The 442,876-nt window shown below is 70.3% G+C and carries 430 protein-coding genes, 3 tRNA genes, 3 pseudogenes and 3 riboswitches (2 of these 439 cut by a window edge); of the genes and pseudogenes, 179 read left to right on the plus strand and 257 right to left on the minus strand.

The features are described from left to right. Positions 1 to 1,406, minus strand: partial view of a M1 family metallopeptidase gene (locus tag LPC04_RS02335; protein WP_275680570.1) — the 5' portion only. 1,198 nt of this gene lie to the left of the window's left edge; only the first 1,406 of its 2,604 coding nucleotides appear in the window; the start codon lies at positions 1,404 to 1,406; its stop codon lies beyond the left edge, outside the window. 104 nt (positions 1,407 to 1,510) lie between these two features. Between LPC04_RS02335 and LPC04_RS02340 the strand changes: the two genes are divergently transcribed. From LPC04_RS02340 to LPC04_RS02355, 4 genes and pseudogenes are all read left to right on the plus strand, one after another. Further along, on the plus strand, positions 1,511 to 1,984 hold the full coding sequence (locus LPC04_RS02340; protein WP_275680571.1) for a VOC family protein: 474 nt from the start codon (positions 1,511 to 1,513) through the stop codon (positions 1,982 to 1,984). Next, on the plus strand, positions 1,981 to 2,364 hold the full coding sequence (locus tag LPC04_RS02345) for a metalloregulator ArsR/SmtB family transcription factor (protein WP_275680572.1): 384 nt from the start codon (positions 1,981 to 1,983) through the stop codon (positions 2,362 to 2,364). The genes LPC04_RS02340 and LPC04_RS02345 overlap by 4 nt, the downstream gene beginning before the upstream one ends. Then, positions 2,361 to 2,732, plus strand: a pseudogene (locus LPC04_RS02350) (SRPBCC domain-containing protein); the annotation flags it as partial. The gene LPC04_RS02345 and the pseudogene LPC04_RS02350, both read left to right, overlap by 4 nt. Positions 2,733 to 2,816: 84 nt before the next feature. Next, positions 2,817 to 3,269, plus strand: a complete 453-nt coding sequence (locus tag LPC04_RS02355) for a TIGR02594 family protein (RefSeq protein WP_275681908.1) — start codon at positions 2,817 to 2,819, stop codon at positions 3,267 to 3,269. A 52-nt stretch (positions 3,270 to 3,321) separates the two neighbouring features. Here the strand turns inward: LPC04_RS02355 and LPC04_RS02360 are convergent, their stop codons facing one another. Then, positions 3,322 to 4,224 carry a hypothetical protein gene (locus tag LPC04_RS02360; RefSeq protein ID WP_275680573.1) on the minus strand — a complete coding sequence of 301 codons (903 nt, stop codon included), beginning with the start codon at positions 4,222 to 4,224 and terminating at the stop codon, positions 3,322 to 3,324. A gap of 110 nt (positions 4,225 to 4,334) precedes the next feature. Beyond that, positions 4,335 to 5,648, minus strand: coding sequence for a S8 family serine peptidase (locus tag LPC04_RS02365; RefSeq protein WP_275680574.1), 1,314 nt, complete (start codon positions 5,646 to 5,648; stop codon positions 4,335 to 4,337). Between the two features lie 62 nt (positions 5,649 to 5,710). Here LPC04_RS02365 and LPC04_RS02370 point away from each other — a divergent pair, with 62 nt between their 5' ends. Further along, positions 5,711 to 6,214: an RNA polymerase sigma factor gene (locus tag LPC04_RS02370; RefSeq protein WP_275680575.1), complete on the plus strand. Its 504-nt coding sequence runs from the start codon at positions 5,711 to 5,713 to the stop codon at positions 6,212 to 6,214. Next, positions 6,211 to 7,008 (plus strand): anti-sigma factor family protein, encoded by a 798-nt coding sequence (locus LPC04_RS02375; RefSeq protein ID WP_275680576.1) that lies wholly within the window; start codon positions 6,211 to 6,213, stop codon positions 7,006 to 7,008. The genes LPC04_RS02370 and LPC04_RS02375 overlap by 4 nt, the downstream gene beginning before the upstream one ends. 10 nt (positions 7,009 to 7,018) lie before the next feature. Here LPC04_RS02375 and LPC04_RS02380 read toward each other — a convergent pair whose 3' ends face one another. Beyond that, the gene (locus LPC04_RS02380; RefSeq protein ID WP_275680577.1) at positions 7,019 to 8,260 is read right to left on the minus strand and encodes an MFS transporter; all 1,242 of its coding nucleotides are present in this window, start codon (positions 8,258 to 8,260) and stop codon (positions 7,019 to 7,021) included. Then, the gene (locus tag LPC04_RS02385; RefSeq protein ID WP_275680578.1) at positions 8,257 to 8,904 is read right to left on the minus strand and encodes a PadR family transcriptional regulator; all 648 of its coding nucleotides are present in this window, start codon (positions 8,902 to 8,904) and stop codon (positions 8,257 to 8,259) included. Before LPC04_RS02385 ends, LPC04_RS02380 begins: the two co-directional genes overlap by 4 nt. 104 nt (positions 8,905 to 9,008) lie before the next feature. On the opposite strand from LPC04_RS02385, the gene LPC04_RS02390 reads away from it, so the two are divergent. Beyond that, positions 9,009 to 9,866 carry an aldo/keto reductase gene (locus tag LPC04_RS02390; RefSeq protein ID WP_275680579.1) on the plus strand — a complete coding sequence of 286 codons (858 nt, stop codon included), beginning with the start codon at positions 9,009 to 9,011 and terminating at the stop codon, positions 9,864 to 9,866. Positions 9,867 to 9,918: 52 nt separating this feature from the next. Here LPC04_RS02390 and LPC04_RS02395 read toward each other — a convergent pair whose 3' ends face one another. Then, the gene (locus LPC04_RS02395; RefSeq protein ID WP_275680580.1) at positions 9,919 to 10,719 is read right to left on the minus strand and encodes an ABC transporter substrate-binding protein; all 801 of its coding nucleotides are present in this window, start codon (positions 10,717 to 10,719) and stop codon (positions 9,919 to 9,921) included. 114 nt (positions 10,720 to 10,833) lie between these two features. Here LPC04_RS02395 and LPC04_RS02400 point away from each other — a divergent pair, with 114 nt between their 5' ends. Then, entirely contained in the window at positions 10,834 to 12,126 is a 1,293-nt protein-coding gene (locus LPC04_RS02400; RefSeq protein WP_275680581.1) for an MFS transporter, read from the plus strand. A 5-nt stretch (positions 12,127 to 12,131) separates the two neighbouring features. Further along, positions 12,132 to 12,554, plus strand: coding sequence for a hypothetical protein (locus LPC04_RS02405; protein ID WP_275680582.1), 423 nt, complete (start codon positions 12,132 to 12,134; stop codon positions 12,552 to 12,554). Positions 12,555 to 12,576: 22 nt separating this feature from the next. Here LPC04_RS02405 and fahA read toward each other — a convergent pair whose 3' ends face one another. Both fahA and hmgA read right to left on the minus strand, forming a co-directional pair. Continuing rightward, on the minus strand, positions 12,577 to 13,896 hold the full coding sequence (gene fahA / locus LPC04_RS02410) for a fumarylacetoacetase (RefSeq protein ID WP_275680583.1): 1,320 nt from the start codon (positions 13,894 to 13,896) through the stop codon (positions 12,577 to 12,579). Between the two features lies 1 nt (position 13,897). Continuing rightward, positions 13,898 to 15,211: a homogentisate 1,2-dioxygenase gene (gene hmgA, locus LPC04_RS02415; RefSeq protein ID WP_275680584.1), complete on the minus strand. Its 1,314-nt coding sequence runs from the start codon at positions 15,209 to 15,211 to the stop codon at positions 13,898 to 13,900. 83 nt (positions 15,212 to 15,294) lie between these two features. Between hmgA and LPC04_RS02420 the strand changes: the two genes are divergently transcribed. After that, positions 15,295 to 16,122, plus strand: coding sequence for an IclR family transcriptional regulator (locus LPC04_RS02420; protein ID WP_275680585.1), 828 nt, complete (start codon positions 15,295 to 15,297; stop codon positions 16,120 to 16,122). Here the strand turns inward: LPC04_RS02420 and LPC04_RS02425 are convergent. Together LPC04_RS02425 and LPC04_RS02430 are read right to left on the minus strand one after the other, a co-directional pair. Next, on the minus strand, positions 16,119 to 16,877 hold the full coding sequence (locus LPC04_RS02425) for a SapC family protein (protein ID WP_275680586.1): 759 nt from the start codon (positions 16,875 to 16,877) through the stop codon (positions 16,119 to 16,121). The genes LPC04_RS02420 and LPC04_RS02425 overlap by 4 nt on opposite strands. Further along, complete coding sequence (locus LPC04_RS02430; protein WP_275680587.1) at positions 16,874 to 18,178, minus strand: hemolysin family protein; 1,305 nt, start codon at positions 18,176 to 18,178, stop codon at positions 16,874 to 16,876. The genes LPC04_RS02425 and LPC04_RS02430 overlap by 4 nt, the downstream gene beginning before the upstream one ends. A gap of 89 nt (positions 18,179 to 18,267) precedes the next feature. On the opposite strand from LPC04_RS02430, the gene LPC04_RS02435 reads away from it, so the two are divergent. From LPC04_RS02435 to LPC04_RS02445, 3 genes are all read left to right on the plus strand, one after another. Beyond that, positions 18,268 to 19,086 (plus strand): symmetrical bis(5'-nucleosyl)-tetraphosphatase, encoded by an 819-nt coding sequence (locus LPC04_RS02435; protein ID WP_275680588.1) that lies wholly within the window; start codon positions 18,268 to 18,270, stop codon positions 19,084 to 19,086. A 35-nt stretch (positions 19,087 to 19,121) separates the two neighbouring features. After that, positions 19,122 to 19,209, plus strand: a tRNA-Ser gene (locus LPC04_RS02440). A 98-nt stretch (positions 19,210 to 19,307) separates the two neighbouring features. Next, positions 19,308 to 19,970, plus strand: a complete 663-nt coding sequence (locus LPC04_RS02445; RefSeq protein ID WP_275680589.1) for a hypothetical protein — start codon at positions 19,308 to 19,310, stop codon at positions 19,968 to 19,970. A gap of 27 nt (positions 19,971 to 19,997) precedes the next feature. Here the strand turns inward: LPC04_RS02445 and LPC04_RS02450 are convergent, their stop codons facing one another. Continuing rightward, positions 19,998 to 21,056, minus strand: coding sequence for a class I SAM-dependent methyltransferase (locus LPC04_RS02450; protein WP_275680590.1), 1,059 nt, complete (start codon positions 21,054 to 21,056; stop codon positions 19,998 to 20,000). Positions 21,057 to 21,192: 136 nt separating this feature from the next. Here LPC04_RS02450 and LPC04_RS02455 point away from each other — a divergent pair, with 136 nt between their 5' ends. Beyond that, the gene (locus LPC04_RS02455) at positions 21,193 to 22,398 is read left to right on the plus strand and encodes an alpha/beta fold hydrolase (RefSeq protein WP_275680591.1); all 1,206 of its coding nucleotides are present in this window, start codon (positions 21,193 to 21,195) and stop codon (positions 22,396 to 22,398) included. Positions 22,399 to 22,435: 37 nt separating this feature from the next. Here the strand turns inward: LPC04_RS02455 and LPC04_RS02460 are convergent, their stop codons facing one another. Genes LPC04_RS02460 through LPC04_RS02475 form a run of 4 tightly spaced genes read right to left on the minus strand, consistent with a single transcriptional unit; the run spans position 22,436 to position 24,651 of the window. Further along, positions 22,436 to 23,251, minus strand: coding sequence for a c-type cytochrome (locus LPC04_RS02460; RefSeq protein WP_275680592.1), 816 nt, complete (start codon positions 23,249 to 23,251; stop codon positions 22,436 to 22,438). A gap of 56 nt (positions 23,252 to 23,307) precedes the next feature. After that, a complete protein-coding gene (locus tag LPC04_RS02465; protein WP_275680593.1) occupies positions 23,308 to 23,841 on the minus strand; it encodes an MAPEG family protein in 534 nt (177 codons plus the stop codon). Between the two features lies 1 nt (position 23,842). Continuing rightward, complete coding sequence (locus tag LPC04_RS02470) at positions 23,843 to 24,346, minus strand: SRPBCC family protein (RefSeq protein ID WP_275680594.1); 504 nt, start codon at positions 24,344 to 24,346, stop codon at positions 23,843 to 23,845. Next, the gene (locus LPC04_RS02475; protein WP_275680595.1) at positions 24,343 to 24,651 is read right to left on the minus strand and encodes an ArsR/SmtB family transcription factor; all 309 of its coding nucleotides are present in this window, start codon (positions 24,649 to 24,651) and stop codon (positions 24,343 to 24,345) included. Before LPC04_RS02475 ends, LPC04_RS02470 begins: the two co-directional genes overlap by 4 nt. Positions 24,652 to 24,785: 134 nt before the next feature. Between LPC04_RS02475 and LPC04_RS02480 the strand changes: the two genes are divergently transcribed. Beyond that, positions 24,786 to 25,034, plus strand: a complete 249-nt coding sequence (locus LPC04_RS02480) for a hypothetical protein (RefSeq protein WP_275680596.1) — start codon at positions 24,786 to 24,788, stop codon at positions 25,032 to 25,034. Positions 25,035 to 25,123: 89 nt separating this feature from the next. Here the strand turns inward: LPC04_RS02480 and LPC04_RS02485 are convergent, their stop codons facing one another. The 7 genes from LPC04_RS02485 to LPC04_RS02515 form a co-directional block, all read right to left on the minus strand. Then, entirely contained in the window at positions 25,124 to 25,705 is a 582-nt protein-coding gene (locus LPC04_RS02485) for an FxDxF family PEP-CTERM protein (protein WP_275680597.1), read from the minus strand. A 73-nt stretch (positions 25,706 to 25,778) separates the two neighbouring features. Next, positions 25,779 to 27,680, minus strand: a complete 1,902-nt coding sequence (locus LPC04_RS02490) for a S53 family peptidase (protein WP_275680598.1) — start codon at positions 27,678 to 27,680, stop codon at positions 25,779 to 25,781. A gap of 345 nt (positions 27,681 to 28,025) precedes the next feature. After that, positions 28,026 to 29,447, minus strand: a complete 1,422-nt coding sequence (locus tag LPC04_RS02495; protein WP_275680599.1) for a S41 family peptidase — start codon at positions 29,445 to 29,447, stop codon at positions 28,026 to 28,028. Between the two features lie 45 nt (positions 29,448 to 29,492). After that, positions 29,493 to 30,305, minus strand: coding sequence for an EcsC family protein (locus LPC04_RS02500; protein ID WP_275680600.1), 813 nt, complete (start codon positions 30,303 to 30,305; stop codon positions 29,493 to 29,495). Between the two features lie 62 nt (positions 30,306 to 30,367). Then, positions 30,368 to 32,200, minus strand: a complete 1,833-nt coding sequence (locus tag LPC04_RS02505; RefSeq protein WP_275680601.1) for a GGDEF domain-containing protein — start codon at positions 32,198 to 32,200, stop codon at positions 30,368 to 30,370. A 39-nt stretch (positions 32,201 to 32,239) separates the two neighbouring features. Beyond that, positions 32,240 to 34,492 carry a putative bifunctional diguanylate cyclase/phosphodiesterase gene (locus LPC04_RS02510; protein WP_275680602.1) on the minus strand — a complete coding sequence of 751 codons (2,253 nt, stop codon included), beginning with the start codon at positions 34,490 to 34,492 and terminating at the stop codon, positions 32,240 to 32,242. Further along, positions 34,489 to 34,899 (minus strand): Hpt domain-containing protein, encoded by a 411-nt coding sequence (locus tag LPC04_RS02515; RefSeq protein WP_275680603.1) that lies wholly within the window; start codon positions 34,897 to 34,899, stop codon positions 34,489 to 34,491. The genes LPC04_RS02510 and LPC04_RS02515 overlap by 4 nt, the downstream gene beginning before the upstream one ends. A gap of 300 nt (positions 34,900 to 35,199) precedes the next feature. Here LPC04_RS02515 and LPC04_RS02520 point away from each other — a divergent pair, with 300 nt between their 5' ends. Beyond that, positions 35,200 to 36,789, plus strand: a complete 1,590-nt coding sequence (locus LPC04_RS02520; RefSeq protein WP_275680604.1) for a sensor histidine kinase — start codon at positions 35,200 to 35,202, stop codon at positions 36,787 to 36,789. Here the strand turns inward: LPC04_RS02520 and LPC04_RS02525 are convergent. From LPC04_RS02525 to LPC04_RS02540, 4 genes are all read right to left on the minus strand, one after another. Continuing rightward, positions 36,771 to 37,247 carry a DUF3592 domain-containing protein gene (locus tag LPC04_RS02525; RefSeq protein WP_275680605.1) on the minus strand — a complete coding sequence of 159 codons (477 nt, stop codon included), beginning with the start codon at positions 37,245 to 37,247 and terminating at the stop codon, positions 36,771 to 36,773. The two genes, LPC04_RS02520 and LPC04_RS02525, sit on opposite strands and share 19 nt — an antisense overlap. 206 nt (positions 37,248 to 37,453) lie before the next feature. Then, positions 37,454 to 39,604 carry a S1 family peptidase gene (locus LPC04_RS02530; protein ID WP_275680606.1) on the minus strand — a complete coding sequence of 717 codons (2,151 nt, stop codon included), beginning with the start codon at positions 39,602 to 39,604 and terminating at the stop codon, positions 37,454 to 37,456. Beyond that, positions 39,502 to 40,647 (minus strand): hypothetical protein, encoded by a 1,146-nt coding sequence (locus tag LPC04_RS02535; protein WP_275680607.1) that lies wholly within the window; start codon positions 40,645 to 40,647, stop codon positions 39,502 to 39,504. The genes LPC04_RS02530 and LPC04_RS02535 overlap by 103 nt, the downstream gene beginning before the upstream one ends. After that, a complete protein-coding gene (locus tag LPC04_RS02540; protein WP_275680608.1) occupies positions 40,637 to 41,485 on the minus strand; it encodes a hypothetical protein in 849 nt (282 codons plus the stop codon). Before LPC04_RS02540 ends, LPC04_RS02535 begins: the two co-directional genes overlap by 11 nt. Positions 41,486 to 41,683: 198 nt before the next feature. On the opposite strand from LPC04_RS02540, the gene LPC04_RS02545 reads away from it, so the two are divergent. Continuing rightward, positions 41,684 to 42,385, plus strand: a complete 702-nt coding sequence (locus LPC04_RS02545; RefSeq protein WP_275680609.1) for a hypothetical protein — start codon at positions 41,684 to 41,686, stop codon at positions 42,383 to 42,385. 22 nt (positions 42,386 to 42,407) lie between these two features. Here the strand turns inward: LPC04_RS02545 and LPC04_RS02550 are convergent, their stop codons facing one another. From LPC04_RS02550 to LPC04_RS02570, 5 genes are all read right to left on the minus strand, one after another. Beyond that, positions 42,408 to 43,850 carry an aminotransferase-like domain-containing protein gene (locus tag LPC04_RS02550; RefSeq protein WP_275680610.1) on the minus strand — a complete coding sequence of 481 codons (1,443 nt, stop codon included), beginning with the start codon at positions 43,848 to 43,850 and terminating at the stop codon, positions 42,408 to 42,410. Further along, complete coding sequence (locus tag LPC04_RS02555) at positions 43,850 to 44,434, minus strand: LysE family translocator (RefSeq protein ID WP_275680611.1); 585 nt, start codon at positions 44,432 to 44,434, stop codon at positions 43,850 to 43,852. The genes LPC04_RS02550 and LPC04_RS02555 overlap by 1 nt, the downstream gene beginning before the upstream one ends. 129 nt (positions 44,435 to 44,563) lie before the next feature. Further along, entirely contained in the window at positions 44,564 to 45,259 is a 696-nt protein-coding gene (locus LPC04_RS02560) for a response regulator (RefSeq protein ID WP_275680612.1), read from the minus strand. A 156-nt stretch (positions 45,260 to 45,415) separates the two neighbouring features. Beyond that, positions 45,416 to 46,381 (minus strand): hypothetical protein, encoded by a 966-nt coding sequence (locus tag LPC04_RS02565; RefSeq protein ID WP_275680613.1) that lies wholly within the window; start codon positions 46,379 to 46,381, stop codon positions 45,416 to 45,418. A 147-nt stretch (positions 46,382 to 46,528) separates the two neighbouring features. Then, positions 46,529 to 47,233: a glutathione S-transferase family protein gene (locus LPC04_RS02570; RefSeq protein ID WP_275680614.1), complete on the minus strand. Its 705-nt coding sequence runs from the start codon at positions 47,231 to 47,233 to the stop codon at positions 46,529 to 46,531. On the opposite strand from LPC04_RS02570, the gene LPC04_RS02575 reads away from it, so the two are divergent. Next, entirely contained in the window at positions 47,226 to 48,026 is an 801-nt protein-coding gene (locus LPC04_RS02575; RefSeq protein ID WP_275680615.1) for a metallophosphoesterase, read from the plus strand. The genes LPC04_RS02570 and LPC04_RS02575 overlap by 8 nt on opposite strands. 11 nt (positions 48,027 to 48,037) lie before the next feature. On the opposite strand, the gene LPC04_RS02580 is transcribed toward LPC04_RS02575, so the two are convergent. From LPC04_RS02580 to flgB, 14 genes are all read right to left on the minus strand, one after another. Beyond that, the gene (locus LPC04_RS02580; protein WP_275680616.1) at positions 48,038 to 51,073 is read right to left on the minus strand and encodes a PAS domain S-box protein; all 3,036 of its coding nucleotides are present in this window, start codon (positions 51,071 to 51,073) and stop codon (positions 48,038 to 48,040) included. Between the two features lie 47 nt (positions 51,074 to 51,120). After that, positions 51,121 to 51,678, minus strand: a complete 558-nt coding sequence (locus LPC04_RS02585) for a hypothetical protein (protein WP_275680617.1) — start codon at positions 51,676 to 51,678, stop codon at positions 51,121 to 51,123. 61 nt (positions 51,679 to 51,739) lie between these two features. Continuing rightward, entirely contained in the window at positions 51,740 to 52,243 is a 504-nt protein-coding gene (locus LPC04_RS02590; protein ID WP_275680618.1) for a hypothetical protein, read from the minus strand. Positions 52,244 to 52,403: 160 nt separating this feature from the next. Then, positions 52,404 to 53,600, minus strand: a complete 1,197-nt coding sequence (locus LPC04_RS02595) for an EAL and HDOD domain-containing protein (RefSeq protein ID WP_275680619.1) — start codon at positions 53,598 to 53,600, stop codon at positions 52,404 to 52,406. A 72-nt stretch (positions 53,601 to 53,672) separates the two neighbouring features. Next, on the minus strand, positions 53,673 to 54,872 hold the full coding sequence (gene flgL, locus LPC04_RS02600; RefSeq protein ID WP_275680620.1) for a flagellar hook-associated protein FlgL: 1,200 nt from the start codon (positions 54,870 to 54,872) through the stop codon (positions 53,673 to 53,675). Positions 54,873 to 55,045: 173 nt separating this feature from the next. Then, the gene (gene flgK / locus LPC04_RS02605; protein ID WP_275680621.1) at positions 55,046 to 57,061 is read right to left on the minus strand and encodes a flagellar hook-associated protein FlgK; all 2,016 of its coding nucleotides are present in this window, start codon (positions 57,059 to 57,061) and stop codon (positions 55,046 to 55,048) included. Positions 57,062 to 57,131: 70 nt separating this feature from the next. Further along, positions 57,132 to 58,019 carry a flagellar assembly peptidoglycan hydrolase FlgJ gene (gene flgJ, locus LPC04_RS02610; RefSeq protein ID WP_275680622.1) on the minus strand — a complete coding sequence of 296 codons (888 nt, stop codon included), beginning with the start codon at positions 58,017 to 58,019 and terminating at the stop codon, positions 57,132 to 57,134. 2 nt (positions 58,020 to 58,021) lie between these two features. Beyond that, positions 58,022 to 59,209 (minus strand): flagellar basal body P-ring protein FlgI, encoded by a 1,188-nt coding sequence (locus LPC04_RS02615; RefSeq protein ID WP_275680623.1) that lies wholly within the window; start codon positions 59,207 to 59,209, stop codon positions 58,022 to 58,024. Beyond that, the gene (gene flgG / locus LPC04_RS02620; protein WP_275680624.1) at positions 59,209 to 59,991 is read right to left on the minus strand and encodes a flagellar basal-body rod protein FlgG; all 783 of its coding nucleotides are present in this window, start codon (positions 59,989 to 59,991) and stop codon (positions 59,209 to 59,211) included. Before flgG ends, LPC04_RS02615 begins: the two co-directional genes overlap by 1 nt. Positions 59,992 to 60,362: 371 nt before the next feature. Further along, positions 60,363 to 61,088, minus strand: a complete 726-nt coding sequence (gene flgF / locus LPC04_RS02625; protein WP_275680625.1) for a flagellar basal-body rod protein FlgF — start codon at positions 61,086 to 61,088, stop codon at positions 60,363 to 60,365. Positions 61,089 to 61,113: 25 nt separating this feature from the next. Then, positions 61,114 to 62,382, minus strand: coding sequence for a flagellar hook protein FlgE (gene flgE, locus LPC04_RS02630; protein ID WP_275680626.1), 1,269 nt, complete (start codon positions 62,380 to 62,382; stop codon positions 61,114 to 61,116). 33 nt (positions 62,383 to 62,415) lie between these two features. Then, positions 62,416 to 63,150, minus strand: a complete 735-nt coding sequence (locus tag LPC04_RS02635) for a flagellar hook assembly protein FlgD (protein ID WP_275680627.1) — start codon at positions 63,148 to 63,150, stop codon at positions 62,416 to 62,418. Between the two features lie 9 nt (positions 63,151 to 63,159). Beyond that, positions 63,160 to 63,576, minus strand: a complete 417-nt coding sequence (gene flgC, locus LPC04_RS02640) for a flagellar basal body rod protein FlgC (RefSeq protein ID WP_275680628.1) — start codon at positions 63,574 to 63,576, stop codon at positions 63,160 to 63,162. A gap of 11 nt (positions 63,577 to 63,587) precedes the next feature. After that, positions 63,588 to 64,013, minus strand: coding sequence for a flagellar basal body rod protein FlgB (flgB, locus tag LPC04_RS02645; RefSeq protein WP_275680629.1), 426 nt, complete (start codon positions 64,011 to 64,013; stop codon positions 63,588 to 63,590). A gap of 206 nt (positions 64,014 to 64,219) precedes the next feature. Between flgB and flgA the strand changes: the two genes are divergently transcribed. The 4 genes from flgA to LPC04_RS02665 all read left to right on the plus strand — a co-directional run bounded on the left by flgA (position 64,220) and on the right by LPC04_RS02665 (position 66,693). Beyond that, positions 64,220 to 64,969: a flagellar basal body P-ring formation chaperone FlgA gene (gene flgA / locus LPC04_RS02650; protein ID WP_275680630.1), complete on the plus strand. Its 750-nt coding sequence runs from the start codon at positions 64,220 to 64,222 to the stop codon at positions 64,967 to 64,969. Positions 64,970 to 65,090: 121 nt separating this feature from the next. After that, the gene (gene flgM, locus LPC04_RS02655; protein WP_275680631.1) at positions 65,091 to 65,405 is read left to right on the plus strand and encodes a flagellar biosynthesis anti-sigma factor FlgM; all 315 of its coding nucleotides are present in this window, start codon (positions 65,091 to 65,093) and stop codon (positions 65,403 to 65,405) included. A gap of 34 nt (positions 65,406 to 65,439) precedes the next feature. Then, positions 65,440 to 65,835 (plus strand): hypothetical protein, encoded by a 396-nt coding sequence (locus tag LPC04_RS02660; protein ID WP_275680632.1) that lies wholly within the window; start codon positions 65,440 to 65,442, stop codon positions 65,833 to 65,835. A gap of 510 nt (positions 65,836 to 66,345) precedes the next feature. Then, entirely contained in the window at positions 66,346 to 66,693 is a 348-nt protein-coding gene (locus LPC04_RS02665; RefSeq protein ID WP_275680633.1) for a hypothetical protein, read from the plus strand. A gap of 4 nt (positions 66,694 to 66,697) precedes the next feature. Here LPC04_RS02665 and LPC04_RS02670 read toward each other — a convergent pair whose 3' ends face one another. From LPC04_RS02670 to LPC04_RS02695, 6 genes are all read right to left on the minus strand, one after another. Continuing rightward, positions 66,698 to 67,855 carry a GGDEF domain-containing protein gene (locus LPC04_RS02670; RefSeq protein ID WP_275680634.1) on the minus strand — a complete coding sequence of 386 codons (1,158 nt, stop codon included), beginning with the start codon at positions 67,853 to 67,855 and terminating at the stop codon, positions 66,698 to 66,700. A gap of 133 nt (positions 67,856 to 67,988) precedes the next feature. After that, complete coding sequence (locus tag LPC04_RS02675) at positions 67,989 to 69,293, minus strand: PilT/PilU family type 4a pilus ATPase (protein ID WP_275680635.1); 1,305 nt, start codon at positions 69,291 to 69,293, stop codon at positions 67,989 to 67,991. 200 nt (positions 69,294 to 69,493) lie between these two features. Continuing rightward, a complete protein-coding gene (locus LPC04_RS02680; protein ID WP_275680636.1) occupies positions 69,494 to 70,750 on the minus strand; it encodes an MFS transporter in 1,257 nt (418 codons plus the stop codon). Beyond that, the gene (locus LPC04_RS02685; protein WP_275680637.1) at positions 70,747 to 71,070 is read right to left on the minus strand and encodes a hypothetical protein; all 324 of its coding nucleotides are present in this window, start codon (positions 71,068 to 71,070) and stop codon (positions 70,747 to 70,749) included. The genes LPC04_RS02680 and LPC04_RS02685 overlap by 4 nt, the downstream gene beginning before the upstream one ends. Position 71,071: 1 nt before the next feature. After that, positions 71,072 to 71,635 carry a cysteine hydrolase family protein gene (locus tag LPC04_RS02690; RefSeq protein WP_275680638.1) on the minus strand — a complete coding sequence of 188 codons (564 nt, stop codon included), beginning with the start codon at positions 71,633 to 71,635 and terminating at the stop codon, positions 71,072 to 71,074. A gap of 5 nt (positions 71,636 to 71,640) precedes the next feature. After that, positions 71,641 to 72,078, minus strand: coding sequence for a MarR family winged helix-turn-helix transcriptional regulator (locus LPC04_RS02695; protein ID WP_275680639.1), 438 nt, complete (start codon positions 72,076 to 72,078; stop codon positions 71,641 to 71,643). A 134-nt stretch (positions 72,079 to 72,212) separates the two neighbouring features. Between LPC04_RS02695 and LPC04_RS02700 the strand changes: the two genes are divergently transcribed. Then, positions 72,213 to 72,800 (plus strand): hypothetical protein, encoded by a 588-nt coding sequence (locus LPC04_RS02700; protein WP_275680640.1) that lies wholly within the window; start codon positions 72,213 to 72,215, stop codon positions 72,798 to 72,800. Positions 72,801 to 72,803: 3 nt separating this feature from the next. On the opposite strand, the gene LPC04_RS02705 is transcribed toward LPC04_RS02700, so the two are convergent. After that, positions 72,804 to 73,307 (minus strand): hypothetical protein, encoded by a 504-nt coding sequence (locus tag LPC04_RS02705; RefSeq protein ID WP_275680641.1) that lies wholly within the window; start codon positions 73,305 to 73,307, stop codon positions 72,804 to 72,806. A 162-nt stretch (positions 73,308 to 73,469) separates the two neighbouring features. Between LPC04_RS02705 and LPC04_RS02710 the strand changes: the two genes are divergently transcribed. Both LPC04_RS02710 and LPC04_RS02715 read left to right on the plus strand, forming a co-directional pair. Further along, positions 73,470 to 75,194: a purple acid phosphatase family protein gene (locus tag LPC04_RS02710; RefSeq protein ID WP_420854706.1), complete on the plus strand. Its 1,725-nt coding sequence runs from the start codon at positions 73,470 to 73,472 to the stop codon at positions 75,192 to 75,194. 74 nt (positions 75,195 to 75,268) lie between these two features. Beyond that, positions 75,269 to 76,273 carry a YncE family protein gene (locus LPC04_RS02715; RefSeq protein ID WP_275680643.1) on the plus strand — a complete coding sequence of 335 codons (1,005 nt, stop codon included), beginning with the start codon at positions 75,269 to 75,271 and terminating at the stop codon, positions 76,271 to 76,273. 37 nt (positions 76,274 to 76,310) lie between these two features. Here the strand turns inward: LPC04_RS02715 and LPC04_RS02720 are convergent, their stop codons facing one another. Then, the gene (locus LPC04_RS02720; RefSeq protein ID WP_275680644.1) at positions 76,311 to 76,919 is read right to left on the minus strand and encodes a DUF4126 domain-containing protein; all 609 of its coding nucleotides are present in this window, start codon (positions 76,917 to 76,919) and stop codon (positions 76,311 to 76,313) included. Between the two features lie 179 nt (positions 76,920 to 77,098). Here LPC04_RS02720 and LPC04_RS02725 point away from each other — a divergent pair, with 179 nt between their 5' ends. The 3 genes from LPC04_RS02725 (at position 77,099) to LPC04_RS02735 (ending at position 82,297) form a co-directional block, all read left to right on the plus strand. Further along, entirely contained in the window at positions 77,099 to 77,353 is a 255-nt protein-coding gene (locus LPC04_RS02725; RefSeq protein WP_275680645.1) for a GlsB/YeaQ/YmgE family stress response membrane protein, read from the plus strand. A gap of 194 nt (positions 77,354 to 77,547) precedes the next feature. Next, positions 77,548 to 80,430, plus strand: a complete 2,883-nt coding sequence (locus LPC04_RS02730) for a hybrid sensor histidine kinase/response regulator (RefSeq protein WP_275680646.1) — start codon at positions 77,548 to 77,550, stop codon at positions 80,428 to 80,430. A 178-nt stretch (positions 80,431 to 80,608) separates the two neighbouring features. Further along, positions 80,609 to 82,297, plus strand: a complete 1,689-nt coding sequence (locus LPC04_RS02735; RefSeq protein WP_275680647.1) for a DUF5666 domain-containing protein — start codon at positions 80,609 to 80,611, stop codon at positions 82,295 to 82,297. A gap of 31 nt (positions 82,298 to 82,328) precedes the next feature. Here LPC04_RS02735 and LPC04_RS02740 read toward each other — a convergent pair whose 3' ends face one another. From LPC04_RS02740 to flhB, 7 genes are all read right to left on the minus strand, one after another. After that, positions 82,329 to 83,273: a hypothetical protein gene (locus LPC04_RS02740; RefSeq protein ID WP_275680648.1), complete on the minus strand. Its 945-nt coding sequence runs from the start codon at positions 83,271 to 83,273 to the stop codon at positions 82,329 to 82,331. Between the two features lie 10 nt (positions 83,274 to 83,283). Further along, complete coding sequence (locus tag LPC04_RS02745; RefSeq protein WP_275680649.1) at positions 83,284 to 84,288, minus strand: hypothetical protein; 1,005 nt, start codon at positions 84,286 to 84,288, stop codon at positions 83,284 to 83,286. 135 nt (positions 84,289 to 84,423) lie between these two features. After that, positions 84,424 to 85,137 carry an RNA polymerase sigma factor FliA gene (locus LPC04_RS02750; protein WP_275680650.1) on the minus strand — a complete coding sequence of 238 codons (714 nt, stop codon included), beginning with the start codon at positions 85,135 to 85,137 and terminating at the stop codon, positions 84,424 to 84,426. A gap of 20 nt (positions 85,138 to 85,157) precedes the next feature. Beyond that, a complete protein-coding gene (locus LPC04_RS02755) occupies positions 85,158 to 85,949 on the minus strand; it encodes a P-loop NTPase family protein (RefSeq protein WP_275680651.1) in 792 nt (263 codons plus the stop codon). A 53-nt stretch (positions 85,950 to 86,002) separates the two neighbouring features. Then, positions 86,003 to 87,706: a flagellar biosynthesis GTPase FlhF gene (gene flhF, locus LPC04_RS02760; protein WP_275680652.1), complete on the minus strand. Its 1,704-nt coding sequence runs from the start codon at positions 87,704 to 87,706 to the stop codon at positions 86,003 to 86,005. Continuing rightward, positions 87,703 to 89,799 carry a flagellar biosynthesis protein FlhA gene (gene flhA, locus LPC04_RS02765; protein WP_275680653.1) on the minus strand — a complete coding sequence of 699 codons (2,097 nt, stop codon included), beginning with the start codon at positions 89,797 to 89,799 and terminating at the stop codon, positions 87,703 to 87,705. The genes flhF and flhA overlap by 4 nt, the downstream gene beginning before the upstream one ends. A gap of 20 nt (positions 89,800 to 89,819) precedes the next feature. Beyond that, the gene (flhB, locus tag LPC04_RS02770; protein WP_275680654.1) at positions 89,820 to 90,992 is read right to left on the minus strand and encodes a flagellar biosynthesis protein FlhB; all 1,173 of its coding nucleotides are present in this window, start codon (positions 90,990 to 90,992) and stop codon (positions 89,820 to 89,822) included. 201 nt (positions 90,993 to 91,193) lie between these two features. On the opposite strand from flhB, the gene bioA reads away from it, so the two are divergent. From bioA to bioF, 3 genes are read left to right on the plus strand one after another with little or no spacing between them, the layout of a single operon-like run. Continuing rightward, on the plus strand, positions 91,194 to 92,588 hold the full coding sequence (gene bioA, locus LPC04_RS02775) for an adenosylmethionine--8-amino-7-oxononanoate transaminase (protein ID WP_275680655.1): 1,395 nt from the start codon (positions 91,194 to 91,196) through the stop codon (positions 92,586 to 92,588). After that, a complete protein-coding gene (bioD, locus tag LPC04_RS02780; RefSeq protein ID WP_275680656.1) occupies positions 92,585 to 93,262 on the plus strand; it encodes a dethiobiotin synthase in 678 nt (225 codons plus the stop codon). Before bioA ends, bioD begins: the two co-directional genes overlap by 4 nt. Then, positions 93,252 to 94,466 (plus strand): 8-amino-7-oxononanoate synthase, encoded by a 1,215-nt coding sequence (gene bioF, locus LPC04_RS02785; RefSeq protein ID WP_275680657.1) that lies wholly within the window; start codon positions 93,252 to 93,254, stop codon positions 94,464 to 94,466. The genes bioD and bioF overlap by 11 nt, the downstream gene beginning before the upstream one ends. Before the next feature lie 3 nt (positions 94,467 to 94,469). Here the strand turns inward: bioF and LPC04_RS02790 are convergent, their stop codons facing one another. Next, positions 94,470 to 96,419 (minus strand): hypothetical protein, encoded by a 1,950-nt coding sequence (locus LPC04_RS02790; RefSeq protein ID WP_275680658.1) that lies wholly within the window; start codon positions 96,417 to 96,419, stop codon positions 94,470 to 94,472. Positions 96,420 to 96,481: 62 nt separating this feature from the next. Continuing rightward, entirely contained in the window at positions 96,482 to 99,280 is a 2,799-nt protein-coding gene (locus tag LPC04_RS02795; RefSeq protein WP_275680659.1) for a M16 family metallopeptidase, read from the minus strand. Between the two features lie 97 nt (positions 99,281 to 99,377). Between LPC04_RS02795 and LPC04_RS02800 the strand changes: the two genes are divergently transcribed. Further along, positions 99,378 to 100,094 (plus strand): aldolase, encoded by a 717-nt coding sequence (locus LPC04_RS02800; RefSeq protein ID WP_275680660.1) that lies wholly within the window; start codon positions 99,378 to 99,380, stop codon positions 100,092 to 100,094. A gap of 46 nt (positions 100,095 to 100,140) precedes the next feature. On the opposite strand, the gene LPC04_RS02805 is transcribed toward LPC04_RS02800, so the two are convergent. Then, positions 100,141 to 100,485, minus strand: coding sequence for a YciI family protein (locus tag LPC04_RS02805; protein WP_275681909.1), 345 nt, complete (start codon positions 100,483 to 100,485; stop codon positions 100,141 to 100,143). 170 nt (positions 100,486 to 100,655) lie between these two features. On the opposite strand from LPC04_RS02805, the gene LPC04_RS02810 reads away from it, so the two are divergent. Both LPC04_RS02810 and LPC04_RS02815 read left to right on the plus strand, forming a co-directional pair. Then, a complete protein-coding gene (locus LPC04_RS02810; RefSeq protein WP_275680661.1) occupies positions 100,656 to 100,946 on the plus strand; it encodes a hypothetical protein in 291 nt (96 codons plus the stop codon). Between the two features lie 146 nt (positions 100,947 to 101,092). Beyond that, positions 101,093 to 101,218, plus strand: coding sequence for a hypothetical protein (locus LPC04_RS02815; protein ID WP_275680662.1), 126 nt, complete (start codon positions 101,093 to 101,095; stop codon positions 101,216 to 101,218). Positions 101,219 to 101,258: 40 nt separating this feature from the next. On the opposite strand, the gene LPC04_RS02820 is transcribed toward LPC04_RS02815, so the two are convergent. Next, positions 101,259 to 103,400: a M3 family metallopeptidase gene (locus LPC04_RS02820; protein ID WP_275680663.1), complete on the minus strand. Its 2,142-nt coding sequence runs from the start codon at positions 103,398 to 103,400 to the stop codon at positions 101,259 to 101,261. Between the two features lie 338 nt (positions 103,401 to 103,738). Here LPC04_RS02820 and LPC04_RS02825 point away from each other — a divergent pair, with 338 nt between their 5' ends. Next, positions 103,739 to 105,478 carry a DUF1800 domain-containing protein gene (locus LPC04_RS02825; protein ID WP_275680664.1) on the plus strand — a complete coding sequence of 580 codons (1,740 nt, stop codon included), beginning with the start codon at positions 103,739 to 103,741 and terminating at the stop codon, positions 105,476 to 105,478. Positions 105,479 to 105,486: 8 nt separating this feature from the next. Further along, a complete protein-coding gene (locus tag LPC04_RS02830; protein WP_275680665.1) occupies positions 105,487 to 106,866 on the plus strand; it encodes a DUF1501 domain-containing protein in 1,380 nt (459 codons plus the stop codon). Here LPC04_RS02830 and LPC04_RS02835 read toward each other — a convergent pair. The 5 genes and pseudogenes from LPC04_RS02835 to LPC04_RS02855 form a co-directional block, all read right to left on the minus strand. Beyond that, positions 106,863 to 107,039 (minus strand): annotated as a pseudogene (locus tag LPC04_RS02835) (flavin reductase family protein); the annotation flags it as partial. The gene LPC04_RS02830 and the pseudogene LPC04_RS02835 sit on opposite strands and share 4 nt — an antisense overlap. 101 nt (positions 107,040 to 107,140) lie before the next feature. After that, complete coding sequence (locus LPC04_RS02840) at positions 107,141 to 107,605, minus strand: PaaI family thioesterase (RefSeq protein ID WP_275680666.1); 465 nt, start codon at positions 107,603 to 107,605, stop codon at positions 107,141 to 107,143. A gap of 55 nt (positions 107,606 to 107,660) precedes the next feature. After that, entirely contained in the window at positions 107,661 to 108,212 is a 552-nt protein-coding gene (locus LPC04_RS02845; RefSeq protein ID WP_275680667.1) for a cytochrome b, read from the minus strand. Then, positions 108,209 to 108,649: an SRPBCC family protein gene (locus tag LPC04_RS02850; protein WP_275680668.1), complete on the minus strand. Its 441-nt coding sequence runs from the start codon at positions 108,647 to 108,649 to the stop codon at positions 108,209 to 108,211. The genes LPC04_RS02845 and LPC04_RS02850 overlap by 4 nt, the downstream gene beginning before the upstream one ends. After that, positions 108,646 to 108,969 carry an ArsR/SmtB family transcription factor gene (locus tag LPC04_RS02855; RefSeq protein ID WP_275680669.1) on the minus strand — a complete coding sequence of 108 codons (324 nt, stop codon included), beginning with the start codon at positions 108,967 to 108,969 and terminating at the stop codon, positions 108,646 to 108,648. Before LPC04_RS02855 ends, LPC04_RS02850 begins: the two co-directional genes overlap by 4 nt. Positions 108,970 to 109,031: 62 nt before the next feature. Here LPC04_RS02855 and LPC04_RS02860 point away from each other — a divergent pair, with 62 nt between their 5' ends. Continuing rightward, entirely contained in the window at positions 109,032 to 109,430 is a 399-nt protein-coding gene (locus LPC04_RS02860; protein WP_275680670.1) for a PPC domain-containing DNA-binding protein, read from the plus strand. A gap of 47 nt (positions 109,431 to 109,477) precedes the next feature. Beyond that, positions 109,478 to 109,759, plus strand: a complete 282-nt coding sequence (locus LPC04_RS02865; RefSeq protein WP_275680671.1) for a DUF3297 family protein — start codon at positions 109,478 to 109,480, stop codon at positions 109,757 to 109,759. On the opposite strand, the gene ylqF is transcribed toward LPC04_RS02865, so the two are convergent. After that, entirely contained in the window at positions 109,760 to 110,668 is a 909-nt protein-coding gene (gene ylqF, locus LPC04_RS02870; protein ID WP_275680672.1) for a ribosome biogenesis GTPase YlqF, read from the minus strand. An 89-nt stretch (positions 110,669 to 110,757) separates the two neighbouring features. Further along, positions 110,758 to 111,105 carry a TM2 domain-containing protein gene (locus tag LPC04_RS02875; RefSeq protein ID WP_275680673.1) on the minus strand — a complete coding sequence of 116 codons (348 nt, stop codon included), beginning with the start codon at positions 111,103 to 111,105 and terminating at the stop codon, positions 110,758 to 110,760. A gap of 177 nt (positions 111,106 to 111,282) precedes the next feature. Here LPC04_RS02875 and LPC04_RS02880 point away from each other — a divergent pair, with 177 nt between their 5' ends. From LPC04_RS02880 to LPC04_RS02890, 3 genes are read left to right on the plus strand one after another with little or no spacing between them, the layout of a single operon-like run. After that, positions 111,283 to 111,471 carry a hypothetical protein gene (locus LPC04_RS02880; protein ID WP_275680674.1) on the plus strand — a complete coding sequence of 63 codons (189 nt, stop codon included), beginning with the start codon at positions 111,283 to 111,285 and terminating at the stop codon, positions 111,469 to 111,471. 50 nt (positions 111,472 to 111,521) lie between these two features. Then, positions 111,522 to 112,466: a M14 family metallopeptidase gene (locus LPC04_RS02885; RefSeq protein WP_275680675.1), complete on the plus strand. Its 945-nt coding sequence runs from the start codon at positions 111,522 to 111,524 to the stop codon at positions 112,464 to 112,466. After that, a complete protein-coding gene (locus LPC04_RS02890) occupies positions 112,463 to 113,197 on the plus strand; it encodes a hypothetical protein (protein WP_275680676.1) in 735 nt (244 codons plus the stop codon). Before LPC04_RS02885 ends, LPC04_RS02890 begins: the two co-directional genes overlap by 4 nt. Here LPC04_RS02890 and LPC04_RS02895 read toward each other — a convergent pair. From LPC04_RS02895 to LPC04_RS02905, 3 genes are all read right to left on the minus strand, one after another. Beyond that, positions 113,194 to 113,682 carry a hypothetical protein gene (locus tag LPC04_RS02895; protein ID WP_275680677.1) on the minus strand — a complete coding sequence of 163 codons (489 nt, stop codon included), beginning with the start codon at positions 113,680 to 113,682 and terminating at the stop codon, positions 113,194 to 113,196. The two genes, LPC04_RS02890 and LPC04_RS02895, sit on opposite strands and share 4 nt — an antisense overlap. An 85-nt stretch (positions 113,683 to 113,767) precedes the next feature. Further along, complete coding sequence (locus LPC04_RS02900) at positions 113,768 to 116,458, minus strand: bifunctional acetate--CoA ligase family protein/GNAT family N-acetyltransferase (protein ID WP_275680678.1); 2,691 nt, start codon at positions 116,456 to 116,458, stop codon at positions 113,768 to 113,770. 55 nt (positions 116,459 to 116,513) lie between these two features. Continuing rightward, a complete protein-coding gene (locus tag LPC04_RS02905; RefSeq protein ID WP_275680679.1) occupies positions 116,514 to 117,398 on the minus strand; it encodes a DMT family transporter in 885 nt (294 codons plus the stop codon). Between the two features lie 107 nt (positions 117,399 to 117,505). Here LPC04_RS02905 and LPC04_RS02910 point away from each other — a divergent pair, with 107 nt between their 5' ends. Next, on the plus strand, positions 117,506 to 118,396 hold the full coding sequence (locus LPC04_RS02910; protein WP_275680680.1) for an AraC family transcriptional regulator: 891 nt from the start codon (positions 117,506 to 117,508) through the stop codon (positions 118,394 to 118,396). On the opposite strand, the gene LPC04_RS02915 is transcribed toward LPC04_RS02910, so the two are convergent. Then, the gene (locus LPC04_RS02915) at positions 118,386 to 118,898 is read right to left on the minus strand and encodes a YgjV family protein (protein WP_275680681.1); all 513 of its coding nucleotides are present in this window, start codon (positions 118,896 to 118,898) and stop codon (positions 118,386 to 118,388) included. The two genes, LPC04_RS02910 and LPC04_RS02915, sit on opposite strands and share 11 nt — an antisense overlap. A 183-nt stretch (positions 118,899 to 119,081) precedes the next feature. Between LPC04_RS02915 and LPC04_RS02920 the strand changes: the two genes are divergently transcribed. Genes LPC04_RS02920 through LPC04_RS02930 form a run of 3 tightly spaced genes read left to right on the plus strand, consistent with a single transcriptional unit; the run spans position 119,082 to position 122,490 of the window. Next, the gene (locus tag LPC04_RS02920) at positions 119,082 to 120,395 is read left to right on the plus strand and encodes a hypothetical protein (RefSeq protein ID WP_275680682.1); all 1,314 of its coding nucleotides are present in this window, start codon (positions 119,082 to 119,084) and stop codon (positions 120,393 to 120,395) included. After that, entirely contained in the window at positions 120,395 to 120,865 is a 471-nt protein-coding gene (locus LPC04_RS02925) for a hypothetical protein (protein WP_275680683.1), read from the plus strand. The genes LPC04_RS02920 and LPC04_RS02925 overlap by 1 nt, the downstream gene beginning before the upstream one ends. Next, entirely contained in the window at positions 120,862 to 122,490 is a 1,629-nt protein-coding gene (locus tag LPC04_RS02930) for a diguanylate cyclase domain-containing protein (RefSeq protein WP_275680684.1), read from the plus strand. Before LPC04_RS02925 ends, LPC04_RS02930 begins: the two co-directional genes overlap by 4 nt. A 3-nt stretch (positions 122,491 to 122,493) precedes the next feature. Here the strand turns inward: LPC04_RS02930 and LPC04_RS02935 are convergent, their stop codons facing one another. The 6 genes from LPC04_RS02935 to LPC04_RS02960 form a co-directional block, all read right to left on the minus strand. Then, positions 122,494 to 123,126, minus strand: coding sequence for a DUF6134 family protein (locus LPC04_RS02935; protein WP_275680685.1), 633 nt, complete (start codon positions 123,124 to 123,126; stop codon positions 122,494 to 122,496). Further along, positions 123,123 to 123,932 carry a DUF1295 domain-containing protein gene (locus tag LPC04_RS02940; protein ID WP_275680686.1) on the minus strand — a complete coding sequence of 270 codons (810 nt, stop codon included), beginning with the start codon at positions 123,930 to 123,932 and terminating at the stop codon, positions 123,123 to 123,125. Before LPC04_RS02940 ends, LPC04_RS02935 begins: the two co-directional genes overlap by 4 nt. Continuing rightward, a complete protein-coding gene (locus LPC04_RS02945) occupies positions 123,925 to 124,515 on the minus strand; it encodes a DUF2878 domain-containing protein (RefSeq protein WP_275680687.1) in 591 nt (196 codons plus the stop codon). Before LPC04_RS02945 ends, LPC04_RS02940 begins: the two co-directional genes overlap by 8 nt. After that, positions 124,515 to 125,558 carry an SAM-dependent methyltransferase gene (locus LPC04_RS02950; RefSeq protein ID WP_275680688.1) on the minus strand — a complete coding sequence of 348 codons (1,044 nt, stop codon included), beginning with the start codon at positions 125,556 to 125,558 and terminating at the stop codon, positions 124,515 to 124,517. Before LPC04_RS02950 ends, LPC04_RS02945 begins: the two co-directional genes overlap by 1 nt. 93 nt (positions 125,559 to 125,651) lie before the next feature. Next, a complete protein-coding gene (locus LPC04_RS02955; protein WP_275680689.1) occupies positions 125,652 to 126,275 on the minus strand; it encodes a helix-turn-helix transcriptional regulator in 624 nt (207 codons plus the stop codon). 58 nt (positions 126,276 to 126,333) lie between these two features. After that, positions 126,334 to 127,578, minus strand: coding sequence for an MFS transporter (locus LPC04_RS02960; RefSeq protein WP_275680690.1), 1,245 nt, complete (start codon positions 127,576 to 127,578; stop codon positions 126,334 to 126,336). Positions 127,579 to 127,677: 99 nt separating this feature from the next. Between LPC04_RS02960 and LPC04_RS02965 the strand changes: the two genes are divergently transcribed. The 8 genes from LPC04_RS02965 (at position 127,678) to LPC04_RS03000 (ending at position 135,508) form a co-directional block, all read left to right on the plus strand. Further along, on the plus strand, positions 127,678 to 128,052 hold the full coding sequence (locus LPC04_RS02965) for a Rid family hydrolase (RefSeq protein ID WP_275680691.1): 375 nt from the start codon (positions 127,678 to 127,680) through the stop codon (positions 128,050 to 128,052). Positions 128,053 to 128,093: 41 nt separating this feature from the next. Then, positions 128,094 to 128,591: a glutaredoxin family protein gene (locus LPC04_RS02970; RefSeq protein WP_275680692.1), complete on the plus strand. Its 498-nt coding sequence runs from the start codon at positions 128,094 to 128,096 to the stop codon at positions 128,589 to 128,591. A gap of 141 nt (positions 128,592 to 128,732) precedes the next feature. After that, positions 128,733 to 128,853, plus strand: a riboswitch (TPP riboswitch). Positions 128,854 to 128,932: 79 nt separating this feature from the next. Next, the gene (gene thiC, locus LPC04_RS02975; protein WP_275680693.1) at positions 128,933 to 130,864 is read left to right on the plus strand and encodes a phosphomethylpyrimidine synthase ThiC; all 1,932 of its coding nucleotides are present in this window, start codon (positions 128,933 to 128,935) and stop codon (positions 130,862 to 130,864) included. Then, on the plus strand, positions 130,861 to 132,036 hold the full coding sequence (locus LPC04_RS02980) for an FAD-dependent oxidoreductase (RefSeq protein ID WP_275680694.1): 1,176 nt from the start codon (positions 130,861 to 130,863) through the stop codon (positions 132,034 to 132,036). The genes thiC and LPC04_RS02980 overlap by 4 nt, the downstream gene beginning before the upstream one ends. Continuing rightward, positions 132,029 to 132,274, plus strand: a complete 246-nt coding sequence (thiS, locus tag LPC04_RS02985) for a sulfur carrier protein ThiS (RefSeq protein ID WP_275680695.1) — start codon at positions 132,029 to 132,031, stop codon at positions 132,272 to 132,274. The genes LPC04_RS02980 and thiS overlap by 8 nt, the downstream gene beginning before the upstream one ends. A gap of 58 nt (positions 132,275 to 132,332) precedes the next feature. Continuing rightward, positions 132,333 to 133,166, plus strand: coding sequence for a thiazole synthase (locus tag LPC04_RS02990; protein ID WP_275680696.1), 834 nt, complete (start codon positions 132,333 to 132,335; stop codon positions 133,164 to 133,166). Then, on the plus strand, positions 133,166 to 134,824 hold the full coding sequence (gene thiE, locus LPC04_RS02995; RefSeq protein WP_275680697.1) for a thiamine phosphate synthase: 1,659 nt from the start codon (positions 133,166 to 133,168) through the stop codon (positions 134,822 to 134,824). The genes LPC04_RS02990 and thiE overlap by 1 nt, the downstream gene beginning before the upstream one ends. Before the next feature lie 156 nt (positions 134,825 to 134,980). After that, a complete protein-coding gene (locus LPC04_RS03000) occupies positions 134,981 to 135,508 on the plus strand; it encodes an RcnB family protein (protein ID WP_275680698.1) in 528 nt (175 codons plus the stop codon). A 40-nt stretch (positions 135,509 to 135,548) separates the two neighbouring features. On the opposite strand, the gene LPC04_RS03005 is transcribed toward LPC04_RS03000, so the two are convergent. The 3 genes from LPC04_RS03005 to LPC04_RS03015 are packed head-to-tail and all read right to left on the minus strand — an operon-like array spanning position 135,549 to position 139,277. Next, positions 135,549 to 135,890, minus strand: a complete 342-nt coding sequence (locus LPC04_RS03005) for a hypothetical protein (RefSeq protein ID WP_275680699.1) — start codon at positions 135,888 to 135,890, stop codon at positions 135,549 to 135,551. Beyond that, the gene (locus LPC04_RS03010; protein WP_275680700.1) at positions 135,883 to 139,047 is read right to left on the minus strand and encodes a CHAT domain-containing protein; all 3,165 of its coding nucleotides are present in this window, start codon (positions 139,045 to 139,047) and stop codon (positions 135,883 to 135,885) included. The genes LPC04_RS03005 and LPC04_RS03010 overlap by 8 nt, the downstream gene beginning before the upstream one ends. Beyond that, positions 139,044 to 139,277: a hypothetical protein gene (locus LPC04_RS03015; protein ID WP_275680701.1), complete on the minus strand. Its 234-nt coding sequence runs from the start codon at positions 139,275 to 139,277 to the stop codon at positions 139,044 to 139,046. Before LPC04_RS03015 ends, LPC04_RS03010 begins: the two co-directional genes overlap by 4 nt. Positions 139,278 to 139,382: 105 nt before the next feature. On the opposite strand from LPC04_RS03015, the gene LPC04_RS03020 reads away from it, so the two are divergent. After that, positions 139,383 to 140,201 carry a mechanosensitive ion channel family protein gene (locus LPC04_RS03020; protein WP_275680702.1) on the plus strand — a complete coding sequence of 273 codons (819 nt, stop codon included), beginning with the start codon at positions 139,383 to 139,385 and terminating at the stop codon, positions 140,199 to 140,201. 125 nt (positions 140,202 to 140,326) lie between these two features. Continuing rightward, a complete protein-coding gene (locus tag LPC04_RS03025; RefSeq protein ID WP_275680703.1) occupies positions 140,327 to 140,578 on the plus strand; it encodes a hypothetical protein in 252 nt (83 codons plus the stop codon). Here LPC04_RS03025 and pabB read toward each other — a convergent pair. The 14 genes from pabB to fliF form a co-directional block, all read right to left on the minus strand. Continuing rightward, entirely contained in the window at positions 140,575 to 142,344 is a 1,770-nt protein-coding gene (gene pabB, locus LPC04_RS03030) for an aminodeoxychorismate synthase component I (protein ID WP_275680704.1), read from the minus strand. The two genes, LPC04_RS03025 and pabB, sit on opposite strands and share 4 nt — an antisense overlap. A 38-nt stretch (positions 142,345 to 142,382) precedes the next feature. Beyond that, entirely contained in the window at positions 142,383 to 143,150 is a 768-nt protein-coding gene (fliR, locus tag LPC04_RS03035) for a flagellar biosynthetic protein FliR (RefSeq protein ID WP_275680705.1), read from the minus strand. A gap of 22 nt (positions 143,151 to 143,172) precedes the next feature. Then, positions 143,173 to 143,442 (minus strand): flagellar biosynthesis protein FliQ, encoded by a 270-nt coding sequence (fliQ, locus tag LPC04_RS03040; protein WP_275680706.1) that lies wholly within the window; start codon positions 143,440 to 143,442, stop codon positions 143,173 to 143,175. Positions 143,443 to 143,538: 96 nt separating this feature from the next. After that, complete coding sequence (gene fliP / locus LPC04_RS03045; protein ID WP_275680707.1) at positions 143,539 to 144,306, minus strand: flagellar type III secretion system pore protein FliP; 768 nt, start codon at positions 144,304 to 144,306, stop codon at positions 143,539 to 143,541. Continuing rightward, on the minus strand, positions 144,299 to 144,661 hold the full coding sequence (locus tag LPC04_RS03050) for a FliO/MopB family protein (RefSeq protein WP_275680708.1): 363 nt from the start codon (positions 144,659 to 144,661) through the stop codon (positions 144,299 to 144,301). Before LPC04_RS03050 ends, fliP begins: the two co-directional genes overlap by 8 nt. 150 nt (positions 144,662 to 144,811) lie before the next feature. Continuing rightward, positions 144,812 to 145,249, minus strand: a complete 438-nt coding sequence (gene fliN / locus LPC04_RS03055) for a flagellar motor switch protein FliN (RefSeq protein ID WP_275680709.1) — start codon at positions 145,247 to 145,249, stop codon at positions 144,812 to 144,814. Then, positions 145,239 to 146,243 carry a flagellar motor switch protein FliM gene (gene fliM, locus LPC04_RS03060; protein ID WP_275680710.1) on the minus strand — a complete coding sequence of 335 codons (1,005 nt, stop codon included), beginning with the start codon at positions 146,241 to 146,243 and terminating at the stop codon, positions 145,239 to 145,241. Before fliM ends, fliN begins: the two co-directional genes overlap by 11 nt. 30 nt (positions 146,244 to 146,273) lie before the next feature. Beyond that, positions 146,274 to 146,909 carry a flagellar basal body-associated FliL family protein gene (locus LPC04_RS03065; protein WP_275680711.1) on the minus strand — a complete coding sequence of 212 codons (636 nt, stop codon included), beginning with the start codon at positions 146,907 to 146,909 and terminating at the stop codon, positions 146,274 to 146,276. Between the two features lie 285 nt (positions 146,910 to 147,194). Then, complete coding sequence (locus LPC04_RS03070; RefSeq protein ID WP_275680712.1) at positions 147,195 to 148,436, minus strand: flagellar hook-length control protein FliK; 1,242 nt, start codon at positions 148,434 to 148,436, stop codon at positions 147,195 to 147,197. Positions 148,437 to 148,467: 31 nt separating this feature from the next. Then, positions 148,468 to 148,923, minus strand: coding sequence for a flagellar export protein FliJ (gene fliJ, locus LPC04_RS03075; RefSeq protein WP_275680713.1), 456 nt, complete (start codon positions 148,921 to 148,923; stop codon positions 148,468 to 148,470). A gap of 10 nt (positions 148,924 to 148,933) precedes the next feature. Further along, positions 148,934 to 150,349 carry a flagellar protein export ATPase FliI gene (fliI, locus tag LPC04_RS03080; protein ID WP_275681910.1) on the minus strand — a complete coding sequence of 472 codons (1,416 nt, stop codon included), beginning with the start codon at positions 150,347 to 150,349 and terminating at the stop codon, positions 148,934 to 148,936. Continuing rightward, on the minus strand, positions 150,349 to 151,146 hold the full coding sequence (locus LPC04_RS03085; protein WP_275680714.1) for a FliH/SctL family protein: 798 nt from the start codon (positions 151,144 to 151,146) through the stop codon (positions 150,349 to 150,351). The genes fliI and LPC04_RS03085 overlap by 1 nt, the downstream gene beginning before the upstream one ends. Further along, complete coding sequence (gene fliG / locus LPC04_RS03090) at positions 151,133 to 152,149, minus strand: flagellar motor switch protein FliG (protein WP_275680715.1); 1,017 nt, start codon at positions 152,147 to 152,149, stop codon at positions 151,133 to 151,135. Before fliG ends, LPC04_RS03085 begins: the two co-directional genes overlap by 14 nt. A gap of 30 nt (positions 152,150 to 152,179) precedes the next feature. After that, the gene (gene fliF, locus LPC04_RS03095) at positions 152,180 to 153,847 is read right to left on the minus strand and encodes a flagellar basal-body MS-ring/collar protein FliF (RefSeq protein ID WP_275680716.1); all 1,668 of its coding nucleotides are present in this window, start codon (positions 153,845 to 153,847) and stop codon (positions 152,180 to 152,182) included. A 279-nt stretch (positions 153,848 to 154,126) separates the two neighbouring features. Between fliF and fliE the strand changes: the two genes are divergently transcribed. After that, positions 154,127 to 154,471, plus strand: coding sequence for a flagellar hook-basal body complex protein FliE (fliE, locus tag LPC04_RS03100; protein ID WP_275681911.1), 345 nt, complete (start codon positions 154,127 to 154,129; stop codon positions 154,469 to 154,471). Positions 154,472 to 154,622: 151 nt separating this feature from the next. Continuing rightward, positions 154,623 to 155,267, plus strand: coding sequence for a hypothetical protein (locus LPC04_RS03105; protein WP_275680717.1), 645 nt, complete (start codon positions 154,623 to 154,625; stop codon positions 155,265 to 155,267). On the opposite strand, the gene LPC04_RS03110 is transcribed toward LPC04_RS03105, so the two are convergent. Then, a complete protein-coding gene (locus LPC04_RS03110; RefSeq protein WP_275680718.1) occupies positions 155,264 to 155,575 on the minus strand; it encodes a hypothetical protein in 312 nt (103 codons plus the stop codon). The genes LPC04_RS03105 and LPC04_RS03110 overlap by 4 nt on opposite strands. A gap of 44 nt (positions 155,576 to 155,619) precedes the next feature. Here LPC04_RS03110 and LPC04_RS03115 point away from each other — a divergent pair, with 44 nt between their 5' ends. After that, positions 155,620 to 156,141, plus strand: coding sequence for a 2'-5' RNA ligase family protein (locus LPC04_RS03115; RefSeq protein WP_275680719.1), 522 nt, complete (start codon positions 155,620 to 155,622; stop codon positions 156,139 to 156,141). 45 nt (positions 156,142 to 156,186) lie between these two features. Here LPC04_RS03115 and LPC04_RS03120 read toward each other — a convergent pair whose 3' ends face one another. From LPC04_RS03120 to LPC04_RS03160, 9 genes are all read right to left on the minus strand, one after another. After that, positions 156,187 to 157,581: an RICIN domain-containing protein gene (locus LPC04_RS03120; RefSeq protein ID WP_275680720.1), complete on the minus strand. Its 1,395-nt coding sequence runs from the start codon at positions 157,579 to 157,581 to the stop codon at positions 156,187 to 156,189. Between the two features lie 258 nt (positions 157,582 to 157,839). Next, positions 157,840 to 159,873 carry a diguanylate cyclase domain-containing protein gene (locus tag LPC04_RS03125; RefSeq protein WP_275680721.1) on the minus strand — a complete coding sequence of 678 codons (2,034 nt, stop codon included), beginning with the start codon at positions 159,871 to 159,873 and terminating at the stop codon, positions 157,840 to 157,842. Positions 159,874 to 159,889: 16 nt separating this feature from the next. Beyond that, entirely contained in the window at positions 159,890 to 160,651 is a 762-nt protein-coding gene (locus LPC04_RS03130; RefSeq protein ID WP_275680722.1) for a flagellar brake protein, read from the minus strand. 127 nt (positions 160,652 to 160,778) lie between these two features. Further along, a complete protein-coding gene (locus LPC04_RS03135) occupies positions 160,779 to 161,078 on the minus strand; it encodes a flagellar protein FliT (RefSeq protein ID WP_275680723.1) in 300 nt (99 codons plus the stop codon). Between the two features lie 32 nt (positions 161,079 to 161,110). Beyond that, the gene (gene fliS, locus LPC04_RS03140; RefSeq protein WP_420854695.1) at positions 161,111 to 161,647 is read right to left on the minus strand and encodes a flagellar export chaperone FliS; all 537 of its coding nucleotides are present in this window, start codon (positions 161,645 to 161,647) and stop codon (positions 161,111 to 161,113) included. A gap of 62 nt (positions 161,648 to 161,709) precedes the next feature. Beyond that, positions 161,710 to 163,200, minus strand: a complete 1,491-nt coding sequence (gene fliD, locus LPC04_RS03145; RefSeq protein WP_275680724.1) for a flagellar filament capping protein FliD — start codon at positions 163,198 to 163,200, stop codon at positions 161,710 to 161,712. Between the two features lie 218 nt (positions 163,201 to 163,418). Beyond that, on the minus strand, positions 163,419 to 164,270 hold the full coding sequence (locus LPC04_RS03150; protein WP_275680725.1) for a flagellin domain-containing protein: 852 nt from the start codon (positions 164,268 to 164,270) through the stop codon (positions 163,419 to 163,421). Between the two features lie 386 nt (positions 164,271 to 164,656). Continuing rightward, complete coding sequence (locus LPC04_RS03155; RefSeq protein ID WP_275680726.1) at positions 164,657 to 165,505, minus strand: flagellin N-terminal helical domain-containing protein; 849 nt, start codon at positions 165,503 to 165,505, stop codon at positions 164,657 to 164,659. A gap of 336 nt (positions 165,506 to 165,841) precedes the next feature. Further along, entirely contained in the window at positions 165,842 to 166,690 is an 849-nt protein-coding gene (locus tag LPC04_RS03160) for a flagellin N-terminal helical domain-containing protein (protein WP_275680727.1), read from the minus strand. Positions 166,691 to 166,951: 261 nt separating this feature from the next. Between LPC04_RS03160 and LPC04_RS03165 the strand changes: the two genes are divergently transcribed. From LPC04_RS03165 to LPC04_RS03185, 5 genes are all read left to right on the plus strand, one after another. Further along, positions 166,952 to 168,877, plus strand: coding sequence for an O-linked N-acetylglucosamine transferase, SPINDLY family protein (locus tag LPC04_RS03165; protein WP_275680728.1), 1,926 nt, complete (start codon positions 166,952 to 166,954; stop codon positions 168,875 to 168,877). After that, positions 168,877 to 169,941: a glycosyltransferase family 2 protein gene (locus tag LPC04_RS03170; protein WP_275680729.1), complete on the plus strand. Its 1,065-nt coding sequence runs from the start codon at positions 168,877 to 168,879 to the stop codon at positions 169,939 to 169,941. The genes LPC04_RS03165 and LPC04_RS03170 overlap by 1 nt, the downstream gene beginning before the upstream one ends. Before the next feature lie 141 nt (positions 169,942 to 170,082). Continuing rightward, positions 170,083 to 171,585, plus strand: a complete 1,503-nt coding sequence (locus LPC04_RS03175; RefSeq protein WP_275680730.1) for a hypothetical protein — start codon at positions 170,083 to 170,085, stop codon at positions 171,583 to 171,585. A gap of 28 nt (positions 171,586 to 171,613) precedes the next feature. Then, the gene (locus LPC04_RS03180) at positions 171,614 to 173,116 is read left to right on the plus strand and encodes a glycosyltransferase family 2 protein (RefSeq protein WP_275680731.1); all 1,503 of its coding nucleotides are present in this window, start codon (positions 171,614 to 171,616) and stop codon (positions 173,114 to 173,116) included. A gap of 20 nt (positions 173,117 to 173,136) precedes the next feature. Further along, positions 173,137 to 174,099: a hypothetical protein gene (locus LPC04_RS03185; protein ID WP_275680732.1), complete on the plus strand. Its 963-nt coding sequence runs from the start codon at positions 173,137 to 173,139 to the stop codon at positions 174,097 to 174,099. On the opposite strand, the gene LPC04_RS03190 is transcribed toward LPC04_RS03185, so the two are convergent. The 6 genes from LPC04_RS03190 to LPC04_RS03215 all read right to left on the minus strand — a co-directional run bounded on the left by LPC04_RS03190 (position 174,071) and on the right by LPC04_RS03215 (position 180,259). Next, positions 174,071 to 174,790, minus strand: coding sequence for a PEP-CTERM sorting domain-containing protein (locus LPC04_RS03190; RefSeq protein WP_275680733.1), 720 nt, complete (start codon positions 174,788 to 174,790; stop codon positions 174,071 to 174,073). The genes LPC04_RS03185 and LPC04_RS03190 overlap by 29 nt on opposite strands. Before the next feature lie 334 nt (positions 174,791 to 175,124). Then, positions 175,125 to 175,775 (minus strand): PEP-CTERM sorting domain-containing protein, encoded by a 651-nt coding sequence (locus LPC04_RS03195; protein ID WP_275680734.1) that lies wholly within the window; start codon positions 175,773 to 175,775, stop codon positions 175,125 to 175,127. Positions 175,776 to 175,989: 214 nt separating this feature from the next. Continuing rightward, the gene (locus tag LPC04_RS03200) at positions 175,990 to 178,149 is read right to left on the minus strand and encodes a glycosyltransferase family 29 protein (RefSeq protein ID WP_275680735.1); all 2,160 of its coding nucleotides are present in this window, start codon (positions 178,147 to 178,149) and stop codon (positions 175,990 to 175,992) included. Positions 178,150 to 178,296: 147 nt separating this feature from the next. Further along, positions 178,297 to 178,572, minus strand: a complete 276-nt coding sequence (locus LPC04_RS03205; RefSeq protein ID WP_275680736.1) for a hypothetical protein — start codon at positions 178,570 to 178,572, stop codon at positions 178,297 to 178,299. 29 nt (positions 178,573 to 178,601) lie between these two features. Next, positions 178,602 to 179,420, minus strand: coding sequence for a DUF4382 domain-containing protein (locus LPC04_RS03210; RefSeq protein WP_275680737.1), 819 nt, complete (start codon positions 179,418 to 179,420; stop codon positions 178,602 to 178,604). After that, the gene (locus LPC04_RS03215; protein ID WP_275680738.1) at positions 179,417 to 180,259 is read right to left on the minus strand and encodes a DUF6502 family protein; all 843 of its coding nucleotides are present in this window, start codon (positions 180,257 to 180,259) and stop codon (positions 179,417 to 179,419) included. Before LPC04_RS03215 ends, LPC04_RS03210 begins: the two co-directional genes overlap by 4 nt. A 223-nt stretch (positions 180,260 to 180,482) precedes the next feature. On the opposite strand from LPC04_RS03215, the gene flhD reads away from it, so the two are divergent. The 8 genes from flhD (at position 180,483) to LPC04_RS03255 (ending at position 187,006) form a co-directional block, all read left to right on the plus strand. After that, the gene (gene flhD / locus LPC04_RS03220) at positions 180,483 to 180,806 is read left to right on the plus strand and encodes a flagellar transcriptional regulator FlhD (protein WP_275680739.1); all 324 of its coding nucleotides are present in this window, start codon (positions 180,483 to 180,485) and stop codon (positions 180,804 to 180,806) included. Positions 180,807 to 180,858: 52 nt separating this feature from the next. Continuing rightward, a complete protein-coding gene (gene flhC / locus LPC04_RS03225; RefSeq protein WP_275680740.1) occupies positions 180,859 to 181,398 on the plus strand; it encodes a flagellar transcriptional regulator FlhC in 540 nt (179 codons plus the stop codon). Between the two features lie 365 nt (positions 181,399 to 181,763). Further along, positions 181,764 to 182,537 carry a class I SAM-dependent methyltransferase gene (locus LPC04_RS03230; RefSeq protein WP_275680741.1) on the plus strand — a complete coding sequence of 258 codons (774 nt, stop codon included), beginning with the start codon at positions 181,764 to 181,766 and terminating at the stop codon, positions 182,535 to 182,537. Positions 182,538 to 182,712: 175 nt separating this feature from the next. Beyond that, positions 182,713 to 183,573 carry a flagellar motor stator protein MotA gene (motA, locus tag LPC04_RS03235; RefSeq protein WP_275680742.1) on the plus strand — a complete coding sequence of 287 codons (861 nt, stop codon included), beginning with the start codon at positions 182,713 to 182,715 and terminating at the stop codon, positions 183,571 to 183,573. A gap of 17 nt (positions 183,574 to 183,590) precedes the next feature. Next, positions 183,591 to 184,559: a flagellar motor protein MotB gene (motB, locus tag LPC04_RS03240; RefSeq protein ID WP_275680743.1), complete on the plus strand. Its 969-nt coding sequence runs from the start codon at positions 183,591 to 183,593 to the stop codon at positions 184,557 to 184,559. Positions 184,560 to 184,596: 37 nt separating this feature from the next. Beyond that, positions 184,597 to 184,995 (plus strand): chemotaxis response regulator CheY, encoded by a 399-nt coding sequence (gene cheY / locus LPC04_RS03245; protein ID WP_275680744.1) that lies wholly within the window; start codon positions 184,597 to 184,599, stop codon positions 184,993 to 184,995. A 16-nt stretch (positions 184,996 to 185,011) separates the two neighbouring features. Continuing rightward, a complete protein-coding gene (locus LPC04_RS03250; RefSeq protein ID WP_275680745.1) occupies positions 185,012 to 185,641 on the plus strand; it encodes a protein phosphatase CheZ in 630 nt (209 codons plus the stop codon). 228 nt (positions 185,642 to 185,869) lie between these two features. Further along, positions 185,870 to 187,006 carry a nucleoside hydrolase gene (locus tag LPC04_RS03255; protein ID WP_275680746.1) on the plus strand — a complete coding sequence of 379 codons (1,137 nt, stop codon included), beginning with the start codon at positions 185,870 to 185,872 and terminating at the stop codon, positions 187,004 to 187,006. On the opposite strand, the gene LPC04_RS03260 is transcribed toward LPC04_RS03255, so the two are convergent. Together LPC04_RS03260 and LPC04_RS03265 are read right to left on the minus strand one after the other, a co-directional pair. Further along, positions 186,958 to 187,398 carry a DUF1801 domain-containing protein gene (locus LPC04_RS03260; protein ID WP_275680747.1) on the minus strand — a complete coding sequence of 147 codons (441 nt, stop codon included), beginning with the start codon at positions 187,396 to 187,398 and terminating at the stop codon, positions 186,958 to 186,960. The genes LPC04_RS03255 and LPC04_RS03260 overlap by 49 nt on opposite strands. Before the next feature lie 25 nt (positions 187,399 to 187,423). Further along, positions 187,424 to 189,010, minus strand: a complete 1,587-nt coding sequence (locus LPC04_RS03265) for an RCC1 domain-containing protein (protein ID WP_275680748.1) — start codon at positions 189,008 to 189,010, stop codon at positions 187,424 to 187,426. Positions 189,011 to 189,195: 185 nt separating this feature from the next. Here LPC04_RS03265 and LPC04_RS03270 point away from each other — a divergent pair, with 185 nt between their 5' ends. Beyond that, a complete protein-coding gene (locus tag LPC04_RS03270; RefSeq protein WP_275680749.1) occupies positions 189,196 to 189,894 on the plus strand; it encodes a 2OG-Fe(II) oxygenase in 699 nt (232 codons plus the stop codon). Between the two features lie 2 nt (positions 189,895 to 189,896). On the opposite strand, the gene LPC04_RS03275 is transcribed toward LPC04_RS03270, so the two are convergent. Together LPC04_RS03275 and LPC04_RS03280 are read right to left on the minus strand one after the other, a co-directional pair. Further along, on the minus strand, positions 189,897 to 190,532 hold the full coding sequence (locus LPC04_RS03275) for a response regulator (protein ID WP_275680750.1): 636 nt from the start codon (positions 190,530 to 190,532) through the stop codon (positions 189,897 to 189,899). Continuing rightward, entirely contained in the window at positions 190,529 to 191,707 is a 1,179-nt protein-coding gene (locus tag LPC04_RS03280; RefSeq protein WP_275680751.1) for a hybrid sensor histidine kinase/response regulator, read from the minus strand. The genes LPC04_RS03275 and LPC04_RS03280 overlap by 4 nt, the downstream gene beginning before the upstream one ends. Positions 191,708 to 191,949: 242 nt before the next feature. On the opposite strand from LPC04_RS03280, the gene LPC04_RS03285 reads away from it, so the two are divergent. From LPC04_RS03285 to LPC04_RS03310, 6 genes and pseudogenes are all read left to right on the plus strand, one after another. Next, positions 191,950 to 192,408 carry a hypothetical protein gene (locus LPC04_RS03285; protein ID WP_275681913.1) on the plus strand — a complete coding sequence of 153 codons (459 nt, stop codon included), beginning with the start codon at positions 191,950 to 191,952 and terminating at the stop codon, positions 192,406 to 192,408. Between the two features lie 46 nt (positions 192,409 to 192,454). Next, on the plus strand, positions 192,455 to 192,817 hold the full coding sequence (locus LPC04_RS03290; protein ID WP_275680752.1) for a response regulator: 363 nt from the start codon (positions 192,455 to 192,457) through the stop codon (positions 192,815 to 192,817). 56 nt (positions 192,818 to 192,873) lie between these two features. Further along, positions 192,874 to 194,994, plus strand: coding sequence for a chemotaxis protein CheA (locus LPC04_RS03295; RefSeq protein WP_275680753.1), 2,121 nt, complete (start codon positions 192,874 to 192,876; stop codon positions 194,992 to 194,994). A gap of 199 nt (positions 194,995 to 195,193) precedes the next feature. Continuing rightward, positions 195,194 to 196,378: pseudogene (locus tag LPC04_RS03300) on the plus strand (methyl-accepting chemotaxis protein); the annotation flags it as partial. A gap of 162 nt (positions 196,379 to 196,540) precedes the next feature. After that, entirely contained in the window at positions 196,541 to 197,062 is a 522-nt protein-coding gene (locus LPC04_RS03305; RefSeq protein WP_275680754.1) for a chemotaxis protein CheW, read from the plus strand. Between the two features lie 71 nt (positions 197,063 to 197,133). Beyond that, on the plus strand, positions 197,134 to 197,700 hold the full coding sequence (locus tag LPC04_RS03310) for a hypothetical protein (RefSeq protein ID WP_275680755.1): 567 nt from the start codon (positions 197,134 to 197,136) through the stop codon (positions 197,698 to 197,700). A gap of 77 nt (positions 197,701 to 197,777) precedes the next feature. On the opposite strand, the gene LPC04_RS03315 is transcribed toward LPC04_RS03310, so the two are convergent. The 3 genes from LPC04_RS03315 to LPC04_RS03325 all read right to left on the minus strand — a co-directional run bounded on the left by LPC04_RS03315 (position 197,778) and on the right by LPC04_RS03325 (position 203,580). Next, a complete protein-coding gene (locus LPC04_RS03315) occupies positions 197,778 to 200,375 on the minus strand; it encodes an FG-GAP-like repeat-containing protein (RefSeq protein ID WP_275680756.1) in 2,598 nt (865 codons plus the stop codon). Beyond that, positions 200,372 to 202,885, minus strand: coding sequence for an FG-GAP-like repeat-containing protein (locus LPC04_RS03320; RefSeq protein ID WP_275680757.1), 2,514 nt, complete (start codon positions 202,883 to 202,885; stop codon positions 200,372 to 200,374). The genes LPC04_RS03315 and LPC04_RS03320 overlap by 4 nt, the downstream gene beginning before the upstream one ends. 68 nt (positions 202,886 to 202,953) lie before the next feature. After that, positions 202,954 to 203,580, minus strand: coding sequence for an SGNH/GDSL hydrolase family protein (locus LPC04_RS03325; RefSeq protein WP_275680758.1), 627 nt, complete (start codon positions 203,578 to 203,580; stop codon positions 202,954 to 202,956). Between the two features lie 197 nt (positions 203,581 to 203,777). Between LPC04_RS03325 and LPC04_RS03330 the strand changes: the two genes are divergently transcribed. After that, a complete protein-coding gene (locus tag LPC04_RS03330; protein ID WP_275680759.1) occupies positions 203,778 to 205,082 on the plus strand; it encodes a UDP-N-acetylglucosamine 1-carboxyvinyltransferase in 1,305 nt (434 codons plus the stop codon). 21 nt (positions 205,083 to 205,103) lie between these two features. Here LPC04_RS03330 and LPC04_RS03335 read toward each other — a convergent pair whose 3' ends face one another. From LPC04_RS03335 to LPC04_RS03345, 3 genes are all read right to left on the minus strand, one after another. Next, complete coding sequence (locus LPC04_RS03335) at positions 205,104 to 205,514, minus strand: DUF488 domain-containing protein (RefSeq protein ID WP_275680760.1); 411 nt, start codon at positions 205,512 to 205,514, stop codon at positions 205,104 to 205,106. Positions 205,515 to 205,536: 22 nt separating this feature from the next. Continuing rightward, positions 205,537 to 206,007 carry a metallophosphoesterase family protein gene (locus LPC04_RS03340; RefSeq protein WP_275680761.1) on the minus strand — a complete coding sequence of 157 codons (471 nt, stop codon included), beginning with the start codon at positions 206,005 to 206,007 and terminating at the stop codon, positions 205,537 to 205,539. A 76-nt stretch (positions 206,008 to 206,083) separates the two neighbouring features. Further along, complete coding sequence (locus LPC04_RS03345; RefSeq protein WP_275680762.1) at positions 206,084 to 208,660, minus strand: ABC transporter permease; 2,577 nt, start codon at positions 208,658 to 208,660, stop codon at positions 206,084 to 206,086. Between the two features lie 163 nt (positions 208,661 to 208,823). Here LPC04_RS03345 and LPC04_RS03350 point away from each other — a divergent pair, with 163 nt between their 5' ends. Next, complete coding sequence (locus LPC04_RS03350; RefSeq protein ID WP_275680763.1) at positions 208,824 to 209,681, plus strand: DODA-type extradiol aromatic ring-opening family dioxygenase; 858 nt, start codon at positions 208,824 to 208,826, stop codon at positions 209,679 to 209,681. 72 nt (positions 209,682 to 209,753) lie between these two features. Next, positions 209,754 to 210,374: a GNAT family N-acetyltransferase gene (locus LPC04_RS03355; protein ID WP_275680764.1), complete on the plus strand. Its 621-nt coding sequence runs from the start codon at positions 209,754 to 209,756 to the stop codon at positions 210,372 to 210,374. Between the two features lies 1 nt (position 210,375). Here the strand turns inward: LPC04_RS03355 and LPC04_RS03360 are convergent, their stop codons facing one another. Continuing rightward, a complete protein-coding gene (locus LPC04_RS03360; RefSeq protein WP_275680765.1) occupies positions 210,376 to 211,905 on the minus strand; it encodes a methyl-accepting chemotaxis protein in 1,530 nt (509 codons plus the stop codon). A gap of 114 nt (positions 211,906 to 212,019) precedes the next feature. Then, positions 212,020 to 213,075, minus strand: a complete 1,056-nt coding sequence (locus LPC04_RS03365) for an adenosine deaminase (protein ID WP_275680766.1) — start codon at positions 213,073 to 213,075, stop codon at positions 212,020 to 212,022. Positions 213,076 to 213,297: 222 nt separating this feature from the next. Here LPC04_RS03365 and LPC04_RS03370 point away from each other — a divergent pair, with 222 nt between their 5' ends. Further along, positions 213,298 to 214,071, plus strand: a complete 774-nt coding sequence (locus tag LPC04_RS03370; protein ID WP_275681914.1) for a sulfite exporter TauE/SafE family protein — start codon at positions 213,298 to 213,300, stop codon at positions 214,069 to 214,071. A gap of 9 nt (positions 214,072 to 214,080) precedes the next feature. Here LPC04_RS03370 and LPC04_RS03375 read toward each other — a convergent pair whose 3' ends face one another. After that, positions 214,081 to 214,845 carry a hypothetical protein gene (locus tag LPC04_RS03375; RefSeq protein WP_275680767.1) on the minus strand — a complete coding sequence of 255 codons (765 nt, stop codon included), beginning with the start codon at positions 214,843 to 214,845 and terminating at the stop codon, positions 214,081 to 214,083. Positions 214,846 to 214,955: 110 nt separating this feature from the next. Between LPC04_RS03375 and LPC04_RS03380 the strand changes: the two genes are divergently transcribed. Beyond that, the gene (locus tag LPC04_RS03380; protein WP_275680768.1) at positions 214,956 to 215,870 is read left to right on the plus strand and encodes a glutaminase; all 915 of its coding nucleotides are present in this window, start codon (positions 214,956 to 214,958) and stop codon (positions 215,868 to 215,870) included. Here LPC04_RS03380 and LPC04_RS03385 read toward each other — a convergent pair. Further along, positions 215,867 to 217,135: an alanine racemase gene (locus LPC04_RS03385; RefSeq protein WP_275680769.1), complete on the minus strand. Its 1,269-nt coding sequence runs from the start codon at positions 217,133 to 217,135 to the stop codon at positions 215,867 to 215,869. The genes LPC04_RS03380 and LPC04_RS03385 overlap by 4 nt on opposite strands. 141 nt (positions 217,136 to 217,276) lie before the next feature. Here LPC04_RS03385 and LPC04_RS03390 point away from each other — a divergent pair, with 141 nt between their 5' ends. The 3 genes from LPC04_RS03390 to LPC04_RS03400 are packed head-to-tail and all read left to right on the plus strand — an operon-like array spanning position 217,277 to position 219,350. Beyond that, positions 217,277 to 217,936 (plus strand): cupredoxin domain-containing protein, encoded by a 660-nt coding sequence (locus LPC04_RS03390; RefSeq protein WP_275680770.1) that lies wholly within the window; start codon positions 217,277 to 217,279, stop codon positions 217,934 to 217,936. A gap of 17 nt (positions 217,937 to 217,953) precedes the next feature. Beyond that, positions 217,954 to 218,892, plus strand: coding sequence for a DUF3034 family protein (locus LPC04_RS03395; RefSeq protein WP_275680771.1), 939 nt, complete (start codon positions 217,954 to 217,956; stop codon positions 218,890 to 218,892). Positions 218,893 to 218,906: 14 nt separating this feature from the next. Continuing rightward, positions 218,907 to 219,350, plus strand: coding sequence for a group I truncated hemoglobin (locus tag LPC04_RS03400; protein WP_275680772.1), 444 nt, complete (start codon positions 218,907 to 218,909; stop codon positions 219,348 to 219,350). On the opposite strand, the gene LPC04_RS03405 is transcribed toward LPC04_RS03400, so the two are convergent. Then, a complete protein-coding gene (locus LPC04_RS03405; RefSeq protein WP_275680773.1) occupies positions 219,337 to 220,227 on the minus strand; it encodes an SDR family oxidoreductase in 891 nt (296 codons plus the stop codon). The two genes, LPC04_RS03400 and LPC04_RS03405, sit on opposite strands and share 14 nt — an antisense overlap. A gap of 30 nt (positions 220,228 to 220,257) precedes the next feature. Continuing rightward, the gene (locus LPC04_RS03410) at positions 220,258 to 221,028 is read right to left on the minus strand and encodes an SDR family oxidoreductase (RefSeq protein ID WP_275680774.1); all 771 of its coding nucleotides are present in this window, start codon (positions 221,026 to 221,028) and stop codon (positions 220,258 to 220,260) included. Between the two features lie 135 nt (positions 221,029 to 221,163). Between LPC04_RS03410 and LPC04_RS03415 the strand changes: the two genes are divergently transcribed. Continuing rightward, positions 221,164 to 222,057: a LysR family transcriptional regulator gene (locus LPC04_RS03415; protein WP_275680775.1), complete on the plus strand. Its 894-nt coding sequence runs from the start codon at positions 221,164 to 221,166 to the stop codon at positions 222,055 to 222,057. A 237-nt stretch (positions 222,058 to 222,294) separates the two neighbouring features. Continuing rightward, positions 222,295 to 222,906 (plus strand): YdeI/OmpD-associated family protein, encoded by a 612-nt coding sequence (locus LPC04_RS03420; RefSeq protein ID WP_275680776.1) that lies wholly within the window; start codon positions 222,295 to 222,297, stop codon positions 222,904 to 222,906. On the opposite strand, the gene LPC04_RS03425 is transcribed toward LPC04_RS03420, so the two are convergent. Both LPC04_RS03425 and LPC04_RS03430 read right to left on the minus strand, forming a co-directional pair. Next, a complete protein-coding gene (locus LPC04_RS03425; protein ID WP_275680777.1) occupies positions 222,903 to 223,577 on the minus strand; it encodes a glutathione S-transferase family protein in 675 nt (224 codons plus the stop codon). The two genes, LPC04_RS03420 and LPC04_RS03425, sit on opposite strands and share 4 nt — an antisense overlap. A 64-nt stretch (positions 223,578 to 223,641) precedes the next feature. Next, positions 223,642 to 224,709, minus strand: coding sequence for an ornithine cyclodeaminase (locus LPC04_RS03430; RefSeq protein ID WP_275680778.1), 1,068 nt, complete (start codon positions 224,707 to 224,709; stop codon positions 223,642 to 223,644). 148 nt (positions 224,710 to 224,857) lie between these two features. On the opposite strand from LPC04_RS03430, the gene LPC04_RS03435 reads away from it, so the two are divergent. Continuing rightward, a complete protein-coding gene (locus LPC04_RS03435) occupies positions 224,858 to 225,277 on the plus strand; it encodes an Lrp/AsnC family transcriptional regulator (protein WP_275680779.1) in 420 nt (139 codons plus the stop codon). A gap of 17 nt (positions 225,278 to 225,294) precedes the next feature. Here LPC04_RS03435 and LPC04_RS03440 read toward each other — a convergent pair whose 3' ends face one another. Continuing rightward, the gene (locus LPC04_RS03440) at positions 225,295 to 225,960 is read right to left on the minus strand and encodes a DsbA family oxidoreductase (protein ID WP_275680780.1); all 666 of its coding nucleotides are present in this window, start codon (positions 225,958 to 225,960) and stop codon (positions 225,295 to 225,297) included. A 367-nt stretch (positions 225,961 to 226,327) separates the two neighbouring features. Here LPC04_RS03440 and LPC04_RS03445 point away from each other — a divergent pair, with 367 nt between their 5' ends. After that, on the plus strand, positions 226,328 to 227,092 hold the full coding sequence (locus tag LPC04_RS03445; protein WP_275680781.1) for an NF038120 family PEP-CTERM protein: 765 nt from the start codon (positions 226,328 to 226,330) through the stop codon (positions 227,090 to 227,092). Between the two features lie 37 nt (positions 227,093 to 227,129). Next, complete coding sequence (locus LPC04_RS03450) at positions 227,130 to 230,285, plus strand: S8 family serine peptidase (RefSeq protein WP_275680782.1); 3,156 nt, start codon at positions 227,130 to 227,132, stop codon at positions 230,283 to 230,285. A gap of 84 nt (positions 230,286 to 230,369) precedes the next feature. Here the strand turns inward: LPC04_RS03450 and LPC04_RS03455 are convergent, their stop codons facing one another. The 4 genes from LPC04_RS03455 to LPC04_RS03470 form a co-directional block, all read right to left on the minus strand. Then, entirely contained in the window at positions 230,370 to 230,816 is a 447-nt protein-coding gene (locus LPC04_RS03455) for a hypothetical protein (RefSeq protein WP_275680783.1), read from the minus strand. 87 nt (positions 230,817 to 230,903) lie between these two features. After that, complete coding sequence (locus tag LPC04_RS03460; protein ID WP_275680784.1) at positions 230,904 to 231,479, minus strand: hypothetical protein; 576 nt, start codon at positions 231,477 to 231,479, stop codon at positions 230,904 to 230,906. A 54-nt stretch (positions 231,480 to 231,533) separates the two neighbouring features. After that, positions 231,534 to 232,826 (minus strand): NAD(P)/FAD-dependent oxidoreductase, encoded by a 1,293-nt coding sequence (locus LPC04_RS03465; protein ID WP_275680785.1) that lies wholly within the window; start codon positions 232,824 to 232,826, stop codon positions 231,534 to 231,536. A gap of 29 nt (positions 232,827 to 232,855) precedes the next feature. Then, the gene (locus LPC04_RS03470) at positions 232,856 to 234,379 is read right to left on the minus strand and encodes a glutamine synthetase family protein (protein ID WP_275680786.1); all 1,524 of its coding nucleotides are present in this window, start codon (positions 234,377 to 234,379) and stop codon (positions 232,856 to 232,858) included. A gap of 88 nt (positions 234,380 to 234,467) precedes the next feature. Between LPC04_RS03470 and pdxR the strand changes: the two genes are divergently transcribed. Continuing rightward, positions 234,468 to 236,048: a MocR-like pyridoxine biosynthesis transcription factor PdxR gene (gene pdxR, locus LPC04_RS03475; protein ID WP_275680787.1), complete on the plus strand. Its 1,581-nt coding sequence runs from the start codon at positions 234,468 to 234,470 to the stop codon at positions 236,046 to 236,048. A gap of 91 nt (positions 236,049 to 236,139) precedes the next feature. After that, positions 236,140 to 237,354: a GGDEF domain-containing protein gene (locus LPC04_RS03480; protein ID WP_275680788.1), complete on the plus strand. Its 1,215-nt coding sequence runs from the start codon at positions 236,140 to 236,142 to the stop codon at positions 237,352 to 237,354. 57 nt (positions 237,355 to 237,411) lie between these two features. Here the strand turns inward: LPC04_RS03480 and LPC04_RS03485 are convergent, their stop codons facing one another. Then, positions 237,412 to 239,520 (minus strand): hypothetical protein, encoded by a 2,109-nt coding sequence (locus LPC04_RS03485; protein ID WP_275680789.1) that lies wholly within the window; start codon positions 239,518 to 239,520, stop codon positions 237,412 to 237,414. A 226-nt stretch (positions 239,521 to 239,746) separates the two neighbouring features. After that, positions 239,747 to 241,630, minus strand: a complete 1,884-nt coding sequence (locus LPC04_RS03490; RefSeq protein ID WP_275680790.1) for a potassium transporter Kup — start codon at positions 241,628 to 241,630, stop codon at positions 239,747 to 239,749. A gap of 155 nt (positions 241,631 to 241,785) precedes the next feature. Here LPC04_RS03490 and corA point away from each other — a divergent pair, with 155 nt between their 5' ends. Continuing rightward, positions 241,786 to 242,754: a magnesium/cobalt transporter CorA gene (gene corA, locus LPC04_RS03495; protein WP_275680791.1), complete on the plus strand. Its 969-nt coding sequence runs from the start codon at positions 241,786 to 241,788 to the stop codon at positions 242,752 to 242,754. 35 nt (positions 242,755 to 242,789) lie between these two features. Here the strand turns inward: corA and LPC04_RS03500 are convergent, their stop codons facing one another. The 5 genes from LPC04_RS03500 to LPC04_RS03520 all read right to left on the minus strand — a co-directional run bounded on the left by LPC04_RS03500 (position 242,790) and on the right by LPC04_RS03520 (position 247,439). Beyond that, on the minus strand, positions 242,790 to 244,187 hold the full coding sequence (locus tag LPC04_RS03500) for a GGDEF domain-containing protein (protein WP_275680792.1): 1,398 nt from the start codon (positions 244,185 to 244,187) through the stop codon (positions 242,790 to 242,792). Between the two features lie 168 nt (positions 244,188 to 244,355). Beyond that, a complete protein-coding gene (locus LPC04_RS03505; RefSeq protein ID WP_275680793.1) occupies positions 244,356 to 245,387 on the minus strand; it encodes a S49 family peptidase in 1,032 nt (343 codons plus the stop codon). 15 nt (positions 245,388 to 245,402) lie between these two features. After that, entirely contained in the window at positions 245,403 to 245,795 is a 393-nt protein-coding gene (locus LPC04_RS03510; RefSeq protein ID WP_275680794.1) for a Rieske (2Fe-2S) protein, read from the minus strand. Next, positions 245,788 to 246,462 carry an HAD-IA family hydrolase gene (locus LPC04_RS03515; RefSeq protein WP_275680795.1) on the minus strand — a complete coding sequence of 225 codons (675 nt, stop codon included), beginning with the start codon at positions 246,460 to 246,462 and terminating at the stop codon, positions 245,788 to 245,790. Before LPC04_RS03515 ends, LPC04_RS03510 begins: the two co-directional genes overlap by 8 nt. Beyond that, positions 246,459 to 247,439 carry an RluA family pseudouridine synthase gene (locus LPC04_RS03520; RefSeq protein WP_275680796.1) on the minus strand — a complete coding sequence of 327 codons (981 nt, stop codon included), beginning with the start codon at positions 247,437 to 247,439 and terminating at the stop codon, positions 246,459 to 246,461. The genes LPC04_RS03515 and LPC04_RS03520 overlap by 4 nt, the downstream gene beginning before the upstream one ends. A 928-nt stretch (positions 247,440 to 248,367) precedes the next feature. Between LPC04_RS03520 and LPC04_RS03525 the strand changes: the two genes are divergently transcribed. From LPC04_RS03525 to LPC04_RS03535, 3 genes are all read left to right on the plus strand, one after another. Further along, positions 248,368 to 251,586, plus strand: a complete 3,219-nt coding sequence (locus tag LPC04_RS03525; protein WP_275680797.1) for a ribonuclease E/G — start codon at positions 248,368 to 248,370, stop codon at positions 251,584 to 251,586. A gap of 65 nt (positions 251,587 to 251,651) precedes the next feature. Next, a complete protein-coding gene (locus LPC04_RS03530) occupies positions 251,652 to 252,218 on the plus strand; it encodes a hypothetical protein (protein ID WP_275680798.1) in 567 nt (188 codons plus the stop codon). A 175-nt stretch (positions 252,219 to 252,393) separates the two neighbouring features. Then, positions 252,394 to 253,053, plus strand: coding sequence for a hypothetical protein (locus LPC04_RS03535; protein WP_275680799.1), 660 nt, complete (start codon positions 252,394 to 252,396; stop codon positions 253,051 to 253,053). A 4-nt stretch (positions 253,054 to 253,057) separates the two neighbouring features. On the opposite strand, the gene nagZ is transcribed toward LPC04_RS03535, so the two are convergent. The 10 genes from nagZ to LPC04_RS03585 form a co-directional block, all read right to left on the minus strand. Continuing rightward, positions 253,058 to 254,242 carry a beta-N-acetylhexosaminidase gene (gene nagZ, locus LPC04_RS03540; RefSeq protein ID WP_275680800.1) on the minus strand — a complete coding sequence of 395 codons (1,185 nt, stop codon included), beginning with the start codon at positions 254,240 to 254,242 and terminating at the stop codon, positions 253,058 to 253,060. Between the two features lie 8 nt (positions 254,243 to 254,250). After that, positions 254,251 to 254,673: a holo-ACP synthase gene (gene acpS / locus LPC04_RS03545; protein WP_275680801.1), complete on the minus strand. Its 423-nt coding sequence runs from the start codon at positions 254,671 to 254,673 to the stop codon at positions 254,251 to 254,253. Then, positions 254,670 to 255,467, minus strand: coding sequence for a pyridoxine 5'-phosphate synthase (locus LPC04_RS03550; RefSeq protein WP_275680802.1), 798 nt, complete (start codon positions 255,465 to 255,467; stop codon positions 254,670 to 254,672). The genes acpS and LPC04_RS03550 overlap by 4 nt, the downstream gene beginning before the upstream one ends. 16 nt (positions 255,468 to 255,483) lie before the next feature. After that, positions 255,484 to 256,272 carry a DNA repair protein RecO gene (recO, locus tag LPC04_RS03555; protein ID WP_275680803.1) on the minus strand — a complete coding sequence of 263 codons (789 nt, stop codon included), beginning with the start codon at positions 256,270 to 256,272 and terminating at the stop codon, positions 255,484 to 255,486. Position 256,273: 1 nt separating this feature from the next. Then, positions 256,274 to 257,185, minus strand: coding sequence for a GTPase Era (era, locus tag LPC04_RS03560; protein WP_275681915.1), 912 nt, complete (start codon positions 257,183 to 257,185; stop codon positions 256,274 to 256,276). Positions 257,186 to 257,336: 151 nt separating this feature from the next. After that, positions 257,337 to 258,077: a ribonuclease III gene (gene rnc, locus LPC04_RS03565; RefSeq protein ID WP_275680804.1), complete on the minus strand. Its 741-nt coding sequence runs from the start codon at positions 258,075 to 258,077 to the stop codon at positions 257,337 to 257,339. An 8-nt stretch (positions 258,078 to 258,085) separates the two neighbouring features. Beyond that, positions 258,086 to 258,481, minus strand: coding sequence for a DUF4845 domain-containing protein (locus tag LPC04_RS03570; protein ID WP_275680805.1), 396 nt, complete (start codon positions 258,479 to 258,481; stop codon positions 258,086 to 258,088). Positions 258,482 to 258,527: 46 nt separating this feature from the next. Continuing rightward, positions 258,528 to 259,490, minus strand: coding sequence for a signal peptidase I (gene lepB, locus LPC04_RS03575; RefSeq protein WP_275680806.1), 963 nt, complete (start codon positions 259,488 to 259,490; stop codon positions 258,528 to 258,530). A 4-nt stretch (positions 259,491 to 259,494) separates the two neighbouring features. Next, positions 259,495 to 261,303, minus strand: a complete 1,809-nt coding sequence (lepA, locus tag LPC04_RS03580) for a translation elongation factor 4 (RefSeq protein WP_275680807.1) — start codon at positions 261,301 to 261,303, stop codon at positions 259,495 to 259,497. Between the two features lie 617 nt (positions 261,304 to 261,920). Continuing rightward, positions 261,921 to 261,996 (minus strand) — tRNA-Arg (locus tag LPC04_RS03585). 201 nt (positions 261,997 to 262,197) lie between these two features. On the opposite strand from LPC04_RS03585, the gene LPC04_RS03590 reads away from it, so the two are divergent. From LPC04_RS03590 to LPC04_RS03615, 6 genes are all read left to right on the plus strand, one after another. Further along, positions 262,198 to 263,634: a S41 family peptidase gene (locus LPC04_RS03590; protein ID WP_275680808.1), complete on the plus strand. Its 1,437-nt coding sequence runs from the start codon at positions 262,198 to 262,200 to the stop codon at positions 263,632 to 263,634. A 70-nt stretch (positions 263,635 to 263,704) separates the two neighbouring features. Further along, entirely contained in the window at positions 263,705 to 264,463 is a 759-nt protein-coding gene (locus tag LPC04_RS03595; RefSeq protein ID WP_275680809.1) for a HesA/MoeB/ThiF family protein, read from the plus strand. 37 nt (positions 264,464 to 264,500) lie between these two features. After that, positions 264,501 to 265,400: an LOG family protein gene (locus LPC04_RS03600; RefSeq protein WP_275680810.1), complete on the plus strand. Its 900-nt coding sequence runs from the start codon at positions 264,501 to 264,503 to the stop codon at positions 265,398 to 265,400. Positions 265,401 to 265,459: 59 nt separating this feature from the next. Then, a complete protein-coding gene (gene rocF, locus LPC04_RS03605) occupies positions 265,460 to 266,371 on the plus strand; it encodes an arginase (RefSeq protein WP_275680811.1) in 912 nt (303 codons plus the stop codon). Positions 266,372 to 266,457: 86 nt separating this feature from the next. Beyond that, complete coding sequence (locus LPC04_RS03610) at positions 266,458 to 268,071, plus strand: ABC transporter substrate-binding protein (RefSeq protein ID WP_275680812.1); 1,614 nt, start codon at positions 266,458 to 266,460, stop codon at positions 268,069 to 268,071. A gap of 169 nt (positions 268,072 to 268,240) precedes the next feature. Beyond that, on the plus strand, positions 268,241 to 270,283 hold the full coding sequence (locus tag LPC04_RS03615; protein ID WP_275680813.1) for a sensor histidine kinase, YfiR-like protein-associated: 2,043 nt from the start codon (positions 268,241 to 268,243) through the stop codon (positions 270,281 to 270,283). A 13-nt stretch (positions 270,284 to 270,296) separates the two neighbouring features. On the opposite strand, the gene LPC04_RS03620 is transcribed toward LPC04_RS03615, so the two are convergent. Then, positions 270,297 to 271,208 (minus strand): DUF429 domain-containing protein, encoded by a 912-nt coding sequence (locus LPC04_RS03620; RefSeq protein WP_275680814.1) that lies wholly within the window; start codon positions 271,206 to 271,208, stop codon positions 270,297 to 270,299. Positions 271,209 to 271,332: 124 nt separating this feature from the next. Here LPC04_RS03620 and LPC04_RS03625 point away from each other — a divergent pair, with 124 nt between their 5' ends. After that, complete coding sequence (locus tag LPC04_RS03625; protein ID WP_275680815.1) at positions 271,333 to 273,405, plus strand: sensor histidine kinase; 2,073 nt, start codon at positions 271,333 to 271,335, stop codon at positions 273,403 to 273,405. On the opposite strand, the gene LPC04_RS03630 is transcribed toward LPC04_RS03625, so the two are convergent. Then, positions 273,394 to 274,272, minus strand: a complete 879-nt coding sequence (locus LPC04_RS03630) for a DMT family transporter (protein ID WP_275680816.1) — start codon at positions 274,270 to 274,272, stop codon at positions 273,394 to 273,396. The genes LPC04_RS03625 and LPC04_RS03630 overlap by 12 nt on opposite strands. Before the next feature lie 47 nt (positions 274,273 to 274,319). Between LPC04_RS03630 and LPC04_RS03635 the strand changes: the two genes are divergently transcribed. Both LPC04_RS03635 and LPC04_RS03640 read left to right on the plus strand, forming a co-directional pair. Further along, entirely contained in the window at positions 274,320 to 274,943 is a 624-nt protein-coding gene (locus LPC04_RS03635) for a glutathione S-transferase family protein (RefSeq protein ID WP_275680817.1), read from the plus strand. A gap of 13 nt (positions 274,944 to 274,956) precedes the next feature. Further along, positions 274,957 to 275,997 (plus strand): asparaginase, encoded by a 1,041-nt coding sequence (locus LPC04_RS03640; RefSeq protein ID WP_275680818.1) that lies wholly within the window; start codon positions 274,957 to 274,959, stop codon positions 275,995 to 275,997. Positions 275,998 to 276,267: 270 nt separating this feature from the next. Here LPC04_RS03640 and hutH read toward each other — a convergent pair whose 3' ends face one another. Then, positions 276,268 to 277,815, minus strand: a complete 1,548-nt coding sequence (hutH, locus tag LPC04_RS03645; RefSeq protein ID WP_275680819.1) for a histidine ammonia-lyase — start codon at positions 277,813 to 277,815, stop codon at positions 276,268 to 276,270. Between the two features lie 81 nt (positions 277,816 to 277,896). After that, the gene (gene hutU, locus LPC04_RS03650) at positions 277,897 to 279,603 is read right to left on the minus strand and encodes a urocanate hydratase (RefSeq protein ID WP_275680820.1); all 1,707 of its coding nucleotides are present in this window, start codon (positions 279,601 to 279,603) and stop codon (positions 277,897 to 277,899) included. Positions 279,604 to 279,775: 172 nt separating this feature from the next. Here hutU and hutC point away from each other — a divergent pair, with 172 nt between their 5' ends. The 5 genes from hutC to hutF all read left to right on the plus strand — a co-directional run bounded on the left by hutC (position 279,776) and on the right by hutF (position 284,802). Further along, positions 279,776 to 280,606 (plus strand): histidine utilization repressor, encoded by an 831-nt coding sequence (hutC, locus tag LPC04_RS03655; RefSeq protein WP_275680821.1) that lies wholly within the window; start codon positions 279,776 to 279,778, stop codon positions 280,604 to 280,606. Then, the gene (locus LPC04_RS03660; RefSeq protein WP_275680822.1) at positions 280,603 to 281,211 is read left to right on the plus strand and encodes a HutD/Ves family protein; all 609 of its coding nucleotides are present in this window, start codon (positions 280,603 to 280,605) and stop codon (positions 281,209 to 281,211) included. Before hutC ends, LPC04_RS03660 begins: the two co-directional genes overlap by 4 nt. Continuing rightward, a complete protein-coding gene (hutI, locus tag LPC04_RS03665) occupies positions 281,208 to 282,470 on the plus strand; it encodes an imidazolonepropionase (protein ID WP_275680823.1) in 1,263 nt (420 codons plus the stop codon). Before LPC04_RS03660 ends, hutI begins: the two co-directional genes overlap by 4 nt. A 98-nt stretch (positions 282,471 to 282,568) precedes the next feature. Next, a complete protein-coding gene (gene hutG, locus LPC04_RS03670) occupies positions 282,569 to 283,372 on the plus strand; it encodes an N-formylglutamate deformylase (RefSeq protein ID WP_275680824.1) in 804 nt (267 codons plus the stop codon). Then, entirely contained in the window at positions 283,369 to 284,802 is a 1,434-nt protein-coding gene (gene hutF / locus LPC04_RS03675) for a formimidoylglutamate deiminase (protein ID WP_275680825.1), read from the plus strand. Before hutG ends, hutF begins: the two co-directional genes overlap by 4 nt. Before the next feature lie 8 nt (positions 284,803 to 284,810). Here hutF and LPC04_RS03680 read toward each other — a convergent pair whose 3' ends face one another. From LPC04_RS03680 to LPC04_RS03695, 4 genes are all read right to left on the minus strand, one after another. Further along, positions 284,811 to 285,152 carry a YciI family protein gene (locus LPC04_RS03680; protein WP_275680826.1) on the minus strand — a complete coding sequence of 114 codons (342 nt, stop codon included), beginning with the start codon at positions 285,150 to 285,152 and terminating at the stop codon, positions 284,811 to 284,813. A gap of 81 nt (positions 285,153 to 285,233) precedes the next feature. Further along, positions 285,234 to 285,695 (minus strand): hypothetical protein, encoded by a 462-nt coding sequence (locus LPC04_RS03685; RefSeq protein ID WP_275680827.1) that lies wholly within the window; start codon positions 285,693 to 285,695, stop codon positions 285,234 to 285,236. Between the two features lie 335 nt (positions 285,696 to 286,030). Next, on the minus strand, positions 286,031 to 286,537 hold the full coding sequence (locus tag LPC04_RS03690) for a cupin domain-containing protein (protein WP_275680828.1): 507 nt from the start codon (positions 286,535 to 286,537) through the stop codon (positions 286,031 to 286,033). 24 nt (positions 286,538 to 286,561) lie between these two features. Continuing rightward, complete coding sequence (locus LPC04_RS03695; RefSeq protein WP_275680829.1) at positions 286,562 to 287,401, minus strand: ferritin-like domain-containing protein; 840 nt, start codon at positions 287,399 to 287,401, stop codon at positions 286,562 to 286,564. A gap of 208 nt (positions 287,402 to 287,609) precedes the next feature. On the opposite strand from LPC04_RS03695, the gene LPC04_RS03700 reads away from it, so the two are divergent. From LPC04_RS03700 to LPC04_RS03720, 5 genes are all read left to right on the plus strand, one after another. Further along, on the plus strand, positions 287,610 to 288,161 hold the full coding sequence (locus LPC04_RS03700) for a hypothetical protein (RefSeq protein WP_275680830.1): 552 nt from the start codon (positions 287,610 to 287,612) through the stop codon (positions 288,159 to 288,161). A gap of 263 nt (positions 288,162 to 288,424) precedes the next feature. Beyond that, positions 288,425 to 289,657 carry a hypothetical protein gene (locus LPC04_RS03705; protein WP_275680831.1) on the plus strand — a complete coding sequence of 411 codons (1,233 nt, stop codon included), beginning with the start codon at positions 288,425 to 288,427 and terminating at the stop codon, positions 289,655 to 289,657. 57 nt (positions 289,658 to 289,714) lie between these two features. Next, positions 289,715 to 290,392: a hypothetical protein gene (locus tag LPC04_RS03710; RefSeq protein WP_275680832.1), complete on the plus strand. Its 678-nt coding sequence runs from the start codon at positions 289,715 to 289,717 to the stop codon at positions 290,390 to 290,392. 452 nt (positions 290,393 to 290,844) lie between these two features. After that, positions 290,845 to 291,501: a peroxiredoxin gene (locus tag LPC04_RS03715; RefSeq protein ID WP_275680833.1), complete on the plus strand. Its 657-nt coding sequence runs from the start codon at positions 290,845 to 290,847 to the stop codon at positions 291,499 to 291,501. A gap of 49 nt (positions 291,502 to 291,550) precedes the next feature. Continuing rightward, on the plus strand, positions 291,551 to 292,639 hold the full coding sequence (locus LPC04_RS03720) for an MBL fold metallo-hydrolase (RefSeq protein WP_275680834.1): 1,089 nt from the start codon (positions 291,551 to 291,553) through the stop codon (positions 292,637 to 292,639). On the opposite strand, the gene LPC04_RS03725 is transcribed toward LPC04_RS03720, so the two are convergent. From LPC04_RS03725 to LPC04_RS03745, 5 genes are all read right to left on the minus strand, one after another. Further along, on the minus strand, positions 292,636 to 293,376 hold the full coding sequence (locus LPC04_RS03725; RefSeq protein WP_275680835.1) for a DoxX family protein: 741 nt from the start codon (positions 293,374 to 293,376) through the stop codon (positions 292,636 to 292,638). The two genes, LPC04_RS03720 and LPC04_RS03725, sit on opposite strands and share 4 nt — an antisense overlap. Continuing rightward, positions 293,373 to 295,901 carry a two-component system response regulator gene (locus LPC04_RS03730; protein WP_275680836.1) on the minus strand — a complete coding sequence of 843 codons (2,529 nt, stop codon included), beginning with the start codon at positions 295,899 to 295,901 and terminating at the stop codon, positions 293,373 to 293,375. The genes LPC04_RS03725 and LPC04_RS03730 overlap by 4 nt, the downstream gene beginning before the upstream one ends. Before the next feature lie 16 nt (positions 295,902 to 295,917). Further along, entirely contained in the window at positions 295,918 to 296,340 is a 423-nt protein-coding gene (locus LPC04_RS03735) for a response regulator (RefSeq protein WP_275680837.1), read from the minus strand. 89 nt (positions 296,341 to 296,429) lie between these two features. Beyond that, positions 296,430 to 298,367 (minus strand): PAS domain-containing protein, encoded by a 1,938-nt coding sequence (locus LPC04_RS03740; RefSeq protein ID WP_275680838.1) that lies wholly within the window; start codon positions 298,365 to 298,367, stop codon positions 296,430 to 296,432. Between the two features lie 73 nt (positions 298,368 to 298,440). Next, positions 298,441 to 299,025 carry an RBBP9/YdeN family alpha/beta hydrolase gene (locus LPC04_RS03745; RefSeq protein ID WP_275680839.1) on the minus strand — a complete coding sequence of 195 codons (585 nt, stop codon included), beginning with the start codon at positions 299,023 to 299,025 and terminating at the stop codon, positions 298,441 to 298,443. Between the two features lie 309 nt (positions 299,026 to 299,334). Between LPC04_RS03745 and LPC04_RS03750 the strand changes: the two genes are divergently transcribed. Continuing rightward, a complete protein-coding gene (locus LPC04_RS03750) occupies positions 299,335 to 300,159 on the plus strand; it encodes a hypothetical protein (RefSeq protein ID WP_275680840.1) in 825 nt (274 codons plus the stop codon). On the opposite strand, the gene LPC04_RS03755 is transcribed toward LPC04_RS03750, so the two are convergent. The 7 genes from LPC04_RS03755 to LPC04_RS03785 all read right to left on the minus strand — a co-directional run bounded on the left by LPC04_RS03755 (position 300,156) and on the right by LPC04_RS03785 (position 306,018). After that, entirely contained in the window at positions 300,156 to 300,932 is a 777-nt protein-coding gene (locus LPC04_RS03755; RefSeq protein ID WP_275680841.1) for an ATP-binding cassette domain-containing protein, read from the minus strand. The two genes, LPC04_RS03750 and LPC04_RS03755, sit on opposite strands and share 4 nt — an antisense overlap. A 15-nt stretch (positions 300,933 to 300,947) precedes the next feature. Then, positions 300,948 to 301,724, minus strand: a complete 777-nt coding sequence (ssuC, locus tag LPC04_RS03760) for an aliphatic sulfonate ABC transporter permease SsuC (protein WP_275680842.1) — start codon at positions 301,722 to 301,724, stop codon at positions 300,948 to 300,950. Next, a complete protein-coding gene (gene ssuD, locus LPC04_RS03765) occupies positions 301,721 to 302,983 on the minus strand; it encodes an FMNH2-dependent alkanesulfonate monooxygenase (RefSeq protein WP_275680843.1) in 1,263 nt (420 codons plus the stop codon). The genes ssuC and ssuD overlap by 4 nt, the downstream gene beginning before the upstream one ends. Position 302,984: 1 nt before the next feature. Continuing rightward, the gene (locus LPC04_RS03770; protein WP_275680844.1) at positions 302,985 to 303,917 is read right to left on the minus strand and encodes an aliphatic sulfonate ABC transporter substrate-binding protein; all 933 of its coding nucleotides are present in this window, start codon (positions 303,915 to 303,917) and stop codon (positions 302,985 to 302,987) included. Between the two features lie 11 nt (positions 303,918 to 303,928). Then, positions 303,929 to 304,909, minus strand: coding sequence for a sulfonate ABC transporter substrate-binding protein (locus LPC04_RS03775; RefSeq protein ID WP_275680845.1), 981 nt, complete (start codon positions 304,907 to 304,909; stop codon positions 303,929 to 303,931). A 35-nt stretch (positions 304,910 to 304,944) separates the two neighbouring features. Next, a complete protein-coding gene (gene ssuE / locus LPC04_RS03780; protein ID WP_275680846.1) occupies positions 304,945 to 305,502 on the minus strand; it encodes an NADPH-dependent FMN reductase in 558 nt (185 codons plus the stop codon). Between the two features lie 135 nt (positions 305,503 to 305,637). Further along, complete coding sequence (locus LPC04_RS03785) at positions 305,638 to 306,018, minus strand: response regulator (protein WP_275680847.1); 381 nt, start codon at positions 306,016 to 306,018, stop codon at positions 305,638 to 305,640. 218 nt (positions 306,019 to 306,236) lie between these two features. Between LPC04_RS03785 and LPC04_RS03790 the strand changes: the two genes are divergently transcribed. Beyond that, complete coding sequence (locus tag LPC04_RS03790) at positions 306,237 to 306,707, plus strand: DUF805 domain-containing protein (RefSeq protein ID WP_275680848.1); 471 nt, start codon at positions 306,237 to 306,239, stop codon at positions 306,705 to 306,707. Here LPC04_RS03790 and clsB read toward each other — a convergent pair. The 6 genes from clsB to LPC04_RS03820 form a co-directional block, all read right to left on the minus strand. Beyond that, the gene (gene clsB / locus LPC04_RS03795; RefSeq protein WP_275680849.1) at positions 306,691 to 307,989 is read right to left on the minus strand and encodes a cardiolipin synthase ClsB; all 1,299 of its coding nucleotides are present in this window, start codon (positions 307,987 to 307,989) and stop codon (positions 306,691 to 306,693) included. The two genes, LPC04_RS03790 and clsB, sit on opposite strands and share 17 nt — an antisense overlap. A 50-nt stretch (positions 307,990 to 308,039) precedes the next feature. Further along, a complete protein-coding gene (locus tag LPC04_RS03800) occupies positions 308,040 to 308,846 on the minus strand; it encodes an endonuclease/exonuclease/phosphatase family protein (RefSeq protein WP_275680850.1) in 807 nt (268 codons plus the stop codon). Positions 308,847 to 308,963: 117 nt separating this feature from the next. Then, positions 308,964 to 309,446 carry a dihydroneopterin triphosphate diphosphatase gene (gene nudB, locus LPC04_RS03805; RefSeq protein WP_275680851.1) on the minus strand — a complete coding sequence of 161 codons (483 nt, stop codon included), beginning with the start codon at positions 309,444 to 309,446 and terminating at the stop codon, positions 308,964 to 308,966. Positions 309,447 to 309,456: 10 nt separating this feature from the next. After that, entirely contained in the window at positions 309,457 to 309,633 is a 177-nt protein-coding gene (locus LPC04_RS03810; RefSeq protein ID WP_275680852.1) for a hypothetical protein, read from the minus strand. Continuing rightward, positions 309,630 to 310,763, minus strand: coding sequence for a PepSY-associated TM helix domain-containing protein (locus LPC04_RS03815; protein ID WP_275680853.1), 1,134 nt, complete (start codon positions 310,761 to 310,763; stop codon positions 309,630 to 309,632). Before LPC04_RS03815 ends, LPC04_RS03810 begins: the two co-directional genes overlap by 4 nt. A gap of 1 nt (position 310,764) precedes the next feature. After that, entirely contained in the window at positions 310,765 to 312,972 is a 2,208-nt protein-coding gene (locus tag LPC04_RS03820; RefSeq protein ID WP_275680854.1) for a TonB-dependent receptor, read from the minus strand. Positions 312,973 to 313,171: 199 nt separating this feature from the next. Between LPC04_RS03820 and LPC04_RS03825 the strand changes: the two genes are divergently transcribed. Next, on the plus strand, positions 313,172 to 313,993 hold the full coding sequence (locus LPC04_RS03825; protein WP_275680855.1) for a c-type cytochrome biogenesis protein CcmI/CycH: 822 nt from the start codon (positions 313,172 to 313,174) through the stop codon (positions 313,991 to 313,993). On the opposite strand, the gene LPC04_RS03830 is transcribed toward LPC04_RS03825, so the two are convergent. From LPC04_RS03830 to LPC04_RS03870, 9 genes are all read right to left on the minus strand, one after another. Continuing rightward, a complete protein-coding gene (locus LPC04_RS03830; protein ID WP_275680856.1) occupies positions 313,968 to 316,010 on the minus strand; it encodes a GGDEF domain-containing protein in 2,043 nt (680 codons plus the stop codon). The two genes, LPC04_RS03825 and LPC04_RS03830, sit on opposite strands and share 26 nt — an antisense overlap. Positions 316,011 to 316,115: 105 nt before the next feature. Further along, a riboswitch (cyclic di-GMP riboswitch) is annotated at positions 316,116 to 316,200 on the minus strand. 169 nt (positions 316,201 to 316,369) lie between these two features. Then, a complete protein-coding gene (gene aspS / locus LPC04_RS03835) occupies positions 316,370 to 318,166 on the minus strand; it encodes an aspartate--tRNA ligase (RefSeq protein WP_275680857.1) in 1,797 nt (598 codons plus the stop codon). 135 nt (positions 318,167 to 318,301) lie between these two features. Beyond that, complete coding sequence (locus tag LPC04_RS03840; protein ID WP_275680858.1) at positions 318,302 to 318,961, minus strand: DUF502 domain-containing protein; 660 nt, start codon at positions 318,959 to 318,961, stop codon at positions 318,302 to 318,304. A gap of 58 nt (positions 318,962 to 319,019) precedes the next feature. After that, positions 319,020 to 319,376, minus strand: coding sequence for an FmdB family zinc ribbon protein (locus tag LPC04_RS03845; protein ID WP_275680859.1), 357 nt, complete (start codon positions 319,374 to 319,376; stop codon positions 319,020 to 319,022). Between the two features lie 140 nt (positions 319,377 to 319,516). Continuing rightward, a complete protein-coding gene (gene ubiB, locus LPC04_RS03850) occupies positions 319,517 to 321,106 on the minus strand; it encodes a ubiquinone biosynthesis regulatory protein kinase UbiB (protein ID WP_275680860.1) in 1,590 nt (529 codons plus the stop codon). 216 nt (positions 321,107 to 321,322) lie between these two features. Next, on the minus strand, positions 321,323 to 321,862 hold the full coding sequence (locus LPC04_RS03855; RefSeq protein WP_275680861.1) for a hypothetical protein: 540 nt from the start codon (positions 321,860 to 321,862) through the stop codon (positions 321,323 to 321,325). 79 nt (positions 321,863 to 321,941) lie between these two features. Then, positions 321,942 to 322,961 (minus strand): UDP-glucose 4-epimerase GalE, encoded by a 1,020-nt coding sequence (gene galE, locus LPC04_RS03860; protein WP_275680862.1) that lies wholly within the window; start codon positions 322,959 to 322,961, stop codon positions 321,942 to 321,944. A gap of 120 nt (positions 322,962 to 323,081) precedes the next feature. Beyond that, positions 323,082 to 323,813: a bifunctional demethylmenaquinone methyltransferase/2-methoxy-6-polyprenyl-1,4-benzoquinol methylase UbiE gene (gene ubiE, locus LPC04_RS03865; protein ID WP_275680863.1), complete on the minus strand. Its 732-nt coding sequence runs from the start codon at positions 323,811 to 323,813 to the stop codon at positions 323,082 to 323,084. A gap of 10 nt (positions 323,814 to 323,823) precedes the next feature. After that, positions 323,824 to 324,240 carry a gamma-butyrobetaine hydroxylase family protein gene (locus tag LPC04_RS03870; RefSeq protein ID WP_275680864.1) on the minus strand — a complete coding sequence of 139 codons (417 nt, stop codon included), beginning with the start codon at positions 324,238 to 324,240 and terminating at the stop codon, positions 323,824 to 323,826. 151 nt (positions 324,241 to 324,391) lie between these two features. On the opposite strand from LPC04_RS03870, the gene LPC04_RS03875 reads away from it, so the two are divergent. Continuing rightward, a complete protein-coding gene (locus LPC04_RS03875) occupies positions 324,392 to 325,645 on the plus strand; it encodes a DUF4124 domain-containing protein (RefSeq protein ID WP_275680865.1) in 1,254 nt (417 codons plus the stop codon). On the opposite strand, the gene LPC04_RS03880 is transcribed toward LPC04_RS03875, so the two are convergent. Further along, a complete protein-coding gene (locus tag LPC04_RS03880; RefSeq protein WP_275680866.1) occupies positions 325,642 to 326,121 on the minus strand; it encodes an HIT family protein in 480 nt (159 codons plus the stop codon). The two genes, LPC04_RS03875 and LPC04_RS03880, sit on opposite strands and share 4 nt — an antisense overlap. Positions 326,122 to 326,228: 107 nt before the next feature. On the opposite strand from LPC04_RS03880, the gene LPC04_RS03885 reads away from it, so the two are divergent. The 5 genes from LPC04_RS03885 to LPC04_RS03905 all read left to right on the plus strand — a co-directional run bounded on the left by LPC04_RS03885 (position 326,229) and on the right by LPC04_RS03905 (position 329,154). Continuing rightward, positions 326,229 to 327,227 (plus strand): Bug family tripartite tricarboxylate transporter substrate binding protein, encoded by a 999-nt coding sequence (locus tag LPC04_RS03885; protein ID WP_275680867.1) that lies wholly within the window; start codon positions 326,229 to 326,231, stop codon positions 327,225 to 327,227. A gap of 42 nt (positions 327,228 to 327,269) precedes the next feature. Next, positions 327,270 to 327,770 (plus strand): YfbM family protein, encoded by a 501-nt coding sequence (locus LPC04_RS03890; RefSeq protein ID WP_275680868.1) that lies wholly within the window; start codon positions 327,270 to 327,272, stop codon positions 327,768 to 327,770. Next, entirely contained in the window at positions 327,767 to 328,231 is a 465-nt protein-coding gene (locus tag LPC04_RS03895; protein WP_275680869.1) for a DUF1801 domain-containing protein, read from the plus strand. The genes LPC04_RS03890 and LPC04_RS03895 overlap by 4 nt, the downstream gene beginning before the upstream one ends. 3 nt (positions 328,232 to 328,234) lie before the next feature. Then, a complete protein-coding gene (locus LPC04_RS03900) occupies positions 328,235 to 328,636 on the plus strand; it encodes a hypothetical protein (protein ID WP_275680870.1) in 402 nt (133 codons plus the stop codon). Between the two features lie 230 nt (positions 328,637 to 328,866). After that, on the plus strand, positions 328,867 to 329,154 hold the full coding sequence (locus LPC04_RS03905) for a hypothetical protein (RefSeq protein ID WP_275680871.1): 288 nt from the start codon (positions 328,867 to 328,869) through the stop codon (positions 329,152 to 329,154). Positions 329,155 to 329,169: 15 nt separating this feature from the next. Here the strand turns inward: LPC04_RS03905 and LPC04_RS03910 are convergent, their stop codons facing one another. Beyond that, positions 329,170 to 333,114 carry an FAD/FMN-binding oxidoreductase gene (locus LPC04_RS03910; protein ID WP_275680872.1) on the minus strand — a complete coding sequence of 1,315 codons (3,945 nt, stop codon included), beginning with the start codon at positions 333,112 to 333,114 and terminating at the stop codon, positions 329,170 to 329,172. A gap of 206 nt (positions 333,115 to 333,320) precedes the next feature. Between LPC04_RS03910 and ugpQ the strand changes: the two genes are divergently transcribed. Next, positions 333,321 to 334,073, plus strand: a complete 753-nt coding sequence (gene ugpQ, locus LPC04_RS03915; protein WP_275680873.1) for a glycerophosphodiester phosphodiesterase — start codon at positions 333,321 to 333,323, stop codon at positions 334,071 to 334,073. On the opposite strand, the gene LPC04_RS03920 is transcribed toward ugpQ, so the two are convergent. The 10 genes from LPC04_RS03920 to LPC04_RS03965 all read right to left on the minus strand — a co-directional run bounded on the left by LPC04_RS03920 (position 334,070) and on the right by LPC04_RS03965 (position 347,342). Beyond that, positions 334,070 to 335,428: an MFS transporter gene (locus tag LPC04_RS03920; protein ID WP_275680874.1), complete on the minus strand. Its 1,359-nt coding sequence runs from the start codon at positions 335,426 to 335,428 to the stop codon at positions 334,070 to 334,072. The genes ugpQ and LPC04_RS03920 overlap by 4 nt on opposite strands. A 145-nt stretch (positions 335,429 to 335,573) precedes the next feature. After that, a complete protein-coding gene (locus LPC04_RS03925) occupies positions 335,574 to 335,882 on the minus strand; it encodes a hypothetical protein (protein ID WP_275680875.1) in 309 nt (102 codons plus the stop codon). A gap of 111 nt (positions 335,883 to 335,993) precedes the next feature. Next, on the minus strand, positions 335,994 to 336,302 hold the full coding sequence (locus LPC04_RS03930; protein WP_275680876.1) for a hypothetical protein: 309 nt from the start codon (positions 336,300 to 336,302) through the stop codon (positions 335,994 to 335,996). Between the two features lie 4 nt (positions 336,303 to 336,306). After that, entirely contained in the window at positions 336,307 to 337,551 is a 1,245-nt protein-coding gene (gene argJ / locus LPC04_RS03935; RefSeq protein WP_275680877.1) for a bifunctional glutamate N-acetyltransferase/amino-acid acetyltransferase ArgJ, read from the minus strand. Positions 337,552 to 337,658: 107 nt separating this feature from the next. Next, positions 337,659 to 339,293, minus strand: coding sequence for a TIGR04222 domain-containing membrane protein (locus tag LPC04_RS03940; RefSeq protein WP_275680878.1), 1,635 nt, complete (start codon positions 339,291 to 339,293; stop codon positions 337,659 to 337,661). A gap of 59 nt (positions 339,294 to 339,352) precedes the next feature. After that, positions 339,353 to 339,805, minus strand: coding sequence for a glycine-rich domain-containing protein (locus LPC04_RS03945; protein WP_275680879.1), 453 nt, complete (start codon positions 339,803 to 339,805; stop codon positions 339,353 to 339,355). Between the two features lie 198 nt (positions 339,806 to 340,003). Beyond that, entirely contained in the window at positions 340,004 to 341,344 is a 1,341-nt protein-coding gene (locus tag LPC04_RS03950; RefSeq protein WP_275680880.1) for an ABC transporter ATP-binding protein, read from the minus strand. A 109-nt stretch (positions 341,345 to 341,453) separates the two neighbouring features. Next, positions 341,454 to 343,181: an ABC transporter permease gene (locus LPC04_RS03955; RefSeq protein WP_275680881.1), complete on the minus strand. Its 1,728-nt coding sequence runs from the start codon at positions 343,179 to 343,181 to the stop codon at positions 341,454 to 341,456. A gap of 114 nt (positions 343,182 to 343,295) precedes the next feature. After that, a complete protein-coding gene (gene secA, locus LPC04_RS03960; protein WP_275680882.1) occupies positions 343,296 to 346,049 on the minus strand; it encodes a preprotein translocase subunit SecA in 2,754 nt (917 codons plus the stop codon). Between the two features lie 318 nt (positions 346,050 to 346,367). Beyond that, positions 346,368 to 347,342: a M23 family metallopeptidase gene (locus tag LPC04_RS03965; RefSeq protein WP_275680883.1), complete on the minus strand. Its 975-nt coding sequence runs from the start codon at positions 347,340 to 347,342 to the stop codon at positions 346,368 to 346,370. Positions 347,343 to 347,361: 19 nt separating this feature from the next. On the opposite strand from LPC04_RS03965, the gene LPC04_RS03970 reads away from it, so the two are divergent. Next, a complete protein-coding gene (locus tag LPC04_RS03970; protein WP_275680884.1) occupies positions 347,362 to 347,754 on the plus strand; it encodes a DciA family protein in 393 nt (130 codons plus the stop codon). 48 nt (positions 347,755 to 347,802) lie between these two features. Here the strand turns inward: LPC04_RS03970 and LPC04_RS03975 are convergent, their stop codons facing one another. Beyond that, entirely contained in the window at positions 347,803 to 348,108 is a 306-nt protein-coding gene (locus LPC04_RS03975; protein WP_275680885.1) for a hypothetical protein, read from the minus strand. A 60-nt stretch (positions 348,109 to 348,168) separates the two neighbouring features. Then, positions 348,169 to 348,930 (minus strand): hypothetical protein, encoded by a 762-nt coding sequence (locus tag LPC04_RS03980; protein ID WP_275680886.1) that lies wholly within the window; start codon positions 348,928 to 348,930, stop codon positions 348,169 to 348,171. Positions 348,931 to 349,232: 302 nt separating this feature from the next. Here LPC04_RS03980 and LPC04_RS03985 point away from each other — a divergent pair, with 302 nt between their 5' ends. Further along, positions 349,233 to 349,400, plus strand: coding sequence for a hypothetical protein (locus LPC04_RS03985; RefSeq protein WP_275680887.1), 168 nt, complete (start codon positions 349,233 to 349,235; stop codon positions 349,398 to 349,400). A 146-nt stretch (positions 349,401 to 349,546) separates the two neighbouring features. After that, positions 349,547 to 349,930: a response regulator gene (locus LPC04_RS03990; RefSeq protein ID WP_275680888.1), complete on the plus strand. Its 384-nt coding sequence runs from the start codon at positions 349,547 to 349,549 to the stop codon at positions 349,928 to 349,930. Positions 349,931 to 349,995: 65 nt separating this feature from the next. On the opposite strand, the gene LPC04_RS03995 is transcribed toward LPC04_RS03990, so the two are convergent. Then, a complete protein-coding gene (locus tag LPC04_RS03995) occupies positions 349,996 to 350,628 on the minus strand; it encodes a response regulator (RefSeq protein ID WP_275680889.1) in 633 nt (210 codons plus the stop codon). 140 nt (positions 350,629 to 350,768) lie between these two features. Here LPC04_RS03995 and LPC04_RS04000 point away from each other — a divergent pair, with 140 nt between their 5' ends. After that, positions 350,769 to 352,208: a CHASE3 domain-containing protein gene (locus LPC04_RS04000; RefSeq protein ID WP_275680890.1), complete on the plus strand. Its 1,440-nt coding sequence runs from the start codon at positions 350,769 to 350,771 to the stop codon at positions 352,206 to 352,208. Between the two features lie 132 nt (positions 352,209 to 352,340). After that, on the plus strand, positions 352,341 to 352,652 hold the full coding sequence (locus LPC04_RS04005) for a BON domain-containing protein (RefSeq protein WP_275680891.1): 312 nt from the start codon (positions 352,341 to 352,343) through the stop codon (positions 352,650 to 352,652). A gap of 172 nt (positions 352,653 to 352,824) precedes the next feature. Here LPC04_RS04005 and LPC04_RS04010 read toward each other — a convergent pair whose 3' ends face one another. Together LPC04_RS04010 and LPC04_RS04015 are read right to left on the minus strand one after the other, a co-directional pair. Then, positions 352,825 to 353,010 carry a hypothetical protein gene (locus LPC04_RS04010; protein WP_275680892.1) on the minus strand — a complete coding sequence of 62 codons (186 nt, stop codon included), beginning with the start codon at positions 353,008 to 353,010 and terminating at the stop codon, positions 352,825 to 352,827. 223 nt (positions 353,011 to 353,233) lie between these two features. Then, on the minus strand, positions 353,234 to 353,791 hold the full coding sequence (locus tag LPC04_RS04015) for an ester cyclase (protein ID WP_275680893.1): 558 nt from the start codon (positions 353,789 to 353,791) through the stop codon (positions 353,234 to 353,236). Between the two features lie 179 nt (positions 353,792 to 353,970). Here LPC04_RS04015 and LPC04_RS04020 point away from each other — a divergent pair, with 179 nt between their 5' ends. Further along, positions 353,971 to 355,278, plus strand: a complete 1,308-nt coding sequence (locus LPC04_RS04020) for an NAD(P)/FAD-dependent oxidoreductase (RefSeq protein WP_275680894.1) — start codon at positions 353,971 to 353,973, stop codon at positions 355,276 to 355,278. A 1-nt stretch (position 355,279) separates the two neighbouring features. On the opposite strand, the gene LPC04_RS04025 is transcribed toward LPC04_RS04020, so the two are convergent. Together LPC04_RS04025 and LPC04_RS04030 are read right to left on the minus strand one after the other, a co-directional pair. Next, positions 355,280 to 355,498, minus strand: a complete 219-nt coding sequence (locus LPC04_RS04025) for a hypothetical protein (protein WP_275680895.1) — start codon at positions 355,496 to 355,498, stop codon at positions 355,280 to 355,282. 32 nt (positions 355,499 to 355,530) lie between these two features. Next, positions 355,531 to 355,728: a hypothetical protein gene (locus LPC04_RS04030; protein ID WP_275680896.1), complete on the minus strand. Its 198-nt coding sequence runs from the start codon at positions 355,726 to 355,728 to the stop codon at positions 355,531 to 355,533. 187 nt (positions 355,729 to 355,915) lie between these two features. Here LPC04_RS04030 and LPC04_RS04035 point away from each other — a divergent pair, with 187 nt between their 5' ends. After that, the gene (locus LPC04_RS04035) at positions 355,916 to 356,491 is read left to right on the plus strand and encodes a hypothetical protein (RefSeq protein WP_275680897.1); all 576 of its coding nucleotides are present in this window, start codon (positions 355,916 to 355,918) and stop codon (positions 356,489 to 356,491) included. On the opposite strand, the gene LPC04_RS04040 is transcribed toward LPC04_RS04035, so the two are convergent. The 3 genes from LPC04_RS04040 to LPC04_RS04050 form a co-directional block, all read right to left on the minus strand. Then, positions 356,492 to 356,761, minus strand: coding sequence for a hypothetical protein (locus LPC04_RS04040; RefSeq protein ID WP_275680898.1), 270 nt, complete (start codon positions 356,759 to 356,761; stop codon positions 356,492 to 356,494). It abuts the gene before it with no gap. Between the two features lie 56 nt (positions 356,762 to 356,817). Next, positions 356,818 to 358,137, minus strand: coding sequence for an alpha/beta hydrolase family protein (locus LPC04_RS04045; RefSeq protein ID WP_275680899.1), 1,320 nt, complete (start codon positions 358,135 to 358,137; stop codon positions 356,818 to 356,820). Positions 358,138 to 358,231: 94 nt separating this feature from the next. Further along, positions 358,232 to 359,044, minus strand: coding sequence for a class II glutamine amidotransferase (locus LPC04_RS04050; RefSeq protein ID WP_275680900.1), 813 nt, complete (start codon positions 359,042 to 359,044; stop codon positions 358,232 to 358,234). 271 nt (positions 359,045 to 359,315) lie between these two features. On the opposite strand from LPC04_RS04050, the gene LPC04_RS04055 reads away from it, so the two are divergent. Next, the gene (locus LPC04_RS04055) at positions 359,316 to 359,693 is read left to right on the plus strand and encodes a COG4315 family predicted lipoprotein (protein WP_275680901.1); all 378 of its coding nucleotides are present in this window, start codon (positions 359,316 to 359,318) and stop codon (positions 359,691 to 359,693) included. Here LPC04_RS04055 and LPC04_RS04060 read toward each other — a convergent pair. The 10 genes from LPC04_RS04060 to petA all read right to left on the minus strand — a co-directional run bounded on the left by LPC04_RS04060 (position 359,683) and on the right by petA (position 367,188). Continuing rightward, positions 359,683 to 360,429 (minus strand): amino acid ABC transporter ATP-binding protein, encoded by a 747-nt coding sequence (locus LPC04_RS04060; protein ID WP_275680902.1) that lies wholly within the window; start codon positions 360,427 to 360,429, stop codon positions 359,683 to 359,685. The genes LPC04_RS04055 and LPC04_RS04060 overlap by 11 nt on opposite strands. Beyond that, positions 360,426 to 361,163 (minus strand): amino acid ABC transporter permease, encoded by a 738-nt coding sequence (locus LPC04_RS04065; protein WP_275680903.1) that lies wholly within the window; start codon positions 361,161 to 361,163, stop codon positions 360,426 to 360,428. Before LPC04_RS04065 ends, LPC04_RS04060 begins: the two co-directional genes overlap by 4 nt. Positions 361,164 to 361,173: 10 nt before the next feature. Then, complete coding sequence (locus LPC04_RS04070) at positions 361,174 to 361,869, minus strand: amino acid ABC transporter permease (protein ID WP_275680904.1); 696 nt, start codon at positions 361,867 to 361,869, stop codon at positions 361,174 to 361,176. Positions 361,870 to 361,882: 13 nt separating this feature from the next. Continuing rightward, entirely contained in the window at positions 361,883 to 362,710 is an 828-nt protein-coding gene (locus LPC04_RS04075; protein WP_420854707.1) for an ABC transporter substrate-binding protein, read from the minus strand. Positions 362,711 to 362,837: 127 nt separating this feature from the next. Continuing rightward, positions 362,838 to 362,913: transfer RNA gene (locus LPC04_RS04080), tRNA-Thr, on the minus strand. Between the two features lie 29 nt (positions 362,914 to 362,942). Further along, the gene (locus LPC04_RS04085) at positions 362,943 to 363,500 is read right to left on the minus strand and encodes a ClpXP protease specificity-enhancing factor (protein ID WP_275680906.1); all 558 of its coding nucleotides are present in this window, start codon (positions 363,498 to 363,500) and stop codon (positions 362,943 to 362,945) included. Positions 363,501 to 363,582: 82 nt separating this feature from the next. Next, positions 363,583 to 364,197 carry a glutathione S-transferase N-terminal domain-containing protein gene (locus tag LPC04_RS04090; RefSeq protein WP_275680907.1) on the minus strand — a complete coding sequence of 205 codons (615 nt, stop codon included), beginning with the start codon at positions 364,195 to 364,197 and terminating at the stop codon, positions 363,583 to 363,585. An 88-nt stretch (positions 364,198 to 364,285) separates the two neighbouring features. Then, the gene (locus tag LPC04_RS04095; protein WP_275680908.1) at positions 364,286 to 365,047 is read right to left on the minus strand and encodes a cytochrome c1; all 762 of its coding nucleotides are present in this window, start codon (positions 365,045 to 365,047) and stop codon (positions 364,286 to 364,288) included. A 23-nt stretch (positions 365,048 to 365,070) separates the two neighbouring features. Further along, the gene (locus tag LPC04_RS04100) at positions 365,071 to 366,504 is read right to left on the minus strand and encodes a cytochrome b (protein ID WP_275680909.1); all 1,434 of its coding nucleotides are present in this window, start codon (positions 366,502 to 366,504) and stop codon (positions 365,071 to 365,073) included. A gap of 66 nt (positions 366,505 to 366,570) precedes the next feature. After that, complete coding sequence (petA, locus tag LPC04_RS04105) at positions 366,571 to 367,188, minus strand: ubiquinol-cytochrome c reductase iron-sulfur subunit (protein WP_275680910.1); 618 nt, start codon at positions 367,186 to 367,188, stop codon at positions 366,571 to 366,573. A 252-nt stretch (positions 367,189 to 367,440) separates the two neighbouring features. Between petA and mscL the strand changes: the two genes are divergently transcribed. After that, positions 367,441 to 367,857 carry a large conductance mechanosensitive channel protein MscL gene (mscL, locus tag LPC04_RS04110; protein WP_275680911.1) on the plus strand — a complete coding sequence of 139 codons (417 nt, stop codon included), beginning with the start codon at positions 367,441 to 367,443 and terminating at the stop codon, positions 367,855 to 367,857. Positions 367,858 to 367,931: 74 nt separating this feature from the next. Here the strand turns inward: mscL and pdxA are convergent, their stop codons facing one another. Beyond that, positions 367,932 to 368,990 (minus strand): 4-hydroxythreonine-4-phosphate dehydrogenase PdxA, encoded by a 1,059-nt coding sequence (pdxA, locus tag LPC04_RS04115; protein ID WP_275680912.1) that lies wholly within the window; start codon positions 368,988 to 368,990, stop codon positions 367,932 to 367,934. A gap of 68 nt (positions 368,991 to 369,058) precedes the next feature. Between pdxA and LPC04_RS04120 the strand changes: the two genes are divergently transcribed. Beyond that, positions 369,059 to 370,921 carry a DUF885 domain-containing protein gene (locus LPC04_RS04120; RefSeq protein ID WP_275680913.1) on the plus strand — a complete coding sequence of 621 codons (1,863 nt, stop codon included), beginning with the start codon at positions 369,059 to 369,061 and terminating at the stop codon, positions 370,919 to 370,921. Continuing rightward, positions 370,921 to 372,084: a S1C family serine protease gene (locus tag LPC04_RS04125; protein ID WP_275680914.1), complete on the plus strand. Its 1,164-nt coding sequence runs from the start codon at positions 370,921 to 370,923 to the stop codon at positions 372,082 to 372,084. The genes LPC04_RS04120 and LPC04_RS04125 overlap by 1 nt, the downstream gene beginning before the upstream one ends. Before the next feature lie 7 nt (positions 372,085 to 372,091). Here LPC04_RS04125 and tatC read toward each other — a convergent pair whose 3' ends face one another. The 7 genes from tatC to hisI all read right to left on the minus strand — a co-directional run bounded on the left by tatC (position 372,092) and on the right by hisI (position 375,230). Continuing rightward, positions 372,092 to 372,862 carry a twin-arginine translocase subunit TatC gene (gene tatC, locus LPC04_RS04130; RefSeq protein WP_275680915.1) on the minus strand — a complete coding sequence of 257 codons (771 nt, stop codon included), beginning with the start codon at positions 372,860 to 372,862 and terminating at the stop codon, positions 372,092 to 372,094. A gap of 41 nt (positions 372,863 to 372,903) precedes the next feature. Beyond that, positions 372,904 to 373,422 carry a Sec-independent protein translocase protein TatB gene (gene tatB, locus LPC04_RS04135; protein WP_275680916.1) on the minus strand — a complete coding sequence of 173 codons (519 nt, stop codon included), beginning with the start codon at positions 373,420 to 373,422 and terminating at the stop codon, positions 372,904 to 372,906. A gap of 11 nt (positions 373,423 to 373,433) precedes the next feature. Continuing rightward, positions 373,434 to 373,664 (minus strand): Sec-independent protein translocase subunit TatA, encoded by a 231-nt coding sequence (tatA, locus tag LPC04_RS04140; RefSeq protein ID WP_275680917.1) that lies wholly within the window; start codon positions 373,662 to 373,664, stop codon positions 373,434 to 373,436. A gap of 96 nt (positions 373,665 to 373,760) precedes the next feature. Continuing rightward, positions 373,761 to 374,108, minus strand: a complete 348-nt coding sequence (locus LPC04_RS04145) for a histidine triad nucleotide-binding protein (RefSeq protein WP_275680918.1) — start codon at positions 374,106 to 374,108, stop codon at positions 373,761 to 373,763. A 14-nt stretch (positions 374,109 to 374,122) separates the two neighbouring features. Next, positions 374,123 to 374,470 carry a DUF4870 family protein gene (locus LPC04_RS04150; protein WP_275680919.1) on the minus strand — a complete coding sequence of 116 codons (348 nt, stop codon included), beginning with the start codon at positions 374,468 to 374,470 and terminating at the stop codon, positions 374,123 to 374,125. Positions 374,471 to 374,484: 14 nt separating this feature from the next. Then, on the minus strand, positions 374,485 to 374,844 hold the full coding sequence (locus tag LPC04_RS04155) for a phosphoribosyl-ATP diphosphatase (protein WP_275680920.1): 360 nt from the start codon (positions 374,842 to 374,844) through the stop codon (positions 374,485 to 374,487). Continuing rightward, entirely contained in the window at positions 374,841 to 375,230 is a 390-nt protein-coding gene (gene hisI / locus LPC04_RS04160) for a phosphoribosyl-AMP cyclohydrolase (RefSeq protein ID WP_275680921.1), read from the minus strand. Before hisI ends, LPC04_RS04155 begins: the two co-directional genes overlap by 4 nt. A 113-nt stretch (positions 375,231 to 375,343) precedes the next feature. Here hisI and LPC04_RS04165 point away from each other — a divergent pair, with 113 nt between their 5' ends. Next, the gene (locus tag LPC04_RS04165) at positions 375,344 to 376,705 is read left to right on the plus strand and encodes a hypothetical protein (RefSeq protein ID WP_275680922.1); all 1,362 of its coding nucleotides are present in this window, start codon (positions 375,344 to 375,346) and stop codon (positions 376,703 to 376,705) included. A gap of 6 nt (positions 376,706 to 376,711) precedes the next feature. On the opposite strand, the gene LPC04_RS04170 is transcribed toward LPC04_RS04165, so the two are convergent. Together LPC04_RS04170 and LPC04_RS04175 are read right to left on the minus strand one after the other, a co-directional pair. Further along, on the minus strand, positions 376,712 to 377,221 hold the full coding sequence (locus tag LPC04_RS04170; protein WP_275680923.1) for an NUDIX domain-containing protein: 510 nt from the start codon (positions 377,219 to 377,221) through the stop codon (positions 376,712 to 376,714). Continuing rightward, positions 377,218 to 378,132 (minus strand): ATP-binding protein, encoded by a 915-nt coding sequence (locus tag LPC04_RS04175; RefSeq protein WP_275680924.1) that lies wholly within the window; start codon positions 378,130 to 378,132, stop codon positions 377,218 to 377,220. The genes LPC04_RS04170 and LPC04_RS04175 overlap by 4 nt, the downstream gene beginning before the upstream one ends. Positions 378,133 to 378,204: 72 nt before the next feature. On the opposite strand from LPC04_RS04175, the gene LPC04_RS04180 reads away from it, so the two are divergent. After that, positions 378,205 to 378,879, plus strand: coding sequence for a hypothetical protein (locus tag LPC04_RS04180; protein WP_275680925.1), 675 nt, complete (start codon positions 378,205 to 378,207; stop codon positions 378,877 to 378,879). Between the two features lie 3 nt (positions 378,880 to 378,882). On the opposite strand, the gene tyrS is transcribed toward LPC04_RS04180, so the two are convergent. Further along, on the minus strand, positions 378,883 to 380,115 hold the full coding sequence (tyrS, locus tag LPC04_RS04185) for a tyrosine--tRNA ligase (RefSeq protein ID WP_275680926.1): 1,233 nt from the start codon (positions 380,113 to 380,115) through the stop codon (positions 378,883 to 378,885). Between the two features lie 367 nt (positions 380,116 to 380,482). Here tyrS and LPC04_RS04190 point away from each other — a divergent pair, with 367 nt between their 5' ends. Both LPC04_RS04190 and LPC04_RS04195 read left to right on the plus strand, forming a co-directional pair. Continuing rightward, complete coding sequence (locus tag LPC04_RS04190) at positions 380,483 to 381,883, plus strand: M23 family metallopeptidase (protein WP_275680927.1); 1,401 nt, start codon at positions 380,483 to 380,485, stop codon at positions 381,881 to 381,883. A gap of 63 nt (positions 381,884 to 381,946) precedes the next feature. After that, on the plus strand, positions 381,947 to 383,074 hold the full coding sequence (locus LPC04_RS04195; protein WP_275680928.1) for an anhydro-N-acetylmuramic acid kinase: 1,128 nt from the start codon (positions 381,947 to 381,949) through the stop codon (positions 383,072 to 383,074). 7 nt (positions 383,075 to 383,081) lie between these two features. Here LPC04_RS04195 and LPC04_RS04200 read toward each other — a convergent pair whose 3' ends face one another. The 7 genes from LPC04_RS04200 to rplM form a co-directional block, all read right to left on the minus strand. Beyond that, positions 383,082 to 383,636 (minus strand): hypothetical protein, encoded by a 555-nt coding sequence (locus tag LPC04_RS04200; protein WP_275680929.1) that lies wholly within the window; start codon positions 383,634 to 383,636, stop codon positions 383,082 to 383,084. Between the two features lie 10 nt (positions 383,637 to 383,646). Then, positions 383,647 to 384,231 carry an AHH domain-containing protein gene (locus LPC04_RS04205; RefSeq protein WP_275680930.1) on the minus strand — a complete coding sequence of 195 codons (585 nt, stop codon included), beginning with the start codon at positions 384,229 to 384,231 and terminating at the stop codon, positions 383,647 to 383,649. Positions 384,232 to 384,371: 140 nt separating this feature from the next. Next, on the minus strand, positions 384,372 to 384,743 hold the full coding sequence (erpA, locus tag LPC04_RS04210) for an iron-sulfur cluster insertion protein ErpA (RefSeq protein ID WP_275680931.1): 372 nt from the start codon (positions 384,741 to 384,743) through the stop codon (positions 384,372 to 384,374). A gap of 106 nt (positions 384,744 to 384,849) precedes the next feature. Further along, positions 384,850 to 385,257 carry a bactofilin family protein gene (locus tag LPC04_RS04215; protein ID WP_275680932.1) on the minus strand — a complete coding sequence of 136 codons (408 nt, stop codon included), beginning with the start codon at positions 385,255 to 385,257 and terminating at the stop codon, positions 384,850 to 384,852. Between the two features lie 99 nt (positions 385,258 to 385,356). After that, positions 385,357 to 386,067: a DUF6776 family protein gene (locus LPC04_RS04220; protein WP_275680933.1), complete on the minus strand. Its 711-nt coding sequence runs from the start codon at positions 386,065 to 386,067 to the stop codon at positions 385,357 to 385,359. 117 nt (positions 386,068 to 386,184) lie between these two features. Next, entirely contained in the window at positions 386,185 to 386,577 is a 393-nt protein-coding gene (gene rpsI, locus LPC04_RS04225; protein ID WP_275680934.1) for a 30S ribosomal protein S9, read from the minus strand. A 9-nt stretch (positions 386,578 to 386,586) separates the two neighbouring features. Further along, positions 386,587 to 387,015 carry a 50S ribosomal protein L13 gene (gene rplM / locus LPC04_RS04230; RefSeq protein ID WP_275680935.1) on the minus strand — a complete coding sequence of 143 codons (429 nt, stop codon included), beginning with the start codon at positions 387,013 to 387,015 and terminating at the stop codon, positions 386,587 to 386,589. A 440-nt stretch (positions 387,016 to 387,455) separates the two neighbouring features. Here rplM and LPC04_RS04235 point away from each other — a divergent pair, with 440 nt between their 5' ends. Further along, positions 387,456 to 388,145, plus strand: a complete 690-nt coding sequence (locus tag LPC04_RS04235) for a GNAT family N-acetyltransferase (RefSeq protein ID WP_275680936.1) — start codon at positions 387,456 to 387,458, stop codon at positions 388,143 to 388,145. A 30-nt stretch (positions 388,146 to 388,175) separates the two neighbouring features. After that, positions 388,176 to 389,261 carry a serine/threonine protein kinase gene (locus LPC04_RS04240; RefSeq protein WP_275680937.1) on the plus strand — a complete coding sequence of 362 codons (1,086 nt, stop codon included), beginning with the start codon at positions 388,176 to 388,178 and terminating at the stop codon, positions 389,259 to 389,261. Between the two features lie 4 nt (positions 389,262 to 389,265). Here LPC04_RS04240 and LPC04_RS04245 read toward each other — a convergent pair whose 3' ends face one another. Then, positions 389,266 to 390,006 carry a Crp/Fnr family transcriptional regulator gene (locus LPC04_RS04245; RefSeq protein WP_275680938.1) on the minus strand — a complete coding sequence of 247 codons (741 nt, stop codon included), beginning with the start codon at positions 390,004 to 390,006 and terminating at the stop codon, positions 389,266 to 389,268. 328 nt (positions 390,007 to 390,334) lie between these two features. On the opposite strand from LPC04_RS04245, the gene LPC04_RS04250 reads away from it, so the two are divergent. The 5 genes from LPC04_RS04250 (at position 390,335) to LPC04_RS04270 (ending at position 394,737) form a co-directional block, all read left to right on the plus strand. Further along, the gene (locus tag LPC04_RS04250) at positions 390,335 to 391,261 is read left to right on the plus strand and encodes an esterase/lipase family protein (RefSeq protein ID WP_275680939.1); all 927 of its coding nucleotides are present in this window, start codon (positions 390,335 to 390,337) and stop codon (positions 391,259 to 391,261) included. A gap of 22 nt (positions 391,262 to 391,283) precedes the next feature. Further along, positions 391,284 to 392,210, plus strand: a complete 927-nt coding sequence (locus tag LPC04_RS04255) for a lipase secretion chaperone (RefSeq protein WP_275681916.1) — start codon at positions 391,284 to 391,286, stop codon at positions 392,208 to 392,210. Positions 392,211 to 392,227: 17 nt separating this feature from the next. Beyond that, on the plus strand, positions 392,228 to 392,725 hold the full coding sequence (locus tag LPC04_RS04260; RefSeq protein WP_275680940.1) for a hypothetical protein: 498 nt from the start codon (positions 392,228 to 392,230) through the stop codon (positions 392,723 to 392,725). Between the two features lie 107 nt (positions 392,726 to 392,832). Then, the gene (locus LPC04_RS04265; protein WP_275680941.1) at positions 392,833 to 393,438 is read left to right on the plus strand and encodes a hypothetical protein; all 606 of its coding nucleotides are present in this window, start codon (positions 392,833 to 392,835) and stop codon (positions 393,436 to 393,438) included. Between the two features lie 84 nt (positions 393,439 to 393,522). After that, the gene (locus tag LPC04_RS04270) at positions 393,523 to 394,737 is read left to right on the plus strand and encodes an MFS transporter (RefSeq protein WP_275680942.1); all 1,215 of its coding nucleotides are present in this window, start codon (positions 393,523 to 393,525) and stop codon (positions 394,735 to 394,737) included. Between the two features lie 33 nt (positions 394,738 to 394,770). On the opposite strand, the gene queD is transcribed toward LPC04_RS04270, so the two are convergent. The 4 genes from queD to LPC04_RS04290 all read right to left on the minus strand — a co-directional run bounded on the left by queD (position 394,771) and on the right by LPC04_RS04290 (position 400,044). Continuing rightward, the gene (gene queD / locus LPC04_RS04275; protein WP_275680943.1) at positions 394,771 to 395,217 is read right to left on the minus strand and encodes a 6-carboxytetrahydropterin synthase QueD; all 447 of its coding nucleotides are present in this window, start codon (positions 395,215 to 395,217) and stop codon (positions 394,771 to 394,773) included. Positions 395,218 to 395,252: 35 nt separating this feature from the next. After that, complete coding sequence (gene queE / locus LPC04_RS04280; RefSeq protein ID WP_275680944.1) at positions 395,253 to 395,885, minus strand: 7-carboxy-7-deazaguanine synthase; 633 nt, start codon at positions 395,883 to 395,885, stop codon at positions 395,253 to 395,255. Positions 395,886 to 395,916: 31 nt separating this feature from the next. Further along, on the minus strand, positions 395,917 to 397,797 hold the full coding sequence (gene htpG / locus LPC04_RS04285; RefSeq protein ID WP_275680945.1) for a molecular chaperone HtpG: 1,881 nt from the start codon (positions 397,795 to 397,797) through the stop codon (positions 395,917 to 395,919). 198 nt (positions 397,798 to 397,995) lie between these two features. Then, complete coding sequence (locus LPC04_RS04290; protein WP_275680946.1) at positions 397,996 to 400,044, minus strand: beta strand repeat-containing protein; 2,049 nt, start codon at positions 400,042 to 400,044, stop codon at positions 397,996 to 397,998. Between the two features lie 293 nt (positions 400,045 to 400,337). Here LPC04_RS04290 and LPC04_RS04295 point away from each other — a divergent pair, with 293 nt between their 5' ends. Both LPC04_RS04295 and LPC04_RS04300 read left to right on the plus strand, forming a co-directional pair. Further along, positions 400,338 to 402,227, plus strand: coding sequence for a S53 family peptidase (locus LPC04_RS04295; protein ID WP_275680947.1), 1,890 nt, complete (start codon positions 400,338 to 400,340; stop codon positions 402,225 to 402,227). Between the two features lie 205 nt (positions 402,228 to 402,432). Then, a complete protein-coding gene (locus LPC04_RS04300; RefSeq protein WP_275680948.1) occupies positions 402,433 to 403,125 on the plus strand; it encodes a glycine zipper 2TM domain-containing protein in 693 nt (230 codons plus the stop codon). 51 nt (positions 403,126 to 403,176) lie between these two features. Here LPC04_RS04300 and metF read toward each other — a convergent pair whose 3' ends face one another. The 4 genes from metF to LPC04_RS04320 all read right to left on the minus strand — a co-directional run bounded on the left by metF (position 403,177) and on the right by LPC04_RS04320 (position 407,876). Continuing rightward, positions 403,177 to 404,007, minus strand: a complete 831-nt coding sequence (gene metF / locus LPC04_RS04305; protein WP_275680949.1) for a methylenetetrahydrofolate reductase [NAD(P)H] — start codon at positions 404,005 to 404,007, stop codon at positions 403,177 to 403,179. 73 nt (positions 404,008 to 404,080) lie between these two features. Continuing rightward, a complete protein-coding gene (gene ahcY, locus LPC04_RS04310; protein ID WP_275680950.1) occupies positions 404,081 to 405,508 on the minus strand; it encodes an adenosylhomocysteinase in 1,428 nt (475 codons plus the stop codon). Positions 405,509 to 405,602: 94 nt separating this feature from the next. Next, positions 405,603 to 405,692: riboswitch (S-adenosyl-L-homocysteine riboswitch) on the minus strand. A gap of 60 nt (positions 405,693 to 405,752) precedes the next feature. Beyond that, positions 405,753 to 406,562, minus strand: coding sequence for a helix-turn-helix transcriptional regulator (locus LPC04_RS04315; protein ID WP_275680951.1), 810 nt, complete (start codon positions 406,560 to 406,562; stop codon positions 405,753 to 405,755). A 165-nt stretch (positions 406,563 to 406,727) separates the two neighbouring features. After that, entirely contained in the window at positions 406,728 to 407,876 is a 1,149-nt protein-coding gene (locus tag LPC04_RS04320) for a DNA glycosylase AlkZ-like family protein (RefSeq protein ID WP_275680952.1), read from the minus strand. A 90-nt stretch (positions 407,877 to 407,966) separates the two neighbouring features. Here LPC04_RS04320 and LPC04_RS04325 point away from each other — a divergent pair, with 90 nt between their 5' ends. From LPC04_RS04325 to LPC04_RS04345, 5 genes are read left to right on the plus strand one after another with little or no spacing between them, the layout of a single operon-like run. Beyond that, on the plus strand, positions 407,967 to 408,878 hold the full coding sequence (locus LPC04_RS04325) for a phosphatase PAP2 family protein (protein WP_275680953.1): 912 nt from the start codon (positions 407,967 to 407,969) through the stop codon (positions 408,876 to 408,878). 18 nt (positions 408,879 to 408,896) lie between these two features. After that, entirely contained in the window at positions 408,897 to 409,922 is a 1,026-nt protein-coding gene (locus LPC04_RS04330; RefSeq protein WP_275680954.1) for a lysylphosphatidylglycerol synthase domain-containing protein, read from the plus strand. Then, positions 409,919 to 411,040, plus strand: coding sequence for a glycosyltransferase family 2 protein (locus LPC04_RS04335; RefSeq protein WP_275680955.1), 1,122 nt, complete (start codon positions 409,919 to 409,921; stop codon positions 411,038 to 411,040). The genes LPC04_RS04330 and LPC04_RS04335 overlap by 4 nt, the downstream gene beginning before the upstream one ends. A 45-nt stretch (positions 411,041 to 411,085) precedes the next feature. Next, entirely contained in the window at positions 411,086 to 413,827 is a 2,742-nt protein-coding gene (locus tag LPC04_RS04340; protein WP_275680956.1) for an ArnT family glycosyltransferase, read from the plus strand. Next, a complete protein-coding gene (locus LPC04_RS04345; RefSeq protein WP_275680957.1) occupies positions 413,824 to 414,579 on the plus strand; it encodes a phosphatase PAP2 family protein in 756 nt (251 codons plus the stop codon). Before LPC04_RS04340 ends, LPC04_RS04345 begins: the two co-directional genes overlap by 4 nt. A 48-nt stretch (positions 414,580 to 414,627) precedes the next feature. On the opposite strand, the gene LPC04_RS04350 is transcribed toward LPC04_RS04345, so the two are convergent. After that, a complete protein-coding gene (locus LPC04_RS04350) occupies positions 414,628 to 415,311 on the minus strand; it encodes an acyloxyacyl hydrolase (RefSeq protein ID WP_275680958.1) in 684 nt (227 codons plus the stop codon). Positions 415,312 to 415,430: 119 nt separating this feature from the next. Here LPC04_RS04350 and LPC04_RS04355 point away from each other — a divergent pair, with 119 nt between their 5' ends. Together LPC04_RS04355 and LPC04_RS04360 are read left to right on the plus strand one after the other, a co-directional pair. Next, on the plus strand, positions 415,431 to 416,315 hold the full coding sequence (locus tag LPC04_RS04355) for a lysophospholipid acyltransferase family protein (protein ID WP_275680959.1): 885 nt from the start codon (positions 415,431 to 415,433) through the stop codon (positions 416,313 to 416,315). After that, positions 416,312 to 417,193, plus strand: coding sequence for an LpxL/LpxP family acyltransferase (locus LPC04_RS04360; protein ID WP_275680960.1), 882 nt, complete (start codon positions 416,312 to 416,314; stop codon positions 417,191 to 417,193). Before LPC04_RS04355 ends, LPC04_RS04360 begins: the two co-directional genes overlap by 4 nt. 20 nt (positions 417,194 to 417,213) lie before the next feature. Here the strand turns inward: LPC04_RS04360 and LPC04_RS04365 are convergent, their stop codons facing one another. Then, entirely contained in the window at positions 417,214 to 417,660 is a 447-nt protein-coding gene (locus LPC04_RS04365; protein WP_275680961.1) for a hypothetical protein, read from the minus strand. A gap of 159 nt (positions 417,661 to 417,819) precedes the next feature. Here LPC04_RS04365 and LPC04_RS04370 point away from each other — a divergent pair, with 159 nt between their 5' ends. From LPC04_RS04370 to LPC04_RS04380, 3 genes are read left to right on the plus strand one after another with little or no spacing between them, the layout of a single operon-like run. Beyond that, positions 417,820 to 418,125 carry a hypothetical protein gene (locus LPC04_RS04370; protein ID WP_275680962.1) on the plus strand — a complete coding sequence of 102 codons (306 nt, stop codon included), beginning with the start codon at positions 417,820 to 417,822 and terminating at the stop codon, positions 418,123 to 418,125. Further along, a complete protein-coding gene (locus LPC04_RS04375; protein ID WP_275680963.1) occupies positions 418,122 to 418,742 on the plus strand; it encodes a hypothetical protein in 621 nt (206 codons plus the stop codon). Before LPC04_RS04370 ends, LPC04_RS04375 begins: the two co-directional genes overlap by 4 nt. A 24-nt stretch (positions 418,743 to 418,766) precedes the next feature. Then, the gene (locus LPC04_RS04380; RefSeq protein WP_275680964.1) at positions 418,767 to 418,982 is read left to right on the plus strand and encodes a DUF7661 family protein; all 216 of its coding nucleotides are present in this window, start codon (positions 418,767 to 418,769) and stop codon (positions 418,980 to 418,982) included. A 6-nt stretch (positions 418,983 to 418,988) separates the two neighbouring features. Here the strand turns inward: LPC04_RS04380 and LPC04_RS04385 are convergent, their stop codons facing one another. Further along, positions 418,989 to 419,852 (minus strand): metal-dependent hydrolase, encoded by an 864-nt coding sequence (locus LPC04_RS04385; RefSeq protein ID WP_275680965.1) that lies wholly within the window; start codon positions 419,850 to 419,852, stop codon positions 418,989 to 418,991. 126 nt (positions 419,853 to 419,978) lie between these two features. Here LPC04_RS04385 and LPC04_RS04390 point away from each other — a divergent pair, with 126 nt between their 5' ends. The 8 genes from LPC04_RS04390 (at position 419,979) to LPC04_RS04425 (ending at position 426,128) form a co-directional block, all read left to right on the plus strand. After that, complete coding sequence (locus LPC04_RS04390) at positions 419,979 to 420,626, plus strand: TetR/AcrR family transcriptional regulator (RefSeq protein WP_275680966.1); 648 nt, start codon at positions 419,979 to 419,981, stop codon at positions 420,624 to 420,626. A gap of 92 nt (positions 420,627 to 420,718) precedes the next feature. Further along, positions 420,719 to 421,195 carry a hypothetical protein gene (locus tag LPC04_RS04395; RefSeq protein WP_275680967.1) on the plus strand — a complete coding sequence of 159 codons (477 nt, stop codon included), beginning with the start codon at positions 420,719 to 420,721 and terminating at the stop codon, positions 421,193 to 421,195. A 26-nt stretch (positions 421,196 to 421,221) separates the two neighbouring features. Further along, positions 421,222 to 421,917, plus strand: coding sequence for a M15 family metallopeptidase (locus tag LPC04_RS04400; protein WP_275680968.1), 696 nt, complete (start codon positions 421,222 to 421,224; stop codon positions 421,915 to 421,917). Positions 421,918 to 421,965: 48 nt separating this feature from the next. Beyond that, entirely contained in the window at positions 421,966 to 422,838 is an 873-nt protein-coding gene (gene dapF, locus LPC04_RS04405) for a diaminopimelate epimerase (RefSeq protein ID WP_275680969.1), read from the plus strand. Then, positions 422,835 to 423,524, plus strand: coding sequence for a DUF484 family protein (locus LPC04_RS04410; RefSeq protein WP_275680970.1), 690 nt, complete (start codon positions 422,835 to 422,837; stop codon positions 423,522 to 423,524). Before dapF ends, LPC04_RS04410 begins: the two co-directional genes overlap by 4 nt. Before the next feature lie 105 nt (positions 423,525 to 423,629). Beyond that, positions 423,630 to 424,577 (plus strand): tyrosine recombinase XerC, encoded by a 948-nt coding sequence (locus tag LPC04_RS04415; protein WP_275680971.1) that lies wholly within the window; start codon positions 423,630 to 423,632, stop codon positions 424,575 to 424,577. A 175-nt stretch (positions 424,578 to 424,752) separates the two neighbouring features. Then, complete coding sequence (locus LPC04_RS04420; RefSeq protein ID WP_275680972.1) at positions 424,753 to 425,220, plus strand: hypothetical protein; 468 nt, start codon at positions 424,753 to 424,755, stop codon at positions 425,218 to 425,220. After that, entirely contained in the window at positions 425,217 to 426,128 is a 912-nt protein-coding gene (locus tag LPC04_RS04425; RefSeq protein WP_275680973.1) for a DUF2145 domain-containing protein, read from the plus strand. The genes LPC04_RS04420 and LPC04_RS04425 overlap by 4 nt, the downstream gene beginning before the upstream one ends. 7 nt (positions 426,129 to 426,135) lie before the next feature. Here the strand turns inward: LPC04_RS04425 and LPC04_RS04430 are convergent, their stop codons facing one another. Further along, on the minus strand, positions 426,136 to 427,356 hold the full coding sequence (locus LPC04_RS04430) for a hypothetical protein (protein WP_275680974.1): 1,221 nt from the start codon (positions 427,354 to 427,356) through the stop codon (positions 426,136 to 426,138). Between the two features lie 239 nt (positions 427,357 to 427,595). Between LPC04_RS04430 and LPC04_RS04435 the strand changes: the two genes are divergently transcribed. Continuing rightward, positions 427,596 to 427,751, plus strand: a complete 156-nt coding sequence (locus LPC04_RS04435) for a DUF3096 domain-containing protein (protein ID WP_275680975.1) — start codon at positions 427,596 to 427,598, stop codon at positions 427,749 to 427,751. On the opposite strand, the gene LPC04_RS04440 is transcribed toward LPC04_RS04435, so the two are convergent. Next, the gene (locus LPC04_RS04440; RefSeq protein WP_275680976.1) at positions 427,748 to 429,025 is read right to left on the minus strand and encodes an AGE family epimerase/isomerase; all 1,278 of its coding nucleotides are present in this window, start codon (positions 429,023 to 429,025) and stop codon (positions 427,748 to 427,750) included. The two genes, LPC04_RS04435 and LPC04_RS04440, sit on opposite strands and share 4 nt — an antisense overlap. Positions 429,026 to 429,269: 244 nt before the next feature. Between LPC04_RS04440 and LPC04_RS04445 the strand changes: the two genes are divergently transcribed. The 5 genes from LPC04_RS04445 to LPC04_RS04465 all read left to right on the plus strand — a co-directional run bounded on the left by LPC04_RS04445 (position 429,270) and on the right by LPC04_RS04465 (position 433,748). After that, positions 429,270 to 430,610: a M48 family metallopeptidase gene (locus LPC04_RS04445; RefSeq protein WP_275680977.1), complete on the plus strand. Its 1,341-nt coding sequence runs from the start codon at positions 429,270 to 429,272 to the stop codon at positions 430,608 to 430,610. 103 nt (positions 430,611 to 430,713) lie between these two features. Then, positions 430,714 to 431,424, plus strand: a complete 711-nt coding sequence (locus LPC04_RS04450; RefSeq protein ID WP_275680978.1) for a hypothetical protein — start codon at positions 430,714 to 430,716, stop codon at positions 431,422 to 431,424. A gap of 86 nt (positions 431,425 to 431,510) precedes the next feature. After that, on the plus strand, positions 431,511 to 431,669 hold the full coding sequence (locus tag LPC04_RS04455) for a hypothetical protein (RefSeq protein WP_275680979.1): 159 nt from the start codon (positions 431,511 to 431,513) through the stop codon (positions 431,667 to 431,669). Between the two features lie 109 nt (positions 431,670 to 431,778). Continuing rightward, positions 431,779 to 432,729 carry a glycosyltransferase family 32 protein gene (locus LPC04_RS04460; protein WP_275680980.1) on the plus strand — a complete coding sequence of 317 codons (951 nt, stop codon included), beginning with the start codon at positions 431,779 to 431,781 and terminating at the stop codon, positions 432,727 to 432,729. Continuing rightward, the gene (locus tag LPC04_RS04465; RefSeq protein WP_275680981.1) at positions 432,726 to 433,748 is read left to right on the plus strand and encodes a glycosyltransferase family 2 protein; all 1,023 of its coding nucleotides are present in this window, start codon (positions 432,726 to 432,728) and stop codon (positions 433,746 to 433,748) included. The genes LPC04_RS04460 and LPC04_RS04465 overlap by 4 nt, the downstream gene beginning before the upstream one ends. 6 nt (positions 433,749 to 433,754) lie before the next feature. Here LPC04_RS04465 and LPC04_RS04470 read toward each other — a convergent pair whose 3' ends face one another. Together LPC04_RS04470 and LPC04_RS04475 are read right to left on the minus strand one after the other, a co-directional pair. After that, a complete protein-coding gene (locus tag LPC04_RS04470; protein ID WP_275680982.1) occupies positions 433,755 to 434,681 on the minus strand; it encodes a glucosamine inositolphosphorylceramide transferase family protein in 927 nt (308 codons plus the stop codon). Then, positions 434,674 to 435,750: a glycosyltransferase gene (locus LPC04_RS04475; protein ID WP_275680983.1), complete on the minus strand. Its 1,077-nt coding sequence runs from the start codon at positions 435,748 to 435,750 to the stop codon at positions 434,674 to 434,676. Before LPC04_RS04475 ends, LPC04_RS04470 begins: the two co-directional genes overlap by 8 nt. A 157-nt stretch (positions 435,751 to 435,907) precedes the next feature. On the opposite strand from LPC04_RS04475, the gene LPC04_RS04480 reads away from it, so the two are divergent. Together LPC04_RS04480 and LPC04_RS04485 are read left to right on the plus strand one after the other, a co-directional pair. Further along, positions 435,908 to 437,107 (plus strand): class I SAM-dependent rRNA methyltransferase, encoded by a 1,200-nt coding sequence (locus LPC04_RS04480; protein ID WP_275680984.1) that lies wholly within the window; start codon positions 435,908 to 435,910, stop codon positions 437,105 to 437,107. A 122-nt stretch (positions 437,108 to 437,229) separates the two neighbouring features. Next, on the plus strand, positions 437,230 to 438,498 hold the full coding sequence (locus LPC04_RS04485) for a S1C family serine protease (protein WP_275680985.1): 1,269 nt from the start codon (positions 437,230 to 437,232) through the stop codon (positions 438,496 to 438,498). A gap of 6 nt (positions 438,499 to 438,504) precedes the next feature. Here the strand turns inward: LPC04_RS04485 and LPC04_RS04490 are convergent, their stop codons facing one another. Together LPC04_RS04490 and LPC04_RS04495 are read right to left on the minus strand one after the other, a co-directional pair. Continuing rightward, complete coding sequence (locus tag LPC04_RS04490) at positions 438,505 to 439,086, minus strand: hypothetical protein (protein WP_275680986.1); 582 nt, start codon at positions 439,084 to 439,086, stop codon at positions 438,505 to 438,507. A 51-nt stretch (positions 439,087 to 439,137) separates the two neighbouring features. Beyond that, positions 439,138 to 439,620, minus strand: coding sequence for an Lrp/AsnC family transcriptional regulator (locus LPC04_RS04495; protein ID WP_275680987.1), 483 nt, complete (start codon positions 439,618 to 439,620; stop codon positions 439,138 to 439,140). 170 nt (positions 439,621 to 439,790) lie between these two features. Here LPC04_RS04495 and glmS point away from each other — a divergent pair, with 170 nt between their 5' ends. The 3 genes from glmS to LPC04_RS04505 all read left to right on the plus strand — a co-directional run. Beyond that, complete coding sequence (glmS, locus tag LPC04_RS04500; protein ID WP_275680988.1) at positions 439,791 to 441,668, plus strand: glutamine--fructose-6-phosphate transaminase (isomerizing); 1,878 nt, start codon at positions 439,791 to 439,793, stop codon at positions 441,666 to 441,668. Between the two features lie 698 nt (positions 441,669 to 442,366). Beyond that, complete coding sequence (locus LPC04_RS29060; protein WP_420854696.1) at positions 442,367 to 442,543, plus strand: PEP-CTERM sorting domain-containing protein; 177 nt, start codon at positions 442,367 to 442,369, stop codon at positions 442,541 to 442,543. Further along, positions 442,494 to 442,876, plus strand: partial view of an SDR family NAD(P)-dependent oxidoreductase gene (locus tag LPC04_RS04505; RefSeq protein WP_275680989.1) — the 5' portion only. 109 nt of this gene lie beyond the right edge of the window; only the first 383 of its 492 coding nucleotides appear in the window; its start codon is at positions 442,494 to 442,496; its stop codon lies beyond the right edge, outside the window. Before LPC04_RS29060 ends, LPC04_RS04505 begins: the two co-directional genes overlap by 50 nt.

Raw genomic sequence — 442,876 nt, forward strand, 5'->3', positions numbered from 1 at the left:
TGCAGCGTGAGGTCGCGCGCGATCGCGCGCACGGGACGCGCCGCGTGCGCGTCGAGCGAGCGCCACAGGTCGTCGGTGACGGTGTTGCCGTACGCGTGCGCGGCGATGTAGCGGCGCACGCCGTCGCGGAACGCGTCATCGCCCATCGTGGCCTCGAGCGTGCGCACGACCTGCGAGCCCTTCGCGTAGGTGATGGTGTCGAACGCGCCCTCGGTCTGCGTGACGTCGTCGATGCGCATGATCACCGGATGCGTGCCGCGGCGCGCGTCGATGTCCAGCGCCTGCTGCTTGCGCGCGGCCACCTGCGGCCAGCCGGCCCACTCGGGATGCAGTTCCTGCGTGGCCTTGACCTCCATCCAGCTCGCGAAGCCTTCGTTGAGCCACAGGTCGTCCCACCAGGCCATCGTCACCAGGTCGCCGAACCACTGGTGCGCGACCTCGTGCGCGATGGTCTCGAACACGCGGTGCTTGTCCTCCTGGCTCGCGAGCTTGTCGTCGATCAGCAGGTCGCGCTCGAAGTAGAAGATCGCGCCCCAGTTCTCCATCGCGCCGAAGGTGACGCTGCCGCCGGCGCCGGCCACCATGTCCAGCTTGGGCAGCGGATACGGCGTGCCGAACCACGCGTTGTAGTACGGCAGGATGCGCGCGGCCGCGTCGAGCGCGTAGGCCGCCTGCGCGGTGTCGCCGCGCTTGACGATCACGCCGACGTCGACGCCGGCGACCTCGCGATGCACGCGCTCGAAGTCGCCCAGGCCGAAGAACAGCAGGTAGGTCGACATCTTCGGCGTCGTCGCGAAGCGCACGCGCTTCAAGTTGCCGGGCAGCGCCTCGCTCGATGCGATGGGCATGTTGCCGACGGCCATCAGCTCGGCCGGCACCGTCACCGTCAGGTCGAAGGTCGCGCGGCGCGCGGGCTCGTCCCAGCTCGGCACGAAGCGGCGGGCGTCGGAGTCCTCGAACATCGTGTAGAGCGACGTGACCGGGCCCTGCGGCGTCGCGTGCTGCAGCTTGAACAGGCCGGAGGCCTGGTCGTTGATCTTGCCGCTGTAGACGATGCGCAGCGTGTGGCGGCCCAGCGGGATCGCGTGCGCGAACGTGAAGGTCGCGCGCTCGCGTCCGGCGTCGAGCGCGATGGATGGCGCGGCGGTGCCGGCGTCGAGCGTCGCGCCGGCGATGGCCAGGTCGGCGCTGTCCAGCACGATGCGGTCGGTGCGGCGGCGCACCTGGACGTCGATCTCGACCGTGCCGTCGAACGTCGCCTGGTCGGCATGCGGGGTGATCGCGATGCGGTAGGCCTCGGGCAGGACGTCGTCCGGCAGGATCATCCGGTTCGCGGTCGCGGCCATCGCGTGCGCGCCGAAGCAGGCGAGGACGCCGAGGACGAACCGGGGAAGAATCTTTTGCATGGTCTCGGGAAAGGATCGGCGCGTGCGCATTCTAGGGTCTTGCATTTGATTAACGAATCGGTTTACCATCAACGCATCCGTTGATCATCATGCCGAGGTACCCCATGCGCAAACCGCCGCCCTCCGGCTGGCCGCAAGCCAGCTCCAGCCTGTTCTACCGCGAGCCCGCGAAAGCGATCGACTGGCTGTGCGAGGCCTTCGGCTTTGAATGCCGCCTCAAGGTCGAGGGCGAGCCGGGCGAGATCATCCACAGCGAGCTGACCTACGGCGGCGCGCTGGTCTCGGTCAGCGGCGCCGCGAAGCCGGGCGAGGCCTTCGAACTGGGCCGCGAGTTCAAGGCGCGGCACGCGAGCCCGCTGGATGTCGGCGGCCGCGTGACGCAGGCGCTGTGCCTGTTCGTCGACGACGCCGACGCGCACTGCGCGCAGGCGCGCGCGCACGGCGCGACGATCACCTCCGAGCCCGCGACGCACGACTACGGCGACGACTATTGGAGCGACCGCAGCTACGGCGCCACCGACTGCGAGGGCCACGCCTGGTGGTTCATGCACCGGCTGCGCGACCAGCCCGCGACGTGACTCGCCGCGCCGCGCCCGCGCCGGTCGACGACGGCACGCTCGACCGCACGCTGCAGGCCCTGGCCGAGCCGACGCGGCGCGCGGTCGTCGTGCTGCTGCGCGACGGCCCGCAGCGCGCCGGCGAGATCGCCGACGCGCTCGCGATGTCGCGCCAGGCCATGAGCCGCCACCTGCGCGTGCTGCGCCAGGCCGGCGTCATCCACGAGGTCGGCGCCGCCAGTGCCGCCGACGATGCACGCGCCCGCACCTACCAGTTGCAGGCGCAGCCGCTGGCCGACCTGCAGGCCTGGCTCACCGACGTGCAGGCGTTCTGGGGCACGCAGATGCAGGCGTTCCGCAAGCACGCGGAGCGTGTCGCCAAAGAGCGAGGCGCGCGGTGAGCGGCGATCGCGTCAGCGCCAGCGTCTTCGTCGAGGCGCCGCCCGACATCGCGTTCGAGGTCTTCGCCGAGCAGATCGACCGCTGGTGGCGCCACGGCCTGAAGTTCCGCGACGGCGAGCGCGGGTTGAGCGTGCTGCATCTCGAGCCGAAGCTCGGCGGCCGCCTGTTCGAGACGATCGCGGCACCCGATTCGGACGCCACGCACGTCGTGCAGACCGGCACCGTCACCGAATGGAATCCGCCGCACGCGCTGCAGATCGAATGGCGCGGCGGCAACTTCGCGCCGCACGAGAAGACGACGGTGTCGGTGGCCTTCGAGCCGCGCCGCGACGGCACCCAGGTCACGCTGGTGCACGCCGGCTGGGCCTCGCTGCCGCCCGACCACCCGGTGCGCCACGGCCAGCCGGTGCCGCGCTTCATCGCCAGCATGGGGTTGTGGTGGTCGGACCTGATGACCTCGCTGCGCATGATCGTCGACGAGGAGCGCCAGGCGCCCTGGCTGCGCGTCGCCCGCGGCGAGCTCGGCGTGCGCAGCTTCCCGGGCGGCAGCAGCAACCCGCGCGTCACCGGGTACCACGCCGGCACCAACATCGCCGGCTACGACGACAAGGCCAACTGGTGCTCGTCGTTCGTGCAGTGGACGCTCGCGCGGGTCGGCATTGCCGGCACCGGCTCCGCGCTGGCGCGCAGCTGGCTCGCGTGGGGCGTCGCACTGGACGAGCCGAGAGTCGGCTGCATCGCGGTGTTATGGCGCGACGACAAGCACAGCTGGAAGGGCCACGTCGGCTTCTTCCTGCGCTTCGACGGCGAGACAGTGGTGCTGCTCGGCGGCAACCAGCTGGAAGCGGTGCGCGAGCACGGCTATCCGCGCACCCAGGTGCTGGCCTGGCGCTGGCCGGCCTGAACGACGAAGGGCGCGACCCGCGCCGCGCCCTCGTCCCGCCCTGGGCCGTCGCTCAGTTCGCGCCCTGCGCGCCGCCGTTCGCCGAACCGTTGGCGCCGACGCTCACGCCGCCCTGGCGCGAGGCCGAGCCCTGCAGCGCGCCGTTGCCGGAGCCGCCGGCGGCCACCGAGCGGCGCGTCGTGGACGGCGTCGCGGACGTCGGCGAGTTGTTCGTGTGGGGCGTGGTGTCCGGCGCATCGCTGCCGCCGTTTCCATGGCCCGCAACCGTGGCCGGGCGCGCGGGCTGGGTCGAGGCCGGCTTGATGAGCGACCTGGCCGGCGATGCAGCGCTGCGGGTGCCGGTTGTCGCCGGAGCAGCAGCCGCGGGCGCGGTCGGGGTGGACGGCATCGCTGCGGTCGGCGCATTGCGCGAAGCCGAACCGGCCACGTTGCCCGCGCCCGCGAGCGTGCCCTGCGAGCCGCTCAACGCGCCATCGGCGCTGCCCGCGGCCGAGCCGGCCGCGCCGCCCAGCGCGCCGTTGGCCGAGCCCTGGACGTTGCCTGCCGCACCGCCGACGCCCGAACCCGCGCCGCCGGCCGTCGACGCGACGCCGCCGGCCGCGGCCTTGCCGTCCGCCACGCCGCTGGCCGCGGTGGCCTTGGTGGCCGAGGCCACGCCCTTGCCGTTGCTCACCGCGTCGCCGACGGCGGCCTTGCCCGAGCCGACGAGGTTGCCGGCCGCGTCCTTGACGGGCGAGGCGTCCGGCGTCGACACCGTGCCGGTCGCATTGCCCGCGACGTTGCCGACCAGCCCGCCGTGGCCCGCGCCACCCATGCCGCCCAGTCCACCGCCGAGGCCGCCGCCGTGCATGCCGCCGCCCAGCAGGCCGGCATGCGCCGAAGTGGAGATCGCGACGCAGACGGTCGACAGGGCCATCACGGCGATGGTGCGGAATGCGGATTGGTTGCGGATCATGATGTTCACCTTTGCTTGATGTCGATGGGCTCGCGAACGATTTCGTGGCCTGCAAAGGGAGAACGCCGGGCGAGCGCGGTTTCTTCCGGCGCGCTTGAAAAGAGTTGTAACTAGCGCGCGAGCGCGACGGCGTCGAGTGGCGTGCGCAGGCTCTCGGCGACCAGCCCGCGGCCGATGCCGTCGCGCGGTGCCTGCGGCAGGTCGCGCGCGCCGGCCGCGAGGCGCGCGAGCGCCGCGCGCGCGCCCTCGGGCGTCGCCGCCTGATAGCCGGCCGCCAGCAGGCCGGCGACGAAGGGCGCCGCGAACGAGGTGCCTCGCACCGGCGCGAACGCGCGCGTGCCGCTCGCGGCGGCGGCCATGTCCGCGCCCGGCGCGACGAACATCACCTGGGGCCCGCGCGCGCCTTCGGGCAGCAGCCGCAGCTTGCCGTCGACGGCACCCACGCCCACGACGCCGGGCCACGACGCCGGATACAAGGGCGGCGCGGCCGGCCCGTCGTTGCCCACCGCCGCGACGATCAGCATGCCCTGCGCGACCGCGCGCTCGACGATCCGCTGCAATATCTGGTTAGCAGGTCCGACCAGGCTGATGTTGACGACCGCCACCTTCATGCGTGCCAGCCACGCCAGCTCGCGCGCGATCGCCTCCACCGAGCCGCCGGTGGCGGCGTCGCAGTAGGCGTCGCCGGCGTAGAGGACGGCGCGCGGCAGCGCCGAATTGAAGTGGTCGGCCGAGCCCACCATCAGCGACGCCACCGCCGTCCCGTGCGGCGCCGGGTGCGCGCCGTCCTCGCAGCCGTGGCGCCGGATCTCGGCATGGCGCAGGCTCGGGTGCGCCTCGTCGACGCCGCTGTCGATCAGGCCGACCTGCAGCGGACCGGCGCTCGCGCGCGAAGCCGGCTCCGCGATCGATGCCGCCGCGCCCCTCGCGCCCGCGCTGCCGCTGCCCAGGTAGATGTGATGGAAGTCGTAGGCCCCGGCCGGGTCGATCGCCCGCGCCCGCGCGACCGCGTCGGCCAGGTCGAGACCGGAGGGGGCGCTCATGACGACGAACGCGTCGTCGAGACCGTCGAGCGACTCCTCGCGCAGCGGCCGGAAGCCGGCGGCGAGCAGCGCCTCGCGCGCCGCGGGGCTCGACGGCTGCGCCAGCAGCTCGGCGCGCACGATCAGCTCGCCCTTGGGGTCGCGGTCGAGGTCACGGCGATGCGCGCGGGCGAGCTGCGTCGCGGCCGCCAGGCGCGCGGTGGCGAGGTCGACCGGCGCGAGCACGGCGTCGACGGCCGGGTCGAGCCGCTGCAACGCGGGCGTGCGCGTGATCGGCGACAGCGTCGAGCCCAGCGAGGGCAAGCGCAGTTGCGCGTGGGCTGTCGCGACGCACGCCGACGCGGCCGCGAGCGCAAGGAATCGGCAAGTTCGGAAGCTCATGTTGGAGATAACGTCGCAGGGATGGAAGAAAATCCCTTGCCACGCCGTTTTCCCATCATGTCATGAGCCTGTCGCCCCTTGCGTTGCGCGCGGAGATCGCGGCCCTGCTGCCGCGGCTGCGCCGTTTCGCCCGCAGCGTCACCCGGCATCGGGAGGACGCGGACGACCTCGTGCAGATCGCGGTCGAGCGTGCGCTGAAGCACCTCGATCATTGGCAGGATGGAACCCGACTGGACAGCTGGCTGTTTCGAATCATGAAGAACGCGTGGATCGACGAGGTGCGTGCGCGCGGCCGCCGCGACGAGGTGCTGGCGCCCGAGGAGGCCGGCGAGCACGTCGGCTTCTCCGAGACCGGCAGCCGCGACATCCGGCTATCGATCGAGAAGGCGATGGGCCGCCTGCCCGAGGACCAGCGCATGGCCGTGAGCCTGGTGCTGGTCGAGGGCCTGCCGTACAAGGAGGCTGCCGAAGTGCTGGACATCCCGATGGGCACGCTGACCAGCCGCCTCGCGCGCGGCCGCGACGCACTGCAGGCGATGCTGGGCGATGGAGACCTGACGCCATGAGCGACCTGACCGAAGACGACCGCCTCCTCGCGATGGCCTATGTCGACGGCGAACTGCCGACCGGCGAGCACGCCGCATTCGAGCAGCGCCTCGCGCACGAGCCCGCGCTCGCGGGCGCGGTCGGGCGCGAGCGCGCGCTGCGCGCGAGGCTGCAGTCGGCCTACGCGCCCGCGCTCGACGAGCCCGTGCCGGCGGCGCTGCTCGACCTGCTCGCGGTGTCCGAACCCGCGCCCGTGGCGGCCAACGACACCTTGCCCACGGCCATCAACGACGCCCACCGCGCCACCCTGCCGCACGCACGACGCTGGGCCTGGCCGCAGTTCGCCGCGATGGCCGCCTGCCTGGTGCTGGGAGTCCTCTTCGGCACGCGCGTGTTCGCGCCGCATCCCGCGAGTGGCGGCGATCAGCTGGCGCTCAACGTGGCCGCCGACGGCGCGATCACCGCGCAGGGCGCGCTGCGCGACGCGCTGGAGCAGGACGTCGCCGGCACCGTGCTCGACCCGAACGCGAAGGTCGGCGTCGGCCTGACCTTCCGCGACCACGCGAAGGACTATTGCCGCACGTTCACGCTGGACAGCGCGTCGTCGGGCATCGCCTGCAAGCAGCGCGACGGCTGGGTGGTGGCTCACCTCGAGCACGCGACCAACGCGCGCGAGGGCGAGGCCGGCGCCTACCGCACGGCCGCCAGCCCGCTGAGTCCGGCGCTGCTGCAGGCCATCGACGCGATGCGCGACGGCGACACGCTGGACGCGACTGCCGAGGCCGCAGCCAAGGCAAAGGGCTGGAAGCCCTGAGCCTTGACGCTCACGCGGCCGCCGACCGCGCGGCGCGCGTGCGCAAGGTCAGTGCCGTCGTGCACATCAGCGCCGCGGCCACCAGCATCGAGCCATGCACGCCGATGGCGCTGCCGATCACGCCGACGATCACGCCGCTGAAGGTGCGCATGCCGAGCGAGGCCATGTTGAACAGGCCGATCACGCGGCCGCGGATCGCGGCCGGGGCGTTCAACTGCACCAGCGTCTGCACCATGCTGCTGAACGACAGCTCGAGAAAGCCGGCCGCGAACAGCAAGGCCAGCGCGAGCCCGTAGGCGTGGGCCTGCGAGAAGGCGCCGAGCGCCAGGGCCCAGCCCGCCGCGATCGCCATCGCGGTGCGCGGCGCGGGCTTGAGCCGGCCGACGCTTTCCAGCAGCACGCCCGCCAGCAGCGCGCCGGCCGCGTCGGCGCCGAGCAGCGCGCTGTACGACACGCCCGGGTCGCCGTGCCCGAGGTCGTGCGCGAACGCGGGCATCTGCGCCTGGTAGCTGTTGCCGATGAAGAACGACGCGGCGCCGGCCAGCGCCAGCATGCCGGTGAGCAGCGGGTCGGGAGCGATGTCGCGCAAGGTCTGCGTGATGTCGGCGAAGCCGCGCACGGCGCGCGGGCTGGGCTTGTGGTCGCTGCGGAAGCGCGGCCCGTACGGCGCGTTCACCAGCCACAGCAGCAGCGGCAGGTAGAACGCCGCGTTGACAAAGATGCCGCGCGTCGGCCCCAGCACGAGCATCAGCAGGCCGCCGACCGCCGGGCCGACCAGCACGCCGAGACTGCGCGCGGTGGCGTTGAGGCGGACGGCGCTCTGCAGCGTGTCCTTGGGCACGATGTCGTGCAGCAGCATCTGGCTCGACGTCTGCCACAGCACGCCCGCGCAGCCGTGCAGCACCAGCAGCAGCATCGCATGCCACATCTGCAGCGTGTCGGTGAGGAAGAACAGGCCCCAGCCGAGCGACGCCGTGATGAACAGCGCCATGCCGACCTGGATCAGCCGGCGCGGGTCGAAGCGGTCGGCGAGCGCGCCCGCGGGCACCGCGAACAGCAGGAACGGCAGCCAGTGCGAGACCACCGCGAAGCCGCCGAGCGCCGGCGAGTGGAACTTCTGCCAGCACATCCAGTAGCTGATGACGTGCTCGATGTTGTCGGCCATCATCGCCAGCAGGTACGTCGTGAAGTGGGCGCGGTAGCCGCGGATGCGCAGCGCCGCGAAGGCCGGCGTCGCCGGCGGAGCCGTCATGCCTCGCCCCGCACCTGCGCGGCGGCGCGGCGCACGATCGCGACGACGCGCGCGACCGCCTCCGGCGAGGCGCCGTGCTGCGCGCGCAGCGCGTCGCGCAGCTCGTGCATCGCGGCGTGCAGCTCGGAGCGGCCTTCGCCGACGTCGCGCGCGAAGCGAGCTTCCTCGCGCACGTGTCCCATGCGCTCGGCGAAGCGGGCGAGCTGCGTCCACAGCGCCTCGACGGACGCGCGCTGCTCGTCCAGCCAGGCCAGGCCCGCCACGCTGATCGTGTACAGCTTCTTCGCGCCTGCCGCCTCGACGCTCGCGTAGCCCGCGTCCTCGAGGTAGCTCAGCGCCGGATAGACCATGCCCGGGCTCGGCACGTACCAGCCGCCCGAGCGCTGCTCGATCTCCTTGATGAGCTCGTAGCCGTGGCGCGCGCGCTCGGCCAGCAGCGCGAGGATCAGCAGCTGCAGCTCGCCGGAGCCGAACTTGCGGCCGCGTTCGAAGCCGTCGAAGTCGCGGCCGTGGTCGGAGCGGTCGCCATGGTGGCGGCCGAAGCCGTCGTGCCCGCCGCGACGCATGCAGTGGCGGTCGCCGTGGCGGCCGCGGTGATGAGGATGGCCACCATGGCCGGAGAAGAAGGCGTGGAACGGGTTCATGATCATGTCTTTCGATAGTGTCGTAAGACATATCTTAAGATCTATTCGAATTCCCCGTCAACAGGCGGCGCAGAATCGGCGCCTTGCCTTTTGGAGGACGATCCATGCGCCACCTTCCGCTGCCGCGCGGCGCGACGCCGCTGTCCCTGCCCGTGCTCGGCCTGGGCACCTGGCGCTTCGGCGAATCGCGTGCCGCGCGCCGTGCGGAGATCGCCTCCGTCCGCACCGCGCTCGAGCTGGGCTATCGGCTCATCGACACCGCCGAGATGTACGGCGAGGGCGGCGCCGAGGAGGTCGTGGGCACCGCGCTGAACGACGCCATCCGCGCGGGCGACGTGCGCCGCGACGAGGTGGTCGTGGTGAGCAAGGTCTATCCGCACAACGCGAGCCGCGCCGGCACCCGGGCCGCCTGCGACCGCAGCCGGCAGCGCCTGGACCTCGACCACATCGACGTCTACCTGCTGCACTGGCGCGGCCAATATCCGCTGGCCGAGACCGTCGATGCGATGCAGGCGCTGGCCGCGGCGGGCCACGTCCGGCGCTGGGGCGTCAGCAACTTCGACGTCGACGACATGGAGGAACTGGCCGCGATCAGCAAGGACTGCGCCTTGAACCAGGTCTGGTACTCGCTGGGCGAACGCGATCCGGAGTTCGCCCTGCTGCCGTGGCTGCGAGCGTGCGGCATGCCGTTGATGGCCTACAGCCCGATCGACCAGGGCCGCGCGGCGGAGGACCCGGTGCTTGGAGACATTGCCGCATCGCGCGGCCTGACAGCGGTGCAGGTGGCGCTGGCGGCCATCCTTGCGCATCCCGGCGTGATCGCGATCCCGAAGGCGACGGGCGCGGCGCACCTGCGCGAGAACCTCGCGGCCGTCGACATCGTGCTGAGCGATGCCGAGTTGCAGGCGATCGATCGGCGGTTCCCGCGGCCGTTGCGCAAGGCGCCGCTGGCGATGAATTGAAGCGTGCGAGCGACGCAGCCTGCGCGAGCCTCGCGCGCCGGGCTCGCGGGTGTCAGCCGCCCCGCCGCGCCGCCCACCCGGCGCACAGGCGGTGCAGCTGCTCGAGGCCGTCCGTCAACGCGGCCGGCCCGGGCTGCAGGATGTCGCAGGACTTGATCTCGTGCAGCTCGCCGCCGGCCACGGCCGGCACGTCCTGCCAGCCCGCGCGCGCCGCCACGTTGGCGCCGCGAAACTTCTTGCCGCACCAGCTGCCGACGATCAGGTCGGGCGCGCGGCGCGGCGGCTCGGCGAGGTCGTGCACGACGCGATCCTTGCCGCCGGCCATCAGGCCGAGTTCGGCGAAGACGTCGACACCGCCCGCAATCACGATCAGCTCCGACACCCAGCGGATCGCGCTGATCATCGGATCGTCCCACTCCTCGAAGTAGACGCGCGGACGGCGCGGCCACGCGGCCGACGCCGCCGCGATCTCGGCGTGGCGCGCCTGGCAGGCGGCGATCCACGCCTCCGCGCAATCGCTCGCCTGCACCAGGCCGGCGACCAGCCGCAGCGTGGCGAAGATCTCGGCGACGCTGCGCTGGTTGGTGATGAACACGTTCAGGCCGGCGCGGATCAGCTTGTCGGCGAGCGCGGCCTGCATGTCGGAGAAGCCGATCACCAGGTCGGGCTCGAGCGCGACGATCTTGTCGATCTTGCCGTCGAGGAAGGCCGACACGCGCGGCTTCTCCTCGCGCGCACGGCGCGGCCGCACGGTGTAGCCGGAGATGCCGACGATGCGGTGTTCCTCGCCGAGCAGGTAGAGCCACTCGGTGGTTTCCTCGGTGAGGCAGACGATGCGTTGCGGGCCGGTCATGCGGGCATTGTCGCCGCGCTGCCTGCGACCCGCGCGCCGCGGGCGCTCGCTAACCCTCGGGAGTCGCGCCAGACCGAACGGGGACAATCGGACCACCGTTTCCCTGGATCCGAAATGTCCTCTGATTCCGCGGCGCCCTCGGCAGCCGCCCACAAGGCCACCCACCCGTTCCTGTTCCTCGTGCTGTTCATCCCGTTCGGCGCGGTGCCGGGATTCCTCACGGTGGCGCTCGCCTACGAGCTCAAGAAGAAGGGCATCGACACCGGCGACATCGCGATCCTGGTCGGCCTGAGCTACATCTGCCTGCTCTTCAGGTGGGTCTGGGCACCGCTGGTCGACACGCTGCTCACGCGCAAGATCTGGTACGTCGGCTCGACGCTCCTGTGCGGCCTCGGGCTGTGGCTGGCCGGACGCGCGGCCACGGGGCAGCATCCGTCGCTGGTGCTCATCAACGCAGCGCTGGCGATGAGCACGTTCATGTCGACGCTGCTCGCGATGGCTGTCGAGAGCCTGATGGCCGCCACGATCCCCGACGACAAGCGCGGCAGCGCCGGCGGCTGGTCGCAGGCCGGCAACCTCGGCGGGCAGGGGCTGGGCGGCGGCCTGGCGCTGTGGCTGGTCGAGAGCTGCGGCCTGAACGAATCGCAGTCCGGCGCGGTGCTGGGACTGGTGTGCGCGCTGTGCTGCCTCGCGCTGCGCTGGGTCGACGACACCAGGCCGCTGCTGAAGGTCGAAGGCCACGTCGAGGCCGCCGGCCACCTGGGCGTCGCCGCCAACCTGAAGGCGATCGGCAGCGACTTGTGGGAGCTGCTGCGTTCGCGCATCGGCATCCTCGCGCTGATGATCTGCCTGCTGCCGATCGGCAGCGGCGCCGCGCAGAACCTGTGGTCGCCGATCGCCGGCGAATGGCACGCGTCGGCCGACGTCGTCGCCTTCGTCACCGGCGCGATGAGCGGCGTGATCTCCGCATTCGGCTGCCTGGCCGGCGGCTGGATCTGCGATCGCATCGACCGCAAGGTCGCCTACAGCCTGTTCGGCTTCGGGCTCGCGGTCGTCGCCGTGGGGATGGCGCTGTGCCCGCGCACGTCCAGCCAGTACGTCTTCTGGACGTCGGCCTACGCCTTCGTCGTCGGCCTGTGCTACGCCGCGTACTGCGCGGTGGTGCTGGAGGCCATCGGCCAGACCGCCGCCGCCACCAAGTTCAGCTTCATGTCGGCCGTGTCCAACACGCCCATCATGGTGATGACCTTCGTCGACGGCGCGGCCAATACGCGGTGGGGTACCAACGGCATGCTGTGGACGGACGCATGGTGCGGCGTCATCGGCATCGTGGTGTTCGCTCTGGTGGCGGGCGCGACGCGGCGCCGCGCCACGGCGGCCCCGTCCGGCCTGTCGCCGGTGCACTGACGGCGATGGACACGAAGCGACGCGGCGCGCTCGCCGTCACCTTGCTGTGGCTGCTGGGCGTCGCCCTGGCCGCGCGCGGTGGAAGTTCGCACGGACTGGTCGCTCCCCATGTCGATCGCGCGGCCTTGCCCTACGAATGGCGCGGCGTCGCGTTCGAGTCGGTCGTGATCGGCGCCGAGGCGTTCGCGCTGTTCTGGCTGCTGCTCCGGATGACGCGATGGAGCCCGCTCGTGCGCACCTTCGCCGCCGGCGCGCTGTTCGTGGCGCTGGCGACCTTCTGCATCCTGACGACCGTCACCGACATGCCCGGCTGGTACTACGTCAACACCTTGTGGACGATGCTGGTGCTGCTGATCCTGGCGGTGCGGCTGGTGCTCGAGCTGATCGCGCTGGCGATCGGGCGCGGGCGCGCGCGCCGTCGCGCGTGACGCCCGCGCGCGCGGACGCCCGCTAGGCGCGCGCCATCGCCGGCAGGAGCGTCCCAGCGCAGTCGCCGAAGCCGATGCGCCGCGCGGCCGCCGACTCGCAGAAGCCGCGCAGGATCACGCAGTCGCCATCCTGCAGGAACGTGCGCGTCTCGCCGTTCTCCAGCGCGAACGGCGCCTTGCCGCCCTGGCTCAGCTCCAGCAGCGAGCCGCCCTGGTTCGCGGCCGGGCCGCTTTGCGTGCCGCTGCCCATCAGGTCGCCCGGCTGCAGGTTGCAGCCGTTGCTCGCGTGGTGGGCCAGCAGCTGCGCGGGCGTCCAGTAGGCGTCGGCGAACGAGCTCGCCGACACGCGCACCGCCGACTGCCCCTGTGCGCGCATCTGGTGGGTCTGGATCCAGACCTCGAGGCCGATGGCAATCGCGCCACGCTCGCGGTTGGTGGCCGAGTCGAGATAGGGCAGCGGCTGCGGATCGGCGGCGTCGCGCACGAACGGCGCGCGGAACGGCGCGAGCGCCTCCATCGTGACGATCCAGGGCGAGATCGTCGTCGAGAAGTTCTTGGCGAGGAACGGGCCCAGAGGCTGGTATTCCCAGGCCTGCACGTCCCGCGCCGACCAGTCGTTGAGCAGCGTCGCGCCGAACAGCGAGGCCTCGGCCTGCGCCATGTCCAGCGGCATGCCGGGCGCGTTGGGCGGCCCGACGAAGAAGCCGAGTTCGAGCTCGTAGTCGAGACGCCTGGACGGTGCGAACACCGGCGCGTCGCCCTCGCCCTTGACCTGGCCCCACGGGCGCGGGAAGGCCTGGCCGCTGACGCCGATCGACGAGCTGCGGCCGTGGTAGCCGATCGGCACCCACTTGTAGTTCGGCAGCAGCGGGTTGTCGGGCCGAAACAGCTTGCCCACCGTCGTCGCGTGGTGGATGCCGGTGTAGAAGTCGGTGTAGTCGCCGATGCGGCACGGCAGCGCCATCTCGGCCTCGTCCTGCGGCACGAGCAGCGATTCGGCTCTTGCGCGCCACAGCGAGGCGGTGCCCGACGGCTGCGCCGACAGCCCTTCGAACAGCGCGTGGCGCAGCGCGATGCGCGCGGCGCGGCCCTGCGCCATGAAGCCGTTCAGCTCGCCCTGCGCCATCGAGCCGAGCAGCACGGCGACCTGCGGGTCGAGCTGGCCCAGCGCGTGCAGGTCCAGCACCTGGTCGCCGATCGCGACGCCCACGCGCACCGCGTCGTGCGAACCCGCGCGGCGGAAGCGGCCGAACGGCAGGTTCTGGATCGGGAAGTCGGTGTCCGCTGCATTGGCGCAAGAGACCCAGCTCTGCGCGTCCGGCGCGTGTGTGTGATCCAGCATGTCAGACCTTGAAGTTGTCCTGCAGCGGTGCCCAGCAATCGGCGTACGACTTGTCGAGATGGCCGCCGTTCAGCGCGAACGCCGTGGGGCGCAGGCGCCAGCGGCTCTCGACCATGAAGGCCAGCGTGTTGTCCAGCTTGCGCGGCGCGAGCTCGGCGGCGCTGGCCTTGTTGAACGCGTCGGCGTCGGGGCCGTGCGGCACCATGCTGTTGTGCAGCGACAGCCCGCCGGGCCGGAAGCCCTCTTCCTTCGCGTCGTACTGGCCGTGGACGAGGCCCATGCATTCGCTCATCACGTTGCGGTGGTACCAGGGCGGCCGGAAGGTGTCCTCGGCCACCATCCAGCGCGGCGGGAAGATCACGAAGTCGCAGTTGGCCCAGCCGGGCGTGTCGGACGGCGACGTGAGCACCGTGAAGATCGACGGATCAGGATGGTCGAAGCTGACCGTGCCGATCGTGTTGAAGCGGCGCGTGTCGTAGACATACGGGGTGAGGTTTCCGTGCCAGGCGACGACGTTGAACGGCGAGGCCTGCGCCGGCGCGCGCCACAGCGTGCCGCCGAACTTGCGCACCAGCTCCCACGGCTGCGCGGGGCCGTCGTCGTAGGCGGCGTGCGGGGCGAGGAAGTCGCGCGTGTTGGCCAGGCCGTTCGAGCCGATCGGCCCCAGCTCGGGCAGGCGGAACGCGGCGCCGTAGTTCTCGCAGACGTAGCCGCGCACCGATTCGCCCGGCACGGCCGGGTCGACCTTGAACAGCATGCCGCGCGGCAGCAGCACGATCTCTCCCGGCGCCGCGTGCAGCACGCCCAGCTCGGTGGTGACGCGCAACGCGCCTTCCTGCGGGATCAGCAGCAGCTCGCCGTCGACGTCGACGAACGCGCGGTTGCCCATGGGCCTGCTCGCGCCGTACAGGTGCACCGCGACGCCGGTCTGCGCATCGGGATCGCCGTTGACGACCATCGTGCGCAGGCCGTCGACGAAGTCCAGCGACTCGTTGGCCAGCGGGATCGGATGCCAGCGCAGCGGATCGGGCGGGATGTCGACGCCGTCCTTCGAGCCCGTCTTCAGCAGCGCGTGCGCCATCGGCGCGTACGGGCCGCTGCGCACCGACGGCTGGCGGCGGTAGAGCCAGGTGCGCTGGTTGGCGTGGCGCGGCGCGGTGAACGCCGTGCCCGACAGCAGCTCTGCATAGAGGCCGAACGGCGCGCGCTGCGGGCTGTTGCGGCCCTGCGGCAGCGCGCCGGGCACGGCCTCGCTGCTGAAGTGGTTGCCGAAGCCGCCGTGCAGGCCTTCGGCTGGCGTGGACGAGCCCGTCATCGATTTCACCCTTGTTGAATCAGTTCACCAATGTTGAACCGAGGCGCTATCATAGACCGCACCGCCCAGCCCTGTCCATCCACGTGACTCCTCCGCCCAAGACCCCGCCGGCGCGCGACTCCGACCCGCGCGGCATCCAGAGCATCGAGGTCGGCGGCCGCCTGCTGCTCGCGCTGGCGCACCACGGCCAACCGCTGGCGCTGAAGGATCTCGCGGCCGCGGCCGACATGAGCGCCGGCAAGGCGCATCCGTATCTGGTGAGCTTCATCAAGCTGGGCCTGGTCGAGCGCGAGACCGAAGGCGGCCGCTACGGCCTCGGCCCGCTGGCGCTGCAGATGGGCCTGATCGGCCTGCAGCAGTACGACCCGGTGCGGCTGGCCACCGAGCGCATCGACGAGCTGGCGCGCGAGACGGGCCACACCGTGGCGATCGCCGTCTGGGGCCATCGCGGCCCGACGCTGGTGCGCATCGCGGAGGCGCCGTCGCCGGTGCACGTGTCGATGCGGCATGGCACCGTGATGAGCATCCCCGACACGGCCTCGGGCCGCCTGTTCGCGGCGTTCGGGCCGCACGACGCGGTGCAGGAAGCGCTCGACAACGAGGCACGTCTCGCGCCCCTGCGCGCGTCACGCGCGCGCGCCGGCGGCCGCTTCGGCCTGGGCACGGCCTTCGACCGCGAGATCGCCAAGGTGCGCACCGACGGCGTCGCCTGCATCGACGGCGTCGCGTTGCCGGGCGTCAGCGCGGTGTCGGTACCGGTGTTCGACGCGCGCGGCCAGCTGGTGCTGAGCCTGACGGCGATCGGGCCCAGCGCGACCTTCGATTCGGCCGTCGACGGCGCCGTCGCCGCGCGGCTGAAGCCGGCGGCGCTGCAATTGTCGACGCGACTGGGCTGGAAGCCGGCCGCTTAGGCCTTGGCGGCGGCCGCGGCCTGGTTGAGGCGGCGGTCCAGCAGGCGGCGCATGTTGTTGAGCGACAGCAGGTGGATGTTGAGCAGGCCCAGCATGCCGTTGCGGTAGATCTGCGCGATCTGCGTGTCTGACAGCTTGCCGACCGCCTCTTCGTCCAGCGTCATGAAGCCGTCGACCGACAGCTGCTCGCCGTTGGCCAGCGTGGCGTCGAAGCGCATCGGCTTGAGCAGCTTCATCTCCAGCAGCGCGGCGCAGAACTGGCGGGTGCGTTCGAGGTCGGTCTCGAGCTCCTGCACGAACTTGTGCACGTTGTTGAGCAGCTCGCTCGCCTCGCCCTTGTCGTTGAACAGCGAGATGCCCTCGGTGCGCGACATGCCTTCCCAGGTGTTGTCGAACACCATGGCCCAGCGGTCGGAGCCTTCGATGCGGGCCATCGTGAACGGGTAGGCGCGCAGCATCGCGGGGATGTAGCTCGCGTCCCACTTCCCGTCCGCCGTGACGAACAGGTTCTCGCCCGGCTTCATGCCGAAGACGGCCACCGGCGTGACGGTGTCGCGGCCGAGCGCGTCCTGCGCGGCGCGCACGAACAGGATCGGGAAGTTCATCGCGGCGTCGGCGAACTCGCTCACCGAGATCACGAACGAGGTGAACGGCGCCAGGCGCGGGATCGCGTTCAGTTCATTCTTCAGGCGCAGGTCGCGGTGAAGGACGGTGTCGAGCGCAATGGGCTCTTTGTGCAGGTTCGTGACGATCATGGTTGTTCTCCAGGGGAAGTATTCCGGCTCACGAGTACCTTGTCGACTCGCTTGCCGTCGAGGTCGACGACCTCGAATCGCCAGTCGCCCCATTCGACCGTGTCGGTCGTGCGGGGCAGGCGTCCCAGCAACAGCATGATCATGCCTGCCAGGGTGTTGTAGCGCCCGCGGTCTTCCTCGGGCAGATCCTTGATTTCGAGGCGGTCCTTGATCTCGGGCACCGGGATCAGGCCGTCCATCAGCCAGCTGCCGTCCTCGCGGCGCACGGCCCACGCATCATCGCCCGATTCGGGGCCGAATTCACCGGTGATGGCCTCCAGCACGTCGCGCAGCGTGATCACGCCCTGCACCGCACCGTACTCGTCGACCACGAACACGAGCTGCGCCACGTGCGAGCGGAAGTGATCGAGCAGTTCCATGCCGGACAGCGTCTCGGGCACGAAGACGGGCGGCTCCAGCTCCTCGGTGAGCACCGGCATGCGCCCCTCGGCCAGCGGCTTGAGCAGGCCCTGGGCGGTGATGACGCCGATGACGTCGTCGAGCCCGCCGCGGCAGACCGGATAGCGCGCGTGCGACTCGTCCTCGGCGACGGCCTTGAGCACGTCGGCGATCGGCGCGTTGGCGTCGAGCCAGCTGATTTCCGCGCGCGGGATCATCATCGAGCCGATCTGGCGGTCGTCGAGGCGGAAGACGTTGCGCACCATCTGGTGCTCCTGGGCCTCGATCACGCCAGCGTCCAGCCCCTCCTCGAGGCTGGCGGCGATCTCCTCCTCCGTCACCTCGCGCTTGGCGTTGCCGCGCACGCCCAGCAGGCCCAGGATGGCCTCGGTCGTCTTCGACAGCACCACCACCAGCGGCCGCGTGGCCACCGACAGCATGCGCATGGTCGGCGCCAGCACGCTCGCCACGGTCTCGGGAAACATCTGGCCGATGCGCTTGGGCACCAGCTCGCCGAAGATGATGGTCACCACCGTGATGATCAGCACCACCAGCGCGGTGGCGGTGACGTGGGCCGGGCGCACGCTCAGGTTGAACGTGGCGTGCAGCCATTCGCCCAGCGGCTCCGAGAACGCGGCGTCGCCGACGATGCCGTTGAGCACGCTGATCGACGTGATGCCCACCTGCACCGTCGACAGGAACTTGGTCGGATGGTCGTGCAGCTCGATCGCGGCCTCGGCGCCGCGCTCGCCGGCCTCGAGCATCACCTGCAGGCGCGCCTTGCGGCTCGCCGTCAACGCCATTTCCGACATCGCGAACGCGGCGTTCAGCACGATCAGGAAAAAGAGAAGGGCGACGTCCATCGAGGGCAGGTAGCGTGGGGTTTCGTCCCGCGAAGGGAAATGCTTGGCCGCGGCAGGGCCAAAGCCCGTGAGCGTAGCAGAATCGGGACATGGATTATCTGATCGGCGACCTCCAGGGCTGCTGCGACCCGCTGGAGCAACTCCTCGCCGCCATCGACTTCTCGCCCTCGCGCGACCGCATCCACGTGCTGGGCGACCTCGTCAACCGCGGGCCGCAGTCACTGGCCGTGCTGCAACGCCTGGCGGCCCTCGGCGACGCCGCCCAGTGCCTGCTCGGCAACCACGACCTGCACCTGCTGGCCGTCGCGCACGGCGTGCGCAAGCCGGGCAAGGGCGACACGCTCGACCCCATCCTGGCGCACGAGGATCGCGACGCCCTGCTCGACTGGCTGCGCCATCGCCGCATGGCCGCCGAGGCAAGCGGCTGGCTGCTGGTGCACGCCGGCGTCATCCCGCAGTGGTCGGCGGCCGACACGCTCGCCTGCGCCGGAGAGATCGAGGCGCTGCTGCGCTCGCCCGACATCGTCGAGTTCCTGCCCACCATGTATGGCAACGAGCCGCGCCGCTGGGATCCGGCACTGCAGGGCCCGGATCGCTGGCGCTTCATCGTCAACGTGCTCACGCGCATGCGCCTGTGCAGCGCCGACGGCGAACTCGAGCTGAAGAAGGACACGCCCGGCGAGGCGCCGCCCGGGATGCAGCGCTGGTTCTCGCACCCGAACCGCCTCACCCGCGACGTCCCGATCGCCTTCGGCCACTGGTCGCAGCTGGGCCTGGTCGACACCCCGACCCTGCTGTGCATCGACACCGGCTGCATCTGGGGCGGCCAGCTCACCGCCGTGCGCGTGGACGGCGGCCGCCGCAACGTGATCCAGGTGCCCTGCCCGCAGGCCCGCAAGCCCGGCTGACCACGTCCCCTCGGTACAATCGCGGCCTCGATCCTGGAAGCGTGGCAGAGTGGTCGATTGCAACGGTCTTGAAAACCGTCGGCCTGAAAGGGCCCGTGAGTTCGAATCTCACCGCTTCCGCCAATCGTCAGGATTGACCCGATCCGCCCAACGACGATACAAAGGCCGGCCCGCCCGCCGATGCACCCGCATCCAGCGCACCCCCTACTCGAGAGGCCCTCATGCAGATCCAACGCCGCAATTTCCTCGGAACCATGGGCGTCAGCGCACTGGCTGCCTCGCTCGACGCTTCAGCGACGCCGGCGCCGGCCACGAGCCCGGCCGCGGACGAGAAGTGGGACACCTCGTGGACCGAGCGCGTCAACCGCAAGCACCGCGCCACGTTCGACTCGCCGCAGTTCAGCGGCGGCGCCGCGCTGGTCAGGGCGATCAACTGGAAGACCGAATACAAGGAGGTCTACGGCACGCCGCCCGAGGACATGAGCGCGGTGCTCGTGGTGCGCGGCGAGGGCGTCTGGCTGGCGATGAACGACGAGTTCTGGCAGGCCTACAAGGTCGGCGAGGAGAACAACTTCAAGAACAAGGCGACGGGAAAATTCCGCACGGCCAACCCGATCGCGAGCGCGCCGGCCGATGCGTCGCCATCGGCGGCGGAAAGCACGCTGCCGAAGTTCATGGCGGCGGGCAACATCGTGCTCGCGTGCCATCGCGCGTTCGGCTCGGTGGTCGACCTCGTGAAGAAGACCGACAAGCTCGCGACCGACGACGAGGCCGAGAAGAAGGCCAGGACCTTCCTGCTGCCGGGCGTGATCCTGCAGCCGTCCGGCGTGTTCGCCACGCTGCGCGCGCAGGAGGCCGGCTGCCACTACATCCTCGCGAGCTGAGGCAAGTGGCCGCCCGGCCTGCGCAGGCTAGGGCCGGGCCTCGAGCACCATGTTGAACGGCCCTTCCGTTGCGCGGCGCACGTGGCGGAAGCCGCCCGACCTGAGGACGGCGGTCAACGTCGCCTCGCCGGCCTGCGCACCGAGCGCCTCGCCCACTTCCTGTGCCAGCGATGTCGGCACGCAGATCATGGTCGACGCGTTGTAGTAGAGGCGGCTGACGGGGTTGCCGATCTGCGGCGTGTCGCCCGCGATCGGCTCGACGAGCATCCAGCAGCCGTCGTCCTTGAGCAGCGTGCGCATGTGCTTCGCGCAGCCGCGCGGGTCGCCCATGTCGTGCAGGCAGTCGAACATGGTGACGAGGTCGAAGTCGCGGTCGCCGATCGCCTTCGCCGGCGCGACCTCGAAGCGCACGCGATCCTGCACGCCGTGCGCGAGCGCGTGCGCGTTGGCCTGTTCGATCGAGGGCGCGTGGAAGTCGTAGCCGATGAACCGGCTGTTGGGGAAGGCCTGCGCCATCAGCAAGGTCGAGAAGCCGACGCCGCAACCGATGTCCGCGACCTTGGCGCCCGCATCGAGCCGGGCGACCAGGCCCTCGATGGCCGGCAGCCACGCCTGCACGATGCTGTTGACGTAGCCGGGCCGGAAGAAGGCGCCCACCGCGCAGAACAGGCAGCCCGCGCTCTCGCCCCAGACGACCCCGGCACCGGTCCGGAAGCCGTGCTCCACCTTCGGCTCGCCTTCGATCATCGCCGCCACGAGGTCGAAGGCGCCGCGCAGGTAGACCGGGCTGTCCTCGGCCGCGAACACCATCGCCTGCTCGGCGCTCAGGCCGAACTGCCCGCTGGCCTCGTCGAACGTGATGTAGCCGTTGGCCGCCTGCGCGAGCGCCCATTCGCGGACGTAGCGTTCCGCGAGGCCCAGCCTCTTGGCGAGCTGCGCGGCGGTCGCACTTCCGTCCATATGCAAGGAATGGAAAAGCCCGAGCCGATAGCCGATTCGTACCGTGGGCACGCTGAACGCGCCGCCGAGGTCGCCCAGCATCTTGCCGACGAGCGCGTTGAGCGCTTCAGGATCGAGTGCCTTCATGATTCGCCTCCATGTTGAACATCGTGAGGCGAAGATAGGCCGCGCGCGTCGCGGGCGCTTGATCCTCCAACCGTGATTCTTGATCCAAACGCCGGATTGCTGCTAGTCTCGTGCGCGAGGTCGGCCGGGAGAGAACATGCCGGAGGTCGTCACGGATGCTGCCGTCAAGCGGGCGCTGGAACTGATCCACCGCCAGTACGCGGACGAGCTCACCATCGAGCAACTTGCCCGCTGCGCGGGTCTTTCGCGCACGGTGCTCGCCCAGCGCTTCGACTCGGCGCTCGGCCAGTCGCCCATGCGCTATTGCGTGGACTGGCGGCTCCGGATGGCGGCGCAGATGCTCGAGCAAGGCCGGCATACGGCCTCCGAGGTGGCCTATGCCGTCGGTTTCGGCAGCGAGGCCGCGTTCAATCGAGCCTTCCGCCGTCGCTACGGCGAGCCGCCGGCGCGGTGGGGCCGGCAGCGGGCCGCCGACACGCTTCGAGAGTTGCCCAGGCAGCAAGTCCAGCATTGCGGGGCGAAGGACGGGACGCAGCTGGCGTGGTCGCGCGTCGGGCACGGGTTTCCGCTCGTCAAGACGGCGAACTGGCTGAACCATCTGGAGTTCGATTGGCAGAGCCCGGTCTGGCGGCACTGGCTGCTCGAGCTGACGCGGCACAACACCCTCATCCGCTACGACGAGCGCGGCAACGGCCTGTCCGACTGGGACGTCCACGATCTCTCGTTCGAGGCGATGGTCGACGATTTCGAGGCCGTCGTGGACGCCTCCGGCGTGCAGCAGTTCGACCTGCTGGGGCTCTCGCAAGGCGCCTCCGTCGCGATCGCCTATTCGCTGCGCCACCCCGGCCGCGTCAGGCGGATGGTGCTGCTCGGAGGCTATTCGCAGGGATGGGCCGTGCGCTGTCGCGGAGAGGAACTCGCCCGGCGCGAGGCGATGGTCACGCTGACCCGCACGGGATGGGGCAGCGACATGTCCGCCTTCCGGCAGATCTTCGCCAACCTCTACATCCCGGGCGGCTCGTCGGAGCAGATCGCGTGGTGGACGGAGTTGCAGCGGATCTCGACGTCCCCGGCGAACGCCGAGCGACTGCAGCGTGCGCTGTCCATGATCGACGTGGAGGACATGCTCGCGCGGGTGACCGTGCCGACGCTCGTCGCGCATGCCACCCGGGACCACGTCGTTCCGTTCCCCTGCGGCGAACGGCTCGCAGCACGCATTCCGGGCAGCCGCTTCGTCAGCCTGGACAGCGAGAATCACGTGCTGCTGAAAAGCGAGCCGGCGTGGTCGGAGTTCCTCTCCGTCATGCGCGAATTTCTCGGGGCGGCGGCGCCGTCCCACTGAGCGTGATGCACGACGCTGGCAACCGCGGCATCCGACTTCAGTATCGCGAATCCGACGGCTTGTCGCCCTTCGGCCAATCCTTGCCCTTGTCCGCGAAGTCCGGCCGCGGCTGGCGCGTGAAGTAGGCGGCGACGTCCAGCGCCTCCTCGTCGCTCAAGATTCCGCCCTGCCCCAACGGCATGTTCCAGCGCACGAAGGCCGAGGCGTTGCCCAGTCGGGCCATGCCGGCGCCGATGTTGAAGGACTTCGGACCCCACAGCGCCGGAAACGCGTAGCCGCCGTCCGCCGCGGGCAGGCCCTGGCCGTCGGGGCCGTGGCACGCCACGCACTTGTCGGCGAAGACCTGCTTGCCGTGCGCCTCGTCCGGCACGTGCGCGGAGACGATGCGGCGGAAGCCGCGGCCCTCGACGTCGACGCCCGTGGGCACGCCCTTCGACAGCCACGCCATGTAGGCCACGATGCCCTCCATCTCGGGACTGTTGTTCGGCAGCGGCTTGCCGTTCATCGAGCGGATGAAGCAGTCGTTGACGCGATCCTGCAGGCTGTTGACGCTGCCGCTGCGGCTGCGGTATTCCGGGAACACGCCGTAGATGCCGACCCAGGGTGCCGCGTTGGGCGTGCGGCCCGCGTTCAGGTGGCACGAGGTGCAGTTCAGGCCGTTGCCGACCCAGGCCTTGGCGTAGACCTGCGTCTGCGTGAGCACGTGCTGGCCGAGGCGGATCGAGTCGCCGAGCGCGCTCGCCGGGATCGCCGCGGCGTCGGGCGGATCGAACGGCGCGCGCTTCGCAGCCTCGCCGGCCGCGGCGGCGGCACAGGTCAACGATGTCAGGGTCAGGAGGATGAAGCGTCGCATGCGGCGCATTCTGTCGGCGTCGGGCCGCGACGGCCATTCCTAGAATCCAGTGCGCCTCAGCCGGCGTGCGCTCCGAGCCAGTGCGCCACGAGCCAGGCGTCGGCCGCGATGGTCGGCAGCGCGGTGAGCGCCATGCCGAACGCCCGCGCGATCGGATAGACCAGGTAGCCGATCCAGAACGCGACGCGCCCGACGACGAACAGGGCCGCCATCGCCGGGACGAACGCGAGTGCCGCGTGCGGCGCGCTCACGGCCAGCCCGAGCCAGGCGATCGCGGCCAGCAGCGTCTGTTCGACCGTATTGCGGTTGTAGCGCAGCGCGATCTCGAGGGCGTGGCTCTTCGGCGTGGGCGTGCCGTCGATGGCGTCGGGATGCAAGCCGCGGCCCGCCGCGACCTGCACGCCCGCGAGCAGCGTGCAGCCGGGCGCGAGCAGCCAGCGCACGGCGAAGGCCAGGCGGGTCGCGAGATCGTCGGCCGGCGGCACCGTCGCCGCGAACAGCGAGCTGGCATGCCACCCGATCGCGACGACGACCATCGCCGCGGCTGCCGACTGCGCCACCACGAGGAGCTGCTTGCGGCGGAACTCCACGTCAGGCCGATCGCGCCGCTTGCGCCAGCTGTCCGACAAGACGGTCGATCTGCTGCGTCCAGCCGGCTTCGGCGTTGCGCGTCCACATCGCGTCGTGCATGCGCTCGCTGCGGAACGTCATCTCGGTGGCGCTGTCGGAGACCGCACGCAGGTCCATCGAGGCCAGCACCTCGTAGGGCGCGACGCCGGGCACGAAGTCGACGTGGCCGCGCCAGGCCAGGCGCCGTGGCGGGTCGACCTCGGTGTAGCTGCCGCGGGCGTGGGATTCCAGCGGGATGCCGTGGCCCTCGAGGTAAGCGACCACCTCGGGCGCGGTGGCCCGCATGACGATGTCGAAGCCGCCGCCCGCGCGCACGTCGAGCGCGTGCACGCGCGAGGCGAACCCGACCGGGCCCCACCACTGCGCCAGGCCGGCCTCGCTGGTCCAGAAGCGCCAGACCTTGTCCGGCGAGGCGTCGAACACGCGCGTGATCAGGATGCCGGCAGCGGCGTCGGATGTCGTCATGGTTCGTTCTCCAGGGCCTTGGCCAGGCGGTCGAAGGCGTTGTTCCACTTGAGGTGTTGGGCTGCCATCCAGGCGGCGGCTTCCTCGAGCCCGCGCGGGTTGCGCGAGAGCAGGTGCTCGCGTCCCGCCCGGCGCCGCACGATCAGGTCGGCACGTTCCAGCACCTGGATGTGCTTGGAGACGGCGTTGAGGGACATGGCAAACGGCGCGGCGACGTCGGTGACACGCGCCTCCCCGGCCACCAGCCGATCGAGGATCGCGCGGCGCGTCGGATCGGCGAGGGCCAGCAGGATGTCGTCGAGCATTTCAATATTCAACCATTTGGATGAATATAGGGCGGCCTCGCCTCGCCGTCAAGCGCCCTGGCCGCTGAACTCCGCCGCCGCGCAAGGGTCGAACGCGCATCGTCGACACTGCACGTCCACGCCCGGAGATCCGCTTGAAACGTCACGCCTGCCTGTTCGCCCTCGCGCTGGCCGCCACATCCGTCAACGCCCTGGCGATGCCGCCGGACGGCCATGCCGCTGCGGCGAGCGCCGCCAGCGCCGCCTCGGCGGCGGCGTCGAGTGCCTGCCCCGGGCGGCCCGCGCCGTCGTTGGCCACCCATCGCGTCACGAGCAAGGCGCGCCACACCATCGACGATGCCGACCCCTGTGCCGACCCGCACAGTCCACCCGCGCAGCACTGAGGCCGCACGCCCATGAAAAAAGGCCGCGACGTGTCGCGGCCTTGCTGTCTTGCGCCCGATGCGCCTCGGCGCATCGTCGCCCGGGCGCGTCAGCCCTGGTTCTGGCGGCGGCGAGCCAGCATGCCCATGGCGCCGAGGCCGGCCATCATCAGGGCCCAGCCGGTAGGTTCCGGCACGGGGGCCGTGTCCAGTTCACCGGAGTACCCGCCGCCGTTCGCGCCCAGAGTGCCCGTGATCTCCAGGTCGTAGGTACCGCTGCCCAGCATCCAGTCGCCGCTGAGGAAGCCCGCATCGACTTCGGAATCGAGCGGATTGAAATGGGTCGCACCGGTCAGGTCGGTCAGCACGAAGCCCGAGAACGACTTGATGCCGGGAACGAAGGCGCGTCCCACCTTGACGGTGTTGCTCGAGACGTAGAAAGACACGGACTGCGCGTCGTTGATCTCCAGCAGGTAGTCGTCGTAGAACGTGTCGCCGGACGTGCGCGTCGACACGAGGCCGCCGATGTCCTTGCCGAGGCTGTCGATCAGGTAGGTCTCGGTGGAGATACCCGCCGTGCCCTCGGTGGTGGGCGAGAGCAGGAAGAGCGTGTCTTCCTCGGCCGCTTGGGCTCCCGTGACTGCGAAGGCGGCGAAGGCCGTGGCGAGGGCCAGCTTCTTGAAGGAGGTCATGTGAATTCGATCCGTTAAAAAATGAAGTGCTGGAAGGGCGGCGCGCCGGGTCGACGCGCCGCCGGCGATCCGGTTACTTGGTGAGGGCCGCGTCGAGCGCCGTGAAGTCCACCGAGCCCAGGCCCGAGGCCGGGTTGTAGTTCGGGGCCGCCTTGTAGTAGTCGTTGTCGCCCACAGTGATCGGCAGGAACGGCGAGCCCGCCGTGTAGCCCTGCGCCTTGAAGGCGGCATACATCTTCGGCATCGGGCGGCCCATGCGGCCCTTCGGGTTGCCGGCGGTCGGAGCGATGTCCTGGCTGATCAGCGTCAGCAGGCCATTGAGCTGCGGCGCGACGAAGCTCGTGCCGCCCCATCCGCCCTGGGCCGCGCCCTTGTACAGCAGGACGTAGCCGCTGGCCGGGTCGGCATTGAGCGCGACGTCGGGCAGGTTGCGGCCGGCGTAGTTCGGCGCCAGGTCCCACAGGTCCTGGTAGCCGGCGCCGGTGACCGCGCCATCGCACAGCAGGGACTGGGCCGTCGCGGAATTCTGCACGCCCGTCAGGCTGGCCTGGTAGCTCGGGCGCGCGAAGCGCACGCTCACGCCGCCGCCGCCGCCTTCGGGCAGGTAGGTCGAATAGTAGAGGCCGAGGCCGTACCACTGCGTGATGTAGTCCTTCAGGTAGTCGCCGCCCCAGGGGCGCTCGTACGGCTGCGCCACGGTGCCGTGCTTGTGCGCGGACACGTTGGGCAGCGAGGTGCCGCCCGCGGCCAGCACGTACGGGTCGGCGGCCGGGTAGTCGACCGTCAGCAGCGTCGAGCAGTCGGGGTACGGCACGTTGCGGTTGATGTCGTAGGCGCCCGAATCGCCGGAGGCGGCGATGACCGGGATGCCCTGCACTGCCGCCTGCTTGAACGTGTTGTGCATCAGCACCAGCGTCGGGTCGCCGTCGTAGAAGATTTCCGGGCTGCCCCAGCTGGCCGACAGCACGTCGACCTGGTCCTCGTCGATCGCCGTGGCGAAGGTCTCGAGGAAGCCGTTGCCGGCGTTCGGGCCGATGTAGACGCGCATCTTGGCGCCGGGGGCGAGGCCGCCCGACTGCTCGACGTCGAGCGTGGTCTCGTCGTCGCCGTCCGTTCCGGGTGCGCCGTCGGCCGGATCGACGACGATGTCGGTGATGCGGGCCGGATCGACGCTCAGGCCGAGAGCCGCCCAGTAGGCGTAGGCATCAGACTGGGAATAGGTCGCGAGAGTGGCGATGCCGATCGTCTTGCCCGCGCCGGTCAGGCCCTTGGCGTACAGCGGGTTGACGTTGTACTTCGCCGCGAGATCCTTCACGGTCCAGGCGCCGACGGGGTTGCCCGCGCCGGCGGGAACCGCGGTGACGGCGGGCGTCATCGTGTCGCCGGCCAGCGGGCCGGTCATGGGCGCGGTGTGCGCATAGGACATCGGGCGGGCGCGGTTGCCCATGCCGCCGATGCCGGCGGTCACGCCGGCGATCTGCGCGGGCATCACGGCCGCGGTGGCGGGAGCCTGGAAGGCGGCGCCGGCCTGCGTGTAGTTGTGGATCTGCGTGCCGAACGTCGCCGCGATCTGGGCATTGGTGCCCTTGAACGTGATCAGCAGGTTGTTCGCGTGGACGTTCGTCACCGTGAAGCCCTGCGATTGCAGGTAGGCAACCACTTGAGCCACGACAGCGGGCGTCTGGCCGAATTGCGCGGCAAAGCCGGCAGAGGTGATGAACTGGCGGAAATTCGGGCTCTTGGGATCGGCCACGCTTTCGACCAGCGCGTCGAGGGCGTCGGAATTGCGGGGCGTCAGGCCGAGGGACAGGGTGCGCACCTGCGTCGGCGAAGCCAGGCCCATGTCGACCGGTGCGACCTTCGGAATCACGACGGCCATGGCCTGCGGCGCGGCCACCCCGAGTGCCAGCGCAGCGGCCAGGGAAAGGGCCGAGAACGCCTGCGGAACGCGTCCGCCAAGTTGCATATTTCGCATGTAAATCAACTCTTCTCTAGAAAAGACGTCAGGTCGGATCGGGCTGGAAGCGTGATGCGTTTCCGCCACGGTCGGGTTGCGTGCAGCCATCGGATGAGCTGCGACGAGGCCACTCTACCGTCGCCAACTGGAAACAAAAAGAAACAGGAGGGCCCTGAGTTAGGGGTGCAAGAAACTCTGATAGGGCATATTCCATTGACATATCAGGAAGAATGCCAGGCAGATCCGGCAGAAACTGGCGAACGTCAGCGCCGTCGATTCATTCCGGTTTGGAACTAATTCACGAATAAGCGGGCTTCCGGGCCGACAAGGCGCGCGCCTCCCGGCGCGAGCCATCGGCGATCGCTACCGAACGGAAGAGCCGCCCGAATGCTCGTCGAGGACCCATTCGAGCGCCGCGGACGGCGTCGCTTCGAGGAGCGCGGCGTCCTTCAGGACGGTATCGGGCTCGATGGGCTGACGCTGGACCACCCCCACCCGGTCGGCGTCGCGCGTCTCCAGGACGCCCAAGGTGGTGCCATCGGACAGCCGATGCACCCGAACGCCCAAAATCGGGAATCCGGCGGTCGGCGCCCCGAAAAGGCGGGTGCGCGCCCGGCCGCGGAAGGCAACTGTTACATCTTCGCCGGCGTTGCGGGTGTTGGGCCCGATCAACACCGCGACAGGCCCGCGAAAGCTCGGCTCCGGCGGCGACTGCAGATCGATCAGCGCCGGCTCGCCAGCGATGCGTGCGACGCCGCGATCGACGATCCAGTCCTGCCGTTCGTGACGTCCCACGTACGCACCCACCGCGGGGCCATCGAGCAGCGTCGACAGGCCCGCAAGCGACGCCCACGGGCTGTCGCCGTCGTGGTCGCGCAGGTCGATGATCCAGGCGCGCGGATGGCGCGCGGCCAGGTCCGAGATGCCGTCGTGCAGCCGCGCCGCCCACGCGAGCGCGCCGGCGTCGGCGGTCGTCTCCACCGCATGCAGGCGGACGATGGCGGTGCCGTCGGCGCGCCACTCGAACTCGGGCGCGCGCGTGGCCAGCGTGCGCCGCGCGGGCACCGCCTCGCCGGGGGCGAACGCGAAGCCGTGGTCGTCGCGCACGGTCTGCATCAGCCCGCGCATCGTCCACACGACGTCGCCCGCGTCCTGCGCGCCGCTGGCGAGCACGCGCACGGCCTCGACCGCCGCGTTCGCATCCGGCAAGGGGTCGGCGAAGTTGTTGAACCAGGTCTTCACGGCCTCGTCGAGCGCGGGCGCGACGGCCGGGGCGAATTCGCCGATGTCGAAGCGCGAGTCCGAGCATTCGAGCGCGAACGTCACGCCCACCGGCTGCGCCGGCGTCGAGACGAGCATGCGCACGCCCAGCGTCTTCGCATCGTCGGCCACGTAGATCGCCAGGCGCTGCGTCGCGCGCGCGTGCGGCGCGACGGCCATCGGAACGCCGGACAACACCGCCGCCGCGCCGCCGTCGGCGCGCGCGTCGACCACCATCTGCGGGAGCACCTGCGTCGCGGCGTCGCCGTTGTTGCTCGCCTCGAGCGCGATCCAGACGCGGTGGCGCTGCCAGCGGCCCGCGTCCCAGTTGGCAAGAGCGATCGGGCTCGCGGCGTCCAGGCTCACGGAGAGCGCGTCGGCGTGCTGCGACGCGACGCCGCCGCCGGCCGGGCGCACCGTGCACGGCGAGCGCACGGCGGCCAGCCCCGGCGACAGTCCGCACGCGATCAGCAAGGCGACGATGGCGACGTCGCGCTGGCGAACGAGGGAAGGCTTCAGCTTCATGCAGGATCCCGGCCGACGAGGAGCCCGCAATATACGGCGACGCGCTCAGGCCATCTGCGCCACGAGCTCGCGGTACTTCTCGCGCACCGCCGACTCGCCGTACTTGCGCTCGAGCCGGCGCACCGCGAAGTGGCCGCGCGCCACCGACTGGAAGTGGTCGATGAAGATCGTGTTGATCGTCGCGCCGCCCACCGCGCCGATCAGCGGCACCAGCTGTGCCGCCGCCTTCTCGGTGACGTTGACGGAGTAGTGCTCGGCGATCAGCGTGATGAGCCGGATCAGCGCCGGCGCGCCCTCCTTCGCCAGCCCGTGGCGCGCCAGGTGCGACGCCGCGCTGGAGACGGCGCGTGTCATCGCCTCGCGCACCGCGAAGTAGCCGACCTCGGCCGCGTCGTCGCGCTTCGAATCGCCGCCGAGCGCCAGCACCATCACGCATTCGAGCTGGGTCTGGCGGTCGGCGAGGTCCGCACCCTCGCCGCGCGCGACGTCGCCGATCGAGCGCATCATGATCGTCGTCGACACCGGCAGTTCGACCGCCAGCGCCGCGAGCCCGAACGCGCCGCCCACCGCGCCGCTGGCCGCGCTGGCCACCTTGTGCCAGCCGTTGGACGCCGGCTTCGGCGCGCCGCGCGCCAGCGGGCCGCCGGTCGACAGCGTGCGCAGCGACAGCTCGAGCGCGCCGTGGATGGCCTTGCGCGCGGCCGCCGAGATCACCGACGTGGCGCGCGCCGGAAGCATTCCCACCACGCGCTCGATCGGCGAGCCCACGACACTGGCGATGCGCGCGCCCACGCTGGGCCGCTCGATCGCGCGAACGGCATCGGTCAGGGCCAGGACATCGGCGGCTTGCATCGTCATCGAACGCTCTCCTCGGCTGCGACGATACCGCCTCGGCAATCGACGCGCCGCACCGGCCGCGCTCAGCCGATGCAGGTGCGGTTCTTCCCGGTGCGCTTGGCCTCGTAGAGCGCCTCGTCGGCGCGCTCCAGCGCGGCCTCGAGCGCCTCGCCCGGCCGGAACTGCGTGACGCCGGCCGAGAACGTGACGAACACCTCGCGCCCGTCATGCATGAAGAGACTGGCCGACAGCGTGCGCTGCAGGCGCGTCAGCGTGACCTGCGCCTCGTCGACCGGCACGCCGGGCAACAGCACGACGAACTCCTCGCCGCCGAAGCGCGCCACGATGTCGACCGCGCGCAGCTGCTTCTGCACGTGGCCGGCCAGCGTCTTCAGCGCCATGTCGCCCACCGAGTGGCCCAGCGTGTCGTTGAGCTTCTTGAAGTTGTCGATGTCCAGCAGCCCGATCGCGAGCTCGCCGCCCTGGCGCTCCAGGCGCGCGGTCTCGACGTCGAACGCCTGCATCAGGCCGCGCCGGTTGGCGACCTCGGTCAGCACGTCGGTGGAGACCTCGTCGGACAGCCGCCGCAGCTCGCTCTCGAGTGACTGCACCCGCGCCTCGAGTTCGGCCGCGCGCTGGCGGCCCTCGTTGATGCGGCCCTGCGTCTCGCTGACGAGCCCGTGCACCGCGCGGCCTTCCTCGACCATCTGGCGCACGACGCTGGCCAGGCTCTCCAGCGAGTCGGCGCCGGCGATCGTGTCGACGTAGCGCGCGACGTTGTCGGAGAAGCGGCCCGTGTGGTCGCCCAGCGCGTCGAGCTCGGTGAGCATCTGCGAGATCGCGTCCTTCAGCGCCGTGCGCGCGCTGTCGCGTTCCGCGCGCACGCGCGCCTGGCGCGCACGCGTCTGCGCGAGCATCTCGCTGGCGGCGCGCACCGAGCGCACGCTGGGCGAGTCGCCGAGGCTCAGCTTCAGGCTCTCGGTCTGGCCCTTGACCCAGCTGCCCTCCTCGGCCACTTCGGCCAGGCCGGCACTCATCTCCAGCGTCAGGCGATGCAGTTCGTCGACGAGGTGGTGGCGATGCGCGAGCAGCCGGCGCGCGCGCTCGCACACGGCCTCGGCCTGCGCGCGCAGCGGCGCGGTGGCGCCGTCGCGCAGCAGGCCGGCCTGCAGCTCGCGCAGCTCGCCGGCGATCTCGAGGGCGCGCTCGTCGTCGACGGGCAGCGCCACGTGCAGTGTCGCGTCGTATTGCGACAGCACGGGCGGCCAGTCGCCGTGCGACACGTCGAGTTCGGACGCGCCGCGATCCGCGGTCGGCTGCGGCGCCGAATCGCTGCCGGAGTCCAGCGTCTCGACGCCCCGGGTCGACGGCGCGTCCTGGCCGTCGGCGCTCTCGTCGACCGAGATGGTGTCGTCGGTGATGTCGCCGTCCCAAGACGCGACGAGCTGCTTCAGGCGCTGGTGCAGCCGCGCGATGTCGCTGCGGTTCGCCTCCAGCACGCGCTGCAGGCTGTCCTTCTTGCGCGCGGCCGTCCACTGGCGGCCGCCGCGCTCGAGGCCGCGGGCGAGCTTCTCGATCGTCTGCGCGAAGCCCTGGGCGAGCGCGAGCTGGGATTCGGCGGCGCGTTCGACGTGGCCGCGCGCCGCTTCCCAGTCGGCGCGCTGCATCGCCTGCGAGAACTCCTCGCGCTGCGTGCCGTCCTCGAACAGGCGCGCGGCGATGCGGTCGTGGACGTTCTTGGCCTTGGCATTGGACGCGGCCGGCGCGGGAGCGGCCGGCGCCGGCGCGGCCGCGGGCGGCGCGCCGCCCTCCTCGGCCCAGGCACGGGCGTAGTTCTCGGGCGTGGGCTCCAGCTTGGACAACGCCAGGCGGCGCAGCGCGGCCTTGGCGGTCTCGGCGGCGGACGGTTTCGGCATGGGGCGCGGCAGTCTTGGCGCGGCGGTCCGCGCGGGGTTTTACGAGCGCCGACCGACGTCGACGACATCGTCGGTCCCGGTCCGCGCCTTCGAGGCAGGCGGCATCCACGGCGCCTTGCGGGGCAGGACGACCTGCTCCATCCAGACCTGGATGTCCTCCGGAGGCAGCGGCTTGCTGAACAGGAACCCCTGCATCAGCGAGCAGCCCTCTCCGTACAGCACGTCCTGCTGCCTCTGGTTTTCGACCCCTTCGGCCACCACCTTGAGGTCGAGCGACTTCGCCAGCGCGATGATCGCGGTAACAACCGCAAGACTCTGTGGCAGCACCCCGAGATCGCGCACGAAGCTGCGGTCGATCTTGACCTCGGCGATCGGCAGCGAGGTCAGGTACGCGAGCGACGAATAGCCGGTGCCGAAGTCATCGACGGCGATCTGCACGCCGATCTCGGTGAGCCGGTGCAGCGACGGGATCACGCGCTGCAGGTCCTTCATCAGGCCCGTCTCGGTGATCTCGAGCTGGATCATGCTGTGCGGGATGCCCTCGTCGCGCACGGCCGCCGAGATCTGCTCGATCAGGTCGGTGCGCTCGAACATGCGGTTGGGCATGTTGACGGCGATCGAATCGGAGAAGCCGAACGCGTCGGCCCAGATGCGCGCCTGCTTGGCGGCCTGGCGCAGCGCCCACTCGCTCATCGGAACGATGAGGCCGGTCTCCTCGGCGACGGGGATGAAGTCGGCCGGCTGGATCAGCAGGTCGCCACGGCGCCAGCGCATCAGCGCCTCGACGCCCACCATCTTGCCGTTGCTGACGTCGACCTTGGGCTGGTAATACAGCACCAGTTCGTCGCGCTCGATCGCCTTGTGCAGCGCGCTCTCCAGCGCCAGCTTCTCGCGGCCGCGGCCGGCGAGACGAGGCGTGTAGACCAGCGCGTCGTTGCGGCCCTGCGACTTGACGGCGTACATCGCGACGTCCGAGTTGCGCAGCAGGTCGGCCACGGTGTTGCCGTCGCGCGGGAACAGCGCGATGCCGACCGACGCGGTGGCGAAGCAGTCCTGCCCCGCCACGACGACCGGCTCGCGCAGGGCCTCGAGGATGCGAGTGGCGACGCGCTGCGCGTCGGCCTCGTCGGCGACCTCGGGCAGCAGCGCGACGAACTCGTCGCCGCCGAGACGGCCCACGGCCTCCAGCGTACGGTGCGAGCGCGAGCCCGCGGTCTCGATCACGCCCTCGAACAGCTGCTCGCAATGGCGCACGCAGCCGCGCAGGCGGAACGCGACCTCCATCAACAGCTCGTCGCCAGCGGCGTGGCCCAGCGTGTCGTTGATGACCTTGAAGCGGTCGAGATCGATCAGCAGCAGCGCCACCTGGTGGCCCAGCCGGCGGCCGAATTCGAGTGCCCGCTCGGCGCGCCAGATCAGCTGGCGACGATTCGGCAGGTTGGTCAACGCGTCGTAGTTGGCCAGGTGGCGGATGCGGTCTTCCGCGATGCGGCGGTCGGTCACGTCCTGCACGATGCCCGTGTAGGCGCAGCAGTGGCCGTGCTCGTCGAACTCGGGCTCGGCCTCGACGTGGATGATGCGGAAGCGGCCGTCGGGCAGCGTCATCGGCACGTCGGTGGCGATGACGGAGACCTGGTACAGGATCTGGCGCGCCAGCCGCACCAGCGGCTCGCGGTCGGTGGGCGCGATCATGCGCAGCATGTCGCGCAGGTTGACGCGGTCGTCCGGCCCGTAGCCGAACACGCGCAAACCCTCTTCCGACAGCTCGAGCCCGTTGACGAAGCTGCGGCCTTCGTCCTGCCACCAGTCGAACGAGCCCATGCGGGCGAGATCCTGCGCGCGGGCGAGCTTGGCCTTGCTGCGTTCCAGCTCCTGCCGCGTGCGCGACGCGCGCAGCAGGTAGCGCAGGCGCCCGGCGAGCAGGCTCCACTGCGTGGCCTTGACGAAGAAGTCCGTCGCGCCAACCTGGTAGGCGCGGTTGATCGAGGCCTCGTCGTCGAGGCCGGTCAGCATCAGCACCGGCACGTTGTCGAAGCCTGGCATGTTGCGCAGCGCGACACAGGTTTCGAAGCCGTCGAGGCCGGGCATGATGGCGTCGAGCACGACGACGTCGGGCGTCCAGCTGGCCAGGCGCGTGAGCGCTTCCTCGCCGCCGGTGGTGGAGGTGATGTCGAAGCCGCGATCGCGCAGCGCCGCGGCGGTCATCAGGAGGTTGACCTCGTCGTCGTCGACGAGCAGCACCGTCGGACGACGATCCGTTGCTTCCAGGCTCACGCCGTGGTGAAGCGTCATGAGGCCGCCGCTTCGAGTTGCTGCAGGGTCTGGCGGACGGCGCCGTCCACGCGCTGGACCTCGGCCTGGAACTGGTCGATCAGCGGCTGCGCGCCGTTGCTGTCGCCGGCGCGCAGCAGGCGCTCGATCTCGGCGCACAGCGCGGACAGCGCCAGCGCCCCGATGCTGGCCGACGACGACTTGAGCGTGTGGGCGACTCGCGAGACCTGGTCCCAGGCGCCTTCCGTGCGCGCCAGCTGCAGTTGGGCGACCAGCTTCGCCAGCGAGGTCTGGTAGGTGGCCAGCACGCGCTTGACCAACTGGGCCTTGCCGTCCGGATCCAGCGCCCGCAACTCGGCCATGCAGGCGGCATCCAGCACCGGCTTCGTCGCCGTGCCATCGATCCCGGAGTTATTCAAATCGACCATCGCACCCTGAATATTTGGATCTCATCCATTCTCGCCCTGTAATGTAAGCATGTCCGTGCGCGACAAGGGCGTCAATGGCGAAATACTCCGCACGAGGCAGGCCTTTGGCCGGCGGACGGGCGTCGGCCAAGGCTGAGCAATCCGGACGCCTGCGGGTGCCACGATCGCGTCCGGACGGGAAATCTGTCACGACCTCCCCACACGGCTCTTCGGCAGCGCCAACGATTACTGAAGGGCTCGCGCGCGGGATCGTCGATCTTTGCTCCTTACAATCCGCCCCATGTCGCTTCCGCAGACTCGATGACTCCCACACTCGCCGTGTTCGCGATCCTGGCGCTGGCCGGCTTCGGCGCCATCAGCGCGCTGGTGGGTGCGTTGTGGATGAAGGCCCGCGGCGCCGCCGCGCTGCGCGAGGCCACCGAGGATCGGACCCGCCTGCTCGCGCTGGCCGACCACTGGATGTGGGAGACCGACGCCGCCCACCGCCTGACCACCTGGCGCCCGCCGGCGCGCCGCCCGGCCGGCTGGAAGATCGGCCCGCCGCTGGGCGCCGCGCTCACCGCGATCGCCCAGCCGCTGCCCGGCGCCGAGGGCATTTCCGCTGCGACGGCCGGTTCGCCCGCCAGCTCGCCGCTGTCGCGCCAGCTGGCGGCGCACGCGCCGATCACCGAGCAGCGCGTGCTGCTGCAGCTCGGCGAGACGAGCTCGCTGTGGAGCGTGCGCGGCGAGCCGCGCCACGACGGCGAGGGGTACTTCCTCGGGTATTTCGGCACGGCCCGGCCGGTCGGCGAGAGCGACGCCGCCGGCTTCGGCCACGCCGCGCTGGTCGAGCTGCTTGCCCAGCCCGACGCCACCGTGCTCGTGTTCCGCCGGCTCGACGCCGGCGCGCCCTGGCGCCTCGAGGCCCAGGGCGCGGGCACGCGCGCGCTGTTCGGCATGTCGCTGTCGCCGGAGGACGAGTTCACCGGCGCGCCCGACTGGGCCGCCGTCTGCGCCCGCCTGCCCGCGGCGATCGACCGCGCGCTGGCCGAGATGCCCGCCGGCGAGACGCGCGCAGTCGGCGAATGGCGCGTCAGCTGGACGTACGTCGCCAGCGAGGACGACGCGCACGCCGGCCGCATCGTGATCCTGCGCGCCGCGGCCGCCCCGGCGGCGCCCGCCCTGCCCGCGCCCGCGCCGCCCGCGGCCGTCGCGGCGGAGCCGTCGGCCGCGACCGCCGCCGACAACGCCGACCAGGAGTCCTTCATCTATACGGTCTCGCACGACCTGCGCGCACCGATCCGCGTCGTCGAGGGCTTCGCCCGCATCCTCAAGGAGGACTACGGCCGCTTCCTCGACCGCATCGGCAACGACCACACCGACCGCATCCTGGCCGCCGCCGCGCGCATGAACAGCATGATCGACTCGCTGCTCGCGCTGTCGCGCCTGCAGTCGCAGCCGATCAAGCGCCAGCCGGTCGACCTGTCGCAGCTCGCGCGCTATGTGCTGGAAGACCTTCGCAGCAACGAACCGGAGCGTGAGGCGGACATCCACATCGAGCCGGGCCTCGTGATCCAGGGCGACCCGACGCTGATGCGCATCGCCATCGAGAACCTGGTCGGCAACGCGTGGAAGTACAGCAGCCAGAGCCCGACCACGCGCATCGAACTCAAGCGCGAGATGCTCGCCGGCACGCCCACCTTCGTCGTCGCCGACGCCGGCGCCGGCTTCGACATGCGCTTCGCCGACCGCCTGTTCGGCGTGTTCCAGCGGCTGCACAGCGCCAAGGACTTCCAGGGCACGGGCGTCGGGCTGGCGTCGGTGCGGCGCATCATCCGGCGCCACGGCGGCGACATCTGGGCCGAGTCGGAAGTCGGCAAGGGCGCACGGTTCTACTTCACGTTGCCCTGAGCTTCGCCCGCGCGGGCCGGCCGTTGCCTGCGCGCGTAGGCGAACAGGCTGAAGGCGACGATGAACAGCGGCATGCCGGCGACGACCGCCACGTCGGGCATGTACCAGCCTCGGCGCTGTTCGTAGGCCTGCTGCGGCGTCAGCAGCGTGTTCACCTCGGGATGCGCCGGATCGTAGAAGACGGTCACCGGATCGCCCTTTCGCGCCGAGTCGCACCGGATCAAACTGGCCGGCGCCTTCGCCCGATGCTCGACGCCGTTGGCGACGAACGAATAGATCACCAGGCCGTGCGAGCCGCAGTCCACGTCGGCGACCGAGCCCGCGACCGTCGCATTCGATTCGACGAGGCGGCGATATTCGTGCGCGTCGTTGTAGCAACCGGTCAGCAGGAGACTCGCGCCGACGACCAGTGATGCGACGCGGGCGGCGCTCGATGCAAGGTGTGCGGCGAAGTTCATCGTCGCGATCATAGCCACGGCGTCGACCAGGACCTTTCATGCGCCGGGCTCGGCCGCTCGATCTCGACGCGCGCTTACTTGACGCCGGCAATCGCATCGATGCCCTCCGGGAAAGAATTTCCGCGAGGGAATTCGCGGCTCGCGGGCCGGAGCCGCCGTCAGTGTGACTGGGGCGCCGTCAACGGGTCCTCCAGTCGCGCGGTCGATCAGCGCGCGCTGCCCAGCACGGCCTTCGCGCGCTCGACCTGGTCGGAGCCCACCACGAGCGCGCCCTCCCCGACGCCCCACTGCAGGGGACGCCGATCGAACGGCAGGCCTGCCTCGGCCCTCAGCAACTGCAGCTCGAAGCGCAGCGCGGATGCCGCGGCGCAGCACGTCGCCAGCGCAGCTTCCAGCTCGTCGCGCTGGGCGGCGATCAGGTGTTCCAGCAGCGTGCTCGTCGCGGAGTGCTCGAGCCGGTCCTCGTACACCAGGGCGAGGTCCTGCACGCGCGTGGACGTCGCGTGGCCGAGCAGCGCGATGCCGCGCTGAACCTTGTCGATGTCGAACGACTCGCGCTGGTCGAAGAACGTCGGCGACACCCAGGCGTCGAGCCACCGTCCGACCAGGGCGCCGAGCGCCTTCGCATCGGGCCTGCCCGTGCCGACGTAGATCGCATAGTCGGCTTGCGCACCGACGTCGCCGGCCTGGACACGCAGCATCGCCTTCTGCTCGCAGCGCAAGTCGTAGAGCACCTGCGTGAACGGCGCCGGTTGGCTGCGCATCTTCGTCAGCGTGTATCGATCCGACACGATGCGCCGCGCGCTGGGCTCGCCCGAAGACAGCAGCGAGGACGCGAGCGTCGCCTCGCCGATGGCACCCACCCACGCGACGCCACGGCAATCGCCACCGGACGCTGGCGCCACGACCAGGTGATCGGTCGCATTGCCCGCGTCGAAATCCACCTTGCCTTGCACGAGCGAGCCGCGCAGCAGCGGCGACGCACCCGCCTCGTTCCGATCCGGGCCGGAATGCTCGTCGGGCGAGAACGGCACGGCCTTGACGAACATCCGCACTTCCTGCGTCCCGCCCGCCTGCGGCAGTTCGGCCAGCACGTTGTCGGTATAGGGCAGCCGGAGCACCTGCCCCTCCTGCAACTGCCGCAGCGACAGCTGCTGCGATTGCGTGATGTCCTTCCTGCTGATGAACCCGTGGCTCTGGACACGCAGCCTGACGTCGCCCAGGCCGTCGACCGGAAGGGGACTGGAGACCACTTCACGAAGATCCTTGGACAGTCCGAACGTGTGCTCGCGCCGGTTCTCGTCCAGCAGCATCATCTCGACGCCGTTGAACCATCCATCGAAGACGCCCTTCGGCAAGCCGGAGATGCGGCTGATCGAGATCCGGATCCAGCGCTCGTCGCCGTCCTGCCCGAATCCGCCCCATCGTGTCCGCCGCAAGAAGATCCTGCCGTCGGCGCCCTCGTCCTCGATCGCCGCGTCGTCGCCCGGGCGGGCGGCGGCCGGCGATGCGGCGAGGGTCGTGGCCGACGGGCCGGCAGCCTCCTGCACGCCGACGCTGAAGCCGCTGCGCCGCAGGAACTCCAGCGCGGATTCGACCGGCAGCGCCGCGACGGTGGGCGCCTGGGCCACCGCGAGGATCATGCCGACGAGATGCCCGTCGGCGGTGAACAAGCCCCCGCCGGAATGCCCTTCGTGGACATAGTCGCTCTGGAACAGGATCCTGTCCGACTCCCGGCGATCGAACAGGTCGGGACGCAGCGGCATCCCCCATCCGAGTCCGCCCGGGTAGCCGACCGGGTAGACCTCTGTGCGTTGCGGCAGCGCCGAGGATCCCGTGATCAGTTCGAAAGGAAGGCGGGCGGCGCCGTCCAGCCCCGCTTCGTGCAAGCCCCTGATCTCGATCACCGCAATGTCGTCCCGGAGGTCATGTGCGGGAAGCACCTTCGCGGCGATCGGCGTCCGCGGCAGATCCTTGAAATAGACGTCCGTGCGCGTCGCGGTCTCCGTCGAACCCTGCGGCGCCGAGGGATCGCGCACCAGGTGATCGGCCGTGAACGCATAGGCCGTGTCGCCCGCCACCGAGAACACGATGCCGGCGCCCTGGTGCGTGCGCCCGCCCAACCGGGTCTCGATCATCACCACCAGGCGCTGCGCATCGTCCAGTCGCGCGGCCCGCGCCGGAGGATGAAGCGCGGCGAGCAGCACGAGGCCGCACAGCGCCGCGAGCCACCGGGAACCTGCGCGACGCACGTTCACTTGCTGCCGTCCATCCATCGCCACACTCCCAGCAAGACGCCCAGGATCGCCAGGCCGCTCGACCACGTGAGCAGCAGCAGGTCCTGCGACAACCACCATTCGAGAAGTCGCGGCGTGAGGGACTGGCGCGCGTAGGACGGTCCGATCTGCACGTCGCGTGCCTTGCCGTCGAAGTCGAGCGATACGGCCGAGGGTGCGACGCGCAGGGTGCGCATCCGGCCGCTGGCCGATTCGAGCCCCAGCAATTCGTTCTTCTGCAGCGTCCGGGCCGGCGACTTCGCCAAGCCGAACTGCAGCTTGCCCTCGAGAAGCGTGGATTGCACTTCGAGGGTGCCGTCGGGCATGCGCTCATCGGCGTACAGGCGAAGGTCCGTCACCGGAAGATTCGGTTGAAGCTCGATCGCGGCCGCGACCGGCGCCATGCGCAGCGTCAGCGCGCGTTCGGCCGGGCAAGCCGAGCCCGGTGCCTTGCCAACCGTCCCGGTCGTGGCCTCGACGGGTGCGACGACGATCCGTGCCCGCTGCGCCGGCCGCAAGACAAGCTCGCTGTTCGACACGATCCGCACCGGCCCCGTGGCCTGCAGCGCCAACGGCTCGTCCAGCCCGCACACCGTCAGCCCGATGCTGCCATCGCCGAAGCTGGCGTCGACGACGACCTGGCTGCCGGCCGGGACGTCGGGCAGCTGCACCTCGAGGTGCGCGCCGGCCGCGTCGCCCGTCGACTCGAGCCGGACGACGCGCGCCGCGAACGTCGTCGGCGCCTCCTGGTCGGGTGCCACCTGGGTCAACGCCTGGCCTTCGATCGTGATCCAGCGGACCTCGAAATGCCGCGCCAGCGTCACGGCCTGGCTGGTGACGATGGCTGCCTGCGTCGCCTTGGCATGGAGACCGATGCGCACACTGGGCAGCCGGATGAGTGCGAGGCTGGCGAGGACGAGCGCGACCGCAGCGACGATCAGCACGTGAACCATCCGCCGCGGGCGCCGCGGCTCGCGGATCAACGCGAGCGTCTTGCTGAGCGCTTCGCAGTCGGCGAGTTCGTCCCGGTCGACCTTGCCGTCGGCGGCCAGGACGGCGTCGAGCAGCGCCGCCTTGCGGGCTTCCAGAAGGCTCTCGAGCCGGGCGTCGCCGTCATCGGGCACGGCTTGCGGCCCTCGGCTCCCGCACCGGGTTCGACGGCATCTGGACGACGACGTGCGCACTCGGTGGCGTCATGTTGCTCGCGACGACCGGCTCGCCGACGATGTCGAGATAGCAGGGCTCGCGCGACCCGGGCGCGGCGACCTCGAGCGTGACGACTTCGTCCGCCCGGAAGGGGCCGCCGGCCCGACCCCTGGCGACGCTCTGGGCAGGCATGCCGCTGGATTCGATCCGCAGACACTCCCAGCTGATCGCGAAAAGCGCAACGGTGGACGTGACCAGCACCCGGACGCCCGCGCCCTCCGTCGCACCGCCGGAAAGCGACAGCGGCAGCAATATGGGCCACGTGACCTGGCCGATCCGGGCGCGCGCCTGGACACGCAGCGCGATTTCATCGCCACGCAGCGACAGGCCGCGGACCACGTCGGTGGGCCAGTCGAAGCGGCCGCCGCCCAGGCTCGCCGTGGCGTCCATGCGATAGAACAATCCCGGCCGCAGGCTGATTGCCTGGATCTGGACGGCATCGCCGATCGCGCCCGACACGCGGCCCGACCATCCGAGGTGCAGCACGCCCTCCCCCGGCAGTGCGGCCGCCGGCGCGCCGGTCGCCACCGCGAGCACGGTGATGGCCGCATCGGACGCGTGCGGCGACCAGTAGAGTCCCTCGCAGCGGTTGCCGCGCAGGCGATAGCCGAGCGGGTTGTCGTCCACGGGGCGGATGTCGTCGCGACACTTCGAATCGATCGCGAGCGCCGAGGCCGGCAGCACGAGCGTCGTCCACGCAAGCGCGGCAGCCCACGATCGCAAGCCGCGCCCGCCGAGTGACAGAAGACTCTTCACCCCATCTTCCTCCATGGAAGTTTCGCCACGGGCCGCCGCGCATGCATCGAATCGCTTCGTCGAGTTGCATCATGCGACAACACGGCCGGCTCAGGCAACTGTCGCCACGAGCCTCCCCCCATCCTGCATCGCGCGCGGGCAAGGCGACAGGCTCGACGTACCATTCGACGGGGCCACGTGGCTCCGTCGGAGGGTTCCATGGCGAGTTCAGGGTCGGTTTCGCTGGCGATCGTCGAGAAGGACGGCAAGCGCGTGCTCGCGACCGATCCAGACGCCTCGTCGGCACTTCTCGATCTCCAGGAAGTCACGCTGGCCGAGAAGGGCGAGACGGTGCTGTACGACGTGGTCGGCCGACGCATCGCGATCGATCCGGCAGGCGACCTGGTCGCCGAACTGCAGGTGTCGCGGAGAAAGAAGGCGCTCGCCGACCGGCTCGGCGAGCGCCTGTCGACGCTCGTCTCCGCCATCCTCGCGGCCAGCGCCTTCGGCGGGCTGCTGCTGCTCTGGTACCTGCTCGCGGTCCGCCTCGAGGAGACGGTCGGCTGGGGCGTCGCGCATGCCGACTGGGTGGCCTTTGCCACCGTCTTCGGCTACTTCGTCTGGCGGGGTTCCACGGCCAAGGACCCGTTGATCCAGAAGGTCTGCGGCTTCGGGGCCTTCAGTTTCGGAATCCTGGCGCTGGTGTTCGTCCAGGTGCAGTGGATGGGCGCGGGCGATCCGCAGTGGCGGCGTTCGCTCGCCTACCAGGCCATCGGCGCCGACGTGCTGGCGCACCGCGAGAAGTGGCTCAGCGCGCTGGCGATCTACGCGCCGACCATCCTGCTCGTGCTCCGGTTCGCGGGCCTCGGGCGCGCGGCCGAGACGCTGGAGCGACTCGGCATCGGCAAGGAGAAGAAGTGAGCGCCTTCCGGCGCCGCGAGCCTCAGCCCGGCTGGCCGGCCGCGCGCAGCAAGGCGCGCTGCGCACCCGTCACGGCGCCCAGGCGCTCGCGCAGGTAGTCCGCCACCGTCGGCGCCTGGCACATCGCCACGTTGAAGCGGATGTGGGGATCGGCGTTGCCGTCCGCCATGAAGGTGGCGCCGCGCACCAGCAGGATCTTGTTGCGCAGTGCATCCTGCACCAGCAGGTCGACGTCGACGCCCTCGGGCACCTCGCCCCACAGGAACAGGCCGCCCTCGCCGGGATGGTCGAAGCGGATGCCCGCCGAGGCGAGCTGCTTCTCGCTCGCGTGACGCGCGCTCGCGAGGCGGCGTTGCAGGCGGTCGAGGTGCTTGCGCCAGCGGCCGGCGGCGAGCACCTCCAGCATCACGAGTTCGTTGAGCGCCGGCGTGGTCAGCACCGAGTAGATCTTCTGGCGCAGCAGCACCTTCAGCAGCGCCGGATCGGCCGCGATGTAGCCCATGCGCAGCGCCGGGCTCAGCGCCTTGCAGAAGCTCGAGTAGTAGATGACGCGGTCCAGGCCCGACAGCGCCGCGAGCCGCGTCGTCTGGCCGGGATGGAAGTGGCCCTGGACGTCGTCCTCGGCGATCAGGAAGCCGTACTGCTGCGCCAGCACCAGCAGCTTGTGCAGGTTGGCCGCGCTGCTGCCCCAGCCGGTGGGGTTGTGAAGCGTCGTCTGCAGAAACGCGAGGCGCGGCTTGTGCTCGCGGCAGGCGGCCTCCATCTGCGCGAGGTCGACGCCGTCGTGCCGGCGCGCGATCGGCAGCACGCGGATGCCCTCCTGCTGCAGGCGGCCGAACATCAGGAAGTAGCCGGGATCCTCCACCAGCACCGCGTCGCCGGGCTTGAGGAAGCTGCGGCAGATCATGTCGATCGCGTGCGTGCCGCCGTAGGTGGTGAGGATGCGGCCGGCGTCGACGGGAATGCCCATGCCGCGCAGCATCAGCGCGAGCCGCTCGCGCAGTTCCGGCATGCCTTGCGGCGGGCAGCGCGAGGCCATGCCGGCGACGCTGCGCGCCAGCGCGCGCTGCACCGCGGCGGCGGGCACCGCGTCCTCCAGCCACGCGGGCGGCAGCGCGCCGCTGCTGGCCAGCAGCATGCCGGCGCGCTGGTCGTTGGCCTGCTGCGCGAGCCAGACGGGCTCCTGTTCCTCGCCGGCCTCGAGCGCGACCTCCTCGGGCATCGCGCCCTGGCGCGCGTTGACGAAGTAGCCGGCGGTGCCGCGCGCGTCGATCACGCCCGACGCGACGAGGCGGTCGTAGGCCGTGATCACCGTGTTGGGGCTGACCGCCAGTTCGCTCGCGAGCTGGCGGATCGACGTCAGCCGCGCGCCCGCCGGGAGCTGGCCGCGCGCGACGAACTCGCGCAGCCGCGCCTCGATCTGGTCGGCCAGCGCGATGGGGGACGAGCGATCGAGCGTGAACATCAGCGAAGAATGTCGATGGCCAGCACGACGAGCGCGGCGGCCATCGCGACGTTGAAGACACGCTGCCTGCGCGGATCGCTCAGCACGCCGCGCATCGCCACGCCGAACAGCGCCCAGGCCGAGATGCACGGAAAGCCGATGACCGCGCCGATCAGGCTGATCGCCAGCCCCGCCGTCAGCGGGTTCGCGCCGGCCGGCATGAAAACCGAGGCCAGCGTGATCGCGCGGATCCAGCTCTTGGGATTGAAGGCCTGGAACATCACGCCCTCGAGGAACGTGAGCGGCCGCAGCGCCTGCGCGTCGCCCATCCGCGACTGCGCCAGCTTCCAGGCGAGCCACACCAGGTACAGCGCGCCGCCGGTGCGCAGCACGACCTGCGCGACGGGGAACGCGACGAACAGCTGGCCCAGGCCGTTGCAGGCGATGAGCGTCAGCGCGACGTTGCCCATCACGCAGCCCAGGACCTGCGGCAGCGTCAGGCGATAGCCGAAGTTGGCGCCCGACGCCGTCAGCATCAGGTTGTTCGGGCCCGGGGTGATCGACATCACGAAACAATACATCATCATCGGCAGCAGCTGCGTCATCGGGTCGGGCTCCAGGTTGGAGACCGAGCGTAGGGACGATGAGGGCGCCGGCCAAGGCACAGGGCGCGTCGATGGCGGACGCGCTGTATCAGCGTCGACGGGGGTACAGCGGCGCCCGAGGGGTCTGGCTCAGGCGTTGCCCGGGCGCGCCAGCAACTCCACCGCATCCAGCAGCCGCTCGGCCTCGGCCTTCAGCAGCAGGCCGTCGGCCGACGCCATGCGGTTCAGGCGGGCCAGCGCCTCGCGGCGCGACAGCGAGTAGCGGTGCATCAGCACGCCCACCGCGACGGCCACCGAGTCGGCCAGCGGATCGGGCGTGTTGTTGGGCGCGGTGACCGGCGAGGCCGACGGCTCGTGCAGCGCGCCGAAGCCGGAGGTCGGCGCGAACGGGTCGGGGCGGATGTGCTCGGGCGCGACGTGCGGCGCGGGCGCGGGCGTGAGCGCGCTCGCCCGGCGCGCGCGGGCCGTCACCAGCGCGGCCTCCACGGTCGGCACGATCTGCGCGATGTCCAGCGGCTTGACCAGGTAGGCGACCGCGCCGAGCGCCTTCACCTGCGCCACGGTGGCGTCGTCGGCGAACGCGGACAGGAACATGAACGGCGTCTGCAGCGACTCGCGCAGGTACGCGGCGACGTCGAAGCCGCTCATGCCTTCCATGCGGATGTCCAGCAGCGCGAGGTCGGGCCGGTGCTGGCGCGCCAGCAGGATCGCGTCGTCGCCGTTGTCGGCGTCGATGATCTCGTAGCCGGCCTTGGCCAGGCCGTGCGTGACCGTCGCCAGCACGAGGCGGTCGTCGTCGACGACGAGGATCTTGCCCTTGCTCATCGCAGGCGGCTCCCGCTGGTCGTACGCGACGACGGCGTGCCGTGGGTGACGCTGCGGGGAGGGCGGACGGTGGTCATTGGAGGCCATTTTGGCCTAATCGGCCAAACGGCGGGTTGCTGTAGGTAAACCGGCGTTCGCCGCCGGGCGCCGTCCGGCTCAGCGCTGGTGGCAGGCCATGCAGGCCGCGTTCGAGTTGGCCAGCATCTGCGGCCCCGGCTTGCCGCGGCCCGCGCCCGGGCCGTTGAAGGCCGCGACGTTGTCCGGCGCGCGGTCGATGCGCTGCTGCAGCTCCGCCGCGAACGGCCAGTGGGCGAAGTCCGGCAGACGGGTGGCGTTCGCGTAGACCTTGCGCGCCGTCTGCCAGTCGCCCGCCTTCACCAGCATGTCGCCGAAGTTCAGGTAGAAGCCTTCGACGTTGTGCGGGGCGGCGTCGGTGTCGCCGCAGGCGCGCAGCTTGTCCGCGCTCATCGCCGCGCCGGCGGCGCGGTAGCGGGCGATGTCGGGATCCGCGCGGTCGACCGGCACGCCGAGGCACGCCTCCATGTCGTGCCACTGCTGCTCGAGGCCCTCGCGGAAGGCCGCCGACTCGGCCCGCGCGGTGCTCGCCACGAAGCCGGCCGTGAACAGGTTGAATTCGGGCCACGCCTTCACGGCGGCCTGCATCGTCGATTCCCCGCGGCGCATCAGCGCCGGATCGCGGTGGATGCCGCCCTCGGCCAGCTGCGCCGCGGCGAGGAAGCCCTCGAAGCGCGCGTCGTGCGGATCGAGCGCGACGGCCTCCTCGAAATAGCGGCGCGCCAGGATCGCGTCGTCGGTGATCGTCGGCAGGCGGTGCTCGAGGCGCCCGCTCTCGGCCAGGCGCCAGATGTGCAGCCAGCCGACATGCGCCGCGGTCAGCGCGTCGCCGGGATCGGCCAGGTACGCCGCGGTGCTCGCCTGCAGCGCCGCGTCGATGTGTTCGTAGTCGCCGGCGTGCAGCGTGCGCCAGAAGAGAACATCCGCCTGCAGCGCCTGCGGCGTTCGCGTGACGGACGGCGTCTTCGCCGTGGCGAGCGGTTCGGTGGCGGACACGGCAGCGGCGGCGAAGGCGGCGGCTACGAGGAAGGCGATCGGACGGAACATTCGATGAGGTCGTCGTTGGAATGGCCGCCATGATCGTCGATGCGTCGGCGACGGCGTCAGGGGCGCGAGACGAATCGACGCCACGCGTCGCGAAAAGACGTCGGCGGCCGACGAGGCGTCGCGCGACGCCGGGCCTCGCGCCCCGTCTCAGGCCAGGCCGAGCGCCACGCGCTGGGCCGCGTTGCGCGCCTCGGCTCGTTGCAGGGCGGGACGCTGTGCCAGGAGCTCGCCATAGGCCGTGAACGAGGGGCGCGCGTCGATCGACTTGAAGGCCAGCATGAAGCGGAGCGTGCCGCCGAAGATGACATCGGCCATCGAGAAGTCGTCCCCGAGGACGTATGCGCGATCGGCGATGGCCGACTCCATGGCGTCCAGCATCGCGTCGTACGAACCCCAGCCGGCCTGCGTTTCCTTGCAGGCCCAGGCCGCCTGTTTCGCCATGACCCCGGGCTCGATCACCGATGGCGCGAACAGCGACCAGCGCAGATACGTCGCACGCGCGGCGTCATCGACCCGCGGGGCCATGCGCCCGTAGGCGTATCGATCGGCCAGGTAGAGGCCGATGGCCGCCGACTCGGTCACGACCGTATCGCCGTCGGTCAGCACGGGCAGCTTGCCCATGGGGTTGAGCGCCACCAGGTCCGGCGCCTTCTGCGCGCCTTTCATGATGTCGACCGGGCGAAGCTCGTACGGCACGCCGACCTCCTCGAGCATCCAGACGGCGTTCGCGGCACGCGAATAGGGATGGTGGTAGAGCACGATCGACATCTTCGGCAACCTGTCTGGCCCGGGCTCGACGAGTGTAGCCGGAGGCTGGTCGCGAATCTGGACTATCGTGTCCGCCATGCGCATCCAACTGGCATCGGACCTGCACCTGGAACTGCTCCGGCGTTGGCCGCACGAGTGCCTGGTCGCTCCGGCGCCCGGCGCCGATGTCCTGGTCCTGGCCGGGGACATCCACCGAGGACTGCGCGCGATCGAACGCTTCGCCTCGTGGCCCGTCCCGGTGCTGTACCTGGCGGGCAACCACGAGTACTACGACAGCCAGTGGGAGACGCTGCGCTCGGAGCTTCGCCGCGCCGCCGACGGCACGGCGGTGCGCTTCCTGGACAACGACGTCGTCACCCTGGGCGGCGTGCGCTTCCTCGGCAGCACGTTGTGGACGGACTACCGGCTCGCAGGCGTCCCGCTGCCGGAGGCGATGACAGTGGCGGAGGACTTCTTGCTCGACCATCGGCGCATCCTCACCGGATCCGGCCCGTTCCGAGCCCGGCAGGCGCTTGACGAGCACGTGCGCAGCCGCGCATGGCTGGCGCGCGAGCTGTCGATCGACCACGCGACGCCGACGGTGGTCGTCACCCACCATGCGCCGCATCCGCGTTCGATCCACGCGCGCTTCGCCGGCAGCCCGGTCAACGGGGCATTCGTCAGCGACCTGACCGAGCTCGTCGAGCGGGCCGACCTGTGGCTGCACGGGCACGCGCACGACAGCTTCGACTATCGCGTCGGCCGCTGCCGGGTCGTGTGCAACCCGCGCGGCTATGCGCAGAACCGCAATGACGCCGCATCGGTCGACGAACTGGTGTTCGAGAACCAGGCCTTCCAGAGCCAGCTCGTGATCGACCTGCCCGCCGAGGCGCGCTGATCGCTTGCTCGCTACGGACCCGCCTCCAGCAACGCCACCGCCGGCGGCGCCAGCTCCAGCCTGGCGACGACCTCGTCGCCGTGCGCCTGAAGCGCCAGCCGCGCGCCCTTGCGCGGCAGCAGCGAGCGCACCAGCCCCAGCCCCGAGACGCCCGCCGGAATGGCCGCCAGCGAGAACCCGGGCGCGAGCGTCCCCCGATTGGCGATGGCGATCGCCACGGTGGCGTCGGTGCAGTCGACGCGGCAGCGGATGTCCGTCGCCGCCTCCCCCGCGGCCGGCGTGCTGTGCTTGATCGCGTTGGTGAACAGCTCGTTGACCGTCAACGCGATCGGGATCGAGTCGGCCTCGGTCAATGCGAAGCGGTGCGGCGCCGGGCCGTGCACCTCGACGTGGATGGTGCGGCCGAACATGCGCTGCACCGATGTGGCGATCGCCTCGACGACGCCGCGCACGCGCATCGGCCCGGTCACGCCCACCTGCAGGCCGTGCACCTGCGCGATCGCGTGCACCTGGCTGACGGCCTCCGCGATCGCGCCGGCGGCCTCGGGATGCCGTGACGCGCTCTGCTGCAGCAGCCCGGCCACGCCCTGCAGGTTGTTCTTGATGCGGTGGTGCACTTCCTTGATCAGCATCTCCCGCTGCGCGATCGCGGCGGCCAGGCGCGCCTCGTCGGCGGCGCGCTGCGCGGTGACGTCGGACGCCACCATCAGCAGCTGGTCGGGCGCATCGGCGGCGGAGCGCAGCGAGACGATGCGGATGTCCCACACGCCGTGCGCGCCCTCGCCGTCCACGCCGGCCGCGGCGCCGTCCGCTGCACGTCGAAGTTCGCGCTGCACGCTGCCCGGCGTGGCGAGTGCGCGGTGCAGGTCGGCCGACAGTTTCGCGCCCTCGGGCCCGGGCAGCCACTGCGACGGCACGCGGCCCAGGATCTCCTTCATCGGCCGGCCCGCGAAGGTCGCGGCCATCTGGTTCAGCTGCACCACCTGCTGGCTCGCCGCGTCGAAAAGCGCGATGGCCAGCGGCGCGGTCTCGATGATGCGCTGCAGGCTGGCGCGCGCCTGCACGATGCTGACCTCGGCCTGGCGGCGGCGCTCGATGTCCAGCAGCGCGTAGGTGAGCTGGCGGTTGGCCGTGCTCTGTCCGGTGACGACGACGTTGCCGACGACCCAGAAGTGCCGCCCGTCGCGCGCGCGCAGCCGGCATTCGAAGGTCTCGGCCTGGCCCTCCTCCAGCGTCTCGCCGTAGTCGGTGCGGCGCAGCGGGTGGTCGAGTTCGTCCCCGGCGACCACCGAGATCGGCGCGCCGATGAAGTCGGCCAGCTCGCCGCCGAACATGCGGCGCGCGGAGCGGTTCATCCACTCGATGCCGGCGTCGCCGACGGTGACGATGCCCACCAGCACCGAGTCGAGGATGGCGCGCGTGCGGTCGGCCTGCTGCACGAGCGACTCGCGCGCGCGCTGGCGCTCGTCGATGTTGACGAAGGACATGATGGTGCCCGCCGACGGCTTGTCGATGGCCACCGGCCGCGTGCTGACCTGGGCCCAGAACAACGCGCCGTCGCGCCGCCGCACCTGGCGCTCGCCGTGCGAGCGGCCCAGCGTGGCCATGTCGCGCGTCTCCAGATGCACGTAGTGCTGCCAGGCCGCCTCGCTCTCGTACAGGCGCGACATCGGCGAGCCCTTCAACGCCTCCGGCGCGTAGCCCACCAGGTCCGCCATCGCCTGGTTGGCGCGCTCGATCTGGCCGTCACGCTGGTAGACGATACCCACGTCCGACAGGTTGAACATCAGCTCGCGCTCGCGCGCCAGCGCCTCGAGCTCGCTCTGCTGCGACTTCATGCGCGTGGCGTCGGCCAGCACCACCACCATGCCGATCGCGCCCGGCGCGGTCTCGTGCGTGCGGCGCAGCGCCAGCGTGCACCAGATCGCGGTCCGGCGATGCGTGCCCGCCGGCAGCAGCAGCTCGGTCTCGAGCGTGCCGACGTCGCGCACCGCGTCGATCAGCGACGCCACGGTCTCCGCCGGCACGCCGGCGCTGGCCAGGATCTCGTCGAAGGGCTTGCCCGCGGGATAGTCGCTGCCGCCCAGCAGCGTCTCGAACCGGTGGTTGCAGCGGACAAGCTCCTCGCCGCGCAGGTAGGCGATGCCGGCGGGGCTGACGTCGAGGATGGTCGTGAGCTCGGTCAGCAGGTCCTGGTTGCGCCGGCGGGCCGTCTCTTCCTCGGTGACGTCGACCGTCACGACCGAGAAGGCGCCGCGCTGCGGCCCGAGCTCGGCCGGCTCGACGCGCGTCATCAGCCACCGCCGCCCGCTCTCGTGATGGCGCACGGCGTAGCGCACCTCGATGCGCGAGCGCGTGCGCAGCGCCGCCTGCAGGCGTTCGTAGTCGGCCATCGACTCGGCCTCGACGAGGTCGCGGCCGACGGCCATCAGGCTGCCGCCGGCCGACGTGGCGTCGCCGTCGGGCGCGCCCGTGCGCGAGCCGCGCTGCACCGAGCCGACCCAGCCGCGCGCGGCGTCCCAGGTCGCCACGCCGATGCCGGCGGTTCCCATCAGCGCCTGGATCTCGACGCGGGCGATGTCGCGCTCGTCCTCGATATTGCGATCCTCGAACATCGCGATCCAGCGCGCGGCGGAGCCGGCGAGCCGGCCGCCGCCCGTGGGCACGCCGCGCACGCGCACCCGCACGCGCAGCGGCTCGCCCGACGCGCTGGCGAGCCAGCCGTCCTGCGTGCGCGTCGCCGCCACGGCGGGCAGCTCGGCGGGCCAGCCCAGCAGCAGGCGGAATTCGTCGGAGGTCTCGCGCAACTGGCCGGGCAGCGGGCCCAGCATCTGCGTCAGCGCGGCGTTGTGGCGCAGCACGGCGCCGGATTCGTCGAAGACGACCTGCCCCAGCGGCGACATCTCGAACCAGCCCTGCAGCTCGCCGCGCAGGTCCTCGATGGCGGCGGCCGGGCCGGCACTCGTGGCGGCGCCAGGCCCCATCAGGGGCTGGCGCGGCAGCACCGGGGCGCGGGTCTTGGGAGGCGTGGGCGGGGTGCTGGACATACCCCACCGGAGTTTACGCGCGACTCACGCCGCGCCCGGCATCCTCGTCAGTGCTTGAGGTTGCAGTGGCTGGCCGACGCCAGTTGCGCGATGCGCGCGATGTCGGCTTCGGACTTCTTCAGCAGCTCGTCGTGCGAGGCCAGCTCGCTGGGCGCGCGCAGCTGCGTGTGGCGATCCTGCGCCTCCTCGTTGTCCTGGTTGAGCTTCTCGCAGTTGGTCAGCGGCTTGGGCGCCGGCGTCGGCGCGCCGGTGCGAACCTGGCGGATGATCACGCGCTTCGGGCCTTGCGACACGATGATGGTCGTCGTCGTGGAGGCACCGGCGACCATCGGCGGCGGAGGCGGCGGCACGGGCACCGGCCGGAAGATGCGTCCGGTCGCGGCCTGGAACTGCTGGCGATACTGGTCGCTGCGCGCCTGGCGCTGCTCCTGCTCGCTGGGCGTCGGCGGCGCCTGCAGCACCACGTCGCCCGACGGGCACGGCGTGGACTGGTAGGTCACCGAGCCGTTGACGGTGCACTTGTGCACATCCTGCGCCTGCGCGGCCGTCGCGCCGAAGAGCGCGGCCAGCATCACCCCGATGGCGCGTGTTTCGCGTCCGTTCATGTTTTCCTCCCCCGAAGATCTTGTTCGATCGCGCGCTCCCCGCGCGCGCTGCCCCGGCGCCTCAGCGCAGGTGGCACTGCGTGTTCGCAGCCTGGTCCTGGACCCGCTTCATGTCGTCGATCGCCCGCTGCAGCGCGGCCGAGCGCGTCGCGCCGCTGCCGGGCGCAGACAGCTCGTCGCGCCGGTACTTCGCATCCTGGTAGCTCTGGTTCAGCTGGTCGCAGTTGTTCGACGGCGCGGCCGGCGCGTCCTGCTGCGACGGCGTCAGCTCGATCAGCAGCGTCCTGTTGCGGTCGTAGCGCCGCGGCGTGGCCTGCGTGGGCGCGGTCGCGCCGGGCTGCACGCTCTGCAGGCGGCCGTTGGCCGTGGCGTCGAGCAGCTCCTGCTGGCTCGGCGGCGCGGGGATCACCAGCGATTTCTGGTCGTTCGCCGCCGGGCAGGCCGCGGCCTGGTAGACGGCGGCGCCGTTGACGATGCACTTGTGCACGGCCTGCGCGTGCGCGGAGCCGCCCAGCGCCAGTCCCGCCAGCGCGATGAAGCCTGCCCATCCAGTCGACCGAACCATCTGAAACCTCTCCCGCGGCGCCCTATCGCGCCAGCTCGGGATTTTCCATGCAGTCGCGACCGTCGAGCGAACGGCTCGTCCCCGATCCGAGAAATATTTCTGGACCGACGCAATCGCGCTACGCGCCGGCAACAGCCAGCGCTCAGGTTCGGGGCGGCCGTCAGCCCTTGGTGAGCGAGTGCGCGTGCACCAGCGACTTGGCCAGCGCCCGGTTGACGTCGCCCACCGACAGCATCAGCGCGCCGGCGCATTCGCGGATGTCGTAGGCCGATTCCGTCTCGACCGCGCGCGCCAGCGCCAGGAACGGCGCGCACGGGCCGGTGTCGTGCGCCAGCGCGCCGGCCACGCTCTCCTGCACGGGGATCGTCTTCAGCAGCTGCTCGAACGGCTGGCCGATCATGCGGTCGAGCGTGGAGAACACGCCGCAGATGAACAGCTCGTTGCGCAGCGCGTCGTCGCCACTGGGGCGCGCGATCTCCTCCATCAGCAGGCCGCGGCGCACCGCGAGCTGCATCAGCGGCTTCAGGTCGGGATCGTCGATGGCGCTCGTGACCAGCAGCGCGAGCCAGCGCTTGAGACGCTGGTAACCCAGGATCATCAGCGCATGGCGGAACGACGAGATCTCCACCGACAGCCCGAAGCCCGGCGAGTTGAGATAGCGCATCAGCCGGAACGCCAGCGTCGGATCGTTCTTGACGACGGCCTCCAGCTTCTCGGCCGGCTCCTGCCGGTCGACGCGCTGCATCAGGTCGACGACGGTGGTGACGCCGGCGGGGATCGGCTTGGCCTTGGAGTCTGCTCCCGGCGCATCGCCGACCGGCCAGCCGACGACGGCCGAGAACCCGGCCTTGAGCGCGCCGGCCGACATCGCCGGGCCGTCGGCACCGACGAAGTAGCGCAGCAGCGGCTTGCCGCCCAGGCCCGCGGGCAGCGGGTTGCGGATGTTGGCGCGGTCGACGGTGACGGCGCGGAACAGCTGCCACAGGTGCTGCGGCGCGCTGTCGGGAACGCGTCCGCCCAGCACCAGCGACAGGCCGGTGGCGACGCGCTCCTGCAACGTCGTGGCGAGCTCGGGATCGGACAGCATGAAGCCCGGCACCTCGATCATCAGGTGCGGCGCCATCGGCGCGTGCAGCACCGCGCGCAGGCCCGCCTCGTTGGCCACGCTGAGCATCAGCGGGCCGCCTTCGGGCGGGGCGATCACGTCGATGACCTGGAGCAGGCCGGCGGCGTCGATCGCCGCGTCGGGGCGCTGCGGGAACACCGTCATGTGGGCGGCGACCGGCGCGCGCTTCGCGTCGAACAGCGAGCTCGCGCCGAGCACGACCTGGTCGAGAACGGGGTGGTCTAGGGACATGCTTGAACCTCGGAGAACGGTTTTATTGGAATGGCCGGCACGCCGCTCCCGCATCCGCCTGCCTCGACACGTCTAGGCGTTCAGATACTGGAACAGCGACAGCTTCTGGATCGTGGCATAGCTCTGGAGCGCCGCCTGGTAGCCCGTCTGCTGCTGGTTGAAGCTCGACAGGGCCTTCACCATGTCGAGGTCTTCGGCACTCGAGCGGTCAGTTTGAGCGGAAAGTTCCGTCGCGTCGAGCCGTCCCTTGACGCCGTCCAGGCGTTGCAGCGTCGTGCCGGCGAAGGCGCGCGCCGAGGAGATCTGGCTGTTGACCTGGTCGATGTTGCGGATGCTGTCCTGTACGGCTTGTTGCACCTTGGGGCCGCCCTGGCCCGGCTTGGACAGCTGCGCCACCGCATAGTCCAGCGAGTCGAACACCGACAGCGACCGGGTCGACGGCGTCGTCTGGAAGTCATCGCCGTTGGCCGGCGCGCCGCTGATCGCGAACGACATGCCGTCGACGCTGATCTCCTGCCCGCTCGTGAACGCGTTGCCGGTCGAGACGGGGTTGCCGTCCTTGAGCACCGAGTAGGTGGTCGTGCCGCCCGAGACGGCGAACTGGATGTCGTAGGTCGAGCTCGTGATCTGGTCGGGCGAGGTGACGCGGCCGGCGTCGATCCAGGCGTTGCTGGAGTTGGTGTTCTTCGTCACGAACACGCCGTTGCCGGTGTTGGCCGACAGCCAGATGTCGCCGCCGTCCAGCGTCAGCGGCAGCGGCTCGTCGGTGGCCACGTTGACCTCGCCGCCGACGCCCTGGAACACGACGCCGCCCGGCTTGTCGATGAACGGCGCGCCGCCCGAGCCCTGGCCGGAGAACACGAAGCCGCCCTGGCCGTCGGGCCGGTTGGCCACCGCCAGCAGCTGCGAGCGGATCGCGGCGATCGCATTGGCCTTGGACGCGCGCTCGGCGTCGCTGTAGCTCGCGTCGCCGGCGCTCACAAGCAGCTCGCGCGCCTGCTGCAGCAGCTCGCCGGCGTCGCCCAGCGCGCTTTCGGTCAGCGTCATCGCGTTGCTGCTCGCGTCGACGGCCTTCTGGCTGGACGTGGTGCGCTCCTCGAGCGCGCGGGCGCGCTCCGCGCGCGCGGCCGCGGTCGGGTCGTCGCTCGCCTTGATGACGCGCTTGCCGCTGGTCATCTGCTCCTGCGTCTCCGTCAGGTGGTCCTGGCGCGACATCAGGTTGCTGAGTGCGCCGTCGTAGGCGTTCGAGGTCGAGATGCGATTTACGGACATCGTGGTGGCCTCAGAACCTGTGAATGAATCCGGCGTGCCCGAGCCGGTCGTCCAAAGGCGTCCAATCTAGGCGCAAATGCGAGCCGTAGCGGTGCTTACGGCGAGCATTTGCAACGACGAGTGGGCGTCTTTGGGCGGCACGAGCGGGCATGGCGGATTCGTTCGCAGGTTCTTTAGTGGGACGCCATCTGCAGCAGCGTGTCGAAGATGGCCTGCGCCACCTGCAGCACCTTGGCCGCGGCCTGGTAGCCCTGCTGGAACTGGATCAGGCGGCCGGCTTCCTCGTCGAGGTTGACGCCGCTCTTGTCGGCGACCGCGTCGGCGGCCTGGTCGGACGTGGCCTGCGAGATCGTCGACGCCGTCTTCGCGCTCTGCACGCGCACGCCCACGTTGGCGAGCACGCTCGCGTAGGCGTCGGTGGCGGTCTCGCCGTCCTGCAGCGAGCCGTCGATCTGCTTGTCGCGGCCGACGAAGGCCTCGTCGCGCAGGCCTACCATCGCGAGCGCGTTGCCGTTGTTGCTCTCGGGGTGCGCGGTCTTCGTGACGGTGAGCGTGTCGCCGTTGGCCGGCACGCCGTTGAGGCTCAGCTGGTAGCCGTTCAGCGCGATCGGCTGGCCCGGCGTCCAGGTGCCGGTGCCCGAGGACGTGACGGCGCCGCTGGCGTCGGTCAGCGTGTACGAGTAGCCGCCGGCGGCATCGGTGAAGTTGATCGAGGTGGTCAGCGTCGGGTCGCTGCTGGGGTCGACGACCGTCAGGCCGGACACGGTCGCGGTGCCCTTGTTGGCCACGCCCATCACGGCCGTCTGCGGCGCGGCGGCGGCGAGTCCGGCGGGATCGTCCAGCACGCGCTGCATGCTCACCGCGGCGCGGCCGACGGGCTCGAGCTCGAAGCTGTCGTTGGCCGCCGGGGTGCCGCTGAACGTGATCTGGAAGCCGTCCATGCTGCTGCCCATCGCGGCGCCGTCGGACTGCCGCGTGAACCCGAAGCCGCCGGCGCCGTCGGGCGCCATCGAGAACTTCACGCCGTCGGACTGGCGCGTGACGACGAAGTTGCCGGGCGTCGCGGGATCGGCCGCGAGCGTGTAGTCGCTGGCCTTGAGCTGCGAGCCGTCGGTCACCGTCATCGAGACGCTGGCCGCGAAGCCGCCGGAGGCGTCGCGCGCGTTGTGCACGTTGGGGATCGCGATCGGGCCGCCGACGGCGAAGACCGGGTTGCCGGAGCCCGCGGGCGAGCTCATGTCGATGCCCGCGGCCTGCACCTGGTTGACGCGCGCCGACACCGCCGCCGCCATCTGCCCCAGCTGGTTGCGCGCCGCGACGAGGTCCTCGTTCTGGTACTTCATCAGCCCGCTGATCGAGCCGCCCACGAGCAGGTCGGTGGACAGCTCGTGCGTGATGCCGCTGTCGCTGATCGAGATCGTCGAACGCCCCGTGTTGGCCGGATCGGGCGTCACGGCGAGCTGCTGCGCCTCGGCGCCCAGCACGAGGCGCTGGCCGCCGGCGATGAACACGCCCATCGTGCCGTCGTCGGCCTGCACCGTGGACACCTTGACCAGGTTGCCGATCTGCTTGACCAGCTGGTCGCGCTGGTCGAGCAGGTCGTTCGGCGCCGACGACGTGCCGCGCAGGGCCGCGATGTCGCCATTGAGCTTGGCGACCTGCGCCGCCATCTGGTTGACCTGCGCGACAGAGTTCTTCAGGTCGGACGTGACGCCGTTCTGGAGCCGATCCAGCTGGCCGCCGGCGGTGGCGAAGCGGTCGGCCACCTCGGCGGCGTCGGACAGGATCACCTGGCGCGCCGACGAGTCGGCCGGGCTGTTGGCGAGATCGACGAACGCGTTCATGAAGTTGCCGACCGAGGCGCCCATGCCGTTGTCGCCCGGCGGGAACACGGTCTCGAGCTGCTGCAGGTTGGCCGAGCGCGTGCTGTCCATCGCGGCCATCGAGCTGGCGACCTGCGATTGCGTGGTCAGGAACGCGTCGCTCGCGCGCTGCACGGTGACGACGTCGACACCCTTGCCGAAGAAGCCGGCGCCGGTCTGCTGGCCGCCGGAGGTCTGCAGCTCCACGGTCTGGCGCGAGTAACCCGGCGTCTGCGCGTTGGCGATGTTGTGGCCGGTCGTCTGCATCGACGCGTAGTTCGCGAACATCGCGCGCGTGCCGATCGACATCAATGCCGACGAGCTCATGAGGCGCTCCTTTCAGTTCGGAAGAATTCGGTCGAAAACACGATAGGCCCAGTGTCAGTCTGTCTCTGGATCAGGCGAGCGTCTGCTGGACGCGCTCGGTCATGTGGATCATCTTGGCCAGCTTCTGCGCGTACGACGGATCGGTCGCGTAGCCGGCCTTCTGCAGGCCCTTGGCGAAGCCGTTGGCGTCGGCGCCCGAGGCCACCACCGCGGCGTAGCGCGGGCTGTTCTTCATCGTCGACGCGTAGTCGGCGAAGGACTCGGCGAAGCTCGAATAGGCGCGGAAGGTCTGCGTGACCTTGCGGGCATGGCCGCCGATGTACTCGGTGGTCGTGATGTCGGTGGTCGCGCCCTTCCAGTTCGGGCCGGCCTTCATCCCGAACAGGTTGTACGAGTTGGAACCGTCGGCGTTCTTGATCTCCTTGCGGCCCCAGCCCGTCTCGTGCGCGGCCTGCGCGATCATGAATTTCGCCGGGATGCCCGTTTCCTTCTCGGCGGCGGCGGCGGCATCGGTATGCGCCGTGATGAAGGCCGCGGCGGCCTTCTGCGGCAGCGCGACCGGCGCGTCGGCGTGCAGCGGATCGACCGGCATCGGGTTGGCCGTCGCGGGCTTGGCGGTGACGCCCTGCGCGATGCCCATCTGGCGCTCGAGCTGGCGCGCGATGACGTCCGACAGCCCGCCCGGCAGGCCCGACATCTTCGAGGCCCACTGCGAGTCGAGCATCTCGGTGCCCATCTTCGTGCCCTCGTTCTCCATCATGTCGGAGTTCATGGTGGAGTCGCGCATCTGCTTGAGCAGCTGCTGCGTGAACATCTGCTCGAACTGCTTGGCCGCCTCGCGGACGGCGCTCTTCGGATCCTTGTCCGCCTTGATGCGCAGGTTCTCGAGGCCGCCGGCGAGGTTCAGCGACTGCGTCGGCGCGCCCGCGATCGACGAGGAGATGGGCGTGCTGGCCATGCTCAGATCACCTCGATCTCGGCGGTCAGCGCGCCGGAGGACTTCATCGCCTGCAGGATCGCGAGCAGGTCCTGCGGCGTGGCGCCGAGCGCGTTGAGCGCCTTGACGACGTCCGCCAGCTTGGTGCCCGCGGGCATGTTGACCAGCGAGCCGGGCTGCGACGAGATCGCGATGTCGGTCTTGTCGGTCACCACCGTCTGGCCACCGGAGTTCGGCGCGGGCTGGCTCACCTGCGGGTTGGAGTTGATCGTCACCGACAGGCTGCCGTGGGCCACCGCGCACGGCGCGAGCGTGACCGCCTGGTTCATCACGATGGAGCCGGTTCGCGCGTTCATCACGATCTTGGCGGCCGGCGCGGCGAGGCTGATGTCGAGGTTCTCGAGGTCGGCCAGGAAGCTGACGCGGGCGTCGGAATCGGTCGGTGCCCGCACCTTGATGACGCGGCCGTCGAGCGCGCGCGCGATGCCGGCGCCCTTGTTGGCGTTGATCGCGTTGGCGACCGCGCGGGCGGTGGCGTAGTCGGCCGAGTTGAGGTCCAGCTCCAGCGAGTCGCCCTGCGACAGCGGCGTGGGCACCGCGCGTTCGACCGACGCCCCTTCGGGGATGCGGCCGGCGCTGAGGTGGTTGATCGTGACCTTGGAGCCGCCCGCCGCGGCGCCGGCGCCGCCGACGATCAGGTTGCCCTGCGCGATCGCGTAGACCTGGCCGTCGGCGCCCTTGAGCGGCGTGGCCACGAGCGTGCCGCCGCGCAGGCTCTTGGCGTTGGCGACGGACGAGACGTCGACGTCGATGTTCTGGCCCGGCTGCGCGAACGCCGGCAGCGAGGCGGTGACGATCACCGCGGCGACGTTCTTCAGCTGCATCGACGTGCCCGCGGGCAGCGTCACGCCCAGCTGCTGCAGCATCGACTGCAGGCCCTGCGTGGTGAACGGCGCCTGCGTGGTCTGGTCGCCCGTGCCGTCCAGGCCGATCACCAGGCCGTAGCCCACCAGTTGGTTGGACCGCACGCCTTGCACGGCGGCGACTTCCTTGATGCGCGTGGCGTTCGCCGACGTCGTGAACAGCGCCGTGACGATGACGACGATGATCGCGAAGATGCCCACGCGCAGCGCCGTGCGGTCGGAGACCACGTGGCGCGGATGCACGCCGCGATGGCGCAGGTGGCGATGGTTGGCGGACGAGTCGAACATCACAGCTGGCCCAGGCGTTGCAGCATCTGGTCGGAGGTCTGGATCGCCTTCGAGTTGAGCTCGTAGGCGCGCTGCGTCGAGATCATCGCGACGAGCTCCTCGACGACGTTGACGTTGCTGGTCTCGACGAAGCCCTGCTGCAGGCGGCCCAGGCCGTTGGTGCCCGGCGCGGCGGCGCTCGGCGAGCCGGACGCGGCCGTCTCGGCGTAGATGTTGCCGCCCTTGGGATCGAGGCCGCCCGGGTTGGCGAAGTTGGCGAGCTGCAGCTGGCCCACGGTGCTGGGCGTGGCGGTGCCGGGCACCGTGACGCTGACGGTGCCGTCGGCGCCGATCGAGATGCTCTGCGCGTTCGGCGGGATCGTGATGCCGGGCTGCACGACGTAGCCCTCGTTGTTGACGACCTGGCCCTGCGCGTCGAGCTTGAGCGAGCCGTCGCGCGTGTAGCCGGTGGTGCCGTCGGGCATCGTCACCTGCAGGAAGCCGTTGCCGCTGATCGCCACGTCCAGCGTGTTGCCCGTCTGCTGCAGCGAGCCCTGCGTGAAGTCGCGCGCGGTGGCCACCGGACGCACGCCCAGGCCGACCTGCAGGCCGCTGGGCAGCTGCGTCTGGTCGGACGTCGCCGAGCCGGACTGGCGCAGGTTCTGGTAGATCAGGTCCTCGAACTGCGCATGGCTCTTCTTGTAGCCGTTGGTGGCCACGTTGGCGAGGTTGTGCGAGATGTTGTCCAGCTGGAGCTGCTGAGCCTCCATGCCGGTCTTCGAGATCCACAGTGAGCGAAGCATGACGTTGAACTTTCGTTCGAGTGATACGCCATCTTCCCGAAAACTTGAGGGTGGGATGCGCCGGATAAGGCCCGGTTAGCCCTGGCTTATCCGACCCGGCGGTCGCCATTCCCCGTTGGGGTCAGGTCTTGCCTTTTGCCTTTTGGAGGGGGTCAGGTCTTGCCTTTTGCCTGTTTCGCCGGGTGCAACGGCATCGCATCGAATCCTGCTTACCCATGCCGCGGCCGCTGAATCTCGAATTCGACAGGTGGTTTCGCTCGTGCGAAAGCAGGCAAAAGGCAAGACCTGACCCCGCCGCCCGGGCAAAAGGCAAGACCTGACCCCGCCCTGGTCGACCCCGTCCGGGTCGGCCTGGCCAGCCATCAAAAGGACTAGTTCTCGCTGAGCAGCTTCGACGCCTGCTGATCCTGCTTCTCGGCGTTCTCCAGCATCTTCATCTGGTGCTCGAACTGCCGCGCGGCCGCGATCATGCCGACCATCGTCGCCACCGGGCTCACGTTGGAGCCCTCGAGCGCGCCGGACTGCAGCTTGGCCTGCGGGTCGGCCGCGAGATCGCCGGAATCGGCGCGGAACAGGCCGTCGGTGCCGCGCGTCATGGGCACGTCGGGCGTGACCATCTTCAGCTTGCCGATCTGCTGCGGCTTCTGGTTGCCGACCTTGGCGGTGATCGTGCCGTCGTCGCCGATGTCGATGGACGCGTTCTGCGGCACCGTGATCGGGCCGCCGTCGCCGTTGACCTGCAGGCCGTCGCGCGTGACGAGCACGCCCTCGGCGTTGACGTCCAGCGCTCCGGCGCGCGTGTAGGCCTCGGTGCCGTCCAGGCCCTGCACGGCGAGCCAGGACTTGCCGGTCATCGCCACGTCGAGGTTGCGCCCGGTCGCGTTGATCGCGCCCTGCTCGTCGTTGTAGCCCGGCGTCGTCTCCAGCGAGAACACGCGCGTGGACGCGCCGTCGCCTCGGATCGGCACCGCGCGGAACGCGGTGAGCTCGGCGCGGAAGCCGTTGGTCGAGACGTTGGCGAGGTTGTTGGCGAGCGAGTCCTGGCGCTGCAGGGCCGCCTTGGCGCCCGACATCGACAGGTAGATCATCCGATCCATGCTTCGCTCCCTTCAGTTCAGGCTGTCAGCGGAGGTTGACCAGGGTCTGCATCGCCTGGTCCATCGTCTTGATGGTCTGGGCGTTGGCCTGGTAGTCGCGCTGCGCAGTGATCATCGACACCAGCTCCGCGGTCAGGTCGACGTTGGATTCCTCCAGCGAGCCCGAATTCAGCACGCCGAGGTTGCCGTCGCCGGCGACGCCCACCGTCGGGCCGCCCGAGGCCGCCGTCTGCTTCCAGCCGTTGCCGCCCAGAGGCGTCAGGCCCTGCGGGTTGCGGAAGTTGGCCAGCTCGAGCTGGCCGGCGGCCTTGGTCTGGCCGTTCGAGTACTGGGCGATCAGCTTGCCGCTGTTGTCCACCGAGACGCCGGTGAGCTGGCCGGCGGTGTAGCCGTCCTGCGTCATGTTGGTGACGCCGAAGTTGGAGCCGAATTCGGTCGCGCCCGAGACGTCCAGCGCGATGCCGCTGATGGGCAGCGTGGCGGCGCCTTCGGCGTTGGTCGACGCGGGGATGTCGATCGTGATCGGCCCGGTGGGCGAGATCAGCGAGCTGCCGTCCGACGAGAACTGCAGCGACGCGACCGGCGACGGCGCGCCGGGCGCGCCGTTCACGGTGGTGCCGTTGGCGGTGGCGTAGACGTCGAAGGTGTCGGTGCCGGTCTTCTGGAAGTAGTAGCTGACCGCGACGTCCTGGCCCTTGGCGTCGAACATCGTCACCGAGGTGGCGTTGTTGTACGTCTTCTGGTTGGTGAAGTCGATCGTCGGACCCGAGGTGGGCGTCGTCACCGCGGCGCGGGCGTCGAGGTTGAACTCCATCGTGCTCTTGGTCGTCTGCTGCGGGTCGATGCCGCCGGTGGGCAGCTGCAGCGGCTGGGCCGCGCCCTGCACGATGGCACCCGACGCGTCGGCCGGATAGCCCAGCAGCTTGTTGCCCTGGTCGTTGACGATGTTGCCGGTGTTGCTGACCTTGAACTGGCCGTTGCGCGTGTACTGGATCTGGTTGGACGGATCCTGCGTCTGGAAGAAGCCGTTGCCGTTGATCGCGAGATCCAGCGGGTTGCCCGTGGGCGTGATGTTGCCCTGGTTGAACTGCTGCGACACCGTCGCCACCTGCACGCCGATGCCGGCCTGCGTGTTGTTGGCGGCCGAACCCGTCATCGCCGCGGCGTACATGTCGGCGAACTCGGCGCGCGACGACTTCTCGCCGTAGGTGTTGGAGTTGGCGACGTTGTTGCCGATCACTTCGAGGTTCTTCGAAGCGGCGCTCAAGCCGGACAGGCCTTGCTGGAATCCCATGGGGTGTCTCCTGGAAAAATCTGAAGCGGTTGATCAGTAGAAGGCGCGGACGTCGGCGTAGTCGACGCGGCGGCCGTCGTCGAGCTCCACGGCGAGCTTGCCGTTGGTGCTGCTGACCGCATTGATGCTATTGAAGGCGAAGGACTTCGAATCGAGCTTGGCGTCGTTGTTCATCGCGCTGACGCGGAAGGTCAGCGCCTTGCCCTGCGCCGTGGCGGGCACGTCGAAGTCGAACGGGTGGCTGCCCGCCTCCTGCGGACCGAGCTTGACGGTGCCCACCGTCGCGCCGGCCGGGTCGAGGATGTCGACGTTGACGCTGGTGGCCGGGCTGTCGATCTGGAATCCGCCCTCGCCCTTGTGGGTGTCGGCGTCGACGCGCAGGCTGTTGCCGTCGGTGGCCACGTCGTGGCCGACGAGCGCGGCGCCCTGCATCGTCTGCAGCTGCGTGAACTGGCTGTCGAGGCCGCTGACCGTCTTGTTGAGCGTCTGCACGCCCTGCACGGTGGAGATCTGCGCCATCTGGCTGGTGACCTGCGCCGAGTCCATCGGGTTGAGCGGATCCTGGTTGGACATCTGCGCCACCAGCAGCTTCAGGAAGCGGTCGGACTGCTCCTGCGCCGACTGCGTCGCGCCGAGCTTGGACGCGTCCGCGCCCGCGGCGGCGGCCTTGGCCGCGCCCTTCGCGCCGGCGGCCGGCGTGGCCGCGGAGTTGCCGAACGCGCTGAGCGTGTTGAGCGCGGGATTGGTGTTGGCAGCCGAGATCGACATGGTGGTCCTTTAGCCCTGGCCCATCTGCAGCGTCTTCATCAGCAGCGTCTTGGCGGTGTTCATCACTTCGATGTTGTTCTGGTACGAGCGCGAGGCCGAGATCATGTTGACCATCTCGTCGACCGCGTTGACGTTGGAGTACGTGACGTAGCCGTCGGCGTCGGCGCTCGGGTTGGCCGGGTCGTGCACCTTGCGGCCGGGCGCCTGGTTCTCGGTGACGCCCGACACGCGCACGCCCTGCCCGGGCGCGCCGTCGCCGGTGTTCATCAGCACGGTCTGGAACGTGACCTCGCGCGCCTTGTAGGCCTTGCCGTCCGGGCCGGCGACGGTGTCGACGTTGGCCAGGTTGGACGCGACGGTGTTCAGGCGCTGGCTCTGCGACGAGACCGCGGACCCCGAAATGTCGAAGATCTTGAACATGCTCATGGCTCAGCTCCTTACCCTTGGCTCGGGCTCTTCATCGCGTCCAGCATCGTGCGGACGTCGGTGTTGATGAAGCGCAGCGTGGCCTCGTACTTCACCGAGTTCTCGACGAAGCTGGCTCGTTCGCGGTCCATGTCGACGGTGTTGCTGTCGAGGCTGGTCTGCGAGGGCGCGGCGTATTTCAGGCCCAGTTCGGCGGTCGAGCCGGTGCCGATCGGGATCTGGCCGGACGAGGTGCCCATCTGGCCCATGCCAGTCATCGTCGAGCCGGCGGCCTGCGTGCCGGTGGCCTCGCGCAGCGCGGCGGCGAAGTCCATGTCGCGGGCGACGTAGCCCGGGGTGTCGGCGTTGGCGATGTTGCCCGCGATGATGCGCTGACGCTCCGCCCGCAGCGTGAGCGCCTGGGCCTGGAAGTCGAGCGAGTTGGTCATGCGGTTCATCGGGTCACCTTCGGTGTTCCTGCAGTCGGCCGTCCGGGGTTGGAGATGGGAAATCCGGACGGATCGACGGCCATGGAGAGCGATTGTGGAAGTCAAGACCGGAAACTGAAGGCCGATAAAGCAGGGGAACGGCCCTCAATTCGAACCACCGGCGCGTGTCGGGTTCTCTAAAGTGGCCACATCCCCAAATCCCCAGGCTCCGTCCCGTGAACGCTTTCCCCGCCACCGCCGCCCTCGCCGCCCGCCGCCTCGCCGCGCTGGCCGTGCTCGCGGCCGCCGGTGCGCCCGCGTTGGCCCAGGACGAGCCCGGCTACACCCCGGACAACACGCTGCTGCAACAGGTGGAGACGATGGCGCGCAACGGCGCGTCGGCGGCCACCGCCCAGCAGGGCCAGGGCCTGCGCGTGGAGGTCAAGGTCGGCAAGCTCGACCCGCGCCTGAAGCTCGCGCCCTGCCAGCACATCGACACCTACCTGCCGCCCGGCCTGCCCGTCTGGGGCGCGACGCGCATCGGGATGCGCTGCACGCAGGGCGCCAAGCTGTGGAACGTGTCGATCCCGATCCAGGTCAGCGTCTACGCGCAGGCCACCGTCTTGAAGGCCGCGCTGCCCGCCGGCACGGTGCTCGACGCCAGCCAGCTCGCGCAGGCCGAGGTCGATATCGCCGCCGCCCCCGGCGCCGCCGTGCCCGATCCGCTGCTCGTCGTGGGCCGCACGCTGGGCCGCGGCGTCGCTGCCGGCGCCACGCTGCGCCAGACCGACCTCAAGGCCCGCCAGTTCTTCGCGGCGGGCGAGACGGTGCGCGTCACCGCGATCGGCAAGGGCTGGTCGGTCGAGACCGAGGGCCAGGCCATCGGCCCCGGCATCGAGGGGCAGAACGTGAACGTCCGCACGGAAGCGGGGCGCCTGTTGAGCGCCCGGCCGACCGGGCAGGGGCAAGTCGAGGTGACACTTTGAACTCGACCGTCGCCGCCGGAAAGTTTTCGAGAAATATCGCTAAAGTTCGATTTGGGACTGCCGAAACAGTCTCACAACGCATGGGCATGAGGGCATTCATCCCCGCCTTCAGGAGAGCATCATGAAAATTGGCACGATTTCCAGCACTGTCGCGACGACCGCCATCGACACCGATCGCCGCACTGCCACGCAGCAGAGCACGACGTCGTCCGTCAGCATGCCGCTGGACGACGACTCGAGCACGCAGGTCGAACTGTCCCCGGAGGCCACCATGCTTTCCCACGCCAGCGAAGATCCGTCGTTCGACCAGGCCAAGGTGGAGCGCATCGCCCAGGCCATCCGCGACGGCAGCTTCAGCATCAACCCCGGCGCCATCGCCGACAAGCTGCTGTCCAACGCCCAGGAAGTGCTCGGCCGCTCGCAGCCGCAACACTGATCGCACCGCAGTCGATTCGTTTCGGGACTGACCGGTGACGACTTCCAACGCCAAGACCGGCGACGCCTCCGCCCTGGAAGCGTCGCTGTCGGCCGTCGAGCAGGCGATCGCCACGCTCGGCCAGACGCTGACCCAGCGCGACATCGCGGCCGTCGAAGCCGCGTCGACCTCGCTGCACGACGCGATGCGCGCCGCGATGACCCAGTTCGCCCAGGTGGCGCGCGGCGGCAGGATGCCCGTGGCGCTGCGCACCCGCTTCGCGCTGGCCAACGCCCAGATCGCCGCCCAGCGCGACGCGCTGATCCGTGCGACGTCGCTGGTCGAACAGAACCTCGAGATCCTGATTCCGCGGCCGATGGCCGAAACCTCCGTCTACTCGGCGACGGGCGCATCCCAGCGCGCGCCGGGACGGATGATCGCTGCGAGCTGATCGTTCCCCAGCTTCGTCGAACGGGCCCTGCGGGGCCCTTTTGCTTTTTGGAGCACCGGGCGTCGGAGCATGGGGGTCTAGGCGCCGGGGGCAAAGCGCCGGGGCCATAAAGCGCCCGGAAGCGCCGGGGTCAGGTCTAAAGCGCCGGGGTCAGAAGCGCCGGGGTCAGGTCTTGCCTTTTGCCCGAGCTTTGGGGTCAGGTCTTGCCTTTTGCCTGTCTCCCCCCGGGACGAGCTTGGCTTTTGACGCAGGCGACCAACTCCAGAGCAACACGAGCGTCGGGAGTTTCGTGCCACTCAACTGCACGCGCCCCTCGTATTGGCGCGTTCCTTTGGGGGCAAAAGGCAAGACCTGACCCCAGCCATTTGGGCAAAAGGCAAGACCTGACCCCAGCCATTTGGGACGGATGCTCGCCGCGAGCTGACTGTTCCTCTGCTTCGTCGAAAGGGCCCCGCGGGGCCTTTCTGTTTTTTGGCGCCGGTGCTTGCCCGCGGCGCGACAATCGACGCCATGCATCCCGCCCTCGAATCAGCATTGCAGGACGTCGAACCGCTCATCGCCGCCCGCGGATGGCAACGTCCGAAGCCACCGACGATCAACGCCGCGCAACGCCTGCTGCAACTCGTCGAGAAGCTGCCGCGCCAACCCGCCGTCCAGGTCGAACCCGAAGGCACGATCTCGTTCGAATGGGAGGCCGCCGAACTCGGCTGGCTCACGCTCACCGTCGACGACCAGGGCCAGCTGACGCACAGCGCGGTCATCGGGGAAGACGAGTTCACGCAGGCCGAGGCCTTCGGCGACGCCCTCCCCGACTGGGCCGCCACGCTGCTGCAGCGGCTGCTCGCCGCCGGCCACTGAGCGATCAGGCCGTCGCGGCCTCTTCGGGCACGCGCACCTGGTTGCGGCCGCCGCGCTTGGCCGCGTAGACGGCCGTGTCGGCCCGCGCCAGCAGTTGCTCGACGGTCTCGCCCGGCAGGTATTGCGCGGCGCCGATGGATACGGTGGTGCGTACCAGCGGCACGCTCATCAGCGACGCCTCCGCCACGCCCTGGCGCAGCCGCTCGGCGACCTCGAGTGCCGCCACCAGCGTCGTGCCCGGCAGCACCACGACGAACTCCTCGCCGCCGTAGCGCGCGCAGGTGTCGCCCTGGCGCAGGTGCTCGCGCACGCGCTGCGCGAAGGCGCACAGCGTGTCGTCGCCCGCGCCGTGGCCGTGGGTGTCGTTGACGAGCTTGAAGTGGTCGATGTCCAGCAGCAGCACGCTGAACGTGCGCCCGGTCGAGCGCGAGACGCTGACCTGCTGCTTGAGCAATTCGTCGAGCGCGCGGCGATTGGGCTGGCCGGTCAGCGAGTCGGTCCCGGCCTCGTGCTGCACCAGTTGCAGCGCCGCGCTCAGCTGGCTGGCGAGCGAGGCGTTGCTCAGCTGCAGGCCGATGCCGTCCAGCACGCGCTGGGCGATCGAGCGCATGTGGTACGTCAGCAGGCCGCAGAAGATCGTCAGGCCGTACACCAGCTCCTGCTCCACCGCGTGCGGCGGCCGCGCCAGCGCGGCCAGCATCACGGTGGCCCACAGCGCGCCCATCAGCGCGGCGTAGGCGCGGAAGTAGGTGATGTAGACGGGCGCGTTGATCGCCGCGACGCCGCACAGCACGGCACCCAGCCACGGGTCGAGCGTCGCGTTGAAGCCCGCGACGAGCCAGACGACCGCGCCCCAGCAGGTGCCGTCGAGCACCGCGATCGTCATCAGGTGCCGCAGGTGGCGCGCGCGCGACGGGCCCGCGCGCGCCATCGAACGCAGCAGCACGATGGACACGAGCCACGCACAGAAGAAGCCGCCCAGCCAGCACAGCATGCGCTCGTGCGGCGCGCGCGACCAGCCGAACCAGGCGACCAGCAGCCAGCCGATGGGCGTGGCCATCAGCAGGCTCTTGAGTGCCTGCACGCATTGCGCGAAGCCGATATCCCGCGTCACCTCCACCAGGTTGGCGTCGGCGGGCGAGGGAGTGGCGGGCGCTTGCACGGAGGTGGCGGAAGGGTCGACGTCAGGCTATCGGACGAAACGCGCGGCCGCAGCAACGCGAGCGCGGGCTCGCGCACCGCTTTCGTGCAAAGCTTCACGCCGCAGCCGGGCAGGCGGCGTGCCGCCTCGCGGATCAGCGTCCCTGGCCGCCGCCTGCGCTCGCGACCTCGGCGAGGCGCTTCTTCTCGCGCATCTGCGCGATCTCGGCGTCCTCGACCTTGTGGCGCGCCTCGTTCTTGCGCCGCAGCTCTTCCACCGGATCGACCTTGGGCGCCTCGGGCTCGTCGTCACCCATGTCCAGCGACAGCCCGCCGCCGCCGCCCGAGAAGGCCGACGGCTCGCCGCGCTTGCTGCGCAGCTTGATGTTCAGGCGCAGCTCGTTGGCGGAGTCGGCGTTGCGGATCGCCTCCTCGAAGCCGATCGCGCGCTGCTCGTAGAGCTCGAACAGCGCCCAGTCGAAGGTGCACATGCCCAGCTCGCGCGAGCGGGCCATGATGTCCTTGATCTCGTTGAAGTGGCCGGTGAAGATCTTCTCGGCGATCGTCGGCGTGTTCAGCAGGATCTCGATGGCCGCCGCGCGGCCCTTGCCGTCCTCGCGCCGCACCAGCCGCTGCGAGACGATGGCGCGCAGGTTGGCCGACAGGTCCATCAGCAGCTGCGCCCGGCGTTCCTCGGGGAAGAAGTTGATGACGCGCTCGATGGTCTGGCTGGCCGAATTGGCGTGCAGCGTGCCCAGGCACAGGTGGCCGGTCTCGGCGAAGGCGATGGCGTGCTCCATGGTCTCGGCGTCGCGGATCTCGCCGATCAGGATCACGTCGGGCGCCTGGCGCAGCGTGTTCTTCAGAGCGTGGTGCCAGCTGTGCGTGTCCACGCCCACCTCGCGGTGCGTGACGAGCGACTTCTGCGACTGGTGCACGTACTCCACCGGGTCTTCGACCGTGATGATGTGGCCCGACGACGTGCGGTTGCGGTGGTCGATCATCGCGGCCAGCGAGGTCGACTTGCCCGAGCCCGTCGCCCCGACGACCAGCACCAGGCCGCGCTTGGCCATCACGACGTCCTTGAGCACCTCGGGCAGCTTGAGCTTCTCGAAGTTCGGGATCTCGGCGGCGATCGTGCGGCAGACCAGGCTCACGCTCTGCTGCTGCACCAGGATGTTGATGCGGAAGCGCCCGGTGCCGGGAATCGTCACCGCGAAGTTGCACTCGAGTTCCTTCGCGAACTCCTCGCGCTGGCGCTCGGTCATCATGGCGTGGGCCAGCGCGCGCGTGACGTCGGCCGTCAGCTTCTGCGTGGTCATCGGCCGCATGCCGCCGTCCACCTTCATGCTGGGCGGGAAGTCGTTGGCGACGAACAGGTCGGATCCGCCGGCCGCCGCCATCGCGGCGAGCAGCTTGTGCATGTAGGTGCGGGCTTGGTCTTCGGTCAGGGCAGACATGGAACTCCGATGGGCGCGTCGTTTTGCATCACGCCGGCCAGAATGCCAGCGATGGTGGACGGCGAATCGGCGGAAGAACGGGTCTTTGCCACGGCTTCGCCGCGCGTCCTCGAACTCATCGGCCGGGCGGCCGCGAAGATGACGCTGGAGTCGGCACTAATCCTCGCCCGGGAGGACTTCGTCGTGCCCGTTACAAGGCCTCAGCCCGGATCCAGCTGGATACGCAGCCGGCCGGCGTCCACGTGCACGCGCAGGTGCCGATGCCGCGCCAGGTAGTGCAGCAGCACGGCCGCCGCCGCGAAGCCGGAGGCCGCGCCCACGCCCAGCGCCCAGCGCGGGCCCGCGGTGTCGGCCACCCAGCCGACGATGGGTGCGCCGATCGGCGTGCCGCCCAGCGCGATCGCCAGCCGCATCGCCATCACGCGGCCGCGCATCGCCGGCTCGGTGCCCAGCTGCAGCAGGCTGTTGGTGGAATTGGCAAAGGTGAGCGCCGACACGCCGATCACCATCAGTGCCGCGCCGAACAGCCAATACGTGGGCATCAGCGCGGCCAGCGTGCAGCCGATGCCGAACACGGTCGCCGACGTCAACAGGATCTCGATGCGCGGCTTCTGCCGACGCGCCGCCAGCAGCGAGCCGGAGATGGTGCCGATCGCCATGATGGACATCAGCAGGCCGTAGCGGCTCGCGCCCTCGTGGAAGACGCTCACCGCCATCGTGGAGATGAAGATCGTGAAGTTCAGGCCGAAGGTGCCGATCAGGAACAGCATCAGCAGGATGGCCGTGAGGTCGGGCCGGCTCGCGACGTAGCGCAGCCCGTCGACGAAGCCCCGGCCCTGCGCCGCCGCGTGCGCGCTCGCGTGACGCGCGTGCACGCGCAGCATCCACAACGCGACCAGCACGGCGAGATACGACGCCGCGTTGGTCACGAACGCCCAGCCCGTGCCCAGCGACGACAGCAGCACGCCGGCGATCGCCGGCCCGACCATGCGCGCGATGTTGAAGGAGGTCGAGTTCAGGCCGACCGCGTTCGACAGGTCCTGGTCGCCCACGAGCTCCGAGACGAAGGTCTGGCTCGCGGGTGCGTCGAAGGCGGTGACGCAGCCGAGCAGCAGCGCGAATGCGTAGACATGCCACAGCGCGACCACGCCGGCCAGCGTCAGCAGGCCCAGCGCGAGCGCCAGCACGAACATCGCCGACTGCGTCGCGATCAGGATGCGCCGGCGGTCGAAGCGATCGGCCGCCGAGCCCGTGAACGGCAGCAGCACGATGTGCGGCCCGAACTGCAGCGCCATCACCACGCCCAGCGCGGTGGCGTTGTGGTGGGTCAGCTGCGTGAGCACCAGCCAGTCCTGCGCGGTGCGCTGCACCCAGGTGCCGATGTTGGACACCAGCGAGCCGGCGAACCACTTGCGGTAGCTCGGGTTGCGCAGCGAACGGAACGTGCCCGCACTCATGTCGGCGTGTTGCCTCCGTGGAAGCGGCCGAAGTGCCGCGCCGCGAACAGCGAGATGACGAAGCCGCCCATGCCGGCGGCGAGGGTGTCGTCCCAGGCGTGGATCTCGAAGCCGCCCGCGCGCACCAGCAGCAGCCACGCCACGGCGAGGTTGAAGAAGCCCCACAGCACGTTGACGGTGGACGAGGACAGTCCCTCGCCGCGCGGCGTCGCGAACGGGCTCTGGAAAGGCCGCCCCAGCACGGCGGCGACGACGTGCGGCAGCGCGTTGAACAGGAACACGCCGCCGAAGAAGAGCGCGATGTAGTGGCCGATGGTCATCTCAGGCTCCGTGCGTGGCGAGCAGCGCGAGCACGTCGGCGGTCGAGCCCGTCTCGGCGATGCGCGGGAAGATACGGGTGACGGTATGTTCGTGCATCGCCTCGTCGACGTCGGTCATCGCGTCGAGCGGCAGCGTCACGTTGAAGCCGAGGTCGTACGCCTGGCGCGCGGTGGACTCGACGCCGTTGCTGGTGGCCACGCCCGCGATCACCACCTGCGTCACGCCGCGCGCGCGAAGCTGGGCCGCCAGCGCGCTGTCGCCGAAGGCGCCCGACGCGTGCTTGGTGATGGCGATGTCGTCGTCACGCTGGCCCAGCCCGGGCACGATGTCCGTCCAGCCGGGTGGCGGCGTCAGCGGCGGGCGTTGCAGGTCGGTGCGGCCCGGCGGACGCCCCGCCGCGTTGACCAGCACGACCGGCAGCCCGCGGCGCCGGAACGCCGCGGCGAGCTCGCCGGCGCGGTCGATGATGCCGGCGATCGGCGCCAGCGTCGGGGTGGCGAGCAGGCCCTTCTGCAGGTCGATGACGACCAGCGCGGACTGCGCGTCGAGCGTGGTGACCGGCATGCGGTTCAGCTTTCTCCAAGACGCCGGACGAGGGCGATCGCCTCGACCAGCGTGCGTTGTTCATCGGGATCGAACTGCTCGATCGCGGCGGTGAGCCACGCGAGCTTGGCGGCCTGGCGCTGGCGCCGCGCCGCGACGCCCGCCGGGGTCAGCGAGAACAGGATCTGGCGGCCGTCGGTGGGATGCGGATCGCGCTGCACCAGGCCCTCCTGCTCCAGTTCTGCGAGCAAGGTGCCCATCGACTGCGGCTTGACCATCTCGGCGCGCGCGAGCTCGGCCGTCGTCATCGGGCCGCCGCGGTCGAGCCGGCCCAGCGCGGCCGCCTGCGACCAGCTGAGACCTTCCTTGCCGGCCTCGCCACGCACGCGACGCAACAGCACGCCGACCGCCTGCATCAGCTCGGCGGCATTGGCTTCGGCGGAGGGCAGGCGTCTCGATGGCATGGCGCCAGTCTATCGATGAACAGTCAAACTTGCAAGTTAAACTTCTAATCTACAGCCATTGACGACGCTGCAGCCGAGTCGCCGGAACACCATTTGCCGATTTCGGCGATATCGGAAACCTCCGGAGACCCAACATGGATTCCCTGAACACACCCACCCTCGCGGCCATCATCGTCGTCGCGGTGATCCTCGTCGCGTTCGTCGCGTGGCTGGCGTACAGCGCGGCCGAGTCGAAACGGCTCAAGCAGCGCTTCGGCCCCGAATACGACGCCGTCCTCAAGCGCCATGGCGGCAGCAAGGCCAAGGCCGAGGCCGAGCTGAAGCAGCGCCAGAAGCGCGTCGACCGCTTCGAGATCGTGCCGCTCGCGCCGGCCGACGTGACCCGCTTCTCGGAGGCCTGGACACGCCTTCAAGGCTCGTTCGTCGACGACCCCAAGGGCGTGCTGATCGAGGCCGACCGCCTCGTGCGCGACCTGCTGGCCAAGCGCGGCTACCCGGTGGCCGACTTCGAGCTGCGCGCGGCCGACATCTCGGTCGACCACCCCATCGTGGTCAACAACTACCGCGCGGCTCAGCGCATCGTCTCGCTCGACCAGCGCGGCGAGGCCAGCACCGAGGACCTGCGCAAGGCCGTGGTGCACTTCCGTGCGCTGTTCGACGAGCTGCTGGGCAAGACGACGGCGCACGACGAGTCCGCGCCGCCGGCCCGGCTGGCGGCCTGACGCCTACTTGCGCGCCCACAGGTAGCAGTAGGTCGTGCTGCCCTCGAGATTGGGGCCGGTCGTGCCGTCGGCCGCGATCTCCTTGAGCCAGCCGTCCGGATCCTGCGTCGTGGGCGAGTCGCCGCAGTTGGTGTGCACCCAGTGCATGCCGCCCTGGTACGGGATGCCGCACAGCGACAACCGGTCGCCCGTCTTGATCGTGTCGAGCGGCGCGGGCACCGCCTCCTGGCGCTTGCGATAGCCGTTTGCGAAGACGTCGTCGACCGCGATGTCGTACTTGTTGCCGTCGGCGTCGCCGATCAGTTTCACGTGCGTGTGCGACAGCTCGATGCCGTGCAGCCGCGAACCGTGCCGGAAGGTCGGCGCGGCGAGCACGACGCCCGTCAGGTAGCTGCCCGCGGCCGCCTGGCAGTCCGACGCGTCGTCGGCCCGCGCCGCGTTGCAGGCCAGCAGCGCGGCGCCGATCAGCAGGAGATTCAGCGGCAGGACAGGTCGGGTGCGGCTCATGGCGGTCTCGCGATGCGAAGCGGGACGTCCATCTTGCGGCATCCCCGGCGAACATGGGAATGCACCGAACGCGGGGGGACTTGTCACGCCGCCGCCATGTTGCGCCCGCAACCTCGGCGGCGCGCTGGATGTCAGCGAGGCAGCCCCGAGGAGCGACCCATGATGCGACCCCGTCCCGACGACTTCGCCGCCGAAGACGCCCTGGCCGGCAACGGCGACACCCCCGCCGGCGGCGTCTCTCGCCGCGGCTTCTTCCGCGGCGCCGGCGCCGTCGGGCTGGCGACGGCCGTCTCGGGATTCGCGCTGGCGCGCGACGCCGGCGCCGCCGACGCCGTCGCCGACGGCACGCCCGAGCAGATCCACCTGACCTGGGGGGAGGATCCGGCGAGCACGGTGCACGTCTCGTGGGCCTCGGCCGCGCAGGCCGTGCATCCGCGCGTGCACTTCGGCCATTCAGCCGGCCGCGAGCGCGTGCTGCCCGCTGTGCAGCGCACCTACACCGATGGCCTCAACGGTCAGACCGTCTTCACGTACCACGCGAAGCTGGAAGGCCTGGAGCCCGACGCCGTCGTGCACTACAGCGTGACCGCGGACAACGACGGCAAGGCCGCCAAGCCCTTCGCCGCGACCTTCCGCACCGCGCGCCGCGGCCGCCACGCGTTCCGCTTCACCAGCTACGGCGACCTGGCGACCCCGAACACGAGCTGGGTGCTGTCGTCGGTGCAGAGCCGCTACGCCGTGCAGGCGGTCGAGCGCTTCGAGCCGCTGTTCCACCTGCTCAACGGCGACCTCTGCTACGCCAACCTGAACCCGGCGTCGCAGCCGGCGGTGTGGGCCGACTTCGGCAACAACATGCAGGCCTCCGCGTCGCAGCGCCCCTGGATGCCGTGCCCCGGCAACCACGAGATCGAGTTCGACAACGGCGCGCAGGGCTTCGATTCCTACCTGACGCGCTTCGCGCTGCCGCACAACGGCAGCGAGTTCCCGGGCCGCTGGTACAGCTTCCGCGTCGGCAGCGTGTTCTTCGTCTCGCTGTCGGCCGACGACGTGATCTACCAGGACGGCGGCCCCTTCGTCGGCGGCCCGAACCCGCTCGCGCCAGCCGCCAGCACCGGCAACGTGCCGATCGAGCCGGGCACGTCGTTCTACGTTCGCGGCTACAGCAAGGGCGCGCAGACGCGCTGGCTCGAGGAGACGCTCGCGCGCGCGCAGCGCGACGACGACATCGACTGGATCGTCGTGCAGATGCACCAGGATGCGATCACGTCGTCGGCGACCGGCAACGGCGCCGACAAGGGCCTGCGCGAGGCCTGGCTGCCGATCTTCGACCGCTACGGCGTCGACCTCGTCGTCTGCGGCCACGACCACGACTACGAGCGCAGCTGGCCGATCCGCGGCTGCAACCACGGCGCCGGCCGCGACGCCGTCACCGGCGCGCAGGTCGAGACGCTGCAGCCCCGGCCGGTCGCGACGGCGCCGTCGCACGACGGCAGCTTCGACACGAGCCACGGCACCGTGCACCTGGTCCTGGGCGGCGGCGGCACCAGCGCGCCGCTGGACGTCTACGGCACCGACCCCGCCGACGGCCTGCCGCAGGCCAAGGTCTTCACCAAGCCGAACCGGCCGATCCCCGGCGCGACGGCGGGCGTCTACGTGCGCAACGCCGCCGACGCGCTGGAGGACGCCATCTGGTCGGCCCGGCGCGATACGGGTACCGGCTACGGTATCGCCGTGTTCGACGTCGACCCGGGCGAGCGCGGCGGCAAGACCTCGATCACGATCCGCTACTACCACGCGCCGGGCGCCGACAAGGTGCCGACGCCCGACTACGAGCTGTTCGAGACGGTCGTGCTGGCCAAGCAGCGCGCCGACAAGCACGGCTGGTAAAGCGTCGCGGGCGCCGCAGGGCGGCGTTAGACTCCGCGCACCGGGCGCGCCAGACGCCCGGGCCGGGAGTCAGCATGCACAAGACAACGATCGCGGGGCGCGGCACCGTCTCGGCCGCCCTGTTCGCGGCCGTCGCGGCCTGCGGAGGCGGCGGCGGCAGCGCGCCGCCGCCCGCCCCTCCGCCGGCACAGGCCAGCGCCCTCTTCGTGGCGAACTCCCACACCGGCGACGTCGACGGCTTCCCGACGCTGTCGCCACCCGCCGGCACCACCACGTCGGGGCACGACCTCGCCAGCGTGGCCAGGATGGACGGCCCCCTGGCCTACGACTCCGTGCACGACCTGCTCTACGTCGCGACCACGCCGACGCCCACGCCCGACGACAACGCCGCGCGCATCCAGGTCTTCAGCCACGCCAGCCAGCTCGCGGCCGGCGCGACGCCGGCGCGGACGATCTCGCTCGACGACTCCATCGGCGTCGAGTCCATGACCGTCGACGGGGCCTCCGACACGCTGTGGGTGTTCTATCGCTACCAGATCTCCACGACCGTGGACGACGCCATCATCCGGCGCGTCGCGTCGGCGAGCACCGCGACGACCTCGCTCGACTTCGTGATGACGCTGGGGCACTGGACCGAGTCGGCCACCTACGACCCGGTGCACGACATCGTCTACGCGACCGACGGATCGGGCGTGGTCGTCCTGTCGCAGGCCTCCGTCAACAAGTATTGGCCCGTCACGCCGACGCGGGAATTCGGCGCGGGCATCGACGGCGTCGCGCTCGCGAGCGATTCGTCGCGCGACCTCCTCTACATCGCCGACGGCGCCGGCAGCGCCGTCTGGCTGATGCAGGGTGCGAGCACGGCGTCGCCGACGCTGGTCGGCCCGGTGCCGCTACCGGCGGCGCCGTCCTCGATCGCGGTGGACACGGCCAACGACCGCCTCTATCTCAGCGCCGGCGGCAACGTCCACGTGGTCGATCACGCCAGCAGCCTGACCGCGGCAACGCCCATCCCGGCGCCCGCGATCGTCGGGGCCAGCGGCGACCACTTCTGGTTTTCGGGCGCGACCATCCGCTAGCGGGCGGGCCGCGCCTTCCGGGCCCTCGCGCCCCGCGCTACGGCGTCGACGGCGAAAAGCGGCGCCGCAGCCGCCCGACGACCCCGCGCAGGAACCGGACCAGCAGCAGCGTTGTCGTGGCCATGAGCAGCACGGCGATGGCGACCACCACCAGCAGCGCGACCGGATGCGCGGTGGCCAGCCAGAGCACGGCCGGCACCGTGGCATCGCCGATCAGCGACAGCGCGATGTTGGAGAACGGCTCGGGCGAGGTGTTCACCGCCGCGCGCACGCTGGCCTTGGCCACGTGCGAGTTGGCCGCCAGCGCGGCGCCGAGCACGGCAGCGACCGCGACCCAGGTCGCATCGTCGCCGCCGAACACCCCGGCCGCGAGCGCGGCGCCGCCGGGAATGCGAACCAGCGTCTGCAGCGCGTCCCAGATCGAATCCAGCGCCGGGATCTTGTCGACCAGGAACTCGACGGCGGCCATGACGCCGGCGGCCGTCAGCACCAAGGGGTTCTCCAGCACGTGCAGCCCCGGCGGCAGCGTGATCCAGCCCAGCGCGCCGGCCCCGCCGGTGAGCAGCAGCACCGCCCACAGCCGCAGGCCGCTGGCCCAGCCAAGCGCGGCGGCGAGCGCGATCAGGTGCGTGGTGTCGGAAGGCATGGTGGCCGGAGGTCGTGGCGGGGTCGCACGGATGCCGACGATACGCCCATCGCACGCAGCCGGCGCGCCGGACGCCAAGGCACTCGGGTAGACCCGGCCCAGGCGCCGCCCGCGCCGCGCTAGGCTCTGCTGATCAGCAGGCAAGCCATGGTGGCTGCCGCTGCAACCGGGAATGCGCCATGTTTCACTTGCTGTGGATGTTCATCGTCGGCATCGTCGTGGGCGCCATCGCGCGCTGGATCATGCCCGGCGCCGAGAGCATGGGCCTGGTCATGACCGGCATCGTCGGCATCGCCGGATCGTTCATCGGCGGCTTCATCGCGCGCCTGTTCAGCAAGCCGGCGGACGGCGCGATCGTGCATCCGGCCGGACTCGTGCTGTCGGTGATCGGCGCACTGATCCTGTTGTTCGTCGTCAAGAAGTTCGGGCTCTGAACGGCGCCGGCGGCTGTCGCCAGGCTGACCCTGTCGCCAGCCATGGCGTCGCCGCCGCTTGGTGATCGCCGGCTTTCTCTGATAGCTTGTCGGAATCCTGGCTTCGTGGACTGCGCCGATATGCCGATGATTGGTTGCGACCCCCTCGTCAACGCGCCCGCTTCGCCGGGCGCACGAGCCGGGGACCGGCCGCATTGAACGCGCCCGCGATCGACGCCGCCGCGATGGCGAGGCACGAGCGACGGGGCCGGGCCTCGATCCAGCGAAGCCTGCTGACGTCCTCGCTGTTCACCGCCACGATCGCGCTGATCCTGTCGGCCGCGGCGGCGCAGGTCTTCGTCTACGCGCCCGTCCAGCACGCGCTGGCGGCGGCCGAACTGCGGGTGGCCACGCAGGCGGTCGACGCGGATTTCGCGGGCTTGTTCCAGCGCGTCGAGACCATCGCCCGGCTGCGCGCGGAGTGGGGCCGGGCCGGGCTGGTCGGCGTCGACGACGAGCGCGGCCTGGTCAGGCTGATGGCGCCGGTGCTGATGAACGAGCCCGACGTGTCGTCGCTGGCGATCGCCGCGACGACCGGTCGCGAGATCCTCGTGCGCAAGGGCGACGGCGGGTCGCTGCTGTTGCGGCACACCGATCCGGACGCGATGCACGGCGTGGAGATCGACACGCGCTGGAACGACGGCCAGCCGGAGCCCGCTGTGCGCCGCGCCTCGGACTACGACGCCCGTCAGCGCCCCTGGTTCAAGCGGGCGATGGCCGTCGGCGACCAGCGCCGCATCGCCTGGACCGACCCGTTCGTCTTCCGTTCCACGGGCATGCCGGGCATGTCCGCCCTGGTCAGCTGGGTCGACCCCGCGGGCCGCGCCTTCGCCAGCACGACCGACATCACGCTGCTGGATCTGTCGCGATTCACCCGCAGGCACCCGGTGAGCGCCCACGGCAAGAGCGCGGTGCTGACCTCGGACGGCCACGTCGTCGCCCTGCCGGACGACGCGGGCTTCCGGTCGGACGAAGGCGTCCACGCCAACGTGTTCAAGCCGGTGGGAGACATCGACGCGGGCGCCCTGCTCGCGGCGTATTCGGGCTGGCGCGCCAGCGACGACCGCGCCGCGCTCGTCCACTTCCGCTTCGGCGGCAGCGCCTGGGTGGCGTCCTGGCGCGCCATCGACATCGGGACGCCCAGCGGCCTGTGGGTGGTGTCGTATGCGCCCGAGTCGGACTTCGGCGTCAGCACGAAGACGCAGGTCATGATCCTCGCGGCGATCCTGGCGGCGGGCCTCTTGGCGACCATGATCCTGACGATGCGCACGGCCGCCGCCTTCGCCGCGCCGCTGCGCGAGCTCGCCGCCGAGAGCGAGCGCATCGGCCGCCTCGAGCTCGCGCGGCCGGTGCAGGTGCGCGGCACGTGGCACGAGGTCGACGTGACCGCGCGCTCGCAGGAGTCGATGCGCCAGCGCCTGCTGCAGGCGACCTCCGGACTCGAGGCCGCCGTCGATCGCCGGACGGCGGAACTCGCGGCGGCGCGCGACGCCGCCAACGCCGGCGCGCGGGCCAAGGAGTCCTTCCTGGCCAACATGAGCCACGAGATCCGCACGCCGATGAACGCCATCGTCGGCCTGACGCAGCTGCTGCAGCAGACGAGCATGGACGCCACGCAGCACGACTATCTCGGCAAGATCGAGGACGCCGCGACGCTGCTGCTGCACATCGTCAACGACATCCTGGACTTCTCCAAGATCGACGCCGGCAAGCTGAGCATCGAGCGCACGGAATACCTGCTCGACGACGTCCTGCGGCGCGTCGCGCAGATCGTCGCGCCCGCGGCCGACGTCAAGCGGCTCGAGCTGGTCGTGCATCGCGCGCACGACGTCCCGAACCTGCTGCTGGGAGATCCGCTGCGGCTGGGCCAGGTGCTGATCAACCTCGCGACCAACGCCGTCAAGTTCACGCCGGCCGGCGAGGTCGTGCTGGCGGTCGCGCTGGCAGGAGAGCCGGGCCGCCAGGCGCTGCGCTTCGAGGTCCGCGACACGGGCATCGGCATGAGCCCCGACCAGCTCGCCAAGCTGTTCCAGCCCTTCGAGCAGGCCGACCAGTCGATGGCGCGCCGCTTCGGCGGCACCGGGCTGGGGCTGGCGATCAGCAAGCGCCTGGTGGAGCTGATGGGCGACACGCTGCGCGTCGAGAGCACGCCCATGAAGGGCACACGCTTCCTGTTCGACCTGCCGCTGCAACGCCCGGCGTCCGCCGCGGCCCGCGAGCCCGGGCGAGGCCACGCGCTGCAGGCGATGCGCGCGCTGGTCGTCGACGACAACGCGAGCGCGCGATCGGCGATGCTCGAGATGCTGGCCTCGCTGAAGATGCACTGCGACGGCTTCGCCGACGGTCCCGAAGCCGTCGCCGCCTTCGCGCAGGCCGCCCGCTCCGACCGGCCGTACGCGCTCGTCTTCGTCGACTGGCGGCTGGCGGGCGAGGACGGCTTCGACGTCATCGCGCGCATGCGGGCCGCGGCGACGCCCGCCGAGGCCACCTTCATCATGGTGGCGACCACGCTGGCGCCGGAGCTGAGCGAGCGCGCCGAGGCCGCGGGCGTCTCGGGGCTGATCCTCAAGCCGGCGACGCCGTCGTCCCTGCTGAACTCGATCCTGCTGGGCCTGGGCGGCCGCAGCGTGCTGGATCGCGAGTCCGCCGGCCAGCCGCACGACCGCTTCGCCGAAGGGCGCCGCGTGCTGCTGGTGGAGGACAACGACGTCAACCGCCTGATCGCCACCGAGCTGCTGCGCCCGTCGGGCGCGCTCGTCACCGCCGTCGCGGACGCCGAGGCAGCCATCGCGCTGGTGGCCGGCGGCGTCGCCTACGACATGGTGCTGATGGACGTGCAGATGAAGGGCATGGACGGCCTCGAGGCGACCCGCCTCATGCGCCGGCAGCCGGCGGGCGCCAAGATGGTGATCGTGGCGCTGACGGCGCACGCGATGCCCGGCGACCGCGCGCGCTGCATCGCCGCGGGCATGGACGACTACCTCTCGAAGCCGGTCTCGTCGGCCGACCTGCTCGATTGCCTGCGTCGATGGCTCTAGCCGTTGCAGCCGACGCGACCTGAAACATCCTCGGCCTTCGCGTTACCTTGCGCCACCCGAAACTGTCGACACTCTGAGCACGAGGTGTCGGCTTACGTGTCTTCACACCTTTCCGGCCGGGACGCCGCAAAGTAGCGGCCTCGGCGAGGAACGCTCCTCGTCCCACCTGGAGATGGCCATGAAGATTTCGGCAACGACCTGCGCCCTGTCGTCCGCGCTCGCACTCGCCCTCGTCGCCTGCGGCGGCGGCGGGGCCTCGGCGCCCGTGGACGGCACCTCGGGCCCCAGCGCGGCCCCGACGACCAGTTCGTCCGGCGCGATCACGGCCTTCGGCAGCGTGTTCGTCAACGGCCACGAGTACGGCACCGCCGGCGCGCAGGTGGTCGACGACGACACCGGCGCGACCGACAACCGCGTCTCGGCCCTCGAGGTGGGCCAGGTCGTCGACGTCGATCCCGCCAGCACCAGCACGGCCACGGCGCCCGTGGCGCGGCTGCTGCACGTGCACCCGCTGGTGCGCGGCGACGTGGACGCCTGGGACGCCACCGGCAACACGCTGACCATCATGGGCCAGCTCGTCAGCCTGGACAGCGCCACGCTGTTCTCCGACCACCGCGCCTGCGTGAGCGCGGCGACGAACCCCTGCACGCCGATCAGCGACGCCTCCGGCCTGGCGCTGACCACCGCGAGCGGCGGCACGACGACGCCCGGCTCCTGGGTCAGCGTCGACGGCTACCTGTTCAACAGCGGCAGCGGCGCGGCCAACGTCGTCGCGACGCTGGTCGCCGTGCACGACGCGCCGACGGGCAACGCGGGTGCGAACTACAAGGTCGAGGGCGTCGTCACCACGACGAGCGCCACGGCCAGCAGCGCGGCGATCACCATCGGCGGCCTGCAGATCGACCTCGGCGCCGCCACCTGCCGCGTCAACGGCAAGGCGATCGCCTGCGCCGGCGCGTTCGCCGCGGGCGACGTCGTCTCCGCCTTCGCGCCCACCGCGCCGGCCCTGCCGGCCGCCTCGTTCAGCCCCACCGTGGTGCTGGAGCGCCACCACCTGCCGGTGCAGACCGTCGGGGCCAGCGTGGAGTTCGACGGCAGCGTGTCGTCGTTCACCGCGGCCTCGGGCAGCGCGGCCGCCAGCTTCGTCGTGCGCGGCGTCCAGGTCGACACCTCGGCCCTGCCCGCCGGTACTTCGGTGCCCGCGGTCGGCGACCTCGTCTCCATCGTCGGCACCGTCTCGAGCGACGGACTGTCGGTCGCCGCGACGTCGATCCGCATCCTGCGCGCCGCGCGCAACGTCAGCTACGGCTTCATCGGCGACGACACCGGCGTCGCCGCGGGCAGCACGTCCGGCACGTTCACGTTGACGGTGCTGGGCCAGTCCATCGTCGTGTCCGCGCAGACGCGGCTGGCGGATCGCTCGTCGCATCACTGGTTCGACATGGACCCGCAGACCAATCCGTTCAACATCTCGACGTTCCAGACCTACCTGGCCGCGAGCGCGTCGCAGCACCTGGCCGTCACCGCGGCCAAGGACAGCGCCGGCATCCTGCAGGCCCTGTCGGTGACGATCGTGCCGGCGTCGACGGTCAGCGAGATCGCGGGTCCGGTCGACGCGAGCCCGGCGCCGGTGGCCGGGACGGGCGGCACGCCCGCGACGTTCTCGATCGACGGCGTGCCGGTCAGCGCCGCGGTCGCCGCGATCGCGTTCCGCCACCACGGCGGCTCGGCGATCGCCGCCGGCGACGAGGTGCTGGCCGCCGGAACGTACGCCGGCGGCACGCTCACCGTCGGCGCGACGCGCAGCTTCGGCAACTTCGTGATCGACTCGGGTGCATCCACCGGCCACGACGTGCCGTTGTTCTGAGGCCGCGCACTGCAACTCGACGCAACATCCGTCACCGCGCCTCGCCGCTCGCCCACGCCGCGCGAATCTGGCGGCCGCACATCAGCGAGGCCGCGCCGGCCTTCGCGCCGTCGAAGGTGAACGCGAAGCGCGCGAGCACCCCCCAGGTCGTCTCGTCGCGCGAGATCCACGGGTAGAAGCCGAACGCGCCGGCGCTGCTGAAGGCGCCGTCGCCCTGCGGGTCGTCCTCGACCCAGTGGCCGATCGAGTAGTGCAGGTCGGCCTGCGTGAACGGCGACGCGGCGGCCGTCGCGCAGGTGCGCGGGTTGGTGCAGACGGGATGCGTGCCCAGCAGCGATTTCATCTGCAACTGGCCGTCGACGATGCGGCGCAGGAACTCGCCGTAGTCGGCGGCGCTGGCCGCGATGCCGCCGGCCAGCTGCGGCTGCAGGTAGCGGAACGACGTGCCCAGCGTCTCGTTGACGGTGCGCGCGAGGCCTGCGTCGTCCAGCGATCCGAGGCCGTCCAGCACGGCGTGGCGCTCCATGTGGCCGCCGTTGTACGCGAACTGGCCGTCGGTGGCCGCGTCGTGCTCGCCGTTGCGGCCCATCGCGTCGCACTCGGCGATGGTCTGGCCGCGGTGGCAGCCGCGGAAGTGCGTGTAGCCGCTCGTGAAGGTCAGGAAGCGCACGTCGTCGTCGGTCAGCCGGCCCTGGCGCTGCTGCGCGACGAACGCGGCGTAGACGAGCTTCGAGGCCGACGCGATCGGCATGGGCGTCGTGGCGGCCGGCGCGCGGGCGCCGACGCGGCCGTCGGCGAGCACGCCGTGCGCGTCGCCGATCGACCAGTAGAACGGCTGCACGGCCCGGCATCTCTCGTTCGTCTCCGCGGTCGACCGGGCGGCCGCGCCGCGTTGCGCCGCGGTCGGCTGGGCGCCGGCGCCCCGCGCGGCCACGACGGCGGCAAAGGCGACGGCCACGACACGGCTGGTGGTCACGGCCGGCTCCTCATGGGTATTGCCCGGCCACCCACGCCGCGCGGATCTTGCGCCCGCACTTCATCGACGCGACGCCCTCCTGCTCGTCGCTGCTCTTGGCGCTGCGCGCGAGCACGCCCCACCAGGCCTTGTCGTGGGCGATCCAGGGATAGAAGCCGAACGCGCCGGGGCTGCTGAACGCGCCGTCGCCGGCGGCGGGGTCGTCCTCGACCCAGTGGCCGATCGAGTAATGGTCGGCCTCCGACGGAATGGGCGTGTAGACCGCCGTGGCGCACGTCGACGGCTGCGTGCACACCGGATGCGCGCCCAGCAGCGCCGAGATCTCCAGCTGGCCGGCGACGATGCGTTGCAGGAAGGCGCCGTAGTCGGTGGCCGACGTGTAGATGCCGCCGGCCAGCTGCGGCTGCGAGTAGTTGAACGAGGTGCCCAGCGACGCGTTGATCGCCGACGCCAGGTCCGCATTGCCGAATGTCGCGAGGCCGTTGTCGTTCGCGTGCTTTTCCATGTGCCCGCCACCGTAGAAGAACTTGCCGTCGTTGGCGGCTTCGTAGGTGCCGTTCGTGCCGTCGGACTCGCAGGTACCAACGGTCTCGCCCGGCTGGCAGCTGGTGAAGTCGGTGTAGCCGCTGACGAAGTTCAGGTCGTGGAGGTCGGTGTCCGTCAGCACGCCGCCACGCTGCTGCGCGACATAGGCGCCGTACACGAGCTTGGATGCCGAGGCGATCGCCATGATCGTCGACGCCACCGGCGGCGCCGCGCCCACGTTGCCGTCGCCCAGCTTGCCGCCGGCGTCGCCGACCGACCAGTAGAACGGCCGCACCGCGACGCAGTCCGCGGCCTGCGACGCCGCGCTCGCGGCGGCCGCGGCGCGCTGGGCGACCGTCGGCGCGGGCGGGGGCGGTGGTGGCGAGGGAACAGGCACGGGTGCCGGGGCGGGCGATCCGCTCCCACCGCCGCAGGCGGCGACGAGCGCGGTCAACAGCGTGAGCGTGACGAGTCGAGTGGTGCGGTCCATGGACGCACTATGTCCGCTCGCCGCGCGACGGCGCGCGCGGGTCGGCCACAAATCATGACGCCGTTGTCGCAATCGCCTCGCGCCAATGAAAAAGCCGCCCGCAGGCGGCTCGTTCATCGCGCCGAGGCGCGGAGATCACCATTCGCGCAGCTTGACGCGCAGGCGGGCGATCGACTGGCTGTGCAGCTGGCAGACGCGGCTCTCCGTGACCTTGAGCACCGCCGCGATCTCCTTGAGGTTCATGTCGTGCTCGTAGTACATCGACATCACGTACTGCTCGCGCTCGGGCAGGTTCTTGATCGCCTCGACCAGCGCCTCGCGCATGCGATGGTCCTGCAGCATCGACAGCGGGTTGGCGTCCTCGTTGGACACGTGGCGGTCGAGGTAGTCGTCGCCGCCCTCGTCGCCCGACATGTCTTCCAGGTACACCAGCTGCGTGCCGCGCACCTTGCCCAGCACTTCCTGGTATTGCGTCAGCGACATGCCCATGGCCTCGGCGATCTCGCTTTCCTGCGGCGCGCGGCCCAGCTTCTGCTCGAGCTTGTGCACCGCGGTCTCGATCTCGCGCTGCTGGCGGCGGCCGCCGCGGCTCATCCAGTCGCTGCCGCGCAGCTCGTCGAGCATGGCGCCGCGGATGCGTTGCGTCGCGAAGGTCTCGAACTGCACACCCTGTTCGCTGTCGAAGCGCGACATCGCGTCGTTCAGGCCGATCATGCCGACCTGGATCAGGTCGTCGATCTCGACGTTGGCCGGCAGCTTGGCAATCATCTGGTGCGCGAGGCGTCGCACGAGCGGGCTGTATTGCTTGAGCATCGCGTTGGCGTCGAGCTGGCCTTTGGCGGTGTACATGGCGATCTCCAGATTCTTGTTCAAGCGGACAGGGAGGAAGACGAGGCGGCGGGACGCGCGGGCGTCCACGCGGGCGCGTGCGAAGTCGTGATCGGCGCGGGCAGGCGAAGCTGCGCGGCGGCCAGGCGCATCAGGTCGGGGCCGGAGGCCTCGCCGAAGGCGATGTCGGGGTCGATGGCGGCCGAGTCGTGCAGGGCCGCGCCGAGGAAGCGGTCGGCGCAGTCGGACAGCCGCTCGGCGATGCGCTTCGGCGTCGGGCCGCGACCCTTGGTCGTGGGCGTCACGAGGTCGAAGCTCATGAGGCCCAGGCGCTGGACCAGCATCTTGAGCGCGGCGTAGGCGTGCGTGATGCTCTCGCCGGCGCCCGACGCCAGCAGCACCGGACGCAGCTGCTGGTCGCCCAGCATGCGCGCGAGGATACGGGCCTCGGTATGGATCACGACGACGTCGACGTCGTAGACCACGTTCATCATGCGCGGGATGAAGCTCGCGCAGGAGCCGTGCGTGTCGACATGCTGCATCGGCAGGCCGCGCGCGGCCAGGTAGGCGAGTTGCGGCGACAGCGGCTCGACGCAGGCGCCGAGGTCGATGAAGGACAGCTCGCCGGGTTCGGGCGCCGTGTCGGCCGCGTCGACCACCAGCGTGTTGAGCCCCTGCTCGGAGAACACGCTCGCCAGGCGCGCCAGCACGGCGCCGTGGTGCTCGACGTGCGGGTTGGCGACGACCGGCACGATCACGCCCTGGCTCGCGGCGAACATGCGCCGCAGGCCGTCGGCCTGGTCGGTCGGTGGAGGGCTGCGATGACGGGTCATGTAAGGGACTATGTCCGTGCGGGCGTTGAGGCGATCGGGCGAAAAGCGGTCGTTCAGACGCGCAATGCCGCGGCCGATTGCTGGCTCACGCCGGCGTGCGCGAAGACGAGGTGCACGTCCTGCGGATCCATGCGGTAGGCCGCGCTGCCGCCGCCCTTGAGCGCGCGATGCACGAGCGCGTTGGCCGACAGGTGGTGCCAGTCTTCCGGCACGCGCTGGCCGTTGGCCACGCCGATGTTCTTCAGCTTGTGGCGGATCAGCGCATCGAGCGCCGGGGCCAGCTTCACGGCCTCGTCGATCTTCGAGAGGATCACGCCGGTGCAGGCCGAGGCCTTCCAGTTGATGATCACGTCGTCGATGGTCTCGCCCTGCGAGGACGCGTCGACCACCAGCACCTTCTTGATCGAGCGGTGCGCCAGCATCTCCAGCAGCTCGCGGGTGCGGCCGTCGCGCTGGGCCATGCCCGCGGTGTCGATCAGCACCATCTTCTTGCCGGCCAGCAGCTCCAGCAGGTCTTCCAGCGACGCGCGGTCGTGCGCGGTGTGCACCGGCACGCCCAGGATGCGGCCGTAGGCGCGCAGCTGTTCGTGGGCGCCGACGCGGTAGGCGTCCAGCGTGATCAGGCCGAGGTTGGCGGCGCCGTGGCGCGCGGCGAAGCCGGCGGCGATCTTGGCGGTGGTGGTGGTCTTGCCGACGCCGGTCGAGCCGATCAGCGCGTACACGCCGCCCTGGTCTTCCATCGACAGCTCGGACTCGTTGGTCAGCAGGTTGCGTTCCAGCACGCCAGCGGCCCACGCGTTCTCGTCCGGGGCGTCGGCGGGCAGCGCGTCGACCATCTTGCGGATCAGCGCCGGCGAGAAGCCGACGTCCAGCAGCTTCTGCGCGAGCAGCGCCTGGCGCGGCTGGCGCTGCAGCTTCTCCATGAAGGCCAGGGCGCCGAAGCGCTCCTCGATCAGGCCCTTCATCGAGCGCAGCTCGTTGACCATGTCCATGTGGTTGTTGCGCGTGACCACGTCGGCCAGGTGCGTCACCGAGGCCGATGGCGGCTGCACCGGCTCTTCCACGTATTCGTCGTGCAGCTCGGGCACGTTGGCGAACGACTGCGGCGCCGGACGCGCGGCGCGTTGCGGCGGCAGCGTCGGCTCGACGCGCTGCTGCGGCGCGGCGCGGCGCTGCGGCACCGGCGCCGGGGCGGGTGCGTCGAAGTACTCGTCGTTGGCGTCGACCGACTGCAGCTGCTGCTGGCGCTCGGCGGCGCGCGACATCGCGGTGCGCGCGGCGCCGGCCTGGGCCAGCGCGCTGCGGGTCGACTCGACGCGCGGGGCCGGCGTGTCGTCGATCGGCTGGTTGTGCAGCTCGGCGTGGCGGCGCTTGAGCATGCGGTCGCGCACGTAGTCCTGGAACGACAGCGTGCTCATCGCGAGCTGGTCGGCGTCGGCTTCCACTTCGTTCTTCGGCACGCCCATGCGGTTGGCGAGCTCGCGCTGCGCGCCCGCGAGGGCGGCGGCCTGCGCGGCGACGGGGCCGGCGGCGCGTTGCGCGGGCGACATCGGCGCGGCGGCGCGGCGCGGCGAGGCGTCTTCCGGCGTCGCGGTGAGGCGCTCGAGGCCGGCGACGGAATCCGGCGCCATCGCGAGCACTTCGATCCCTTCGGCGCACGGCTTCGTCGAGAGCACCACGGCGTCGACGCCAAAGGCCTGGCGCACGAGCGCGAGGGCCTCGCGCGAAGTGCGGGCAGCAAAGCGTTTGACGTTCATGCGGTACCTCCGATGATCGAGCCGATCCGGATCGAGTGGGTTTCAGGAATTTCGGAATGGGCCAGCACCTTCAGGCGAGGTGCAGAGCGCTTGAGCAGGCGGGCCAGCGGGGCGCGCAGCGCGTCCGGCACCAGCAGGCAGGCCGGGTGGCCCTTGTCTTCCTGGCGGCGGACCATGTCGGAGGCCTGGCGCGTCAGCGTGTCGGCCACGCCCGGATCCAGCACCGCGCCGTGCGGCGACGTGAGGGCCTGCGTGACCATGCGTTCGAGGTCGGGTTCCAGCGCGATGACGTCGAGTTCGCGCACCGGGCCGTAGATCTGCTGGACGATCGCCGGCGCGATGTGCGTGCGGATGCGGCGCGCCAGCTCGGCCGGGTCGGTGACGCTGCCGGCGTGTTCGGCCAGCGATTCCACGATGGACCGGAAATCGCGGATGTGCACGCCCTCTTCCAGCAGCAGCTGGAGGACTTTTTGCAACGGTGCGATGGCGATCATCTTGGGTATGACGTCTTCGATCAGCTTCGGGGCCAGCTTGGTCACGTGTTCGACCAGCATCTGGACTTCGTTGCGGCCCAACAGGCGAGCCGCGTTCACTTGCATCAAGTGTGAAAGATGTGTTGCAACGACAGTCGGGCAATCAACAACCGTATAGCCGGCCATTTGGGCACTTTCGCGCTGGCGTTCCTCGATCCACACCGCGGGCAGGCCGAACGCCGGATCCACGCACTTGGTGCCGGGGATGGCGAGCGCCGTGCCGCCCGGGTTGATCGCCAGGTGCATGCCCGGGAAGGCCTCGCCCTCGCCGATGACGGCGCCGCGCAGCGTCACGCGGTACATGCTGGGCTTGAGCTCCAGGTTGTCGCGGATGTGCACCGACGGCGGCAGGAAGCCGACGTCCTGCGCGAACTTCTTGCGCACGCCCTTGATGCGCGCCAGCAGGTCGCCCGAGCGCGTCTTGTCGACCAGCGCGATGAGGCGGTAGCCCACTTCGAGCCCGAGGATGTCGACCGGCGTGACGTCGTCCCAGCCGGCTTCCGCGTCGGCTGGCTTGGGCGGCGCGGGCACGTCGGCCTTGGCCTTGGCCATGGCGGCGTCCTTCTCGGCCTTCTTCGTCTGGAAGCGCGAGAACCAGCCCGCGGCGCCCGCGATGATCATGAAGACCAGGTGCGGCATGCCCGGGATGATGGACAGCGCGCCGACGATGCCGGCCGTGATGGCCAGCGCCTTCGACGAGCCGAACAGCTGGTTGCGGATCTGCGCGCCGGAGTCCTCTTCCTTGCCGACGCGGGAGACGACCATCGCGGCCGCCACCGAGATCAGCAGGCCGGGGATCTGCGCGACCAGCGCGTCGCCGACCGCCAGCAGGATGTACGAATCGGCCGCCTCGCCGGCCGACAGGCCGTGCTGCACGACGCCGATCACGAAGCCGCCGATGATGTTGATGAACAGGATCAGGATGCCGGCCATGGCGTCGCCGCGCACGAACTTCGACGCACCGTCCATGGAGCCGAAGAATTCCGCCTCGTCGCCGACTTCGGCGCGGCGCTTCTTGGCCATCGCCTCGTCGATCAGGCCGGCGTTCAGGTCGGCGTCGATCGCCATCTGCTTGCCGGGCATCGCGTCCAGGGTGAAGCGCGCGCCGACTTCGGCGATGCGCTCCGCGCCCTTCGTGACCACGATGAAGTTGATGACGACCAGGATCGCGAACACGATCAGGCCGACCGCGAAGTTGCCGCCGATCAGGAAGTGGCCGAACGACTCGATCACGTGGCCCGCGGCGCCCGGGCCGGTGTGGCCTTCCATCAGCACGACGCGGGTGGAGGCGACGTTGAGCGACAGGCGCAGCAGCGTGGTGATCAGCAGCACCGTGGGGAACGCGGCGAAGTCCAGCGGACGCACGAGGTTGGCGGCGACCATCATCACCATCAGCGCCATCGCGATGTTGAAGGTGAAGAACAGGTCCAGCACGAACGACGGCAGCGGCAGCACCATCATGGACAGCACCATGACGATGAAGACGGGCGCCATCAGCGCCTTGCCGAGCGCGGCGTTGCCGCCGGTCAGTTTCGAGATGAGCTTCTGGAGGTCGTTCATGGACGGGCTCTACGGATGTCTTACTCGGCGGTGGCCGACGCGGCGCGCGGCGGGCGGCGACGCTTGGGCTTGGGGCCGCCGGTGAGCGGATCGAGTTCGGGCGGCACGTTCACGTTGGGAGCGCGCAGGTTCAGGTTCGGCGTGGCGCGCAGCTGGTAGACCCAGGCGAGCACCTGCGCCACGGCGGCGAACAGCACGGTGGGCACCTCGCCGTCGATCTCGACGTGCGTGTAGAGCGCACGCGCCAGTGGCGGGGCTTCGAGGACGGGGACGCCGGCGTCGCGCGCGAGGTCGCGGATGCGCATGGCGAGGCGGTCGGTGCCCTTGGCGACGACGCGCGGCGCGCCGGCGGCTTCCTGGTCGTACTTCAGCGCGACGGCGTAGTGGGTCGGGTTCATCACGACGATGTCCGCGGCCGGCACGGCCTTCATCATCCGGCGCTTGGCCATCTCGCGCATCTTCTGCTTCATCTTGGCCTTGACCTCGACGTTGCCCTCGGACTCCTTGTGCTCCTGCTTCTGTTCCTCGCGGCTCATCTTGAGCTTGTCCATGTACGTCTTCTTCTGCCAGAAGACGTCGAACCCGGCCCACGCGGCGAGCACCAGCAGCATCGACAGGAAGCCCGCGGCCAGCGTGCGGCCGACCGTGGCCAGGCCGTCGGGGAGGTCGGCCTGCAGCACGCCGCCGAGCTCGGCGAAGTGCGCCTTGAGATACATCGTGCCGGCGAAGCCGACGGCGATCGCCAGCAGCGAGGCCTTGAGCACCGTCACCAGCTGGTGGAAATTGAACAGGCGGCCGAAGCCGGCGATCGGGTTGAGCTTGCCGAAGTTCGGCGCGACGGCCTTCATCGTCAGGTTCCAGCCGCCGAACGCGATGTTGGCGACGACGCCAGCGACCATGAACAGGCCGCCGACGATCAGCACGACCATGAAGCCGCGCGTGAACAGCCCGACCGCGTGCTCGCCGGCGATCTGCGGGCTGGCGATGACGCTGTGGTCGAAGGTCAGGCCGTCGGCCAGCAGGCGCTGCGAGTAGCTCGCCAGCGACGGCATCGCCGTGAACAGCAGCGCCGCGGCCAGCCCCATCGCGACGAAATGGCCGAGATCGCGCGAGCGCGGGACATTGCCTTCCTGCCGGGCCTTGCGAATCTTCTTCGCTGAGGCGGGGAGGTTGCGGTCTGCGTTGTCGGCCATGGAGGGGTTGGAAGCGGAATGCGGGCAGGGGAATCGTGTGTCGACATGTTGCCGGGCAGGGCCGGAAACTTGAGCCGGAAAAGAGGCCGAAATCCGGTCTGCTCTCGATGCGGTCTGCCCGCTGGAAAGGCCCTGCGCGACGGTGCGTCATCGGTCGAGCAGGAGAAGCGGGGCAAAATCCCGCCTTTTCCCTCGACCCTCATGACCGCCACCCTCACCGGCTCGAACGACGCCTGGCGCGCGCGCAGCCTGCGCGCCGTCTGGCACCCGTGCACGCAGATGAAGGCGCACGGCGCACCGGACGGCCCGCAAGCCGATTCGACGCCGCTGATCGCGATCGCGTCGGCGGAAGGCCCGTGGCTGGTCGACGTCGAGGGCAGGCGCTACCTCGACGGCATCAGCTCGTGGTGGACCAACCTCTTCGGCCACGGCCATCCGGCGATCCGCTCGGCGCTGGTCGACCAGTTGTCCCGGCTCGACCACACGATGCTGGCCGGGCTGACGCATGCGCCCGTGGTCGAGCTGTCGGAGCGGCTGGCCGCCCTCACCGGGCTGGGACACGCGTTCTATGCGAGCGACGGCGCGTCGGCCACCGAGATCGCGCTGAAGATGAGCGCGCATTACTGGCGCAACGCCGGCAAGCCCGGCAAGAACCGCTTCGTCGCGCTGCAGGGCGGCTATCACGGCGAGACCGCGGGGGCGCTGGGCGTGACCGACATCGCGATCTTCCGCGAGGCCTATGCGCCGCTGGTGCGGCTGTCGACCACCGTCGCGTCGCCCGACGCGCGCGGCGCGCGGGGCGGTGAATCCGCCGCCGACGTCGCGCATCGCGCCGCGCGCGATCTCGGGGCGTGGCTCGCCGAGCATCACGAGGAGACCGCCGCCTTCATCGTCGAGCCGCTGGTGCAATGCGCCACCGGCATGGCGATGCACGACCCGGCCTACCTGCGCGAGGCGCGTGCGCTGTGCAGCGCGTTCGGCGTGCACCTGGTCGTCGACGAGATCGCGGTGGGCTTCGGCCGCACCGGCACGATGTTCGCGCACCAGCAGGCGGGCATCCGGCCGGACTTCATCTGCCTGTCCAAGGGCCTGACCGGCGGCACGCTGCCGCTGGCCGCGGTGCTGACGACCGACGCGGTCTACGACGCGTTCTACGACGACGACGCCGCGCGCGGCTTCCTGCACTCGCACTCGTACACCGGCAACCCGCTCGCGTGCCGCGCGGCGCTGGCCACCCTCGACATCTTCGAGCGCGAGAACGTGCTCGCGGTCAACGTCGAACGCGCCGGCATGGTCGATGGATTCCTCGCGCCGCTGCACGCGCACGAGCGCGTTCGCAACGCGCGCCGCCTCGGCATGATCTGGGCCTGGGACATCGTCGGCGCCCCCGCCAACTTCGCCCGCCGCTACGCGCGCCACGCACTCGACAGGGGCCTGCTGCTGCGCCCGATCGGCGCGACGCTCTACGCGATGCCGCCCTACGTGCTCGAGGACGACACCGCGCGCCATCTCGCCGACGGCGCGCTGGCCGCGCTGGAGGCCACGCTGGCCGAGGCCGAGCCCTCGCTGTTCGACGACGAGAAGGCCTTGCCATGAGCATTGGCTGGTTCGTCGTCGGTACCGATACCGGTATCGGCAAGACCCACGCGACCTGCGCGCTGCTGCACGCGCTCGCGCGGCGCCACGCGCGCGTGTGCGGCATGAAGCCGATTGCCGCGGGCGGCGTGCAGACGCCGGACGGCCTCTCCAACGAGGACTCGATCGCGCACCGCGCGGCATCGACGGTGCGCGTGCGGCCCGAGCTGGACAACCCGATCCTGCTGCCCGAGCCGCTGTCGCCGCACCTCGCCGCCGCGCGCGCCGGCACCGCGATCTCGTTCGACACCGTGCTGGACGCGGTCACCGAACTGCGCACGCGCACCGACGCGCTGGTCGTCGAAGGCGCCGGCGGCTTCCTGGTGCCGCTGTCCGAGACGCAGACCGGCGCCGACCTCGCCGCCGCCCTCGGGCTGCCGTTGGTGCTGGTCGTGGGCATGCGGCTGGGCTGCCTCAACCACGCGCTGCTGACGGCCGAGGCGATTCGCGCGCGCGGCCTCGCGCTGGCCGGCTGGATCGCCAACCGCGTCGACCCCGACTTCCTCTGTCCCGAGGAGAACCTGGCCTACCTGCGCACGCACCTCGGCGCGCCGCTGTGGGCCGACCTGCCGTTCTCCGCACGCCCCGATCCGCGCGCCGACGCGGATCGATTCATGCTTCCCGATGTCCTCTGACCCTTCCGACGCCGGCCCTTCGTGGATCGACGAGATCCCCGACCGCCTCGCCGCGCTGGACGCCGCGCACCTGACACGCCGCCGCCGCGAGGTGCGCCCCGCCGAGGGCGCGTCGCTGTGGGTCGACGGCCGCAGGATGCTGGCGTTCTGCAGCAACGATTATCTCGGCCTGTCGCAGCATGAGGCCTTGCGCGACGCCGCGATCCAGGGTGCGCGCGACTTCGGCGTGGGCAGCGGCGCGTCGCCGATGGTCAGCGGCCACAGCGAGGCCAATGCGGCGCTGGAGCGCGAGCTCGCCGAGTTCGTCGGCCTCGAGCGCGCGCTCTACTTCTATGCCGGCTATGCGACCAACGCGAGCATCGTCCCCGCGCTGGTCGGGCCGGGCGACGCGCTCTTCTCCGACGCGTTGAACCACGCCTGCCTGATCGACGGCGCGCGCCTGTCGAAGGCCGACATCCATCGCTTCGAGCATGCCGACCTCGCGCAGCTCGAGTCGCTGCTGCAGGCCAGCCCGGCGCGCCGCAAGCTCGTCATCAGCGACGCCGTCTTCAGCATGGACGGCGACGTCGCCGACATCCCCGCGCTGATCGCGCTGTGCGAGCGCCACGACGCGCTGCTGCTGCTCGACGACGCGCACGGCTTCGGCGTGTGCGGCCCGCAAGGCCGCGGCTCGCTGGCGGCGGTCGCTCGCACGGGCGCCGGCGCGAGCCGCCGCGTGATCTACATGGCCACGCTGGGCAAGGCGGCGGGGGTGTCGGGCGCGTTCGTCGCGGGCCCGGCGACGCTCGTCGAATGGCTGCTGCAGAAGACGCGCAGCTACACGTTTGCGACCGCCGCGCCCGCGCTGCTCGCGCAGAGCGTCCGCGCCGCGCTGCGCGTGATCCGCGACGAGCCCGCACGCCTCGCGCGCCTGCATCGCAACATCGCGGACTTCCGCGCCGGGCTGCCGGCGGCGATCGCAGGCACCGGGTGGACGCTGCTGCCGTCGGCGACGGCCGTCCAGGCACTGGTCATCGGCGCCAACGACGAGGCGCTGCGCATCATGAACGCCCTGGCCGACGCCGGGCTGTGGGTGCCGGCGATCCGGCCGCCGACCGTGCCCGAGGGCACCGCGCGGCTGCGCATCGCGCTGTCGGCGGCGCACGAGCCCGAGGACATCGCCGCGCTGCTGCGCGCGCTCGCGGACGCGGCGCAACGACGCTGACCGCTACTTGCGGTCGTTGTCGTCGGGCTTGCGCTCCGGCGGCCGGTGCGCGTCAGGCTCGGGCTTGGGCTTGGCCTCGTTGGCCTTGGCGGCCTGCTCCTGCTGCGCGCGCTGTTGCTGCGCCTGTTGTTGCGCATGCTGGGCCTGCTCCTGCTGCGCCTTCTGTTGCGCCGCCTGCTGCTGCGCCTGCTGCTGGGCGCGCTGCGCCTGTTCCTGCTGCGCGTGTTGAGCCTGCTCCTGCTGGGCCTTCTGCTGCGCAGCCTGTTGTTGCGCGCGTTGGGCCTGCTCCTGTTGGGCGCGTTGCTGCTGCGCCTGCTGCTGGGCGCGCTGGGCCTGCTCCTGTTGCGCCTTCTGCTGCGCGGCCTGTTCCTGCGCGCGCCGGGCCTGCTCCTGTTGCGACTTCTGCTGCGCAGCCTGCTGCTGGGCGCGCTGGGCCTGCTCCTGCTGCGCCTTCTGTTGCGCGGCCTGCTGCTGCGCGCGCTGGGCCTGCTCCTGCTGCGCCTTCTGCTGCGCGGCCTGCTGCTGCGCGCGCTGCGCCTGCTCCTGCTGCGCCTTCTGCTGTGCCGCCTGCTGCTGCGCGCGCTGGGCCTGCTCCTGCTGCGCCTTCTGCTGCGCGGCCTGTTCCTGCGCATGCTGAGCCTGCTCCTGCTGCGCCTTCTGCTGCGCAGCCTGTTCCTGCGCATGCTGGGCCTGCTCCTGCTGCGCCTTATGCTGCGCGGCCTGCTCCTGCTGGGCCTGCTGCGCCCGTTGCTGCTGGGCCTGCTGCGCTTGTCCAGCCTGCTGCTGCGCGCGCGCATCGTTGCCGCCCGGCGCGCCGGGATGGCCCGCGCCCTCGCCGCGCGCCGGCAGCCCGCGCACCGGTTGCGCGGCCGGCAGCGTCGGCGCCGGATGGCCCGGCTGCCAGGCCGCGACCGCCGTCGTCGACTGCGGCAGCGGCGCGGTGGGACGCGCGCCCGGCGCCTGCGGCGGCGGGCGATGCGGATCGGCCGCGACCGCCTGCTGGAACCCGCGCCCGTTGGCGGTGGCCGTCGGCGGCGCGACGATCGTCACGTTGCGCACGTTGGTGATGTTGGTGACGTTGTTCGTCACGTTGTGGCTGTTCCTCTCGACGTTGCCGTCGACGCGCATGCCCACGTTGACCACCGGCGGCGCCCCGACGACGACGCGCGGCGGCGTGCCGACCGGCGCCGGCACGATGATGCCGGGACGCGAGCCCGGCGGCGGCGGGATGAACACGCCCTGCGGGCCGTCGGCATGGTGGCCCGCGTGCACGCCCACGGCGATCACGGCCGCGACGATGGCGACGCCCACCGCCGGCGCCACGAAGCTGTGATGAGGCGGCGACCAGTAGGCCGGCACGTACACGACCTTGTCGCCGCGATGCTCGTAGTACGGCTGCTGCCAGGTGTAGTCCGGATGCGGCGGTCGCGACCAGCGCCCCGCGCTCCACACCCAGCGCCCCTGCCAGGCCCAGTAGCCGCCCGTCCACACGCCGTCGGGATACGGCGGCGGCGGCACGTCCTCCACCAGCATCGGCGGCGGCGCCCAGTCCACCGCGACCGGCGCGGGCTCTTCTTCCGGCGGATCGACGTACACGCTGACGACCTGCTGCTGGTCGTCGTTGGCGTACTGGGCATCGTCGGCGTACACCGGCGCATTGGTCGACTCGTTGACGTACGCCGGCTGGTTGCCCGCCGGCGGGTACACCGCGATCGGCGCGGGCGAGCGCGGCGAGGTCGCCGCCGTCATCGGCGCCTGCGTCGCCACCGCGACGGGAGCGGGCGCGGGCGGCGCCAGCATCACGTCGGACGCGGCGACATCGGAGGCCGCCGCAACCGGCGCGTTCGCGGTCGGCACCGACTCCTTGGAACACGCGGCCAGCACGCCGAGGGCGACCAGCGCGACGACGTGAAGCCTGAACGGGACGAGAGGTGCGGATGAGCGAGCCGGCATGGCGGGGCCTTCAGTCGAGCAGATGAGTTGGTCTGTCGGCAATCGGCCTGCCCGGCCGTGTCTCAGCGTGTTGCAGGCGTGATGGCCTTGAAGTCGCCGCCCGTCGTCACCATGAAGCGGCGATCGCCCATCAGGCGGTGCCAGGCGTCGTCGACCTGCGCCAGCGTCACGTGCTCGAGCGCGGCGGCGCGCGCGCCCTCCCAGGCCCAGTCGCGATCCAGGCTGGCGAACACGTTCAGCTCGGCCGCCAGCTCGCCGTCCCTGGAACGCGACTGCTGGAGGCCTTCGAGGATGTCGTGCTTGGCACGCGCCAGCTCGGCCTCGGTCGGGCCGTCCTGGCCGAACAGGGCCAGTTCGCCGTCTATCGCGGCGATCACCTTGTCGCGGTTCTGCGGCGCGAACGTCGCCTCGATGGCGATGCCGCCGTCGTTGCCGTGAAAGTCGGCCGCGAGCCGCGCGCCCGCGCCGTAGCTCAGGCCCAGCTCGCGCCGCACGCGCGTGTTGAGGCGGCTCTCGAGGCCGCCGCCGCCGAGGATATGCACCGCGAGCAGCAGCGGCGCGTAGTCGGCGTCGTCGCGGTTGAGCGCCAGGCCGTGCCACATGCGCAGCGAGGCCGAGGTCGTGTCGTCGACCTGCACGTCGAAGCGCACGCCGCCGAGATCGGCGTAGCGCGGCTCGTAGGGCTCGTACCGCGGCGCGCCGGGCTTCTTCCAGCCGCCCAGGCCCTGCTCCACGACGTCCGCGAGGCCGTCAGGCACCGCGCCCACCACCGCCACATAGGCCTGGTTGGCCGACCAGTAGCGATCGTAGAACCCGCGCACGTCGTCCAGCGTCGTGTCGCGGTACTCGGCGAGCGCGTCGTCGACGGAGGGCACGTAGGCCGGCTCGCCAGGCTTCGCGCCGCGCACGGCGTTGACGTGATCGCGCGAGGCCTGGCCCATCATCGTGCCGAGATCCTTGCGGCCGGCCTCGATCGCGGCCAGGTGCGCGCTGCGGACGCGGCCCACGGAGTCGGCGGGGAAGGCCGGATGGCGCAGCACGTCGAACGCGAGCTTCATGACCGCCGCGAGGCTGTCGCGCTCGGCCACGATGTCGACGCGCGCGAACTGGTTGCCCGAATTGATCGTCAGCCCGGCGTGCAGCTTCACCAGCGCGTCCTGCAGCTGCTGGCGGCCCCGGGTGGTGCTGCCCTCGCCCATCAGCTCGGCCACCATCGTGGTGCCGCGCAACGGCACGGTCCCGCGCTGCGACGCCCAGTTCATGACGATCGTGGCCGACACGGCGTCGCCACGCGTCTGCTTGTTCAAGGTCTGCAGCACGATGCCGCTGGGCAACACCACGCGCCGGGTGCGCTCGGCCAGCGCGGGAATCGTCGGCACGAAGGTCTCGCCGTCGGCGACGCTGGGCGGCGCCTTCAGGCCGGCCAGGCGCTGGTCGAGCGGCGGCGCGGCGGGGATCTCGACGCGCTCGACGTTCTGCGTCGGCAGGTAGCGGCCCAGCGTGCGATTGGCCGGGCGGAAGTACGCGGCGCGCACGCGCTCGACATCGGCCAGCGTCACCTTGGGCAGTTCGTCCATCAAAACGAACAGCAGGCGCCAGTCGCCGGCGCCGACGACGTCCGACAGCTGCTGCATCAGCGCCTGCGTGTCCTTCATCTCCTGCCGGTAGCCGACCACCGCCAGCTCGCGCACGCGCTCGATGTCGGCCTCGGTGAAGACGACGGCGGCGCGGCCCTCGACCAGGTCCAGCAGCCGTTGCTGCACCCGGTCGACGTCGCCGGCCGGGGGCAGCACGGCCATCGCCCGCACCCCGCCGGGATCGTGGCCGCCGAGGCCGATCATGCCGGCGCCCAGCGCCTGCTTCGAGGCGACGAGGCCCTGGTACAGATGGCCCGAGGGCTGCAGCGACATCAGCATCTCGTAGACCACGATGGCCGCCGAGTCGGGATGCGCCAGCGCCGGCACGTGGTACCAGGCCTCGATCACCGGCTGGCCGCCGACGCGACGCACGACCACGCTGCGCTCGCCGTCCTGCGCGGGCTCGACGGTGTATGGCGGCGTCATCGCCTCGGGCGGACGCGCGATCGGGCCGAAGTCGCGCGCGACCAGGCGCAGCGCGGCGTCGCGATCGAACTTGCCGGCGATCAGCAGCGTCGCGTTGTCCGGCCGGTACCAGCGGTGATAGAACGCCTGCAGGTTCTCGATCGGCACGTTCTCGATGTCGCTGCGCGGCCCGATCGGCACGTGGCCGTAGGCGTGCCACGTGTAGGCGGCCGACGTCACGCGCTTGGTCAGCACCGAGACCGGATCGTTCTCGCCGCGCTCGAACTCGTTGCGCACGACGCTCATTTCCTTGTCGAGGTCGGCGCGCGCGATGAACGAGTTGCGCATGCGGTCGGCCTCGAGGGCCAGGGTCCATGCGAGGGTGTCGTCGTTGGCGTTGAAGCCGGCGACGTAGCTGGTGCGGTCGACCGTGGTCGTGCCGTTGTAGCGCACGCCGCGCCGGGCGAATTCGTCGGGGATGTCGCGATGCGACGGCGTGCCCTTGAACTGCAGGTGCTCCAGCAGGTGCGCCATGCCGAACTCGCCCTGCCCTTCGAACCGGCTGCCGACGCGGTAGGTGATGTTGACGCTGGTGGTGCTCTGGCCGGCGTCGGGAAACAGCAGGATCTGCAGGCCGTTGGCCAGGCGGTACTCCTGGATGCCGCCCAGCTCGCGCACGAAGGCGGCCGGTGCGGGCGCCGTGGCGGGCGCGGAGGCCGCGCGCGCAGGCTTGCGGGCCGGCGCCGTCTGCGCGAGCACGGGCGCGCCGGCGATGGCGGCAAGCAGGACGGCAAGGGCGGCTTCTCGGAGTCGGATCACTGGCGATTTCCCCGGTCGCGGCAGAAGTGCCGACGCCGCATTGTGCGGGGCGCGCGTTGTAGAGTCGGACCTTCGCTTCCAGCGCCGCAGATCCGCCATGCACGAAGACGACTTCCACGCCCCCGCCGTCGCCGCCCTGCGCGCCGACCTCGCGCTCGCGCTGCGGGCCGCGGCCCACCACGGCCTGGCCGAGGGCATCTGCAACCACTTCAGCGTCGAGCTGCCCGACGGCTCCGACCGCTTCCTGCTGAATCCGCGCGGCCTGCTGTGGAGCGAGATCCACGCCGACGACATCGTGCTGGTCGCCAACGACGGCCGCAAGCTCGCCGGCCGCCACGAGGTCGAGTCGACCGCGATGTTCATCCACGCCGCGGTGCACCGCCTCGGCAAGGCCTGCGTGCTGCATACCCACATGCCGTATGCGACCGCGCTGACGCTGACCGCCGGCCGCGGCCTCGACACCGCGTTGTCGCAGAACGCGATGCGCTTCCACGGCCGCGTCGCGGTCGACGCGCACTACAACGGCCTCGCGCTGGACGACGCCGAGGGCGAGCGCATCGCCCGCGCGATGGGCGGCGCCGACGTGGCCTTCCTCGCCAACCACGGCGTGATCGTCTGCGGCGAGAAGCTGTCCCACGCGTACGACGATCTCTACTTCCTCGAACGCGCCTGCCTGCACCAGGTGCTGGCGCAGTCCACCGGCCAGCCGCTGGCGCCGGTGGCCGAGCCGCTGGCGCGGCACGTGGGCGAGCAGACGCGCGGCGAGCGGCTGCAGTCGGAGCTGTTCTTCGAGGCGCTGCGGCGCACGCTGTGACCTGGCGGTTCCTCGCCCACGCGCCGGCGCGCGCGGGTGACGCGCGTCAGTCCCAGACCTGGCGGATCTCGATGTCCGACGGCGCGGACATCGGATTCGGGCAACGCCTGACCCACGCCACGGCCTCGTCCATCGACGGCAGCTCCCAGAGCCAGTAGCCGGCGACGAGATCGCCCGTGAACGGGCCCTCGACCACCGTGCGCGAGGCGCCGTCGAAGTGCACGCGCCTGGCCTCGCTCGTCGGCCGCAGGCCGTCGCAGTCCTTCAACACGCCGGCGTTCCGGAGCTCGTCGTTGAAGGCCTCCATCTCGGCCATCTGCGCCTGCATCTGCGCGTCGCTGGTGGCGGCGATGCGCGCCTCGAGATCGGGATTGGACTTGACCAGGATCATGAACTTCACGTCGGGCTCCCTGGTGGACGGGACTTCCAGTCTGCCACCAAGGGCCGGGCCGTGGACGCGACAGGCGGTGTCGGACAACGCCGCGTCGTGTCGCGCGCGGCACATCGCTTGCTGCAGGAGGTGCTCAGCCCGACTCGTCGGGCGCTCCATGAAGGACCACCATGAACAAGACCCTCATCGCCGCCGTTCTCACCGCCGCCGCGGCCACCCTGTCGTTCGGCGCGCATGCCGACACCGCCTCGGACAAGGCGCAAGCCAAGGCCGACTACAAGTCCGACAAGGCACAGGCCAAGGCCGACTACAAGTCGAACAAGGCCGACTGCAAGGCGGACACGACCGGGGCGGTCGAACGCGCGTGCAAGGGCGACGCCAAGGCCGGCGAGAAGCAGGACAAGGCCGACGCCAAACTGCAATACAAGCAGGACAAGGCCGACATCAACGCCGGCAAGTAAGGCCGGATCGAGGTTCGCCTCGATCGATCAACCTGAGGAAGGCCCCGGCACGATTCAAGTCGGCCGGGGCCTTTCAGCCTGGATTTGAGGCATGATGCCGCCCCGGTCGAGTTCCGGCCGATTCACACCAGAAGAAAGAAGCTTCCATGTCCTTCACCAAGCTCATCGCCGTCGCTGCCGTGCTGTCGATGTTCGCCGTGGCCGCCGACGCGCGGCCGCGCCACCACCACCATCGCCACCATCATCACCACCATCATCACGTGCATCGTTGATGCGTGACGGCCCCGGCCACGAGGGCCGGGGCGTGCCTGCTCACTGCGCGCCGTCGAGCCCGCGCTTCTTCAGCAGCGGGCCGATGTCGGGCGCCGAGCCCGTGAGGTCGCGGAACAGCGACAGCGCATCGGCGCTGCCGCCGCGCGACAGCATCGTGTCGCGGATGTGGTCGCCGTTCTGGCGCGTCAGGCCGCCGTGCGCGAGCACCCAGGCCGTCGAATCGGCCGCGAGCACTTCGCTCCAGATGTACGAGTAGTAGCCCGCCGAATAGCCGCCCGCGAACGCGTGGGAGAAGTAGGTGCTGCGATAGCGCGGCGGCACCGGCGGGAAGTCCAGCCCGACGCGGTGCAGCGCCTCGGCCTCGAACTTTGTGACGTCGGCCGCCGGCGGCACCTGGTCGGCGGGCAGCTGGTGCCAGGCCTGGTCGAGCAGCGTGGCCGACAGGTACTCCGTCGTCGCGAAGCCCTGGTCGAACCTGGCCGCGGCCTGCACCTTGTCCAGCAAGGCCTGGGGAATGGGCTCGCCCGTCTTGTAGTTCTTCGCGTAGTGCTTCAGCACGTCGGGATACGTCGCCCACATCTCGTTGAACTGCGACGGGTATTCGACGAAATCGCGCGGCACCTGCGTGCCCGCGAAGCGCGGGTATTTCACGTGCGAGAACATGCCGTGCAGCGCGTGGCCGAACTCGTGGAACGCCGTGGTCACCTCGTCCTGCGTCAGCAGCGTCGGCTCGCCGGCCGGCGGCTTCGGGATGTTGAGGTGGTTGGCGATGACCGGCTTGTCGCCCGTCAGGCCGTCCTGCGTCACGTAGGCGTTCATCCACGCGCCGCCGTTCTTGTTCGGGCGCGCGTAGTAGTCGCCGATGAAGATGGCGAGTTGCGTGCCGTCCTTGTCGAACACGTCGAACACGCGCACGCTGGGCTCGTAGACCGGCAGGTCGTGGCGCTCCTTGAACGTGATGCCGTACAGCTGGTTGGCCGCGTAGAAGACGCCGTCGAACAGCACGTGATCGAGCTCGTAGTACGGCTTGAGCTGCGACTCGTCGAACGCGTACTGCGCCTTGCGCACCTTCTCGCTGTAGTACGCCCAGTCGGCGGCATCGAGCCGGAAGCCGCCGTTCTCGGCGTCGATCATGGCCTGCAGCTGCGTGGCTTCCTTGTGCGCGTTGAGGACGGCCGGCGTGGCCATCTGCGCGAGCATCTTGTTCATCACGTCCACCGAGCCCACCGTCTGCTCGGCGAGCTGGAACGCGGCGTGCGTGGGATAGCCCAGCAACGCCGCGCGCTCCGCGCGCTTGCGCGCCGTCGTCGCGACCACCGCACGGTTGTCGAACTCGCCGCCGCGGCTGCCGCGCGCGAGCGAGGCCGCCATCACCTTCATGCGCGACGCGTGGCTCGTGAGGTTGGTCAGCACCGGCTGGCCGGTGGTGTTGACGAGCTCGATGACGAACTTGCCCGGCTTGCCGGCCTTGGTCGCCGCGTCGGCCGCGTTCTTGATCTCGGCGTCGCTCAGGCCCGCCAGTTCGGCGCGGGTGTCGAAGGTGACGGCCGAGGCGCCGCGCTCCTTGAGCGTGTTCTGCGCGAACGTGGTCTGCAGCGTGGCGAGTTCGGCGTTGAGCGCACGCAGCCTCGCCTTGCTGGCCTCGGGCAGCTGCGCGCCGGCGCGCACGAAGTCCTGGTGGTAGCGCCACAGCAGGCGCGCGGATTCGGCGTCGAGGCCCAGCGCGTCGCGCTGCTTGTAGAGCGCGTCGATGCGCGCGAACAGGCGCGGGTCGAGCTGGACCTCGTCGCGATGCGCCGAGAGCTTGGGCGCCATCACGCGCTGCACTTCCTGCAGCTTGGGATCGGTGTTGCAGCTCTCGAGATTGGAGAAGATCTTCTCGACGCGATCGAGCGCGCGGCCCGAGCGCTCCAGCGCGACGATGGTGTTGTCGAAGGTCGGCTTGTCCGGGTTGGACGCGATGGCCTCGACCTGCTTGCGGTCCTCGGCGATGGCCTGCTCGAACGCGGGCTGGAAGTCGTCGTCGCGGATCTGGTCGAAGCGCGGGAAGTGCAGCGGCAGCGCGCTCTCGACGAGCAGCGGATTGGCCGGCGGCGCATCGGCCGCGTGGGCGGCGCCCAAGAGCGCGGGCAGGGAGGACGCCACGAGCAGGTGGCACAGGGTCTTGATCGAGGTTTGCATGGACAGCCTGGTGCGGCGCGGTGGCGCCGGTTGAACGAAAGTGCGACACGCTTCTGGCGTGACCAGCGGCGAGCAGTCTAACGAGTCGACGGCCATCGCGCGCCGCCGGTCGGCGCCGGTGCGACGAATCGCGGAATGAAGGGGGCCAGCGCCGGTACCAGGGCTTTGTTCGACGGCGGCGTCCGCGACGTTGCTGCTCGTGCGGCCAACGTTTCCCGGTGCAAAGCTTGTTGGCAACTCCGCCATTCGAGTCGACATTTGCGTCAGCCGGCGGCGGTTTCGACGCACGAGACAACGACGGTCGACACACACACCACGTTCCCGAATCGAGGGCAGCCATGACTGTCGAAGTCCCGGAAGAACTGCGTCCGCTTGCGGTCGGCAGCGAGCCTCCTGCACCCGTCGTTTCCGTGTCCCCGGCGCTGTCCGCGCTGGCCGCCGCGACGCTGGCCGCATCGCTCGCGGCGTGTGGCGGAGGCGGCGGCGCCAGCCCGTCGCCCGCGCCCGAACCGCCGCCACCTCCACCACCGCCGCCGCCCGCGGCACCCACCGAGGCCGAGGCCTCGCGCTTCCTGGCGCAGGCGTCGATGGGCGCGAGCCGGACCGAGATCGCCAACGTCGTCAGCCTGGGCTACGCCGGCTGGCTCGACGCGCAGTTCGCGCTGCCGGTGACCGACTCGCGCTGGGACTGGCTGGTCGCCCAAGGCTACACCGCCTTCACGCACAAGAACGACGAGCAGGGCTTCGACGCCACCGTCTGGCGCAAGATGCTCAGCGCGCCCGACACGCTGCGCCAGCGCATCGTGTTCGCGCTGTCGGAGATCTTCGTCATCGGCATCGACGGCCTCGTCGGCGGCGGCTGGAGGCAGTTCAACGCGGCGTCCTGGGCCGACCTGGTCGAGGCCAACGCCTTCGGCAGCCACCGCGCCTGGCTGCAGCAGATGTCGCTCTCCGGCGCGATGGGCGACTTCCTGACCTTCCGCGGATCCGCGAAGGAAGACCCGGTCAGCGGCGCGTTGCCCGACGAGAACTACGCCCGCGAGCTGATGCAGCTGTTCACGATCGGCCTCGTGATGCTGAACGCGGATGGCACGACGCAGCTCACGGGCGGCGCATCGACGCCGACCTACCAGCTCGCCGACATCACCGGCCTGGCCCGCGTGTTCACCGGCTGGGACTTCGACCTGCAGGGCCAGAACGTGGGCACGGGCACCGCGACGCCGGATTTCGTCAGGCGCCCGATGATCCAGGTGCCCAGCCGCTACGAGACCGGCGCCAAGACCTTCCTCGGCACGACGATCCCCGCGGGCACCGACGCGGCGACGTGCCTGTCGACGGCGCTCGACACGATCTTCCACCACCAGAACGTCGCGCCCTTCTTCTGCCGCCAGCTGATCCAGCGGCTGGTCACCAGCAACCCGAGCCCGGCCTACGTCGCGCGCATCGCCGCGGTGTTCGCCGACGACGGCACCGGCACGCGCGGCAACCTGAAGGCCGTGATCCGCGCGCTGCTGCTCGACGACGAGGCGCGCCATCCGGCCGACCCGTCGACCTTCGGCAAGCTGCGCGAGCCCATCCTGCGCTTGACGGGCTGGGCGCGCGCGTATGGCGTGACGTCGCCCAGCGGGCTGTGGGCCGTCGGCGACACGTCCGACGCGGCCAAGGGCCTCGCGCAGAGCCCGTTGCGCTCGCCGTCGGTGTTCAACTTCTTCCGGCCCGGCTACGTGCCGCCCAACACCGCGCTGGACGCCGGCGAGCTCGAGGCGCCGGAGTTCCAGATCGCCAACGAGTCCTCGGTCGTCGGCTGCGTCAACACCCTGCAGCGCGCGGTGGCGGGTTCGATCGCCGACCTCACGCCCGACTACACAGCGCTGCTCGCGATCGCCGACGACGCGACCGCGTTGCTGACGGAGCTGAACCTCGTGCTGGCCGCCAACCAGCTGGGCGCCGCGACCGTGTCCACGCTAGCGGCCGCCGTCGGCACGATGGCCAGCGGCAGCGACACGACACGTCGCGCCCGCATCAACGCCGCCCTGGTGCTGGTGCTGGCCGCGCCCGAATACATCGTCCAGAAGTGAGGCCCGCGATGACCAACCATGCTTCCCGCCGCGCGTTCCTCAAGCGCTCCTCGATGCTCGCGATGGCCGGCGCGGCCGCGCCGTGGGCGCTCAACCTCGCCGCGATGAGCGAGGCCGCGGCCTCCACCGCCACCGACTACAAGGCGCTCGTCTGCGTGTTCCTCTACGGCGGCAACGACTACGGCAACACGCTGGTCCCGACCGACAGCGCACGCTACGCTGCCTACGCCGGCATGCGCCCGTCGCTGGCCTACACGCAGGATCAGCTCGCCGCGACCGTGCTGACTCCCGGCGTCGCGCTCGCCGGCGGCGCGCAGTACGCGATCGCGCCCGAACTCGCGCCGCTGCTGCCCCTCTTCAACGCCGGCAAGATGGGCGTGATGCTCAACGTCGGCACGCTGGTGCAGCCGACGACCAAGGCGCAGTACACGGCCGGCAGCGTGCTGTTGCCGCCGCGGCTGTTCTCGCACAACGACCAGCAGTCGGTGTGGCAGTCGTCGTCGCCCGAGGGCGCGACGTCCGGCTGGGGCGGGCGCATGGGCGACCTGTTCGAATCGGGCAACGGCAACGCGGTGTTCACGTGCGTCAACGTGTCGGGCAACGCGGTCTATCTCTCGGGCAAGACGGCCACGCAGTACCAGGTGTCGACCAACGGCCCGGTGGCGCTCAACGGCGTGGCCAAGCCGCTGTTCGGCTCCGCGGCCTGTTCGACGGCGCTGCAGAACCTCGTCACCGCGAGCAGTTCGAACATCTTCGAGAACGAGTACACGCGCATCACCGCGCGCTCGCTGAGCGCCGGCGGCACGCTGGCGAACGCGCTCGCCGGCGGCCCGGCAATCGACACGCCCTTCCCCGCGCCCGGCACCAACAACCTCGCGGACCAGCTCAAGCTCGTCGCCCGCATGATCAGCACGGCCGACGCCGTCGGCGCGAAGCGGCAGGTCTTCTTCGTCTCGATGGGCGGCTTCGACACCCACAGCGGCCTGGCCACCGTGCACCCGGGCCTGCTCGCGGCCGTCGCGCAGGCGCTCAGCGCGTTCTACGCAGCGACGCAGGAGCTCGGCGTGGCCAACCAGGTGACGACGTTCACGGCGTCCGACTTCGGCCGCACGCTCACGGCCGACGACGGATCCGACCACGGCTGGGGCAGCATGCATTTCATGCTGGGCGGCGCGGTCAAGGGCGGGCGCTACTACGGCACGCCGCCGGTGGTCGCCAACGGCGGCCCCGACGACGTCGGCCAGGGCCGGCTGCTGCCGTCGACGTCGGTCGATCAATATGCCGCGACCATGGGCACGTGGCTGGGCATCAGCGACAGCGACCTGCTGACGGTGCTGCCCAACCTCGGCAACTGGGACGCGAGCCAGCGCAACCTCGGCTTCGTCTAGGCCGGCAGCGCCTGCCGCGCCCGATCCACGTCGGGGCTGCGGTACATCGCTTCGGGAATGCTCGCGAGCGCGGACGGATGCAACTGCTCGCGGCCCAGCCCGTGGAACTTCTGGAAGCTCATGATCAGCGGGCGCCAGCGATCGGGGTCGACGCGGTCGGGGTGACCGGCCACCACGATGGACTCGTCCACGTCACGCACTGGCGCGTGCGCTGCAGGTTGCGCGCGGTCTGCGAGCCCGCGCCCAGGCCCAGCCGTGATCGGCCGCCGCGCGCTCAGGCCGTCCCGAAGTCCTCGGGCATCTGCACCGCGACGACCGTGCCCAGGGCCGTCGCCACGCCGTTGGCGAGCACCGTCGTCTCGACCACGACCTTGCGGCCCTTGATCTCCTGCACCTTGCCGCGCAGCTCGAGTTCCACGCCCAGCGGCGTCGGCTTGAGATAGCTCACGTTGAGCGAGCCGGTGACGAAGCGGAACGCCGGCAGCGTGTCCATCGCGCGGCCCTCGGCGCGGTACATCGCCGCGGCCGCGGTGCCGGTGCTGTGGCAGTCGATCAGCGACGCGATCAGGCCGCCGTAGACGAAGCCCGGCACCGCGGTGTGGAACGGCTCGGGGTTGAAGCGGGTGAGCGTCTCGTCGCCGTCCCAGGTCGTCTTGATGCGGTGCCCGTGCTGGTTCAGCGAGCCGCAGCCGTAGCAGTGCGAGACGCTCTCGCCGTAGTAGTCCTGGAACGCTTTCATGGGGTCTCCGCTGCGTGCATGGCAGGCACTGTAGCAACCCCGGCGTCGTTCGACGCTATTCGAGCCGACGACCGCCGAAGCCCATGCGCCGCATCACGCCGTCGCGACGCACCAGCCAGTGCCACAGCGCGGCGAGCACATGCAGCGCGACGAGGATGGCCAGCACCGTCGCGGTGACGCCGTGGGCGCGGAACGTCGGGTAGGCGTCGAACGAGGCCGGCAGCGGCGCGCCGTTGCGGGCGAAGACGATGTCGTTGAGCCGCGCGATCAGGCCGGTCGCATAGCCGGTGGCGACCATGCCGAAGACCAGCACGTAGAACGCGAGCTGCGCCCAGCCCGCTGCGCGCGCGGACGCGGACGTGCCCACGCCCGCGGGCGACGGCTTCGCCGTGCGCCAGCGCACGACCAGCCGCACCAGCATCGCCGCGAAGATCGCCATGCCCAGGCCCATGTGCCACTCCAGCATGTCCAGCTTGCGCGGCTCGGTGTTGGGCACCTTCTGCAGCACGAGGAAGCCGAATGCCAGCGATGCGCCGATGAAGAAGGCCAGCACCCAGTGCAGCGCCGCGAGCGCCGGGTGGTATTTCGAGGCGCGTCTCGCGTTCATCGCAGCGCCGCCACCACGCGTTCGAGCTCGCCGAGGTTGCGCTCCCAGCCGTACTTCGCGCCCATGAAGTTGCGCTGGTCCTGCTCGCGGAAGCCCGACTGCTCCATGCGCACCAGCACCGCGCCGTCGAGCTGCGACAGCGTGAACTTGACGACCGTCCTGAGCCCGTTGGCCGCCTCCTCGCCCGAGGCGTTCCATGTGTACGACAGCTCCTCGTGCGGCACGACGGTGAGCACCTCGTAGTCGGTGACGCCGTTCCAGCCCGGCATCGGCGGCATGTGGAAGCTGCCGCGGTGGCCGACCCGGGCCTCGAAGTCGTTGGCCATCAGCCAGTCCTCCAGCAGCGGGCTCTGCGTGAGCGCGCGCCAGACCTTGTCCAGCGAATGCGCCATGCGGCGCTCGACGACGACGGTACGGGTTGGGGTATCGGTGCTCATTGGTCCATCCTGTTCAACAAGGTCTCGAGACGGTCCATGCGCTCGTCCCAGAAGACGGCGTAGAAACGCATCCAGTCCATCAGCGGGGCCAGGCCCTTGGGCTCGGCGCGGTAGTGCACGACCCGGCCCTGCGGCCGCTCCAGCACCAGGCCGGCCTGCTTCAGCACGCCCAGGTGCTTGGAGACCGCCGGCTGCGACACCCCCGATTGCTCGGTGAGCGCGCGCACGTTGAGCTCCCCCTCGCGCAGCAGGCGCTCGAGGAGCGCGCGCCGCGTGGGGTCGGCCAGGGCCTTGAAGAGATCGTCCGATGCGGAGTGCATGGCAAAATCATAACCGAGCAGTTATTGATCTGTCAAAGCCCTGTCCGGAGTACCCTCGAGGCATGAAGACCCTGCCGCTGCGACTGAACCCGGGCGCCGACCTGCGCGCCGCGCTGTCGACCGCGCTGTCGGCCTTCCACGGCGAGGCCGCGTTCGTGGTCTCGGGCATCGGCAGCCTGTGCGAGGCGCGCATCCGCTTCGCGGGCCGCGAGGACGTGCACTGCGTGGTGGGCGATCTCGAGCTGCTGTCGCTGTCGGGCACGCTGGGCGCCGGCGGCCCGCACCTGCACGCGAGCCTGGCGGATGCCGACGGTCGCGTCTTCGGCGGCCATGTCGCGCCGGGCTGCATCGTGCGCACGACCGCGGAGATCCTGCTGGCGGTGCTGGACGAGCTGCGCTTCACGCGGGAGCACGACGCCGCGACGGGGTACGCCGAGCTGGTGGTGCGGCCGCTCTCGTGAGCCAGGCGCGTAAAATCACGCGATTCCCGTTTCCAGACCTCGCCACCATGACCGACGCCACCCCGGCCACCACGCTGCCCGCCCTGCCCGACCGCCTCTCCGTCGACCCGCGCAGCCCGCACCACGTGGCCGCGATCTTCGAGCACGACGTCGGCATCCGCTTCAACGGCAAGGAGCGCTTCGACGTCGAGGAATACTGCATCAGCGAAGGCTGGATCCGCGTGCCGGTGGGCAAGACGGTCGACCGCAAGGGCCGGCCGCTGACGGTCAAGATCAAGGGCACCGTCGAGGCCTTCCTCAAGCCCGCGCCCGCCGCGCCGGCGGCCTGATCAGCCCTTCTTGCGCGCGGCCTTCTTCTCGAGCCGCGCCGCCTCGGCGGCCTGTCCCGCTGCCCACCAGGCCGCGAATTCCTCCGGCGACTCCAGCGTCACGCGCCCCCAGGCGCCGCTGCGGAAATCGTTCAGCGCGATCTCCGCGGCCTTCTGCATGTTGACGCGGCCGCCGGCCATCAGCCCGCCGCGCTTGCGGCCGACCTCTTCCAGCAGCTGCTCGTCGGTCATCGCCGAGAAGTCCGCCGTCTTGTAGCGCGCGACGATCCGATCGGTGTAGCGGTGGCGCACGCGCGCGAGCAACGCCATCGCCACCTCCTCCTCGTCGTAGGCGTTGCGGCCGATCGCGCCGCTGGCCGCGAGGTTGTAGCCGCCCTCCTCGATGATGATGCGCGGCCACAGCATGCCGGGCGTGTCGAACAGGTAGAAGTCGTTGGCCAGCAGGATCTTCTGCTCCAGCTTGGTGATGCCCGGCTCGTCGCCCGTCTTGGCGGCGCGCTGGCCGTTGAGCGTGTTGACCAGCGTCGACTTGCCGACGTTGGGGATGCCGCAGATCATCACGCGCACCGGCTTGACCATGCCGCCGCGCGTGGGCGCGAGCGCGCGGCACGCGGCGATGAGCGCGCGCGCCGGCGCGGTGACGCTGGCGTCCAGGCCCAGCGCGTTGGTGCCCGGCTGCGCCTTGTAGTACGCGAGCCACTGCTCGGTCAGCCCGGGGTCGGCGAGATCCTGCTTGTTGAGCACCTTCAGCGCCGGCTTGCCGCGCGTCATCTCGGCCAGCAGCGAGTTCGCGCTGGAGCCGGGCAGGCGCGCATCGAGCAGCTCGATGACCACGTCGATGTCCGGCAGGCGCTCGGCGATCGCCTTGCGGGTCGTGTGCATGTGACCCGGGAACCACTGGATGGCCATCTGGAAGCTGCTTTCTGCGGCCGCACGCGGCCTCGGGGAGAAGATCGGCGGCAAGCGCCGCCCTCCCCCATTTTCGCAGGCTCAGGCGATCAGGTCCATTGCGTGAGCTTGCGACCCTCGCTGTCGGTGAAACTGCCGCAGACCAGGATGATCAGGTCGATCAGCGCCCAGATGCCCAGGCCGCCGAACGTGAACAGCTGCAGCAGGCCCGTGCCGACCTTGCCGACGAAGAAGCGATGCACCCCGAACACGCCGAACCAGAAGCACAGCAGCACGGCGGGCAGCAACAGCTTGGGCGACGCGTTCGGATCCAGCCGCGGCGCCGCCGCGACGGGCCGTTGCTGCGCGCCGCATTGCGGGCACGCGACCGCCGTCACGTGCATCTGCTTGCCGCAGGCGCGGCAGAAGACCATGTCGCTGGCCGGCATCTCGGTCATCGGAACTCCCTCGTTCATGTTGGCGCGCGCCCGCTCGGAATGGCGGTGTCGCAGCGAGGCCGAGTATCGCCGCGACGCGGCGCGGGGACACCCTCGTTTGGGGGGACAAGTTCACATGTTCGGACTCGATTCGCCGCGCCATCGGCCGATGACCCTCGGACAGATCACGCACGGACCATGGAAGGCGTCTCCCTCCACAACGTCAACGGATCGCAGCCGGCCCCGCTGGACCACGGGCCGCGCGAGCCGCTGAAGAAGGCCGTCAGCCAGGACGAGGCGCCCGCGCTGGCGCTGCTGACGGCGATTCCTGCGCCGCAGCTGGCCACCTCCGGCATCCTGGGCACCCGGCTCGACGCCTGGGCCTGAATCGGCTGCACGAGGTATCGTCCGGGTTTGCGAAACCCGAGACACCCGCCGTGAGCAACCTGCCCCCGACCACGCCCTTTCCCATCGGCACGCCCGGCACGCCCTGGGGCGATGCCGAACGCGCGGCCTGGCTGGCCCGCCAAGCCATCAAGCGCAGCTATGCCGACGAGGTCGTCGCACCGCTGAAGGCCGCCGTGCCGGCCGACGCCGATCTGTTCGAGTACGGCATCCTCGACTACACGCGCCTGGGCCTGGCCCGCTTTCCGCTGTTCGCGGTGCGCAGCCGCGCCTGGCGGACGGATCGCCCGACCGTGCTCGTCACCGGCGGCGTCCACGGCTACGAGACCAGCGGCGTGCAGGGCGCGCTGCAGTGGATCGCGACGCAGTTCTCGCGCCACGCCCAGGCCGTCAACCTGCTCGTGCTGCCCTGCCTCAGCCCCTGGGGCTACGAGACGATCAACCGCTGGAATCCGGACGCTCTGGACCCCAATCGCCAGTTCCGCACCGACAGCCCCGCCGCCGAGTCCGCGCTCGCGATGGCCTGCGTCGCGGCGCAGTGCCCCAGCGTCGACCTGCACGTCGACCTCCACGAGACCACCGACACCGACAACAGCGAGTTCGGCCCGGCCAAGGCCGCGCGCGACGGCAAGGCCTTCGACTGGCACGCCATCCCCGACGGCTTCTATCTCGTGGGCGACAGCGAACGCCCCGCGCCGGACTTCCAGCGCGCGCTGATCGCCGCCGTGCGCGAGGTGACGCACATCGCCGAGCCCGACGAACACGGCGCCATCATCGGCACGACGATGACGCAGTCCGGCGTCATCAACTACGCCAAGCGCTCGCTGGGCCTGTGCGGCGGCATGACGGCCGCGCGCTTCGTGACGACCACCGAGGTCTACCCGGACAGCCCCACCGCGACGGCCGCCGAGTGCAACGAGGCGCAGGCGGTGACGGTGACGGCGGCCATCGCGTACCTGCTGCAAGCGAACGCATGAACCGTCTCGACACCGAACTGAATCGCCTCTACCTCGGCGGCCTTGTCTTCGCGCCCGACAGTGCGCAGGCGCTGTCGCTGGTCGATGTCCGCGGCCGGACCCGGGCGATGGTGCTCGAGGTCGTCCAGCCGACGAACTGGGAGGCCTTGTCGGAAGTCTGGCACGGTGTGCAGATGGAGCTGGAACTGCCCGCGCCGGGCATCGCGGTCTCCGGCAGCGACGGCCTGCAGCTGTGGTTCTCGCTCGAGACCGCGATCCCCGTGGCCGACGCCCACGCCTTCCTCGAGGCGCTGCGCATGCGCTTCCTCGAACACGTCCCGGCCGCGCGCGTGCGCCTCTGGCCCACGCCGGACGCGCGCCACGCCGCGCTGATCCCCGCGCTGCAGGCGGGCAGCGGGAACTGGTCCGCCTTCGTCGCGCCCGATCTCGCGGCCATCTTCTCGGAGACGCCGTGGCTGGACGTCGAGCCCGGCGAGGAAGGCCAGGCGGCGTTGCTGCGCGGATTGCAGGCCGTCAAGCCGGCGGTGTTCGACGCGGCGCTCGCGGGCATGCGCGCGACCGCGCGTCACGCGGCCGCGCCTGCGCCCGCGCCCGCGCGCGAGACGGCGATTGCCGCCCACGAGGCGACCGACGACCCGCGTCGGTTCCTGCTGCGCGTGATGAACGACGAGACGGTCGACCTCGCCCTGCGCATCGAGGCCGCGAAGGCCTTGTTGCCGCCCGCTCGCTAGGACGCCGGCACCAGGTAGCCCACGATGGACGCATGCCCGGTGTTGTTGGTGAGCACCGAACTGCCGGTGATGAAGACGTAGGGCGTCTGGCCAGGCTCGAAGTAATAGGTGATGGGGCTGCTGGCGACGTAGCGCAAGGTGCCGACATAGACGGCCGCCGGCAGGTCCATCGTGTCGAACAGGCTGGCGCCGATCGACACGATCTCCTCGGTGCCCGTCTGGGTCACCGAGTAGGTCGCCGAGGCGTGCGTCACGACCAGCCGCTTGCCGGCGGGCACCGGGGGAAACGCGATCTGGCAGTAGAACGAATTCGGGCAGATGCTGGCCGACGGGTTGTAGAGCTGGTTGCTCTGGTACGGCGTGATGCCGGGCCCGAAGGCCGGCTGCACGAGCGCCGCCTTCTGGGCGCTGGCGGCGGAACACGCCAGCACGGCGACTGCGGCCAGGACGGCGCGACGCACGAGGGACGAGGAACGATGCGACATGGCGGCCTCCAAGCCAGTGATGGAGCCGGCAGATTGGGCGCGGCCGCCTGCGCCGGCCATCCCTATGCCGCGCCGCCCCCCATGCTCACAACCCGTGCGTCACCTTCACGAAATCCGGATCCTCGTCGAAGCGCTTGACCTCGAAGCCCATCCCGCGCATCAGCTTGAGCATCGCTGCGTTGCCGCGCAGGACGAGCCCGACGATCTCGGCGAGGCCGCGTTCGCGCGCCGCTTCCATGATGGCCTCCATCAGCCGCGAGCCGAGGCCGCGGCCCTTCATGTCCTCGGCAACCACGAGCGAGAACTCGCAGCTCTGCTGGTCGGGCGCGATGACGTAGCGCGAGACGCCGACGATGCGGTCGGTCTCGACGATGTCGCCGTCGGTGTTCGTCTCGCGCTGCGGCACGACGGCCACCAGCGCCATCTCGCGGTCGTAGTCGATCAGCGTGAAGCGCGACAGCATCGTCGCGGGCAACTCGTTGAACGACGAGACGAAGCGGAAGTAGCGGCTCTCGGGCGACAGGCCGCGCACGAGGTCCTGCAGCATCTGCGCGTCGTCGGGCCGGATCGGACGCAGGTGGCAGGTGCCGCCGCCGCGCAGCGTGAGCGCCTGCTCGAAGCGCGACGGATACGGCAGGATCGCCAGGTGCGCGAACTGCCCCGGCGAGCCGGTGCCGGCCAGCGGGCCGCCGTCGACGACGATGCGCGCGTCGACCGCGACGGCGCCGTTCTCGTCGACGATGACCGGGTTGATGTCCATCTCGCGCAGCTGCGGCAGCGCGCACACCATCTCGGAGACGCGCAGCAGCACCTGCTCCAGCGCCGCGATGTCCACCGGGCTTGCGCCGCGCCATTCGAGCAGCGTCTCGGCGACGCGGGCGCGCTCGATCAGGCGACGCGCAAGGAACTGGTTGAGCGGCGGCAGCTCCATCGCGCGGTCGGCGATCAGCTCGATCATCACGCCGCCCGCGCCGAACACGATCACCGGTCCGAACGGGTCGTCGGTGACCACGCCCACCGAGATCTCGCGGCCGCGGCGCGCGCGCGCCATCTTCTGCACCGTCACGCCGTTGATGCGCGCGTTGGGCGCGAGGCGGGCCACGCGTTCCATCATGTCGACGTAGGCCTCGCGCACGCTGGTGCCGCTCATCAGGTTGAGCGCGACGCCTTGCACGTCGGACTTGTGCGCGATGTCGGGCGAGTCGATCTTGAGCGCGACCGGGAAGCCCAGCTGCGTCGCGATCATCATCGCCTCGGTCGGCGAGCGCGCGAGGATGGTCTGCGTGACCGGCACGTGGAACGACGACAGCAGCGTCTTCGACTCCATCTCGGTGAGCACCTTGCGGCGCTCGGCCAGCACGCTCTCGATCAGCAGGTGCGCGCCCTCGATGTCCGGCTTGGCCAGCGTGGACAGCGGCGGCGGCGTCTGCTGCAGCAGGCGCTGGTTCTGGTAGAAGGTGGAGATGTTGCCGAACGCGCCGACCGCGGCCTCGGGCGTGCGGAAGCTCGCGATGCCGGCGTCGTTGAGCAGCACGCGCGCCTCGCCCATCGTGGCGTCGCCCATCCAGCACGAGAGCAGCGGCTTGTACGTGGTGGGCAGCAGCGCGGCCACCGCGCGCGCGACGGCCATCGGGTCGACGCCGGTCTTGGGCGAGTGGATCGCGAGGATGCCGTCGACGTCCTTGTCGGCGGCCGCGGTGCGGATCGCCGCGACGTAGTGCTCGGGCGCCGCGTCCTCGGAGATGTCGATCAGGTCCGACACCGAGGCCACGTCCGGCAGCATCGGCTTCAGCGCCGCGGCGGACGGCGCCGACAGCCGGCCCAGCTTCAGCCCGATCTCGTTGACCCAGTCGGCCGCCAGCACGCCGGGCCCGCCGCCGTTGGTGACCAGCGCGAGCCGCGGGCCCACCGGCCGGTAGCGCGACGCGAGGCACTTGGCCGCCGAGAACAGCTCGACGAACGAGCGCACGCGCACCGCGCCCGCGCGGCGCAGCGCGGCGTCGAACACCTCGTCCGAGCCGACCGACGCGGCGCTGTGGGTCTGCGCGGCCTCGTTGCCCGCCGATCTGCGGCCGGCCTTGAGCACGACGACCGGCTTGGCAATGGCCGCGGATCGCAGCGCGCTCATGAAGCGCCGCGCGCTGCCGATGCCTTCGAGGTAGACGATGATGGACTGCGTCTGCGGGTCGTTGGCGAGGTAGTCGAGCACCTGCGCGATGTCGACATCGGTGTGCGGCCCGATCGACGCCACCAGCGAGAAGCCGACGCCGTTCGAGCGCGCCCAGTCCAGCATCGCGGCGGTGAGCGCCCCCGACTGGCACACGACGCCCAGCGAGCCCGCGCGCGCCAGCGGCCCGGCGGCGCTCGCGTTGAGGGCGAGCTTCGGGCGCTGGAAGCCGAGGCTGTTGGGCCCCAGCAGCAGCACGCCCTCGCGATGTGCGATCCGGCGCAGCTCGGCGGCCTGGTCGGCCGTCACGCCGCTGGAGATGACCAGCGCCGCGCGGCAGGCGATGCGGCCGGCCACCTCCAGCGCGGCGGCGATGTCCTTGGGCGGCAGCGCGATGATGGCCAGGTCGGCGCGCGTCTGCGACAGCTCGGCCAGCGTGCCGGTCGTCCCGATCTCGAGGAAGCGGATCGTGCCGGCGAAGCGCTGCGCGCGGATCGCCTCGGTCAGCGCGCGGCCCTGCGCGGTCTGCTGCGTCGGGTCGCCGCGCCGCGCGGAGAACACGACGATGGCTTCGGGCTCGAGCAGCGGCTGCAGGTAGTGCTTGTCCATCCCGCCAGTCTGCAGCAAAACCGAGGCGCTGGCGACGAGATGCGTCAACGAATCGTCAGGTCGCCGCACGCACCGCGGGCCTTCGGAACACCAGCACGTTGCCGGCCATCACCAGCACCAGGCCGGCGAGCGCCGGCGCCGTCCAGCGGTAATCCTCCACCACCGACGAGATCGCCAGCGCCACCAGCGGGAACAGCACCGTGCAGTAGGCCGCGCGCTCGGGGCCGAGGCGGCCGACCAGCAGCAGGTAGGCCGTGAAGCCGATGACCGAGCCGGGGATGGCCAGATACAACCACGCGCCGACGTAGGTGGTCGACCAGTCGAAAGCCGGCGCGATGCCGAAGGACGCGCAGCCGGCCACCAGCACCAGGGTGCCGACCGTCATGCCCCAGGCGTTGGTGAGCGCGGGCGTCTCGCCCAGCGCCTGCATGCGCGCGGACAGCAGGTTGCCGCACGAGAAGCACAGCGTGCCGCCGAGCGCGAACGCGAGGCCGCGCACGGTGCCGGCCGACGCGCCGTGGCGCGCGAGTTCGGGCCAGAACATCAGGAGCAGGCCGGCCAGGCCCACCGCGCCGCCGCCGATGATCGTCGACGTCAATGGCCGCTTGAACACGACGCGCGCGCCGAGCGCGTTCCAGAGCGTGGCCGTCGAGAACACCACCGCGACAAGCCCGCTGGCGATGGTTCGGCTGGCGTTCAGGAAGCAGATGAAGTTGACGCAGAACAGGCACAGCCCCTGCGCCGCGACCAGCCAGCGCACCTCGCGCCGCGGCAGCCGCAGCCTGCCGCGCGCGGCCAGCCACGCGAACAGCACGACGGCCGCGAGCGCGAAGCGCCAGGCGATCGACCACGGGATGGGCACGCTGCCCAGCTGCAGCTTGAGGGCGATCCAGGTGGTGCCCCAGATGAGGACGGTGAGGGCGTAGAGGACGAGCGTCATGCCGCCGAGTCTGCCCCGCCGCGTGCGGGCGGAATTGCACGTTCCTGCGTTTGCGTGCGTGTCGCGCGCGCACGCGGGATGCGCTCGCGCTAGAGTCGCTGCACGACATGTCCACCGCCGCGCCGTCCCCGCCCGCCGACGTCTTCGACGTCCTCTCGCGCTCGCGCGCCCGCCTGCACCGGCGCGCGACGCTGGGCGACGGGCTGGCCGTGGCGCAGTGGTCGAACAGCTTCGACGCCACGCGCTACCTGCCGCGCCATCACACGCTGTCGCTGTACCTGCGCGGCGGCCACGGCACCTATCGCGAGGACGCCCCGACGGAACGCGGCGCGCCGGGCAAGCTGTGCCTGATGCCGGCCGGACACGAGGTCAACTGGGTCGTCGGCAGCGAGCAGACCTTCGTGCACCTGTACTTCGAGGCGGAGCGCCTCGCGCCGCTGGCACTGCGCCTGCTCGATCGCGAGCCGCGCGAGCTGCGCCTGCCCGAGCTCAACTTCTGCGACGACCCCGAGCTGGTCGCGAGCCTCGCGCGCCTGGTGTCGCTCGACTGGACCGACGCCGGCGAACGCCTCGCCGCCAACGCGCTGGGCCACGCGGCCCTCGCGCACGTGCTCGCGCGCCACGCGGGACGCGCGCCGCGCGGGGACATCCGCGGCGGCCTCGCGCCGGCGCTGCGGCGGCGTCTCGTCGACTGGCTGGATGCGCGCCTCGCGCAGGCGGTGACCGTCGGCGAGATGGCCGCGTTCTGCGCGCTGTCGGAGACGCACTTCGCGCACGCGTTCCGCGCCTCGATGGGCGTCGCGCCGCACGAATGGATCGTCGCGCGCCGCATCGAACGCGCCGCGGCGCTGCTGCGCGCGCGGCATGCGCCGTCGCTCGATGACGTCGCGCGCGCCACGGGCCACGCGAGCGCGAGCCACCTGGTGCGGCGCTTCAAGGCGGTGTGGGGCATGACGCCCGGCCAGTACCGCGCCGCCGCGGGCCAGCTCAGGCGCTAGCGCTTCGGCTCATGCGGCAGGCGCCGTACAGCGACGCCGCCGCGCTGATCAGGTTGGCCGCCATCTGCTCCCACGAGCCGTAGCTCCAGGCGTTGACCATCCACAGCGCCGACACCGCCAGCATCACCCAGCGCAGCGAGCGCCCGGTGAGGTGGAACACGGCATAGGTGGACATCAGCGAGGCCCCGACCATCAGCAGCGACGCCCAGCCGCCCCACGTCCACAGGCCGACCGTCAGCGTCAGCGCCGCGAACACCGCGAAGCCGATCGTGCGCGAGCGGCGTTCGCCCAGCGTGACGGCCGAGGTCGCGGTGCGGCCCGCGCTGACCACGCTCAACGCGGCCGCCACGTTGGCGCCCATCAGGAAGTTGTTGAGCGCCCAGATCATGCCGGCCACGCCCGAGCGCAGGCGCAGCGAGCGCTCGCAGGTGCAGACCAGCGCGACGACGTTGAGGGCCAGGGCGATCAGGCCCGAGGCATGGATGAGCAGCGTGTTGGACATGGCGTTTGGGGACTGTCGACAAGTCTAGGAATCGCGCCGGATTCCGAACGCGAGATGAACGGCCCAAGCGCCGTGCAAACCACAGCTGCTTACATGCGCGACAGGCCCGCGACATCGAAACTGGCCCGCACTCGCCACGCATTTCCGACCGCTGCGAAAAGGCCCGCCTGGCCAGAATGGGCGATGACTCCGAGAACCCTTGCGCGGCTGCAGCGCGCAACCTGGCTGGCCGCGTCTTTCGCCGCACTTTCCTCGACGGCTTCGGCGCAGGACGCCACCGGCAGCTCCGACTTCCGCCTCAACGGCTTCGGCACCCTGGGCCTCGTCGACGTGCTGCCGCACGACTCGTGGGGCTTCCGCCGCGAGATCGACCAGACCGAACACCACGACCAGCACCTGCGCGCCGACGTCGACTCGCGCCTGGGCCTGCAGGCGTCGTGGCGGCTCGACCCGCAATTCGAACTCGTCGGCCAGCTCGTGCTGAAGCCGCGCGCCCACGAGGCCGCGGACGACGAGAGCCTCGCGGAGGCCTTCGCGGCCTGGCGTCCGGCGCCCGAGTGGGAGATCCGCGCCGGCCGCACCAGCCCCGACCTGTTCCTGCTCGCCGACGTGCGCAACGTCGGCTTCGCCTACCCGTGGATGCGGCCCAGCGTCGACTTCTATGGCTGGATGCCGGCCTCGACGCTCGACGGCGCCGACGTCAGCCGCCAATGGCTGCTCGGCGACGGCCGCCTGCGCGCGAAGATCTTCGCGGGCAAGACCAGCGTCACGCTCGGTGCCAACCAGCCCGACACCACCGACGACCACGGCAACGTGCATCCGTTGCTGGGCAGCACGCTGGCCTTCGACGCCGGCGGCCTCACCATCAAGGCGACCGTCGCCGAGGCGCACACGCGCTCGCGCAACTTCGACAACGTGATCCAGGCCTACAACGGCCTCGACCAGTTGGCACGGCTGCCGGTGCCCGTCGTCTCGACGCAGGCCGCGCAGCTGCGCGACTCGTTCTCTTCCCATACGTTCGTCACCCGCTACGCGGCGCTCGGCGTCTCGTGGGACATGAGCCCGTGGCAGATGCAGGCGGAACTGTCGCGCATCACCGGCAACTTCGAGAGCAGCTCGGCCTGGTACGGCTACGCGAGCCTCGCGCGCCGCATCGATGACGTGACGCTCTTCACGATGGTCGGCCGCGCCCGCTCGTCGCGCGCACCGCTGCCCCAGCCGCAATGGACCGGTGCGCTGGCGCCGGTCGTCGGCCCGGTGCTGGCGCAGCAGGCGCAGACCCTGGGCACCGACATCGCGGGCCAGTACAACTCCGGCCGCGAGAACGAGGGCACGCTCACAGTCGGCTCGCGCTGGGACATCAACGCCCAGGTCGCGCTGAAGGCGCAGCTCGACGTCGTGCGCAGCGCCGCCTACGGTGGCGGCTTGTGGGGCTTCAACACGCCGGCCGCGCATCACGCGAGCGTGCTCAGCGCCGGCATGGACTTCGTCTTCTGATGGCCGCCGCAACCCGCCTCCTCCCCTGGCGCCGGCGCGGCCTCGTCGCGTCGCTCGCGGCGCTGGCGCTGTTCGCCGCGGCGCTGCCCGCGCGCGCCGACGTGTGGGTCGTCGTGCCGACGTCCAGCAGCGTCAAGGCCATGTCGCAGAAGGAACTCGTCGACCTCTACATGGGCCGCAGCCGCGCCTTCCCCGACGGCACGTTCGCGCTGCCGTTCGACCTGCCGCGCGACGATCCCGGCCGCGCCGCGTTCTACAAGTCGCTGACCGGCATGGATCTCGCGCAGATCAACAGCTACTGGTCGCGCCTGATGTTCTCGGGCCAGACGCTGCCGCCGCAGCCGCTGCCCGGCGAGGCCGCGATGGCGGACCTCGTCAGGCGCAATCCGAGCGCGGTCGGCTACCTGCTGCAGGAGCCCGCGGCCGACAAGGGCCTGCGCGTCGTCCTCGTGCTCAAGGCGCCGAAGTGAACCTGCCGCGCTCGCGCCTGCAATACCGCTTCCCCGCCGGCGCGCTGGCGGCGGCGCTGGTGTTCGCGCTGATCGCGGGCGCGCTGGCCTACGCGCTCGGCGAGCGGCGCGCGAACGAGGCCGCGCACCAGACCATCGCCGGCATGCAGGCCGCCGTCGAGAAGACCGCGGCCATCGCCGTCTACGCACACGACGCGCCGTTGATGCGCGAGGTGCTCGAGGGCGTGGCACGCAACTCGCTCGTCAGGCAGGTCGACATCGTCGACGACGGCGGCAGGACGCTTCTGCAAGGCTCGGGCAGGGCCGCGCCCGTGCATGCGAGCGAGGCTGTCGTCCTCCAGCCGCTGAAGTCGCCGTTCGACGCCGGCGAGACCATCGGCGCGATGCGCATCGAGATCGACGGCGACCAGCTGCAGCGCGTCGCGCGCCGCGAGGCCTGGCTGATGGCGCTGCTGATGGTGGGCCAGGCCGCGCTGATCGCGATGATCGTCTTCCTCACCGGCGCCCGGCTGGTCTCGCGGCCCATCGTGCGGCTGGCGCGCGCGCTGGCGATGATGCCGCCCGGCTCCACGCAGCTGCTGCCGACGCCGCGCGGCCATGCGCACGACGAGATCGGCACGCTGGTGCAGTCGGCCAACGACCTGCTGAGCGCCAACGCCCAGGCGCTGCAGCGCGAACGCGAGCTGCGCCAGGACATCGAGGCGATGGAAGCCCAGTACCGCCAGATCTTCGACTCCACCAGCGCGGGCATCTTCGTGCTGGATCGCCAGGGCCGGCTGATCAACGGCAACCCGACGGTGCTCAAGGTGATCGGCGGCGGCGTGCGCGACCTGCGCCAGATGCGCGGCCGCGACTTCCTCGAGCTCGTCTTCGCGCGCCCGGAACGCGCGCGCGCGATGATCGAGCAGGCGGCGCTGCGCAACGAGACGATGTCGGCGGACCTCGAGCTGCGCGCGGCGGAGGGCCGCACGCGCTGGGCGCACTGCCTGCTGTCGGTGCAGGAGGCGCGCCGCCCGGACGAGACGACGGACTCGATGGCCATGGACGGCGTCGTCGAGGGCGTGCTCTACGACATCACCGAACGCAAGCAGGTCGAGACCGACGTGCGCCGCCGCGCCGACCACGACGCGCTGACCGGCGCGCTCAACCGCAACGGCATCGACGAGGCCATCGACCGCCATCTCGCGCACGGCGACGCCACGGATGCGTTGACGCTGCTGTACCTCGACCTCGACGGCTTCAAGCAGATCAACGACCGCCACGGCCACCACCACGGCGACGAGGTGCTGCAGCAGGCCGTGCAGCGCATCCAGTCGGAGCTGCGGCGCAACACCGACCTGGTCGGACGCATCGGCGGCGACGAGTTCGTCGTCGCGCTGGCGCACTCCGGCCCGACCGACGTGGCCGCCAGCCAGATCGCCGCCAGCATCGTCGCGCGCCTGTGCGAACCGTTCGAGCTGGACGGCGGCCGCGCCGTCGCCGAGATCGGCGTCAGCATCGGCATGGCCAGCTTCCCGCGCCACGGCCGCCAGCGGCGCGAGCTGATGCACGCGGCCGACGAGGCGATGTACTGGGTCAAGCGCCACGGCAAGAACGGCTACGCCACGGCGCTCGCCGAGAAGTGACGGTCAGGGCAGCCGATAGGTCAGCTTGTGCTTTCCGTTGCTGACCATGGAATCGAGCCCGACCCACTCGCCCTGCTCCGAGATCCAGACGTCGACCGGCGATTCGCCGCCGGTGATGCGCCAGTCCGTCGCGGCGACGTCCTTGCCGCCCACCGTCACCTGGCCGCTGGCCACGCGCTCCACCTTCACCGCGTCGACCCGGCCGGTCTGCGGATTGAGCAGCCGCTTCTGCGCGCGCATCGCCGGGTTCCAGTAGGCGAAGGTCATCAGGCAGCCGGGCTCGGACGTCGTGCCGGCACGGGTCGCGATCTCGTTGGCGTCGCCGCTCTTCGCGAGCTTGACGCTGGCGGCCTTGCCGTCGTCGTCGGTGCTGGCGACGAGGCCGGACAGGCAGTCGCCCGTCCACTGCTCGTCGGCATGGTGGTGATAGTGGTAGGCGGTGATGCCGATGATCTTCACTCGGAAGTCGGCCTCGCTGGTGACCTTGCGCGCGTCGCCTTCGGTCGCCACGGTGAACACGTGCTTGCCGATGGGCCTGCCGTCCAGGAAGGCCTCGAACGCGTAAGTGCGCGTGCCGTCAGCAGCGTGCGCCGCGAAGGCCGTCGCGAGCATCGTGGCGATCAGCGCATGCTTCATGCCGAGGTCTCCTTGCGGCGCGGCGGCCCGGGGATGAATGCGTTGGTGCGCGCGATGTAGTCGCGGTAGGCGGGGCGACGTTCGCCGATGTCCTTCTCGAGCATCGCGACGCCCGAGACCTTCAGCAGCAGCACCGTCATCAGCAGCGGCGACAGCACGGTCCAGATCGCCGCGGCCCCGCCGGCGGCCAGCGCGATCAGCCACACGCCCCACCAGAAGCAGGCCTCGCCGAAGTAGTTCGGGTGCCGCGTGTAGCGCCACAGCCCGCGATCCATCACCTGGCCCTTGTGCGACGGCTCGCGCCTGAACGCGGCCATCTGCGCGTCGCCGATGGCCTCGAACAGGAAGCCGACGAGCGCGACGACGATGCCGGCGACGTCGAGCGTGCCGAACGCACGATCGCCCGCGAGCGCGGCCAACGTCGGCGCGGACACGATCCACGCCAGCACCATCTGCAGCGCGAAGACGAGGTAGAGGCTCTTGAAGGCGAAGTGCGGCTGGTTGCGCGCCCGGATCTCCTGGTAGCGGCGATCTTCGCCATGCCCCCAGTTGCGCCACGTGATGTAGGCCGCCAGCCGCAGGCCCCAGGCGAGCACCAGCACCAGCACGGCGATGGCGCGCGGGCTCGTCGACGACGCCTGCGCCGCGTAGACGACCGCGGGCCCGGCGATCATCAGCGACCACAGGCGGTCGACGAGGCTGACGTCGTGCCGCACGAGGCTCGCGATCCAGGTGCCGGCCGCGATCAGCGAGATCAGCGCGAGGCCGCACAGAGCGACGGGCAGCAGCGAGGCGAAGTCAGGCATGGGCGGGTTGCGGCGCGACGCCGTCGAAGCGATCGGAGATCCACATGACCAGCGGCATCAGCACCGCCCACATGCAGGCCAGGGTGACGAGCGCGGCGGGCTCGTCGACGAAGTGCGCGCCGCCCAGCCGCACGCCGCCGAGGTACGACAGCGGCCCGAACACGGCGCCCAGCACCACCGCGAGCAAAGGCTTGCGCTTGAGCCAGCGCAACGTGACGTTGAGCGCGATGCCGAACTCCGCCCACAGCGCGACCATCCAGTACGGCGCGAGCCACGCCACCGGCTGGCCTGCCGGGTAGGCGACGTGGCCCTGCGCGACGACCAGCGACTCGGCCACGAGCCCGATCGCGCCGAGGATCGCGGCCAGCGCGAGCTCGGTCGCGGGCCGCGCCGAGATCGCCACGTGCCACGCGATCGCCGCGACGACCGCCGCCGTGCCCCACAGCGGCTCCCCGTGCGCGACTCCCAGGATGCAGGCGAACCACGCCGCCTCGAACACGACGAAGTTCGCGACTTGACGCACGCGCGAGGGCGCCCCCGCGTCACGCGCGGGCGCACGGGCGAGCGCGGGCGAGAGCTGCATCAGCGCTTGTCGAACAGGTAGTGGCTGACCCACCACTGCTGCCCGTCCTCGTAGCCGAACAGCTCGGCCACCGACATGAAGAACAGGCGCCAGCGCTGCCACCAGACGTCGGCGGCGTCGCCATAGGTGGCGACCATCAGCGCCATCAGCGCGTCGCGCGAATCGTCCATGTTGCGCAGCCAGGCCTCGGCGGTCTTCTGGTAGTGCGTGCCGTCCCAGCGCCAGCGACGCGCCAGGCGCAGGTCGTCCTGGAAGTTGAGCGCGAGGTCGTCGCCGGGCATCATGCCGCCCGAGAAGAAGTGGCGGCTCATCCAGTCGCTCGCGTCGCGCTCGACGAACGCGTACGGCGCGCCGCGCGTCGCGAACACGTGCATGAAGAAGCGTCCCCCGGGCTTGAGCCAGCCGGCGACGCGCGCGAACATCGCGGGCCAGTTGCGCAGGTGCTCGAACATCTCCACCGACACGACGCGGTCGAAGTGCCCGGCCTGCGCATCGAACTCGTTGACGTCGCAGGTGATGACGCGCAGGTTGGCGAGCCCGCGCGCCGCGGCCTCGCGCTCGATGTGGTGGCGCTGCGAGTGCGAGTTCGACACCGCCGTGACGTGGCTGGCCCGATAGTGGTCGGCCACCCACAGGCTCAGCGAGCCCCAGCCGCAGCCCAGCTCGAGGATGTCCTGGCCGTCGCGCAGGCCCGCGCGTTCGCAGGTGATGCGCAGCGCGTGCGCCTCGGCCTGCGCGAGCGTCTCGGCACCGTCGCCCCAGAAACAGCTGCTGTACTTCCGATGCGGGCCCAGCGTGCGCGCGAAGAACTCGGCCGGCACCTCGTAGTGCTGCTCGTTGGCCTTCTCGGGCACGAGCGCGATCGGCGCGCCGCGCATGTCGGCGATGAAGGCCTGGGTCATCTCGTCGGCGGCCTCGGCGTCGGTCGCGTGCTGCTCGTCCAGCCGCTCCTTCAACAGGCGGCGGATGCCGAGCCGGACGACGCGGTCCGGCACCAGGCCTTGTTCGACCCAGCCGACGGCGCGGGCGGTGGTGGTGGTCATGCGGGCTCCTCGAAGAGGCGGTTCGTTGTCCCCATGGATACGAGGCAGCGCGCGAACCGGATTCAGCCCGGCAATCGACGTGCGGGTCCGGACTTACCCGGCCGCCGTCACCTTGTACGCGCAACGACGGCCGCCCGCCAGCACGTGCTCGACGCGCTCCACCTGCACGCCGTCGCCGAGGCACTGCGCGAAGATCCGCAGTTCCGAGCGGCACAGCCCCTGGCACGTCGCCGCCGCGGCGCAGATCGGGCAGTGATCCTCCACCAGCAGCCAGGCCTTGCCGTGCTTCTCCGCGCGCGCCATGTAGCCTTCGCGCGAGCGCAGCTCGGCGAGCCGGCGCACGCGCGCGCCGAGCGACGCGACGCCCGCCAGCGCGGCTTCGTAGGCGGACTGCTGCTCCTGCTCGCGTGCCGCGATGAGGCGGTCGACCGCGTCGGGGCCCAGCACGCTCGCGGCGTGGCGGAACAGCTGCACCGCCAGGTCGGCGTGGCGATCCGGGAAGCGCGCGTGGCCGGCAGCCGTCAGCGTCCACAGGCGCTTGGGCCGGCCGGGGCCGTCGGCCTCGTCGCGCGAGCTCACCAGGCCCTGCTCCTGCAGCGACTGCAGCTGCTTGTGCGCGCCCATCGGCGTGATCGCGAGCGCGCCGGCCAGCGTCGCCGCGGGCTGCGGGCCGCGGCTCTTGAGCTGGTACAGAAGGCGGTCGGGCGTGGACGACATCAGGAAGCCTCCGTCCTGCGGACTGCGGTGCGAGCGCCTTCGGGCGGCCGGGCGTCGCTCATGACGCCACGGCGCCGCGCGCCGCCTCCATGCGCGCCAGCCGCAGCATCAGCAGCGCCGACACCACCGCCGCCGCGCCGCCGAGCGCCATGATCCAGCGCGTCGACAGCAGCGCGATCCAGCCGCCGCCCAGCGCGACGATCACGTTGGCCACGCAGAAGATCGTCGACAGCAACCCCATGATGCGGCCCTGCCCGTGATGCGCGAAGCGCTCGGACATCCACGCCGGCATCACCGCGTTGTACATCGCGGTCGGGAAGCCCATCGCCATGATCACGAAGATGCCCAGTCGCCCCGGCAACACCGCCATCAGCGCAAGGCACACCGCGGCGACGAGCGCATAGAGGGCCGCGCGGCGCAGCGGATGGCGGCCCGAGCTGCCGAAGCGGCCGGCCAGCGCGCTGGTCAACGTCATCGCGGCGCACTGGCCGGCGGTGACGATGGCGATGCCGCGGCTGTCGAAATGGGCGTTCTGCAGCATCCACAGCGGCGCGAACTCATAGAGCGAATTGAGCGCCAGCGTGTAGGCCAGCTGCAGCCCGAAGATCACGCCCAGCGTGCGGTCGGCGACCAGCAGTTGCACCACGTTGCGTCGCGGCGCCGCGCTCGCGGCAGGCCGGGACGCCGTCGGCAGCCCGAGGAACAGGATGGCCACGCAGGGCAGCGTCATCGCCGCGGCCAGCACGAAGGGCACCGGCTCGCCCAGCGGCAGCGTCAGGCCGCCCACCAGCGGTCCGAGCAGCCAGCCGGCGTAGAAGAAGGCGTTGAGCAGCGCGAACGCGCGCGTGCGGTCGATCTGCTCGTGCAGGTCCGCCACCATCGCGCGCGCGACCGCGGTGTTGCTCTCGACCAGCCCCGTGCCGAAGCGCGCCAGCGCGAACAGCGGATAGTTGCGCAGCACCAGCGCCCACGCCGTGAGCAGGTGGCCCGCGAGCGTCGCGATCAGCGTCACCGCCAGCACCACGCGCCGCCCGTGGCGGTCGGACATCGGCCCGGTGACGAGGCTGCCGATCAGGATGCCCAGCGGATTGGCCGCCAGCGCGATCCCCATCAGCACCGACGGCTGCAGGCCCGCGAAGTGCGTGAACCCGTCCACCGCGCCGCCGACGAAGATCGGCGCGAGAATCGGATACGGCATCGACACGCCGACCGTGCTCATCAAGCCGAGCAGGCAGACGGCGGCGAGGATCCAGTACGGGTGGCGGACGGTCGTCGGCGGGGTCAGCGGAAGCGTTGCGGGCATGCGCCCATTGTCGACCAGTTAATAAACTTCTTGTTGATTAACCATGAAGCCATCGCGATCGACAGGAGGGCATCACCGAACACGAAGGGCGCCATCACGATGAGCACCATCTCCCGTTGGGCCGGCGGCGCGCCGGGCCGCAGCCGCAGCGTCCGCCACGCGGACACGATCTACACGGTGGCCAACGCGCGCCAGCCCTCGGCGCCGTTCGTCGAGCAGGTGACGCAGTCGCTGGCGATGCTCGACGCCCACCTGCGCGAGGCCGGCTCGTCGCGCTCGCGCATCCTGTCGCTGCAGGTGCTGCTCGCCGACATCGCCCAGCGGCCCGAGTTCGATCGCCACTGGGTCGAGTGGATCGGCGCCGACCCCGCGCACTGGCCGCAGCGCGCCTGCTTCCAGGCCGCGCTGGCGCCGGGGCTGCTGATCGAGCTGATCGTCGTCGCGGCGGCCGAGGAGCCCCTGCGCTCGCTATGATTCGTCCGGCCCCCACGTCTCGATTCGAACGGAGTCGCCCCATGAATGCCATCGCCCGACCCACCGCCTGGCTGCGCGCCGGCGTCCTGCTTGCTGTCGCGACGGCTTCGGCGCAGACCGTCTACAAGTCGGTGGGCCCCGACGGCAGGATCGTCTACAGCGACCACGCGCCGACCACGGGCCGGCTCGAGAAGACGATGAAGTTCGAGCTGGCGAGCAGCGCGCTGCCGGCGTCGGCGGCGTCGTACATGGAGCAGTTCCGCAAGACCCATCCCAACGGCTCGGTGCAGGTGGCCACCGGCAAGGGCGTGACGCTCTATTCGGCGGTCTGGTGCGGCTACTGCACGAAGGCCAAGGCCTGGCTGGGCGGCCACGGCGTGGCCTACAACAACATCGACATCGACGCGCCCGGCGGCATGGCCGCCCTCGCTCAGGCCAGCGGCGGCCGCACGGGCGTGCCGGTGCTGGTCGTCGACGGCCGCACGCTCAACGGATTCTCGGACGGCGCCTACGACGCGGCCTTCAAGAACAGGCCCTGATCGCCGCCGCCGGGAGGCGGCCGGACGCGCACCAGGGACTGCAGCCGACAGCGGAAAAAGTCAAACTTGTTCGATACCCCATACCGTGTATCGATATACCCGGAAATAGTCATTGCAGAGCTGCGCGCCCGTCGTAAACTGGCGACCGCTCCGGGGTGCATCCGCCAAGAGATGCTGAGACGACCGATGGATGGGTAATCTAGGTCGAACCCGAGAACTTGAACCGGCTAGTACCGGCGTAAGGAGAGCTGCAGACGACAACGAGGAACGCCGACCCGGCGTCCCGCGCGTGGTCGGAGCACCGTCCGGAGCAAGCGTCTTGAACCCGGACCGGAGTCCCGATGACCTTGCCCCTTGATCCGAACGCCCCGACCGCCGCCAACGCGCCGGACGTCCTCGATTGCGGCCATGCCGCTTCCCTGTCGCGCCAGCTGCTGCCCGCGTCGCGCAAGGTGCGCGTGCAGGGCCTGCAGACCGGTGTCAGCGTGCCGATGCGCGAGATCGCGCTGACCAACGGCGAGAAGGTCACGATCTACGACACCTCGGGCCCGTATACCGACCCCACCGCGCTGATCGACCTGCGGCGCGGGCTCGAGACAGTGCGCTCGCGCTGGATCGCCGCGCGCGGCGACAGCGAGTCCTATGCCGGACGCGCGGCCGTGCCGGTCGACGACGGCCAGCGCGCGCGCGCGCCGTCCGCGGGCGCGGCCGCCGCGCGCATCGCCTCGCTGCGCCGCGAGGCCGACGGCCTGCAGCGCACGCCGCGCCGCGCTGTCCCCGGCCGCAACGTGACGCAGCTGCACTATGCGCGGCGCGGCATCGTCACGCCCGAGATGGAGTTCGTCGCGCTGCGCGAGAACGGCCGCCACGAGTGGATGGCCGAATACCAGGCCGACGCGCTGCGCGAGCAGCGCCTGCGCGGAGACGCGCGCGGCGCCGCGATCCCGCACCGCATCACGCCCGAGTTCGTGCGCGACGAGGTGGCGCGCGGCCGCGCGATCATCCCGGCCAACATCAACCATCCCGAGCTCGAGCCGATGGCGATCGGGCGCAACTTCCTCGTCAAGGTCAACGCCAACATCGGCAACTCGGCGACGACCTCCAGCATCGAGGAGGAGGTCGACAAGCTCGTGTGGGCCACGCGCTGGGGCGCGGACACGGTGATGGACCTGTCCACCGGCGCGAGCATCCACACCACGCGCGACTGGATCCTGCGCAACAGCCCGGTGCCGATCGGCACGGTGCCGATCTACCAGGCGCTCGAGAAGGTGGGCGGCATCGCCGAGGAGCTCAGCTGGCCGCTGTTCCGCGACACCCTGATCGAGCAGGCCGAGCAAGGCGTCGACTACTTCACCATCCACGCCGGCGTGCTGCGCGACTTCGTGCCGCTGACGGCCAACCGCCGCACGGGCATCGTCTCGCGCGGCGGCGCGATCCTCGCCAAGTGGTGCATGGCGCACGGCTGCGAGAACTTCCTGTTCACGCACTTCGAGGAGATCTGCGAGATCATGAAGACGTACGACGTCTCGTTCTCGCTCGGCGACGGCCTGCGGCCCGGCTCGCTGTCCGACGCCAACGACGAGGCCCAGTTCGCGGAGCTGCGCACGCTGGGCGAGCTCACGCAGGTCGCGTGGAAGCACGACGTGCAGACGATGATCGAGGGCCCCGGCCACGTGCCGATGCACCTGATCCAGGCCAACATGAGCGAGCAGCTGCGCCTGTGCGGCGAGGCGCCGTTCTACACGCTGGGCCCGCTGACGATCGACTGCTCGCCCGGCTACGACCACATCGCCAGCGCGATCGGCGCCGCCATGATCGGCTGGATGGGCACCGCGATGCTGTGCTACGTCACGCCCAAGGAACACCTGGGCCTGCCGAACCGCGACGACGTCAAGCAGGGCCTGATCGCGTACAAGATCGCGGCCCACGCCGCCGACGTCGCCAAGGGCCACCCGGGCGCCCGCGCGCGCGACGACGCGATGAGCAAGGCGCGCTTCGAGTTCCGCTGGCACGACCAGTTCAACCTCGCGCTCGATCCGGATACGGCACGCAGGTATCACGACGAGACGCTGCCCGCCGAGGCCGCGAAGGAGGCGCACTTCTGCAGCATGTGCGGGCCCAAGTTCTGCTCGATGAAGACGTCGCACGAGGTGCGCGACTTCGCCGCCGCGCAGGCCCACGCCACGCTGGACGCCGTGCGCGGCGACGGCCTGGTCAAGCGCACGCCGCTGGGCAAGCCCTTCGTTCCGATCTACGGCGCGGAGGACGAATGAGCGTTGTCGGCATCGCCGGCGCGGGCATCGCCGGGCGCCTGCTCGCGTTCCAGCTCGCGCGCCTCGGGCATTCGGTCGAGGTGTTCGACCTCGCGCCCGACGCCGAGGCGCCGCAAGGGCATGCCTCGCACCTCGCCGCGGCGTTCACCGCCGCCGGCATGCTGAGTCCGCTGGCCGAGCTGGAGCATGCGCCGGCCGACATCGCCGAGCGCGGCTGGCGCTCGCTGGACCTGTGGCCCGGCGTGATCGCCGCGCTCGGGCCGCGCCATCACGCGCCCGGCCTGTTCCGCCGCAACGGCAGCGTGCTCGTCGCGCATCCCGGCGACACCGGCGCGACGCAACGCGTGCTCGCCCGCATGAAGGCGGCCAACGCGCGCAGCGCCCGCGAGCGCGCGCTCGACGCCGCCGAGAACGACCACCCGACCACGCTGCAGCTGAACGCGCCGCGCGACAGGCCGCCGCAACGCGACCCGCAGGCGCTGACGCACGATGCGCTGCAGGCGCTCGAGCCCGCGCTGCTGCCCGGCCTGCAGGGCTGGCTGCTGCCCGGCGAGGGCCAGGTCGACGCGACGCGGCTGCTGCCCGCGCTCGTCGCCGAAAGCCCCGGCGTGCGCTGGCACTGGGGCACGCGCGTGATCCACGTCGAGCCGAACGAGCTGCACGTGGCCAGCCGCGCGCCGGTGAAGGTCGACTTCGCCGTCGACACGCGTGGCCTGGGCGCGCGCGGCGCCGGCATCGCGCTGCGCGGCGTGCGCGGCGAGCTGCTGTGGCTGCACGCGCCGGGGCTGGACCTGCGCCGGCCGGTGCGCTGCATCCACGCGCGCCATCGCGTCTACCTGGTGCCGCGGCATGGCGACCTCGTCATTGTCGGCGCCACCGAGATCGACTCCGAGGACCGCTCGCCCGTGAGCGTGCGCAGCACGATCGAACTGCTGACTGCAGCGCACAGCATCGTGCCGCAGCTGGCCGAGGCGCGCATCGTGCGGCTCGACACGCACCTGCGCCCCGCCACGCTCGACCAGCGCCCGCACCTGCACTGCGAGCCGGGCCTGATCCGCATCAACGGGCTCTTCCGCCACGGCTTCCTGCTGGCGCCGGCCCTCGTCGAAGAAGCCCTCGAGCGCACCGGCCTGATGCTGGGCGCGCGCCGCAAGGAGTTGAGCCATGCATGAAGGAGACGACGTGTCCGCACCCGTCAGGACGAGGCCGGCCAACGTGCTGGTCAACGGCGAGCCGCACGCCTGGCGCCTCGGCCTGACGGTGGCCGACGTGCTCGCCGAACGCGGCAGCGACGACGACTCGGTCGCCACCGCCGTCAACACGCGCTTCGTGCCGCGCGCCGCGCGCGCCGACACGCCTCTGTGGCCCGACGACCGCGTCGTCGTCTTCTCGGCGATCGTCGGAGGATGAGCGTCGCCCGGCCGCCAGCAGGCGCTCGCATCCCAGCCGCAAGGCGGAGAGTTGTCCGATGACTACGCGGCTCGACTTCTCCGCGGCCGCGCCGTCGCCCTGGCGCGTCTACGGCCAGCGCCTCGACAGCCGCTTCCTGATCGGCAGCGCCGGCTATCCGTCGCCCGACGTTCTGGCGCGCGCGATCACCGCGTCGGGCGCGCAGGTCGTCACCGTGGGCCTCAAGCGCGAGATCGCCGGCGACGTTCAGCCGCACGGCGGCGACGCCGTCGCCATGCTGCGCGCGGTGTGCGAGAGCACGGGCGCGCGCCTGCTGCCCAACACCGCGGGCTGCCGCAGCGCGCGCGAGGCGGTGCTGCTGGCGCAGATGTCGCGCGAGCTGTTCGACACGCCGTGGATCAAGCTGGAGGTGGTCGGCGACGACCACACGCTGCAGCCCGATCCGTTCGAGCTGGTCGACGCCGCGACGCACCTGGTCAAGCTCGGCTTCCAGGTGTTTCCGTACTGCACTGACGATCTCGTCGTCTGCCGCAGGCTGCTGGCGGCCGGCTGCGAGGTTCTGATGCCGTGGGCCGCGCCGATCGGCTCGGGCCTGGGCGTGCTCGATCCGGCCGCGCTGCGCAGCCTGCGCGCGCGGCTGCCGGGCGTCCCGCTGATCGTCGACGCGGGGCTCGGCGCGCCGTCGCACGCTGCCTTCGCGATGGAGCTGGGCTACGACGGCGTGCTGCTGAATTCGGCGGTCGCGCAGGCGGTCGATCCGCCGCAGATGGCGATGGCGTTCGCGCACGCGATCGCCGCGGGCCGGCTCGGCTACGAAGCAGGACTCATCGCGCCGCAGGACATGGCGCGCCCGAGCACGCCGTGCGGCAACGAACCCATCCTGGTCGACTGATGGCCGGCGACGACGCGATCCCGCGGCGCCCGGTGGTGTGGACCATCGCCGGCACCGACTCCGGCGGCGGCGCCGGCATCCACGCCGACACGCGCGCGCTCGACGCCTTCGGCGTGCACGGCGCCTGCGCGGTCGCGGCGGTGACGGCGCAGCACTCCCTGGCCGTCACGCACGTCGAGCCCGTGTCGCCCGCCGTGCTCGGCGCGCAGCTCGAGGCGCTCGCCGCCGACATGCCGCCCGACGCGATCAAGACCGGCCTGCTTGCCAGCGTCGAGAACCTGCGCGTGGTCGTCGCGCACGTGCGCCGCCTGCGTGCGCGCTTTCCGGACCGCGCGGTGCCGCTGGTCGTCGATCCCGTCTTCGGCGCGACCACCGGCGCGTCGTTCGCCGACGAGGCGCTGCGCGTCGCGTACCGCGAGGAGCTGCTGCCGCTGGCCACGCTCGCCACGCCCAACGTGGCCGAGGCGCGCGCGCTGGTGCCGTCGTCGCAGCTGCTGGGGCCGGAGCCGCTGGCGCGCGCGTGGCGCGCGTTCGGCGCGCGCGCGGTGGTGGTCACCGGCGGCGACAGCGACCGCCTGGCCGAGGAGGAACTCGAGCAGCTCTCGACCGCGCGCCTCGCCTCGCGCCTGGCCGAGATCGACTCGCGCGCCGCCTGGGCGCACGACTGGCTCGACGCGGAACACGGCCAGCGCAGCCGCGGCTGGCTGGCGTCGCGCCGCATCGAGACCGAGCACGACCACGGCACGGGCTGCGTGTTCGCGTCGGCCGCCGCGGCCGCGATGGCGCACGGCTTCGTCGCGGCCGACGCCGTCGTCCTCGCGAAGATGGCCACCTGCGAGGGCCTGCGCAACGCCTACGCGGCCGGCGGCGGCGCCGGCCCGGTCGCGCCGCGCGCCGGCTTCGCGACCCGGCTCGCGAACCTGCCCGTGCTCAATCCGCTGCCCGACGCCGACTCGCGCTTCGCCTTCCCCGCGATGCCCGGGCACACGCGCGGTCTCTATGCGATCGTCGACTCGAGCGCGTGGGTCGCGCGCGTGCTCGCCGAGGGCGTGCGGCTGGTGCAGCTGCGCGTCAAGGAGGTGCCTGCCGACTTGCTGGTGCGCGAGATCCGCGCCGCGGTCGCGATCGCGCGGGCGGTCGGCGCGACGCTGATCGTCAACGACCATTGGGAACTCGCGCTGGAACTCGGCGCGCACGGCGTGCACCTGGGCCAGGACGACCTGGCCGGCGCCGACATCGACGCCCTGCACCACGCCGGCCTGCTGCTCGGGATCAGCACGCACTCGTACTGGGAAGTCTGCCGCGCCCGCGCGCTGCGCCCCAGCTACATCGCCTGCGGTCCGATCCATGCGACCACGCTCAAGCAGATGCCCTGGATCCCGCAGGGCGACGCCAACCTCGCGTACTGGTGCGCGCTGCTGCACGACACGCCCGTCGTCGCCATCGGCGGCATGGACGCCGCGCGCGCGCGTGACGCGATGCGCGCGGGCGCGTGGGCGGTGGCGGTGGTGGGCGCGATCACGCGGAGCGAGGATCCGCGGGCGGCGATCGGACTGCTGCAGCAGGCGACGGCATCGGTGTCGCGGGCCGCGCCGGGTTCCTTGCCGGCGTTCGCGCGCACCACCCTGGACGGATCGGACACGCGCAGACTCGCCTAGCGCGTGGCCACGTCCGCCGGAGGATGCCCCGAAGCAGCGGTGTAGGACAACGCCGCAACATGAGCCCATCGTCACATTGCTTCATACTGCCGACAGCTCATCCATGTAGCTTGTCCCTGCACGGACGCGTCCGTCCGGCAATCCGAGGAGACCGAGATGAGAAGCCCCCTGAAACTGAGCCTTGCGTTCGCCGCAGTGACCCTGATGGCCGCTGGCTCGTCTTTCGCGCAGCAGCACGAGGAACACGGCGAGCCGCCGCGCGCTGAGGCGCATCCGGCACCGCACGGACCGGAAGGCCATCCGGCGCCGCACGGGCCGGAAGCCCATCCCGCGGAGCCGCATGCGGGCCCGAGCGGCTACCAGCGCCCGGCCGCGCCGCAGGGTTGGGACGCGCGCCCGAAGACCTTCGATCGCGCGGCGTACCAGCACAACTTCAAGGCCGCGCGCAGCTACAAGGTCGGGCCGTACCATCGGCCGGGTGGCTGGGTCAACCGCCACTGGGGCTACGGCGACCGCCTGCCGCGCGCGTACTGGGCGCCGCAATACCTGCTGGCCGACTACTGGCTGTTCGGCCTCGAGGTGCCGCCGGTCGACTACGAATGGGTGCGCGTCGGCGACGATGCGCTTCTGATCAACACGTCCAACGGCGACGTGCTGCAGGCCGAATACGGCGTGTTCGGCTGACGGACTGCGTCATCGAGACGGGGCCGAGGCCGGCGCGGCCTCAGCCCCCGCGCTCGATGTCGATCGCGTGCTCGTCGGTCAACGCCGCGGGCTCGACCTGCTTCGTGCCGACCTCGACGCGCACCTTGCCCAGCCCCAGCGCGTCGCCGACGCCCTTGGCCGACTCGATGAAGCGCTTGAGCGCGTCGAGCGTGCCGGCGCCGGAGTTGAGGATGGCCGCGGCCATCGTGAGGACGAGGATGATCTCGGGCGCGCCGCGCTTCGGATAGGCCTCGGCCTGCGCCGACGTCACGCCGGGCAGTTCCTTGGCCTGCGCCTGCAGCCGCTCGGCGACCGCCTCCGCGTCGGTGCCGGCGTCGAAGTGGAGAATGATCTCAGGCACGTGGACCTTCCTGGCCGGAGGCGTCGAGGCGTCCGAGCGAAGTGACGAACAGGGGTGCCCAGAAGTATATGCCCCGACGTGCACCGGGCTGGGCCAGGTGGTGCAGCAGCGCGGCCTGCAGGGCCAGGTCGGGCGCGATGCCGGCGGCGAGGCCCTCGTGAAGCCTCGCGACGATCGCCGGGGCCACGCGGTCGTCGACGGGCCACAGCGCGCCGACGACCGTGTCGACGCCGGCCTGGAACAGCGCGGACTGCAGGCCGAAGAGATCGTCGCCGGGGAGCTCGGCCAGGCCGCGGCCACCGAGCGCACGCTGGCCGGAGTCGCAGGCGCTCAACACGACGACCTCGGCGGCCAGCCGCCATTGCGAGATCGACAGCGCGTCGATCGTGCCGTCCTGCAGGACCAGGCTCGCGGCGAGGGGATCGTCGACGACGCCCTGCTCGAACACGCTGCTCGCGTGCGTGGCCAGGTGCAGGCAGCGATGGCCGGAGCCCCGCTCGAGCCGCGCGCGCACGGCCGCCACGGTGGCCTGCGGGCCGACCAGCAGCTCGGGCTCCGCGTCCCGCGATGCCCAGGCCTCGGCGACGGCGCGCGCCTCGCCCTCGGCGGCGGCCAGCGCGGCCCAGTCCTGGCCCGGCACGGCGAAGTGGTCGATGCCCAGCGCGAGCAGGCGCGGGTGTCCGGGCTGGCGTGTCGATGCGCGCGCAGGCAGCAGCAGGCTGGACAGGTTGGGCACGTATCGGATCGCCGCCTGCTCGATCAGGAAGCGGCCGTCGACGACCGCGGCGTGGAAAGGCAGCAGGTGCAGCGCGCGGTGCGGCGACAGGATCAGGCGCCGCGCGGAAGCGACGAAGGCGCGCGTGTCCCGCGGCAGCAACGCGCTCGCCAGGCGCGTGACCATGCCATCGAAGGCCCGCACGGTGACGCCGCCTTCGCGCACGAGCGCGACGTGGTCGGCCAGCAGCGCCACGTCCTCGCGCGCCAGAAGCACGCGCTCGGCGTGCACGCGTCCTGCATCGAGCGCCAGCACGATGAGCACCGACGACGCGACCCACACCCACGCGACGATCGCCTCGTCGGGCGCGAGCGCGGCCTGCAGCGACGCGACGTCGGGCGCCGCGCCGCTGCTCGCCGCGGCGCCGCGTTCGACCGCCAGCAGACCCAGCAGCAGGCGCCGCTGCTCGGCGGCCCCGGTGTGCGCCTCGCTACCGGCCGGCGCGCTGGCCAGCTGCGCGTTGGCGGCCTCCAGTCGCTTGAGCAGGTCGGGGTTCGCTCCCGCGTCCGGCGTGGCCATGCGGCCCAACAGCGCCGCGCGCGACTTCATCAGCTCCATGTTGGCCAGCAGCCGATCCCAGCGCTTCAGGCGGAAGCTCGCGAGCACGGCCATCTCGTAGAACAAGGTGCGGCTCGCGAGGAAGGCGCCCTGCTGGTACGGATCGGCCACCTGCCAGCGCCGCGCCTCGACCAGCGCGACGCAGTCCTCGGCCAGCGCGAGCAGCCCCTCGTTGTCGACCTGCATCACCAGCGACTGCAGCCGCACGCCGCGCAGCTCCAGCAGCAGCTCGAACTGCGGATGGCCGGCGAGGTCGTGCGGCGTCGCCGACAGTCCGTCCAGCACCAGCGTCTCGCCGAGTTGCGCGCTGGCCGACGCGCCGGCCGCATCGCCGGCACGCAGCCGCACGTAGGCCTCGGTCTGGCAGGCCAGGCCGATGGTGGGCGCGAGCCGCGTGGCGCGGGCGTCGGCGAGGCATGCCGCCGCGCGCGTGACGAGCGCCTGCAAGGCCGGCAGGTCGCGGCTCGCATCGGCGGCGTTGGCCTCCAGCTTGATCGCCTCGAGACGCGACGCGAGGCCGCGCAGGCGCGCCATCAGGTCGTCCTGCGGCGGCGAGGCCGCGTCCGCCTGCGGCCTCTGCGGCATGTAGCGCGCGAGACCGTCCTCCACGGCGTCGCGCGCGATCGCGGGCTGCGCGGCGATGTCCAGCAGCACGTCCTGCAGCAGGGCCAGCGCCACCTCGATCTCGCCGGCCTGCTTCGCATCGACGCCGACCCAGCGCGCGTAGCGAGCCCCGAACAGGTCCTGGTAGAGATTGCCGATCTCCAGCATGAGCGCCAGCGGACCGGCCGCCGGCGCGACGCGGCACGCGCGCGCGATCCAGCCGTCGCACAGCGCGGCACGCGGCGTCCCTTGCGGACTCGCGAAGCCCGCGAGCACGAGGTTGGCGATCGCCTTGTCGGCCCACTCGCAGCCGTCGAAGCGATCGTTGGCGACACGGGCCAGCGCGGACAGCCGGGCCTGCGCGCGGGCGCGCGTGAGCGGGTCGGTGTCGCGCTCGACCAGGTCGCGCAGGTCCTCGCGCGAGGCGGAGGCCAGGTCGCCGTCGACCGCGTGGCCCAGCTGGCGCGCCTTGGCCGCGGACTCGAGGGCGTCGTTCGGCCGGTCGCCCTGGCCGTAGAGGAGGGCCGCCTCGGCGTACAGGTCGGCCGCGCGTGCGTTGCGCCCGAGGATGGTCCAGCCGCGGGCCTGCGCATAGGCCGCGTGTGCCGCGAAGAACGACAGGTCGACGTGCAGCGAGGACGCCGGCACGGCCGTCGCGATCTCGCGCCGATAGCCGGCCAGCACGGCCTCCAGCGCCTCCATGCGCTCGGCCGTCGCCGCGCCGGGCACCGCGTACTGCTGCGCGTCGTTCTGGCGATCGATCAGCACCTGGAGCCGGGCGCGGCCGGCCTTTTCCTCGTCGGACGGCGTCGCCATCCCGGCGACCGCGGGATTGTCCTGGCGTTGCGTGAGCCAGAGGCCGAACGCGATGCTGGCGCGTTCCCACAGCCGGCGCTCGTCCGCCGGCAGCGTGCCGGCCTGGTAGCCCTGCGTGAGCGCGTCGAAGCGCGGCTGGCCGGCCGGACCGTCGACGAGCCCCAGCTCGCGCCGCAAGGGCCGCAGCACCACGAACAGCAAGGCGTTGACCTCGCGCGCCCGCTCCAGCGTCGGCGACGCCGCCACGCACGCCGCGAGCGCGGCCTCCCACGGCTGGACGAGCCAGCTCTCGATCTCGCGGATCAGCGCGAGGCGCTTCGCGTTGGCATCGCGCTCGAGGATGGCCGCGCGCAGCGGCGCCCAATCCGGGACGCCCGAAGCGGCCGGATCGGCTGCGGCGGTCACCGCCCCGCCAGCCCGCGCCAGGCCCGGTTGGTTGCCAGCATGCGCTCATCCCACAGCTCGGCCGCCTCGGCCGGCGACAGCAGGTGCATCGCCGCGAACGCCTGCGGCGCCATGTGACGCGCCGTGAACACGGGCAGGTCCGGGCGCATTTCGAGCAGGCGCGACGTGAAGCCGCGCATCCACGCGCCGTCGGGCGCAGGTGCCTCGGGAATCCAGCGATGGGCGGTCATTTCACGAACCCTCCACGTCTCGGCAACGACGCGAGCATAGCGCCCTGCCGCTCGCTTCGCACGAGAATTGCCACCTGACGAATCGCTTTTCCAGCAGGAGGCCTCTTGGACTGGTCCAACTTCACGCACACGCTCGCCGCCTACAACGTCGACCTCTTCAGCATCGGCAAGTCGGAGATCACCGTCTTCACGCTGGTCAAGCTGACGATCTCGGCGCTCGTGCTGTGGCTCGTGGCCGGCCGCTTCAGCCGCTGGACGCTCAACCGGCTGCTGGGCCGCACGCACATGCAGGAGGGCCAGCGGCTGGCCATCGCCGGGCTCGTGCACTACGCGGTGCTGATCTTCGGCGCCGTCGTCATCCTGCAGAACGCGGGCATCGAGCTGACGGCCTTCGCCATCGTCGGCAGCGCGCTCGGCGTGGGCGTCGGCTTCGGGCTGCAGAACATCATCAGCAACTTCATCAGCGGGCTGATCGTGCTGCTGGAGCGGCCGATCGAGATCGGCGACCGCATCGAGGTCGCGGGCGTCGAGGGCGTGGTCAAGGAAGTGGGCGCGCGCCGCACGACGGTGGTCACGCCCGACCAGGTCGCGATCCTCGTCCCGAACCAGAGCTTCATCACCAGCAACGTCACCAATTACAGCTACCTGCGCCAGACCGTGCGGCTGCGCGTGCCGGTGCCCATCGCGGGGGGCCAGGACGTGCGGCGCGTCGAGACGCTGCTGCTCGAGGCCGCGCAGCAGGCCGGCCTGCTCGCGGACCCGAAGCCCGAGGTCGCGATCACGAGCGTGGCGGCGTCGGCCATCGTGCTCGAGCTGTGGGCCTGGTACGACGGCAAGCAGTTCGCGCGCTCCGCGATCCTCAGCCGGGCCTACTACGCGATCGTCGACACGCTGGCGCGCAACGAGATCAAGCTCGCGAGCTGACGTCGCCGCGGGCGCGAAATGCCGTCAAGGACAACCGCTCATCCGCCGACCGCGAGGCGGCTGCGTTCGCGACACTGAAGGTACGGCGCACTCCCCTCCCCGTGCGCACGCCATTCGGACCGCGCATGGGCGAACGTCACTTCTTCCTGCTGGGATACATCGGCTCCGCGGCCCTCGTCGCGTTCTTGGCCGCCTGCCTCGCCGCGCCGCGCGTCTCGACCTTCGCGTGCGACGTGCCGGGCGGCGAAGGCCCGCGGCAGTGCCAGCTCGTCGAGACCTGGACCGCTGCGCCCGCCGGCGCGGGCGACGCGACGGCCGACAAGGTGTCGGTGCAGGAAGCGATCGATCAATCCGTCGCGCTGGCGGTCTCGAACTAGGGCGCGAGCGTCGCGCCGAGCCAGCCGCGCAGGCTGTTGAAGAACGCGACGCCGTCGGCGCGCGCGAGATCGTCGCGCGTCAGCACCGCCTCTTCAATGACGCCCTCGCGCAGCAGCCGCGCCCGCGCGATGCCCGGCAGCAGGCCCGACTTCGACGACGGCGTCAGCCAGCGGCCCGCGATGCGCAGCGCCACGTTGCCGCGCGTGAACTCCGTCAGCTCGCCGCGTTCGTTCCACAGCAGCGTGTCGAAAACGTCTTCGCCGGCCGGCGCGAACGCGTCGTAGTGCGCGCGCTGCGTGGTCTTGAAGCGCACGAATTCGCCGTCGCTGCCGGCGAACGGGCGCTCGGCCAGCCGCACGCGCACCGGCGCCTGCGTGGGCGCGAGCGCGAACGCCTGCGCGCGCGCGACGCCCGCGCGGTCCGCGAGCAGGCGCACGCGCCAGCGGCCGCTCGCGTGCGCGGCGCGCAGTTCGGCCAGCGCGCCGCGTGCCGACGCCAGCGGCGGGGCGAACGCGAAGTGCGCCGCGGCCTCGGCCATGCGCGCGAGGTGGGCCTCGACGTCGACGAACTCGCCGTCCTCCAGGCGCAGCGTCTCCAGCAGCTCGAAGGCCTGGCTCGCACGGTCGACGAAGGCGCGCTTGTGGCGCCATTCGTCCCACTCGCCGGCGGCGGTGGCGTCGGCCGTGATGCCGCTGCCGATGCCGCAGCGCACCGCGTCCCCGCGCAGCGCGAGGGTGCGGATCGGCACGTTGAAGGTCGCCGCGCCGCCGGGCTGCACGACGCCGACCGCGCCGCAGTAGATGCCGCGCGGCTCGGGCTCGAGCTCGCGGATGAGACGCATCGCCTGCACCTTGGGCGCGCCGGTGATCGAGCCGCACGGGAACAGCGCGCCGAAGACGTCGGCCAGCGTGGTGCCGGGCCGTGTCGTGGCGACGACATCGGAGCTCATCTGCCACACCGTCGGCCACGCCTCGGTGTGGAACAGCCGCGGCACGCGCACGGAATGCGGCTCGGCGATGCGCGAGAGGTCGTTGCGCAGCAGGTCGACGATCATCAGGTTCTCGGCGCGCTCCTTGGCGGCGCTGCGCAGGTGGGCGGACTGCGCGGCGTCCTCCTCCGGCGTGGCGCCGCGCGGCGCGGTGCCTTTCATCGGCCGGGCCAGCATGCGATCGCCGCGCCAGTCGAAGAACAGCTCCGGCGAGACCGAGAGGATACGGTCATCGGTATCGTTGCCGAAGTCGAGGTACGCGGCGTAGGCGTTGGGCTGCGCGCGGCGCAGCGCGGCGAACAGCGCGAGCGGATCGCCGTGCAGCGTGCCGGTCAGCGGCGCGGTGGCGTTGACCTGGTAGACCTCGCCGTCGGCGATCGCGCGCAGGATCTCGGCGATCGCCGTGTCGAAGGCGTCGCGCCGCGGGCCGCCCGTCCAGCGCACGGTGGCGGTTCCGGCATCGTCGAACGCGGCGTCGTCGGACAGCGGCGCGTCGTAGACGGCGAACGCCGCCAGCGGGCGCGCGGGATCCGACGGCGCATGCGTCTCGAAGGCCTCATCGAACGCGCCCGCCGCCTCGTAGCAGAGATAGCCGACGCACCACGCCCCCGCGCGCGCCAGCGCGTCCACGCGCGCGAGCAACGGCGCGACCGCGTCGAGGCTCGTGGCGCGCAGCAGCTCGCGCGGCGCCCCGAACGCGAGGCGCAGCGGCGCGACGCCGTCGTCGGGCGAGCGGAAATCGATCAGGGCGGTGGGACGGGGTCCGGCTGCGGACATGCGCGCAAAGCTCGTGGCGGAGCGCGCGAGTTTAGTTCCTAGCGGAACATCGTCAGCATCTGCTCCAGCGCGGCCGTGAACGGCCCCTGCAGCAGCGGCAGCGTGAACATCACGCCGACCAGGCCGACGCCCAGCGTGATCGGGAAGCCGACCGAGAAGATGCTGATCTGCGGCGCGACGCGCGCGATGACGCCCAGCATCATGTTGACGAACAGCAGCATCGCGATCAGCGGCAGCGCGATCCACAGGCCGAGGCGGAAGATCTCCGCGCCCCAGGTCTCGGGCCGCACGGCGTGCAGGAACGCGAACGGCTCGGGCGAGACCGGGAAGGCCACCAGGCTCTGCACGACGGCCTCGATCACCAGCAGGTGGCCGTTCATCGCGATGAACAGGAAGGCCACCATCGTCGAGAACAGGCTGCTCGTGGCGGTGGCCTGCTGCGCGGTGGCGGGGTCGAAGAAGCCCGCGAAGTTCAGGCCCATCTGCAGGCCGATGATCTCGCCGGCGAACTCGATGGCCGTGAAGATGATGCGCACCGCGAAGCCCAGCGACAGGCCGATCAGCACCTGCTGCACGATCAGCAGGATCGCGGCGGGCGAGTCGAGCGGCACGTTGGCGGCCGCGGACGGCGGCACGGTGCCCGAGACGCCGAGGGCGATGAAGAACGCCAGCGCGATGCGCACGCGGATCGGCACGTTGCGCTGGCCCAGCACCGGCATCGACGAGAACAGCGCCAGCACGCGGATGAACGGCCACAGCACCGGCGTGAGCCAGGCCATGATCTGGGCTTCGCTGAGCGAGATCATCGTGCGCGATGCGCGAGAAGCATCAGGACGCCGCCGACGGCAGCGACAGCAGCACGCTGCGCAGGTATTCGACCAGCGAGGTCAGCATCCATGGCCCCGCGACGCCCATCACCGCGACGGCGGCGAGCAGCTTGGGCACGAAGGTCAGCGTGGCCTCGTTGATCTGCGTGGCGGCCTGGAAGATGCTCACGAGGATGCCGACGACGAGCACCACCAGCAGCACCGGCGCGGCGACGGTGAGCAGCGTGTAGAGGGCTTGCTGACCGACGGTGAAGACTTGTGCGGCGTCCATGGCGGAGTCGTTTCCTGGCGAATTGGGATGATGGGATGTTGCCGGCATGGCGCCGGCGCAAGCGTCGGATAAGGGCGGCGAACCGCCCTCACCTGCTCAGGTCGCGAAGCTGGCGGCGAGGGAGCCGAGCAGCAGGTTCCAGCCGTCGGCCAGCACGAACAGCATCAGCTTGAACGGCAGCGCCACGAGCACCGGCGACAGCATCATCATGCCCAGCGACATCAGCACGCTCGCGACGATCATGTCGATGATCAGGAACGGGATGAAGATCAGGAAGCCGATCTGGAACGCCGTCTTCAGCTCGCTGGCGACGAAGGCCGGCACCAGTACCTTGAACGGCACCGCGTCGCCCTTGACGTCGGCGGGCAGCTTCGCGAGCTTGGAGAACAGCTGCACGTCGGACTGCCGCGTCTGCTTGAGCATGAACGCGCGCATCGGCACCTGGCCCTTGTCGAGCGCGTCGGTGAAGCTGATCTGGTTGGCCTGGTAGGGCTGCCACGCGTCGGTGTAGACCTTGTCGATCGTCGGCGACATCACGAAGAACGTGAGGAACAGCGACAGTCCGGTGATGACCTGGTTGGGCGGCGCGGCCTGCGTGCCGATCGCCTGGCGGAACAGCGACAGCACGATCACGATGCGCGTGAAGCCCGTCATCATCAGCAGGATCGCCGGCAGGAACGACAGCGCCGTGAAGAACAGCAGCGTCTGGATGGGCACCGAGAAGTTGGCACCGCCGCCACCGCCCGCGCCCACCAGCAGCGGCAGGCTCGGCCCGGCGACGGCCGGCGTGGCCTGCGCGAACGCGGCGAACGCCGGCATCGCGAGCGAGGCGGCGACGGCCACTGCCTTGAGGAACTTATTCATCGCGGCCACCCTGCGCGCCGGTGGCGCCGCGCCAGCGCGCGATCAGCTGGTTGACGGCGGCGTTGTGCGCGGGCGCCGACGGCACCGTGCCGACGTCGGGAGCCGGATAGCTCGCGAGCTGCGTCACGCGCTCGCCGGTCACGCCCAGCACGAGCCAGTGGCGCTCGGCGCCGACGGCGATCTCGACGACGGTCACGCGCTGCGACGTGCCGAGGCTGAGTTGGGAGACGTGGCGCAGCACGCTGCCTGCGGGCGCCGCACCGCCGATGCCGGCGCGCTTCATCATCCACAGCGCGACGGGGATCATCGCGATCACGATCAGGAATGCCAGCAGGGGCATCAGGGAAGTAGTCATCGGGGGTTTCTCTTTGTCAGGAATGACGGCCCCCACGCTCCCGCTGGTCGCTGCCCCCCAAGGGGGAGCTCGGTTCGGCTCGGGTGGTGACCCTCGCTTCCCGAGGGCTTGTCTCCGCCTGCGGCGGGACGGTTGTTTCGATCCAGCCGATCAGGTCCGGCTCAAGCGGCGCATGCGCTCGCTGGGCGTCACGATGTCGGTCAGGCGGATGCCGAACTTGTCGTTGACGACCACCACCTCGCCCTGGGCGATCAGGAAGCCGTTGACCAGCACGTCCATCGGCTCGCCGGCCAGCGCGTCGAGCTCGACGACCGAGCCTTGCGCCAGCTGCAGGATGTGCTTGATCGGGATGCGCGTGCGGCCCAGCTCCACGGTCAGCTGCACCGGGATGTCGAGGATCATGTTGAGGTCGTTGCCGGCCCCGGTGATCCCTTCGGTCGATGCGAAGTTCGTGAAGTTCGCGGGCGCGACGGTCTCGGTCTGGATCGCACCGCTCATGCCGCCCGCGGGCTCCGGCTTGGACTCCGCCAGCGCGGCCGCCCACTCCGCGGCCATCGCGTCGTCGTCGCTCATCTCTTCAGCTGCCATTGCTCTCTCCCAGCCAGCTCAGGTTCGAGCTGGTCAACAAGCGATCGATCTTGATCGCGTACTTGCCCGTCGACGTGCCGTAGTGGCAGTCGAACACCGGAACCCCGTCGACCTTGGCCTGGATCATCGGATCCAGGTCCAGCTCGACGAAGTCGCCGGGCTTGAACGACAGCAGCTGCTCCACCGTCGCCGGCGCGGTGCCCAGCTCGGCCACGAGGTCCACCTCGGCCGACTGGATCTGCGCCTTGAGCAGGTTGACCCAGCGGCGGTCGGGTTCGACCGAGTCGCCCTGGATCGTCGAATAAAGCACGTCGCGGATCGGCTCCAGCGTCGAGTACGGAATGCAGAAGTGCACCGACCCCGAGGTCTCGCCCACTTCGAGCGTGAAGCTGGAGGCGACGACGATCTCGCTGGGCGTGGCGATGTTGGCGAACTGCGGCTGCATCTCCGAGCGCTGGTAGTCGAGATCCAGCGGATAGATGCCCTGCCACGCGTTGCGGTACTCGGTGATGATGCAGTCGACCAGGCGCTGGATCACGCGCTGCTCGGTCGGCGAGAAGTCGCGGCCCTCGATGCGCGTGTGGAACTTGCCGACGCCGCCGAACAGCGCGTCGATCACCGCGAAGACGAGACTCGGGTCGCACACGATCAGCCCGGAGCCGCGCAGCGGTCGCACCGAGACGATGTTGAAGTTGGTCGGCACCACGATCTCGCGCAGGAAGGCCGAGTATTTCTGCACCTTGATGCCGTTGATCGAGACTTCCGGGCTCTTGCGGATGAAGTTGAACAGCCCGATGCGGATGTTGCGCGCGAAGCGCTCGCCGATGATCTCCATCGTCGGCATGCGGCCGCGAACGATCCGCTCCTGGTTGGCCAGGTCGTAGTTTCGGATGCTGCCTTCGACCTGCTCTTCCTGCTCGAGCTTCTGGCTCTCGCCGGTGATGCCCTGCAGGAGGGCATCCACTTCGTCTTGCGAAAGAATCTGCTGATTCATGGCTGCGCTGGCTGTCGGTCAGGCGTGCGGTTACTGGATGATGAAGCTGGAGAACTGCACCGAACGGATCGGCGCGTTCTCGGCCGCTTCCTTCTTGTGCTTTTTCTTCTTCTTGGCCGGCGCGGACGCGGAGGCGTCGTCGGCCGCCGGGGCTGCCCCGGCATCGTCGTCGTCCACGTCCTCGCCCATCGCCTTCAGCGCCTCGTGGCGGATCTGCTTGGCCAGCAGTTCCTTGCCGTCGCCCCCGGCCAGGTCGGCCGAGGACTTGTGCGCGAGCAGCAGCAGGATGTTGTTGCGGATGGCCGGCAGGTAGGTCTTGATCTCCTCGCTGACCTTCTCGTCGGGCACTTCCAGCGTGATGCCGATCTGCGCGTAGCGATCGGCCTCGTGGTCGGCCAGGTTGACGACGAACGGATCCATCGGCACGAAGACGGGCTTCTCGCCCTTTTCCTTCTTCTTCTCGGACTTGGCCGGCGTGGCGTCGCCGTCGCCGTCTTCCGCCGCGGCGGCGGCTTCCGCAGCCGCCTTCTGCTTCTTCATGTACACCAGCGCGCCCACGCCACCGCCGCCCAGCACGATCGCCGCGACGGCGATCATGACGACCAGCTTCTTCTTGCCACCAGGCTTGGCGGCGGGAGCATCTGCGGCAGCGGCAGCAGCGGACATGGATCGAACTCCTGGACGAATTTGTTGAACGCGCGCACAGGCGCGCATCGTTGGAGACGATTATTGAGATCCGGCGTCCATTCGAATGAGCCGAAAAGCGGCAGAAAAACCGTCAGCCCCTACAGTCGCGCTGCCGGCAGCCGAGCGGGTTGTCGGGAAAGCTCGACGCCAAACGAACCCTGAATGGGGTCAGGTCTTGCCTTTTGCTTAGCAGGCTAGGCAAAAGGCAAGACCTGACCCCGACGGGGAACGGTACTCCGGCCTCCCGGCCGGGTCGGCCCTCGCTCAGGCGTAGGTGTCGAGCAGGCCCCGGCGCTGGGCCATCTGGCGGGCGGCCGAGGCCGCGGCGATCTCCTCGAGACCGCCTTGACCGGCCTCCTGCGAGCCGCCGTTGCCCGAGCGGCCGCCGCCGAAGCCGCCGGCGTTCGCCTGGGCCTGCGCCTGGGATTGCTGGAACGTCGGCTGGTCCGACACACCGCCGCCGGTCAGGCTGATGCCGACCTGGCCCAGTTGCTGGGACAGCTGCGGCATCGCCTGCTGCAGCGCGTCGCGCGTGGACTGCACGTCGGCGCTCATGTGGACGCGGGTCTGGTCGCCCTGCATCTCGATCTTGACCCGGATCGGGCCCAGGTCCTGCGGGCTCAGCTGCACCTCGGCGTGCTGCACGCCGCCCTTCATCCAGACGTCGATCTGGTGGCCCAGCGCCGGCGCGAAGGCCGGCGCCTGCGGCGGCATGGGCAGCGTGGCCTGCGCCGGCGGCGTCTGCGACGCTTGCTGCGCGCCCTGGTTGGCGTCCATCAGGGCGTTCGACGGCGCGCCGACCGCGCCGGCCTGCACGGCCATCGGGTCGGGCTGCGGCAGCATCGCGGCGAGCGCGTCGCGGGCGTCGGTGGCGGCCTTGACGGCCTCGTCGGCCTTGGCCAGCGCGGCGGTGATCTCGCCGGTCGTCGCGCCCTTGGCGCCCACGCCGGTTGCAGCGGCCCCGGCCGAGCCCGCCGGCTGCTTGCCGGCGCCCAGGCCGGCCATCAGCGCGGCCTTGCCGTCGTCCTTGCCCGCCTTGGCGGACGCCGCCTTGCGCAGCGCGCCCAGCGGGTCGGTGGCGAAGTCGTCGTGGTCGTCCGCCGCGGCGGTCTTGTCGGCCAGCGAGGTCGTGGGCGGCGCGATGGGCTGCTGTTGCTGCTGCGCCAGCAGCGCGGCCGGGTCGAGCGCCGGCCGGGCCTCGGCCTTCGCGTCCTTGTCGTCCTTGCCGTCCTTCGCATCGTTGGCGTCGGCGCTGGCCTGGCCGTCCTTGTCGTCAGTCGGCTTCCTGGCGGCCTCGGCCTTGGGCTTGGCATCGGCGGCCTTGAGGTCCTTGCCGGCCGCGGGCTGCGCCTTCAACAGCTGCGCCGCGAAGCCGCCGCCCTCGCCTTCCTCGGCGGCGAGGCTCGCCTTGGCCTTGCTCGCGGCGTGGGCCGCGTGCGCGTGGGAGGCGTGCGACGCGTGCGTGCTGGAGTGGACGCGGGGGTGATTGCCGGTGGGCAGGGTCATGATGTCGCTCTCGGAGAAAGGGAATTCGGGTTCAGGACATGCCGGCCTGCGCGCGCGTGGCGCTCAGGCGCTGGGCCAGCTCGTCGAGGTTCTTCTGGTCGCGCCGGTCGGCCACCTTGGCCAGCAAGGCCTCGCGCCGCTGGATCAGGCGCTCGACGGTGGCCACGCGGATCTCGCGCTCGACCAGTCGCTGGCGCTGCGCGTCGACCATGCGCCGCGCGTGCTCGACGACCGGGGCCTGCTGCGTGATCGCCTGGTCCAGGCGCGACAGGAAGCCGTGGTAGCTGCGCAGGATCTCCATCTGCGCGGCCTGCTGGAACTGCGCCGACCACTTCCGGCAATACTCGCTGCGGTATCCGGTGAGGCCGTCGGCCTGCTGCTGCTGCGCCTCGGCGTTGGCCACCGCGTTGCGCACGGCCGCCATCTGCTCGTCGCGGCGCTTCTGTTCGCGTTCGAGCAGGGTCTTGAGCAGGGCGAGGCGTTTCATGCGTGATCACTCACAGCTGGATCGCCTTGGTCAACTGATGCTTGCTCTCGGCCATCGTCGCGCGCTCGTGCATGTCCTGCTGCAGCAGCGCGGTCAGCTTCGGGCTCATCTTGACGGCGGCGTCGAGCTCCGGATCGGCGCCCGGCGTGTACGCGCCGAGCTGGATCAGGTCGCGCGCCTTGGTCACCTTGGACAGCGCCTGGCGCGCGATGCGCGCCGCGGCGAGGTGGTCGCGCGGGGCGACGCTGGTCATCACGCGCGAGATCGACTTCTCGACGTCGATGGCCGGGAAGTGGCCCGACTCGGCCAGCTCGCGCGACAGCACGATGTGGCCGTCGAGGATGCCTCGGGCCGCGTCGGCGATCGGATCCTGCGGATCGTCGCCCTCGGTCAGCACCGTGTAGAAAGCGGTGATGGAGCCGCCGCCGGCGCCGGCGTTGCCGGAGCGCTCGACGAGCTGCGGCAGCTTGGCGAAGCAGCTGGGCGGATAGCCGCGCGTGGCGGGCGGCTCGCCGATGGCCAGCGCGATCTCGCGCTGCGCCATCGCGAAGCGGGTCAGCGAGTCCATCAGCAGCAGCACGTGCTGGCCGCGGTCGCGGAAGTGCTCGGCCACGGCCGTCGCGTAGTTCGCGCCCTGCATGCGCACGAGCGGCGGCGCGTCGGCCGGCGCGGCCACGACCACGGAGCGCGCGAGACCGTCCTCGCCGAGGATGTCCTCGATGAATTCCTTGACTTCGCGGCCGCGTTCGCCGATCAGCCCGACGACGATCACGTCGGCCTGCGTGTAGCGCGCCATCATGCCCATCAGCACCGACTTGCCGACGCCGGTGCCGGCGAACAGGCCGATGCGCTGGCCGCGGCCGACGGTGAGCATCGAGTTGATCGCGCGAACGCCGGTGTCGAGCGGCGTGCGCACGGGGTCGCGCTCCATCGCGTTGATCGAGCGGCGCGTCATCGGCTCGTCGCGCACGTCGTGCAGCGGGCCGAGGCGGTCGAGCGGCCGGCCATGCGCATCGACGACGCGGCCCAGCAGGCCCGCGCCCATCGGCAGGTGCAGGCCGCGATCCTCGCTGCGGCGCCAAGGGTGGTTCTCGACGCCGAACTGCGGCGGCAGGTGCGGCAGGGCGCGCGGCATCACGCGCGCGCCGCTGGCCATCCCGTGCAGCTCGCCGGTGGGCATCAGGAAGGCGCGGTCGCCGTCGAAGCCGACGACCTCGGCGGTGACCGGCGGCTCGTTGGGCGAGCCGGAGACGTCGCACACCGAGCCCACGGGCACGCGCACGCCGGCGGCCTCGAGCACGAGGCCGGTCACGCGCACCAGCGTGCCCTGCATCTCGAGCGGCTGCGGCACGCTCGCGTAGTTCTCGATGTCGGCAAGGTAGCGCTGCCAGCGCGCGCCACGTTCGGGGGCGGGAGTCGACGCCATCATTCGGGGAGGCCTCCGACGATGATCTCGGGCGCGTCCCACGTGTCCTCGCGGCCGAAGACGGCGGCGGCGGCGGCCCAGCGGGTGCCGATGCGGGCGTCGACCTGGCCGAGGTCCGAGTCGACGATGCAGCCGCCCGGTTCGATCGTCGGGTCGGCGACGAGGCGTGCGTCGCGCGCCTTCAGCGCCTCGCCGGCGCCGGCCATCACGTGCGGAAGGTCGGCCGGGTGCAGCCGCACGCGCAGGTGGCGTGCCGACAGCACGATGGCGTTGACTGCCTCCTGCGCGACCTTGGCGACGATCTCGGGCCGCGTGTCCAGCTCGTGGCGCACGACCTGGCGCGCCAGCTGCACGGCGGTGCGCGTGACGGCCAGCGCCATCTGCTCTTCCAGGCCGTTCCACTGGTCATCGAGGTTGGCCAGCAGCGCGCCGAACTGGGCGGCCATCTGGCGCGAGAAATTCTCCTTGAACGCCTCGAGCGCGACCTGGCCGTCGCGATACCCGTCCTGGTACCCGCCCTCGCGCGCGTGCTGCACTTCGGCCAGCCACTCGGCCTCGGTCGGCGGCGGCGGGGGCGGCGGCGGCGCGGCGTGCACCTTGTTCTCGGGGCGGTCGGCCGGATGCGGCGACGGCGTCGCGCCGCTGCCGAACGAACCCGGGCGCCACGCGGCGAAGCCCTCGAGCTCCTCGCGCGGGATGAAGCGCGACTGCGGCGCGCCGCGCGGCGGCACGGGGGCCTGCTTGTCGAAGTCCTCGTTGACGCGGGCGTGGAACGTCGAGGCTTTAGAGGAAGTCATCGGCGCCTCCCGAAGCCAGCACGATCTGGCCCTCGTCGACCAGGCGGCGGACGATCTTCAGCATTTCCTTCTGCTCGGACTCGACTTCCGACACCCGCACCGGGCCGCGCGAATCGAGGTCCTCGCGCAGCGTCTCGGCAGCGCGGCTGGACATGTTGCGGAACACCTTCTCGCGCAGCTCCGGCGCGGCGCCCTTGAGCGCGATGACCAGCGACTCGCTCTGCACTTCCTTGAGCAGCGACTGGAAGCCCTTGTCGTCGAGCTTGTTGAGGTCGTCGAACGTGAACATGTTGTCCATGATCTTCTGGGCCAGCTCGTTGTCCGCCTCGCGGATGTAGTCGAGCGCCGAGGTCTCCACCGACGAGCCCATCAGGTTGATGATTTCGGCCGCCGTCTTGACGCCGCCCAGCGACGCCTTCTTCAGCTTCTCGCCGCCGGCGAGCACCTTGCTCATCACTTCGTTGAGATCCTTGAGCGCGGACGGCTGGATGCCGTCCAGCGTGGCAATGCGGATCAGCACCTCGTTGCGCTGGCGTTCGGTGAACGACTTCAGCACGCCCGAGGACTGGTCGAAGTCCAGGTGCACGAGGATGGCCGCGACGATCTGCGGATGCTCGTTGCGCAGCAGCTCGGCCACCGAGCCCGCGTCCATCCACTTGAGCGATTCGATGCCGGTGACGTCGCTGCCCTGGAGGATGCGGTCGATCAGCAGGTTGGCCTTGTCCTCGCCGAGCGCCTTGCGCAGCACGGCCTTGACGTATTCGTCGGTGTCCTGCACCAGCACGTGCTGCGACTGCGCGACCGTGCCGAACTTGTCGAGCACGCCGTCCATGCGCTCGCGCGTGATCGACTTCATGCGGGCGATGGTCTCGCCCAGCTTCTGCACTTCCTTGGGCGCGAGGTGCTTGAAGACGGCGGCGGCCTCTTCCTCGCCGAGGGACATCAGCAGGATCGCGGCGTCCTCGACGCCTTGGTCATCCTTGTTCGATTTGGGCAGCGGCATGTCGTTCTTGTCCTGATCCGAGGGTCTGCTTCAGGCGGCTTCTTCGCCGTTGACCCAGTCGCGCACGATGTTGGCGACGGCCGTGGGGTTGTCCTTGGCGAGCTGGCGCGCGCTCTCCAGCTTCTTGGCCATGTGCGGCGCCTCGAGCAGTTCGGGCAGCGCGTCCATCGACAGCTCGTGGGCGTCGTCGACCACGGCGTTCAGGCCTTCTTCCTTGGCCTCGACGACCGGCGGCGCGAGCGCGGCCATCACGGCCGGGCGCACCAGGCCGAACAGCACGGCCAGCGCGACCAGCGTCAGGCCCGCGGGCACGGCGCCGGCGCGCAGCAGGTCGAGCAGCCACTGCTGCTTCCACAGCGGCACCTCGTCGGCCTTCATCGCGGCCTCGGCCTTGAACGGCGCGTTGATCACCTTGACCGAATCGCCGCGGGTCTGGTCGAAGCCGATGGCTTCCTGCACCAGCGCCGTGAGCTTGTCCATCTCTTCCTGCGTCAGCGGCGTGCTGGTGGTCTTGCCCTTCGCATCCGTGTTGACCTTCTGGTTGACGACGACCGCGGCATTGAGGTGGCGCACCAGGCCGGTCGCGTTGCGCGTGACGCGCACGGTGCGGTCGACCTCGTAGTTGGTGGTGACCTCGCGGTGCCCGTTGGCACCGACCGTGCCGCCCTGCGCGGCCTGCAGCGGTGCCGACGCGCCGTTGATCGGCGCGGTGGCCGGCACGGGCGGCTGGTTGGTCGTCGCGCCCGGCACGCCGGACGGCACGTTGCCGGCGCTGCCGCCGTTGTCGTTGATCTGCTGGCTGTGCACCGTCGCGTCGGCCGGGTTGCCGTTCGGCTTGAACTGCTCGGACGTGGCCTCGCTCTGCGAGAAGTCGATGTCGGCGGTGACCGTGGCACGCAGGTTCTCGCGGCCGACCACCGGCTCCAGCAGTTCCTGGATGCGCTTGGTGTAGCCCTGCTCCATCTGCGTGACGTACTGCAGCTGGGTGGCGTCGAGGCCGGCGACGTTGCGGTCGGAGTTCTCGGTCAGCAGCGCGCCGGTCTGGTCGAGCACGCTGACGTCCTTGGTCTGCAGCTCGGGCACGCTGGAGGCGACCAGGTGGACGATGCCGGCCAGCTGCGAACGGTCGAGCGTGCGGCCGCCGCGCAGCATCAGCACGACGGACGCGCTGGGCTTCTGCTGCTCGCGGAAGAAGCCGTTCTGGTTGGGCAGCGCCAGGTGCACGCGCGCCGACTCGACCGCGTCGATGGAGCTGATCGTGCGCGTCAGCTCGCCTTCGAGCGCGCGCTGCAGGTTGACGCGTTCCTGCGTCTGCGTCTGGCCGAACTTGGCGTTGTCCATCAGCTCGAAGCCGATCACGCTGGACTTGGGCAGGCCGGCGGCGGCCAGCTTCAGGCGCACTTCGTTGACCTTGTCGGACGGGATCATGATCGCACTGCCGCCGGCGGCGAACTTGTAGGGCACCTGCATCGTGGCCAGCTGGGCGACGACGGCGCCGCCTTCCTTGTCGGGCAGGTTCGCGAACAGCACGCCGTAGTCGCCCTGCGAGCTCCACAGGCCGATCGCGACGATCACGGCCACCAGGCCCGCGAGCCCGACGCCCAGCTTCATCTTCGCGCCGGCCGGCATCGCGACCAGGCGATCGAGCGGACCGGGGACGACGGCGAGGGGAACGGCGGTGGCGAGAGCTTGTTCCATGGATGTCGGGGAGTGACCTGGGTTGTTTGCTTTGGCGCCTGGGCTGGACAGGACGAGACCCAGCCTCGGCGCAATGAACGCATTCTTTAGCCTCGGGCCCCCCGACGAAGCCACGAGAAGGCTGACGTTTGTCCAGCAGATCTCTTCTTCTGTTACACGTGCCGTCGCTAAAGTTCAGACCATGCCAGCCGAACCCGCCCTCCGTCCCTCGCGCGACACCGCCCCTGCCGCGGCGCGTCGCCCCGTGGCCGGCCGGGTGACGAGGAGCGCCCCATGGTGATGGACGTCAAGCTCAAGCCCTTCGACTTCGCCGCCGCCGTCGCGCGCGCGGGGCTGCGCACCGACGGCACGCCCATCGCCGGCGGTTCCGGCTCCGCCGGATCGACGTCGGGCACCTCGAAGGCCGGCTTCGGCTCTGCATTGACCGACGCCTTGAAGGGCGTCAGCGACATGCAGAACCAGGCCCAGACGATGCAGAACGAGCTGCAGATGGACAACCCCACCGTCAGTCTCGAGCAGACGATGGTGCAGATGCAGAAGGCGCAGATCGGCTTCCAGGCCGCGATCTCCGTGCGCAACCGGCTGGTGCAGTCCTACACCGACATCATGAACATGCAGGTCTGATCGCGGCGCGCCCGGCCGCTCCGGCCGGACACCCGTACAGGCACCCGTATGCACGGCGTCACCCAAAATGGTGTTGACGCCCGCAACCTCGCGTCCTACCCTGGATTCACCAGGCCTGCTTCGCGGGCCTCGCGTGGAACGGGAGGACTCGATGAACTTCTCCAAGCCCGCAGCGCTGCTCCTGCTCGGCGCGCTCGCCTGCACCGCCGTGCAGGCCTCCGAGACCTACACCTACGACAGCAGCCCGATCCTCGGATTCGGGGGCGGCCCCGGCGTCGAGTTCACGTTCGCGTTCACGGTGCCCGTGGCGCTGGCGGACGGCTCGTACAACTTCGCCGATCCGTCCGAGTTGCCCGCCGGGTTCTCGTACGTCGCCACCGACGGCTACCTGACGCTGACCGACAACGCCGGCCTGTTCGGCGTGTCCGGCCCGCAGCTGACGATCGCGGGCGGCCAGGTCACCAGCTACGCATTCTACGTGCAGGACCTGTCGTCGCCGCCGAGCGCGATCTACGGCTATCCGACGTTCTATGCCGCGAAGCTGACCGGCCAGCCGGCCGACAACGTGCAGCTGACCGATCCGTCGAACCCGAACATCGTCGGCTTCGACTACACGGACGGCAGCGGCGTCGACCAGCACGTGCCGACCGCGGATCGCGGCGACGCGGACGCCTCGGGCTTCTGGACGGTCGGCACGATCGCCGGCAGCGTGCCCGAGAACGGCAGCCTCGCGCTGATGAGCCTCGGCTCGGCCCTGCTGCTCGCGCTCTCGCGCCGGGCGGGCAGGGCACGCTAGGCCTCGTCGACGTCCTCGCCCATCAGCTCGCCGATCTTCCAGCAGGCGCCGCCGACGACCAGGCCTAGCAGCGCGAGCGTGCCCGCCAGCCGCTCGCCGTGCCACAGCGAGCCCAGCCACAGGTTGAACTTGACGGTCTGCACCGTGGCCGTGCCGCCCAGGCGTGCCAGTTCGCGCATCTCGCGCTGCTGGGCGAGCTGGTCGGTGGCGGGGTCGGCGGAGGCGGTGACGTAGGCGGCAGCGCCGGCGACGAAGCCGATGGCGATGATGGCGAGGCCGAGGCGTTGGACGAGGCGCGGGGTGGGCATGGACGGGATTGTCGTCTGGCCCGGCCGTGCTACAAAATCTGCTCATGCGCAAGCTCTACACCGTCGCGTTCCCGAGCCTCGGCGAGGAGGACGCGCGAATCATCGCCGGCATTCGCGCAAGGCACGACCGCCAGGTGAGCGTGCTGGGGCCGCATTTCACGCTGCTGTTCGCCTGCGACGCCGTCGACGAGGCAATCTACGTCGACCATGTCCGCACGATCGCGGCGTCCACCGTCTCGTTTCCGTTCACGTGCCTCGAGACCGAGCCGGACGAGGGCGCCGCCCGCGGCGTCGTCTACCTGGTGCCCGACCTGGGCCGCAACCAGCTGACCACGCTGCATGACCGGCTCTACACGGGCCCGATGGCGCCGCACCTGCGGCACGACGTGCAGTTCGTCGCCCACATGACCGTCGGCCACGCGGCCGACGTCGATGCCGCGGCCGCGCTGTGCGACGCGATCAACGCCGACGGCATCGACATCGCCGGCACCATCGACGCGCTGGTCGTCGGCTGCGTGGAGCACGGACGCTTCGTCGAGCTGGCGCGCTTCGCGCTGCGCCACTGAGCGCTTGCGCAAATCGGCGTGCCGATTTGCGCAAGCAGTCTCCGCTCACTGCTTCGTGAAGCGCCAGGCCTGGTTGACGTTGCCCGAGCACGTCCACTGCTGGATCTTCGCGCTGTCGTTGGTGCTCCAGTCGGCCACGTCCAGGCACTTGCCGCTGCCTTCGTTGGTGAGGACGAAGGTGGTGGCGTCCGAGCCCGGCTTGATCGAGAAGCGCTGCGCGCTCGTGCCGTTGTCGGTGTATTGCTGCACCTTGGCGCCGTCGGCGGTGGACGCCGAGGCGATGTCGATCGCCTTGCCGCTGTTGGTATTGATCAAGCGGTACCAGCCCTGGCCCATGTTCGTGATCGCGAACTTCTGCGCGCCGGTGCCATTGCACTGGTACTGCTGAACCTGCGCGCCGTTGGCAGTGGACGCCGCCGCGATGTCGACGCACTTGCCGCTGAAGGCCGACGTGATCGTGTAGGTGCCGTCGGCCAGCGCGCCCGGCTGCGTCGCCTTGGCCGCGGCCATGATCTTGTAGAACTCGTAGGCCTTGGTGTTGACGAGGCTGAAGTCGTTGTAGTCGCTGCCTCCGCCCGGCATGTCGCGCTGCAGCGCCCAGTACGACAGCAGGCCCAGGCCCTTCTGCTGCGCGAAGGCGGTCAGCTGGGTGGCGTCGGCCTGGCGGAAGACCTCGGTCTGGGTGTCGTTGACGCCGATCATCGGGGTCACGCCGACCGTCGCCCACAGCTGCGCGTCGGTCTTGCCGGTGAAGATGGCCTTGATCTGGTTGAACGTGCCGGTCGCGGCCGAGATGGCGCGCGCGCCCATCGTGGTGGACGCGTCGCCGTAGTCCATCGCCATGACGTTGACCATGGACACGTTGACGCCCGCCGAGTTGGCGCTGCGCAGCACGGCCAGCGCATCCGGTTCGAGCCCGCTCGGGTCGACCGGCAGCGTGAACGAGACATACAGCCCGGGGTATGCCGCCTGCAGCCGCCTGGCGACGTTGCTGCGGCGCGTGTTCAGCGAAGCGATGTCGAGCTGGCTGCCCTCGACGTCGAAGTCGATCGCGCGCGCGCCGGTGGTGTCCAGCACGCTCTTGATCAGGTTGAACATGCCGTCGTCGGAGCATGCGTTCTCGAGATACGTGCCGTCGGCACCGCCGAACGACAGGATCACGCGGCCGCCGGCCGCCTGGAAGTTCACGATATCCGTCTTGCCGGCGCCGCTCAGGTTCGCCTCGAGGCCGCCGCCCAGCGAGCAGCCGCCGCCGGACACGCCGAAGGCCATGGTGGCCGCAGCGACGCCACCGGCGGACTTCGCCTGCATCAACGTGCTCGGCGCGGTGCTGCTGCCGTAGACCCAGGTCTCGAAATAGGGGGCGACCTCGGTCGCCTGCGCGATCGACGCGAGGGCCAGCGCGGCGCAGGCGGCCGCGATCGGGAGTCGGTTGGTCATGGTGTTCCTCGGAAACGTTTGAAAGACGGGATGGCGCGGGCCCTCCGCAAGCCGCGTCCGTTGGGGTCGTGGTCGAGGCTTCTGCCCGGGACGCCGGGTCGGCCTTCTCGTCGCAAGTCATTTAAGTCAAATTGCTTTAATAACTTGGGCGAAGCCTAAGGCGTCATTAAATTGGTTATGACCGGGTTAGTACCACTCCATACCGCGTTCAGGGGATGCGGGCTGTCGGCGGTACGCCGCTGCCGCGGCGCCCAGGCGTCAGTCGGCGAGGAGGTTGGCCGGGCCGGCCGCCCGCCGGTAGGTCCGCACCGTCCCGCGCCCGGCCCGCTTGGCCTCGTAGCACGCCTCGTCGGCGGCCTTGAGCACCGCCTTGACGGTGGTGAAGGTGGCATCGATCGACACGATGCCGATGCTTGCGCCCACCGACAGCCTCTGCGACTCGGCGCCGCTCTCCCACTCGAGCTGGTGGTTGGCGACGCGGGTGCAGATGCTGGAGGCGATGCGTTCGGCCACGCGCACGTCGCAGCCGACCAGCAGCACGGCGAACTCGTCGCCGCCGATGCGGGCCACGGTGTCGTGCGCGCGGGCACTGCTGAGGAGGATGCCCGCGATGTGCTTGAGCAGCAGGTCGCCCGCGGCGTGGCCGCTGCCGTCGTTGACGGCCTTGAAGCGGTCGAGGTCGATGAACATCGCCGCGGAGGGCTCCGCGTCGGCGCGGCCGTCGAGCTCCTCGGCCAGGCGCAGCTCGAACTCGCGCCGGTTGACGAGGCCGGTGAGCTCGTCGTGCGAGGCCGACCACGACAGCTGCTCGCGATGGCGGCGGCTCTCGGTGATGTCGGTGAAGATCCAGATCGTGCCGGCGTTCGTGTCGCCCATGCACACCGGCGCGCCCTGCAGGCGGGCCCAGAAGCGGCTCGAGTCGGCGCGCACGAGCTCGCGCTCCTCGTCGCAGGTGCCGCCGGCCGCGAAGGTCTCGGTGGCCATCCGGATGAACGAGCGGTGCGATTCGTCCGACGGGCAGATCACGTGCGTGCGCATGCCCTGCACCTGCGCGCTGTCGTAGCCGAACAGGCGCGCGAACTGGTCGCTCACCAGCTCGAAGCGGCCCAGGCGCGTGAACGCGATACCCACCGGGGCATTGGCCATCACCGCGCGCATCTTGACCAGCAGCTCGTCGCTGGCCGCGCGCATCGCGGTCTTCTGCCGCAGCACGTGCTGGAACACGCGCGCCAGCTCGCCGAGCTCGCCGCCGGACTGCGGCCACGCCTCCTGCGCGCTGAAGTCCTCGTTGATCAGGCGCAGCGCGCGCCGTTCGAGGTGGCGCAGCGGACGCAGCAGCGCCAGCATCACGAGCAGGATGATCAGGCCTCCGGCCACGGCGACCGCCGAGCCGATCCAGATCGCCTGCAGCCGCCCGGCGCTCGGGCCGCCCAGCAGCAGCTCCGCCGGCGCGCTGCGGAACACCACCCAGTCGGCATCGGGGACGCCGGCCACCGCGACGATGTCGTCGCCCAGGCGCCGCGCCGAGCCCTGCGGCTCGATCGGCGAGCCCTCCGCCTTCCAGCGCGCCACCACGGCGGCGAAGTGCGCATCGGACGCCGCGTTCTTCATCATCCACGACGGGTCGCGGTGCGAGACGATCTTGCCCTCGTTGTCGGTGACGATCGTCGAGACGGGGTCGTGGTCGTCCGTCGCCGGGCGCGTGAGGTCGTTCAGCAGCGCGTTGGTGGACAGCTTCATGCCGCCGATCAGGATCGCCGCGATCCGGCCGTCGCGGTCGAACAGCGGCATCGTCATCACGAACATCGGCGTGCCGCTGGTACGGCTGACGCCCGGCTGCGAGATGACGGAGCGCCTGGCGCGCACCGTACGGCGGATGTAGGCGCGATCGGAGGCGTCGATGTCGGTCATGCGCACGTCGCCCTCCTCGGCGACGGCGATCAGGTGAAGGCGCGCATCGGCGACGAAGACGCTGTCGAACTGGCTGCGCAGCACCTTCTGGTCGTCGAGGAAGGCCGTGACTGCGGCGGGCTTGTCGAGGCGATCGACGGGCACCTGCTCGGAGGCGGCGCGCAGCGATCGCTGCAGCGAGACGATCTTGGCCGACAGCACCAGGCCGATGCGCTCGGCGTTGGCGATCTCGGAATCGAGCACCGCGCGCTGGCTGCGCTGCTCCATCGCGCGCAGCACGAGCACGACCGTGAGCGCGACGCTGGCGGCGATCAGCACGAAGCTCGCGAGCGCGAGCCTGACCTTGAGCGAGCCGGCGAGGTAGCGCAGACGATCGATCACGAGCCCACCGACCAGGCTACTCGTGGGACATCATCCGGCGCCGCTTCTGCGTCTGGTCGATGTAGACCTGCAACGCGCGCTGCGCCGTCGGACCCATGCCGACGATCTCGCAGCCCAGCCGCACCGAGCCGTTCTCGGCGCCGGTGGAAGTGACGTGGTGCAGCATCAGGCCGGCGTCGATCTGGGTGTCGGCGTCGAGCGACAGGCGCACGCCCTTGATGACCGCGCCGGGCTGCAGCAACGGCACGTTGGCCGGCTGCAGCAGCGCGCAGCCGCCGATGCTGACATCGAGCACGCGCAGCGCGAGGCTCATGTCGGGGATGCCGGGATGGCGGAACGATGCCGTCGGCGCCGTGCGCTCGAGGGTGCGCACGCGGAACGTGTTGCGGCGCTGGAAGCGGAACATCTCCGCTGGCAGGCGCGCCTGCAGCACGCTGGCCTTGTGGCCCTGCACCACCACCAGGTCGGTGACGTCGAACTGCACCTTGACGCGGTCGAGGTAGGCGACCGCGGCGCATTCGTCGGCCTCGACGATGTCGTGCACCGCGGGGGCCATCATGTCGGCCGTGAACGAGACGCGGCCGGCGGCCGGGTCGACCGTCCACAGCATCGTCGTGTACGCGCTGCCGTCGGAGGCGCTCAGGTTCAGCGGCACCGCGTCGTCCATCAGCTGCTTGAGCAGCGCGCGGATCTCCCCGGGCGCGGTGACGCGGAACTCGGCGAGGGCGTCGCCGCTTCCCAGGTCATCCAGCGAGGCGGGGCGGGTGTCTTCGAACATGATGGTTGGAGGTCTGGTGGTCTTCGCGCAGCGACTGGTTGATACAAGCTCTCGGGAAGCGAGGGTCACGCCCCGAGCCGAACCGAGCTCCCCCTCGGGGGGCAGCGACCAGCGGGAGCGTGGGGGCTCAATGAAGCATGGCGGGCTTGCCGCCCATCATGTGGTCGAGATCCTCGAGCCACGGCTCGGCCAGGTGGCGGATCTCGGCGTCGTTCAGGAGGATGCGCTGCATGATGCGCGACTTCTCCTTGGCCTCGTTCTGCATCAGGTGGCTCGATTGTGCAGCGTTCTTGAGCTGGGCGATCAGCACGGCGCAGGCGCCCTCGAGCTTGACCACCTCGTCCCAGTTGCCCGTGCGCGCGGCGGCGAGCATCTCGGCGCTGGCCTTCTCGATGGCCTCGTAGTAGTTGAGCAGCTTGGTACTCATGATCTTCTTTTGCGTGTAGGTGCTCGAGGTGTTCACAGGTTGCCCGCTTCCACTTGGGGGCCGATGGCGACCCAGGCGTCCCGCAGCGGACCGATCAGGCGCACGCACTCGTCGAGTGCCGACTCGTCGTTGCGCAGGTTCGCCTGCAGCAGGCGCAGCGAAACATAGGCGTACAGCGCGCTCAGGTCCTCGGCCAGGCGGCCGCCAGCCTCCAGGTTGAGGCCGGCCTTCAGGCCTTCCTCGACGATGCGGGCGGCGCGGCCGATGGCGTTGCCCTTGGCCTCGATCTGCTTGGCGCGCATGGCACCGCGCGCGAGCGTGATGGCGTCCATGAAGCCGTTGAACAGCAGCTCGATCAGCTTGTGGGCCGAGGCCGAGTTGACGCTCGTCTCGACGCCGACGCGCGCGTACGCGTTGGCGAAACCGTGGGAACGTCCGAATGCGGAAGGGGGTGCGGCGGTGAACATGGTTCGAGGTCGGGATCCGAGTCCGTTGTGTGTTCGTCTTGACTTGTTATCGGAAGTGTCGTCGTCGGTCTTGAAGCGGAACTGTCCGGTTTGCGGGGTCAAGTCGACGCAAGCATGGCTTCAGCGGGAATCCGTCGCGAACTCCTGCCGGCCGCCGCTGGCGGCTACTTCTCCATCAGCGAGACCTGCTGCGAGACATAGCTCGACAGCGCGCTCATCTGCGACATCGTCGTGTCCAGCGCCTGGTACTGCGCCGTCAGGCGGGCCTGGGTCGCGTCCAGGTGGGTCTGCATGTCGTCCTGCTGCTGCTGGTTGCGCGACAGCTCGCCGCGCAGCCCGCTCGCGCGCGAATACAGCGTGCCGTTGACGCCGACCGCGTTGTCGGCCAGCGCGCCGAAGCGCACGGCGATGCCGGTGTTCTCGTTGGTCGTGCCGTAGGTCGTGAACAGCTTGGACAGCTCGTCCGGATGCTGCAGCGCCGACGTCAGCTTGGTGCTGCTGGCCACCGCCAGCGTGCCGTCGGTCTGCACGGCGATGCCGATGTCGGACAGCCGCGCGAACATCGACGACGTCGTCGACGTCGTGTTGACGATCGCGCGCAGCTGGTTCTGGAAGCCGATGACCGACGGATCGCCGGTCAGCGGGCTGTCCTGCCGCGAGGTGCCGGGCTGCACCGCGGTGCCCGCGTCGTACTTGGTCTCGAGCGAGATGTAGGACTGCACCGCCGAATATGCCGACACGAAGTCGGTGATCGCCTTCTGCATCGAGGCGGTGTCGGACGAGACGGTGACGTCGGCCGGCGTGTCGGTCTTCTTCAGCAGCGTCAGGCTCAGGCCGTCCGAGATGTTGCTCAGCTTGTTGGTGGCCGACGACACCGCGATGCCGTTGACGGTCGCCTTCGCGTTCTGGGCGAACTGGTTGAGCGCCATCTGCGAGCCGACGGCGCCGGTCGACGCGTCGAAGTTCAGCGCCGCGAGGCTGCTCGTCGGATCGGGGTCGGTGCCGGCCGGCGTGGCGGTGATCTGGAAGCCGTTGGCGGCGCCCGTGGTGGTCGAGCGCAGCGACAGCCGCGAGCCGCTCGCGTCCGTGATGATCGAGGCCGACACGCCCGCGTTGGCCTGGTTGATCTTGTCGCGGATCGAGGCGAGCGACGTGTCGCCCGGCCCGATCGTGATCGGCGGCGCGGCCGCGCCCGACGCGAGGAAGCTGGTGTTGGGCGGCGTGGCGCTGTCGGTCGAATACGTGCCGAGCTGGATCGTGATCGTGCCCGGGGTCAGCGCGGTCGCCGCCGTGGCCAGCGTCGCGGTCTGGCCCTGCGCGAGCTGCTGCACGCTGACCGAGTAGTCGCCGGCCGCGGCGGTGCCGCCGGAGGTGTCGGCCGTCACGACCGTCGAGTCCGACGTGCTGGAGGTCGTCTGCGTCCACAGCGAGGAGTTGGACAGCGCGTGCGCCTTGTCGCTCAGCGTGGACGTCAGGCTCTGGATCTGGCCCACCGCGGAGATCTCGGTCTGGACCGTGTTCGCCTTGTCCTGCAGCAACTGCAGCGGCTGCGACTCCACGGCCATCAGCGACGAGATGATGCTCTTGACATCCAGCCCGCTGCCGAGGCCGGCGGAGCTGATGGAACCCGTCGTCGAGCTCGGGGTGGTGGTCATGGACTTCCTTGGCGGTCTTAAAGCGAACTATCGGCCGACGCGGCGCGTTCTTGAGCCGCGGGCACCGCCCCGATCCGATTCCGAGCGCCCGAAAAGCCCGCCTTTTCGATCGATCGGATTCGTCCGGGCAACGAAAAGGCGCGCCGCGCAAACCCCGCGGGAGGACCCTCGAGGCTTGCGGGGCGCGCCTTTCGTGTGCGCCTGGGCGGTTCGGACGGTCAGCCTTGCAGGAGCTTGAGCACCTGGTTGGGCAGCTGGTTGGCCTGCGCGACCATCGCGGTGCCGGCCTGCTGCAGCACCTGGGCGCGGCTCATGTTGGCGGTTTCCGACGCGAAGTCGGCGTCCATGATCCGGCTGCGGGCGGCCGACTGGTTCTCCACGCCGACCTGCAGGTTGGTGATGATGGCGTCGAAGCGGCTCTGCGTGGCACCGTAGGTGGCGCGCGTGTCGTTGATCGAGTCCAGCGCCTTGTCGATGTTGTCGATCACGGTGCCGATGGCGCCCGAGGTGGCGGTGGCGTCGATCACGGCGCTCGACGAGTTGGTCACGGCGGTGATCGTCGTGTCCAGCGTCATGTCCGTCGTCGCGATCGTGATCGTGTCGTCGGCGGTCGTGTTGGCGCCGATCTGGAAGGTCAGCGAGGTCGCGTCCGCACCCAGGATGTGCTTGCCGTTGAACGTCGTGCCGCCGAGGACGCGGCCGATTTCCGACTGCAGCTGGGCGAATTCCTTGTTCAGCGAATCCTTGTCCGACGAGCTGTTGGTCGAGTTGCGGGCCTGCACCGCCAGTTCCCGCATGCGCTGCAGCGAGTTGCTGACCTGCGACAGCGCGCCTTCGGCCGTCTGCGACATCGAGATGCCGTCGTTGGCGTTGCGCACCGCGACGTTCATGCCGCGAACCTGGGCGTTCATGCGCTCGGCGATGGCGAGGCCGGCGGCGTCGTCCTTCGCGGAATTGACACGCAGGCCGGAAGACAGGCGCTGCATGGACGTCGCGAGAGAGCCCTGCGACATGTTGAGGTTGCGCTGCGCATTCAGCGAAGCAATGTTCGTATTGATCGTCAATGGCATGTGGATACTCCAGGACTCAGGCACAACCGGCGAAAGTGCCGGAACTCAGTTCGATGCGTGGCTGTCAGGCAGGCCTTGCGAGCCTCGCACCTCCAAGCCCGGTACTTGGTCACCCCGACTACGCTCTGCGCTTCATCGCCGGTGCTTCCGGACCGCGTCTCCTCGACCTTTTGGATTGAGGTGACGTTGGATTGGATTGTGCGAATACTTGAGGCCGGGCAAATCGCCGATATGAGGCCTCAAGTCAGGCCAATTCCTGTCCGGGATCCTGGATTTCCGCAGGCCCGGAATGGGCCGCTCCATAGGCAAAAGCCCCGCCGGCTTGCGCCTGGCGGGGCTTTTCTGGAATCGCTGCCGGGGACGCGTCCCCGGCCTGGCGGCGCTGCTTAGCGCAGCAGCGACAGCACCTGCTGCGGCTGCTGGTTGGCCTGGGCGATCATCGCGGTGCCGGCCTGCTGCAGCACGTTGGCGCGGCTCATGTTCGCGGTTTCCGAGGCGAAGTCCGCGTCCATGATGCGGCTGCGGGCGGCCGTCTGGTTCTCGACGCCCGACTGCAGGTTCGAGATGATCGAGTCGAAGCGGCTTTCCGTCGCACCGAAGGTGGCGCGGGTGTCGTTGACGTCGTCGATGGCCTTGTCGATGTTGTCGATCACGGTGCCGATGGCGCCCGAGGTGGCCGACGAGTCGATCACGGCGGTGCTCGTGTTGGTCACGGCGGTCATCGTCGAGTCGGTGGTCATGTTGACCGTCTTGATCGACACGGTGTCGTTGGACGTCGTGTTGGCGCCGACCTGGAAGTTCAGCGTGGTCGCGTCAGCGCCCAGCATGGCCTTGCCGTTGAAGGTCGTGCCGCCGAGCACGCGGGTGATTTCCGCCTGCAGCTGGCCGAATTCCTTGTTCAGCGAGTCCTTGTCCGACGAGCTGTTGGTGGAGTTGCGGGCCTGCACCGCCAGTTCACGCATGCGCTGCAGCGAGTTGCTGACCTGGGCCAGCGCGCCGTCGGCGGTCTGGGCCAGCGAGATGCCGTCGTTCGAATTGCGGATCGCGACGTTCATGCCGCGCACCTGGGCGTTCATGCGCTCGGCGATCGACAGGCCGGCAGCGTCGTCCTTGGCGGAGTTGATGCGCAGGCCCGAGGACAGGCGTTGCATCGACGTCGCGAGCGACATCTGCGAACCCGACAGGTTGCGCTGGGCGTCGATCGACGCGATGTTGGTGTTGATGGTCAGTGCCATGATGATTCCTTGGGAAGGTGATGATTGAAGAGGACTCTTTCCGGCAAGAGCACTGGCGGTTTGTCTGCCTAGCGCCAGGTGCTCCTACGGTCTGAACGGGGTTGTCTATCCACCGCCAGGCCCTTGGCCACTCACCGGACCCAAGCTCGAATTCGTGAGCCTGTTGAAATTGTTATCGGGGGCTTGCGCGGAAATCTTTAGCCCTGAATGCAGGCACGCCCACTCGATTTCTCGAGAAGGCGTGCATTCGAAAAGCGGGGCAAAAATCGCGAACGGCGACGCCTGGAGGCGAAGCCGTTCGAGGTAGCGCCGGAGGCGGCGCCGAGTGCGCGTCGATCAGCGCAGGAGCGACAGCACCTGCTGCGGCTGCTGGTTGGCCTGGGCGATCATCGCGGTGCCGGCCTGCTGCAGCACGTTGGCGCGGCTCATGTTCGCGGTTTCCGCCGCGAAGTCGGCGTCCATGATGCGGCTGCGGGCGGCCGTCTGGTTCTCGACGCCCGACTGCAGGTTCGAGATGATCGAGTCGAAGCGGCTTTCCGTCGCACCGAAGGTGGCGCGGGTGTCGTTGACGTCGTCGATGGCCTTGTCGATGTTGTCGATCACGGTGCCGATGGCGCCCGAGGTGGCCGACGAGTCGATCACGGCGGTGCTCGTGTTGGTCACGGCGGTCATCGTCGAGTCGGTGGTCATGTTGACCGTCTTGATCGACACGGTGTCGTTGGACGTCGTGTTGGCGCCGACCTGGAAGTTCAGCGTGGTCGCGTCAGCGCCCAGCATGGCCTTGCCGTTGAAGGTCGTGCCGCCGAGCACGCGGGTGATTTCCGCCTGCAGCTGGCCGAATTCCTTGTTCAGCGAGTCCTTGTCCGACGAGCTGTTGGTGGAGTTGCGGGCCTGCACCGCCAGTTCACGCATGCGCTGCAGCGAGTTGCTGACCTGGGCCAGCGCGCCGTCGGCGGTCTGGGCCAGCGAGATGCCGTCGTTCGAATTGCGGATCGCGACGTTCATGCCGCGCACCTGGGCGTTCATGCGCTCGGCGATCGACAGGCCGGCAGCGTCGTCCTTGGCGGAATTGATCCGCAGACCGGACGACAGACGCTGCATCGACGTGGCGAGCGAGGCCTGCGAACCCGACAGATTGCGCTGGGCATCGATCGAGGCGATGTTGGTATTGATCGTGAGAGACATGATGTTCACTCCTGGGGAGACAAAGTCCGGCGGGATTGCCGGGTTTTTCGCCCCAAAGTCGAAAACGGGTGGGGCCGTGAGTTGGTTTTCGGAACCCCGATCAAAAGACTTGAGGACTTTTTGATCGGCTACTTGCACGACCGCGTTCGCGGCGATGTGCCTCTCGCTGGCATCCGTGTCGGACGTTCCCGCGAACTGCACCGTGACTGGGCCTGTTATCGGAGCCAACGCGCCGCGGCTTGAACCTAGACTGGCTCGATCATGAAGAACTCCACATCCTTGCCGTCCGCCAGCGCGCGCCGCGCCGAAAGCCATCGCCAGGCCGGCGTGCTCGCGCACCGGGCCAGGCGCTGGGATGCGGCCGTGCAGGAGTTCGAGCGCGCCACCGAGCTGGCGCCGCGCGACGCGCTGATGTGGATGAACCTGGCGCGCTCGCGCATGGCGCTGGCGCAGCACGTGCCCGCGCTGGAGGCCGCGCAGCGTGCCTGCGAGCTCGATCCGGCGAGCGCCGTCGCCTGCCGCATGGCGGCCGAGCTGGCGCTGCAGCTGGCGCGTCCCGCGGATGCGCTGCGCGTGCTGCAGGCGTTGTCCGACGACGCCCCGCGCGACCACGACTACTACAACGCGCTGGGCAACGCGCTGTTCCAGACGCGCGAGCCGCGCCGGGCCGTCGACGCCTACTTCCAGGCACTGACGCTGAAGGTGGACTCCGCCATCGTCCACTACCGCCTGGGCCTGTGCTTCATGGACCTGAAGATGGACCTCGAGGCCGCGCAGTGCTTCCGCACCGCGATCTCGCTGGACGACGGCTCGACGCGCGCGCTCGCGCTGAGCCTGGTCGTGCAGACCAACCGCCAGGCCTGCGAATGGCAGCAGGACGCCGAGGACACGCGCGCGCTGCTCGAGGCCGTCGACCGCGACGATCCGGAGACCGCCCGCCTGCTGCTGCCGTTCGCGCTGATCTCGATCGAGTCGACGCCGCAGCAGCAGCGCCGCCTGGCCGAGCGCCGCGTCGCCGGCCTGACCAGCCACATCGTGCCGCTGCCCGCGCCGGGCCCGCGCCGCCCCGGCCGCATCCGCGTCGGCTACCTGTCCTCGGACTTCTACCACCACGCCACCGCGGTGCTGATGACCGAGCTGCTGGAACGCCGCGACACGAGCGGCTTCGAGACCTTCCTCTACTCGCACAGCCGCGCCGACGGCTCCGAGATCGGACGGCGCGTGCGCGCCGCGTGCGAGCACTTCGTCGACATCCGCGACATCGGCAACTGCGCCGTCGCCAACCGCATCCGCGAGGACGGCATCGACATCCTGATCGACCTCAAGGGCCACACCCGCGACAGCCGCATGGAGCTGATGGCGTACCGGCCCGCGCCGGTGCAGGCGGCGTACCTCGGCTATCCGGGCACGACCGGCGCGCCGTTCATCGACTACATGATCGGCGACCGCGTGACGATGCCGCTGTCGCACGCCGCGAACTACACCGAGCAGATCGCGCAGCTCGAAGGCTGCTACCAGCCCAACGACGCCGCGCGCCCGCTGCCGCCCTGCCCGCCGCGCGCGGCACTCGGCCTGCCCGACGACGCCGTCGTGCTGTGCTGCTTCAACCAGACCTACAAGCTGTCGCCCCACATGCTGGACCTGTGGTCGCGCATCCTGGCCGGCGCGCCGCGCACCGTGCTGTGGATGCTGGACTGGAACCCGCACGCCAGGCAGAACCTGCTGCGCGAGCTCGCCGCCCGCGGCGTCGCGGCGGAGCGCGTGTTCTTCGCCGACAAGCTCGACTTGGCCAGCCACATCGCCCGCCTGCGCGCCGCCGACCTGTTCCTCGACACCTGGCCCTGCAACGCGCACACCACCGCCAGCGAGGCGCTGTGGGCCGGCGTGCCGGTGCTGACCGTGCCGGGCGAGACCTTCGCGTCGCGCGTCGCGGCCAGCCTCGTCGCGGCCTGCGGCCTCGCCGACCTCGCGTGCCAGTCCGAAGCCGACTACGTCGAGCTCGCCACCGCGCTCGCCAACGAGCCCGATACCCTGCGGGGCATCAAGACGCACCTGGACGTCAACCGCCGCTCGCTGCCGCTGTTCGACGCCGAGCGCCTGGCGCGCGACATGGACGCGCTGCTGGCGCGCATGCACGAACGCCACCTGGCCGGCCTCGCGCCTCAGGCGCTGGCGGCGGAGCAATGATGAATCCTTACAAGGTCGCGCTCGTGATGATCGCGCGCAACGAGGCCGCGCGCATCGTGCGCGCGCTGGCCAGCGTCGCCAGCTGCGTCGACGAACTCGTCGTCCTCGACACCGGCTCCACCGACGCCACCGTCGCGCTCGCGCGCTCCGCGGGCGCGCGCGTGGGCCACTTCGAATGGTGCGACGACTTCGCCGCCGCGCGCAACGCCGCGCTCAAGCTGGCGGACGCCGACTGGGCCATCGTCGTCGACGCCGACGAGTGGATCGCCGAGGCCGGCGTCGAGCTGCTGGCGCTGCGCCACACCAAGCCGGACTTCGTCGGCACGCTGCGCGTCGACAGCTCGTTCGACACGCCGATCGGCGTGTCCGTCTCGCCCAGCTGGCTGCCGCGCGTGCTGCCGCGCGGCGTCGGCTACGAAGGCCATGTGCACGAACAGCCGACGCACCAGCTGCCGGTCAGGCGGCTGGCGACGGTGCTCGCGCACGACGGCTACCTGTCCGAGGCGCTCAAGGCCAAGGCCGGCCGCAACGCCGACCTGCTCGCGCGCGCGCTGGCGCAGGCCCCCGACGACGCCTACCTGCACTACCAGATCGGCAAGGACCACGACGTCTACGAACGCTACGCCGACGCCTGCGCGCACTTCGCGCGCTCGCGCGCCTGCGAGGAATCCAGCGGCGCCACCGTCACGCTGGCGGGCACCGTGCCGGGCTGGCACCACGACCGCCTGGTGCGCGAGATGCACGCGCTCAAGAAGTGCCGCCAGCATTCGCAGGCCGTGCTGCTGGCCGAGAACGCGATGGCCGCGTGGTCGCACTCGCCCGACTTCTTCTTCGCGCTCGGCGACCTGCTGCTCGACTGGGCGACCGAGGAGCCCGCGCGCGCGGGCGAGCTGCTGCCGATGATCGAGGCGGCGTGGCTGCGCTGCCTCGAGATCGGCGAACGGCCCGACCTCGAAGGCTCGGTCGCCGGCCGCGGCTCGTCGCTGGCGGCGCGCAACCTGGTCGTGCTGTACGAAGGCACGGGGCAGGCGATCAAGGCGCTCAAGATCAGGCAGTCGCACTGATTTCACGCAGCCGGGGCTCAAGTCCTGGCGCGAATTGCCGGGGGCAGGCGCCCCTTTTCGGAGCTTGGCCCGCCGCGCCGCTCTTCAGAATCGGCTCATGACCGTCCATTCGGTCCTCGAACAATTCCGGAGCCCGGTTCCATGAAGAATGCCCCCGCGATCCACCTGGCGATCATCCAGCCTGCCGGCTACGTGCACTCGCTCGGCTTCCTGGACCAGGCGCGCTACTTCCGCCACATGTTCCGCCGCCAGGGCGCGACCGTGACGATGGCCAAGAACCGGCTGCGCGAAGACGCGGTGAACTTCGTGTTCGGCGCGCACCTGGGCTTTCCCGCCGACTGGCAGGATCGCCACGCCTGCATCTTCGTCAACCTCGAGCAGCTGGGCCAGGGCGGCGCGGCCGTCAGCCCCGACTACCTCGCGCTGCTGCGCAAGTCGGCGGTGGTCGACTACGACGCGGCCAACGTCGCGGCCTACGCGCAGGATCCGGCCGACGTGCCCATCGTGTCCTTCGGCTACGCGTCCTATCTCGACCAGCCCGCGCTGCCGCTGGAGGAGCGCCCGATCGACCTGCTGTTCTTCGGCAGCACCAACCCGCGCCGCCAGCAGTTCATCGCGCGCGTGGAGGCCGCCGGCTTCAACGTGGCGATGTTCGACGGCCCGGTCTACGGCCCCGAGCGCGACGACTTCATCCGCCAGGCCAAGGCCGTCCTCAACTGCCATTACTACGAGAGCAACCGCTTCGAGCAGGCGCGCGCGTTCCATTGCCTGTCGCTGGGCACGCCGGTGATCTCCGAATACACGCCGACGACCGACCCGGCGCCCGCGTTCCGCGACTCGGTGCTATGGCTGCCCGAGCAGGTCGAGGAATGGTTCCGCCTGCACTTCAAGACGCCGGCGTTCTACGACGAGGCGCGCAAGCGGCTGGCCACGTTCCGCGGCGGCGACGCCGTGCACGACCCGATGGAACAGTTCGCCGACCTGCTGGCCTTCGCGACCGGCTTCCAGCAAGGCTTCGCGCGCCTGCGCGCGCCGGGCCCGTGGCGCCCGCGCGCGATCAACCTCGGCTCCGGCAAGGACTACAAGCCGACCTGGCTCAACATCGACATCCTCGATCGCGCCGAGCCCGACCTCGTGCTGGACCTCGGCCAGCCGGTGACGCTGCCCTACGAGGCGCCGACGCAGATGGGCGGCACCGTGCGGCTCGAGCCCGGCACGCTGGAGCTGATCTACGCCAACAACGTGCTGGAGCACGTGCCCGACCTGCCGATGCTGATGACCAACGCGCTGGCCCTGCTGCAGGTGGGCGGCGCGTTCTCCATCGAGGTGCCGTACGAGAAGGCGCTGACCGCGTGGCAGGACCCGACGCACCTGCGCGCGCTCAACGAGAACTCCTGGCTCTACTACACCGACTGGTTCTGGTACCTGGGCTGGTTCGAGCACCGCTTCGAGCTGACGAAGTCGCAGTGGCTGGACGCCAACGTGCAGCCGTGCGCCAAGGACAACGCCGCCTTCATGCGCGTGACGCTCAGGAAGATCGCGACGACCCCGCGCGAGCGCACGACCGCCCGCACGATGCGCGCCGATTTCGGCGGCCTGGCCGACGACCAGTTCGCCGGCGATGAAGCCTACGCGCTGATCTGACAACAACGAACAAGAGACTGCACCGGACATGAACACGCTTGCGATCGCGATGATCAAGAACGAGGCCGACATCGTCGAGGCCTTCGTGCGCCACAACCTCGCGCTGCTGGACCTGATGGTCGTGATCGACAACGGCTCGACCGACGGCACGCGCGAGATCCTCACCTCGCTGCAGCGCGAGGGCCTGCCGCTGGTGGTGTTCGACGATCCGATCTTCGGCTACTACCAGTCCGAGAAGGTCACGCACGTCTACCGCAAGGTGGTGCCGGTGTTCAATCCGGAGCTGGTCTGGTTCCTCGATGCCGACGAGTTCATCCACGCGCCCTCGCGCGCCGCGCTCGATGCCGCGTTCGCGGTGGTGCCGGCCGGCGATGCGGTGCTGCTGCCGTGGCGCACGCACCTGCCCGACGTCGAAGTCGACCCGGCCCGCGTGCTGGCCGACCCGCTGGGCGCGATGCCCGACCGGCGCCGCCGCGAGGAGCCGACCTACTTCAAGGTCGTCGTGCGGCGCGACCCGCGCGACGACGCGCGCCTGGTGATCGAGCAGGGCAACCACCACGTCCACTTCACCGACCGCACGCGTCCGACGACGCACGTGATGGACGGCGTCGCCGTCGCCCACCTGCCGGTGCGCAGCGTCGAGCAGCTCTCGGCCAAGGTGATCAACGGCTGGCAGGCCTATCTCGTGAAGAACCGCCACGCCGAGGTGCCGACCGCCGGCTTCCAGTGGCAGCAGCTGTACGAGCGCGTCGTGTACGGCCAGGGCATCGATGCCGCCACGCTGACGACCGTCGCGCTCGATTACGCGCAGCCCGCGCGCGCCGGCCGCAACCGCGCCGACGACGCGGTGCGCGACGCGGTGCCCTCGCGCTACGGCCCGTTGCGCTACCTGCACCTCGCGCGCACGAACCTGCTCGCGAAGATCGCGATGAACATGGAGTCCTACATCCTCAACGGCGACGGCACGTGGAAGCCGGACACCGACGAGACCGCCGCCCCGCGCCGCGACATCGCCGGCCTGCTGGAGGTGCTGCGCCAGTCCGACGCCGTGCGCCTCGCCGGCGCGGCGGGCAGCGACGGCCCGCGCTGGGTCGAGGAGCTGACGCTGGCCAACCCGGGCTGGCAGCGCGTGGCCAACGACGACGCCGACCTGCTGCTCGCGGCCGACATGCCCGCCGCGAAGTTCGCCGCGCTCGCGCGCGAGGGCGCGAGCCATCCCGCGCGCCGCATCGTCTGGTGGGCACCGAAGCCGACCGCGCCGTCCGAGCTCGACGCGACGCTCGCGGCCTGGTACGACGCCGGCTGGGAGCCGCACATGCTCGAGACCCTGGGCTACCGCGCGCTGTCGGCCTTCCCCGAGCTGCGTGCAGGCGCCGTCGTGCTGCAGCGCGCCGACGCGACGCGGCGCGAACGCGCCCTCGCGATCCGCGCCGCGCTGTGCGGCATGGGCGACGCCGCGCGTCCTGCCGCGACGCCGGTACCCAAGCGCGTGCTGCACCCGATGCAGGACATGGAACTGCTCGCCGCCTGAACCCGCACGCCGAGACCGACATGCATCCCCTGACTCCGCTCCTCGCCCTGCCCGCACAAGCCTTCCTGGCCCCGCACACGCTGGAACAGCGGCTCGCGCTCGCGATGAGCACGCTGAACCAGCGCGTCTTCAGCCACGACGCCGCGAGCGCCTGGCTGGCCTGGATCGGCGCGCATGGCCGCGAGCTGACGCCCGAGCAGGTCGAGCAGCTGATGCGCGAGGTATTGCTGATGTCGCCGCTGCATCCGCAGGCCGAGACGATCTACGCCGCGCTGATGCGCCCGTCCGAACCGCTGCCCGCCGGCGGCCGCGTCGTCTTCATGGTGACCAGCTGCCGCAAGTACTTCCGCCAGGCCGAGCGCGTGCAGGCCGCCCTGCGCGCGCGCGGCGCGACGGCCTGCATCGTCATCGGCGACCCCGGCCTGCGCGTGCCGCACTGGGACGGCGACACCTGCACGCTGCCGGTCGAGGACAACTACGAGACGCTGCCGCTGAAGGTCGCCGCCGGCGTCAACGCGCTGGTGCAGCGCTTCGGCGCGATCGCCGTCGTCAAGATCGACGACGACTGCCAGCTGACCGAACGCTTCGCGCCCGAGCGCTTCCTGCAGCTCTCGCGCCAGCACGACTACGTCGGCATGCTCGCGGTCAACCCGCACCTGTGCCGCTTCTGGCACTTCGGCAAGACCTCGAAGCCGATGGGCCCGTACTCGCGCCGCCACCACGGCGCCTGGGCCGGCGGCGCCTGCTACCTGCTCGGGCCGCGCGCGGCCGCGCTGGTCGCGAGCGAATACGCGCACTACCCGGCCGAGATCGGCGACGAGTACTACGAGGACAAGGCGATCGGCGACTTCATGCGCCGCCAGGGCGTCGCGTTGACGACGATCCGGCATGCCGAGTGGGGTATCACGTTCGATACGACCGAGCGCTTCGTGGCGCCGGTGCTGAGGGACACGGTCACCTTCGACGAAGTCCCGGCGGGCTGAGCGCACGACGCCGGCCCGCCAGCACTGTGGCGAGCAGCCCCAGTCCGAGCAGCGCGGCCGTGGATGGCTCGGGCACCGGCAGGAACTCGATCTGGTCGATCGCCAGCCCCGGCGGGTTCGGCGCCGTCTGCAGGTCGGTGATCTGCAGGTTGACGACTTGGCCGGCGAAGGCCGACACGTCGCCGGTCCATTCGCCCGAGTAGCCCATCATGTCCTCGGTATAGGTCGGGCTCGTCGGATCGAGACCCACCGGCTGCATCGCGATGCCCGTGCCGTCGAGCGTCACCTCGAACAGGTAGCTGCTGCTCAGCAGCTCGATGGTGGTCACCTGCGGACCCAGCCGGCCCGTCTGCGAGATCTCGGCGTAGACGAACGGCCCGCGGGGTTCGTCCTCGTGGAACGTGCCGCTCTTCAGGCCGAATCCATACGGGCCGGACGCGCTGCCGAAGGGCGACAGCAGCAGCACGTACGACTGGCTGTAGCCGGCGTTGGGAAACCAGGAGACGTAGCTCGTGCTGTCGCCGTCGGAGTGGCTCCATCCGGGAGCGGCCTCGTTCCACGGCATGAAGCTCGTGCTGCCGGGCGGGAGGGGCACGTTCGCGGCGTCGAAATCGAGATCGACGAAGGCCTGGGCCGCGGCGCTCGTCGCAAGGCAGGCCAGCACGGCAGCAACGGATGCGGCAATTCTCATGGTTCGACTCCCGGCGGCGACTCGTCGATCCTCTGCCGCGCGAGCGACGATGTCAATGAACAGCTGCTGCCGAGCTACGGCGCGGGACAGCCCGGGCGCCCGAACAGCGCGATCGGGAACGTCACCGCCCAGGCGCAGGCCAGGCCGAAGAGAAGCGGGATGCCGACGGTGCGCAGCGCGCGTGCATTCATGGGCTGCCGGTGGCTCGTGGAGAAGATCCGCTGGATCGCGTGCCGGCGATTGTGGGCCTTCGGCGACGCTCGCCGCCCGGATGCGACAAGGCCCGGCATCGCGTGATGCCGGGCCTCGGAATGCAGGCGAATGCGCCGGAACGTCAGGCTTGGCGGCGCAGCCTCGACGCGCCCGCGCACAGGGCCAGCGCGACAACCGCGAGCGGCACAGAGCCCGGTTCCGGCACCGTGCCGCCGGTGCTGCTCAGAGCGATGTTCTCGGAGTACAGGTTGCCGACCTTCTTCGTGTCGCCCGCATTGGCCAGCCACGCGATCTGCAGGTGCGGCCCGAGCGAGCTGGTGATGGCCAGCGGCGCCGAGAAATCGATCGTGTAGGTCAGGTCCATCGGCATCGGATTGACCGGGAAGTCCGGGCTGATGTTGAAGCAGATGCCGCCGGGAGGCGATCCACCGCCCGTGCACATGTCATTGGCGCCCGACAACTGATCGTTGACGCCCGCCAGATTGACGGCCCCGGGTCCGTTGACCTTCGCGGTGACCGTGGAGAAGTTCAGGCCCAGGTCCTTCAGGTCGAAGGCGCCCAGGTATTTCGCCGTCGACCAGTCGCCACCCAGCGTTCCGCTGATGTTGAACGTCAAGGTGTCGGCGTCGACCTGCGTGAACGTGAACGTGATGCCCTGGAAGGGCGCGCTCTCGTAGACGCTCACCGGGCCGGCCCACGCGCTCGACGCGCCAGCCAGGGTGAGCACGACCGCGACCGCGCTCGACGCGGCCAGCGAAGCAATGCTTTTCATGTTGTCCCTCCAGCCCCTGTGTCGGGGCAAGGGAGATAAGCAATTGTCGAGCCAGTACCGCAACTTGTTGATTCACAAAGGGATTGACAATTCCGGCCGCGCCGAACCGCACCGTGTGTCAACATTTCCGACAGCCGCGGCCTGAACTGACGGCGCCAAAGCAACAAGGCCCGACGTCTCGCGACGCCGGGCCTTGCTGGCGAGCGCAGGCGAATCAGTTCCCGCGCACCGACTCCAGCAGGCGCGCCGCATCCGCGTGCTGGCCGCAGCGGATCTGCGAGATCACCACGCCTTCGAGCGCGTCGTGATCGGCGCCGTCGGTGGACAGCAGCGCGCCGTAGAGATCCATCGCGCGGTCGGGGTGGCCAAGGTCGAGGCTCATCTGCGCGAGCACGCGCAGCATCTCGCGGTCGTCGCGGGCGCGCGTGAGGCGCGCGCGCCAGGTCGGGTTGGCCATCGCCTGCTCGCCGGCGGCGGCGGTCGTGGCCTCCAGGCCCTCGACGACGATGGTCGCGGTCGCGGTCGTGGCACTGGGCGCGTCGATGGCCACCGGTTGCGCGACCGGCTGCGGCGCGGGCTTCGCGGCGAAGGCGCTGTCGCGGATCCGCGCGTGCTCGGGGTTGACCAACACCAGCATGATCGTCGCGAGATCCGGGCTGCCGTCGTTGCTGCGCGTGTGCGTGCCGGCGGCCAGCGTGAAGCCTTCGCGCTCGAACAGCGCGCTCAGCTCGGCCAGCGTCCACTCGCGGATGTGCGCGGGGTTGGGCGGCGGACCCATGTGCGCCTTGCCCCAGGTGCGCTCGCGGTCGGGCGTCGACAGCACCAGCGCGGGCGCGTGCCTGAGCAGTTCGCGCAGCGCGTTCATCAGGCTGCGCGGGTCGACCAGGTGCTCGATGACGTCGGAGCAGATCACCACCGAGTTCTGCAGCACGCGGCCCGGCAGCGGCAGCATGGCGATGTCCTCGAAGTCGGCCTCGAGGAACGTGCCGAACGGGAACTTCGAGCGGCAGTGCTCCATGTTGCCGCCGTAGTCGATGCCGATCAGCTTGAACTCGGGATGCAGCACGCTCAGCTTGCGCGCCTGGCCGCAGCCGATGTCGATCAGCGTGTCGCACGCGAGCGAGCGCGCGATCTCGGCGGCGGTCGGGTAGACGTCGGGCTGCCACGTGAGGCCGTCGTCGGCGACGTCGGCGTAGTAGACGGGCTTGGCACGCGACACGTAGGCCGCGGGCAGGTCGAAGCGATCCGCGGCGCGCGCCGCCTTCGCCGGACGCGGTGCATCGGCGGCGCGGCGGTTGCCGGCCAGCATCACCTGGCCGACGTCCAGGCCGTTGATCAGCTGCACGTCGAAGTGCTCGGAGAACAGGTCGCGCCACCATTCGACGGAGCGCACGGTCAGGTGCAGGTTCTCGCCCTGGGGGCCCAGCAGGCCGCTCAGGCGCGTCGACACCGACACCAGGATGGAATCGGCCAGGCGCGCGGCCTCGCGCAGCACGACGCGGATGTCGTTCTCGGTCAGGTGCTCCAGCACGTCGACCGAGACGAAGCGATCGAACTTCTGCGTCAGGCCCGCGAGCGTGATGCAGTCGCCGTTGATCTTGCTGCGCACCGGGATGCGGTCGAAGGCGACCTTGGACACCTCGAGCGCCGTGACCTGGTTGCCTTGCTTCTGCATGAAGGCCGACAGGTCGCCGTTGCCCGCGCCGAATTCGAGGATGGACTCGCCCTCGATCACGCAACCCAGCTGGCGATACAGCGCCAGGCCTTCGTTGACGTTGTAGCCGGCGTGCTCGGCGTGGCAGAAGTTGTACAGGCTCGCGTAGTCGTAGCTCTGGCCGTAGAACACGGCGCCGGGCAGGCCCAGCAGCACGTCGCGCTCGACGCCGCTGTGCGTGGTGGCGTTCTTCACGCCCGGGTTCCAGTAGTGGCCGCTCACGAAGCCGTCGAAGCCGAACAGGCTGAACTGCAGGCCCAGGTGGCTGCACAGCGCGGCGAGCGCCAGGCCGGTGGACGGGTTGGGCACGCCCGGCACCAGCGCGTGGACGTCGGTGGCGGCGCAGATCAGCTGGAAGCCGCTGCGCTGCTCGAAGTCGGCGACGGCGGCGGACTCGCGCGAGTCGCGGGTGAACGGCGAGAACTCGCCGACCTGGCCGCGCGGCTCGATGTCGCTCCAGCCCGACGTGCAGCGCAGCGTGGTGCGGCTGCCGACGACGGCCTCGAAGCCGGCCAGCTGGTAGTTGTTGAGGCGAATGACGCTCGCGTGGTGATCGATCGCCGCGCCCATCGCGCCGGCGGGGATGCCATTGCCGACGATGGCGATCGGCTGCGGCAGGGCCTGCAGCAGCTCTTCAGTGCACGAAAACTTTTGGCTCATGGGCGCTCCGGTTCAATGGGCCGGCGACCGACGGACGGTCGCCATGGGAATACGCCCATGCTATGAGCGCCCATCGTTGCCCGAAGCGGGAAGAAATGCGGTGTTTTCCGGGCTTTCCTGCGCCTTCAGTCCGCGTCCGCCCGGTCGTCAGACCAGTTGCATCTGCGCGTGCAGCGCCATCGCCCGCAGCACGTTCTGCTCGCGCTCGGTCAGGCGGCGCCGCTTCATGTTTAGCAGCAGCAGCCTGGCCTGCGTGCCATCCGGGGCCTGGAAAGCCTCGGAGCCCACGACGTGGAAGCCGGACTGGTCGGGCGCCGCGAGGCTGGCCGCGATCGCGTCGCCGGTCACGATGCGCGCCGCGTCGACGTTGCACATCTTGGCAACGTCCATCAGCAGGAATCCGATATCGTCGAACTGTGCCATGTTGGGCTCCCTCTTCCCGACCGCCCGGCTCAATACGCCGATGCGACCTGTGTTGCGCTGCTTGCGACAGCGTCGAGTGCGTAGACGCCGGCGGTGCTGGAGACCGCCTTGCAGACGTCCAGGCTGCGGAACGACGCCGTCACCTGGCCCTGCGCCACGGTGATCGTCGGTGCCAGCGGCAAGCCGCCGTCGGCGGCGGCCGGCACGGCCAGCGCGACCTCCTGCCTGCCGGCCGCGACCACGGCATTGGCCAGCGGCGTGGCGGCGTCGTCGGCGACGAGCAGCAGGCGGATCTGGCGGTAGGTGCCATCGGGCAGCGTCGAGAAGTCCAGCGGCAGCGCGCTACCGGCAGCGAGCTGCAGCAGGTCGGTGCGCACCGGCGCGGCCACGGCCACGTCGACCCAGCCCGGGCTGCCGGCGTCGGCCGCGCCGTCGGCGTTGACGCGCGCGCCGGCGATCGTGACGTTGACGCTCTGCAGGCCGCACGCGTGCGCCACGTTGACCGACTCGATGCCGCTGCCGCCGATGCCGCCCACGCTCAGCGTGTTGGCGCCGCTGCCACCGATCCCGCCGACACTCTGCGTGTTGGCGCCGCTGCCACCGATCCCGCCGACGCTCAGCGTGTTGGCGCCGCTGCCACCGATCCCGCCGACGCTCAGCGTGTTCGCGCCGCTGCCGCCGATCCCGCCGACGCTCAGGGTGTTGGCGCCGCTGCCGCCGATCCCCCCGACGCTGGCCGATTGCTGCTGGGTGGCAACGTTGTCTTCGGTGGCGTCACCGCCTCCGCAGGCGGTGAGAAACGAGAGCGTGGCCAGGGCCGCGGCCGAGAAGAGGATCCTGCTGGTCATGTCTGGGCTTCCTGCGCGTTGGTGAGTTGCTCGAAGTAATGGATGCCGACGCCGACGCGCGCCGTGTCGCCGGGCGGCAGCCCGGACTCCGGCAGGTGTTCGATGTCGTGCTCGGTCAGCCAGGCGTCGAGGCCCTCCAGCAGGGCCTGGGACTGCCTGGCGCTCATCTCGCGGAAGGCGGGCAGCGCGTCGATCGGGATGCCCACGTGCATGACCTTGCGCTGGTAGCGCGCGTCGGTGGCGCCGTGCTCGATGTTGTGGGTGATGGTCTCGATGAGCTCGCCCACGTCCGTGCCCAGGATGCCGAGCTTCTGGACGATGCTGTCGTGCGGCACGAAGGCGCGCTGGCGCAGCGCGATGCGGCCGTCGGCCAGCGTCTGCACGGCGCCGACGCGCTGCAGCTCGTCGAGCACGGCCCGCGCGGGGACGTCGCCGCCGTGCAGACGCACCAGTTCGGCGAAGCCGTCCGGGCCGTCCATGGGCAGCGGCTGCGGCGCCCCGCTGCCGCCCGCGAAGCGCGGCTCGCGCACCCAGGCGGTGAGCACGCGGGCGGCGCGGTTGTAGTGGGCGGTGGAGACATCGGCGCGGGACGACGGTTCGGCCAGCAGCAGGTTGACGTCCTTGCGTGTCAGGCCGGTGAGGATGGCCGCGCGCGAGATCGACGGCTTCTTGCCGGGCAACGCGAAGTCTTCCATCGCCGTCTCGACGTAGACGCGCTTGGCGATGGACTCGAAGGCGCTGTAGGGAAACGAGTGCTTGAGGAGGAGTCGGACGAGGGGGCGCAGCAACTTGGCCAGCGCGAGGCCGATGGCGGAAACGAGTACGGAGTCCTCAAGCATTTGGGAAATATATCCCAAATATCATGAACGAAAGGTGTCCTGAGCGCGGTACTCGACCATTCCCTACAGCGGCGGACTTTGTAGGAATTTGCCTGACAGGCGACGTGGCGCCAGGACGACTCAAGTCGCGGAAGTGGGCTTATGTTCCCTCCCAGTTCCCCGCTTTAAAGTTCATCCCACGTTGACACCGTTTCTTCCTCCACCGCACACAAGGAAAAGCATCATGGAAACCACTCAAATCCTCGCCGAGATCCGCGAAGCCAACCTGTCGTACATGATGCTGGCGCAAAGCCTGATCCGTTCGGATCGCGAACAGGCGCTGTTCCGCCTGGGCATCTCGGAAGAGACCGCCAACATGATCTCGTCGCTCACCCCGGCGCAGATGATGAAGATCGCCTCCGGCAACACGCTGCTGTGCCGCTTCCGCATGGACGACGACCTCGTCTGGAACCTGATCACCAGCCACGGCAAGACCGCCGCGAACGAGACCGTCTCGCGCCTGCACGCATCGATCCTGATGGCCGGCCGCCACCAGGAAGCCGCGTAAGCAGCCGGCAGCGTCCGTCAGATCCAACAAACACCAGGCAGGAGAGATCACCATGCGCGTCAAGAGCATCCTTACCGAGGCCCGCCAGATCGAACGTGCGGTCACGCTGATCAAGCTGGGCGCCCGCCTGCAGGTGCTCGAGTCGGAAACCGATCTCTCCTACGAGCGCCTGCTGCGCCTGTACAAGGAAGTCTCGGGCCGCAGCCCGTCCAAGGGCCAGCTGCCGTTCTCGACGGACTGGTTCATGACCTGGCAGCCCAACATCCACGCCAGCCTCTTCCTCAACATCCACGAGTACCTCAACAAGTCCTCGGCGATGGAAGAGATCGACACGGTGATCAAGGCCTACCAGCTCTACCTGGAGCAGACCGAGGCCCAGGGCCTGGAGCCGCTGCTGTCCGTCACCCGCGCCTGGCGCCTGGTGAAGTTCGTCGACAACGGCATGCTGACGCTGACCAAGTGCACGAAGTGCTCCGGCAACTTCGTCACCCACCCGCACGAGATGGCGCGCCATTTCGTCTGCGGCCTGTGCAACCCGCCGGCACGCGCCGGCAAGGGCAAGGCGGCGGGCGCCCTGTCCCTCGCGCATTGAATGGGGGACGCGTCGTGCGGATGAGCTCGGTGTCGCGTCAACGGCGACGGTCGAGCGCAACGGGCCCGGTGGACACCGCATCCGTGAACTACGACGCGTTTCTTTACCTGCAGGGACTTGATAACCGGAACAAACGGTCCGATAACAGGTCTAGCTAGTAACTGTTTTCTTGTTTTTTTCTTGCTTGTCTCCTCCTAGCACAACCCCTGTGCTTTCCAAGGCGATCCCTTTAAACGGATCGCCTTTTTCTTTGTCCCGGCGCTTCTGCTCGTCCGCTTGCTTGCTGCACTGCAAGATGAAGAACGGCCGGGATTGCCGCTCTTTTCCGGCCGGTGGCTGAACGCGCGTCCCCGGACACTCGACGCATGGCATCGTCCCCGTCCGTCCGTCGTCCCGTCGCGCCGCGCCTGCCCGCGTTGCGCTGGCCGCTGCCCGCGCTGCTGGCGTGGGCCGCGGGCTGGGTCGTCATGCTCGCGTTGCTGCGCACGGACGCGGCGGCGCCGGCGCTGGCCGTCGCGGCCGGGCTGGCCGTCGCGGCGCTGCCGGCGCTGGCCGCGGCCACGTTCTGGCGCCGCGTGATCGTCGCGGGCGGCTTTCCCGTCTCGCTGCTGGCCAGCGGGGTCGGCGGCGCGATCCCCGCCTGGGCCTGGCTGCTGCCGCTGGCCGCGCTGGCGCTCGCCTACCCTGTCACGGCCTGGCGCGACGCGCCAGTCTTTCCGACGCCGCGCGACGCCCTCGCCGGCCTCGATCGCCACATCACGCTGGCGCCGGCGGCCAGCGTGCTCGACGCCGGCTGCGGCCTCGGCCACGGCCTGCGGGCGCTGCGGGCCGTCTGGCCGCAGGCGCGCATCGCGGGCGTCGAATGGAGCTGGCCGCTGGCGCTGGCCACGCGGCTGCGCTGCCCGTGGGCGCGCGTCACGCGCGGCGACATGTGGCGCGGCTCGTGGGCCGCGCACGATCTCGTCTACCTGTTCCAGCGCCCGGAGAGCATGGCGCGCGCGCTCGCGAAGGCGGACGCCGAGATGCGGCCGGGCAGCTGGGTCGTCAGCCTGGAATTCGAGGCCGCCGGCCGGACGCCGCACGCGCGCATGGCGCTGGCGTCGGGCCGTCCGATCTGGATCTATCGGGTCGGCTCATGACGCGGATTTCAAGAATTCCCCACGCGAATCCGCCCGGACGAGGCGTCTGGGCCGCCAATCCCGCTCATTTCACGCCGGACTCGCCCTCAAGGCGCGCACCGGACGCGTCGATAAAGCCGCATGGCTCCCATCACCGGGTGCCCGGCATGAATAAAGAACTGGAAGCGTACCCAAAATGTTTGTGATCGTCGGCTGGGTCGTCGCACTGGCTTGCATCTTCGGCGTGTACATCGCCGAGGAAGGCAACATCGCGGTCATTCTGCATGCGCTGCCCTTCGAGTTCATCACGATCTTCGGCGCGGCCGGCGGCGCCTTCCTGGCCAACAACCAGATGAAGGTGATCAAGGGCGCGATGAAGGGCCTGGGCGCCTGCTTCAAGGGCAGCAAGTTCAGCAAGGCGCGCTACATGGAGCTGCTGGCGCTGCTGTACGACATCCTGCAGAAGGCGCGCAAGGAAGGCCTGATGTCCATCGAGAAGGACGTCGAGGATCCGCACAGCTCCGCGCTGTTCCAGAAGTACGCGATCGTCGGCAACGACCACCACGTCGTCGAGTTCATCACCGACTACCTGCGCATGATGGTCTCGGGCAACCTCAACGCGCACGAGATCGAGTCGCTGATGGACTCCGAGATCGAGACGCACCACGCCGAGGAACACGCCGCCGTGGCCGCGCTCGGGCGCCTGGCGGGCGGCCTGCCGGCGTTCGGCATCGTCGCGGCGGTGCTGGGCGTGGTCAAGACCATGGGCTCGGTCGGCCAGCCGCCGGCGGTGCTGGGCGCGATGATCGGCTCGGCGCTGGTCGGCACGTTCCTGGGCATCCTGCTGGCCTACGGCTTCGTCGAGCCGCTGGGCGGCCTGCTGGAGCAGAAGGTCGAGGACAACGGCAAGGAACTGCAGTGCATCAAGACCACGCTGCTGGCCTCGATGCAGGGCTACGCGCCGCAGGTGGCGATCGAGTTCGGCCGCAAGGTGCTGTACTCGCCCGACCGCCCCACCTTCGTCGAGCTCGAGAGCCACGTGAAGGGCAAGAAGTGAGCATCGGAAAGTAAGCCATGGCAGGCGATTCGAAGAAGCTCCAGCCGATCATCATCAAGCGCGTCAAGAAGGGTGGCCATGCCGCCCACGGCGGCGCGTGGAAGATCGCCTACGCCGACTTCGTGACGGCCATGATGGCGTTCTTCCTGCTGATGTGGCTGCTGGGCTCGACCACCGACGGCGACAAGAAGGGCATCGCCGACTACTTCCAGTCGCCGCTCAAGATCGCGCTGGCCGGCGGCTCGGGCTCGGGCGATTCGAACTCCGTGCTCAAGGGCGGCGGCGAGAGCCTCACGTCCACCGTCGGCCAGGTCAAGAAGGGCGACGTGGAGGCGCAGCGCAACACGATCAACCTGCACAAGCTCAAGGCCGAACAGATGCGCGCCGAGGTCGCGCGGCTCGAGAACCTGAAGCAGGAGATCCAGCAGAAGATCGCCAGCAACGACAAGCTGAAGGACATCAGCTCGCAGATCCGCCTCGACATGACCCGCGACGGCCTGCGCATCCAGATCGTCGACGACCAGAACCGGCCGATGTTCGCCTCCGGCTCCGCGACGATCGCGCCGTACATGAAGGACCTGCTGCGCGCCATCGGCTCGGTGCTGACCGAGGTGCCCAACCGGCTCACGCTCGAGGGCCACACCGACGCCCAGCCGTTTCCCGGCGGCGACCGCGGCTACAGCAACTGGGAGCTGTCGTCCGACCGCGCCAACGCCTCGCGCCGCGAGCTGATCGCCGGCGGACTCGCCGACGACCGCGTCCTGCGCGTGCAGGGCCTGGCCTCGAGCCAGCCGTTCGACGAGAAGGATCCGCTGGCGCCCACCAACCGGCGGATCAGCATCATCGTGATGAACCGCGAGGCGGAGGACCGCATGTTCCGCACCGCGCCCGATCCAGCAGCCGCCGACGGCGCCGATTCTTCGGCCTCGAATGCGACAAATTCCACTGCGCCGCCCGCCGAAGCCTCAAGCGCACCCGTCCATTGACCGATAACCCTGCAGAACTTCGCCTCCCGAGGACACCATGAGCAATCCCACCGACCTTAAATTCCTTGTCGTCGACGACTTCTCCACCATGCGCCGCATCGTGCGCGGCCTGCTGAAGGAGATGGGCTGCAACAACTGCGAGGAAGCCGAAGACGGCCAGGTCGCGTTGAACATGCTCAAGGCCGCGAAATTCGACTTCGTCGTGTCGGACATCAACATGCCCAACATGAACGGCTTCGACCTGCTCAAGGCGATCAAGGCCGACGACTCGATCAAGCACCTGCCGGTGCTGATGGTGACCGCCGAAGCGCGCAAGGAGGACATCGTCCTGGCCGCGCAGTCGGGCGCCGCCGGCTACATCGTCAAGCCTTTCACCAAGGCGACGCTGGAAGAGAAGGTCCAGAAGATCATGCAAAAGCTGGCGGCGACGGCCTGACCAGAGGGAGCAAATCATGAAAATGGAAGACATCGCCGCGATGAAAGTGGATTCCCTCGCGGTTTCGCCCGAGGTGTTCCAGCAACTGGGCAACATCACCCGCGTGCTGCACGACACCATGCAGCAACTCGGCGTGATGCCCAAGCTGCAGATCGCCACGGACGGCCTGCCCGATGCGCGCAGCCGCCTGAGCTACATCGCCTCGAAGACCGCCGACGCGGCCAACAAGGTGCTCAACACGGTGGATGCCGCCAAGCTCGAGCATCGCCAGATCGCCGACGCCACCCGCAAGATGGCCGAGCTGATCGTGGCCGACCCGGTCAAGGCCGTGGCCACCGGCGCCGTGATGAACTTCGTGCACGAGGTCGAGACCTCGACCAAGCGCATCGACGACCACCTGACCGACATCATGATGGCGCAGGACTTCCACGACCTGACCGGCCAGGTCGTCGCCAAGGTCGTGACGCTGGCCAACGACCTGGAAGACAGCCTCGTCAAGCTGCTGATCCAGGTGGTGCCGGAAGGCGTGCGCGAACAGGTCGACCCGTCCGTGCTGAACGGCCCGGTCGTCAACCCGGAAGGCCGCACCGACGTGGTGTCCGACCAGGGCGAAGTCGACGACCTGCTCGCCAGCCTCGGCTTCTGAAGTTCTCCGTTTCCCTGCGAGACGCCCGCTGCCCGCGGGCGTTTTTCATGGCGGGTCGGACATGCCGCGGCATACCCCACCCGGTTACCCGGCGGTTCGCCGGTCGCCGCTCATCCGTTGCGCAGCAGGCCAAGGGTTCGCCACATCGAGCGATCGATCGCATTGCGCGATGATCGCCGCCGCGGGACGCGGCGCCCGGACTCGCCGCCACGACAACGGGAGACAAGAATGCTGCTGAAACTTCGCCTGTGCGCATTGATTGCGCTGAGCCTCGCGGCCGGCTTCGCGACCGCCGACGACAGCCATCGTGGCCGCGACCCCGCGCCCCCGAAGGTGATCCTCGACACCGACTTCAACACCATCAGCGACGACGGCCAGGCGCTCGCGATGCTGGCGCAGCTCGACGCCGCCGGCAAGCTGGACCTGCTGGGCGTCACGGTCGCGACCGGCAACGCGTGGCTCGAGCAGGAGACCTCGGACGCGCTGAAGGCCGTCGAGCGGCTCGGCATCGATCGCTCGGTGGGCGTCTACGTGGGCGCGAAATATCCGCTGCTGCACGACTACGACGCGTACCTCGACGAGGTCGCGCGGTTCGGCGCGCCGATCGACTACGTCGGCGCCTTCGCGAGCCCGCCGCCCACTTCGCCGGGCGACATCGTCGCTCCGCCGGACGGCTTCGCAACCCACACGCGGCCGCAGCGGCAACACGCGGTCGACTTCCTCATCGAGCAGATCCACCGCTACCCCCACCAGGTATCGATCCTGGAGATCGCGCCGCCCACCAACCTCGCGATGGCCATCCGCAAGGACCCGGGCATCGTGCCGCTGATCAAGCAGGTGGTGACGATGGCCGGACAGATCTACGTCGCCGGCAATGCCTACAACGACGTCGCCGAGTTCAACTGGTGGACCGATCCGGAGTCGGTGAAGATCGTGCTGCGCGCCGCGGTGCCCAAGGTGATCCTGCCGCTGGACCTGACCAACGACGTGCCCCTGACCAAGCCGGTGTACCTGCAGATCGCAAACCACCGGCCGGTCACGCCGATCACCAAGCTGTACACCGACGCGTACGCCCCCTTCTTCGGCTCGGCCCCGGCGCCGTATCCGCTCTACATCTGGGACACCACGGCGCTCGCCTACCTGGTCGACCCGACGTTCGCCACCTCGACGCGCGACCTGTGGGTGGACATGAGCACCACCTTCGACGCCAACTACGGCAAGTCCATCGTCTACGACAGCAATCCGACGCCCACGATCCCGCTGCTGCAGCCGTCGAAGGTCGTGTTCGCGTTCGACACCGCGCGCTTCTACGCGTTCTACGTCGACCTGCTGACCCGGCCCGTGCCCGTGCATGGCGGTCGCTGAGCCGATTGGCGCGTCTGCATGTCGGCGTGGGCGTCCGCGATCAGGCGACGCAACGCCGCGTCGTCGACCTCGCGCCCCGGCACCAGCTTCACGTGCCGCATGAACCTGCCCGCGCCCTGCAGCAGCGCCGCGGGGTCGGTCAGCTCGTTGCCGTGGAAGAAGCCGAGATTGACGTGCCCGGTGAACGCATCCACGTAGGCGAACGCGGCATCGCCGACGCAGGCGGTCGGCTGGCCGTCGTGCAGCAGTTCGTGGATGTCGTCGCCGCTTGCTCGCAGCACGTCGAACCAGTGCCGCGCGAGCGCGCCCAGCTCGCCGGGATGCGTGTCGAACCACGCCGCGACCGCGGGATCGCGGCGGGCCGCTGCAGGGAATCGGAACAGGCGCTGCATCCCCCGATTCTGCAGCGGCGCGGCCTCAGCGCGCGCGGCGCAGCAGGTTCGGGTACGCGCTCGCGGTCAGCGCCAGCGTGCCCGACGCGGTCGCCACGACCGCGGGCGTGCGGTCGCTCGGCCCCGTCGTGGCGCGGCCGAGGGCCGAGTGGAAGTTCGTGCCCCAGCTGAGCACGCGGCCGTCGCGGCCGAGCGCGTAGCTGTCGGAATAGCTCGCCGCGATGGAGACGATGTCGGTGAAGCCGGCGACGCTGCCGGCCTCTGACACCGTCACGTGCGGCACGCCGGTGGAGTTCAGCACGGGCGCGCCCGCGCCGTCGCCCAGCTGGCCGTCCGAGGAGACGCCCCAGGCGAGGACGCGTCCATCGAGATCGAGCGCCAGCGCGTGCCAGCCGCCGGCCGCCACCATCGCGATGCGGGTCAGGTTGCCGCCCGCGGCCTGCACCTGGATCGCCACGGCGCTCGAGCCGCCGACGTTGCCGCGACCGAGCTGGCCGTCGGCGTTGCTGCCCCAGGCCCAGACGCTGCCGTCCGCGGCCAGCGCGAGGCTGAAGTTGTAGCCGGCCGAGACCTGCACGATGCCGTCCAGCGGCGAGCCGTCGGCGCGCACGACGTAGGCGGGCACCGTCGCCGGCGTGTTGGTCGCCGCGCCGTGCCCGAGCGAGCCGGGGTCGGTGTCGAAGCCCCACGACAGCACGTGGCCGTCGTCGGTCAGCGCGAGCGCGTAGTTCCAGCCGGCCGACACCGCCGCCACGTGGCCCAGCGGCGTCTTGCCGTCGGTGCCCACCGTCTGCACCGGCAGCAGCGAATCGCCGGCCGTGCCGTTGCCGGTGTAGTCGCCCCAGCTCAGCACCGAGCCGTCGTCGATCAGGGCCACGCCGTTCTCGTCGCCGAGCTCGATCTGCACGATGTGCTGCAGCGTCGCGTGCGACGTCAGGTCAACCACTGCCACCGGCACGAGCGTCGCCCCGGCGTTCACCGTGCTGCCCAGTTCCCTGAAGCTGTCGTCGCCCCAGGCCCACGCGGTGCCGTCCTTGAGCAGCACGGCCCCGGCCTCCTGGCCCATCGAGGCCTGCATGACGCCGGCCCACGGCGTGCCGGCCGCGTTCTTCGCCGGCGTGGCGACGGCGAGGAACGGCAGCGCGGCGTTGTTCGCATCCTGGTCGAGGATGCCGCCGTCGTTGTCGCCCCAGGCCGCGACGGCGCCATCGCCCGCGACGCTCAACGCCGCGTAACGCGAGACGCCATGCGCACCCGTCCAATGCCGTTGCGGCACGCCGTGCACGACGAGGCTGGCGCTGGCGCCGCCGCCGCTGACGTCGATCGTCAGGGCACCGACACGCAGCGCGGTGATCTGGCTGCAGTCCGCGCTGACCGTGACCTGCGTCGCGTCGTGCGCGGCGCACATGGTGGCCGATGCGGCGACGGCGTGGCCGCTGCCGTCCGTCAGCGTGACCGACGCCGGCTGCGCCAGGCGCCACGCGAACTCTCCGCTGGCAGGCGAGGCGAGCGTCGCGACGGCAGCGGCCGGAGGCGGGGGTGGCACCGGCGCCGGAGGCGGGGGCGAAGAGCCGCCGCCGCACGCGGCCAGCGCCGCGGTCAAGGACATCATCACTGCCACGCGGGCAAGCTCGCGCCTTCGCGCGGGCGAAACAGTCATCGTCAAAATGGATACTCCCTGAGATTCGTCGTGAGTGCCGGGCGGCACCCCGAGCCTTTGAAGGCCGCGCGATTCTAGGAGCCGCCGGCCGTCGTCCTTGGGGATTGACGGCGCATCGAGCCGCCTAGAATCCTGCAATGTCCACAGTCGATTTCATCGAGGTCTACGACGACGCGCTGTCCGCGCAGAGCTGCCAGGCGTTGATCGAGCGCTTCGAGCGCAGCGGCCAGGCGCGGCGTGGCGCGACGGGCGGCGGGGTCGACGTCGCGCTCAAGGACAGCTGGGACATCCAGCTCGACGCCTCGCCCGGCTGGGTCGACGCCCGCCAGCAATTGAACGACGCCGCCGCGCGCGGCCTGCGCCACTACCTGCGCCGCTTCGCGCACGTCGCGCTCGCGCCGCTGCAGCTCAAGATGAAGGACCCGGCCAGCGGCGAGCTGCGGCCGCTGGACGCGGGCGCCGTCGCCGCGCTGAGCGACGACCTGCTCGATGGCCTCGTCGCCAAGGTGTTCCGCCCGGGCGGCATCAACATCCAGAAGTACATCGCCGGCCAGGGCGGCTATCCGTACTGGCACTCCGAGCAATACCCGAAGCGCGACAGCGGCGAGGCGCTGCACCGCGCCGTGCTGTGGACGATCTACCTCAACGACGGCTTCGACGCCGGCGAGACGGAGTTCCTCTACCAGCAGCGCAAGGTCGCGCCGCGCACCGGCAGCCTGCTGATCGCGCCGACCGGCTTCACGCACACGCACCGCGGCAACCGGCCCGAGGGCGGCGACAAGTACATCGCGACGAGCTGGATCCTGTACCAGCGGGCCGAGCAGCTCTACGCGTAGAGCTACTCGCCCACCAGTCCGTTGCGGATCGCGTAGACCGTCAGCTCGGAGTTGTTGGTCAGCGCCAGCTTCTCCAGCACGCGCGCCCGGTAGACGCTCACCGTCTTGGGCGACAGCGTGAGCTCGTTGGCGATGTCCGACAACCGCTTGCCCGAGGCGATCATCACGAGCGTCTGCAGCTCACGGTCGGACAGCTTCTCGTGCGCGTGCGCGACCTCGGGCGCGGTCAGGCTCTCGACCAGCATCTGCGCGATGTCGGGCGTGACGAACTTGCGGCCCTGCGACACGGTGCGCACCGCCGTCACCAGCTGCTGCGGGTCGCCGCCCTTGTTGACGTAGCCGTAGGCACCGGCGCGCAGCGCGCGGATGGCGTACTGGTCTTCCGGGTACATGCTGCAGATCAGCACCTTCATCGTGGCGCCCTCGTCCTTCAGCACGGCCAGGACGTCCAGGCCGCTGCGGCCCGGCATGTTGATGTCCAGCACCAGCACGTCGCAGGGCGTGCCGCGCAGCAGGCCGCGCAGCTCGGAGTAGTCGCCGGCCTCGCCGACCACCTGGATGTCGGGCGCGTCGGACAAGGTGTCGCGGATGCCGCGCCGGATCAGCGCGTGGTCGTCGCAGAGGATGACGCGGATCATAGGGTTCCCCAGACCGACGGATCGGCGGAATCTTCGAAGGGCGGACGCGTGTCTTCCGCGTCCGGCCCGAACTCGGACGAGTAGCCGTGCGCGTCGGCGGACAGCGGCACCGACAGGATCAGCGTCGTGCCCTGGTGGCTGCTGGAGAGGTCGACCCAGCCGCCCACCGTCGACGCCCGCTCGTGCAGGCCGCGGATGCCGAAGCTGCGCGCCTTGGCCAGATCGGCGTCGCGCAGGCCCACGCCGTTGTCGCTGATCTCGAGCGACAGCACGCCGCCGGCCAGCGACAGGTCGACGCTGACCCGCGAGGCGTTGGCGTGCTTGGTGATGTTGGTGAGCGCCTCCTGCGCCGTGCGGTATGCCACCAGCGGCACGCCCGACGGCAGCTGCATCGCCTCGTGGCTGGTGCGGAAGGTGCACGTGACGCCGGTGCGCTTCTCGAAGCGCGCGCCCATCCACTGCAGCGCGGCCACCAGGCCCTGCTCCAGGATGGCCGGGTGCAGGTTGTGCATGATCCGCTTGCTGGACTCGATGGCGTGAGTGACCACTTCGAGCGCGGCCTGGGCACGCTGCTGCACCTGCGCGTCCTTCGAGTGCCGAAGGATCCAGGCGATGTCGAACTTCAGCGCCGTCAGCGAGCCGCCGACGTCGTCGTGGATCTCGCGCGCGATCGCGGCGCGCTCGTTGTCGACGCTGGTCTGCAGATGCTGCGCGAGCTCGGACAGCCGCTGCCGCGACTGCGCCAGCTGCTGGTCGGCCGTCTCGCGCGCCAGCCGCGCCTCGTGCGCGTCGATCGCGTGTTCGACCGCCGGCGCGAGGCGGGCGAGGTTGGCCTTGAGCAGGTAGTCGCTGGCGCCGTTGCGCATCGCCGCCACCGCCACGTCCTCGCCGATCTCGCCCGAGATCAGGATGAAGGGCAGCGGGCGATCGAGCGACTTGACGATGTCGAGCGCGGCCAGGCCGGAGAAGCCGGGCACGTTGAAGTCGGACAGGACGATGTCCCAGGGCAGTTCCAGCGCGGCGCGGAAGGCCGGCTCGGAATCGACCCGCATCGACTCGACGTGCGCGCCGCCGCGGCGCAGGTGCGCCATCTCGAGCTCGTGGTCGAGCTCGGAGTCTTCCAGGTGCAGCACGCGCAGCGAAGTTCGGCGGGCCGGCGCGGAATGGGATGGCATGTGGGTGAGTGTAGCCGCCGGTTTCGCGGGCACCCGGGCGCCGAGACGGGGCTTCGGATGCCAAAAAGGTCACCCCGCAAGCCGACTCGGCCACGGTTGGGGAGAAAAGGATGGGGTTTTCTGTCGTGATCTCCTCAATGTTCGGGGGTCATGTGCCGAAGAATCAAGCGCAATCCCCACGGGTTCACAAGGCGCGACCGATGCCTTGCCCGAAGAACACAACATCCATGCTTGGAGCCACGATGCTGACGAGTGACGCCCAGACCCCATCGCCTGGCGGAGGCCTTCCTCTGGTCGCTGCGGCCGATCTTCAGGATCACCTGATGGTCGCCTCGCACGACCTCGAGCGCCTGCAGCGCCTGCTCGAGGATGCCGGCGAGGCGCTGATGGGTCATTTCTACGGTGCGTCGAACCAGATGAACGTGCTGAGGGACGAAGCGCCCAAGGTCAATCTCGACACCGCGCCGATCAAGGAAGCGCTGCAAGCCCTGGCCGGCGCGATCACCGCGCTGCAGTTCCAGGACATGGCGACGCAGCTGATCGCGCACACCCAACGCCGCCTGCGCAACTGCGCGGACCGGATCGCGCGAGACGCCATGGGCGACGACGAGGATGGCGAAGCCATCGTCGAGGACGCTCCGATGCGGCCCAACCCCGTGACGCAGGACGAGATGGACGCTGGCTCCATCGACCTGTTCTGACTCCCTCCTTTTCAGCCCTTATTCAAGACCCTTCCGGAGAACTGCAATGCACACGATTCTTGCCGTGGACGACAGCCCCTCGATGCGCCAGATGGTGGCGTTCACCCTGAAGAACGCCGGTTTCAACGTCGTTGAAGCCGTCGACGGCCAGGATGCCTTCGAGAAGTCCAGCCAGCGCGACTACAACCTCGTCCTGACCGACCAGAACATGCCCCGCATGGACGGCATCAGCCTGACGAAGAAGCTGCGCGAGAACCCGAAGTTCAAGCAGACCCCGATCCTGATCCTGACCACCGAGTCCAGCGACCAGATGAAGATGGCCGGCCGCGCCGCGGGCGCCACCGGCTGGCTCGTCAAGCCGTTCGATCCCGCCAAGCTGATCGAAGTCATCGGCAAGGTCGTGCGCTGAACGCTGCCGGAGCGCAGAGGTCAGGCCATCAGGAATCCGGATCAGGAGCAAGAGTAATGGGTGAGATCAGTAACAACAGCAGCTCGGCCGGGATCGACCTGAGCCAGTTCTACCAGGTCTTCTTCGAGGAAGCCGGCGAGAACCTGGAGCTGATGGAGCAGAAGCTGCTGGAGCTCAACGTCGACGCGGCCGACGACGAGGAGATGAACGCCATCTTCCGTTGCGCGCATTCCGTCAAGGGTGGCGCCGCCACGTTCGGCTTCTCCGACGTCGCCGCGCTGACGCACCAGATGGAGACGCTGCTGGACAAGCTGCGCCGCCACGAGTTGACCCCGACGTCCGCGATGGTCGACGTGCTGCTGGCCGCCGGCGACGCGCTGAAGGCGCAGCTGGCCGTGCACCAGGGCTCCGCGAGCAGCGCGCCCGACACCAGCGAGCTGCTGGGCCGCATCCGCGCGATGGCCGAAGGCCAGGTCCCGCCCGCCCCGGCCAAGGCCGCCGCGCCCGCGCCTGCCGCCGTCGTCAGCTCCACGCTGAAGTCGATGCCCGTGCCGAAGGCGCAGACGCGCGCCATCGAGCTGGTCGTCGGCCCGCTGGAAAAGCCCGAGACCGCCGATGCCCTGAGCGAGCTGTTCAAGGAGATCGAGGACCTCGGCACGATCGAACCCCTGGACGGCGGCCGCGCCGCGGACGGCATGCGCCGCTTCCGCGTGGTCACGACCACCTCCGACAGCGAACTGCTGGACCTGTTCACGTTCCATGTGGCGCGCGAACTGATCCAGATGCGCCCGACCGACCCGGGCTTCGGCTTCTTCCCGGAGAACGCCGGCGCCCCGCCGGAAGAAAACCCCGTCGATCCGGGCTACGGCTTCTTCGATCCGCTGCCCGACGCGACCCCGGCCGATGCCGCACCGGCCCCGGCCGCCGCGGAATCGAACGACGCCGCCGCGCCGGCGCCCGTCGCCGTCGCCGCCGCACCCAAGGCCGCCGCCAAGGCCGACGCCAAGGTCGCCTCGCCCGACCAGGCCACGCTGCGCGTGTCCATCGAGAAGGTCGACCAGCTGATCAACCTCGTCGGCGAGCTCGTGATCACGCAGGCCATGCTGGCGCAGAACAGCCGCGAAGGCCAGCTGAACCAGCAGCTGCTGGCCGGCCTGACCGACCTCGAACGCAACACCCGCGACCTGCAGGAAGCGGTCATGTCGATCCGGATGATTCCGATGTCGATGGTGTTCAACCGCTTTCCGCGCATGCTGCGCGACCTCGCCGCCAAGCTCGACAAGAAGGTCGAACTGGTGACGCAGGGCGAAGCGACCGAGCTGGACAAGTCGCTCGTCGAGAAGATCACCGACCCGCTGACCCACCTGGTGCGCAACTCGTGCGACCACGGCATCGAACTGCCGGCCGAACGTCTGGCCAAGGGCAAGCCCGAGCACGGCACGATCACGCTGGTCGCGTCGCATCAGGGCGGCTCCATCGTCATCGAGGTGCGCGACGACGGCAAGGGCCTGTCGCGCCAGAAGCTGATCAGCAAGGCCCGCGAGCGCGGCATCGACGCGCCCGATTCGATGACCGACCAGGAGGTCTACGCGCTGATCTTCGCGCCGGGCTTCTCGACGGCGGACGTGGTCACCGACGTGTCGGGCCGCGGCGTCGGCATGGACGTGGTCAAGAAGAACATCGCCTCGCTCGGCGGCACGGTGGAGATCGACTCCGCCGAAGGCTACGGCATGAGCGTGAAGGTTCGCCTGCCGCTGACGCTGGCCATCATGGACGGCATGTCGATCGGCGTCGGCGACGAGTGCTACATCCTGCCGCTGGCCTCGGTGGTCGAGTCGTTCCAGGTCGCCCCGGGGATGATCAAGACGATCGGCGGCTCGGGCCGCGTGGTCGAAGTGCGCGACGAGTTCATGCCCGTCATCGACCTCGAGCGCGTCTTCGAAGTGCCGCGCTTCGACTTCGAGCACGTCAGCAACATCATGGTGGTCGTCGAAGCCGAAGGGGCCCGCGTGGCGCTGCTGGTCGACGAACTGCTGGGCCAGCAACAGGTGGTCGTGAAGAACCTGGAAGCCAACTACCGCAAGGTGCAGGACGTGTCCGGCGCCACGATCATGGGCGACGGCCGCGTCGCGCTGATCCTGGACACCGGCTCGCTCGTCCGCCGCACGCGCCATTGAGATCGAGCCCGGTCTCCGTCACGCCAACACCCTGCCCGTCACCTCGCAAAAGAATCGAGACTCCATGCTGAACAACCTTCCCACCAGCGTTCGTGCCGGCCTGCTCTTCTCGCTGCTGGCCGGCAGCCAGATCGTCGTCGCCGTCGGCCTCAGCCTCGGCTGGTCGGCCGGCGCGATCATCACCTGCGGCGTGACGCTGGTCGCGCTCGCGGCCGGCCTGTTCATCGTCTCGCTGAAGATGGTGCGCGGCATCGTGGGCGACTTCACGCGCCACACGATCGCGATGAGCCAGGGCAACCTGGCCACCGACATCCGCATCGTCGGCAACGCCGAATCGACCGCCGCCCTGCGCGCGCTCAAGGTGCTGCAGGAAGAGACGCGCAAGACGATCGGCTCGATCCGCTCGGGCACGCACGAGGTGTCGACGGCGTCCTCCGAGATCGCCACCGGCAACCAGGACCTGAGCCAGCGCACCGAGCAGACGGCCAGCAACCTGCAGCAGACCGCCAGCTCGCTGTCGCAGCTGACCGGCAACGTGCGCCAGAGCGCCGACGCGGCCGCCCAGGCCAACCAGCTCGCCAGCTCGGCGACGCAGGTCGCCCGCCGCGGCGGCGCCGTCGTCTCGCAGGTCGTCGCGACCATGGAAGAGATCAACTCGTCGTCCAAGAAGATCGCCGACATCATCGGCGTCATCGACGGCATCGCGTTCCAGACCAACATCCTCGCGCTGAACGCCGCGGTGGAAGCGGCGCGGGCCGGCGAACAGGGCCGCGGCTTCGCCGTGGTGGCTGGCGAAGTGCGCTCGCTGGCGCAGCGCTCGGCCGAAGCGGCCAAGGAGATCAAGAGCCTGATCGGCACCTCGGTCGACAAGGTCGAGACCGGCTCGAAGCTGGTGCAGGACGCCGGCTCCACGATGGACGAGATCGTTGCCAGCGTGCAGCGCGTGACCGACATCATCGGCGAGATCAGCGCCGCCGCGCTGGAGCAGAGCCAGGGCATCGGCCAGGTCAACGAGGCTGTCACGCGCCTCGACCAGATGACGCAGCAGAACGCCGCGCTGGTGGAGGAGTCCGCCGCCGCCGCCGAGAGCCTGAAGGACCAGGCGCACCGCATGACCACCGTCGTCGCGAACTACAGCCTGGGCGGTTCGTCCGACTTCGGCGGCTTCGGCGCGGCGCCGTCGGCCCACGTGCCGGTCGCCGCCAAGGCCATCGCCAAGGCCGCGACGTTCAAGCCGGCTGCCGGCAAGGCCGCCGCCAAGCCCGTCGCCGCCAAGGCCGTCGCCGCCAAGCCGGCCGCTGCCAAGCCCGCTCCGGCGCCCGTCGCCCCGGCGCCGGCCCCGGCCGCCGCATCCGGCGCCAGCGACGACTGGGAATCGTTCTGATCCCCCACGACACCGGAAGGGCGCGCTGAGGCGCCCTTTTTTTTGCCCGAATAGGCGCGGCAACAGCGCAAAAAGTCACTTCATTCCGCTCGGCCGTCGCCGATAACGGAAACAGAACCCCTCCGTCCCAAACACCGCACCAAGAAGCCCGAAGGATCCGCCATGGACATGATCAAGGAAGCCACCCACATCGCGCGCCAGTCCGCCGAGCGCTCCGCCGCGGCCGGCAAGGGCTCGAAGGGCGAGTTCCTGACCTTCCGCCTGGGCGGCGAGGAATACGGCATCGACATCCTGCGCGTGCAGGAGATCCGCTCGTACGAACAGCCGACCCGCATCGCCAACACGCCCGAGTTCCTGCGCGGCGTCGTCAACCTGCGCGGCGTGATCGTGCCGATCGTCGACCTGCGCCTGAAGCTCGGATGCAAGGAAGCCGACTTCAACGCGTTCACGGTCGTCATCGTCCTGAACGTCAAGGGCCGCGTGATCGGCGCCGTCGTCGACTCGGTGTCGGACGTCTGCGAACTCGGTGGCGACACCATCAAGCCGGCGCCGACGCTGAACTCGCATGTCGACATGTCCTTCATCACGGGCATCGCCAACGTCGGCGAGCGCATGCTGATCCTGATGGACATCGAGGCGCTGATGAGCGCGTCCGACATGGGCCTGATCGAATCGGCGGCCTGAACCGCCGGCCCGTTCCCCTGCAAGCCGCCCGCGAGGCGGCTTTCTCTTTGCCAACCCGCATCGACCCTCCCATGAAGAAACTGTTGCTCGCGACCTCCGCCGCCATCGCCGTCGCCGCGCTCCAGGGCTGCGTCACCGCCCGCACCAGCGGCCAGGTGCTCGTCGCGGACGCGCCTGCCGACAACCACCTGCACATCGTGATCGTGCCGGGCAAGCAGGTGCTCGACGACCAGCACCGGGCCGCGCTGCGCAGCGGCGACAAGCACATGGCGACGCTGTTCCCGCAACTCGCCTCGCGCCTGCCCGAGGACCTGCGCGCCAACGGCGTCGAGGCCAGCGCGACGCTGCTGGACGCGGGCGATCCGATGCCGCCGCCCACCGGCCAGCGCACGCTCGTCATCCGTCCGACCCAGGTGGGAGAGATCTACAGCGGCAACGGGTCCTGGCTGGACCTGGACGTCAGCCTGACCGACCCGAAGCGCGGCACGCTGTGGCATGGCGCCATCCACTTGTCGAGTGGCACGCCCGGCGTCAGCTACGACGCGTCGGCAGTCGACCACGCCGCGGTGCCGTTGATGGAACAGCTGCGCGACGCCAAGCTGATCGACATCTCCTGGCGCCGTCCCGTGACGCCCTGAACCAGCTCGGCGGCTCGATCGCCGGCACGCGCCACGAAGGGCCGCCCGCGAGGCGGCCCTTGTCATTGGCGAGCCGCTCAGTGCCGCGTCGACGCGCGCGGCACCGGGTGCCCCGCCAGCGACGTGGCGAGCGCGTGCCGGTGGGCAGCCTGCGGCGTCGCCTTCGAACTCGCCAGCGCCGTGAAGACCTGTCCGTTCCAGCCGACGACCTCACGCCCGTCGGGATTCACGCCGACACCGAGGCCGCCGGGCATGAAGCCCGCCTGCGGCGCGTCGTAGAGGTCTTCCGGCCCGAACGTGCCGTCGGCCCGCCCCAGCAGCACGCCGAGCGCCGTCGGGTGGGCCACGATCGCGTCGAGCCGGCCGTCGCCGTCGACGTCGGCCATCACGAGGCCGTCGGCCTCCATGCCGAGATCCTTGCTCGCGGCCAGCACGAAGCTGTGATCGGCCCGCTGCTTGAGCACCTGCACGCGCGACGGCGCCTGCGAGCCGTAGATGGCCAGCACGATGTCCGGACGCCCGTCGCCGTCGACGTCGGCCACCGAGACCGCATCCGGCCAGCCGTCGCCGGTGTCGTAGGTCGTCGGCGGCCCGAAGCCGCCCCCGGCGATCCCGCGCAGCACCGAGAGGCGTGCGGACTGCGAGCCGGCCGACGAGACGACCAGGTCCGGCACGCCGTCGCCATCGACATCGACCAGGCGCAGCCTCCCGATGGAGCCGATGCCGGCATCGACGGTGCCGGCGTCGACGAACTGGCCCGAGGCGTCCTGGTGCCAGAGGTGGAAGTAGGTCTCGTCGCCGGCGCTGAGCATGTCGACGCGGCCATCGCCGTCGAAGTCCTGGAAGGCCAGGATGCCGGCCTGCTCGTAGTTCGGCAGCAGGATGGTCTGGTTCAGCGTGAAGCTGCCGCCGGCCTGCTGGCGGTAGATGCGCATGCCGCAGGCGCCGCCCAGCACCAGGTCGGGCAAGCCGTCGCCGTTGAGGTCGACAGCGGCGATGCGTTCCAGCGTGCAGCCGTAGACCGGCGCCGGGATCGGCTCCGTCACCGGGCCGAGGCTGCCGTCGGCCTGGCCGTGGCGCACGTAGAGGTGCATCAGGGGCGGGAAGACCGATTCGTCCCACGACGCCCAGAGCTGGTCCGGCCGGCCGTCGCCGTCGATGTCGGCGATCGTCTGCACCGCCTCGAAGCCGATGTCGGCGGCGAGCGGGGTCGCCGCGCCGAAGACGCCCGGCGCCACGCTGAAGCTCACGCTCGCCGGTTGCCCCATCGTGTTGCCGACGAGGTCGGCGAAGCTGCCCGGGAACGTGACCGTGTAGGTGTGGCCGTGCGTCCAGTAGGTGCGCGGCTTCACGGTGATCGTCGCGAGGCTGTCGAAGTCGGGAGAGACGTCCGCCGGCAGGCCGGTGGTCGTGTCCATGACGGTGAACGTGGGGGCGCTCATCCAGACGCTGGGCCCGTACAGCGGCTCGCTGAAGACGAAGGTCGCCGTGGCGTTCGACGCGACGCCGGAGGCGCCCGCCGCCGGCGTCGCCAGCGCGAGCGCGGGCGCGGTGGTGTCGAGCGTGAAGGTCCACGACTGCGGCGTCGCAGCGTTGCCCTCGCGGTCGGTCGCCGCCGCGGTGAGCTTCGCGGTGAAGACGCCGCTGGGCCAGCCCGCGCCCGGCACGAACACGGCGTTGCGGCCGCTGCCGTCCAGCGTGACCTGCCCGGCCACGGCATGGCCCGCCGCGTCCGTCACCACGAGGCCGCCGGCGGACAGGCTGGCCGGGTCCATCGGCATCGAGAACGACGCGGTCACCGCGACGCTGCCCGGGTGCACCTGCGCGTCCGCCGGCGCGAAGGATGTCAGCGTGGGCGCGGGGCCGCCGTGCGCGCTGCCGACGCGGTACGCCTGAAGTTCGGTGTGCTCGCGTTCCGTCACCGTGCCGCTGGCGTCGTCGGTGGCGATCAGCGTGGCGCGCACGCGGCCGACGCCGTCGACCAGCCAGATGTCCTGCACGAACGTCGTGGAGTAGCTCGAAGGACCGGCGCTGTCCCTCTCCGTCTGGTGCAGCGTCGTGCGCAGGTGCAGCGCGTCGGGGAAGGTGCCGGCCGGTGTCGAGACCGGGCCGCGGTCGATCACCTGCACGGTCGACAGCATCAGCAGCTTCTCGTGCACGCCGTCGCCGTCGTCGTCGTAGCCGCTGTCCACGGTCTTGTCGAACTGCACGAAGCTGTCGCCGACCGTCGCCGGCAGCTTCAGCGCCATGAACGGGCCGATCGCGTCGTCGACGACGCCGGCGTCGGGGCCGGGATAGACCGTCACGCCGCTGGCCGTCGACAGATAGCGCATGCCGTCGCCCTGCGCCGGGTTGGCGTCCAGCGAGGTCGACACGAGGCTGGTGACGGTGTGGCCGTCGACCTGCGTCGTCGCGCCGGTGTCGAGCTGGTAGAGCGCGGACGGCGTGTCGCCGCCATTCGCGTAGTCGGCGTAGACCCAGCGGGCACCGGGCGCGAGCGGGAAGTAGTTGCTGCCGGAAGGCGGCGAGCTGTCGGACGGCGGGGGTGTCGAGCCGCCGCCGCCCGGATTCCCGGCGTCATTCCCGCCACCACCGCCGCACGCGGCGAGCAGTGCGGCGGCCAGCGTCGCCGCGGCCACGGCGCGGCCGCGGACCATCTTCGTGCTCGCGCTCATGTACCGGCCTTCGAGCCGTGCGACGGCGTGGCCGGATGGCGCAGCGCGCGCATCAGGTGCGACGCGCGCAGCGCGTGCGCGAGGCCAGGCGTCGCGAGCGGCGCGGCATCGCCGCTGCCGGGCGTGCGCTGGCGCATCAGCATGCCGTCGAGGACGACGTCGGGGCGGCCGTCGCCCGTCAGGTCGCCGACGGCGAACGAGGCCATCGACGAGCCGTAGGGCGCCGCGTAGTCGACTTCCGGCGCGAGCGTGCCGTCGGCTTGCTGGTACAGCACGCCGAAGGTGCCCCAGCCGCTGTATTCGACGAGGACGTCGGGGCGGCCGTCGCCATCGACATCGGCGATCCGCACCGCGCTCGACCACGTCAGCGCCGGATAGTGCACGCACGGCGCGAAGCTGCCGTCGGCCTGTTGCAGGAACACGCAGGTCTGCGTCGGGTAGTCGCCGATCGCGGCGACGATGTCGGGACGGCCGTCGCCGTTGACGTCGCCCACGGCGATGTCCTCGATCATCTGGAAGCCCGTGTCCATCTGCGTGCGCAGGGCGTAGCTGCCGTCGACCTGGCGCTGCCACACGGAGACGCCGCTGTCGAAGTTGCCGCCGCCGGCGTAGACCAGCTCGGGAACGCCGCTGCCGTACAGGTCGGCCACGTGCAGCGAGCCGCCGCCGAACGACGGCAGCGTGGTCACCACCGGCGTGGCGCCGAAGCGGCGCGCGCCGTCCTGCGTCCAGACCGCCACGCGGCCCGAATCCATCTGGCCGACGAATTCGGGAATGCCGTCGCCATCGAGGTCGACGACCGCCGCGCCGCCGTTCAGGACGTAGCCGAAGCTCTCGCCCGCCGTGAACTGGCGTGGCGCCGTCTGGCGCAGCACGCGCCAGGTGCACCAGGTGCCGCCGACGGCCACGTCGCGCCGGCCGTCGCCGTCGAGGTCGACGACGCGGATCTGGTCGGACTGCGAGCAGTTGTCGCCGTCGCCCGCCAGCAATTGCACCGGCGCCTCCAGGCCGCCCCCGGCCAGGCCGTAGCGCACGAACGGCGCGATGCGGCCGTCGGGCGTCTGGCCGGTGTAGACGAAGTCGGCGTGGCCGTCGCCATCGAGGTCGGTGATGACGCTGCCGTAGGCCGCCTGGTTGGACAACAGCGACTGCGGATAGCCGAACGCGCCGGAGTCGGTCTGGAAGGAGAGGTTGGCGCCGGCCGCCATCGGGTTGCCGACGGCGTCGGTGATGCCGGTGATCGACAGCTGCAGCGTCTTGCGCAACGGCCACGCGGTGGTCGGCGTCAGCGTCACGCTGGCGCCGTCGACCGCGATCGCGAAGCCGACCGCGTTGCTGCCGTCCGAGGCCCACAGCGTGCCGGCGTTGGCGCTCGCCGCGGCCACCGGCTCGCTGAAGTTCAGCACGATGGGGGCGTTCAGCGGCAACTGGGACGTGCCGTCCGCGGGCGTCGCGGACAGCAGCGCGGGGCCGGTGGCGTCGAGCGAGAACGTCCAGCTCGCCGCCTGGGCGAGTGGGTTGCCGATCAGGTCGGTCACGCCGGTCGACAGCGTCGCGGAGTAGCTGCCGCCGGCCCAGGCCGAGTCCGGCACGAAGTGCGCGGTCGTGCCCACCATCGTGACGTGCCCTTCGACCGCCTGGCCCGACGCGTCCAGGATGCGCCAGCCCGACGCGAGCGTGTCGGCATCGACGGCCTCGCTGAAGGTGACCGAGACGTCCGCGCCGTTGGCGCGCGCGACTGCGCCCGGGGCCGTCGCCGTGACGGTGGGCGCCTGGGTCTCGCTGCGCACGCTGCCGACGCGATAGGCGCTCAGGGTGAGCGTCGTCGGCGTTTCGGCCGTGACGCCGTCGGGGTAGTCGACCTCCGTGCTGCGCACCAGGCCGATGTTCGGGCCGTACCAGTCGTCGACGACGCTGCGGAAGGTGTACGCCGGGCCGCCGCTGGTGGGCTTGACGGTCTCGGTGGAGTCCGTGCGCACGTGCAGCGCGTTGGCGACGTGACCGGCCGGCACGTCGACTGACTCGAAGCCGACCACCGTGACGACGGACTTCAGCGCCACCGGGTCGGGCTTGCCGTCCCCGTCGAAGTCGCTGGACGTCACCGTCTTGTCGATCTCGGTGAAGCTCTGGCCGGCGCTGGGCGGGAAGGCCAGCAGCTTGAGCGGGCCGACGTCGTGCTCGAAGCCCGTGACGTCCGGCGGCGGATAGATCGTGACGCCGCTGGCGTCGGCGTAGGCGATCGTGCTATCCAGCAGCGCGCCCGAGGCGTCCGACGTGACCATCGATACGCCCTGGCCCTGCGCCGTGGTGGCCGGGGCAACGACGTCGACGCGCTCGATGCTGCCGTCGTCGGCGGCGTAGATCCAGCGGGCCTGGGCCGGCACGGGGAAGTAGTCGACGCTGGCCGGCGGCGGGCCGCTCGTGTTGTCGCCGCCACCGCCACCACCGCCGCAGGCGGCCAAAAGCACGCAGGCGAGCGCGCACGCGCCGCCTGAACGAATGTTCTTCATTGTCGTCCCTCCCTGGATCCGGGACGATTCTAGACAAGCGGCCGCGTGGCGACAGCTGTGGCGATCCCTCAGACGAACAGGCGCGCCGCGGGCATGGCCGCGCCCGTGACGACGCGCGCCACGGTACGGGCGATCTTCGCGCCGCCGACGGATGACGGCTCGATCGGGTTGGCGTAGTCCTGCGGCTGGTCGCACACCGCGCGAAGGTCGATCACGTCCAGGCCATGGGCGCAGGCCGTGCGCACGATGGCGTCGTTGAAGGAGGTCAGCGCCACTTCCACGCGCTCGCGGTAGTCGGCGTCGGGAAAGTTGCCGTGGTAGATCGTGCAGACCGTGAGCGGCAGTCCGCGAGCGAGGCAGGCCGTGACGGCCGATTGGTAGCGCGCCTCGAAGCCACGCACGCTCGCGCCGATCAGGCGCAGCGCGTCGGCGCTCGAGTAGACGGGCTCGTCCAGCAGGCCCGAGGCCATCAGCGCGTCGTTGCCGCCCACGCTCAGCACGAGGTGCGTCGCGTCGCCGCGCACGCCGGCCAGCTGTGCGGCGACGGCGTCGGCCTGCGAGCCGTCGACAGCCGCCAGCGCGACGGTCCAACCATCCGGCAGCTCGCCGCGCAACTGCGCGAGGACGTCGGGGCCGCCGTCGGTGTAGGCAGCGTTGTCGAAGATGGAGTCGCCGAGCAGGACGATGTGCGGCATTGGGAAGCGATCAGCGGGTTCGGCCGCCGATTGTCGGCGAACTCATGGTTTGTCCCCGGTGCAGCGCGCATTCCGATTGCCGGGAGCCGGCTGGCGTGAGCGAGTTCGTCCGGCGTCCGGAAGAAAGTCTCACGCCGCGGCGGCCTGTGCGTCCCTAAGATGGCGCCACGTCATCCACGACTGCTTCGAAAGTTCCTGTGCCCGATCTCATCGTCCATGGCGGCCGCCCCCTCAGCGGTCGCATCACGCCCTCCGCGAACAAGAACGCGGTGCTGCCGATCCTGTCGGCCACGCTGTTGACGCGCGAACCCGTCACGCTGCGCGGCGTGCCCGACATCACCGACGTCCGAAAGATCCTGGCCGTGTTCCGCGAGCTGGGCAGCCGTGTCGAGGGCGAGTTGAAGGACGGCGTGCTGCGCATCCATCACGAGCACACGAACTTCGATCCGGCCGTCAACAAGCTGCCCGAGGAGATGCGCTCGTCGGTGATGCTGGTGCCGCCGCTGCTGGCGCGCTTCGGCAGCGCGCGCATCGAGAACGACGTGCAGGGCTGCACGCTGGGCGTGCGCGAGATCGATCCGCACGTCGAGGTGTTCGAGGGCTTCGGCGCGCAGGTCGAGCGTGGCCCGGGCGCGCTGATCGTCCACGCGCGCCGTCCGCTGCACGCGCATCGCCGCTGGCTGGACTACGCGTCCGTCACCACCACCGAGAACTTCGTGCTGTGCGCGGCGCTGGCCGACGGCGAGTCGGAGCTGACCAACGCGGCGTCCGAGCCGCACGTGCAGGAGTTCTGCGAATTCATGCGCCGCATGGGCGCCAAGGTCGAGGGTTGCGGCACGTCGCGCCTGACGGTCACCGGCGTCGACGAGCTGCACGGCGTCGACTTCACCTTCGTCGAGGATTTTCACGAGGTCGTCACCTTCCTCGCGCTGGGCGCCATCACCGGCGGCAACGTGGAGGTGAAGAACAGCGCGCCGCAGTTCTTCCCGCTGCTCGATCGCAGCTTCGCGAAGATGGGCGTCGAGGTGACGCACGAGGGCGGCTGGTCGCGCGCCTTCGTGCCCAACGGCCTGAAGGTGCGCGAGCCCTTCACGCGCAACATGCTGCAGAAGATCGAGGCCGCGCCGTGGCCCTACTTCCCGGTCGATCTGCTGCCCATCTTCATCGCGCTGGGCGTGCGCGCCGAGGGCCAGATGATGTTCTGGAACAAGGTCTACGACGGGGCGCTGGGCTGGACCTCCGAGCTGTCGAAGTTCGGCGCCCACGCGTTCCAGTCCGACCCGCACCGCGTCATCACCTTCGGCGGCAAGAAGCTGGTGCCCGCCGAGGTCGACAGCCCATACATCATTCGCGTGGCCATCGCGCTGCTGATGCTGGCGTCGAGCATCGAGGGCAAGTCGACGATCTACAACGGCACGCCGATCCGGCGGGCGCATCCGCGGTTTGTGGAGAACCTGGTGTCGCTGGGGGCGAATATCGAGTGGGTCGGCGCCGACGCCTGACGCAGCGCGTGCGTGGGCGCGTCAGGCGCCGTCGAGGCGCGCGCCCGCGTCACGCAGCAGCGCGCGCAGGATGGAACGATGGCAACGCGCCTCGTTCTCGCAATAGCAGCCCACCGAGAAGTTCGACTCCCGAGACAGCGTCGCCAGCAGCGCGATCGCATGGGCGTTCTCGGGGCGCGCCATCTCCGCCCGATAGCCGCGCGTGAACGCGGCCCAGTCGCGCTCGCCGGCCGCGCTGAGGTCGGCCTGCGAGGCCAGCGCGCGCTTGACCAGTTCGGGGCTGGGCGACAAGTTGGGAAACCAGACGTCGTACCAGTCGCCCGACGCGAATTCGGACTTCGGCACCCCGCGCGGCGGCCGCCGCACGGTTCCGATGCGCGTGCCTTCGTCCGGATGACGCGGCGTGCCAAGGCGGACGATGCGAACACTCATGCTGCGATCCTGGCTGCGGACGTCACGCGGTGCGCAACGACTCCAGTTCCACGATGCGTACCGCCACGTCCTTGCCAGTGACCTGCATCAAGGCGACCGACACGGGCAACCTGAAGCGCACGGGGCCCGCGCTCCCGGGGTTGACGTAGAGCACGCCGCTGCGGCGCTCGACCTTCGGGCGATGCGAGTGGCCGCTGACGACCACGTCCACGCCCGCGGCCTTCGGGTCGATCGCGAGCCCGGCCAGGTCATGCAGCACATGCAACATGACATCGCCGAAGCGCAGCTGTTCCGTCTCGGCGATGCGCTGGGCCCAGGGCGCGCGGTCGTTGTTGCCGCGCACGGCGGTCACCGGCGCGATGGTGGACAGTGGCTCGAGCACGCCCTCGCCGATGTCGCCGGCGTGGACGATGAAGTCGCTGCCGCGCAGCACGTCGAGGGCCTCGGGTCGCAGCAGGCCGTGGGTGTCCGAGACGAGTCCGATTCGAATCATGGCGGTCAAGGGATCAATCGGCGTGCCGCGACAGGAGCCGTCGACGACGCGCGTTGCAGCGGGCGTGCGCGCATCGTCACTCCTGCGCTGCGCGGCGCAAGGTTTCCATCACCGGCCGGGCGAGCACCTCGTGCAGGCTCCACCAGCCGGCGGCGAGCGCCAGCGCGGCACCGCTCGCGGCGCCGGCGAACGGCACCCACCACGGCGGGTTCCAGTGGAATTCGAAGACCCAGGTCGCCAGGCCCCAACCCACCGCCACCGCCGCGCTCGCGGCCAGCAACCCGGCCAGCGCGCCGACACCGAGCAGCTCCACCTGCTGGACGCGCCCCAGCAGCGAGCCCGACGCGCCCACCGCGCGCATCACCGCGAACTCGCGCGCCCGCGCCTCGCGCGTGGCCGACACCGTGGCGACCAGCACCACCAGCCCGGCGACCAGCGCGAACGCGAACAGCAATTCCACCGCGTGGATGACCTGGTCGAGCACGCCCTGCACCTGCGCGATGGTGGCCGACACGTCGATCGCCGTGACATTGGGGAATTGCGCCGCGAGCCGGTTGTCGAAGGCGGGCGCTGCCGTGGACGGCGCCTTGAACGCGCTGATGTAGCTCAGCGGCAGGTCGCCCATGCTGGTGCGCGGGAACATCACGAAGAAGTTGACGCGCATCGAGCCCCAGTCGACCTTGCGCAGCGTGGTGACGTGGCCGGACACCGGCACACCGCCGACGTCGAACTGCATCTTGTCGCCCAGCTTGAGGCCCAGCGTCTTGGCGAGACCCTCTTCGACACTGAGGCCATCCGACTCGTCCGGCACCCATTTGCCGGCGACGATCTTGGTGCCGGGCGGCTGCTCGCGCATGTGGCTCAGGTTGAGCTCGCGCTGGATCATGTTGGACGCATCGGACTCGGGCTTGTAGCGCTTGGCGATGGGCTCGTCGTTGATGGAGATGAGGCGCCCGCGGATCATCGGGAACCAGTCGTCGTCGTGGACACCGGCCGCCTTCAGCATGTCGCGATAGGCCTGCGCCTGGTCGGGCTGGATGTTGATGACGAAGCGGTTCGGCGCATCCGGCGGCGTGGCTGCGCGCCAGCTGTCTATCAGGTCGGTGCGCAGCAGGATCAGCACCCACAGCGCCATCAGGCCGATGGCCATCGACGACACCTGCAGCACCGCGAACGCCGGACGCGCCGCAATCGCGCGCGTGGCCAGCACGAGCCAGCGCGGCGCGCGCGTCTCCGGCACGAAGCGGCGCAGGGCCAGCACGGCCAGCCATCCGACCAGCGCGAACAACAGCGCCGCGCCCGCGAAGCCGCCGACGCTGATCAGGGCCAGCTTGACATCGCGCGCCGCCACCATCATCAACGCGGCGAAGCCGAGGAACGCCCCCGCGAGCACGCCGAGGCTGGCGACCTTGGGCGTGCCGACATCGCGCCGCAGGACGCGCAGCGGCGGAACGCGCGCCAATTGCAGCACCGGCGGCAGGCCGAAGCCCAGCAGCAGCGTCAGGCCGACACCCACGCCCAGCAGCGCCGGCATCGGCCCGGGCCACGGCAGCCCGTTGGGCAACCACGCGGTGAGCAGCGCGACGAAGCCCAGGTGCAGCACGAAGCCCAGGCCGAGGCCGACGACGCTCGCGACAAGGCCCAGGCCGAAGAACTCGATCGCGTGGACGGCCGCGATGCGGTTCTGCGTCTCGCCCAGCACGCGCAGCATCGCGCAGTCGTCGAGATGGCGCTGCGCGAAGTCGCGCGCGGCGACGGCCACCGCCACCGCCGACAGCAACGCCGTCAGCAGCGCCACCAGGCTGAGGAACTGCTGCGCACGATCCACCGTCTGCGTCATCTCGGGCCGGCCCGTCGTGAGGTTCTCGACGTGCATGCCACGCAACCCATCGGTCTTGATCTTCGCCTTGGCCCAGTCGGCGTAGGCGCCGGCCGCCTTGTCGTCGCCGTTCGGCGCGCCCACCGCGAGCCGCCACGTGATGCGGCTGGACGGCTGCACCAGGCCGGTGGCGGGGAGGTCGGCGACGTTGAGCATCACGCGCGGGGCCAGCGCCGAGAAGCCGGTGCCGCGATCGGGCTCGATCGCGATCAGCGCCGCGATGCGCAAGGTGGCGTCGCCCAGCTCCAGGCCGTCGCCCACCTTGAGCGCGAGCGCATTGGCCAGCGCCGGGTCGATCCAGACGGTGCCGGCGGCCGGCGCCTGCTTGAGCGATTGCACCGGGGCCGTCTCGCCGAACCTGACGTCGATGGTGCCGCGCAGCGGGTACGCGGCGTCGACCGCCTTGACCGCCGCGAGCCTGGCCGCGCCGCCCTGCGCCGCGCCGGCGCGGGCCATGCTCGGGAAGTTGGCGGCCTGCCCGACGACGAAGCCGCGCCGCAGCGCCTCCTGCATGAACGCCGACGCGAGCGGCTTGTCGCCCAGCACGACGGTGTCGCCGCCCAGCAGCTGCGCCGCGTCGCGCACGAGGCCCGAGCGCATGCGATCGGCGAAGAAGCCGACGGCCGTCAACGCGCCCACGGCCAGCACGACGGCCCAGAGCAGCAGCCGCAATTCGCCGGCGATGAAATCGCGCCACACCTGGCGGCCGGCCAGGCGCCAGACGGAGGCCTGCGGCCGCCTGGGTTCGTTCGTCGTCGTGCTCGGGATCGTCATGGCCGCAACGGTACACCGAAGCCGTGAACGTCGCCCGGCGCGGATCGGGCGATTCGGGCTTTGGAATGTCACGCGCGGACGCGGCCCGATTCGTCAACACTGTTGAACAGCGTCGCCAATCGCTTCGAACGGCAGCGTCCCGACCCGGTGATCGAATAGCCCCATGGACACCCGTTACGCCCCCGTCTTCCTCTCGCACGGCTCGCCGATGACGGCGCTGGACGCCGGCCCGGCCGGCGCGTTCTGGCGCGCGCTCGGCCGCGCCATCGACGCCCGCGTGGCCGCCGGCGGCGCCGCGCCCAGCGCGATCGTCGCGCTGTCGGCGCACACGCTGGCGCGGCGCGCCGTCACGCTCGCGGGCGCGCGCCACGAGGCCGTGCACGACTTCGGCGGCTTCCCGCAGGCGCTCTACGACCTGCGCTACGACGTCGCCGGCGTGCCCTGTCTCGCGCCGCACGTCGAGCAGCTGCTGCAATGGGCCGCCATCGAGGTGGAGCATGCCGACGCCGGCGGGCTCGACCACGGCATCTGGGTGCCGCTGCGCGACATCCGCCCGCGCGCCGACATCCCCGTGCTGCCGCTGGCGTTCCCGCCCGACCGCACGCCCGAGCAGCTGTTCGAGCTGGGCGCCGCCCTGAGCCCGCTGATCGACGAGGGCGTGTGGATCGTCGGCACCGGCTCCATCACGCACAACCTGCGCCTGGGCCTGCCGCGCGCCGGTGACGTGCCCGAGCTTCCGGCCAGCGCCGCGTTCCGCGCCTGGTTCGCCGACCGCTCCGCCGCGCGCGACTGGCGCGCGCTGTGGCAGTACCGAACGCTGGCCCCCGAGGCGTCGTTCATGCATCCGACCGACGAGCACCTGCTGCCGTGGTTCATCGCGGCCGGCGCGGGCGGGGCCGAGGATGTGCCGATCCGCCTGCACGCGAGCGTGGCGGGCGGCCACCTCGGCATGGACGCGTACGCGTTCGGCGCCGACGCGCGCGCCCTGGCGGACGACGTCGAGGCCGCCGCCGCCATGTGAGGGGGCAGCCTCGCCCACAGCCCGGGCAGGTACGATGCAAGCCGTCGCGCATCGCGCCCGTCCTGCCTGTCCATGCTGGGTATCGCCCCACTCGCCCGTTACGAGATCACCACGGCGCGCCTGCGCCTCGTCGCCGGCGACCCCGGCCTCGCGCCGGCCGTCTGCGAGTTCCAGCGCCGCAACCGGGCGCACTTCGCGCGCTGGGATCCACCGACCGCCGACTCGTTCTACACGCCCGAGGCGCAGGCCGCGCGCGTCGCACTCGGCATCACGGCGTTCCAGAACGACACGGCCTACCGCTGGTGGCTGATCGACGCGACGCGCTGCGGCGGCGCGCGCCTGCCGTCGTCGGACGTCGAGGTGATCGGCAGCCTGCACTTCAGCCAGGTCTCGCGCGGCGCGTTCCAGAGCGCGATGCTCGGCTACGCGCTCGACGAGGCCTACGTCGGCCAGGGGCTGATGAGCGAGGCGATCGCCGCCGGCCTCGAGGAGGTGTTCTCGCCGCGCGTGAACCTGCACCGCGTGCAGGCCGCCTATCGGCCCGAGAACCTGCGCAGCGCGCGCGTGCTGGAGCGCCTGGGGTTCCACAAGGAAGGCCTGGCGCCCGACTACCTGTTCATCGACGGCGCCTGGCGCGCCCACATCATCACGTCGCTGCGCAATCCGGCGTTCGTCCAGCCCGACGGCTGGTAGCTCAGAGACGGAACGTCGCGACGGTCCGGGCCAGGCCGTCGGCCTGCACCCGCAGGCTCTCGGCCGCGGCGGCGGACTCTTCCACCAGTGCGGCGTTCTGCTGCGTGACCTGGTCGAGCTGGGCCACCGCGTCGCCGATCTGGCCGATGCCGCGCGACTGCTCGTCGCTGGCGTCGCTGATCTCGGTGATCAGCGCGCTCACGCGCCTGACCTGGTCGACGATGTCGTTCATCGTGCGGCCGGCGTCGGCGACGAGGCGCGTGCCGTTCTCCACCTTGCCGACGCTCTCGCCGATCAACACCTTGATCTCCTTGGCGGCCGTCGCGGAGCGCTGCGCGAGCGAGCGCACCTCGCTGGCCACGACCGCGAAGCCGCGCCCCTGTTCGCCGGCGCGCGCCGCCTCGACCGCGGCGTTGAGCGCGAGGATGTTGGTCTGGAACGCGATGCCGTCGATCACGCCGATGATGTCGGTGATCTTCCTGGAGCTGTCGGTGATGCCGTCCATCGTCGCGACGACCTGGCCCACCACCTCGCCGCCCTGCGCGGCCACCGTCGACGCGCCCTCGGCCAGCTCGCTGGCGCGCCGCGCCGTGTCGGCGTTGTGCTTGACGGTAGCCGTGAGTTGCTCCATCGACGCGGCCGTCTGCTGCAGGTTGCTCGCCTGTTCCTCGGTACGCTGGCTCAGGTCCTGGTTGCCGGTGGCGATCTGCGCCGAGCCGGTGGCGATCGACCCGGACGCGTTGCGCACGTCGCCGACGATGCCCACGAGGCTCTCGTTCATCAGCTTCAGCGCCGACAGCAGCGTGCCGATCTCGTCGCGGCGGTCGACGACGACCTCCGAGCCCAGGTCGCCCGACGCCACCGTCTGCGCCACCTTCACGGCCTTGCCGATGCCGCCCGCGATCGAGCGGATCAGGCTCAGGCCCACCAGCGCCGAGACCACGAGCACCGCGCCGCTGATGGCCAGCGTCGACCAGAGCACGATCGTGTAGAGCTTCTGCGCCGCATGGAACTCGGCGCCCGCGCCATCGAGCTGCACGGCGGCGAGCTTGTCGACGATGTCGGCCACCGGGTCGATCGCCGGATAGAGCGGGCCGGCGGCCAGGGTGCGCACGCCTTCGGCGTCGCCCTTGTCGAGCAGCGCGCCGAGCTGCGCCACGACCGCGTCGGCCTTGGCCATCAGCGGCGCGGCCTGCCTGACCAGCGGGATTTCCTCGTCGTCGAGGCTGGACGCCGCGTATTCCTTCCAGCGCTGCGCGATCCTGCCCTGCGCCGTCTTGAGCTGCGCCGCGGCGGCCGGAGCCGCGAGCGAGCCGGCGCCGACCTTGTGCGCGATGTCCACCGCGTCGTTGTAGCCGTCGCCCACGTGCTTGAGCTGCTCGAGGGCCACGACGCGGTCGTTGTAGAGCGACCCCAGCGATTCGTTGCTGGCCTTCATGCGGAAGACGGTGAAGCTGGCGGCCACGATCAACAGGATCAACAGGCTGCCGACCAGCAGGACGAGACGTGTCTTGATGCTCAGGCTATTCATGGACGGTTCCGAAGATGACGCGCCGCCACGTGCGGCGACTTTCGTCATTTCGGCCGTTCCTGAAGGGGACCTTAAGCCAAGCTGAGCCCCGATCGAGATCTCCCTACAACAAAATCACGGCTCGCCCGCCGCAAAGACGGAATCGAGCTCCTCGACCCAGAGTGCCTTGTCCTCGTCGTCGACGAAGGAGCCCTCGAAGCTGTTGCGCAGCATCGTGTAGGCATCGTGGGCCGTCAGTTGCGGCAAGGATTCGAACAACTGAACGAAGTTGTCGTTGAGATAGCCGCCGAAGTAGGCGGGATCATCGGAATTGATGGTGACGCGCAGGCCCGCCGCGAGCAGCGCGGGGAGGTTGTGCTTGCCGAGGTCGTCGAACACGCACAGCTTGACGTTGGACAGCGGGCAGACGGTCAGCGGCACGCGCTCCCGCGCCAGCCTCGCCACCAGCTCGGGGTCCTCGACGCAGCGCACGCCGTGGTCGATGCGTTCCACGCGCAGCGTGTCGAGCGCCGACCAGATGTAGGCCGGCGGGCCCTCCTCGCCGGCGTGCGCCACCAGGTGCAGCCCCTGCTCGCGGGCGCGGGCGAAGACGCGTTCGAACTTTTCCGGCGGATGGCCCCTTTCGCTGGAATCCAGGCCGACGCCGATGAACTTGTCGCGGTACGGCAGCGCCGCCTCCAGCGTGGCCAGCGCGTCGTCCTCGCTCAGGTGGCGCAGGAAGCACAGGATCAGGCGCACGCTCAGGCCCAGCTCGGCCTCGGCGCGCTTCGCGGCGCGGTCGAGGCCGCGGATGACGACGCCCATGTCGATGCCGCGCGCCGTGTGCGTCTGCGGGTCGAAGAAGATCTCGCAGTGCACGACGTTGTCGCGCGCGGCGCGCTCGAAGTAGGCCCAGGCCATGGCGTCGAAGTCGGCCTCGGTGATCAGCACGCTGGCGCCGGCGTAGTACACGTCCAGGAAGCTCTGCAGGTCGGTGAACGCGTAGGCCGCGCGCAGCGCCTCGACGTTGGCGTACGGCAGCACGATGCCGTTGCGCCTGGCCAGCTCGAAGATCAGCTCGGGCTCCAGCGAGCCCTCGATGTGGATGTGCAGCTCGGCCTTGGGCGCGGCGCGCAGCAGCGACAGCAGGTGGGCTCGCGTGATGTGGGGGAAATCGATGGGCAGGGTCATGGCCGGAGTCCTGGCGGGAATGGGCCGACTTTAAGCGGTCGCGGGCCCGGCGGGAAACGGGGCGCACGCGGCTCGGCTATCGTTCATCGCTTTCCGCATAACGGCCACCCGCAGAATGCCGTCTTCGACCTGCATCCGCGCGTGCCGTCACACGCCGCAGCTCCGAAGCCGTCCTTCCGTCCACCCGTTTCTCTTGCAGGTCCCGCGTTGAACTTCGATCTCATGCACGGCGTTGCAGGCCTGCTCGTGGGCGCCATCGTCGGCGTCACCGGCGTGGGCGGCGGCGCGCTGATGACGCCGATCCTGGTGATGCTGTTCGGCGTCGCCCCGACCACGGCCGTCGGCACCGACCTGCTCTACGCCTCGATCACCAAGCTGTTCGGCACCGCCGTGCACCACCGGGCGGGCACCGTCGACTGGCAGGTGGTGCGCCGGCTCGCGCTGGGCAGCCTGCCCGCCGCGGCGCTGACGCTGGCCTGGATGCACTTCGCGCACGTCGGCCAGCTGCGCGCCGGCGTCATCACGTTCACGCTGGGCCTCGCGCTCATCGTCACCGCGCTGGGCATCCTGTTCAAGGAGCCGATCCACGCGCTCGGCAAGCGCTTCCGGCTCGGCGACAGCGCGCGCTTCAAGGCGATGCAGCCCTGGCTCACGGTGGCGTGCGGCGTGCTGCTGGGCGCGATGGTGACGCTGACCTCGGTCGGCGCCGGCGCGCTCGGCACCGCGATGCTGGTGTATCTCTACCCGCTGCGGCTGATCGGCGGCAAGCTGGTGGGCACCGACCTCGCCCACGCGATCCCGCTGACGCTGATCGCCGGCCTGGGCCACCTGGCGCTGGGCGACGTCAACCTCGGCCTGATGCTCAACCTGCTCGCGGGATCGATCCCCGGCGTCATCGTGGGCTCGTGGATCAGCACCCGCGCGCCGGTCGCCCCGCTGCGCATCACGATCGCGCTGGTGCTGCTGTTCGTGGCGTGGAAGATGGTGGCGCGTTGACCTGACGCGTCAGCCGTGGTGGCAGCGCCGGCCCAGGCGGCTGCCCTTCGCGGCCATCTTGGCCTCGACCTTGCGGCCGGCCATGCCGTCGCCGGTGTCGTAGTGCGGCGTCCACTTCCGGCCTTCGGGCTTGGCGTCGTCCCAGTACATCAGGTAGCCGCCCGCGGCGATCGAGAACGGCGCCAGCGACGCGCCGGGCTGGACGCGGCCCAGGAAGTCGTTGCGCCCGCCCTCGACGACCTTGCGCGCGAACCATCCCGGCAGCAGGAAGTTCTGCACGTTGACGCCCTCGATCTCGTAGCACTCGCCCGAGACCGCGTCGCACAGCTCGAACTGATGGAACACCAGGCGCCGGTGGTCGGTCGGGTCGGGGCCTTGCACCAGCAGGTTGTTCAGCGGATCGCCCACCAGCTCGATGGCCTCGTGCGACAGCGCCACCGTCCACGAGTCGGCGCCGGTGGTGCAGACATCGAGGAACACGAAGCCGAACGGCACGTCGTCGTTGTTGCCGTCGTGGTAGCCCTCGGTGGCCGACATCGTCGGCTTGTCCTGGACGTAGATGACGGCGTCGCCGCGACGGCCCGGCAGCACGGGCAGGTCGACCTTGCGTTCGCGCTGCGAGGGCACGCGGCCGGCGCTGTCGACGCGCAGGCGCGCGCCGAACTGCCAGTGCGGAAAGAAGTCTTCTTCCAGCTGGCGGTTGATCGCGCGCACTGCGTTCTGCAGCTCGCCATCGGACAGGTGAAGGCTTCGATTGACGACCGAGATCAACATGGGTGGCTCCTCCTGGCTTGGCCTTGTGGCGTGATTGTCGGGCTTCCCGCGGCGTCCCGCCACACGCGATACTGCTTCCCGACAGCCTCACCGCGGCCCGCCGCCTCGCCATGGATTACGCCGAAGTCCTGCAACAGATCGCGCACGAGCTCGCGCCCGTCATCGGGCAGGGCAAGGTCGCCAGCTACATCCCCGAACTCGCCAGCGTCTCGCCGCATCATTTCGGCATGGCGGTCGTCACCATCGCCGGCGAGGTCTTCACGGTGGGCGACGCGCGCCAGCCGTTCTCGATCCAGTCGATCTCCAAGCTGTTCACGCTGGTGATGGCGCTGCAGCTCGAGGACGAGAAGGTGTGGACGCGCGTCGGCCGCGAGCCGTCGGGCACGCCGTTCAACTCGCTGGTGCAGCTCGAGGCAGAGAACGGCAAGCCGCGCAATCCGTTCATCAACCCGGGCGCGCTCGTGTGCACCGACATCCTGTGCACGCGCTACGCCGTGCCCGAGAACGCCGTCGTCGAATTCCTGCGCCCGCTGTGCGGCAACCGCGAAGTCCACTACAACCGCGCCGTCGCCGCATCGGAGCGCCGCACCTCGCACCGCAACGCCGCGATGGCACACCTGATGAAGGCGTTCGGCAACCTGAACAATCCGGTCGGCGAAGTGCTCGACGCCTACTGCCGCCACTGCGCGATCGAGATGAACTGCGTCGAGCTCGCACGCGCCGTCACCTTCCTCGCGCACGGCGGCACGCACCCCGCGGGCCAGGGCAACATCCTGAGCACCAGCATGGCCAAGCGCCTGAACGCGCTGATGCTGACCTGCGGCACCTACGACGCCGCCGGCGACTTCGCCTTCCGCGTCGGCCTGCCGGCCAAGAGCGGCGTGGGCGGCGGCATCGTCGCGGTGATGCCCGGCGAGTGCGGCGTCTGCGTCTGGTCGCCGGCGCTGGAGCCCTCGGGCAACTCGCTCGCGGGGTCGCTGGCGCTGGAGCGGTTCACGGACATCACGGGGCGGTCGATCTTCTAGAAGCAGGTGACGATGGCATCGACGACGGTGTAGTCCTCGTCGACGATGGCCATCCAGCGCCACTTGTCGAACGTCGTGCACGGATGCGAGATGCCCAGGCAGACGCGGTCGCCGACCCGCAGGCCCTGCGTGTCCGACGTCAGGTGCAGGTAGGCATGCTGGTCGTTCAGCTTCTGCACGGACCAGCCTTCAGGCACCGGCACGCAAGCCCGGCTGGCGCGCGCGCAGGTGGCCAGCGGGATGGGCATGCCCAGGTCGTACGAGATGTCGCGCTTGCCGACGGCCAGGATCGCCAGGCCCGGCTCCGGCATGGCCTGCACGAGCGCCCACACCTCCAGCGCGGCACGCAGGCCCTGCGCGTCGCTGCAGCCCAGGCGCTGGTTGACGGCGTGGACGAGCCGCTGGTAGTGGCCCTGGTCGTGCGTGACGTAGCAGCCCGAGCGCAGCAGGCCGGCGACCGGCCTGGCCAGCCCCACGCGCAATCGCGGCACGACCAGGTCGAACACGCCCGAGCCGCCGGCCGACACGATCACCTCGTCGGCACCGAACAGGCCCTCGGCGTCGCAGGCGCGCGCGAGTCGCTCGACGCGATCCATCAGGTCGTCGGCGGCCGGACGGTCGTCCTCGCTGCGGCCGGTGTTGCCCAGGCCTTCGTAGCACTCGATGCCCGCCAGCGTCACGGCGGAGCTGTCGTGCGCGCGGCGCGCCAGCGCGAGCGCCGCGTCATGCGCGCGCACGCCCGTGCGCCCGCCCGCGACGCCCACCTCCAGCAGCACCTCGAACGGCCGGTCGACGGACACCGCCTCGATCAGCGCCAGCTGCGCCTCGGAGTCGAGCAGGAAGACGACGCGGACGTCCGGATGCGTGTCGTGCAGCGCGGCGATCGCGCCGAGGTCGGCGGCGTCCAGCACCTGGTTGGCGATGAGGATGTTGCGCGCGCCGGCCGCGAGCCCGGCCTGCATCTGCGTGACGGTGGCGAACGTCAGCCCCCACGCGCCGCCATCGAGCTGGCGCCGGAACAGCTGCGGCGACATCGTCGTCTTGCCGTGCGGCGCGAAGCGCACGCCGGCGTCGTCGGCGAAGCGCTGCATCCAGCCGATGTTGTGCGCCAGCGCGTCGCGCCGGATCACCGCCAGCGGCAGCGGCAGGTCGCCGGCGAGCACGTTCCAGCCCTGCGCGCCGACCCGCGACCGCGGCAACGGCGCGGCGCCGTGCGGATAGCCCTTGAACGTGGCGTCGAGCAGCGGGTCGAGGACGTCGGTCATGCGTCGATTATTCACCTTCGTGGCGCGCGGGCCGCTGCAAATGCCAACTCGTTCACGGCGCGGCGTTCCACGATGGCCGCAAGGCCTCGTCGACGCAGTCTCCCTGCATCCGTCCGGCCGGGCCGTTCGTACATTCGATTCATGACCCGAACTCGCCTGCCCTTGCTCGCCGCCTGCAGCCTGCTGCTCGCGTTCCGGGCGCATGCCGCCACCGTCACCGTGGCCGTGCACGGCGCCGATGGCCAGCCGGCGCCCAACGTCGTCGTGCAGCTGATGCCGGCGCATCCGGGCGCGGGCAAGCCGCCGCCGGCACCGGTCGTCATCGCGCAGCGCGACATCCACTTCGTGCCCTACCTCACCGCGGTGCCGGTCGGGACGACCGTGCGCTTCTCGAACGAGGATCCATACGACCACCACCTGCGCTCCGAGCCGGGCGGCCCGTTCGGCAACGTCGCGCCGGCCAAGGACTTCGAGATGCGCCTGGCCGCCATGACGGGCGGCAAGGCGGCGAGCGCCGAGGTGAAGTTCGACAGGCCAGGCGTCGTCGTCCTGGGCTGCCACCTGCACAGCTCGATGCGCGGCCACCTGTTCGTCAGCGAGACGCCGTGGGTCGCGGTGACCGACGCCAACGGCCTCGCCACGATCGCCGACGTGCCCGAAGGCGCGGCCGACCTGCGCACGTGGAGCCCCGAGCAGCTGGCCGACCAGCCGGCGAGCCAGAAGCAGATCGCCGGCGCCAGCGCGATCCTCGAGGCGACGCTCAACTTCACGCCGTCCAAGCCACGTCGCCGCCACAGCTGATGTCCACCGGAGCCCCCATGCCGCCGAAAGCCCTTCCCGTCGACGTCTCGCACCGATCGCGCATCGCGATCACGTTGCCGCTGCTCGCCGCCGCCGCGCTCGCGCTGGCCCATCCGCGCGCGCACGCCGGGACCGACAAGCTGCTGCTCACGGGTGGCGTCACGACGATCGACGGCGCGGCCGGCGGCGGCCTGACGCCCTGGGCCGTGATCGGCACCAACGCGACCGAGGGCGAGTTCGGCGTCGCGGCCACGGCGTCGGTCGTCTCCACGCGCAACTACACGATGCAGGTGCAGGGCCTGATGCTGGCGTTCGACGATCGCGTCGAGGTCTCGATCGCGCGCCAGGACTTCGCGACCGAGGCCACCGGCCGCGCGCTGGGCCTGCCCGGCCTGCATCTGAAGACGATCGTGTTCGGCGCCAAGGCGCGCCTGTTCGGCGACGCGGTGCTGGACAGCGATCGCTGGCTGCCGCAGGTCGCGGCCGGCGTCGAATGGAAGCAGGCCGACGCCGGCGGACTCGACCCCACGCTGCACGCACTCGGCGCGCGCACCAACGGCGTCGACGTCTACGTCAGCGCCACCAAGCTGTTCCTCGCGCAGGGCATCCTCGTCAATGGCACGCTGCGCGCGACCAAGGCCAACCAGAACGGGCTCCTGGGCTTCGGCGGCACGGGCAACGACAGGTACCGGCTCGAGCCCGAGTTCTCGGCCGCCTGGCTCGCGAACCGCAAGCTGGCCTTCGGCGCCGAGTACCGCCGCAAGCCCGACAACCTGAACCCGTCGCCGCTGGGCGCGGGCCTGAAGGAAGACGACTGGTGGGACGTGTTCACCGCGTGGGCGCCCACGAAGAGCATCTCGCTGACCGTGGCCTGGGTGCAGCTGGGCCACATCGTGCCGGCCGTCGCGACGAAGAAGCAGGACGGCGGCTACGCGTCCGCGCAGATCGCGTTCTGAACCGAGGATCCGCCATGAACAAGACCCTTCTCGCCATCGTCGCGATCGGCACCGCGCTCGCGCTGACCGCCGCCCACGCGCAATCGGCACCGGCCGCCGACGACACGCTGTTCCGCGCCCTCGGCGCCCGGCCCGGCATCGATGCCATCGTCGACGACTTCGTGCCGCGCCTGGTGGCCGATCCGCGCACCAGCGAGTTCTTCAGGAAGACCAACCAGGCGCACCTGAAGCAGATGCTGGAGGAACAGTTCTGCGTGGTCTCGGGCGGACCGTGCGTCTACACGGGCCTGCCGATGAAGACGGCGCACCAGGACATGGACATCTCGAAGGGCGACTTCAACGCGCTCGTCGAGGTGCTGCAGGCCGCCATGGACGCGCAGCACGTGCCCTTCGCGACGCAGAACCAGCTGCTCGCGCGCCTGGCCCCGATGCACCGCGACATCGTCAACGTGCACTGATCGCCAGCAGGTCGGCGATGCCGAGGCGGCGCGCGAACTCCGCGCGCACGCGCTCGGCGACCTCGGTCACCTCGCCCGCGCCGTCATTGAGGAAGTCAACCACCGACCGGAACGGACGCTCGCCCGCGGGCAGCGACACGATGCGCGCGATCTCGTCGGCCACGGCCTGCGGATCGGCGTCCGGCGGCATCAGCGCGGACAGCTTCGCGCCGACCTGGTCCATCACGCCGTCGTAGCGCGCGTAGGCCCCCGCGGTCGCCGCGTCGGCCGGCCTGCCGGCGTTCGGGAAGTGCGCGGTGCCCGACGTGAACGCGCCCGGCACGACGATGGAGGTCTCGACGCCGAAGCGGGTCAGCTCGTAGGACATCGTCACCGCGATCGAGTCCATCGCCGCCTTGGCCGCGGCATACGGCCCCATGAACGGCGGATAGCCGCCGCGCGTCGTGGTGCTGCCGACCCACAGCAGCAGCCCCGACTGCTGCGCCCGCAGCACCGGCAGCGCGGCCTTGTTGACGCGCTGCGCGCCGAACACGTTGGTGTCGAACACGCGGGTCATTTCTTCCGGCGTGAAGGCCTCGGTCGGCCCGATGACCAGGTGGCCGGCGTTGTGCACGACGACGTCGAGCCGGCCCTGCTCGGCGACGATGGTCCTGACGGCCGCGTCGGCGGAGTCCTGCGACAGCACGTCGAGTTCGACGGCGCGCAGGTCGTGGCCGTGCGCGAAGGCCCAGTCGCGCAGCTCGCGCACGTGCGAGGCGTTGCGGCCCGCGATGTCGCGCATGCTGGCGTAGACGATGTGGCCGGCGGCGGCCAGCGAGACGGCCGTGAGGCGGCCGATGCCGGTGGACGCACCGGTGACGAGGATGACGCTGTTCATGAGGGTTCCTTTCGTTGGCGAGGGGCGATGTCAGACGAGGCCGCCGTTGGCGCGCACGACCTGGCCGTTGATCCAGGCCGCATCGGGGCCCACGAGCAGCGCGACGCTGTTGGCGATGTCCTCGGGCTGGCCCAGGCGTTCGAGCGGCGCGGCCTTGGCGAGGCGCTCGACCTGCTCCGGCGTCTTGCCGTCCAGGAACAACGCGGTGGCGGTCGGGCCGGGCGCGACGGCGTTGACGGTGATGCCCTTGCCGCGCAGCTCCTTGGCGAGGATGTGGGTCATCGTCTCGATCGCGCTCTTGGTCGCCGCGTAGACCGCGTAGCCGGGCATCGCGAGGCCGACGACGCTGGTCGAGAAGTTGACGATGCGGCCGCCGCGCCGCAGCCGCGCCGCGGCCTCGCGCATCGTGTTGAAGCTGCCCTTGACGTTGACGGCCAGCAGCGCGTCGAAGGTGCTGTCGTCGGTGTCGGCCAGCGTGGGCAGGCCGGGCGGCATGATGCCGGCGTTGTTGACGAGCACGTCGACGCCGCCGTACTGCGCGACGGCCTCGTCGAACAGGCGGCGCACGTCGGCCGGGTTCGAGACGTCGGCCTTGACCGCGACGGCCTGCCCGCCGGCCTCGCAGACGGCGTCGACGACCGCGGCGGCCTCGTCGGCGCTGCCCGCGTAGTTGACGACGACCGCGTAGCCGTCGCGGCCCAGGCGCCGGGCGATGGCCGCGCCGATGCCGCGCGCGGCGCCGGTGACGATGGCGACCTGCCTGGCGCCGATGATCGCGGTGTTGATGGTGCTGGTGTTCATGGTGCGCTCCGTGGGGTTGGGTGGTTCTGGCCCCTGAGGTGTTCAGCGAGTCAGTGGAATGGATTGTTCTGTTTTGCCGTTTCGGGATAAATGAGCTAGATTTGCCATCACTGTTCAACCCACATCAACAATCGAATGGATCGCTTCGAGGCCATGCAGGTGTTCGTGAAGGTGGCCGAGCTGGCCAGCTTCACGCGCGCGGCCGAGCAGCTGGAGCTGCCGCGCGCCACCGTCACGCACACGATCCAGCAGCTCGAGAAGCGCCTGGGCGTGCGCCTGCTCCAGCGCACCACGCGCCACGTCAGCGCGACGCCCGACGGCGAGGCCTTCCTGCAACGCTGCGTGCGGCTGCTGGCCGACCTGCAGGAGGCCGAGGACGCGTTCAGCCGCAGCGCGGTCAGGCCGTCGGGCAAGCTGCGCGTCGACCTGCAGGGCACGCTGGCGACGCACTTCCTGCTGCCGCACATCGGCGGGTTCTTCGAGCGCTATCCCGACATCGAGATCGACATCGGCCTCGGCGACCGCATCGTCGACCTGGTGCGCGAGGGCATCGACTGCGTGCTGCGCGCCGGCGAGCCGCGCGACTCCAGCATGGTGGGCCGGCGCGTGGCGATGCTGGCGCAGGTGACGTGCGCGAGCGCGGCCTACCTGAAGGCCAATGGCACGCCGAAGACGCCGGCCGATCTCGCGCGCCATCGCGCCGTGAACTACGCCGGCGCCTCGGGCAAGGCCTTGCCGTTCGACTTCCTTGTCGACGGGCAGGCGCGCAGCGTCAACCTGCGCGGCGGCGTCACGGTGCGCCACGCCGACGCCTACGTCCAGTGCTGCCAGGCCGGCCTGGGGCTGATCCAGCTGCCGCGCTACCACGTCGAGGCCGCGCTGGCGGACGGCACGCTGCGCGAGGTGCTGGCCGCGTACCGGCCCGCGCCGCTGCCGGTGTCGGTGCTCTATCCGCACTCGCGCCAGCTGTCGCCGCGGGTGCGCGTGTTCGTCGACTGGGTCAGCGAGCGGATGCAGCGCGGGCGCTGACGGTGGCGTCTCCATCTTTCGGCACATGCGCATGCGCTTAGAGCTCGCGTCGATCTCGAAGCAGTTCCTCGCGACCGCCGAATAGTCATTCGATCGCTCGGGGAGAAGTCGGGTGTTCCGCCCGGCGGAATCGGTTCCGCCGGGCCTTTTTTCGAGCGTGGCCCGGTGCGCGGATGCGCTGCGCTCCGTTGTTTGGATAGACTCGCCCGTGACCGCCATCGGCCAGGCCCGACTGAAATGCCCACCGCGCATCCCGACACCGCCCCGACGCTGTTCAAGTCCGCCAGGGCCTTCGAGGCCTGGCTGAAGAAGAACCATGCCAAGTCCGACGGCCTGTGGCTGATGATCGCCAAGAAGGGCGCCGACGAGCCCAGCGTCACCTACCCCGAGGCGGTGGAGATCGCGCTGTGCTGGGGCTGGATCGACGGCCAGAAGAAGGGCCTCGACGACCAGCACTTCCTGCAGCGCTTCACGCCGCGGCGCGCGCGCAGCATCTGGTCGAAGATCAACATCGACAAGTGCGCCGCGCTGACCGAGGCCGGTTGCATGCAGCCCGCCGGCCAGGCGCAGATCGACGCCGCCAGGGCCGACGGCCGCTGGGCGCAGGCCTACGACGGCGCGCGCACGTCGACCGTGCCGGACGACCTGCAGGCCGCGCTGGCTGCGAGCCCGAATGCGAAGGCGTTCTTCGCGACGATCAACGCGTCCAACCGCTACGCGGTGCTGTGGCGGGTGCAGACGGCCGTCAGGGCGGAGACCCGCGCGAAGCGCATCGCGCAGCTGGTGGACATGCTCGCGCGCGGCGAGGTCGTCCACATCTTCAAGCCGAAGCCCAAGGCCTCGGCCTAGGCGAAGTCGTACTTGCCGCCGCGCTCGAGCGCGCGCTGGTACGCGGGACGCGCATGTGCGCGCGCGAGCCAGTCCAGCAGGCGCGGCGTCCTGGCCTTGCTCAGGCCGGCGCGCTGGTTCGCCGCCTCGACCGGGAAGCTCATCTGGATGTCGGCCGCGCCGAAGTTCGCACCGACGAACCAGGGTCCTTCGGCGAGCTCGCCCTCCATGAAGGCCATCTGGCGCGCCAGGTTCGGGTCGACGAAGCTGCTCAGCACCTTGTCGGAGATCCCGCGCGCGATCGGCTTGACGAAGAACGGCATCGGCGTCGACTTGATCTTCTCGAACACCAGCTTCATCACCAGCGGCGGCATCGCGCTGCCTTCCGCGAAGTGCAGCCAGTAGGTGTAGCGGCGGAAGTCGGCCGTGCCGCGCGCCGGGCGCAGGCCGGAGGCCTCGCCGTAGGCGTCGAGCAGGTATTCGACGATCGCGCCCGACTCGGCCACCGTGATGTCGCCGTCGGTGATCACCGGCGACTTGCCCAGCGGATGCACCTTGAGCAACTCGGGCGGCGCGAGCATGGTCTTCGCGTCGCGCTGGTAGCGCTTGATCTCGTACGGCAACCCGAGTTCCTCGAGCAGCCAGAGGATGCGCTGCGAGCGCGAGTTGTTCAGGTGGTGGACGATGATCATGGCGCCTCGGCGTTGACGGAAGCGGCGATTGTCACCGCCCGCGCCGGGCGCGGCGTCGCGAACGTTACAGCGCCATCGCCACGCGCAGCGTCTCGGGCAGGCCGGTGACGGCCGGCATGCGCAGCGCGCCGAACAGGTTCTTCGGGTCGGCCAGTTCCGGCACGAGGTCGATCGTGCGGCCCAGGCCCAGCTCGACGGCCAGGTCGCGCAGCAGGCGCAGCGCGGAGAAGTCCTCCAGCGCGAAGCCCACCGAGTCGAACACCGTGACCTGGTCGACCGACACGCGGCCCGGCGCCTCGCCCGCGAGCACGCGCCAGAACTCGGTGACGGCGAAGTCGGCCGGCATCTGCTGCAGGTCGCCTTCGATGCGGCTCTGCGGCTCGTACTCGACGAACACCGCGCCGGCGCGCAGCACGTCGGCGTGCAGCTCGGTCTTGCCCGGGCAGTCGCCGCCCACGCCGTTGATGTGCTGGCCCGGCTGCAGCATGTCGGGCGTGATGATGGTGGCGTTGGTCTTGTCGGCGGTCACGGTGGTGACGATGTCGGCGCCGCGCACGGCCTCGGCGGTGCTCGCGCAGACGGTGATCTTGAGCGAGGGCGCGGCGGCGTCGAGGTTGGCGACCAGCTTGGCCGTCGCGCGCGGATCGACGTCGAACAGGCGCACTTCCGAGATGCCCATCAGCAGGTGGAAGGCGAGCGCCTGGAACTCGCTCTGCGCGCCGTTGCCGATCACGGCCATCACGCGGCTGTCCGGGCGCGCGAGGCGGCGCGCGACCATGACCGAGGTCGCGGCCGTGCGCATCGCCGTCGTCAGCGTCAGTTCGCTGAGCAGCTCGGGCCGGCCGGTGTCGACGTCGGCCAGCAGGCCGAAGGCCATCACGGTGGGCAGGCCGGCGCGCGTGTTCTTCGGATGGCCGTTGACGTACTTGAAGCTGTAGAGGCTGGCATCCGAGATGGGCATCAGCTCGATCACGCCGTCCTTCGAATGGTTGGCGACGCGCGCCGACTTGTCGAACTCGCCCCAGCGGGCGAAGTCTTCCTCGAGGTACGAGACCAGCGTGCCCAGGCAGGCGGCCAGGCCCTTCGCGGCGACGATGGCGCCGATGTCGCGAGTGGTGAGCAAGGTCGTCATGAAATGTCTCCGTTGTCGATAGGGAGATTGTTTCGTGACCTCGCGGCAAGCGAAATGGGCACTAGTGCTTCGATTCGATCAATAATTTGACATATCGACAGCCTCTGCTGTCATTTCGTCAATTTCTCTTGATGGGATCTTTACGGCCATGGACACCCTCGACCAGCAACTGATCGCCCTGCTTCGCACCGACGCACGCGCCTCCGTCGCCACGCTGGCGCACCGGCTGGGGGTGTCGCGCGGCACCGTCAACAACCGCATCACCAAGCTCGAGGACGACGGCACCATCGTCGGCTACACGGTGCGGCTGCGGCCCGACATCGAGCACAACGAGATCATCGCGTGGATGAGCATCGCCGTCGAAGGCAACCAGACGCGCGAGGTCATCAGCATCCTGCTGGGCGAGCCGGGCATCGGCGAACTGCACGACACCAACGGCCGCTGGGACCTGCTCGCCGAGATCCGCTCCGCCAACCTGGCCGACCTGGCGGCGGTGCTCGAGCGCGTCCGGCTGATCAAGGGCATCGGCAACACCGAGACCTCGATCCACCTGCAAAGCTACAAGTAGCGCGCCCTCGCAGGTTCTCAGGCCGCGGGATGCGCGGCGATCTGGCGCAGCGCCTGCTCGAACAGCTCCGGCGGCTGGCCGCCCTGGATCAGGTGCTTGTCGTCGATGATGATGGACGGCACCGAGTGGATGCCGCGCTGCTGGTAGTACTGCTCGCGCTCGCGCACTTCGGCGGTGTAGCGGCCGCTCGTCAGTACCTCGCGCGCCTGGTCGCCGTCGAGGCCGGCGTCCGTCGCGTAGCGCACGAGGGTGTCGTGCGAACTCGGATCCTGGCCGTCGGTGAAGTAGGCCTTGAGGAACGCGTGCTTGAGCGCCAGCGCGTTCTCGCCGGTGGTGCCCTGCTCCTCGTCGAGCACCTCGGCCCAGTGCAGCAGCCGGTGTGCGTCGAACGTGTTGTAGATGCGCGAGCGCTTGTCCATGTTGAACGTGAAGCCGACCGCCGCGCCGCGCTCGCGGATGGCCTCGCGGTTCTTCTGCACCTGCTCGGCGGGCATGCCGTACTTCCTCGCGATGTGCTCGTTGGTGTCCTCGCCCTCGGGCGCCATCTGCGGGTTCAGCTCGAACGGCTGGAAGTGCAGCGTCACGGGCACGTCGGGGCCGAGGCGCTCGAGCGCGGTCTCGAGCGAGGCGAGGCCGATGGCGCACCACGGGCAGGAGACATCGGAGACGAAATCGATCTTCATGTGCGGGAGTCTAGAACCGTTGCGCGAGCCGCGCCGGAATGCGGCCTTTGCAACCGCGCGGGCAGTCTTGACCAATCCGGTTAAGTGCGAACCCGCAGCCCTGCATGAGCAACGAGACGACGCCTAGCGCAACTCGCCCGGCGTGTGGCGAAAATCTTCGCGCAATCCTCGTGCCCTCCCCAGTTTGTAGTTGGGGGAACTTGCTATCCCGGGCTCTGCCACATCGCAACAGAATGAAAGAGCACTCAGGTTCCCGAAAGGGGAATCCGAGCAAGGACAGTGCGGTCGGGATCCTTCCGCGGACCCGATACGACCGCCCTCACACAGGGCGCGCATTGTCCGGACCAAGCCAGGAAAGAGGGATTCCATGAAGAGTCTTTTCGCGAAGACCGCACTTGCTGCGGCCACTGTCCTCAGTGTGGGCGCCGCTCAGGCCTCCGTGATCGATTTCGAGAATGTCGACATGTCGGGCCTCTCGTTCGCGCCCTTGGTCAGCAACAACGAAATCCTGACGCAGGGGCCGTTTTTCATGCAGGGCTACGACGGCAACGGCTCCAGCGATCCCGGCCTGGTCGGCTCGCTGATCGGCCCGAAGTCCGGTGGCAGCTGCGACGGGGCGGGCATCGCCTGCCCGACCGGCGACAGTACCGACTATTACGCGACGCTCAACACGGGCGTCCTGTACATGCAGGGCCCGCACGACATGACGCTGACGCAGTTCGATGCCGGCTTCATCGCGCCCGCGGGCGGCGTTCCCAACGGCGCCTTCGGCCTGCTGGTGGTCGAAGGCGACCGGGCCGACAAGTCGTACGCGATCGGCGCCTACAAGCTGAGCGGCCCGGACGCCTCCGGCAGCACGTCATTCTCGACCTTCCAGGCCGCCGGCGCGATGAACGACCTCTTCGGCGGCACCACCGGCACGATCGACCAGGGCGGCTTCGCCGACTACCAGTTCCTCGAGTTCTACTGCTCGTCGAGCTCGCTGGGGTCGTGCAGCCTCGATCGCAGCAACCTGGGCCAGTTCGCGCTGGACAACGTCACGTTCGCGGTCCCGGAACCTTCGTCGTGGGCGCTGATGGCCTTCGGCCTGGCCGTCGTCGGCAGCGCCGCCCGTCGTCGTCGCTCGGTCTGAGCGTCTGCCTGCAACCCCCATCGAAAGCACGACGAACATGACGAACAAACTCACTTCCACCGCGCTCGCCAGCCTGGCGCTGCTGGCCAGCATGGCGGCCCATGCGCAGACCAGCAAGGTCTACATCGTCCAGCTGCGCGACGAGCCGGTCGCCTCCTACCAGGGCACCACCGCCGGCTACGCCGCCACGCAGGCCGCTCCCGGCACCCAGCTCAACGCGCGCAGCCCGGCCGCGGTCGCCTGGGCCGGCCAGCTGCACGCCAAGCAGGCCGCGGTGCTGTCGACGGTCGGCGGCGCCTCGCTGATCTCGCAGTACGACACCGTCTTCAACGGCTTCACCGCGCGCCTGACGCCCGCGCAGGCCGCCACGCTGGCGCTCAACGCCAACGTGGTCGGCGTCGCGGAAGACCAGCTGGTCTCGCCGGCGACCATCACCACGCCGATCTTCCTCGGCCTGACGGCCCCCGGCGGCATCTGGTCGCAGATGGACGCCAGCGGCACGCTGGTCAAGGGCGAGAACATGATCCTGGGCGACGTCGACCTCGGCATCTGGCCCGAGAGCCCGTCGTACTTCGACCATGTCGACGGCAACGGCGCGCCGGTCGCCAGCGGCGGCACGCTGGCCTACGGCCCGCCGCCCGCCACATGGACGGGCACCTGCGTCAACGGCGACGCGTTCGTCGCCGCCAACGCCTGCAACAACAAGCTGATCGGCGCCCGCTACTACGACACCAACCTGCTCGCCAGCGGCGCCGTGCTCGACTGGACCGCCTTCAACTCGCCGCGCGACGACCTGGGCGGCGCGACCGGCCTGGGCGGCCACGGCGACCACACGGCCTCCACGGCCGCGGGCAACGAGAAGGTGACCGTCGTCCTCAACGGCATCACCATGGGCCAAGCCTCGGGCATGGCGCCGCGCGCGCGCATCGCGGCCTACAAGGTCTGCTTCACGTACGTCTCGGGCGCCGCCAACAAGAACTCGTGCTCGACCGCCGACTCGATGGCCGCCATCGACCAGGCCGTCAAGGATGGCGTCAACGCGATCAACTTCTCGATCAGCGGCTCCACCGGCACCACCAACGACATGGTGGAACAGGCGTTCTATCGCGCCGCCCTGGCCGGCGTGTTCGTCGCGGCGGCGGCCGGCAACGACGGCCCGACCAACACGGTCAACCACCCGAGCCCCTGGCTGACGACGGTGGCCGCGGCCACCCACGACCGCATCATCGAAGGCGACGTGACCCTCGGCAACGCCGCCAAGTACACCGGCGCCTCGCTCAACCCCAGCGCGCTGGCGGCCTCGCCGCTGATCCGTGCCGAGGACGCGGGCGTGGGCGGCGGCAACGCCAGCCTGTGCTTCACCCCGGCCGACTTCAGCCTGACGCCGGTCGCCGGCCAGGTGGCGCTCGATCCGGCCAAGGTGTCCGGCAAGGTCGTGATCTGCACGCGCGGCACCAGCCCGCGCGTCAGCAAGAGCCTGGCCGTGCTGAACGCCGGCGGCGTCGGCATGGTGCTGATGGACAACGGCGCCGGCCTGGTGTCCGAGGTCCACTCGGTGCCCACGGTGCACGTGACGGCCGCCGACGGCGCGGCCATCAAGGCCTACGCCGTCGCCGGCGCCAGCCCGACCGCGGCCGAATCGGCGTTCTACTTCGGCCACCAGCCGGCGCCGACGATCGCCTCGTTCTCCGGCCGCGGCCCGAACATGGCCGACCCCAACATCCTGAAGCCCGACCTCGCGGCGCCGGGCGTGGGCGTCATCGCCAGCGTCACGCCGGGCTACACGCAGGCTCAGCGCAACCAGCTGGCCGCCGGCACGCTGGCCGCCGGTCCGGCCTGGGCCTCGTATGACGGCACCTCGATGGCCACGCCGCACGTCCTGGGCGTGTCGCTGCTGCTGAAGCAGGCGCATCCGGCCTGGAGCCCGTCGGCGATCAAGTCGGCGCTGATGACCACCGCCTTCGACACCCTCGACGACGGCCTGCCCGGCATGGAGAACGGCAAGCTGCCGTGGTCGCAGGGTGCCGGCTTCATCAGTCCCAACCACGCGATCGATCCGGGCCTGGTCTACGACATGGGCAAGGCCGACTACGTCAAGTACCAGTGCCTGACGCAGAAGAGCCTCGTCAGCGCGTCGGACTGCGCGACGTTCGGCACGCTCGACCAGACGTACAACCTGAACCTGCCCTCGATCACGCTGGGCGCCATGGTGGGCACGACCACGGTCAAGCGCTCGGTCACCAACGTCGGCACGTCGCCGGCCGTCTACACGGCGAACGCGACGCTGGGCGGCGGCTTCAGCGTGGCCGTTTCGCCCTCGACGCTGTCGCTGGCCCCGGGCCAGACGCTGCCGTTCACGGTGACCGTCACGCCGGGCCCCTCGACGCCGAAGTTCACGTGGGAGTACGGCTCGCTGGTGTGGTCCGACGGCGGCGCGCACAACGTGCGCAGTCCGCTGCAGGTCAACCTCGGCTCGTCGATCTCGGCACCGGCCGACCAGAGCGCCACCACGGTCTCCGGCAGCAAGATCTTCTCGATCACGACCGGTTTCAACGGGAAGTCGGTGGCGCTCAAGGGGATGAAGGACGTGACGCTGGGCTCGCCGGTGACGCTGCACCCGAACACCGCCATCGACGCCTCGGCCGTGTGCGCAACGGCCGTGTCGAACGCCAACATCCAGGTCTACAACTTCACGGTGCCTGCCGGCGCCATCGTGGCGCGCTTCGCGCTGCGCCAGGCCGACGTCAGCGGCGCGACCGACGACAACGACCTGGCCGTGGTGCTGCCGAGCGGCGCCGTGGTCTCGTCGGAAGGCGGCACCTCGCACGAGACGGTCGAACTGGCGGATCCGGCGGCGGGCAACTACAAGGTCTGCGTGGCCTCGTATGCGGCCGTCTCGGGCGCGTCGACGCACCAGCTCTCGAGCTGGATCGTGTCGCCGGGCGATCTCCCCACGAGCGGCGCGTTCAACGTGCTGATGCCCAACAGCGTGTTCGCGGGCGGCGCGGCGACGGTCGGCGTGAGCTGGTCGGGCCTGGCCATCGGCCACCGCTACATCGGCGGCGTGCAGTACCTCGACGGATCGGGCAGCGTCGCCACCGCGACCGTGATGTCGATCGACACGACGCCGGGCACCCCGCTCGACGTGCCGACGCCGGTGGCCACGGAGAAGTTCAACGTGACCAAGAAGTAAGCCGCACGGGCGCCTCGGCGCCCCGCTGCGAAAAGGCCGCGCGTCGCGAGACGGGCGGCCTTTTTCCTTGGTGGCGAAGGCGCGTCAGATCGGCGACGCGATGCCGCCCTGCCCCAGCTGGCACGTCTTCTTGCCGTCGCCGGCACGCGGACGGCAGACGGCGCTCGGGTCGGGTCGCACCTGGCAGTCGGAGAGCAGCCCGGCGGCCTTGTTCTCGCCGATGCGCGCCTTCGCGAGCTCGACGACGGCGTCCTGCAGCGCCCGCGAGTCGGTGGTCTTGGTCGACCAGGGCAGCCAACTCTCCGGGCCGCCGCACGGCCGCCGGCCGAGGCCTGCGACGTGGCACTGGCCCTGGCCGTCACAGGCGGCGTCGCCGATCATCTCGACGATGTGGGCACGCAGCGCCTCGGACGCCGGCGCGGAGGCCGCGCCCGCGGCGGGATCGACCGCGGCGGCACGGCCGGCAACGGAAAGGATGACGGCGGCGGCAAGCGCGGCGCGCAGGGAGGGAAGTCGCGTGGAGATGTTCATGCGGGCATGCTGGCGCATCCGTGCGCCGCTGGCAATGCGGTGAACCTCGTGCGGCGCATCCGCGCGAGGTCCGCGGCAATCGCAAGATCAGTCGGGCGCGACCCGGTAGGGCGCCTGCACTGCATCGACCGCATCCAGCAAGCTCGTGACGCGCGCCGCCATCTCGCCGCGGCACCACATCGGATTGGCAGCGCCCAGCAGGAGCGGATGCCCGTCGACGGAGGCCTGGACGACCACGAAGACGCCATCCAGCATGTTGTCGCAGGAGACCATGCGGTGATCGAAGGCCATCAAGGCCCGGGTGGACTCGACGACCGCGGCGTCCGGCGCCTTGACGGTCACGATGGTCTCCTCGCGGCGGACGACGTCGCGCGTGTCGCGCTCCTGCACGGGCCCGGGCCCCAGGAAGCGCCACTGGCCGTCTGCGAACAGCGCTCCGAACTCGTGCGAAGCGCTGACCCGCCAGATCCGCAGCTCGAAGGCGCCCGCGGGCTGCGGCGCCTGCAGCCGCGCCAGGGCCGTGAAACGCGCGAGCTTGCGGTCGAGACTGTCCGGCTCCAGCGCCCTTACCCGCTCGCGCGGCGTGTCATCGGCGGCGGCGAGGCGTGGCAGGACGGCGGCGGCGAGGGCCACGATGGCGAGGACGGGTGCGAGTCGGCGCATGCTGCAGTCTCGCAGGCCTCGAGGCCGGGTAGGCTCGGGCGCGACCCGCGATGCTCAGACGAAGTCGCGCGCGCGGTAGTACGTCATGCCCACGGCCTGCATCAGCCCGCCGATCGCCTCCCCGCCCGGGAACGGTGGGTTGACGATGGGCGCGAACCAGTCGAGCTCGTCGGACTTGCGCAGCATCTTGTCGGTGACGACCTTGGCCGCGACGCGCGTGGGCACCAGGCCGTGGCCGCAGAAGCCCTGGGCCCAGAACACCCGGCCGTTGCGCTGGCCCCAGTCGGGCATGCGGCGCATCGTGATGTCGATGTGGCCGCCCCACGCGTAGTCCATCCGCACGTCCGCCAGTTGCGGGAACACGCGCGAGATGTTGCGGCGCATGGCTGCCGGCAGGTTGGGCGGCGTGCCGCCGAGATAGGTGCACTTGCCGCCGAACAGCAGGCGGTGATCGGCGGTCATGCGGAAGTACTCGAGGATGAACTGGTTGTCGTAGACCGCGTGGTTGTGCGGGATCAGGCTGCGCGCCATCGCCTCGCCCAGCGGCGCGGTGACGCCGATGAAGGTGCCCACCGGCAGCGTGCGCGATGCGAGCCGGGGGTCGAGCTTGTCGACGTAGGCGTTGGTGGCCAGCACGAGCTGGCCGCACCGCACGGTGTGCGGGCCGACCTGCACCTCGATGTGGTCCGCCTTCTCGACGTAGCGGTCGGCCTTGCTCTGCTCGTAGATCGACACGCCCAGCTTCTCGACCGCGCGCGCCAGCCCCAGCACGTACTTGAGCGGATGGATGTGGCAGCCCTCGGGGTCGATGATGCCGGCCTGGAAGCGCGGCGAGTCGATGTACCTGGGCATGTCCTTCTTCTCGACCAGCTGCAGCTTGTCGTAGCCCCACTCGTTGACGCACTCCTCGATCCAGCCCGTGAGGTCGGCGACGCGGCGCTGGAGCACGGCGACTTCGAGGTGGCCCTGCACCAGGTCGCAGTCGATGCGGTGCTCGGCCATGATGCCGCGGATGTCGGCCACCGCCTCGCGCGAGGCGTCGAACATGCGCTTGGCACGTTCCTGGCCCATCACGCCCTTCAGGCGCTGCATGCCGCACGGGAAGCCGATGATCATCTGCCCGCCGTTGCGCCCCGACGCGCCCCAGCCGATGCGGCTCGCCTCGACGATGGCCACGCGCTTGCCGGCCTTGGCCAGCTCCATCGCGCTGTAGAGGCCGAAGAAGCCGGCGCCGACGACGCAGACATCCACGTCGAGGTTCTGCTGCAGCGACGGGCGCGTCGACTGCAGGTGGCGCGAGGTGGCCGCGTAGTAAGAGTCGATGTAGTCGGGGTCGGAACGGAACATGGGAATCTCTGGTGAAACTTGAAGACGGGTCAGGCGAGCTCGATCAGGTGCACGAGATCCCAGTGATGGCGCGGATCGGCCGCGGCGTGGCGCTCGGCGCTCTCGTGGCGCTTGAGCGCGACGAACAGGTCGACCAGCGGATCGCCGAACAGCTCGCGCATCAGCGCACTGGCCTCGAGCGCGTCGCAGGCCTCGGGCAGCGTGCGCGGCAGCGCGACACCCGCCGACATGCCCGCCGGCGCGAGGCCCTGCTCGATGCCGGCCAGGCCCAGGCCCAGCGTCGCGGCGACGATCAGGTACGGGTTCGCGTCACCACCCGGCAGGCGGTTCTCGATGCGGCGGTTCTGCGCGCTCGCCTGCGGGACGCGGAAGGCGACGGCGCGGTCGTCGTGGCCCCAGCTCGCCGACGACGGCGATGCGTTCGACAGGCGGATGCGGTCGAAGGCCATGTCGTGCGGCGCGAAGAAGGCCATCGCGGCGTCGGCGTGGCGCTGCAGTCCGCCGATGAAGGCGCCGAGCGCGTCCTTGTCGCGGCCATCGGGATGGGCGAATGCATTGGTGTGCGCGCCGGAAAGATCGGGGCCTTCGCCGGCAAGCGCTCGGCCGCTCCGGAGCGAGCCGGCGTGAGCCCCTTGGGGGCGGGGAGCCGAGCGGGCCGGGCTGTCATGAACGCTGAAGTGCCAGTGCATGCCGGTGCCGGGCTGGTCGAGGAAGGGCTTGGGCGCGAACGTCGCGAGGAAGCCGAACTGCGCGGCCACCTGGCGCGCGAGGCGCTTGAAGCGGAACACCGCGTCGGCCTGCGCCAGCGGCTCGCCGGGCATGAAGTTGACTTCGTACTGCGAGTACGCGGCCTCGTGCGCGTGGCCGCAGACCGGGATGCCCTGCAGGTGGCAGGCGGCGAACAGTGTGTCGAAGTAGTCGGCGAAGTGGCCGGTGCGTTCGAGCGAGTAGGCCTCGCAGGCGCGCTCGCGCGCGGGGGCGCCCGCGCGGGACGCGGGAGCGTGCAGTCCGACCTGGCCGTCGACATCGCGGCGGTCGACGAGGAACAGCTCCAGCTCGGGCGCGACGGTGGCCACGAGGCCGGCCTTGTCGAGGCGCGCCAGCACGCGGCGCAGTGCCGCGCGCGGCGACAGCTCGCTGGCGCAGATCGCGCGGCCGTAGCGTTCGGCCTGCAGCGGGCCGACCGGCTCGCAGATGACGGCGCCGGTGCCCTTGCGGCCCGGCTGCGGGCAGAGCGTCGCGAGGTCCGGCACCAGGCTGATGTCGAGGTAGGACGCCGGCAGCAGCGGACCGAACACGGCCTCGGGCTCGCCGGCGGTCAGCGTCAGGCCGAACACCACCGAGGGCAGCTTGCAGCCGGCCATGCCGACGAAATCCTGGTGCCCGACGGACTTGCCGCGCGCCACTGACGTGAAGTCGCCGACGGCGCATTCGACGGCCGTCACGGGCACGCCGCCCAGCGCGTCGGAGAGCTGGACCAGCGCGGCGCGCACGGCGTCGCGTTCCGGCGCGACGAGCGCCGAGGTGGAGGTGAAAGCGGTCGGAGCGTTCATGGGCGACAGCTTACCCAGCGAGTGGCCCACCCGGAAGGGCCACTTGGCGGTACATGGCCTGGGCCACTTCCGTCCCGAAGAGCGTACGATGCGCGCACCGCCCATGCCGTCGTCCAGCCCCCCCACCGCCGCCAACGCCCGCGCCGACGCGCTCGTCGACTGGCTGCAGCACGCGTGGGCGCATCCGGCCGGCGACGAACTGGCGCTGGCGATCGGCGCGCGCCTGACGCAGTTGATCAGGCGCGCCATCCTCGACCGCGTCGTGCCGCCGGCGCACCGGCTGCCGTCCACGCGCGCGCTGGCGCAGGCGCTGCGCATCGCGCGCAACACGGTCGTGCCGGTCTACGAGCAGCTGCGCGCCGAGGGCTTCGTCGTCGCGGGACACGGCTCGGGCACCTACGTCTGCCGCATCGCGCCCGACGCGCTGCCCGTCGCGGCCAGGCCGATGCAGGCCGTCGAACAGCGGACGGCCGCGCCGCTCGCGTTCTCGCGCCGCGGCCGCCGCTATCACAGCCATCCGCTGCACGAGTTCTGGACGCGCCAGCCGTTCTGCCCCGGCCAGTTCGACTTCGCGCTGTTCCCGCACCGGCTGTGGAACCGGCTGCAACAGCGCCAGCTGCGCCGCGCCGACCCGGTGCAGCTCGAACAGGGCGAGCCCGGCGGCGCGCCCGAGCTGCGCCAGTCGATCGCCGAGCACGTGCGCGCGACGCGCGGCGTGCGCTGCGCGCCCGACCAGGTGATCATCACCGACGGCACCGGCGAGTCGATCGACCTCGTCGCGCGCCTGATGTGCGACCCGGGCGACGCCGTGCTGCTGGAGGACCCCGGCTACTGGGCCGCGACGCAGGTGCTGTCCGACCACGGCCTGCGCCTGCAGCCCGTGCCCGTCGACGCCCACGGCCTGCCGGTGCCCGTGCTGCGCAAGGGCCAGCGCGCGCCGCGGCTGGCGTACCTGACGCCGTCGAACCAGTTCCCCACCGGCGGCGTGATGCCGCTCGCGCGCCGGCTGGAGTGGCTGCAGTTCGCGGCGCGCCACGACACGCTGCTGCTGGAGGACGACTACGACAGCGAATACCGCTACCAGGGCGCGCCCTTCCCGTCGCTGCAGGGCCAGGACGGCGCCGGCCGCGTGATCTACCTCGGCACGTTCTCGAAGACGGTCTATCCGGGCATCCGCGTCGCCTTCCTCGTCGTGCCGCAGGGCCTGCAGCGCGTGTTCGCCGACGCCTCGGCCGACTTCTACCGCGACGGCGACCAGATCGTGCAGCAGGTGCTTGCCGACTTCATGCGCGAAGGCCACTACGCGGCGCACGTGCGCACGCTGCGGCGCGAGTACGCGCTGCGGCGCGACGCGATGCTGCGCGCGCTGGTCGACGCGCTGCCCGGCGAGTTCGCGTCGCACAGGCTCAGCGTGGTGTCCGGCGCGCGCGGCGTGCACCTGACGCTCGCGCTGCCCGCCGACGTCGACGACCGCGCCGTCGCGCGCGAGGCGATCGCGCACGGCGTCACGGCGATCCCGCTGTCGGTCTACGCGATGCGCGTGGCGTGGCGCGGTCTCGTGCTGTCCTTCGCGGCCACGCCGGCGGAGCACATCGGGCCGCTGGTCGCCGCGCTCGCGCCGGTGTTGCGCAACGCCCTGCGGTCGAGCACAACATACCCCCACAAATAGTCAGCCCGGCGCGACGATCGCGGCCTAGAATTTTTGGCTGGAGGTACTCACGGATGCACCGGCGCAAAGAATCGCCAGCGGACGCACTGCCATGACGATCGACGGCCGATCGCTGCTCGCGGTCGTGGCCGCGTTGTGCGTGGTGTTCAGCATCGTGGTGCTGGCGCTCGAACGCCGCCTGCGCCAGCCGATGCCGGGCCTGCGCCTGTGGGCCATCTCCAACCTGCTGCTCGGTGGCGCCGCGGCCGCGCACATGCTGCAGGGCCACGTGCCGGTGTGGGTGCCGGCCATCGTCGGCAACTGGGCGATGCTGATCGGACGCACGACCAGCGTCGCCGCGCTGCGCCAGTTCGACCACCAGCCCGTGCCGCGCGCGCTGCTGGCCGCGGCCTGCGGCCTGCTGATGCTGGCGATCGCCGGCACGCTGCTGGTCTGGCCCGATCCGCGACTGCGCGCGATGATCATGGTCGGCGGCATGGCGGTGCTTGCGGCCTGGGGCACCCACACGCTGGCCGTCAGCGCGCCGCTGAGCGTCAGCCGCGCGCTGACGATGGTGGGTCTCGGCGGCTGGGCGCTGGCCAACGTCTGGCGGCTGTGGACGACCGCGCACCTGCCGCCCGGTGCGCCCGTCATCGACCTGCACGATCCGACCGTCGCCGCTTACATGGGCGCACTGGTGATCATGGACGTGTTCTGCAACATCGGCTTCGTGCTGCTCATCACCGACCGCATGTACGAATGGGTGCTGCAGCTCGCGCGCACCGACCACCTCACGGGCGCGCTGTCGCGCGGCGCGCTCTACACGCAGGCCCGGCGCGACCTGCAGCTGGCGCGGCGCCAGGGCACGCACACCGCCGCCTTCCTCGTCGACATCGATCGCTTCAAGACGATCAACGACAGCCACGGCCACGCCGCCGGCGACGCGGTGCTGTGCCACGTCGCCAGCCACGGCCAGGCCGTCCTGCGCTGCACCGACCTGTTCGGCCGCTACGGCGGCGACGAGTTCGTCGCGATCCTGCCCGAGACCGACCTGCTGACGGCCGCCGCCATCGCCGAACGCCTGCGCGTGGCCGTCGGCGAGCCCGTTCCCGGCGCGCCGAGGCTGCCGTGCGCGCTGCAGGAGGTCAGCGTCAGCATCGGCGTAGCCGCGGTCGCGGCGGGCTGCGACAGCATCGAGGACCTGATCGCACAGGCCGACCAGGCGCTCTACACGGCCAAGCACGCCGGCCGCAACCGAACGCGCGTCGCCGACGAGGCCCAGGCGCCGGACAACGTCTCGCTGCAGATGATTCAGAGCCGGCACTGAAGACGACGAGGCCCCCGGCCGGAACCGGAGGCCTCGCGTCACGCGATCAACCTGCGATCAATGGCTGTGCTTGCGCGCCGCGCTCGGGCCGGGGTTCGTGGTGCCCGGATTGGTGTTGCCGGCGCAGTTGTTGTCGCCGGCGTTGCAGACACCGCCGCTGCCGCCGTTCCCACCGTCGCCGCCCTGCGTCGGCGCCGTGCCGCCGATCGGCGCCGGGCCCTGGCCGCACATCTGGCCGGCGGCCTGCGACGTGCAGCTGAAGAACGAGCTCTCGATGTTCATGCCGGACGCATCGCGGCCACCGAGGATGAACATCTTGAAGTCCCCCGCGGCGAGGCCGCCGGCCGGCGCGTGGATCGGCGTCGTGTTCGTGCGCACGCCCGGATGCAGGCGCGTCTGGCCGAGGCGAACGTCGCTGCCGTCGCCGCAGTTGCCTGCGGAGCAGACCGTGTTCTCCTCGAAGCCCGTCACGCCGTCGGTGAACGTCCACGAGCCGGTGAACGAGCCCGTCGTGCCGTCGGCCAGCGCGAGCGATTCGAGCGCGGTCACGGTGTCCGCGGTGAGCGAGCCCCACGCCAGGCTGGGCATCGCCGAGTCCACGGGCGGCATGCCGTCGATATCGACGGGGAACGTGCTCTTGCCCTGGATCGCGACCGGCGTGCCGCAGCCGGCATCGGAGAACAGCGAGACGTCGATCGTGCGGCCCCAGTGATAGAACCTGCGGATCAGGTCGTCGCCGGCGGTGCCGGTCGGCAGTTGCATCCAGGTGTCGTCGCTGCCGCGCAGCTGGCCGACGTTCGGGTCGGTGCTGACGGTGTTGCTCATGCCGTCGCTCGTCCACAGCGACATGCGCTGGCCGTCCGGCGAGTAGACCTTGTAGATCGCGATCGTGGAATGCGCATCGTCGCGCGACTTCAGAACCGCGCAGGCCACGCCCTCGGTGCGGGCGATGTCGAATTGCAGCGCGCGCGAGTACTGGACCGGCGTGCTCGCGTCGTCGACGCGCACGCCGCGCTGCACGGCGGCGTTGGCGTTGATCGCGATCGGCAGCAGGTCGCCGTAGAACTGCCAGTGCTTGTCGCGATAGACCACGCCCATGCCGGAGCCCACGTCCTGGACGCTGCCGTCCGTGGCCTGGATCGCGAAGCTGACCGCGCACAGCGGGTCGGTGCCGGTGACGTCGCAGCGCCCCAGCACCGGGCTGACGAACTTCGAGCCCCACATCGCGCCGGAATCGCCGTCGCCATGGCCGAAGAACTGGCACAGGCCGGCGGCGACCTGCGCGCCGCCGTCGAGGCCGCCGCTGTCGTCCATGCTCATATGGGCGTCGCTGGAGACGACGGTGGTCAGGCCGATGCCGGGGTCGGTGCAGGTCGTCGCCGACACGGCGGCCGCGGTCATCTTGTTGAACAGCGTCTCGAGGCCGCCCAGCGGCAGCGCGGCGGCGGCGGGGGAGGTCGTGATCGAGCCTGTCGTGGTGCCGGTGGTCAGGTACAGGTTGCCGTCGCCCAGGCGCGGCTGCACCTGCACGAAGGCGCCGGAGTCCTGGCCCGTGGTGACGTTGACGGCGTCGAGGATGCGGTCGTAGCCGCTGCGCGTGCCGGCGGCCAGCGAGCCGGTCGTGAAGTCGAAGTTCGCGGCGACGCCGGCGTCGTTCAGCGTGCCGGCCAGGCCGGTCTGCAACTGCGTCTGCGCGGCGTTCAGCGCCGTCGTGCTCGGGGCGCTGGCGCCGTCGGCCATCAGCGTGTCCGGGGTCTGGCCGGTGGCCAGCGTGATCATCGCGCTGGTCAGCGGCGTGACGTTGGCGGTGCCGGCGGCCTGGGCCACCGCGTAGATGCAGCCGTAGTTGGCGCCGGTGTAGCCGCAGGCCTCGACGCGCCAGGGGCCGGTGCCGGTCAGCTCGCCCGCGTCGTAGGTGCCGTCGGCGTTGATCGCGATGTCGTGCGCCACGACGGCGCCGGTCGAGTCGAGGATCCGCAGCTTGCCCTGCGTCATCGGAGCGCCGACCGCGGCCGTGCCGGTCAGGTGCGTCGCCGTCGGGGCGACGGGCGGCGTGGGCGTCACCGGCGGGGCCGAGGCGTCGGAGCCGCCGCCGCAGGCGGACAGCGTCGCGAGCGCGGCGGCGCCCAGCAGGGAAGGAACGAACGATCGGTCGAACAGGCGCATGCGGAGTCTCCGTTGGCGTGCAGGTGAAGGGCCATGCACGCCGAGCTCCGGAGGTTTCCGGAATGCGTCGCGCATCTCCGGTTCTTATCGACCCTGACACAAACTTCTGAGACGGATCCGTGGCCCGCGACGCGTGTTACGCGCTCGACAAGGCACAAATGCGCACGCGATGCACAACGTTACGAAGGCTGTCGAAACGCTGTCTGCGGCGCCGCGTTCGATCCGTTCAGATCTGCACGCGCGTGCCCAGCTCGATCACCGAGTTGTTGGGCAGGCGGAAGAACTCCACCACGCTGCCGGCGTTGCGCGTCATCGCGGCGAACAGGCGCTCGCGCCAGTGCGCCATGCCGTCGCCGCGCGTGGGCACCACCACCTCGCGGCTGAGGAAGTAGCTGGTGGTGAACTCCTCCACCTCGAGGCCGTGCGGGCGGCACAGCGTCAGGGCCTGCGGGATGTCGGGCGTGTTCTTGAAGCCGTAGTTGACCGTCACGCGCCAGAAGCCGCGCGCCAGCGGCTCGACCTGCACGCGGTCCGCGAACGGGATCCACGGCACCTCGTGGAACTTGACCGTGAGGATGACGTTGGTCTCGTGCAACACCTGGTTGTGCTTCAGGTTGTGCAGCAGCGCCTGCGGCACGGTGCCGACGTTGGCCACGGTGAAGACCGCCGTGCGCGGCGTGCGCACGATGTCGTCGGAGGCCAGTGCCGTGATGAACGGGATCAGGTCGGGGTCGTCGCGGCGGATGCTCTCGAGCAGCAGTTCGCGCCCGCGCTTCCACGTCGACATGATCGCGAACATCACCATCGCCAGCAGCAGCGGGAACCAGCCGCCGTGCAGGAACTTCAGCGAGCAGGCCGCGACGAGCAGCCCGTCCAGCAGCATGAAGAAGCCCGTGGCGGACAGCGCGATCCACAACGGGAAGCCCCAGCCGTAGCGCACGACGAAGTAGGTGAGCGTGGTGTCGATCAGCATCGTCACCGTGACCGCGATACCGTACGCCGACGTGAGCGCCGACACGCTGCCGAAGCCCACGACCGCGCAGATCACCGCCACCATCAGCGCCCAGTTGACGCGCGGCAGGTAGATCTGGCCGGCCTCGCGCACCGAGGTGTAGACGACCTCCATGCGCGGCAGGAAGCCGAGCTGGATCGCCTGCTTGGCCATCGAGAACGCGCCGGAGATCACGGCCTGCGAGGCGATGACCGCGGCCACCGCGGCGAACGCCACCACCGGCAGCACCCAGGTCGACGGGAACAGGCGGAAGAACGGGTTCTCGATCGCGCCCGGGTCGCGAATCAGCAGCGCGCCCTGCCCCATGTAGTTGAGCGCCAGCGCCGGCAGCACCATCGTGCTCCAGGCCAGGCGGATGGGCGTCTTGCCGAAGTGGCCCATGTCGGCATACAGCGCCTCGGCGCCGGTGAGCGCGAGCACGATGGCGCCGAGCGCGGCCAGCACGTGCCAGCCGCGATCGAGCAGGAACTGGCCGGCGTAGTACGGGTTGAGCGCGAAGAGGATCTCGGGCGCCTGGAAGATGTGCAGCGCGCCGACGATGGCCAGCAGGCTGAACCACACCACCAGGATCGGCCCGAACGCCTTGCCGAACGCGCCGGTGCCGAAGCGCTGCGCGGAGAACAGCGCCACCAGGATCAGCACCGACAAGGGCACGACATAGGACTGCAGCGCCGGCGTGACGACCTCCAGCCCTTCGACCGCGCCCATCACCGTGACCGCCGGCGTGATGACGCTGTCGCCGAAGAACAGCGTCGCCCCGAACATCCCGACCAGCATGATCAGCGTGCGCCGCTGCGGCGTGCCGCCGGCCGCCTTGGCCGCGAGCGCGGTCAGCGCCATCGCGCCGCCTTCGCCGTTGTTGTCGGCCCGCAGGATCAGGATCACGTACTTGAGCGTGACGACGAGCATCAGGCCCCAGAAGATCGTCGAGATCGCGCCGATGAGGTGGTGCGTGTCGAGCGGCACGCCGACTCCGGAGACCGGCACGAAGATCTCGTGCAGGGTATAGAGCGGACTCGTGCCGATGTCACCGTAGACGACGCCCAGTGCGCCCAGCGTCATGGCCCCGAGGCCCGCGCCGCCTTGCTTGCTGCTCATGGAAACGTCTCTGCGGGATCGAGCCGGCGCTGTTGGTCGAGCGCGCATTTTGACCCACGCACGCGTGACACCGCCACCGCGCCGCGCAAATGCGTGGTTTCGGCGCCCGTCCGGCGTCTTGGTTACAGTGGCAGATCCCTTGCCCGAAGCCGCCAATGCTGATCAACTGCGTCGCCTACGAGAACGGCACCAAGCTCGCCGACATCCCCGTCGCGGAGATCAGCAACTATCTCGCGCGCCCGGGCTGCTTCGTCTGGGTCGCGCTCAAGGACGCCACGCCCGAGGAAATGGCGACGATGCAGGCGGAGTTCGACCTGCACCCGCTGGCCGTGGAGGACTCGCTGCACGGCCACCAGCGGCCCAAGGTCGAGGAGTATGGCGACACGCTGTTCGCGGTCGTGCACACCGTCGAGATGACGCCCACGGACCAGATCACCACCGGCGAGGTCGACATCTTCGTCGGCCCGAAGTTCGTGCTGTCGGTGCGCAACCGCAGCAACCAGAACCTGCTGCAGGTGCGCGAACGCTCCGAGCGCGAGCCGCAGTTGCTGCGCCACGGGCCAGCCTTCGTCTTCTACGCGCTGCTCGACGCGGTGGTCGACCGCTACTTCCCCATCATCGACCGGCTCGAGACGGAACTCGAGGAGCTCGAGGACCAGATGTTCGACCCCGGCACCTCGCAGTCCAACATCCAGCGCCTGTACGAACTCAAGCGCGAGAGCGGCGTGGTGCGCCACGCCGTGACACCGCTGATCGACGCCGTGCACAAGCTGTTCAGCGGCCGCGTGCCGACCGTCTGCGAGAACAACCGCGAGTACTTCCGTGACGTCTTCGACCACCTGCTGCGCATGAACGGCTCGCTCGACAACCTGCGCGACACCATCGGCACCGCGATCCAGGTCAACCTCGCGATGGTCGCGATCGAGGAGTCGGTCGTGAACAAGCGGCTGGCGGCCTGGGCCGGGATCTTCGCCGTCATCAGCGCCTTCGCCGGCATCTGGGGCATGAACTTCAAGAACATGCCCGAGCTGGAGTGGCACTACGGCTATCCCATGGCGCTGGCGACGATCGCGATCGTGTGCGTGATCCTCTACCGGCAGTTCAAGAAGTCCGGCTGGCTCTGACCCCTGCCGAAGGCACGGCCGTCAGCGGTCGACCATCAGCCATGCTCGTGCCCGGCCGGCGAGCGCTCGGCCGCCCGGAGCGAGCCGGCTGAGTCCCTCGGGGGCGGCGAGCGGAGCGAGCCCGGGCTGTCATCCTCGAGTTCGATCTCGACCCGGTCGCGGCCTTCCTGCTTGGCGCGGTACATCGCCTCGTCGGCGCGCTTGATGCCCTCGTTCAGGTCCTCGCCGCGATGCCATTCGGCCACGCCGAAGCTGCAGGTCACGTGCAGGCCCTCGGGCCAGGTCGCGGTGGCGATGCGCTCGCGCAGCCGCTCGGCGATGACGCGGCCCTTGTCGCCGGGGGTGTCGCGGAAGACGAGCAGGAATTCCTCGCCGCCCCAGCGCGCGAACAGGTCGTCGCGCTGCACGGCCGAGCGCACGAGCTGGGCCAGGCCGCGGATCACCTGGTCGCCGGTGTCGTGGCCCAGCGTGTCGTTGACGCGCTTGAAGTGGTCGATGTCGATGAACACGAGCGTCATCGGGAAGGTCTGGCCTTCGCCGAGGCGCACGATGCGCATCAGCTCGTCGGCGAGGCCCTTGCGGTTGAGCGCGCCGGTGAGCGGATCGGTGCGCGCGATCTCCGCCAGGCTGCGCGTCTCCAGGCGCAGCGATTCGTTGAGGCGCTGCAGCGAATGCTGGCTCGCGGCGGACAGGCGCAGCTGGTTGCGCTTGAGCAGTCCGTCGACGACGAGCCAGACGATCACCGATACCATCCACGCGACGATGACGCCCAGGCGGAAGGTCGACGTCGAGATCAGCTTGCCGGTCAGCTCGATGCGTTCGACGTGGATCGTGTGCAGCCCCGGCTCGACCCGCGGGCCGGTGGAGAAGGCGATCCCCGTGACGTTGCGGAAGTCGGGCGCTTCCAGGTCGAGCGTCATCGGATGTTCGTCGATCCACCATTGCGCGACGGTGAGGCGGCTCAGCGGCACTTCGTAGCCTCGCGGATAGACGGACGGCTCGTAGGTCAGCTGGTTGACCTTCTGCGACTCGGCGACGCCGGGCTTCGAATACGCCGCGTCGAAGTTGCGCATGTAGACGCGCACGCGCTGCTGCGGCTCCGGGCCGGAGGCCGTGACCCACAGGCGCAGCGAATCGTAGCGGCTCAGGTCGATGCCCCTGGGCGCCTTGGCGAACTCCACCTGCAGCTCGCAGAACGGCCATTCGTAGCCGGTGCGCAGGTCGCAGTCCAGGCCCAGCACGCTGCCGGCGTGGCTGGTGCTCGCCGTGCTCCGGCCGCCCGGGTTGTCGCGGTCGTCGAGCGCGACGACCTGGTACGGCGAATGCACGTCGATCACCATCGTCGTGGTCATGCCGAACTCGTTCCATAGCAGCGCGATGCCGGTGAGGGCGAGCAGGACGATCAGCAGGCGACGAAGAACGCGAGCATGCATGGCGGGTGACGGTGGGTCGGGGAGCGACGCTCAGACGAACATCGGCACTCCAGCCGCCGTCTTGAGCTCGCGCATCAGGAACGTTACACGCGCGCGCCGCCGAAACGGGACGGGCGGCGTTCGAAAACGCCGCCAGGCGCGCATTTGTGGACGCCGGGGGCCGTCGCCTCAGCGGCGCAGCACGGGCGCCTCGAGCTCGTGGACGGCGCCGGCGCCGATCGACGCGCCGAAGCGCTTCGCGAGGCGTTCGGCCACGTTCTCCTGCAGCGTGTAGTCGATCACGTCCTCGGCCTTGACCACGTCGCGGGCGACGGAGTCGAGCGTGCCGAAGTGGTCGGCCAGGCCCTGCTTGACGGCGTCCTCGCCGTTCCAGAACAGGCCGGAGAAGGTGTCGGGCGTCTCGTGCAGGCGCGCGCCGCGACCCTCCTTGACGACGCCGATGAACTGCTGGTGGATCTGGTCGATCATCGCCTGTGCCAGCGCGCGCTGCTCGGGCTTGAGCGGCGAGAACGGATCGAGCATGCCCTTGTTGGCGCCCGCGGTGATCAGGCGTCGCTCGACGCCCAGCTTCTCCATCGTGCCGGTGAAGCCGAAACCGTCCATCAGCACGCCGATGGAGCCGACGATGCTGGCCTTGTCGACGAAGATCTCGTCGGCGCCCACCGCCATGTAGTACGCGCCGGACGCACAGACTTCCTCGCACACCGCGTAGATCTTCTTGTGGTGCAGCGCCTTGAGCCGCTTGATCTCGTCATAGACGATGCCGGCCTGCACCGGGCTGCCGCCGGGCGAGTTGATGCGCATCACGACCGCGACGGCGTTCTTCTCCTCGAACGCGCTGCGCAGCGCGGAGATGACGTTCTCGGCGCTCGCCTCGCCTTCGGACGCGATCTCGCCGCGGATCTCCACCAGCGCCGTGTGCGGCCCGTTGGGCGTGCTCGCCTTGCCGGTGCGCTGCGACGACACCAGCCCCCACACGATCGCCAGCGCGAGGAAGAACCAGGCCATGCGCCCGGCGAGCCGCCAGCGGCGCTCGTTGCGCCGGTCGCGCATCAGCTCGCCGGTGACCTGCGCCAGCACCAGCTCCAGGCGCGACAGGTCGGCGTTGACGTTGAGCGTCGCGGGCGCGGGCACCGGCGTCGGCGCGGGCGCGCCTTCCGGCAACGGCGGCGTCTGCGTGGGTTCGAATTCGTTGGTCATGGGGAGTCGCTTGGTTTAGGCGGGATTGTCGAACACGACGGGGCGAATGTCCGCGCTGGGGGTCCAATAAACCTGGCCGTCGCGCTCGACGACGTCGACCGGCATCAGGCGCGCGCCCGCGCACGGGCCGGCGATGCAGCGGCCGTTGGTGGGCTCGTAGACCGCGCCGTGCATCGAGCAGACGATGAAGCGGCGTTCGTCGTCGAGGAACTCGCCGGGGCGCCAGTCCATCTCCGTCGGCACGTGCGCGCAGCGGTTCAGGTAGGCGACGACGCGGCCCTCGAAGCGCAGCGCGAACGCGCGCGCCGGGCGGCGCCACAGCAGCACGTCGAACACGTGCGCCTTGCCGGACTCCGCCAGCTCGGTGCTCGCGCACAGCGGCAACGCGGCGTCCGGCAGGTCAGGCATGTTGTTCGAGCCACGCCGCCAGCTCGCCGACGCCGTGGGCGACGATCAGCGGCGAATGCGTCGCGAATTCCGACGAAGGGTGCGCGCCGTAGGCCACCGCGATGCTGGGCGTGCCGGCGTTGGCCGCCAGCTGCAGGTCGTGCGTGGTGTCGCCGATCATCAGCGTGCGGTCGGGGTCGACGCCGAACTGGCGCATCAGCTCGTTGAGCATCAGCGGGTCGGGCTTGGAGCGCGTCTCGTCGGCGGTGCGCGTGCCGTCGAACAGGCCTTTCAGCTCGACCGTGTGCAACGCCTCGTCCAGCCCCGCGCGGCTCTTGCCCGTGGCGACGGCGAGCCAGTGGTGGCGCTTCTTCAGCGCGTGCAGCATCTCCAGCACGCCGGGGAACAGCGTCAGGTCGTGCTGGCGCGCCAGGTAGTGGAAGCGGTAGCGGTCGACCATCTGGGGGATCTGCTCCTGCGTGATGGACGGCACCGCGTGCTCCATCGCCGAGCGCAGGCTCAGGCCGATGACCCACGACGCGCGCTCGTCGTCGGGCACCGGCAGGCCGAGGTCGCGGCAGGCGGCCTGAATGCTGTGCACGATCAGCGCGGTGGAATCGAACAGCGTGCCGTCCCAGTCGAAGACGACGAGGTCGAAGCGGCGCGGGCGGTCGGGGGAGTCGGTCATGTCTGTTTCGCGAGGGCGGCCACGAGCGCCGCGCATTCGGGCGGCAGCGGCGCGACGAGCTCGAGGCGCTCGCCGGTGGCGGGATGGTCGAAGGCGAGCTGGCGGGCGTGCAGGAACATGCGCTCGAAGCGCACGCCTGTCACCGCCTCGCCGCGCGCGTAGCGCTTGTTGAGGGCGAAGTCGCCGTACTTGTCGTCGCCGACGATCACGTGCCCGGAATGCTGCAGGTGGACGCGGATCTGGTGCGTGCGGCCGGTCTTGATGGTGACGTCCAGCAGCGCGGTGTCGACGAACTGCTGCGCGATGCGCACCAGCGAGATCGAGCGCTGGCCATCGGGATGGTCGTCGGCCACCGGGTAGACGCGGCGCTCGCCGCCGCCGTCCTCCGTCTTGTGCAGCGCGACGTCGATCACCTTGAGCTTCGCCGGCCAGCGGCCCACCACCAGCGCGGCGTAGGTCTTGCCCGTCTCGCGGGCACGGAACTGCTCCTGCAGGGCGAGGAGCGCGCTGCGCTTCTTGGCCAGCAGCAGGATGCCGGAGGTCTCGCGGTCCAGGCGATGCACCAGCTCCAGGTACTTCTGCTGCGGCCGCGCGCGCCGCAGCTGCTCGATGACGCCGAAGCTGACGCCCGAGCCGCCATGGACGGCGGTGCCGGACGGCTTGTCGATCGCGATCAGGTGCTCGTCCTCGAACAGGATCGGGAACTCGCGCGGCGGCGCCGCGTCGGCGGGCAGCGCGGGCGCGGACATGCGCACCGGCGGCACGCGCACCAGGTCGCCGCCGGCGAGCTTGGTGTCGGCCGACGCCCGGCCCTTGTTCACGCGCACCTCGCCCGAGCGGATGATGCGGTAGACGTGTGTCTTGGGCACGCCCTTGAGTTCGCGCAGCAGGAAGTTGTCGAGGCGCTGCCCTTCGAACTCGGCGTCGACCGTGACGGTGCGAACGGCCGGCGCCGCCTCCACGACGGGCGGCGGCACCGGCGCAGGCGTGACGCGCGCGGCGCTCGCGGCAGGCCGCTGGCGCGGCTTGGCGACGGCGGCCGGGCCGGCCTTGGCTTGTCCCGCCTGCTTTGATTTATTGGCGCCGCGAGCCCCGGTTTGAGCCGGCTTGCGTTTCGCCTCTATAATTGGCCGGACCACGTTAGCGACATAAGTTCTTGATTTTTCAGAGTTTACCCGGGTAATCCGCGGGTCGGCCCTTTAAAACCCGACAACGGTTTGCGCTGCCGTGGCGCCAAGTATCGAAAGATGCTGGGCAAATCAGGTGATGCAACGCGCTCGGCGCCTCGACAGGCCGGTGACCACGAAGTGGCCCGGCGGCCGAATGCAAAGACGCGGAAGAGCAACGACTAATGAACCGACCTGCATTCGACGCAGGCTGGAGATAAAGGTTTTCCAAGGTTGCCAGACGCTGTTCCCCGACGGGAGCGACAGCTGGCGGCCGGTGTCAGATCCTTTGCAATCGCAACGCATGGCGTTCGTTTCCCACCCCCACCTCATCCTGTCCCGCCACGCGGGCGAGTTCGGACGGCCCTGGCCGCTGCCCGGCGCTTCGATGCGCCGCGCCGCCGCCACCGCCCTGCCCTCGCTCCGGCTCGACGGTCTCGCGGTGCGTGGACCTGCAGGAGCGGCGTCCGCCGTGACCGCAGGTGGCCTTCGGGAAACATCCGGCGCCCGGCACCGCGAGGGCAAAGCCTGACACCCAAGCGCCAACGCTGCCCGTGCCGACCGCCTCTTCGAGGCCCGGCGGGCAGTCCAGGGCGGTTCCTTCCATCGGTTCAGTCGTCGTTTCTCGTGCATCGTTAGCGCGCTCCGCAGGCCCTGTCGACAGCGGCCTGCATGGAGCGCAGTGGGACGACAGTCCCGCGCCGGCCTATCCGCCGCGCGGGGCGAAGAAGGAGTGCACGTGAAACGCATGCTGATCAACGCGACCCAGCCGGAAGAACGCCGGCTGGCCATCGTCGACGGACAGAAACTGCTCGATTTCGAAAACGAGATCGAAGGGCGCGAACAGCGCAAGGGCAATATCTACAAGGCGGTCGTGACGCGCGTCGAGCCGTCGCTCGAAGCCTGTTTCGTCGATTACGGCGAGGATCGCCACGGTTTCCTGCCGTTCAAGGAAATCTCGCGCCAGTATTTCCGCGAGGGCGTCGACGTCAAGTCCGCCCGCATCCAGGACGCCATCCGCGACGGCCAGGAACTGCTGGTGCAGGTCGAGAAGGAAGAGCGCGGCAACAAGGGCGCGGCGCTGACCACGTTCGTCTCGCTGGCCGGCCGCTATCTCGTGCTGATGCCCAACAACCCGCGCGGCGGCGGCGTCAGCCGTCGCATCGAGGGAGAGGATCGCGAGGAGCTGAAGGAAAACCTCGACCAGCTCGAGTACCCCAAGGGCATGAGCCTGATCGCGCGCACCGCCGGCATCGGCCGCAGCGCGCCCGAGCTGCAGTGGGACCTGAACTACATGCTCAAGCTGTGGGACGCCATCGACGGCGCCTCCAAGTCGGGCAAGGGCGCGTTCCTGATCTACCAGGAATCGTCGCTGGTCATCCGCGCCATCCGCGATTACTTCACCGCCGACATCGGCGAGATCCTGATCGACACGGACGACATCTTCGAGCAGGCGCAGCAGTTCATGAACCACGTGATGCCGGAGACGGCCAATCGCGTGAAGCGCTACCGCGACGACGCGGCGCTGTTCAGCCGCTTCCAGATCGAGCACCAGATCGAGACCGCGTTCTCGCGCACGGTCAACCTGCCGGCCGGCGGCGCGATCGTGATCGACCACACCGAGGCGCTCGTCTCCATCGACGTCAACTCCGCCCGCGCCACGCGCGGCGGCGACATCGAGGAAACCGCGACGCGCACGAACCTGGAAGCCGCGGACGAGATCGCGCGCCAGATGCGCCTGCGCGACCTCGGCGGCCTCATCGTCGTCGACTTCATCGACATGGAAGAGTCGAAGAACCGCCGCGAGGTCGAGCAACGCCTGCGCGACGCGCTGCGCTTCGACCGCGCCCGCGTGCAGTTCTCGTCGATCAGCAAGTTCGGGCTGCTCGAACTGAGCCGCCAGCGCCTGCGCCCGGCGCTGAGCGAAGGCAGCCACATCACCTGCCCGCGCTGCAACGGCACGGGCCACATCCGCGACACCGAGTCGTCGGCTCTGCAGATCCTGCGCATCATCCAGGAAGAGTCGATGAAGGAAAACACGGCCGCCGTGCACGTGCAGGTGCCGGTGGAAGTGACGTCCTTCCTGCTCAACGAGAAGCGCAGCGAGATCACCAAGATCGAGCTGAAGCAGCGCACCACCGTGCTGCTGGTGCCCAACAAGCACCTCGAGACGCCGAACTACAAGCTCGAGCGCCTGCGCCACGACGACGCCCGCCTGGAGAACCTGCAGGCCAGCTACACGATGATCGAGGAGCCGCAGGACGAGGTCTCGATCACGCGCCGCGACAAGGCCAAGGCCAAGCAGGAGCCGGTCATCAAGGGCGTGCTGCCCGACCAGCCGGCCCCGCCGGCCCCGGCTCCCGCGCCGACGCCTGCCCCGGTCGCGCAAGCCGCTCCGGCCGCGCGCGCGCCGCGTCCCGCACCTGCGCCCGCCCCGGCGCCCGCCGCCGGTGGTTTCTTCGGCTGGATCAAGAGCCTGTTCGGCGCGGCGCCTGCCCCCGCGCCGGTGGCCGCACCGGCCCCGACGCCCGCGACCGCCGCGCCGGCTGCCGCGCGCAGCGGCGAGTCCCGCGATGGCCGCGGCCGTGACGACAAGCGTCGCGGTGGCCGCAACGGCGAACGTGGCGGCGAAGGCCGTGGCGATCGCGGCAGCCGAGGCGCGGAAGGCCGCGGCGGCGAACGCAAGTCCGGCGAAGGCCGTCCGCCGCGCGACGAGTCGCGCCGCAATGAACGTGGCGATCGCAGCGAGCGTCCGCGCGAGACCGTCGCCGAGAACGGCGAGGCGCGTCCGGAAGGCCGCGGCGGTCGCCGTGGCGAGCCGCGCGTCGACGGCGCTCCGCGTGAGGGTGGCCGCGAAGGCGGTCGCCGCGAGCGCGGCCCGCGCGAGGATCGTCCGGCGCAGGTCGATGGCGCCGAGGGCATGACGGCCGAGGCCGCACCGCAACGTGACCGCAGCGAGCGTGGCGAGCGCGGCAACCGCCGTCCGGCCCCCGCGCCGCTGCAGCCGGTCGAGGGCACCGAGCCGCAGACCTTCGGCGAACTCGGCGCGCAAGGCGAGCTGAGCGATGTCGCACCCGGAGCCGAGATGCTCGAGGGCGCAGTCTCCGGCGACGGCACGCCCGCGGCCGACGGCGAGCGCGACGGCCGTCGCCGCCGCCGTCGTCGTGGCGGTCGTGGCCGTGACGAGGCGTCCGCCGAAGCCGGCGTCGACGGCGAGAACGGCGAAGCCCGTGCCGAAGGCGAGCCGGCGGTCGAAGGTGCCGAAGGCGCCGCCCCGGCCGAAGGCGAGCAGCAGGCCGACGGCGAAGGCGGCGTGCGCCGCCGTGGCCGCGGACGCGATCGCAACCGCGGCCCGCGCCGCGAGGACGGCGTCGGCGACACCAGCGGCGAGACCGCCACCGAAGGCCTGCCCGGCAATGCCGCGCTGACCGAGGCGGCCGGCGTCGCCGAGCCCGCACTCGCGCCCGCGCTGGCCGACGACGTCGCCCCGCGCCGCGAACGCGGCGATCGTGGCGCGCGCTCGGAAGTGCCGGCCCCGGCCGAAGCCGCTGAAGCCGCCGAAGCCGCCGAGGCCGACGAGGCGCCCGCGCGCGTCGCCGTGCCGTTCGAGTCGCGTGCCTTCGCGGCGCCGACGCCGGCACCGGCGCCTGCGCCCGTGGCCGCGCCCGTCGCCCCGGTGGCGCCGGTCGTGCCGAAGTTCGACCTGCCCATCGCCGACCTGAACTCGCTCGCGGGTTCGGCCGGCCTGGAGTGGGTGCACTCGAACGCCGACAGCGTGCGCGCGGCCCAGGAGGCCATCGCCAACGCGCCGAAGCCCGCGCACGTGCCGCGCGAGCGTCCGCCGGTGGTCGTGGTCGACGAAGGCCCGCTGGTGCTGGTCGAGACCCGCAAGGATCTCAGCCAGATCAAGCTGCCGTTCGACACGCCCGCGGCGCAGGCGTCCGGCTTGCCGGAATAAGGCATGAGCGCCGCCCGGCCGCCGGAAGGCGCTCGCAACGGAGGCCATCGGCCGGAGGTCTATCTGTGAATTGCCTGCCCACCCTGCCCGCCCGTCGCCTTCCGTTCAACGCGAGGGCGCGTGCGCCAGGGGCCGCCGGCCTCGCTGCCGCGCTGCTGCTGGCGCTGGCCGCCTGCAAGGATGTCGACACGGTGCCCGTGGGTTCGACGCAGGGCGGCGCCGCGCTGGCCGCCTCGCAGCCGGCGGTCTCCACCGCCCACGTGCCGCCGCCGCCGATGATCCAGCAGGTCAGCACGCCCGCCACCAAGGCGCCGCCGGCCTCCGGCGAACTCGCGGCGGTCGATGCCCAGCTGGACACGACGTTGAACAACGCCGCGTCCTGCACGGCCGACACCGAGTGCCATTCGGTGGCGGTCGGCTCCAAGGCCTGCGGCGGCCCGACCGGCTACCGCGCGTACTCGAGCAAGACCGTCCCCACCGCGACGGTCGAGGCGCTGGCCCAGCACGAGCGCGAGCTCGCGGCGCAGGCGGCGCGCGCGTCGCACCAGGTGTCGCCCTGCTTCATGCTGGCCGACCCGGGCGCGCGCTGCGAGCAGAACAAGTGCGTGACCGGCCGGCCCGCGACGAGCTGACCGAACCCGCGCCATCGAAGCCGCGACCCGCGAGGGCTCGCGGCTTTTTCATTTCCGGCGGGCCACCCGCTGCGAAAGTGCGACGCATCGCACGGTCCGACGAGCTTCCCAGGACATGCCCGGCGCGTCGCGCGATGCGGCAGGTAAAGTTCCGCAAACTTCCTGCTCGACATCGATGAATTTCGCCTCGCTGATCCGCGCCCGCTGGCTGCGCCTCGCCCTTGCCTCGCTGTTCGCCCTCGCCGTCGGCCAGGCCGCGGCCCAACTGCCGGCCAAGCCGGGCAAGTACGGCAAGACGCTGGTGGCCGACGTGGTGCTGTCGCCGTCGCAGATCGACAAGTTCGCGGCGCTGCTGGCCACCCTGGCGGCCACCCCGCACGGCTCGCAGAACAGCGTGATGTTCGGCGACACGGCCGACTGGCTGGGCGACACCTTCGTCGCCAACTCGACGACCAACCCGTACACGATCGTCGTCTCGGTGGACGGCACGGCCAAGGCCGCGGGCGACGTCGTCACCACGTGGAAGGCGGGCTGGAAATACGAGGACAACTCGAACCGCCAGGGCCTGATGCACGGGCTGTCGGCGTTCGACGTCAAGGCCGGCGAGCACGTCACGATGACCGGCGTCGCGGCCCCGTCGCGCTTCGACCGCGACAAGACCGTCGCGCCGATGCTGAGCCTGGTCGACGCCAGGAACGTCAGCATCGCCCACGTTCAGGTGCAGGTCTGGTCGGGCCTGGGCGAGACGAGCTGGCTGCAGACGCTGTCGGCCTGGCGCTTCCTGATCTTCGGCGTCGTGGTGCTGGCCGTCGTCGTCGTCTTCCGCAGGATCTAGCTTCTTACAGCCGATCGAGTGCGCGCAGGTAGGCCGCGTCGCGCATCAGGTCGTCCCAGGCCAGCGGCTCGGTCTGCGGCACCAGGTCCAGGCGGCGCCGCTCGCACGCGGCATCCGGCAGCCAGGTGCCGTCCGCGCGCGCCTTGACCAGGCCGTCCAGCAGGTCGTCCAGCGGCTTGCCCTTGCCCACGCTCTGGTTGCACAGCAGCACGAGATCGCAGCCGGCGTTCATCGCCAGCGCGGCGGCCTCGGCGTAGCCCAGCGTGCGGCCGGCCAGCGTGCGCGCGCCGGCCATGCTCAGGTCGTCGCTGAAGATCGCGCCGGTGAAGCCGAGGCGGGCGCGCAGGATGTCCTGCAGCCACCTGGGCGAGAAGCCCGCCGGCTTGTCGTCGACATCCGGATAGACGACGTGCGCCGGCATCACGCTGGCCAGCGAGGTCGACAGCCACTCGTAGGGCCGCGCGTCGTCCAGCAGGATCTCCGACAGCGGACGCGGGTCGACGGGGATGTCGACGTGGCTGTCGGCGGCGACGTGGCCGTGGCCGGGGAAATGCTTGCCGCAGTTGGCCATGCCGGCCTGGCGCATGCCCAGCATCAGGCTCTTGGCCAGCAGCGTGACGATGCGGGCGTCGCGGTGGAACGAGCGGTCCCCGATGACGACGCTGTGGCCGAAGTGCAGGTCGAGCACCGGCGCGAAGCTGAGGTCGACGCCGCACGAGCGCAACTCCGCGGCCATCACGAAACCGGCGGCGGTGGCCGCGTCGGTGGCGGCCATCGCGCCGTCGCCCGCGGCACCGGTGCCGTCGTCCATCCAGCGCTTGCCGTAGGCATCCATCGCCGGCAGGTGCGTGAAGCCGTCGGTGCGGAAGCGCTGCACGCGGCCGCCCTCGTGATCGACGCACACGAGCAGGTCGGGCCGGATCGCCTTCATCTCGGCGACGAGTTCGGTGACCTGCTGCCGGTTGACCCAGTTGCGCCCGAACAGGATCGCGCCGCCCGTCAGCGGATGCGCGAGGCGGCGCCGGTCATCGGCGTTCAGCCTGGTTCCGGCGACGTCGAGGATGACGGGCGCGTGGTCGTCGAAACGCGCGTCGGCGACGAAGTCCAGCGGCTCCTTGAATTGCTCGACGATGCGGGCTTCGCCGGAGAGCTTGGGCGTCTTGGCGGTCTTCTTGATCTTGCTGGCCATCGGGGTGTTCAGGGTTGGAGAGCTGTGGCAGGAAAGGTGGCGGCGGTCTCGACGACCACGAACGAAGCCACGTAGTCGGTCTCGTCGGTGACGGTCACGTGCGCCACCAGGTTGCGCTGGGCGAACCAGGCCGCCAGCTCGCCGTGCAGGCGGATGTAGGGCTTGCCGGAGCGTTCGTTGAGGATCTCGCAACTGCGCCAGGTCATGGGCATGTGCAGGCCCATGCCCACGGCCTTGGAGAACGCCTCCTTGGCCGAGAAGCGCGTCGCGAGGAAGCGGATGCCGCGGCTCTCGACCTTGGCGCGCCGCGCGTGGAAGACCTTCAGCTCGTCGGGGCCCAACACCTTCTCGGCGAAGCGGTCGCTCTTGCGCGCCAGCGTGGCCGCGATGCGGCGCACGTCGCACAGGTCGGTGCCGATGCCGTAGATCACGCCAATGACTCCGCAGCCCCGGCATCGACGATCGCGCGCAGATACCGGTGCACCGTATCGCCCAGGCCGTATTCGAGCGCGTCGGCGATCAGCGCGTGGCCGATCGAGACCTCGTCGACGCCGGGGACGGCGCGGATGAAGTCGGTGAGGTTGGCCAGGTTCAGGTCGTGGCCGGCGTTGATGCCCAGCCCGAGCGCCAGCGCAGCCTCGGCCGTGCGCGTGAACTGCGCGAGCACCTCGGCCTGGCGCGGCGTGCCGTGCGCGCTGGCGTAGGTTTCGGTGTAGAGCTCGATGCGGTCGGCGCCGAGTTCGCGCACCGCAGCCATCGCCTCGGGGAGGGGATCCATGAACAGGCTGACGCGCACGCCGAGCCCGTGGCATTCCTCGATCAGCGGACGCAGGCGGTCGGCGTCCTTGGCGACGTCCCAGCCATGGTCCGAGGTGAACTGGTCCTCGCTGTCCGGCACGAACGTGGCCTGGTGCGGACGCACGTCGCGGATGAAGGCCATCAGGTTCTGCGTCGGATTGCCCTCGATGTTGTACTGGGCCTCGGGCCACTGCTTGAGCAAGGCCGCGAGCTCCATGACGTCGCCGGCGCGGATGTGGCGCTCGTCGGGGCGCGGATGCACCGTGATGCCCTGCGCGCCCGCCTGCAGGCACAGCGTGGCCGCGCGAGCGACGCTGGGGATGCCCAGGTGCCGCGTGTTGCGCAGGTGGGCCACCTTGTTGACGTTGACCGACAGCGCGCAGCGATGCGGGCGGACGATCTGTTCGGGAGCGACGAGCGGGTTCATCGGGACTCTTTCTTGTTCAGCGACCGCCGATCAACTGACGGGCATCTCGCATGACGTCGCGCGTCCTGAGCGACGGCGAACCGAGATGATAGTGAACCAGCGACCGCAACACCGGCTTCAGGCGATCGAGCCGCGTCGCGCAGGCCACGTGCAGCGCGCCGAGGTTGTTGTCGCGCAGCGCGGCGTCGATCTCCAGCAGGTCGCCACCGGGCAACCGGGCGGCCGGCAGGTGCGGGTCGGCGTCGACGACGCCGCGATCGCCCAGCCATTGGTAGTCCGCCTCGGGCTGCAGGCGCTGCTGCGTCGCGGTGACGCGGTCGAGCTCGGGCAGCAGGCCGATCGCCTTCAGCAGCACCAGCTCGAACGCGCGCAGGCCGATCTGCTCGGCAAAGTCGTCGGACGTCGCCAGGCTGCGCAGCGTCGCGGCGTAGGCGTCGAACAGCAACGGATGCGCGTCGCCGCGCGCGAGCAGCTTCATCAGCAGCTCGTTGAGGTAGAAGCCCGCGAACAGGCGCGCCGGCGGCAGCACGGGCGTGGCGTCGACACCGGCCCACTCGGCGCTGCGCAGCGTGACGACGTCGGACTGCGCCTCCTCGGCCTGCTTGCCGATCACGGCCGACAGCCGCTGGAACGGCAGCAGCACGCTGCGCAGCTGCGAGTACGGCCGCTTCGCGCCCTTGGCGGCCACGGTCACGCGGCCCTTGCTGCGCGTGAACAGGTCGAGGATCAGGCTGGTCTCGCTCCAGTCGTAGCGATGGAGCACGTAGGCGTCGAGCGGCGCGGTGACGCGGCGAGCGGTGGGCACGCTACTCGTAGCCGTACGAGCGCAGATGCTCTTCGGAATCCGCCCAGCCGGAACGAACCTTGACCCACACCTCGAGGAACACCTTGGCCTCGAGCAGGCGCTCGAGCTCCTGGCGCGACTCCGAGGCGATGCGCTTGAGCTGCTGGCCCTTGGCGCCGATCACCATGCCCTTGTGCGCGTCGCGCTCGACGATGATGGTCGCGGCGATGCGGCGCATCGTGCCTTCCTCGGCGAACTGGTCGATCACCACCGTCACGTTGTACGGCAGCTCGTCGCCCGTCAGGCGGAACAGCTTCTCGCGGATGACCTCGCTGACCAGGAAGCGCTCGCTGCGGTCGGTGAGCATTTCCGCGTCGTAGAACCACGGCTGCTCCGGCAGGTAGGGCTTGAGCACGCCCAGCAGGCGCTCGATGTCGTTGGTCGAGTAGGCCGACATCGGGAAGAACTCGGCGAACGCGAACTTGTCCTGCATGGACTTCAGCCACGGCAGCAGGTCGCTGCGGCGATGCACCTCGTCGAGCTTGTTCGGGATCAGGATCACCGGCTTGCCCTTGGGCATCAGCTGCAGCGCCTTGGCGTCGTCCGCGCCGAACTTGCCGGCCTCGACCATGAACAGCACGATGTCGACGTCCGTCAGCACCGACACCACCGTCTTGTTCAGCGACTTGTTGAGCGCCGCCGAGTGCTTGGTCTGGTAGCCGGGCGTGTCGACGAAGACGAACTGCGCCGCGCCCTCGCTGCGCACGCCGGTGATGCGGTGGCGCGTGGTCTGGGCCTTGTTGGACGTGATGCTGATCTTCTGGCCGACCAGCGCGTTCAGCAGCGTCGACTTGCCGACGTTGGGACGGCCGACGATGGCCACGAGCCCGCAGCGCTTCTTCTCGCCGTGCTCGTCGACCGACGCCGACAGCATCGCCGCGATCGCGGCCTCGCTGAGCGGCGTCTCGATCATGTCCTCGTCGCCGTCGTCGGCGAAGTCCTCGGGCAGGTTCTCGGAGTCCTCGCTGCCCTCGGGCAACTCGTCTTCGGGCAGCTCGTCGGACGAGTCGTGGGGAGGTTTGATGTCAGGCACCGGGATGTCCTTTGCGGATGGGCACGTCGAGTTCGCCGGCCTTGATTCGATCGAGCAGTTGCTGCGCGGACGCCTGTTCCGCGGCGCGGCGCGACTTGCCGACGCCCGTGGCGCGCCACTGCAGCGAGGGGACGTCGCACTCGACCTCGAAGGTCTGCGCGTGCGCCTGTCCGCGCGTGGCGACGATGCGGTAGGCCGGCACCGGCACGTGCCGCGCCTGCAGCCATTCCTGCAGCTCCGTCTTGGCGTCCTTGCGCCAGTTGTCGGTGGTCGTCGACATGATGGTCTCGCCGAACAGCCGCTTGACCAGCGCCTGCGCCGCCTCGAAGCCGCCGTCGATGCTGACGGCGCCGATCAGCGCCTCCACCGCGTCGGCGAGGATGGACGGCCGCGTCGCGCCGCCGCCGCGCGCCTCGCCGTCGGACAGCTTCAGCGCATCCGGCAGGCCAAGCACGAGCGCGACCTTGTGCAGGCTGTCCTCGCGCACGAGGTGGGCGCGCACGCGCGTGAGGTCGCCTTCGTCCGAGCCGGAGAAGCGGTCGAACAGCAGGCGCGAGACGGCCAGGTTCAGGACGGCGTCGCCCAGGAACTCGAGGCGCTCGTTGTGGTCCGCGCCGAAGCTGCGGTGCGTGAGTGCGCGCTCGAACAACGCGCGTTCGGCGAACTGGTAGCCGAGCCGTTGCTCGACCAGCGCCGCCCCGCGGGCGGGCGTTGACGACGCGTTGCCGGACATGTTCAGCCTCAGGGCCCCTTGAATCCGCCGGAGGTGGCGGAGCCCGAATACTTCACCAGGATGAAGACGGTCGGATCGAAGATGGGAATCTCGACGTTGTAGGCGTACGAAGTACGGAAGTTGCCGGTGTCGCCGACCGGCTGGATGTTCAGGTCCTTCGCGCCGATCGTCTTGATCGAGTATTCGACCTCGATGGTCTTCTCGAACTTGCCACGGATATCGGCCGCGCTGGCCGGGTTGTCCTTCATGATCTGCGAGATCGCCTTGCGGATCGTGAGGTACTCGTTGACCGAGGGGAACACCCGCGCCGCCATCAGCATGAGGAAGCCGACGACGATCGCCAGGATCAGCATGCTGACGATGGAGGCGCCGCGCTGGCGCGTGGGAAGCCGGGACGGGATCATGAAGTGGGCCCTTGGTTCAGCGCGCCGGCGCGCGGCCGGCGCCGGATCAATGGAACGAGCCGATGCGGCTCAGATCGTTGAAGTTCATCCAGACGAAGAAGGCCTTGCCGACGATGTTCTCGTCGGGCACGAAGCCCCAGTAGCGCGAATCCTGCGAGTCGTCGCGATGGTCGCCCATCATGAAGTAGCTGTTCGGCGGCACGCGGCAGACCACGCCTTCGGCACTGTACTGGCAGTTGTCCTTGAACGGGAAGCCGTTGAACGGCTGCACGCCGGCCGGCGAATCGGCCTTGGTGAGGATCTGGTGCTTGACCCCCGTCAGGTCTTCCTCGAAGGCCTGCTCGTACTGGCGGCGCTCGTCGACGTAGTAGTCGGGCTCGGGCTTGACGGGAACAGGCTGGCCGTTGATCTTCAGCTGCTTGTTCAGGTACGAGACCTCGTCGCCCGGCAGGCCCACCACGCGCTTGATGTAGTCGACGCGCGGGTCGATCGGGTAGTGGAACACCATCACGTCGCCGCGCTGCGGGTCGTGGTTGGCGATGATCTTCTTGTTGATCACCGGCAGCCGGATGCCGTAGTGGAACTTGTTGACGAGGATCAGGTCGCCGACCTGCAGCGTCGGGATCATCGAGCCCGACGGGATCTTGAACGGCTCGAACAGGAAGCTGCGCAGCACGAAGACGACGGCGATGACCGGGAACAGGCCCGCGGTCCAGTCCAGCCACCACGGCTGGATCAGCAGGCGGCCCTTGACGTCGTCGACGTCGCCGTCCACCTTGATGCCCTGGCGCGTCAGCTCGGCGCGCCGCGCGGCCTCCTGCGTCTCGTACAGCGCGGCGGCCTGGCGGCGCCGGGGCGCGAAGTACAGGCGCTCGGCGAGCCAGTAAGCGAAGGTGACGAGCGTCAGGAGCAGCAGCAGCAACGCGAAGTTGCCGATCCACTTGTCCATCAGCCAGCCGCCGAGATAGATCACCAAGGCGGCATACAGCGCGCCGGTCAATGCACTCATCGATTCAGTCGTCCACTTGGAGGATGGCGAGGAAAGCTTCCTGAGGCACTTCGACGGAGCCGATCTGCTTCATGCGCTTCTTGCCCGCCTTTTGTTTTTCGAGCAGCTTCTTCTTGCGGGAAACGTCCCCGCCGTAGCATTTTGCCAGCACGTTCTTGCGCAGGGCCTTGATGTTCTCGCGGGCGATGATGTTCGCACCGATCGCCGCCTGGATCGCGACGTCGTATTGCTGGCGCGGGATCTGCTCGCGCATCTTCGCCGCCACGCCGCGGCCGCGGAACTGGCTCTGCGAGCGGTGCACGATCATCGACAGCGGATCGACCTTCTCGCCGTTGATCATGATGTCGACCTTGACGACGTCGGCCGCGCGGTATTCCTTGAACTCGTAGTCCATCGATGCGTAGCCGCGCGACACGCTCTTGAGCTTGTCGAAGAAGTCCAGCACGATCTCGGCCAGCGGCAGTTCGTAGGTGAGCATCACCTGCTTGCCGTGGTAGGCCATGTTCAGCTGCACGCCGCGCTTCTGGTTGCACAGCGTCATGACGACGCCGACGTAATCCTGCGGCATGTACAGGTGCACCGTGACGATGGGCTCGCGGATCTCGCGGATGCGGCCCTGGTCGGGCATGCGGCTGGGGTTCTCGACCTCGTTGACCGTGCCGTCGTTGAGCTCCACCTCGTAGACCACGCTGGGCGCGGTGGTCACCAGGTCCTGGTCGAACTCGCGCTCCAGGCGCTCCTGCACGATCTCCATGTGCAGCAGGCCCAGGAAGCCGCAGCGGAAGCCGAAGCCGAGCGCCTGCGACACCTCGGGCTCGTAGCGCAGCGAGCTGTCGTTGAGCTTCAACTTCTCCAGCGCGTCGCGCAGCTGGTCGTACTCGCTCGCCTCGGTCGGATAGAGGCCGGCGAAGACCTGCGGCTGGATCTCCTTGAAGCCGGGCAGCGCCTCGCTGGCCGGGCCCGCGTTGTTGGGCAGCTTCTTTTCCAGCGTGATGGTGTCGCCGACCTTGGCGGCGGCGAGTTCCTTGATGCCGCAGATCACGAAGCCGACCTCGCCGGCCAGCAGCGCGTCGCGGTTCTCGCTCTTGGGCGTGAACACGCCGAGGTGCTCGATGCCGTAGACCGAGTCGGTGGCCATCAGGCGGATGCGCTCGCCCTTGCCGATGCGGCCGTCGACCACGCGCACCAGCATCACGACGCCGACGTAGTTGTCGAACCAGGCGTCGATGATCATCGCGCGCGGCGGCCCGTCGGCGTTGCCCTTGGGCGCCGGCATGCGCTCGATGACGGCCTCGAGGATGTCGTCGATGCCCATGCCGGTCTTGGCCGAGCACGGGATCGCGCGGGTCGCGTCGATGCCGATGACGTCCTCGATCTCCGCACGGGCGTTGTCGGGATCGGCGGACGGCAGGTCCATCTTGTTGAGGACGGGCACGACCTCGACGTGGAGCTCGAGCGCCGTGTAGCAGTTGGCGACGGTCTGCGCCTCGACGCCCTGGCTGGCATCGACCACCAGCAGCGCGCCCTCGCACGCCGACAACGAGCGGCTGACTTCGTACGAGAAGTCGACGTGCCCCGGCGTGTCGATCAGGTTGAGGTTGTAGATCTTGCCGTCGCGCGCCGTGTATTGCAGCGCCGCGGTCTGCGCCTTGATCGTGATGCCGCGCTCGCGCTCGAGGTCCATCGAATCGAGCACCTGTGCTTCCATCTCGCGGTCCGACAGGCCGCCGCAACGCTGGATGATCCGGTCGGCCAGCGTGCTCTTGCCGTGGTCGATGTGGGCAATGATCGAGAAGTTTCTGATGTGATCCATGAGGGTCGTTCGAACGGTCAGGCGCAAGGTTCTTGACGCGCTTGCCGTGTCGTCGCGGACTCGCGGCAGGGGGTGCCGCGAGGGGCCCTGAAAAGCTTCAATGGCCCTGCGTCGAGACTAAAAAAAAGGCACGTCCAAAGAGAGACGCGCCTTCCAACAAAATCGTATGGCAACTGCTTGTTGGGCTTTCATTGTAGCCAAAAGCACCCCGGTGGAAACCGCGTCTTTGCTGGGTTTTTGTGGCGTTGCACGTCTCCAACATGAAAATTCGTCCACAAGTTATGCACAGGCCTGGGTGCATCGTTTGTGGACAAGTTGGAGGCCTGCGGAAGTCCCTAGGAACACCGCGTCAACCCAGCGATTTCAAGGCCAATTGTACCGTTTCGGCGATGCCGGCCGTGGACAAATGTTGGGCAAGTGGGCGGACGCCCACTTGTGAGGTTTCCAGCTCGGCCGCACCGGGCCCCTTGCCATTGTTCGCCAAGCGCACAAGGCTCCTGCCAGATGAAAAGACCCGTCGGCCCACTCGGCTGTCAGGGCATTTCAAGGGCAACTCGCACGGAACTTGCAGCGGAGCCGTGAACTCTGAACGCCCAGATGCCGATAAACAGGCAAGCTGGTGCGGCTGGCAGGAATCGAACCTGCGACCCTCTCCTTAGGAGGGAGATGCTCTATCCACTGAGCTACAGCCGCGCAGTGAGCCAGTGTATCAAGGGCGGCGGCCCGAGCCGGACGAGGACGCGGGGTCCACGGCTTGCCGATGCCCGAGAAATTGCACGAGTTTCAGGCATGCGGGAACGCGCTCTACAGGAGCCGCAGTTCTATACTTACAGCCGTACGACGTCGCCATGGTGACGACGCCGGTACGTCGTTGGAATCGGGGCGAAGACAGACATGGGTTCGAAATTCAAGGTGGCGGGGCTGCTGGCCCTCGGCGCGGTCGCCGGCGCATTGACGACGATGCAGCTGCAGGCCACCGCGCGCAATTCGCTCGCATCGCTGCCGCTCGAGGACATCCAGCGCCTGACCGACGTGTTCGAACGCATCAAGGCCGACTACGTCGAACCGGTGGACGAGAAGAAGCTGATTTCGGATGCCATCACCGGCATGGTCGCCGGCCTCGATCCGCATTCGCAGTACTTCGACAAGAAGTCGTACAAGGAATTCCGGGAAGGCACGTCGGGCCGCTTCGTCGGCGTGGGCATCGAGATCGGCATGGAGGACGGCCTGGTCAAGATCGTCTCGCCGATCGAGGGCTCGCCCGCCTTCCGCGCCGGCCTGAAGCCGAACGACCTCATCACCAAGATCGACGACACGCAGGTCAAGGGCCTGACGATGGACCAGGCCGTGAAGAAGATGCGCGGCGACCCGGGCTCCAAGGTGATGCTGACCATCTTCCGCAAGGAAGACAGCCGCACGTTCCCGGTGACGATCACGCGCGAGGAAATCCACGTGCAGAGCGTCAAGGCCAAGGACATCGACGGCTACGCCTGGGTGCGCGTCAACCAGTTCCAGGACCGCACGGTGGAAGACTTCGCCGCCAAGGTCGAGGACATGTACAAGAAGGATCCGAAGATCAAGGGCTTCGTGCTCGACCTGCGCAACGACCCGGGCGGCCTGCTCGAGGGCGCCGTGGGCATCGCGTCGGCCTTCCTGCCGGCCGAATCGGTGGTGGTCAAGACCAACGGCCAGATCAGCGAGTCCAAGCAGACCTTCAAGGCCGATCCCGACGACTACCTGCGCCGCGGCGGCAGCGACCCGCTCAAGCGCCTGCCCGCGGCCATCAAGACGGTGCCGCTGGTGGTGCTGATCAACGAAGGCTCGGCGTCGGCCAGCGAGATCGTCGCCGGCGCGCTGCAGGACTACCACCGCGGCACGCTGATGGGCGCGCAGTCGTTCGGCAAGGGCTCGGTGCAGACCGTGATGCCGCTGCCGGGCGACACCGCCGTCAAGATCACCACGGCGCGCTACTACACGCCGAGCGGCCGCTCGATCCAGGCCAAGGGCATCGTGCCCGAGGTGTGGCTCGACGAGACCGCCGACGGCAACGTCTACTCCGCGCTGCGCACCCGCGAGGCCGACCTGGACAAGCACCTGATCAACGGCGACGAGAAGAAGGACGCGGAGCGCGAGAAGGAGCGCGACGAACAGCGCACCAAGCTCGAGGCCGAGCTGGCCAAGAACAACAACAAGCCGCTCAAGCCGCTGCCGGAATTCGGCTCGGCGGAAGACTTCCAGCTGAACCAGGCACTCAACCGCCTGCGCGGCCAGCCGGTGATGGTCAGCAAGACCGCCACGGAACGCAAGCCCGAAGACACCGCGACGCAGTGATGCTGCGTCGACGCCGGCCAAGGGGCGCGTTCGCGCGCACCTCGCCGGCGTTGTCGTTTGCGGACGCGCCATGACCGACGACGACCTGCTGCGCTACTCGCGCCACATCCTGCTCGACGAGATCGGCATCGAGGGGCAGCAGCGCATCCGCGACGCGCGCGCCCTCGTGATCGGCGCCGGCGGGCTCGGCTCGCCGGTGGCGCTCTATCTCGGCAGCGCCGGCATCGGGCGGCTCACGCTCGTCGACGACGACGTGGTCGACCTGACCAACCTGCAGCGCCAGATCGCGCATACCCATGACCGTATCGACCAATTGAAGGTCGAGTCGGCGCGCGCGGCCGTGCTGGCGATCGCACCCGATCTCGACGTCGTCGCGATCGCACGGCGTGTCGACGCCGCGGCGCTGTCCGGGCTGGTGGCCGACGCGGACGTCGTGCTCGACTGCAGCGACAACTTCGCCACGCGCCAGGCCGTCAACGCCGCGTGCGTCGCGGCGCGGGTGCCGCTGGTGGCGGGCGCGGCGATCTCGTTCGACGGCCAGTTGTCCGTCTGGGACACGCGCGACCCCGAGTCGCCCTGCTACGCCTGCGTCTTCCCGCCCGCGAGCGCGCCGCCCGAGGTGCGCTGCGCGACGATGGGCGTGTTCGCGCCGCTGGTGGGCATCGTCGGCTCGATGCAGGCCGCGGAGGCGCTGAAGCTCGTCGCGGGCATCGGCACGTCGCTCGCCGGCCGGCTGCAGATGCTGGACGCGCGCGACATGGGCTGGACGACCATCCGCGTCGCGCGCGACCTCGCGTGCCCGGTGTGCGCGTCGCGCCCGCGCGCGTGACGCGTCCGCGCAGGATCGCTGCGTTAAGCTGCCGGCCATGAAGCATCGCCCCTTGAAAGCACGCAACTTCCGCAGCGCCGGCGAAGACGCCGCCAAGACCAAGCCGCCCTCGTTGTACGACGGCCCCGGCAGCGCCTACCACCTCGCGTTCACCGACATCGACTTCCTGCTGCAGGAGGAACTGCGCCCGGTGCGCGTGCAGCTCGAGCTGATGAAGCCGGAGATGGTGCAGGCCAGGCTGGGCATCGAGTCGACCATCGTGCTGTTCGGCAGCGCGCGCATCAAGCCGCCCGAGGTCGCGCAGGAGCTGCTGGCCGCGGCGCGCAAGAGCGGCGACGCGCTCGCGATCAGGCGCGCCGAGAGCGCCGTCGCGATGAGCCAGCACTACGTCGAGGCGCGCCGCTTCGCCGCGATGGTCACGACGGGCACGCGCCATCTCGCGACGCCCATCCACGTGGTCACCGGCGGCGGGCCCGGCATCATGGAGGCCGGCAACCGCGGCGCGTTCGAGTCGGGCGGCAAGAGCATCGGGCTGAACATCGTGCTGCCGCACGAGCAGCAGCCCAACCCGTACATCACGCCGGAGCTGTGCTTCCAGTTCCACTACTTCGCGCTGCGCAAGATGCACTTCCTGATGCGCGCCGTCGCGCTCGCGTGCTTCCCAGGCGGCTTCGGCACGCTCGACGAGCTGTTCGAGGTGCTCACGCTGATCCAGACCGGCAAGTCGCGCGCACGGCCCATCCTGCTGTTCGGCGCGGCGTTCTGGAAGCGCCTGATCGACTTCGACCTGCTCATCGAGACCGGCATGATCGCGCCCGACGACGTGCACCTGTTCAAGTTCGTCGAGACCGCCGAGGAGGGCTGGGCCGCGCTCAAGGGCGCCTACGGTTTCGAAGGCATCGCCTCCGCGCCGACGGAAGCCGCCGGCGAGCTTTGATCGGCCGAACCGCCTCCAACTCGAATCATTCGCACCTGCTCCCGACGGACAATCACGCCATGACCAAAGTTTCCCTGATCGGCGCGCCGACCGACATCGGCGCAGGCGCCCGCGGCGCCAGCATGGGCCCCGAAGCGATGCGCGTCGCGCAGATCGGCCCGACGCTCGAGGCGCACGGCATCGAGGTGTTCGACCGCGGCAACCTGCAAGGGCCGCCCAACCCGTGGCTGCCGCCGGTCGACGGCTTCCGCCACCTGCACGAGGTCGCGGCCTGGAACAACGCCGTGCACGAGGCGGTGCATGCCGAGCTGAAGCTGGGGCACCTGCCCATCCTGCTGGGCGGCGACCACTGCCTGGGCATCGGCTCGATCAGCGCCGTCGCGCGCCATTGCCGCGAGACCGGCAAGAAGCTGCGCATCCTCTGGCTGGACGCGCACGCCGACTTCAACACCGCCGTCCTCACGCCCAGCGGCAACATCCACGGCATGCCCGTCGCCTGCCTGTGCGGCCACGGCCCGCAGGAGCTGATCGAGATCGGCGGCAAGGTGCCGGCGATCAGCCCGAAGTGGATCCGCCAGATCGGCATCCGCAGCGTCGACGCGGGCGAGAAGAAGTTCGTCCACGAGATGGGCCTCGAGGTGTTCGACATGCGCTACATCGACGAGATGGGCATGCGCCACGCAATGGAGCTGGCGCTGGCCACGCTCGACGAGAACACGCACCTGCACGTCAGCTTCGACGTCGACTTCCTCGACCCGCAGATCGCCCCCGGCGTCGGCACCGTCATCCCCGGCGGCCCGACCTACCGCGAGGCGCAGCTGTGCATGGAGATGATCGCCGACACGGGCCGCCTCGCGTCGCTGGACGTCATGGAGCTGAACCCCGCGCTCGACGTGCGCAACCAGACGGCCGTGCTGGCCGTCGACCTGATCGAGAGCCTGTTCGGCAAATCGACGCTGATGCGCAAATAGTCCCGCAAGCGCGTCGAAAGAGACCGCGCACCGCGCCGATATCCTGTCGCATACTGGTCATCGGACTTTGCCGGGGATCGACGGGAATGACTCTGCTGCGCGGGCTGAAGGCACTGGCCCCGAAGGCCGCGCGATCGCTCGCGCTGGCCCTGGCCGTCGCCCTGCCCGGCGCGCACGCCGCCGCGCTGCGCATCGCGAGCGCGTTCGATCCGCAGACGATGGATCCGCACAGCCTCGCGCTGCAGTACCACACGCGCGTCGCGTTCCAGATCTACGAGTCGCTGGTCGGGCGCGACCAGAACTACCGCCTGGTACCGGTGCTGGCCACCAGCTGGACGCAGACCGACCCGCTCACGTGGCGCTTCAAGCTGCGCCCCGACGTCCGCTTCCATGACGGCAGCCCGTTCACCGCCGAGGACGCGGTGTTCTCCTTCCAGCGCGCGCTGGCGCCGCCGTCGCAGCGCCAGTTCGTGCTCAAGGGCGTCAAGCGCGTGCGCATGGTGGATCCGCTCACCATCGACTTCGAGCTCGCCGCGCCCGACGCGTCGCTGCCGCAGAAGCTGGTGCTGGTGGCGATGATGAGCAAGCGCTGGTCGCAGGCGCACCACGTCGAGCGCGCGCAGGACTACAACGCGCGCCAGGAGACCTTCGCCGTGCGCAACGCCAACGGCACCGGCGCCTACCAGCTGGAACGCTACGAGCCCGACATCCGCACCACGCTGAAGGCGTTCCCGCAGTGGTGGAATCGCAGGAGCCCCGACAACGGCAACGTCGACAGCCTGAGCTTCGTCACCATCCGCTCCGACGCCACCCGGCTCGCCGCGCTGCAGTCCGGCGAGGTCGACCTCGTGCTCGATCCGCCGTACCAGGACGTCGAGCAGCTGCGCCACGACCCCGCGATCGCCGTCACGCAGGTCGGCGACATCGCCACCGACTACCTCGCCTTCGACCAGGCCAGCGCCGCGCTGCCGGGGGTCGCGCCGGGGCCCGACGGCAAGCCGCGCAACCCGTTCAAGGACCTGCGCGTGCGTCGGGCGGTGTACCAGGCCATCAACATCGACCTCGTGATCCAGAAGGTGCTCAAGGGACTCGCCACGCCCACCGGCGACCTGCTGTCGCCGGAGTTCGACGCGCCGGTGGCCGTCAACGGCCCGCGCCTGCGCTTCGATCCGGTGCACGCGCGCGAGCTGCTGCGCGATGCCGGGTATGCCGACGGCTTCGACCTGACGATGGACTGCGTCAACGTCGCATTCCGCGAGCACGTGTGCCAGGCGATCGCGGCGATGCTGACGCAGGTGGGCATCCGCACCACGCTGCGCACCTCGCCGAGCACGCAGTTCTTCCCCATGATCACGCAGGGCAAGGTGAGCCTGGCGGAATTCGGCTTCACGGGCACGTCGGAGGACGCGTGGCAAAGCCTCAACGGACTGCTGCACACATGGGACAGCAACGGCGGAGGCACCTTCAACGCCGGCCGCTACTCCAATCCGCGGCTCGACGCGCTGATCGACGCCGTGCGCACCGAAGGCAACCCTGACAAGCGCCGCGTGCTGGTGGCCACCGCCTTGAAGCTGGCCGGCGACGACGTCGTCTACGTGCCGCTGTACCGGCGCACGCTGAGCTGGGTGATGCAGAAAAAAGTGCATGTCGTGATGCTGCCCGACGACACCATCCCGGTGCGCTGGGCCAGCGTCCGGTAACAGGCGGGCCGCGGGAGCGGTTCGCGGTTCGCATCTGCGCGCGTTTTTGGACGCGCCGCGTGACGAATTTCTCGCACAGGTGTGACACGATGTACGAACGTTCAGCCCGGGTACGCCGCCTGCCCAACGAGCTGGACCGTAGGACCTTTCCTGCGCACCAGAAAGGCCCATGTCCAACACATCGCTGCGTCGCTCGCTCGGCACCAAGCTGCGCCTGGCCATCCTCGGCACCACGCTCGTGGCGCTGGTCCTGGCCCTCGGCACCATGATCGCTTACGACCTGCGCACGTGGCACCGCGGCTGGATCGCCGACGTGCAGGCGCAGGCCGACCTGCTGGGCCACGCGAGCGCCGAAGACCTCGCCGCCGGCAACCCGCGCGGCGCGCAGGACGCCCTCGCGACGCTGCGCCTGCAGCCGCGGCTGCGCAACGCGGCCGTCTACGATGCGCAGGGCCGGCTGTTCGCCGGCTGGCACGCGGCCGGATCCGACGCGCCGCCCACGACCCTCGCGCGCACCGACGCGGACGCCGGCGCCGGTGCGTCGCACGACCTGCTGGTGCGCTCGCCCATCGTCGACCAGGGCCGCACGCTCGGCACCGTCACGGTTCGCGCACGCGACGAGATCGACGAGCGCATCGCCGGCTATGCCGCCGTGTCGCTGGGGCTCGTGCTGCTGGCGCTGGCCATCACCTGGGCGGTGTCGGGATGGCTCAAGGCGATCGTCCTGCGCCCGCTCGCGGCGATGGCCGACATCGCGCGCGACGCGGTGCAGCACGGCGTGAGCTCGCGCCGCGCCGCCAAGCTGGGCGAGGACGAGGTGGGCGAGCTGGTCGACGCGTTCAACGGGCTGCTGGCCGAGATCGAGCGCCGCAAGTCCGAGCAGGACGCCGCGGCGGCCGACAAGGACCGCGAGGTCGCCGAGCGCCGCCACGCGCAGCAGGAAGTCATGCGCCTGAACGAGGAGCTCGAGCGGCGCGTGCACGACCGCACGGCGCAGCTGGAGTCGTCCAATCGCGACCTGCAACTGGCCACGCGCGAGGCCGAGAGCGCCAATCGCGCGAAGTCGGAGTTCCTGTCCAACATGAGCCACGAGCTGCGCACGCCGCTCAACGCGATCATCGGCTTCGGGCAGTTGCTGAACCACGCCGACGCCGGCGGCGACCCGGAGCGCAACCGCGGCTTCGTGCAGCACATCGTCGATGCCGGCAACCACCTGCTGACGCTGATCAACGAGATCCTGAACCTGGCGCAGATCGAGTCCGGCAAGGTGACGATCAGCCTGGAGCCGGTGGAGCTGCGCGAGGTGCTCGAGGAGTGCCACGCACTCACGCGCACGGCCTCGGCGCAGCGCGGCATCCGGCTCGTCTTCCCGATGGAGACGCCGCTGAGCGTCAGCGCCGACCGCACGCGGCTCAAGCAGGTGCTGCTGAACCTGCTGTCGAACGCGGTGAAGTACAACCGCGAACACGGCGCCGTGATCGTCGAATGCACGGCCGGCGACCAGGGCCGAATACGCGTCGCGGTGCAGGACACCGGCAACGGCCTGACCCCCGACCAGCTGCGCCAGCTGTTCCAGCCCTTCAACCGCCTCGGCCTCGACAACACGACCATCGAGGGCAGCGGCATCGGCCTGGTGCTGACCAAGCGGCTGGTGGAGCTGATGGGCGGCACCATCGGCGTGCGCAGCACCCCCGGCACCGGCAGCACGTTCTGGATCGACCTGCGCAGCGCGGAGCCCGCCGCGATGCCTCGCGCGCCGTCGCGCCCGCGCCTGCCCACGCCCAGCGAGCTGGTGGGCGACCCGCAGCTCGCGACCATCCTGTGCGTGGACGACAACCGCGCCAACCTCGCGCTGCTCACCGAGGCGCTGTCGCTGCGCACCGACTGCATGGTGCTGACGGCCACCGACGGCCAGGCCGGCGTCGACATGGCGCGCAGCCACAGCCCCGACGTGATCCTGATGGACAACAACATGCCCATCATGAGCGGCCGCGAGGCGATGCGCGTGCTGCAGCAGGACCCGGCGACCGCGGGCATCCCCATCATCGCGGTGAGCGCGGCGGCGATGCCCGCCATGGTGTCCTCGGGCCTCGAGCAGGGCTACTTCCGCTACCTCGTCAAGCCGTACGACCTGGTCGACCTGACCGACGCGATCGACGCGGCCATCGACATGTCGCGCCGAGGCGGCGTGGCGCCGGACGCGGACGCCTGACGCGGGCGGGCCTTCAGCGCGCCTTCGCGCCGGCCTTCTTCGCGGGTACGGCCACGGGTATGCCGGCGCCGTCTCCGTCGGCCGCGACGATCCAGCCCTCCAGTGCGTCGAACGCCGCCGGCATGCCGTAGCCGGGCTGCGTGTCGGCCCAGCCGGCCAGCAGCAGGCACAGCGCGGCGTCGAGCCGGTCGCCCTGCGGATCGGCCACCAGCTCGTCGCGCTGCGCGTGCGTGAGCTTCAGGCGCAGGCCGCGCCAGCGCCCCTGCTCCAGCGCGTCGACGAGATCCTTGCGCGCGATCAGGCGCTCGGTCGTCTGCTGGGCCCGGGTGTCGCTCTTGTACGAGCGGCGCCCGATCAGCGCGCGTGCGACGAGGCCCGGATAGGCCTCCAGCGCGACGCGCGTCGCGTCGCCGGCCTGCAGGCCGGGGATGTCGACGCCCGCCGCGCGCAGCGCCGGCACGCCGGCGTGCAGCATGAACGCGACCGGCGGGTTGACCCATTTCATCGACGGGCTGCTGCCGGCCGGCCCGTCGCACGCGCGATGGGCGAACTTGCCGCCGACGGGACGCGCGTCGCAGAACGCGGAGAAGGTCTCGACGATCGCGGCGCGCGTCAGCCCCGCGTAGTGCGTCATGCTGCCGGCCCAGTCGGTCGGCCAGCCGAGGGTGGCGACGAGCTCGCGCGGCAGGCCGAAGGGCAGGTCGAAGGCCGCGAGCCACGGGCCGGGCTGCCGCAGCGACGCCTCGAACGCCGCCGGCGACGCGTTCTCCTCGAAGCGCTCGAGCTTGAGCAGGCCGGGGCGCTGCCAGCGACCCCACGCCCACACGATGGGTTTGCCGCGCCGCGGCGCGCTCGAGAAATCGACGCCGGCAAGCGCGCGTCCATCGGACTCGACAGCGGCGGGGGACGGCACGGCAAGGTTCATGACAGGCATTTTTGCGCAGGAATGCCTGTCGCCTTTGCGACGCGGGCGATGCCTTGAGGTAGTCTCGCCAGCGTTGCAGACCATCCTCAGCTCCGGCTTGTCCCGGATCGTCCGTCGTCCTGCCATGGTCGCACCCGAATTGCTGTCCCCGAGCCCGTCCACGTCCGTCGCCGACGCCGCGTTCCCGCGCCATCCCGCAACGGCGCGCGACTACGACGAGGACGACGCCGCCCAGGGCGCGCCGCTGCTGGAAGCGCTGCTGGCCGACACGGCGCGGCCGTCGCGGCTGGGCCTGCCGGCCGGCGCCGCACCGGTCTTCAAGGTCGCCGGCGTCGTCACGCTGCTGGCGATCGTGCTGGCGATCGCCGGCGCGCAGTTGGGCATGCCCGCGCCGTGGGTGCGCTTCTTCGACAACATGCACTGGAGCGTCGCCGACGTCGCGGCCGCGTGGCTCTGCTGGATCGGCGTGCGCGACGCGCGCCAGAAGGGGCTGCACGCCGAGGTCGCGGCACGCCGCTGGTTCGCGCTCGGCTTCTCGTCGTACGCGATCGGGCAGGCGTTCTGGGACCTGCAGATCTTCCTCGCGTGGCAGCCGTTCCCGGCGCCGTCCGACCCGTTCTACATGATGATGGCGCCGTGCTGCGCGATGGGCATGATGGGCTACCTGCGCGGCCGCGTCAGCGAGTCGCAGCGCCTGGCCGCGATGCTCGACACGCTGTCGCTGGCGATCGCCGTCGTCGCGCTCGCGCTCGTCGTCTACCTGCCCGAGCGCGGCAACATGAGCCCGGTGCAGCTGGGCGCGATGGTCACCTACCCGACGCTGCTGCTGGCCGGCGCCTGCGTCGGCGTGATGCTGATCGCGCTGCTGCGCGTGACGCGCGCGTGGCCGATCTGGGTGCTGACCGCGATGCTGGCCGCGCACGGCGGCCTGTGGATGGAGTGGAACGCGCTGATCCTGAAGCACGCGCTCAAGGACGGCGGCGTCGTCAACGCGTGCTTCTCGGTGTGCACGCTGCTGGGCGGGCTGGCGGTGACGCGCTGGCGCGTCGAGACCGCGGTCAACCCGCGCATCGACCGCTTCTACGAAGGCGCGCTGCGCGTGCTGCCGCTGATCGTCGTCGTCGGCGTCACGTTCGCCGTCACGCTGCAGGACACCGTCGCGCACCTGTCGCCGTCCGCGCGCTTCACCTGCGACGCCGCCGCCGTCATCGTGATCGTGCTGGCCGCCGTGCGCCAGACGCTGCAGCTGCGCGACCGCGACCAGCTGATCGACGCGCAAAGCCTGCTGCGCGATCGCGAGGACGAGCTGAGCGAGCTGAACCAGCATCTCGAGCACCGCGTGTCCGAGCGCACGCGCGAGGCCGAGCTGCGCAACGCGGAGCTGTCGACGGCGCTGCAGCAGCTGTCGATGGCGCAGCACGAACTCGTGCGCGCGGAGAAGCTCGCGGGCCTGGGCTCGCTCGTCAAGGGCGTGGCCGCCGAGATCTCCGCCGCGCTCGCCAACGCCGACATGGTGGCGATGACGCTGCCGGGCCAGGTCGAGGCGCTGGGCCGGCTGCAATCGGGCGACGCGTCCGTCGACGAACGCCGGCGCAGCCAGGTCAGCGGCTACGTCGACGCGCTCAACGAGGGCCACAAGCAGCTGGGGCTGTCGATCGACCAGGCGCAGCACGTGATCGCCGTGTTCCAGCAGATCGCCGTCGACCAGACCAGCGACCATCGCCGCAGCTTCGACCTGCTGGCGACGGTGCGCGAGATGGTCGACCTCACGCGCCTGGCGCATCGCCACGACCCGATCGAGATCATCGTCACCGGCGAGACCGAACTGATGATGGACAGCTATCCCGGCTCGATCGGCCAGGTGCTCAACCAGCTGATCGAGAACGCGATCGTGCACGGCTTCGCGCGCACCGGCGAGGGCACGATCTCCGTGCGCGTGTGGCCGTCGGGGCACGACGCCGTGCGCATCACCGTGCACGACAACGGCGTCGGGATCGCGCCCGAGGACCTGCCGCAGGTCTTCGCGCCGTTCTTCACCACGCGGCTGGCGCAGGGCGGCAGCGGCCTGGGCCTGACGATCTCGCGCAACATGGTCAACGGCATCCTGGGCGGCCGCATCGAGCTGGTGTCGCCACCCGGCGCGGGCACGACGGTCACGATGACGCTGCCGCGCCTCGCGCCGCGCTCACACGGCTAGCAGCACCACGCCGGCGCCCATCAGCAGCGCGCCCGCCGCACGCTGCCCGCGGTCGCCCTCGCCCAGCAGCCGGCCGCCGATCAGCGCGGCGAACAGCATCGAGATCTCGCGCGCCGGCGCCACGTGCGACACGGGCGCCAGCTGCACCGCGTACAGGACGAGGATGTAGGCCAGCGGGCTCACCAGCGCCAGCACCACCGCGTGCCACTTGTAGCGCCGCCACGCCTCGACGAAGCCGTCCGGATCGCGCAGCAGCGTGGGCAGCATGAACGGCAGCCGCACGAGGTTGCCGAAGTAGTCGACCAGGATCGGAGCGATCAGCAGCTTCTTGACGGAGTAGCCGTCCAGCACCGTGTAGACCGCGATCAGCACGCCCGTGGCCGCGCCCCAGCGCAGGCCCGCGTGCACACGCGCGCGCCGCGCGGGGTCGTGCGCGGCGCGCAGCAGCGCGGGGCCGCCGGCGATGATGAAGACGCCACCGCACACGCACACGACGCCCGCCGCCGCATGCAGCGTCAGCGCCTCGCCCAGCACCGCGATGGCCAGCAGCGAGCTGATCAGCGGGCCGGTGCCGCGCGCGACCGGGTAGACAACCGTCAGGTCCGACACGCGGTAGCCCTTGAGCAGCACCTTGAAGTACGCCAGGTGCGTGAAGCCGCTGAGGGCCACCAGCGTCCACTGCAGCCAGCCCCATTGCGGCACGTCGCGCCATCCGAGCCACAGCCCCGCCGGCGCCCAGAACAGCGCCAGCAGCAGCCCGCCCATCAGCACGAAATGCCGGTTGCCCCCGGTTTTCTTGGCGACGATGTTCCAGAATGCGTGCAGCAGTGCGGCGACGATCACCATCGCGAGGGCGGAGACGGGCATGCCGCGATTTTAGGACAAGTCATCTAGACCACTTTGGAGCGATGCAGATGCTGAGGATCCTGGGCAAGCCCACGTCGATCAACGTTCGCAAGGTGCTGTGGCTGTGCGAGGAACTCGCGCTGCCCTACGCGCACGAGAACTGGGGCGGCGATGGCCGCTCCCTGCAGGAGCCGGAGTTCCTCGCGCTCAATCCGAACGCGATGGTGCCGGTGGTCGTCGACGGCGACGCCGTGCTGTGGGAGTCCAACACCATCTGCCGCTACCTCGCCGGCAGGCACGGCCGCGACGACCTGCTGCCGCGCGACGCGCTCGCGCGGGCACGCGTGGAGCAGTGGATGGACTGGCAGGGCGGCGACATGAACAACGCGTGGCGCCATGCGTACATGGGCCTCGTGCGCCAGAGCCCGGCGCACCAGGACGCGCAGGCCATCGCGGCCAGCATCGTGTCGTGGAACCGGCACGTGGCCATCCTCGAGCGCCAGCTGGAGAAGTCCGGCGACTTCGTCACCGGCCCGACCTTCACGCTGGCCGACATCGTGCTGGGGCTGTCCGTCAACCGCTGGTTCATGACGCCCATCGAGCGCCCTGCCCTGCCGCGCGTGCAGGCCTACTACGACCGCCTCGCGACGCGCCCGGGCTTCCGCCTGCACGGCCGCAACGGCATGCCTTGAACTGGAGCCCCCCATGACCCAACCCGTCCTCGTCGAGCTCTGGCGCGGCGACATCGTCGAATCCTTCCATCGCGGCGCCCTTGCGGTCGTCGACACGGCCGGGGTGGTGCTGCGCCAGGGCGGCGACATCGAGCGCCCGGTCTACGCGCGCTCCGCCGTCAAGGGCCTGCAGGCGCTGCCGCTGGTGGCCTCCGGGGCGGCCGATCGCTTCGGCCTGACCCACGAGGAGCTCGCGCTGGCCTGCGCCTCGCATGGCGGCCAGCCGGAACACGTCGCGGCGGCGGCGTCCATGCTGGCCAAGGCGGGGCTCGACGCCGACGTGCTCGAATGCGGCGTGCACTGGCCGTCCAACGAACAGGCCTCGCGCGCGCTGGCCGCCAGCGGCGAGGCGCCCTGCGCGCTGCACAACAACTGCTCCGGCAAGCACTCGGGCTTCGCGTGCCTGGGCGCGCTGATGGCCGGCGATGCCGACCGCGCGCGCGGCTTGCTGCGCGGCTACGTCGAGCCCGACCACGTGGTCATGCGCGAGATCGGCGCGTCGCTCGAATCGGCCACCGGCGTGCGCCTGGCCGACGCGCCGCGCGCCACGGACGGCTGCTCGATCCCGACGTTCGGCTTTCCGCTGCGCGCGCTGGCGCACGCGTTCGCGCGCTTCGGCACGGGCGTGAGGTTCACGCCGGAACGTGCGCGTGCCGCTGGGCGCCTGCGCGAGGCCGTGGCCGCCGCGCCGCTGATGGTGGCCGGCAAGGGGCGGCTCGACACGCGGCTGATGACGCACTTCGGCGCACGCGTGTTCTGCAAGGTCGGCGCCGAGGGCGTCTACTGCGCGGCGCTGCCGGAGTTGGGGCTGGGCATCGCGTTGAAGATGGACGACGGCAACAACGCGCGCGCGGCCGAGGTCGCGGTCGTGGCGTTGATCGAGTCGCTGCTGGCGCTGGACGATGTTGATCGCGCGTTTGTTTCGCCGTTGCGCGATGTCGAATTGCGCAACTGGAATGGGCGGTTGGTCGGGCGGCTTGCTGCGGCTGCGGACTTCGTTCGGAGTGCTCGCTGAGCTTGATGGCTTCTGCATGCGGCGCTTTTGGCCAGCCGCTTGGTGCGGCTGGCGTTCCTGGGGGCGTTGTCGCGGGCGGCAGGGTGGGCAGCGGCGGGGCGCGCGGCCACATGCGACGCTGAATCCGCGCCTGGACGGCGGGATTCGGCGTCGCATGTGGCCGCGAGACAAGCCCCCGTCCGCCCTGCCGCCAGCGACGATGCCCCCACCACACGCCGGCCGCGCAGCGGACGGCCACCAGCGCCGCAGGCACACCACGCCATCAATCGATCAAACAGCCTTCCAAAGCGTCGGCAACCCGTCGAGATTCCGGAACACCGACGACAGCGCACCCTCGGCAACCAGCGCAGTCGCCCGCTCGATGTCGGGCGCCAGATACCGATCCGTCGGCATCGCCGCACACTGCGCGCGCAGGAGCGCATGCGCCTGCTCCAACGCCGCCGAACTGCGCAGCGGCCGCAGGAACTCGACGCCCTGCGCGGACGCCAGCCACTCGATGCCCAGGATCACGGACACGTTCGAGATCATGGCCTGCAGGCGCCGCGCCGCGAACGTCGCCATCGACACGTGATCCTCCTGGTTCGCCGACGTCGGCAGCGAATCCACGCTCGCCGGATGCGCCAGCGACTTGTTCTCGCTGGCGAGCGACGCCGCCGTGACGTGCGCGATCATGAAGCCCGAGTTCAGGCCCGCATCGGCCGACAGGAAAGGCGGCAGCTGCGAGACGCCCGCGTCGATCAGCATCGCGATGCGCCGCTCGGCGATCGCGCCGACCTCGGCGATCGCCACCGCCATCGCGTCGGCGGCCAGCGCCACCGGCTCCGCGTGGAAGTTGCCGCCCGAGACGAGCACGCCGTCCTCGGCGAAGACCAGCGGGTTGTCGGTGACGGCGTTGGCCTCGCGCACGAGGATCAGCGCGGCGTGGCGCAGCTGGTCGAGGCAGGCGCCGACGACCTGCGGCTGGCAGCGCAGGCAATACGGATCCTGCACGCGGTCGTCGCCCTCCATGTGCGACTGGCGGATCTCGCTGCCGGCCAGCAGCGCGCGGTAGTAGCGGGCGACATCGATCTGGCCCGGCTGCCCGCGCAGCTCGTGGATGCGCGGGTCGAACGGGCCGTCGCTGCCGCGCGTCGCGTCCACCGTCAACGCCCCGATCACCAGCGCGGACTCGAGCACCGGCTCGAAGGTGATCAGCGCGTGCAGCGCCAGCGCGGTCGACGTCTGCGTGCCGTTGATCAGCGCCAGGCCTTCCTTGGCCTGCAGCGTCAGCGGCGCGATGCCGGCCTTCTCCAGTTCGGCCAGCGCGGGCTTGCGAACGCCGTCGACCAGCATCTCGCCCTCGCCCATCAACGCGAGCGTCATGTGCGACAGCGGCGCAAGGTCGCCCGACGCGCCCACCGAGCCCTGCGACGGCACGTACGGCACGAGGCCGGCGTTGTGCACGGCGATGATCGTGTCGACGACCTCCTGCCGCACGCCCGAGTAGCCGCGCGCGAGCGACGCGGCCTTGAGCGCCATCATCAGCCGCATGACGGCCGGCTGCAGCGGCGCGCCCACGCCCACCGAGTGCGAGCGGATGAGGTTGCGCTGCAGTGCCTCGAGCTCGCCCTGGCTGATGCGCTTGTTGGCCAGCTTGCCGAAGCCGGTGTTGACGCCGTAGACCGGCGCATCGCCGGCGGCCGCGGCCTGCACGACGGCGGCGCTGGCCGCGATGGGCGCATGCGCGGACGGGTTGAGGCTCAGCGTGAGCCCACCGGCGTGCAGCGCCTGCAGGTTCTCGAGCGTGAGCAGGCCGGGATTGAGTTGGAGGGTCGTCATCGAATTCTCTTCGTCGATGGGGTCAGGTCTTGCCTTTTGCCTAGCCTGCTAAGCAAAAGGCAAGACCTGACCCCCATGGAATCACTTGATCATCGGCAGGTTCAGGCCATGGCGCCTGGCGGCTTCGCGGGCGTCCTCGTAGCCCGCATCGGCGTGGCGCATCACGCCGGAGGCCGGGTCGTTCCACAGCACGCGCTTCAGTCGCTCGTCGGCTTCCTTCGTGCCGTCGCAGACGATCACGATGCCCGAGTGCTGCGAATAGCCCATGCCGACGCCGCCGCCGTGGTGCAGCGACACCCAGGTCGCGCCGCCGCCCGTGGCCAGCAGCGCGTTGAGCAGCGGCCAGTCGGACACGGCGTCGGAGCCGTCCATCATGCTTTCGGTCTCGCGGTTGGGCGAGGCGACCGAGCCCGAGTCGAGGTGGTCGCGGCCGATGACGATGGGCGCCTTCAGCTCGCCCGAGCGCACCATCTCGTTGAACGCGAGGCCGGCGCGATCGCGGTCGCCGAGGCCGATCCAGCAGATGCGCGCGGGCAGGCCCTGGAACGCGATGCGCGAGCCGGCCATGTCCAGCCAGCGATGCAGGCCGGCGTCGTCGGGGAACAGCTCCTTCATCTTCGCGTCGGTCTTGCGGATGTCTTCCGGATCGCCCGACAGCGCCACCCAGCGGAACGGGCCCTTGCCCTGGCAGAACAGCGGGCGCACGTAGGCCGGCACGAAGCCGGGGAAATCGAACGCGTTGGCCACGCCCTGGTCGAACGCGACCTGGCGGATGTTGTTGCCGTAGTCGACGGTGGGGATGCCCATCTGCTGGAACGCCAGCATCGCCTTCACGTGCTCGGTGGCGCTCTTCGCCGCGGCCTCGCGCAGCGCGGCGTGCTGCGTGTGGTCGGCCTGCGCGGCGCGCCATTGCTCGACGCTCCAGCCCGCGGGCAGGTAGCCGTTGACGAGGTCGTGCGCGGAGGTCTGGTCGGTGACGAGGTCGGGCCTGACGTCGCCGGCCGCGGCGCGGCGCGCCAGCTCCGGCATGATCTCGGCCGCGTTGCCCAGCAGGCCCACCGACACCGCGCGGCCTTCGGCCGTGTACCGCTTCATGCGCGCCAGCGCGTCGTCGATGCTCGTGGCCTGCTCGTCGAGGTAGCGCGTCTTCAGGCGGAAGTCGATGCGGCTCTGCTGGCACTCGATCGTCAGCGAGCTGGCGCCGGAGAAGCTCGCGGCCAGCGGCTGCGCGCCGCCCATGCCGCCCAGGCCCGAGGTGAGGATCCAGCGGCCAGCCATCTTGCCGCCGAAATGCTGCCGCCCGGCCTCGACGAAGGTCTCGTAGGTGCCCTGGACGATGCCCTGGCTGCCGATGTAGATCCACGAGCCGGCCGTCATCTGCCCGTACATCATCAGGCCCTTGCGGTCGAGCTCGTTGAAGTGCTCCCACGTGGCCCACTTGGGCACCAGGTTGGAGTTGGCGAGCAGCACGCGGGGCGCGTCGGCGTGGGTGCGGAACACGCCCACCGGCTTGCCCGACTGGATCAGCAGCGTCTCGTCGGCCTTCAGCTTGCGCAAGGCTTGCAGGATCGCGTCGAAGCAGTCCCAGTTGCGCGCCGCCTTGCCGATGCCGCCATAGACGACCAGCGCGTCCGGGTTCTCGGCCACCTCGGGGTCGAGGTTGTTCTGGATCATGCGGTACGCGGCCTCGATGAGCCAGTTCGCGCACGAGATCTCGGGGCCGCGCGGCGCGCGCACGGGGCGTGGCAGCGACGCCACGGTGCTGGGGACGTTGGACAGGTCGTTCACGGAACTTCTCCGGCAAGGGACGCCACGCGCGGCATACCGCGAACAGGGTATGCGCCGTGTGACAAAGAGGTGTATGGCAAGCCGGAATCGGCGTAGTTTGCCGATGACGGACAGGCGGAGGTCGGGTCGTACTCTACTTGTCTAGACAACCTTGTGCAAGTAGGATCCCCCCATGCCATCGTCCACCCGTTCACGCCTGCGCACGTCGTCCGACCACCCTGGCGCGCGCGCGCCGCGGGCCTCGCCGGACATGATCTCGGCCGGCGGCGCGCCCACCAACGGCGCGGCCCTGCACCGCAGCGCGCCGCAACCACCGTACGCCCGCGTCAAGCAATACCTGAAGGACGCGCTGGAGGCCGGCCGCTGGGCGCCGGGCGCGCAGATGCCGTCCGAGGCCGACCTGGTCGCGCAGTTCGGCGTCAGCCGCATGACGGTGCACCGCGCGCTGCGCGAGCTGCAGGACGCCGGCCTGATCACGCGCCTGCAGGGCGTGGGCACCTTCGCGGCGCAGTTGAACCGGGTGTCGTCGACGCTGACGATCAATGACATCCAGGACGAGATCCGCAAGCGCGGGCATCGCCACGACGCCACGGTGCACCTCAAGCGCGCCGAGGCCGCGCCCGCGGCGCTGGCGGCGCGCCTGGGGCTGGTTCCCGGCGCCACCGTCTTCCACACGCTGATCGTGCACCACGAGCACGGCGTGGCGCTGCAGTGCGAGGATCGCTATGTGAACCCGGCCTGCGCGCCCGACTACCTCGACGTGGACTTCACGCAGATGACGCCCACGCACTACCTGCTCGACGTCGCGCCGCTGTGGGAGGCCAACGTGTCGATCGAGTCGGCGCTGCCGACCGCGCAGGAGGCCAGGCTGCTGGGCATCCAGCGCAGCGACCCGTGCCTGATCGTGGTGCGGGGCACCGTCAGCCGCGGCGTGCCGGTCACGCTCGCGCGGCTCGTGCATCCCGGCTCGCGCTACACGCTCGAAAGCCAGTTCCGTCCATGATCCGCGTCGACGCGTCAGCCGCCACGCCGGTGCCGTGGAGAAACGGCGGCGGCGTCACGCGCGAACTGCTGCGCCTGCCGGCCGGCAGCGGCGACGACTGGACGCTGCGCATCAGCGTGGCCGACATCGCCGCCGACGGCCCGTTCTCCGCCTTCCCCGGCATCACGCGCTGGTTCGCCGTGCTGACCGGCGCCGGCGTGCGCCTCGATTTTCCCGACCGCACGCTGAACGTCGGCGGTGGCGACTCGCCGCTGCGCTTCGACGGCGCCGACGCCCCCGGTTGCACGCTGCTGGACGGTCCCACGCGCGACCTCAACGTCATGGTGCGCAGCGATCGCGCCGACTCGATCGTCACGCCCGCCACGTTCCTCGACGAGGCCGGCCCGGGCATGAGCCCCGGCTTCGGCTTCTTCGCGCTGCAGCCGGTGGCGCTGCACGGCACCGGCGCGGTGCCGGTCGAGATGCGCGCGCTGTCGCTCGCGTGGTGCGAGTCGCCGTTCGACGCGTCGCGCCCGTGGTCGCTCGAGCCGCTGCACGACGCCGGCGACGAGCGGGAACACGCTCTGCCCGGCTTCTGGATTCGACTGCTGCCCCCGAAGCGATGACCGACCTGCTGGAATCGTTCACCCCCGGCCTCCCGGAACAGGCCGTCGCCGCCGCGCCCCCGCCCGCGCGCCGCGTGTGGCGTCACGCGCGCGTGGCCACGCTGGCCGACGCGCGCGGCTGGGGCCTGATCGAGCGCGGCGCGATCGTCACCGAGGACGCGCGCATCGCCTGGATCGGAACCGAGGCCGACCTGCCCGCACTCGGCAAGGCGGCCGTCGAGGAACACGACCTCGGCGGCGCGCTGCTGACGCCGGGCCTGGTCGACGCGCACACCCACCTCGTCTACGGCGGCCACCGCGCGCACGAGTTCGAGCTGCGGCTGCAGGGCGCGAGCTACGAGGACATCGCCAGGGCCGGCGGCGGCATCCGTTCGACCGTCGCCGCCACGCGCGCGGCGAGCGAGGACGAGCTGTTCGCGCTCGCGTCGCGCCGCCTGCGCACGCTGCGCGACGGCGGCGTGACGACGGTGGAGATCAAGTCCGGCTACGGCCTGTCGTTCGAGGACGAGGCGAGGTGCCTGCGCGTCGCGCGGCGCCTCGGGCAGACCGGCGTCGGCGTCGTCACGACGAGCCTGGCCGCGCACGCGCTGCCGCCCGAGTTCGAGGGCCGCGCCGACGACTACATCGCGGCCGTCTGCGCGTGGCTGCCGAAGTGGCATTCGCAAGGCCTGGTCGACGCTGTCGACGCGTTCTGCGAGCGCATCGCCTTCAGCCCGGCGCAGGTCGAGCGCGTGTTCGAGACCGCGAAGTCGCTGGGGCTGCCGGTCAAGCTGCACGCGGAGCAGCTGAGCGACTCGGGCGGCGCCGAGCTCGCGGCGCGCTTCAAGGCGCTGTCCTGCGACCACATCGAATTCCTGAGCGACGCCGGCGTCGCCGCGATGCGCGCCGCCGGCACCGTGGCGATGCTGCTGCCCGGCGCGTTCCACTTCCTGCGCGAGACCAGGCTGCCGCCGATCGCCGCGCTGCGCGAGGCCGGCGTGGCGATGGCCGTCTCCACCGACCACAACCCGGGCACGTCGCCGACGCTGTCGCTGCCGTTGATGATCCACCTCGCGTGCGTGGACTTCCGCCTGACGCCGGAAGAGGCGGTGCGCGGCGCGACCGTCAACGCCGCGCGCGCGCTGGGCCTCGCCGACCGCGGCACGCTCGCCGCGGGACAGCGCGCCGACTTCGCGCTGTGGGATCACGAGCACCCGCGCGAGCTGGCCTACTGGTTCGGCCACCCCGCGTGCCGCGGCACCGTCGTCGGCGCGACATGACGGCCCCTTCCGCACCGTGTACGGCGCTCCGTCCCCCGTGGGGACCGCGGGCCGGCTAGGGGCGGCCCGTCGCTCGCCCCGCGATGAAAGACAGATCCATGATTGCCGATCACCCCTGCTTCCACCTCAAGCCCGGCACCACGCCGCTGCTGGTGAGCCTGCCGCACTGCGGCGAGCTGATCCCCGACGAACTGAAGTCGCGCTACCACCCGCGCGCGCTCGATGTCGAGGACACCGACTGGCACCTGCACAAGCTCTACGCCTTCGCCGCCGAGATGGGCGCCAGCGTGCTGCAGCCGCGCGCGTCGCGCTTCGTCATCGACCTGAACCGCCCGTCCGACAACGCGCCGATGTACCCCGGCGCGAACAACACCGAGCTGTGCCCGACGCGCTTCTTCACCGGCGACGCGCTGTACGTCGACGGCGGCGCGCCGACCGAGGCCGAGATCAGGCGGCGCATCGCGCAGTGGTGGCAGCCGTACCACGGCGCGGTCGCCACCGAGCTCGCGCGCCTGAAGGCCGAGCACGGCCACGCGGTGATCTTCGACGGCCACAGCATCAAGAGCGAGCTGCCGTGGCTGTTCGAGGGCCGGCTGCCGGCGCTCAACCTCGGCACCGTCGACGGCAAGAGCTGCGCGCCGTCGTTGCGCGGCCAGCTGGGCGCCGTGCTGGCGAAGCAGGATCGCTACACGCACGTCGTCGACGGCCGCTTCAAGGGCGGCTACATCACGCGCCACTACGGCCGGCCGGACGACGGCATCCACGCCGTGCAGCTCGAGATGATCTGGGACTGCTACATGGACGAGACGCCGCCGTTCGCATATCGCCCCGACAAGGCCGCGCAGGTGCAGCCGCTGCTGCGCGAGCTGCTGCGCACGATGCGGGACTGGAAGCCGCAATGACGTCGCGTTACTGGGCGCCCGCCGCGTGGATGGACGGCGGCTGGCAGCAGGCGGTCGTGCTCGAAGTCGACGCGCAAGGCCACTGGTCGCACATCGCCGCCGGCGTGCCCGCGCCGCAGGACGCCGAGCAACTCGCCGGCCCCGTGCTGCCGGGCCTGGTCGACGCGCACAGCCACGCGTTCCAGCGCGCGTTCGCGGGCCTGGCCGAACGCCGCGAAGGCGACGACGACGACTTCTGGAGCTGGCGCGACCGCATGTACAAGGTCGCCAACGCCGTCACGCCCGAGAGCCTGCGCGCGATCGCCGCGCACCTGTACGTCGAGCTGCTGCGCGGCGGCTACACGCAGGTCTGCGAGTTCCACTACCTGCAGCACCAGGCCGACGGCACGCCCTACGACGATCCGCTCGCGCTGTCGATGGCGCTGGCCGACGCCGCCGCCGACGCCGGCATCGGCCTCACGCTGCTGCCGGTGCTGTACGAGCGCGCGGGGTTCACGGCGCCGTCGCTGCGGCCCGACCAGCGCCGCTTCCACGCCGGCGCGCGCGACGTCTGGCAGCGCAGCCGCGAGTTCGGCGAGCGCGTCGCTGCGGCCGGGCGCGCGTCGCTGGTGCCGCTCAACGCGGGCCTGGCGATCCACTCGGTGCGCGCCGCGGCCGCCGAGTCCGTTGCCGAACTGCGCCACCTCGCGCACGAGTTCGACGGCCCGATCCACGTGCACGTGTCCGAGCAGCGCGCCGAGCTGCGCGACTGCGTCGCGGCCACCGGCCAGACGCCCGTCGCCTGGCTCGCGTCGCAAGGCTGGCTGGACGCGCGCTGGCAGCTGGTGCACGCGACGCACGTCGATGCCGGCGAGATCGCCGCGACCGCCGCCAGCGGCGCGGGTGTCGTCATCTGCCCCAGCACCGAGGGCAATCTCGGCGACGGCTTCACCGACGTGCCGGCCTGGCTCGCCGCCGACGTCGATCTCGCGATGGGCTCCGACAGCAACGTCACGCGCAGCTGGCGCGAGGAGCTGCGCTGGATGGAATACGGCCAGCGGCTCAAGCTGGAGCGGCGCAACGTCTGCGCCCAGCCGCAGGGCGTGGCGAACACCGCGCACGGCCGCAGGTCGCGCCCGCAGCCCGACACCGCCGCCAGCCTGTTCGAACGCGCCCGCGCGGGTGGCGGACGCGCGGCCGGACACGCCTCATGGGGACTCGCCGTCGGCGCACGCGCCGACCTGCTGGTGATCGATCCCGACGACGCCAGCCTGGTCGGCCTGCCGCCCGCCCGCTGGCTCGACGCGCTGGTCTTCTCGAGCCCGGGCCGGCCCTGGCGCGACGTGATGGTCGCCGGGCGCTGGGCGCTGCGGCGCCACCATCACGCGCAGGTCGAGCGCATCAGTGCGGGGTTTGCGGCGGCGATGGCCGGGTTGTGGGGCGAGGCGTAGCGCCGCCCTCAGGACTGCGGGTCGAACCCGAAGACGCGCAACTCCTGGTCGCAGCGACAGGCCTTGGCGATGCGCGCCGCCCACGCGATGGCCTCGTCGCGCGAAGGCAGTTCCAGCACGGTGAAGCCGCCGTCGAGCGTGGGCGCCCACGGATAGCCGCCTGTTGCCACCGTGCCGTCGGCGGAGACGCGCACGGGCGGCACGCCTTCGTCGATGCCGCCGCCGAAGACGTAGACGCCGGCGGCCTTCGCCGCGTCGATCACGGCGTGTGCGTCGCGGCCCACGCCTTCCAGCTCGCCATCGGGCACGACCATCGCCGCGCTGGGAAACGAGATCAGGTACTTCGCCATGGTGTTCCTTCCGGGAGTCGATGGTGGTCGATCGCGGCTGACCGCGCCGGGCCTCGCCTCACGCTGGCGCCTCGGCTTGTCTCAACGCCGCAGCCGCTCCACCCACGTGTTCACGAGTTCCTGACCCTCAGGCGGCACCTGCACCCACGTGCCGCCGACAAGGATCGCCGCGCCGTGGGCGACCGTGTAGGTCGTCTTGATGGTGCCCTTGACGGGCGTGGCCTGGCCGCTCGCGCCGGGCGGCGGCACGTCCATCTCGAAGTTCACGACGGTGTCGGCCGGAATGCGCCGGTCGCTCGTCAGGCCGACGCCGGCTTCCGAGATGTTGCGAACCTCGAGTTCGATGATGTCGCCATTGGCCAATTGCATGCGCGCCGGCCACGTCACCTCGACGCGCCGGTCCGTGCGTGAATCGGGGGCGTCGCCGGCGACGCCCCCGGACGCGAGCGTCGCCGCGAGTTCGGCCGCCAGGGCCGCCTCGGCGGCCTCCGCGGTCGACTCGCCCGACTGCTCCATTGCCGACGGCGGGGGCAGGTCGAACATGGCAGCGACGTCTTCAGGGGGCGTTGTCGGCATGGCTTGAAGAGAAAGGGCTCGCGAGCACGGAAGACGATCCTAGCGCGAATGCGAGGCCGGCCTCGACCCATGCGGGCGCAATCGCGGGAGCATTCAACGCAGTCGCGCTCGAACTCGTCCAGGGCCCTGGGCGCGAACTTGCGTGCACCTGGAATTCCGCCTCCATCCACCGCCGCGCGTCCGCGACCTTCGGTCCGCCTCGCCATCGCCTCGCGGCGGCTGTCCGTGCGGCGACGCGTCCGGCCGACGCGCAGTTCCGCGCGAGTCGGGGCCTCGGAGCCGCTGCTCGCGGCGCGGGATCGCTACCTTCGAGCCGGCGGCTTCGTGCCGTCCGTCGCCGACGGCGCAGCCGCGTGATCGACGGGCGAGCCATCGGCCCGGAAGAATCGCCGCCCCGTCTCGTCGTGCCGCATCACGAGGCCGTGATCCGGGTAATGCACGGTGCCCGCCGCGGCGCGCGCGCCGACGACGAGGAAGGTCGCGTCGCCGGCGGCCCGGTTCTCCAGGCAGTGCGCCAGGGGCGCGCCCGCGGCCCAGGCCGCCGCGTCGCCGGCGCGCAGGACGGTCTCGACGTCCTCCACGAGCACGAGCTCGCCGGACAGCACGAGCACGAACTCGTCCTCGGTCTCGTGCCAGTGGCGATGCGACGAGCGCGAGCCGGGCGGCAGCCGTTCGAGGTGCACGCCGAACTGCACGAGGCCGGCCTGGTCGCCGAGAGCGAGCGTCGCGTGCGGGCCGTCGTCCTGCCCCGTCAGCCGGTTCGCGACGGCGGGATGCGGCTGCCAGTCGTCGAGGCGGAGCCTGGGCATGGCGTGTCGCTGCGCCGGCCGGCCTCAGGGATGGACGATCCCGGCGCCCAGCACCGACAGCGGCCACATGACGAAGCGTTGCAGCGCCGGGCTGAGCCGCAGCGGCTTGATCGCCATGCGCACGGCAAGCTCCATCGGCAGGTGTTCGCTGACGAGCCGATAGGCCTGCTCGATCAGCTGCTTGTTCGAGGCCACCGCGGCGTCCGACACGCGCGACGGCCGACTGCGCCGGTGCCAGGCCGCGACGTGGCGCGACGCGATCGTCGTGTCCTCGCGCCGCAACTCCAGCGCGCGGCGCACGAGTGCACCCAGGATGTGCCGGCGGCCAAGATTCTCCGAGCTAGCGTACTTCTGGAAGAAGCCGTAGAAGTGCTTGTAGTGGCGCACCTCGTCGCTGCGGATCCGCCACGTGAGGTCGCGCAGCACCGGCTCCTTGCAGGCCGCGTTCAGCGCCTGGTAGTAAGTGGTCGTGCCCATCTCGACGATGCAGCGCGCGGCGAGTTCCTGGCCGCAGGTGGGCTCGAGTTCCTCCATCGTGCACAGCCGCGAATAGTCGGCGAAGAAGTCGGCATACGCGCCGTCCCAGTCGAACTCCGGCCAGACGTGGCGCACGTAGGCCTGCAGTGCGCGGCCGTGCTGCAGTTCCTCGGGTTCCCAGTGATCGCGCAGCCAGTCGCCGACCTCGTCGTCGTGGGCGAAGCGTTCGAGCAGGTTGCCGGTGTAGGTATCGCTGCCGCTCTCCACGAAGGACGCGCTGCAGACGAGCAGGAACATCGCGTCGTCGCCCCTCACGCGCGCGGGGTCGATGGCGGAGAAATCGATGTCGGCGAGCGACCAGGGCAATTGTCGGGTTGAGTCGGTCATGAAGGATCCGGGAGCAATCCGCGTTCTCGCACAACGGTGGGCGGTCCGCAAGCCCGAGGCGGGCGCAGGCGCCCAGGGAACCAACGGCCGGGCACGGGATCTACCACGTAGAGTCTTGTAAAGGCGTCCAACCTGTGCTCGACATGAACGCCCGAAGGCAGAGAATCAGCACATGCGCCAAAAGCGCGTTCCTGAAGGAGATTTCGACATGAGTGCAACCATCGTTCATACCCCGGCGTTGGTGCCATCGCGCGGCCGCACGCTGCGCCGTTCCCTCGCCATTGCCGCCGGCGCCATCGCGCTGGCCTGCAGCGGCCTCGCCCAGGCCGCGCCGGGTGGCTGGCACGGCGGCGGCGGCGGCGGTTGGCACGGCGGTGGCGGCTGGCACGGCGGCTATCACGGGGGCTACTACCGCGGCTGGGGCTGGGATCCGCTGTGGGGCTTCGGCCTGGGCCTGGGGGTCGCCGCCCTGGCGTCGCCGTACTACTACGACGCGCCGACGGTCGTGTACACCAACCCGCCGGTCTACTACCCGCCCACCACGGTCTACGCGACGCCCGCGCCCGCCGCGGTGCCCGCGCCGTCGGCGGCCGAGCCGATCTTCTATCCGCGCAACGGCCAGTCCGCCGCGCAGACCGAGGCCGATCGCCGCGCCTGCAACAGCTGGGCGACGACGCAGAACAACGCGATGAACGACGCCAGCATCTTCCAGCGCGCCACCTTCGCGTGCATGGACGGACGCGGCTACACCGCGCGCTGAGGCCTCCGCCTCGGGCCAGGTCGCGCCACACCCGCGCGGCCTGGCGCCCCGTTGTGCCAGCAGCGATATCGAAGGCGTCGTGACGACGACCTCGCCGGCTCGCATACCACCCGCCGTATCCGCTCGCCATCCCTACGCACAGGAAGCCGCGGCGCCGCCGGCCCGGGGTTCCCCTGAGCCATGACGCCTCGCGGCCATCCCAGAATCGCCGCCGAGGCATCGCGCCCGCGCCTCGCTGGCGAATGCGTCAAGGGAGAAACACAATGATCCGCAGCAGATTCGCGCTCGGCGCCCTCGCGCTGGCCTGCGCCGCGGCCGCGCAGGCGGCCCCGCACACCCGCCTCAGCTACGTCAGCGAGCCGTCCTTCCTCACGGCCTATCTCATCGACTGGGACGCCGCCACCCACCGCGCGCACCTGGTGGACTTCGCCGGCAACGCCGACGGTACCTGGACCGACGACGGCACGCTGCGCGTGCTGACGCTGTCGGCGCCGATCGAGACGACGCAGGACACCTTCGACTGCAACGGCCTGCCGATGACCCAGACCGTCGACCTGCGGCAGGTCGCCGTGCGCCACGTCTCGGGCGGCGCGCACAAGGGCAGCGCGCAGGTGATCGAGATCGGCACCACCACCGACATCGGCGGCTGCACGCCCGGGCTCGTCACGCCCTACGGCTCGACCAGCGACCCCGGCACCCCCACCACCTACGCCGACATGGCCGATCGCCCGGGCATGGACGACCTCGCTCACGGCGCCACGCTGGCCGGCATGAGCGACACCGACCCGGCCGGCGTCGTCGACCCGACACAACTCGTCGCGCGCCTGACGACGTTCGCGCACCACAGCGTCACCTTCGCCGACACGGGCGCCTCGGTGCCGCGTGATCTCGTCGACGGCTGGTTCGTGCTGGACTTCGGCACGTTCCAGCGCGGCTACACGCGCCTGTCGGTCGATCCGCACACGCACGCGGAGACCTGGCTCGGCGCGGCCTGGAGCAGCGGCGGCCCGACGTCCGTGTTCCAGACCATGATGGTCGTGCCCGATGCGTCGGCCGGATTCGGCGGCCACAACGCGCAGGCGCACGTCTGGAACTCCGGCCTGTTCCTGCAGTCCGACTCGCCCACCGACTACCAGCTCTACGCGGACAACACCGGCGTGTTCGAGGAGAAGGACACCAGCGGCAACGTGCTGCTGTCGATGCCGGCCACCTGGGCCGACAGCGGCGCGAACCTCGTCCTCACGCGCAGCAACAACCTGGCGTCGAACTTCTACGTGCGCACCTGGGTGCCGATCGCCAATTACGGCAAGGCGCACTTCGTGTTCGAGAACGAGGACCTGCACACCGTCGCGAGCGGCAGCGTCTCGGTGCGCATCCTTCCGCGCGTGAATTTCTACGTCGACGCCGGCAAGGCGACGCCCCCGGCCACGACGCCCGCCGCCCACACGCTCGCGCGCAAGCCGGCGCCGGAAGCGGTCAAGGGCCTGCCGCGCTGAGCGGCGTCCCGGCCGCGTCCGGGACCTTCGCTTGCCGGGCGCTGCGCAGGACAACCGATGCGCAGCGCCCTCGACTTCAGTTCCTGGCAGACCCTGATCTCCACCCTGCTCGGCCTCGTGCTGGTCTCGGTGGTGGCCGTCGGCGTGCGGCTGCTCGTGATGCAGACCGTGCAGCAACGGCGCGAGCGCGAGAACCGGCAGATCAACGAGCGCCTGAAGACGCTGATCGCCGCGTACAAGACGCTGGGCGGATCGTTCACCGGCGCCCTGGCCGTCGATCCGCGGCACCTGCGCGAGCTGCGCGCACTGGCGCCGGACGCGGCCGGCGGCTCGGATCGCGCGCGCCGCGTGCGCGACGCGGTCGAGGCGGCGCTGTCCGACGTGATCCTGCTGGGCACCGACGACCAAGTGCGGCTCGCCGCGCATGCGGCCACCGAGATGGCGGCGGGTCGTCCGGTCGAGACGGCGGCGCTGGTCGCCTCGCTGCGCGACTTCATCCGCGACGTGCTGGAGCTGGAGCCGATCCCGGCGTCGGTCGCGATCCCGAAGCAGGGGCCGTTGCGCTCGCTGGGCGCGCGTGACAAGGCCGCCGGCGGCGGCGGCGGGCCCGGCGGTGGCGGCAAGGGCGGCGCCGATGGCGGCGGGGGAGCCGGTGGCGGGATGGGCGGTGGCCTGGGCGGCGCGTCGGCGGCCCATCACGCGGGGACGGACGACGACGAGCCCGAGGCGCACTGAACTCGCCTTCGCGTGAAGAACGGCGCCGCGCGGCGCCGACATCGTCCTACACTGGCGCCCTGGCCCGACGCGCGCGAGGCCACACGAGGGACGCCACCATGATTGCCGACACCACCCGGTCGCTTCTGCTGCAGACCTACCCGACGCTGCGCGAACTCGAGCCCGAGAAGCTCGACGAGCGGCCCGCCAGCGCCGCCCACAGGCCTCGGAGCGCCTGTCCGACCTGCTGGAGCTGGTCGCCGCCGTCACCTTCCGGAAGCTCGACCAGCGGCTCGCGCCCGCGCTCGCGGCCAAGCCCACGCCGATCCGCACCATGCACCAGGCGCTGAACGCCTGGCCACCCTGTCGCCGCGACGCGCGGGCTTGTCCTGGCCGCGCGCTGTAACCTTCCTCACAGAACGGCCGCCGCCGCTGCGCGACACTGCCGATCACTCACCCAACCGGAGCCTGCCATGTCTCTTCGCATCAACGACACCGCCCCCAACTTCACCGCCCAGACCACGCAGGGCACGATCACCTTCCATGACTGGATCGGCGACAGCTGGGCCGTCCTGTTCTCGCACCCCAAGGACTTCACGCCGGTGTGCACCACCGAGCTGGGCTACATGGCCCGCATCGAACCGGAGTTCGCCAAGCGCAACACCAAGATCATCGGCCTGTCGATCGACCCGGTGGACAGCCACGCGAAGTGGGAAGCCGACATCGAGGAGACGCAGGGCGCCAAGGTCAACTACCCGATGATCGGCGACACCGACCTCGCGGTGGCCAAGCTCTACAACATGCTGCCCGCCGACGAGGCCGGTGGCGCCGATGGCCGCACCGCCGCCACCAACGCCACGGTGCGCTCGGTCTTCGTCGTCGGCCCGGACAAGAAGATCAAGCTGATGCTCACCTACCCGATGACCACCGGCCGCAACTTCGACGAGATCCTGCGCGTGCTCGACTCGATGCAGCTGACCGCCAGGCACAAGGTGGCCACGCCGGTGAACTGGAAGAACGGCGACGACGTGATCATCACGACGGCCGTGTCCAACGAGGAAGCCGCGACCAGGTTCCCCGGCTTCAAGACGGTCAAGCCCTACCTGCGCACCACCAAGCAGCCGTCCTGATCGACCCCGCGCCGCGCGCGCGGGCCGCGCCTCTTTCCGATTGAGAGCCATGTTCGGCGACCTCGTCTTCCGCCAGCTGTTCGACGCCGCGTCGTCGACCTACACCTACCTGCTCGGATGCCCGCGCACGCGCCAGGCGGTGATCATCGACACGGTGTTCGAGCAGCACCTGCGCGACCGCGCGCTGGTCGAGGAGCTGGGGCTGACGCTGGTCGCCGCGCTCGACACCCACTGCCACGCCGACCACGTCACCGGTGCCTGGCTGATGCAGCAGGCCACCGGCTGCCGCATCGGCATCTCGGCGCGCTACGGCGACGAGATGCGCGGCGCCGACCTGCGGCTGGACGGCGGCGACCGCGTCGTCTTCGGCCAGCACCGCCTCGACGTGCGCGCCACGCCCGGCCACACCGGCGGCTGCCTCACCTTCGTCGACGGCGACCGCCGCATGGCCTTCACCGGCGACTGCCTGCTGATCCGCGGCGCCGGCCGCTGCGACTTCCAGCAGGGCCACGCCGGCACGCTGTATCGCTCGATCACGCAGCAGATCTTCAGCCTGCCCGACGAATGCCTGGTCTTCCCGGGCCACGACTACAGCGGCCGCACGATGTCGTCGGTCGGCGAAGAACGGCGCCACAACCCGCGCATCGGCGGCCACGCGGACGAGCGCGACTTCGTCGGCTTCATGGAGAACCTGCACTTGCCGCACCCCAAGCAGCTGGCCGTGGCGCTGCCCGCCAACCAGCGCTCCGGCCGCCCCGAGGACGGCGCCGCGCCGCGCGTGGCCGACTGGGCGCCGGTGCGCCAGACCTACGCCGGCCTGATCGAGATCGAACCGGACTGGGTCTCCGAGCACCTGGACGACGTGCTGCTGCTGGACGTGCGCCAACCCGAAGAGATGGACGAGCGCCTGGGTCGCATCGCCTCGGCACGGCTGCTGCCGCTCAGCGAGCTCAAGGCGCGCCTCGATTCGCTGCCGCGCGACAAGCCGGTCGTCGCGGTCTGCCACGCCGGCATGCGCTCGGGCCAGGCCACGGTGCTGCTCAAGCAAGGCGGCTTCACGCGCGTGGCCAACCTGCGCGGCGGCATGCTGACCTGGCACCAGATGGGGCTGCCGGTGGTGCGCGGAGCTGCGACCTAGGCGCCGCTCTTGCTCAGCATCGCCTGCGCGATCACCCACGCCGCCGCGCTGAGCATCAGCGAGATGACGCTCTCGCTCCAGCTGGACGCGTCGGCATGGCCCGAGGCCAGGATGGGCAACCACACGAACGCCGTGAAGCCGGCGATCTGCAGCGCCGCGAGCGCCGCGGCCAGGCGCGCGAGCACGCCCGCGAGCAGCGCGGCGGCCGCCAGGAGGTAGGCACCGCCGGTGGACATCGCCCACGCGCGCGGCGCCGGCAGCCAGGCGGGCACCAGCGAGGCCGTCTCCTTCAGATAGACGAAGTGCGCGATGCCGAACGGGATCAGCGCGAGGCCAAACAACACCCGTGCGACGACGCGGCCGCGCCATCCGTCCAGCGCCAGCAGCACCCAGGTCGCGGCCAGCGGCACCAGCGTCTCGCCGCAGCCCGACCAATAGCCCGCGATCGCGGGCGCCATCATCGCGTCGACGAGCCGCGCCAGCAGCAGCCACAGCACGAGCCAGGCCGCCAGCACGCGCGCCGCCACGGGCAGCGTGCGCCGCCACGGCAGCCCGAGGCCGCAGGCGACGACGAGCCCGCCGATGAACCAGGGCAAAACCGCCGGCACCGGCACGCCGTGCGGCACCGGGCCCCAGACGCCCACGGTGCCGCGCGTGACGAGCGCATGCGCGCCCAGCACGACCAGCGAGGCCGCGAAGGCCACGCGCGCCGCGTCCGCGCCGCACGTCTCCGTCACGCCGGCCCGGCCGGACGCGCGGCGGCGGCGGCCTCCTTCAGGCGCTCCAGCAGCGGCGGCAGCTCCTCCGCCGGCACCGGATGCGCGAGCAGGAAGCCCTGCATCTCGTCGCAGCCCTGGTTGACCAGCTGCAGCCGCTGCTCCAGCGTCTCCACGCCCTCGGCGATCACGCGCAGGCCCAGCTTGTGGGTCATCACGATGATGGTCTCGACGATGGCGGCATCGTCCGAATCGGTGGGGATGCCGCCGATGAACGAGCGGTCGATCTTGAGGCGATCGAGCGGCAGGCGCTTGAGGTAGGCGAGGCTCGAGTAGCCGGTGCCGAAGTCGTCGATCGACAGCAGCACGCCGAGCTCGCGCAGCGACTGCAGCACGCTCTGCGCGTGCAGCGGGTCGAGCATCACGCTGCTCTCGGTGATCTCGAGCTCGAGGCACGGCGCCGGCAGGCCGCTGAGCGACAGCGCGCGCCGCACGGCGGTGTCGAGCCCGGCGCGCTGCAACTGGCGCGCCGAGATGTTGACGGCCACGCGCAGGCCGTCGGCGACGCCCTCGCGCTGCCACTGCGCGACCTGGCGGCAGGCCTCGTTGAGCACCCACTCGCCGATGCCCAGCACCAGGCCCGTCTCCTCGGCCATCGGGATGAACGCGTTGGGCAGCACGAGCCCGCGCACCGGGTGGCGCCAGCGCACCAGCGCCTCGACCGCGCAGACCTCGCCGGTGGCCAGATCGAGCTGCGGCTGGTAGTGCAGCTCGAGCTCGTGGCGCTCGACCGCGCGCCGCAGGTCGTTCTCGAGACGCAGGCGGCCGTGCGCCTGCGCGTTCATCTCGGGGCTGAAGAAGCGGTACGCGTTGCGGCCCTCGCCCTTGGCCTCGTACAGCGCGATGTCGGCGTACTTCAGCAGCAGCGCGCCGCTGTCGCCGTCGCGCGGGAACAGGCTCAGGCCCAGGCTGGCGGTGACGTGCAGCTCCTGGCCTTCGAGCGTGAACGGCTCGCCGAGCGCGCGCATCAGCTTCTCGGCGATGCGCGCGGCGCCGGTCGGGCCGCCGACGTTGGCCACGACCACCTGGAACTCGTCGCCGCCGACGCGCGCGACGGTGTCGGCGTCGCGCAGCGTCGTGCGCAGGCGACGCGCGATCTCCTGCAGCAGCTGGTCGCCGACGTGGTGGCCCAGCGAGTCGTTGACGAGCTTGAAACGGTCGAGGTCGATGAACAGCACCGCCAGCTGCTGGTCGAGCCGCTGCGCCTGCGACAGCGCCTGCCCGAGCCGGTCCATCAGCATCGTGCGATTGGGCAGGCCGGTGAGCGAGTCGTGGTAGGCCAGGTGCTCGATGCGCGCGTCCTGGGCCTTGCGCTCGGTGATGTCCTGGATCACGCCGGCGCGCCGCACGTCGCGGCCGGCGCCGTCGCGCACGACATAGACGCGCATGACCACGAAGCGCGTCTCGCCGCCCGGCGGGCAGACGCGGAACTCGACCTCGAGCTCGCCCTGGTGGAGGCGGTCCATGTGCTGGCGCACGGTCTCGCGGTCGTCCTCGTGCACGTGCGCGAGCCACGCGCGCCAGTCGGCATAGACCGCCGACACCGGCATGCGGAAGATGCGCTCGAAGGCCGGGCTCACGTACAGCGCGAGCCGGCGCTTCGGATCGCTGAGGTAGAACACGTCGCCGATCGACTCGGCCATCTGGCGGAAGCGCTCCTCGCTCTCGCGCAGCGCGCCGCGCTCGCGTTCGAGCTGCGCGCGGTACCACGCGTTCTCGATGGCCACCGGCAGCCGGTGCAGCAGGTCGTCCTGCTTGACGAGGTAGTCGGTGGCGCCGAGCTTCAGGGTCTGCGCGGCGCTGGTCTCGTCGCCGTGGCCGGTGATCACGATGATGGGCACGTTGAGGTGCCGTTCGTGGCGCACCTCGCGCACGACGTCCAGCGCGTTCATGCCGGGCAGCTTGAAATCGAGCAGCAGCACGTCGGGGCCGCTCTCGACCTCCGGCGGCAGGCGCGCGAGCGCCTCCTGCGCACTGGACACGGCCTCCACCTGCACGTGCGGCGCATAGCGCGCGAGATGGCGCTGCAGCAGGTCGACGTCGCTCGCGCTCGGCTCGGCATAGAGCACGAGGATGGGCGTCGAGCGATGCACCGAGGCCTCGCGGAAGGTCTCGACGACGTCGGCCAGCGTGGCCGGCAGGCGTTCGATGTAGCTGCCGGCCTTGACGACGTAGTCATCGGCGCCGCTGCGCAGCGCGGTGACGACCAGCGCCTCGTCGCCCGAGCCGGTGAGCATCACGACGGCGACGCCCAGCCCGCGCTGGCGCACCTCGCCCAGCAGCTCGAGGCCGTTGCCATCGGGCAGGCGCATGTCCACCAGCAACACGTCGGGCAGCGTGCCGGCAAGCTCCTGCGCGGCGAGGCGCTCGCGCGCGTCGGCGAGCGTGTGGACGGTCTCGATCGCGATGTCGGGCGCGAGCCGCGCCAGGCGCCGGCAGGTCAGGTCGGCGTCCTGTTCGTTGTCTTCGACGTACAGGACTCGCATGGTGTTCGGCGTCGTTTCAGATGGCTTGCTGGTTCAGCACGCACCAATACAAGTCGATCTGCGCCGCCACGTCGATGAACTTCTCGAACTCGACCGGCTTGACGATGTAGGAGTTGACGCCCAGCGCATAGGCCGAGGCGACGTCCGCGTCCTCGCGCGAGGTGGTGAGCACGACCACCGGGATGCGGCAGTAGTCGGCGTGCGCCTTGAGCTGGCGCAGCACCTCGAGGCCGCTGACGCGCGGCAGCTTCAGATCGAGCAGGATCACCACCGGCAGCGGATGGCCCGCATCCCAGCGCGCGATCCACTCCAGCGCCTCCTCGCCGTCGCGCGCCACTTCCAGCACGTTGACGATGTGACGCTTCGCGAACGCACGCTGCGTCAGGTCGACATCCATCGGGTTGTCTTCGACGAGCAGGATCGGGCGGCGATCTTCCATCCGAGCAGCATAGCGAAATGCACGCTCTTTCACACGGCATTTGCACCGCCCCTGTTTGAAGCGGGACGCCGCGGCGGCGCGGCATCGAGTCAGGGGTTCGCGGCTTGAACCGCGGGCAGCCGGATCCAGAACGTCGCGCCCTGCCCCTTCGCGCTCTCCGCCCAGACCTTGCCGTGCATGCGCTCGACGGCCTTGCGCACGATCGCCAGCCCGACGCCGGTGCCCGGATATTCCTCGGCGCGGTGCAGGCGCTGGAAGATCTCGAAGATGCGGTCGTGGTAGCGCATGTCGAACCCGGGCCCGTTGTCGCGCACCCAGAACAGCGCGTGCCCTTGCGAGCGGCGGGCGCCGATCTCGATGGCCCGGTCGGGGCGGCCGGCGGTGAACTTGACCGCGTTGTCCAGGAGGTTGCGCAGCGCCAGCACCAGCCCGTCGCGCTCGCCCACCACGCCCAGCTCGGGATCGACCTCCGAGCGCAGCGCGATCGCGCCGGCCGCAACCTCGGCGGCGACGCCGTCCACGACGGCCGCCACGACCGGGCCGGCCGTCACCGGCCCCAGCTTCGGGCGGCCCCGCTCCACGCGCGAATACGCCAGCAGGTCGTCGATCAGCTTGCCCATGTGGCCCGTCGCCTTGCGGATCATCTCGACGAAGAAGCGCCCTTCCTCGTCGAGCTTGTCGGCGTGGTCGGACTCCAGCAGCCGGCTGTAGCCGTCGATGCCGCGCAGCGGCGCCTTCAGGTCGTGCGAGACCGAGTACGTGAACCCCTCCATCTCGCGGTGCTTGGCCTCCAGCTCCGACGTGCGCTCGGCCACGCGCTGCTCGAGCTCGGTGTTGAGCTGTCGGATCTCCTGTTCGGCGCGGCGGCGCTCGGTGATGTCGATCAGGAAGCCGTGCCAGACGACGCCGCCGTCGCTCTCGCGCACCGGCATCGAGTGCGCCTCCAGGCAGCGCTCGCCCGCCGCGGTGAGCGGGACGCGGAAGGTCGCCAGCCAGGCACTTCCAAGTTCGGCCGACTCGCGCAGCGAGGCGTCCACCAGCCGGCGGTCGTCGGGATGCACGAGATCGAGCAGGTCGATGCCGCGCTCGACCAGCGTGGCCGCGTCGACGCCCAGCAGCTCCTTGATCGCCGGGCTGGCGAACGTGAGGCGGCCGTGGCCTTCGGCATCGCGGCAGTACGAGTTGACGGCGCCCGGCGCCGTGGCGACGATGCGCTCGAGCCGCTCCTGCGCGAGGCGGTGCGCCTGCTCCAGCGCCTTGGTGGTGTGCGCAAGCGTGATGTCCTCGGCGAAGCCGGCCATGTAGCGCATGCGGCCTTCGGGGCCGAACAGCGGAAAGCCGCGGCCGCGGATCCACACGAGGCGGCCGTCGGGCCGGGTCATGCGGTACTCGGTCTCGTACATGCCCGACGCGTTGGTCTGCAGCGCGGCCGAAGCCACGCGTTCCCTGTCCTCGGCGTGGATGCCGTCCAGCCAGTGCGACAGGTCGTCGTAGAGCGGCGCCGCCGGCCGGCCCCAGATGCGCTCGTAGGCCGAGTTCATGTACAGCAGCTTGCGGGTGCGCGGATCGACGATCCAGATCAGGTCCAGCGCGTGGTCGCCGAACATGCGGAACAGCTGCTCGCTCTCGCGCGCCGTCTCCATCGCGCGATGCTCGCTGGTGAAGTCGGTGAACGAGACGACCGCGCCGCGCCCCCGCCCTTCGCCGATCGAGTCCACCGGCACCGCCCGCACGCGCAGCCAGCGCTCGCCGTGGCTGGGCGTCTGCACGACGACGGTGCCCGAGGTCGTCTCGCCCGGCCCGTGCAGCGCGCGCCAGACCGGGCGCTGCTGCTCGGGCATCGGCTCGCCGTGCTCGTCGTGCTGCACCCAGCCGAGGTCGTCGATGCGCACGCCGAGCGCGCCGTCGCCCAGGCCCAGCACCTCGCGCGCGGCGCGGTTGGCGTCGACGATACGCAGGTCGGTATCGAACCAGAGCAGGCCCGACTCGAGCGAGTCGATGATGCGCCGGTCGTTGTCTGCTGCCACGCGGATCTCCCTGCCTGCTGCGAAACGCAGCATGCACTCTAGCGAGAAACCCGCCGGCGAGGAAACAGGGAGATCAGGCCGCGACGCGCCAGGGCCGGGTGTCGAGACGGTTCAGCGCGCCGGCCGCCCACTCGCGCGCGAGCGGGAACGGGCCGAAACCGGACTCGACGTTGATGTGCCCCGCATCGCCCAGGTTGATCCAGTCGCTGCTCCACAGGCGCGCCCACGCGAGCGCCTGCGTCGCGGACATCCACGGGTCGCTGTCGCTCGCCACCAGGCAGGTGGGCATGGGCAGCGGCGCCTGCGGCAGTGCGTTGGCCGCGTTGAAGCGCGTCGGCTCGGCAGGCGCGACGAGCAGCATCTGCGCGATCCCCAGCCCGGGATAGCGCGCGGCCGCGTGCAGCGAGGCCAGGCAGCCGAAGCTGTGCGCGACGATCACGTGCGGGCCCGGACCCTGCGCGTCGACGGTCTCGGCGACGCGGTCGGCCCAGCGCTCGATGTCGGGCACGCTCCAGAAGTCCTGCTCGACGCGCACCGAGCCGGCGATCTGCCCGTTCAGCCAGCTCTGCCAGTGCGCGGGGCCGCTGCCGTGCAGGCCCGGCACGATCACGAGGCGCGACTTCGCCGGATGGCGGGCGGGGGCGTGGATGGCGTTCATGGCAAGCCAGCGTAAGCATCGCGCCGGGCGGCGCCAACGAAGGAAATGCCATATGCATCGTCGCGCCCTCGAAAATATTCGGCGCGCCGGCCTCAAGTTCCGGCGCGAGCGGCCGAAGAGCCGAACAAGCGCTCTTTCCGACTAGCACCGACGGCCCCCTTCCGATCGCCGGAGGTGGCGGAGAAAGCGCCGGCATTTCTTCACGTTGCCGTTCGCGCGCTTGTGCCAGCCACTTTCGCGCGACCCGGCGCGTGGGCAAGATATCGAGCGCGTGCCTCCCCGACGGGACGCACGCTGAAGGACCTCGCCATGTTGACGCCCAGCACGCCCGTCGCCACGCCATTCTCGCCAGCCCAGACCGCCACCGCCCGCACGGCCGCGGTCGAGGCGAACTCGCGCGCCGACTTCAACGCGCAGCTGCAGCTGGCCAAGGCCGACGAGGCCCGCATCGCCCACCTGAAGGCGATGGCCGCGGCCGCGCGCGACGCCGAATCGCAGGTGCCCGACCCGATGACGAGCCTGTCGACGGTGGCCGTGGCCGGCGCGATGAACAGCCTGCCGGCGGCGCTGAACATGATGCAGCGCATCGCGATGGCCTCGGCCAGCGGCACCCTCACCGACGCCGATCGCCAGACGCTGCAGACGGAATACGCGCAGCTCACCGCCAAGGTCGCCAGCAGCGTCGGCAGCGTCAGCGCCAGCGAGCAGGCGCAGACCTCCACGACGCACGACGACGAGCGCGAGGACAACGCCGAGAACACCTGGCGCGAGGACTCGGACGACCACCGAAGCACCCTCACGCAGACGACCGAAGTCCCGCAGCAGACCGTGCAATACCAGCCGATGGAGCACACGGTCACCACGCAGAAGCAGGTGCTGGTCGAGGACGGCCACGGCCCGCAGAAGGATCCGCGCGTCGACTTCCGCACGCACGAGCTGCACGTCGGCGCCGACTCCTACGAGCCGGCGTCGATGCGGCAGTCGTTCACGACGCCGACGATGCCCGAGACCTTCGGCCGCATCGAGAACCACGCCGAGACGCAGCACGTCTTCGTCGCGCAGGCGGCCCAGGTCACGCAGTTCGTGCAGGTGGCGCAGACGGAGCACATCGCGCCGGTCATCGCGGTCGCCTAGGCGGCCAGCCTGTCCGCCGCACTCGGCGGTTCGCCCAGCACGCGCGCCAGCACGCGGCCCTCCAGCTCGGCGAACGCCGGCGAGCCGTGCGCGCGTGGGCGTGCGAGCGCGACCGGCTCGTCCAGCGTCACGCGCCCGTCCTCGACCAGCAGCACGCGGTCGGCCAGCGCCACGGCCTCGGCGACGTCGTGCGTCACCAGCACCGCCGTGAAGCGCTGCTCGCGCCACAGCGACTCGATCAGGCGCTGCATCTCGATGCGCGTCAACGCGTCCAACGCACCGAGCGGTTCGTCCAGCAGCAGCAGGCGCGGGCGATGCACGAGCGCGCGCGCCAGCGCGACCCGCTGGCGCTGGCCGCCGGACAGCACCGCCGGCCAGTCGCCCGCACGATCGGCGAGCCCGACCTGCGCGAGCGCGTGACGCGCGCGCGCGGGGGCGTCGCCCGCGTCCAGCCCGAGCTGCACGTTCTGCAGCACCGTGCGCCAGGGCAGCAGGCGCGCCTCCTGGAACATGATGCGCACGTCGTCGCGGCGCGCGCCCGACGGCGCGCCGCCCAGCGCGATCTCGCCGGTGGTCGGCGTCTCCAGCCCGGCCAGCAGGCGCAGCAGCGTGCTCTTGCCGCAGCCGCTGCGCCCGACGACGGCGACGAATTCGCCGGGTCGCACGTCGAGGCCGATGTCGTCCAGCACCACGCGCTCGCCGAAGCGCTTGCCCAAGGCCTCGACACGCACGCCGAGTCCGGCGGCGGGCGGGGTCATCCAGTCACGTTGCATGCGTCTCTCCGAAGGTCAGGCCGCGGCGCCCAGGTAGGCGGGATTCCAGCGCAGGAAGCGGCGCTCCAGCGCGCGCGCGACGAGGTCGGCCAGCTTGCCCAGCAGCGCGTAGAGCAGAACGCCGACGAGCACGACGTCGGTCTGCAGGAATTCGCGCGCATTCATCGTCATGTAGCCGATGCCCGACTGCGCGGAGATGGTCTCGGCCACGATCAGCAGCACCCACATCAGGCCCAGCGAGAAGCGCAGGCCCACGAGGATGGACGGCAGCGCGCCCGGCAGGATCACCTCGCGGTAGAGCGGCCAGCCGCGCAGGCCGTAGCTGCGCGCCATCTCGACCAGCCCGGCGTCGACCGAGCGGATACCGTGATACGTATTGAGGTAGATCGGGAAGAACACGCCGATCGCGACGAGGAACAGCTTGGCCGACTCGTCGATGCCGAACCACAGGATGACCAGCGGGATCAGCGCCAGCGGTGGCACGTTGCGCACCATCTGCAGCGTGGTGTCCAGCAGCGTCTCGGCGACGCGGAACGTGCCGGTCAGCAAGCCCAGCACGAGGCCCAGTCCGCCGCCGATCGCCAGGCCGGCGAGCGCGCGGCCCGTGCTGATCGCCACGTCGTGCACCAGCTCGCCCGACTTCAGCAGGTTCCAGAACGCCTGCGCCACGGCCAGCGGCTCGGGCAGGATGCGCGTGGACAGCCAGCCCGAGCGCGACGCCGCCTCCCAGCCGGCGATCACCAGCAGCGGGACGATCCACGGAGCGATGCCGCGCAGGCGCGTGGCTGTCACGTTGCATTTCCTTCAAGCTCTCGGGAAGCGAGGGGCGCACCCGAGCCGATCCGAGCTGCCCCTCGGGGGGCAGCGACCAGCGGGAGCGTGGGGGGCGTCATTCCTGGGCGGATGTCGTTGGCGACGATCTCGCCGAACGGCCCGGTCAGCGTCGGGCCGCGCGTGAGCTTGTCGCGCGTGGCCAGCGGCAGCAGCGGGAACACGAGCTCGGCGAAGCGGTAGGCCTCCTCGAGATGCGGGTAGCCCGACAGGATGAAGTAGTCCATGCCGAGATCGGCGTACTCCTGGATGCGCGCTGCGACCTGCTGCGGATCACCCACCAGCGCCGTGCCCGCGCCGCCGCGCACCAGGCCGACGCCGGCCCACAGGTTGGGCGCGACCTCCAGGCCCGCGCGCGGGTTGGCCTTGTCGAACCGGCCGCCGTGCAGCGCGGCCATGCGGCGCTGGCCGATCGAGTCCATCGCCGCGAACTTCTTCTGCGCCGCGGCGACGATGTCGTCGTCCAGGTGCGAGATCAGCTTGCCGGCGGCGGCCCAGGCCTCGTCCTCGGTCTCGCGCACGATCACGTGCAGGCGGATGCCGAACTCGAGCTTGCGGCCCAGCCTCTCGGCGCGGCCACCGACGTCGCGCACCTTCTCCGCGACGGCCGCGGGCGGCTCGCCCCACGTGAGGTAGGTGTCGCACTGCGCCGCCGCGAGGTCGTGCGCCGGCCCGGACGAGCCGCCGAAGAACAGCGGCGGATAGGGCTGCGTGACGGGCGGGTAGATCACCTTCGCGCCCTTGACCTTCAGGTGCCTGCCGTCGAAGTCGATCGCCTCGTTCGTGTGGCTCGCCTGCAGCACGCCGCGCCAGATCGACACGAACTCGGTCGACAGCTCGTAGCGCTCCTCGTGGCTCAGGTGCAGGCCGTCGCCGGCGAGCTCGTCGGGGTCGCCGCCGGTGACCAGGTTGACCAGGACGCGGCCGCCCGACAGGCGATCGAGCGTGGCCGCCATGCGCGCGGTCTGTACCGGCTGGATGATGCCCGGCCGCAGCGCGACGAGGAACTTCAGGCGCTTGGTCACGTCGACGAGGCTGGCCGCGACCATCCACGAGTCCTCGCAGGATCGGCCGGTCGGCAGCAGCACGCCTTCGTAGCCGAGGGTGTCGGCGGCGATGGCGACCTGCTTGAAGTAGTCGAGGTCGGTCTGCCGCGCGCCCTTGGACGTGCCGAGGTAACGCGAGTCGCCGTGGGTGGGGATGAACCAGAGGATCTTCATGTCAGGCTTTCAGCACGGCGTCCGCGACGCGTACGGGGTGAGGTATCAGGCCGAGCTGCGCGAAGGTGTCGGCCACGCGCTGCTGGTCGGCGATGTCCGCGTCCTTCAGTCGCGTGACCGGGCCCGCCGTGCGGCGCTCGAGGAAGCGGATCGTGGTCGACAGCGGCAGCCCGCTTTCGACGGCCAGGAAGTGCGCGGTCTCGCTGCGGTTGGACTTGACCCAGGCGTCGGCCTCGCTCAGCGAATCGAACAAGGCCTTCAGCGTGCGCGCGTCCCGCGTCAGCGCGCGCGAGGCGAGGTAGTAGCTGTTGTTGCTGGTCAGGCCGACGCCGGTCGACAGCACGCGCGCGCGCCCGTCGATCTCGGCCGCGGCGTAATACGGATCCCAGATGCCCCAGGCATCGAGCGCGCCGCGTTCGAAGGCCGCGCGCGCGTCCGAGGGCGTCAGCGTGACGGGCGTGATGTCCGACCACTGCAGCCCGCCCTTCTGCACCGCGCGCACGACCAGGAAGTGCGCGCTGGAGCCCTTCTGGAAGCCGACGCGCCTGCCCTTGAGGTCGGCCAGCGTGCGGATCCTCGAGTCGGACGGCACCAGGATCGCCGAGCTCGCGGGCTTGGGCGGCTCGAGGCCGGCGTACCAGATGTCCTTGCCGGCGGCCTGCGCGAACACGGGCGGCGTGTCGCCGGTGAAGCCGAAGTCGAGGCTGCCGACGGCCAGCGCCTCGAGGATCTGCGGCCCGGCCGGAAACTCGACCCACTTCGTCGCCACGCCGGGAAGCCGCGACTCGAGCAGCTTGCGCTCGCGCACCACCATCAGGTTGACGGACGACTTCTGGTAGCCGATGCGCAGATCCGCGCCGGCGGCGTGCGCCGACAGCGTCGCCGCGGCGCCGACCAGCACGAGCGCCTGGCGCCGATTCAGGGTCACGTCCATGGCGCGCGGCCTCACTTGCCCGCGAGCGTCGCCGCCGCGTTGACGGGCAGCGCGTCGGCGATGCGGACCGGCTTCGGGATCAGCTTGAGGTCGAGGAAGGTGTCGGCGATCTGCTGCTGCTGCGCGGCGACGGCCGGCGTCAGCGGCGTGACGCCGTAGCGATAACGGCGCAGGCTGGTCTCCACCACGGCGGCGTCGAGGCCCTGCAGCGGCGCGATCAGGGCCGCCGCGCGCGGCACGTCGGCCTGGACGAAGCGGGCCGCGTCGTCGGTGTTGGCGAACAGCGCATGGATCACCGCGGGATTGGCCCTGGCGTAGTCGGTCTGCGCCAGGTAGAAGCTGAAGCTGTTGACGAGCCCCGTGCCGTCGGCGAGCTGGCGCGCGCCCAGCTGGTGCTCGGCCGCGGCGAGGAACGGATCCCAGATCACCCAGGCGTCGACCGCGCCCTTCTCGAACGCGGCACGCGCATCGGACGGCGGCAGGAAGACGGGCGTGATGTCCGAGTACTTCAGGCCGTTCTTCTCCAGCAGCTTGACGAGCAGGTAGTGCACGTTGGAGCCCTTGTTCAACGCGACGCGCCTGCCCTTCAACTCGGCGACCGACTTCAGCGCCGAGTCCTTCTGCACGACCAGCGCCTCGGTCGACGGCGCCGCCGGATCGTTGCCGACGTAGACGAAGCGCGCGCCCGCGGCCTGCGCGAAGATCGGCGGCGCCTCGCCGACGTAGCCGACGTCGACGGCGCCGACGTTCAGGCCCTCGAGCAGCTGCGGCCCGGCCGGGAACTCGACCCACTTGACGGCCACGCCCTGCGGCGCGAGCCGCTTCTCCAGCGTGCCCTGTGCCTTCTGCAGCACCAGCAGGCTGGCGGACTTCTGGAAGCCGATGCGCAGCTCCCTGGCGGGATCGGCGTGCACCGCGGCCGTCCCCAGCGTCAGGGCGAGCGCGGATGCGGCAGCCAGCCATCGGCGACGGGATGAAGAGAAGACGGTCATGGCGGTTCCTCCGGGTCGTTGTTCGAAGTGAAAGTTCAGGCCGCGAGCGCGATGACGCGCGCGTCGACCGGCGGGCGCAGCGCGATCGGGCCGTCGGCCAGCGCGCGCTCGATGCGCTCGACGATCTCGTCGTGCGCCACGTGGCCGTGGATCGCGTGCGGCGCGAACTGCGTGTCCACCGCGTAGATCGAATCGAGGATGTGGCGCGCGCCGAGCGCGGCCAGCACGGGCCGCAGCGCGTAGTCGAGCGCGAGCAGGTGCGCCGGGCTGCCGCCGGTGCCCAGCACCAGCACGGTCTTGTCGCGCAGCGCGTCCTGCGGCAGCAGGTCGAGGAAGGTCTTGAGCAGGCCGCTGTACGAGGCCTTGTAGATCGGCGTGGCGATCACGACGAGCCGGGCCTCGGCCACCTGCTCGCGCGCGCGCCGGATCAAGGGGTCGTTGGCCTTGGCGCGCACCAGCGCCGCGGCCGGAAGATCGCGCAGCACGATCTCGCTGCGCTCGACGTCGGGGTCGAGCCGGTTCAGGACGTGGTGCAGCAGGACCGTGGAGCGCGAGTTGGCGGACGGGCTGCCGGCCAGTGCGACGATGGACATGGCGACGGGTGTTGAAGAATGAACAGTTCCTCAACGTTAGGGTCGCCGCGATGCCGCGGGAACGAATCCAAACGGCTATCGATAGTCGCGTGCCACCTTTGTCGGCGGCCTCAGATCCTTATGCGCCCGCCGATGTCAGGGCGCCTGGCGCGTGCGCGTCGACAGGTCGGCCACCAGCGCCAGCAGCGCGTTGGTGTCCGCGGGCTTGCGCAGGTAGAAGTCGAAGCCGACCGCGCGCGTCGCGACCTCGATGGCCACGCCGTGGGCCGCGGTCAGCGCGATCAGGAACGGCTGCTGCGGCAGCGGCGCGCTGCGGATCGCGCGCGCGCCCTCGTAGCCGTTGAGCACGGGCATGTCGAGATCCATGAAGATGATGGCGGGCTCGAACTCGGTGGCGATCGCGACGCCCTGCTGGCCGTCCGCGGCGGTCCGCGTGTCGTGGCCCAGCGCCTCGAACAGCAGGCTCATCGACTCCGTGACGTCCTTCAGATCGTCGACTACCAGGATCCTGGTCAATTCCCTTGCTCCCCGAAATGGCACCGCGTGGTTGCTCGCCGCGCGCGGCGAAGGCGCATCCTAACGCGCATTTGTCCAAATATTTCCCGGGGGACGACGGCTCGCCGCGTTCGAAAGCACACGCCGGTGCGGCGCGCCAACAACGTCACGCGCGCACAGGTCACGCGCCCGGGGGCACCGTCACATCCGCACGCGAGCCGCGTGGAATACTGTGCCGCATGGACCAGCCCGCCCCTCCCGCCGCACCGGCGCCCGCCCACCGCCTGACGCCGGACCAGCTCACGGCGCTGGCGCTGGGCGCGGATCCGGAGCGCCTGTCGCTGGTCCAGCTCTACGTCGGACTGCGCGGCCGCATCCCGCGCCGCACCTACTGGCTGCACGGCGTGCTGTCGCTGCTGTTGCTGGGCATCGTCGTCAACGGCCTGCTGGACATCGCCAACGTCGACAACGACACGGCGGCCAAGCTCGTCAACCTCGCGTTCCTGTGGCCGCTGATCGCCGTGTCGGCCAAGCGCCAGCACGACTTCAACTTCTCGGCCTGGTGGGCGCTCGTCCACTTCGTTCCGGTGTTCGGCTCGCTGGTCCTGCTCGCGGTGGACGGCGCCGTGCCCGGCACGCACGGCCCGAACCGCTTCGGCCCCGATCCGCGCGAGGCGCTGGCTCGCGCCCGCGTCAATAGCGGCCGTTGATGCCGGCCATGCGCAGGAACCAGTGCGCGACCATCGCGACGAAGGTCCGGCGCACCACCGCGAACCAGCCCTTGGCGTAGGGCGGCGCCAGAACGGCGCTGGACGCCACCATCGCGATCGCCAGCTCCTCGCTGACGCGCCGTGCGAACGGCGCGTCGCACACGACGACATTGGCCTCGAGGTTGAGCAGCAGCGACAGCGGGTCGATGTTGGAGCTGCCCAGCGTCGCCCACTCCTCGTCGACGACCGCGGCCTTGGCGTGCAGATACGCCGGGGTGTATTCGAAGATCTGTACGCCCTTGGTCAGCAGCTCGTCGTACAGCACGCGCGCGGCCACGCCGGCGATGCGGTAGTCGATCTTGCCCTGCAGCAGCAGCCGCACCTTGACGCCGCGCTCGGCGGCCTTGGCGAGCGCGTTGCGGAAGTGGCGGTCGGGGTAGAAGTACGGCGTCACGAGGTCGATGCGATGGCGCGCGTGCGTGATCGCCTCCATGTAGACGCGCTCGATCGAGCGGCGCTGGCGCAGGTTGTCGCGAACGACGAACGCGAGGCTGACCGGCGGCTGCGTGTCGTTGGGGTTGGCGCGCTTGGGCCGCACGATGCGCAGCCGCGTGGCCAGGCGCCGCGCGCGGGCCATCGGCGCGGCGCTGCGCACCAGGCTCGCGAGCTCGTCGCGCCAGACGCGCCCGAGCATCGCGCGCGTCCAGATCGCCTGCACCGACTGCTCCACCTCGGCGACGGCGACGCCGCGGATGCGGCAGGCGAAGTCGAGCCTCGGCGCGTCGCTCCAGCCGTGGTGCAGGTCGTTGCGGTCGGCGATGAGGTTGACGCCGCCGACGAAGGCGACGCCGCCGTCGACGACGCACAGCTTCTGGTGCAGCCGGCGCGCCTGGCCGGGCTGGAAGTAGCTCCACCAGCGGTCGATCGGGCGGAACACGGCCAGGTCGACGCCTGCCGGCACCATCCATTCGCGGATCGCGGCCAGCGTCGCCTTGGAGCCGAAGCCGTCCACCACGACGCGCACCTGCACGCCGCGGCGCGCGGCCTCGGCGAGCAACAGCGCCAGCGTCTGCGCGACGGCGTCGTCGTGGAAGATGTAGGTCGCCAGCCAGATCGTGTGGCGCGCCTGCGCGATCGCCGTTCCCATCGCCGGGAACAGGTCGTCGCCGCCGCGCAGCAGCTCGACGGAATGGCCACCCTCGAACTTCGGCTTCACGCCGAGGCTCCAGGGCGCGCGCGTGTTGACGCGCTCACGACGCTTGGCGCGAATCGCGGACTCCATGGGTTGACTCGCCGGGGACGCCGGCCACGCGGGCGCGGACGCGCCGGCCGTCAATTTAGCTCAAGCTCGGCGACGTACGGCAGGTGGTCCGACATGCGCGCCCAGCCGCCGCCGCGCGGCACCATCGTGCCCTCGCAGCGGAAGCCGCGCATGTAGATGCGGTCGAGCGAGAACACGGGCAGGCGCGACGGGAACGTCGGCCGCTTGGGCAGGCGCTTGTCCTTGGACAGCGCGCGCGTCAGGCCGGCGGCGGCCATCGGCGCGTCGAGGCGCTCGCCCCAGTCGTTGAAGTCGCCGGCCACCAGCACCGGCTCGTCGGGCGGCAGCTCCTTGGCGATGTATTGCGCCAGGCGCTGCGCCTGGCGCATGCGGCTGGAATGCACCAGCCCGAAGTGCGCGACGATCGCATGCACCGTCGTGCCGTTCCAGCTGACGGGCACGTAGAGCAGGCCGCGCTGCTCGAAGCGGTGGTCGGACACGTCGTGGTGCCCGGCGTCGCCCAGCGGCCAGCGCGAGAGCAGCGCGTTGCCGTGCTCGCCGTGCTTGGTGAACGCGTTGGAGCGATAGGCCGAGTTGTAGCCCTCGGGCGCCAGGAACTCGGCCTGGCCCTGCTCCGGCCAGCCCAGGATGGTCTGGTCGAAGCGCGCGGCGTCGCGCGTGTGGTGCAGGCGCACTTCCTGCAGGAAGACGAGGTCGGCGTCGAGCGCCTCGACGCCCAGCACCAGGTTGTGGATCTCCAGCCGCTTGGCCGCGCCCATGCCCCGCACGCCCTTGTGGATGTTGTAGGTCGCCACGCGCAGGCGGGTGGCGGCGGTCGCCGTCTGGGGCGGGAGCACGGTGAAGGCGTCCGACGTCATGTTCATCACGGCAGGAAGTTCACGCGGCAAGGCGTGCGAAAGGGTGGATGAAGGTGCTCCACCGGGCAATCCTCATGCCCCATGATGCCACCGTGTCGGCGGCAGACGATGACAGGGTCAACGCGGCCGTGCCAGCCATCGCGGAAGGTGCAGGATGGCTTCGGCGTTCGATGGCGAGAAGCACGCGTCCGCCGCCTCGCGCCAGGGCAGCCACTGCAGCGCCGTGTGCTCGCGCGGCGCGAGCACCACCGGCGTGCCCGCGGGCACTTCCAATGCAAAGACGTGTTCGGTGTTGTGCGTGACCCCGGGCGCGTAGCGCGCGCGCCAGCGCGGATAGATCTCGTAGACGTTGACCAGCTCGCAGTCGCGCAGCGCCGCCAGCGGCACCGCGGCCGTGCCGATCGCGATGCCCGTCTCCTCGCGCACCTCGCGCACGCAGGTCTCCACCAGCGATTCCTCGATCGTGTCCTTCGACCCGGTGACGCTCTGCCAGTAGCCCGGCGCGTCGGCGCGCTCGATCAGCAGCACGTCCAGCTGCGGCGTGTGGATGACGACGAGGACGGACTCGGGGATCTTGTGCGGGCGGGCATCGGGCGACATGCCGCCCATGCTATCGCGACGATCGCCCTCGCAGGCCGAACCAGATCGCGACGACGCAGGGCATGCCCAGCCCGACCCACGTCAGCCAGTCCCAGCCGCCGTCGCCGAGCAGGCCGCCGACCAGCCCCGCGCCGCTCAGGATCGCGATCGCCAGCGGCCAGCCCCACAGCGACCAGGACGCCCTCACCGCCGCGCGCTCCGCAGGTCGGACGCCAGCACCTGGCGCACCGGGCCGCGCTTGCCGAACCACAGGTAAAGGCCGCTGCCGAGGACGATGATGGTGAGCACGTCGAGTGCGGCCCACAGCCCTTGCAGCGGCACGCCGCCGTAGTCGCCGAAGTGCAGCGGCTGCGACAGCAACAGCGTCTTCATGGTCCAAGGCAGCGTGCGGCTGGCGATGACCTCGCCGGTGGCCGCGTCGACCAGCACCGGTTGCACGAGACGCGCGGTCAGGGCCGTGCGTCCGCGCAGGAACACGCCGTAGTGGTGCGCGCTGGCCCAGGCCGTGCCGGGGAACGCGATGAAGGCGATCTTCATGTCCGGCTGGCGCGCGCGTGCGTTGGCGAACGCCTTCTCCAGCGAACCGAGCCGGGTCACCGGCGGCAGGCCGCGGTAGTGCGCCAGCATGTCGGCCACCTGGTCGTCGCGCCAGTGCTCGATCACGAGGTCGGCCCAGGTGTTGACGACGCCGGTCGCGCCGACGACGAACGCCCACGTCAGCGTGACGATGCCCAGCAGGTTGTGCCGGTCCAGCCACTTCACGCGCGCCGAGCGCTCGCGCCGCACCTCGCCGAAACGCAGCTTGCGCATGAACGGCGCGTACAGCACGATGCCCGACACGATCGCCGCCAGCATCAGCACGCCCATGAAGCCGAGGAACAGCTTGCCCGCCTCGCCGGCGAGCAGGTCGACGTGGATCTCGCGGATCGCGCCCATCGCGCCGCCGCCGATGCGCGGTTCGGCGAGCGGCTCGCCCGTGCGCGCGTCGACGGCCACCTGCTTCAGGTCGCTGGTGGACGCCGGCGTGTCGCCCATCGTCACGTACCAGATCGTGTCGTCGTCGGGCTCCTGCGAGACGTACATGCCGACCCGGGACGGGAAGCGCGCCCTGGCCGCGGCCATCACCTGGTCGAGCGTGACGCGCGGCGCGTCGGCCCGCATCCTGGGCGAACTCACCTCGGTGCCCAGCCACTGGCCGATCTGGTGATGGAAGACCAGCGGCAGGCCGGTCAGGCACAGCACGAGCAGGAACAGCGTGCTGGCCAGGCTGCTCCACTTGTGCAGCCACGACCACGCGCGCAGCGTGCGTGGCGTCACCTCAGAACTCCACGGTGCCCGAGAACGTGAACGTGCGCGGCGCGCCCAGCACGAGGTAGCCCTGGCCCGGATAGCCGCCCGACGAAGCCCAGTACTTGTGGCCCGCCACGTTGTCGACCGACGCGCGCAGCGTAACCTCCTTGCCCGAGACCTCCGTGGCGTAGCGCGTGCCGAGGTCCAAGCGCGTCCACGACGGCACGACCAGCGTATTGTTGGCGTCGGCGAACTGACTGGCGGTGTGGACGCCGCGCACGTACGCCGCCAGGCCGGAGACGGCCGGCACGTCGACGTCCAGCGTCAGGTTGACCTGCGACCTGGGCGAGCCGATGGCGTCCTTGCCCTGCAGGTCGGTCCTGAGGAAGCTGGCGCCGCCCAGCACGCGCACGCCGCGCACCGCCTCGCCGTAGACCGACAGCTCGAGGCCCTTGTTGGTCTGCACCGACGACTCTCCGAAGGTCGTGCCGACCAGCGCGTAGGTCGGCTTGCGCGACTCGAACACGCTGACGCCGCCGCCGAACGTGCCGGCGTCGACCTTGACGCCGACCTCGCCCTGCTTCGTCGCGTAGGGCCTGAACGCCTTGCCGCCGTTGGTCACGTCGACGGTCACGGGCTTGCCCGTCGCCGGGTCGGCGATGGTCGTCGTCAGCGGCGCGGTGTCGCCGGCGACCAGGCCTTCGATGTAGGTGGCGTACAGCGACACCTGCTTGCTCGCCTTGAACACGAGGCCGGCCACCGGCGTGATGCGCGACTGCGCGTTCGGCGCGGACGTCACGGCGCCCGACGTCGGATCGAAGCTCGTGTCCTCGATCTTCTGGCGCCGGCCGCCGACGGTCAGCCGCACGTCGTCGTTCCAGAACGCCAGCGTGTCGGCGAGCGCGACGCTGGAGGTGATGACGCGCGCGGTGGTCGTGGGTGCGGCCGGATTGCCCCCGGGGAACACGTTCTCGACCGGCAGCGCCACCTGCAGCGTGTCGTATAGCGTGCCGACGTTGGCGCCGCCGAAGTCGGAGAACACGAACGCGTCCTTCGAGATCGACTGGAACCAGCCCGCCGATCCGACCACCGTGTGCCTGACCGGCCCCGTCTCGAACGTGCCGCGCAGGCCCAGCTCGCCGGTCCTGATCGAGTCCTTGCGGATGTTCAGCTGCGCGTACGCGGTCTCCGCGGACGTGAGGCCGTTGACCGTGACGCCGCTCAGCTGGCTGTCCTCGTGGGCGTCGCGGAAGCCGCCGGCGGCCCAGGCCGTCAGCGTCGGCAGCAGGTCGACTTCGGCGCGCAGGGTGCCGAAGGTGTCGCGCTCGTGCGAGTACGTCCAGTCCTGCGCGATCTGGCGCCCCGGGTCCGGCGCGCGCGGCACCGCGCCGAACACGTTGACGTTGGGCGTGGCGGCGTTCATGTGGTGATCCTGCGAGCCGACGTCGGCCGACAGGCGCAGGCCGCCTGCGTGGAAGTCGGCGCCCACCAACGCGGCGTCGAGATAGCCGTTCTCGCCCCGCACCGCGGTATCGCCGTCGCGATGCACGGCGTTGACGCGCAGGCCCAGGCTCTTGTCCGCGCCGAAGCGGCGGCCGATGTCGACCGCCTCCGAGACCTGGCCGGCCTCGACGCCCAGCGTGAAGTCCGTCTGCGGCGCATTGGCCGCGCGCTTGGGCGCGATGTTGACCGCCCCGCCCAGGCCGCTGCCGCCCGGCGCGGCGCCGTTCAGGAACGCGCTGGCGCCGCGCAGCACCTCGACGCGCTCGACCAGCTCCGAGGCCAGGTACTGGCGCGGCAGCAGTCCGTAGAGGCCGTTGTACGAGATGTCGTCCGAGAAGATCACCAGGCCGCGCACCATGTAGGCCTGCTGGTAGTTGCCGAAGCCGCGCACGACGCGCACGGCAGGGTCGTTCTGCAGCACGTCGGCGATGCTGGCGGCCTGCTGGTCCTGGATCAGCTTGGAGGTGTAGTTGGTGATCGCGAACGGCGTATCCATCACGTCCTCGCTGCCGAGGATGCCGACGCGGCCGCCGCGCGCCACCTGGCCGCCGGCGTACGGCGCCTTCAGGCCTCCGGCCGAGGCGTCCGCGCTGGCGCGGATGACCACCTCCTGCGTCTGGCCGGCGCTCGCGGCCGCGGCCGGCGCCGGCGCGGCCTGGGCGTGCGCCTGGGCGCCGGCGAACAAGGCGATGGCCGCGGACAGCGCGCTGCGGCGCAGGCTGGGGGGGTGCATGGAAATCCCGAACGTGTTGTTGTTACTGAGGATGCGATTCATTCTCATTTGAGATTCTACGCAACTATTCGGCACGCGACGTTCATCCAACGTAAATCTGGCAGCGCTGTCAGCAACCCACCTCGGCGCCGCGGCGCGTGCGCCCGCCGCCCTCGCCCGCCGACCTGCGAAAATGGCGGATTCACCGTTTCCGTGCCTCATGAATCCTCAAGTCGAAGCCCTCCAGGCCAAACTGCGTCAAGTCGACGACTACCAGAGCAAGGGCCTGTTGCGGGCCGACGAGGCCGAGGCCCAGCGCACCGCGCTGCGGCGCAAGCTGATGGAGCTGCTGGTGCCCGACACCCCCGCCCCGAAGCTGCCTCTGCGCGTGCGCGCCTGGGGCGCGGTGGCGATGCTGGTGCTGGTGGGCGGCTTCACGGCCTACCTCATCTCGGGCCACGCCGGCCTGCGCGCGCGCAGCGAGCTGATCCTCGAGCAGGGCAAGATCGCCGCGGCGCAGGACGCCATCGCCCGCAAGGAGCGGATGGAACGCATCCGGCGCGGCGAGTCGCTGGCGCCCGACCAGTTCGGCCGCTTCGCGCCGGCGTCCTCCGCGGCGTCGGCGCCGGCGTCCGCTGCGGTCTCCGGTTCGGCGGCGGCCGCCTCGTCGGCCAGCGCCGCGGCCGAAGCCATCGCGCCGCTGCTGTCCGGCCGCATCGTGCTCGATCCGAAGTTCGAAGGCCGCGTCGCCTCGGACGACACCGTCTTCGTCACCGTGCGCACCCCGGACGATCCGAACGGCCTGCCGCTGGCGCAGATCCGCGTCGAGGTCAGCAACCTGCCGTTCGACTTCAACGTCGGCACGCGCGAGATGATCGGCTCGCCCGATCGCTTCATGCACGCCGACAAGGTGATCGTGTCGGCGCGGATCTCGAAGAGCGGCAGCGGGCGGGTGAAGGCGGGCGATCTCGTGGGGCAGTCGGCGGTGGTGCAGCCGTGGGCCAACGACGTGAAGTTCACGATCGACAAGGAAGTGCGCTGACATCCGGCGACGCGTCAGTCGCTCCGTCGCGCGGCGGCGCATCCGGCACGTCCATGCGCCGGGTGCGGATGCGAACGAGGCCGCGTTCGATGTCGCGCTCGAGGTGGTCCAGAAGGCCGGCCAGGTCGTTCGGAAGATCCTCGGGGAAGCCCAGCAGGCGCACCGCCGAACGCCGGCCCGTCCGCTTGGCATGGAACATCGCCCCGTCGACCAGGGCCAGCGACTGGCCGAACGGGAAAACGCGGGACGGCGTCTCCAGCGGGAAGCTGGCGTAGCCGATCGATGCAGTGACCTGGATGGGCCGCTGCTCGAAGAGCACGGGCGTCGCCGCCAGCGCGTGCATGATGCGGCCCAGCAGCGCCTCGGGGTCGAAGGGCTGCGTGGCGACGGCCACCAGCATCTCCTCGCCGCCCCAGCGCACGACGAGATCCTCATCGCGCACGCAGGCCTGGAGCCGCTGCGCGACTTCCGCCAGCACCGCGTCGCCGGCGGCGTGCCCGATCGTGTCGTTGATCCGCTTGAAGTGATCGAGGTCGATCATCACCAGCGTGCCGGCGAAGCTTTCGAGCAGCGACGCCTCGTGCAGCCGGCGCAGGAAGCCTTCGCGATTGAGCAGGCGCGTGAGCGGGTCGCGCTCGGCGTGATGGCGCAGTGCCTCGTTGCTGCTGGAGAGCCGTCGGTGGCGCCTCGTCGCCAACAGGCCGATCGCCGCGGCCGCCAGCAAGCCCGCGCCAGACGCGGCGATCCACCCCAGCAGGGTGTGCCGATGCTCGTCGCGCTCGCGCTCGCGCAGCAGCGACTGCCGGACGAACATGTCGTGCTCCTCGCCCGACGCGAAGAGCAGTTCCTGCTCCTGCCGGAACAACTCGAGCGCGCCATCGTGCTGGCCCACGGAGTTCAAGGCGGCCGAGAGTTCCTGGAAGGCCTCGAGGCGCTCCTTCGGCGCACCGGTCTGCGCCCACCGCACCAGGTCGCGATGGATGTCGAGCTTGACGTCTTCGGTCAGGCCGAGCTCGATCCGCGCGATCGTCATGTTGTGGAACAGGTAGCGCACGCGGCGCTGGTCGTCGTTCTTCTCGGCGACGGCCAGCGCGGGCGCCATGATGCGAAGGGCGTCGTCGGGCCGATGCAGCTTGATGCAGGCATCGCCGAGGTTGACTCTCGTCGTCATCAGCAGATAGTCGAAGTGTCCTTTCTCGGCGAGAGGCAGCACGCGCTCGAAGGCGCGTCGGGCACTTTCGGGATCCTTGCGATAGTTGGCGATGAAGCCTTCGTCGATGCCCAACTGCACGTCCAGCCTTGCGGAGTGCGCGTCGCGGGCGACGGCAAGGGCCTGCGCCAGCAACCGGTCGGCCATCTCGGCGTCCGAGTCGACCTGGGCGATGGTCGCCTGCGAGCCCAGCGCCCGCGCCTCGCGCACCCTGTCATGGGCCAGGCGCGACAGCTCGAGCATCGCCTGCGCGCGGGAGACGGCCATGGCGTTGTTGCTGTTCCACTCCGCGCCCCACGCGACCATCATCAGTGCGTGGTAGCGGGCGCGGTATTCGCACAGCGCGGGCTGGCCGGCGCAGGCGTCCTCGTAGCCTCGCAGCGCGGACCGCGCCTGAGCGTAGGCCGCCTGGGAATGGCTGGCCGTGGCCTCGATCTCGGCCTGGATCAGTTCGCGGTCCGCATTCGACAGCGCAGGCGCCACGCCGGGCTCGGTGGACAGCCGCGCCGCCATGGCCCGGGCCTGCGTCGCGCGACCCGTCCGCGCCGCCACGAGGCCCTCGCCGGACAGCACGAGTCGACGCTCCTGCGGCGTGCGCACGCCGTTCGAAACCAGCGCGTCCAGCGCGGCGAGCGTCTCGGCCGGCCTGTCGTCGCCGTCCTGCACCAGCTTGTCCACCTGCGCCGCGAAGAGCTCCGCGGCATCCATGGCGCCAGCCTGCCGCGGCGCGACGGCGCCTGCCAGCATCAGCGCCAGCGGCGTCACGAGCGCGCGCAGTCGCGGTGGGAACCCGTTGAATCGAAGCATGTTCTCCCTCTTGCCGCGGGCGGCAGGGAGATTCGCAGGAAGGCCTGCGTCGTCTTGGCGAGCGAGGACCATTTCCGGTACGCCGCGCCGCCTCGACGGCATCGCGGCGGCAGCTCCGCTGCCCTCGACGAACGGCGAGGGCCGGTGGCTTTGCGACCCCAGCTTGCGCGCGGGTGTGCCATTGACCAGCGAGCAGTCTATCGCCAGGACGCGCCGTCGCTCCCGGTTCGGCTGCCAGGTTTTCCCGCCCCTGCGGACGGGATCGTCGCGGCGACAAGCGACGAGGCCCGCACGTCTCGCCAAGGCGATCGTTGCGGGCCTCGGACCGGCGCGAAGCCGGTGGGGTCAGCCGATGACGCTCAAGCCGCCGGCGTCGCCGCCAGGTTGCGCAGGCGGATGTGCAGCTCACGCAACTGCTTCTCGTCGACCACGCTCGGCGCGCCCGTGAGCAGGTCCTGCGCGCGTTGCGTCTTCGGGAAGGCGATCACGTCGCGGATCGACTCGGCGCCGGTCATCATCGTGACGATGCGGTCGAGGCCGAAGGCCAGGCCGCCGTGCGGCGGGGCGCCGTACTGCAGTGCGTCCAGCAGGAAGCCGAACTTCGATTGCGCGTCTTCCTTGCTGATGTTCAGCGCGGAGAACACCTTGCTCTGCACGTCGGCGCGGTGGATACGCACCGAGCCGCCGCCCAGTTCCCAGCCGTTCAGGACCATGTCGTAGGCCTTGGCGATGCAGGCGCCCGGGTCGGTGTCCATCAGGTCCTCGTGGCCGTCCTTCGGCGCCGTGAACGGGTGGTGCACGGCGTTCCAGCGGCCCTCGTCCTCGTCGCGCTCGAACATCGGGAAGTCGACGACCCACAGCGGTGCCCACTTGTCCTCGAACAGGCCGTTGGCCTTGCCGAAGTCGGAGTGGCCGACCTTCAGGCGCAGCGCGCCCATGGCGTCGTTGACGATCTTGGCCTTGTCCGCGCCGAAGAAGATCAGGTCGCCGTTGGCCGCGCCGGTGCGCGCCAGGATCTCGGCGATCGCCTTGTCGTGCAGGTTCTTGACGATGGGCGACTGCAGGCCTTCGCGGCCCTTGCTCGCGTCGTTGACCTTGATCCAGGCCAGGCCCTTGGCGCCGTAGATCTTGACGACCTCGGTGTAGGCGTCGATCTCGCCGCGGCTGATCTCGGCGCCGCCCTTGACGCGCAGCGCCACGACGCGGCCGCCGGCCATCGTCGCCGCCGACGAGAACACCTTGAAGTCGACGTCGGCCATGACGTCCGTGAGTTCGGTGAACTCCATGTTGATGCGCAGGTCGGGCTTGTCGGAGCCGTAAAGGCGCATCGCCTCGGCGTAGGTCATCACCGGGTACTCGCCCAGCTCGACGCCGATGCCGTTCTTGAACACGGCGCGGATCATGCCCTCGAACATCGCGCGGATCTCCTCCTCGGTCAGGAAGGACGTCTCGATGTCGATCTGCGTGAACTCGGGCTGGCGGTCGGCGCGAAGATCTTCGTCGCGGAAGCACTTGGTGATCTGGTAGTAGCGGTCGAAGCCCGCCACCATCAGCAGCTGCTTGAACAACTGCGGCGACTGCGGCAGCGCGAAGAAGTGGCCATCGTGCACGCGGCTGGGCACGAGGTAGTCGCGCGCGCCTTCGGGGGTCGACTTGCCCAGCATCGGGGTCTCGATGTCGACGAAGCCGTTCTTGTCGAGGAACTGGCGCACTTCCATCGCGACGCGGTAGCGCAGCATCAGGTTCTTCTGCATCTGCGGGCGGCGCAGGTCCAGCACGCGGTGCGTGAGGCGCGTGGTCTCGGACAGGTTCTCGTCGTCGAGCTGGAACGGCGGCGTGACGCTCGGGTTCAGGACTTCGAGCTCCGTGCAGGCGATCTCGATCGTGCCGCTGGCCATGTTGGCGTTGACGGCCTCGGGCGCGCGGGCGCGCACGACGCCCACTACCTTCAGGCAGAACTCGTTGCGCACGCTCTCGGCGACGGTGAAGCTCTCGCCCAGATCCTGATCGCAGACGATCTGCACGATGCCTTCGCGGTCGCGCAGGTCGATGAAGATCAGCTTGCCGTGGTCGCGGCGACGATGCGCCCAGCCCATCAGCGTGACGGTCTGGCCCATCAGCTTGTCGCTGACCAGGCCGCAGTAGGTGGTTCTCATGGCAGTACTCCGTTTATCGGTACGGTTTGTTCGGAGACACGGCGCGCCGGTGGCCGGCGCGCGCGCGAAAAAAGTGTTGGCAGGCCGGAGGCGGGGGATCACCCTCAGGACTGAACGCCGATGACCTCCTGGCGTTCAGCCCACCCGATTGGGGTCAGCCCCCTCCGGCGGGACGAGGATCCCGGCCGGGGGCGCGACCACGCCCATGGAGATGATGTACTTCAAGGCTTCGTCGACGCTCATGTGCAGCGGCTTGCACGCGTCGCGCGGCATCATCAGGAAGAAGCCGGACGTCGGGTTGGGCGTCGTGGGCACATACAGGCTGACGTGCTCGCCCGGCAGCGCCGCGGCGACCTCGCCCGACGGCTTGCCGGTGACGAAGGCGATCGTCCAGCTGCCCTGGTGGGGGTACTGCACCATCACGGCCTCGCGGAACGCGTTGCCGTTGGTGGAGAACAGCGTGTCGGAGACCTGCTTGACTGAGACGTAGATCGACTTGACGATCGGGATGTGCGACAGCAGGCTGTTCCACTGCTTGAGCCACCACGCGCCCACGATGTTGGTGACGAACATGCCGGTGATCAGCAGCAGCAGCACCAGCAGGACGACGCCCAGGCCCGGCACGCTGCCCAGCAGCGTCAGCAGGTTCTCGGCGCTGGTGGGCAGCACGTGCTGCACGCCGACCAGCATGCCGCGGAAGATGCCGTCCATCAGGCCGACGGCCCACATCAGCACGCCCACCGTGATCGCGAGCGGCAGCCACACCAGCAGGCCGGCGAACAGGTATTTTCTCAAGAGAGGCTCCCGCCGCGGATCTCAGCGGCCGTGATGGCGTGCATGGGGTGGCGGATCGTCAGTGGCAGGCGCAGCTGCCGCCGCCGTGCGAGCCGGAGGACGACGACGTGGAACCGCCGCCGTCGCTCGACGGTGCGGGAGCGGGCGCCGGGGCCGGCGCCGCGGCGGCGCTGTCGCCCGCGGTCGCCGGCGCCGCGGTGCCTGCCGCCGGGGCGGCCGCGGCGGCGCCGGCGCCGTTGCGGAAGTCGGTCACGTACCAGCCGGAGCCCTTCAACTGGAACCCGGCGGCCGTCACCTGCTTCTGGAATTGCTCCGCGCCGCAGGCCGGACACGTGGTCAGCACCGGGTCGGAAATCTTCTGCAGCACGTCGCGCGAATGGCCGCACGAAGCGCAGCGATACGCGTAGATCGGCATGGCTGGGCTCTCTGTAAAACAGGAAATTATAGATGGCCCGACCCGGCCGGAGGTCCAAACCCCGGCCGGACGGGCCGCGAGCTCGGAATATGAGGGCATTTCGTGACGAATCAACCGGCGCGCCGGCGCCGGGGTGTCCGTCAGCGCAGGACGTAGGGCGACAGCAGGCGCACCGCGCAAAGCCCGACGACAAAGCCCACCGCCACCCACAGCATCGCCTGCAGCAGCCGGTTGGTGCGCCGCTGCTCCTTCAGCAGCGCCGTCACCTGCGCGGCCGACGCCGGCGCCAGCTCGTCCTCGACCTTGCGCGCCGCGATCGACAACGCCTGGTGCACCAGCCGCGGCAGCGCCGGAATGTAGTGCGCGTAGCGCGGCGCCTCGTCCTTCAGGCGGTCGAGGAAGCCGCGCCAGCCGATCTGCTGGTTCATCCAGCGCTCGAGGAAGGGCTGCGCGGTGCTCCACAGGTCGAGCTCGGGATCCAGCTGCCGGCCCAGGCCCTCGACGTTGAGCAGCGTCTTCTGCAGCAGCACCAGCTGCGGCTGGATCTCGACGTTGAAGCGGCGCGAGGTCTGGAACAGCCGCAGCAGCACCTGGCCCAGCGAGATGTCCTTGAGCGGGCGGTCGAAGTGCGGCTCGCAGACGGCGCGCACCGCGCTCTCCAGCGCCTCGAGCCGCGTGTCGGGCGGCACCCAGCCGCTCTCGATGTGCAGCTCGGCCACGCGCTTGTAGTCGCGCCGGAAGAAGGCGATGAAGTTCTGCGCGAGGTAGTCCTTGTCGGACTCGGTGAGCGTGCCGATGATGCCGAAGTCGAGCGCGATGTAGCGGCCGAAGGTTTCCGGCGCGATGCTCACCTGGATGTTGCCCGGGTGCATGTCCGCGTGGAAGAAGCCGTCGCGGAACACCTGCGTGAAGAAGATCGTGACGCCGTCGCGCGCCAGCTTGGGGATGTCGACGCCGGCCTGGCGCAGGCGGTCGACCTGGCTGATCGGCACGCCGTACATGCGCTCCATCACCATCACGCGCGAGGTGCAGAAGTCCCACAGCATCTCGGGCACCATGATCAGGTCGAGGCTGGCCATGTTGCGGCGCAGCTGCGCGGCGTTGGCGGCTTCGCGGATCAGGTCGAGCTCGTCGTGCAGGTAGGTGTCGAACTCGGCGACGACGTCGCGCGGCCGCAGCCGCTTGCCGTCGACGCTGACGCGCTCGACCCAGCGCGCCACCGTGTGCAGGATCGCCAGATCGCTCTCGATGGCCTGCAGCACGTTGGGCCGCAGCACCTTGACGGCGACCTCGCGGCCGCCCTTGAGCGTGGCGAAGTGCACCTGCGCGATCGACGCGCTGGCGATGGGCGTGTTGTCGAAGCTGTCGAACACGTCGTCGAACTTGCGGCCCAGCTCATTGAGCAGGCCGGCCTCGACCAGCGCGCGCGCGGCAGCGCCGTCGAACGGCGGCACCCGATCCTGCAGCAGCGCGAGCTCGTTGGCGATGTCGGCCGGCAGCAGGTCGCGCCGGGTCGACAGCACCTGGCCGAACTTGATGAAGATCGGCCCCAGCCGCTCGAGCGCCTGGCGCAGCCGCGGGCCGCGCGGCTCGTCGTAGCTGCGGCCGATCGCGATGAGCCGCGCGAGCGCGCGCAGCCACGGCTGGCGCACGCGGCCGAGCGCGATCTCGTCGACGCCGAAGCGCAGCAGCGTCAGCGTGATGAACAGGAGGCGCGCGAAATGTTTCATGTGCGCTCCTCGTCCGACGGGTACGTCGGCCGATCCCCCGAGGGGATGCGGGCCTTCTCGGGAGCGGCCCAGCGCACGGCCAAACATGTGCGCCCCTCGTCCGACGGGTACGTCGGCCGATCCCCCGAGGGGATGCGGGCCTTCTCGGGAGCGGCCCAGCGCACGGCCCGCAATGCGTTCTTCATACGACCTTGGCCACGAGCCGAGAAAGAAGTGTCACGACTTCTTGCGCGCCTGGAACTGGTCGAACAGCTGCCCCATCGCGCTGCGCACCTTCTCGCCGACCTGCGTGAACTGCTCGTTCGCGCGGCTCACGGCCTCGGCCAGCGTCGGGCCGAAGAAGCGCTCGGCGTCGGCGGCCGGATCCCAGCGCACGTTCTGCGCAATCCAGTTGACGTCGGCTGCCAGCGCGCCATCGCCGTCGATCGACATCGGCGGCAGGCCGCCCTTGAACACGTTGCCGGCCACCTTGGCGGGGTCGGACGCGTCGATGCGCACGTTGAGGTCGGGCACGACGGCCGCTTCGTCGGCGCTCTCGACGCCCTCGAACAGCCCCGCCGGCGTGACGCGCAGCGTCAGCGGAGGCGGCACCGGGATCAGCCCCGGCCAGCCGCTCGCGTCGACGCGGACGACCTTGCCCGCATGCGCGCGCAGGCGCTCGACCGCGGGCGGGCAACCCGTCAGCACGTGGTTGGCGAACAGCACCATGCGGTTGCGCACGGCGGGAAGCCAGAGATCCTGGAAAGGCAAGTCCATCCGGCGATTGTAGGTGCGCGGCCGCCGCGACCGGGCGGCAAGGCCATGGGTTTGCGGCCGATCGGCGGGCGGCAGCGCTTCAGGCCGCGTCGAACCCGTGCGGATTCATGGACTGCCAGCGCCAGCTGTCCTCGCACATCGCGGCCAGGTCGCGCGTGGCCTGCCAACCGATGTCGGCCAGCGCCTTGGCCGGGTCGGCGTAGCAGCTGTCGATGTCGCCGGGGCGGCGCGCGACGATGTCGTAGGGCACGGGCTTGCCGCTGGCGCGCTCGTAGGCGGCGATCAGCTCCAGCACGCTGTGGCCGCGGCCGGTGCCGAGGTTGACCAGCAGCGAGCCGGGCGTCACCAGCAGCCGGTCCAGCGCCTTGACGTGCCCCTGCGCCAGGTCGACGACGTGGATGTAGTCGCGCACGCCGGTGCCGTCGGGGGTGTCGTAGTCGTCGCCGAACACGGACAGCCGCGCGCGCCGGCCGATCGCCACCTGGGCGACGTAGGGCATCAGGTTGTTGGGCACGCCGCGCGGATCCTCGCCGATGCGCCCGCTCTCGTGCGCGCCCACCGGGTTGAAGTAGCGCAGCACGCCCGACTGCCAGCCGGCCTCGGCGGCGGCCATGTCGAGCAGGATCTTCTCGCCGATCAGCTTGGTCTCGCCGTACGGGTTGGTCGCGTGCGTCGCGGCGTCCTCGCGGATCGGCAGCGTCTCGGGCTTGCCGTAGACCGTCGCGCTGGAGCTGAAGACGATCCGCTTGACGTCGTGCGCGCGCATCGCCGTGGCCAGCGTCAGCAGGCCGCCGACGTTGTTGGCGTAGTAGCGCAGCGGCTGCTGCGTCGATTCGCCCACCGCCTTGAAGGCCGCGAAATGCACGACGGCGTCGATGCGGTGGCGCTCGAACACCGTGTGCATCGCGTCGGCGTCGCAGACGCTGGCGCGCTCGAACACCGGCGCCCTGCCCGCGAGCTGCTCGAGCCGATCGACCACCTCGGGCGAGCTGTTGGAGAAGTCGTCCAGCCCGACGACGTCGTAGCCCGCGGTCTGCAGCTCGAGCCAGGTGTGCGAGCCGATGTAGCCGGTCGCGCCCGTCAACAAAATGGTTGCCATGGAATGGTTGTCCTGCTGCGCCGAAGGCGCCTGAACAGAGTCAAGCTCTCGGAAAGCGAGGGTCACCACCCGAGCCGAACCGAGCGCCCCTCGGGGGCCGCGACCAGAGGGAGCTGGGGGCTAACATTTGATGCCGACGTGCAGGGCGACGGCACCGCCGGCCATGTTGTGCACGTCGACGTGGCCGAAGCCGGCCGTCTTCATCATCGCCTTGAGCGTCGCCTGGTCGGGATGCATGCGGATCGACTCGGCCAGGTAGCGGTAGCTCTCGGCGTCGCCGGCGACCAGCTGGCCGACCTTGGGCAGCACGTTGAACGAGTACCAGTCGTAGGCCTTCTGCAACGGCGCGGCGATCTTCGAGAACTCCAGCACCAGCAGGCGGCCGCCCGGGCGCAGCACGCGGTTCATCTCGGCCAGCGCGACGTCCTTGTGCGTCATGTTGCGCAGGCCGAAGGCCACGCTGACGAGGTCGAACTGGCCCGTCGCGAACGGCAGCTTCTCGGCGTCGCAGATCGACGTCGGCATCACCAGGCCCTCGTCGATCAGGCGGTCGCGGCCGACGCGCAGCATGGCCTCGTTGATGTCGGTGTGCACGACGACGCCGGTCGGGCCGACGCGCCTGGCGAACGCGCGCGCGAGATCGCCGGTGCCGCCCGCGATGTCGAGCGCCTTGTCGCCCGCCTTCAGGTTGGCCACCGCGACGGTGTACTTCTTCCACGCGCGATGCATGCCGCCCGACATCAGGTCGTTCATCACGTCGTACTTCTTCGCGACGGAGTCGAACACGCCGCGCACCCGGGTGGCCTTCTCGGTCTCGTCCACCGTCTCGTAACCGAAGTGGGTCTGGCTCATGTCATGTCTCTCAGTGTGAATGGCACGCGCCGCCGGTCGGCTTGACCATCTCGGCATCGCGATCGAGGCCCGCCGCGGCGAGGCGCTCGAGGTATTGGGCGAACAGCTCGTCCTGCTGCGAACCCAGGCGGTAGAGGTAGTCCCAGGTGAACAGGCCCGTGTCGTGGCCGTCGGAGAACGTCGGCTTGACGGCGTAGTGGCCGACCGGCTCGATGGCGTCGATCACGACGTCGCGCTTGCCGGTCTGCAGCGTCTCCTGGCCGGGCCCGTGGCCCTGCACCTCGGCCGACGGGGAATACACGCGCATCAGCTCGAACGGGATGCGGAAGACGCGACCGTCGTCGAACGCGATCTCGAGCGCGCGCGACTGCTGGTGCACGGTGAGCGCAACGGGCACGCGATGGTCGGACGAGGTCGAGGCAGGCATCCCGCCAGTTTATCGTCTGCCACCGCCACGGGCTTCGCAACAACCAGACAGCTGTTCAGTGTTGGGTCGATGCATCCCCCCGAAAGAGGGACACGGTCTCGTCGTAACCAGGTGTGAGAATCGCGCTCGCCCGAATTGTTTCCGCTTCGACATGACCCGCCTCCTCCCGCTGCTCGCCCTCGTGATCTCGTTGCCGGCCTTCGCCGACCTGCAGAAATGCGTCGACGCGCAGGGCAAGGTCAGCTATTCCGATCGCGACTGCCCCAACGCCGCCAGGCCCGCGGCGGCCGCTCCCGCGACGACGGCTCGCGCGGCCGGCGCCGCGCCGGTCGACGATCCGCTGGAGATCCTCGAGACCGGCGTGCCCGTGATCGTGCAGATGCCGGGCCGCTTCGCCTGGCTCGACGACGACACGCTGGCCATCACCACCTTCGCCGACCCCGCCGCCAAGGCGCCGTGGATGGTGCGCAAGATCGTCGCCTACGACGTGCCCACCCGCAAGGCCAGCGTGCTGGTGCCGCGCGGCTTCGTCGACTGCGTCAACGCCGCCCACGAGCTGGTGAGCCTGGACGTCGGCGACCTCGAGTCGCGCTTCGCCATCGGCTCGCGCGCGGCGCCGTCGGTGCAGCAGTTCGACGTCTGGGATCCGGCCGCGCGCAAGCTGGGCCCGGCGCCGGCCGACGTCAAGGCCGGCTGGCATCCGTCGGCCTGCATGAAGCCGGCGCCCGAGGACCTGGGCATCCACGATCTGGACGGCAGCAAGAAGCCGGTGCGCTACCTGCAGCCCGAGCACGGCACGGTCGTGTGGGGCGCGCTCGACGAGAACGGCCATCCGAGCGGCCCGATGCTGCTCACGCCGAAGAAGAAGGTGCCGCTCGCGCTGAGCGTCAACGACATCTCGCACGAGGTGCGCTGGCTGCCGTTCCGCAAGGCCTACCAGCTGGCGCCGGGCGTGCACGACCGCCTGCTCGACCCGCCGCGCAACCAGCCGCTGATCACGATGGATCTCGACGGCCGCATCGCGCGCCACGCGATCCCCGCGGGACTGACCCACCAGCTCGACGCGCTCAACGCGCCGGCCCCGGCCGAGATGACGGCCACCCAGGCCGGCGACCTCGTCGTCCAGCCCGGCATGCCCGGCAACGGCGGCGGCCTCTACCTGGTGAAGGGCGAGCAGAGCCGACGCGTCTGGTGCACGGCCAAGCCCGCGCCCGGCCAGGCCGGCGGCACCGGCGGCTGCGCGATGTCGCAGCCGGTGGCGGTGTCGCCCGACGGCTGCCGCATCGCGTTCGACGCCCGCCCCGCGGGCGCGGTCGCCAACGGCTTTCCGGACGCGCCCACCGTCAAGGTGCTGACGCTGTGCGACGGCACCGCGCCGACGGCGGCCGGCAAGAAGAAGCGCTAGGCCGCCGGCGCGAGCGCCGCGACCGCGCGCGCAACGCGCGCGTCGAGCTCGTCCAGCCCCGTGCGCAGGCGCGTGACCGGCGCAGGCACGACCTCCCGCGCGGCCGCGGCCCAGACCGGCGCCGGGAAGTGGCTGTCCCAGTCGAAGCGCGCGATCACGTGCCAGTGCAGGTGCGGCACGACGTTGCCGAGGCTGGCCAGGTTGATCTTGGTCGGCGCGAGCGCGTCGCGCAGCACGCGTTCGACGGCACCGACCGCGCCCATCATCGCGGCCTGTTCGGCCAGCGTCAGGTCGCTCCACTCGGCCACGTGGGCACGCCAGACGACGCGATAGAACGCGGGGAACGCGGCGTCCTCGGCCCGGATCACGCGCCAGTGCGCCGACTGGAACACCAGCACGCCGCCGGCCTCGCGGCAGAGTTCGCAGGCGGGCCGGAACGCGGGCGAGGGCGAGGCGAGAGGATGGAAGTCGGGCATGGCGTCGCTGCGGCGTGAGGTGGAAGGTGCGGGCGGCTCCGGGTGCGAAGAGGCGCTGCGATGCGGTATTGTGTGGCAGTCACTGTCTCATCGCCCAAGCCACCAAGATGACGTTGCAACGCCGTTCCCTGCTCGCGCTCGCCGCGGGCGCCCTCGGCCCGTCGGCCGCCGTCCTGAGCAGCGCCGCGCGCGCCGCCGACCCGTACCCTAACCACGCGCTGCGTTGGATCGTGGCCTATCCCGCCGCCGGCGGTTCCGACTTCCTCGCCCGCCAGCTCGCGCCGCAGATGGGCAAGCAGCTGGGCCAGACCATCGTCGTCGACAACCGCCCCGGCGCGGCCGGCATCATCGGCACCGAGGTCGCGTCCAAGTCGCCCGGCGACGGCTACACGCTGCTGACCGGCGACAACGGCGCGATGGTCTTCCACACCGCGCTGTACAAGTCGCTGCCCTACAACCCGGCCGACTTCGTGCCGATCGGCTTCATGGCCAGCTTCCCGCTGATCCTGGTGGTCAACCCGGCGGCCGGCTTCGCCAACGCCGCGCAGTTCCTCGAGGCCGTCAAGCGCAGCCCCGGCAAGTACAGCTACGCCTCGCCCGGCGCCGGCAGCCCGCACCATCTCGCGATGGAGCTGCTCAAGCAGCGCACCGGCAGCTTCATCGTGCACGTGCCCTATCGCGGCACCGCGCCCGCGATGCAGGACGTGATGAGCGGCCAGGTGCCCATCATGATCGTCGACACCGCCGCGGGCCTCGCGCAGATCCGGAGCGGCAAGCTGAAGGCGCTGGCGGTGCTGTCGAAGCACCGCATCGCGCTGCTGCCCGACGTGCCCACGCTGGCCGAGGCCGGCGGCGCGAACCTGAAGGACTTCGAGGCCATCGCCTGGCAAGGCCTGTTCGCGCCCAAGGGCACGCCGCCCGACATCGCCGCGCGCCTGACCGCCGAGATGCGCAAGGCCATCCTGACGCCCGACGTCAAGAAGCGCCTGGAAGATTTCGGCCTCGAGGTCGCGCCCAGCGACGGCCCGCAGTTGACGGCGTTCATCCAGAAGGAGACGGCGTTCTGGCATGCGCTGATCAAGGAACGGCATCTGTCGCTCGATTGAGCACGGCCGACGGGATCCGCAATTCCTCAGGGGGACGAGACGATGGGAATGATCGCTTGCCTGGCGCCGTTGACCGCCGAGCAGCTCGAGACGCTGCGCGGCGATCCGGACAGTCTTCAGGAATTCATCTTTCCTGACGAAGACACCTACGCACCACCGAAGGGCAGCATCGACCTCGACAAGTCCTGGCACGGGATGCACTACCTGCTCACCGGCACGGCCGACGGCGGCGAAGGGCCGCTGGGCCTGCCGATCATCGGCGGCGAGGAGCTGGGCGAGGACATGGGCGTCGGCCCGGCACGCTTCCTGACGCCGCAGCAGGTCGGCGAAGTCTCGGCGGCGCTGTCCGGCCTGGCCGAGGCCGCGCTGGCCGCCCGCTACGACCCGCAGGACATGGACGCGCAGCAGATCTACCCCAGCGGCATCTGGGAGCGCGACGGCGCGCAAGGGCTGGACTACGTGCTGCACTACTACCGCAAGCTCGTGGCGTTCTACGCCGGCGCGGCGCAGCGCGGCGACGCCGTCCTGCTGTGGATCGCATGACGGCCACCGAGCGCCGCATCGCCGGCTTCATGGCCAAGTACACGCCCGCCATCGCCGCGCAGCTGCGCGACGCCCGCCAGCGGCTGCGCGCGCACTTCCCGCGCGGCGTCGAGATGGTGTTCGACAACTACAACGCGCTCGTCTTCGGCATCGGGCCGACCGACCACACGCGCGAGTCGTTCATCTCGATCGCCGGGTACCCGAAGTGGGTCACGCTGTTCTTCCTCGACGGCGCGAGCCTGCACGACCCCGACGGCCTGCTCGAAGGCGAAGGCAAGCAGGTGCGCGGCATCCGGCTGAAGACGCCGGCCGACATGGATGCGCCGGCCATCATCGCGCTGATCGAGCAGGCCATCGCCACGCGCGCGGACGCGCTCGCGGGCTCGCCGCCGCTGTCCACCGTCGTCAAGGCGGAGGTCGAGAAGCAGCGGCCGCGCCGCCCGGCGTCGGCAAAGGCCTGAGCCATGACGAACGCCGCCGTCCAGGCCTGCCGCGACAAGATCGCCGCGCAGATCCGCGCCTATCGCGACCTCGTCGGCGCCGCGTCCAAGGCCTCGGGCATGAGCCTGGTGCGCATCGACGCGGCGCTCGCCGCGTTCGAGCCGGCGTTCTTCAACAACCTGCTGGTCGCGCTCGACGCGCGCTTCGCGGCCCGTGCCGTCACCGCCGGCCCCGGCGCCGAAGTGCGGCTGCTCGCCGCATCGCTGCTGGCCGACGGCGGCGTGCTGCACGCCCGCGACGACGTGCCGTACGATGCCGACGAGTCCGTGCTGCGGATCGACGTCGGCGAGCGCATCGCGCTCAACGCCGACGACTTCGAGGCGCTGTGCGCGGCGTTCCTCGCGCAGATCGCCCCGCGGCCCTGAGCCGCGCGTCGCCTGCCCGGATCGGTTAGCCGGACAAAGATCACGCTGCGCGCGACTGCGTGCGCGCGGCGATGCACCCGGGTGTAAGCAAACGTGCTTTGATGCAGTCACGGAAGCCGGCGCCTGCGCGCCGGCCTCCGCCGCGAGCGTCGACCACGAGTCTGCAGCGTCGCGGATCGACCGCGCACGGGCCCGCCGCGCCCGCGCCTTCACTCGACTGCGAGGCACTCATGGACTACCGAACGCCCCTGCAGCAGCTGCTGCAACGATTCCATCTCGCGCGCACCCACGCGCCCGCGACCGCCCCCGCCCGGGACTTCGAGGACACCCGCCCGGACGACAGCCGCGCGCACCAGCCCGCGGCCCTGCGCCAGGTGGCCCCCTCGAGACAGCCCATCGGGCGCAGCCAGTCGACCATCGACCTGGTGCTGGGCACCGAGGTCATGGAATATCCGGACGAGACCGCATCCGGCCTGATGGACGAGTTCTTCGCCAAGTCGGAGAAGCGCGCCGCCTGACGCGCCCTCGTCGGCTCAAACGAGCACGCGCTCGATGCCGCCCGCGTTGGCGCGCCTGACGTACTCCGGCATCCAGTTCTCGCCCAGGATCTTGCGCGCCATCTCGACGACGATGTAGTCGGCCTCGAGCAGGCCGTTCTGCAGGTCCTCGCCGTAGCGCGACAGCCCTTGCAGGCAGCTCGGGCAGGACGTCAGGATCTTCAGGTCGGCGTCCGGCTTCGCGAGGTTCTTCGTGGCCTGGATCGCGCGCAGCGCGGTCTCGTCCTTGCGCAGCTCCTCTTCCTTGCGGAAACGCACCTGCGTCGAGATGTCCGGCCGCGTGACGCCGAGCGTGCCCGACTCGCCGCAGCAGCGCGCGCTCTTGAGCACGTCCTCGCCCATCAGCGCCTTGACCGTCTTCATCGGATCCTGCAGCTTCATCGGCGTGTGGCACGGGTCGTGGTACAGATACCCCGCCCCGTTCTCCAGCCTGATGCCCTTCTCGAGCAGGAACTCGTGGATGTCGATGATGCGGCAGCCCGGGAAGATGTCCTCGAACTTGTAGCCCTGCAGCTGGTCATAGCAGGTGCCGCAGCTGACCACCACGGTCTTGATGTCGAGGTAGTTGAGCGTGTTGGCGACGCGGTGGAAGAGCACGCGGTTGTCGGTGATCATCTCCTCGGCCTTGTCGAACTGGCCCGAACCGCGCTGGGGGTAGCCGCAGCACAGGTAGCCCGGCGGCAGCACCGTCTGCACGCCGGCGTGCCACAGCATCGCCTGCGTGGCCAGGCCGACCTGCGAGAACAGGCGCTCGGAGCCGCAGCCGGGGAAGTAGAAGACGGCCTCGGTCTCGGACGTCGTCGTCTTCGGATCGCGGATGATCGGGACGTAGTTCTTGTCCTCGATGTCGAGCAGCGCGCGGGCGGTCTTCTTCGGCAGGCCGCCCGGCATCTTCTTGTTGATGAAGTGGATCACCTGCTCCTTGATCGTCGCGGCACCGACCGTGGCGGGCGGCGCCGCGGTCTGGTGGCGTGCGGCGATCTTGAAGACGTCGTTGGCGATGCGCTGCGCCTTCATGCCCACGCCCACCATCGCGGCGCGCGCGATCTTGATCGTCTGCGGGTTCGTCGCGTTGAGCATCAGCATCGCGGCGGCGTTGCCGGGGCGGAAGGTCTTCTGGCCCATCTTGCGCAGCAGGTTGCGCATGTTCATCGAGACGTCGCCGAAGTCGATGTCCACCGGGCACGGCGTGACGCACTTGTGGCACACGGTGCAGTGGTCGCCGACGTCCTCGAATTCCTCCCAGTGGCGCAGCGATACCCCACGCCGTGTCTGCTCCTCGTACAGGAAGGCCTCGATCAGCAGCGAGGTCGCGAGGATCTTGTTGCGCGGGCTGTAGAGAAGGTTCGCGCGCGGCACGTGCGTGGCGCACACCGGCTTGCACTTGCCGCAGCGCAGGCAATCCTTGATCGACGCGCTGATCGCGCCGATGTCGGACTGCTGCATGATCAGCGATTCGTGGCCCATCAGCCCGAACGACGGCGTGTACGCGTGCGACAGGTCGGCGTGGCGCACGTCCGCGCCGAGCGCGGCCAGCGACGCGCCGCGCAGCAGCTTGCCCTTGTTGAAACGGCCCTCGGGGTCGACGCGCTGCTTGTAGGCGGTGAAGTCGGCCAGCTCGAGGTCGGTCAGGAACTCGAGCTTGGTGATGCCGATGCCGTGCTCGCCCGAGATCACGCCGTCGAGGCTGCGCGCCAGCACCATGATGCGCGCGACCGCCTCGTGCGCCGTCTGCAGCATCTCGTAGTTGTCGGAGTTGACCGGGATGTTGGTGTGCACGTTGCCGTCGCCGGCGTGCATGTGCAGCGCGACCCAGGTGCGCCCGCGCAGCACCTCCTTGTGGATGCGGCGGCACTCCTCGATGATGGCCGTGAACTCGGCGCCGGCGAACAGCTGCTGCAGCGGCGCGAGCACCTGCGTCTTCCACGACGCGCGCAGCGTGTCGTCCTGCATGCGCTCGAAGAACGTGCGCGCCGGCTCCTCGTCGTGCGCGGGCTGCACGACGTCGAGGCCCTGCATCCACCCCGACCACAACGCGCGCACCTCGCCGATCAACGCCAGCGCGCGCGTCACGCGATCGCCCAGCAGCTCGGCCGACGGGATGTTCTGCGAATCCTCGCTGCGGCCCAGCGGCAGCGGGCTGGCGGACAGGAAGCCCTCGAGCTTGTCCAGCAGCTCCAGCTTGTTGCGCAGGCTCAGCTCGATGTTGATGCGCTCGATGCCCAGCGTGTACTCGCCCATGCGCTCGAGCGGGATCACCACGTCCTCGTTCACCTTGAACGCGTTGGTGTGCTTGGCGATGGCCGCGGTGCGCTTGCGATCGAGCCAGAACTTCTTGCGCGCGTCGGCGCTGACGGCGATGAAGCCCTCGCCCGAGCGCGCGTTGGCCATGCGCACCACCTCGCTGGTGGCGCGCGCGACCGCGTCCTCGTCCGCGCCGACGATGTCGCCGAACAGCGCCATCTTGGGCAGCCCGCCGCGCTTGCTCTTGGTGGCGTAGCCCACCGCGCGCAGGTAGCGGTCGTCGAGGTGCTCCAGGCCCGCCAGGATCGCGCCGTTGGGCAGCCTGGCCTGCGCGAACATGAAGTCCTTGATCTCGACGATGGACGGCACCGCCTCCTTCGGATTGCCGAAGAACTCCAGGCACACGGTGCGCACGTACGCCGGCATCTTGTGCACGACCCAGCGCGCGCTCGTGATCAGCCCGTCGGTGCCTTCCTTCTGGATGCCCGGCAGGCCGGCGAGGAACTTGTCGGTGACGTCCTTGCCCAGGCCTTCCTTGCGGAACTGCCGGCCCGGGATCTCCAGCACTTCGGTGCGCTCGAGCTTCTTGCCGGACGCGTCGAAATACCGGCACTCGAAGCGCGCGACGGGCGCGTCGTGGATCTTGCCGAGGTTGTGGTCGAGGCGCGTGACCTCCAGCCACTTCGCGTCGGGCGTGACCATGCGCCAGCCGACGAGGTTGTCCAGCGCGGTGCCCCACAGCACGGCCTTCTTGCCGCCCGCGTTCATCGCGATGTTGCCGCCGATGCAGCTCGCCTCGGCCGATGTCGGGTCGACCGCGAACACGTAGCCCGAACGCTCGGCCGCGTCCGACACACGCTGCGTCACGACGCCGGCCTCCGTCCACACGGTGGCGACCGGCGCATCGTGGCCCGGGATCGCGACCAGCTCGACCTCGGTCATCGCCTCCAGCTTCTCGGTGTTGATGACCGCGCTCATCCACGTCAGCGGCACCGCGCCGCCGGTGTAGCCGGTGCCGCCGCCGCGCGGGACGATGGTCAAGCCCATCTCGACGCAGCCGGCGACCAGCGCGGCCATCTCGGCCTCGGTGTCGGGCGTGAGCACGACGAACGGGTACTCGACGCGCCAGTCGGTGGCGTCGGTGACGTGCGAGACGCGCGACAGGCCGTCGAACTTGATGTTGTCCTTGGCCGTGACCTTGCCCAGCACCTTGCGCGCGCGCTGGCGCAGGTCCCACACGTCGCTGAAGTGCTTCGCGAAGGCCGCGACGGCGTCGCGCGCGCCCACGAGCAGCTCGGCGACGTTCGCGTCGCGATCGGCGTCGACGTCGGGCGTGCGGCGCTTCTCGACCTCGCCCAGCCGGTGGTTCAGCGCGTCGATCAGCAGCGCGCGGCGCTTGGGGTTGTCGAGGAGGTCATCCTCGAGGTACGGATTGCGCTGCACGACCCAGATGTCGCCCAGCACCTCGTAGAGCATGCGAGCCGAGCGGCCGGTGCGGCGCTCCTCGCGCAGGCGGTTCAGGATCTCCCAGGCGCGCGATCCGAGCAGCCGCAGCACGATCTCGCGGTCGGAGAACGAGGTGTAGTTGTACGGAATCTCCCGCAGCCGGGGGGCAGCGGGATGGGTCTGCGAGAGCGTTGCGGCGGCGGCCAGCGTTGTTGCGAGGGGAGCGTTCATGGGGCCTGGGCACGAGGGAGGACGCGACCACGCCTGGAAAAATGCCTGCAGCGTGGGGTTGAATCGTAACGCAGCGGCCCTGGCGCGCCTCGCGTGGGGTCGGCCTTCTCGAAGCGCGTGCGCCCCGATGTCGCGGCAGTTCTACACTTCATCGACCAAGCTCCGGCGTCGAGCAACGAACGCTTCGCCGCCCACGAAGGACGCAGATGCCCACCGACTGGCCCTACCCCACCTGGATCGCGCACCGCGGCGCCGGCAAGCGCGCGCCCGAGAACACGCTGGCCGCGTTCCGCGAGGGCGCGGCGCAGGGGTTCCGCATGTTCGAGTGCGACGTCAAGCTGTCGGCCGACGACGTGCCCTTCCTGCTCCACGACAGCACGCTGGAACGCACCACCTCGGGGCTGGGCACGGCCGGCGAGCGGCCGTGGACCGCGCTGTCGCAGCTCGACGCCGGCAGCTGGCACGGCGCGCGCCATGCGGGCGAGACGATCCCGACGCTCGCGGCCATCGCGCGCTTCGTGCTGGCCAACGGCCTGGCCATCAACCTCGAGATCAAGCCGACGCCCGGCGTCGAGACCCGCACCGGCGACTTCGTCGCCCGCGCCGCGGCCCAGCTCTGGGCCGGCAGCGCGACGCCGCCGCTGCTGAGCTCGTTCGACGTCGCCGCGCTGGAGGCCGCGGCCGCCGCCGCGCCGGCGCTGCCGCGCGCGCTGCTGCTCGACGAGCTCGCGCCCGGCTGGTTCGAGACGGCGCAGCGCCTGGCCTGCCGCGCCGTCGTCACGCACTTCTCGCTGATGGACGCCGCGCTCGTGGCGCGCCTGCACGGCGCAGGCATGCGCGCGCTGGTCTATACCGTCAACGCGCCCGCCGACCTCGCCGCGATGCGGGCGGCGGGCGTCGACGGCGTGATCACCGACGAGGTCGAGCGCTACGCGGCCGACGCCCGCGCCGAACGCTAGGGCTGCAGCAGCTCGGCGGCGACATCGGTCTCCGCATCGGGCAGGCGCGGCAGCACGCGGATGGCGCGCAGCACCGGGCTGCGCCACGCCACGATCGTCAGCAGCAGCCCGAAGCCGCCCGCGAACGCCAGCGACGCGCGCAGGTCGACGTGCTCGCCCAGCCAGCCGCCGATCAGCGCGCCCGGCACCGCGGGCAGCAGGATCAGCCAGCGCATCGTGCTGGTCATGCGCCCCAGCATCGGCGCCGGCGTCACCGACTGGCGCAGCGCCAGGAAGTTGATGAACATCAGCACCGCGCCGAGGCCGAACAGCATCAGGTTGAGCGCGAAGATCGCCACGCCCAGCGGCCCGACGGGCGCCACCGACAGCAGGATCCAGCCGAGGCTGCACGAGCCGATGCCCATCGTCATCGACGGCCCGGGCCCGAAGTGCTTGCTGATGCGATGGCCCACCAGCGCCGCCAGCACCGTGCCGAAGCCCAGGCAGACGTAGCTCAGGCCCACGCTCTGCTCCGACAGCCCCAGCGTGCGCGTCGCGAACAGGATGTTGACGACCTGCGCCGAGTTGTTGCACATCTGCCAGCCGCCGGCGCAGCTCGCCAGCACCACCAGCAGCCGGTTGTGCAGCACGAAGCGCAACCCCGCCTTCAGCTCGGGCCAGAACCGGCTGTCGCCCGACGGCGGCTTCTCGTTGACGCGGATGCCGCGCAGGATCGCGGCCGACAGCAGCAGCAGGCCGGCGTCGAACAGCAGCGCCACGGGCGCGCCCAGCAGCTTGATCAGCGCGCCGGCCAGGCCCGGCCCGGCGACGTCCGCCCCGGAGCTCGCCAGCGCGTTCTTTGCATTCGCCTCGACCAGCCGGTCGCGCTCGACGACCTGCGTCAGCACCACCTGCGAGGCGCTGCCCGCCGAGGTGTTGACGATGCCGATGACGAAGGCCACCGCGTAGAGCCAGCCGATGGACAGCTCGTGCAGCCACCACGCGAGCGGCACGCTGGCCGACGCGGTGGCCATCGTCAGCTCGCCGGCGATGTAGACCGGCAGCTTGCGCACGCGGTCCAGCCACACGCCCGAGGGCAGCGAGAAGATCACGAAGGGCAGCAGCTCCATCGTGGTGAGCGCGCCCATCTGCGTGGGCGAGGCGTGCAGCAGCACGGCGGCCGTCAGCGGCAGCGCCAGCATCATGATCTGCGCGCCGAACGAGCTGGTCAGCACCGACGTCCACAGGCGGCGATAGACGGCGTCGCGCAGCAGGTCGTTGGGCGCCAGCGTGAAGCGCGCCTGCAGCGCGGCCAGCGTGCGCTGCAGGCCGCCGCCGCTCTGCCTGAGCGCGGCCATGTCGGGTTTCTTGTCCATGATCGTCGTTCTCCCTGTCGTCGGACCGCTTCGCGTCTCGTGGACGCGGCGGCCCGGTTGTCCTGTCAGCGGCAGGCCCGAAATGGGCGGCGCCTGCCGCTGGAATCCCAGCAGCAGCGGGCGCGGCCCGGATCGGCTGGGAGAGTTACATGCCCGGTGCGACGACCGGCGCGGCGGACGCCATCGTGGCGACCTTGCACGGATGCATCGGCATGGCGTCGCTGGTCGGCGTGCCGCACGACGGCATCGCGGCCGGTGTGGGTGCCGGGGCGACGCTCGGTGCGCCCACCAGGTCGGCGAGGCGGCATTGCAGCCGCGGCCCGACCAGTTGCAGCGCGACGGCCGCCACGAGCGCGGCCGCGACGATCGCGCCACGCGCCGCCAGGCCCCGCACACGACGCGGCGCGGCCACGCGCGGAGCGCGTCGTCGGGCGATGTCGGGGTGGGGTTTCATGGGCAGGCGTGGGTGGGTCGTCGAGCAGATTCGATAGTAGCAGCGGCCCGCGCCCGCAGGCAAGCGCTCGCCGGGGATTCGCGCCGCCGGCGCAACAGCGCGCAGCGGCGTTCAGGCCTCGGGGATCTTGTAACCGCAGACGGCGCACTCGACCTTCTTCAGCGACATCCACGGAAACGCGCGCAGGTAGCGGTGGTCGCATTTCGGACAGCGGCTGCCCGAGCGGCGCGCGATCAGGCTGAACGTCACGGCGATCCACAGCACGTCCAGCGTCGTGTAGAGCGCCGGCGGCGGCTCGCCGGCGAACTGGCGCCAGAGCCGGATGAACAGGAACATCGCCGCGCTGCCGACCGGCAGCCACCACCAGATCAGGCGACGGTCGCGACGCAGTTGCGTGAGCGTGAGGGGAGCAGGCGCCAACGGCTCAGCTCCGGTAGTCGGCGTTGATCTTGACGTAGTCGTACGACAGGTCGCACGTCCACACCGTGGCCGACGCGCCGCCGCGCTTGAGGTCGATCCGCACCGTGATCTCGGATTGCTTCATCACGCGCGCGCCGTCCTCCTCTCGGTAGTCGGCGCGGCGGCCACCGTCGGTGACCACGGCGACGTCGTCGAGGAACAGGTCGATGCGCGACTGGTCGAGATCGGCGATGCCCGCGTAGCCGACCGCCGCCAGGATCCGGCCGAGATTCGGGTCGCTCGCGAAGAACGCCGTCTTGACCAGCGGCGAATGGGCGATCGCGTAGGCCGCGAGCCTGCACTCGGCCTCGTCGCGGCCGCCGTCGATCTGCACGGTGATGAACTTCGTCGCGCCCTCGCCGTCGCGCACGATGGCTTGCGCCAGCTGCTGCGCGACCTGCGTGACGGCGGCGGCCAGCGTCCGGCCGTCGTCGGAGTCGAGTGAGTCGATGCGCGCGTGGCCGGCCTGCTGCGTGGCCATCACGACGAAGCTGTCGTTGGTCGACGTGTCGCCGTCGATGGTGATGCGGTTGAACGACGCGTCGGCGGCCTGCTTCGCGAGCACCTGCAGCAGCGGCGCGGCGATCACGGCGTCGGTGGCCAGGAAGCCCAGCATCGTGGCCATGTTGGGGCGGATCATGCCGGCGCCCTTGCTGATGCCGGTGACGGTGACCGTCTTGCCGCCGATGGTGACCTGCGCCGACGCGGCCTTGGGCAGCGTGTCGGTGGTCATGATGCCCTCGGCGGCCTGCGCCCAGTTGGAGACGGCCAGGTCGCCCAGCGCGGCCGGCAGGCCGGCCTCGATGCGCTCGACCGGCAGCTGCTCCATGATCACGCCGGTCGAGAACGGCAGCACCTGCGTCGGCTTGATGCCGAGCAGCCCCGCCGCGGCCTCGCAGGTGCGGCGCGCGCGCGCGAGGCCGTCGGCGCCGGTGCCCGCGTTCGCGTTGCCGGTGTTGATGACCAGCGCGCGGATGCCCTCCTGGCCGTCGCGGTTGCCCGTGGCCAGGTGCTCGCGGCAGACCTGCACCGGCGCGGCGCAGAAACGGTTCTGCGTGAACACGCCCGCCACCAGCGTGCCGGCGTCGAGCACGAACGCGACCAGGTCCTTGCGGTTGGCCTTGCGCACGCCGGCCATCGCGATGCCCACGCGCACGCCGGGGACGGGATGCAGGTCGGCGGGCTTGGGGGCGGTGAGGTTGACGGGCATGCTTGGGCTCCAGGAGGCGGCGAACGTCGCCGCGAGAACACGCGATTCTAGAAGGCGTCGGTGACGGCACGCGCAGGCCCGGCGTGGGCAATCGACGCACCCCGGCGTCAGTCGCTGCTGCCGCCGCCCCCGCCGCAACTGCTGCCGCCGCTGCACGAGCTGCCGCAGCTGCTGCCAGCACTGCAACTGCTGCCGCCGGCATCGCCGCCTCCGCCGACGTCGCCCGCGCTCCAACCGGCACCGCCGGCGTCGACCGCCGCGGCGCCGCCGCCGCAGGACGACCCGCCGCCGCCGCAAGAAGCGTCGAACAGGCCGCCGAACATCGAGCCGAACCCGGAGTCGTTGCCGTCGCCCGAGCCGTGCTCCTGCGCCTTCTTGCGCGCCATCAAGCGCGCCGGCGGGCCCAGCGCGCCGAACGGGCCGTCCAGGCCCGCGAAGCGCAGGTCGCCCGCGAAGGCGGCCGCGCCCGCCAGCGCCACGCCGAGTGCCAGCGCGTCGCCCACCGGCGACACCGCCTTGAACTGGCCGTGCCGCAGCCGCATGTCGCGCAGCGACTGCTCCGCGCGCGCCGCGACGCGCGTCGGCCGGCGCGCCAGGTGCAGCAGCATCGACACGTCGACGAGCGACAGCGCCGCGACGATGACGAGCTCTCCGAACTGGCCGCCCGCGAAGGCTGCGCGGCAGCGCGCGAAGCACACGGCCAGCCACAGCGTGAACAGCAGCAGCGCGCGGGCCCGGCCACGCGGCATGGTGCCGCGGTCGGCGATCAGCCGCGCCGCGGCCAGGCGGCGTTCGCAGGCGTCGGCCAGGGGCTTGACGGCCCGGCAGGCGTCCGCGAAGAGCAGGCCCGCGTCGGTGGCCGCGCGCAGGCAGGCCGCTTCCACCGGATGCCGCGCCGGCGCGGTCGCGCCGCGGTCGACGGCCAGCGCGTGGCGCGGCAGCGCCGTATCCTGCGCGTCGACCGGCTGGCGCAGGATGCCGCGTTCCAGCAAGGCGACGATGGCCGTCATCGCCATGCGCGGCGCGGCGCCGGCGAACCACGCGACCTCGTAGGGTTCGAGCACGTCGCGCCGATGCCGCGTGCTCACGACGTCGCCCGGCTTGAGCACGACCCATCCCGTCACGCCCAGCATCACCAGCGCCTCGACCAGGAACACGCCCGCCGATCCACCCAGCAGCGGCCCGAGGACGAAGGACGCGAGCCATGCGGCCACCACGCTCGCCCAGCCGAGGCGACTCCCCGGCCGCAACAGCGCGGGCACCGTCCAGCGCGGCACGTCGACGGGATCGGGTGGCAGCGGCTTGCCGGGCGTCGGCCAGATCGCCTCCGGCGGCGCCGCGCCGAAGCCGCGGCGATAGACCGTGCGCGTGTAGTCATGCATCTCGCGATGGCGCTGCACCTCGCCGTCGCCGGCCCGCGCCGGCTCATGGTGCAGGAAGCGGCCGAACACCGCGTCGCAGAAGGCCGCGTAGTGCACGGTGCGGGTCAGGTGCAGGTGCCAGGCCTGGTCGACGTCGCGCGACGGGCTGACGGGATGCTTCGCCAGCTGCGTCAGCACGAGGAAGCGCCGGTACTCGGCCGCGACCGCGATCGCATAGCCGAGCGTCCAGCCGTTGTCTTCGGCAAGGCGCGTCTCGAAGCCGAGCGGGTCGTCCGGCGCATCCAGGCCGCGGGCCTCGATGCGCTCGAGCAGCTGGAGCGCGCGGGGATGGCCGGTGGCCACGGTCTCGGGAGCGTTCATGGTGCGGCTTGTCGTTGGAGCGGGTTATAGCCGGAATCGACGGGTGGCCTGCGTCGCGTTCACCCGCCGCACCCGCCGCCGCAGCCTCCGCCGCCGCACCCGCCAGCCGTGCCGAAGCGCCGGTCGACCGCGGGCCACACGTCGCGCGGCGCCTCGGCGCAGAACGCGCGCCGGTAGTGCGACAGCGTCGCCGCATACATCGCGCGATGGCGCTGGTGCTCGTCGGCGCCGGCGGCGGCCGGATGGTGGTGCAGGAAGCGCCCGACCACCTCGCGGCAGAAGCGTTCGTAGTCGGCGGTGCGGGTGATATGGAGGTGCCAGGCCTGGTCGACGTCGTCCGACGGACAGACCTGGACGCCGGCGACCTGCGTGAGCACGAGGAAGCGGCGGTATTCGTGGACGACGCGCACGGCGTGCCCGAGCGTCCAGCAATTGCCGTCGGCCAGCCGGCACTCGAAGGCGAGCGGATCGACCGGTGCGGAAAGAGGATGGGCCTCGACGCGCGCCAGCAATTCGGCGGCGGAGGGGGTTTGCTCGTTGTGCGAGTGACTGGTGATGGGAACCTTCCTTTCTTGTTGTTATGGTCTCTTCTTGTTTTTGTCGGAAGTGTCAGCGGACGCGCGAATCAGCGGCAATCGTGGGAAACCACATGCGCAAGGGAAAACGGCCGAACGAGTCGGCCGCGGGCGTGCAGGAAGCGATCGCGTCGCCTATTCGAGGATCGAGTTGCGCGAGGCCGCCTCGTCCTGCTGGTCGTCGGGCAGGTGGATGCTGCCGGCGTGGAAGTCGTACTCGAAGACCTCGCCATGGCGACCCCATTCGATGACGGTCTTGAGCACGCGTTCGGCCTCGGCCGGATCGAGGTGCTGCTGCAACAGCCGCAGGAACGGCTGCTCGGGCAGCGCGCGTTCCGGATCCTGCTCGAGGCTGTGGCGGATGTGCGCGGCCAGCGGCACGTTGGCCAGCACCTGCTGGCCGAACAGCTCCTGGCGCACGGCGTGGTCGCCGTCGACGTAGCGCCGGCCGATGAGCGTCAGGTGCATGTCGCCGCTCTGGACGCGCGCCAGGCCCAGCAGGTCCGTCGCGCTGGCCACCGGCAGCAGTTCGTCGTCGGTGAGCTCCGATTCCTCGGCCAGCTTGGGCAGGTCGGCCTCGCCGTGGAACGGCGGGCCGGCGAGCAGCTCCAGCAGGCCTTCCATGCGCGCGATGTCGGCGTCGGGCAGGCGATCGTAGATCTGCAGCGCCTCGGGCTCCTGCGTCGTGCGATCGGTGCGGCGGGCGCCGACGGTCATCAGCGCGTAGACCTCGTCGATCAGCGAGCGCACGTCCGCGGAATCGGCGATGCGCGGGCGCGGCAGGTTGATCGAGAGCTGCGTGCGGATGCGGCCCGGGTCGCTCGCGAAGATCAGGATGCGGTCAGCCATCAGCACCGCCTCCTCGATGTTGTGCGAGACGACCAGCATCGCCTTGGTGGGCATGCCGCCCTGCGTCCACAGCTCGAGGATGTCGTCGCGCAGGCGTTCGCCGGTGAGGACGTCGAGCGCCGAGAAGGCCTCGTCCATCAGCAGCACGTCGGGCTGCGTGACGAGCGCGCGCGCAATGCCCACGCGCTGGCGCATGCCGCCCGAGAGCTCGCGCGGCAGCGCGCCCTCGAAGCCGGACAGCCCGATCAGGCTGATCGCAGCCTCGGCGCGCTGCGCGCGTTCCTCGCGCGCGATGCCGCGCGCCTCCAGGCCCAGCTCGACGTTCTGCTGCACCGTCAGCCACGGGAACAGCGCGAACGACTGGAACACCATGCTGATCGCCCGCGCCGGCCCGTACAGCGGCTGGCCGCGATATTGCACGTTGCCCGAGTCGACCCCGATCAGCCCGGCCATGATGCGCAGCAGCGTGCTCTTGCCGGAGCCCGACTGGCCCAGCAGCGCGACGATCTCGCCCTCGCGCAGCGTGAAGTCGACGCCTTCGAGCACCGGCCGCTCGCGGCCGTCCGCGGCGCGGAAGGACTTGCGGACGTCGTTGATCTGGATGATGGGAGGGCCGTGTTTTTCCATTGTGCTACTCATTGGATCGGAGAGACGCCCGGCGCCGCGCTCGGCCGCTCCGGAGCAAGCCGGGCGGCCCCCTCGGGGGGCTGCGAGCGAAGGCGAGCGGGGGTCGTCATCAGAAATGCATGCGTTCTTCGGCGATGCGATAGAGACGGCGCCACACGAAGTGGTTCATGCCCATCACGAAGACGCACATCACGCAGATGCCCAGCGCGATGCGGTGGAAGTCGCCGGTCGCGGTGAAGTGGGCGATGTAGCTGCCCAGGCCCTTGGCCTCGAGCGTCGTATTGCCCCAGGTCACGTACTCCGACACGATGCTGGCGTTCCACGAGCCGCCGCTGGCCGTGATGGCGCCGGTGACGAAGCTGGGGAACACCGCCGGCAGCAGGAAGCGCTTCCACTTCAGCCAGCCGGTCAGGCCGATGTTGCCGGCCGCGAAGCGCAGCTCCGACGGGATCGACGACGCGCCGGCGATCACGTTGAACAGCAGGTACCACTGGGTGCCGAACACCATCAGCGGCGACAGCCAGATGTCGGGGTTCAGGTGCCAGTGCACGATCAGCACGACGAAGACCGGGAACATCAGGTTGGCCGGGAACGCCGCGAGGAACTGCGCCACCGCCTGCAGGCGCCCCGAGACGGCAGGCCGCAGGCCGATCCACACGCCGATCGGCACCCACACGACCGACGCCAGCGCGATCAGGATGACGACGCGCAGCATCGTCGCGCAGCCCAGCAGGAACACGTGCCAGACCTCGCCGAAGCCGACCTCGGCGTGCACGAAGGTGTAGAGCTCGTAGACGGCGAACAGGCCCCCCGCGGCGATCAGCGCGTCCCACGCCCGCGCGATCGTGCCGCTGTGCGGCGCCTGGCGCGCGCGGATCGACGTGCCGTCATGCGTGATGCGGAACCACGTGAACGTGCTCTCCAGCGCCCGTGTGAAGCGTTCGCCCAGCTTGGCGATGCGCTCGGTGCGGCGCGACCAGGTGAGCAGCCACGAGGTCGGCGCCGCCTCCTGGCCGCCTTCCTCGAAGCGGAACTTGTCGGCCCAGGCCACCAGCGGGCGGAACAGGAACTGGTCGTACATCACGATGCCGATCAGCATGCCCAGGATCGCCCAGCCGATCGCCTGCAGGTTGCGCGCCTCGATGGCCATTGCGATGTAGGAGCCCACGCCCGGCAGCTTGATGTTCTGGCCGGCGACGGCGATGGCCTCGGACGCGACCACGAAGAACCAGCCGCCCGACATCGACATCATCATGTTCCACAGCAGCCCCGGCATCGCGAACGGCAGCTCGAGCCGCCAGAAGCGCTGCCACGGCGACAGCTGGAACACGCGCGCGGCCTCCTGCAGCTCACCGGGGACGGTGCGCATCGACTGGTACAGGCTGAACGCCATGTTCCAGGCCTGCGACGTGAAGATCGCGAAGATCGCCGCGCATTCGACGCCGAACAGGTTGCCCGGGAACAGCGCGATGAAGCCGGTGACGGTGATCGACAGGAAGCCCAGGATCGGGATCGACTGCAGGATGTCCAGCAGCGGCACCAGCACCTTCTCGGCGGCCCGCCAGCGCGCGGCGGCGGTCGCGAAGGCGAAGCTGAACAGCAGCGAGAACACCAGCGCGAGCAGCATGCGCAGCGTCGTGCGCAGCAGATAGTAGGGCAGCTGGATCGGATCGAGCGACAGCGGGATCGCGTCGCCCAGGTGGTAGGGCCGGGTCATGCCCGCGCCGCCCAGCCCGGCCAGCACGAGCGCGGCCAGCACCAGCGGCAGCAGCGCCCAGTCCCAGCGATTGCCGGCCTCGACGACCTGCCTGGGGAAGAAGTTCTTCTCGAATGCCATGGGCAGCGATTGTCGGCGCTAAACCTTGCCGGAAACGACAAAGCCGCATGCGGTTCGACACCGATGCGGCTTTGTTGGGACCACGCTCGCGTTCAGGCCAGCGTCATCGAACTGTCATGCCAGCTTGCCGTGGCACTCCTTGAAGCGCTTGCCGCTGCCGCACGGGCACGGATCGTTGCGGCCGACGCGCGGCATGCCCGGGGCGCCGGCGCCGCGGTTCAGCGGAGCCGTCTCCTCGCTGACGCTGCCGTCGTCGTTCGGGTGCGTGTACTGCACGTCGCCGACCACTTCGGCGCGCTGCTCGATCGCCTGCGCGGCCTCGGCGGCCTGCTCCTGCGTCTGCACGCGCACCGTCAGCAGCACCTTGGTGACCTCGGTCTTGACGGTGTCGATCAGCGTGGAGAACAGCTCGAAGGCCTCGCGCTTGTATTCCTGCTTCGGATTCTTCTGCGCATAGCCGCGCAGGTGGATGCCCTGGCGCAGGTAGTCGAGCGCGGCCAGGTGCTCGCGCCAGTTCGAGTCGAGGTTCTGCAGCAGCACCATGCGCATGAAGGGCGTGAACTGCTCCTCGCCGACCATGTCCAGCTTGACCTGGAACGCCGCCTTCGCGGCCTTGACCACGGCCTCGACGATCTCCTCGTCGTTGATCGAGTCGGCCTTCTCGACCAGCTCGGTCAGGTTGACGTCCAGCAGGTACTCGGACAGCAGCGCCTTCTGCAGGCCCGGCAGGTCCCACTGTTCCTCGACGCTCTCGGCCGGCACGAACGCCCGCGTGAGGTCGTCCATCGTGCCTTCGCGCAGGTTGGCGATCTGGTTGACCAGCGACTTCGCCTCGAGGATCTCGTTGCGCTGCTGGTAGATCACCTTGCGCTGGTCGTTGGCGACGTCGTCGTACTCCAGCAGTTGCTTGCGCATGTCGAAGTTGCGCGCCTCGACCTTGCGCTGCGCGCCTTCCAGGCTGCGGCTGACGATGCCGGCCTCGATGGCCTCGCCCTCGGGCATCTTCAGGCGCTCCATGATCGCCTTGACGCGGTCGCCCGCGAAGATGCGCATCAGCGGATCTTCCAGCGACAGGTAGAAGCGCGACGCGCCCGGATCGCCCTGGCGGCCCGAGCGGCCGCGCAGCTGGTTGTCGATGCGGCGCGACTCGTGGCGCTCGGTGGCGATGATGCGCAGGCCGCCGGCGGCCTTGACCTGCGCGTTGATCGCGGCCCACTCGTCCTGCAGCTGCTTGATCTGGCGCGCCTTGTCTTCCGGCGCGATCGAGTCGTCGGCCTCGATGTGCTCGACCTGCTTCTCGACGTTGCCGCCCAGCACGATGTCGGTGCCGCGGCCGGCCATGTTCGTCGCGATGGTGATCGTGCCCGGACGGCCCGCCTGCGCGACGATCAGCGCCTCGCGCTCGTGCTGCTTGGCGTTGAGCACCTGGTGCGGGATCTGCGCCTTCTGCAGCAGGCCCGACAGCAGCTCGGAGTTCTCGATCGACGTCGTGCCCACCAGCGCCGGCTGGCCGCGGTTGACGCAGTCGCGGATGTCCTCGACCACCGCCAGGTACTTCTCGCGCGCGGTCTTGTAGACGAGGTCGAGCTCGTCCTTGCGCTGCGTCGGGCGGTTCGGCGGGATCACCACGGTCTCGAGGCCGTAGATCTCCTGGAATTCGTAGGCCTCGGTGTCGGCCGTGCCCGTCATGCCGCCCAGCTTGGCGTACATGCGGAAGTAGTTCTGGAACGTGATCGAGGCGAGCGTCTGGTTCTCGCTCTGGATCTCGACGCCTTCCTTGGCCTCGACGGCCTGGTGCAGGCCGTCCGACCAGCGGCGGCCCGTCATCAGGCGGCCGGTGAACTCGTCGACGATGGTGACTTCGCCGTTGGCGACGACGTAGTGCTGGTCGCGGTGATACAGGTGGTTCGCGCGCAGCGCCGCGTACACGTGGTGCATCAGCGAGATGTTGGCCGCGTCGTACAGGCTGGCGTTCTCCACCAGGAGGCCGGCGGCGGTCAGCAGTTCCTCGGCGCGCTCGTGGCCCGACTCGGTCAGCGTGACCTGGTGGCCCTTCTCGTCGACCGTGAAGTCGCCCGGCTCGATGACGCCCTCGCCGGTGCGCGGATCGGCTTCGCCGATCTGGCGCTTGAGCGCCGGCACGACGGCGTTGATGCGCACGTACAGCTCGGTGTGGTCCTCGGCCTGGCCGGAGATGATCAGCGGCGTGCGTGCCTCGTCGATCAGGATCGAGTCGACCTCGTCGACGATGGCGAAGTTCAGGCCCCGCTGCACGCGATCGGCGGTCTCGTAGACCATGTTGTCGCGCAGGTAGTCGAAGCCGAACTCGTTGTTCGTGCCGTAGGTGATGTCGGCGTTGTAGGCGGCCTGCTTCTCTTCGCGCGACAGCCCGGGCACATTGACGCCCACGGTCATGCCGAGGTAGTTGTAGAGGCGGCCCATCCACTCGGCGTCGCGGCGCGCGAGGTAGTCGTTGACCGTGATCAGGTGCACGCCCTTGCCCGACAGCGCGTTCAGGTAGACCGGCAGCGTGGCCATCAGCGTCTTGCCTTCGCCGGTGCGCATCTCGGCGATCTTGCCGTTGTGCAGCGTCATCCCGCCGATCATCTGGACGTCGAAGTGGCGCATCTTCAGCGCGCGCTTGCCGGCCTCGCGCACGACCGCGAAGACCTCGGGCAGCAGGTCGTCGAGCGTGCTGCCCTCCGCCAGGCGCGCCTTGAACTCGGCCGTCTTGCCCTTGAGCGCCTCGTCGCTCAGCGCCGCGACGGGGGCCTCGAACGTGGCGATCTTCTCGACGACGCGCCTGTATTGCTTGAGCAGGCGATCGTTTCGGCTACCGAAAATCTGGGTAAGAAGCTTGGGCAACATGCGTGGGTTCTGGGCCGGGAAGACAGGCCGCGGACAACGCACGGCGGCCGGTTTTGGCGGAGCCGGCTGTCAGCCGCGGGCCTGCCAGGGGTGGCAAGCAAATTCTCGAAGCCTTCTGGCGACTTCGCACTGCGGCGCATCTGGGGACGCGACGCGCGAGGGCAAGGCCGCCGTACGACGGATCCGCGTAATCCCCGAGAGAAACAGCGGCCGGCGCACGCCAGGAAGCCGGCCAGGGGCCAGGCTCGCCCGGGAGGCGAAAAACGGCGAAGTGTAGCATTCGGGGTCACCTCCCTTCAGGGCGGCGACCCTGGCGGATCAGCGGTGTTCTGCTCCCAACGGGGTCGAATTGCCGGCCGCCGTCTGCACGGTCGGCTTGGCGTTCGGGCCGGCCAGGAAGCGCTGGGGATCCTGCGGGATGCCGTCCACCAGCACCTCGAAGTGCAGGTGCGGCCCGGTGGAGCGCCCGGTGGTGCCGACGTCGGCGACGACCTGGCCGCGCTTGACGAGGTCGCCCGGCTTGACCAGGATCTTCGACGTGTGGCCGTAGCGGGTCATCAGCCCGTTGCCGTGGTCGATCTCCAGCATCAGGCCGTACTCGGGATGCATCTCGGCGGTGCGCACGACGCCGCCGGCCGCCGCGTGGATCTCCGTGCCGACCGGCGACGGGAAGTCGAGTCCGGTGTGCAGCGCGCCGCGGCCGGTGAACGGGTCGGCGCGGAAGCCGAAGCCCGAGCCCACCGCCACGTCGATCGGACGGCTGCTCGGGATCATCAGCGTCTTCAGGCGCGACTCGAGCAGGCGCGACTCCGTCAGCGTCAGCACGTCGCTCTGCTCGCCCGCGGCCTCGGCCAGGGCGTCCAGCGCGCCGTTGAGCTCGTTGTAGCCGGGATTGGTCATCGGCACGAAGGGACCGCCCGAGCCGCCCTTGGGCCGCGTGACGCCGGACAGGTCCTCCGGCTTCAGGCCGGCCATGCCCGAGACGCGGTCGCCCATCGCCTCGATCTTGATCATGCGCGCCTGCATGTCGCCGACCTTCTGGGCCATCGCGTCCAGGTTCTCGCGCATGACCTTGTCGCGCTGCGCGCTCTCGTCGTGCACCACCAGCTTGACCAGCTGGCTGACCACCGGCCAGCCCTCGCGCGCGGCCTTGAGGAAGAAGTAGTGGTAGATGGCGCCGGACAGCGCCAGCGTGGCGATGACCAGGGCCATCACCGACAGCACGACCGATACCGGACTGACGTGCAGTACCCGCGTGCGGGACATGCCGCCGTGGGTGATCATTATTTGCATCGCTACACTCTCCAGAGAAATGGCCCCGCCTCGACCAGACAAACCCAACGCGCCCCGGCCGCAGGCGTTCTATGCGCCCTTGCCGAGCCGGCAGTCCCTGGTGCCGCTCGCGCGGCCCCTCGGCGAGAGCCTCGCGGGCGACGGCGGCCTGTCCAGCCTGCTGGCGCGCGTGCGCGCGTCGCAGGCGCGCCTGGACGCGCTTGCGGACGTGCTGCCCGGCCTGCTGCGCCAGCACCTGCGTGCCGGCCCGCTGGACGATGACGGCTGGACGATCCTGGCCGCCAATTCGGCCGTCGCGTCCAAGCTGCGCCACCTGCTGCCCACGCTCGCGGAAACGCTCGTGGCGAAAGGGTGGCAGGCTACTTCAATCCGGGTCAAGGTTCAATCGACGCTAGCCCCAGGCGGTAAATGAAAGAAACCGCGCGGCGCGCGGTTTCAGGGGTCGAGCGAGACGGGCGGGTCAGAGGCTGATCGCCTCGGCCGTGGCGTCGGGGACTTCGACAGCGTTGATGTCGGACGGCGCACTGGCGGCCGGAGGCTCCGTGCCGACCAGGACTTCGGGCGACACCGCCGTCCGCGAACTGGCCGGCGTGACGGACAGCGCCGGGCTCTCGATCAGCGCGCCCGAGACGGCCGCATCGATCACGCGCAAGGCGCTGAACAGCAGGGAGACGCCGATGACGCCGAGCACGAGCGTGACGGCCCGGTTGACGTGGCGGTGGGCCAGCCAGTGCGGGACATGCGACCAGTCGAAGTGCAACGTCATGAGGGCTCTCCGAAATCGCATCGGCACGAGGCCGATGCGGGGTTCCTGCTCAGACCGACCTTACTCGCTTGGCGCCGGAGCCGGGGTAGGGGCCGGGGTATCCGGAGTCGGCGCAGGGGTCGGAACCGACGGGGTCACTGTCGGCGCGTCAGGTGTCTGCTGCATTGCTGGCGGCTGAACGTCGGCTGGCGGCGTCACCACCGGGGCGGCAGAGGTGTCCGGCGTCACGGCCGGGGCGCTCTGCTGCACCGGGCGCGGCGCGACGCGCGGCGCCGGAGCCGGCGTCGGATGCACGCGGGCGACCGGGGCGGTGGCCACGGGCGGCGCAGCGGGGATCACGGCCTGGGCGGGCGCGGGGACCGCAGCAGCCGGGGTGGCCGCATCGGCGGCCGGCGCGGCGGCCTGCTGCGACGAGGCATCGCCCGCGGCCGGCGCATTCTTCTCCATCTGGTTGACGGCCGCGTCCGTCGAGTCGACCGACTTCTGGGCCGCGGCGTTCTGCGCCGTGGCCGTCGCGATCGGGTCGGGCATGACCTGCTTGGTCACCTTGTTCGACGGCGCCAGCAGCACGATGGCCAGCGCGACACCGCCGACCAGCGCCGCGCCGAGCGCGCCGATCGCCGCCTTGGGCACGCCGCCCTTGGCCGCGCCCGGTTGCCAGTCGGGTGTCTTCCCGTCGGCCATCAGCGCGGCCTCGTTGGTGACGCCAGCCGTGCGGTAGGGGGCCGCCGAAGCGGGGCGAGCGCGATTCAGGGAAGGCTCCGTACGCAGGTTGCTGTCGGAGACGCCGGTCGCGAAGTGGGGGGTGGTGTAGGTAGTCATGGCTCTAAGGTACGCCCCGAACCGCATGCACCAAATCGGCGAATGAGCCGATCGCCGGTAGGCCTGATCCGGCCGCGAGTAGGTCAAGACCGACAACGCCCGCACCGCTTGATACAAATCGCCCAGCGCCCTCCCCGCTCGCACGCGTGACGCGCGCGCACCCCTCGTTCTGTGGCGCTGTAGGTCGCGTCCGACAAGGGGTGTGGCGGTCTACCTATGTTCAGCAACGCCACGCCTGAGCAAACTGGCCTGACGGTAGACAAGCGCTCGCCAGAGCGGTCGCCCACAAGACGGAGGCAGACATGGACAACTTCTCTGCAGGACAAGGCCACGACGCGAAACTCGAACCGGGCGCCACGCTCAGCATCGGCGATCCGTTCGACCTGCATGCCGACGACAACCTCGGCGACGAGGCCGCGTTTCCGTCGACCTGGCAACATCTCGCCTCCGGAGACGTCCCGAACGATTGAATCGAGCGGACGAGCTGCGCGGCGCCATCGAAGCGCCGCAACGGAGGCGCCGCGAGCAAGCGCCCCGCCTGATCGGCATCATGCCGATCGTTGCACAATGTGGAGCAGAAGGTCGCGCCGGCATCGTCGGCGGACCGGCTTGTGGCATGTCGAACCTGTTGGCTTTCGTCGTCGAGGACAGCCCGGTGATCCAGGAGAACCTGATCGCCGCGCTGGAGGAAATGGCCCCCGTGAAGGTGGTGGGCACCGCCGTGGACCAGTCCGGCGCCCTCACCTGGCTCAGCGACGCCGGCAACCGCTGCGACATCGCGATCATCGACATCTTCCTGCGCCAGGGCTCTGGCATGGGCGTGCTGCGCGCGCTGCACGAAGCCGACGCGCCCTTCGAGCGCGTGGTGCTCACCAACTACGCCACCGCCGACATCCGGCGCCAGTGCCTGGCGCTCGGCGCGAGCGCGGTGTTCGACAAGTCGGGCGAGATCGACGCGCTGGTCGACCATTGTGTCGCGCGCGCGGCGCGGCCGTCCTGAGGATCCGCACGATGGCGGTCAATGGACGCCTCGGGCGAGGCGCCTGTCCGACCGTGCCGTCGACGTTACTGGATCAGTCCGTTCTTCAGCGCGTAGTAGGTCAGGTCGCTGTTGGTCTCGAGCTGCAGCTTCTCGAGCGTGCGTGCGCGATACGTGCTGACCGTCTTCACGCTGAGGAACATGCCCTCGGCGATCTGGCCCACCGTCTCGCCCTTGGCCAGGCGCAGGAACACCTGCAGCTCGCGCTCGGACAGGCCTTCGTGCGGCGGACGTCCCGCGGCGCCCGCGGCGCCGTCGGCCAGCATCTCGGCCACCTGGGCCGTGATGTAGCGGCGGCCCATCGCCACCGTGCGGATCGCCTTGACGATGTCGTCGGGATCGCAGCCCTTGTTGAGGTAGCCGCTGGCGCCCTGGCGCAGCAGCGTGGTCGCGTAGTGCGTCTCGGGGAAGCCGCTGAGGATCAGCACCGGCAGGTCCGGGCGGCGCGCCTTGATGGCCGCGAGCGCGTCGACGCCGCTCTGGTCGGGCATCGACAGATCCATGAGCAGCACGTCGAGGTCGCCGCCACGGACGAGCTCGAGGGCCTCGCGGCCGTCGGCGGCCTCGCCCGTGACGCGCAGGTCGACGTGGTCGGACAGGAATTGCCGAAGGCCGGAGCGAACGATCGCATGATCGTCGACGATCACAACGCGAATCATGTAGTCTCCCGCGGAATCGATGAACTTGAATTCGGGTCGGCGACTTGCCGGTACGAGCGGCCTGTTCGCCTCGAGGTGTCACGCGGTCGCGTTGGGGCAAGCGGCGGGCCGAGTCGTTCAAGTGTAGCGGGGAACCTGACATGTCATTTCTGAGAACGCTGGAAACCGCGCGGCGCAGCCGCTTCGCGGCTCCGGTGGCACTCCTGCTGGGCCTGGCCGTGTTGCTGACCAACGAGATCGGCCACGAGCGGGCGCGCAGCGTCATCGCCAGCCGCGAGGCCTTGCTGGAGGCGCGCGTCGAGGTCAGCACGCTGATGCGCGAGGTGATCGCGGCCGAATCCGGCCAGCGCGGCTACCTGCTGACGGGCCGTCCCGAGTACAAGGAGCCGTACACCCGCGCGGCCGCGCAGGTGCAGGCGCAGCTCGCCAGGCTGGCGCAGATCTACTCCGCGTGGCCGGACCGCAGCGCCGACGTCAGGAAGCTCGACGAGCTGACGCGGCAGCGCATGTCCGAGCTCGACACGACGGTCACGATGTTCGACAACAAGGCCAGCGAAGGCTGGCGCGATGTCGTGCTGACCGACATCGGCCGCGAGACGATGCTTGCGATCGAGGGCCAGGCGCGCAACATGGCGCGCGTGGAGACGGCGCGCATCGACGAGTCGCGCGAGCTGCTCACCGAGACACTGCTGTTCTCGCGCATCGGCATCGCCGCGCTGGTGGTGCTGAGCCTGGCCGCGCTGCTGCTGTACGCGCGCCAGGCGCGCCGCTTCGACGACGAGCGCGTCGAGCGGGCCGCGCAGCTGCGCTTCGAGCGCGACCGGCTGGAGGTCGAGGTCGAACGCCGCACGCGCGACATCACGCAGATCGCCAAGCACCTGCAGACCGCGCGCGAGGACGAACGCAGCAGCCTCGCCCGCGAGCTGCACGACGAGCTCGGCGGCCTGCTCACCGCCGCCAAGCTCGATGTCGCGCGCATGCGCAGCCGGCTCACCGGCGCGCCGCCCGAGGTGCTCGAACGCATGATGCATCTCGTCAAGACGCTCGACGAAGGCATCGCGCTGAAGCGCCGCATCATCGAGGACCTGCGGCCGTCGTCGCTGAACAATCTCGGCTTGAAGGCGGCGCTCGAGATCCTGTGCACCGAGTTCGCCGAGCGCAGCGAGATCGAGGTGCGCACCGACATCGAGGAGCTGCCGCTGGACGACGCCGGCAAGCTCACCGTGTACCGCCTCGTGCAGGAGGCGCTCACCAACGCGGCCAAGTACGCCAGCGCGTCCACCGTCGACGTGAGCCTGTCGGAACACGGCGGCTGGGCCATGATCGCCGTGCGCGACGACGGCATCGGCTTCGATCCGGCCGCCGCGCGCGCCGCGGCGCACGGGCTGGCGGGCATGCGCTTTCGCGTGCAGTCGTCGCACGGCCAGCTCAAGATCAAGTCGAAGCATGGGCACGGCACGACGATCACGGCGCGGCTGCCGTTGCCCGATCACGTGCAGGACGCCGTCGACTCCACGCGCGACGTTGCAACGCTTCTGGGCCCGAGCAGCTTCCCGCGGCCGCCTGCAAACGTCGGTTAGCGCCGGATGTGCGGCTGCAGCACGGTGTCGGTGCCGTCCGACAGGGCGACCCGCTGTCCGCCTATCGCGCCCGGACGCAGGCCGGCCTATCGTTCAATGACCAAATCCACAACGATTGCACAGGAGCACAACATGATCACTCGTCTTGCCATCGCCGCCATGGTCGCGGCCACCACCCTCGTCGCCGCCACCGGCTGCGCCGTCGAACGCCACCAGGAAACCGTGGGCGCCTACGTCGACGATTCCGCCGTGACCACCAAGGTCAAGGCCAAGTTCGCCGAAGACCCGACTGTCAGCGCCATGGCCATCAAGGTCGACACGATGAAGGGCGTGGTGCAGCTGTCCGGCTTCGCCAAGTCCAACGACGAACGCATGATGGCCGAGCGCCTCGCGCGCGACACCAACGGCGTCCAGGGCGTGCGCAACGACATCATCGTCAAGTAAGCGCCGGTGCAGCGGATGCGACGAGCATCCGCTGCCGCAGACAGAAATGCCCCGCCGAGCGGGGCATTTTTTTTGGTCTCTCGGCGCGCAAGGCATGAGTTCGATCGCTCGCGCGCGCCGCGCGAGACAGCGGACAGGCGCGCACCGGCGAGGTGCCGGCGCGCGGATCGGATCAGTGCTGCACGCGCTCGGGCGGTGCCCAGCGCAGGCCGATCGCGATGCGGCCGGTCCAGAACACCATGCGGCCGGTGCCGGGCAGGGCGACGGGTCCGATGTAGCCCTGCGGCACCCAGCCCTTGTCGAAGGGCGCGGGGTGCGAGGTCGGTATCGCTTGGGGACTGGAGACAGTGGAAATCATGGCTCACCTCCGGATGGTTTCACTTGCTCATCGGCAAATGGCGAGCCCGGCCGTGGCGTGACAGGATGTGGCGGCGCGCCCCTGGCGAACGGCGCCGACTCCGTCACGAAAAGTGCTCCGAATGGCGACGAGCTGCGGCCTGCGCACGCCTCCAGGCGAGATGGTCGCAACGCTCCCGTGGAATCCGTTCTGCAAGCGCCCGCCGCGACCGGTGGGCGACGCGTCACTTCGCGATCAGCCCCGCCTGCTGCATGAAGCCCAGGTTGTCCTCGAGGTGCCAGTTGTCGGTGACCTTGCCGTCGCGCACGCGCAGGATGTCGATCGCCGTGAAGTCGATCGCCTGGCCCTTGCCCTGGACGTCGCCCAGCTTGCCGGTGAAGTGCCCGGTCAGGCGCACCTGCGAGACGACGCGGTCGACCGCGACCACCTGCTGCAGCACCGTGACGACGAGGTCCGGCACCGCGGCGAGGAAGCCCTTGGACGCCGCCGCCGGCCCCGCGGGGCCCTGCGGCCGGCCGGGCGGCAGCGCGTGGTCGAAGAACTCGGGCGACAGCGCCTTCTTCAGCAAATCCGGGCTGCCGTTGTTCCAGAAGCCGTAGAGGTTGTTGATCGGCGTGAGGATGGCCTCGCGTTGCGCCGGCGACAGGTCTCCCGCGATGACCAACTCGTGCGGCACCGCCATCCTGACCGCCGTGGCGTCATCCACCTGCGCCGCGGCGGCGATGCCCGCCACGAGCGCGAGCAGCGAAACGGAGACGGTGCGGGCAACGCGGAACGCCATGGAGGACTCCTCGACAAGCCTGTGGACCGGCCAGCATACGCCCGCCCCGCGCCGCCGCACCAACGTTTGGCGCGACTCCAACACCCGCGGCGCGAACCGGAGTGCGTAGAGGGGCCGCCTCCAATCGCGCACGGCATCTCGTGGTAAACACCTAGGCGACACACCAACCAAGCGAATCGATGACCGAGCAACCCTTCAAGATCCTCGTCGTCGGCGGTGGCGCCGGCGGACTCGAACTGGCCTGCAAGCTGGGCCGCAAGCTGGGCGCCGAGCGCATCGCGCTGGTGGACGCCAAGCTGTTCCACATCTGGAAGCCGTCGCTGCACGAGGTGGCGGCCGGCACGCTGGACATCCACCAGGAAGGCCTGTCCTACCAGATGCTGGCGCACGACAACGGCTTCTCGTTCCTGTACGGGCCGATGACGGGCCTCGACACCACGACGCGCGAGCTGGTCGTGGGCGCCGTGTTCGACGGCGCGGAGGAAGTGCTGCCCGAGCGCCGCATCGGCTACGAGACGCTGGTGCTGGCGATCGGCAGCGTGTCCAACGACTTCGGCGTGCCGGGCGTCGTCGACCATGCGTTCTCGCTCGACGGCCCGCAGGACGCCGAACGCTTCCGCCTGCGCATGCTGCAACTGCTGTCGCTGGCCGACGTGCGCAAGAGCCACGATCCGAACGCGGGGCTGGACATCGTCATCATCGGCGGCGGCGCCACCGGCGTGGAGCTGGCTGCCGAGCTGCGCGAGGCGAGCTCGCTGCACGCGCAGTACGGGCTGCGGCACATCGACGCCGCGCGCGACGTGCGCATCCGCATCCTCGAGGGCGCGCCGCGCCTGCTCGCGCCGCTGGCCGAGAACGTGTCGGCGGCCGCGACCCGGCTGTTGAAGCAGCGCCACGTGGAGGTCAACACGTCGTGCCGCGTCGTGCGCGTCGACGCGAACCGCGTGACCGACGCCGACGGCAACGCGTACCCCGCCGACCTGTGCGTCTGGGCCGCGGGCATCAAGGCGCCGCCGCTGCTGGCGGAGGTGGGCCTGCCGGTCACGCGGAGCGGCCAGGTCAAGGTCGATGGACATTTGCGCGTCGAGGGCGTGCCGGGCGTGTTCGCGTTCGGCGACTGCGCGTGGTGCCCGCAGGCCGACGGCAAGGCCGTGCCGCCGCGCGCGCAGTCGGCGCACCAGCAGGCGGACTTTCTCTACGCGCTGCTGCAGCTGCCGGCCGGCACCGACGCGGGCTCACGCGCGCCGTACGTCTTCCACGATCACGGCTCGCTGGTCTCGATCGGCTCGAGCGCGACGGTCGGCAGCCTGATGGGCAACCTGTTCAAGTCGACGACGTGGTTCGTCGAGGGCCTGTTCGCACGCATGGTCTACGTGAGCCTGCACCTGATGCACCACCGCGCGGTGATGGGCTCGATGCGGACGGCGGTGCTGGCGATGGCGCGCTTCCTCGTGAAGCGGGCGCGTCCGCTGGTCAAGCTGCACTGAGTCAGGCCAGCGTCGACACGCTCGTCGTGCCGGCCGTGACGGCGGGCGTCTCGTCCGAGTCGATCATGCCGAAGGCGACGCCGCCGATCAGCAGGCCGGCGATCACGACGCTGGCCACCGCCGCGCCGACGCGCTGGTGGCGGGGCAGGCCGGCCGGGCGGTTGCGCGCGTTGTCGGCGCTGGTGTTGGGCGTGACGATGGCGTTGCGGGCGGTGGTCATGGCGTGGCTCCTTGGCGGGTGGTGGGAAAGGCTTACGTGCGGGTGGTGGCGTGGACCTGGGCGACGAGCTGCTCGCGGTCCTTGGCCATCGAGGTCATGCCCAGCACGACGGTGGCGAACAGCGCGCCGGTCATCGCGACGCTGACGATCGCGGCGCCGAAGCGCGGGCGGCGCGGCAGGCCGGCGGCGGTGTTCGTGGACTGGGAGGCGGTGCGGGCGGCTTGGTTCATGGCGGGCTCCTGGGTGGGTTCGTGGCGGTGAATGAACTTTCGCGGATCGCGTCCCGCACGTCTTGAAAGCGGCTTGAACCGTTCTGAAAGGTTATGAATCCGCGCGTGTCGACGGGGACGCGCCGTCCACACACGACAGCAACGACGGCCGCCGAACATGGCGTCTCCGCCGCTCCCAGCCCACGCCGTGACTCCTGCCGACACGCCCGCCCCTTCCGCGTCCGACGCCGCGCGCGCCGCACGCCGCCACGCGACCCTCGCGGCGCTGTTCGGCCTGTCCGCCGTCGGCGGCCCCGCGCTGGCGCAGATGGGCGGCGGCGGCCACGGCATGCGCGGCCCGCAGCCGGACAGCCCGCGGCCGGACAAGGACACTCGGGACGCGAAGGACGCCGGCCCGCCGCGCGACCTCGTCTCCGCATTCGCCAGGCGCCTGCGCGACGGCGTCCCCGAGCTCGCGCTGACCCCGCCGCAGCAGAACGCGTGGCGCGACTTCGTCGCCAGCCTCGGCGAGGTCGGCCAGCATAACGAACGCCGGCTGCAGCGCATCCTGTGGCGCAGCGCCAGCACGGTCAGCGCGGTCGCGCCGCTGCGCAGCTACATCGCGGCGGAGGTCGACGAAGGCGAAGGCCGGCAGGAGGCGCTCGCCGAGCTGAAGGTCACTTTCGACAAGCTCGACTCGCTGATCGACCCGCGCCAGCGCGACGTCGTCACCAACCTGTTCGTCGCGACACGCAGCGAGCTGCAGGCGAGCCGCGAACGCTGATCAGCCGAGCGCGGGCTGGTTGCGCAGCGCCTCGAGGAGGCCGTTGCGCGCCTGGTCCAGCGCGTCGCGCATCTCCTCGGGCATGCGCGTGGCGAGCGTGATGTCCAGGAGCCCGTCGATCGCCTTCGAGTAGAACGCGCCCAGCGCAGTCGGGTTCGGATGCTGGATGAACAACAGCTTGACGGCCATCTCGAGCGCCACGATCTGGCCCGACAGCCGCGCGTTCTCGATGCGCTGCTGTTCGAAGAGGTCGTTGAGGGGACTGGTCATGGCGGGTGCTTTCGCAAGGAAACGGCGTGCGCAGGATAGCGCAACGCCCTCGCCCGCTACGGCCGCGCCAGCGCCGCCGTCCCGTAACCCGGCTTCAACGGCGCGCCGCGCGCGAAGTCCACCAGCAGCGCGAGATAGCCCTCGGGCTGGCGCAGCGACACGCGCTCGCCGTCGGCGCCCGTCTCGTACTCGTAGATGCCGTGCTCCGCATGCGGCCACATCGCCGTCGCAATCGGATGGCCGGCCAGCCTGAGCTGCGCCAGCCGCCGCGCGGTCTCGGCGCTCGGCGCGTCGAGGTCGTCCTCGCCGAGCACCCACAGCTGCGGCGGCTTCACGCGCGAGATCGTCTCGAGCGGGTCGTAGAGCCAGGGCGTATGCCAGTCGATCTGCCTGGCCAGCGGGAGCACCTCCTCGCGCTTGACGGGCAGGATCATCCACGTGAAGTCGCCGTGCACGTCCTTGACCCAGGGCTCGTCGCGCCACGGATCGCGCACGGCGGCGAAGCGGTCGTAGGCCTCCAGCGTGGGCTGCAGCGCCAGCGCGTCCGCGGCGTCGACGACGGCCATCGCCTTGGCGGTGTCCGCGGCCGAATGGTGATGGTCGGCCATGTTCTTGGCGACCGCCTCGCGGTCCTCCTCGATCACGGAGACGGCCAGCCCGAAGACGACGGTGACGAAGTCGACGTCCGCCTGCAGCGCCGCGATCGGCGCCACCCAGCCGCCCTGGCTCGGGCCCTCGAAGCCGATGCGGCCGACGCGCTCGCCACCCAGCTGGCGCGCTTGCGCCAGCGCGGCGACGGCGTCGCGCGCGAGCTGGTCGAAGTCCTGCGTGTACTGGCCGCCGGACGCGCCGGTGCCGCGCTTGTCGTACACGAACGCGCCGACGCCCTGGCTTGGCAGGCGGCGCTGCAGCGATTCGAAGTCCAGTGCGGAGTCGTGCTCCGAGCCGTGCAGCAGCACGACCACCGGCACGCGCGCCGTGCCCGGCGGCAGGACGAGGCGGCCGGCCAGTTCGACGCCGTCGCTGTGGAAGCGCACGTCGCGCACGACCAGCGGCACGCGTTTGCCGGCCGCGCCGTCGAACGCGAGCGTGTCGCAGTCGCCGGTCAGCCGGACGACGTGGCCGTCGGGCCGCTTCGTCCAGCCGAGCCGGCTCGCGCCCGCCTGCGCGCCCGCGAGATCGAAGGCGCCGCTGGTGCCGTCCGGCCGGCGCCAGCGCATCTGGCCTTCGGCCGAGGCGGCGAGGTCCAGCGTCGAGCCGTCGGCCAGTGCGTAGAGGCCGACGTGGCAGGAAGGCTCGGGCGCGGCTGCGGCGGTCGCGGAGGCGACGACGAGCGAACAGCCGCAGGCCGCGGCGATGCGAAGGAAAGAGGACATGGCAGGCTCCGGACGGGATGGCGGCCATCCTCATCGAGATGCGACGCCTTGCACAGGCCCGCGCGACGAAGCGTCCGATCCAGCGGACGAAACGTCAGGCCGCGGCCATCTCGGCGTTGGCCCCGGCAGGTGCGGTCTGCGCGTGCCAGACGCTCTGCCCCGCGGAGAAGACGCGCAGCTCGCCGGGCTCGAACGCGTGCCACGACTCGCCGACGGTCAAGGGCCGGGTCGCGACGACGATCATGCGATCGGACGGCCCGTTGGCGGTCGCCAGGTCGATCTCGAGGTCGCAGTCCACCAGGCGCGGACGCGCGTACGGATGGCGCCGCTGCACCCAGCTCAGCTTCGTGGACGCGTGCGCGTAGAGCGCCCTGCCGTCCGTCAGCAGCATGTTGAACACGCCGTGGGCGGCGAGCTGCGGCATCAGCTCCGCCAGCACCGGCGCCAGCTCGGGCCACTCGGGCGTGGTCGCGAAGCGGCGGCCCAGTTGCGTCAGCAGCCAGCAGAACGCCCATTCGCTGTCCGTGCTGCCCAGCGGCAGCGCGCCGCCGTCCAGCGGCGGCCGGAACGCGCCGAGGTCGCCGTTGTGGCAGAACAGCCAGTGGCGGCCGAGCCATTCGCGCTGGAAGGGATGGCAGTTGGACAGGTCGACCGCGCCCTGCGTCGCCTTGCGCACGTGCGCGACGACCGTGCGGGCGCGCAGCGGCTGGCGGCGCAGGAAGTCGGCGACCGGCGAATCGCAGGCGCGGCCGTCATCCCGGAACACGCGGCAGCCCTCGCCGTCATGGAAGGCCATGCCGAAGCCGTCGACGTGGTCGCCCGTGCGGCCGCCGCGGGCGGACAGTCCGCTGAACGAAAACGTCGCCGCGGTGGGCACGTTGCTGTTGAGGCCGAGCAGTTCGCACATCGCCGCTACGCCGATCGGTTCGGCGAGGCGGGCGGGAACGCGTTGCTCGGCTTCATGAAGTCATTTTCGGCAGCTCGCGAGAAAACCAAAGGACGTCGTCGTCGCATCGATATGCGCGAACCGGCGTTCGTCCAGGTTCGAAGCAAGTGACAAAAGCTTCGTTCGCCGGATCGCGGCCGCGGGAAACACTGGCACCTTGTTCACGATGGAATCGCACCAGATGCTGTCGACGACCAATCCCACGATCTGTCAAACCCAACCGGAGAGTCTCATGATCAAGGCCAGCGGCATCGCCGCCGTGCTTGCCGTCGCCGCGCTGGCCGCGGCCGCCGCGTCGAACCCGGCGCCCGCCGCGTCTTCCAACGGCGTCCTCGCCACGCCCGCGGGCGCGACGCTCTACACGTTCGACAAGGACACCGCGGGCAGCGGCAAGAGCGCCTGCAACGGGCCGTGCGCCACGAACTGGCCGCCGCTCGCGGCGCAGGCCGCCGACACGGGGTCGGGCGACTGGTCCATCGTCACGCGCGACGACGGCTCGAAGCAGTGGGCCTACAAGGGCTGGCCGCTCTACACCTTCGCCAGGGACGCCAGGCCCGGCGACACCACCGGCGACGGCAAGGGCAACGTCTGGCACCTCGTCAAGGGCTGACGCGGGCGAACGGCGAGCGGATGTCGGCCAGGAACTGCCGCGCGCGCGGGTGCTGCGGGTGGTTGAAGAACTCGTCCGGCGAGGCACGCTCCAGGATGCGGCCCTGGTCCATGAACAGCACGCGGTGCGCGACGTCGCGCGCGAAGCCCATCTCGTGCGTGACCACCACCAGCGTCATGCCGTCGCGCACCAGGTCGCGCATCACCTGCAGCACCTCGCCCACCATCTCCGGATCGAGCGCGCTGGTGGGCTCGTCGAACAGCATCAGCGGCGGCTCCGTGGCGAGCGCGCGCGCGATCGCGACACGCTGCTGCTGTCCGCCCGACAGCTCCGACGGCCACGCGTTCGCCTTGTGGGCCAGCCCGACGCGCTCCAGCAGCGCCATCGCCTTCTCGTGCGCCTGCGCCGGCCGCGCGCCGCCGATCGTGATCGGCGCGAGCGTGCAGTTCTGCAGCACGGTCAGGTGCGGAAACAGGTTGAACTGCTGGAACACGAAGCCGATGCGCGAGCGCAGCTTGTTGACGTCGACGCCGCGGCGGTGGATGTCCTCGCCGTCCAGCGTGATCGTGCCGGAGGCGATGTCCTCCAGCCGGTTGACGGTGCGGATCAGCGTGGACTTGCCCGAGCCCGACGGCCCGCACACGACCACGACCTCGCCCTTGGCGATGGTCTCGTCGATGTCGACGAGCGCGTGGTAGTCGCCGTACCACTTGTTGACTTTGCTGAACTGGATCATGCGGTGGGCACGTTGGAGATGGCGGGAGAACCCGGCGAGCGCGCGGGGCGCGGCAGGTTGCGGCGCGCCTGGCGCCGCTCGATCATGAGCGCTACGCGCGAGAGCCCGAAGCACAGGACGAAGTACATCAGGCTCAGGATCAGGTAGACGGCGGTCGGATGCACGAACACCTGCGAATTGACCTGAGTGGCGATGAACGACGCCTCGGTCAGGCCGATGATGTAGCCCAGCGACGTGGCCTTGATCGTCGAGACGAACTGGTTGACCAGCGACGGCAGCATGCTGCGCAGCGCCTGCGGCAGGATCACGCGCCGCATCGCGCGGCCGTGGCTCAGGCCCAGCGCGCGCGCGGCCTCGTACTGGCCCTTGGGCACGCCCTGGATGCCGGCGCGCACGATTTCGCCGAGGTAGACGCCGTCGAACACGACCAGCGCGATCAGCATGGTGGCGAACTGGTCGGTCTTGTGGCCGGTGACGGTGGGCAGGTAGAAGTAGATCCAGAACACCATCAGCAGCAGCGGGATGCCGCGCACGAGGTACGCGATCACCGTGACGGGCCGGCGCAGCGCGGCGACGCTGCTGACGCGCGCCAGGCCCAGCAGCAGCCCGATGGGCATGGCCAGCAGCAGCGCGAGCGCGGCCAGCAGCACCGTCGCGGCCACGCCGCCCAGCGGTCCCTGCGGATACTGGCCGACCAGGAAATACAGCCAGTAGGTCTGGACGAGCTCGATCACGGCGCCGTCCTCACAGCGTGCGCACCGGCCAGCGCCGGTGGATCCAGGTGGCCACGGCCGTCAGCGCCAGCGAACCCGCGAGGTAGGCCGCGGTGACGAAGCCGAAGGCCTCGACGCTGTGGAACGCCGCCGTCTCCACGCGCGCCGCCTGGTACATCATCTCGCCCACGCCGATGACGGTGGCGACGCTGGTGTCGTTCCACAGGATGATGACCTGCGACAGCAGCGGCGGCACCGTCACGCGCAGCGCCTGTGGCAGCACGACGCGGCGCATCGCGGGGAGGAAGCCGAGCCCGAGCGCGCGCGCGGCCTCGAACTGCACGGCCGGGATCGCACGGATGCCGCTGCGGATGTTCTCGGCCATGAACGCGGCCGCGTACAGCGTGAGGCCGATCGCGGCGGCGACGAATTCGTAGCTGCCGGCGTACAGCCGTTCCTTGAGCGCGTCGGGCAGCAGCTCCGGCGCGCCGAAGTACCAGAACAGCAGGTGCGCGATCAGCGGCACGTTGCGGATCAGCTCGACGTAGCCGGTGCCGATCCATTGCAGCGCGCGGTACGGCGCGAGCCGCAGGAGCGCGATCACGATGGCCAGCGGCAGCGCGCAGGCGATCGTGATGCCGGCGAGCTTCAGCGAGACCAGCAGTCCGGCCACCAGCCAGTCGTGGTACTGGCCGTGCAGCAGCAGCTGGAGGTCGAAGCCGGGCATCGAGAGCCGGCGATCAGATCTTGTCGGAGTCCATCTTGAACGAGCGCTTGTCGAACTGCAGCTTGGTCGTGGGGCCGTACCACTTCAGGAAGATCTTGTCGGCTTCGCCGGACTGCTCCAGGCCGGCCAGCGTGTCGTCGACCACCTTCTTCAGCGCGGGTTCGTTCTTGCGCAGGCCCAGCGCCAGCGGCTCGGTGCTGAGGTTGGTCGGCAGGATCCTGTAGTCCTTCTTGGCCGGACCCAGCTTGGCGAGGTCGTCGATCAGCGTGGCTTCGTCGTTGACATAGCCCGCGCCCTTGCCCTGCTGCAGCGCCTGGAAGGCCTGCTGCGTGGTCTCGAAGGTGACGACGTCGACACTGGGCACCGCCTTGCGCACATTGGCCTCCTGCGTGCCGCCCTTGACGGTCAGCACCTTCTTGCCGGCCAGCTGCGGCACGTCGGCGATGCCGCTGCTGGCCTTGACCATCACCTTCTGCCCGGTGACGAAGGTCGTCAGCGAGAAGTCGATCTGCGCCTCGCGCTCCTTGTTGTGCGTCAGCGAGGCCGCCAGCACGTCGACGCGCCCCTGCTGCAGCTCGGGGATGCGCGCGGCCACGGCGATCTGCTTGAACACCGGCTTGACACCGATCTTGGCCGCGATGGCCTTCGCCAGGTCGACCTCGTAGCCGACGATCTCGCGCGTCTTCGGGTCGACGAAGCTGTTGGGCTCGTCGGTGCCGAGCACGCCGAACACGATCTCGCCCTTCTTCCTGATGTCGTCCAGCTGGTCGGCATGGGCCGCGGAGACGAACGCCGTGGCGGCGATCAGGAGGGCGAGGAACTTGCGGGTACGGGTCTGCATCGTCTTCATGGCGTCGTTGTCGAGTGACCGCAGGTTAAGGGGCATCGAGTATGCGACGAAGCGCCAAAAAAGAATATCGATGCGCGACCCGCGGGCTCGCCGGATCGCCATCCGGACGCGAAGCGGATGGTGCCGACTATCCGAATCGAACGGATGACCTCCCGCTTACAAGGCGGATGCTCTACCAGCTGAGCTAAGTCGGCATGCGGGGCGGGGTGCCCCGACTGGGACTTTACTTGATGCGCTTGAGCGCCGGGCGCGGGCTGGCGGGCGCGGGCGTGGGGGCGTCGGGCGGGTCGGTGTCGTCGTCCTCGGCGGGCTCGGCGGGCGTGCCCTCGTCCGCCTGGGCGGTGGCAGGGGCCAGGCGCAGGCCGCGCGGGGCGCCGTCGGAGGCCGGGGCCTGCGAATGGCTCACCGGGCCGCTGTTGTCGCCGACGCTGGCCTCGCCCTCGCCGGTGGGCATGGGGAAGGCCATGCCCTGGCCGTTCTCGCGGGCGTAGATCGCCACGACGTGGTCGACGGGCACCAGGATGTCGCGCGCCATGCCGCCGAAGCGGGCTCGGAACTCGATGAAGTCGTTGCCCAGCTTCAGGCCGCTGGTGGCCTCGAAGCCGACGTTGAGCACGATCTCGTTGTTCTTGACGTACTCCATCGGCACCTGCACCGAGCGGTCGACGTGGACGGCCAGGTAGGGCGTGAAGCCGTTGTCGGTGCACCAGTCGTGCAGCGCACGGATCAGGTAGGGCCGCGTGGAGCTGCCGGGAATCTCGGTGGTGCTGACCTGGGTCATGAACGACGGATGGGAACAGGTGCGGGAGACGGGCGACGAGGACGCCGGCCCGGGCAACAGGCCCGGGGCCGGCGGCTGCGTCTTACTTGCGCATGACCTTTTCCGAAGGCGTCAGCGCCTCGATGTAGGCCGGGCGCGAGAAGATGCGCTCCGCGTACTTCAGCAGCGGCGCGGCGTTCTTCGACAGCTCGATGCCGTAGTAGTCGATGCGCCACAGCAGCGGGGCGATCGCGACGTCGAGCATCGAGAAGTCGTCGCCCAGCATGTACTTGTTCTTCAGGAAGATCGGCGCGAGCTGCGTGAGGCGGTCGCGGATCTGCGCGCGCGCCTTCTCGAGCTGCTTGTCGTTGGGCTTGACGCCGCCACGGCCTTCCAGGATGTTGACGTTCGAGAACAGTTCCTTCTCGAAGTTGAACAGGAACAGGCGCACGCGGGCACGCGCGACCGGGTCGCCCGGCATCAGCTGCGGGTGCGGGAAGCGCTCGTCGATGTACTCGTTGATGATGTGCGACTCGTACAGGATGAGGTCACGTTCGACGAGGATGGGCACCTCGTTGTACGGATTCATCAGCGCGATGTCTTCGGGCTTGGCAAAGAGATCGACGTCGCGGATCTCGAAGTCCATTCCCTTTTCGAACAGCACGAAGCGGCAGCGGTGCGAGTACGGGTCGGTGGTTCCTGAATACAGCACCATCATGGCGGGGGGCTCCGTCGAAAAATCAATCGTCAAAAAACAGTCGACCGGCAAGCCGGTCGGGATACCTCAAGGGCGGTCGCGAAAGACGCTATCTCACGTCTTTCCAGTACGCCGCATTCAGCCGCCAACAGACCACCCAGAACAAGCCGAGGAAGATGAGCACCCAGACACCCAGCTTCACGCGGAAATTCTGCGCCGGTTCGCTCATCCATTGCAGGTAGGCAACGAGATCCGCGACGTCGGCGTTGTAATCGGCTGGGCTGAGCGTGCCCGGGGTCTCCAGCTTGAGACCCTTGAACACATGCTCGACCTGTCCGCCCTCTCCCTTTTCGTCCTCAAAAACCGCGCGCTGGGTGCCCTGGAGCTCCCACAGCACGTGCGGCATGCCGACGTTCGGGAAAACGCGATTATTCCATCCCGTGGGCCTCGTCTCGTCCCGATAGAAAGATCTGAGGTAGGTATAGAGGTAATCCGCCCCAGATCCGTTGGCACCGGAACGGGAGCGAGCGATCACCGACAGGTCGGGCGGGACGGTTCCGAAGAAGGCCTTGGCATCCTGGGGAGCCAGGGAGGTCTTCATCAGGTCGCCCACCTTGTCGCCGGCGAACAGCAGATTGGATTTTATCTGATCGTCGGACAGGCCGATGTCGTGCATGCGGTTGTAGCGCATGTACGAGGCCTGGTGGCAGTTGAGGCAGTAGTTGACGAACAGCTTGGCGCCGTGCTGCAGGGCGGCCTGATCGGTCAGGCGCTCCATGGGGAACTTGTCCCAGGCCGGGCCGCCTTCCTGGGCAAAGGCCGCGCCGCAGAACGCGAGCGCCACGACGATGCTGGCGATGAAACGCTTCATGAGGGTGTGTTGGTTCATGGCGATCAATGCGCGTGGAAGGTGACGCGGTCCGGAACGGGCTTGAACGTGCCCATCTGGCTCCACCACGGCATCAGCAGGAAGAAACCGAAGTAGATCAGCGTGCCGATCTGCGAGATGGCCGTCTTGAGCGGGTCCGGCGGCTCGATGCCGAGGTAGCCCAGGATCATGAAGGTGACCACGAACACGCCGTAGACCGCCTTGTGCCAGCCCGGACGGTAGCGGATCGACTTGACCGGGCTCTTGTCCAGCCAGGGCATGAAGAACAGGATCAGGACGGAGCCGCCCATCACCAGAACGCCCCAGAACTTGGCGTCGCAGCCGGACAGCGCCGTGATGCCGGTAATCTTCAGCGTGCCGATGCCGATCAGCACCAGCACCGCGCCGACGGCGATCAGCAGCTTGCCCAGCCCGCCGAACCGGCCCTTCCACAGCGCGAGGATCGCCGCGACGGCCACGATGATGCGGAACCACACGAGCATGTCGTCGGTGGTGGCGCGCAGCATCGAGTAGAACGGCGTGAAGTACCAGACCGGCGCGATGTGCGGCGGCGTCTTCAGCGAGTCGGCCGGGATGAAGTTGTTGGCCTCGAGGAAGTAGCCGCCCATCTCCGGCGCGAAGAACACGACCGCGCTGAACAGGATCAGGAAGCCGACCACGCCCATCAGGTCGTGCACGGTGTAGTACGGGTGGAACGGGATGCCGTCCAGCGGGATGCCGTTGGCGTCCTTCCTGGCCTTGATCTCGACGCCGTCCGGATTGTTCGAGCCGACCTCGTGCAGCGCGATGATGTGCGCGACGACCAGGCCCAGCAGGATCAGCGGGATCGCGATCACGTGGAAGCTGAAGAAGCGGTTGAGCGTGGCGTCCGACACCACGTAGTCGCCGCGGATCATCAGCGACAGGTCGGGCCCGACGAAGGGGATCGCCGAGAACAGGTTGACGATCACCTGCGCGCCCCAGTACGACATCTGGCCCCAGGGCAGCAGGTAGCCCATGAAGGCCTCGCCCATCAGGCACAGGAAGATCGCGCAGCCGAAGATCCACACGAGCTCCCGGGGTTTCCGGTACGAGCCGTACAGGAAGCCGCGGAACATGTGCATGTAGACGACGATGAAGAACGCCGAGGCCCCGGTGGAGTGCATGTAGCGCACCAGCCAGCCCCAGGGGACGTCGCGCATGATGTACTCGACCGACGCGAACGCGAGCGTCGCATCGGGCTTGTAGTGCATCACCAGGAAGATGCCCGTCACGATCTGGATCACCAGCACCAGCGTCGCGAGGATGCCGAAGAAGTACCAGAAGTTGAAGTTCTTCGGCGCGTAGTACTCGGAAGCGTGGTCCTTCCAGAGCTTGGTCGCGGGGAAGCGGTTGTCGACCCAGGTCAGCAGCTTGACACCGGCAGAGGCGTTGGCGGGGGCTACCTTGAATTCAGACATGCGGTCCTCTTGTTTTGATTCAGCGGCCTGGCGCGCGGCGCCGGCGTTTGTCTCGGAATCTCGGGATCAGGCTTCTTTCTTGTCTTCGCCGATCACCAGCCTGCTGTCGCTCAGGTACATGTGCGGCGGCACGCGCAGGTTGTCCGGCGCGGGCTTGTTCTTGAACACGCGCCCGGCCAGGTCGAACGTCGAACCGTGGCAGGGGCACAGCCAGCCGCCGGGCCAGTCGGCGGGCAGCGAGGGTTGCGCGCCGGCCGCGAACTTGTCGCCGGGCGAGCAGCCCAGGTGCGTGCAGATGCCGACGACCACGAGGACATCGGGCTTGATCGAACGATGCTCGTTGCGCGCGTAGGGCGGCGTCTGTTCGTCGGGGTTGCGCTTCGAATCGGGGTCGGCCAGTTCGGCGGTGTCCTTGGACAGCGAGGCGACCATCTCGGGCGAGCGGCGCACGATCCAGACCGGCTGGCCGCGCCATTCGACCGTCTTCTTCTCGCCGACCTTGATGTCGCCGATGTCCACCTCCACCGCGGCGCCCGCGGCCTTGGCCCGCTCGGACGGCGCGAAGGTGCTCACGAACGGCACCGCCGTCGCCAGGCCTGCCACCGCTCCCACACCGCACGTGGCGGCCACCCACATCCGTTTGCTTTCGTCGATCCCGTCGTGCACTACAACGCTTTCACTCATGAGCATCCTCGAGCTGAATTTCAGTTCTGGGCAACGCCATTGAGTTTAGCGTGCACAACCACGCGTTCGAGTGACCTGCGCACCACAGGCAAACCCTTGGTACGCCAACTCGCACACGGGCCGCCGACGCCCGGTGTTGACGCGATTCCCAGCGCGGTAATACTGCGATCCGGACATTGCGTGCAGGCGGGTCTCGACGTGCACCCACAATGATCTCGATCAGTTCAACGCTACAAATTCAGGAGAAGGCTCATGGGATTCGCAACGGAATTCAAGGAATTCGCCGTCAAGGGCAACGTGATGGATCTCGCCGTCGGCGTGATCATCGGCGCGGCCTTCGGCAAGATCGTCGACTCGGTCGTCAACGACCTGATCATGCCGCTGGTGAGCAAGGTCACGGGCGGGCTCGACTTCTCGAACTACTTCATCCCGCTCGCGGGCCAGACGAGCACCGTGCTGGCCGACGCCAAGAAGGCCGGCGCCGTGTTCGCGTACGGCAACTTCATCACCGTGGCGATCAACTTCATCATCCTCGCGTTCATCATCTTCCTGATGGTCAAGCAGATCAACAAGCTGAAGCGCAACACGCCGCCGCCGGTCGCGCCGCCCGCGCCGACGCCGGAAGACGTCATGCTGCTGCGCGAGATCCGCGACTCGCTGAAAAAGTGATGTCGTGACGTTGCGCGCACCGGCGCGCAACTGAATCGGACAAGCCGCCCGCCCGCGAGGGCCGGCGGCTTTTCTCATGGCGCCAGCCGACGCGCCATCTTCACCGCGGCGACGAGGCTCGCGGGATCGGCCACGCCGCGCCCGGCGATGTCGAACGCCGTGCCGTGATCCGGGCTGGTGCGCACGAACGGCAACCCCAGCGTGACGTTGACGCCCTGCTCCACGCCGAGGTACTTGACCGGGATCAGGCCGTGGTCGTGCGTCATCGCGACGACGAAGTCGAATTCGCCCGGCTTGCCGGCCGCGTCGCGGGCGCGCATGAAGACCGTGTCCGGCGCGAACGGCCCGCTGGCCGCGATGCCGGCGGCGCGCGCCTGCGCGATGGCTGGCGCGATGAGCTCGATCTCCTCGTCGCCGAACAGGCCCCCCTCGCCCGCATGCGGGTTCAGGCCGGCGACGGCGATGCGCGGCGCGGCCAGGCCGAAGCGCAGGCCGGCCGCGTGCGTGATGGCCAGCGTGTCGACGATGCCCTGCGTGGACAGCGCATCGATGGCGCGCCGCAGGCTCATGTGGATCGTCACCAGCACCACGCGCAGCTCGTCGTTGGTCAGCATCATGCGCACCGGCGGCGGCGGCTCGCCCGGCGCCGCGGCCAGCGACTGCAGCATCTCGGTGTGGCCGGGAAACTTGACGCCCGCGGCCGACAGCGCCTCCTTGTGGATCGGCGCCGTGACGATCGCGCGGCCCGCACCCTCGCGCATCCAAGCGACGGCCTGCTCGATGCAGCGCGCGGCGGCGGCGCCGGCGCGCGCATCGACCGCGCCGAACGCCAGCGTCGCCAGGCCGCCTTCGAGGCCGGCGGACGCGCACACGGCCAGCGTGCCGGGCGGGCAGGCCGCGAGGTCGGACGGGTGCTCGAGCGCCGCCAGCGGCATCGTCAATCCGCAGGCCGCGACGGCACGCCGCAGCACGCCCACGTCGCCCACCACGACCGCGTCGCCGAGCTCGCCGGCAGCCGCGGCCTTGGCGATGATCTCGGGGCCGATGCCGCTCGCGTCGCCCATCGTGACGAGCAACGGCAGCCTCGCGCGGGACGCTGACATGTCGACGGCGGCGGTGTGGTGCGTGGGCATCGAACCGATTGTTCCACGGTGGCGCCGCGTGCCACACTCGTCGCTTCGAAGTCCCTGCCGCGACCGCCGTGACTCTTCCATACCGACTCAGGATCCAACTGGCCGTCGTCGCGCTGTGCGCCGCCGCCGCGTCCCACGCGCAACCGCTGGCCACGCCGAGGACGCCACTCGCGCCGTCGCCCGGCGACGCCCGGCGCTTCCACGCCACGCTCGAGGCGACGCGCTTTCGCGCGCTGCTGGACGCCGACTGGCAATGGCACATGCAGCAGTTCCCGGAGTGGGCGACGGCCGTCGGCGACCATCGCTACGACGACAAGCTGCGCGATGCCTCGCCCGAGGCCGTCGCGCGCATCGAGCAGCATGAGCGCGACCACCTGAAGGCGCTGAAGCATGTCGACGTCGACGTGCTGTCCGGCGAGGACCGCATCTCCTACGACTTCGCGCTGCAGGACGCCCAGCTGGCCGTCGACTGGCAGAAGTACCCGGCCATGCACACGCGCGTGATCTCCGCCAAGAACGGCGTGCAGCTGGGCCTGCCGTCGATGATGCAGGACTTCCCCGTGCGCACCGAGCTCGACGCGCGCCACGCGCTGGCGCGCCTGAAGGCGATGCCGCAGCGCATCGCGCAGGACATCTTCTGGCTGCGCGAAGGCAAGCGCCTGGGCTGGGTCACGTTCAAGGCGTCGCTGTCGCAGGTACCCGACCAGATCGACAAGCTGCTGGCCAAGCCGCTCACCGAGCAACCGCTGCTCGCGCCGTTCACGCACCTGCCCGCCGACGTGCCCGCGGACGTCAGGACGGCGCTGCAGGACGAGGCCGCCAGCGTGCTGCAGGCGCAGGTCGCGCCGGCCTTCCTCGAGCTGCGCAAGGTGGTCGTCGACGAGCTGCTGCCGGTGAGCCCCGAGGACGGCGCGATGAGTGCCTATCCGGATGGCGTCGAGGTCTACAAGCTGTTCGTGCGCGGCTCGACGACGCTGCCGCTCGACGCCAAGGCCGTGCACCAGATCGGGCTGGACGAGATGGCGCGCATCCACGCCCAGATCGACGCCGTGATGAAACAGGTCGGCTTCACCGGCAGCTACGCCGAGTTCGCCGACCAGCTCGCGCACGACCCGAAGTACTTCTACACGAACGGCGACGAGCTGCTGGCCGGCTATCGCGACATCGCCAAGCGCATCGACCCGCAGCTCACGAAGCTGTTCGTGACGCTGCCGCGCACGCCGTACGGCATCCGCGCGATCCCCAGCTACCAGGGCGCGAACACGGTGGAGTTCTATTCGCCGGGCGCCGCCGACGCCTCGACGCCCGGCTGGTTCAACGCCAACGCCGTCGCGCTCGCGTCGCGTCCCAAGTGGGCGATGGCCGACACCTTCCTGCACGAGGGCGTGCCGGGCCACCACCTGCAGATCTCGCGCGCGCACGAGCTGCTGCAGCTGCCGATGTTCCGCCGCACCGCGCTGGTCAACGCGTACGTCGAGGGCTGGGCGCTGTATGCCGAAAGCCTGGGCGACGAACTGGGCCTGTACGACGACCCGACCCTGCGCTACGGCTACCTGCGCGCGCAGGCCTGGCGCGCCGGCCGTCTGGTCGTCGACACCGGCATCCACGCGCTCGGCTGGACGCGGGCGCAGGCGATCGACTACCTGGTCGACAGCGCGGGCCTGGCGCGCGAGGATGCGACGGCCGAGGTCGACCGCTACGTCGTCTGGCCGGCCCAGGCACTCGGCTACAAGCTGGGCGAGCTGAAGATCCGCGACCTGCGCCAGAAGGCGCACGACGCGCTCGGCGACCGCTTCGACTTGCGTACGTTCAACCAGGAGATCATCGACCACGGCGCGCTGCCGCTGCCGGTGCTCGAACGCGTCATCGATGCGTGGGTCGTCCGCGCGAAGTCCGCGGCGCTGACCGCGCCGATCGCGGACGCCCGATGATGCGCAGGCTCTGGCTGCTGTTCGCCCAGGCGGTGACCATCGCGCTCGCCGTCGTCGTGGTGCTGGCCGCCTGGAAGCCGCAGTGGTGGGCGTCGTCGCGCACGCTCGTGGCCGCGCCCGCCCTGCCCGCGCCGGCGGTCGCGCCCGCGCTGCCCGCGCGCGGCGCGACGTCCACCAGCTTCGCCGCGGCGGTTCGGCGCGCGGCGCCGGCGGTCGTGTCGATCACCGCGAGCAAGACGACGCTGCGCCGCGCCGCGGCGGGCGCGCAGCAGCCCTGGCCGCGCGACTTCTTCAACGGCCGCAACCAGACGCAGACCGGCCTGGGCTCGGGCGTGCTGGTGTCGGCCGACGGCTACCTGCTGACCAACCAGCACGTGGTCGACGGCGCCGACGACATCGAGGTCACGCTGTCCGACGGCCGTTCCGCCAGCGCCAAGGTGGTGGGCACCGACGCCGACTCCGACCTCGCGCTGCTGAAGGTCTCGCTGGACAACGTGCCGGTGATCCCGTTCGGCGACATCAAGCAGGTCTCGGTCGGCGATCCGGTGCTGGCGATCGGCAACCCGTTCAACGTCGGCGAGACGGTGACGTCGGGCATCGTCAGCGCGCTTGATCGCAACCAGCTCGGGCTGTCGACGATCGAGAACTTCATCCAGACCGATGCCGCGATCAACCCGGGCAACTCGGGCGGCGCGCTCGTCGACAGCGAAGGCCGGCTCGTGGGCATCAACACCGCGATCTTCTCGCGCAGCGGCGGCAGCATGGGCATCGGCTTCGCGATCCCGGTGGACATCGCCCGCGAGGTGATGGACGCGCTCATCCGCGACGGCCAGATGACGCGCGGCTGGATCGGCGTGCAGCCGCGCGACCTGACGCCCGAGTTCGCCGACAGCTTCCAGCTGCCGGTCAAGGAAGGCGTGCTCGTCACCGGCGTGCTGCGCGACGGCCCCGCCGCGCAGGCCGGCCTGAAGCCGGGCGACGTGGTGACCGCGATCGGCGGCGTGAAGATCTCCAACACCGCGCAGCTGCTGCGCGCGGTCGGCGCGCTGAAGCCGCCGTCGAGCGCGGTGCTGGCGGTGCAGCGCGGCAGCGACGCGATGACGCTGAGCGTGCCGGTGGCCAAGCGCCCGCCGGCCAGGCCGCGCGACGCGGATCAGAACTGAGCCGCGCTCAGGACGCTTCGCTGGTGCTCTCTTCGGGCTTCTTGACCGTCAGCGCCGCGGCCCACAGCCCGACCTCGTAGAGCAGGCACATCGGGATCGCCAGCGCCAGCATCGACACCATGTCCGGCGGCGTGATGACGGCCGAGATGCAGAACGCGATGACGATGAAGTAGCCGCGGTATTCGCGCAGCTTGGCCACGCTCACGACGCCCATGCGCGCGAGCACGACGACCACGATCGGCACCTCGAAGGTGGCGCCGAAGGCCAGGAACATGGTCAGCACGAAGCCGAGGTAGGCCTCGATGTCCGGCGCCACGTTGACGCTCTTCGGCGCGAAGCTCTGGATGAAGTGGAACACGCGGCCGAACACGAAGAAGTAGCAGAACGCCACGCCGCCGATGAACAGCACCGTGCTCGAGACGACCAGCGGAAGCACCAGCCGCTTCTCGTGGCTGTAGAGGCCGGGCGCGATGAAGGCCCACAGCTGGTAAAGCACGACCGGCAGCGCCACGAGGAACGACAGCAGCAGCGTGATCTTCAGCGGCACCAGGAACGGCGAGATCACGTTGGTGGCGATCAGGTGCGAGCCCTGCGGCAGTTGCGCCACCAGCGGCTTGGCCAGCAGGTCGTACAGCGCGGCCGGGCCGGGGAAGAACGACAGGACGGCGAACACCACCGCCACCGCGATCAGCGACCGCACGAGGCGGTCGCGCAGCTCGATCAGATGCGCGACGAAGGGCTGCTCGGTGCCCGCGAGCTCGTCGTGTTGGTCGGCCATTCAGCGAATCCGGAAAAGGAAGGGGGCGGCGGCGATCGCGCTCAAATCGCGCTCCCGTTGCTGCCGCGCGGGCGGAAGCGCGCCACGCGCGCGGCGCCCGACTGCGCGTGCATGCGCACGCCGTTGCGTTGCTTGTACCAGGCCGGCACCGCCGCGCGCTTGACGCGCCAGTTCTTCTTCGGCGGCTTGTACGCCGGCGCCCTCGACCCGGCGTAGTGCGGCGTCGGATCGCTCGGATCGCGCGCCGTCATCACCGGCGGATCGCCGGCGTCGCCCAGCGACGACATCCCGCCCGCGATGGCGTCGCGGGTCTCGTTGAATTCCTTGTGCACGGTGTCGTGCACGTCGCGCGCGGCCGTCTCGAACTGCGAGCGCATCTTCTGCAACTCCTCGAGCTCGATCGACCGGTTGACCTCGGCCTTGACGTCCGCCACGTAGCGCTGCGCCTTGCCCAGCAGCGTGCCCACGGTGCGGGCGACGCGCGGCAGCTTCTCGGGCCCGATGACGATCAACGCCACCGCGCCGATCAGCGCCATCTTGTCGAAGCCGAAGTCGAGCATGCGTCAGCGGATCAGGTGCGCGTCTTCGTCTCGACGTCGACCGTGTTCGGGTCGCGCGCCGGATTGACGGGCACCTGCGGCGGCGTGCCGGGGGTGTCCGAACTGCCCTCGCGCATGCCGTCCTTGAAGCCCTTGACCGCGCCGCCGAGATCCTTGCCCATGTTCTTCAGCTTGCCCGTTCCGAAGATCAGCAAGACCACGACCAAAACGATCAACCAATGCCAGATGCTGAACGATCCCATAACGATTCTCCAAGGCGTACGGCCTGCCAACTCACGCGGCAGGTACACCCGGCATTCTAGTTGACCGCCGTGTCGGCTTCGCGAAGCTTCCGGGATTCACCCCTTGGCCCACGGCCTGGGGCCGCCGATCGCGTGCAGGTGCAGGTGCGCCACCTCCTGCCCGCCGTCCTGGCCCGTGTTGACCATGATGCGGAACCCGTTGGTCACGCCATGGTCGAGCATCAGCTTCGGGATCATCGCCATCATCCTGCCCAGCAGCGGCGCATCGGCCGGCGTCACCTCGACCATCGACGGGATGTGCCTCTTCGGGATCAGCAGCAGGTGCACCGGCGCCCACGGCGAGATGTCGTGGAACACGAGGATCTCGTCGTCCTCGTAGGCCTTGCGCGACGGGATCTTGCCGTCGACGAGCTTGCAGAAGATGCAGTTCGGGTCGTGGGACATCGCGGGCTCCTGGATCAGGCGGTCATCGGGCGGCGATCGTTGAACGCGATCCAGCCGCGCAGGCAACGGTAGAGGTACCACAGGCCGATCACGCCGTACGCGACCATGCCCGGCAGCGCGAACAGCAGCCACAGCGGGCTCGTCACCAGGAACCACAGCAGCGCGAACCAGAAGGTGCGCGCCTGCCAGCGCCAGTGGCTGCGGTAGAAGTCGTCAGGCAGGTCGCCGGACTTCACCAGGTTGATGAGGATGGCGATCACCGAGAAGATGCCGCCCGAGAACCACGTGACGGTGTGCAGCGCGTACATCACGTGCGTGAGCGTGCGCGGTTCCTCGCGCCAGGTCTGGACTTCTGTCGACATCGTTTCCTCCCGGATCAGGCCTTGGATTCGCCGTCGCGCTGCTGCGACTTGCGCAGCGCGAATTCCTCGAGGCCGGACAGCCCCTCGCGGCGCTCGAGCTCGCGGATCACGTCCGCCGGCGACAGGCCGAAGTGGCTCAGCGCGATCATCGAGTGGAACCACAGGTCGGCCACTTCGTAGACGATCTTCCTCGCGTCGCCGTCCTTGCCGGCCATCACGGTCTCGGTGGCCTCCTCGCCGACCTTCTTCAAGATCGCGTCGGTGCCCTTGTCGAACAGGCGCGCCACGTAGCTCGCGGCCGGGTCGCCGCCGTTGGCCGGCTTGCGCGATTCGATGACCGCCGCGAGGCGGGCCAGGCTGTCGTTGCCGCTCATTTGTAGATGCTCTCCGGATCCTTCAGCACCGGCTCGACCGGCGTCCACTGGCCGTCGACCAGCTTCTGGAAGAAGCAGCTGTGGCGGCCGGTGTGGCAGGCGATGCCGGGCTCGTGTCCCAGCTGGGTGACCTCGAGCAGCACGACGTCGTTGTCGCAGTCGAGCCGCAGCTGGTGCACCTGCTGCACGTGGCCGGACTCCTCGCCCTTGGCCCACAGCTTCTGGCGCGACCGGCTCCAGTAGACGGCGCGCCCGGTCTCGGCGGTGCGCGCGAGCGCCTCGCGGTTCATCCACGCGAACATCAGCACGTCGCCGGTGCCGCGCTCCTGCGCGATCGCGGGCACGAGGCCGTCGCGATCCCATTTCACTTCGTCGAGCCAGGTCATCCGTCGAGTGTAGCGAACCGCCGGCCGACGAGCCGGGCCGCCAAATAGAATGCACGCCACAGACCGGCGATGCCACGCATGCACAGCCGGCGCCATCCCCGGGAGGAAGTTCCATGTTCGTTCTGCTCGCGCCCGCGCGACCGCGCTGCCGTGCGCTCGTCGCCGTCCTCGTCCTCGGAGCCGCTCTTGCGGGCTGCGACGGGTCGCCGTCCGACAACCGGCCGATTCCGTTGACGATAACGGCCACCGACGCCAATGGCCCGCTCTCGCGCGGCAACCCGGCGATCTTCGTGTTCACCGTGACGAACCCGTCGTCCAGCGACGTGACGCGCGTGACGCTCAGCACCAGCAGCGTGCGGCTGGCGGACGGCACGTCGCCGCTGGCCACCCAGGGTGTCAGTTGCACGCCGCAGAACGCCACCTGCCCGATGTTCGACGCCGCCAACACCAGCACGTCGTTCACGCTTCCCGCCGGGGGCGTGCTCACCTTCACCGTCACCACCACCGTGACCGCCGACTACGACGGCCCCGTCGCGCAGGGGTTCGCGGCCAGCTCGATCGACCGCAGCGGCCAGACGGGCGCCGAGGCCCACGTCACGCTGGCCGATGCTCGCGAAGGCTACTACGAGCTGTTCAGCGCGACCGGCCTGCGCGACAACGTCGTCGTCGGCCTGCAGCCCGGCGCGATCAAGTTCGCCACGGCCCCGACCCAGACCGAGCACACCTTCGTGCAGCACCCCGCCGGCGACGTGTTCCCGTCGGGCGCGCTGTTCAACGCCGGGGCCAGCATCCTGGCAGGCCAGGCCGACTTCGGCCACGGCCCCGAGGCCTTCATCGGCATGAACACGCCGGTCGGCGACCCGGCCGACTACGACGGCAAGACCTTCACCGTGCTGGGCGTGACTCGTCCCGCCGGCGCGGCCGCGGCGAGCACCGTGCGCACGATGGCCATCGCCGGCACGACCATGACGGTGTGCGCCGACGCCACGCCGCAGACGATCGCGACCTGCCCGGCGGCATCGCTGCGCGCCTACGCGTTGACGAACAGCGGCCCGATCTTCACGGCCACCGACGCCGCCGACAACGACAGCTTCGACTTCCAGCTGGCGAGTTCCGGTGGCGGCGTGATCCTGCTGCAGGCCGACCAGTCGGCGGCCGGCAACGTCTTCGCAGTGGGCTTCGCCGACCCGGCGGTGCCGGCGGCCGGCTTCTCCGCCATCGGCGCGGTGGCGGGCACGCTGGTCGAGGGCTCGATGACCGCCGGCAGCTTCACGCTGCAGCCGATCGACCTGCAGCTCAACCCGGTCCTGCCGACCGCGAACGCGTCGCAGGGCGCGCCCCTGCCGGGCGGCCTGATCGGCGGCACGCGGGCCTCGGACGGCGCCGCCGTGATGCTGATGCAGCAGCACGGCCTGCTCGTGGTCAGCGGCCCGGGCGGCGAGCTCGACGTGCTGGTCGACCCGCGCGTCCGCTAGGACGCTTCAGCCGGAGTGCGTCGCGCCCGCGAAGGCGCGCTCCTGTGCGAACCATTCGAGCACGGGAATCGTGCCGGGCAGCACCGGCACGCTCTGCACCGGCAGCGTCTCCCACGCCATGCGCTGGCCCTCGCGCATCTCGAACTCGCCCGTCCACTCGAACACCTTGCAGAAGTTCAGGCGGACGCGCGCGTGCGGGTAGTCCATCATGATCACGTGCCACGCATGCGCGGCGCCTATCGTGATGCCGATTTCCTCGTGCAGTTCGCGCCGCAGGGCCTGCTCCACGGTCTCGCCGGCCTCGAGCTTGCCGCCCGGGAATTCCCAGTAGCCGGCGTAGACCTTGCCCGCCGGGCGCGAGGTGAGCAGGAAGCGCTGCTGCGCGTCGACCAGCACGCCGACCGCGACCTCGGTGATCGGCCGTTCGCCGTAGTGCGACGGCGCGTCCTCCGAATCGACGATCTCGGTGTGCGCGCGGCGGTCCGCGTCGCTGATCTCGGGCGGCTGGGCGCTCATGCCGCGTCCCCCAGGCGTCCGGCACGATCGCGCGCGAACTGATACGCCACGCGGCCCGAGCGCGAGCCGCGTTCCAGCGCCCACACCAGCGCCTCGGCGCGCAGCGACGCGACAGCCGCGTCGTCCAGCCCGAAGTGCCGCAGCCACTGGCCGACGATGGCCAGGTACTCGGGCTGGCTGAACGGGTAGAAGCTGATCCACAGGCCGAAGCGCTCCGACAGCGAGATCTTCTCCTCGATCGCCTCGCCGGGATGCAGCTCGCCGTCCTCGTCGTGCGTGGCGGCGAGGTTGTCCTTCATCTGCTCGGGCAGGAGGTGGCGCCGGTTGGACGTCGCGTAGACCAGCACGTTGTCCGAGGACGCCGAGACCGTGCCGTCCAGCATCGACTTCAGGGCCTTGTAGCCGGCCTCGCCTTCGTCGAAGCTGAGGTCGTCGCAGTAGACGATGAAGCGCTCGGCGCGGCCTTCGGTCAGCGCGACGATGTCGGGAAGGTCGACCAGGTCGGACTTGTCGACCTCGATCAGCCGCAGCCCCTGGGGCGCGAACTCGTGCAGGCAGGCCTTGATCAGCGAGCTCTTGCCGGTGCCGCGCGCGCCGGTCAGCAGCACGTTGTTGGCCGAGCGGCCCGCAACGAACTGCGCCGTGTTGGCGCGAAGGCGCTCCTTCTGCGCGTCAACTTCCTTGAGGTTGTCCAGCGCGATGGGCGCGACATGGCGCACCGGCTCCAGCACGCCGCGCGCGCCCGCGCCGAACGCGCCCGGGGCGCGCTTGCGGTAGCGGAACGCGATGGAGGCCGACCAGTCGGGATCGGCGGACGCCTCGGGCAGCACGTTTTCGAGGCGCGCCAGCAGGCGGTCGGCGCGCAGCAGCAGCGTGTCCAGCGTGAGGCTGGCGGAATTCAGTTCGGTCATGGCATGAGTTTAGTGACCATGCGCGGCGCACGCTTCGCGTACGATGAAGCGCCCGTTGCCGCACCGTCCGCCATGCCCGCCACGCCGACCCTGTTCATCGCCACGCCCTGCCTCGACGGCAACGTCAACGCGCACTACACGGCGTCGCTGGTGCGCACGATGTCGGCGCTGCAGCAGCACGGCTGGCGCTCGCCGCAGATCGACTTCGAGATCGGCAACAGCCTGATCGCCGACGCGCGCAACAAGCTGGTGGCGCGTTTCCTGGCCAGCGACTGCAGCGATCTCGTCTTCATCGACGCTGACCTGTCCTGGTCGCCCGACGACCTGCTGCGGCTGGCGACGATAGCCGCCCCGTTCGTCGCCGGCGTCTACCAGCGCAAGAGCCGCACGAAGATCGACTTCGCGGTCAAGTTCGGCCCGGCGATCGGCATGGACGCGCAGCGCCTGATCGCCGTCGAACGCGTGGGCACCGGCTTCATGCGCCTGCGCCGCGACTGCCTCGAGCAGATGGTGGCCGCGCACGCGTCGCTGCGCCTGACCAACCCGGTCGCCAAGGACGACGCGAACTTCTACGCGCTGTTCGACACCACGATCGTCGACGGCCAGTTCGTCGGCGAGGACTTCACCTTCTGCGACCGCTGGCGCGCGATCGGCGGCCAGGTGCTGATCGATCCGGCGATCAACCTGTCGCATCACGGCGCCGCGGCCTACGACGAGCCGCTGCTGAAGTACCTGCAGAAGAACTGACGCTCAGGCCGTCAACGTCACGCGCGCGAACTTGCGCTTGCCGACCTGCACGACGTAGGTGCCCGGCTCGACCTTCAGGCCCTTGTCGCTGATCACGACCTGGTCGATGCGCACGCCGCCACCGTCGATCAGGCGATTGCCTTCGCCGTTCGATTCCACCAGCCTCGCCTGCTTGAGCAGCGCCGCGATGCCGACGGGCGCGCCGGCGATCGTCACTTCCGGGATGTCGTCCGGGATGCCGCCCTTCGAGCGATTCTGGAAGTCCTGCTCCGCCGCGTCGGCCGCCGCCGCCGAATGGAAGCGCGCGGTGATCTCCTTGGCCAGCATCACCTTGGCGTCCTTCGGATTGCGGCCGCCCGCGATCTCGGCCTTCAGCGACGCGATCTCGGCCTCGCCGCGGAAGCTGAGCAGCGTGAACCACTTCCACATCTGCACGTCGCTGATCGACAGGATCTTGGCGTACATGTCGTTTGGCGCTTCCGTGATGCCCACGTAGTTGTTCTTGGACTTGGACATCTTCTCGACGCCGTCCAGCCCTTCGAGCAGCGGCATCGTCAGGATGCACTGCGGCTCCTGGCCGTATTCCTGCTGCAGGTGGCGGCCCACCAGCAGGTTGAACTTCTGGTCGGTGCCGCCGAGTTCGAGGTCGCTCTTGAGCGCCACGGAGTCGTAGCCCTGCATCAGCGGATAGAGGAACTCGTGCACGCTGATGGGCGTCTGCGCAGCGAAGCGCTTGGTGAAGTCGTCGCGCTCCATCATGCGGGCGACGGTGTACTTGGCGGCGAGCTGGATCATGCCGCGCGCGCCCAGCGGGTCGCTCCACTCGCTGTTGTAGCGGATCTCGGTCTTGCCCGGATCCAGCACCAGGCTGGCCTGCTTGTAGTAGGTCTCGGCGTTGGCCTTGATCTGCTCGTGGGTCAGCGGCGGGCGCGTGTTGTTGCGGCCGGACGGGTCGCCGATCAGCGAGGTGAAGTCGCCGATCAGGAAGATCACCGTGTGCCCCAGGTTCTGCAGCTGGCGCATCTTGTTGAGCACGACGGTATGGCCGATGTGGATGTCGGGCGCCGTCGGATCCAGCCCCAGCTTGATGCGCAGCGGCTGGCCGGTGGCCTCGGCGCGCATCAGCTTCTTGAGCCAGTCGGACTCGGGCAGCAGCTCTTCGCAGCCGCGCAGGCTGATCTGCATGGCCTCCAGGACGCGGTCGGAGGGTTGGACGGGGGTCGGCGTGGAGGTCATCGGCTGGGAAATTCGGGGCGGACGGCGCGACCTTGCCCGTCCGGAGCGCTGCGCTAGCCGCATGACCGGAAGATGCAAGGCTTGTAAAAGAGACTGTAAAGCTCCCTCTTTTGGGGGATCAACTTTACAACCCACTGCTATAGTCGCTCGCGCAGGACGGTCTGCCATTACCACATGGCAGCCGACCCGGCGAGCGAAAGCTGGCGATTTCGAACTTCGTGTCGTCTTTTGTCGACAACTTCCTCGAAAAAGTCGCCCGATTCTATGCGCGCCCGCGCAGGCACGACCTGCCGGGCTGCGAATTTATCAAACCGGAATGGGATTCTGGCAAGCGCCGAACCCACGTTCCCTGGCCGGAAGCAGTCGTTTGGATTCCCTGAATCATGCCGAGAAGGCGGTCGAGACCGCCGTGCAGTCCCTGTTCGGTCGCGTCACGCGCTGGACGCACGACCACCCCCGTCGCCTCGCCGCCGGCACTGCCGCCGTCCTCGCGGTCATCGCCGGCACGGCCTTCGGCCTCGCGCCGATGGCGCCGGACGCGTCCGCCCTGCCCAAGCGCCTGGTCACCGAGAGCTTCACGCCCGAGAACCTCGACGCCCAGCTCGACTCGCTCGCGGCACAGCACCTCGTGCTCGCCCACAGCGAGACCACGCGCGCCAACGACACCGCCGACGCGCTCACCAGGCGCCTGGGCATCGCCGACGACCAGCTCAACGCCTTCCTGCAGAGCGACGCCACGTCGCGCAAGCTCTGGCAGGGCCGCGTCGGCAAGATGGTTTCGGCCACCACCGACGACAACGGCAAGCTGACTCAGCTCGTCGCCCGCTATCCGGCGGAGCGCGACGACCAGTTCGCCACCCATTTCTCGCGCCTGACGATCGCGCGCGGCGAGCACGGCTTCACCAGCAAGGTCGAGACGGTGCCGTTCGGCACCACGACGCGCCTGGCCTCGGGCAGCGTGCGCACCTCGCTGTTCGCCGCCACCGACGACGCCAACGTGCCCGACCCGGTCGCCACGCAGATGGCCGACATGTTCTCGACCGACATCGACTTCCACCGCGAGCTGCGCAAGGGCGACACCTTCAGCGTCGTCTACGAGGCGCTGACGGCCGACGGCGAGCCGGTGCCGTGGAACCAGGGCGCCGGCCGCGTGCTGGCCGCCGAGTTCATCAACGGCGGCAAGGCGTATTCGTCGGTGTGGTTCGCGGACGCGTCGGGCAAGGGCGCGTACTTCGACCTCAACGGCCGCAGCAAGCACAGCGCCTTCCTCGCCAGCCCGCTGGCCTTCTCGCGCATCACGTCCGGTTTCTCGATGCGCTTCCATCCGATCCTCAAGGAATGGAAACGCCACGAGGGCGTCGACTACGGCGCGCCGATCGGCACGCCGGTGCACGTCGTCGGCGACGGCGTGGTGGCGTTCGCCGGCCAGCAGAACGGCTACGGCAATGTGATCCAGATCCAGCACTCGGACAACCGCATGACGGTCTATGCCCACCTGAGCCGGATCGACGTCGCGCGAGGTCAGCATGTCAGCCAGGGCGACCACATCGGCGACGTCGGCATGACCGGCTGGGCCACCGGGCCGCACCTGCACTTCGAATTCCGCGTCGCGGGCGTCGTCAAGGATCCGCTGACCATCGCGAAGTCTGCCGAGACGCTCGCGCTCGACAACAGTTCGCGCCCGCGCTTCACGGCGCTGGCCGGCGAGCTGAAGTCGGAGCTCGCGGTCGCGGAGTCGCTCGGCGTGCACCCTGCCCGCGTAGACTGAACGCATCGTCACCCGACACCGACGCGCCGCATTCGCCCGACGAACCCGGCGCGTTTTCATTTCATGACCCTCTACATTGGCTTGATGAGCGGCACGTCGATGGACGGCGTCGATGGCGTGCTGGTCGATTTCGGCGCCGACGCGCGCTCTGGCCTGCACGTGCTCACCGACGCCCACGTCGCCATGCCGCCCGCGCTCGGCGCCGAGCTGCTGGCCCTGAACAGTTCCGGCGCCGACGAACTGCAACGCGCCGCGCTGGCCGCCAACGCGCTGGCCAGACTGCAGGCCGAAGTGGTGGCTCACCTGCTCAACCAGGCCGACATCGACGCCGACGTCGTCCGCGCCGTCGGCTCGCACGGCCAGACCGTGCGCCACCGCCCGGGCGAGTTCGACGGCACCGGCTTCACGCTACAGCTGAACAACGGCGCGCTGCTGGCCGAGGCCTGCGGCATCGACGTCGTCTGCGACTTCCGCAGCCGCGACATCGCCGCCGGCGGCCAGGGTGCCCCGCTGGTGCCGGCGTTCCACCGCGACGTCTTCGGCAGCGCGACTCCGCGCGCGATCCTCAACATCGGCGGCATCGCCAACCTGACGCTGCTGCCGTCCACCGATGATCCCTCGGCCGGCCTGGCAGGCTTCGACACCGGTCCGGGCAACGCGTTGATGGACCACTGGTGCAGGCTCCACACCGACGCGCCCTACGACGACGACGGCCGCTGGGCCGCCTCCGGCCGGGTCGACGGCATGCTGCTGGTCGAGCTGATGGCGGACGCTTACTTCCGCAAGGCTCCGCCCAAGAGCACCGGCCGCGACCTGTTCAACCCGGCCTGGCTTGCGCAGGCCCTCGCCCGCGCGGGCGGGACGCGCGCGCCCGCGGACGTGCAGGCGACGCTGCTGGAGCTGACGGCGCGCACGGCGATCGACGCGTTGCGCGCCAGCGCATCCGCCACGCGTGAGTTGCTCGTATGCGGCGGGGGCGCGCGCAACGGCGCGTTGATGGCACGCCTCGCGGCGCTCTGGCCGGGCCTCACGGTCGCGCCGACCGACACCACCGGCCTGCCGGCCACGCAGGTCGAAGCCGCCGCGTTCGCCTGGCTGGCGCGCCAGTTCTGCGAGCGCCGGCCGGGCAATCATCCGGGCGTCACGGGCGCCGCCGGATTGCGCATGTTGGGCGCGCTCTACCCGCATTGAGTCGCGCTCAGTAGCCCCGGGGAACGCCGCATTCGATGCCGGTCAACCCGTTGTCGGCGGACAAGCGCTCGATGAGCTCGCGCCCCGGATCGTTCGTGTAGAGGCGCACCGCAGCAGTGAGCGGGTCCTTGAAGACGGCGGGGCCGCGAGGAACGTTGAGGTCGTAGAAGACTTCGGAACTCACGGCACCGCTGGCGGATTTTGCGGAGCGCTCGGCGTCGACGCATTTCACGAGGTTCGTGACGTTGTACAGATGTCGGAACTCCCCCCCGCCGGCCGTCTGCACCTCCAGCAACTGGCCAAATTGCCCCAGGAACGCGCCCAGCACGTCGAAGGCGCGGCGGCTCAAGACAAACGCCCCCGGCCCGATCGTCGCGACATCGGCCACCGGCCGCTTGTGCTTGCCGCGGGAGCGGCTGTCGGCATAGTCGACGATCGGAATGGATTTCCAATCGAGCGGCCGGCCATCGATCTCGAAGAGCCCGTCCAGCAGGTCGAGCTCCGAAGGAACGACCATCGCATAGTCGTTGATGTTGGCGCAGCGCAGTTCCCAGACATTCATCTTGAATCCTTCAGAGTGACATCCGGCCGGTGAGCAGATCGCTCTTCATGTCCTTCAGTTCCCGACGGCCGCCGCCGCTGTCGGTTCCTCGTCGAAGCCTGAGGAAGACCTCGTAGTGATATTCAGGCGCGTGGTTGGGCGTGTGATGCGCTGCATTCGGCGAGCCGGGAAGGCCAACTGATCTGGCTGGCAGGAACACGCCATTGTCGGCGTCGTTGATGCCGATTCCCCAACGAAACAGCAGCACCCGCGAACGTGCCGCTTCGCTGTCCCTCAGGGCGACGATGTGATGGGCACAGCTCGAGGCAGGCCGGCCTTCCTGCGTCGCGTTGACGAGGTTTCGGGACAGGGTTCGGCGATGGTTGTAGTCGCGCCGTAGTGCGTTGGCCAGAAGCGTCTGGGCCGCCGCGGGAACGGTATATCCGTTCTCGTAGGCAATGCGAGCCTTGCGTTGGCTGATGAGGCCGGCGTTGATCAGCTGCCGCGGATTCGCATTCGGGTCGTTGCGCGATGCGGCGACCGCGGCCGCTGACAGCTCACCGATCTCGGCAGGCGTCGGCGCGCCGGGATCCGGGTTGGTTGATGGGACGTTCACCTTGGTTCTCCAGAAAATCTGGAGACCAGTTTCGGCGCGAGCGGCGAATTCACCCAGGCGCGAAACAGCCGGAAATCGCCGCGAAATCCACCAACGAAAACGGCGCCCTCAGGCGCCGTCGGCATCGGAAAAGCGCTCGATCAGGCCGAGAAGCTCGAGCCGCAACCGCAGGTGCTGGTCGCGTTCGGGTTCTTGATGACGAACTGGGCGCCCTGCAGGTCTTCCTTGTAGTCGATCTCGGCACCCATCAGGTACTGCAGGCTCATGGCATCGATGAGCAGCGTGACGCCGTTCTTGCTCATCTGCGTGTCGTCCTCGGCCACGGCCTCGTCGAACGTGAAGCCGTACTGGAAGCCGGAGCAACCGCCGCCCTGCACGAACACACGCAGCTTCAGCTCCGGGTTGCCTTCCTCGTCGACCAGTTCCTTGACCTTGGCGGCGGCGCTGTCGGTGAAGACCAGCGGGCCCGGCATCTCGGTGGCGGCGGGAGAGAGTTCGGCGACGGCGCTCATGGGAATCCTTGCAATTTCGGTACTGGCTCTATTGGGCCACAAAAGGCGGGCAATGGCGGCGCCTGTGGATATTTGCAGCGCTCACATGGCGCAAATCGCCACGAAATCAGCCTTCGTTGGCCGCAGCCAGCTTCAACAGCGGGCGCTCGACCTCGGCCTCGCCGCCCGACACGTGCTTCATCACCCCATCAATGGTGGCACCCTGGTGCATTTCAAGGGCTTCGTAGTGCACGTCGCCAACGATGCGGGCCTTGGGCTGAAGCTCGAGCAGGGCGGTCGCGACGACCGGCCCCTGCACCTGGCCGTTGATGATCACGTGGCCGGCCATCACCTTGCCCTGCACGCGGGCGTTCTCGCTGATGACCAGCAGGCTGGTCGGCTCGGTGGCGACGACATCGCCCAGCACCTCTCCGTCGATGCGCAGGCCGGCGTCGAAACGCAGCTCGCCGTGGACCTGCGTGCCCTCGCCGATCAGGCTGCGGATGGCGGGCTGCTTCTTGCGATTGAAGAACATGGTCGGAACTCCTCGGACGAATCCTGATGCTTCCGCGGCACCCACACCGCCGCGGCCCAAACGATCGTTTTTGTTGGTTCGAAGTGTCCCGCTCGGCGGCTACAGCTTGAGTGTCTGCAGGGCGCGCACCGCGCCACCCGCGTCGGTGACCTTGACCTGCGCGCTTTTTACCACGGCCTGCGGCGGGCAATCCAGCATCCCCTCCACACGCGCGTATTGCTTGACCTGCAGCGCCGGGTTCGACGCCGCGGGGGGCGACGTCCAGGGCTGTCCGTTGAGCGTGCCGCTGAGCGTGAGCTCGTAGCGGCCATTGAACTGTACGGCGTTGCGTCCGCCCTGCACCACCAGCAGCTGGTAACGGACGTGTCCAGGTGCGGCCACTTCCACCTGGAAGCCGCGCACCGCCAGGCCTTCGGGCGTGCCGCCGCCTTGCGGGATCAGTTGCTGGAAGAAGCCGAGATCGGCCTTCAGCGCGAGCTTGTCGGCCTCGCTCTGGCGCAGCTGGGCAGCCAGCCGGTCTTCCGCCGCCTTCTCGGTCTTGAGCAGGCTGTCGGCGGTGTTGGCCAGCGCCTGGGCCTTGTCGCGCTCCTCCTTCAGGCCGGCCTGCTCGTCGCGCAGGCGCGCGAGCTCGGCCTTGGCGCTGCGGTCGAGGCCCGCGAGATCCTTGCCCGTCTCGAACGCCCACAGCGCGATGGCCGCGGAGAAGCCGAGCACCAGCGCGCCGCTGAGCCAACGGATCGGCCAGGGCAGGTGGCGCCGCACCGTCACACGGGGCGTGGCCAGACGACGTCGAAGCAGCTTCCAGCGCATGAAACTTACCCGGGGTAAGGGGTTGCAAGTGCGAGCCGAAAACACGAAGGGCCGCTGGTGAGCGGCCCTTGTGGAGGCAAGACCTGGAACGCGCCAGCGCGTTCCGGGTAGCGCAGTTTAGCGCTTGCTGAACTGCTTGCGACGGCGAGCGCCGTGCAGACCGACCTTCTTACGCTCGACTTCACGCGCATCACGCGTGACGAAGCCAGCGCGGCTCAGGTCAGGCTTCAGCGCGGTATCGTAGTCGATCAGCGCGCGGGTGATGCCGTGGCGGACGGCGCCGGCCTGGCCGGACTCGCCGCCACCGTGCACGTTCACCTTGACGTCGAAGGTCAGCTCGTTGTTCGTCAGCATCAGCGGTTGCTTGACGATCATGATCGAGGTTTGACGGCCGAAATACTCATCGACGGTCTTGCCGTTGATGGTGATCTTGCCTTCGCCCTTCTTCATGAAGACGCGAGCGACGGACGACTTGCGGCGGCCCGTGCCGTAGTTCCAATTACCGATCATCGCGGCTCCTTAGATTTCCAGCGCTTTGGGCTGCTGAGCGGCGTGCGGGTGGGTATCACCGGCATAGACCTTCAGCTTCTTGATCATCGCGTAGCCCAGCGGACCCTTCGGAAGCATGCCCTTGACGGCCTTCTCGATGGCGCGGCCGGGGTGCTTGGCCTGCATGTCCTTGAACTTGGTCGCGTAGATGCCGCCCGGATAGCCCGAATGACGGTAGTAGACCTTGTCTTCGGCCTTGTTGCCGGTGACGCGGATCTTGTCGGCGTTGACGATGACGATGAAATCACCGGTGTCGACGTGGGGCGTGTAGATGGGCTTGTGCTTGCCGCGCAGTCGGAGTGCCACTTCACTGGCAACACGTCCGAGCACCTTGTCGGTGGCGTCGATCACAAACCACTCGTGCACCACTTCGGCCGGCTTGGCGCTGAAGGTTTTCATGAGTGTTCTCTGTAGAGAGGAAACGCGGCTGTCCGAACGCTCCGGATCTGTTCGGGTGGTCCTCGGCGCTGCTCATGACTGGCAACCTCTCGAACCGGAACGGATACGACATCTTCTTGGCCCATGCCCAGGCGCGCTGGGTTCGGGTGCATCCACCCCGCCGCAAAACGGGAAGCCCATGAGTATCGCACAGTCTCCTGGTTTTGCCTAATCCGGCGTGGGAACGGCGCGAAACGCCTCGGCACGGCCGGGCGGACAGGACTAGACTGGCCTCTCTGGAACCGGTCGCCGGGCGTGTTTCGCGCGTCCGTCCAGGCTTCGACGCCCGGTGCACCGCACCGTCAAGCCAGGGAATTGAGCTGCTGCAGCGCAGCAATACCGCCGACGCGTCGAGCGCATTGCGAGTACAGTCTTTTCGGGTAAACACTGGGAAATTCGTCATGGGCGACACCTCGTCCGAGATTCCGCAAGACAACCCGTCCGCCGACGCCGCGCCGGCGCAGCGTGAGCGCGCCTTCGGCTGGGTGCCGATCCGCTCGCTGTCCGCCCGCCACCGCCCGCGCATCCTGGCGCACCTGCTGGCGCTGGATTCGAACGACCGCTACCTGCGCTTCGGCTACGCCGCGGCCGACGACCAGATCCGGCGCTACGTCGAGCGCATCGAGTTCGAGCGCGACGAGATCTTCGGCGTGTTCAACCGCCGTCTCGACCTGATCGCGCTGGCCCACCTGGCCTACGAGCCGTCGGTCGACTCCGAGCCGGAGCGCGCGAGCGCCGCCGAGTTCGGCGTCTCGGTGGCCGTGCGCGGCCGCGGGCGCGGCTACGGCGCGCGCCTGTTCGACCACGCGGTGCTGCGCGCGCGCAACCGCGGCGTCGACACCATCGTGATCCACGCGCTGTCCGAGAACGCGGCGATGCTCAAGATCGTGCGCAACGCCGGCGCCACCATCGAGCGCACCGGCGTCGACGCCGAGGCCCACCTGCGCCTGCCGCCCGAGAACTTCGCGTCCATCATGGCCGGCATGGTCGAGCAGCAGCTCGGCGAACTCGACTATCAGTTCAAGCAGGGCGCCCTCCACGTCGACACGCTGCTGTCGATCGGGCGCGCGGACGCGCCGCCAAGCCGGTAGTTCCCGCCCCGGGCCACGTACCATGGCCCCATGACAGCTTTCGCCGACCGCGCCCCCTACGCCCGCCTGACGCCGCACCAGATGCTCGACGCGCTGGCTGCCGCGGGCTTCCCGATCACCGGCGGCCTGATCCAGCTCAACTCCTACGAGAACCGCGTGGTGCAGGCCGCGCTCGAAGGCGGCGACGCCGTCGTGGCGAAGTTCTACCGGCCGCGGCGCTGGAACGACGCGCAGATCCTCGAGGAGCACCAGTTCGCACGCGAACTCGATGCAGACGACCTGCCGATCGCCGCGCCGCTGGTGCTGGCCTCGCCGCACGCCAACGCGTCGCTCGCGCTGGTGGGCGATCCGCCGACGCTGGGCCACTGGCAGCCCGAGGTCGATCCGGACGACGACGACCGCACGCCCTCGCCCGTCTATCGCTTCGGCGTCGCGCCGCGGCGCGCGGGCCGCGCGCCCGAGCTCGAAAACCCGCACACGCTCGCCTGGCTCGGGCGGTTGCTGGGACGCATGCACACTGTCGGCGCGCGGCGCCCGTTCGAGCATCGTCGCACGCTCGATTGCGACACCTACGGCACGCAGGCGATCGACCGCGTCGAACGCAGCGACCTGCTGACGCGCGCGCAATCGGCCACCTGGCTGGCGGTCGCGCGCCAGGCCGTCGATGCGGCGCGCCGGGCCTTCGACGGCGTCGTCGGCAGGCGCAGCATCCGCCTGCACGGCGACTGCCATCCCGGCAACATCCTGTGGCGCGAGGAAGGCGATTTCGCCGGCCCGCTGTTCGTCGACCTCGACGACGCCTGCATGGGCCCGGCGGTGCAGGACCTGTGGATGCTGCTGTCGGGCGACCGCGACGCGATGCAGGGCCAGCTGTCCCACGTATTGAACGGTTATCGCGCGTTCATGGACTTCAACACGGCCGAGCTCGCGCTGATCGAGCCGCTGCGCGCGCTGCGCATGATCCATCACAGCGCCTGGATCGCCGACCGCTGGGACGATCCGGCCTTCCCCGCGGCGTTCCCGTGGTTCGGCACGCCGGCCTACTGGGATCAGCAGACGACGCAGTTGCGCGAGCAGCTGGAGCACATGACGCTGGAGCCGCTGCGGGCGTTTTGAGCGATCAATGGGCCAGCGGCAGGCTGGCCATGGGCGCCGACAGCAGTTGCGGCCCCGTCGGATTGCTCGCGAACCACACGCCATCGAGCACCACGCGCCCGTAGCGCACGTGCACGCGCCCGAGGCGCTCCCACTCGTGCAGGATCTGGCTGATGCGCTGGCGCGTCACGCCCAGCAACTGCGCGAGGAGTTCCTGCGGCAGGTGCAGGTTGATCGCGACGTCGGCGCCGTCGCGCAGGCCGTGGCCGTTGGCCAGGTGCACCAGGTGCATCGCGAGGCGCTCGTCGAGCGAGAACGCCGTCCAGGCCTCCAGCGCCATGAACATCAGGCGCGCGCGCTGGCAGTACAGCTCAACGAAGTTCCGATACAGCATGGGGTATCGATCGAGCAGGCCCTCGAACTGCACGGCCGAGATCGCCAGCAGCGTCGTCGCGCAGTGCGCGATCGCGTCGTGCGGGCGCGGCAGGCGGTCGAACAGCGAGGTGTCGCCGAACCAGGTGCCGGGCTGCAGGAAGGTGAGCAGGCCCTGGCGGCCATCGGGCCCGCTGGCGCCCAGGCGGATCGCGCCGGCGAGGATGCCGTACCACGCGTCGGCGGGCCTGTCCTTGGCGTACACGACCTCGCCTTCGTTGAGATGGCGCAGCGTCGCGACCTCGAGGGCCTCGTCGCGCGGGCTCGCCGGCAGCTTGCCGAACCACGGGCTGTCGAGCATCGTCTGCCGTTGAGCGGCCGTGAGGCGTGCCATAGGGTCTTCCCTTTTCGAAGTGCAAATCGGTGACAGACGGTGCGCCGCAGCACTCAGTAGCATCGACTCACTGAGGTTGCGGGGTTCGAACGCGATGTTCGACTCGTCTGCGCCCGCTGCCTATCCGCAGTGCTACCCATGCCACGACGCCCTTCGCCCGAACCACCGCTGTCCGGGCCCGGCATCCAGCACCTCAGTTGAGATTGTTTCGACACAGATCGAACCTGGAGGGTTCGGCTTGGAAGCGTGCGCCTGCTCGCTCGAGAGCCACCTGAACGGACGTCTCGCAAAGGCGTCCGCCACTCAAACATTGTTGGAGACACAAGCAATGAAGAAGACGCTTCTCAAGTGGCTCGCCGTGGCCATGCTCGCGCTCTGCGCGCTCCCGAGCTGGGCGACCGGCTACGCGCAGACCAGGTACCCCATCATCCTCGTGCACGGCCTGTTCGGCTTCGACAACATCGGGCCGCTGGAATACTTCTACGGCATCCCCGAGGATCTGCGCGCCAACGGCGCCCAGGTCTACGTCGCGCAGGTCGCCGCCGCCAACTCGACCGAGGTGCGCGGCGAGCAGTTGCTCACCTACGTCAAGCAGGTGCTGGCCGTGACGGGCGCGTCCAAGGTCAACCTGATCGGCCACAGCCACGGCGGACCGACCGTGCGCTACGTCGCGTCCGTCGCGCCGAACCTCGTCGCCTCGGTGACCAGCGTCGCCGGCCCGAACCAGGGCGCGGCGCTGGCCGATGCGCTCAACGGTACGCTGCCGGCGGGGTCGCTGTCGCGCACGGTCGTCGCCACCGTCGTCAACGGCTTCGCGTCGCTGATCGGCCTGATCTCCGGCAACAACGCGTCGCAGAACTCGTCGGCCGCGCTCAACTCGCTCTCGAGCGCGGGCATGGCCAGGTTCAACGCGGCGCATCCGGAAGGGCTGCCGACGTCGTCGTGCGGCCAGGGGCCGGCGGTGGCCTCGAACGGCGTGCACTACTGGTCGTGGAGCGGCGCGCAGCCGTACACCAACGCGCTCGACCCGCTCGACCCGGCGCTCGCGCTCACTTCGCTGGTCTACAGCGGCGCGAAGAACGACGGCCTCGTCGGCTCGTGCAGCAGCCATCTCGGCACGGTGATCCGCGACGACTACGGCATGAACCATCTCGACGAGGTCAACCAGACCGCGGGCATCGTCAACTGGTTCGAGGTCGACCCGAAGAGCCTGTTCCGCAACCAGGCCAACCGCCTGAAGAACGCGGGGCTCTGAGATGCGCCCGCGCCGCTTGCCCATGACGTGGGTGGCGGGCGTGGTCGCGGCGGCGGCGCTGGTCGCGGTCGGCCTGCAGGGGCTGCCGGTCGCGGCGCCGCGCGCGGCGGCCCCGGCGCCGGCGGCCGAGGCGCCGCCGGCCGTCGTGTCCTCGCTGGCCGGCACCACGCCGGACGGCGCGGCCACGGCCACGGCCGACGACGCGCTCGTGCTCGACCCCGCGCTGATCCGCCTGTTCGACTACTGGCTGACCACCGTCGGCGAACGCCCGATCGACGCGATCCGCGCGCAGGTCGAGCACGACCTCGACGGCCGCCTCGCGCCGCACGCCGCGCGCCAGGCCAAGGACCTGTTCGCGCGCTACGTGCGGTTCAAGACCGCGCTGAAGTCGCAGCGACCGCCCGCGCCGGCCGGCCGCAGCGTCGACACGCTGCGCGACGGGCTGCGCATGATGCTGGCGCTGCGTGCCGGCTACTTCAGCGAGGCCGAATCGCAGGCGCTGTTCGGACCGCAGGACGCCGAGGCCTCGGCCGCGCTCGCGCGCATGGCCATCGAGCAGGATCCGTCGCTCACCGACGCGCAACGCCGCGAGCGCCTCGCCGCGCTCGACGCCCGCCTGCCCGCCGACGTGCGCGCCGCGCGCGAGGCGCCGCTGGCGGTCGTGCATCTCGAGGAGGCCGCGCAGCGGATCCGCGCGCAGGGCGGCAGCGAGGACGACGTCTACCGCATGCGCGCCGCGGCCACGTCGCCCGAGGCCGCGAACCGGCTCGCCGACGTCGATCGCGACGAGGCCGCGTGGAAGGCGCGCATCGCGGCCTACCTGGCGCAGCGGTCGACGCTGCTGTCCGCGCCTGGCGGCGACGACCAGCACGCCGCCGCGATGAGCGACCTGCGCAACCGCCTGTTCACGCCGGAGGAACAGCGCCGGCTCGCGGCCTACGAGGGCTGACGCTCTAAAATCCGGGCATGACTCCAGAACAACGCGCCCTGCTCGCCGAGCGCCAGTCCACCTTCCGCGACTCCGAGGCCGTGCGCCTGCCCTCGCTGATCCGCTTCATCGAGACGATCGGCATCGCGCCGGCCCAGCACGTCGGCATCAACGCCGCGGCCTACCTGCCGCACCTGACGAAGGTGCTGCGGGGCTTGCGCTGCGAGAGCGATCGCGAGCGCACCGTGCTGTCGGCGCGCGTGTCCGAATACATCGGCGAGTACTTCGCGCAGCGGTTCGGCGGGCGCTGGTTCGTCAACGACACGCCGGACAGCCCGACGTTCGCGCGCTACGTGGTCGGCGACTTCACGACGGCGCCGGGATCGCCGGTGTGCATCGACCCGTTCGAGATCGGCATGGCCTTCGCGCGCCAGCCCGGTGGGCGCGATCTCGCGTCGCTGGTCGCGAAGGTCGAGGCCCAGCTGAAGGCCGCCATCGGCGGCGGCACGCCCGCGCCGGGATCGCTGCCGCACTGATCGCGGGGTGGGAAACGCGTGCGGCCGGCCGCGCGTTCCGAAACCATGACATGCCTTGGCAGATATGGGCGCCTAGCCTCGGGTTCTTCCATCACCCGGAGCACGCCATGCCACTCGAGTCCAGCCTTCGTGCCAACCCGTCCGCCGGCGCACGTCGTTCGATCGCCGCGGTCGCCGGCGCCGTCCTGTGCGTCGCGGCCCAGGTCGCCGCCGCGCAGGCGCCCGGCGTCCCCGCGCACGACGGCCTGCACGACTTCGACTTCGTCATCGGGCGCTGGAACGTGCACCTGCGCAAGTTGCTGCATCCGCTGACGGGCTCGACCGAATGGGTCGAGTACGAGGGCACGTCCGTGATGACCAAGATCTGGGACGACCGCGCGAACATGGAGGACTTCAAGGTCACCAGCCTCGACAAGCGCCTGCACATGGACGCGCAGACGCTGCGCCTGTACAACCCCGAGACGCACCAGTGGAGCATCTACCTCGCCTACGCCGCGAAGGGCCAGTTGCCGATGCCGCCGGTCGTCGGCTCGTTCAAGGAAGGCCGCGGCGAGTTCTACGACGCCGAGGACTACGACGGCCGCTCCATCATCGTGCGCTACGTGTGGACGCAGCCCACGCCGACGACCGCGCGCCTGGAACAGTCGTTCTCGCCCGACTGGGGCCGCTCGTGGGAGGTCAACTGGATCTGCGACCTGTCGCCGCCGTCCTGACCCGCCCGGCGGCGCATGTTATTTTTCGCCGGCTTGTCGATTTCCGTCGCGTCCGAACGTCGTCATCGAACAGGAGACTCCGACATGGCGAAACTGCACTACGGATGGGTCATCGTCGCCGCCGGCGCGCTGATGACGTGGATGGCGATGGGCGCGCTGCTCGCGCTGCCGGTGTTCCTCGCGCCGATCTCGGCGGACACCGGCTGGTCGCGCGGCGGCATCGGCTTCGCGATGACGCTCAACTTCCTGACCATGGGCATCGGCTCAGCGGTGTGGGGCGGACTCAGCGACCGCTACGGCCCGCGCATGATCCTGGTGACGGGCGTCCTGCTGCTGGGCGCGGGCCTCGCGCTCGCCAGCCGGGCGACGTCGCTGCTGGAGTTCCAGGCGATCTACGGGCTGCTGATCGGCATCGCCGCGGGCAGCCTGATGGTGCCGCTGATGTCCACCGTCACGCTGTGGTTCGACAAGCATCGCGCGCTGGCGGTGTCGCTCGTGTCGTCGGGCATCGGGGTCGCGCCGATGACGGTGTCGCCGTTCGCCGCGAGCCTGGTGGTCACGCACGGCTGGCGGACGTCCGAGCTGATCCTGGCCGCCGCCGTGGTCGTGCTGTTGCTGCCGGCGGCCCTGTGCATCCGGCGCCCGCCGCACATGCCGGCCGCGGCATCGGCCGGCGGGATGGGCGGCCCCGAACTGAAGGCGGCCGCGCGGCGCGCCCTACGCTCGCGGCCCTTCATCGTGCTGTCGCTGACCTTCTTCGCGTGCTGCGCGACCCATGCCGGCCCGATCTTCCACACCATCAGCTACGCGATCGGCTGCGGCCTGCCCGCGATGACGGCCGTGACGATCTACAGCGTCGAAGGCTTTGCCGGGCTGGTCGGCCGGCTGCTGTTCGGCGTGCTCGCCGACAGGGTGGGCGTCAAGCGCATGATCGTGCTCGGGCTGTTGACGCAGGCCCTGGCCGCCGGCTCGTACGTGCTCGCGACCGGGCTGAGCGACTTCTACGCCGTCGCCTTCATCTTCGGCATGGCCTACGGCGGCGTCATGCCGCTGTACTCGGCGCTCGCGCGCGACTACTTCGCCCCGCAGATCATGGGCAGCGTGCTCGGCGCGATGACGCTGCTGTCGGGCATCGGCATGGCGCTGGGGCCCGCGCTGGGCGGCTGGATCTACGACCGCTTCCACGCCTACACGTGGATGTACCTCGGCTCGCTGGCCGTCGGCCTCGGGGCCGCGGCCATCGCGCTCGCGCTCCCGCGCGTGCGCACGTCCGGGCCTGCGCTCGCGGTGCCCGCGTGAACGACGAGGGCGCCGTCCGCGGCGCCCTTCTTCCTACTTGCGGTCGCAGTCCGCCCAGCTCGTGGGCGTCTCGTACAGCCGCAATCGCCGCAGCTTCAGGTGGTTGCCGAAGCGCTCGGTGTAGAGCGGATCGAGGATCTCGAACGCGATCGCGACCAGGTTCTCCGCGGTCGGCACGCGGTTCAGCACCACGGTCTTGTGGCCGGGGATCTGCGCCAGCAGGTTGCGGATCAGCGTGTCGCCGTCATGCACGAGGAACGCGTGATCCCACAGGTCGACGAGGTGATCCTTGGCCAGCGCCTTGACGTCGGTGAAGTCCATCAGCATGCCGTGATCGCTGGACTCGGGGTCATCGATGGGCTCGCCCTCGAGCGTGATCTCCAGGGCGTAGCGATGGCCATGCAGGTTGCGGCACTGGCTCTTGTGCTGCGGGATGCGGTGGCCGGCGTCGAATTCGAGTCGTTTGGTGATCGTGAGCATGGGATCGAGACCTGCAGGCCGCGCGATCCGGGACATCAACGGATGTCGAGGATCTTGTGCGTCTGCAGGCCGAGTTTCCATTGGGGGTGCGCGAGGCAATAGTCCATCGCCAGGCGCTGGTTGGTGGCCTGCAGCACGTTGTCCATCGGCTGCAGGAAGAAATGCGTGAAGCGCAGGTCGGCGAAGCGTTCCGGATCGACGCCGTCCTGCGGGAACACGAGCTTCAACTCGTCGCCCTCGGTGATGACGACCTTGGAGTCGGCCTTCGGGCTGACGCAGATCCAGTCCAGGCCGGGCGGCGGCGCGATCGTGCCGTTGGTCTCGACCGCGATCGTGAACATGCGCGCATGCAGCGCCTCGATCAGCGCGGGGTCGATCTGCAGCATCGGCTCGCCGCCGGTGAGCACCACGAAGCGGTGCGACGGCGTGTCGCCCCAGTGCTTCGCGATCTCGTCGGCGAGCATGTCCGCGGTCCTGAACTTGCCGCCGCCTTCGCCGTCGGTGCCGACGAAGTCGGTGTCGCAGAACTTGCAGACGGCGTCCGCGCGGTCTTCCTCGCGGCCCGTCCACAGGTTGCAGCCGGCGAAGCGGCAGAACACCGCCGGCCGGCCCGCGTTGGCGCCCTCGCCCTGCAGCGTGTAGAAGATTTCCTTGACGCTATAAGTCATGAGGGCTCTATCGACAACAAAGGCGCGCGGCTTAGCCCACGAGCAGGCGATTGACGCGCTGCACGTACGCGGCCGGTTCGTCCAGCTGGCCGCCTTCCGCGAGCCAGGCCTGGTCGAACAGCAGGTTGGCGAAGTCGTCGAAGCGCGGATCGCCCTCGAGCTTCTTGACCAGCGCGTGATCCGGGTTCACCTCGAGGATGGGCTTGGACGGCGGCGCCGCCTGGCCGGACTGCTTCAGCAGCCGCGCCAGGTGCGCGCTCATCTCGCCGTCCTCGACGACGATGCAGGCCGCGGAGTCGACCAGGCGCGACGTGGCGCGCACGTCCTTGGCGCGATCCTTCAGCGATTCCCTCAGGCGCTCGAGCACCGGTGCGAACGCGGTGGCGGCCGCATCCGCCGCCTTCTTCTCGTCCTCGTCCTGCAGCGAGCCGAGATCGACCGCGCCCTTGGCCACGCTCTGCAGCGGGTGGCCCTCGAACTCCATCAGGTGCGACAGCAGCCACTCGTCGACGCGGTCGGTCAGCAGCAGCACCTCGATGCCCTTCTTGCGGAAGATCTCGAGCTGCGGGCTGGCCTTGGCGGCGCCGAGGGAGTCCGACGCGATCACGTAGATGGCCTGCTGGCCTTCCTTCATGCGCGAGACGTAGTCGGCCAGCGAGACGCCCTTGTCCGCATGCGTCGACGCGAAGCGATACAGCTTGGCCAGGCGTTCCTTGTTCGCGTGATCCTCGCCGATGCCTTCCTTCAGCACCGAGCCGAACTCGTCCCAGAAGGCCTGGTACTTGTCCTTCTCGATCACGTCCTCGCTGTCGGCCAGCGATTCGAGCATGGACAGCACGCGCTTGGTCGACCCTTCGCGGATCGCCTTGACGTCGCGGCTCTCCTGCAGCAGTTCGCGCGAGACGTTGAGCGGCAGGTCGGCCGAGTCGATCACGCCCTTGACGAAGCGCAGGTACACCGGCATCAGCGCCTCGGCATCGTCCATGATGAAGATGCGCTTGACGTACAGCTTCACGCCGCCGCGCTTGTCGCGGTTCCACAGGTCGAACGGGGCCTTGGCCGGGATGTAGAGCAGCTGCGTGTACTCGCTGCGGCCCTCGACGCGGTTGTGCGTGTAGGCCAGGGGCGCATCGGAGTCGTAGCTGATCTGCTTGTAGAACTCCTGGTACTCGGCGTCGGTCACCTCGCTCTTGGCGCGCGCCCACAGCGCCGAGGCCTTGTTGACCGTCTCCCACTCGTCGGTCGTCTTGTACTCGGCCTTCTCGCCATCCCAGTCTTCCTTGAGCATCAGGATGGGCAGCGAGATGTGGTCGGAGTACTTCGAGATGATGGACTTGAGCTTCCACGGACGCATGAACTCGTCCTCGCCCTCGCGCAGGTGCAGGATGACGTCGGTGCCGCGTTCTGCGCGCGTGATCTCCTCGACCTCGAAGTCGCCCGTGCCTTCCGAGCTCCAGCGCACGCCCTGCTCCGCCGGCAGGCCGGCGCGGCGCGACTCGACGGTGATGCGGTCGGCGACGATGAAGCCCGAGTAGAAGCCGACCCCGAACTGGCCGATCAGCGCGGCGTCCTTCTTCTGGTCGCCTTCGAGCTTCGACATGAACTCCTTGGTGCCGCTCTTGGCGATCGTGCCCAGGTGCGACACGGCCTCTTCCGCCGACAGGCCGATGCCGTTGTCGCGGATGGTCAGCGTGCGCTTGTCGGTGTCGAAGAAGATGCGCAGCTCGAGGTTGGGCGCGTCTTCCAGGAACTGCGGATGGTCGATGGCCTCGAAGCGCAGCTTGTCGCACGCGTCCGACGCGTTCGACACGAGCTCGCGCAGGAAGATCTCCTTGTTCGAGTACAGCGAATGCGTGACGAGGTGCAGGATCTGCTTGACCTCGGCCTGGAATGAGAGAGTTTGCTTTTCCATGAGTAATGCCCGATTGGAGTCTGGGTTCGAAGGGGAAAGAGGCGAAGCGGGTTCCGCGCGGCCGGAGGGCAGCGGAATCGCGTATTGTCGCCCGAGCGTCACATGCGGGCCAGCGGACGGGTTTTCAAGCGGCGGAGCGGCGGTCGAGCAGGCATGAAAAAAGGGGCCCGCAGGCCCCTTCGTGGGTGTCGCGCCCGATCACGCCTGGCGACGGCGCGCGGCCACGCCGAGCAGGCCCAGGCCGGCCAGCAGCAGCGCGACGTTGGCGGGCTCCGGCACGGCGGTGACGTCGGTGTAGACGCCGTCGAAGCGATATTCGGCCGCGGCGCCGTCGATCGTCGTATCGCCCATCAGCGCGAGGAACGCGGCGTTGCCGGTCAGGTTGCCGAGGAAGCGCAGTGCGTAGTCGGGCGAGCTGGAGGCGAGCCAGTCGGTCACGTCCAGCGCCGAGCCGGCGGCGACGGTGCCCAGCGCGTCGAGGGTCAGCGACGATTCGCCGAGGTCGATCGACGAGTCCTTGCCGACGGACATCACCGCGAATTCCTGGCCGTTCGCGCCGTGCACGTCGACCAGCTTGAGCAGGCCGCCCTCGAGGTCCAGCTTGCTGCCGGCGGCGAGCCGGTTGGCGCCGTCCAGCACCAGCTTCGCGCCGGCGTCGACGGTGGTCGTGCCGGTGTAGCTGTTGACGCCCGACAGCGTGACGGTGCCGCTGGCGACCTCGACGCTGCTGAAGTTGGAGATGCCCGAGGCGTAGGCGAAGCTGTTGCCGGCGCCCGGCGAGATCGTCATCTTGTTGGCGCTGTTGGAGCCGCCGTCGATGTTGCCCAGCACCGCGGCCGAGCCGCCGGTGATGTTGAACGTCACCTTGCCGCCGCCGCCCGCGAAGGCGATGCCGCTGCTGCTGCCGTCGATCTTGCCGGCGCTGTTGATCGTGACGGCGTCCGCCCCGCCCACGATCGCGGCGTCGGTCGTGCCGCCGCCGCGGATGGTGGCGCCGGCATCGTTGGTGATCGTGGCGCTGAACGCGCTCAGGTTGCCCTTGAGGCCGATCGCGTAGCCGTTGCTGCCGCTGATCAGGCCGCCGGCCTGGTTCCACACGGTGGCGTTGCCGTAGAGGCCGTCGCGCTGGCCGGTCTCGTTGCCCTTGGCGTCGAGGATGTCGTTGCCGGTCAGCGTGATGCCGACGCCCTTGCCGTTGGCGTTGCCCGCGGCGACGTAGCCCGCGATCGTGCCCGAGTTCGTGATCGTGCCGCCGCCGACGGTGATGCCCTCGCTGAACGCCGTGGCGCCCGACGGGTCGACCGCGTTGAGCGACTGGATCACGCCGGTGTTGATCAGGTTGACCAGGCCGTCCACGTCCACGCCGTCGCCATCGCCCGTCACGCCGTTGCCGGTGATCGTGCCGTGATTGGTGACGGTGACGAGCTGCTTGCCGTTGAAGCCGTCGAGGTTGATGCCCGAGCCGTTGTCGCCCTCGATGACGCCGCCCAGCGCATTGACGATGGTCATCGTGTACGCGGTGTTCGCGTCGACCGCGCCGCCGGTGATGCCGTGGCGGCCGCCTTCGACCAGGCCGCTGTTGTTCACCGTGATGCCGCTGTTGTTCTGGCCGTCGATGCCGTCGCTGCTGCTGCCGGTCGTCGTGACCGAGACGATGGTGCCGGCGTTGTTGACCACGCCGTTGACGCCCGGACGCACCGCGTCGGCCTCCAGCGCCTTCAGCAGGCCGGTGGCATAGTTGTTGACGGTGTTGGCACCCGTCATCGCGTTGAAGTCGACGGCCTGGCTGCCGCCGGCGGATGCGTTGTTCGACAGCATCGTGCCGTAGTTGTTCAGCGTGACGCTGGACTTGGCCTTGTTCATCTGGATGACGTCGCCGTCGGCCGTCTGCATCAGCGCGGCGGAGTTGCTCGCGCTGCCGTTGTTGACGACCAGGTTGGTGACGCCGGTGTTGTCGCGGATCGCGCGGCCCGCGTTCGAGCCGGTGCCCGATTGCAGCAGCTTGCCCTGGTTGTCGATCGTGGCGTTGTTGCCGGTAACCGTGATCGCGACGTTGCCGCCGCTCACGTCGAGCGTGCTGCCCGCCGTGATCGAGCCCGTGCCGCTGGACAGCGTCTGCGCCGTGTTCGACGTCCCGTTGACGGTGAAGCCGGCGGCCTGGGCCTGGGTCGCGCCCAGCGCGGCCAGCAGCGGAACGAGAACGAACGGGGCGCGCGCGTGCGCAAGCGTCGAAGAGAAGGTCGGCATCTGGAATTCCATCGTTGTAGGCGCCGAACGACTTCGGCTGAGCCCCCATGGATCGCCTCACCCTCCGCGTCCATAGGTCGGGACAGTGTCGTAACGGGATGTGACCGCGGCATGACAACGACCCCGCAACCTGTCGCCGTCCTGAGCGCGGAGGCACGCACAAACCCGCATCGGGATACCTCGTCCCAAGTTTCGAGCCAAGGCCGTCGTTGACAGGCCCCGGGGCGGCGCCCAGACTTTTCCGTCACCCGGACTGGCTCCCAGTTCCTGGTTCCCACCACGAGAGGTTCCCCATGCGAATCAACAGGATCACGGCCGCGGCACTCTGCGCCGCCGGCGTGCTCGCCAGCCAGGCCGCGCTGTCGGCACCGATGGCTTCGTCCACGATGACTCCCGCGACGGTCACTGCCGCGGCGGCGCAGGATCTCGTCACGTTCGGCGTCTACCTTCCGCTGCGCCACCAGGCCGAGCTCGATGCGCTGCTCGTGCAACTGCACGACAAGACCTCGCCGAAATACCAGCAGTGGCTGCAGCCCGCCGACTTCATCGCGCAGTTCGGCCCGCGGCCCGAGGACATCGCCGCCGTGAAGAACGCGCTGACCGCGCGCGGCCTCACGATCGTGTCGACCAGCGCGCACGGCGTGCGCGTGAGCGGCAGCGCCGCGGCCGTGCAGCAGGCGTTCAGCACGCCGCTGCTCAAGGTCACGCGCCATTCGCACACGCGGTTCCAGGCGCGCCAGCCGCTGAGCGTGCCGAGCGAGCTCGCCTCGATCGAGCTGCGCGTCACCGGCCTCGACGCGCTGCCGCTCAAGCACGTGCACGCGCGCGTCCTCGGCAAGGTGCCGCCGACGGCCGGCGACAACCGCTACAGCCCCACCGGCCCGTACTGGTTCGACGACCTGAAGCAGGCCTACGACTACCCCGCCTACAGCAGCTCGACCGACGGCAGCGGCGTCAGCGTCGCGGTGCTGATGTCCGACCTGATCTACCCGGACGACGTCGCCGCGGCGTTCAACCACGAGAAGTTCACGGCGATCACCGGCAAGCCCGCGCCCAGCGTGACGACGGTGGCGATCGACGGCGGCGGCGTCCTCAACGGCGACGGCTCCGTCGAGGCCAGCCTGGACGTGCAGCAGGTGCTCGGCGGCGCGCCCGGCGCCAAGGTGACGCTGGTCAGCATCCCGGACCTGTCCGACGACCACATCATGGACGGCTACCAGTACATCATCGATTCCAACAAGTACGACATCGTCAACTCGTCGTTCGGCGGCTGCGAACTGGGCTACAACCCCGCGTACAACGACGGCCAGGACCTGACGTACATCCTGCAGCAGTACCACGACCTGTTCCAGCAAGGCAACGCGCAGGGCATCACGTTCGTAGCCAGCTCGGGCGACGAGGCAGGTCTCGAATGCCCGACCCCCGACTACCTCTCCGGCGGCACCAACGCGACGTTCGTGACCAGCGTCAGCACGCCCGCCGCCGACCCGGACGTGACGGCCGTCGGCGGCGGCAACCTGGTCACCACCAGTTCGACGACGACGCTGGCCTCGGCCTACGTGCGCGAGAGTGCGAATGCCGATCCCGAAGTGCCGTACGACATCTACGGCCTCGGCGCGAACGTGTCGGGCGGCTACTGGGGCGCGGGCGGTGGCGTGAGCACGATCTTCAGGAAGCCGCTGTACCAGATCCTGGCCAACACCGGCTCGAGCAAGTGGCGCACGCTGCCCGACGTGGGCATGCAGGTCGGGGGCTGCCCCTTCGGCATCTCCGCCAGCTGCGATCCCGACGACAGCGCGGTCATCATCGCCTACGATGTCGACGACCCGGACAACGGTGGTTTCTTCGGGCTGATCGGCACGTCGGTGTCGTCGCCCGAGTTCGTCGGCGCGCTCGCGCTCTACGAGCAGCAGCTCGGCAAGAAGAACCATCGGATGGGCAACGCCAACTACTACCTGTACGCGGCCGGCGCGCTGCAGACGCTGTTCGGGGGCACGAAGGCACCCGCGGAGCTGCAGTTCTATCACCGCAACAATCCGGGCTTCAACGGCGTCGTGCACGACAGCTTCCCGAGCTACAACTACAACTACGTGTACGGCAACGGCAGCCCCGACGTGCGCAAGTTGTTCGGCCTGACGGGCTACAAGGCAGCCGGCGTGCCGCAGACCTCGACCAATCCGTAAGCTGAAACTGTGTCGAAATGAACGGGGCGTTCGCCATGCGGCGAACGCCCTTTTTCATGGGTGGCGCGATGGTGCGCGGTGCGCTCGACGCGACCGCAAACGAATCCGGACGTTGCCACGGTCGCGCAGGCGGGCATGTGGATCGCCTGTTGATCGGGAGAAGTGCGGGCCACCGGCCTGCGCCCGAACCAACAGGAGACCTCCCATGAGCAACACCACACCCCGCCTGCGTGCCTTCCAGCTCGCCGTGATCGCCTCGGCGGCCGTCGCGCTCGGCGCCTGCTCGAAGAACGACGCCGATGTCGCGCCGCCGGTCGCCGCGACCAGCGCGCCCGCGCAGGTCGCCACCGCGCCCGTCCCGGCGCCCGTGGCCACGACGCCTGCGCCGGTGGTCGTCGCGCAGAACAGCAACGCCTACGAGCAGGGCCGCCGCGACCAGCAGCGCCAGGACGTGCGCCATGACCGTGACGGACGCACGCTGCACGAGCCGCCGCCGCGCGCCGACCGCGACACCGAGGTCGTCGACCAGCAACGCTGGCGCCACGACCAGCAGATAGCCGCGGCCACCTGCCGTGAATGCGGCGTGGTCGAATCCGTCGCCGCCGTGAAGGTCCAGGGCCAGACCAACGGCGTCGGCGCGGTGGCCGGCGGCCTCGGCGGCGCGCTGGTGGGCAACCGGATCGCCGGCCGCCATGACCGCACGCTGGGCGGCGTGGTCGGCGCAGTGGGCGGCGGCCTGCTGGGCAACGCCATCGAGAAGCACGAGCGCACGACCACCGTCTTCGACGTCAGCGTGCGCATGGACGATGGCACGCTGCGCACGGTGCGCGAGTCGACCTCGCCGGCCGTGGGCGAGAAGGTGCGCGTCGAGGCCGACGGCCTGCACGCCCGCACCTGAGCGCGCGCGAGGCGCCGCTCGCGCGCGGCGCCTCGCCATTTCGCGGTCGACCTAGTGGCCGATCGCGCCGGCCAGCGCCAGCGTCGCGGCGGACTGGTTCATCGTGTAGAAGTGCAGCGACGGCACGCCGCCGGCGATCAGCCGCTCGCACAGCGCGGCCATCACGTCGAGGCCGAAGGCCTTGATGGACTTGGTGTCGTCGCCGAACGACTGCAGGCGCAGCCGCATCCAGCGCGGGATCTCGCAGCCCGAGTTGTCGGCGAAGCGCATCAGGCCGCTCGAGTTCGTGATCGGCATGATGCCCGGCACGATGGGGATCTCGATGCCCATCGCGCGCACCTCGTCGACGAAGCGGAAGTAAGCGTCGGCGTTGAAGAACATCTGCGTGATGGCCGAATTCGCGCCCGCTGCCACCTTGGCCGCGAAGGCCTTCAGGTCGGCCTCGGGCGAGCGGGCCTGCGGATGTGTCTCGGGATAGGCGGCCACCTCGATGTGGAAGTGATCGTCCGAGTGCCGGCGGATCGCCTCGATCAGCTCGGTGGCGTAGCGGAACTCGCCGAAGCTGCCGGAGCCGCTGGGCAGGTCGCCGCGCAAGGCGACGAGCCGCTTGAAGCCGGCGGCCTTGAAGCCGTCCAGCGTCTCTCCCACGCTCGCGCGCGTGGCGCCGATGCAGGTGAAGTGCGGCACGCCGACGGCGCCTTCGTCGCGGATCGCCTGCACCACTTGCAGCGTGCCCATCTGCGTCGACCCGCCCGCGCCGTAGGTGACGGAGCAGAACTCGGGCTTGAGCGCATACAGCTCGGCCCGCGCGGCGGCCAGCTTGGCCATGCCTTCGGGCGTCTTCGGCGGGAAGAACTCGAGGCTGACGGGAATGTTGATCATCGTGATTCCTTCGCGAGGGCACACCGCTCCCCGGCCTCGCGGTGGAGGCCAGGTCGCGCGCGCCGGGTCGAGATCAGTAGCGGTACGTATCCGGCTTGTACGGGCCCGACTTCGCGACGCCGATGTACGCGGCCTGCTCCTCGGTCAGCTCGGTCAGCTTCGCGTTGAGCTTGGACAGCTGCAGCCGCGCCACCTTCTCGTCCAGGTGCTTGGGCAGCACGTAGACCTTGCCGGCCTCGTAGGCGTCGGGGCGCGTGAACAGCTCGACCTGCGCGATCGTCTGGTTGGCGAACGACGACGACATCACATAGCTCGGATGGCCCGTGCCGCAGCCCAGGTTCACGAGGCGGCCCTTGGCCAGCATGATGATGCGCTTGCCGTTCGGGAAGATCACGTGGTCGACCTGCGGCTTGATCTCTTCCCACTTGCAGTGCTCGAGCGACGCGATGTCGATCTCGTTGTCGAAGTGGCCGATGTTGCAGACGATGGCCTGCTCCTTCATCGCGGCCATGTGCTCGTACGTGATGACGTTCTTGTTGCCCGTGCAGGTGACGAAGATGTCGCCGAGCGCGGCGGCGTCGTCCATCGTCACGACGCGGTAGCCTTCCATCGCGGCCTGCAGCGCGTTGATCGGGTCGATCTCGGTCACCCAGACCTGCGCCGACAGCGCACGCAGCGCCTGCGCCGAGCCCTTGCCGACGTCGCCGTAGCCGGCCACGACGGCGACCTTGCCGGCCACCATCACGTCGGTCGCGCGCTTGATGCCGTCGACCAGCGACTCGCGGCAGCCGTACAGGTTGTCGAACTTGCTCTTGGTGACGGAGTCGTTGACGTTGATGGCGCGGAACAGCAGCGTGCCCTTGGCCGACATCTCGTTGAGGCGGTGCACGCCCGTCGTCGTCTCTTCCGTCACGCCGACGATCTGCGCGCTCTTGCGCGTGTACCAGGTCGGGTCCGCGGCCAGCTTGGCCTTGATCGCGGCGAACAGCTCGCGCTCTTCCTCGCTGCCCGGGTTGGCCAGCACCGAGATGTCCTTCTCGGCGCGCTGGCCCAGGTGCATCAGCAGCGTCGCGTCGCCGCCGTCGTCGAGGATCATGTTGGGGCCTTCGCCGTCGGTGCCCTTGGCGCCGAATTCGAAGATGCGGTGCGTGTAGTCCCAGTAGTCCTTCAGCGTCTCGCCCTTGTAGGCGAACACGGGCGTGCCCTCGACGACCAGCGCGGCGGCCGCGTGATCCTGCGTCGAGTAGATGTTGCACGAGGCCCAGCGGACTTCGGCGCCGAGCGCCTGCAGCGTCTCGATCAGCACGCCGGTCTGGATCGTCATGTGCAGGCTGCCGGCGATGCGGGCGCCCTTGAGCGCGTTGCCGTACTCGGTGCGCATGGCCATCAGCGCGGGCATCTCGCTCTCGGCGATGGCCAGTTCCTTGCGGCCCCAGGCGGCCAGGCTCAGGTCGGCGACGGCGTACGCGTCGGTCGGAAGGGAGGTCAGGGGTGCGTTCATTGCGGTTCTCCGTTGAAGACCCGCGCCGCCGCAATGGAGAAGACCGGAATGGAGGCAGCCCGTGCACCCTCACCCGGCCCCTCGCATGCTGCGAAGCGGGTGAGCGCGGTTGCCAAGATGGGGTTCCGAGCCTGGGGTCTCGCGGCCGTGGTGACGGCCGGGCCTCGCAACGCTCCTCGGAATCAGGCGCGATTATATCGACCGCGGACGGCCGGCCTCAAGACCGTCCGTCCGTCGGCTGTCGTCAATCGCGCGGCAGCTCGAGCGGCGCCTGGCGCAGCGCGCCGACCATGGGCGGCAGGCGCGAGACCTGGTTGACGATGTCGACGATGCCCGCGCAGCCGGTCTTGGCCTTGAGCCGCTTGACGTGGCTGCGCACGGTCTCGTCGCCGATCTCGAGCCGGGCGGCGATCTCCTTGACGCGCAGGCCTTCGCACAGGCCGGCCAGCACCTGCTGTTCGCGGCGCGACAGGCCCAGCTCGCGGGCATAGGCGTCCACCGACAGCGTCTCGGCGATGCGGCTGCGCGGCAGCGCGATCAGCACCGCGTGGCCGCTGTGGTGGGCCGACAGCGCGGCCGGCAGCGGCACGATGGACAGGTCGCAGGACTTGCCCTCCGACAGCGCATCGGACGGCGCGAACGCCAGCATGCGGCGCTTGCCGCCGTCGCGCGCGCCGGCCAGCGCCTCGTCGAGCGCGCGCTGGTCGCTGGCCGAACGGCCGACCAGCCGCTTGCCGTTCAGCTGCAGTGTCTTCGCGCCGGCAAGCTCGACGCGCGCGGCGTGGTTGGCGTGCACCACGTGGCCGTCGGCGGCCATCAGCAGCAGGCCGTAGTCGACCTCGTCGAGCACGGCCGCCAGCAGCTTGGCCAGACCGGCACCCGGGCCGTTGCGGCGTTCCGGGCCGCGGTAGGCGAGCTCGGCCTCCAGCGCCTCGAGCTCGATGCGCGCGGCACCCAGCGACATCTGAGGCGACGGCGCGGTCTCTTCGGCCGTCCTTCCGATGAAGTGCAGCGTGTCGGCGCCGGCCTCGTGGCGCTTGGCTGACCTATTCAAATCAGACCCTTCCATGCATCCCTCTCACAGGCAAATCTGGCCTGCACTCCCGTTGCCGCGACGACGTCGCGGCCCGACAGGAGCGGGCCATCACATTTAACGTTCTTTCGGTTACGGCTGCGACGTTCTGGATGGCATCAACCCGCCCGCGCGCCAACTTCTGCACTACTTTCGCGGCCGTCTGAGCCGGAAGGCAGCGTTACTGTCGAGCTGGAGGAATTCCGCCATGAGGGCCAGTTCGTCGTCGATCGCACGCGACAGCGGCTGATCGCGCGACCAGCCCCGGTCCGCAAAACCGAAATGCGCCTCCAGGCGCGACTTGTCGACCAGCGTGGCGTTGGCCCAGCCGATCGCCTGGTCGCCGTAGAGCAGCGGCAGCGCGTAGTGGCCCATCGTCCGCTTCGCGGCAGGCGTGTAGGCCTCGAACTTGTAGGCCCAGCCCCACAGCAGCTCGAAGCGCCGCCGGTCCCACACGATGGGATCGAACGGCGCCAGCAGCCGCGCGCGCTGCGGGTCGACGCGCCACTTGCCCGCCGCAGGATCCTCGCCCGGCGTCCACAGCCAGGTCACGCCGTCGATCTTCACCTGGGGCAGCCCGGCGCGCAGCTCGGCGAGCAGCGTGCGCGTCTCGCCCTTCAGGTGCGGCGCGCCGTACTGCAGCAGTTGCGCGAGATAGCCCAGCGAAGCCGACGGCAGCGGCGCGTACTTCTCGACGACGCGCATCAGCAGCCGGCGCGCGCGCTCGTGGCGCGCGGCGGGGTCGTCGTCGGCCGGCGCGTGGTCGACCGCCTCGTAGACGCGCGTGCCCGTCTCGCGCCGCACGACGCGCAGCAGGCCGCGATAGTGCATGCCGTCCAGCAGCGCGGTGCTGGCGTTGAGCGTGTTGGTGTTGCCCCAGCTCTGCACGCGTCCGTGGTCGAACACCTCCTGCACGTCGCGCGGATGCGTCGCGCCGCGCGCACGCACGAAGGCCAGCACCTCGGCGGCGCGGCGCTCGGTCGCGGCGTCCCATTGACGCCTGGCCGTGCGCGGATGCATCAACGCGAGCATGGCGCGCGGCATGAAGCCGTAGTTGACGAGGCAGTCCTCCTCGACATCGAGCCGCGGATAGCGCCGCTCGAGGTCGCCCGCGCGGTAGCCCTTGACGCGATGGCGCAGCGTCAGGTCCTGCGCGCGCGCCGGCGCCCGGATCGGGTCGGCCTGCACGAAGCCGAGGCGATCGATGGCCTTCTGCAGCGTCGTGGGCGGAAACAGCGTGCGGGCGACGGCGTAGCGGCGCAGCTTGTCGAGCGTGATGGGTTTCGAGCGGCTCATGTGGCGGGTTCCTGTCGGGCGCATTCTGCCGCCGGCCCTGGCTCGCCCCACGAGCCAGTCGAAGCGCGGCCGTCGATACAATCGCCGCCCATGTCCGCCGTCTCCCCGCCCTCGCCGCCGTCTTCTTCCTCGCAGGCGGTGACCATGGACTGGCGGCTGCTCGCCACCGGCGTCGCGACGATGGCCGCGGGCCTGGCGCTGCACCGCGACGCGGCGCTCAACGAATCGCTGTTCCATGCGGTCAACGCGTTCGGCCCGGCCGCGCCGGCGACCTGGTCGATGCTCAGCGTGGCCGGCCTCGCGCTGTCGGCCTGGATCTACCTGACGGCCTTCGCCGAGGACGTGCCCGAGCGCGCCGCGCAGCTGCTGTGGGGCATCGTGCTGGGCGGGCTGACGGCCAGCTGGATCAAGCACCACGTCCCCTCGCCGCGCCCGTTCCTGGCGCTCGGCGCGGACCATCTCAACGTCGTCGGCGCGCCGCTGAGCGCGGGCTCGATGCCGTCGGGCCACAGCGCGATGGCCTTCGCGATGCTGGCGGTGCTGATCGCCGAGCGGCGCCGCTTCGGCGAGCGCGGCGCGGTCGACGGCTTCCTCACGTCGCGGCTCGGGCTGGCGCTGGTCGCGCTGCTGGCGTTCGGGATCGCGCTGTCGCGCCTGGCGGTCGGCGCGCACTGGCCGGCCGACACGCTGGTCGGCGGCGGCCTGGGGCTGGTCTTCGGCACCCTCGCGCCGCACGCCTGGCCGGTCGGCGCGATGACGCGCCTGCTCTCGCGCCCGCTAGGACACCGCCTGATGGCCGCGGGCTTCGTCGCCTGCGCGTTCTGCATCGCCGCCACGCCGGGCGTGCTGGATGCCACCGGCCTGGTCGACAAGAAGTGGGCGCGCAACCTGCTGCCCGGCTATCCGCTGGCCTCGCCGTTGCAGATCGTGCTGGCGCTGGTCGCGCTGGTGGGCGTCGTGCGCTGGTGGCGCGCCAGCCTGCGCACGCCGGTCGCGGCATGACCAACTCCCGTTGACGCGATGACCCGCACCCGCTGGATCGCCGTGGCCAGCATCGTCGCCGGCGTCGCGGTGCTGGCGCTTCTGGTGGCCTTGACGCCCTGGCGCCTGCTGGCCGAGCGCGTGGCCACGGTGCCCTGGCCGGGCTGGGTCGGCGCGACGCTGGGCATGAGCGCCACCTACGCGCTGCGCGCCGGCCGGCTGCGCGCCGAGTGGCTGTGGAAGCTGCGCACGCTGAACCTCGGCTATCGCGAGTGCCTGCAGATCACGCTGCTGCACAACGCCGCCATCAACATCCTGCCGATGCGCTCGGGCGAGGCGAGCTACTCGTTCCTGCTGCACCGGCGCTGGGGTGTCGGACTCGGCGACGCCACCGCCAGCCTGCTGTGGCTGCGGCTGCAGGACATGATGGTGCTGGGCGTGCTCGGGATCGCGATCCTGGTGCCGGCGCCGCTGCCATGGCGCATCGGCTGCGCCATCGCGGCGATCGCCGCCGCCGCCACGCTGCTGCCGGCGCTGGTGCGCCGCGTGCACGTGCGCGCCCGCTGGGCCCGCGCACGGGCGCACGGGGCCGCGTCCGCGCGGCGCGCGAAGGTCTGGGGCCTGACGGCCAAGGTCGCCGCGGCCTTCCGCGCGGCGCGCGGCGGGCTGCCGGCCTGGGGCTTCGCGATCGCCAACTGGGTGCTCAAGCTGAGCATCGTCGGCGTGCTGCTGACGATGCTGGCCAACATCCCGGCCGGCGCGGGCTTCTGCGGTGCGCTCGGCGGCGAGCTCGCCGGCGTGCTGCCGCTGCAGGCGCCCGCGGGCGTGGGCACCTACGAGGCCGGCGTCGCGCTCGGCACGCAGGCGCGCCACGCCAAGATCGTCGCGGCCGCGGCCAGCGCCGCGCCGGCCGAGCAGGTTCGCGCCGCAAACACCGACAATGGCCGCCTGATCTTCGGCGCCGCGCTGGCCGTCCACGCCCTGATGCTCGTGGTGGCCCTCGCCACCGCCCTCGCCTTTTCCCTGATCGTGCGCCCGTCGCGGGCGCCAGAAAGCAATCCATGACCGCAAGTTCCACCGGAGAGCACTACCTGCCCTCGGCGTCGCTTCCGGCGGCCGACGTCGGCGGTGCCCATGTCGACAGCCCGTCCAACGCGTTCGGCGTGCGCGGCGCGCTCGATGTCGACGGCGTGCCGTTCCACCGCCTGTCGGTCGTGGTGCCGATGTACAACGAGATCGAGAACGCCGCGCCGCTGATCGACGAGGTGCAGGCCGCGCTCGCGGACTACCCGTTCCCGTGGGAGTTGCTGGTGGTCGACGACGGCAGCCGCGACGGCACCGGCCAGAAGCTCGAGTCGCACGGCGCGACGATCGGCCCGCACATCCGCGTGATCCGCCTGTGGCGCAACTTCCGCCAGACGGCCGCGATGCAGGCCGGCATCGACGCGGCGCGCGGTGACGTCATCGTCACGATGGACGGCGACCTGCAGAACGACCCGCGCGACATCCCCAAGCTCGTCGCGCGCCTGCTGCAGGGCGACCTCGACTTCGTCGCCGGCTGGCGCAAGGATCGCCAGGACGGCTTCTGGCTGCGCAAGTTCCCGTCGAAGATCGCCAACGCGCTGATCCGCAAGTCCACCGGCCTGCAGTTCAACGACCTCGGCTGCAGCCTGAAGGCCTTCCGCGGCTCGGTGCTGCGCGAGGTGCGACTGTACGGCGAGATGCACCGCTTCATCCCGGCGTGGCTGGCCACGGTGACCTCGCCGGCGCGCATGGACGAGGTGCCGGTGCACCACCGCGCCCGCGTGGCGGGGACCTCGAAGTACGGCCTGTCGCGCACCTTCCGCGTGATCACCGACCTGCTGTCGATGCACTTCTTCCTGAACTACGGCACGCGGCCGGGGCACTTCTTCGGCGGCATCGGGCTGTTCGTCGGCAGCGTCGGCGGGCTGATCCTGGCCTGGCTCGCGGCGTGCAAGTTCATCCTCGGGCAGTCCATCGGCGGACGTCCGCTGCTGACCCTCGGCTTCTTCATGGTGATCGCCGGATTGCAACTTTTGCTCACCGGCGTGCTCGCCGAGTTGCTGATCCGCATCTACTATGACGGTCGCCACGCCCAGCCCTACCATCATGGCAACGGCGCCAAGCCGTCCGACGATGCCGGCTGGCATTCCGTTCGATAAGTTTCCCTGAAGTCGCGACGCCTCACACTCTCACCGAAACCGTCGATGTCGGCCCTGCCCCCGCCTCCGCCCTCGTCTCCGCCATCCGGCCCGGCGCCCGCGCCGGCGCCCAAGCCCCCCGCGCCGCCGCCGGCCGATCCGCCGGCGTTGATGCCCTACGACGACCTGTTCGGATCCGAGGAACGCGCCCCCGAGGCGCCGCCGAACCTCACGTTCAACGTCGCGGCCGCGCCGCTGCCGGCGCCGGCACCGCGTTCGCCGGGCGCGTCCAAGCCGCCGGTCGACGTCGACGTTCCCGGCGTCGTCGTCGGCGACGCGCCGCCCGTCTGGGTGCCGCCGCGGCCGGCGGACGAGCCGCCGGATCCGATCCTGAAGTCGCCCGTCGCGCCCGCGCAACCGCCGAAGCCTTTCACCGCCGCGCCGCCGCCGCCGCGCTCGCCCCGGTCCATCTCCGAGCTGATGGAGACCGCCGGCAAGCCGCCCAAGGACGACGAGGATTCCAGGCCGTCCGAGCCTCAGATGTGGTCGGCCCAGGATGCGCAGGCCGGCAAGGCTCCCCCGGTGACCCGGCTGTCGCAGCCGCCGGCGCGCGCGCCCGGCCCCGCGCAGCCGGCGCCCAAGTCGATCTCCGAGCTGATGCAGACGGTCAAGCCGCCGCCGCCGCCGCGCGCGGCGCCCGCCGCGCCGCAGCAGCCGCAGTTGCCACTCACGCCGCAGCCGCCGGCGCGCACGCCGTCGTTCGACCGCATCGCCCCTGCGCCGGTGCGCACGCCGCCGCCGTCGGCCGCGGAACACCGCGCCTCGCGCCCGATCCCGCTGACGGCGCTGACGCCCGACGACGAGGACGACTTCGCCCGCGCCTTCGCGTCCGACGACGACGAGACGGTGGTGATGTCTGGCGGCCACTCGGCCTCGCCCGAGGCCGACACGGTCATCGCGGTGGCCGCGCCGATGCGCCGCGCCAACGACTCGCGGCCGTCGCTGCGCTTCCTGGGAATGCTGATGACGGTGCTGCTGGCGCTGTGGATCGCGCGCCTGGGCGCGGCGCCGCTGTTCGACGTCGACGAGGGCGCGTTCGCCGAGGCCACGCGAGAGCTGACGGTCGGCCACGACTGGGGCAGCACGACGCTCAACGGCGTCGACCGCTTCGACAAGCCGATCCTGATCTACTGGTTCCAGGCGATCAGCCTGAAGATGTTCGGGCTCAACGAATTCGCCGTGCGCCTGCCGTCGGCGCTGTGCGCGTTCCTGTGGTGCCTGGCCATCGGGCATTTCGCGTGGCGGCGCTTCGGACCGCAGGCGGCGATCGCCGCCGCGGGCATCCTCGCCACCAGCCTCGGGCCGATGCTGATCGGCCGCGCGGCCACGGCCGACGCGCTGCTGAACCTGCTGCTGACGATCTCCACGCTCGACCTGTGGCGCCACCTCGAGAACGGCCGCGACGGGCCGCGGCGGCGCGCGTTCGCCTGGATCGGCCTGGGCCTGCTCGCCAAGGGGCCGGTCGCGCTGCTGATCCCCGCGGCGGCTGCCGGCCTGTGGCTGCTGTCCAACCGCGACCGCTCGCGCCTGCAGCGGCTGGTGAGCGACCCGACGGCCTGGGCGCTGATGGTGTGCATCGCGGCGCCCTGGTACATCTACGCCGTCGCGCGCCACGGCATGGCGTTCGTCGACGGTTTCCTGCTGCACCACAACCTGCAGCGCTTCACCGGCTCGCTGGAAGGCCACGCCGGCAGCCTGTTCTACTACCTCGAGGTGCTGCCCGTCGCGATGATGCCGTGGTCGCCGCTGCTGGTGCCCATCGCGCTGCGCCTGCGCGTGCGCTGGCGCGAGCCGGTCAACCGCTTCATGCTGCTGTGGCTGGCCTTCGTCGTGGTGTTCTTCTCGCTGTCGGGCACGAAGCTGCCGCACTACGTGCTGTACGGCTTCACGCCGCTGATGCTGCTGGCCGCGCAGGAGCTGGTGGGCGCCAAGTGGCCGACGCGGCTGGCCTTGTGCGTCACCATCATCGGCGTCGTCGCGCTCGGCGCCGCGCTGCCGTGGATCGCGCACACGCTGGCCGCCACCACGCGCGACCCGCTGTACCAGACGCTGCTCCAGACCGCGCCGCCCGCGCCGTGGATCTGGATCTGCGTGCCGGTGGGCCTGCTGGTCTTCGCGCTGACGATCTGGGTGCCCAACGTGCGCCACTACATCACCGAGTCCGACGGCGCGGTCTTCGCGGGCCTGCTGGCCGCCGGCTGGCTGGTGCTGGCCGCGCTGCCGTGGCTCGCGCAGACGCTGCAGGATCCGATCCGCACGCTGGCGCGCACGGTGCCGATCGCGCAGATGACGCTGGTCGACAAGCAGCCCGTCGTGCAGTGGCGGCTGCAGCAGCCGAGCCTGGCGTTCTACCTCAACCAGCCGGCCAGGTACCTGCCCGACACCGATCCGGCCAACGGCGAGTGGGCGTTGACGCGCATCGACCGCGTCAAGCCGGACGAACTCGCCAAGCTGGAAGTGGTGCAGCAGCTGCGCGGCTATGCGCTGGTGCGGCCGGCGCACGCGGCGTCCGAGCCGCTGTCCATCCTCGGCGCGCAGCAGACGGCGGCGCAGGCCGCGAGCGAGGCCGCGTCGGCGCAGGCCCTGGCCCTGGCGGCGGCGAAGCTGGCGGCGCAGGCCGCCGAGGCGGCGAGCGCGGCATCGGCCGCTGCCGCCGCGAAGCTGGCCCCGCCGGCGGCCGCGCCCGCGCCGGTCGCGGCACCGGCGCCGGTCGCGCATCCGGCGAACCCGGCGAAGAAGTCGAAGTGACCGAAGCCTCGCCCGGGCGCGCGGCTCGCCGCGGCTGGCGCGCGCGCAACAAGGCCGGCTGGATCGGCCTGACGCTCGCGCTGCTGCTCGCGTGGATCTTCACGGTCTGGCCGCAGTTCGACCTGTGGGTCAGCGGGCTGTTCCACGACGCCAACGGCGGCTTCATCGGCGACCGCTATGCGCCGGTGCGCCTGATCTATCACGGCATCCCGAACTCGGGGATCGCCTACGCCGTCATCGGCCTCGTCGTGATCGTCGTGTCGCTGTGGCGCCCGCATCCGGTCGGCGGACGCTGGTCGCGCCGGCTCGCGGCGCTGGCCTGGGTCAGCATCCTCGGCTCGGGGCTGGTCGTCAACGCCGGCCTGAAGGAATACTGGGGCCGCGCGCGGCCGGTGCAGGTCAGCGAGTTCGGCGGCAAGCAGCACTTCTCGCCGGCGCTCGTGCCCGCCGACCAGTGCAAGCACAACTGCTCCTTCGTCAGCGGCCACGCGACGTCCGGCTTCATCCTGATGGCCGTCGGCCTCATGGGCAGCGTCGCGACGCGGCGGCGCTGGCTGTGGATCGGGCTGGCCTGGGGCGCGATCGTCAGCCTGGCGCGCATCGCCGAGGGCGGCCATTTCCTCAGCGACACGCTGTTCGCCGGCCTGGCCGTGTGGGGCAGCGGCTGGCTGATCCGCGAGCTGTGGCTGCGGCACGTGGCCCTGCGATGGCGACGCGCGCGACGACGACGCGAGGCGCTCGCGGCAAAATGAACAACGGCGACCCGCGGGTCGCCGTTTTTCATTCGAGAGTTCGCGCGCTCAGGGCGTCCACTCGAGCGCGATGCCCTTGAAGTCGACCGCGGCGTTGGGCGTCTTGATCGACAGGTTGCTGATGTGGCGGAACGCGAAGCCCGCGCGCCAGTGGCCGTCGGCGCTGCTGACGCCGATGCCGAAGTGGTCGGAGAACTGGAACTCGGTGCTCTTCTGGCGATCGCCGATGCTGGGCTCGCTGAGGAAGGCCGGGCCGATGCCGAACTCGAGATCCAGCCGCGTGCCCTGCGACACCGGGTAGCGCCAGTGCATCATCGGCACGAAGGCGACGTCGAAGGCGTCGTGGTGGTAGAGGCTGTCGGACTTGGCCTGCCACGCGCCGACCGAGATCACGGGCGACATGTCCAGCGAGAACGGGCCGACGTCGGTCAGCTGGCATTCGTGGCGCTCGACGCCGATCGATTCGTACGTCAGCTCCGAGTCCTTGCCGGCCGCCACGCGGCCGCCCCAGGCGTCGTTGCCGCGCTGGCCGTGGGCCAGGCAGCCGAAGAACGGCGAGCCCTTGAGCGCCGCGACCGTCCAGGTGGCGATCGTGCCGGCGATGGCCGTGTTCTTCAGCGCGGTGCCGGCGCCGGTCTCGGCGTGCACGGGCGCGGCGGCCGCGAGGGCCAGCGCGAGCGTCAGGCCCGCGGCCCGCCGCGAGCTGTGGGGAGCGGTGGTGTTCGAATGCATCCCGCGACTGTAGCGCGGCAGCGGGATATCCCTGCTGGCGGACCGGCGACCCCGTCGGCGCCGCGCGACAGCGATGCCGCCGCTGCGGGGATAATCGCCGACCACTTTCGTCACACTCCATGTTCCTGGTTCGCTGGATCTCCGGTTGGCCCCTGCGCCTGCTGCACGCCGTCGGTGGGGGCCTGGGCTGGCTCGTGTGGCTGCTGTCGCCCACGTACCGCCGCCGCCTGCGCACGAACGCCGACCTGGCGGGCGTGCCCGCGAGCGCGCGGCGCCGGTCCATTGCCGAATCCGGCCGCATGGTGGCCGAGACGCCGTGGCTGTGGCTGCGCGCGACGAACGACGACCTGGTGCGCAAGGTCACCTGGCGCAACCCCGAGGCGCTGGAGGCGGCGATCGCCGAACGCCGGCCGCTGGTGATCCTGACGCCGCACATGGGCAGCTTCGAAGTGGCCGCGCGTGCGTACACGGCGCGCTTCGGCCACCTTCAGCCGGTCACCGTGCTGTACCGGCCGGCTCGCCAGCGCGCGCTGCGCGAGTTCCAGGAACAGGCGCGCAGGCGTCCGACGATGCCCACCGCCCCCGCCAGCCTGGCCGGCGTCCGCCAGATGCTGCGCGCGCTGAAGAAGCGCGAGTCGGTGGGCCTGCTGCCCGACCAGGTGCCGCCGGACGGCCAGGGCGTCTGGGCGCCGTTCTTCGGCCAGCCGGCCTACACGATGACGCTGGCCGCGCGCCTGACGCAGCAGACCGGCGCGCACTGCACGGTGCTGCGCTGCGAGCGCCTGCCGCGCGGTGCCGGCTACGTGATCCACTCGTCCGAACTCGTGCGGCCGCTGCCCGCCGGCACCGACGCCGCGTCGCAGCTCGAGGCCGCGACCATCATCAACGAGACGATGGAGCAGGTCATCCTGAGCGATCCCGGTCAATACCTGTGGGGGTACAACCGCTACAAGCCTCCGCGCGCCGCCGACATCCCCGAAACCCGCGCTGAAGGAAACGAATGAACCTCGTCGCACGACTCGTGCTGGCCTGGCTGTGGGCGCTGAGCTGGCTGCCGCTGGCCGTGCAGGCCGCCATCGGCCGCGGACTCGGCAAGCTGCTGTGGGTGCTGGCGGGTTCGCGCAGGCGCATCGCGCTGCGCAACCTCGAGCTGACGATGCCGGAGAAGAGCGAGGCCGAGCGCCGCGCCATCGCCTACGAGAACTTCCAGTGGATCGCGCGCAGCTTCCTCGAGCGCGGGCTGCTCTGGTACGCGTCGCCGGAGCGGCTGCGGCGGCTGATGCACGTCGAGGGCGATCCCGGCTTCGCCGAGCGCGAGCCGGGCGCCGTGATGTGGCTGGCGCCGCACTTCGTCGCGCTGGACGTGGCCGGTCAGGCGACGCAGCTGTTCCAGAACCGCCCCGTCGGCTCGATCTACCAGAAGCAGAGCATCGCTGCCTTCGACAAGGCGATCCGCAAGGGCCGCGTGCGCTTCGGCAACGGCGACATCTACTCGCGCCACGAGAAGGCGCTGCCGCTGATCCGCGCCATCCGCAAGGGCGTTGCGTTCTTCAACCTGCCCGACATGGACTTCGGCGAGCAGGACGCCGTCTTCGTGCCCTTCATGGGCGTGCCCGCGGCCACGCTCACCGCGCCGTCGAAGATGGCGAAGTCGCTGAAGATGAAGGTGCAGCCGGTGCTCGCCGAGATGCTGCCCGGCGGCCAGGGCTACCGCGTGCGCTTCATGGAGCCGTGGACGGACTTCCCCACCGACGATCCGGCCGCCGACGCGGCCCGCATGAACGAGTGGATCGCGGCGGAGGTACGGCGCAATCCGTCGCAGTACTACTGGGTGCACAAGCGCTTCAAGACGCGGCCGCCGGGCGAGCCGAGCCTGTACTAGATCCGAGACGACGCCGACGTTCAGATATCGCCGCCCTCGACCCGCACGAACGGCCCGAAGCACTGCCGGCCGTCCTCCGCGGTGCACAGGATGAAGCGGTCGTGCGCGGGATTGATCATCACGTAGCGCGTCGTGGTCTTGCCGGGCTTGGTGATCTGGCCCCAGCAGTCCTTCTTGCCGTTGTCCTTGACCAGCGTGTCGACCCACTTGTAGTAGCCGCGCGCGCTCGGCTGGTCGGTCATGGTGAAGGTGGACTGCGCGACCTCGTCGGCGCTGGTGATCAGCGTATGTCCGCTGCGGTCGATGCGGTAGATCTCGGCGCAGTCGTCATCGCGCCGCGTGAGCTGCCAGGCGCCCAGGAACGGGTGGTCGGCGCGCAGCGGCGCGGTGGGGGTGTCGGCGCCGGGCGGCGCGGCGGCAGCCGCCACCGCCGACAGCGCGAGGGCGGGCAGCAAGGGGAATTTCATGCGACGGCCTCGTGGTTCCATGCTCCGGACGATTCTGCCTGACGGCGCGTCCGCGCGTCACGCTGTGGAAGAATCGGTGCTCGTCCGTTTCCCTGGAACGGCAGGGTCTCCGGCGCGTCGATTGCCGCGCGCCCGCATCCACTCTTCGAGGCCTTCACCATGATCCGCCACCGCTTCCTCACCTCCGCCGCGCTGTGCGCGACGGGCTGGCTCGCCGCGGCGCCGCCGGCCGCGTCGGCGGCCGACGCCGCCAGCGTCACCGTCACCGGCAAGTCGACGGCCCGGCCCGACCGGCCGAAGACGCGCACCGGCGCCTACAAGATCGCCGCGCAAGGCGACCACCTGACCCGCGCCCGCTGCACCGAGGGCGGCAACGTGATCGTGCCGACGAAGTCCAACGCGACGGCCGAGCAGCGCGACCACGACCTGCGCGAGGCCTGCAAGAACATCGACTACACGAAATGAGAATCCTGCCGACGCTCGCGCTGCTCGCGCTCGCCACGCCGCTGTTCGCGCAGACCGCGCCGGCATCGTCCGCCGAATGGGGCGCGACCGGCGCCCAGCCCGCCGCGCCGGCTGCGAGCGGGTCGACGACGATCACGCTGCCGAAGCCGCCCCCGAGCGCGTTCGCCGCGGCGCGCGCGAGCACGCAGGCCACCGGCGACTACTTCCACGACTTCGGCGAGCTGATCGTGCGGGTGCGCAGCGTCAAGTGGATCGAGGAGATCTGCGACGAGACCTTTCCCGCCACCGCCGAGACCAACCGGCACGCCTACGAGGTCTGGCATGTCGACAACGGCTCGTTCGTCGACGAGGTCGAGGGCCAGTTCCTGATCATCGACAAGTACTGGGGCGAGGCCTCGGAGCAGGCGAAGAAGGAAGGCCTGACGGTGGACCAGCTCAAGGCCAGGGTCGACGCCAACAAGGCCGGCCTGCGCCAGGATTTCCACAACCGCGGCATGCGCTCGTTCCAGGCGCGCTGCGAGGCCTATCCCGAGATCCTGCTGTCGCCGCAGCTCGACCTGGAGCGCTCGCAGGCGGAACTGGTGCGCTCGGTGCGCCTGGGCCCGGGTCCGCGTTGAAGACGGCCTGACGCGTCGCGTGGCATGGAATACCGCTTCGACGTCTTCGGCAACCTCGTCGCGATCCGCGCGGTCGAGGGCGGCTGGCAGGCCTTCGATCTCGGCAACGAAGGCAAGCGCCGGCCGGCGGCGTTCGTCGTGCCCGCGTTCGTCGAGGCCGGCGACCTGCGCCAGTACCTGGCCGACCTGTTCCACGAATTGGCCCGGCGCAGCAACGACCGGGTGACGGCGCTGGATTGACGCGCGCTATCCCGCGACGATCGAGTAGGCGTCGCGCTGCGTCTGCAGCCATTGCGCCATCTCGTCGGCGTCGGCCAGCTGGTTCGGATGGAAGCCCGGGCGCAGGTAGCGCAGCAGCGGGAACAGGCAGGCCGCCCACAGGCCGTGGCGACCGAACAGGAAGCGCGCGGCCTGCGACCACGTCCGCGGCCGCCACCACAGGCCGGTGCGCCACAGGTTGATGAAGGTCTGCCGGCTCGACTCGACCAGGAACACCGCCGCGAGGTAGACGAACCAAAGGATGCGGCGCCGCTCGGTGCCGCCCATCGCGCGGTAGAGATCGAACGCCACCGCCTTGTGCTCGCTTTCCTCCACCGCGTGCCAGCGCCACAGCAGCGCGAGATCTGGCGGCGCGCCCTCGAGCCAGGCGGGATGGGACAGGAAGCCGGTGGCCATCACCGCGGTGAAGTGCTCGAACGCGGCCGTCGCGGCCACGTGGTTGATCGGGTGCATGTTCTCGCCGCGCTTGATGCGCCGTGCGGCCCAGTGCTGCCAGTGGTTGACCAGGCCCTGGCGCTCGAGCTCGGCGTTGAACTGCCCGTGCAGGAAGCGGTGCGTGGCCTCCTGGCCGACGAAGCCGCGCACCTCGTCGGCCCAGGCGGCCTGCTGGTCGGCCGGCAGCAGTTCGACGCCCTTCCTGACCGAATCGATGAACACCTGTTCGCCGACCGGAAAGCTGAACGACAGCGCGTTCATGTAGTGCGTGCGGAACGCCTGGCCGCCGTTCCACAGCTTCGGGAAACCCTTGGACAGGTCGACCCGCAGGCGGCGGATCGGCAGGCGGCGCGCGGCCTCGGCGGCGGCGACGGGGAGTTCGATCGGTGCGTTCATCTTCTCGATGGGGTGGATTTGTCTCTGGCATGAAGCGTACGGGCGGCCGCCGGACGGGTCTACTCGCTTTTGCCGGCGCCGGGGTTTCGGTTCCTGGGCCGCGAGCGAAACAAGTAGAGTCCGCCCATGGCCGCTCCTCGTGAATCCGTCGACAACCCGCTGCGCAAGACGCCGTCGCAGACGCGCGCGATGCGCACGGTGGATACGCTGTTCGAGGCCGCCACTCGCATCCTGGCCAGCGAGGGCGAGGCCGGCTTCACCACCAACCGCATCGCCGAGCGCGCGGGCTTCTCGATCGGCACGCTGTATCAGTACTTCCCCAGCAAGGAAGCGATCGTCGTCGCGCTGGTGCGGCGCCACCGCGACCGCGTGCTGCGCGAGCTGGACGTGATGCTGGAGCGCGCCGTCGCAGGCGAATACGGCGCCGAGCACGCGCTGCGGCTCTATCTGCGCCATATCGTCGACGCCTTCGGCCGCGGCCAGAAGGCGCAGCGGCTGCTGGCGCGGCTCGGCTGGCAGCTCGATGCGCCGGCCGCCATCGTCGCCGCGATGGACGACGGCGCCGAGCGCATCCGCTCGGGCATCGCGCGCCTGAACGACCCGGAGCTGCCGGTGCCCGACGAGCCGACGCTCTACATGCTCACGCGTGCCGTGATCGGCGCCGTGCGCTCCGCGGCGGTCGAGGAGAGCGCGATGCTGGACGATCCGCGCTTCGAGGAGGCGCTGTTCCGCATGGTCTGGGGCCTGGTGCATCGGCCCGCGGCCGGCGGTTGACCGGGTTTCCTCCCGTCGGATCGTTGGGTTCGCGGTCAGCTTGGCCGGCTACAAACCCGTTGTCCCGGTACACGCACCACAACGGAGATTCCATGAAGTTCACCCGCCTTGCCGCCGCGCTCGCCGCCGCGCCGCTGATCCTCGCCGCCACCGGCTGCGTCGTCGCCCCGCCGCCCCCGCCGCCGGCGCCGCACCATCCGGCCTACCTGCACGCGCTGACCGACCTGCGCGACGTCCGCTGGAACCTCGAGCACCGGCCGGGCGACGCCGCGGTCAGCACGCAGGAGGACGTCGCCATCGTCGAGACCGAGCGCGCGATCAACGACGCGCGCACCGCGGCGATCGAGGACGGCAAGAACGTCTACCAGCACCCGCCGGAGGACGCGCACATCGACCGCCGCGGGCGCCTGCACCACGCCGCCGAACTGCTGCGCAAGGCGCGCAGGGACGTCGCCGAGGGCGAGTCGAACCCGCAGACGGTGGAGCTGCGCAATCGCGTGGTCGGCCACATCGACGCGGCCATCGCGGCGACCGACCGCGCGATCCACGACGTCGAGACCGGGCGCTGATCCATCGCGTGCGCTAAGGTGCACGCATGTTCGACGAACTCGAGGTCACCGGCCGCGTGCGCACGCACGTCGTGCAATACGACGCGCCGCGCTTCGCGGCCCATCCGGACGCCGCCGCCGCCTTCCTGCGCCTGCGCGCCGCGGCCGCGCGCGACGGCATCGAGCTGCGGCCCTACAGCTCCTTTCGCGGCTACGACGCCCAGGCCCGCATCTGGGCGGCGAAGTATGGCGGCCGCGCGACGCTGTACGACATGGCGGGCCAGCCGCGCGACCGCCGCGGCATGAGCGAGGACGACGTGATCTGGCACATCCTCGACTGGTCCGCGCTGCCCGGCGCGAGCCGCCATCAATGGGGCAGCGAGATCGACGTCGTCGACGGCGCCGTGATGCCGCCCGGCTACAAGCCCCAGCTGCTGCCGTCCGAAGTCGCCGACGGCGGCCTGTTCGCGCCGCTGCATCGCTGGCTGGACGCCCACATCCACGCGCACGGCTTCTTCCGGCCGTATGCGCGCTTCAAGGGCGGGATGTTCCCGGAACCGTGGCACCTGAGCTACGCGCCCGTCTCGATGCGCGCGATCGACGACCTCACGCTCGACGTGCTGCGCCGTGCGACCGAGGCGTCCGACCTGCCCGGCAAGGCGCGCGTGCTGGAGCTGCTGCCCGGGATCCTCGAACGCCACGTTCGCAACATCGTGCCCCCGCCGGCGGACTGCGCGTGGTGACCTTGCGACGCTTCTGCGTCGCACGCCTGCAGCGGCGATAATCGACCCATGCTGCCCTCCCCGACCCGCGTTCGCTTCACCAAGATGCAAGGCGCCGGCAACGACTTCGTCGTGCTCGACGCCACGCGCGAGCCGCTGGCGCTCGGGGCCGAGGAGATGCGCCGGCTGGGCGACCGCCGCTTCGGGGTCGGTGCCGACCAGATCCTGATCGTCGAGCGCCCGACCACGCCGGGCATGGACTTCAGCTACCGCATCTTCAACAACACCGGCGACGAGGTCGAGCACTGCGGCAACGGCGCGCGCTGCTTCGCCCGCTACGTGCGCGACCGCGGCATGATCGGCCGCGACACCATCCGCGTGCAGACCGTCAACAACGCGCTCGAGCTGCACATCCAGCCCGACGGCCGCGTGCGCGTCGACATGAACGCGCCGCGCTTCGAGCACGCCGACCTGCCGTTCGACTCGGCCGGCCTGGTGCCCACGCGCGTCGGCGACTTCGAGACGTGGCCGCTCGCGCTGGCCGACGGCGGCAGCGTCGACATCGCGGTGCTCTCGATGGGCAACCCGCACGCGGTGATGCGCGTCGCCGACGTCGAACATCATCCGATCGCCGCCATCGGCCCGCAGGTCGAGCGGCATGCGCGCTTCCCGCGCCGCGTCAATGCCGGCTTCATGCAGGTGCTCTCGCGCTCGCACATCCGCCTGCGCGTGCACGAGCGCGACGCCGGCGAGACGCTGGCCTGCGGCACCGGCGCGTGCGCCGCGGTCGTGGCCGGCATCCGCCTCGGCTGGCTGGGCCCCAAGGTCGACATCGACATGCACGGCGGCAAGCTCACCGTGGAATGGGCTGGCGGCGCGCAGGACAGCGTGTTCCTCACCGGCCCGGCGGCCACCGTCTTCGAAGGAGAAATCGAACTGTGAACAACAACAGCGGCACCGACGGCATCACCGAGGACGACATCGCGGGCTACCTCGCGAACACCCCCGGCTTCTTCGAGCGCCACGCCGACCTGCTCGCCAGCGTGCAGCTCACCAGCCCGCACGGCTCGCGCGCCGTCTCGCTGCAGGAGCGCCAGATGGAGATGCTGCGCGAGCGCATCAAGGGCCTGGAGCGCAAGATCATGGAGATGATCCGCTACGGCCAGGACAACATGGCCATCTCGGATCGCCTGCACCGCTGGACGCGCGCCGTGATGCTCACGCACGACATCGAGCGCCTGGCGCCGGTGCTGGTGCGCGAGCTGCAGCACGGCTTCATGATCCCGCAGGCGGCGGTGCGCGTCTGGGGCGTCGCGCCCGGGCTCGAGCACCTGCCGTGCGCCGCCGAGGTCAGCGAGGACGTGAAGATCTTCGCGACCAGCCTGGTCGCGCCCTACTGCGGCGCCAACTCGGGTTTCGAGGCCGCGAGCTGGTTCGAGAACGCGGAGTCGGTGATGTCGCTCGCGCTGATCCCGTTGCGCCCGGACCGCCAGCACCAGGCCTTCGGCCTGCTCGCGCTCGGCTCGCCCGACCCGACGCGCTACACCGCCGACATGGGCATCGAGTTCCTGGCGCAGGTCGGCGACATCGCCGGCGCCGCGCTGACGCGACTGCTCGTCCAGCAATGAGGGCCGCGCTGCGATGACCGAGGCCGCCGCGCTCGGCCGCTCCGGAGCAAGGCCGCGGCCCCCTCGGGGGGCTGTCCGCGGCACTCCGCGGACTGGGGGCCGGCAGTGACTCCGGCCATCCAGCGATACCTCGAGCATCTGCGCGTGGAGCGCCGCGTGTCGGCGCACACGCTCACCGCCTACGGCGACGCGCTGGCGCGGCTCGAGAAGCTGGCAGACGCCGCGCAGCGCCCGCTCGCCACACTGCAGAGCGCGCACATCCAGCGCTTCGCCGCGCAGCTGCACGGCGCCGGCCTGGGCGCCCGCTCGATCGCGCTGACGCTGTCGGGCTGGCGCGGCTTCTATCGATGGTGGGCGCAGCAGCCCGACGCCGCGGGGCTCGCCAGCAATCCGGTCGAGGGCGTGCGCGCACCGCGTGCCGCGCGACCGCTGCCCAAGGCGCTGGCGGTCGACGAGGCCGTCGCGCTCGCGATGACCGAGACGCCGAGCGACGGCGAGGCCGCCTCGGTCGAGGCCGAGGCGCTCGCCGCACGCGACCACGCGATCGCCGAGCTGCTCTACGGCTGCGGCCTGCGCCTGGGCGAACTGCTGGGGCTCGACCTCGCGGCCGGTGCGGAGTCGGCCGGCTGGATCGACATCGACGACGCCACCGCGCACGTATTCGGCAAGGGCTCGAAGCGGCGCAGCGTGCCGGTGGGCGGCCCCGCGTTACAGGCGCTCAACGACTGGCTGCTGCATCGGCCGGCGCTCGCCGGATCGCCCGACGGCGGCGCGCTGTTCGTCAGCCGCCTCGGCAACCGGCTGTCGCCCAACCAGCTGCGTTCGCGGCTGAAGGCGCAGGGCGACCGCGCCGGCGTCGCCACGCCCGTGCATCCGCACATGCTGCGCCACAGCTACGCGTCGCACCTGCTGCAATCCAGCGGCGACCTGCGCGGCGTGCAGGAGTTGCTGGGCCACGCGAGCATCGCGACGACGCAGGTCTACACGCGGCTGGATTTCCAGCACCTGGCCAAGGTCTACGACGCGGCGCATCCGCGCGCGAAGCGCAAGTAGCGGCGCTTCACCGTCCCGGGAAGCGAGCGTCAACACGCGAGCCTGACCGGGCTCCCCCTGGAGGCAGCGACGGGACGCGCGAGGGGGCGCCGGTTACGCAAGGTAATGGGCGTTCACGGCGCCGTCGCGTTGACGCAAAATCAGCCATCTTTCGCCACCTCGACCAGGAGCCACGATGCGCCCCATCCCCAAGAGCCTCGCCACCCTCGCCCTGCTGGCCTGCACCGCGCCGCTGAGCTGCCTCGCGGCCAGCTCGGCCGCGTCGTCGGTGTCCGACAGCCTGACGCAGTCGTCGGCCAGCATCTCCAACTCCCTCACCGACTCCAGCCACTCCAGCTCGCCCGACAACAAGCAGGCCCAGGGCGATTTCCAGGTCATCGATGTCGCCGAGGTGGCCGGCCAGCCCGGCGTCGTCGAACTGCACCTGATGCCCGTCGCGACCAACACCAAGGGCGCAGAGATGTACCTGCGCCTGCCGCGCGTGGCCGCCGACCAGGGCCATGTCGACACCGGCGCGATCGTCACCGCGCTGCAGCGCCCGTACGGCATCGAGTTCGCCGCCAACCAGCCGCGCGCCGCGTTCTTCCTCGCGCTGGCCGACGACGTCGTCCGCGACATGAAGCTGACGCCCGTGACGCTTTGAGGCGGCTGTTCCTCGCCGCGCTGCTGATGGCGGCGTCGGCCGCGGCGCAGGCGATGTCGGTCGAGGTCTGCGACCGCCCGAAGGAGCCCAGCGCCGACCAGCGCGACATGATGCTGCGCTTCACGTCCATCGTGCGCGACGAACTGGCCGCGTCGCAGCAGCAGGTCGTGCTCATCGCGCGCTCCGGTCTCGACCTGCATCGCATCCAGACGCGCTATTCGCACGAGGGCGTCGCGCTCAGGGACAACGGCGGCCAGCCCTGGTCGGTGCGCGAGCTCTACTACTCCTGCGAGGACCACAAGCCCCGCATCTACGACGAGGGCTTCGCCGGCTTCGTCATGGGCACCGACGACCCCGACTCGGGCTACGTCTCGCTCGTCTTCCTGCCGCCCGACCACGCCGACCCGCTGCGCGCAACGGCCGTCGACAAGCATCACGCGCTCGGCGTGCTGGGCGCCAGCTACAGCGCCAACGCGTACCCGTTCAGCACGCGCCACCAGAACTGCAACCAGTGGGTGATGGAGCTGCTGGCCGACGCGTGGGGCGCGGGGGATGCCGGATCGGATGCCGACGTCCGCACGCAGGCGCAGGCCTGGCTGCGCGCGCAGGGCTACCTGCCCACGGTCTTCACCGTCAGCGCGCATCCGATGACGTGGCTGCCCGAGTTCGTGCACTGGCTGTCCAACGACGACCATCCGCCCGAGGAGCTCGCGCACAACCGCTACAACGTGAGCATGCCGTCGTCGATCGAGACCTTCGTGCAGGCCAAGGTGCCCGAGGCGCGCCGCGTCGAGATCTGCCACGCGGGACGGCGCGTGGTGCTGCATCGCGGGTGGGACGAGATCGCCGAGGGCTGCGTCGCCGGCCCCGGCGACCGCAGCTTCGAGCTGACGCCGGAACAGGACTAGCTGGCTTTCAGCGCGTGCGCGGCCGCCCGGCCGACCATCGCGCCAGCACCACGGGCCGCCCACCGCTGCGCACGCGCTCGCCGAGCGCGGCGCGCGCGCCGTCGCGCAGGTCGACCAGCGACAGCAGCATCAGGCCCGCGCCGGTCGCCAGGTAGAGCGCGCCGTCGATGCGCAGGAAGCGCGGTGCATCGAAGGCCCGCGTCGACACCGGCACGCCGCGCACGCGGTAGCCCGCCTGCAGCACGCGCGACACCAGCCACGGCGCGCGGGCGAGACGGGCCGCGATGTCGTTGTCGCGCACGGACGGCAGCGCCTCGAACACGCTCCTGGCGATGGCTGCAAGACGCGGGCCGCGGGCGCGCCGCGCGGCGAGGGCCTCGGCACGCGTCACGCCGACCTCGACCAGCCGGCCGAACTCGCCCCAGGACAGCAGCGCGCCCAGGCGCTTGGCGGCGATGGCCTCGCGGATCTGGCGCAATCCGGCCCAGGCCTCGTGGCGCTCGAGCTGGGCCTGCAGCCAGGCGAAATCGATGCGCTGGCCAGCGGCCTTCAGCAGCAGGTGCAGGTCGGCGATCTGGCGCACGGTGACGGGCTCCGCTCCGGCGCCGAGCGCGGCGATGCGGCGCAACAGCTCGCGCATGGGCTCCAGCGCGCGGCACAGGCCGCCGTCGAGCCGCGCGGCGCCCTGGGCGAGATCCGCGAACGGCAGATGGCGGCGCTCGTCGAGCGCGACACCCCCGACCTGCACCTCGATGGACACGGCGCCCTGCGCGGCACTCGAGCGCGCATAGCGGAACGTCGCGACCCCGCGGTGCACCGCGCCGCGCAACGGCACCAGCCACTCGCCCGCACCCTGCACGCGATAGCCGAGGCGGCCGACCGCCTCGTGCAGCGGGGCGATGGCCGCGAAGTCGGGGACGAGCACCTCGAGCATGGCCGCGCCACGCCGCGCGCCACCGACGTTGGCCACCAGGCAGCCGCGCGGCAAGGCCTGCAGCACCTCGGCGGCCGAGGCACGCCGGCGCGCGATCTGCTCGTGCTCGACGCTCTCGGACGGCGACAGCTGGCTCGCCGCCGCCCAGCGCGCATACAGCTCGGGCAGGCAGCCCTCCATGCGGGCGACGCTCAGCAGCTCACGCCGGTTGCCCTGCGTGGCCAGCAGGCCGTCGCCGCCCTGCGGCAGGGTCAGGAGCTCGAACAGCCCTCGATAGAGATTGTTGGTGCTCATGGCGGGCAGGTCCTGGGTCGCAACGGACGTGCATCGTATCGAGCGCGGCGGCCGATATCGGCCCCGCGCCGCGTTTCAGAGGACGCCGGCTCGCAACAGTTGTGACCAACGTGCGTGGCCGCGTCCCCGGGACTCGCGGCGACGACCGCAAGGACGAGGGCGGCTGCGTCGGCAAGTCCCGACGCCGTGCGCCGCACATGGGTACCATCGCGCCTTCACCAGGACCGAGGACACCCCTCTTGAACATCCATCTCTCGCTGACCCCCGTCATCTCGCTGATCGCCGGCATCCTCGTGCTCGTGATGCCCAAGCTGCTGAACTACATCGTCGCGTTCTACCTGATCGCGATCGGCGTGATCGGCATCCTCGGGCTGCACCAGCTGCGCCTGGGCTAGATCTCGCGCAGCGCCGCGAGCACGTCGTAGCACGCGCCCATGTCGTGGTAGTCGACCTTGCCGGCGGGGCTCTTCTCGTCGGTGATCTTCGAGTTGTCCGCGGCCAGCACGCGATACCAGGCACCGTATCGATGGTCGACGAAGTGCGACCAGGCGTGGTGCCAGAGCCGGTCGTACCAGCCCCAGTAGCGCGCGACCTCGTCCGCTGACGCGCCGGACTCTTCCAGCGCGGTGGCCAGCCACGCCGCGGCGGCCAGGCTCTCGGCCTGCACCCAGTGGTACTTGCCGTCGTCGTAGAGCGTGCCGTCGGGCTTGAAGCCGTAGACGAGGCCCCCGTGCGCGTCGTCCCAGCCGAAGCGCATCGCCGCGTCGAACAGCCTGCGCGCGCGTGCGAGACGCGCGGGCGCGGGCGCCAGGCCCTGCTCGGCGCAGAGGCGGTCGAGTTGCAGCAGCAGCTTCGTCCACTCGGTCTGGTGGCCGGTCTGGAAACCCCAGGGGCGGAAGATGTTCGTGCGGTCGTCGCGGTTGTAGTCGGGGTCGATCGACCAGTCCTCGCGGAAATGCTCCCACACCAGCGCGGCGCACTCGGGAACGACGCCGGGCAGGTCGGCCGACTTCGCTGCCAGCTTGGCGGTGACGGCGTCTGACAGCGCGACCGCGCGATCCAGGTACTTGCGATCCTTCGTCGCGCGGAACGCGGCCATCATCGCCTCGCAGGCGTGCATGTTGGCGTTCTGGCCGCGGTACGGGCCGACGACCCAGTCGGGCGTGGCCTCGTCCGCGTACAGCGAATGCTCGGGCCGCCAGAAGCGCCGCTCCATCAGCTGCCAGCAGCGCTCGAGGCCGCCGGCCGCGTCGGCCTGGCCGGCCAGCAGCGCGTGTGCGTGGGCCAGCAGCACGAAGGCGAGGCCGTAGCAGTGGTTGGTGCCGTCGGTGACGGTGGCGCGGCCGTCGTGCCAATCGAGCACCCATGCGAAGCCGCCCTGTGGCTGCGCGTGCGCCTCGTTGACGAACGCGAGCGCGTGGCGCGCGATGCCCTGCCACTCGGCGTTGCCGAAGTGGCGCCCGCCCATCGCGTGCGTCAACACGTAGCGCGTGCTGCTGACGAGGTGGCGCGTGCGGGCGTCGTAGACGCTGCCGTCGTCCTTGAAGAACTGGAACAGGCCGCCGCTCGGGTCGACGCAGCGGCCCTCGTAGAAGGCCATGGTGTCGGCGATGTGGGCGCGCAGGAAGGCGGGCGAACGGAAATCGGGGAGCGGGGTGGCGGGAAGCATCCAGCGATGATAGGGGGCCGTTCGTGACGCGCGCAAATACGCAGATGCGGTGCTCGAAGGCAGGCCACGCAACACCCGGGTTTTCACGATCGCCGCCCGACGGGCAGAACGCCTGCCGCCGCCGCGGCTGCGTTTCGTCCCGTGCGAACGGCGTTTCGTCGGACATGCGCTGGCGTTCGCGGTGCGGCTGAGCAAAATGCGTCGCTCGCACGATGCACCTCCACTCAACGCAGGGACAACAACGATGAAGGCCTTCCGATCGATCACCGCCATCCTGCTGCTGGCGCTGTCCCTGGCGGGCGGCGCGCGGGCGCAGGCCGCCGCCGCGCCGGCCGACGCCGCGTCGGCGTCCGCGTCCGGCACGATGGCGAAGTTCCACATCCGTCCGGTCGACGACGCCTGGCGCGCGAGCCTGCCGCGCAACGCCGACGCCGCGACCCAGGCCTACCTCGACCGGCTGCCCGCCGATGTCGTCACGCGTTCGAACGCCTATTTCGAGGGCGGCTACTGGCTGCAGCTGTGGAACTTCCTGCTGGGGCTGGCGATCTCGTGCCTGCTGCTGCGCCGCCGGATCTCGGCGCGCGTGCGCGACGCGTGCCTGCGCATCGGCCGCTTCGGCGCCGTGCGCGATGCGCTGTACGGCGTGTTCTTCTCGGTCGCCAGCTTCGTGCTGTCGCTGCCGCTGACCGTCTACCAGGGCTTCTTCCGCGAGCACCAGTACGGCATGGCGACGCAGACCTTCGTCCCCTGGCTCGTCGACCAGCTGGTGATGCTGGCCGCGCAGACCGCCGCCTTCGCGCTGGCGCTGGCCGTGCTGTATGCCGTGATCCGGCGCACCGGCGAACGCTGGTGGATCTGGGGCACGGTCGCGACGATGGCGATGCTCGTGTTCGTCGTGATGATCGGCCCGGTTTGGATCGACCCGCTCACCAACACCTACAAGCCGGTGAGCGACCCGGTGATCAAGGCGGCGGTCCTGCAGATGGCCCACGCCGACGAAGTGCCCGTCGACGAGGTCTACGAGTTCGACGCGTCGCGCCAGACCACGCGCGTCAGCGCCAACGTGTCGGGCATCCTCGGCACCGCGTCGGTGCGGCTGAACGACAACCTGCTGCGCACCACGCTGCCCGAGATCCGCGCCGTCATGGGCCACGAGCTCGGCCACTTCGTGATGAACCACATCTACAAGGGCCTGTGCGAGATGACGCTGCTGATCCTGGTCGGCTTCGTCTTCGCGAAGTGGGCGCTGGACGCGATGCTGCGCCGCTTCGGCGCCGCCTGGGGCGTGCGGGGCGCGGGCGACGTGGCGGGCTTTCCGCTGTTCATCGCGGTGTTCTCGGCCTTCATGTTCGTCACCACGCCGATCACCAACACGTTGACGCGCACGCAGGAGATCGAGGCCGACCGCTTCGGCCTGAACCTGGCGCGCGAGCCGCACGGCGAGGCCGAGGTCGACCTGAAGCTGACCGAATACCGCAAGCCCGACCCGGGCCCGATCGAGGAATTCGTCTTCTTCGACCACCCGAGCACCCGCCATCGCGTGCACGACGCGATGCAGTGGCGCGAGGCGATGGGGACGCCTTGACGCGTGCTGTCGGGCGAACGTGACTTAGTGCCGCGTGAACTGCGCCGCATTTTCCGGACATCAGGATGAAACAGCGACCTGCCCGACCGTTAATCTATCGGGCATGGGCATCGCACAGGCAGGCATCGCGTTCCGCATCTCCACGTCGGTCGACGACCTGGAGGGCTTCATGGGCTCCGTCTTCGACGAGCGGGCCACGGAGATCCCGTTGCCGGTGTCGGTGCGCTTCGACATCCGCAACCACTCCGACGTGATGGTGCAGACCTTCGGCGAGGTCTGCTTCATCAGCAACGACGACCTGGCCTGGCCGCTGATCCGCAACAGCGAGCGCGACATCGGCCGCCTGCACGCCGCGCTCGGCTCGCCCGACCTCATGATGGCCTTCTGCCACTACGACAGCGGCGGCAGCCACGGCTACGCGATCTTCGAGGACGGCCGCCGCACGCGCACCCGCCTGCAGACCAGCGGGCAGCCCGACATGCCGGCGCTCGTGGAAAGCGGCACCCCGCTGGCCTTCGAGCAGCGCTGGCTGGGCGCGCGCCACTACGTCGACGCCGCCACGACGGGCGGTGACGACGGCCGCATGGTCTTCCTGGGCGAACGCGAGGTGGTCGTGCCCGCGCGCGACCTCACCGGCCGCATGCTGCAGGACGGCCTGGACGCGCTGTTCGGCGTCTGCCCGTGGGAGACGCTGCTGACCCCGACCTACCGCTTCTTCCGCCTCGGCCCCGAGCGCGAGCGCGCCGGCGAACCGGCGATCTCGCGGGCACGGGCGATTCCGGCGATCAAGCGGCCCTGGTGGCAGTTCCTCTGAACGCCGGCGCGATCGGCGTGCGCTTGTTCACGTCGATGCGACCGGCCGACCTCCATCTTCCGTCGCCAGGTGCCGAAGCAATCAGCATGGAAGCCGACCTGTTCGATCCGCAAGACGCCACCGCCCTGCTCGCGATCCGCGCGCTCGACGCACAGCACCGCCTGACGCCGGAGGAACTGCTCGCCGCGTTCGCCGCGCACGGGTTGCTGGACGAGGTGGACGTGGCGCTGCCGCTGGCTGCCTGAACGCGCCGCCGCGCGTCGGCGGCCGCCCCGAGTCACTACAATTCGCGGCCAGCTCCGCGCGCTCGCTTCATCCTGGCGCTGGATTCGCCTTCGACTCCCCGTCTCCAAGATGTTGCTCTTCGCGCTCGCCCTCGCGGCGTTGCTCCTGCTCGGTCTGTTCGTCGAAGCGTTCGGCATCCTGCGGGTCGGCGCGCCGGCACGCGTGTCGACGATGCGGCTCGGGCCGCCTGCGACGTCGAACGAGCCGATCCCGCGCATCGTCTGGACGTACTGGGCCGAACTGCCCGCGCCCGATCTCGTCGCGCGCTGCCTGCGGCTCTGGCAACGGCTCGCGCCGGACCACGAGATCCGTCTCGTCGACCGATCGACCGCCGCGCGCTGGCTGGACTCGGCCCTCGACGCCGCCGCCCTCGACGCCCTGCCGCCCTATCGACAGGCCGACTGGCTGCGGCTGCAACTGCTGATCGCCCACGGCGGCGTCTGGATGGATGGCTCGACGCTGCTGAGCGCCAGCCTGGACTGGGTGCACGAGGCCCGCCAGCAGCCCGCCGCCGGCGTTGTCGGCTTCTTCATCGAGCGCTACACGACGGATCCGCGCTGGCCGATCGTCGAGAACTGGTTCATCGCCGCGCCGCCGCGCGATCCCTTCATCGTGGCCTGGGCGGCCGAGCTCGATCGTGCACTGGCCCTTGGCGAGGCCGGCTATCTCGACGCGTTGCGAAGCGACGGCCTGCTCGACGCCGTCGCGCAAGGCATCCCCGAGGACATGCGCGCCTACCTGATCATGCACCTGGCCGCGTCCGCGGTGCTGCAACGCGCGCCCGACGCCTATCGGCTGACGCTGCAGCGCGCCGAGGACGTCGCCTTCGCGCTGCACGCGCCGCTGCGCTGGCGCAAGCGCCATCTCTACGCGCGGCTCGCGCTGACGCCGGCCCCGCGCCGCGTCCCGGCGCTGATCAAGCTGCGCAGCGGCGACCGCGCGGTCGTCGAGAAGGGTCTCGCGCGCGGCTGGCTGTGGCGCCGCAGCCTGCTCGCCCGGCTGCTGGAGATGGCGGGATGAGCGAGTCGCCCTGGATCAGCATCCTGCTGCCGGTGTTCGACGTGGGCGCGGCGCTGGACACCTGCCTCGCGTCCATCCTGGACCAGGACGTCGCGGGCGTCGAGCTGGTGATCGTCGACGACGCGTCCAGCGCCGACGACGCGGCGCGCATCGAGTCCTGGCGCGCGCGCCGGCCGGACGTGATGCGCGTCGTGCGGCACGCGCGCAACCAGGGCGTCGCGGCCGCGCGCAACACGCTGCTGGACGAGGCCCGCGGCGAGTGGCTCTGGTTCGTCGATCCGGACGACGTCGTGGCGCCCGGCGCGCTGGCGTCGTTGCGAACGATCGTCGAGACCAGCGCGCCCGACCTCGTGATGTGCGACTTCCGCACCTTCGACGATGCGCCCGAGGCGCCGGGCGCGGCCGTCGCGCCGGCGTCGGTGCGGCGCCCGCACGTGCGCACGTTCGAAGGGCCGTCCGACACGCTGTCGTCCGACCGCGCGGCGCTGGTGGCGGGCCTGTTCCGCACCGGCCAGCTGCATCCGTGGTCGAAGATCGTGCGCCGCGAGACCTGGCCGGCGACGCTGCGCTTCCCGGCCGGCCGCGTGTTCGAGGACCTCGCCGTGTTCCCGCGCGTCGCGCTCGCCGCGCGCACGCACCTGCACGTGCCGCGGGTCTGGATCTCGTACCGCCAGCGCGCCGGCAGCGTGCTCGCGTCGCTCGACGAGCGCAAGCTCGACGACTGGACGTTCGCTCTCGCCGGCTTTGCGCGCGACCTGCGCGAGTCGCCCGTGCCGCAGGACACCGGCATGCTGTTCGAGGTCTCGCACTTCTGCGCGCGCACGCTGCTGCGCGCGATCCGGCGCCACCGCCGCCTGCCGTCGCGCGTCGGCGAGCGCGAGCGCCTGCGCGGCTACGTCGAGCGCTGGCGCGAGTCGTCGCCGCTGGACGCGGACGCGCTGGCGCGCGCCTACCTCGCGCGCGGCATGGTCGGCCGCTGGGCGCAGTGGCGCTGGACGCTGTGGCGGCTGGCGCGCTGAGCGCGTTCAGCTGGCCAGTCCGACGAGCCGGCGCGCGCGCCGCTTCAGGTCGAGCCACTGCTTGGCGCGCGAGCGGTCGATGCGCTTGACGTCGATCAGCGTGAACGGCCCGCAGGCCGACAGCGTGTGCAGGCCCTCGGCATGGTCGGCCAGCGCGAGGTCGCCGGTCAGGCGTGTCGATGTCGGCTCGCAGCGCACCTGCGCGGGCTCCAGCACGTCGAAGCGCAGCAGGCGCAGCGCGCTGCCGTAGCCGGCGCTGCTGTCCTGCACCGGCAGCACGACGCGGCCCTGGTCGTCGTGAAAGGGCTGGCCCGCGGGACGCGCGCCCGATCGGTCGACACGCACCGGATTGCCTTGCAGCGGCTGCCACGGACCGGCCAGCGCCGGCGCGTGGGCCACGTGCAGCTCGCGCTGGTCGCGCCCGCCCGGACCGACGATCGCGTAGAACATCCACCAGCGCCCGCCGTGCTCGATCACCGAGGCGTCGGCGCCCGGCACGCCGGCGAGCAGCGCCTGCTCGCGCTGCCAGTTGTCGAGGCTGGCGTCGGTCGCGCGATACAGCGCGATCTCGTTGGCCTTGGCGCTCTCCGGCAGCATCCACGTCTGCCCCGCGTGCTCGAACACGTTCGGGTAGGACAGGTGGAACGGCCGCGCCAGCACGACCCGCGCGTCGCGCCAGCGCAGCGTCGGCAGGTCGAAGTCGTGGCGCTCGATGACGGCGTGCTTGCGGCGATAGTCGAACGCTTCGACGAACACGTGCAGCACCTGTCCGCGCACGAGACCGAACGGGTCGGCGTAGTAGCGCCACGGGCCGGCCTCGGGCAGCCAGACGATGCGATCGCGCAGGCTCGCGAGCCGTGCGGCGTCCAGTTCCGCGATCGGTGCCGGGACGATGCCGACGCGCCAGAAATCCGTGCGCGGCCGCTCAAGCATGGCCGATGCCGGACGCCGCGCGCCTCGGCTCGGGGACGGCGTGCGTCCTGCGCTGGGCGGTGACTTGTCGATAGAAGGCGATGGTGCGGGCGACGGCCGTCGTGCGGTCGTAGGCGCTGACATCGTACGCGACCGGCCGGCGCTGCGCGCGCGGCAACGCGCCGATGCGCTCCAGCGTGGCGGCGATGGCCTCGCCCAGCGCCGGCACGTCGCCGATCGGCACGATCTGCGCGGGCTGGCCGGCCAGCATTTCAAGCGGACCCTGAGTCGCGCTGGAGATCACCGGCACCCCGGCGCGCATTGCCTCGAGGATCGCGAGCGGGAAGGCCTCCTCGCGCGACGCCGAGACGAACAGGTCCATCGCGCCCAGCGCAGCGTTGACGTCGCTGCGGAAGCCCAGCAGGCGCACGCGCGGATCGCCGTCCGCCAGGCGCTGCAACGCGCCCATCTCCTCGCCCTCGCCGAGGATCGCCAGCACGGCATCGGCCGGCGCCTTCGCGCGGAACGCAGCGATGAGGAAGTCCATCCCCTTGGCCTGGTTCAGCCGGCCCAGCGAGCCGACCAGCATCTGGTCGTGCCGCAGGCCCAGTTCGGCGCGCAGGTCGCCCGCGTCGGACTCGTCGCGCTGGGGCGCCCAGTTGAAGATGACCTTGGCCTCGCCGCCATAGTCGCCGAGACGGGCGCGCTGCGCCGAGTTGACGCAGATCAGCCCGTCCATCGTCGCGTGGTGATGGGCCTTGTACCCGACGTGCAGCGTGCCGATGCGCGTCGCCGACATGACCTGCGCCACGGCCTTGCACGCCGGCCCGAGGTGGCCATGGCAGATCGCCGCGCCCAGCTTCTCGACGATGCGCCTGAAGCGCATGCCGCGAGCCAGCGGCAGGGCGATGCCGTGGTACTGGACGTTCGGTCCGACCGCATGCCGCACCGCGGAGCGCGCCGGCCCGACGATGTGGACGCGATGGCCCATCGCGGCCTGGGCCTGGGCCAGGTCGACGCAATGACGCTCGCCGCCGGCGAGGCGCGACGAGAAGACGGCGTGGACGATGGTGAGCGGTGCGGCGGTCAAGATTTTCTCCCTGGATTCACTATTTCTTTATTGACACAATTTTACGTTTTGCCCCCCTCGGCTCGCCTGTCATTCGCCTATCAATGGGGCGTCCTTGCGTCATCCGAGTGCGGGGCCGCACGCCCTCGGTGCGCGCCGGTGCGGGACAATGGGCCGCATGAAAGTCATCAAGCTGCGCGAAGGCAAGGAACGCTCGTTGTTGCGGAGGCACCCGTGGGTGTTCCAGGGCAGCGTCGAAAAGGGCAAGGCCGATTCGGGCGAGACGGTGCGGGTGGAAAGCCACGACGGCAGCTTCCTCGCGTGGGGCGCCTACAGCCCGGAGTCGCAGATCCGCGTGCGCGCGTGGAGCTGGCAGGCCTCCGAGCGCATCGACGCCGCGTTCTTCGAGCGCAAGCTCGCCACCGCGCTGGCCCTGCGCGAGCGCCTGGCCGTGGCCAGCGACGGCGTGCGCCTGGTGCACGGCGAGGCCGACGGCCTGCCCGGGCTGGTGGTCGACCGCTACGGCGACATCCTCTCGGTGCAGTTCCTCGCATCGGGCGTCGAGCGCTGGAAGGCCACGATCGCCGACCTGCTGCTGAAGCTGACCGGCTGCACCCGCCTGTACGAGCGCAGCGACGCCAGCGTGCGCTCGCTCGAAGGCCTGCCGTCGGTGCGCGCCTGGCTGCGCGGCGGCTCGGAGGATCCCGCGGCCTCGATCGTGACGATCCACGAGAGCGGCTGGAAGCTCACCGTCGACGTCGCCGAGGGCCACAAGACCGGCTACTACCTCGACCAGCGCGAGAACCGCGCGCGCTTCGCGCAGCTCGTGGAGCAGTACGGCTGCAAGTCGGTGCTGAACTGCTTCAGCTACACGGGCGGGTTCTCGGTGGCGGCGCTGGCGGGCGGCGCGACACGAGTGGTCAGCGTCGACTCGTCCGCGCCCGCGCTCGCGCGCGCGACGGCGCACGTCCGGCTGAACGGCTTCGATCCGAGGCGCCACGAGACGCGCGACGCCGACGTCAACACGCTGCTGCGCGACCTGCTCAAGACGGACGAGCGCTTCGACGCCATCGTGCTCGACCCGCCGAAATTCGCGCCCACGGCGGCGCACGCCGACAAGGCCTCACGTGCCTACAAGGACATCAACCGCCTCGCGCTCAAGCTGCTCAAGCCGGGCGGCCTGCTGCTGACGTTCTCGTGCTCGGGCGGCATCAGCGCCGACCTGTTCCACAAGATCGTGGCGGGCGCCGCGATGGACGCCGAGGTCGACGGCGCGCTCCTGGAACGCCTCGAGGGCGCGCCCGACCATCCGACGACGCTGTTCTTTCCCGAGGGCGAATACCTCAAGGGCCTGGCGATCCTGAAGTCCGTGGACTGACGAGGCTGTCGGCAGGCTGAAGTGGCGCGAACTTCCTCACGCCGCGGCCGTCCGGGGCCCGGCGCGGCGCGCGCGATCTGCTGTAATCCGATGGCCCCAGGGAGGGGTTGAAGGACAACGACTTGATCTCGATTCGCATCCTTGCGGCAGTGGCCGCCGCTTGCGGCATCTGCGCGACTGCCACCGCCCAATCCAACGACACGGCGTTTCCCGAAGCCAACGCCCCGTCTTCCCCGGCCGGCGCCGCGCCGCCCAAGTTCGAGTTCGCGCGCATCCGCTCGCGCATCGCGATCGGCGAGAAGTTCGGCTGGGTCGAGACCGGGATGTTCTGCACCGGCCGCACCGACCTGCGTGCCAACGCCAAGATCGAGGACATCGCCAACAACGAGGCCAATGCCGCGTTCAAGGCGGCGATACGCGAGCTCGGGCTTCGAAGCGCCGCCCCGGAGATCTCGTCGTTCGACACCGCCCCCGCCAAGAGCGACCCGGACTACCGCATCGGCGGCGTGCTGGAGACCATGAGCCTGCAGGAGTGCCACACGTCCACCGAACGCAAGGGCGACTTCGCCATCACCGTCAAGTGGGAGGTGTTCTCGCCCCGGCTGCAGAAGGTGGTGTACTCGCAGGTCACGTCGGGCAGCGCCCACATCGACAGCTTCGAGGCGGTCACCGGCGGCGAATTCGAGGCGCGCGCCTACCTGAAGGCGCTGCGCGAGATGATGAAGGATCCGGGCTTCGTCGCACTGAAGGCGGCGGACGGCCCGGCCGTCGCCACCGTCGGCGCGACCGTGGCCGCCCCGGCGCTCGCGCCGCTGCACCTGAAGTCCGCCGCCGCCATGGCGGGCGGCACGCAGGCCAACGCGCCGGCGCTGCGCAACGCGGTGGCGACCGTGCTGCGCGACAACGTCAGCGGCTCGGCCTTCTACGTCGCCGACGGCTACCTGCTCACCAATCACCACGTGGTGGGCAACGCGCACTACGTCAAGGTGAAGCTGTCCGGCGGCCGCATCATCGTCGGCGAGGTCGTGCGCGACGACGCGCGGCGCGACGTCGCGCTGATCAAGACCGAGCCGGCCGGCGTTCCCGTGCTGCACGTGAGCATGGGCGACCCGGCCGTCGGCAGCGACGTGTTCGCGATCGGCTCGCCGCTGGGCCAGGAGCTCGCGGGCACCTTCACGCGCGGCGTCCTCAGCGGCAACCGCGAGGTCAACGGGCTCGAGTACCTGCAGAGCGACGTGGCCATCAACCCGGGCAACAGCGGCGGCCCGCTGCTGGACGGCACCTCCACGGTCGTCGGCATGGCGGTGCTCAAGATCACGCAGGCGTCCGGCCTGTCGTTCTTCATCCCGATGCGCGACGTGGCCAACACGCTGCAGCTGATCTTCGACTGAGCTGTCTCAGCCCGCCTTCTTCGCCGCCGCCAGCAGCCTCGGGATCTCGCCTTTGCAGGCCGTGAGGTTGCCGGCGTACTCCTCGGGGCTGTCGAACAGCCGCTGCGCCTCCTGCAGCTTCGCAAGCTGCTGCTTCGCGTAGTGCAGCACGTCGTCGGGCGTGGCCGAGTCGGGGAACGGATAGACCAGCTCGCGGAACTGGCGCGCCATCTCGCGGTAGATGTGCACGTGCGTGTACTCGTGGCGCAGCACGTGCGCGTGGGCGCAGCTGCCGGGCGGCAGCTCGCGGATCACGCGCAGCACCGGATGCACGAAGCGCAGCGACACGCGCAGACCGCGGCAGCTCTTCTCGGGCACCACCGAGATCGCGTTCTCGACGGTGACCAGCCCCAGCGCCGTCGCGCCTTCCGCGGCCGACGCGCCCTGCTTGGCGAGGAAGCCCGAGCTCTTGTCGAACTCCTGGGGCGGGTCGGCGAACCAGTCGGCGACGAAGCGCACGGCCGGCTCGCACGGCGGCAGCGCCGGCGCGTCGGCCCCGCGCGCGGCGGCGCTGGCAAGCAGCAGCAGGAGGGTCGGAAGGAGGCGCATGCGAGGTGTCGGGCGGGCGTGCCCTGCCGGGGATATCGGCGCCCGCCGCCTTCAGCTTGAGCGCGGCGCCAGCGGGATGCGCGGCTCGAACTTCGCACGCCTGACGCTGAAATACGTCTTCACGTTGCGCACGTTGGCGTCCTGCGTGAACAGGCGCTGCACCAGCGCGCTCCAGGCGTTCATGTCGGGCACCCAGGCCACGAGCACGAAGTCCGGGCCGGGCGAGACGCGGTAGCACTGCTGGACGCCCTCCTCGGCCGTCGCACGCGCCTCGAACGCGTCGAGCAGCTCGGCGCCCTGGCGGTCGAGCGACACCTCGGCGATGGCAGTCAGGCCCTCGTCGAACAGGCGCGGCGCGAGCACGGCCACCTGGCGCTCGATGACGCCCGTCTCGGTCAGGCGGCGAACCCGGCGCAGCGCCGTGGCCGGCGACACGCCCGCGGCCTCGGCCAGCGCCTGGTTGGTGCGGCTGGCGTCGACTTGCAGCAGGTCGAGCAGACGGCGGTCGATGTCATCGGGGACGTCTTCCCCCATCTTGGGGAGATTTTTTATTTCATCCATTGACGAATTATGCACTTTTCAATCTATTCATCATATCGGTGCATTTTTCATTCAACTTGTCGACCTATTTGCAAGCATCAATCTCACCGAGCCATCCAGAATTCACCCATCGCGCAACCGCAACCCGTTCCAGGAGTCCTCCCATGTGTGGCATCGTCGCCGGCGTCAGTACCCGCAACATCGTTCCCATCCTCGTCGAGGGCCTGAAGCGGCTTGAATACCGCGGCTACGATTCCTGCGGCGTCGCCGTGCACCAGGACGGCGTGCTGCGCCGCACGCGCAGCACCGCGCGCGTGGCGGAGCTCCAGGAGCAGGTCAACGCCGACCACGTGCAGTCGGGCACCGGCATCGCCCACACCCGCTGGGCCACGCACGGCGCGCCGGCGGTGCACAACGCGCACCCGCATTTCTCGGGCACGCTGGGCCCCGAGGCCGCCGCCAGCCCGCAGGCCGCCGAACGCGGTGCGCGCATCGCGCTCGTGCACAACGGCATCATCGAGAACCACGACGAGCTGCGCGACGAACTCAAGGCCAAGGGCTTCCGCTTCGAGAGCCAGACCGACACCGAGGTCATCGCCCACCTGGTCAACCACCTGTACGACGGCGACCTGTTCGACGCGGTGCAGCGCGCCGTCGCCCGCCTCAAGGGCGCCTACGCGATCGCCGTCTTCTGCCGCGACGAACCACACCGCGTGATCGGCGCGCGCGCCGGCTCGCCGCTGGTGCTGGGCATCGGCGAGGGCGAGAACTTCCTCGCCTCCGATGCGATGGCGCTGGCCGGCGTCACCGACCAGATCGTCTACCTGGAAGAAGGCGACGTCGTCGACGTGCAGCTCGGCAAGCACTGGATCAACGGCCTGCACGCGGACGGCACGCTCAAGACCGTGCTGCGCGAAGTGCGCACCGTGCACGCCCACACCGGCGCGGCCGAACTGGGCCCGTACCGCCACTACATGCAGAAGGAGATCTTCGAGCAGCCGCGCGCGATCGGCGATACCCTGGACGGTATCAACGGCATCAGCCCCGAGCTGTTCGGCGACGGTGCGTACAGCGCGTTCAAGGACGTCGACCAGGTGCTGATCCTGGCCTGCGGCACCAGCTACTACGCCGGCAGCGTCGCGCGCTACTGGCTCGAGAGCATCGCGAAGATCCCCACCAGCATCGAAGTCGCCAGCGAGTATCGCTACCGCGACAGCGTGCCCAACCCGCGCACGCTGGTCGTCACCATCAGCCAGAGCGGCGAGACGGCCGACACCATCTCCGCGCTCAAGCACGCGCGCTCGCTCGGCATGACCAACACGCTGACCATCTGCAACGTGCAGACCAGCGCGATGGTGCGGGAGTGCAGGTTCAACTTCATCACGCGCGCCGGCGCCGAGATCGGTGTCGCCTCGACCAAGGCGTTCACGACGCAGCTCGTCGGCCTGTTCGTGCTCACGCTCGCGCTCGCGCAGGTGCGCGGCCACCTGCCCGACGACGTCGAGGCCGACCACCTCAAGGCCCTGCGCCACCTGCCTGCCGGCGTGCAGGCCGTGCTCGCACTCGAGCCGCAGATCATGGCTTGGAGCGAGGAGTTTGCCGCCAAGGAGAATGCCCTCTTCCTCGGCCGCGGCCTGCACTACCCGATCGCCCTCGAAGGCGCGCTCAAGCTCAAGGAGATCAGCTACATCCACGCCGAGGCCTATCCGGCCGGCGAACTCAAGCACGGCCCGCTGGCCCTGGTGACGTCGGCAATGCCCGTCGTCACCGTCGCCCCCAACGATGCCCTGCTCGAGAAGCTCAAGAGCAACATGCAGGAAGTCCGCGCCCGCGGTGGCGAACTCTTCGTCTTCGCCGACGCCGACTCCCGCATCGAGAGCGACACCGGCCTGCACGTGATCCGCATGCCCGAACACTACGGCGTGCTATCGCCGATCCTGCACGTGGTGACGCTGCAGCTGCTGGCCTATCACACCGCTTGCGCGCGGGGCACGGATGTGGATAAGCCGCGCAATCTGGCGAAGAGCGTGACGGTGGAGTGAGGGGCTTGCGATTGCGGCTGGTGTGCGGAGCGGAAAGTGAAGGTGAAACGGACCTCGCCAAGAAAGTGAAACGAGGGCCATCGAGAAAGTGAAACACTTATGAGGAGTGCTCTCGATGACCTCGGTTTTCCGCTTGAGAGGAAGTTAGGAACACCTCGCGTTTTTCGCGGCGAAACTTGTAAGTTTTCTGTAACAACCATTCGCATTGCGATAAAAGGGGCCGCAGTGCATTCGATGGGCACCCGCTTTTCACTTCGGCGCGGCTCCAAGAAGGCGGCGGTGAAGCGCCAGCTGACGGCATCTGGCAGCCCAGCTAGCAGGCCCAGTCGGTGGACCAGCTTCCGGCCGTGCGACAGGCTGCTAGCCCGGCTCATCAGTCTCCGCAGCTAGCCTTGGGGCCAATCGCCCCTCAAGGGACGCACGTCTAGCGGGGCACAGCGCTGCGGCCCCCGGGGTTCAGACGCAGCATCCCGGGCCAGCCGGAGCTGCCGGAGCTGGCGGAGCTTCGACCGCTCCCAGTGCTTTGAGGGGCCACACCCTTCGACCTCCTGAAACGTAAAGTGCGGCAGGACCAGCGCTGGCTACATAAACCAGGGCCCTAGACGAGCCGTATCCAGTTTGTCTCTCCCTGCCATGCCAAACACCCCACAGAACGTCACGCGCTCGTGTGACGCCAATCCGGCATCGCAGGCGCCGTCGTGGCGCTTCTGGCAGCCGGCTCGGCCAACATCTCCCTCACCACGAGCGCCGTTCCCGAGCCTGCGTCGGCGTTCGCGATGCTCCTGGGCATGGGCGTGTTGGCAGCGCGAAGGCGAACGGCAGCCTATGGGTCCATCCAGGCCTTCGCTTCCAGGGCCCGGCGTATCGCCTCGTAGCCATCGTGCGGGTACATCGGCCATCGACCCGGCCGACTTCGAGCGCTGCTGGAAGATCGGCTGCTTCGGTGGCTTCCTCGTGGCCCAGGCCGCCGCCAGGCGGATGGTCAAGCGCGGCCGCGGCACCATCATCTTCTCCGGCGCCACCGCGGCGCTTCGCGGCAGCGCAGGCTTCGCCAACCTGGCGGTGCCGAAGTTCGGCCTGCGCGCGCTCGCCCAGAGCATGGCACGCGAGCTCGGCCCTCAAGGCATCCACGTGGCCTTCGTCGTCATCGACGGCCAGATCGAATCCGCGCGCTACCAGCACCTGATCGCGGAACGCGGCGAGGACTC

It is taken from the genome of Scleromatobacter humisilvae, from assembly GCF_023231945.1.
GTDB lineage: Bacteria > Pseudomonadota > Gammaproteobacteria > Burkholderiales > Burkholderiaceae_C > Scleromatobacter > Scleromatobacter humisilvae.

Bases quoted from the DNA above. Each gene is read 5' to 3' on its own strand.
- LPC04_RS02340 (WP_275680571.1), top strand. From the start codon at position 1,511: ATGCGCAAACCGCCGCCCTCCGGCTGGCCGCAAGCCAGCTCCAGCCTG.
- LPC04_RS02355 (WP_275681908.1), top strand. From the start codon at position 2,817: ATGACCTCGCTGCGCATGATCGTCGACGAGGAGCGCCAGGCGCCCTGG.
- LPC04_RS02360 (WP_275680573.1), bottom strand. From the start codon at position 4,224: ATGATCCGCAACCAATCCGCATTCCGCACCATCGCCGTGATGGCCCTG.
- LPC04_RS02365 (WP_275680574.1), bottom strand. From the start codon at position 5,648: ATGAGCTTCCGAACTTGCCGATTCCTTGCGCTCGCGGCCGCGTCGGCG.
- LPC04_RS02370 (WP_275680575.1), top strand. From the start codon at position 5,711: ATGAGCCTGTCGCCCCTTGCGTTGCGCGCGGAGATCGCGGCCCTGCTG.
- LPC04_RS02375 (WP_275680576.1), top strand. From the start codon at position 6,211: ATGAGCGACCTGACCGAAGACGACCGCCTCCTCGCGATGGCCTATGTC.
- LPC04_RS02380 (WP_275680577.1), bottom strand. From the start codon at position 8,260: ATGACGGCTCCGCCGGCGACGCCGGCCTTCGCGGCGCTGCGCATCCGC.
- LPC04_RS02385 (WP_275680578.1), bottom strand. From the start codon at position 8,904: ATGAACCCGTTCCACGCCTTCTTCTCCGGCCATGGTGGCCATCCTCAT.
- LPC04_RS02390 (WP_275680579.1), top strand. From the start codon at position 9,009: ATGCGCCACCTTCCGCTGCCGCGCGGCGCGACGCCGCTGTCCCTGCCC.
- LPC04_RS02395 (WP_275680580.1), bottom strand. From the start codon at position 10,719: ATGACCGGCCCGCAACGCATCGTCTGCCTCACCGAGGAAACCACCGAG.
- LPC04_RS02400 (WP_275680581.1), top strand. From the start codon at position 10,834: ATGTCCTCTGATTCCGCGGCGCCCTCGGCAGCCGCCCACAAGGCCACC.
- LPC04_RS02405 (WP_275680582.1), top strand. From the start codon at position 12,132: ATGGACACGAAGCGACGCGGCGCGCTCGCCGTCACCTTGCTGTGGCTG.
- fahA (WP_275680583.1), bottom strand. From the start codon at position 13,896: ATGCTGGATCACACACACGCGCCGGACGCGCAGAGCTGGGTCTCTTGC.
- hmgA (WP_275680584.1), bottom strand. From the start codon at position 15,211: ATGACGGGCTCGTCCACGCCAGCCGAAGGCCTGCACGGCGGCTTCGGC.
- LPC04_RS02425 (WP_275680586.1), bottom strand. From the start codon at position 16,877: ATGATCGTCACGAACCTGCACAAAGAGCCCATTGCGCTCGACACCGTC.
- LPC04_RS02430 (WP_275680587.1), bottom strand. From the start codon at position 18,178: ATGGACGTCGCCCTTCTCTTTTTCCTGATCGTGCTGAACGCCGCGTTC.
- LPC04_RS02435 (WP_275680588.1), top strand. From the start codon at position 18,268: ATGGATTATCTGATCGGCGACCTCCAGGGCTGCTGCGACCCGCTGGAG.
- LPC04_RS02445 (WP_275680589.1), top strand. From the start codon at position 19,308: ATGCAGATCCAACGCCGCAATTTCCTCGGAACCATGGGCGTCAGCGCA.
- LPC04_RS02450 (WP_275680590.1), bottom strand. From the start codon at position 21,056: ATGAAGGCACTCGATCCTGAAGCGCTCAACGCGCTCGTCGGCAAGATG.
- LPC04_RS02455 (WP_275680591.1), top strand. From the start codon at position 21,193: ATGCCGGAGGTCGTCACGGATGCTGCCGTCAAGCGGGCGCTGGAACTG.
- LPC04_RS02460 (WP_275680592.1), bottom strand. From the start codon at position 23,251: ATGCGACGCTTCATCCTCCTGACCCTGACATCGTTGACCTGTGCCGCC.
- LPC04_RS02470 (WP_275680594.1), bottom strand. From the start codon at position 24,346: ATGACGACATCCGACGCCGCTGCCGGCATCCTGATCACGCGCGTGTTC.
- LPC04_RS02475 (WP_275680595.1), bottom strand. From the start codon at position 24,651: ATGCTCGACGACATCCTGCTGGCCCTCGCCGATCCGACGCGCCGCGCG.
- LPC04_RS02485 (WP_275680597.1), bottom strand. From the start codon at position 25,705: ATGACCTCCTTCAAGAAGCTGGCCCTCGCCACGGCCTTCGCCGCCTTC.
- LPC04_RS02490 (WP_275680598.1), bottom strand. From the start codon at position 27,680: ATGCGAAATATGCAACTTGGCGGACGCGTTCCGCAGGCGTTCTCGGCC.
- LPC04_RS02495 (WP_275680599.1), bottom strand. From the start codon at position 29,447: ATGAAGCTGAAGCCTTCCCTCGTTCGCCAGCGCGACGTCGCCATCGTC.
- LPC04_RS02500 (WP_275680600.1), bottom strand. From the start codon at position 30,305: ATGACGATGCAAGCCGCCGATGTCCTGGCCCTGACCGATGCCGTTCGC.
- LPC04_RS02505 (WP_275680601.1), bottom strand. From the start codon at position 32,200: ATGCCGAAACCGTCCGCCGCCGAGACCGCCAAGGCCGCGCTGCGCCGC.
- LPC04_RS02510 (WP_275680602.1), bottom strand. From the start codon at position 34,492: ATGACGCTTCACCACGGCGTGAGCCTGGAAGCAACGGATCGTCGTCCG.
- LPC04_RS02515 (WP_275680603.1), bottom strand. From the start codon at position 34,899: ATGGTCGATTTGAATAACTCCGGGATCGATGGCACGGCGACGAAGCCG.
- LPC04_RS02520 (WP_275680604.1), top strand. From the start codon at position 35,200: ATGACTCCCACACTCGCCGTGTTCGCGATCCTGGCGCTGGCCGGCTTC.
- LPC04_RS02525 (WP_275680605.1), bottom strand. From the start codon at position 37,247: ATGAACTTCGCCGCACACCTTGCATCGAGCGCCGCCCGCGTCGCATCA.
- LPC04_RS02530 (WP_275680606.1), bottom strand. From the start codon at position 39,604: ATGGTGGTTGTCGCAGGACCTGCTGCTGCTCACGTGGTCGAGCGGCCT.
- LPC04_RS02545 (WP_275680609.1), top strand. From the start codon at position 41,684: ATGGCGAGTTCAGGGTCGGTTTCGCTGGCGATCGTCGAGAAGGACGGC.
- LPC04_RS02550 (WP_275680610.1), bottom strand. From the start codon at position 43,850: ATGTTCACGCTCGATCGCTCGTCCCCCATCGCGCTGGCCGACCAGATC.
- LPC04_RS02555 (WP_275680611.1), bottom strand. From the start codon at position 44,434: ATGACGCAGCTGCTGCCGATGATGATGTATTGTTTCGTGATGTCGATC.
- LPC04_RS02560 (WP_275680612.1), bottom strand. From the start codon at position 45,259: ATGAGCAAGGGCAAGATCCTCGTCGTCGACGACGACCGCCTCGTGCTG.
- LPC04_RS02565 (WP_275680613.1), bottom strand. From the start codon at position 46,381: ATGTTCCGTCCGATCGCCTTCCTCGTAGCCGCCGCCTTCGCCGCCGCT.
- LPC04_RS02575 (WP_275680615.1), top strand. From the start codon at position 47,226: ATGCGCATCCAACTGGCATCGGACCTGCACCTGGAACTGCTCCGGCGT.
- LPC04_RS02570 (WP_275680614.1), bottom strand. From the start codon at position 47,233: ATGCGCATGGCGGACACGATAGTCCAGATTCGCGACCAGCCTCCGGCT.
- LPC04_RS02580 (WP_275680616.1), bottom strand. From the start codon at position 51,073: ATGTCCAGCACCCCGCCCACGCCTCCCAAGACCCGCGCCCCGGTGCTG.
- LPC04_RS02585 (WP_275680617.1), bottom strand. From the start codon at position 51,678: ATGAACGGACGCGAAACACGCGCCATCGGGGTGATGCTGGCCGCGCTC.
- LPC04_RS02590 (WP_275680618.1), bottom strand. From the start codon at position 52,243: ATGGTTCGGTCGACTGGATGGGCAGGCTTCATCGCGCTGGCGGGACTG.
- LPC04_RS02595 (WP_275680619.1), bottom strand. From the start codon at position 53,600: ATGTCCCTAGACCACCCCGTTCTCGACCAGGTCGTGCTCGGCGCGAGC.
- flgL (WP_275680620.1), bottom strand. From the start codon at position 54,872: ATGTCCGTAAATCGCATCTCGACCTCGAACGCCTACGACGGCGCACTC.
- flgK (WP_275680621.1), bottom strand. From the start codon at position 57,061: ATGAGCTCGTCGGCATTGATGTCGATCGGCACGCGCGCGATGTTCGCG.
- flgJ (WP_275680622.1), bottom strand. From the start codon at position 58,019: ATGGCCAGCACGCCCATCTCCTCGTCGATCGCGGGCGCGCCGACGCAG.
- LPC04_RS02615 (WP_275680623.1), bottom strand. From the start codon at position 59,209: ATGTTCGACTCGTCCGCCAACCATCGCCACCTGCGCCATCGCGGCGTG.
- flgG (WP_275680624.1), bottom strand. From the start codon at position 59,991: ATGCTTCGCTCACTGTGGATCTCGAAGACCGGCATGGAGGCTCAGCAG.
- flgF (WP_275680625.1), bottom strand. From the start codon at position 61,088: ATGGATCGGATGATCTACCTGTCGATGTCGGGCGCCAAGGCGGCCCTG.
- flgE (WP_275680626.1), bottom strand. From the start codon at position 62,382: ATGGGATTCCAGCAAGGCCTGTCCGGCTTGAGCGCCGCTTCGAAGAAC.
- LPC04_RS02635 (WP_275680627.1), bottom strand. From the start codon at position 63,150: ATGTCGATCTCGGCTGCCAACACCAATCCCGCGCTCAACACGCTCAGC.
- flgC (WP_275680628.1), bottom strand. From the start codon at position 63,576: ATGAGCATGTTCAAGATCTTCGACATTTCGGGGTCCGCGGTCTCGTCG.
- flgB (WP_275680629.1), bottom strand. From the start codon at position 64,013: ATGAACCGCATGACCAACTCGCTCGACTTCCAGGCCCAGGCGCTCACG.
- flgM (WP_275680631.1), top strand. From the start codon at position 65,091: ATGAAAATTGGCACGATTTCCAGCACTGTCGCGACGACCGCCATCGAC.
- LPC04_RS02665 (WP_275680633.1), top strand. From the start codon at position 66,346: ATGCATCCCGCCCTCGAATCAGCATTGCAGGACGTCGAACCGCTCATC.
- LPC04_RS02675 (WP_275680635.1), bottom strand. From the start codon at position 69,293: ATGTCTGCCCTGACCGAAGACCAAGCCCGCACCTACATGCACAAGCTG.
- LPC04_RS02680 (WP_275680636.1), bottom strand. From the start codon at position 70,750: ATGAGTGCGGGCACGTTCCGTTCGCTGCGCAACCCGAGCTACCGCAAG.
- LPC04_RS02685 (WP_275680637.1), bottom strand. From the start codon at position 71,070: ATGACCATCGGCCACTACATCGCGCTCTTCTTCGGCGGCGTGTTCCTG.
- LPC04_RS02690 (WP_275680638.1), bottom strand. From the start codon at position 71,635: ATGCCGGTCACCACGCTCGACGCGCAGTCCGCGCTGGTCGTCATCGAC.
- LPC04_RS02695 (WP_275680639.1), bottom strand. From the start codon at position 72,078: ATGCCATCGAGACGCCTGCCCTCCGCCGAAGCCAATGCCGCCGAGCTG.
- LPC04_RS02700 (WP_275680640.1), top strand. From the start codon at position 72,213: ATGGATTCCCTGAACACACCCACCCTCGCGGCCATCATCGTCGTCGCG.
- LPC04_RS02705 (WP_275680641.1), bottom strand. From the start codon at position 73,307: ATGAGCCGCACCCGACCTGTCCTGCCGCTGAATCTCCTGCTGATCGGC.
- LPC04_RS02710 (WP_420854706.1), top strand. From the start codon at position 73,470: ATGCGACCCCGTCCCGACGACTTCGCCGCCGAAGACGCCCTGGCCGGC.
- LPC04_RS02715 (WP_275680643.1), top strand. From the start codon at position 75,269: ATGCACAAGACAACGATCGCGGGGCGCGGCACCGTCTCGGCCGCCCTG.
- LPC04_RS02720 (WP_275680644.1), bottom strand. From the start codon at position 76,919: ATGCCTTCCGACACCACGCACCTGATCGCGCTCGCCGCCGCGCTTGGC.
- LPC04_RS02725 (WP_275680645.1), top strand. From the start codon at position 77,099: ATGTTTCACTTGCTGTGGATGTTCATCGTCGGCATCGTCGTGGGCGCC.
- LPC04_RS02735 (WP_275680647.1), top strand. From the start codon at position 80,609: ATGAAGATTTCGGCAACGACCTGCGCCCTGTCGTCCGCGCTCGCACTC.
- LPC04_RS02745 (WP_275680649.1), bottom strand. From the start codon at position 84,288: ATGGACCGCACCACTCGACTCGTCACGCTCACGCTGTTGACCGCGCTC.
- LPC04_RS02750 (WP_275680650.1), bottom strand. From the start codon at position 85,137: ATGTACACCGCCAAAGGCCAGCTCGACGCCAACGCGATGCTCAAGCAA.
- LPC04_RS02755 (WP_275680651.1), bottom strand. From the start codon at position 85,949: ATGACCCGTCATCGCAGCCCTCCACCGACCGACCAGGCCGACGGCCTG.
- flhF (WP_275680652.1), bottom strand. From the start codon at position 87,706: ATGAACGTCAAACGCTTTGCTGCCCGCACTTCGCGCGAGGCCCTCGCG.
- flhA (WP_275680653.1), bottom strand. From the start codon at position 89,799: ATGAACGACCTCCAGAAGCTCATCTCGAAACTGACCGGCGGCAACGCC.
- flhB (WP_275680654.1), bottom strand. From the start codon at position 90,992: ATGGCCGACAACGCAGACCGCAACCTCCCCGCCTCAGCGAAGAAGATT.
- bioA (WP_275680655.1), top strand. From the start codon at position 91,194: ATGACCGCCACCCTCACCGGCTCGAACGACGCCTGGCGCGCGCGCAGC.
- bioD (WP_275680656.1), top strand. From the start codon at position 92,585: ATGAGCATTGGCTGGTTCGTCGTCGGTACCGATACCGGTATCGGCAAG.
- bioF (WP_275680657.1), top strand. From the start codon at position 93,252: ATGTCCTCTGACCCTTCCGACGCCGGCCCTTCGTGGATCGACGAGATC.
- LPC04_RS02790 (WP_275680658.1), bottom strand. From the start codon at position 96,419: ATGCCGGCTCGCTCATCCGCACCTCTCGTCCCGTTCAGGCTTCACGTC.
- LPC04_RS02800 (WP_275680660.1), top strand. From the start codon at position 99,378: ATGCACGAAGACGACTTCCACGCCCCCGCCGTCGCCGCCCTGCGCGCC.
- LPC04_RS02805 (WP_275681909.1), bottom strand. From the start codon at position 100,485: ATGATCCTGGTCAAGTCCAATCCCGATCTCGAGGCGCGCATCGCCGCC.
- LPC04_RS02810 (WP_275680661.1), top strand. From the start codon at position 100,656: ATGAACAAGACCCTCATCGCCGCCGTTCTCACCGCCGCCGCGGCCACC.
- LPC04_RS02815 (WP_275680662.1), top strand. From the start codon at position 101,093: ATGTCCTTCACCAAGCTCATCGCCGTCGCTGCCGTGCTGTCGATGTTC.
- LPC04_RS02820 (WP_275680663.1), bottom strand. From the start codon at position 103,400: ATGCAAACCTCGATCAAGACCCTGTGCCACCTGCTCGTGGCGTCCTCC.
- LPC04_RS02825 (WP_275680664.1), top strand. From the start codon at position 103,739: ATGACTGTCGAAGTCCCGGAAGAACTGCGTCCGCTTGCGGTCGGCAGC.
- LPC04_RS02830 (WP_275680665.1), top strand. From the start codon at position 105,487: ATGACCAACCATGCTTCCCGCCGCGCGTTCCTCAAGCGCTCCTCGATG.
- LPC04_RS02840 (WP_275680666.1), bottom strand. From the start codon at position 107,605: ATGAAAGCGTTCCAGGACTACTACGGCGAGAGCGTCTCGCACTGCTAC.
- LPC04_RS02845 (WP_275680667.1), bottom strand. From the start codon at position 108,212: ATGAACGCGAGACGCGCCTCGAAATACCACCCGGCGCTCGCGGCGCTG.
- LPC04_RS02850 (WP_275680668.1), bottom strand. From the start codon at position 108,649: ATGAGCACCGATACCCCAACCCGTACCGTCGTCGTCGAGCGCCGCATG.
- LPC04_RS02855 (WP_275680669.1), bottom strand. From the start codon at position 108,969: ATGCACTCCGCATCGGACGATCTCTTCAAGGCCCTGGCCGACCCCACG.
- LPC04_RS02860 (WP_275680670.1), top strand. From the start codon at position 109,032: ATGAAGACCCTGCCGCTGCGACTGAACCCGGGCGCCGACCTGCGCGCC.
- LPC04_RS02865 (WP_275680671.1), top strand. From the start codon at position 109,478: ATGACCGACGCCACCCCGGCCACCACGCTGCCCGCCCTGCCCGACCGC.
- ylqF (WP_275680672.1), bottom strand. From the start codon at position 110,668: ATGGCCATCCAGTGGTTCCCGGGTCACATGCACACGACCCGCAAGGCG.
- LPC04_RS02875 (WP_275680673.1), bottom strand. From the start codon at position 111,105: ATGACCGAGATGCCGGCCAGCGACATGGTCTTCTGCCGCGCCTGCGGC.
- LPC04_RS02880 (WP_275680674.1), top strand. From the start codon at position 111,283: ATGGAAGGCGTCTCCCTCCACAACGTCAACGGATCGCAGCCGGCCCCG.
- LPC04_RS02890 (WP_275680676.1), top strand. From the start codon at position 112,463: ATGAACCGTCTCGACACCGAACTGAATCGCCTCTACCTCGGCGGCCTT.
- LPC04_RS02895 (WP_275680677.1), bottom strand. From the start codon at position 113,682: ATGTCGCATCGTTCCTCGTCCCTCGTGCGTCGCGCCGTCCTGGCCGCA.
- LPC04_RS02900 (WP_275680678.1), bottom strand. From the start codon at position 116,458: ATGGACAAGCACTACCTGCAGCCGCTGCTCGAGCCCGAAGCCATCGTC.
- LPC04_RS02905 (WP_275680679.1), bottom strand. From the start codon at position 117,398: ATGACGCTCGTCCTCTACGCCCTCACCGTCCTCATCTGGGGCACCACC.
- LPC04_RS02910 (WP_275680680.1), top strand. From the start codon at position 117,506: ATGTCCACCGCCGCGCCGTCCCCGCCCGCCGACGTCTTCGACGTCCTC.
- LPC04_RS02915 (WP_275680681.1), bottom strand. From the start codon at position 118,898: ATGTCCAACACGCTGCTCATCCATGCCTCGGGCCTGATCGCCCTGGCC.
- LPC04_RS02920 (WP_275680682.1), top strand. From the start codon at position 119,082: ATGACTCCGAGAACCCTTGCGCGGCTGCAGCGCGCAACCTGGCTGGCC.
- LPC04_RS02925 (WP_275680683.1), top strand. From the start codon at position 120,395: ATGGCCGCCGCAACCCGCCTCCTCCCCTGGCGCCGGCGCGGCCTCGTC.
- LPC04_RS02935 (WP_275680685.1), bottom strand. From the start codon at position 123,126: ATGAAGCATGCGCTGATCGCCACGATGCTCGCGACGGCCTTCGCGGCG.
- LPC04_RS02940 (WP_275680686.1), bottom strand. From the start codon at position 123,932: ATGCCTGACTTCGCCTCGCTGCTGCCCGTCGCTCTGTGCGGCCTCGCG.
- LPC04_RS02945 (WP_275680687.1), bottom strand. From the start codon at position 124,515: ATGCAGCTCTCGCCCGCGCTCGCCCGTGCGCCCGCGCGTGACGCGGGG.
- LPC04_RS02950 (WP_275680688.1), bottom strand. From the start codon at position 125,558: ATGACCACCACCACCGCCCGCGCCGTCGGCTGGGTCGAACAAGGCCTG.
- LPC04_RS02955 (WP_275680689.1), bottom strand. From the start codon at position 126,275: ATGTCGTCCACGCCCGACCGCCTTCTGTACCAGCTCAAGAGCCGCGGC.
- LPC04_RS02960 (WP_275680690.1), bottom strand. From the start codon at position 127,578: ATGCCCGCAACGCTTCCGCTGACCCCGCCGACGACCGTCCGCCACCCG.
- LPC04_RS02965 (WP_275680691.1), top strand. From the start codon at position 127,678: ATGAGCACCATCTCCCGTTGGGCCGGCGGCGCGCCGGGCCGCAGCCGC.
- LPC04_RS02970 (WP_275680692.1), top strand. From the start codon at position 128,094: ATGAATGCCATCGCCCGACCCACCGCCTGGCTGCGCGCCGGCGTCCTG.
- thiC (WP_275680693.1), top strand. From the start codon at position 128,933: ATGACCTTGCCCCTTGATCCGAACGCCCCGACCGCCGCCAACGCGCCG.
- LPC04_RS02980 (WP_275680694.1), top strand. From the start codon at position 130,861: ATGAGCGTTGTCGGCATCGCCGGCGCGGGCATCGCCGGGCGCCTGCTC.
- thiS (WP_275680695.1), top strand. From the start codon at position 132,029: ATGCATGAAGGAGACGACGTGTCCGCACCCGTCAGGACGAGGCCGGCC.
- LPC04_RS02990 (WP_275680696.1), top strand. From the start codon at position 132,333: ATGACTACGCGGCTCGACTTCTCCGCGGCCGCGCCGTCGCCCTGGCGC.
- thiE (WP_275680697.1), top strand. From the start codon at position 133,166: ATGGCCGGCGACGACGCGATCCCGCGGCGCCCGGTGGTGTGGACCATC.
- LPC04_RS03000 (WP_275680698.1), top strand. From the start codon at position 134,981: ATGAGAAGCCCCCTGAAACTGAGCCTTGCGTTCGCCGCAGTGACCCTG.
- LPC04_RS03015 (WP_275680701.1), bottom strand. From the start codon at position 139,277: ATGACCGCCCATCGCTGGATTCCCGAGGCACCTGCGCCCGACGGCGCG.
- LPC04_RS03025 (WP_275680703.1), top strand. From the start codon at position 140,327: ATGGGCGAACGTCACTTCTTCCTGCTGGGATACATCGGCTCCGCGGCC.
- pabB (WP_275680704.1), bottom strand. From the start codon at position 142,344: ATGTCCGCAGCCGGACCCCGTCCCACCGCCCTGATCGATTTCCGCTCG.
- fliR (WP_275680705.1), bottom strand. From the start codon at position 143,150: ATGATCTCGCTCAGCGAAGCCCAGATCATGGCCTGGCTCACGCCGGTG.
- fliQ (WP_275680706.1), bottom strand. From the start codon at position 143,442: ATGGACGCCGCACAAGTCTTCACCGTCGGTCAGCAAGCCCTCTACACG.
- fliP (WP_275680707.1), bottom strand. From the start codon at position 144,306: ATGAATAAGTTCCTCAAGGCAGTGGCCGTCGCCGCCTCGCTCGCGATG.
- LPC04_RS03050 (WP_275680708.1), bottom strand. From the start codon at position 144,661: ATGACTACTTCCCTGATGCCCCTGCTGGCATTCCTGATCGTGATCGCG.
- fliN (WP_275680709.1), bottom strand. From the start codon at position 145,249: ATGGCAGCTGAAGAGATGAGCGACGACGACGCGATGGCCGCGGAGTGG.
- fliM (WP_275680710.1), bottom strand. From the start codon at position 146,243: ATGAATCAGCAGATTCTTTCGCAAGACGAAGTGGATGCCCTCCTGCAG.
- LPC04_RS03065 (WP_275680711.1), bottom strand. From the start codon at position 146,909: ATGTCCGCTGCTGCCGCTGCCGCAGATGCTCCCGCCGCCAAGCCTGGT.
- LPC04_RS03070 (WP_275680712.1), bottom strand. From the start codon at position 148,436: ATGACCCTGCCCACCGGCAATCACCCCCGCGTCCACTCCAGCACGCAC.
- fliJ (WP_275680713.1), bottom strand. From the start codon at position 148,923: ATGAAACGCCTCGCCCTGCTCAAGACCCTGCTCGAACGCGAACAGAAG.
- fliI (WP_275681910.1), bottom strand. From the start codon at position 150,349: ATGGCGTCGACTCCCGCCCCCGAACGTGGCGCGCGCTGGCAGCGCTAC.
- LPC04_RS03085 (WP_275680714.1), bottom strand. From the start codon at position 151,146: ATGACTTCCTCTAAAGCCTCGACGTTCCACGCCCGCGTCAACGAGGAC.
- fliG (WP_275680715.1), bottom strand. From the start codon at position 152,149: ATGCCGCTGCCCAAATCGAACAAGGATGACCAAGGCGTCGAGGACGCC.
- fliF (WP_275680716.1), bottom strand. From the start codon at position 153,847: ATGGAACAAGCTCTCGCCACCGCCGTTCCCCTCGCCGTCGTCCCCGGT.
- fliE (WP_275681911.1), top strand. From the start codon at position 154,127: ATGGACGTCAAGCTCAAGCCCTTCGACTTCGCCGCCGCCGTCGCGCGC.
- LPC04_RS03105 (WP_275680717.1), top strand. From the start codon at position 154,623: ATGAACTTCTCCAAGCCCGCAGCGCTGCTCCTGCTCGGCGCGCTCGCC.
- LPC04_RS03110 (WP_275680718.1), bottom strand. From the start codon at position 155,575: ATGCCCACCCCGCGCCTCGTCCAACGCCTCGGCCTCGCCATCATCGCC.
- LPC04_RS03115 (WP_275680719.1), top strand. From the start codon at position 155,620: ATGCGCAAGCTCTACACCGTCGCGTTCCCGAGCCTCGGCGAGGAGGAC.
- LPC04_RS03120 (WP_275680720.1), bottom strand. From the start codon at position 157,581: ATGACCAACCGACTCCCGATCGCGGCCGCCTGCGCCGCGCTGGCCCTC.
- LPC04_RS03130 (WP_275680722.1), bottom strand. From the start codon at position 160,651: ATGTTCGAAGACACCCGCCCCGCCTCGCTGGATGACCTGGGAAGCGGC.
- LPC04_RS03135 (WP_275680723.1), bottom strand. From the start codon at position 161,078: ATGAGTACCAAGCTGCTCAACTACTACGAGGCCATCGAGAAGGCCAGC.
- fliD (WP_275680724.1), bottom strand. From the start codon at position 163,200: ATGACCACCACCCCGAGCTCGACGACGGGTTCCATCAGCTCCGCCGGC.
- LPC04_RS03150 (WP_275680725.1), bottom strand. From the start codon at position 164,270: ATGCCATTGACGATCAATACGAACATTGCTTCGCTGAATGCGCAGCGC.
- LPC04_RS03155 (WP_275680726.1), bottom strand. From the start codon at position 165,505: ATGGCACTGACCATCAACACCAACATCGCGTCGATCGACGCCCAGCGC.
- LPC04_RS03160 (WP_275680727.1), bottom strand. From the start codon at position 166,690: ATGTCTCTCACGATCAATACCAACATCGCCTCGATCGATGCCCAGCGC.
- LPC04_RS03165 (WP_275680728.1), top strand. From the start codon at position 166,952: ATGAAGAACTCCACATCCTTGCCGTCCGCCAGCGCGCGCCGCGCCGAA.
- LPC04_RS03170 (WP_275680729.1), top strand. From the start codon at position 168,877: ATGAATCCTTACAAGGTCGCGCTCGTGATGATCGCGCGCAACGAGGCC.
- LPC04_RS03175 (WP_275680730.1), top strand. From the start codon at position 170,083: ATGAAGAATGCCCCCGCGATCCACCTGGCGATCATCCAGCCTGCCGGC.
- LPC04_RS03180 (WP_275680731.1), top strand. From the start codon at position 171,614: ATGAACACGCTTGCGATCGCGATGATCAAGAACGAGGCCGACATCGTC.
- LPC04_RS03185 (WP_275680732.1), top strand. From the start codon at position 173,137: ATGCATCCCCTGACTCCGCTCCTCGCCCTGCCCGCACAAGCCTTCCTG.
- LPC04_RS03190 (WP_275680733.1), bottom strand. From the start codon at position 174,790: ATGAGAATTGCCGCATCCGTTGCTGCCGTGCTGGCCTGCCTTGCGACG.
- LPC04_RS03195 (WP_275680734.1), bottom strand. From the start codon at position 175,775: ATGAAAAGCATTGCTTCGCTGGCCGCGTCGAGCGCGGTCGCGGTCGTG.
- LPC04_RS03200 (WP_275680735.1), bottom strand. From the start codon at position 178,149: ATGAGCCAAAAGTTTTCGTGCACTGAAGAGCTGCTGCAGGCCCTGCCG.
- LPC04_RS03205 (WP_275680736.1), bottom strand. From the start codon at position 178,572: ATGGCACAGTTCGACGATATCGGATTCCTGCTGATGGACGTTGCCAAG.
- LPC04_RS03210 (WP_275680737.1), bottom strand. From the start codon at position 179,420: ATGACCAGCAGGATCCTCTTCTCGGCCGCGGCCCTGGCCACGCTCTCG.
- LPC04_RS03215 (WP_275680738.1), bottom strand. From the start codon at position 180,259: ATGCTTGAGGACTCCGTACTCGTTTCCGCCATCGGCCTCGCGCTGGCC.
- flhD (WP_275680739.1), top strand. From the start codon at position 180,483: ATGGAAACCACTCAAATCCTCGCCGAGATCCGCGAAGCCAACCTGTCG.
- flhC (WP_275680740.1), top strand. From the start codon at position 180,859: ATGCGCGTCAAGAGCATCCTTACCGAGGCCCGCCAGATCGAACGTGCG.
- LPC04_RS03230 (WP_275680741.1), top strand. From the start codon at position 181,764: ATGGCATCGTCCCCGTCCGTCCGTCGTCCCGTCGCGCCGCGCCTGCCC.
- motA (WP_275680742.1), top strand. From the start codon at position 182,713: ATGTTTGTGATCGTCGGCTGGGTCGTCGCACTGGCTTGCATCTTCGGC.
- motB (WP_275680743.1), top strand. From the start codon at position 183,591: ATGGCAGGCGATTCGAAGAAGCTCCAGCCGATCATCATCAAGCGCGTC.
- cheY (WP_275680744.1), top strand. From the start codon at position 184,597: ATGAGCAATCCCACCGACCTTAAATTCCTTGTCGTCGACGACTTCTCC.
- LPC04_RS03250 (WP_275680745.1), top strand. From the start codon at position 185,012: ATGAAAATGGAAGACATCGCCGCGATGAAAGTGGATTCCCTCGCGGTT.
- LPC04_RS03255 (WP_275680746.1), top strand. From the start codon at position 185,870: ATGCTGCTGAAACTTCGCCTGTGCGCATTGATTGCGCTGAGCCTCGCG.
- LPC04_RS03260 (WP_275680747.1), bottom strand. From the start codon at position 187,398: ATGCAGCGCCTGTTCCGATTCCCTGCAGCGGCCCGCCGCGATCCCGCG.
- LPC04_RS03265 (WP_275680748.1), bottom strand. From the start codon at position 189,010: ATGATGTCCTTGACCGCGGCGCTGGCCGCGTGCGGCGGCGGCTCTTCG.
- LPC04_RS03270 (WP_275680749.1), top strand. From the start codon at position 189,196: ATGTCCACAGTCGATTTCATCGAGGTCTACGACGACGCGCTGTCCGCG.
- LPC04_RS03275 (WP_275680750.1), bottom strand. From the start codon at position 190,532: ATGATCCGCGTCATCCTCTGCGACGACCACGCGCTGATCCGGCGCGGC.
- LPC04_RS03280 (WP_275680751.1), bottom strand. From the start codon at position 191,707: ATGCCATCCCATTCCGCGCCGGCCCGCCGAACTTCGCTGCGCGTGCTG.
- LPC04_RS03285 (WP_275681913.1), top strand. From the start codon at position 191,950: ATGCTGACGAGTGACGCCCAGACCCCATCGCCTGGCGGAGGCCTTCCT.
- LPC04_RS03290 (WP_275680752.1), top strand. From the start codon at position 192,455: ATGCACACGATTCTTGCCGTGGACGACAGCCCCTCGATGCGCCAGATG.
- LPC04_RS03295 (WP_275680753.1), top strand. From the start codon at position 192,874: ATGGGTGAGATCAGTAACAACAGCAGCTCGGCCGGGATCGACCTGAGC.
- LPC04_RS03305 (WP_275680754.1), top strand. From the start codon at position 196,541: ATGGACATGATCAAGGAAGCCACCCACATCGCGCGCCAGTCCGCCGAG.
- LPC04_RS03310 (WP_275680755.1), top strand. From the start codon at position 197,134: ATGAAGAAACTGTTGCTCGCGACCTCCGCCGCCATCGCCGTCGCCGCG.
- LPC04_RS03315 (WP_275680756.1), bottom strand. From the start codon at position 200,375: ATGAGCGCGAGCACGAAGATGGTCCGCGGCCGCGCCGTGGCCGCGGCG.
- LPC04_RS03320 (WP_275680757.1), bottom strand. From the start codon at position 202,885: ATGAAGAACATTCGTTCAGGCGGCGCGTGCGCGCTCGCCTGCGTGCTT.
- LPC04_RS03325 (WP_275680758.1), bottom strand. From the start codon at position 203,580: ATGCCGCACATCGTCCTGCTCGGCGACTCCATCTTCGACAACGCTGCC.
- LPC04_RS03335 (WP_275680760.1), bottom strand. From the start codon at position 205,514: ATGAGTGTTCGCATCGTCCGCCTTGGCACGCCGCGTCATCCGGACGAA.
- LPC04_RS03340 (WP_275680761.1), bottom strand. From the start codon at position 206,007: ATGATTCGAATCGGACTCGTCTCGGACACCCACGGCCTGCTGCGACCC.
- LPC04_RS03345 (WP_275680762.1), bottom strand. From the start codon at position 208,660: ATGACGATCCCGAGCACGACGACGAACGAACCCAGGCGGCCGCAGGCC.
- LPC04_RS03350 (WP_275680763.1), top strand. From the start codon at position 208,824: ATGGACACCCGTTACGCCCCCGTCTTCCTCTCGCACGGCTCGCCGATG.
- LPC04_RS03355 (WP_275680764.1), top strand. From the start codon at position 209,754: ATGCTGGGTATCGCCCCACTCGCCCGTTACGAGATCACCACGGCGCGC.
- LPC04_RS03360 (WP_275680765.1), bottom strand. From the start codon at position 211,905: ATGAATAGCCTGAGCATCAAGACACGTCTCGTCCTGCTGGTCGGCAGC.
- LPC04_RS03365 (WP_275680766.1), bottom strand. From the start codon at position 213,075: ATGACCCTGCCCATCGATTTCCCCCACATCACGCGAGCCCACCTGCTG.
- LPC04_RS03370 (WP_275681914.1), top strand. From the start codon at position 213,298: ATGCACGGCGTTGCAGGCCTGCTCGTGGGCGCCATCGTCGGCGTCACC.
- LPC04_RS03375 (WP_275680767.1), bottom strand. From the start codon at position 214,845: ATGTTGATCTCGGTCGTCAATCGAAGCCTTCACCTGTCCGATGGCGAG.
- LPC04_RS03380 (WP_275680768.1), top strand. From the start codon at position 214,956: ATGGATTACGCCGAAGTCCTGCAACAGATCGCGCACGAGCTCGCGCCC.
- LPC04_RS03385 (WP_275680769.1), bottom strand. From the start codon at position 217,135: ATGACCGACGTCCTCGACCCGCTGCTCGACGCCACGTTCAAGGGCTAT.
- LPC04_RS03390 (WP_275680770.1), top strand. From the start codon at position 217,277: ATGACCCGAACTCGCCTGCCCTTGCTCGCCGCCTGCAGCCTGCTGCTC.
- LPC04_RS03395 (WP_275680771.1), top strand. From the start codon at position 217,954: ATGCCGCCGAAAGCCCTTCCCGTCGACGTCTCGCACCGATCGCGCATC.
- LPC04_RS03400 (WP_275680772.1), top strand. From the start codon at position 218,907: ATGAACAAGACCCTTCTCGCCATCGTCGCGATCGGCACCGCGCTCGCG.
- LPC04_RS03405 (WP_275680773.1), bottom strand. From the start codon at position 220,227: ATGAACAGCGTCATCCTCGTCACCGGTGCGTCCACCGGCATCGGCCGC.
- LPC04_RS03410 (WP_275680774.1), bottom strand. From the start codon at position 221,028: ATGAACACCAGCACCATCAACACCGCGATCATCGGCGCCAGGCAGGTC.
- LPC04_RS03415 (WP_275680775.1), top strand. From the start codon at position 221,164: ATGGATCGCTTCGAGGCCATGCAGGTGTTCGTGAAGGTGGCCGAGCTG.
- LPC04_RS03420 (WP_275680776.1), top strand. From the start codon at position 222,295: ATGCCCACCGCGCATCCCGACACCGCCCCGACGCTGTTCAAGTCCGCC.
- LPC04_RS03425 (WP_275680777.1), bottom strand. From the start codon at position 223,577: ATGATCATCGTCCACCACCTGAACAACTCGCGCTCGCAGCGCATCCTC.
- LPC04_RS03430 (WP_275680778.1), bottom strand. From the start codon at position 224,709: ATGACGACCTTGCTCACCACTCGCGACATCGGCGCCATCGTCGCCGCG.
- LPC04_RS03435 (WP_275680779.1), top strand. From the start codon at position 224,858: ATGGACACCCTCGACCAGCAACTGATCGCCCTGCTTCGCACCGACGCA.
- LPC04_RS03440 (WP_275680780.1), bottom strand. From the start codon at position 225,960: ATGAAGATCGATTTCGTCTCCGATGTCTCCTGCCCGTGGTGCGCCATC.
- LPC04_RS03445 (WP_275680781.1), top strand. From the start codon at position 226,328: ATGAAGAGTCTTTTCGCGAAGACCGCACTTGCTGCGGCCACTGTCCTC.
- LPC04_RS03450 (WP_275680782.1), top strand. From the start codon at position 227,130: ATGACGAACAAACTCACTTCCACCGCGCTCGCCAGCCTGGCGCTGCTG.
- LPC04_RS03455 (WP_275680783.1), bottom strand. From the start codon at position 230,816: ATGAACATCTCCACGCGACTTCCCTCCCTGCGCGCCGCGCTTGCCGCC.
- LPC04_RS03460 (WP_275680784.1), bottom strand. From the start codon at position 231,479: ATGCGCCGACTCGCACCCGTCCTCGCCATCGTGGCCCTCGCCGCCGCC.
- LPC04_RS03465 (WP_275680785.1), bottom strand. From the start codon at position 232,826: ATGTTCCGTTCCGACCCCGACTACATCGACTCTTACTACGCGGCCACC.
- LPC04_RS03470 (WP_275680786.1), bottom strand. From the start codon at position 234,379: ATGAACGCTCCGACCGCTTTCACCTCCACCTCGGCGCTCGTCGCGCCG.
- pdxR (WP_275680787.1), top strand. From the start codon at position 234,468: ATGCGCGCACCGCCCATGCCGTCGTCCAGCCCCCCCACCGCCGCCAAC.
- LPC04_RS03480 (WP_275680788.1), top strand. From the start codon at position 236,140: ATGACGATCGACGGCCGATCGCTGCTCGCGGTCGTGGCCGCGTTGTGC.
- LPC04_RS03485 (WP_275680789.1), bottom strand. From the start codon at position 239,520: ATGCGCCTGTTCGACCGATCGTTCGTTCCTTCCCTGCTGGGCGCCGCC.
- LPC04_RS03490 (WP_275680790.1), bottom strand. From the start codon at position 241,630: ATGAGCAGCAAGCAAGGCGGCGCGGGCCTCGGGGCCATGACGCTGGGC.
- corA (WP_275680791.1), top strand. From the start codon at position 241,786: ATGCTGATCAACTGCGTCGCCTACGAGAACGGCACCAAGCTCGCCGAC.
- LPC04_RS03500 (WP_275680792.1), bottom strand. From the start codon at position 244,187: ATGCATGCTCGCGTTCTTCGTCGCCTGCTGATCGTCCTGCTCGCCCTC.
- LPC04_RS03505 (WP_275680793.1), bottom strand. From the start codon at position 245,387: ATGACCAACGAATTCGAACCCACGCAGACGCCGCCGTTGCCGGAAGGC.
- LPC04_RS03510 (WP_275680794.1), bottom strand. From the start codon at position 245,795: ATGCCTGACCTGCCGGACGCCGCGTTGCCGCTGTGCGCGAGCACCGAG.
- LPC04_RS03515 (WP_275680795.1), bottom strand. From the start codon at position 246,462: ATGACCGACTCCCCCGACCGCCCGCGCCGCTTCGACCTCGTCGTCTTC.
- LPC04_RS03535 (WP_275680799.1), top strand. From the start codon at position 252,394: ATGAATTTCGCCTCGCTGATCCGCGCCCGCTGGCTGCGCCTCGCCCTT.
- nagZ (WP_275680800.1), bottom strand. From the start codon at position 254,242: ATGGCCAGCAAGATCAAGAAGACCGCCAAGACGCCCAAGCTCTCCGGC.
- LPC04_RS03550 (WP_275680802.1), bottom strand. From the start codon at position 255,467: ATGAACCCGCTCGTCGCTCCCGAACAGATCGTCCGCCCGCATCGCTGC.
- era (WP_275681915.1), bottom strand. From the start codon at position 257,185: ATGCTGTCGGCGTCGGTCGACGAGCACGGCGAGAAGAAGCGCTGCGGG.
- rnc (WP_275680804.1), bottom strand. From the start codon at position 258,077: ATGTCCGGCAACGCGTCGTCAACGCCCGCCCGCGGGGCGGCGCTGGTC.
- LPC04_RS03570 (WP_275680805.1), bottom strand. From the start codon at position 258,481: ATGATCCCGTCCCGGCTTCCCACGCGCCAGCGCGGCGCCTCCATCGTC.
- lepB (WP_275680806.1), bottom strand. From the start codon at position 259,490: ATGAGTGCATTGACCGGCGCGCTGTATGCCGCCTTGGTGATCTATCTC.
- lepA (WP_275680807.1), bottom strand. From the start codon at position 261,303: ATGGATCACATCAGAAACTTCTCGATCATTGCCCACATCGACCACGGC.
- LPC04_RS03590 (WP_275680808.1), top strand. From the start codon at position 262,198: ATGGGTTCGAAATTCAAGGTGGCGGGGCTGCTGGCCCTCGGCGCGGTC.
- LPC04_RS03595 (WP_275680809.1), top strand. From the start codon at position 263,705: ATGACCGACGACGACCTGCTGCGCTACTCGCGCCACATCCTGCTCGAC.
- LPC04_RS03600 (WP_275680810.1), top strand. From the start codon at position 264,501: ATGAAGCATCGCCCCTTGAAAGCACGCAACTTCCGCAGCGCCGGCGAA.
- rocF (WP_275680811.1), top strand. From the start codon at position 265,460: ATGACCAAAGTTTCCCTGATCGGCGCGCCGACCGACATCGGCGCAGGC.
- LPC04_RS03610 (WP_275680812.1), top strand. From the start codon at position 266,458: ATGACTCTGCTGCGCGGGCTGAAGGCACTGGCCCCGAAGGCCGCGCGA.
- LPC04_RS03615 (WP_275680813.1), top strand. From the start codon at position 268,241: ATGTCCAACACATCGCTGCGTCGCTCGCTCGGCACCAAGCTGCGCCTG.
- LPC04_RS03620 (WP_275680814.1), bottom strand. From the start codon at position 271,208: ATGAACCTTGCCGTGCCGTCCCCCGCCGCTGTCGAGTCCGATGGACGC.
- LPC04_RS03625 (WP_275680815.1), top strand. From the start codon at position 271,333: ATGGTCGCACCCGAATTGCTGTCCCCGAGCCCGTCCACGTCCGTCGCC.
- LPC04_RS03630 (WP_275680816.1), bottom strand. From the start codon at position 274,272: ATGCCCGTCTCCGCCCTCGCGATGGTGATCGTCGCCGCACTGCTGCAC.
- LPC04_RS03635 (WP_275680817.1), top strand. From the start codon at position 274,320: ATGCTGAGGATCCTGGGCAAGCCCACGTCGATCAACGTTCGCAAGGTG.
- LPC04_RS03640 (WP_275680818.1), top strand. From the start codon at position 274,957: ATGACCCAACCCGTCCTCGTCGAGCTCTGGCGCGGCGACATCGTCGAA.
- hutH (WP_275680819.1), bottom strand. From the start codon at position 277,815: ATGACGACCCTCCAACTCAATCCCGGCCTGCTCACGCTCGAGAACCTG.
- hutC (WP_275680821.1), top strand. From the start codon at position 279,776: ATGCCATCGTCCACCCGTTCACGCCTGCGCACGTCGTCCGACCACCCT.
- LPC04_RS03660 (WP_275680822.1), top strand. From the start codon at position 280,603: ATGATCCGCGTCGACGCGTCAGCCGCCACGCCGGTGCCGTGGAGAAAC.
- hutI (WP_275680823.1), top strand. From the start codon at position 281,208: ATGACCGACCTGCTGGAATCGTTCACCCCCGGCCTCCCGGAACAGGCC.
- hutG (WP_275680824.1), top strand. From the start codon at position 282,569: ATGATTGCCGATCACCCCTGCTTCCACCTCAAGCCCGGCACCACGCCG.
- hutF (WP_275680825.1), top strand. From the start codon at position 283,369: ATGACGTCGCGTTACTGGGCGCCCGCCGCGTGGATGGACGGCGGCTGG.
- LPC04_RS03680 (WP_275680826.1), bottom strand. From the start codon at position 285,152: ATGGCGAAGTACCTGATCTCGTTTCCCAGCGCGGCGATGGTCGTGCCC.
- LPC04_RS03685 (WP_275680827.1), bottom strand. From the start codon at position 285,695: ATGTTCGACCTGCCCCCGCCGTCGGCAATGGAGCAGTCGGGCGAGTCG.
- LPC04_RS03690 (WP_275680828.1), bottom strand. From the start codon at position 286,537: ATGCCCAGGCTCCGCCTCGACGACTGGCAGCCGCATCCCGCCGTCGCG.
- LPC04_RS03695 (WP_275680829.1), bottom strand. From the start codon at position 287,401: ATGACCGACTCAACCCGACAATTGCCCTGGTCGCTCGCCGACATCGAT.
- LPC04_RS03700 (WP_275680830.1), top strand. From the start codon at position 287,610: ATGAGTGCAACCATCGTTCATACCCCGGCGTTGGTGCCATCGCGCGGC.
- LPC04_RS03705 (WP_275680831.1), top strand. From the start codon at position 288,425: ATGATCCGCAGCAGATTCGCGCTCGGCGCCCTCGCGCTGGCCTGCGCC.
- LPC04_RS03710 (WP_275680832.1), top strand. From the start codon at position 289,715: ATGCGCAGCGCCCTCGACTTCAGTTCCTGGCAGACCCTGATCTCCACC.
- LPC04_RS03715 (WP_275680833.1), top strand. From the start codon at position 290,845: ATGTCTCTTCGCATCAACGACACCGCCCCCAACTTCACCGCCCAGACC.
- LPC04_RS03720 (WP_275680834.1), top strand. From the start codon at position 291,551: ATGTTCGGCGACCTCGTCTTCCGCCAGCTGTTCGACGCCGCGTCGTCG.
- LPC04_RS03730 (WP_275680836.1), bottom strand. From the start codon at position 295,901: ATGCGAGTCCTGTACGTCGAAGACAACGAACAGGACGCCGACCTGACC.
- LPC04_RS03735 (WP_275680837.1), bottom strand. From the start codon at position 296,340: ATGGAAGATCGCCGCCCGATCCTGCTCGTCGAAGACAACCCGATGGAT.
- LPC04_RS03745 (WP_275680839.1), bottom strand. From the start codon at position 299,025: ATGAACGCCATCCACGCCCCCGCCCGCCATCCGGCGAAGTCGCGCCTC.
- LPC04_RS03750 (WP_275680840.1), top strand. From the start codon at position 299,335: ATGTTGACGCCCAGCACGCCCGTCGCCACGCCATTCTCGCCAGCCCAG.
- LPC04_RS03755 (WP_275680841.1), bottom strand. From the start codon at position 300,932: ATGCAACGTGACTGGATGACCCCGCCCGCCGCCGGACTCGGCGTGCGT.
- ssuD (WP_275680843.1), bottom strand. From the start codon at position 302,983: ATGAAGATCCTCTGGTTCATCCCCACCCACGGCGACTCGCGTTACCTC.
- LPC04_RS03770 (WP_275680844.1), bottom strand. From the start codon at position 303,917: ATGGACGTGACCCTGAATCGGCGCCAGGCGCTCGTGCTGGTCGGCGCC.
- LPC04_RS03775 (WP_275680845.1), bottom strand. From the start codon at position 304,909: ATGACCGTCTTCTCTTCATCCCGTCGCCGATGGCTGGCTGCCGCATCC.
- ssuE (WP_275680846.1), bottom strand. From the start codon at position 305,502: ATGTCCATCGTCGCACTGGCCGGCAGCCCGTCCGCCAACTCGCGCTCC.
- LPC04_RS03790 (WP_275680848.1), top strand. From the start codon at position 306,237: ATGGACCAGCCCGCCCCTCCCGCCGCACCGGCGCCCGCCCACCGCCTG.
- clsB (WP_275680849.1), bottom strand. From the start codon at position 307,989: ATGGAGTCCGCGATTCGCGCCAAGCGTCGTGAGCGCGTCAACACGCGC.
- LPC04_RS03800 (WP_275680850.1), bottom strand. From the start codon at position 308,846: ATGACGTCGGACGCCTTCACCGTGCTCCCGCCCCAGACGGCGACCGCC.
- nudB (WP_275680851.1), bottom strand. From the start codon at position 309,446: ATGTCGCCCGATGCCCGCCCGCACAAGATCCCCGAGTCCGTCCTCGTC.
- LPC04_RS03820 (WP_275680854.1), bottom strand. From the start codon at position 312,972: ATGCACCCCCCCAGCCTGCGCCGCAGCGCGCTGTCCGCGGCCATCGCC.
- LPC04_RS03825 (WP_275680855.1), top strand. From the start codon at position 313,172: ATGAATCCTCAAGTCGAAGCCCTCCAGGCCAAACTGCGTCAAGTCGAC.
- LPC04_RS03830 (WP_275680856.1), bottom strand. From the start codon at position 316,010: ATGCTTCGATTCAACGGGTTCCCACCGCGACTGCGCGCGCTCGTGACG.
- aspS (WP_275680857.1), bottom strand. From the start codon at position 318,166: ATGAGAACCACCTACTGCGGCCTGGTCAGCGACAAGCTGATGGGCCAG.
- LPC04_RS03845 (WP_275680859.1), bottom strand. From the start codon at position 319,376: ATGCCGATCTACGCGTATCGCTGCGCTTCGTGCGGCCATTCGCGCGAC.
- ubiB (WP_275680860.1), bottom strand. From the start codon at position 321,106: ATGAAACATTTCGCGCGCCTCCTGTTCATCACGCTGACGCTGCTGCGC.
- LPC04_RS03855 (WP_275680861.1), bottom strand. From the start codon at position 321,862: ATGGACTTGCCTTTCCAGGATCTCTGGCTTCCCGCCGTGCGCAACCGC.
- galE (WP_275680862.1), bottom strand. From the start codon at position 322,961: ATGGCAACCATTTTGTTGACGGGCGCGACCGGCTACATCGGCTCGCAC.
- ubiE (WP_275680863.1), bottom strand. From the start codon at position 323,813: ATGAGCCAGACCCACTTCGGTTACGAGACGGTGGACGAGACCGAGAAG.
- LPC04_RS03870 (WP_275680864.1), bottom strand. From the start codon at position 324,240: ATGCCTGCCTCGACCTCGTCCGACCATCGCGTGCCCGTTGCGCTCACC.
- LPC04_RS03875 (WP_275680865.1), top strand. From the start codon at position 324,392: ATGACCCGCCTCCTCCCGCTGCTCGCCCTCGTGATCTCGTTGCCGGCC.
- LPC04_RS03880 (WP_275680866.1), bottom strand. From the start codon at position 326,121: ATGCCCGACTTCCATCCTCTCGCCTCGCCCTCGCCCGCGTTCCGGCCC.
- LPC04_RS03885 (WP_275680867.1), top strand. From the start codon at position 326,229: ATGACGTTGCAACGCCGTTCCCTGCTCGCGCTCGCCGCGGGCGCCCTC.
- LPC04_RS03890 (WP_275680868.1), top strand. From the start codon at position 327,270: ATGGGAATGATCGCTTGCCTGGCGCCGTTGACCGCCGAGCAGCTCGAG.
- LPC04_RS03895 (WP_275680869.1), top strand. From the start codon at position 327,767: ATGACGGCCACCGAGCGCCGCATCGCCGGCTTCATGGCCAAGTACACG.
- LPC04_RS03900 (WP_275680870.1), top strand. From the start codon at position 328,235: ATGACGAACGCCGCCGTCCAGGCCTGCCGCGACAAGATCGCCGCGCAG.
- LPC04_RS03905 (WP_275680871.1), top strand. From the start codon at position 328,867: ATGGACTACCGAACGCCCCTGCAGCAGCTGCTGCAACGATTCCATCTC.
- LPC04_RS03910 (WP_275680872.1), bottom strand. From the start codon at position 333,114: ATGAACGCTCCCCTCGCAACAACGCTGGCCGCCGCCGCAACGCTCTCG.
- ugpQ (WP_275680873.1), top strand. From the start codon at position 333,321: ATGCCCACCGACTGGCCCTACCCCACCTGGATCGCGCACCGCGGCGCC.
- LPC04_RS03920 (WP_275680874.1), bottom strand. From the start codon at position 335,428: ATGGACAAGAAACCCGACATGGCCGCGCTCAGGCAGAGCGGCGGCGGC.
- LPC04_RS03925 (WP_275680875.1), bottom strand. From the start codon at position 335,882: ATGAAACCCCACCCCGACATCGCCCGACGACGCGCTCCGCGCGTGGCC.
- argJ (WP_275680877.1), bottom strand. From the start codon at position 337,551: ATGCCCGTCAACCTCACCGCCCCCAAGCCCGCCGACCTGCATCCCGTC.
- LPC04_RS03940 (WP_275680878.1), bottom strand. From the start codon at position 339,293: ATGAACGCTCCCGAGACCGTGGCCACCGGCCATCCCCGCGCGCTCCAG.
- LPC04_RS03950 (WP_275680880.1), bottom strand. From the start codon at position 341,344: ATGGAAAAACACGGCCCTCCCATCATCCAGATCAACGACGTCCGCAAG.
- LPC04_RS03955 (WP_275680881.1), bottom strand. From the start codon at position 343,181: ATGGCATTCGAGAAGAACTTCTTCCCCAGGCAGGTCGTCGAGGCCGGC.
- secA (WP_275680882.1), bottom strand. From the start codon at position 346,049: ATGTTGCCCAAGCTTCTTACCCAGATTTTCGGTAGCCGAAACGATCGC.
- LPC04_RS03965 (WP_275680883.1), bottom strand. From the start codon at position 347,342: ATGCAAATAATGATCACCCACGGCGGCATGTCCCGCACGCGGGTACTG.
- LPC04_RS03970 (WP_275680884.1), top strand. From the start codon at position 347,362: ATGGCCCCGCCTCGACCAGACAAACCCAACGCGCCCCGGCCGCAGGCG.
- LPC04_RS03975 (WP_275680885.1), bottom strand. From the start codon at position 348,108: ATGACGTTGCACTTCGACTGGTCGCATGTCCCGCACTGGCTGGCCCAC.
- LPC04_RS03980 (WP_275680886.1), bottom strand. From the start codon at position 348,930: ATGACTACCTACACCACCCCCCACTTCGCGACCGGCGTCTCCGACAGC.
- LPC04_RS03985 (WP_275680887.1), top strand. From the start codon at position 349,233: ATGGACAACTTCTCTGCAGGACAAGGCCACGACGCGAAACTCGAACCG.
- LPC04_RS03990 (WP_275680888.1), top strand. From the start codon at position 349,547: ATGTCGAACCTGTTGGCTTTCGTCGTCGAGGACAGCCCGGTGATCCAG.
- LPC04_RS03995 (WP_275680889.1), bottom strand. From the start codon at position 350,628: ATGATTCGCGTTGTGATCGTCGACGATCATGCGATCGTTCGCTCCGGC.
- LPC04_RS04000 (WP_275680890.1), top strand. From the start codon at position 350,769: ATGTCATTTCTGAGAACGCTGGAAACCGCGCGGCGCAGCCGCTTCGCG.
- LPC04_RS04005 (WP_275680891.1), top strand. From the start codon at position 352,341: ATGATCACTCGTCTTGCCATCGCCGCCATGGTCGCGGCCACCACCCTC.
- LPC04_RS04010 (WP_275680892.1), bottom strand. From the start codon at position 353,010: ATGATTTCCACTGTCTCCAGTCCCCAAGCGATACCGACCTCGCACCCC.
- LPC04_RS04015 (WP_275680893.1), bottom strand. From the start codon at position 353,791: ATGGCGTTCCGCGTTGCCCGCACCGTCTCCGTTTCGCTGCTCGCGCTC.
- LPC04_RS04020 (WP_275680894.1), top strand. From the start codon at position 353,971: ATGACCGAGCAACCCTTCAAGATCCTCGTCGTCGGCGGTGGCGCCGGC.
- LPC04_RS04025 (WP_275680895.1), bottom strand. From the start codon at position 355,498: ATGACCACCGCCCGCAACGCCATCGTCACGCCCAACACCAGCGCCGAC.
- LPC04_RS04030 (WP_275680896.1), bottom strand. From the start codon at position 355,728: ATGAACCAAGCCGCCCGCACCGCCTCCCAGTCCACGAACACCGCCGCC.
- LPC04_RS04040 (WP_275680898.1), bottom strand. From the start codon at position 356,761: ATGACCAGTCCCCTCAACGACCTCTTCGAACAGCAGCGCATCGAGAAC.
- LPC04_RS04045 (WP_275680899.1), bottom strand. From the start codon at position 358,137: ATGTCCTCTTTCCTTCGCATCGCCGCGGCCTGCGGCTGTTCGCTCGTC.
- LPC04_RS04050 (WP_275680900.1), bottom strand. From the start codon at position 359,044: ATGTGCGAACTGCTCGGCCTCAACAGCAACGTGCCCACCGCGGCGACG.
- LPC04_RS04055 (WP_275680901.1), top strand. From the start codon at position 359,316: ATGATCAAGGCCAGCGGCATCGCCGCCGTGCTTGCCGTCGCCGCGCTG.
- LPC04_RS04060 (WP_275680902.1), bottom strand. From the start codon at position 360,429: ATGATCCAGTTCAGCAAAGTCAACAAGTGGTACGGCGACTACCACGCG.
- LPC04_RS04070 (WP_275680904.1), bottom strand. From the start codon at position 361,869: ATGCCCGGCTTCGACCTCCAGCTGCTGCTGCACGGCCAGTACCACGAC.
- LPC04_RS04075 (WP_420854707.1), bottom strand. From the start codon at position 362,710: ATGCAGACCCGTACCCGCAAGTTCCTCGCCCTCCTGATCGCCGCCACG.
- LPC04_RS04085 (WP_275680906.1), bottom strand. From the start codon at position 363,500: ATGACCCAGGTCAGCACCACCGAGATTCCCGGCAGCTCCACGCGGCCC.
- LPC04_RS04090 (WP_275680907.1), bottom strand. From the start codon at position 364,197: ATGATGGTGCTGTATTCAGGAACCACCGACCCGTACTCGCACCGCTGC.
- LPC04_RS04095 (WP_275680908.1), bottom strand. From the start codon at position 365,047: ATGAAGCGTTTCATCGCCAGCATCGTCGTGGCGCTCGCGTTCTGCGGC.
- LPC04_RS04100 (WP_275680909.1), bottom strand. From the start codon at position 366,504: ATGTCTGAATTCAAGGTAGCCCCCGCCAACGCCTCTGCCGGTGTCAAG.
- petA (WP_275680910.1), bottom strand. From the start codon at position 367,188: ATGAGTGAAAGCGTTGTAGTGCACGACGGGATCGACGAAAGCAAACGG.
- mscL (WP_275680911.1), top strand. From the start codon at position 367,441: ATGGGATTCGCAACGGAATTCAAGGAATTCGCCGTCAAGGGCAACGTG.
- pdxA (WP_275680912.1), bottom strand. From the start codon at position 368,990: ATGCCCACGCACCACACCGCCGCCGTCGACATGTCAGCGTCCCGCGCG.
- LPC04_RS04125 (WP_275680914.1), top strand. From the start codon at position 370,921: ATGCGCAGGCTCTGGCTGCTGTTCGCCCAGGCGGTGACCATCGCGCTC.
- tatC (WP_275680915.1), bottom strand. From the start codon at position 372,862: ATGGCCGACCAACACGACGAGCTCGCGGGCACCGAGCAGCCCTTCGTC.
- tatB (WP_275680916.1), bottom strand. From the start codon at position 373,422: ATGCTCGACTTCGGCTTCGACAAGATGGCGCTGATCGGCGCGGTGGCG.
- tatA (WP_275680917.1), bottom strand. From the start codon at position 373,664: ATGGGATCGTTCAGCATCTGGCATTGGTTGATCGTTTTGGTCGTGGTC.
- LPC04_RS04145 (WP_275680918.1), bottom strand. From the start codon at position 374,108: ATGTCCCACGACCCGAACTGCATCTTCTGCAAGCTCGTCGACGGCAAG.
- LPC04_RS04150 (WP_275680919.1), bottom strand. From the start codon at position 374,470: ATGTCGACAGAAGTCCAGACCTGGCGCGAGGAACCGCGCACGCTCACG.
- LPC04_RS04155 (WP_275680920.1), bottom strand. From the start codon at position 374,844: ATGAGCGGCAACGACAGCCTGGCCCGCCTCGCGGCGGTCATCGAATCG.
- hisI (WP_275680921.1), bottom strand. From the start codon at position 375,230: ATGACCTGGCTCGACGAAGTGAAATGGGATCGCGACGGCCTCGTGCCC.
- LPC04_RS04165 (WP_275680922.1), top strand. From the start codon at position 375,344: ATGTTCGTTCTGCTCGCGCCCGCGCGACCGCGCTGCCGTGCGCTCGTC.
- LPC04_RS04170 (WP_275680923.1), bottom strand. From the start codon at position 377,221: ATGAGCGCCCAGCCGCCCGAGATCAGCGACGCGGACCGCCGCGCGCAC.
- LPC04_RS04175 (WP_275680924.1), bottom strand. From the start codon at position 378,132: ATGACCGAACTGAATTCCGCCAGCCTCACGCTGGACACGCTGCTGCTG.
- LPC04_RS04180 (WP_275680925.1), top strand. From the start codon at position 378,205: ATGCCCGCCACGCCGACCCTGTTCATCGCCACGCCCTGCCTCGACGGC.
- tyrS (WP_275680926.1), bottom strand. From the start codon at position 380,115: ATGACCTCCACGCCGACCCCCGTCCAACCCTCCGACCGCGTCCTGGAG.
- LPC04_RS04195 (WP_275680928.1), top strand. From the start codon at position 381,947: ATGACCCTCTACATTGGCTTGATGAGCGGCACGTCGATGGACGGCGTC.
- LPC04_RS04200 (WP_275680929.1), bottom strand. From the start codon at position 383,636: ATGAATGTCTGGGAACTGCGCTGCGCCAACATCAACGACTATGCGATG.
- erpA (WP_275680931.1), bottom strand. From the start codon at position 384,743: ATGAGCGCCGTCGCCGAACTCTCTCCCGCCGCCACCGAGATGCCGGGC.
- LPC04_RS04215 (WP_275680932.1), bottom strand. From the start codon at position 385,257: ATGTTCTTCAATCGCAAGAAGCAGCCCGCCATCCGCAGCCTGATCGGC.
- LPC04_RS04220 (WP_275680933.1), bottom strand. From the start codon at position 386,067: ATGCGCTGGAAGCTGCTTCGACGTCGTCTGGCCACGCCCCGTGTGACG.
- rpsI (WP_275680934.1), bottom strand. From the start codon at position 386,577: ATGATCGGTAATTGGAACTACGGCACGGGCCGCCGCAAGTCGTCCGTC.
- rplM (WP_275680935.1), bottom strand. From the start codon at position 387,015: ATGAAAACCTTCAGCGCCAAGCCGGCCGAAGTGGTGCACGAGTGGTTT.
- LPC04_RS04235 (WP_275680936.1), top strand. From the start codon at position 387,456: ATGGGCGACACCTCGTCCGAGATTCCGCAAGACAACCCGTCCGCCGAC.
- LPC04_RS04240 (WP_275680937.1), top strand. From the start codon at position 388,176: ATGACAGCTTTCGCCGACCGCGCCCCCTACGCCCGCCTGACGCCGCAC.
- LPC04_RS04245 (WP_275680938.1), bottom strand. From the start codon at position 390,006: ATGGCACGCCTCACGGCCGCTCAACGGCAGACGATGCTCGACAGCCCG.
- LPC04_RS04250 (WP_275680939.1), top strand. From the start codon at position 390,335: ATGAAGAAGACGCTTCTCAAGTGGCTCGCCGTGGCCATGCTCGCGCTC.
- LPC04_RS04255 (WP_275681916.1), top strand. From the start codon at position 391,284: ATGACGTGGGTGGCGGGCGTGGTCGCGGCGGCGGCGCTGGTCGCGGTC.
- LPC04_RS04260 (WP_275680940.1), top strand. From the start codon at position 392,228: ATGACTCCAGAACAACGCGCCCTGCTCGCCGAGCGCCAGTCCACCTTC.
- LPC04_RS04265 (WP_275680941.1), top strand. From the start codon at position 392,833: ATGCCACTCGAGTCCAGCCTTCGTGCCAACCCGTCCGCCGGCGCACGT.
- LPC04_RS04270 (WP_275680942.1), top strand. From the start codon at position 393,523: ATGGCGAAACTGCACTACGGATGGGTCATCGTCGCCGCCGGCGCGCTG.
- queD (WP_275680943.1), bottom strand. From the start codon at position 395,217: ATGCTCACGATCACCAAACGACTCGAATTCGACGCCGGCCACCGCATC.
- queE (WP_275680944.1), bottom strand. From the start codon at position 395,885: ATGACTTATAGCGTCAAGGAAATCTTCTACACGCTGCAGGGCGAGGGC.
- htpG (WP_275680945.1), bottom strand. From the start codon at position 397,797: ATGGAAAAGCAAACTCTCTCATTCCAGGCCGAGGTCAAGCAGATCCTG.
- LPC04_RS04290 (WP_275680946.1), bottom strand. From the start codon at position 400,044: ATGCCGACCTTCTCTTCGACGCTTGCGCACGCGCGCGCCCCGTTCGTT.
- LPC04_RS04295 (WP_275680947.1), top strand. From the start codon at position 400,338: ATGCGAATCAACAGGATCACGGCCGCGGCACTCTGCGCCGCCGGCGTG.
- LPC04_RS04300 (WP_275680948.1), top strand. From the start codon at position 402,433: ATGAGCAACACCACACCCCGCCTGCGTGCCTTCCAGCTCGCCGTGATC.
- metF (WP_275680949.1), bottom strand. From the start codon at position 404,007: ATGATCAACATTCCCGTCAGCCTCGAGTTCTTCCCGCCGAAGACGCCC.
- ahcY (WP_275680950.1), bottom strand. From the start codon at position 405,508: ATGAACGCACCCCTGACCTCCCTTCCGACCGACGCGTACGCCGTCGCC.
- LPC04_RS04320 (WP_275680952.1), bottom strand. From the start codon at position 407,876: ATGAGCCGCTCGAAACCCATCACGCTCGACAAGCTGCGCCGCTACGCC.
- LPC04_RS04325 (WP_275680953.1), top strand. From the start codon at position 407,967: ATGTCCGCCGTCTCCCCGCCCTCGCCGCCGTCTTCTTCCTCGCAGGCG.
- LPC04_RS04330 (WP_275680954.1), top strand. From the start codon at position 408,897: ATGACCCGCACCCGCTGGATCGCCGTGGCCAGCATCGTCGCCGGCGTC.
- LPC04_RS04335 (WP_275680955.1), top strand. From the start codon at position 409,919: ATGACCGCAAGTTCCACCGGAGAGCACTACCTGCCCTCGGCGTCGCTT.
- LPC04_RS04340 (WP_275680956.1), top strand. From the start codon at position 411,086: ATGTCGGCCCTGCCCCCGCCTCCGCCCTCGTCTCCGCCATCCGGCCCG.
- LPC04_RS04350 (WP_275680958.1), bottom strand. From the start codon at position 415,311: ATGCATTCGAACACCACCGCTCCCCACAGCTCGCGGCGGGCCGCGGGC.
- LPC04_RS04355 (WP_275680959.1), top strand. From the start codon at position 415,431: ATGTTCCTGGTTCGCTGGATCTCCGGTTGGCCCCTGCGCCTGCTGCAC.
- LPC04_RS04360 (WP_275680960.1), top strand. From the start codon at position 416,312: ATGAACCTCGTCGCACGACTCGTGCTGGCCTGGCTGTGGGCGCTGAGC.
- LPC04_RS04365 (WP_275680961.1), bottom strand. From the start codon at position 417,660: ATGAAATTCCCCTTGCTGCCCGCCCTCGCGCTGTCGGCGGTGGCGGCT.
- LPC04_RS04370 (WP_275680962.1), top strand. From the start codon at position 417,820: ATGATCCGCCACCGCTTCCTCACCTCCGCCGCGCTGTGCGCGACGGGC.
- LPC04_RS04375 (WP_275680963.1), top strand. From the start codon at position 418,122: ATGAGAATCCTGCCGACGCTCGCGCTGCTCGCGCTCGCCACGCCGCTG.
- LPC04_RS04380 (WP_275680964.1), top strand. From the start codon at position 418,767: ATGGAATACCGCTTCGACGTCTTCGGCAACCTCGTCGCGATCCGCGCG.
- LPC04_RS04385 (WP_275680965.1), bottom strand. From the start codon at position 419,852: ATGAACGCACCGATCGAACTCCCCGTCGCCGCCGCCGAGGCCGCGCGC.
- LPC04_RS04390 (WP_275680966.1), top strand. From the start codon at position 419,979: ATGGCCGCTCCTCGTGAATCCGTCGACAACCCGCTGCGCAAGACGCCG.
- LPC04_RS04395 (WP_275680967.1), top strand. From the start codon at position 420,719: ATGAAGTTCACCCGCCTTGCCGCCGCGCTCGCCGCCGCGCCGCTGATC.
- LPC04_RS04400 (WP_275680968.1), top strand. From the start codon at position 421,222: ATGTTCGACGAACTCGAGGTCACCGGCCGCGTGCGCACGCACGTCGTG.
- dapF (WP_275680969.1), top strand. From the start codon at position 421,966: ATGCTGCCCTCCCCGACCCGCGTTCGCTTCACCAAGATGCAAGGCGCC.
- LPC04_RS04420 (WP_275680972.1), top strand. From the start codon at position 424,753: ATGCGCCCCATCCCCAAGAGCCTCGCCACCCTCGCCCTGCTGGCCTGC.
- LPC04_RS04430 (WP_275680974.1), bottom strand. From the start codon at position 427,356: ATGAGCACCAACAATCTCTATCGAGGGCTGTTCGAGCTCCTGACCCTG.
- LPC04_RS04440 (WP_275680976.1), bottom strand. From the start codon at position 429,025: ATGCTTCCCGCCACCCCGCTCCCCGATTTCCGTTCGCCCGCCTTCCTG.
- LPC04_RS04445 (WP_275680977.1), top strand. From the start codon at position 429,270: ATGAAGGCCTTCCGATCGATCACCGCCATCCTGCTGCTGGCGCTGTCC.
- LPC04_RS04450 (WP_275680978.1), top strand. From the start codon at position 430,714: ATGGGCATCGCACAGGCAGGCATCGCGTTCCGCATCTCCACGTCGGTC.
- LPC04_RS04455 (WP_275680979.1), top strand. From the start codon at position 431,511: ATGGAAGCCGACCTGTTCGATCCGCAAGACGCCACCGCCCTGCTCGCG.
- LPC04_RS04460 (WP_275680980.1), top strand. From the start codon at position 431,779: ATGTTGCTCTTCGCGCTCGCCCTCGCGGCGTTGCTCCTGCTCGGTCTG.
- LPC04_RS04465 (WP_275680981.1), top strand. From the start codon at position 432,726: ATGAGCGAGTCGCCCTGGATCAGCATCCTGCTGCCGGTGTTCGACGTG.
- LPC04_RS04470 (WP_275680982.1), bottom strand. From the start codon at position 434,681: ATGCTTGAGCGGCCGCGCACGGATTTCTGGCGCGTCGGCATCGTCCCG.
- LPC04_RS04480 (WP_275680984.1), top strand. From the start codon at position 435,908: ATGAAAGTCATCAAGCTGCGCGAAGGCAAGGAACGCTCGTTGTTGCGG.
- LPC04_RS04490 (WP_275680986.1), bottom strand. From the start codon at position 439,086: ATGCGCCTCCTTCCGACCCTCCTGCTGCTGCTTGCCAGCGCCGCCGCG.
- LPC04_RS04495 (WP_275680987.1), bottom strand. From the start codon at position 439,620: ATGGGGGAAGACGTCCCCGATGACATCGACCGCCGTCTGCTCGACCTG.
- glmS (WP_275680988.1), top strand. From the start codon at position 439,791: ATGTGTGGCATCGTCGCCGGCGTCAGTACCCGCAACATCGTTCCCATC.